Source organism: Microbulbifer variabilis ATCC 700307 (assembly GCF_000380565.1).
GTDB lineage: Bacteria > Pseudomonadota > Gammaproteobacteria > Pseudomonadales > Cellvibrionaceae > Microbulbifer > Microbulbifer variabilis.
Window position 1 is genome coordinate 1 of sequence record NZ_AQYJ01000027.1, and the last position, 461,373, is coordinate 461,373.

Sequence of the window (461,373 nt, forward strand, 5' to 3'; positions counted from 1 at the left end):
TGGTAAAGGATTAACCACCAACATCAAAAGCCAACCAAGAGGGAATCCCCATGGCTATCTACATGAACTTCAATAACAAAGCCACCAAAGGCAACGTCACCGCCAAAGGTTACGAAGACTGGATCGAAGTTGACAGCTTCAACTTTGGTGTTGGCCGCGGTATCACCATGGAAGCCGGTGCTACCTCCAACCGTGAAGCCTCTCGCCCCAGCCTGAGCGAAGTCACTTTCACCAAGCGTATTGACGCTTCTTCCGGTGGTTTGTTCAAGTCTTCTGTCACTGGCGACGAAGGTGTGCCCGTAGAGATTCATGTTGTACAGACCGGCGCCAACTCTGTAGAAAAGTACGCGGTTTACAAGCTGACTGACGTAATCATCTCCTCTTACAGCATTGGTGCTTCTGCCGGCGGTGCTCCTCAGGAGTCCGTATCTCTGAGCTTTGCCAAAATCGAAGCCGAACTCGACCACGCTGATAAGACTAACAAGAACCCGAAGAACATGAAGGTTGGATACGACCTCACCACAGCGACTCCGCTGTAATTGGTTCGACTCTTTTCGGGTTGAACGGTGGCCTGCAGAGTACCTGCGGGCTACCGCCCTCCAGTTCTTTAGCTGAGTGCTTATACGAGCACTGACCTAAAGAACTGCAGATTTCTAAAATCTCATTTCTTATTTGGCACCGTAGGGATAGTTGGGGCTGCCCATGGCTACACTCAATCAAGATAAAAGAATGATTACGGTCGACAGCCCAGTCGGCTCGGATGCTTTGATCGCAACGACCTTACAAGGCGAGGAGCATGTCTCCAAGCTATTCCGCTATGAAGTACAACTTCTTTCTGATGATCACGCTATTGAGCAAAAAGATCTTGTCGGCAAACCAGTAACTGTTTCGATTCACCACTCTGAGACACCACGCCACATTAACGGCTATGTTACCCAGTTCTCCCTTCACGATGTAAACGCCGAAGGCGTGCGTAGTTATAGCGCAATTCTTCAACCTGGCCTGTGGTTCACGAGCCTCGGAGGCTCCAACAGAGTTTTCGAAAAGAAGTCCGCCAAGCAAATTCTCGAAGAAGTGCTCGGTGAATACAGCAAGGTTATCAAACTGACCTTAAAGCTAAATGCCGAATACATCACCCGTGAATACTGTGTACAGTTTGATGAAAGCGACTTTGAATTTATCAATCGCTTAATGGCTGAAGAGGGTATTTCCTACTACTTCAAGCACTCTGAAGGGCAGCATGAGCTTGTACTCTGCGATGATCCTCAAGATTTTTACGACTGTGAAAGTGAAAAAATTGAGTATGACGGAGGCGGTAGCCATCCCACAAAAAACACAGTGAGTAGCTGGAGAAGAAACTTCAACTACCATGGCGGCGGTTTTGAGCTCAAAGATTACAGTGAATTTACTGCTACCAAAGACAATAAGCAGCAAGTTAAAACCACCAGTAAGCTGAATGATGTTTCTAACTACATGCGCGGCTTATATGGCCTGAACCATTTCCAGACTGATGGTGAACACAAACACAAATTTACTGATAGCTACCATAAAGCACTGGCAGAACGTGCTATGGAAGCACAGGAAGCGCTATTTGATGTCAGCCATGGACGTAGTGACTGCCCCTCCTTTACTGCCGGCGGACGTTTTAATTTTGACCACAGCCTGTCGTCAGAAAAGGGGAAGTATCTTATTACGTCTGTGCATGTTTCAGCTGCAGACGGTAACAGTAACGAAACCCACTTCCACAATACCTTCAGCTGTATTCCTTCTGCGGTAATGCCACGCCCACAGCCGAATGTTTCTGCAAAGAAAATACACTCACCACAAGTGGCACGTGTATTGGAAGTAAAAGCAACCGCATCCGACAGTTCTCAGGACCCCTACACCCAACTGAAAGTGAAGTTCCCCTGGAACTCACAACAAAATAGTTGCTGGGTCAGAGTGATGCAGTCTTTTGCCGGAAAAAACTGGGGGGCAAACTTTGTACCCAGGGTAAACCAGGAAGTGGTTGTTACCTACATTAATGGCGACCCGGATAGACCATTGATTACCGGTGCAGTATATAACGGCGATAATCCAGGCCCCAATTACACCGCCACCCAAAGTGGCTGGAAAACCGAGTATGAGGGCAGCACCTTTAACGAGTTGCGCTTTGATGACAAAGGTGGCAACGAAGAAATCTATATGGAAGCCGGTAAGGATCACAACTTTGTTATCCATAATGACCAAACTGGCAAAATAGAAAACAAGCAAACTCTGGAAGTTAAACAGGATCGTAGCATTACCGTAACTGATGGTAGCGAAGTGGTCACCATTGCCAAAGGTGACCAAAAATTGAATGTGGATAAAGGAAACCAGACTGTCACGATTGGTTCAGGCAATCACACACTCAAGATTAGCAAAGGATCGCAAACCACAGATGCTATGGGGGCTATCAAAATATCCTCAAAAGCTTCAATTGAATTAAAGGTTGGGGGCAGTAGTATTAAGCTAACCCCAGCGGGAATCACCATCAAAGGTACAATGCTTTCCTGTAAGGGAGATGCTACAGCTGAAGTTAAAGGCGGCGGCATGCTCACCCTGAAAGGCGGCGTGACTATGATCAACTGATGGGGATTAACTAAGAATGACTGACCTGATCAAAGTACAAGCACTTACCGCAGCGGAACTGCTAAAAAATTTTGAGGTGAGTGAAGAAGCGGAAGAGCACCTGGTGCCCGATACTGCGCCCGAGGTCAGCATTAACCAACTGGTTGACGCGGGTCTTTATCCCGATGCGATCAAACTATTGGCACATGGGCTCCCCAAACGGGAAGCTGTTTGGTGGGCCTGTCTCGCAGCTCGGGATATTCAAAGCCCAGAAACTGATGAAGACAATGTAAATGCATTAGTCGCTGCGGAAAGCTGGGCCAAAAAGCCCAGCGAAGAGACTCGGTTAAAGTGCAAAACCCTGGGCGATAAAACCAAGCACAAAACCCCAGCGAGCTGGGCTGCTACAGCAGCGAGTTGGTGCCATGGAAGTCTGGCGGCGGAAGGTGAGCCTGTGGTTGAGCCGCCAGAACATCTTTATGCACACGCCGTCGCTGGTAGTGTCACTCTCGCTGCAGTTTTATCTGATCCAGTGGATCCCGGCAAAAGATTCGCAAGATACATGAATCAAGGGTTGGATCTGGCACGTGGCGGTAATGGCAGGATAGAGGACTAAATATGGGCAAGCCTGCTTCACGTATTACGGATATGCATGTCTGTCCGATGGTGACAGGTACTGTACCTCACGTCGGCGGGCCGATCCTCAGCCCAGGTGCTCCAACGGTCATTATCGGCGGAATGCCCTCAGCTACGGTTGGCAGTGCCTGTACCTGTGTAGGACCACCAGATACTGTAGCTATGGGCAGCACTACCGTACTGCTGCAAAAGAAGCCTGCTGCCCGCATGGGAGATACAACTGGCCATGGCGGCAAGATTGTAATCGGATGCCCCACAGTACTGATCGGTGGCTAAATAATATTCCACCTATGGCGCCTTGTATATAAACAATAGATTGTCTGAGCAAATAATAAAGAACCTACCGTTGTTTAGACAAACAAGCGATTATTTATCTTAAAATAATCTGGTGACAGTAACGAAAAACTGGGCTACGTACAAAAAACAAGTAGCCTCTTTATTTTTTTAGCCTGATATCCATTAGCTTCAAAGCTAATTAGCTGCATATAAATTTATATATTCTTATCCACTCAGGATGAAGTGCAAATATTAGCTTCAGGTCTTTTCTTGCACTTCATAGAATACAGCCCTGCAGCTACAACTGGATAAATAGTTCTTAGAAAAAAAAGGCTAACTTGTCATAGATAATATTAAAAATTACGCTTTAGTTAGCGCATACACCCATGGCATTCATCCACAGGCAGCGTCAAATAGAACCAGGCAAGATGAAAAAACCTTGTCAGCTTTAAAATTATAAATCTAAAAATTCAGCCCATAAATCCTAACATGAAAAATTTACTCTTATGCACAATAAAATATTGCCCCTCAAAATCTCATTAATAATTTTACTTCTTCTATCTATTTCAGGAGGAACTTACGGAATGGCATTTTTAAACCCGCTAAAAGCATGCACATTTTCAGAAATGAAAATCCGACTCACCTTAAATGGTGAACCTGCCGTAGGCGCAAAAATTATTCGCACGATTGACTGGAAAGATGAGCAAATTGACTTCTTTACTTCAGATGAAGACGGAAATGTTGATCTTCCTGCAAAATTTGAAAATTCATTTACTCAGGTGCTACCTGTAGAGTTTATTTCCTCACAAAGCATAAACGTAGAATATGAAAATAATAACTATTTAATTTGGATTTATGCAAAAAGAAATCCTGGTGAAAACTCAGAAATGAACGGTGACCCAATTAATCTATCGTGTGAACTCTCTGACGAGCCAAAAACAGAAAGAAAGTTCAAGTCAGCGGTAAAGACTTCTTGCAAATTTATTTAACCATAAAAAGGATTCAAAATAATGCTCACACCACAATATAGTGCTCAGCTTGCTGCAGATATTTACTTAATCAAGAAACCTAATGACCAAGAGATTTTCTTTGATCTATACAAAGATGACTTTGACATAAAAGAAAACCTCCCCAATAAAATACAAGGGAAAACAGGTGCTTTTACTCTAATAAAAAGTACTCACGCAATGGGCATCGCGACATGTGGTAAAGATAACTTTAAAGGGCAGGCTTTTGTAGCTCTGAAAGGAACTGCCAGCGGTTACGACCTATTAACAGATCTAAATGCAGGTATTAAACGATTCCATACTGGCGGGTCAGTACATCAGGGCTTCTACTATACTTTTGAAAGTTTCTTTCCCCAGCTAGAAAATTTTTCTCAAAATCTTCCATCTAACATACATACAATACACTGCGTTGGACATAGCCTGGGTGGGGCTCTAGCGACTCTAGCTGCAGATTGGCTCTCCTCTAACACAGGAAAAACTGTAAAACTCTACACCTATGGGAGCCCCAGGGTTGGACTTGATCAATTCTCCAATAATTGTAAACGCCGATTAACTCCTCACAATATCTACCGAGTTTATCATCGAGCCGATGCTGTTCCTATGGTGCCTACTTGGCCATTTGTTCATGTACCGAGCGGTGGAATAGGAGATTTTGAACTACCAAGCCCAAGCTATAGTCCTCTTACTAATCATAGCAGCGAAACCTATATTGACTCTGTCGCACCGAATGAAACGAGTCTAGATTGGGATACTGTTAGACAAAGAAAGCCTAAAGGTAATTTGGATAAAAGTATCGAAGCCTGGCTTAAATCAGATGGTATTCTCTCATTATCCATGAATACCGCTTGGATTGCAGGAGAGGCGTTACTCTGGGTCTTAAAGAAGATCGGTCATTTGGCTGGAATCTCTTTGGTTGTCGCAGGAAGTACAACATTTACCATCTTAGACAGGTTGGCAATATTCCTACATAACGCCTACCAAGTAAGTAAAGATATTTCCTTCTGGGTAATGCGGCTAATACGTAGATTTGCTCAGTTAATCGGTATGACTATTGTGGAAGGAGTTGACATCACGGTCTCATTTATACGCATGGTGTTCTTACGTATGCATCGGGCTATCTCTGACTTAGTAATGAGAGCAGGAAGAATGATTCATTAATCTGACTTAGCAGAAGTAACTATAGCAATATGGCATTAAGTGGTACCCAGCCCAGTAGTGCAATCCAGTTGACTCCACTACTGGGCTAGTTTTCTGATTATTCTACGTTATAGGCAAAGTCACCTTCTTCAGTCGCGGAAACTTTAATTACCTTAACTTCTTCACCTTTCGCCATCTTATCCAGGCACTCACTAGCCAATTCAGGTAACAGAGTTTTATTTAAGATCACCTCAATATTACGGGCGCCAGTATCAGCTTCATGACATCGTGCTACGATATTGATAAGTACATCCTCATCATATGAGAAAGATGCTCCGTAGTGCTCACGCACTCGTTTCTCAATCTTGCGCATATTGATTTTACAAATCTCAACCAGATCCTCATCATCCAGCGGGTAGTAGGCAACTACATTAGCCCGGCCGAGGAAAGCCGGCTTGAATTTCTGTAACAGATGAGGACGGATATTATCCAACAATACATCCGGTTCAGGCTTTTCCTCAACTTGGTTAAAGATAGCTCTGATAGCGTCTTCACCAGCGTTTGAAGTCATGATAATAACTGTGTTCTTAAAGTCGATATCACGACCTTCACCATCCTTAATCGTGCCTTTATCAAACAAATTGTAGAAAATATCCTGCACACCCGGATGGGCTTTTTCCATTTCATCTAGCAGGATTACTGAATAAGGCTTGCGTCGTGCAGCTTCAGTGAGCACACCACCTTCTCCGTAACCAACATACCCTGGTGGAGAGCCCAGAAGCATGGAAACTTTATGCTCTTCCTTGAACTCAGCCATATTAATTGTGGTAATACTTTGCTCACCGCCAAATAGCTCATCCGCTAAAGCCAACGCAGTTTCGGTTTTACCCACACCACTGGTACCGCAGAACATAAATACCCCGACAGGCTTACGGGGATCAGTCAACCCAGCACGGGAGGTACGGATTGCCTGGGCAACGGCTTCAATTGCGTGTGGCTGTCCTATGACACGCTTATTCAGCCGGTCGGCCAGTGTCTTCACTGCAACAATTTCATCGCTCACCATTTTGCCTACCGGGATTCCAGTCCAGTTGGCAACTACCGCAGCTATTGCCTGCTCGTCCACCGCAGGCTGCATGAGTGGTGTATCTCCCTGGATCGCCTCCAGATCAGAGATAAGAACTTTAAGTTGTTCTTGGTAGTCTGCCAACAAGGCAGCATCGGGAGTCTCTTCACTATTACCACCCTGAGTTTTTACAAACTCAGCGTCAATCAGATCACGCAGTTTCTGAATCTGCTCAATCAGCTCATTTTCCTGAGTAAGTTGCTGCTCCAGAGAGGCCTGGCGCTGCTCTTCAGCTTGCTTAAACTCTCTCAATTCAGCCAATTGCTCTTCGTGCTCACCCATTGCCGCATTTTCACGTTCCAACTTGGCCAGAGTGGTAGTAGTGCGATTAATATTAATCCGAGCATCTTCAATTGCCCCCGGTGTAGCCGACTGACTCAAAGCCACCCGAGCACAGGCGGTGTCTAACAGACTTACCGACTTATCGGGAAGCTGGCGGCCGGGAATGTAGCGATGGGACAATTTCACTGATGCGATAACTGCTTCATCCAGAATACGCACCTTGTGATGCTGTTCCAGGGAAGTAGCAATACCACGCATCATATCAATAGCATTGTTTTCATCTGGCTCTTCCACTTTTACCACTTGGAAGCGTCTGGTGAGGGCTGGGTCGCGCTCGAAATATTTTTTGTATTCCGCCCATGTCGTTGCAGCGAGAGTACGCAATTCCCCCCTGGCCAACGCAGGCTTCAGCAAGTTAGCCGCATCACCCTGTCCTTCCTTACCACCAGCACCAATCATGGTGTGGGCTTCGTCAATAAATAAAATTATTGGCGTAGCTGAAGCGCGTACTTCTTCGATAACCGATTTCAAGCGATTCTCGAACTCGCCCTTTACGCTGGCGCCCGCCTGTAACAGGCCGAGGTCGAGTGTACGTACAGCGACACCACGCAATGGCTCTGGTACATCACCACTGGCAATGCGCAATGCAAACCCTTCCACGACGGCGGTTTTGCCGACACCGGCTTCGCCGGTAAGAATTGGGTTATTTTGGCGGCGACGGGTTAGGATATCGATACACTGGCGAATCTCTTCATCTCGGCCGAGTACAGGATCGATCTCACCCTTTTTGGCTCTTTCGGTGAGGTTAATAGTGTACTTGTCCAACGCCGGCGCCTTGCTGGCCGCTGCGGCCACCGCAGCAGCTCCATCACTACTGGCTGCCGCAGCTCCTACATGGCTGGATTCTCCGCTCTGACCAAACATCGCTCTAGCTGTTTCACGGACAGATTCCGGGGCTATATTCTTGAGTTCGGGACAAGACTCTAGGATTTGTCGGCGGGAAGTTTCTTCCAATAATAGCGCCGCCAGGAAATGCCCGGAACTGATAGCACGATGGCCATAGTCAATTGAAGCAAGCATCCAGGCATTTTTACCTGCCTCTACAATAGTCGGAGACAGCGCCGGTGGGCGGCTGCTTCCGGAACGGAACCCAGCAATTGCCGTTGCCAACTGTTTGGCGAAATTGGCTGGGTTACAATCATGTTTTTCCAGCAGGTGATACAGGTCTGTATCAGACTGGTCCAACAATTTGAGTAGCCAGTGCTCTAACTCTACATTGTACTGGTTCTGTGCCAAACACAAGCCGGCAGCCCCCTCAAGAGAGTCGCGCATGTGCGGTGTCATGGTATCCACTAACCGCTTCAGATCAATATTAATCACGGCGTAAAGGTCCTTTTAAAAATTATTGTTAAATATTACTTATGCTGCTGGTAAAGCTTCATCGGGTGATAAATTTTCAGCACTTAGCGTAATCTGCACTGGATCTACAGCTTCCTGCTCACTGGCCATATGAGTATTCCATCCCAGCAGGGGCTCATGTTCAGATTTCCGATTTAACTGTACCGGTGACACTTGCTTGGAAGGCAGTGATACGGAAAGTTCAAAATCCATTTCAATACCTGCGCTAAACTTAATAAACGCTTTTAATGCTTCCAATTTCTGGGTTCCAGGAGCAATTGTCATAAATTGCTCATAGGCCATTGGTTCTATAATCACCCGGAATTTATTCTGTGCCTGGAAGCAATGAGTCCCCAGGATCGTGTTGGTACCAAGGCAATTATTCACCCCATCAGGAGCCTCATCACACGGAAGTCTACAGAGAATATCTTTGGGTAACGCATCCCATTGCCCCTGGAACTGCTCAATACTCACGATAAGATTAAAGTAGTGCTTGATCATACTGGTCAGAGCTGCCGCAGAGCATCGCTCCTGACCAAGGTGGCCGGCCATTCCCAACATTGCCTCATCAGGTATAGGCATCCGGTAACGCATTTCACTCGTGCCGAGTCCAGCCAGGGAAGCAATAGCTTGGGTGAAAAGATCAGGTTCACGCTCAGTGCGCAGGCGCTGCCGTTCATAATTCACTGGAAGTTGATATTTGTACCAAGCTTGGTAGAGCAGTGACACATGACGATGATTGAACATATCGAGAAAATCACGCAGAGCCGTGTTATTTTCCCTCAGCTCTTTTTGCACAAGCTCAGTCAGGTAGTAAGGCATAACCCCCTGACTACCGATCAAACCGGTAAACCCAACCTCCATATGCCATTGGCTGACATCGGCGTCCTGCCCTTGTGCCCCAACGGATTGTTTTTTCTCAAGGCGTAGAACGTCTGACCCAACAAATGAAAGCCCCGATTGAGCGCTAAAACGAACCAATTCTTTGGATGGTGGTGCGGCTCCGGCAATAGGCTCTTTACAGAACCCGCCATCCGACATTGACACTGCCCGCTCTACCAGACGTACAGCCTGAAAAAAGTCGAAATTGTAGGGTTCTCGGCGCAGCCGCTCTATTACAGTAAAGCTTTTTCGCCGGCGCGAGGTGGCCATCTCTTCAAGTCTCCATCTCTGCCACTCATAGTGGCAATCAATTTGGTAAATGAATTAATAGAGCAATAGAGTCCTAAAAAGCGCTCAATAATACTGGCAAATAAGAGTGGGCTAGTACCAGTAAGCATCATAGAATCGAGTTCTATTTCCACTTCAGTACCCCGGCACAAAACTACACTCTGATCGATCTGTATCGGTGCGGTAACAGGCTTGGTTTGCAACTTAAGCAACGACTCAATTAAGTTGCGCGTGCTGGCAGAATCGCGAAAATCATATAGCCTGAATATCTCCTTGAGGGCGTCACAACCCTGATCACCTGATAGTGAAAGATGATTCAAATTCAGGTGCGAAATTAATCGCCAGAAACCACGCTCTCTTCTCGGAGGTCTCAATGTCGCTGTTGGCGCAACCACACTGGAAATACGACTGGCTGGAACATCTCCATCCACCACCTCTAGATAAGGTTGCGAATTTCCACTGGGTAGTTTTTTTGGCAAATTGCGATTACAGCAAGTTAGCTTGATATCCAGCGTCTGGTCACTGATTCTGTGTGGATTAAAATCGAGATCTACCAGGCTGATATCAACCTCTGAAGCCTGTTCATTGCGATGCTCACCTTCAATAACATCTCTGCGCTGGCTGTACCAGAATGCCGATTGCTCCGCATGATGCTGACTATGCTTAATGCCATAAAATGGTCGGTAATTGGTCGTTTCTCCATCACCATCTGTCGCAGCGACCTCGTCAATGGAATAAATCTCCAAGCCATCACTGCGGCGAGCATCGGGCACAATATGATAATTATATTGAGTGTGACTCAAGGGGATTGGATCAGCACTCTGACTAAATAAGTTGATTACCGGAGTGCAGCCAAGGGCAAACATACTGGGAACCAGTTGTTTTTCCAATTCTTCATGGGTTTCAGAAAGATAGAAATAGAGATTTAGTGTATCACCATAGCTCTCATTCAGAGCATTCTGCAAATTGGCAATATCCAGAAATAGGAATTTTTCTGGAAAAGCAAAATATTCTGTCAGTAGCCGATAGCCAATAAATGCTGTATCGGGGTAAGGCAACAATCCCTGATCTTCGTCCAGCCCTACCTGTTTGATATCATCAGGAGATAGAAATGTTGGTTTAGGGTCACTCTCACCATTGGCTACTACCAACTTTACACACTTTGTCAGCAACAAATCGTAAAGAGCATATACGTGCGTAGCTTGACCGCGCAGGAAAAAACGCAAATTTTCCGGTGTCATTTCCGCAAAACTTAAATCCGGGCTCAAAGCTTTTAAGGACAATTTAAGAACCGCATTTGCCCCCTGGATATCATTACAACCAGGTGCAATAAAGGGCCTGGGCATCAGACTAGCGCTCACGGGCTGAAATGGACTGATATCTACCGGATAATTAGTAGTAAAGCGGCAGGTCTGTCCTTGAAAGCTTTCACTTTCCAATAAAGTACCAGCTGCCACCGGAGTGATAGCATCGAGATCTGCATCCGGCTCAAACTGTACAATAGCGCAGGAGGGAATTGGCCTTAGATAATGCGGATAAAGGGTTTCCAGCATGGCATCTGTCAGCTCGGGAAAATCATCGCTGAGTTTCTGCTGTACCCTCGCATTCATATAAGCGAAACCCGATAACAAGCGTCCCACGAGAGGATCGTCAACTGTTTCCGCATCCAATTGTAATCGCGAGGCCGCTGCGGGATGCATCCGAGCAAATTCAGCAGAAGTTTGCTGAATAAAGGCTAATTCGCGCTCATAGAGATCGATTAATTTTTCACTCATTACATAATCTCAGACACGTCTACCAGTTGGGTCACAGGGTTCAGGGCCGAATCAAACACAATCACTTCTGCCGCCGGGTTCACATGCAATACAGCTTCGACTCGAAAACGAATACTCGGATCCTCTACATCAACCTTTTCCTGGGTTGTGACTTTTACCGAGCGAATTCTTGGCTCAAAATTTAGGATTGTTTTTTCTATATCCCGGCAAAACTGTTTCCTGCTGCCCAATGAAGATAAATTTACTGTGGATAAATCCGGGAGACCATAATTAATATTAGAGTGCTCAAGATTATCCAGTCCATCAGGAGCAGAAATACAGCGATAGCGCGTATTAAATAGGTACTCGAGATCGCGTCGCACTCCCTCACGTAATTGCCTCAGAACCTGATGGGATTGATGTATATCCATTCTGCTAGAAGAATCCAGCAGTCTGTCCAGAACCGGTGCCAGCAGGCGCTTTTCCTTTGCCATAAACCTAAGTGCCTCCTACACCTATGGTCGCCAAGGCCGTAGTCAGCTTCAGTTCAGAAACCAAATGATCAACGGTATAATGACTTTTCAAGTGGATAACACTTTGATAGCTACCTGCCTTGCCAGGCTCATCAACCACCCTGACTCGTGCCTCGCGCAATGGATAGCGCGCAAGCATCTCCCACGAAAGATCGTCACGGCCAGTGGTATAGCGATCGAGCCACTGTTGTAACTGGCGTTCACAGTCAGCGGCATTCATATAGGCACCAACCTTATCCCTGATCATTACCTTGATATAGTGTGCAAAGCGGGACGCACAAAGAATCTGCTGTAACATGGAACTGATACGCGCATTCGCTGTGGCGGCTTTCGAGGTGTATTGCTTAGCCTTTTGTAGAGACGGCACACTATTAAATGCGCTGTAAGGGGTATCATAACAGTGGCTCAAGCAGGCAAATCCCAGCTCAGACAAATCCCTTTCCGCAAAATCTGTAACCAGAATCGAGGTGGACATACGCACCATGGAAGGATTGCTATCCGGCCTATAGGGTATTTTCGGCAACTGGGTTACCAGACCGCCACCCAGGTGATCGCGGGCTACGCCACGAATATGGGAAAACCATCCCACCTCACTAAATTCACGCAGCAGCACGGCGCCTAAGGCAAAACAGGCATTACCCCATAAATAGTGTCGGTTGTGAGAGGCATTAACCTGCTCCTGAAATCGCAATCCACGATAGCGGGAAAATTCAACACTGTAAGGCTCGCGCATTAGTACATGCGGCAGGGTAACCGCAACAAAGCGGCTATCTTCCAGGTCGCGCAAACTATTCCAGCGAATATACTCTTTCTGGCGAAAAACCTCGGAAAACTGGATTGGTTTTGCAAGGTCATCGAAATGATCAATACCAAAGAGATACGGAGTGGCGGCACAAATGAAAGGAGCAAAAGCAGCTGCTGCCGTATGCGCTATCCCCTGTAGTGTAAATACGTCATCGTAGGGGTGATCCGGCATTGGTCGATGGCAGATATAGTAATCGCCTAGTAGTAGGCCAAATGGCTCACCACCCGGAGTGCCGAACTCCTCGTTATAGATTAGGTGGAAAAGACCGGACTGATCAAAATCCGGAGCTCTTTCCATATCTTTGCTCAAATCCCGCCAGTTGGCATCCAGTAATTTGATCTTAATATTGTCCGAGTGCGGCGTATTAAAAACCAGCATGGACAAACCACGCCAACTTGCTTCGAGTTGTTGGAAGCGAGGGTGATGAATGATCCGGTTTACCTGATCACAAATAAGCTCATCCAGCTCCATAATCACGCGGCTGAGATACTGGCGAACAGAAAAATTATCCTTCTTTGAGCAGGGACAAATTTCAGTTAGCCAATATTCAAAGGCAAACAGATCATCTGGCTCACTTAAAAAGCGCCGAAGTTCGCGCTGCTCTCCCTTGGCCAACTTTTCCGGTAGTACGTCTACGTGATCTTCCATTATCTGGTCATGTGTTGCGCAAGGCACCGGAAAACTCCCACAAGCATTGTTCCTGAGAGACTCGACAGAATCCTGGCCTTGAGCAAGGCCCTTTGAAGAGGTGGCCCGCCTCAAACAGACGGGCCTGTGGCATTATCCAGCGGACGGGATATTCGCCACCATACGCATGGATGTAGTCAGCTCTTCCATCTGCAGCCAAGGCTTCAAATAAGCAACTGCACTGTAACAGCCAGGCTGTCCTGGAATTTCCTTCACTTCCACACGGGCCTCAGAGAGCGGGTACTTCGCCTTCATTTCCGGGCTCGCATCCGGGTTTGAGTTGGTGTACTGGGAAATCCACTTGTTCAACCAGCGCTCACAGTCACTGGCTTCCATGAAAGAACCCACCTTGTCCCGAGCCATTACTTTCAGGTAATGGGCGATACGAGAAGTGGCCATCAGATAAGGTAAACGCGCGGAAATAGCTGCGTTTGCAGTTGCATCCGGGTCATCATAAGTCTTGGCTTTCTGTGCGCTCTGGGAACCGAAAAATACGGAATAGTCAGTATTTTTATAATGGCACAGCGGCAGGAAGCCCTGAGCACTGAGTTCCGCTTCACGGCGGTCGGTAATACCGATTTCAGTAGGGCATTTCTGGTCAAGATCGCCGTCATCACTTTTAAACACGTGTGAGGGCAGACCTTCCACCTTACCACCACCCTCTGCACCGCGAATTGCAGTACACCAGGAGTTTTCAGCGAAAGCTTTGGTCATGGTGGTACCCATAACATAAGAAGCATTCATCCAGCAGTACTGGTCGTGCTCAGCCGGACGGGAAACACCGGACTCATCAACTTCAAACTCCTCAAAATCAAAAGCTTCGATGGGCTTGGTGTTGGCGCCATAAGGGGTACGAGCCAGGGTGCGCGGCATTACCAAAGTCACGAAACGGGAATCATCACTGTCGCGGAAGCTGCGCCACTTGATGTATTCAGCTGACTCAAAAATACCGCCGAGATCGCGGGGCTTGGACAGCTCAGTGTAATCATCAAAACCGAACATACCGGCGCCGGCAGCGGAAATAAACGGACAGAAGCCCGCTGCAGCAACATTCGACATCTTGCTCAGCAGCTCGATATCTTCTGGGTGGCTGGTAAATTCGAAATCACCAATCATGCAGCCATAAGGCTCACCACCAGCGGTGCCAAACTCTTCTTCATAGATTTTCTTAAAGGTCTGGCTCTGGTCAAACTCAACAGCTTTGTCCAGGTCACGGAACAGTTCACGCTTGCTCAGATTGAGCATGCGGATCTTCATTGTCGCCCCGGTTTCAGAGTTCATCACCAAGTGGTTGAGCCCACGCCAGGAGCCTTCCAACTTTTGGAATTTTTCATCGTGCAGGATTGCGGACAGCTGCTTGGACATAGCCTGGTCAATCGCGCTAACCGCAGTTTTAATGGTCTGAGTCAGGTTGCGATCCCAGGTAACGGTACCTTTTAGGACCTGTTCAGTGAGGTTTGCAATCAGGTCTTGCGCTTCTTGAGGCTCAGTTTGCTTAGTTGCGGCAATCGCCTGGTCCAACAGGCTGGAAGATTGTTCCTCAGCTTCGCTTTCCGCTACATTTTCTACTTCTGTGCTCATTCTGAGTCCTCTCCTTTATCCTTGTTCAGGCCCAGCTGCTCGGAAATAGCGCCTACGTTTTCCGTGCTCTTCAGAATATCTTCCAGAACTTTCTCCAGCTCTTCTGAACGGTCAGCCTTGCTCAATAGGTCACGCAATTTACTGCGCGCCTCCAAAAGCTGCTTGAGCGGCTCAACCTGATCCACAATCTGCTCTGGGGAGAAGTCGTCCATTTGTCTGAAATCGAGATCCACGGCCATTTTACTGCCGTCACCTGACAGGGTGTTCTCCACCTGTAGGTTCAACTTCGGGTTTACCTTGGTCATTACATCGTTGAAATTGTCACGATCGATTTGAACGAATTTACGATCTTTCAACGCCTTGCGATTTTCAGTGTTATCACCTGAATAATCGCCCATAACGCCCGCCACGAAAGGAAGCTCCTTTTTGACTTCTGCGCCATTAGTTTCAACATCATAAGTAATATGTACACGCGGCTTGCGCACACGCTTTAGTTTATTGTGGATGCTTTCAGACATCTCAGGTCTCCTTTCCTAGATTTAGGGACTGCTGTTCTCAATTAACTACCAACCTGTGCTGGCTTCTTCTTGTGGTTGACCGCCCCAAGCATCATCGGAAGCAGGCGCTGGCTCAGAAGTGGCAGGCGCAGGCTCAGATGCAGCCGGTGCAGACGAAGGGGTGCTGCTCGATACTGGTGGCGCCACGTAGCGCTGAGTATCGGTGCCATCCAGGCGCACTCCTGTGAGCTGGGAATAGAGCGCTCGGGACTGCTCATCCGGCAGCAACTCTGTCATCAATTCTGAAACCGTCATACGCCCCCAGCCAATCAGTCGTTCCAGACCTGGTGCCAGCGGAGTATGGGGCTCGTAAGTCCTGAAATACTTGGCGGCCTGCTCTAACAGGCGAAGTGCATCCTCACGCGAGGACACAGGCCCTGTAGGTGCCGCGATAGCATTGGCCATCAATGTGGCCGCAACATTTGGGACAGCATCATCTGAGACAGCCTCAGCTGACGCTGACTCATCACCTTGGGTCGTTGTTGCTTCAGCCTGAGCCGCTATCGATTCCAACTGGGTTTTATAAATAAATCTGGCTGTGCGCAGCACTTCATCCAAAAGAGAGGAAATATTGGTCGAAGGAGGGGCATCATGGCCGCAACTCTTACGCAGCACATCATTAATATTTTTGTAGTGAGCAATGCTGGACTCTATTGTCTCAATCAGGTTCTGAGCCCACTCATTACTCGCACTGTTCACACACTGATTGACGTCCTCAAAACTATAACCCAAAGTTTCAATTCGTGCGGCTTTAGCATCGTCATCAGCAATGCGATCAGCATCTCGCGCCTGCTGGTGCTGGAAGAAGGAAAAATCTCCGTAGTCTCCTTCGGGAGTGACCGGCGCACTGCGGATCGGCATCATTAGAGTGCCATCGCCGCCATCACCGTTGAGGCCTGTCAGGGGGGCAACTTTTGTCTCAATGCCATCCTCATCCGGCAACGGGAATAAGCCATCCCAAAATTCTTCTATAAGCTGGTCTATCAATTGGAAACCGTCGCGCAGCCCAGTAAAGCCATGCAGCCGGATAAGTGCCTCGGTATACCAACTGGCCACCTCCAGATCCTTACCTTTCTTGGTAAGAATCTTTTCGGCAGATTTAGCTACATCACGCCAGGGCGCCAGAAGATCAGCATCTGTTTCATCGAACATAGCCGAGCGCTCAGCAGCCCGGGCGCTATTGCGCGCATCCTTGATGGAGTAGTAATCCGAGGTTGGAGAGCGATCCTCTCGGATATCCTCTCCGACGGGGCTGTCCGAGGTGATTGGAGCAATGAGTTCTTCGATATTTATTGTATTTGGGAATGCCATGAAAATAAGTCCCTTCTACCGAAACAATTCCTTCAATAAGAATCTCGAGAAGAGTACACGTTGTAAAGATCTAATCAAGGCAAATGACACGATGAGCCAACATTACCCTAAAAAAAGTGCATGAAGCACAAAGCTGTGCAAATTATTTTTGTTAAATTTTTAGTATTTAGGATTTTTTCAGGGGTCATTACACGGTGATTACAGCTGAGCCCTTATTTTCTGCGGTACCTGAATCAGGATGTAATGACTGGAAAGTAGCCACTACCTGAATAAATTCTACTTTGCTCTGTGTAAAGCTTTGCAAATCGGTCCACAAAAACAAGGTATAAAAACTCTGCGAATTCTGAAAAAAAGCGACCAGATACTGCACGGAATCCTGGCCAATATTCGCACTCATCTCGTACAAAAGTCCTGTTTGCCATGAGTGTTCCACCGGATCGGGGCCACTCAACCGCTCTCCGCCAGCAACCTTCTCCAGGCACTGCTTCATCTGCGCTTCACCGTAATCGGCAAGCGTGAGTTCAGCAGGAAGCTCTGAACGGTTCTGCGCCAAAACAATCAGATAGCGATTGGCCTCTACATTTCCAGCCTGAATCACCGCACCAGGATTCAGGTTATCGCATGAACTCCAGCTGCGCGGCGCACTCACAGAAATTCCGGGATCTGTACTGTGCAGTTTACCCAGTACTACTGGCAACTCCGATCCACCACTTTCACTGGATGCTTTAGTGCAGTGCAAAAGCTCAACGTCCAAGTACAATTGAGAGTGCCAACCGGAGTTCCACAATTTGTGCATAAATCGACAGGCTTCCGCCCTATCATCAGTTTTCTTTAATCGTGACCTGGAGCTGGCCATCAGGGCTTTTATTTGACTGAAACTAAATCCAAAATCACTACCCAGTGCCGCAATTGCCCGGCGCCTTTCATAAAGCTTCCTTATTTCCCCTGTAAATACCACCACGTAAGACATACCCTAACCCTAGCTTCCTGCAGCGATTGATAGGTAGGCAACCTCTGGACACACTCCGCATGTCCTGCCAACAAGCGATACCCCCCATAGGGGAGACCATCGATCAATTATTTTCTCAACTCAATCACTCTATTATTAATTGAGTTCCATACTTATGACCCGATAAATCAATGTAGTGAACGAGCGTGATATTTTTTAAACAAGCCACTCAAATTCACTGATTGCTTCAAACTGAAAATATGAGCATAGATATATGCTAAATAACCACGCTTTCGCAAAGTTAAAAAATCCCGCTCATCCAGCTCATTCAGGCGCTTCTCTGATACACAAAACACCCCGGTGAGGTGGTGTTTTGTATTACCCGGCAGGTCGACTAATACAACCTGCTCCTGCAACAGATCCAACTCAGTGAGACAGCGGATAAACTCTTTACCCTGCAACTTCTGCTGATGAATTTTGTACAACAGATTCCTGGCCCCAGCTAAATGCTGAGTTGGCTCGCCGTTTTCCTCAAAAAGTTTGTGGGCTGTCTCACCAGCTTCCGCCGACAATGCCGATGAATCAATACAAATCACCGCACTTTTGGAGTCCACATCCTGATAATGTAAGTAGAAGGGATGGGCTCTCAATACTGCCGGTATATAAGTGCCCTGCCACTTCCCCTCCTGCCAAAACAGATTCTTGCCAGGCTTGATTCCCAACATGGCACAGCTTTCCAGCGCCTGGCCGTCATCGGACTTGGCAAACACAACTGGACAGTCCTGCGCTACCGTATGGAATTCACCAGGGTAAACCGGACAGACATGTCGCTTATCACTATGAGAAATATCCCCCACCAGAACGCTGTGCCTGTGGTGTTTGTTCTTGTCCAATATAATCATTTGTGCCACGCGATATTTCCCTCCACTTCTTACATCGCCACTTGCGGCTGCCTTGCACCCAGCATGGAACAGTAGAACTCAGGACTCGGCAGTGACGGACATAACAGACTGGTCGGAGCCAGATGTTGTGACCCTTCACACCACCACAAGCTGTAGCTGGCAAAGCTCTTTTTACACAACTGTCCTAGCAGCCCCGCATAACTGCTCTCAATACCCGATGCATCACCACTGGATACATAAAAGTCTGATTGAGGTCCGGGCAAAATCGCCGTATATAACCCCGTAGGAACTGGTGCAAAAGCCACAGATAGCTGATCGACATGCAGCATATTTTGCAGAGCGCCGATCGCCAGTTCAGAGAGTCCCTGAAACCAGTCTTTTTCATGCGCCATGAAGGTAAATGCATCGGTAGCTGCGGGCAACGGTGCCGTGATCGTTAGCGGAAAATAACGGCCAACGCTATCCACACTGGGAACCAGGATCCCCGCCCAGGCGCTTTCATCAATCACTCCCTTAGCATGCACAAAGCGCCAGACCGGGCTGGTTAAATAATAATCCAGCCACTCATTGCCCATAATCTCTCGGGAGCCATGTACAACGCGCTGTAGCCATTCATCCCACACACTGACAAAGCTGGCGGGTAACTGGCGTTGGATAAAATCCCCATGTCCCGGCAGCTTGCCAAAAATACCTATAGAGTTTTGCAAATTACTCTCTCTCTGCTCACAGGGTCTCTGGACACCTGTACCCACGCAGCAGGCTGCGATCAAACGGATTGTTTACATTGGAGGCGATCAGCCTGAACTGTGCCTTACGCCCTTCTTCTGAGAAGGTCACTAATCGCTCAGCATTACTGCGGCCAGATTCCACATCAGAACTGGCGAGAAGACGGTACCATGCCCAGTCCCCTTCAAAATGTTTGCGGTGCACAGTTTCATTCAGGTCTTCAAAAATAATCCGCGCCCTGTTGCTCTCACCACCGCGCCAAGTGAGTTTCTTACTGGTCTTGGGCCCATGGGAATAAGGAACCCGTTGGTCTCCCAGCTCCAACTCAAACAGTCTCACACTGGAATCCAACTTGGTCGGCTCAATGCGAAACGAATAGGATGCGTTTGCTCCTGCAGCGAAGAAGGTCTTGCGGATTTTTTCCGCACGTCGCAACTGTGACAGAGTCTCCTGGGAAAGACTCATGCCTTGTCCCTCCACATATTTCACTTTCCAGTTTCTAGTATCGACAAATGGCTTCAGGTATTCGTCGACAAACTTCTGCTGAATGCCACCCGGTTTGAAGTATTGATTAAATTCCATCACCGGTACTTCCTGGTCGCGGTCACTGCGCAGTGGGTAGCGGTTGGCCAAGGTATTGGCATAACTGAAATAGACCTGCTCCCGCCACACCCGGTTGAGATGGCCTTTTGCCTTGCTCATCACCAGTGCCCAGGTGCCGTCAGCAATATCTGTTAGCCACCTATCAAAGGGAGCTGGCGCATTGGCCGCTTTAACCCTCAGCTGCTTGATAGCGTCACCGCCCCCTGCAAAACGACTCTTGGCGCTAGCAAAAGCGGCCTCATTGGAATCGGGTGCACTATCAATCTCAGTCAGGTACTCCTGAATCTTGTTGATGGTGACAAGGTACTCCTGAATCCTCGCCGGCCTGCCCTTTTCACTTTGGGTAATGCGCTGCACCTCTTCAAAACGCACATCGACAATATTGGGCTTGTAGTGATCTTTAAGGGCACCTGCAGCACTATCCAGCGCAGCGCCCCCGAGCCTGCGAGTAGTGCTGGATACCGGCAGCGGCACGCCTTTAGCATCTACGGGCAGTTCAGGGCGAGGGGTCAGACGAGTGTTATCCGCGGTGATTTCTGTCACGGCCAGTAGTGGTGAATAGATGGGATCAGATAATGTCGAGAGAACCTCCAGAGCCTGGGAGGTACTGTTAAATCTCCGGATACTGAAACCGCCGAGGAAAGACTGCCACTGTTGCAGATATTCACTCAGATAAATACGCTTCACATCCTCGCCAAGTTTCGCGCGATCTGCCTCGGTAAAGTCCTCACCAGTGAGATCGCCACCATAAATCCAGCGCTCCTCGGCCATGTTTGTCATCAGCTGGGAATCGGCCCCGAAGTCCATTTCCTTGTATCCGGCTTTGGTATACAAGAAGGGGATACTGAATCGTGGATCGTTAGCTGCTACACCAAAAACCTGCTGGGTATCACCTCCAATCTCCTGATAAAGATCTACCGAGGTCTGACCCAGATCGCTATTTTGTAGCTGGGCGAAAAGACGCTGCGGTACCGGGATACGTCGCAGCTGCTGGCGCGCACGCGCCACTACGCGATCATTCTGCTGGACACTTGCGGGGATCGCTTGGGCTAACAACTGGTCGAGGTGATAGCGCAAATTCTCCTGCTCACCGGCCTCCCCCGGCAACTGTCGCTCCCAGCGTGAATTGTAGTAACCCTCAACACTGGCAATATCGAGCTTGTCCGGGTTAAAGAACATCAAGTAAGTTTTCAGCGTACTGACCAGAGCCGGGTCATCACTGCCCAAGCGGCTGAGGTTACTCTCAATATCGCGCAACAATGCCGGCAGGAAAACAGTTTCCAATTTATGACGGTAGAGCTGGTCTACCGCCTGGTCGATGCGTTTGTCATACAAACCCAGGTTAGATATCCAGGGGTGCTCCTCGCGATCGTACACTGAGGTTGCCCGGCGCAGGGGTTCAAGCATTTTCAAGGTATTTGCTGGCGTGGGCCGTTTACCCTTGAGCTCATCCTCAGCCTGTTGATAGGCAGCCAGGCTGTCATTAACCTCCCCCATAGACAGCTTATTTGACGCAAGACTGCCACTCCAAAGGAAAATCGAGCCCACGAATACCGCCGCCAGCGTGACATACACCCCTCTGCGCAGCCACTGATTGGCTGTTTCTACCCTGCGGTTAACGCCAACCAGCTCCGCCTCTGGAAAAATAACATCCTTGAGTAAGCGGTGTAGGAAAAAGCTCTTCCCCGCCCCTTGGAATTTGTGCGCAACACTGCGCTCAAGACCAAAGTCTGCGGTGACCGAAGCCATCATTCTGTCTACCGGGCTACCCTCTTGGGTACCACTGGTAAAGTAAATGCCCCTTACCATTGGCACAGTTTCGTAGCGGTTTGGCTCGAAGGATTGCTTGATAAAGTCGGCCAGAATATCTGCGAGATTTTCCATTCGAGCAGGGAAACCCTGCAATAAAGCGCGCTTCTCTACATTGCGCTCCTGGTGCACCCGCCACAAAACGCGCTGATTCAGGCGCTCTATCAATTGGTTGAATTCCGCCTTGAAGTTATCCAAAGGCGCACCGATCGTAGCATTGGTTTCGCGTGGGAAACTCACGCCCCAAACCTGCTCACGCTCAGCTTGGGACAGGTTATCAAAGAACTCACTAAAGCCCGCCACCAGGTCACACTTGGTGAAGGTGAGATAGATAGGAAAGCGAATGCCCAATTCCTGCTGCAGTTCATTTACGCGTTGGCGAATTGTTTTTGCCTGATGCTGGCGCTGCTCCTCAGTTTGCACCATCAAATCCTGCAAACTGATAGCAACCATGGCGCCGTTGATCGGGCGGCGGCGGCGATAGCGCTTCAATAACCCCAGGAAAGCCTTCCATGCACTGTTGTCATATACCCTATGACTATCTTGAGTGGTATAGCGGCCCGCGGTATCTATCAGCACCGCATCATTGGTAAACCACCAATCGCAGTTGCGCGTACCGCCAACCCCACCCAAAGCCTCTTTCCCGTGACTTTGCGCAAGGGGGAACTCCAAGCCGGAATTCACCAGAGCCGTGGTTTTACCACATCCAGGCGGACCAATAATGATGTACCAGGGCAACTGATATAGAGATATTTTACCTTTGTCTGACTTGAAGCGGGCGTTGCGCAACACTTCCATAGCTTCACGGAAACGCCCAGACAGTGCATCCAGTTCCTCGCGGGAGTGCTCCTCATCCGGATCCTGTGCTGCCTCCTGAGACTCTTCAATGCCCTTAATTAATGCCTGATTCTGACGGCGCTCCACCAACCACTGGCTCAAGTTCCACACCAGCCAGAGGGCGAAAATAAATACGATTATTGTGATACGAATAGTTGGCGAAAGAGTGGCGTTTTCACTGCCAAATTTGATGTAATCCGCCCCAAACCAAATAAGCACAGAGAGTGCTGACAGTCCGATCAGTCCTAGCACCCATTTATTGGTAAAAAAGTCGCGCAAGCGTTTCATGAATAGCTCCATCTCCCCGGGGCTTTGCCGCGCCGGATCGGTTCAGTCCGAGTGTTACCCTTCTTCCCCTTGCGGGGCTTCGCTGTCACTGCCTGTGAGATCTACAACGCGATCAGCCACTGGCGTCGTCGTTTCGTATAGCCACCAGCGATAGCCGCTATAAGTGGCGACCAACAGGCCCAAGGCAACACTCATAACGACCCATAAGGGCACGTAGTGAATCAGGCCTGATTTGCGCTCGACACAGCCCTGCCAGCGCGGGGACAGGTCCCGGTCCATAGCCGGCTTGTGTTGCTCAATCGTTCGGTACAGTTCATCGCGTATCTGTTCGATCTGTTCGTGGCCGCGCTGCACCAATCGGTACTTGCCCTGGAAGCCGAGGCTTAGGCACAAGTAGAAAAGCTCCAGCAGTTCCAGATGGGAGGCCGGCGTTTCGAGCATGCGCTGCAAAATAGCAAAGCATTTTTCTCCACCAAAAGTCTCTTTATGGAACAGACTTAACAACGAGTGCTGGCTCCAGCCACTGGCGGTTCCCCAGGGAGTAGTAAGCACCACTTCATCTACTACGGTACACAGCAGGTAGCGCGCAGTGAGAACCGACTCCGGAGCCAGAGCCAACTGTTTGGCCTCTCGTTCAAACGCCTGGATTTCCTTGGTCAAGCGCTTGTGTAAATCCGGCACATTGGAATGATTCATGGTTGTGCGCAGCTTGATGATCACACCGAGCAATTTGGAGGCGGCAGAAACCAGCGGGTTTAAGCTGTTGCGGATCTGCATATCCACACTGCCACCAGGGCTGGCAAAAAATGGCTGCTGGGACGGCACTGCCGGCTGCGCCGGGGCTGCCGCACCCGGAGTTGGAATCATTACGGTTCTGTCACCCGCATTGGGTGTCGGCGGTGGAGTAAAGCTTTCATTGCTCATATCAGTTATTCCTTATCGCCCAGAGCTCCATGGTCAGCCCGGGGAACTCCGCTCCGAGATGCACGGCAAAACCGCCAGACCGTAACATCGCCTGCCACAGCTCACCGCTGCGCTCTAACTCAAAATAAGTAAACCCGGCATGATAGGGAATTTGCCGTGGCGCCACAGGCAGTGGGCGCAATTTCAAGCCGGGTAACTGCGCAGAAATCAATTCGCGAATAGCTTCTACCGGTGCCACTTTGGACTGGGTGGGGAAACGGCTGCGCAGCAGGTCACCAGGCATATCCGCTTTCGCGGCCATCACAAAGCTGGCGCCCTTTAGTAGTGAGGGATCGGTAACTGGCGCGACATAAATACCAAATTTTCTCTGTACCAGCTCCATGGGAATGGCTGTCTGCTCCAGCACGGTAGAGAGCGACTGGCGAAGAGCCGAAAACAGCCCGGCAAAGCTAAGTTGCAGGTTTTCATGCGCATAACTGGGAATATCCGGCGGGCGTTTGGTCGATGAAGTGAAAGTCGATAGCTCACCAGCCAGCTGGAGAAGTTCCACAAACAGACAGTGCGGATGCAAGCGCGGCTGGGCAGTAATCTGTTTCAGTAGTGGCTCGAAACGGTTAATCACTTGCAGTAAAAGGTAATCGGCGATCTCCGCAGAGCCGCTTCTGCCACTATCACTGAGGCGGTGCCCGAGAGCCGAACCACGATGATCGAGTAGCCCCTTAACCTCCTCGATATAGGCTTTAATTACCGCCGAGGTTTCTGTATTTAAAAGCGGTGGAATATAGTCCGCATCCAATTCCACCGGCTTCTCTGGCTGGCGCTCACGTATACGCGCAATACCGATCGCGGCATAGCCGCTCAGGTCATCACTTTCCAGCTTGAGACACACACGCAACTTACCCACCTGGATGCGGGCAGACTCACCAGAAGCAGCGGCGCTGTTACGCGCGTCGAAATTGGCCGTTTGATAGCGCGCCTGGGGAAAATCTTCCTGATCCCGTATGGATTCCTGGCTACCCGGCCGTTTCATCGGCACACAGAGGTAAACCACTTCATCGCGCGTATTGATCGGTACATCCAAAACGTCAGGCAGGTGCTCGTTTTCCGGTGCCAATATCGGGGTACCATCAGGAAAGATAGCGCGTATGCGGGACACGGAAATTTTACCCATAGACAGCGGCTCACTGTCGATGCCCAGCTCAATCACACCCCAGGTATAGGGCCCCAGCGAGGCCGTGCGCGCCTCAACCAACTGTTCAAGATAGCGATCCTGCTGTTGAAAATGCTGAGGGCGTAAAAACATACCCTCGCTCCAGATCACCTTGTTGTTTGCCGACATAAGTCTTCCTTGCAGGGCCCATCTCGCTTCAGGAGGGGCTCAATAAAAGGGGCTGATCAGAAAGGTTTACCAATCTATTTAGATTTTTCCATTTCCTGCAGGCGTTTTTGCATCGCCTCATAATCTTCGCTGGAAATAGTCACAGTATCGCTCTGGCGCTTTCCGGAATCCTGACGAGACAAAGGAGAAACAATTCCGCGGCGGCGCTTATTAATATCATCTGGCGTACCGATCCGGGTATCGGCCAGGGCTACGCGGTACTCATTTTTCTTGTGATCCGTAATCGGCAAGACCAGCAGAGCATCGGCCTTTTGATACTGCACAAATTCAGCCAGAAGGCCGATATATTTTACATCTGGAGTCAGCTGCAATTCTTCTATACGCTGCTCTCCGGGTGCAAACTCTTTCAGGATTACGGTATCCAACAAATCCTTGCCCAGCCGCGACTGTGCATTTTCATATAGGTTCAGAAAATCCTCGCGGGCAAACTGACGGTCATCCGCCAGCATAAATACCCGCACCACAACTGGCGAAGCCCGCCCATCATCATCGGGATTGACGTCCTCGCGGATATTTACCGACAACTCCACACTGGTCTCCAGATTCAGGGTACGCCTAGTGGTCTGGCAAGCCGTCAGGGTAATCACTAATATTCCCAGCAAAGTAAAATGCAATAATTTTCTTATCGACACGACCAACTCCCTCTTTTCGATCAATTAATTAATTTTTCAATTGTCTGGCATTTTTCAGCTCAGACAGTTGATTTTCATAAGTCACTGCAAATTCATCGCCAAATAACTTGCGATAACAGGCATCGGGATCGCCAACCAGGTCGCGATACATCGCACTGAAACCTTCCCACTTTTTTGCATTTTTATTGCCAAACATCCCCGAGGTGTTTCCCAGGCGACGCTCGATATTGTCAGGGCTGAAATATTTCAGCATCGCACTGTAACCTGCACGCATTCCGGCGAGCACTGCCACCTGATGATCCGACAAATCATCGAAGCTATCGCGCACAGCCTCTTTAGGTTGCATAAAGGCCCCATTGCCGGCAAACATCGCTTCGAGGGCATCGCGCTCTGTAGCACTGAATTTAAGCGGGTTATTGGCCTCGGTCTGTATCATGGTGCGCTGTACACGCAACTCATTTTTAATGCTGGTACGCGCACGCAGCAGGTCAATCAGGCGCGCAACGGTCTCGCGTACAATCTCCGCCGCCTGCTGATCAGCCAACTGATGTTGGGCTGGGTTTATATTCAGGCCCAGGGTCGAGGCCAACACACCAGCACTAGGGACGGATGGTGGTGCCACCGCTTGTGGTTGTGGTTCGGGCTGCGGTTCGGGCACCTGTGGTTGAGCTTGCGGCTGCTGTAGCTGGGAAAAACTCTGCCCCTGCGCGGCAAAATTGGCCGGGCCGCTGGCCAGCCCCTGAGACGTATCAAAACCTGGAGCACCTTCAACCTGCTGCCCCTGTATCGCCGCAAAGGAATCGGCGAACGGGTTATCTTGTGGAGTTTGCGGAGCTACCTGCGGTTGGACCTGGGCCGGAGGCACCTGGGGTTGAGGAGGCGTGACAGGTGTCTGCGGTTGAGCCATTGGCGCTTGCGGTTGCGCCAACTGAGGCTGCACAGGGGGAGCCTGGAACTGTTGTGGTGGTGTTACCTGCGGCTGTACGGGAGGCATTGGCTCCACAGGCTGTGGCTCTGGAGCGATATGTACTGCATGACGATCCGCTGGTACATGGTCCTGATCACTACCATCTTTCCACCATTCATCGTCCGACCACTGGCTCGAATCATTCTGGCCGGTGGATCCGGGCAGTGATCCCAGGCCGGGAGCCTCTGTGCCAGCAAAAGCCTGTGGCTTGTCAAAAGCAGAAAGTGGATCCAGGGGCCCAGAATCCGCACCGAGAAGGCTATCTCCTGAAGGCGCACTCTGGCTGCCTGAAGTAACATAACCCCACTCACCGGTCTGAGAGATATCACTATTGCTACCAGCACCAGGTTCCAGCCAGTTATCCAACTGCTTAGCCTCTGCCTGGCTCTGCATCTTTGCCATGGCACTGGCATTAAAAGTTGTGCGATCCGAAGTATCGAGAAAATCTGCGCTGTCCAGCCCCTTGGGCAAGTCACTTTGCGCCTGCGGTTTTCGCAGCGTCACTTTGAGTCGATACTCTCCCACATTAACAATATCCCCCTCTTTAAGCGCTATTTTATTGCCCTTGCCTAAGGGGCTGTCACCATCATTGTGATAGGTGCCATTAGTACTGGTATCTATCAGGAAAAACTGATTCTCACTGAAAGAGATCTGTGCGTGCTTGGAAGAGACGACGCGATCGGGATCAGGTAACACCCAGTAGTTATCTGCAGAGCGACCTAAACTGCCCCCCTCTTTCGTGAACAGTTTTGTATGCTTGAGCATATTGGCCCCTGCGGGATCCGCCAATACCGAGAGAATTAGATCCATGTCTTCCTGACTCACGCTGTTAATAGACTTTGCAATAACACAGGCGGCTTCCGGAAGCCGCCAAGTCACGCAAAATGATCGGGAAAAATCTGCCAGTCATGTCAATTAATCCGGGCTGCCAAAGACAATCCAGTTCATTTCTTTTAGTCCCAGGGGCCTTTCAGAGCCCCACCGGCAAGGGAACTTAATCGGGGCAGAATAATCTGGTCCCGTCCCTGTACAGAGCGCATGGTACTGAGCCCCGCTTGCATAAATCTTGTCGCTCCGCGATCGGTAAGCAAAGCCTCGGCACAGGGCGTAATCCACTGTCCCTGGGGTAGTTTGCGCAAATGCAACGGCAGGCTTTCATAAGTGGCCGATGACGGCGCACGAAGTCTGCCACTTGCGGAGAACCCTTGGCATATAGCCAAAGCCAGCAGATAAACGCTGTTACCCCACAGGTAATACTGGTGCCCTTGCTCGGGAGTCAACTCCTCGAAATCAAAGTGCTCAGTAGTAGATGTTTCGCTGCCAAAAGGCAGACGCAACATAAACCGGGGGGCCGCCAACGCCACATACTCACTCCCGGAGTACTCCCGCACGGCTTGCCAGCTCTCTGCAAAACGTTCACTCAAGGGGTAATACCAATCATCGGGGTCAACGGACCCTGCCAGATTGGGACAGCCCGCCAATTTGGTATCACCACCTAACAACAAAGCACTGCCAGCCGCTTCAGCGATCGTTGAAAGGTCGATCAGCAGATGCAGGTCCCGCTCCTCATCAGTGATATAAAAATCACCTAGAACCAAATTGTATGGGCGACTACCTGATACGGTCTCCCTTTCGACCAGCAATTTGAAGACCTGTGAATTTTCCAGGTCACTCTCCGCACTGGCAAAGTCGGCAAGCAACTCCTCTTTACTAATGTCGATAAGATACAGCTGTAAATTGGGATGTTCTTCTAAACGCCTGAGTAAAAACTGCAGGCTGAGCCAGCTTGCCTCCAGCTGGCGAAAATCACTGTGATGCATCAACTTGCGCATCACATCCGAAGTAGCTTCAGTAAGTGCATCAAGGTATTCACCCTGGCGAGGGTCGGCACTCTTCTGCACATAGGGCGCAACGATATCCTTAATCAACTGGTCCACTTCGAGGCTATTGCCATTCTCTCTGGCATAGCGCTCGCGACCCGCTGCAAGAATTTCATCAAGAAAGGATTGATCAACAGAGTAGGAGGTAGCCTCAGTAGAAGGCTCACGTAATTCGGGCTTCCACTGCTGAATTTCCTCTGCGGCCTGCTGGAATTGCACTGGGTCGCGCAGGCGCTGCTCCAGCTCAATAAATTTTTTGAATAGCGGCAGGCGGCTGTACAGGTAGTCCGGGTGCAAGTCATCAAAACAGGGAAGAAACAGTGGTTTCTCCATAACCGGCAGCTGTAGGCTCACCCCCAGGTCGGCGAATACGCCTTCAAAAGTGTCACGGTTTAACAAGTAAACACGGCGCTCGGCAATAGTATCCGGCTCACACTGGCGACGGCTGGCTCGCCCACTAAAATCGCCGATAATTGCGACCTTCAGATTATCAGTGCCCAAATCCATATTTCTTCCTTTTTTATTGTCGCCGGGAATTTCAAATCCCGTCGCTATGGTGGCTCTACTCACTTTTTAAGATTCCAATGGCGGCAAAAACTACGCAGCGATTAGCGCTACTTCCCTGTACCCATCATGCGTTTTTATTTATTCGGTTTCTATAGCTTCTTTTTCGATTTTTTTTGTCTTTCTGGGACGACCTCGCTTTAATGGCCGTACTCGCTGATTCGCAATTTGTTCAATTTTCTCTTTAAACGCATCGCCACCCAATACATGCCCTAATTTAATGGTTTCTGCAATGTAATCGAGCAGACGTCTATCAAAGCTGTAACGGAAAAGTTTTCTGTATGCCTGAGCACGCTCCTGAGCACTTTCTCCCAGGGCGGTGTATAAATGGTGATCCTTAATCAAATGGTCATGTTTATCGTTCACATGATGATTAAAACTCGACCATTGGTAGTTCCCAAGGGAGTCCGCCAATCCCAGATAGAGAGGGCGCAACTCGACATACCTGTAACAGGTCAGCAGGTAGGCATCGGAGTCAATCAGGCTTGATTTATAGCGCCCTCTCCAGAGGGTACCGGAGCGTTTGTAACGGTGATTTACAAACTGGACATAGCGACGCCCCAGGGACTGCATCATTGAGGATATTCCATCGGGAATCCGTGGCGACGCAATAATCTGGATCATATTGGGTAACAAAACGTATGCGTGAACATCTACGCTGTACTGGTCAGCGGCATTACGCAAACTAATCAAATAATATTGATAATCTTCCTCATCAAAGAAACAAGGCAGGTTATTGTGACCAACCTGCACTATGTGCTGGGGAATATTTATCAGATTGAGCCTAGGCAAACGGGGCATTTTGCCAGCGAATCCTTATTAAACAGGCGCAGTGCCTTTTCTAGTGATGATTAAAGGTTTTATTATCGCAAACCAAGGAAAAAAATTTCAAACTTAGTCTGCGGCCAAGTTAACATAAGAACTGGTTATTCGGTTGTAATAATGTTACGCCGCATTTTATTGCTATTTAATAAAGGGGAGTTGCACCAGACATGGATCAGATAAGTCTGGCGGTCAACGGGCGCACTGACATCGGTCAAGTTCGCGAGGAAAATGAAGATAGCATCCGCTGGCATGCTAGCGCGGATAAACCCTTCGCCTACATGGTCGTAGCCGACGGTATGGGAGGCTATACGGGCGGTGCCACAGCAAGCAAAATCGCGGCTGAGACCATTCAATCCCACCTGGACAATCTGCTTGAACACACCTTTATTTCCTGCACACCTGAACAGCAACAACTGATTTTACGCGCGACCCTGATTGATGCCATCAACAATGCCAATAGTGCGCTTCTGAATACCAAAAATATGAACCCCCAATTTTCCAAAATGGGAACAACTATTGTTGTTGCAGTTATGTGGCGCGACTTCCTGATCGTTGCCCATATAGGGGATTCAAGGGCGTATTTATGGAACAACTACGGGTTACAGCGCCTTACACGAGATCACAGCGTGGTACAGGAAATGGTCGATAGTGGTCAAATGACCCCGGAACAGGCCAAGCAGTCCAATGTGCGCAATCATATTACCCGCGCCCTGGGTATCTCCAGCAGTGTGGAAGCAGAAATTAACAGTTGGAAACTGACTGAAAACGCGCTGCTGCTTGTATGTAGTGATGGCCTAACTGAATATCTGGACGACCATGCAATCGAGCGGGTCCTTGCCACTCATCGTCCCGCTCTGGAATGCGTATACCGCTTTATCGACGATGCCAACAGACTGGGGGGACGAGACAATATCAGTGCAGGCATCCTCGAATACTCCTCCCAATCTATGCCACAGATGCTCGCACAAGAGCAGAGTGTGACTCAGAGACCGCAGTCACCTGATGTGACTATCCGTAAATCACAACGCTAAACCTGTTTGCCGGAAGCTGAAGCATGACACCGGAACGTCTCACCCAGCTAGTACCCAACCTGTTCAAAACCCTAAGCCCTCCCCCTGTTACTTTCTCACAGGGGGACCCGGCCGCGGCTTGCCTATGGCTGGCTGAAATTCAGAACTTACTTTCACCAACCGATACTGCCGATCATATCCACCCGTTGTGGCCACAGGCTCCTGACGTATCAGTTAATACCTACACCCTCGCCTCAGCACCAGCGGGACAATTACTTCCCGGTATCGGCGATGGCCCGACAAGCCTGATCAATATTCCCGGAGTCAATCCCCTCGACATCTGTATCCCGCCAATGCAGCGCAGCCTGCGCATTGAGGGCTGGGTTAACGGGGCAAGTGGCGAGCTGGCTTTCGAAAGCATTGACTTAGCACTACCGGGCCCACTCCCCTTCCAATGGAAACGCTACTATCGCTCCTCAATTAGCGACGACTGTGGCATCGGCGCCGGCTGGCGCCACTCCCTTAGCGAAAAACTGTCAGTACAGGGCAATACCGTCGAATTACACACTGCGGAGGGGCGTAGGGTCCACTTTCAACTGCCCGCGATTGGCCACGGTTGTTACAACCGTTTTGAGCGCCTGCTGCTGTTTCGCCAGAGCCTGCATAGCTATCGCCTCACGGCATTTAGCGAGCCTCACAAAATTTTTCGTGCCGACGGGGTCAACAGCGCCCTGCCTCTTACCGAAATCCGGGATCAGTTTGGCAATGCCCTGACCATCGACTACAGCGAGGGACTGCCCAGGAAAATTGTAAGCTCCTGGGGGCGAGTACTGGAATTCCACAGCCACGGTGGTCGCATTAGCAGGCTGCTCAACAGCCACGCCCCTGAAGAGCAACAAACTTTGTGTGCCTACGATTTTCACGGTGGGCTGCTCACTGGTGTTTCCCGGGGTCGCGAGAGGGAACACTACAGTTACCATGATCTCTCTCTGGTTGAGGCGCACAGCAGCCGAAATGGCAGTACCCAGTTTGAGTACGACCACCAGGGCCGCTGCCATAAGTTGAGAAGAGAGGAGACAGAGACCCTCCTCAGCTGGCAGCACACGCACAATACCTGCCTTGTAGAAACCATCGACAGGGAATCACAGCAGCTTCGCTTTGATCGCTTCGGCCAACTGATTCATGAAGTCCAGGGCCAGCGCCAGTGCAGTTGGCTCTATGACACCTACGGCAATCTCTGCCAACATATCGGAGCAGATGGGTTGAACACCTTCCTCCGCTACGATGAATTGGGACGAATCCGACGCAGCACTTGCGCAGGCACCAGCAATCGTTATCAATACGATGAGAACGGCTTCCCCGAAGGCATACTACTCAATGGGGACCAGCCATGGCTGTATCGCTTTAGTGATAAAGGCCGGCCGCTGACAATCGTCGACCCAGGAAAACAGGAGTGGAAATTCCTCTACAGCGATCGAGGGCAGTTGACGCAGATCGTCGACCCTGAGGGCGGCCGGGTGGACTTCACCTGGGATGGGCAGGGTCAGCTGCAAACCGTACGCTACGGGGATAAAGTTTGGGGGTTTGAGTACGATCACTGGCAGCGAATGAGTGCACTGATTGTCAATGAGGACACTTGGTGCGAATGGCGCTATGGTCCGGAAGGTGAGTTGCGTGAGTCCCGAATTGGCATGCACCAATATGGCCTGGATTACTCAGAGCGGGGACTACCCTACGCAATTCACGCCGGCAACAGCCAGAGCCTGCACTGCGAATACGATAGTGCCGGCAATATATGCCAGATCCAATTTGCCGATGGCAACAGCTGGGAACTGCACTGCAATGCCCACGGCCAGTTAACCCAGTTGGATACTGCTAAAGGGAGCTACCGCTGGCACTACGACCCCGTCGGCCAGTTAGTCTCATTTCACACACCGGATAAACGCCAATTGCGCTGGCACTACAATACTGATGGCAGCATCAGCGAATACTGCGACAACGACTGCCGCTGGTATTTTAATTACAATGAAAATGGCTCCATTGCCGGAATCCGAAACAACAACGGCCAGAGCAGTGAATTTCATTACGATGCGTACCAGCGCCTGATCCAGGCCAACAATTTACACTCTTCCGTGCGTTTTAAATACGACCAGCGCAACCGGGTGATCGCCGAGAACCACGACAGCAGCGACGTTCGCGATTTCAGCCTGAGATATCAGTACGACTCACGCGGATGGCTGAAAAGTGCCAGCTCCGATAATCTCGATCTAGCCTATACCCTGACACCTTGCGGTTCCCTGTACGGTATTGACGCCAATGGTGAGCCAATCCTCCGCACTGAAATAGACGGACAAAACCATATACATGTCCAGGGGGATATTCGCAGCACCTATAAATTTGACGCAGGCCGGCTAGCAGCCCTGGACAGTGGCCTCGCCTTAACCTGGCAATTTGATCGACAAGCGCCGCTGCAACTCACGACGCCTATTCGCCAGGCTGGATTCGCCCAGGCACATATCGAGCGAGATCAACGCGGCAATATCACCATTGAGCGGGAGATTCCCGGGCGCAAGGACTACCAATACCAGTACGATGGCTGGGGGCTGATGAGTACCGCAGAGTGTGGTGAGTTCAAAACCTATTTCCGCTACGACCCGTTTGGGCGCCGTCTGAGTAAAACCTGTACCCATCGCAAGTCGACACGCCAACGCCGTGTGACTACCAGCTGGAGCGGTCTTGGCATCTGGGCGGAAGCACACCAGATTGATGGAAAATCACGCGGTATCGGACACTGGATACAACACCCCTTGAGCGGCTCACTTCTCTGCCACTGGAGTTCAGGTGCCAGCGAGCACTATTTGACCGATCCGGAGGGCAAGCCCCTGGCCATCTTTGAGTCGCAGGGCTCGATACAATGGTCCCGCGGCAGCGAGGCCGGAGTTACTGCCAACCGCGGCTTTGGCCAGGAACCCAGCCCCTGGCGTGGTGCCAACCTCATTGCCGATATCGAAACCGGCCTCTGGTACCATACCTCAGGATATTGGAACCCGGCGCTGAATATTTGGTTGAATGGCACCCAGGTTTTTGCCCGCTCGACACCCGACTCTTCTCTGGCCAAACTTTAAGGTCAGTGGCCTGATACAACCTATCGGGAAGACTCCACAGGGCTTCCCCTTCTGCCCTCTACAATCAATTAAGTCCAATAGAGTGGCTGAGATATGCGAGATTCCCCGGACTTTGAAATCGGCGGTATTGAAGTGGCCAGGGGGGAGTCCCGTCGTATTAACCTGCCAGTGGTTAGCCTGTATACCAATACGGATATGGCAATCCCTGTCTATGTACAGCGCGGCAAGCGGACCGGCCCTACAATTTTTGTCTGTGCGGCGGTACACGGAGATGAACTTAATGGCATCGAGATAATCAGCCGCCTGATTCAGAGCCGCGGCCTCAAGTCCCTCCGTGGCACTCTGATTGCTGTTCCCATGGTCAATGTCTACGGCGTGCTTCAACACACTCGCTACTTACCCGATCGGCGCGACCTGAATCGATCTTTCCCCGGCTCAGCCAAGGGCTCCCTAGCCGCTCGTATGGCCTATGTATTCCTGCGGGAGATAGTGGCCAAATGTGATTACGGCATCGACCTTCACACCGGCGCTGCGCACCGCAGCAACTTACCTCAGGTCCGCGCCAACCTGGACGATACCGACACTCGTGCCATGGCCAGAGCTTTTGGTGTACCGGTACTGCTCAACGCCTCCATCCGCGATGGTTCCCTGCGCCAGGCCGCCGCCGATCTTGGAGTAAGAATCCTGCTTTATGAAGCGGGCGAAGCGCTGCGTTTTGATGAATTGTGTATTCGCGCAGGGGTCAAGGGCGTAATCAACGTAATGCGGCACCTGGAAATGCTGCCAAAAGGCCGCAGTGGCAATTCGATAGAGCCGTTTATTGCCCGTAGCAGCGGTTGGCTGCGTGCTGGAGATAGTGGTATCGCAAAACATATCAAGGCTCTGGGGGATCACATATACGAGGGCGAATTACTAGCCACTATTACCGACCCTTACGGCAAGGAACTCGACCAGGTGCGATCTAACGGGGAGGGGATCATTATTGGCAAGCAGAACATTCCCCTGGTGCTCGAGGGCGAGGCGATGTATCACATCGCCTATTTCCGCAAGCCACAGGAAGTAGTTGAAAACCTCGAATTGCTTCAGGACAGCCTGCTGCCAGACGAAAATTTCTAGGGCGCTATTGCTGCTGTAATAACTCCAGTACTTCCTTACTGGGAAACCCTTTCACTTCGACACCAGCACGTTTTTCAAACTCCCGAATAGCCTTGCGCGTGCCAGGGCCGGCCTTACCATCGACTTCACCTGTATAAAACCCCTTCTGTTTCAGCAACTTCTGTAACTCTTCCACCTGGCTGCCATCGAGTGGGGTAAAGGGTCGATTCCAGTCCTTTACCAGAGGTGGTGCGCCACCGATGCGATCCGCCAAAAGGCCAATAGCGGTCGCATAACGATCGGAGTTGTTGTAGCGCTTCAGCACAAAGAAGTTTTTGAAAACCAGAAAGGCGGGACCGTTACGTCCATCCGGCAGCTTCAGCTCTGCCACAGCTTTCTTATTTGGGAATGATTCACCATTGGCGCGTTTGACCCCGAGCTTTTCCCACTCTGCTACAGTCAACTTACCTCCCGGCATCTTGCGCGAAGGTATAGTGACCTCATAGCCCCAGGGCTTGTCCTTTTGCCACCCATTGCTCGACAGCAGGTTGGCCGCTGTAGCCAGTGCATCTGGCACCGAATTCCAGATATCACGTTTGCCATCGCCATCGATATCTACCGCATAGGCTTGATAACTGGTGGGGATAAACTGGGTGTGCCCCATGGCCCCGGCCCAGGACCCCAACAGGTGCTGCCCCTCGACATCCCCGGCCTGTAATATCTTCAAAGCCGCGAGTAACTGCTGGCGACCAAACTTCTTGCGCTGAGGGTCTGCGTAGGCAAGGGTAGCCAGGGACCGGACCACACTACGCATGACTTTGTCATTACCGAGGATGCCACCAAAACTCGACTCCACCGACCAGATCGCCAAAAGGATATCTGGGTCAACTCCAAAGCGCTTTTGGATCTTGTCGAGCCAGGGCTTCATCTTCTCTTTTTCCTGCTTACCCCGCTCTATAGCTCGTTTCTGTACCCTGTTGTCGAAATACTGCCATACCGGTGCCTTGAATTCGGGCTGGTAGCTGGCACGATCCAATACCCACTGGTCAGGAGAGGTTATGCCCTTAAATGCCTGATCATAAACCTGGGGGGAAATACCACTCTTTATCGCCGTCTGGCGAAAGTCCCGAACCCATTTCTCAAAGGCCGGGTCCGGCTTATCTGCTGAGTGAACACCTAGCGATATCAGCGCCAGGTATAGGGCGAGAAAATAGGAAAGCGTGGGGAACCTGGACAATCTGGGCATGAGAGTACCTTTGACACAACTTTTTGCTCGCTCAAGGTTAGGACGAGCCTCCCTTTTCCGAAAGGCGGATTTATCAAATGGTGTCATCCGCCCGACCAGTCATCAATGTTGACAGATAAACCTGCGGGAAAGTTCTGCTTGTGTCACAGCCCTGTTGTCAGGGCCACAAAACTATGGGATTACATAGAAAAGAACTGCAAAGAAGTGCAAGATCCCTCCTGCGAGTACAAACAAGTGCCAGATCGCATGATGGAAACGCAGACTGCGCCACAGGTAGAAAGCGATACCACCTGTATAACAGAGCCCACCCAAAACCAGCAGCCACAAACCACCAGTCTCAAGACTATTCGCCAGTGGCTTGATTGCAGCGATAACTACCCAGCCCATTAAGGCGCTTAAAGTGATAGACAGGGCGCGAATTTTTTTCAGCGGGGTGAACTGAATTATCAACCCGAGCAGTGCCAGTCCCCAGATAATCCCAAATAACCACCAACCCCATGGACCGCGGAGAGTCACCAGGGTGAACGGCGTATAAGTCCCCGCTATTAAAAGGAAAATTGAGGAGTGATCCAGGGTACGCAAGATCGCCTTGGCACCGATATGACTGACAGCATGGTACAGAGTCGAGGCAAGGAAGCAGAGAATCAGTGTAGAGGCGTAAACGCTGGAGCTGACGATATGCCAAGCATCACCGCGCAATGCGGCGAAACCTGTGAGAACACCCAGGCCGGCGATAGCCAGTAGGGCCCCGACACCGTGAGTAACGCTATTGGCAATCTCTTCTGCGAAGCTATAGCGGCTGGCAACGGAAACGGTCGAAGTCATAAATTGGCCCGGCTGAATTCTGGTCATAAGTACATCAACGGCACTCGACCAATAACTTGAATCAGGTCTAATGATCAGAGGCCTCACCCAAAATAGCAAGGCCAGGATCAGACCAGGGGTTCACAACCGGACCATAACCACTTATTCGCTGGCGTTATGGATTCCCATTTCACACAGAGCGGAAGAAGCGCGAACAATGGTCTCATTTCTGTCAGGTCCGGTAGAAACAATATCTACAGGCGCACCAACCAGCTCTTCAATGCGGGCTATATAGGCCTTGGCATTGGCCGGCAGATCCGCCTCGCGACGCACACCGAAAGTATTCTCAGCCCAACCTGGCAGACTCTCGTAAACCGGTTCCACACCTTCCCAGCCAGCGGCATCAAAAGGTACTGGTATCTCTTCGCCAGCGCTGTTGCGATAACCCACGCAGATCTTCACTTCCTCAAGGCCATCAAGCACATCCAGCTTGGTCAGGCATAAGCCCGAAATGCTGTTGATACGGATCGCATGACGCACTGCCACTGCATCGAACCAGCCGGTGCGGCGTTCACGCCCGGTAGTTGCACCAAACTCTTTACCCTTCACACCCAGGTGACTGCCAACTTCACAGTCCAGCTCGGTCGGGAAAGGGCCACTACCCACACGGGTGGTGTAGGCCTTGGTGATACCCAACACATAGTCCAGATACAGGGGGCCAAAACCGGAGCCTGTGGCTGTACCGCCGGCCGTGGTGTTGGAGGAGGTTACAAACGGATAGGTGCCGTGGTCGATATCCAGCAGGGATCCCTGGGCACCCTCAAACAGAATATGCTCACCCTGCTCACGAGCGTCGTGCAGATCACTGGCTACATCAGTGATCATCGGCACCAACTGCTCGCGCCAGACTTTCGCCAACTCCAGGGTGTCCTCGTAACTGACCGACTCCACCTTGTAGTACTGGGTCAGGGCAAAATTGTGATAATCAATCAGCTCCTTGAGCTGGTTACAGAAATTGTCCCAATTACACAGATCCCCAAGGCGCAAACCGCGACGGGCAACCTTGTCTTCATAGGCCGGGCCAATTCCGCGTTTAGTGGTTCCAATCGCATTATCACCGCGGGCCTTTTCACGAGCTTCATCAAGTGCCACATGTACTGGCAGAATCAGCGGGCAGGCCGGTGACAGGCGTAAACGATCCCTGACTGGAACACCCTTCTCTTCCAGGTCCTTCATCTCCTCGAGGAGTGCTTCGGGGGATAGCACCACGCCGTTGCCAATGAGGCAGGTTACGCTGGGGCGCAGGATACCGGAGGGAATCAGGTGCAGTACGGTTTTTTCACCATCGATCACTAGCGTGTGGCCGGCGTTGTGTCCGCCCTGAAAGCGCACTACCAGGGAGACCTGCTCTGTCAGCAAATCGACAATTTTGCCCTTGCCTTCATCACCCCACTGGGTTCCCAGCACTACTACGTTCTTGCCCATCTGTATAAATCTCTAACTCAGGTTTCTCTCGGCGGGTGCTTGGAGCCCCCGACATCAATGGATCTTGCGGTGAACACCGCACCTATACTGGCACTTCCACTGCGCCCGCCCTCAATCAGTCCCGCGGCTTTTTACTATCCAGGAACCACTTTCGAGCACCAGCTCGCGGTCGCAACGCGAGTGGAGATCACTGTCCGCGCCGTCGGACAAGGTAGCGATTACTACCTCTCCCTGCCTGCGCAACTCATCAACTGCATGCCAAAGTCCAACACCGTCCGGGCCACTGACTTCCGGCGCGAGAATGGCGCCACCCTTGGGCTCAGCTCTATTACCCAAGGTATTCAGGGCCACTAAATCACTACTAAAGCCAGTAGCCGGACGATCCCGTCCGAACACAGCACCTATACCGTTGTAACGCCCACCATTAGCAAGGGCTTGGCCATGGCCCGGACTATAGGCAGCAAAAACCAATCCGGTTTCATAGTCATAACCACGCACTTCGCTCAAATCAAAAAACAGCTCTACCATCGGGTAGCGCTCTCCCAGCGCCTCGGCGACTTGGTACAAGTCGGATAGCGCTGCCAGGAGCGGCTCTGGAGCGCCGCTAAGCAACTCGCGGGCTCTCTCCAAGCAGTCCGAACCCCCGGCAAGGCCAGGTAGCGCTTGCAACCAGTTCGCTACCTGCGCATCTGCAACGTTTGCAGCGACCCAACTATGCACATCGGCACTCGCCTTGTTCTGTAGCAGCGCCGACAACTCATCCTGCTGAACCTCACCCAATCCTGCCGCCTCGGCAAGACTGCGGTAAATGGCAACATGGCCCAGGTCCAGGTAAATCTGTTCAATCCCAGCGACCTGCAGGCTCTCCAGCATCAGGGAGATCACCTCTATATCACCACTGAGGCTATCCACACCAAACAGCTCCGCACCAACCTGAATTGGAGCCCTCGAGCCCATAGCAGTACGCGGTCGGGTATAGAGAACATGACCCGCATAGCACAGGCGGTTAGCGCCTACGCGGGGAAAACTGTGCGCATCAATACGCGCGGTTTGCGGAGTGATATCAGCGCGAATACCGAGAGTGCGGCCGGAGATCTGATCAGTAACCTTGAAGGTACTCAGATCCACATCACGTCCCATCCCGATCAACAGGGACTCGGTGAATTCCAGCATTGGCGGTATTACCAACTCGTACCCCCAGCAGGAGTAGAGGTCCAGTAGTTGGCGGCGCAGGGTCTCAACCTGAATGGCATCCGCAGGCAAAATTTCCGCGATGCCATCCGGCAACATCCAGCGATCAGCTTGAGTCATGGTGAAACGGGTTTATCAGGGTTAATAAGGCGAGCCAGCAGCTTCCACAAAAAAACCGGGCTAGGCCCGGTTTGCGTGATTTTAGCATCAAGTACTGCTGGGAAGGTAGGGCTATTGGGGGGATTGATGACGACAGATTGGATTCGCCGAAAACGGCGAGCTGAAATGAGTAATCAGCTGCCGTTTAACCCCTAATAAGGTTTATTGCCCTTTAGGGTCCTTCAGATAGCGGAAAAATTCACTGTCCGGGTCCACCAATAGCATGTCCGATTTACTCTGGAAAGACTCTTTGTACGCCTGCAAGCTGCGGGTAAAGCGATAGAACTCGGGGTTCTTGTTGTAAGCCGAGGCATAAATAGCCGCAGCTTCTGCATCGCCGGCACCACGCAACTCCTCAGACTGGCGATAGGCCTCAGACTCAATAACCACTTTTTGGCGGTCGGCATTAGCGCGGATGCGCTCACTGGCTTCCTGGCCTTTAGCGCGGTGATCCCGTGCTTCCAGCTCACGTCCGGCGCGCATACGCTGGAACACTGATTCGGACACTTCCGGTGGCAGGTCAATACGCTTAACACGCACATCAATCACTTCCACACCGAGGTTTTTCTGCGCTACCTGATTCAGGTTTTTTGTGATCTCTGCCATCAGCTCATCGCGCTCACCACTGACCACTTCGTGCAGGTCTCGCACACCAAACTGGTTACGTAATCGGTCATTGATCTGCTCGGACAGCAGGCGAACAGCGTTGCGCTCATCACCACGGGTTGCGATGTAAAACTTGCTCACATCGGAGATACGGTACTTAGCATACGAGTCCACCATCATGAACTTGTTTTCGCTATTAAGCATACGCACCGGGCTGGAGTCCACAGTCTGGATACGCGCATCAAATTTGCGCAGTTTCTCTGCAAACGGGATTTTGAAATAAAGTCCCGGTTCGTTATAGGTGCGTATCAGTTCACCAAATCGCAGCAGTACGCCCTTTTCAGTTTCCTTCACCACAAAAGCGCTGGAAGATACCACCAGTATGCCAACCAGCAGTATGGCAATGATTCCCAAAGTCTTGTTGTTCATTCCATCACCTCCTAGCGGACAGACTGGCTGCGACGGCCATTGGCAGCATCCTGGCGCAAACGCTCGACAATGCGCTGGTAGACTTCCTCAATCACGATCGGTGAGGTGTCTTTGCGCTGTACCGCCTTGCTGGTGCTTTCCTGGGCCAACTTGTCCAATGGCAAATACATCATGTTATTGCCACCTTCGACATCCACCATCACTTTCGAGGTGCTGGACATCACCTCCTGGACCGCATCCAGGTACAGACGCTCGCGGGTCACTTCCGGGGCACGCTCATATTCAGCCAGCAATTTCTCGAAGCGAACCGCCTCACCGCGGGCACTCTCCACTACGCGGGCCTTATAGCCTTCTGCCTCTTCAATAATCCGCTGGGCCTGACCACGGGCCACCGGAATCACCTGGTTTGCATAGGCCTGGGCTTCATTCTGCAAACGTACCTCGTCTTCACGAGCCTTGGTAACATCGTCAAACGCATCCTGAACTTCGCGCGGCGCCTTGGCATCAGTCAGGTTAACCACATCGACACGAATCCCCGTCTGGTAAAGATCGAGGTACTCCTGAAGACGCTGTTGGGTATCTGTGGATACCTGGGTACGGTTTTGAGAGATAACGCCGTTTAAGGTCAAGGAGCCGACCACATGGCGCAGGGCACTGTCCGTGGCCTCTTGCAGGCTCTTCACAGGATCGCGCACACGCAGAACAAAGGATTCCGCATCACCAACCTGCCATTGCACGGTCAATACGACTTCAACGATATTGGCGTCTTCCGTCAGCATCTGCCCTGTCGTACGCTCAGTACGCACCTCGGTCATATTGACCTTAGTGACACTATCAATCAGGGGCGGATTCCAGTGCAATCCCGCAGATTCTGTAGAGTGGTACTTACCCAGGCGTAGTACTACTGCCTGTTCATTGGCGTTCACCTGATAGATTCCCAGGCCCGCATAGATTAATACGGCGACACCAATCACCAGCATCCAAGGAAAGTTGCCTGTACCAGTACTGGGGCTACCGCCTCCAAACAGACCACCTAACTTTTGCTGGACTTTACGAAATAGTTCATCAAGGTCCGGCGGTCCATCATTATTGCGATTGCCACCGCCACCACCCCACGGGTCTTTATCTTTACCACCCGGCTCATTCCAGGCCATCTAACTTACTCCAACTCTGATCATTTAAGCTTTGTCTCCGGCGGATTCTAGCATCCCCCGCCGGCAAAATATTGCCGCCAGGACTCAACTGGTGGCAAGTTTGTCGCAACCGTAGTTGCGCAGAAACCTTTCTCTATAGCACCAACACTATGACACCAGGAGCGCTAATATTCTGCCTCTCCATTGTCCTCCCCCTCACATTCTTGTGGTAACCACTCGGGGCCCTCACCATCGACGGTAAACTGGGCCAGCAGGCGCTGGAAGTCGCTACGCGGCAACAGCAGCTCTAATTCACAGTCGCCATTATCGCGATACACCTCACTTTGGATTGCGTTAACCTGGTAAAGCTGCGCTCGCAGTCGGGACTGTTGAGGTTTTACCACCAACAGACCACGCACCATCTGTTCTCCCAAGCGTTCAGCAATAGCCTCTATCAGAAGCTCACATCCTGCTCCAGTAGCTGCGGATAGCCATACCGCGCGCGGTATACCATCCTCATCACGATCGATACGGGGCTCACAATCGGCCAGGAGGTCAATTTTGTTATACACCAACAGCTGTGGCAGGTCCGCTGCGCCAATTTCTTCGAGAACATTCTGCACCTCCTCTATCAGATGCAGACGGTCTTCTGCCGAGGCATCTACCACATGCAGTAACAGGGTTGCCTGAGCAGCCTCCTCTAGCGTGGCACGAAATGCCTCGACCAGTTTATGAGGCAAATGGGAGACAAAACCAACCGTGTCAGCCAATACCATGGCGCCAACATTGGGTAATTCAACCCGGCGCATGGTCGGGTCCAGCGTAGCGAACAGCTGGTCACGCACATAAACTTCTGCATCGGTGAGGCGATTAAACAGAGTGGACTTGCCGGCATTGGTATAACCCACCAAGGATACCGTGGCCACATCCGCACGGGAGCGCGCGCGCCGGCCCTGCTCCCGCTGTCGCCTGACTTTCTCCAGGCGCTTTTCGATAGAATCAATCCTCGCACGCAACAAGCGGCGGTCAGTTTCCAGCTGCGTTTCACCTGGTCCACGCAGGCCAATACCACCCTTCTGGCGCTCCAAGTGAGTCCAACCGCGCACAAGCCGGGTAGCCATATGGCGTAGCTGTGCCAACTCTACCTGTAACTTACCCTCATGAGTACGTGCGCGCTGGGCAAAAATGTCCAGGATCAGTCCTGTACGGTCTAGCACCCGACATTTCAACTCACGCTCAATATTGCGCTCCTGACTAGGAGAAAGAATGTGATCAAAGATCACAAGCTCCGCGCCCTGCTCTTTTACCACCTGGCGAATTTCTTCCAGCTTACCGCGCCCGACAAAAGTTTTCGGGTCCGGCGTTGCGCGCTGGCCAAAAATAAAACTGACCGGATCTGCTCCGGCAGAGAGGGCCAACTCCTCAAATTCACGAGGGTCTTCGGGACTGTCGATTGCGGAGAGTTCTAGGTGAACCAGCACCGCCAGCTCACCGGATTCCGGTCGATCGAAAAACAATGGGAAATCTCTATATGCGGAAGTGGACAGCAACCCACCTTCCAGACTGAAGTGGCAGTGGGCAAGTCATTCAGGGCTCACCCGCTGCAGGCACCCCTCGTAAAGAGGCGCTGGTCAAAATAGGTGGCTTATCAGCTAAAGGATTCGCGCTCTCCGCCCTCACCGTTACCTTCACCACCGTGTTGTGCCGCCGGATTCAGCAAGGGCACACGCACAGCTCGGGACGGAACAACAGTGGAAATAGCGTGCTTATAGACCATTTGGCTAACGGTGTTTTTTAGTAACACCACAAACTGGTCGAAAGATTCAATTTGCCCTTGGAGCTTGATGCCGTTTACCAGATAGATAGAAACCGGGATACGCTCTTTGCGCAGTACGTTGAGGTAAGGGTCTTGTAAGCTATGCCCTTTTGACATCTTTTTTCTCCTTGTCAAAAAGCTGAATGCGGTATGCAGGCCGCAATCGCATCCGCGAAGAGCGCGGATCAAAGAACGACTGAGGTTGAATACGCGTGTAAGTAGTGTAGTAGTAAGCCGGAAAAGGCCGGCCCTTTGAAAACTGACTGAATGAGCTTGTCGTTTATTAGCCCAACCACGTTATGGATGCTCAGGCGAGAAATTTCAAGGCTTCCGCCAATATTTCGTCATTCTCACGCACCCTGCCATCGGCATCCTGAGTATACAAAGTTTGCAGGTCTGGCCAGCGTCGCAACCAAGTCAGCTGTCGCTTGGCCAGCTGACGTGTAGCCGCAACACCCGCCGCTACCATTTCATCATAATCACAGCGGCCATCCAGGTAATGCCAAACTTGACGATAACCCACAGCGCGAATCGCCGGGAGGTCCTCGTGCAAATCATCCCGAGCACGTAACCCACGCACCTCATCGACAAACCCGGCTTCAAGCATCCTCTTAAAGCGCAATTCAATACGCTGGTGCAGCAGCAACCTATCCCTCGGCATAATCGCCAACTGGCTCAGCTGGTAGCGTTTCTGTACCCCACTACCGGCCTGCTCGCGACGCAACTGGGACATGGGCACTCCGGTGAGACGGTAAACCTCCAGCCCTCTCTCGATTCGTACCGAGTGATTCGGATGTAACTCCGCCGCCAAATCCGGATCCACTTCAGCCAACTCTGCGTGCAGGGCTGGCCAACCTTCTTGTTCAGCACGAGCCTCAATTTCTGCACGCAATTGTGCATCGGCTTCAGGTAGTTTTGCCATACCTTCCAGGAGAGCACGGAAATACAACATAGTTCCGCCTACCAGAAGAGGGATCTTACCTGCTGCACTGATTTCGTCCATAGCTTCCAGGGCATCTTTTCGAAATCGACCTGCGGAATAGGATTCACTGGTATCACAAATATCGATTAGGCGATGAGGATAGCGCACTAACTCTTCCTGGGATGGTTTTGCGGAACCCAGATCCAGACCTCGATACACCAAAGCAGAATCCACACTGATCAACTCCACCGGCAGATTGTCCGCCAGCGCCATTGCCAGATCCGTCTTGCCCGATGCCGTGGGGCCCATCAGGAAAATTGCGCGGGGTTTGTCACCCAAAATGCGCTTGTTCAAATCACCACCTACTTCCAGTTCACGGCTACTGACCGCGCATAAACCACTTATCCATATCTGCCAGTTTAACCTGGGTCCAGGTGGGGCGGCCGTGATTGCACTGGCCGCTACGCTCGGTGCGCTCCATATCCCGTAACAGGGCATTCATTTCAGGCACCGTCAGACGGCGATTGGCACGCACTGAACCGTGGCAGGCCATGGTGCCAAGCACTTCGTTAATGCGCTCACCGATACGTTCACTATCACCCTGCCCCAATAAATCGGAAAGGACATCACGCACCAACTGCTCCACCTCCGCGCCATGCAACATGGTAGGCACTTGGCGCACCAGCAGGGTCTCAGGACCGGCGCGCTGTAATACAAAGCCAAGAGACGTAAAGACTTCACTGCGCTCCTCGAAGCAATCCGCTTCGCGCTGGCTTACTGCAAGACTCACCGGCACCAGTAACGGCTGGGCCTGGATACCCCCGGCAGCGTGAGCGACCTTCATCTGCTCGTAAACAATACGCTCATGGGCGGCATGCATATCCACCACAACCATGCCCTGCTCGTTCTGCGCGAGAATGTAAATCCCGTGCAACTGGGCAATAGCAAAACCCAGAGGTGGCGCCTCTTCTCCAGAACTTACTTCCCCCCCCAGAGGTGCCGGTGCCACCGCTGCCATACTGCCAGATTCAGCCCCCCTAGTTACAAGCTCAGCCACCGCTCCACTCCCTTGATAGGGTTGGTGCAAAGTACCGTAGGCCTTCATCTGCTGCTGCAGGTTTCCAGGAGAAGGTTTATTGCTCAGCGGCATCTTCTGCTGTCCGGCAAACTCCCCGGCCTGGATACCAGTAACTCTGTCTGCACTCGCAACTTCTGTATCCTCAGCCGCCTCCTCTACGGCCTCTTCACGCTGTCCTGGTCGCACATCAGCCAGGGCCCGGTGCAAACTGCCAAACAGGAAATCATGCACCAAACGGCCATCGCGAAAGCGCACCTCGTGCTTGGTTGGGTGCACGTTAACATCCACTGATGCGGGGTCCAGTTCCAAGTAGAGTACAAATGCAGGATGGCGACCGTGATAGAGCACATCGGCAAAAGCACGGCGCACCGCATGGCTCACTACCTTGTCGCGAATTGCACGGCCATTGACATAGAAAAACTGCAAGTCGGCCTGGGAGCGTGAGAATGCAGGCTCAGCCACCCAACCCCAGAGACGCAGACCATTTCGTTCCACATCAATATGCAGGGCATTTTGCATAAAAGCCGGGCCGCAAACCTGGGCAACACGGCGTTCCATTTCAACACGGCCACTGCCTGCTCGCAGGTTATGCACTCCTTTGCCGTTATGGCGCAAACTGATGGAGACATCAAAACGGGACAGGGCCAAGCGCTTAATGGTGTCATCAATGCGGTTAAATTCAGTCTTCTCGGTACGCAGGAATTTGCGTCTCGCAGGGGTATTAAAAAATAGATCACGCACATCCACGGTGGTACCGCGAGGGTGGGCAGCCGGGGATAGCTGCGCCTGCATATCACGCCCTTCTGCACTCACCTGCCAACCCTTGCCACTCTCATCACGGCTGCTGGTCAGCGCCAAGCGCGCTACTGAGGAAATACTGGCGAGAGCCTCACCGCGAAAACCAAGGGTCGCTACAGCCTCGAGGTCTTCCAACACATGAATCTTTGAAGTAGCGTGGCGGGCCAGAGCCATAGGCAGGTCTTCGCGTTCGATACCTTTACCGTTATCGCGCACTTTCATACGTTTGATACCGCCGCTATCGACATCCACCTCCAAACGCGTGGCACCTGCATCGAGACTGTTTTCCAGCAGCTCCTTGATAACTGAAGCCGGGCGCTCTACCACCTCGCCAGCGGCGATTTGGTTGGCAAGGCGGGGCGATAATTGCTGGATACGTTCGTGCATGACACTGGCCTGTTAACGCTTATTTGACCGGCCTGAAAGGCTATGGAATTCGATCTTACCCCGAGGGAATACTCAGGGTTTGACCCACGCGAATCACTGAGTTTTTAATGCCGTTAGCCCTCATTAGGGCTGTAACAGAGACATTATACCGCGCAGCTATCCCGGATAGTGTCTCACCTCGGGCAATTATATGACGCCGCGACTTGGTGCCCTGGTTAGCTGCTAGCCAAGTGCCTGCCGGTGGACGACGGCTGAAGTAGCCCACTATACCTTCGCTGAGTTTTTCTGCCATGCGCTGCTGGAATTTAGGGTCACTCAAGCGTCGAGACTCATAGGGATTAGTGATAAAACCTGTTTCTACGAGGATTGAAGGTACATCGGGATTACGTAGCTCTGAGAAATTTGCCTGCTCCACTTTCTTTTTGTGCAAATGGGTAAAACTACCCAGGGAGCTCAGTACGCTGGCACCAACGTCAAGACTCGCATTCATAGTCGCAGTCATCGACAGGTCCAATAAAACCCCGGCAAGAGTATCATCCTTGTCATCCAGACTCAGGTCTCCCGCTCCCCCAATTAAATCAGACTCATTTTCTCGCTGGGCCAAGAAGCGAGCCGTCTCACTGGTCGCTCCTCGAGAGGAAACTGCGTAGACACCAGCACCACGAGCCTCTTTACGGGTAAAGGCATCGGCGTGAATCGAGACATATAAATCAGCGCGCATTTTGCGCCCTTTTTTCACTCGCTGTCTCAGGGGGATAAAATAATCACCTGTTCTTACCAATTTCGCGCTAAACCCCCGCTCTCGATCGAGTTCCCGCTGAAGTTTGCGCGCGATCGCCAACACTACATCCTTCTCCCGCAGACCTCCAGGACCTAGAGCCCCCGGATCCTCGCCCCCGTGACCAGCATTTACAGCAATAACGATATCTCGTTCACTACTTACTTGTAGTAGAGTTTTTTCTTGGTTTTCAACTTTGTCGTAAAGATCGATTACCAGTCGATCTGGTAATTTCTCGTGGCGACGCAGGGCAAAACTACGTGGATTGATCTGCTGTTTGAGATCGAGCACCACACGCAGATCTTTCTTGTTGTGGCGCGCGTGACGTACCTGAGCAATAGGGGTGTCTTTTAAATCCAGTGCATCCAACTGAGCTTTCAATTTGGTATCAGTAATATCCACCACTACCCGGTGTGGTCCACTCAGGGTAAAGAGCTTGTGCTCCGCCGGCCCACTCAAATCAAAAACCAGGCGTGTGTGATCCGGCGCACGCCACAGGCGTACACCTTCCACTTCTGCCGCCTTTAACGGCACTACTATCACCAGCCCAAAAATCAGGGCCAAAAGTGACCGCCACATCAAACTCATTACATCTCAGTCCTTTCGCTTATTGTTATTCACACACCCTCGAATTAAGGTCTGCCGATACTATTGCAGCAATTTTTCCAGCGTATCGAGCACTGCTGTGCCCTGTTTGGAGTGAGCAATCAGCAATAACTGTCTTCCGCTATCTGGCACCTCCAGGTCCAATTGCAAATCCGGCTCCGGTAAAACACCAGCACCGCGCTCCGGCCACTCCACCAGACTCAGACTGTGGGCAGCGAAATAATCCCGCACCCCCATAAACTCCAGCTCCTCGGCGTCACCCAGCCGGTATAGATCAAAGTGATAAACCCGTTGCGTACCCAGCTCATAGGGCTCCACCAACGTATAGGTGGGACTCTTTACTGCGCCGTCATGACCAAAAGCCCTTAACACGCCACGGCAAAAAGTGGTTTTCCCAGCACCCAACTGGCCATTCAGATACAGGGTCAGTCCATGCTGCAGGCCACTGGCCAGGCATGCGCGCCCCAGCGCCTCTCCACTGGCGACTGTTGCTTCTTCGTCCGCCAAATGTATTTTGAGTTCACTCACTATCAATCTACCAACCGTCGAATCCAAGGCAATAAATCGGTGGCCAACAAACCTCGCTGGCCATCCTCAGCAGCGCGATTACCGGCTTCTCCATGCAGCCAAACTGCCAGACGGGCCGCTTCAACCAGGGGCAGGTGCTGCCCGATCAGTGCAGCGACGATACCGGTAAGCAGATCGCCCATACCACCAGAGGCCATACCCGGATTACCGCTATTTATCAGATCTACACCACCATCGTGGGCAATCAGGGTACCTGCGCCCTTAAGTATCACCACACCACTGAACTTCTCCTGAACTGCGGCAGCTGCTTCACGGGGATCGACCAGTACATCGGCAGTGTCACAACCGAGCAGGCGTGCCGCCTCTCCCACATGGGGCGTCAGCACCCAATCATTCCGTTTCACGCCGGCCAATACCCGCCCTTCGGACAGGATATTTAACCCATCCGCATCCACCACTAATGGCACCTCTGCTCGCCCCGCGCGGGCTAACAGCTGTTCGCTCCAGGGCGAGTGCCCAAGGCCGGGACCCACCGCTATAACAGTCGGACCTTCCAGCAGTGGCTCCAGCTCCTGGCCGGAAATTACCGGATGAGCCATAACTTCAGGGCAACGAGTCAAAGCTGCGGAGAGATGCTCAGGGCGAGTCGCCAGAGAAATCAGACCGGCTCCAGCCCGCGCGCTGGACTGAGCAGCCATAAGTGCAGCACCGCCAAAGCCGCTATCGCCTCCAACGATCAGAATATGGCCAAACTGGTTTTTAAAGCTGTCCGCAGCACGCACTGGCAAGCGTTTAATACCCTCCGCCGTGTAGCGGTGCACTGAGACATCAACATCACAGTAGGCCTGCGCTGGCGCGCCCAGATCCTCGAACTGGACCTCACCGCATAGCGCCGGGCCTCGACCACAATAGAGGCCGAGTTTGCGCCCGATAAAAGTCACCGTCATATCCGCATGTACAGCGAGGTCAGCGGTTCCCGTATCGGCGCTTAGACCGGACGGGATATCCACAGCCAATATCGGCCCAGGACTCTTCTTAATTCTCTCCACCGCATGGGCGACATCCTCGCGCAAAGCCCCACTAAACCCAGTACCAAGCAGGGCATCCACGATCAGGGTATTGCCATCGGCATTGTCCAACTCTGCTAAGGAAGTCAACACCTGTACGCCTTCTCGAAGGGCATATTCACAGGCTTCTCGCGCATCACCTTTCAGCTTGCCCGGCTCAGTACAGGCATAAACCGTAACCGGGATCTTTTTCTGCGCAGCCAGGGCCGCAATCACATAGCCATCCCCACCGTTATTACCACCGCCACAAAAGGCCTGTATTCGGCCAATATCGGGCCACTGTGCCTGCAAATGCTTGAAGGCCGCGCGGCCGGCGCGTTTCATTAATTGAATAGAGGGGATTTCCAGCGCAGCTATGGTTTGTCGGTCGAGTTCCCGTACCGATTCGGCACTGTACAGAGATTGAGGCGTGTCCATGCGGCTCCCGCAATGTGGTCAAGAATTCATCTGTGGCAAAATAGGCGATTGCATCGCTGTCAGTTGCTCTGTCAGCAGAGTATACCGCCCCGGCCAGTCAATGTGCTTGCCTGGGATATCGAGCCGCTTTTACCTATGACCGATTCACTGCTCGCAGAATTAGCCAACCTGATTAAAACCTGGGGGCGGGAGCTGGGCTTCCAGCAAGTTGGCATTACTGATTGCCAGCTGGAGGAGGATGGCGAGCGCCTACGCGCATGGATTGATGCCGGTTACAGCGCAGATATGGAATGGATGGGTGCTCATGGGGAAAAGCGCTGGCGCCCAGCACTCCTGGAGGAAGGTACTATCCGCGCCATCAGTGTGCGTCTCGACTACCTTCCACCGGATACCCAACCCATCAAAATACTGAAAGACTCCAGTAAAGCCTATGTCTCACGTTATGCCAACGGGCGCGATTACCACAAGCTGATTCGCAAACGCCTGGCTAACCTGGCCAAGAAAATTGATGCTTTTTGTGCCGAGCACGGGATCGAATCCAAAGGGCGTGCATTTACCGATAGCGCCCCGGTATTGGAAAGGGCATTAGCTCGCAAAGCCGGACTCGGCTGGGTGGGCAAGAACTGCCTACTGATTAACTCTAAAGCCGGCTCGTTCTTTTTCCTCGGCGAAATCTATACCAACCTACCGCTACCTATCGACGAAGGTGACTTCGTCGATGAGTGCGGCGACTGCGTGGCCTGTCTCCGGGTATGCCCAACCGATGCCTTTATCGGTCCTCGAACCCTGGATGCGGGCCGCTGTATCTCCTACCTGACCATCGAAAATAAAGGGCCGATACCCGAAGAATTTCGCGAGCCCATCGGAAACCGTGTATTTGGCTGCGATGACTGCCAGACGATCTGCCCCTGGAACAAATTCGCCAAACCCACCGCCGAACAGGATTTCCACCCACGCCACGGACTGGATAACGGCGAGCTGTTGGCACTATTCAACTGGAGCAAAGAGGAGTTTCTGCGCAAAACTGAAGGCTCCCCCATTCGCCGTATTGGTTACGAACGCTGGCAACGCAATCTGGCGGTTGCCCTCGGCAATGGCGAACCCGTCGATAGAGTCCTGGACACCCTGGAACAAGCGCGGCAAACCGCCACGCCATTAGTGCTTGAACATATTGACTGGGCCCTGGCACGCCTGCGTGGTGGCCGAAAGCGCAAGCGCAAGATCAAGCGCGCTCCCACCTAGGCCGCGCAGCGACACGCAAAGCTAAGGGGCAAGAGTTAGAGACGAAAAAAAGTCTCGCGGTAATGGCGCAGCTCTCCGATCGAATCGCGGATATCATCAAGAGCCAGGTGGTTACTGTGCTTCTTTACCCCTTCCAGCACTTCCGGGCGCCAGCGCCTGGCCAGCTCCTTCACCGAACTCACATCCAGGTTGCGATAGTGGAAGTAGGATTCCAACTGCGGCATATATTTGACTAAAAAGCGGCGGTCTTGGCCAATAGAGTTACCACACATAGGGGACGCACCCTCCGGTACCCAGTGGCGCAAGAATTCAATAGTTTCACGCTCCGCTTCTCGCTCGGATATGGTCGACTCCTTCACCCGTGCTACCAGACCAGAACCACCGTGTTGTTCAGTGTTCCAATCATCCATTGCATTCAACAGAGCATCACTCTGATGAATTACCATTGCAGGGCCTTCAGCGAGAACATTTAGGCGCGAATCGGTCACAATGGTAGCAATCTCGATAATGCGCTCTTTCTCTGGATCGAGGCCGGTCATCTCCAGATCGATCCAGATCAGGTTGTTCTGATCCACAGGGGGTCTCCTCAAACTTTCCGCGCAAGTTACCGTAACTACCCGGCAATAGCTATAATCCGCCGCTGATCCCCAGGTACCAATGCATGAGTAAACGCAAATTGAACCGGCGCCAGCAATGGCGTATCGCCAAAATCCAGCAGGAACGCGAAGCCCGCGCGCGCAAGCGCGAGCAGTCGGCGGAACAAGCGATGGATGAAGGTCAGCTGGCCCAGGAACAGACCGGCCTGGTGATCGCCAATTATGGCACCCAGATATTGGTAGAGAGTGAAAATGATTCCTCCCTGCGGCAGCGCTGCCACCTGCGCGCCAATATTGAGACATTGGTTACCGGCGATCATGTTGCCTGGCGCCCGGCCACGAGTGACAGCGATGGTGGGTATGGTGTGGTCGGTGCACGCCTACCCCGTACATCGGAATTACAGCGACCAGATCGCTACGGCGATTTAAAAACCGTCGCCGCCAATATCGATCGTATTGTCATCGTTATAGCACCCTATCCCGAGCCCTTCGCCAATGCTATCGATCGCTACCTGGTAGCGGCAGAAACCACCGGCATTCCACCTATTTTATTGCTCAACAAAATCGACCTGATCAACGACAGTAACCGCGAAGCACTGGATGAGTTGCTGGCCCCTTACCCAGACCTGGGTTATCCGGTACTAAAACTCTCCACGAAAACCGGTGAGGGCTTACCCCAATTACTGGAAACCCTGGCCCTGGGCATCAGTGTTTTTGTAGGACAATCCGGCGTGGGAAAATCATCATTGGTGAACGCACTGCTCCCAAGTGCCGGCGCACGTACTGGTGCGCTTTCACAAGCCACCTTGAAAGGCACCCACACCACTACTGCGGCGGAACTGTTTCACCTGCCAAGTGGCGGCGATTTGATAGACTCCCCTGGCATCCGTGAATTTGGCCTCTGGCATATGGAGGAAACTGCGCTGCTGGAAGGTTTTGTAGAGTTCCGCCCCTTTATCGGCCACTGTCGCTTTAGGGACTGCCGTCACCAGGGTGAACCCGGTTGCGCCATCCACAAAGCACTGTCCAGTGGCGACATCACCGAACGCCGCATGAACAGTTTCTTACACCTGCGCAACAGCCTGGAATCGGAGAATAAATTTTGAACCTGATTATCGAAGCGGAAGATCTCGCTGCCGAACTAGAGCGTGAGGAGCTGCTAATTGTCGATCTCAGCTCCAACCAAAACTATTTGAGCGGCCATATTCCCGGCGCCTTGCACCTGCCTTTCCAGGCTTTGATGGCCGGTACCCCTCCAGCGCCCGGTAAATTGCCAGACCTGGAACAATTGACCCGAATATTCCGCGCAATTGGCTTGCGCCCAGAAACCCATGTCGTCGCCTGCGACGATGAAGGAGGCGGCTGGGCTGGACGCTTTCTGTGGACCCTGGAGATGATAGGCCACCATAACTACAGCTATCTGAATGGTGGTATGCACGCCTGGCGCAGTGCTGGCCTGCCTCTCTCCACTGACGAATCACAAGCCAACCCCAGCGATATCGAAATATCCATCGATTCAACCCCGTCCATTGACGCCGAACAAATCCAGGCACAACTAGGCAACCCGGATTTCATTATTTGGGATGCGCGCTCACCGCAGGAATATTCTGGTGAACGGGTATTAGCCATGAAAGGTGGCCATATTCCCGGAGCTATCAACTGCGAGTGGACCCAGCTAATGGATCCTCAGCGCGACTTGCGTATCCGCACCGATGCACGGGAATTTCTTGCCAAGCTGGGAATTGACGACAAGCACAAAATCGTTACCCATTGCCAAAGCCATCACCGCTCTGGCTTCACCTGGCTGGTGGGTAAATCCCTGGGCTTTGATATACACGCCTATCCCGGTTCCTGGAGCGAGTGGGGTAACCTGCCCGATACACCGGTAGAACAGTAAGAATCACCAAGAAACGTTGTAATTCTATGAATCCAAAACTCTTTGCCACACTGCAATACCTGACCCCACAGCATGCCTTTTCACGTGCTGCCGGCTGGCTGGCGAACACACAAATCAAATCGATCAAAGATCCCTTCACCCGCTGGTTTGTGGATAAGTACGGTGTCAATATGCAGGAGGCAAAGGAGACCGACTGTACCGCCTATCGCACCTTTAACGATTTTTTCACCCGCGAACTAAAAGAAGGCGTACGCCCAATCGTCAGCGGTGAGCACAGCCTTGCTTGCCCGGCGGATGGTGCCATCAGTCAGCTGGGAGGCATTCACAACGGCCGCATATTCCAGGCCAAGGGACACGATTACAGCCTGCTCGAACTTGTGGGCGGTGATCCGGAGCTGGCAGCACAGTTTAACGACGGCCATTTCGCCACAGTTTATCTGTCGCCCAAGGATTACCACCGTGTGCATATGCCTATGGCCGGCACCTTGCGCAGCATGATCTATGTGCCGGGCCAACTCTTTTCAGTCAACACAGTGACAGCGGAAAATGTTCCTCGCCTGTTCGCCCGCAATGAGCGGCTGGTGTGTGTATTCGATACTGCAGCAGGCCCCATGGCTATGATTCTTGTCGGCGCTATGATCGTTGCCGGTATCGAAACCGTATGGGCAGGCCAGGTAACCCCACACAAGCGCGATGTGCGTAGCACCAATTATCTAGACACCGCACCAATCCACCTGAAAAAGGGCGAAGAGATGGGCCGCTTTAAACTGGGATCCACCGTTATTATGTTGTTCGGCAAGGAGCAAGTGCGCTGGCTGGACTCATTGGATGCGGAAACCACCGTACGAATGGGTGAGCATTTCGGAAACCTTATCGCTGAGAATGACTGAACTTGAGAGGGGCGGCATAAACCGCCCATCGTGGATAGTCTGGGTAGTGAGTAGCAGCAGTTATTTCGCCAGGCGGGAAATCAAACGGAATAGCTGCCCATTACCTTTAAATAAATAAGTATCCCGCACCGCAGCAGTATCCACCTGGGGGTAAGCGCCGGGCTCGATATCACGCAAAATACTCACTTGCGCCTGAGCACTCATCTTTCCTCGCTCAATCAGCTTCTTCGCACGATCCTCAGTCTCAGCCAGGTCGAGAAGGCGAGGCTTATTCAATTGGCGCTTGTTCTCATCCAGTACAATCATCACCTTCGGCCTAAGGCGACGATCGTAAGTTTGCTCCACTACCACGCCCACTTCACCATTGGAAAGCTCCACCTGGGTACCCGTTGGGTAAAGGCCTATCGCCTGAATAAACTCCACTACCAGCTGCTCCTGGTAGGCGATACCTCGCAAGTCATACAGGCCCGCCACGGCACGAGATGGAGCTATAGGTTCGCTAACACCACGGGGGTTAGTTGCTTCATCGTAAAAGGTCACAATCCCGCACATACGCGCTAACACGGGAATCTTGTCACCCCGCAGGCCTTTCGGATAACCACTTCCATCGTGACGTTCGCGGTGGCAGCGAACAATATTAATTACTTGTGGGTCCATCTGTACATCGGCAGCAAGCATATTCGCACTGTGCAGCACAAACTTTCGATACTCCAGCTCACTGCGTGGATCTCGTTGCTTCATCTGCAACACTTCCGCAGGGATAGCCAATTTACCGACATCCTTTAGAAGAGTCGCCACTCCCAGCTGTAATAGTTCACGTCGCCCTAAACCGATATGGCGGCCAAACAGTACTGCCCAGATACTCGCCCTCACCGAGTGGCTATAGGTATGCTCATCTTTATCCCGCACCCGAGCCAGCCAGGCGAAAGCATCGGGGCTGCGCAACACACTATCCACAAGGTCTTCCACCACCCGGTTGACCTGTTGTACTGGTAGCGGCCGGTTGCTCGCCACTAACCCCATCACCTGCCCCATGCCCTGCAATATCTGCCCATGCAGTTTGCGTGCATTACTGGCTTCGCGCCGGGCAGGCTGTGGCGGAGGGTATGCTTTGTGAGAAATTGCCACTGGACGACAGGGGATAGTAACGCGGGGGGTGCGACCTTCACCAACTATACCAGCACCGCTGCCACCGACCAGGCGGCGTAGGGTCGCACCAGCACTACCAACGGTCTTGTGAACATCTACATAGACAAAGCGGCAGCATTTTTGCAGCTGCCGTATTTCCTCCAGGTCGCGGATATAAAAGCCCTGCAGCGCAAAAGGTGTTCGTGTCCAGGGCCTGTCCAGCCTGGAAACAAACATGCCGCGCTGTAGGTCACCGACGGAGATTTTTGCCTGTTCGATTGCCACTTGGAGAGGTGCCGACCACTGAGATAATTTTCTGAAAGCCGCCCAATGCCAAGGAGCAGGGTGCCTAACTCGGAACCCTCTGGGCAGGCGCACATTTATATCACGGAGAGATATTGGCGAGCACCCGCCCAAAGTGAGACTGCATTCACAGACTCAGACACTAGTTACCACCATTAAGCGTGATACTTCGCAGAAAGCTCTACTACCGCCTCAATCATGGCACCGGCATGGGCGGGATCGACCTTTGGAGTAATTCCGTGACCGAGGTTAAATACATGGCCACTACCATGACCGAATGCCTGCAGGATAGTTTCCACTTCCTGGCGGATACGCTCGGGGCTGGCATAGAGGACTGAGGGATCAAGGTTACCCTGTAGGGCAACTCGTTCACCGACACGGGCACGGGCACTGCCAATATCTGTAGTCCAATCCAGGCCCAATGCATCGGCACCAGTTTCCGCCATCGCCTCCAACCACTGCCCACCGCCTTTGGTGAACAGGATGGCGGGCACACGACGGCCATCGACCTCCTTAATCAAGCCGCCCAGGATACGCGCCATATACTGCAAGGAGAACTCGCGGTAGGCACTGTGGCTCAGCGCTCCACCCCAGGTATCAAAGATCTGCACAGCTTGGGCACCGGCACGTATCTGCGCATTCAGGTAGTCGGTTACAGAATCGGCCAATACTGATAGCAGCTGGTGCATCAACTCAGGACGGTTATAGAGCATTTCTTTGCAGCGAGCGAAATCTTTGCTGGAGCCACCCTCAATCATATAGGTGGCCAGAGTCCAAGGACTACCGGAAAAACCGATCAGTGGTACACGCCCATTCAGCTCTCGGCGAATGGTGGACACGGCATTCATCACATAATCCAGGTCCCGCTCGCTGTTAACCACTTCCAGTGACTCAATATCTGCCGCAGTGCGCAGAGGCTTGTGGAATTTCGGGCCTTCGCCCTCAGAAAAATAGAGGCCCAGCCCCATGGCATCGGGGATAGTAAGGATATCGGAAAATAGGATTGCCGCATCCAGAGGGTAGCGCTCCAAAGGTTGCAGTGTCACCTCGCAAGCCAGCTCGGTGTTGCGGCACAGGTCCATAAAACTACCAGCTTCGGCACGGCTGGCACGATACTCTGGCAGATAGCGACCCGCCTGGCGCATCATCCACACTGGTGTTCGATCCACAGGCTGGCGTAGCAGGGCGCGAAGGAAACGATCGTTTTTCAATTCGGGCGATTTAATATCAGACATAAGCACACCGAGCGGGCTAAAAAAGCGGCCATTGTACAGGGGGCGGGGCCACTATAAATAGAGTGGCAAAAATATAGCGGTGCGCAGCCTTGAGCTGATAGGGAAGATCAACAAAGAAAAGTATGGAGAGGGGTGTCACCCTCTCCTATCCTGCGAGGTCCATCAGATATCCAGGTAGTCGAGGATACCCTCACCGGCCTGACGCCCCTCCCAAATAGCGGTAACCACCAAATCGGAGCCGCGCACCATATCACCGCCAGCGAAGACCTTCTCATTTGAAGTCTGAAACTTGTACTTCTGCTTTTCCGGAGCGACAACGCCACCCCAATCGGCGACTGCAATATTGTGTTCAGTAAACCACTCCGCGGGGCTCGGGCGGAAGCCGAAGGCAACCAATACAATATCGGCGGGGATCACTTCCTCCGATTCAGGCACAACTTGTGGGCGACGGCGGCCATTCTCATCTGGCTCACCCAATTTCGTTGTCACCACCTTAACTCCAGAGACCTTGCCGTCACCGACAATTTCCACCGGCTGGCGGTTAAATAGGAATTGCACCCCCTCCTCTTTGGCATTGGCCACTTCTCTGCGGGAGCCGGGCATATTTTGTTCGTCGCGGCGGTAGGCGCAGGTGACGCTCTTGGCACCTAGGCGAATGGAGCTGCGATTACAGTCCATAGCGGTATCACCACCACCGAGTACCACCACACGCTTACCCTCCACAGGAACAAATTCCGAGGGGTCTTTCTCCCACCCCATATTGCGGTTCACATTGGCCACCAGAAATGGCAGGGCATCGTGAACCCCAGGGAGGTCTTCACCAGGGAAGCCGCCCTTCATATAGTTGTAGGTACCCATTCCAAGGAATACCGCATCGTAATCGCTGAGCAGTTGCTCGAAGGTGATGTCCTTGCCCACTTCGGTATTGAGGCAAAACTCCACCCCCATCTCCACAAAAACCTCGCGACGCTTCTGCATCACTGACTTTTCCAGCTTGAACTCTGGGATACCGAAAGTAATTAAGCCGCCGATCTCCGGGTGCTTGTCGAATACTACCGGCTGCACACCATTGCGCACGAGAATATCGGCGCAGCCCAGGCCCGCGGGGCCGGCACCAACAATCGCAACCTTCTTGCCCGTTTTTTCCACATGACTCAGATCCGGCCGCCAGCCCAGCGCAAAAGCTGTATCGGTAATATACTTTTCCGCATTCCCGATAGTTACGGCACCAAAACCATCATTAAGGGTGCAGGCACCTTCACACAGGCGATCTTGTGGGCAAACGCGGCCACAGACTTCTGGCAACGTATTAGTTTCATGGCAAAGCTCTGCCGCCTCAATCACATTCCCCTCGCTGATTAGCTTCAGCCAGTTGGGAATATAGTTGTGCACCGGACACTTCCATTCACAGTAGGGATTGCCACAGTCCAGGCAACGGTGCGCTTGGCTAGCTACCTGATTCTCACTGAAGGGCTGGTAGATTTCTACAAACTCATTAGTGCGAGTAATGACATCCTTCTTTGGCGGATCGATGCGGGATACGTCGATAAACTGGAAATCGTTATTCAGTCTGTCTTTCATATTGTTTCTCCACCCCAGCCTTATTCGCCGCGCTTGCGCACGTCAGAAAGTAGATCCGCAAGGCTCGCCGCCTTGGGTTTTACCAGCCAGAAACGACTCAGGTAGTCATCAAAGTTATCCAGTAGCTCCGCGCCCCAGGCGCTACCGGTTTCGGCGGCATACTCTTCTATCACCTCGCGCAGGTGGCTCTGATGCGGCTCAAGAATTTCACTGCTAATACGGCGTAACTCAATCAACTCATGGTTGCAACGGTCGAAGAAATCCCGTTCCAGGTCGAGCACATAGGCAAAGCCACCGGTCATACCGGCACCAAAGTTAAAGCCGGTGCGACCCAGTACTGCAACCATGCCACCGGTCATATATTCACAGCAATGATCGCCAGCTCCCTCTACCACGGCAAAAGCACCAGAGTTACGCACGGCAAAACGCTCCCCAGCGCGGCCTGCAGCAAATAGCTTGCCCCCGGTAGCGCCATACAGACAGGTATTGCCGACGATACTGGTCTCCTCGGAGGCGAAGGTACTGTTTTCAGGTGGTCGTATCACCAGCTTGCCACCGGCCATACCTTTGCCGACGTAATCATTAGCATCCCCTTCCAGATACATCTCCAAGCCACCTGCATTCCAAACACCGAACGACTGCCCTGCCACCCCGTTAAGCTGTAGCTTGATCGGTGCTTCTACCATGCCCTGATTACCATGACGCTTGGCGATCTCACCGGACAGCCTTGCCCCCAGGGAGCGGTCGCAGTTGGTTATGTCATAGCTGAACTCGCCACCAGCAAGTTTCTCAATGGAAGGCAAAATCTCTTCCACCATTCGCTCGGCCAGTTCGCCCTTGTCCCAGGGCTCATTCCTGGCAGACTGGCAGGTTTGCGGTTTGCTATCGAGCAGTTCATCGGTATGTAACAGTGGAGAAAGATCGAGCTTCTTCTGTTTGTCGGTCTCTCCTTCCAACACACGCAACAGATCCACGCGGCCAACCAGTTCTTCCAGGCTGCGCACTCCCAACCGCGCCATCCATTCCCGGGTCTCTTCGGCAACGAAGCGGAAGAAGTTCATCGCCATCTCAGCAGTGCCGATATAGTGCTCATCACGCAGATTCTTACGCTGGGTAGCAATGCCGGTAGCACAGTTATTCAGGTGACAAATACGCAGGTACTTACAGCCAATGGCCACCATAGGTGCGGTACCAAAGCCAAAGCTCTCGGCTCCCAGGATGGCTGCTTTGATCACATCGAGACCGCTCTTTAAACCACCGTCAGTTTGCACCCGCACTTTGTCGCGCAAATCATTCGCGCGAAGGGTCTGATGGGTTTCAGCTAAGCCCAGCTCCCATGGAGATCCCGCGTAACGGATAGAAGTTATAGGGCTAGCCGCAGTGCCGCCGTCGTAGCCAGAGATGGTAATCAGATCCGCATAAGCCTTGGCCACACCTGCAGCGATGGTGCCAACGCCCGGGCGCGAAACCAGTTTCACCGACACTAACGCGTCCGGATTGACCTGCTTTAGATCGAAAATCAGCTGGGCAAGATCCTCGATGGAATAGATATCGTGGTGAGGTGGCGGAGAAATTAGCGTCACACCGGGCACAGAATAACGCAGGCGTGCGATCAGGCCATTCACCTTACCGCCGGGCAACTGACCTCCTTCACCGGGCTTGGCACCCTGGGCCACCTTGATCTGCAATACTTCGGCATTCACCAGATAGTGCGGTGTCACCCCGAAGCGACCGGAGGCGATCTGTTTGATCTTGGAGACTTTATCAGTGCCAAAGCGTGCCGGGTCTTCACCACCCTCACCACTATTGGAACGCCCGCCCAGCCGGTTCATTGCCTGGGCCAGTGATTCATGAGCCTCGGGCGACAGGGCCCCCAAAGACATAGCGGCAGAATCAAAGCGGCGCACAATTGCCGCAACTGGCTCCACCTCTTCCAGAGGTACTGACTCAATATTTTCTTTGAATCCGAGCATATCCCGCAGGGTTGCTACCGGACGCTGATTTACCAATTCCGCATAATCACGCCAAGCGGAATAGTCCCCAGTACTGGCAGCGCGGCGCAGCGCGGTCACAACATCCGGATTAAAAGTGTGGTACTCCTGACCGTGCACGTATTTGTGCAGCCCTCCGGGAGAGACCGGCTTGCGCGCCTTCCAGGCAATACTGGCACGCGATGCCATATCCGACTCCAGTTCAGCAAAACCGGCACCTTCGATACGGGTTGGCGCACCGGGGAAACACAGATCCACGACTTCTCTGGAGAGTCCCACCAGTTCGAACAGAAGGGCGCCGCGATACGAGGCCACCGTGGAAATTCCCATTTTCGATAGGATTTTCAGCAAACCCTTGATAATGCCATTGCGATAATTCTTCTGCGCTTCTGCGGCATCCAGCAGCAATTCACCGGTATCGATCAGATGATTGATAATGCTGTAAGAGAAATAGGGGTGCACAGCTGTGGCGCCAACACCTACCAGACAAGCCAGCTGGTGTGGATCTCTAGCACTGGCAGTGTCCACCACCACATTGGAATCACAACGTAGGCCCGCATGCACCAAATGGTGGTGTACTGCACCGGTGGCGAGCAACGCATCAATAGGCAGCTGACCTTCGCGAATATCGCGGTCAGAGAGCACAACAATAACTGTACCGGCTCGGACAGAGGCCTCAACCCGTGCGCACAGTCTCTCAATTGCAACCTTCAGGCCCAGCTCCGCCGGGTCGTAATTCAGGTCGAATATTTCCGCATCAAAGCCAGGGCGATCCAGGGATAGCAATGCGGTGTATTTCATGTGGGACAGAACCGGGGAAGACAGTATCACCCGGTCTGCATGTGCTGGTGTCTCTTCAAATACAGATTTCTCACGCCCCAGGCAGGTCTCCAGGGACATCACCACAGTTTCGCGCAACGGATCTATCGGCGGATTTGTAACCTGGGCAAACTGCTGGCGAAAGTAATCGTAAAGGGAGCGGTTGTAGCGGGATAAAACCGCCATCGGCGTATCGTCCCCCATGGAACCAACCGCTTCCTGGCCGGCTTCCGCCATCGGGCGCACTACCTTATCGCGCTCCTCCAGAGAAGAGCTGAACAGTTTTTGGTAAACCTTGAACTGCTGATGGGAGAAATTGTTATCTACAGGGGCGGTAACCAGTTTTGAGCGAATGCGTCGCGCCTTCTCTTTCAACCAGCGCTTATAGGGCTGGGCGCGCTTGAGCATATTGTCGATATCAGCAGTGTGGAACAGCTTGCCCTCCAGAGTATCCACAGAAAGCATCTGACCTGGCCCCAGGCGCCCCTTGGCCACCACATCTTCAGGCGCGTAATCGTAAACCCCAATCTCTGAGGCCACGGTAATAATATCGTCTTTGGTAATCACCCACCTGGATGGGCGCAGACCATTGCGGTCGAGTGTACATACGGCATAGCGGCCATCCGTCATTACCAGGCCGGCAGGTCCATCCCAGGGCTCCATATGCATGGAAATATATTCGTAGAAGGCGCGCAGATCTGCGTCCATGCCCTCAACATTTTGCCACGCAGGGGGTACCAGCATGCGCAGTGCACGGTGTAACTCCATCCCGCCAGCAAGCAGCATTTCCAGCATGTTATCCAGACTGGAAGAGTCGGAGCCCTCACGGTTTACCAGAGGGGTCAGCTCATTCAGCTCCGGGATCAACTCAGTAACAAACTTGTTGGTACGCGCTACCGACCAGTTGCGGTTGCCGGTAATGGTATTGATCTCGCCATTGTGCGCCAACATCCTAAAAGGCTGCGCCAATGGCCAGCGCGGCATGGTATTAGTAGAAAAGCGCTGGTGAAACACACAAATTGCAGTTTCCAGGCGCGGATCGGCTAACTCTGGAAAAAACTTTGGCAGGTCTGCCGGGATCATCAAGCCCTTGTAGGAGAGGACACTGGTTGAGAGGCTGGCAATATATACATCACTATTCAGCTGCTGCTCGGCCTTGCGCCGTGCAACATATAAACGCGCATTGAAACGGGCCTCTCCCAGAGGCGCCTCGGCATCATTGATCAGCAGTTGCTCGAAGCGAGGCTGGCAGTCATGGGCAATAGGCCCTAGACACTCTGGATTGGTTGGCACGGTGCGCCAGCCGACGACTTGCAAGGTCTGGGCTTCCAGCTCTTTCTCTATTGTTCGGCGGGCGTTTTGGGCTTCGCCTTCATCGAGGGGCAACATTACCGAACCTACCGCATAGACGTCCGTCAGTTCAGCATTAAGTAGGTCGCGGGCTTCGCCGCGCAGAAATGCATCAGGCTTCTGTAACAGGAGGCCACAGCCATCGCCGGTTTTTCCATCGGCAGCGATACCACCGCGGTGGGTCATGCAGGTAAGGGACTCTATGGCTGTCTGCACTAATTTGTGGCTCGCCACACCATGCAAATGAGCGATCAGACCAAAACCACAGTTGTCTTTGAACTCATCCAACTGATACAGACTGCTACCCATAGAATTCCTCGTCACTATCGATTGGGGGACCACAGGTAGTTCCAAAGCTCTACCTGTTATGGGCAAAAAATGCTCAAAGCTTTGCGCTACGCTCTCCTGCGGTCCCTGGCTAAAAGATCCCGAGATAAAAAAAGCCCTCTGGTGGGGCTTTCTTTATTGTTCTTGTTGGCGGTCGTCACGCCCCGCCATTATTTTCGGGGGCGCGCAATATTACTTGCCCAACACTAGCTTTTCAATATTTTGTAGTTTTTTTATCTGCCAAACACCAATTAAGCAGATATATTTCCTGTATTGGCGAATTCTAGTTATCCAGTACTCCGATTTTAGGATCTTTCGAGGCGGTCATCACTTAGCACCACAGTTCTTTAGCGCTTCTATAACCTTTTCCCTCGGTGTGTCATCGACGACTTTTGCATTGCCCAACGCCCTTAAGAGCACCAATCGCAGTTTTCCATCCACCACCTTTTTGTCCACCTGCATAGCTTGCAGGAAATGATCAACGGTCATATCCGCAGGGGATTGCTGCGGTAGTTGGGCTTTAGCTAGTAGGCTTCGAACCCGCTTTAATAAATCATCATCTACATCGCCTTGCAATCGTGATAACTCCAGTGCCATCACCATCCCTGCGGCAACCGCCTCTCCGTGTAACCAACGTCCATAGCCTTGGACGGCTTCAATGGCATGACCAAATGTGTGGCCAAAATTCAATATGGCACGACGTCCAGCCTCACGCTCGTCACTGGCCACAACTTCAGCCTTATCCCGGCAACAGCGGTCAACGGCGTAAGCCAGCGCCTGCGGATCACGGCTCAACAGGGCGTCAATATTTTGCTCGATCCAAGAGAAAAATGGTTCATCACAAATCAGGCCATACTTAATGACCTCGGCTATGCCAGCAGAGAACTCCCGATCAGGTAAGGTCACTAAAGTATCCATATCCGCCAAGACCAGGCGCGGCTGGTAAAAAGCCCCAATCATATTTTTACCAAGTGGGTGATTTACACCTGTTTTACCGCCGACAGAAGAGTCGACCTGTGCGAGGAGTGTCGTAGGCACTTGAATGAAATCAACGCCGCGCTGGTAGCAAGCTGCAGCAAAACCACACATATCTCCAACAACACCACCACCCAATGCAATCAGGGTTGTTGTGCGGTTATGGCGCTGCTCCAGTAAAGTATCGAAAATGCGATTTAGTGTATCGAGGGTCTTAAAGGACTCGCCATCAGGTAACTCGACAACATCGACCTTGTCGAAGCTGGACAAGCCCTTGAGTAATTGCTCTAGATATAAGGGGGCAACAGTTTCATTGGTAACAATACAAATCTGCTGTCCACGTATATAGGGCAGCAGATACTGTGAATCACCCAGGAGTTGTGAACCAATAATAATTGGGTAGCTACGCTCCCCCAACTCTACATTCAGGCAATGCATTGTGCTCTCCTTCCCGCCACCGCTGAGATTCAGCGAACTGAGTAAATGAGAGGCACTTTAGCACAGAGTCCAGGGAGGTTATTGGGAGAGGGTGTTCTGCAATCGTTCAACCACCAGCGCTACAGCCTGCTTGGGTGTCAGGTTATCAGTATCGCAAATAACATCTGCCACTTCACGATAGAGAGGTTCGCGCTCGTGCAATATTTCCTCAATACGCGCACGTGGGTCCGGAACCCGTAGAAGCGGTCGGTTGCTGTTTTTTGAGGTACGTTCGAATAACTGATCCACACTGGCCTGCAGATAGACAACAAGGCCGTACTTTTGCAACTGCCGGCGGTTCTCTTCCAACAGCACTATTCCGCCACCAGTACCGATAATCTGACACTCTCCATGGCATAGTTCTTCGAGTACTTCACTTTCACGGCGTCGAAAACCCGCCTCCCCTTCTACATCAAAAATCCAGGGAATGTCGGCACCGGTACGCTCTTCCAGCACCTTATCGGTATCGGCAAACGGCAGCTGTAATTGTGCAGCAAGCAATTTGCCGATGGTAGATTTGCCGGCCCCCATGGGGCCGACCAAAAATATGGAACGGTTAATCACTTAGAGTAAAAATTCTCATCTTCCATAATTCGAGGAGTGATAAACATGAGAAGCTCTCTCTTATCATCAGTTCGAACGCTTCTCTTGAATAGGTTACCTAAATAAGGAATATCCCCCAATAAAGGCACTTTAGTTTCACTTTCAAGGATATTACTTTCGAATATCCCACCTAAGACAATAGTCTCACCATTTCGCACTAATACTTTAGTTGACAGGTTATTAACATTAATTGAGGGTATTGATGCAAAATCAGTTACTTCAATCAATTCACCAACACTATTCTGTTTGATATTTAGTGCCATAATAATATTGTTATCTGGGGTAATTTGCGGAAGTACCGTAAGTTCCAATACGGCTTCTCTAAAAGTTATAGATGCGGCACCTGAAGAGGTTCTTTCCTGGTAAGGGATTTCCACACCAGATTGAATCGTTGCTTCCTGCTTATCCCCTGTAACAACTTTAGGCTGGGAAACTATTTCAGCCTTACCCACATCTTCCATAGCTGACAGCTCGAGCCCCAGGTAAAAATTGTCCTTCAAGATAGCATAGGCCAAACTTCCCACCGCATTTGGCGCACCAAGGTCCACCATTAAGGGGTCCAATACATTTGGTGAGCCAGTCAAAACTCCATTGACAATTCCTACATCATCATCCTCATCAAGAGGCAAGTGCCCCCCAGCGCCAATTCCCGAAGTACTATCATTAATTTCATCAGCGCCAACATAATTCCATTGAACGCCCAATTCACTGGCAAAGTCACTATTAGCTGTAACAAGGCGCGCTTCAATCATCACCTGGCGGATTGGGATATCAATAACCTCTATCAACTCCCGAAACTGTGCAATTTTATCTTCCGTATCCGTCAGAATAATTGTGTTTGTTCTCTCGTCTACAATTGCGCTACCGCGAGGTGACAAAATACTCGCTTTATTGACATCCCGGCTATTTCCACCAGCAAATCCACCTTGTCCGGAGCTATCGCTATCTTTCCCTGAAAATAAAGTGAATATTTCTCCAGCATCAGCATAGCGGACACGGATATATTCAGTTAATAATGGAGCCAGTTCTTGAAGCTGTTTGCGGGTTTCAAGCTCTTGGCGCTCCCGCTCAGCAATCTCAGCGGCAGGCGCAACCATGATCACGCTGCCCTCCTGACGCTTATCCAGACCTTTTGCTTTCAAAATCAAAGCCAATGCTTGATCCCAAGGTACTCCATCAAGTCGCAGGGTAATTCTTCCCTCAACTGTATCGCTTGCTACAAGATTCAGTCCCGTGAAATCGGCAATTATCTGAAGGACAGATCGCACTTCAATATCCTGGAAGTTCAGCGATAACTTTTTACCACTAAACTGAAACTCTTTTTCCTTCTCCTTTATCTCCTCAGCGGTGAGAGGCTTAACACTGAGCACATATTCCGTATCTGCCTGGTAGGCGAGATAATCATAATCAACGTCGGTAGGGTCAACAGCTATAACTGTATTTTGTCCATCGTAGTCAACAACGATTGAATTTACCACTGTAGCAAAATCAGTGACGTCAAGGCGTTGACGCAATGACTCAGGTAATTTCGCCCCCAGAAAAGTTAGATAAATCTTTCCTTTGGTACGCTCTACATCAATATTTACTGCTGGGTCAGAAAGGCTGACTATTACTTTGCCCTCCCCTTCTTCTCCGCGGCGAAAATCAACATTGTTAATCGCAATAGAGCCTGAAGTGCGAAACTGCTTTTCACCTCCAATACTAAGGCCGCTATCATGAGTCATTGTGTCAGAGGGAGCGACTACCGTTGCCTGCTCAACCGAACCGGCACCAATCTCCAAGACTAGCTGATTACCTTTAACCTCACTGGTATAAGCCGGAAGCTGGTCCAGGTTAACTATCAAGCGGGTTCGATCTTCACTCGAGACAATTACTGCGCTTCGAGCCCCGCCTATTCCGAGAGAATACTTCTTTTGTGGCAGAGAACTCTCTACACCAGCAAGATCCATCACAATTCGTGCTGGCTGCTCAATCGTATATCCAGTTGGCTCAGGGGGTACATCGGTAAACGTTAAACGTAATTGCACCCTGCTACCAGGCAGCTCAGAAAACTGGATATCATTAAGCTGATTTATTTGAGCCTGTAAAGCAGCTGGAAGTACCGATAAAGCGAGCAATAATAGTTGAAACGGAGCTAAAAACTTGGCAAGTTGCTTTTTAATCATTATCCGTTGTCCTTTTCTTCCAACGTCAGTGCCCGCGGCCTCTCAATCCAGCCACCAGTGCCATCAGGTACAATTTCCAATACATCGAGCTGATCGGCATTAGCATTGACCACTCGGCCGTGATTTTTCCCAAGATAATTTCCTATCGTCACTCGATGAATACCTCCGGCACCATCATCTATCAGCCCCCATAGTTGGCCATCCCGTGACAAAGTACCCACCATAGAAAGAGCGTCAAAGTTGAAACCTTCAAGCAACTCGCGACGACGGCTCATATCGGGGGCAATATCCAGTTTTCGTCCCACTAAGCGTTGCTCTGACTCCAATATGGGCCTTGTAAACGGGCTTCTCAGTGCCGCAGCGCTGTATACATATGGGCTGTAAGGAGTAAACGTCGGAATTGGCTCTATCTGCCCCTGGGGTCTTCTTTCAACCTCAGCCATTCTTTCTGTTAAATCTGAATGGTCTGCATTCAAACTACAGCCTGACACTGTAACGAACGCGATAACAAGGATGGAAAGTCTTATCATTCCTCATCCCCTTGGTCTTTATAACGATATGTTTTGGCATTAATCACCATATTGAGCAAACCACCACTGTCACGGCTCGCTGAAATATTAAAGTCATGTAGAGTCACGATTCGCGGCATGCCCGCAATACCACTAATAAAAGAGCCAAATTCATGATAGCCACCATGAACCTGGATTCTAATTGGCAGCTCCACATAAAATTCGCCTACCAATTCGTCTTGCAGAGCAACTTTTTCAATAGTTAAACCACTGCCACGACCATACTCATCTATATCCTCTAACAGACCTGGGACCTCAGTATCTTTCGGTAGCTGCTTAAGAAGAGCACCGAAAGTCTCCTCCATTTCTACCAGCTGTTCCCTATAAGCATCCAAGTTCGCAGCTTCAAATTGTTTCTTTTCAAACTGAGTAAAAAGGTCCTGCTCTTTTTTAGCGGCAATATCCAGCCTGCTATATAAATCACCAACCCAAAAATAATAACCGAGACCAATTATAATTGCCGTAATGATCACTAGTAGAGCAACACGCCCAGGTAAGGGCCAAACTCCAACACGGCTAAAATCAATATCATTGATATCCAGATTTTCAAGCTGTTTTAACGTATCCCCCAATGCCATGATCAGGATCCTTTAATTTGCTTCATCGACGTGTTCATTCTCTTTTTTTCGTCCACTGAGATTTACCGCCAATTGAAAAGCGCTGGCTTGCTCGCCAAAAGCTGGGCTCGCAGTGACGCCAGTAAGATTTGGGGAGTCATACCAATCAGACTGATCCAGGTTTCGCATAAAAGAAGAAACCCGGTTATTGGATTCAGCGATTCCAGATATTTCCAGGCTATTTCCCTTCCGCTGGAGAGAATTTAACCAGAGCCCCTCTGGGGTCGCTTGGACCAATTCATCAAAATAGCGCACAGCTAGAGGTCTATTCCCCTGCAGTTCCTGGATCACCCGCATGCGATCAATGAGCTCCTGGCGCCGTTTCTTCAAATCTTTAATTTCACGCACCTGTTTATTTAGCGCACTGATTTTCTCCTGAAGAAGCTGGTTACGCGCATTTTGGTTTGAAACTTGTTCGTCCACAGTCTCTATCCATGCAAACACTAATAGCGCTGCAGCAATTACCACTAGCAAAGCTACTTGTTGAAAGTCCTTTTGCTTCTTAGCTCGATACTCCTGGCGCCAGGGTAGCAGGTTTATTTTGGCCATATCAGTACTCCTTCTCCCGCATCGCTAACCCTGCGGCAATCATCAACGCAGGTGCCTCATTGGCCAGAGACTGGCGATTTATTCGCGAGGAGAGGCTCATCCCATGGAAAGGATCAGCGACTAGTGTGGGTTTACCCAATTTCTCACCAACTAACTCGGATAACCCCTCCATTGCTGCGACGCCACCGCTGAGCAGAATGTAATCCAGATCACTATATGAGGTGGAGGAGTAAAAGAATTGCAGTGAGCGAGTAACCTGCTGAATGACAGCATCGCGGAAAGGTTCCAGTACCTCAGCGTAATAATCATCCGGCAATCCGCTGCCTCCCTGGTGCTTGGCCAATGAGGCTTCCTCGGCAGACAGACCATAACGGCGCTGGATTTCATCAGTAAGCTGGCGGCCACCGAAAAGCTGTTCACGTGTGTAAACAGTCTTGCCGTCAACAAGAACTGACAAAGCACTCATGGTGGCACCAATGTCCACTACAGCGACAACCATTTGCTCCTGAGGCGGAAATTGATCTTCCAACAGGGTATAAGTTCGCTCGATGGCATAAGCCTCCACATCGACAACACCCGCTTCCAACTCCGCTTCGCTGAGAGCAGAAATTCGCTGCTCAATATTTTCACTGCGACAAGCCGCAAGCAGAACTTCCACCTGATCCTCACCCTTTTCAGATGGCCCCTGCACCTCAAAATCCAGACTCACCTCTTCAAGTGGGTAGGGGATGTACTGATCAGCTTCGAGAGCTATACGCGCCTCCAGATCTTCATCGGAGAGATCTGCGGGCATTTCGAGAGTCTTTGTGATTACTGCCGAGCCGGAAACGGCTACTGCGGCACGACGCAGACGAGTCTTGGACCGGCGCACCACCTTGCGAATAGCTTCGGCTGTGGCTCCAACATCATTGATGTTCTTATCTACCACCGCATTGGGTGGAAGAGGTTCCACGGCGTAACTTTCGACACGATATTTATCACCATTGCGACTTAGCTCCAGCAACTTCACTGCAGTCGAGCTAATATCGAGTCCCAGCATGGCCTTCGGGCCTTTATCCAGAAAAGGGAAAATCCCCATTTTTCTTATCTTTTCCGTGGGTTATGAAAGTTTGATGTTATAGCACTTTAAATTACCGCTTCAACCAGCATTTGCATAGGTAATAGCGCACAATATTCGTATAATTATTCACCGAATCTTACAAATGAAGTACACAGAAGCAGTTTCATGACCGTAAAAGCCCGAAATCGTCTACTAGCACTGCTCTGGCTCTGTCTCGCCGGGACGGCCGGCGCAGCCATGACTCTCGCCAGCATTTATCTTTACTTAAAGCCCGGGCTGCCCTCCGTTGAGAGTCTGCGCGACATTCGCCTGCAGACTCCCCTGCGAGTCTATTCACAGGATATGAAGCTTATTGGGGAGTTCGGGGAGAAACGACGTAACCCGATTACCATTGAGCAGACGCCAGAGCCTTTTATCAAAGCGGTTTTAGCTGCCGAGGATGCGAGTTTTTACTCTCACAATGGTGTTTCAATCAAAGGCTTGATCCGCGCGGCTTCACAACTAATTCGAACCGGTTCAATTCAATCGGGCGGTAGTACCCTGACCATGCAGGTGGCGCGCAACTTCTTCCTGAGCCGGGAACAGCGCTTCGTACGTAAGTTTAATGAGATTCTGCTATCTTTACAGATTGAGCGCGAACTCAGCAAAGATGAAATTCTCGCCTTATATATCAACAAAATTTTCCTGGGTAACCGCGCCTACGGCTTCCAGGCCGCCGCTCATGTGTACTACGGCCGCGATATCAAAGACCTGAACCTGGCCCAGTGGGCCATGATGGCGGGCCTTCCCAAGGCGCCCTCCACATTCAATCCAATTGCCAATCCGACCCGTGCCCTGGTGCGGCGTAATTGGATTTTGAAACGCATGCTCGATCTCGACTATATCGACCAGGATGAATACAAACACTCCATTACCGCTCCTGTGACCGCCAGCTACCATAGCCGCGACCTGGACCTGGATGCCCCCTATATTGCCGAGATGGCACGCAAGGAAGCGGTGGAGCTATTTGGTGACAGCGCATATACAGATGGCTACCAAGTCATCACTACTGTCGATAGCCGCCTCCAGGACGAAGCGCGCAAAGCCCTTCAGCATGGCCTGGAAACCTATGATTCACGCCATGGCTATCGTGGTCCCGAGCAACGCCTACCACCTGAGCTGCTGCACGATAGCGACCAGTTGATCGATCTTCTCAATGAAATACCAGTCCTGGGAGGGCTTGAGCCAGGGGTAGTAACGGCAGTAAAGCCCAAGCTACTACAGGTTCAGTTACGGGATCGCCGGGTTGTAGAGGTTCCCTGGGAGAATGGACTTAAATCCATTCGCCCCTATATCTCCGAAAGTGCTCGCGGACCACTTTTGCAGTCCGCAGACAAAATGTTTGCCCCCGGTGACGTCGTTCGGTTACGCCGCATTGAAATTGATAAAACTGATGAGGACCAAGCTGCAGTTCAAACTGTGAGCGTGGCGGAAGAAGTGCCTCAACCCGATCCTTTCGCCAGTCCTGAAGAAGAGGGTCCCGATCCCCAGGATCCCCAGGTCACCGAAGAGTGGGAGCTGACCCAGGTACCCGCCGCCCAGGGAGCCTTGGTTTCCATCGCCCCTGAGGATGGCGCAATACGCGCATTGGTGGGCGGTTATGACTTCCGCCAAAGTCACTTCAACCGGGTAACCCAGGCGGCACGTCAGCCGGGTTCGAGCTTTAAACCCTTTATCTACGCATCGGCTATCGAGCGGGGCTACACTGCCGCCAGCATGATCAATGATGCCCCGATTATTTTTGAGGAAACCAACCTTCAAGATGTATGGCGCCCCGAAAATGATGGCGGCACATTCTTAGGCCCAACCAGATTGCGTATGGCACTCTACAAGTCACGCAATATGGTCTCCATTCGCCTGCTGCAGGCTCTGGGACTGGACTATGCCTTGGGCTTTGTGGAGGGCTTCGGCTTTGAGCGCAGCAAGCTGGCACGCAACCTGACTATCGCGCTCGGCAGCTCGGCTCTGACTCCATTAGAAATGGTTCGTGGCTATGCCGCCTTCGCCAACGGCGGTTATCGGGTGGAACCCTACCTGGTGGACCGAGTGCTGGATGTTAATGGCAAAATGCTCTACCAAGCTTTACCGCTCACCGTTTGTAACGACTGTCCAGAGCCCGGCAACGAACCCCAGGGTTTTAATCGGGAACCTGTGGATCTGGCAGTGTTGCAACAGGAAGGGGAAGGGCCAGATCAAGGCGAGACGCCCCCAGAACTAGAGGTTCTTCCTGTCGGCCCTATGGACCCGACAAAATCCCAGGCAAGGCCACTGGCGCCGCGTGCCATGTCACCAGAGACAGCGTACATCATGGATTCCATCCTCAAGGATGTGATCAAGAAAGGCACCGGCCGCCGTGCACTCGCCATGAAGCGCGGGGATATCGCTGGTAAAACCGGAACTACCAACGGACCCCGCGATGCCTGGTTCTCGGGCTACAGCCCCTACCTGGCCACCAGCGCTTGGGTCGGCTTCGACTCCTATGGCGAACTGGGCAAAAATGAATACGGTGGCTCTGCAGCCCTACCTATCTGGATAGACTTTATGACGGCCGCGCTGGAGGGATTGCCGGAGCGTCATTTGGCCCAGCCCGACGACATTGAGACCGTACGCATCAACCCGGAGAACGGCCTGCGTACTTCCTATGGCGGCATGTTCGAAATTTTCCGCACCAATCGGGTGCCCAGCCGCGAGGTCTACAACCCCTATCGCAACCGCTATACGGATGAAGATCGGGATATGCCCGGACGGGAACAACCGAGAGAATCCCTGCCGGAGGAACTATTCTAGTAGATTTGCTTCGGCAAATATGAAGGGGCATTTGCCAATTACAAAAATAAAAAGGGGCCTAATGGCCCCTTTTTTAACACTCTATCCAAAAAGATATCGCACTATTTGGGAGTAGCCTCAGTCCATCTCACAGTACTTAAGACAGGCCCGCTCCAGTCCCTGTAGATCGGGGATCACAGCTTCTTCACCGGAAAGTGCCACGTGCATCAACTCACCAGGATTCAATGTATGCTCACGCAGAGCCAGCTCTTCTGGAGTCACCCGTACCAGTCGAGGAGTCCCCTGCAGAATGAGCGCAAAATACGGCAGGTCACCATCAGGGTTACCACTGCTTAGCACCGCAATACGTCCATTTTCAGAAGTGCTACTGAGAGATTCACCGCGCATCACATCAAAAGACAGCAGTGGCAACCTCTGCTCACGCCAGATTAAGTCTCCGAGATACCACTCGGGGGCGTCGTACACAGCCACAGGGGTCTGTATCGCAATGACCTCAGAGAGGCTTTCTACGGGCACCAGCATCTGTCCCTGTTGCAGGGGCAACAACAAACTGCTCACTTCCTGCGGAACATCTACTGACAGTGCTTCAACTTCACTCATTGCCTATCTCTTGTCTATAGTCTTCGAGGCCGCTTCAGCTGCCAACAGCTGAAGCACCTGCGTATTCACGGATTGCCTCAAGTAAAACATCTTCCTGGTATGGTTTGCCCAGGTAATGGTTTACCCCTAGCGACATGGCATGATCCCGGTGCTTGCTACCGGTACGCGAGGTAATCATCACGATAGGGATATCCCTTAAGCGACTGCTGGAGCGGATATGGCGCGCAACCTCAAAACCATCCATACGTGGCATTTCTATATCCAGCAGAATCAAATCGGGAATCTTGTCTTGAAGCTGGATCACCGCATCCTGGCCATCTTTGGCGGTACTTACCAAATAACCCTCGCGCTCAAGGAAACGCGAGGTTACCTTACGTACCGTCACGGAGTCGTCCACCACCATCACTGTTTGCTGGCGATCTTCCGGTTCGGGCTTAGGCTCAGCCTGCAGCTGCAACTGTGGCATTTCCGGGCGAGCGAGCTGAGTTGCCTGGCGGCGCAGCAGGGCATGTGCATCGAGAATCACAACCACGGTGCCATCACCGGTTACTGTAGCTCCAGAAACTCCCTGAACCCCCGCAAATTGTGGCCCCAGGCTCTTCACCACAATCTCCCGGCTGCCGCGGATAGCGTCAACCTGCAAAGCCATGGCGTGCCCTTCTGAACGCACCAGCAAAACTGGCAGCTGCATATCGTCAACACTGAGTTTGGGCTGGGCACCGGACTTCAGTAGGGTACCGAAGTAGTTCACTTCATAAAGTTCACCGGCGTACTCAAAGCGCGCATCCTCGGAACGGTAGTAATGCTCCAGCTCAAAAGGGCTGAGACGCACAATACCCTCGATAGTATTCAGCGGTAGGGCGAATAAGTCCTCACCGATTTTTACCATCAAGGCGCGGTTAACAGATACCGTAAACGGCAACCGCACGACAAACTCAGTTCCGGCACCTGCTTCGGAGTTGATATGTACACTGCCACCGATCTGCTTGAGTTCGGCGGAAACTACGTCCATCCCCACACCTCGACCGGAAATCTGGGTTACCTTTTCTGCAGTAGTAAACCCCGCCTGCAAGATAAACTGCAGTATCTCGTTATTGGACAGCTCAGCATCCGGGCGCATCAAGCCATTCTCGACGGCCTTCTCCCGCACCCTGATTAAGTTAACTCCGGCGCCATCATCGCGAATGGTCAAAACCACTTCGCTACCTTCTCGCGCCAGGGCTACATCGATACGACCGCGCTCTGCTTTACCAGCTGCAAGACGTTCTCCCGGCATCTCGATACCGTGGTCCACGGCGTTGCGTAACATATGTTCAAGTGGCGCAACCATACGCTCGAGCATGGATCTATCCAGCTCACCCTCCACGTTGGAGAAAACGAGCTCAACCTGCTTGCCAAGCTCGGCACTCACCTGACGCACAATACGACGCAAACGCGGTACCAGACGGGAGAAAGGCACCATGCGGCTGCGCATCAGGCCTTCCTGCAGCTCGGTATTCACCCGTGACTGTTGCAACAACAAAGTCTCTGTATCACGCGCTTTGTTATCAAGCGTTGAGCGCAGTTCCATCAAGTCAGAGGTAGACTCCAATAGAGAGCGGGACAGCTGTTGAATAGATGAGTAGCGGTCCATTTCCAGTGGGTCAAAGTCACCATCTTGTTCCGCCAACTGCTCCTGGCGGAAGAGAATTTGTGCTTCGGTTTCCCGGTCCAGACGGCGCAGCTGTTCATTGAGGCGCAACAGAGTTGCATCCATCTCGTCCAGGGCCAGGCCGAACTCACTCATCTGCTCTTCGAGGCGACCACGTGAAATAGCAGTCTCACCGGCAAGGTTAACCAGCTCTTCCAGAAGCTCAGCGGCAACACGTACCATTTCCTGGGGTTGGTTACGAGTAGGAGTCGCAACCTCTGTATTGGTAGTGCTGGACTTGCGAATAAACGGCAATACGTTCCCGCCTTCCGGGTTTTCCACTGGCTCCGGCAGCAGGGAAGGTATGTCGGATGAGTCGATCGGGGTCTGACCCGGCAACTCTACTGTCGGCATAGGCTCTTCGACAGCGTTGTTTACCTCTCCCTCGATTGGAGGTGCTTCAACGGGCATTTCCTGCAGAGGCGCTTCGCTGCCAGAAACCTGCACTGCAGCTGCTGACGCAACATGTCGATCTGCCCAATCGGTACTGAGCAATTGAACGAAAGCTTCCAGCTGCTCACCCACCATCCAGGCGCGTATGGTTTCAACCCCGTCAGCTATTCGATCGTGGATACGGTGAGCATCGGCAAAAAATTCTGGCGTGGGGCGCGTATTATCACGCATACCCTCAATGACAGTTTCAAAACGGTGGGCAACTTCACCAAGCCCCATCAAGCCAGCCATACGCGCACCACCTTTAAAGGTATGCAACACCCGCTTCAAGGCTTCCGCTTGTTCGTGACTTTCTGGCACGTCCTCCCAGCTCTGGATCAACTCTTCCAGCTCGTCGGTAAGATCACCGGCCTCCTCCATAAAGACATCAACCACATCGGGATCAATGTCAGCCAGCAGACGCTGTTGTTCCGCAACCCGGTCTTCGCTGTGGATAGCAGCTGGCTCAGCAACCAAAGAGGTCGCCGTTACAGGTTCCTCCGCGATTGTAAGTTCCTGAGGGATATCGATAAGCTCCGGATCAGGGTGCTCAGTGATAGCTCTATCGGCACGACTATCAGCTGGAGTCTCGGAGAGTGCCTGATACAGGTCATCCAGTGTGGGTTCCTGGGCCTCTTCTGCTTGGGGCTCAGCCACTTCAATATTACTGTCCGGCTCAATGACTTCAGCTGTTGGCCGCGACTCATAATCATCCGGCTCGAGTACTGGTTGCTCCGCTTCAATCTCTACAGCGATAGCTACCTGCTCTGACTCCTCTTCTGCGGATGCGACAGAGTCCAGCTCTTGGGGCTCTATCCCCAATTCACTCAGATCGTAGTCTTCCTCCGCAGCCTCGACAGTTGCCTCGTCCTCCGCCAGATAGCGCAGCGCCTCTTCAACGGCTTCACTCACTTCTGGCAGATCCTGGGCTGCAGCCACGGCATCAACAAGGTCGAGCAGCTCATTGTGTCCTTGTTCCAGAGAAGCCCAAAGTGCAGGCTCCTCCTCAAGCTTGCCGGCCAGCACCTTGCGATAAACAGCCAATAGCAATTGTGCTAGTTCGGCCAGAATGGGCAACTGCGCACGACTGGCAGCCTCTTGCAGGACGTCCAGCTCTTCAGCAACTTCGTTGACTTGAGTTTTATCCGTGGGATTCGCTCGCCATTGGTTGAGCATCTGGTCGGCATCCAACAGAACCCGCATGCCATCGGCCATCAGCACCGCAAGCAACTGTGGGTCTACCGCTTTCGGTTCGTTGGCCTCGCGCTCACGTATCAGATGGCCTACAGAGCGCTCCTGCAATTCCGCTACGCGAGCAACAAACTGCTCAGACTTTTCTACCTGAAGGAGCTCGGCCGCGCGAATCTGCCCCAATACCTGACGAACATAGCTGGCACCATCACCGATCAGCTCGAAGATATCCGCATCAATGGGCACCTGATAAATGCGCAGTTCTTTCGCAAAGCGCTCCAGCGGCGCCATCATCTCGGCAACCACCTTAACTTCCGCCATGTGGGCAGAGCCTTTGAGGGTGTGCAACGCGCGATGGAGCGGATCGCTTGGTACTCCATATACCGGGGCAACTGCGCGCATTTCCATGAGGAAATCATCAACAACAGCGAGGTGCGTCTCAGCTTCCTGGGCGAAAATCTCCCAAAGCTGCGCGCGATCGTCGCTGTTGTCATCTTCAACAGTATCGCTCGTTGAGGCTTCACCAACATCCAACGCCAACAGCTCTTCAGGGATCTGCCCCTGACTAAGCTGCTCAGCCCAAGCCTGCAATTGCAGGGTAAGAGGCTGATCTGGGTCCCCTTTGCCAAGGCGGAAAGCCTCAACCATTGAGGGCAGTTTTTGGAAGACCTGCTCAATCAGGAGTACATGGGCCCGCTGAGGCGTGACGCTGTCATCAATCACCCGATTCAGCATATTCTCCACTGACCAGGCGAGCTCACCGATGTCCAGCGCCTCAACCATACGGCCGGACCCTTTGAGGGTGTGGAAACCACGTCGGAATTCCACCAGAGCATCAGTATTGGCAAAATTTGCCGCCCACTCAGGGAAGTAGTTGCCTATATGGGTAAGGACTTCACTGGCCTCTTCGAGGAAGATTTCAATGATCTCATCGTCGATCAAGCTTTCGCTGTCGTCCACAAATACCTGGGGTTCTGCAGACTCTTGGGCCGGCCCCTCAACGGGTTGAACACTAGTTTGCTCCCCTGCCGGTACGGGCGCCTCAACTTCCGAAGTCTCAACAGCGGAATTCTCTACCGCTTGTGTAGCTACTTCAGCCTGTGCATTTACCCCATTATTTGAGAGCCTGTCATCGTCCTGATCAGCCGTAGTGGAAAGCTCTTCTTTGGCAACGCGTGGAGCAGAAACGGAAATGGATTCCGCTTTGGTAACATCGTCTCCACCGGCAACACTCTCAAATGGTAATGTTGCTTCTTCATCAGTGTCGCTGCCACCCGGCAACTCATTAACTGCTTCCGATTCTACCGATTCAGGTACAAAAGTATGGTGATCGGTTGACTCACTTCCAGTTTCCCCGGATATGGCAAATTCGGGGTCAAGCAGATTAAAGCCATCATCCCCCTCCTGACTCTCCACAGTGGCCTGCGGTGCTTCGTCCTGGGGAGCAATTACTTCCGAAGCCTCAGTCTGAGGACTTTCGAGGGCAAAGCCCAAGTTGGCCACGCTATCCTCAGCCAGCGCCAACAGCATTTCAGTATCTTCCAGCCCCTCTGAGCGGCGCTCCAGATAATACTCGACACTGGTTATCGCATCAGCCAGGGTATCGAGCATGCGCCATTCAGGCTGTTCAGCTTGCTCGATTAGGGATTTATTAATGTAACGGTTACAACAGGCAATAATTTCACCAGCACGCTGGTAGCCTACCATTTCCAGACCACCACAAACTTCCTGCAGACGTTGCGGTACCCGGCTTAAATAGCTGATATCCCAATGGCTGGCGACATACTCCATTACCGCCTCTTTCACGGCCTCAAGGCCCAGGCGCGCCTCGCGCAAAACTGAGTCGGTGGCATCTCCCATTATCGGCTGTTCATCATCGACCTGCTTATTGCGGTCAACAGTGGCAGCAAGGGCCGAATCAAGCTGTACCAGCTCACCGGCAGCACGCAGTAGGTATTCCTCGACATCGGTGCCGCGGGAGGCATCACGCAGATATTCATAGATGCCGCGGGCGCGGCCGCGCTGCGCCTCCAAGCCAAGTACGCCAAGGGTATCTGCGATCCGCTTGGCAACTGCAGCGGTATCACTTAACGGTGGTTGCTCACTGGCGCCACTCGGTTCCAGCGCCTCGCGAACCAATTGCAACTCTTCCCGCAGTGCGGCGATCGCAGTACCCAGAGCCTCAGGGCCCATGGCCAGCACGTCCTCTGTATCCGGTCGTGGTGTCCCCGGAACCGCTTTATCCAAGGCAAAACGCTGGTATAAATCCTGACAGCGCGGGCCATTTGGGCCCGCCAGGTATACATAAAAAAGAAGGTTTCGCAGGAAATCCGCATCAAGGCGGGCATCCAACACCTTGGCACCGCGCCCCTGCAATAATCGGAATTCCACATCTACACGGCGCAACAGATGGCGAAGGGCCGGCTGGACATTGATGCGGTGCTCGCCGAGCGCCTCCAGGAGCCCCAGTAGAATCTCCCACTGAGATTGGCGCCGACTGCCGCTATAAAGCAGCTGCATTTTCTCAATGATTTTATTCAGGTACGCCAGACTCTCACCACTGTTCACATCCCGAATCAGGCCGGCAGCTGCTACGTGATACATTTTGCGTAGCTTTGTTACAAGCTCCTGCAAACGTGCACTATCAGCAGTCAGTGGTTGGCGCTTGCCACTTATACGATCCAGGGAGGATAGGTCTGGAGAGAAGAGCGCACCCTCGGTGATCAGGCGCTCACGGCGGACCGCACGCAGGTCATTGAGTAAGGGTAACAGCAGGACTGCGTTATCACGACGCTGAAAAGAGACCTTCTCAAGGTAGAGCGGCAACTCCAACAAAGCGCGCATAAGGAATTCGCGCGTTTCGTCGGTGTTTTCAACACTGCCACTGGCAAGGGCCTGTACCAGTTGTTCCATCTCTTCGGCGAGCATCGCTGCGCCACTGAGTTGAGCCATATGCAGGCTGCCGTGTACCTGGTGAACCAGGGACAAACTATTCTGCAGCAGTGTTGCACCCGCTTCTGGATCCGTGGCAAATGTCTCGAGGAACTGGCGCGCCTGCGCCAGGGTCTCGTTGATTTCACCAATCAGCCAATCCAGGGCCATGAAGTTCGGATTGTCGTGACTCACGCCGAGCCCCCAATAATTCATTCTCTACACAGGCGCTATACCCCGATGCGAACCTGAATCCGCGATTATCTGGAGGGTACTCCGTGCGCCCCTATGTGCCCGGTCTCCAATTGGCTACCGGGTTTTATAAGTGGGTTAGGCCAGAGCCCGATCTTCACGGGACAAGGAATCGGATTCCTCGCTATCGATAGTGAAAGTCTCAGCGTCCATCTCCGGCAGTTCCACATCGTACAGTTCACTGTTCGTCTCAATGCTCTCGTCTTGTGGCAGCTTGAAGCCGGCAACAGATTCACGCAAGGCACTGGCGGTTTGTGCCAGGTTACCAATGGACTGGGCAGTAGCCTGGGTACCAGCAGAAGTCTGCGAAGTAATTTCCTGAATCACGTTCATCGTGTTGGAAATATGACCTGCAGAAGAGGCCTGCTGGCGGGCAGCGTTGGAGATGTTCTGGATCAAGGATGCCAAGTTACTGGATACGCTTTCGATCTCTTCCAGGGCAACACCGGCATCCTGAGCCAAGCGGGCTCCACGTACCACCTCAGTGGTGGTCTGTTCCATGGAAATTACCGCTTCGTTGGTATCAGACTGAATGGCTTTAACCAGGCCTTCAATCTGCTTGGTAGCGGCGGCGGAACGTTCCGCGAGTCGCTGAACCTCGTCCGCAACCACCGCGAAGCCCCGACCAGCATCACCAGCCATACTCGCCTGGATGGCTGCATTCAAGGCCAGGATGTTAGTCTGGTCAGCAATGTCGTTAATCAGGCTTACGATATCGCCAATCTCCTGGGATGATTCACCCAGACGCTTGATTCGCTTGGAGGTGTCCTGAATCTGCTCGCGGATGTTATCCATGCCTTTAATGGTGTTCTGTACCACCTTGGCACCGTTACTCGCGATATGTACCGAGCGCTCGGCTACCTGGGCAGATTCAGAGGCGTTTGCAGATACCTGGTCAATGGTCACCGCCATTTCATTCACCGCCGCAGAGGCTCCGGCAATTTCCTGTGCCTGGTGTTCAGAGGCTTCGGCTAGATGCAGCGCGGTCTGCTGGGTTTCCTGGGACAGACCGGATACTTCCTGTGCAGCTCCGTTGATTCGGGATACCAGAACGCGCAGCTGGTCGATTGTAAAGTTGATGGAGTCGGCAATCGCACCGGTGAAAGCTTCTGTTACTGTCGCGGAGGTAGTCAGGTCACCATCGGCGAGGTCTGCCAGCTCATCCAGCAGCTGCATAATGGCCTGCTGGTTACGTTCGTTGGTATCGGATTCCTGTATCAGGCTGCGGCGGGTACCGGAGAACGCCATTCCCATCATCGCAAAGATCAGAAGCACGAATGCCGCTGCCAGAATGGTGATGGTCATATTGTTTGGCTGGCGTTCGTCCGCCAGGTTTACGATGCGGTCATTCAGGGTACTCAGGGCTTCGAGCAGCTGCGGCGAAGAAGCGATAATGCCGTCAGAGGCCTGGCGTGTTGCAAACAGGGCTGGAGTCGCCTCAAATATCTCGCGTACAGAGGAACTTACGAATTCAAACAGCTCAGTAATTTCATCCAGAGAGCGGCGTGCTTCTTCATCGGTAACGCGGGAGATGCCCATCACCACATCACCGCTCTTCATGCCATCCACCACTTTACCGAACAGGCTGGCATCAGTATTGAACTGATCAGCGGCCGACTCCGCATCGTCACCGCCCTGCAGCATTTTGTCGATATTCCGACCGATACGCTCCGCACGCCATACCTGCAACTGTGCCTGTTCCACCTGATTCGCCGGGGCATTGTTGGCGAGCAGTATCTCCACAATATTGTTGTGCTCTGCCTGCAGTTCAGGCAGCGAGGCACTAAGCGTGGTAGCCACATCGTTTAGGAAGATAATGGTTTCCTTGTTACCGATAATGGTATCTACCTGCTCGCGCAGTTTGCGCCAAACGGTACCATAGGTAGCCAGTTCAGCATCGAGAGCTTTTCGGCTCCCTTTATCCATACCCTGTAACTGGTTCCAGGCACTGGCCATCTGTCCAGAGACCTTTTCCAGTTCCGCAAATGCAGCATCATCACCGGAAGTAGCCGCAGGTGCGTAGGAAACCACCTGATAGGAAAGTGCACGCAGTTCCGCGACTTGTTGCAGGTATTCTTTATCGCGATCGCTGCGGGTCTGCACCAAATAGATACTGACAATCAGTCCCGCCAGTACGGCGAGTACCAGCAGACCCAAACCCAGCGCGGCAGGGTTACTGCGCAACGCGGAAAAGGAACTCTGGGAGCCTGTTTTCATAGTTTACTCCTAGCGGGCCCTAGCATGAGGCCGGTTAAATACCACTTTTTACTTTTAACGCTTTAACGACAATGGCCCTCAGCCAGTGCGGACATCCCTGCACCGCTTGCGGGTCATCCCCAGCATCTCGATACGAAATGCTGGAAATAATCAGATTGGATTTTTAATGGACAGCGGCATCCATAAAGCGGGAATCACTAATCAAAGCCCGCATGTCGAACACCAGCCATCGGTCCTTCTGCAAAATAAACTGGCCATGCACCATCGGCGCAAATGGCTCAATCAAATCTGTTGGAGCTTCCCGGGCATATTCAAATGCCAGGTGCTGCATTCCGTGCAACCTGTCGACAATCAGTCCCACATAGGTTTTATCTCGCTCCAACACCAAAACACGACGCTGCTGACGTGGCCCGGTGAGGTTGCCACCATAAAAGGCAGCGAGATCAATCAGGGGTAACAGGCGGCCACGTACATTGGAAACACCTTTTACCCAGGGTTCCACTCCAGGAATAAAGGTGTACGGTGGCACTTCGAGCAATTCCACAACGTCATCCATAGAGGCGACAAAGTTATGGTCTAGAAGAGAAAAACCGATTCCGGTCCAATAGGGTTTGATTTCCCGGCGCCCAGGCAGGCCTGTGGCCTGCGCCTTTGCGCGCCGTGCGATATCAACAAGAGCTAAATAAGGTGTTTGTGACTGCACTTTGAGCAGCTGACCGTCAGGCCAACACCTCCTCAATGGCACTCAACAATTTGCCTTCATCCACAGGCTTGGTCAGGTAGGCCTTCGCACCCTGACGCATCCCCCAGACACGATCCGTGTCCTGATCCTTGGTGGTAACGATAATGATTGGAATTCCAGCTGTGCTACCGTCCTTGCTCAACTGGCGAGTGGCTTGGAAGCCGTTTAGACCCGGCATCACAATATCCATCAGAATTAAATCCGGGCGCTGCGTACGCGCCACATCCACACCATTTTCACCATTAGGTGCAGTAATTACTGCGTGGCCGTTCTTTTCCAGAATCGTGGTGAGTTTGTGTGTTTCGGTAGGAGAGTCATCAACTATTAATACTCTTGCCATCATTTCCCCCATGACATCTTCTAATCGGCAACTGTGCAACAACGACAGCGCTTGGCGGTATTATTGTCATTATCTTTGTTAGCGTGTGCCAAGTCTGCACTTACTACCAATTTACTGCCTGACTACAGGATTTTTTCATCCTGATAGATGAAAAAATCGCGCTTCCCTCAATATAAATCCTGCCCTGCGGCAGGCTTGTGGCCTCCACAGGGCCTTATTCTTTTTATGTGCGCTGTCAAGCCGCGTGGTGCGGCTTAGCATGGGCGGAAATAGCGCCCAAAAGTTCACTCTTGCTAAACGGCTTGGTTAGATATTGATCGCAACCAACTACGCGCCCTTTTGCCTTATCGAACAAACCATCCTTACTCGACAGCATTACAACAGGGGTAGAGCGGAACTCACTGTTATTTTTGATCAGTGCGCAGGTTTGATAGCCATCAAGACGCGGCATCATAATATCGACAAAAATAACATCCGGACGGGAGTCCGCGATTTTTGCCAGCGCATCAAAACCGTCGGTTGCTGTGACTACAGTACAACCCGCCTTTTGCAACAACGTCTCAGCAGTGCGGCGAATTGTCTTACTGTCGTCAATCACCATTACAGTCAGACTTTCCCAGTTAAGCTCCATAGTCTTTTTTGAATCCCCTGTTTACTTATTTTCGGGCACGCGAAAATTTTTTACCTGCACCCTTATTTGGACCGCCTATGGGGCCTGGGTGTCTCGCTTAGCCAAGATCGCACACTGGATGGAACTTTTATCACAGAACCCCAGGTGAATCTAGCAGAGTCGACATACCCCTAGCGATGCAGCTCAAATTATCACCACTTTGCACGCCCTCCCGGTCGGAGGTGTTAAAAAGTTGCACCTTGACGAAGCTGCTCTTACCTTATCCATCTTAAAAATCGGGAGTGGCCATACTACTAAAGCCACAACCACCGCGGCGCGGGATGAAATATCCCATCAAATATGGAAGCCCATATGAATTACTCCCTCGGTGTGGTGATGGACCCCATCGCCCAAATCAATTTTAAAAAAGATACGACACTCGCACTGTTACAGGCCGCACAAGACAGCGGTTTTCAGTTATTTTATTTCGAGCAAACAGACTTGTATCTGGACAACGGCCGGGCAATTGGCAGGGCACGGGCCCTCAAAGTATTTGACGATTCCAAGTGCTGGTTTTCCCTGCAGGAGCCCCAGGAAATGCCGCTGGGCGAACTAGACACTATTTTGATGCGTGTCGATCCCCCTTTTGACAATGAGTACATTTATTCCACTTATATTCTCGAGGCCGCACAACGCGAAGGTGCGCTGGTAGTAAACAACCCCCAGTCCTTGCGCGACTGTAACGAGAAAATTTTCGCTACCACTTTCCCGCAGTGCTGCCCACCTGTTCTGGTAAGTAGGGATATGCGCAGGCTGCGTGAATTCCACAAGGCCCACCAAGATGTAATCTTCAAACCACTGGATGGCATGGGTGGCGCCGGTATTTTTCACTGTAAGCCTGATGGTGCCAACCTTGGTGCAATATTGGAAATGCTCACCAAACATGGGCGCCAGCAGATCATGGCGCAACGCTATATTCCCGAAATCAAGGATGGTGATAAACGGATTCTTGTTGTCGATGGTGAAGCGATTCCCTTCTGCCTTGCGCGAATTCCCGAGGCGGGTGAAACACGCGGCAATCTGGCCGCTGGTGGGCGTGGTGAAGCGCGCCCACTTACTGATCGTGACCATTGGATTGTGGAGCAGGTTGCCCCCTCTCTGAAAAAGAAAGGGCTGCTTTTTGTCGGCCTGGATGTGATCGGCAATTACCTCACCGAGATCAATGTCACCAGTCCAACATGCGTGCGTGAGATTGATGCGGCTTACAATACCGATATCGGTGCACGACTAATGAGCGCCATCACACACCGATTGGCACAAAAAGGGTAAACTGGGCGCTTAATTTTAAATTAACCCAGGCTGTTTGCCAGTGAACGGACCGGGCGGAAAGCCGAGCAAAAGCTCGGCAACAAAAGCAGTAATCGATAACAAACAATGAATTCCACCGCCAACACGACGCCACTTAACGCAGCCCAACGCGAGCGTTTTGTGTTCTCGCTATTTCTCGCCGGCGCCATTCATGCGCTTTTGATTTTTGGCGTGGCCTTTACCGATCCTGAAGGGCGCCGAGCGGCGCCTACTCTGGAAGTCACACTGGCCCAACATAATTCTGCACAAGCACCGGAAGACGCTGACTATCTGGCACAATATAACCAACTAGCCAGTGGCACTGCTGACACCCCCAAGGAGTTATCGAGCAATCGCCGCGCGGAGTTTGACGACACACAAATTCACGATGTAAACCCTTTGCCGCAGCAACAGGCCGCTCGCCCAGCTGATCAGCGCCGACAACTGATCACCACTATTGGCAATAGCCCGCAGCAGGCTCCGGAACTCCCTGCCGAAGACAAATTTTCTGAAGAAAAGCGTGGCGATGCTCCTAGTGATTTGACCCGCACCAATCCCGAGATCGCCAGCCTGCAAGCCCGCCTGGATAAAATCCGCCAGACAATCGCCCAGCGCCCACGGGTGCGCCGCCTAACTTCAGTCGCAACCAAAGCATCTGCAGACGCCACATATCTACACGACTGGCGCCAGAAAGTAGAGGCCATCGGCAGTGACAACTTCCCCGAAGAGGCCCTGCAGCAACAAATTACTGGCAGCCTGCGTATGATGGTACGCCTACTGCCCACGGGCGCGGTAGAGGAGGTAGTCATCCTTGAATCCTCCGGGGAGCGAATTCTCGATGATGCCGCCCAGCAAATTGTTCGCCTGGCGGCGCCCTTTGCACCTTTTCCTGCTGAAATTCGCAAGGACGCCGATCGCCTGGAAATCATCCGCACTTGGCGCTTTGAGATGACCGGCTTCTCCACCAGTGCAGGTGAGCTGCCCGAGCGCGGCTAAACTTGCGTTTCACTCAGGCAACCTAGAATCAAGCTATGCCCAACTCCAATATCGACAGTGACCTAACCCACGGCAGCTTGCGCGGCCAGTTCCTGCTGGCCATGCCCGGCATGGAGGATCCGCGCTTCAAGCAAACTGTGGCGCTTATTGTCGAGCACAATGAAGAGGGCGCCATGGGTATAGTGATCAATGCCCCCAGCAAGGTTCACTGGAGAGAGGTGTTTGAACAGTTATCCCTAGACGACACCAGCCTGCGGGGCGAGGAAGCCGTACTCCTGGGGGGGCCAATGTCACCGGAGCAGGGCTTTGTACTGCACGGCGCCGGGATCAAATTTGACTCGACCACCGAAATCAATATGGATATCAGTCTCACCGCCTCCAAGGACATTCTTGAATCTCTCGCTGCCGGACGCGGCCCGGACGATGTGCTACTGGCCCTCGGCTACGCCGGCTGGGGCCCGGGACAGTTGGAACAGGAGTTGGTAGAGAACGCTTGGCTGACCCTGCCAGCGGAACCCGAAATCCTATTTGCCACCCCCGTGGAAAAACGCTGGCAGAGCGCTGCGGCGCGTCACGGTATTGACCTCTCCGGCCTCGGTTCACAGGCTGGACACGCCTGATCACTCCTCTTGCAGTAAACTGCCCGCCCACATGTTTTACAATGAAAACTGCCCGGCATATGAATAAACCAGTTACCGCCCTCGCCTTCGATTTTGGCACCCGCTCTATTGGCCTCGCTTTTGGCCAGAGTCTGACTGCCAGCGCCAAGGAGCTGCCCCCACTGCCAGCGAAGGACGGCAAGCCGGACTGGGAAAAAGTTCAGCGTTTAATTGACGAGTGGCAACCGCACTACCTATTGGTCGGCCTTCCTCTGAATATGGACGGCACTGAGAGTGAATTCGGCGCGCGCGCGCGCAAGTTTGGCCAGCGCCTGCACGGGCGCACCGGGTTACCAGTGGAAATGATTGACGAACGTCTCAGTACCCGTGCCGCCAAGGAAGAGGCCGCTGAGCGAGGTCACCGCGGCAGTTACGCCGACAACCCGGTGGACTCCATTGCCGCACGCATTATTCTTGAAGATTGGCTACGAGCCCGTGACCGATAATTACCCGCTCCGAATCCCGCCATTGGAAACATGGTAGGCACCTGTCTGATAGAATTGCCCTCCCACTCAACCAATTGATCGAGCAGTATGTCCATTTCCCGCATCCGTATCGCCACTCGCGAGAGCGCCCTGGCCCTTTGGCAAGCCAATTACGTGAAGGGCCGTCTGCAGCAGGCATATCCCGAGCTTCTGATTGAATTACTGCCTATGACCAGTCGTGGCGACCAGGTTTTGGATATCCCCCTCACCAAAGTTGGTGGTAAGGGGCTCTTCGTGAAAGAGCTGGAGGTGGCAATGCTGGAGGGGCGCGCAGATATCGCCGTACACTCCATGAAAGATGTACCTATGGAGTTTCCACAAGGCTTACACCTGCCTATCATTTGTGAACGCGAAGATCCCCGCGATGCATTTGTCAGCAATCTCTACGGCAGTTTTGAAGAGTTGCCCCAGGGCGCAGTGGTAGGCACTTCAAGCTTGCGTCGCCAGTGCCAACTTCTAGCACAACGCCCTGATTTACAGGTCAAGTTTTTGCGCGGCAACGTAAATACTCGTTTAGCCAAGCTCGATGCCGGGGAATACGACGCGATTATCCTGGCTGCTGCCGGCCTGCTACGCCTGGAAATGCCAGAGCGCATCCGCAGCTTCCTCCCAACGGATCTACTGCTGCCCGCCGGTGGCCAGGGCGCCGTAGGCATCGAAGCCCGCTGCGATGCTGAGCTGGAAGCACTTCTACAACCCCTGCATTGTGTAGAAACTGCCTCTCGCCTCCGCGCCGAACGCGCCCTGGTCAAGCGTTTGAACGGCGGCTGCCAGGTACCTATTGGCTGCTACGCCGAATTGAATGAAGACAGCCTGTGGCTGCGAGGCTTGGTAGGGAGCCCCGACGGTACAACCATGATTCGCGCCGAGTGCCGCGGTGCTGCCTCCGACGGAGAGACCCTTGGCACCCAGCTGGCGGAGCAACTACTAGCCGGTGGCGCCGACAAAATTCTCGACGCTCTCTGAGCACTCTTAAAATGCCCAATCACCTGCGTGGCAAGCGTATATTAACCACCCGCCCAGCTCACCAGTCGGGGAGCTGGTGCGCTCTGCTACAGGCAGAGGGCGCTCAGGTGGAAAACATTCCCATGCTGGGTATTGAGCCCCTCGAGAGCGACGATGCCCGACAGGCAATCAAAAAACGTATCCTCGATTTTGATCAAGTGGAAGTGGCAATTTTTGTCTCACAGAACGCCGTGCACTATGGAGTGAATTGGCTGGAAGACTACTGGCCACAATTACCACAAGGACCGCGCTACTATGCAATCGGCGCCGCCACAGCAAAAGCCTTGGATGCTCGAGGCATTCCCTGTGAGCAAAGCGGCGCTCATATGAATTCTGAGGATTTGCTTGGCCTGCCATCGCTGCAGGAGATTAGCGGGCAGCGTATTCTTATTTTCCGTGGCAGTGGCGGGCGCACTTTGATTGGTGACACCTTGGGCGCTCGTGGTGCTCGGGTGGATTATTGCGAGCTATACAATCGCACCCTACCCAGTAACTCTCAGGAGCAACTGAGAAAGTATGGCGTTGATGCAGACGCCATTACTGTGCATAGTGGTGAAACACTCACAAATCTATCCTTTTGCATCGAACAAACTTCAATGGAGCAATTGCGCCAAGTAGCGCTTATCTGCCCAAGCGCCCGGGTTGCCGGGCAGGCAAAGGGGATCGGCTTTTCCGTGGTCCACACTGCTATCAATGCCAGCGACAAAGCTATGCTGGAAGCTCTGCAAAGTGCACTGAACTGAGTTTCCATCGGATTCTCCGCCCTATTTGGTAAAAGTTCCCAAAACAGCGCCACCCCGACTATAAAGGCCGGTGCCACTCGCTATAATTCGACGACAATTTTCAGCTTCGCTCCATGCCCATGACCAACGAAAAACCCCAGGACAACAACTCCGCAAAAAAAGTAGCCCCCACTTCCGGGGATACGGGCAAGGCGGAAAGCACAAGTAACTTCGCCAAAGCGACACAAGGGAGGCCCGCTGGAAGTACTGCCAAAGACAGTGGTGGTAACTGGTGGTGGTTAGTATTTTTCCTGCTGGTAGTAGCTCTCATCGCTTTCGTCTGGTTCAGCTGGCCTCAACTAGGCAGTCGTATTAGTGCTTACCTGGGTTTCTCACCATCAACTGGTAATGAGTCACGCCAGGTTACAGATACATCCCAAACGCGGCAGGCTAATACAGAACAACGGGCAGAAGAGCCTACTGAGAAAGCACCAACCACTGATGGGCTGTCGAACCAGGCACATTCTGAATCAGGCTTTTCACAGCCCGCTCAAACACCCGGCCAACCGACCACTCCATATCCTAATCAGCAGCTCATCCAGCTGCAGCAGGCCGATGCCAGCCTACGCAATCAGATTCAAGCACAAGCAAATACTATCTCGGAACTGAAACAGCAACTGGCCAGCATGCAGCGCAGTATCACTGCGCAGGGCAATCGCTTGAGTGAGCTGGGTAATGTGAGCCGCCAGGACTGGCAGCTTGCTGAGGCCGATTACTTACTGCGCATGGCCAATCAGCGCCTTATGCTGGAAGATAACAGCCGCGCTGCCCTGGGCCTGGTGGAGAAAGTCGACAAAATACTCCGCCAAGTTAACCTGCCTGATTTATATGGCGTACGCCAACAATTGGCGAAAGATATCACCGCACTGAGACTGGTCGAGAATGTAGACCGGGAGGGGATTTACGTGCGCCTACGTGCCCTGGAGGAGCAGTTGATCCGCGCCAATATTCAACCGGAATTCACCATGACCCAGACCCAGGAAGAAGAGCCTAAGGCGGAGCCTGCACAAGTCGATCAGGCTCCCTGGGAGCGCAGTTGGCAGCGATTTACCTCCTTCCTCCGTGATTCAGTTCGCCCCATTGATGGTGATATCAACCCTGTCATGCTCTCTCCGCAGAGTGAAACACGCTTTCGCCAGACCCTGCGTTTAAATATGGAGCAGGCGCAGCTCGCTCTGCTGCGCGGCGACTCTAGGGTATACAAGGATGCCCTGGACAGTGCCCGCGAGCTGCTATTGACTTATGGCACTGCCAACGCTCAGCGCAATGCGCTGGCCGAACAGCTGGCTGAGCTAAGCAGACAACCCATCCTGGCGCAAATGCCTGATCTAAACGCCTCACAGTTAGCCCTGTACAACTATATCGAGCGCCTGCATAAAACCTCCGGCCAAGGTGGTCCCGCACTGGAGGAGACAGCTCAGTGAGAAAGGTCCTTTTTATCGCTATAGCGCTGCTACTACTCGGCGCCCTGCTGCCACAAATCAATCAAAATTATCCGGGATATCTGATCATCGGTTTTGGTGGCGCATTGAACAAAGGTTATGAGATGAATCTCTGGTTCGCCATAGTCGCATTGGTGTCCCTGTTATTCGCTTTCTTTATACTGGTCTGGCTCGCGCGCAGTCTGTTTCGGGCGATTAGAGGAAGTGTCGACCGTCTTCGTTTTGGCCGCCAACGTATCGCCCGTCGGAGGCTCACCAGCGGTTTGGTGGAATTTATGGAGGGCAACTGGTCCCGCGCACGGCGGCAGCTTTTGAAAAGTGCGCCACGCTCTGAAGCACCATTGATCAATTATCTGGCAGCGGCGCGTAGCGCCTTTGAACTGGGCTTTCGCGAGGAGGCCAATGAGCTTCTGGCAAAAGCAGAAGCTTGCGGAGAGGATACCCGCCTTGCCGTGGCTCTCAGTCAGGCACGTATGCAGCTCCAGGACAAACATTATGAGCAGTGTATCGCCAGCCTTAAAAGGGCCAAACAACTAGAGCCCAAACATCCCGCCTTACTGCAACTGCTAAAACAGGCTTATTACTCTCTGGGCGACTGGAGCAGCCTGCGTGAGCTTCTGCCAGAGTTGGAAAAACACGCCAACATGCATGATGAAGAATTGCAGAAGCTAGAATTGGAAGTTTACCAGCACCAGTTGAATGAGGCTGCAAACCGCAATGACAGTGAAACATTACAGGGTGTCTGGCACAGTCTGAACGGGCGCTGGCAGCGTAATATGGAGTTGCGCAATCTATATACACGGCTACTGCACCAGATCGGTGACGATATCGAAGCAGAGAAACATCTACGCTGGCTACTAAACAGAGAGTGGAACCCCAAACTGGCTGATTTATATGGCTGCCTTACTGGAGCTGATTCTTCTGCACAGCTTTCTGCCGCCGAGGGCTGGCTTAAGGAATACGGAGAAAGTGCCGACCTCCTCACTTGCCTCGGCCGCCTGTGTATGCGTAATGAGTTGTGGGGGAAAGCCCAACAGTATTTAGAAAAGAGCCTGTTGTTACGTCAAGACCCAGTAACTTCCGCTGAACTTGCCCGCCTGTTCGAAGCGCTGGGAGAAAAAGACAAAGCCGCACGGCTTTTCCAGGAAGGGCTAATGCAAGCGGTTAAAGACTTACCACAACTGCCTATGCCCAGCCAGGACAAACCCCTACTCGGCGTGCATGCCTGACGCTTTTCCCCGCGGGCCCACAATTCCTCGGGCCCTTTTTCTAGCGCAGCCGAATCTCTCTATAGTGTGCATTCTCTGTCACTATTCAGGCAAATAGGATAGGAAGGCCAATGAAACCCCCCAGTTTTTACATTTTTATCAGCATTTTGATATTTAACACTCTAGTGCATGCCTATGCTCAGGCACCGGTAAATAATCAGATCAAACCACAGGATGCACTCCTGAGCGATTACAAATACCCCTATCCGGTAAAGGTATTCCAGCAAACCTGGCAAAATCAGCCTGTATCCCTCGCCTACATGGATGTACCAGCCTTCGGAAAAAGAGCCCAGCGAGGTACTGTCCTACTTTTACATGGCAAAAATTTTTCTGGTGCTTACTGGGAAGACACCATTGATGCGCTTAGCCAGCTGGGTTACCGAGTAGTTGCACCAGACCAGATTGGCTTTGGGAAATCCAGTAAACCCCTACGCCAGTACACCTTGCACAGTATGTCCGCTGATACCAAAGCACTGCTGGATCACCTCCGGATAACCGAGGTTGCGCTGGTTGGCCACTCTATGGGGGGCATGTTAGCAGTGCGCTTTGCACTGATGTATCCACAGGTAGCCCAGAAGCTCGCTCTGATAAACCCTATCGGCCTTGAGGACTGGAAGCGCGTTGTACCCTATGAACCATTGCAAAAAGCTATCGCCAGGGAACAAGCACAAACACCGGAAAGTATCCAACGCTATATGTCCAACGCCTACTTTGCAGGGGAGTGGCAAGCCCGGTATACACCCCTTCTCGGTATCCAGGCCGGTTGGACCCTAGGACCCGATGCCGCCCATATGGGCATGATAGACGCACTTACTTCCGAAATGGTTTTTACCCAGCCTGTACTTTATGAATTTTCCGATCTGAAAGTGCCAACCTTACTCATTATCGGTACCCGAGATCGCACTGCCATCGGCCGCAATCGCGCACCTGCGGCACTTCAGAGTTCCCTTGGACGTTATGATCAGCTGGGCCGGCAAGCCGCCGAAGCAATCCCTAATGCGAAACTAGTGGAACTTACCAACGTCGGACATATCCCCCAATATGAAGCTTTTCCCGCATACTTCGATGCACTGAGCCACTTTTTACAAAAAGAAAATTTTCACTCAGCAAGAGGGAAACCAAATAAGCACACTGGAAAATAAACAGTGATTCTCTATATATAAAATTGCAGATTAAGGGTAAGAAGAATTGTTATCTCCCCTCAGGCTCGGAGAAGAAGAAAATAAACCTTGGGATGAGATTTGTTTGTATTGAATTTTGACTGGATAATAAATTAAGCAGGGTCCTTAGGGTAGGCTCCCTGCTTGCAGAAAACAGACTTGTTAAAGTACAACTGAAATCCAAATAAAGTAACTAGATATTTGCAAACATTCCCGCAAATAGCAACATGGCAAAGAAAGTGATTACCCCCTGCAGTAAAGCAATAAGAATTGCTTTTAAGAAACCAGTGCCTAAAACCAGCATATAGGCAATTGCCGCTAATGGAATCGTTAGTAGGACACCTGCACTGTCACTAACTCCAGGCAACATCCCACCAACAATCCTCTGAATAATTAATGCTAATAACAGAGCAAAAAGACAATAAAAAACCCCTGTATTTCTTGCACCTAACATAGCAGCGGCCAACTTTAATGGCAAAACAAGAACTGCCACCATTATGATTACAAAAATAATCAATTCCATTTTTTACCACTCCTTCATTTTGTATTTATTTAAAAAATCCCCACAATCGATATTTCTCACCAAGTGATGCTTAACTTATCAGGTCGTCGCCAATGGATAAAATATAGCCTTGCAACCAAGGCAGGCTACATCGACGGCACTTTTTTGAACTTATGGCACTAAAGTTCTATATCTCGAGTATCATACTACTTTATTGGAATTTCGTTTAAGCAAACGCATAAAAAAAGATGGCAGGAAAAATCACAGCCCCTCTTTATTCAATGAAATAAGCGTCAGTAATTTTGCTTAGGGAGCAATGACAGCTTATCTACGAACTAACATCATCTCAGGCGGAACAAGACTGCCTGCCTCAATATAGCTTTCTCTGCGTAGCAGTTTGTCGTTTTCCAGTCATTTAAAAGCCAAATCGTGCTGATGATTTACTAAAGAATTTTTTAAGCTTGTAACATCCATAAATGTGAAAGCTAACTGCTCATCACTTACATGGCCTTCTAGCCATAAGCGTGGTTGATTCCCCTGGGGACAGTAATGTGCAGCAAGAAGAGTTCCATTATTCATATGGTATATGGTAAGTGAGCGGGATTGTCCATCATAGATCCAATTCTCAATTAGTACAGCACCACCAGCCATTTGAGAAAAATTAATATAGAATTTCTCCCGATCAGACCCTTCTTTTTTCCAATCCCCCTCAAGAGATTTTATACGATCAAATGCCCATTTTACGTTAGAACCAGATTCGGCTGCATTTACAGCTACAACTGTTAAAGACAGGGCTAATAAGCATGCTTTTAAAAAAACGTAATTTTTTTCTCAACATATTCGACATATCTAATCATTGATCTAAAAACCAGAAAATAAATTTCCACTACTTGTTTTTAAAATATGACCTTTATATTTATTTGCACTTTACTAATCACCTCTGCCAGCTTACAGTTTAAATCCGCTCTATTTTAGTAAATTATTTGACCTATCAATCATAGTCCCGCCTCAAAATATTCAAACGACAAATATATTGCTAAGCTTCTTAACCGGCCAGTAGTCTTTTTCATCGCATAAGCTGATTTAGTATCAACGCCCCGATTCACAACCAAGATAAATCCATCTTTACGTTCAATATCAAAATACATTGACGCAGACAAGTTCAGGTCTGACCCCATTTATCCTGTGAAACCATTGCGATCCTGCCAAAAGAAGCGCTCTGAGTCAGAAATAACTTCTGACAATCGGAAGCGAAACATTCCGTTACACATGGATTCAGAAAATACTTTTCTGTCTTATCTCGGGTATAAATTCCCTAATATTATTAACACCTATGCCTTTTTCTTATTCACCTGGTAATGCCATCACAAATATTAAAATAAAAAAATGACAGTACTAATTGAGTAAATTATTTTCTTAAAAATTTCTCATCAACACTTTTAAGAATCTGCAAAGACTCCACCACAAGAGGTCACACGCACTACTTATAGATGTAAACAAATTGATATAAATAAATCAGAGATACAACAAACTACAGCTGCTAGGCAAGCGAACCAGTAAGCAGCCGTAGGCAGAACACCCCAGTGTTGCTCCAGCACGAAGGGGATAGAAAATTAAAATTATCGCTAACGAAATTATCCAAGACCCAACTTGGACCAAATCTCGTCGACTTTTTTAACTACCATCGGGTCTCTTTCAATAGGATTGCCCCATTCTCTATCAGTTTCACCCTGCCACTTATTAGTGGCATCAAAACCAACTTTGGATCCCAAGCCCGATACTGGGGAAGCAAAATCCAGATAATCAATCGGAGTATTTTCTACCATTACGGTATCCCGAGCTGGATCCATGCGGGTTGTCATAGCCCAAATAACATCATTCCAATCTCGCGCATTTACATCATCATCTGTGACGATAACAAACTTGGTGTACATAAATTGGCGCAGGAAAGACCAGACCCCCATCATCACCCTTTTTGCATGGCCGGGGTACTGTTTCTTCATGGTCACCACGGCGAGCCGATAAGAACAACCTTCAGGAGGTAGATAGAAATCGACAATTTCCGGGAACTGCTTCTGTAAAATCGGCACGAACACTTCATTGAGAGCCTCACCCAAGATCGCGGGCTCATCCGGTGGCCGTCCGGTATAAGTGCTGTGATAGATTGGGTCCTTGCGATGAGTAATTTTCTCAACAGTGAAGACAGGAAAGCTATCTATCTCATTGTAATAGCCGGTATGGTCTCCATATGGCCCTTCATCGGCCATATCATCGGGATAAATGAATCCCTCCAACACATACTCTGCACTGGCAGGAACTTGTAAATCACTGAGCAGTGCATTGGTTACTTCAGTTTTATCACCACGCAACAGGCCGGCAAATGCATATTCAGACAGTGTATCCGGTACTGGAGTAACAGCCCCCAGAATGGTGGCGGGATCTGCGCCCAGTGCTACAGCAACGGGATACGGTTGGCCGGGATGTTTTTTACACCAGTCGCGAAAATCAAGTGCACCGCCACGATGACTGAGCCAGCGCATAATCAAGCGGTTTTTACCAATCAGCTGCATTCGGTAAATACCTAAATTTTGGCGCTTCTTCTCTGGTCCACGAGTTATCACCAAGGGCCAGGTCACCAGGGGCGCTGCATCTCCTGGCCAGCAAGTTTGAACGGGCAGCTTGTTGAGGTCCACCTGCTCTTGATCCAGCACAACCTGCTGGCAGACTGCTCCCTTGACCACTTTTGGCCCCATATTCAGAACCTGCTTGAAAACTGGCAGTTTTTCCCAGGCATCCCGCAAATTTTCCGGAGGCTGTGGCTCTTTAAGAAAGGCCAGCAGTTCACCGACCTCACGCAATTCACCGATATTCTCACGCCCCATTCCCAGAGCTACCCGCTCGGTAGTACCAAACAAGTTTGCAAGTACAGGGGTTTCAAAGCCTACTGGATTTTCAAAAAGTAGGGCCGGACCGCCACTGCGCAACACGCGGTCTGCAATTTCCGTCATCTCGAGAATCGGATCTACAGGGTGCTGAATCCGCCTCAATAGGCCCCGCTTTTCCAACAGCTTGATAAAGTCGCGCAGGTCTTTGTATTTCATGGATTACCGGACGATGAAAATAAACTAACGCGCAGTGTAAAACAGAAAAGACAAAATGGGGAATGGCGCCCTGGTCAGGGTGCTTAAAATAAGGGGGGAGAGTCGACCCGCAAGCGCTAAGCTGCGGGCCGAAAAAATCTTAAGCTTGTCGCAAGCTTAGAAGCGGGGGCGGCGCGGACGATCTTCGCGGGGCTTAGCTTCGTTAACACGGATGTTACGGCCGGACAGTGGCTGGTCGTTCATCTCTTCGATTGCTTTACGCGCTTCATCGTCGTTAGGCATTTCTACGAAACCGAAGCCTTTAGAGCGGCCAGTCTCACGGTCGGTGATTACAGTAGCCCGAGAGATCTCTCCGAATGCGCCGAAAGCTTCGTGCAGGTCGTCAGAGGTTACCGCGTAGGCCAGATTTCCAATATAGATATTCACAAAAGGTTCTCACTAGATGTGTGGGCTGTCGTGCAGTCACAAATGAATAACCAGCTCCACCAGATTATTCATTTGAGATTGGCCCTTTAACGGAGTATCTCCTGAGCCAATTCGGTCGGGCGCCGCTTAATAAAATTCATACCCAGCGCCACGATGTGGAACTTTATATGCCTAATAGCTCGCCTTTTCAACATTAATCAGCGCAAATAATCGCCTTATTCAATCCAGAATATAAAAGGCGCCTGAATCGGCGCCTTTTATATACAAAAATTATTTCCGTTTCATGGACAGGAAGAATTCGTCATTTGTCTTGAAATCTTTCAACTTATCCACTAGGAATTCCGTTGCTGCTACATCTTCCATATCGTGTAACAGTTTACGCAAAATCCATACCCGCTGTAATTCGCCCTCTGGCATTAGCAACTCTTCGCGGCGGGTACCGGAACGTCGTACATTAATGGCCGGGTATACACGCTTTTCAGCGATCTTACGATCAAGCTGCAATTCCATGTTACCAGTACCTTTAAACTCCTCGAAAATCACTTCGTCCATCTTCGAGCCAGTATCAATTAGTGCAGTAGCAATAATAGACAGACTTCCGCCTTCTTCAATATTCCGTGCAGCACCAAAGAAACGCTTGGGCCTCTCCAGGGCATGGGCATCCACACCACCGGTCAGTACCTTGCCAGAACTGGGTACGGTGGTGTTATACGCACGTGCCAGACGAGTAATAGAATCCAGTAAAATAACCACATCTTTCTTGTGCTCCACCAGGCGCTTGGCTTTTTCAATCACCATTTCAGCAACCTGGACGTGACGAGCAGGCGGCTCATCAAAAGTAGATGCAACCACTTCGCCGCGAACAGAACGCTGCATCTCAGTCACCTCTTCCGGGCGCTCATCAATCAACAGCACGATCAGGTGACATTCGGGGTTATTGCGAGTTATGGCTTGCGCCATATTTTGCAGCATGATGGTTTTACCGGCTTTTGGGGGAGCCACGATCAACCCACGCTGCCCTTTACCAATCGGGGCCACTAAATCAATAATTCGGCCAATAAGGTCTTCGGAAGAGCCATTACCGCATTCCAGACCGAGACGTTCGTTAGGGAAAAGGGGAGTAAGGTTTTCGAAAAGAATTTTATTACGGGCGTTTTCGGGTTTGTCGAAATTAATTTCGTTAACCTTTAAAAGAGCGAAATATCTCTCACCCTCTTTTGGTGGGCGAATCTTTCCGGAAATTGAGTCACCCGTACGCAAATTAAAACGGCGAATCTGGCTAGGGGAAACGTATATATCATCCGGTCCCGCAAGATAAGAGGAATCAGCAGAACGCAAAAATCCAAAACCGTCCTGAAGGATTTCCAATACGCCATCGCCGTAAATATCTTCACCGCTTTTGGCGTGGCGCTTAAGAATATTGAAAATAATATCTTGTTTGCGCGACCGAGCCAGGTTTTCCAGGCCCATACCTTTGGCTATTTCAATCAACTCTTCAATGGGTTTGGTTTTTAATTCGGAGAGATTCATACCAATTGCTTATTAAGGTTTCTGTTGTCATTTGGCGCGGACACGCCGGAAATTATTTTGGGGAGGGGTTTGAAAATCAGAGATTTGCTCGTTTATTTGCCCAGTACACTTAGGCACCCGTACCTATCAAAAGCGTAATACCTATCAAGCTTTGGCTCTACATAATCAAAAGGCAGAGCACTACCAATTAAGCTCAATTCGAGGAATATACACGCCGGGAATGGTCAGGGACCCTGTGGAGGGGCGTTATCTTCAGCTGGTCGTCACTGGATTCACAGCTGACTGAACTATTACAGAATTACAGCCAGTATAACGGGTGTTTCCCATCCTGCAAAGAAATTTACCCTCTTCACAGGATGGAGCGGCAGGATTACAGCTGGCTATCGATAAACTCAGTCAGCTGGGCGCGAGACAGAGCACCAACCTTGGTACCTTCCACGTTACCACCTTTGAACAACAGCAGGGTAGGAATACCGCGCACATTGTATTTAGCCGGGGTTTCCTTGTTTGCATCCACATCGACTTTGACAATCTTCAGCTTTTCGCCGTAGTGACCCGCCAGATCATCCAGAACCGGAGCGATCATTTTGCACGGACCGCACCATTGAGCCCAAAAGTCCACCAGCACCGGACCTTCGGCTTTGAGAACCTCAGCTTCGAACTCGGCGTCAGTTACATTGATGATTGCGTGCTCGCTCATATTGCTTTCCTGTTCTTTAGTTACACAATGCGGTGCCACCGCGGACGCATCATCTCACGATGGGGGCTATGAGAGTACAGCCAAAATGCGCCATTGAACGCGTAGATTGGGGCGCAGGTGCACTTTTCAAGTCCCCTGGGCTCACGGCTGTTCCAGAAAGCGCTGCAGAATCTCATCAAGATAGTCGAAGCCAAAAGCACTGGCGGCAATACGTTGCTCCAGCGGCTGAACCAGATCCATCGCCAGCAAGGTCGGCCATTGTCGCTGTAAAGTCTCCAGGGCCAGGCCGGTATAGTACGCAAAAGTGCCTTTCGGCACCCCGCCGGCTAGGCGCAGGGTGTTCATCAGGAACTCCAGAGGCAAATCGGCCTTTTCTATTGCATCGGCATGGGGCGCTGCCAGCTCCCTGTGCAACAACTCGCTCCCCGAAGCTGCAAAATTCATGTAATCCCGCGGCGTACGTGTGCGCCGACTGCGCAGGATTCGACCTTCATGAGGCAGGGTGACCTTGCCGTGAGCACCTGCACCTATACCTAGATAATCCCCAAACGACCAGTAATTGATGTTGTGGCGAGATTCCAAACCGCGCCCACTATAAGCAGATATCTCATAGCGAAGGTAACCTTCTGCAGCGAGAAACTCGCGCCCGCTACTCTGTATGCTGGCAATCAGCTGTGAACCAGGTGTGGACGGTGGAGCACTGTAGAAGGCGGTGTTCGGCTCAATCGTAAGCTGGTACCAGGAAATATGTTCCGGTCCCAGGGACACAGCACGGCGCAGATCCTCCAGTGCCTCATCTTCCGTCTGCCCTGGCAGGCCGTGCATCAGGTCCAGGTTGATATTGTCAAAACCGGCCCTGCGCGCCATAGACAGGGCGCCGGCAGCCTCATCACCACTGTGGATGCGGCCCAGGTTATGCAACTGCGTGCTATTGAAGCTCTGCACCCCGATCGACAAGCGATTGATACCTGCCCTACGGTAGCCGTTGAATTTTGCCTGCTCAAAAGTACCGGGATTGGCTTCCAGGGTAATCTCTATGCCTTCGGCAAAGCCCACCAGCTCTGCAGCCATAGCCACAATTTCCCCGATAGCATTTGCGGAAAATAAGCTTGGCGTGCCGCCGCCAAAAAAAATCGATTGCAGCTTACGCCCCTGAACCCAAGGCAGTTGACTTAACAAATCTCGCCGCAGCTGAGCCACATACTCCTCTTGCGGAAGGGCATAGGCAGTGTCTGTGTGATCCCTCGCAGCCTGGTGGGAATTGAAGTCACAATAGGGGCATTTGCGTATACACCAGGGAATATGCACATACAGGCTGAGAGGCGGCAGCTGCAATAACCCACTGTTATCATTCAAGATCGGCACCCGTCATCTGCTCGCGCCACATAGCCTCAAACAGCCCTACAGCCCGAGCGCGATGGCTCAATCGGTTTTTTACCTCTCGCGGTAACTGAGCGGAAGTCATGCCCTCTGAAGCTACATAGAAAAGCGGATCGTAACCAAAGCCCTGATCTCCCATGGGCGTCTCCAGTATGCGCCCACGCCACTGGGCGCTACACACTAATGGCACCGGATCGTCATAGCTACGTACGAAAGCCAGGGCACAATGAAAACTCGCACTGCGAGCCGATGCTTCAATCCCCCGCAAAGCATCAAGCAACTTACTGTTATTGCGCTCATCATTCGCCCCTTCACCGGAATAGCGCGCAGAGTAAATCCCAGGAGCGCCGCCCAAGGCATCTACCGCTAAGCCGGAATCGTCAGCCAGCGCGGGCAAACCGCTGATGCGGCTAGCATGACGGGCCTTGATCAAAGCATTTTCGATAAAGCTCAGCCCAGTCTCCTCGGCGTCTTCCACACCAAACTCCGATTGGGGCAGAACCTGAATATCCCAAGTACTGAAAAGCTGCGAGAACTCTCGTAGTTTGCCGGCGTTGCCGCTGGCTAAGACAATTTTTTTTAGCATGTTGCATCAACTAAAAAGCGGGCCGAGGCCCGCATCGATTCACAATCAAATGAAAGGTGCGCCACCGCGTCTAGATACAAACAAAACGCTGAAGCGGTTAAGGCCTTTCCAGTTTGCGGCGGAAAGTAATCCTCTCCTTTTTACCATTGGGTAAGGTGACATCCACATTGAAGGTAAGGGTCTCTTCATTCTCAAAGCGCAACGGCGCCAAGTAGTAAACCGCATTGCCGTCGCGGATCTCTTTAAACTTCAATGGGCGCGATTGCTGGATCAGATTGGTTGCATTGCCGGTCAGCTCTGCACCAAGGCCCCGGGTACCACCATCTTTCTTTACCACCGAGACATTGACATAAGCGCGGTCCCTGGCTCGCGCCAGCTGATACTTCTGGGCGATATCAGGCTGGATAAAGTCGCTGTTGAACACAGAATAAACTACCCGGTAGTCACCAAAATCCTCATAGTTCTTTATGATACGGGCCTCTTGCGCAACGGCACCGGCGGTCATAAAAAGCAGGGCCAGAGTGGCGGCTGCGGCAAGGATGCGTTTCACGCTTCACCTCCAATTGTTATGAGCACCACCTATTGAGTTGGCGGGCGCTGGACTGCGACGGCGGGCCACTATCTGTGCGCCACCCACCAAAAGCTGCGATCTGCCCCGAACCAAGGACAAAAACTTGGCGCAAATATTAGTTTAGCGAGTTAGGTGATATATCGCTGTCTCACCAAATAAATTTGGTAAAAAGTCTTTGAAAGTCACACCAATTTTCGACTCGGATACTACCTGGCGGTGTAAAATAGTCCAGTCGTTCTGTTTGCACAGCACTTCAAAGTCACGGAAAGTACAAAAGTGAATATTGGGCGTGTCGTACCACTCAAAAGGTAATAGATCCGAAACTGGCATTCGTCCGGAAAACGCCAGGTGCCAGCGTGCCCTCCACTGCCCGAAATTGGGGAAAGTGATAATACAGTCGCGCCCCACCCGTAACATCTCCCGTACAACCTCGTGCGGATGCCTCAGGGTCTGCAGAGCCTGTGTCATGACCACTGCGTCGAAACTACCGTCAGCAAAGTTACCGAGCCCCGTATCCAGGTTCTGCTCAACTACATTAACGCCACGCTCCACACACAATTCTATTTGTTCCGGGTCAATCTCCAAGCCATAGCCAATAACATTCTTATTTTTCCCCAGCTGCTCCAGCAGTGCACCGTCACCGCAGCCCAGGTCCAGAACACGACTATTGGGCGCTATCCAGTCCTGGATAACATCGAGATCAATACGCATAGCGCCCCTCCTCTATTATCTCAGCGGCCACTCGTTGCATATATGCGCGGAAGATCCCCTCATAGCGTTCGTTTGGCAGCAGGAATGCATCATGCCCCATAGCGGACTCAATTTCGGCATAGCTTACCGAAACGTTAGCGTGCATCAGAGCATTGACGATCTCCCGAGAGCGATCGGGGGCAAAACGCCAATCGGAGGTGAAGGCAACCAACAGGAAGCGACAACTGGCATTGGCAAATGCCGCCACCGGATCATCTTTGTACTCCCGCGCAAGATCAAAATAATCCAGCGCACGGGTCATCAGGATGTAGGTATTGGGGTCAAAGCTGCTGGAGAAGCTATCGCCCTGATAGCGCAGGTAACTCTGGATTTGGAATTCCACCTCCTCATCAGAACCCGGCTGAAAACTGCCAGTGCGCAATTCGCGCCCAAATTTATTGGCCAGTCCATCATCGGAAAGATAAGTAATGTGACCGATCATACGCGCCACAGCCAGACCACGCCGCGGTAATTTCTCCCTCTCAAGGTAACGCCCACCACAGAAGTCCGGGTCAGAGGTAATAGCCTGACGTGCAGTTTCATTAAAAGCGATGTTCTGGGCTGAGAGTTTCATAGCTGAAGCAATCACCACACAATGGCGCAGTCGCTCTGGGTACTCCAATGCCCAGCGCATAGCCTGCATTCCACCCAGGCTGCCACCGATGACCGCTGCCCACTGCTCAATACCCAATAGATCCGCCAAACGCGCTTGGCTGTGAACCCAATCACGTACTCTCATTGGGGGAAAATCCGGTCCCCAGGGCTTGCCTGTGGTCGGGTTGATAGAAACCGGGCCGGTAGAACCGTGGCAACCACCCAGGTTATTCAGGGAGACCACAAAGAATTTGCTGGTATCAATAGGCTTACCAGGGCCAATATAGTGGTCCCACCAGCCCGCCCGCTTGTCATCAGGGCTGTGCCTACCAGCAGCGTGGTGATGGCCTGATAGGGCATGGCAAATCAAAATCGCATTGCTTCTATCAGTGTTTAGTGTTCCGTAAGTCTCGTAGACCAGGGTGTAGCCTTGTAATACACGCCCACAGGCAAGCTGTAATGGCTCAGTAAATTCTTGTTTCTTGGGCGTAACAAGGCCTACTGAGTCCGCATCAGCGGTATTCTGGCACTCTCTGGAAGCGGTGGGGTTTTCCGTAGACAAAGTGTTTATATCTGTCGGGTTATTTGGCGGTTGGCAAATGCTGATGCCTCAAGTGTACGGGAGCGCCGCGACTTATGACAATCACTGTAACCGCCAATTAAGCCTCCACTCCAACTCAACTCGAGAGGGAGGCCTTCAGTGGTGTGACATTATGAGCCCGAGGTGCAGGAGCCAACGGCTGCGGTGCAGAGCTGCTATGGCGCAGCAATTCTTCAAGTGCCGTCAACGCACGATCGTTGCGCAGTACTTCATCTTCAAGCGTGCGCAGATCGGTGCGCCTACTGCGGGTCTTCTGCTTCAACTCGGTAAGCTTAATCAGGTGGCGATTGAGCAGGTGTTTCTGGTACTGAACATGTTGTTTCAACGGCTCAAGGGCCTGCTCCAGCCAGCTTTCCGCAGCAACTCCCATTTGGTTGTAGAGGCGCCCCACCTCACTGGCAAGGGTGGTTATAAATCGCTCACTAAGGCGATTGCGTCGAGCAAGCAATAACTGTGGAGAGCGGCGCAGCTGGGCCGCCTGACGATGTAAACCACGCAGGGTGGCACGGAATTTCCGGACGGTGAAATACTGCTCGACGCTGTCGACCTTCTTCAGGCTGGAACGCTCAAAAACCGCATCGAGTAACCGATTTGCCTGGTCTACCTCCCGCTCCAGGTTGGCGAGTTGGTGATCGACACCTTCCATGAAAGTGTCGATAGCCTTAGCCAGCCCCATAGGTGTCCAACTTTTGTGCAGCGCTTTGCTGGTGTCATCAATCAGTTGCTGCAGCTGCTGAGTGGAAATTGGCGCCAAAAGGGACGTACTCTGCCGCATCAACATGCGCTGGCTGGACTTTAGAGTAAGCAGTTCGTGGTGGCAGAGCTTGTGCTGCTCCTTCACGGTCTGCTGCAGCTGGCCCAGTTCTGCCAACTGCTCCTCGGTGCTGGCACTATTGCGCTGTAAGTGTACCAATGCGGCACGGCCGCTATTAAGGCGGCGCTTGAGGAGATCGCGGGTGTCCGCCATCAGCGTAAGGGCCTGGTGCAATGAGCGATGCTCTGCCACTTTTTGGCGGTGCTCCAACAGGCGCTGCACCAGCAGCTTTTCAAAATCGCCAAACCGGCTGTTACGCAACAAGTTCAGATCCTGCTGCTGGCGCGCAAGTAATGCCATTTTCGCCGAGACACCAGCAACGCTTTCCTGTGGTACAGACAACAGTTTTGCCACCTGGGCACTCATACGCCGAAGTAGCAGTTCCGCGTCCTCATCGGGATCATCCCAAAGTACATCGACCTTATTCAACAGCGCCATCACTGCAGTGCCGCGGTGATCGCGCAGCGGAGCCAGGTGGGTCTCCCACATATTCATATCGGTGCCACTGACGCCGGCATCCGCGGCCAATAGAAAGGCCACAGCCTGGGCGCTGGGCAGTGTACTCAATGTCAGTTCCGGCTCGTTGCCGAGAGCGTTGAGCCCCGGCGTATCGATAATACGCAACCCCTGGTCAAGCAGAGGATGTGGCAGACAGATCAATGCATAACGCCAGGCGGGGATCTCTACCAAGTTGCCTTTATCATCCAAGTGGCGACGATCAAAGCCGTAACGCGCAGCTTCTTCAGGCAACACTGATTTGGTCGCAGCCACCTTCAATAACGCCGTGCGAGTAGCCTCGGGATCATTGGCATCGAACTCGTGGGTAATCCACTTCTGCGGAATCCGGCGAAAACTCTCCAGGCTGGTATTGGTAGCGAGGGTCTCTATAGGCAACAGTCGCAGACTGGCACGCTCGCTGCCATCACTGAAAATTTCCGTAGGGCACATTGTGGTGCGGCCAGGTTTAGATGGCAGCAGCCTCTGGCTGTAGGTCTGTGATAGCAGAGCATTAATCAGCTCGGTCTTGCCACGGGAAAACTCACCGACCAATACAAGGGTAAATTGATCATCGGTGAGTAAAGCACGTGCCTGCTGGACAACCTGGCAAGCACCGGCTGAGTTTGGGAAATGTTGCTGTAACCACTGGTTGAACTGGGCAAACTGGCGGTCCAGGTTTTTCTTCCAACGGTCGTAATCGGAGATGTGCTGGCGAAGGAGTGCGTCTTCCATTTCACGGTGTTCTTGTTATCTATACCCTGCAGACAAGACCCCAACACTCCGAATGCGAGTATTGGGATGGTCAACCTTAAGTATAAGAGTCTAACACCGCGCCAAATGCGATCCAGTGCGCGCGCCGCAAGAAAACTTGCGACATCACCACTTAAAATCCGGGGATATGCCAGAAAAGGCTGTAGACGAAAGCTGGCATATTTGCCATTTGTGCAAAACCAAACAGCAATTTGTCTGCCACTGTCAGCAGGATAAACACGAAGATCGGGCTGATATCAATCACCCCCAAAGGCGGTATCAGGCGGCGTATCGGCGCACAAAATGGTTCGAGCAACTGACGTAACAACATCAAAGCAGGGTGGCCACTATGGGGCGCGATCCAGCTAAACACGATCGAAATCAACATTCCTACAAAAACAACCGCAATCACCGTCGCTACACAGCCGATCAGAGACCAAAGCAGTGCACTCAAAGGATTAAATAGGCCATAGCCGGCGAACAGGCCACAAACCAAAATCATCACCAACCCCACCAGAAGTGCCAAAACCAGCGAGGCCATGTCCACACCGAGAAACCCCGGCACCACCTTGCGCAGTGGTAATAACAGCGGATTGGTAATTTTCACGATGCCCTGGGAAATTGGATTGTAAAAATCTGCGCGGGCCAACTGAAGCAAAAAGCGCATCAAAACCACAAACAGGAACAGGATACCGAGGGTTGCCACCAGGAAGACCCCGATATTGCTGAAGGTATTTGCCATCGAAAAGTTCCAAAAATTTGAGTGAATTACAGCGCTCCATACGCCGCTTTTAATTTATTTTTACCTAGCGGTCCAGCTCCCTGGCCATTTCTGCAGCGCGCTCGGCACAATCACGCATTGCATCCGCTACCAGCTGGGGAAGGCCGCCCTGCTCAAAGCGCTGTACCGCACGCTCTGTGGTACCGCCCGGCGACATTACGTTACGCTTCAATTGGGCCACATCCACATCGCTGACCATGGCCAGTTTGGCGGCGCCCAGGGCAGTTTGCAACACGAGGCGCTCCGCATCAGCACGGGCAAAGCCACTGGCAGATGATGCATCAATCATGGCTTCCATAAATTGAAAAAAGTATGCTGGGGCAGATCCTGCAACGGCGATAATCTGATCAATTCCCTCCTCTTGCTCCACCCACAGGGAAATACCCACTGCATTGACGATACGCTCGGTAATAGCGCGGTGTTCTGCGGTCACCGCCGCATCGGCGTAAAGACCAGTGACCCCTGCCTGAACCAACGCTGGAGTATTTGGCATAGCACGCACAATTGGCAGGTGCTCACCTAGCCAGCGTTGATAGGCAGCCAGGGGTATACCGGCAGCCAGAGTAATCACCAGGGGATTGCGTCTAGTCAGATGCGGACGCAGATCCATGCACAAATCGCGCATGACCTGGGGTTTAACTGACAGCACGATAACATCGGCTTCATCAATTGCAGCGATGTTATCATCGTGCGCGACAACGCCATGGCGTTTGGCAAACGACTCCAACTTGAGAGGATCGCGCCCAGTAGCAACAACCTTTTCCGTCGGATAGCCAGCCGCGAGCAGGCCGCCGATCACCGCTCCAGCCATATTGCCGGCGCCGCCGATAAAAACGATTTTGGGATTTTTTACAGTCACTCGGATTACCTCGGCGAGCACTCGGCTCAGCTGCTGTGAATTTCAGTCGCTATTTTCCCCAGCGGGGATTTCGTTAATATGTGGTCACTCAATTCCAATAACAAGAGAAACGCGCCTCACGCGTTGCCAAGGAGAATGATATGCATAAATGGCGCTCTTTAGTGACCGCCGCACTGCTTTGCGCGACGGGCGCTGCCGGTGCGGTAGAAACTCGTACCGAAAACAACGGCCAACTGATATTGCAGGACATTCCACAGGTACCCCAGAGCATCATTGATGAACTGAACCGCTATCAAAATGTACGATCAGCCAGCTTCCGCGGCTGGGATATAGATGGCAACGGAATGTATGTCAGCACCCGCTTTGGCGAGGTGAATCAATTACACAAAGTAGATCGCGCCGGTGGCGCCCGCCGCCAGTTGACCTTCTTCGAAGAGCCTATCGGCAGTGTCGCCACACGTCCGGATCACGAGCAACTGGCATTCACTATGGATGCTGGCGGGAATGAATATACACAAATATTTCTATTTGATACGCACAATGGCCAGAGTGAGATGATCACTGATGGCGAATCCCGAAACGGCGCTATCCTCTGGAATAAGCAAGGCTCCGCCATGGCCTATCAGAGTACTCGCCGCGACGGTAAAGCCAATGATATCTGGCTCACCACTTTTGACGGAGCTAAGAAAGAAGACCGCCTGATTCTGAAATCAACAGATGGCAGTTGGTGGGGGCCAGGCGGCTTCTCACAATCCGGTAGCCAACTGCTCGTGTTGCAGTATGTTTCCTCCACTCGATCCAAAGTCCACCTGCTGGACCTAGATAGCGGAGAACTGAAACTGCTCGCCGGGGATGACGATGTAGACTCCCGCAATTTTCCCGTTGGCTTTAGCCACGACGACCGCTCTGCATTCCTGATGAGTGATAAAGGGGGAGAATTCACCCAGCTGATTCGCAAAGACTTAGCCAGTGGTGATGAAAAAGTCATTACCGCTGATATCCCCTGGGACATCAACGATTTTGTTCTCAGTGAAGACGGTCGTCGCGGTGCCTTCGTGGCTAACGAGGGGGGTATGTCCTCACTCTATCTCTATAACCCGCGCAATGACCGCTATCGCAAGATCAATTCCCTCCCGATTGGCGTTATCGGCGGCATCGAGTTCAATCCTCGAGGCGATAGGCTGGCAATGTCCCTGAATACCCCAAAAACCCCTACAGATACTTTTGTTTTAGAGCTGGGCCGTCGTCCACTCTCCAGTGGTGACCTCAACCGCTGGACATTTAGCGAAGTCGGCGGCCTCGACACCGAGCAGTTTGTCGAACCCCAGCTGGTGCACTATCCAACTTTCGACAAGGTAGATGGCAAGCATCGGGAAATTCCAGCTTTCATGTACAAACCACGCAACGCTAAAGGTCCGGTGCCAGTCATTATTTCCATTCATGGCGGACCCGAGGGGCAGTATCGCCCGCTGTTCTCCAGCACCTATCAAATGTGGTTGGAGGAGCTTGGGGCCGCAGTAATTGCTCCCAACGTACGCGGTTCTGCCGGCTACGGTAAAAGCTACCTGGCCATGGACAACGGGTATAAGCGCGAGGACTCGGTGAAAGACATCGGTGCCCTACTGGACTGGATCGCCACCCAACCAGACTTGGATGCCGAGCGGATTGCTGTCTTCGGCGGTAGCTATGGCGGCTATATGGTGCTGGCCAGTAGTGTCTACTACTCAAACCGCCTGAAAGCTGCTGTAGATATTGTCGGCATCTCTAATTTTGTCACTTTCCTCACCAACACCAAGAGCTACCGTCGAGACTTACGCCGGGTAGAGTATGGTGACGAACGCGATCCGAAGATGCGGGCCTTCCTGGAAAAAATCAGCCCCAACAATAATGTGGAGAAAATCCAGGTGCCGATGTTTGTGGTACAGGGACAAAATGATCCTCGAGTACCTGTTACAGAAGCCGAGCAGATCGTGGACGCCCTGCGTGAAAACGGCAACCGGGTTTGGTATATGAACGCATTAAACGAAGGACACGGTTATCGCAAAAAGGAGAATAGCGATGCCTTTACTCAAGCTACGGCATTGTTCTTTGCAGAACATTTGCTCGGCGAAGAGCGGAAAAAGAAACTGGCGCTGAAAAATTAATACGAACCCTCTAACGAAAACGGCCCTTTGGGCCGTTTTCATATCAATTCTACTAGCACCTTTTTAATCACTGCCAAATAGGGGCGCCTCTATTATCGCAAGGAGATTTAAGGCAATTGCCACCAGCTACAACCATTGTCGGCTCTCCGGCCACAGCGATCGGGTTACCGTATTACTAAGGAAGTCGGTAATCATTGACATCTTCGGGAAGTAAAATGAGAGAAGGCAAATAAATGCTAGCCACTCAAGTGCCAACCAAGTGGTCCACAAGTTCTGCGCCATTGATAAAGCCATTACAGCACACAGGGTTAATCCCAGTAATACCACCTCGAGATTCCCTGATTTCGTCATTCCATTTCCCTAAAAGTTTTGGGTAAAACACAGCCCCATTTACGCAGAATAATTACGAGCGCCAAAAATATCTGTGCCGATGCGCACAATGGTGGCGCCACAGGAAATCGCTGCCTCCATATCCCCGGACATTCCCATCGACAGGGTATCCATGGTTTCGTTAGGAAATTCTTCACGTAAGTGCTGCAACAAGCTGGCTAGCCTGGCAAAGGGCTCTTGTTGAGCGGTAATACCCTGTCGCTCAGCGGGAATCGCCATCAACCCGCGTAAACGAAGCCCAGGTAGTTTCACCACTTCACGCGCCAGAGCCACCAAATCCTGTGGAGCTATGCCAGACTTGCTCTGCTCGCCATCGATATTCACTTGCAGGCAGATATTGAGAGGGCCCAGGTTTTTGGGGCGCTGCGATGAAAGACGCTGGGCAATTTTCAGCCGGTCGACTGTATGCATCCATTGGAACCTCTCGGCAACCGCACGGCTTTTGTTCGACTGCAACGGCCCAATGAAATGCCAGTGAATATCGAGATCAGAAAGGGCATCCTGTTTTTCCAGGGCTTCCTGCAAATAGTTTTCGCCAAAGTGGCGCTGGCCAGCCGCGTAGGCGACTCGCAAATCTTGTGGGGGTCGCGTTTTGGAAACCGCCAGCAGAGTGATTTCTGCCGGGTTGCGATCGCAGTTGTTGCAGCATGTCACAATCCGCTCACCTACTGCATTCAGGTTTTCGACGATTGTCTCTTTGCGCATATACTGGGGCCCTTACCGAAATAAGTGGCGATTTTACCTGAGCCCAAACAAGAACCATAAGGTAGCAGTATGGATATCACTGAACTCCTCGCCTTCAGCGCCAAGCAAAACGCCTCGGATTTGCACCTCTCCGCCGGTCTGCCACCGATGATTCGTGTGGACGGCGACGTGCGCCGCATCAACCTGCCAGCCATGGAGCACAAGCAGGTGCACGGCCTGATCTACGAGATCATGAATGATAAGCAGCGCAAGGATTATGAAGAGCTGCTGGAAACCGACTTCTCCTTTGAAGTACCTGGCGTGGCCCGTTTCCGTGTGAATGCCTTTAATCACAACCGTGGGGCCGGCGCTGTATTCCGGACTATTCCCTCCAAGGTACTGACCATGGAGGACCTGGGGATGGGCCAGGTCTTTAAACAGATCTCCGATACCCCGCGTGGCCTGGTGTTGGTGACTGGGCCTACCGGTTCCGGTAAGTCCACCACGCTGGCCGCGATGATGGATTACATCAACGACAACAAGTACGAACATATCCTCACCATCGAAGACCCAATTGAATTCGTACACGAGTCAAAAAAGTGTCTGGTAAACCAGCGCGAGGTACATAGGGATACACACGGCTTCGCCGAAGCTCTGCGCTCTGCATTACGTGAAGACCCGGACATTATTCTCGTGGGTGAGATGCGGGACCTGGAAACCATCCGACTGGCACTAACCGCCGCAGAAACCGGTCACCTGGTGTTCGGTACCCTGCACACCACCTCTGCAGCAAAAACCATTGACCGGGTTGTAGACGTCTTTCCTGCGCAGGAGAAAGCGATGGTTCGCTCAATGCTGTCGGAGTCACTACAGGCGGTAATCTCCCAAACCCTCCTGAAGAAAAATGGCGGAGGCCGTGTCGCCGCTCACGAGATTATGCGCGGCACCCCGGCAATCCGTAATTTGATCCGCGAGGACAAAATCGCGCAGATGTACTCGGCTATCCAGACTGGCGCCAGTGTCGGTATGCAGACCATGGACCAGTGCCTTGAGGATCTGGTGGCACGCCGTATCGTCAGCCGCGAAGTCGCGCGAGAAAAAGCCAAAATGCCGGAAAACTTCTAAGCGTTACAGCGCACCGGGGGCTCGCTGCAGGGCCCCTCAAAGTCAAAAATAAACGCGGTAAACACCCATGGAAATTGAAAGACTCCTACAACTGGTTGTAGAGAAAGGTGCATCGGACCTGTTTATCACCGCAGGCATACCACCCTCGATCAAACTGCACGGACGTGTTGTACCCTGCAGCAGTACCTCGCTCACACCAGAGAAAGCACGCGAACTGGTGGTGGGCACCATGAATGAGAAGCAGCGACGCGAATTCGCTGAACAAAAGGAACTGAACTACGCCATTGCCGTACGCAACGTAGGTCGCTTCCGGGTCTCGGCATTTTTCCAGCGCAACCTGGTGGGCATGGTGCTGCGTCGTATCGAAACGAAGATTCCCACGATTGACGGGCTTGGCCTGCCGGATGTACTCAAAGAGCTGGCGATGACCAAGCGTGGCCTGATTATTTTTGTAGGTGCAACCGGCACTGGTAAGTCTACCTCCCTTGCCTCGATGATTGGCCACCGCAATGAGAACTCCAAAGGCCATATCATCACTATTGAGGACCCGATTGAATTTATTCACCAGCATCGCGGCTGTATCGTAACCCAGCGTGAAGTTGGCCTGGATACAGAGTCCTTCGAAGTGGCCCTGAAAAATACCCTGCGTCAGGCACCAGACGTCATTCTGATTGGTGAGGTACGCTCCCGCGAGACAATGGACCACGCCATTGCCTTTGCCGAAACCGGCCATCTGTGTCTCTGTACCCTGCATGCCAACAACGCCAACCAAGCCCTGGACCGTATCATTCACTTCTTCCCGGCAGACCGCCACCAACAGTTGTTTATGGACCTGTCGCTGAACCTGAAAGCGATGGTGGCACAGCAACTGGTGCCAACACCTGACGGCGATGGCCGCCGGGCCTGCCTGGAGGTTATGATCAATACCCCGCTGATGTCGGACCTGATCCGCAAGGGCGAGGTACACAAAATGAAAGAATTGATGAAGCGTTCCGGCGAACAGGGTATGCAGACCTTCGACCAGGCCCTGTATGAACTCTACGACCGCGGCGAGATTACCTACGAGGATGCCCTCGCCCACGCTGACTCCTCCAACGACTTGCGCTTGATGATCAAACTCAAGTCCGAGTCCGATGCGGAATATTTGAATAGTGCCGCTGGCGAATTAAGCCTGCAAAATGATTCGGAATACGGCGATGGTGGCCCGCAACTGTATTAAAATTAAAGCCCATTAAGCCCGATCTCATCCAGGGGCACTGACAGCGCTGCCGTCAGTGCCTCCTCCGTATTTTTCAGATACCCTCCCTCATTCTTTAACAACAAAAAAAATCAAAGGTACCCCTATTTATTCCCAATAGTTCCCCCTTTTCAGGAGTTGCAAAGTGCCCCTTAAAAATAATATTGCCTTAGTCACCGGCGGAAGCCGTGGGATCGGTGCCGCAACGGCACGATTACTTGCCCAGCATGGATACCATATCGCCATCAGTTATCGGGAGAGAAAAGACTCGGCCGAAAGCCTGCTGAATGAACTCAAGGCCTTAGGTACTAAAGCAATCGCCGTACGTGCTGATATTTCATCAGAAGCCGATATCACCCACTTATTTAATGAAGTAGACCGGCAACTCGGCCCCCTTCAATACCTGGTGAACAATGCCGCGACACTCAAACCCCAAATGCGCGTTGAAAAAATGGAAGCGGAGCGAATTAACCAGGTACTTCGAACGAATGTTACTGGCACCCTACTTTGCTGCCGCGAAGCCATAAGAAGAATGTCGACCAAACAGGGGGGCAGCGGTGGTGCCATCGTCAATATTTCTTCTGCTGCCAGCCGCTGGGGCTCACCCAACGAATATATTGACTATGCAGCGAGTAAAGGGGCAGTAGACACCTTGACCATCGGGCTAAGCCAGGAACTTGCCAGCGAGGGAATCAGGGTAAATGGAGTACGGCCAGGTTTGATCTATACAGAGATGCATACTGCTGGCGGAGAACCAGATCGGGTGGAGCGGCTAAAATCTACGACCCCTCTAAAACGAGGGGGACTGCCAGAAGAAGTGGCCTCTGCGATAGCTTGGCTTTTAAGCAATGAATCGTCGTTTACCACTGGCTCATTTATTGATGTCGCAGGTGGGAAATAGGGCAAGAGTTTATGTTAGAAGCATTATCTTCACTGATTGCAGCCACAGGCCTGTTACTCGGCTCTCCCGGCCCCGCACCACTCGCTCTGGCAGCTTCAGGAGCAACCTTTGGAGTGAGGCAAAGTACCGGTTTCCTTATCGGTATCCTGCTTGGGTTATGCGTAGCCATTGTCGGTGCCACTGCCGGTGTAGCCGCCCTGCTTTCTGCCTGGCCCGAGGCTCGTTTGACAGTGCAGATATGTGGAGCACTTTACATTGGCTATATCGCCTTCAAAATTGCCACGGCACCGGTACTGGTTCAGGAACAGTCGGCAGCAGCCCAACCGCCATCCCTTTTGGATGGGTTTATTTTTAATCTGCTCAACCCAAAAGCCTACGCCGCTTTTTTTGCGATCTTTTCCCAGTTTCTACTGCCTATCGAAGAGAGCGGTTTCAGCTATCTTGCCACAGGATTGGTCTGCTTGATTGTCGCTGCTGTAGTGGATTTTATCTGGCTATACCTTGGGGGCAGCCTGCGGCCAGTTTTCCACAAACCAAAACAAGCGAGAGTAATCAGAGTGAGCTTTGCTCTATTGATGGTAGCTGCAGTATTGTTTGTTTTTCTGCGTTAAAAACTGAATACTCAGCATATCTCCGTAATTAGTGCTTTTACAGAAGGCAGCATGCGTCGGCTTACCAGCGGCGCCTCTGCTACACCATCCAACTCCACCCGATAATTTCCACCCTCCCTGCGCAAACCGGCGATATATTCCACAGCGACCAGGGCGCTGCGGTGTACGCGCACAAAGCGATCGCCGAACTCACTCTCCAACTCCTTAAGGGACTCATCCAAAATTGTTTCGCCGGCAAGATGGTGAGCTACCACATATTTACTATCGGCAACCAGGCAACGGATCGTATCCACTTCCAGTAATTCCACTCCCCGGCGGCTGACAGCTTTGATGCGGCTTCGATGATCGGATGCTTCTGATTCCTGCTCTTCCAGCATTTTTTGTTGGGGTTTGCTGAGGCGCTGTACCTTCGTAATAGCCTGGCGCAACAGCTCTAAAGTGACCGGTTTTAACAAGTAGCCCACTGCTGAAGTTGCGAATGCCGGCAAGGCAAATTCATCGTGGGCAGTGCAAAAAATAACTGCCGGTGGGCATTCGCGAACAGATAACTGTTGTGCCAATTCCAAACCACTGCCACCGGGCATTTCGATATCTAGCAATACAAGGTCCGGATCAAGTATCTGCACCTGCACTAGTGCGGTTTCAATATCGGCTGCCTCACCGATCACTGTGCAGTTATCGATCGCGGCCAATTGCCGCTGTAGGCGCGCACGGGCCAGGGGTTCATCGTCGACAATCAGGACTCGCAGCTGGGTCACTCCATCACCTCGGCTTTTCTAGTGGTAGATACAGCGGCCTTTGTCTCCCGCAGAGCCGCCTCCCGGGGAAACAAGGGTAGCTGCAGGGCCACTCTGTAGTGTCCATCCTCCCGACAGGCGGTAAACATAAAGCGATTGCCGTAATAAGCGGACAGGCGTTGGCGGATATTTTCCATCGCCATGCCATTATTTTCCCTGGAGGTGTGCACAGTTTCCTGGGGCAAGGGGTTTTCGATAGCAATCCTGAGAACACCACTTTCAACTTCAACTCGTACGTTGATTTCCCCACCTTCACGCAATTTAGCCACGCCGTGTAACACCGCATTTTCAAGCAGGGGCTGTAGCAACATACTGGGTAACTGGATGTCATTCAGTCCTTCACCCAATTGCCATTCTTGTCTCAGGCGATCCCCCAGACGCAATGCCTCGATCTCCAGGTAGCGCTGCGCCAGCAAAATCTCCTGCCGTAAAGGCACCAGTTTTGGATCGGCTAGGCTGGCCCTGAACAGAGCACACAAATCCTCTACCAGTCGTTCGGCACGATCTGGGTCCACAGCGATCAGGCTGGCCAAGCTATTCATACTATTAAACAGAAAGTGGGGACGGATACGGGATTGCAACGCCTCAATACGTGCGCCGAGCTCAGCTTGTTGCTGGTTATATAACTGCTGCTGCAAATAGGCGTAGCGCAAAACCACCCCAGAGCAAATGGCCCCCAGCAAGCAATCACTGGCCAGGCCCCACCAATCGAAATCGGCCTGTAACAGCAGTACGCGCAGATAGCGCTGTATTCCCATCACGCTTATCAATACCGCCAGCACCGCTATAAAGCTGATAGCACCGGCGCGCTTGTGCGAGAGCTTGGCCAAAAGGGGGCGCAGGCGGCAGAGTACAGCTGCAGAGGGCAATATCACCCACTGGATAACCAGGGAGATCAACCCCAGGCGCTGCCAGCTGAATTCTCGCAACCCATCCAGCGCCAATACCAGCACCAGGGCCAACAGTTCTCCCATCAGCACCAGTGCTGCCAGGGAAGTGACGCTGCACAAATCCGGCAGGAAAGGCAAAACACCAGGAAGCGCAGAATCCTTGTTATCAGTATCAGTTTTTCGAATTTTCTGCGATATAATGCCTGCCGGCCTGGAGTTTGACATGCAATTGTTATTCTTGACTGTCCCTAACGTTTAAAGCGCAAGATACCACCAAGCTCCCCGGCCTTTCACCTCACTGCAGCCAGGAAAACCATGAGCAACGAAAAAACCCCCACCGATTCCGCCAATAACCCGGCCGCCAAACTCTGGGGAGGCCGCTTCAGTGAAGCCACTGATGCCTTCGTAGAGAGGTTCACCGCCTCAGTCACCTTTGACCAACGCATGGCATTGGAGGATATCCAAGGCTCTCTCGCCCATGCCCAGATGCTCTCTGAGGTAGGGGTATTGAGTGCAGATGAATATCAAAAGATCGCCCATGGCCTGAAGGAAATAGCAGAGGAAATTAAGGCAGGGGAGTTCCCGTGGTCAGTGCAGCTGGAAGATGTGCACATGAATATCGAGGCGCGCCTGACTGAGCGCATCGGTGCCACCGGTAAAAAACTGCACACTGGCCGCTCCCGCAACGATCAGGTAGCAACGGATATTCGCCTATGGCTGCGGGGGCGCATCGATAGGATTGCAGGCGAGCTAAGCCGCTTGCAAACCGGCCTGGTAGCGCTGGCGGAACGCGAAGCGGGCACTATTATGCCGGGCTTTACTCACCTACAGAGCGCTCAACCGGTGACTTTTGGCCACCACCTACTGGCCTGGAACGCCATGCTTACCCGGGACTATGAGCGCTTGATGGACTGCCGCAAGCGAGTCAACCGCTCTCCCCTGGGCGCAGCCGCACTGGCCGGCACCAGTTACCCTATTGATCGCGCACGCACTGCTGAATTACTCGGTTTTGATGCCCCGACCGAAAACTCTCTGGATTCCGTCAGCGACCGGGATTTCGCCATTGAATTCTGCGCTTTCGCCGCGCTGCTGCTCACTCACCTTTCCCGAGCGAGCGAGGAGCTGGTCCTTTGGACTTCGAGCCAGTTCGATTTTATTGATCTACCGGATCGCTTTTGCACCGGCTCCTCCATCATGCCACAGAAGAAAAATCCGGATGTGCCTGAGCTGGTACGCGGTAAAACCGGCCGTGTAAACGGGCACCTAGTCGCCTTACTGACTCTGATGAAAAGTCAACCGCTGGCATATAACAAGGACAACCAGGAGGATAAAGAACCGCTGTTTGACGCCGCCGACACCGCTCTGGATTGCCTGCGCGCGTTTGCAGATATGATACCGGCTCTCAAGGCGAAAAAAGACAATATGCTGGAGGCGGCCGCCAAGGGCTTTTCCACCGCGACGGACTTGGCGGATTACCTTGTACGCAAAGGTGTTGCCTTCCGTGATGCCCATGAGATCGTCGGTCAATCAGTATCCTTTGCCATTGAACAGAACAAGGACCTGGCTGAACTAAGCCTGGAGCAACTACAACAATTTTCTGCTGAAATCAGCGAGGATGTATTTGAAGTGCTCACCCTTGAGGGCTCGGTGGCCGCCCGTGACCATATCGGTGGTACCGCACCCAATCAGGTACGTGCGGCCTGTGCGCGCGCACGTGAAGCAATCAAACAGCGCTGTTAGTGGATTTGAAGTTAAAGCCCGGCTTTCCGGGCTTTCTAAAAAGCCAAATTACTGCGGTTAGGGCCTAAGCCCCAAGCTGACCTCTTCGCCCTGCTGCTCACTCAGCACACGATCAAGCAGAGTGGCCAGATCCTCCCCGGTAGTGCCGCATTTCCAGCCGGGGTTTTCAAAGGCCAGGTGATAACCGCCGGATTTAGCTGCCACCCACAATTCGCGACTGGCCGACTGGCGAGAGAGAATCACCTGGCTTCCATTATCCTCCAGCGTAAGAGTTAAAACCGACCCACTACGCTCGTAATCGATGTCCCAATCACACTCATCCAGGGCATCCTCTATCGCCATCAGGCTCCGCTCAATGGCCGCTTCGTATTCCGCTTGGCTCATCTTTTGTTACTTCTGTTACCGTCTACTGTGATGAATTTATTCGGCCGCTATACTATCAGGCTTTTGCCGAACACCGCTTCGAAAGCCCGAGCGCAGGATGTCACCCATGCCGAAAAAAATACTTCTCCCGCTCCTCACGCTGCTAGGTGCCTCCGCACTGATTGCAGGCTGTGGCCAGAAGGGCCCGCTGTACTTACCTCAGGCACCGGCAGAGCCCGCGCCGAGTATTACTACTGGTCCGCCCAATACGGCGCCTACCAGCAGCACTGCAGTGGAGCCCAGTGGACCAGCCATTGAACCGGCCGGTGAAGCTGTGCCTGAACCATTAGGAGAAGAGCCGCTGTATGAAGAATACCCAGAGGAGCAAGAAACTGAGAAATGAGTGAATTCAGTTATCGCAACGGCAGCCTTTGGGCTGAAGACGTCTCCCTCGAGCAGGTTGCCGAGCAATTCGGCACTCCCACCTATGTATACAGCCGCGCTCATTTTGAGCGGCAATACCGGGCCTATGCCGATGCCCTGGGCAACCATCCCGGCCTGATCTGCTACGCGGTCAAGGCTAACAGCAATCTTGGCATACTCTCATTACTGGCTCAGCTGGGGTCAGGCTTCGATATCGTCTCTGGCGGTGAGCTGGAGCGTGTATTACTGGCAGGCGGTGATCCCTCACAGATAGTCTTTTCCGGTGTGGGCAAAACTGCCAATGAGATGCGCCGCGCCCTGGAAGTGGGTGTGCACTGCTTCAATATCGAATCTGAAGCTGAATTGCTGCGCCTGGAGCAGGTAGCTGCCGAATGCGAAACCGTCGCCCCAATTTCCCTGCGCGTAAATCCTGATGTCGACGCGCAAACTCACCCCTATATCTCCACCGGTCTCAAGGAAAACAAATTCGGCATCGCTATTGATTGTGCCCTGAAAGTCTATCTAGGTGCAGCCAAGTCCCCCCACTTGAAAATAATTGGTGTGGACTGCCATATCGGCTCTCAGCTCACTGAAGTCGCACCTTTCCTCGATGCCCTGGATCGACTCCTGGTTTTGGTAGATGACCTCGCCGATAAAGGCATCCAATTAGAGCATTTGGACCTGGGCGGCGGCCTGGGCGTGCGCTATCGAGGTGAAGAGCCCCCACCGGTGGCGGATTACCTCGAGGCAGTACTTAAGCGCATTGGCGATCGCAATCTCGGCTTGGTCCTTGAACCAGGGCGTTCAATCGCCGCCAATGGCGGTGTGCTTCTGACCCGCATTGACTATCTAAAGCGCACGCAGGAGCACAATTTCGCCATCGTTGACGCGGCAATGAACGATAATCTGCGTCCGGCCCTGTACCAGGCCTGGCAGGATATAGTGCCGGTGACCCCCGATCACGGGGAAAACGCCATGTGGGATATCGTCGGGCCAGTATGCGAAACCGGTGATTTCCTCGGCAAAAACCGGGCCCTGACTCTACGACAGGGTCAGCTGCTAGCCATGCTCTCTACCGGTGCCTACGGATTTACCATGAGTTCCAACTACAATAGCCGGCCACGGGCAGCGGAAGTGCTGGTCGACGGTAGCAACACCTACCAGGTAAGGGCGCGGGAAAGCTTTAGCGACCTGGTGCGGGGAGAAACCCCGGTACCGGAGAAAGCCTGATTCTTTGTGGCGAAATAGATGTCAAAATAAAGATTTTAGTGCCACCATCTCTGGGGGCTACGCGAACACCCCACAGGCAGGCTGTTCGATACTTATAAAATCTCGACATATTGGTAATGCCAATCGATGGTGACCAGGTGGACCAGGAAACACCTGTGTCGCCACGGCATATTCGAGCCTGAGAGGCATCCATATCCGTCAGGTACACAAAATCATTAGAGAAATGGAATGCGCGTTAAATTCAGCAAGATGCATGGGCTTGGCAACGATTTTGTGATGCTCGACGGCATCAGTCAAAGAATCAAACTATCCCCCGACAAAATTCGTCGAATTGCCGACCGCTGCCTGGGCATTGGTTGCGATCAGGTTTTACTGGTGGAATCTCCCCGCGACCCCGATGCAGACTTCCGCTACCGAATATTCAACGCCGATGGCAGTGAAGTGGAAAATTGCGGAAATGGCGCGCGTTGCTTCGCCCGATTTGTGCGCGACCGCCGCCTCACCGGCAAGAAGCGTTTAAAAGTCGAAACGGCCGGTGGCATCCTGCAACTTAAAGTCATGGATGGCGACCAAGTAAGCGTCAATATGGGCGCACCAGTGCTGGAGCCGGAACAAATCCCCTTCAGTGCCGATCGCTACGCTGACAGTTACCCCATTGATGTCCTTGACGAGACATATACCATCGGTGCCGTATCTATGGGCAATCCCCACGCGGTACTGCTGGTTGAGGATGTACAGCAAGCCCCAGTTGACCAGTTGGGACCGCTAATTGAAGCTCACCCGCGCTTCCCACAAAAGGTCAACGTGGGCTTTCTACAAATCGACTCCCGTGACGAAGCGCAACTGCGTGTGTTTGAACGAGGGGTGGGAGAAACTCGTGCCTGCGGCACTGGTGCTTGCGCGGCAATGGTTTATGCACACCAGCGCGGGCTTGTGGATGAAAAGGTTGAAATTCACCTTCCCGGTGGCAAGCTGACAATTCACTGGAGTGGGCCAGGCCAGCCGGTTACTATGACCGGGCCCGCAACAACAGTTTTCCACGGGCAAATCATTATTTGAATAATTTTGCGGGCAAGATGGCGGCTATCCGACCTCCCGGGGAACTCTGTAGTACCTTTCGATAGTGGGTCCTTACCCACTGGGACTGTCATTTCACCCAAAACCCGCGCCAATAATGTAAATGGACCATGATGGAACAGACAGACGCCAATCAGAGCTCTGAAGAGATTGTCGCCGGCAGTCACAAGGAAACACAGCGGGATGACAAGCTTCTAGCTCGGCAGGTGGCTCGCTACCTGATGCAAAACCCCGAATTCTTTGTCGACCGGATGGACCTACTCGAAACCATCAAGCTACCGCGGGAAAATGGGAAGACCGTGTCTCTGATGACACATCAAACCAACCTCTTGCGAGAGCGCAATATTGAAATGCGCCAGCGCTTGGACCAACTACTGCACAATGCCCGTGACAACGACCAACTCTTCTTTAACAGCCGCCGCCTGATCCTAGCCCTTCTTGAAGCTCAGGACATCGGCGAAGCAACAGACGCTCTCTATTCCAGCTTTGCTAATGATTTCAATGTGGAATTCACCAACCTGACCCTATTTGGGCCACTACCCAGTGCCCGCAGCCTGGGACAGGTACAAACCAGCTCACACGCAGGTGCAGAAACGGCAATTGGAGGAATTTTGCGTAATGGTCGCCCAGTATGTGGTGCCTTACGCCCCGGCGAGAAAGAATTCCTTTTTGGTGAAAGCTGGCAGGATGTCGCTTCCGCGGCGGTGGTTCCCTTAGGTAACCAGTTGGGCGTGCTCGCCGTTGGCTCTTCTGACCCTCAGTACTATCGATCAAGCCTCGGCACCCTGTTTCTTTCCTACATTGGCGAAGTATTAGAGCGCCTGCTGCCCAGTCTGATGGGGCGCTGAGACTGCACCTTCCAAAGCCCGGAAGGATCTTTAAAAAGGAATTGCCGCCATCCTCACTGCAGGGGCGGCAATCCCTCAGGCGCTAAATAGGGCGACTGCCGTATTTAGGCTGCGGTTTACGCGGGGGATCGGCAGTAACTTCCGGGTCAATTTCACTAATTGCCCCGCCGCTGGCGAGAAATTCCTCCACATCCGTGCTCAACTGGCTTCTGGCACGTTCACGGGAGGTAATAGAGCGTTCTTCGGCAAATTCCTCAGACTCTTTGCTGCGGGAGTTCTTGCCTTGATCTTCATAACCATCTTTCATAGCAAAACCCTGTAACCCTTACTCCTGTTACAGAGGGAGTACCTCTGTGCCGCCCCTTCCCGCGGCGAGAATGAAACCGAAAGCCACAATCTGTGGCGATCCCCTACCGCATCAAAGCGGCGATTAATATATAGGCACTCTCGATCTGAGCCGCCAGCCACAAGCAGCCGGTACAGTAGAGTTTTTTGTTGGGACAAAAACCGGGGAATATTACGGTTTGCTATGGGGAATTTAGCGACAATACGGCAGCCCACCATTGCAAATAACCTAAAGGCATCTAGGAGGACTAAGGTTTTGAAACAACAAAGCCCCGGAAGGGGCTTGTATAGGCACCAGACACAGATGGCCTGAGAGAAGAGAATAACTAAGTTTGCTGCCGATTAAACAGCCTCAGATCCGGTTTCGCCGGTCCGAATACGGATCACTTCTTCCAGTGCTGTAATAAAGATTTTTCCATCACCAATCTTCCCGGTCTGTGCAGCTTTGGTAATCGCTTCAACAGCAGAGTCCACCATATCGTCGTCGACCGCTAACTCCAGCTTAACCTTGGGTAGAAAATCCACCACATACTCAGCGCCACGGTAGAGCTCCGTATGCCCTTTCTGGCGACCAAAGCCCTTTACTTCAGTTACTGTCATCCCCTGAACCCCAACCTCAGACAATGCGGTACGCACGTCATCCAATTTGAAGGGCTTTACAACGGCCGTAATCAATTTCATTTCTTGTATTTCCCCTGATTTGTCTTCTTTGCGGGAACCTCAGTCAGATAGCGCCCCTACATGGGGCAGTATCGTCGCAGGACAACTATTTGCTCATAAATTCCGGGTAAGCTTCCATACCACATTCAGCCAAGTCAACACCCTCTTGTTCTTCATCTTCGCTGACACGAATACCGGTCACCAACTTAAGCAGATACCACACGGCAAAGGAAGTGACAAAAACCCAGAAGAAAATAGTCAATGCACCAACGAACTGGCCAATAAAAGAGGCACCTTCATTGGTCACTGGAACCAATAACAGACCAAGCAAGCCGACAACACCGTGCACAGAAATAGCACCAACCGGATCATCAATTTTCAACTTGTCCAAAGTGATAATAGAGAAAACTACCAGGACTCCAGCAACCATACCGAACAGGGTCGCCTGTAACGCAGTCGGCGTAGATGGTTCTGCAGTAATAGCCACCAAGCCGGCCAAGGCTCCATTCAACAACATAGTGAGATCAGCCTTCCCAAATAGCAGGCGGGCAGTAATTAGTGCGGCTATAGCCCCACCTGCTGCAGCGGCATTGGTGTTGAGAAATACCATAGCCACAGAATGCGCGCTGGCTGCATCTCCCAGCTTCAACACGGAACCGCCATTAAAACCAAACCAGCCCATCCACAAAATAAATGTACCAAGGGTTGCCAGCGGCAAGTTTGCACCGGGAATGGCATAGACCTGCCCATTGGGACCGTACTTACCTTTTCGGGCACCCAACAGTAGAACACCTGCCAGCGCGGCAGCAGCACCAGCCATATGAACAATGCCGGAACCGGCAAAGTCAGAGAAGCCAAAATCACTCAAACTGTACAGTCCAAATACATCTTTGCCGCCCCAGGTCCAGGAACCCTCAAGCGGGTAAATAAACCCTGTGAGCACTACAGCAAATGCGAGGAAGCTCCAAAGCTTCATGCGCTCTGCAACGGCACCAGATACAATGGACATTGCGGTAGCAACAAATACTACCTGGAAGAAAAAGTCGGAAGCACCGGAATATACCGAGTCCCCTTCAAAGCCATTCTTGGCAGAGTCGGCCAATACACCTTCAAGACTAAAGGCCTCTATGCCTGCAAGCATCCAGCTGCCATCATACATAATGGCGTAACCGGTCATCAGATACATAATGCATGCAATTGCAAATAGCGCGACATTTTTAGTCAGAATTTCAGTGGTGTTTTTTGAGCGCACCAGGCCTGCTTCTAACATGGCGAAGCCTGCAGCCATCCACATCACTAGTGCACCACACATTAGAAAATAAAACGTATCAATTGCATATTGCAATTGAAATACTTGATTCTCCATCTCTCTCTCCGTTTAATTCTTAGAATTTTAAAATTATTTATTGATTATTACTGACTCAAATAGCTTCACTACCGGTCTCTCCAGTACGTATGCGAACCACCTGTTCAAGATTAGCCACAAAAATTTTGCCGTCGCCGATTTTTCCGCTTTGTGCACTGGAGCCAATTACTTCCAATGCTTCATCCAGTTGCTCCTCAGTTACAGCAATTTGCAACATGGTTTTAGGCAAAAAATCCACTACATACTCTGCGCCCCGATATAATTCTGTATGGCCTTTTTGCCGGCCAAATCCTTTCACTTCACTGACTGTAACGCCTTTAACACCGGCCTCTCGCAGAGCATCCCGCACTGAATCCAATTTGAAGGGCTTGATAATTGCAGTAATCAGTTTCATGGATCTCCCCCACAAAAAAATAATGCCCGCTAACAATTGCGGGCGTTTTTATTACCAGGCGTAGGTTGCTCCAGCGAGCAAGGTGGGTTCACACCAGTCGGTATCGAAACACTCTCTGTCGCTCACATCAGTGCCAACAAAAGCAGCGCTCAGAGTAAGGCCGCCAAAATTTTTACTGAGAGTTGCGGAGTAATCGATATAAGAGTCGGATTCGTACAGAAATATTTCTTCATCAAATAGGTTTAAACCAACATGAAGGTCTAAACTAAAATCAGAAGGCAAAGAAAAGCTGTAACCTGCATATGGATAATAAAAATTGCCTGAATCGGCCCAATAATCATCTGAATATGCAAAACCTAATGTTAGATCGGAGAAGGTTAGGCTTCCATAGATCTCTTGATAATCTTCATCGCGACCACTTCCATGATAGGCGTAATAAATATATCCAATATCATAGCTTATAGATTCATTAATTTCTGTGGAGTAACCACCGTAGAAATCTTGCTCATAATCAGTTTCATCACTGCCATAATCAAAATCCACTTGGGAAGCCCAGGTACCCAAATAAAAGCCATTGCCAACATCCAGATCCATTCCAGCCTGAATTACTGGCCTTCCATTACTTTGACTAATACCTCGAAACTTGTAATCTGAAACCAATCCAGCATTAACACTGAAACTTGGATCACTTTGCTCGGCAAAAGATATATTGCTAATAGCTAGTGCTAGGGCAGCGCCAGAGAAGACAGTGGCGATTTTGTTCATTTTAGTTTTCACCTTTAATCCTCCAAGATTTATTAAGTCTGAAATTTTTTGATTCTTGAAATGGCGCCGCCTGCAACCGGTCCTTTACTGTCGGGTATGACAGAGGGTCTCTTGCGTCTTGTGAACCGCTACTTTCCCGGACTCCCAGTGATCGTAAATGGCACACCTGCCCTGACTGTTTGCAGAGTTGATGCCAAAGCCGCAGCACTCAATAAAATCAATGAGTTAGATAAGAAAATGAGAAATTGAAATAAATACGAACAGAGCGCCCGCAAACCAGTGCGCACCAAGATGGCTCCAATTGTCGGTATATGCACAGAAGTGGGGAGTTCCTGCAGGAGCAAAGTTCAGAATAGTGCACCTTTAGGCAACTGTTGCGGCAAAACTCTGTGGGTTACAATCCAGTGCCAAAAGATATGAATTACTCAGTAAGGAGTTGCCTGTGGCTGCGGATAAACTGCAACAGCTACTGAAAGAACTGCAACAACAGGGCGCAGTGGTCAGCAATGACCTACGCAACGCTTTGGAAGTGTCTCTGGATAAGCTACCGCTGGTATCCCAGCGCGAATTCGATACCCAGGTGGAAATATTGAGGCGCACCCGTGAAAAACTGGCGCGCCTGGAAGATAAAGTGGAAATGCTGGAGCAAGCTCTGGCACAAAGGGATAACCAAGCCGAAGACTGAACTCTCCGGCAACCATTTCAGGAATGAAATTGTGAGCCTCTCAGTAACCCATGCCCGAGCCCAGTTAGGGGTATCTGCCCCACTAGTTACCGTAGAGACTCACTTGGCCAATGGCCTCCCCGCATTTCATATAGTGGGCCTTCCTGAAGCGGCAGTGCGAGAGAGTCGCGATCGGGTGCGCAGCGCCCTGATCAACAGCCATTTTGAGTTCCCCCAGCGTCGTATCACAGTCAATCTCGCCCCCGCCGACCTTCCCAAAGAAGGTGGTCGCTACGATCTCGCCATTGCCATAGGCATACTCGCTGCTTCGGGGCAGGTTCCCGCTGAAGCCTTGGAAAACTACGAGTTTATCGGGGAATTAGCCCTTACCGGCGCTCTACGTGAAGTGAGCGGTAGCTTACCCGCTGCCATTGCCTGCGCGGCCGCCGGACGCAAACTGGTAGCTCCCCGGGAGTGCGGAGCTGAAGCAGCACTGGCTGAGGGTGAAACTCTAATCGCCAGCTCCCTGCTGCAGATCTGCGCGGAGTTGCATGGACGTGAAAGCCTGTCCCAAGCCGTAAAATCTCAGGAGGAGCCCACCATCCAGTGCGCAGACCTCGCAGATATTCGCGGTCAGCTTAAAGCCAGACGCGCCCTGGAAGTAGCCGCAGCCGGGGGGCACAACCTGTTGTTCTATGGCCCTCCGGGAACAGGCAAAACCATGTTAGCCAGTCGTCTGCCCGGTATATTGCCACCACTCACAACTGCCGAGTCGATTGAGGTCGCCGCTGTCTACTCCAGTGCCGGTATGCCTCACCAAAGCCAGAGACCTTTCCGGGCTCCACATCACAGCGCTTCACCAACCGCTTTGGTCGGTGGCGGCAGTACTCCAAAGCCAGGTGAAATCTCACTCGCCCATTGCGGAGTATTGTTCCTCGACGAGATGCCAGAATTTCCCCGTCACGCCCTGGAAATCCTGCGGGAGCCCCTGGAGAACGGTGAAGTGCGCATCTCCCGTGCACGCGCCCAGGTTACTTATCCCGCGAATTTTCAACTGGTAGGCGCAATGAATCCCTGCCCATGCGGCTACTTGGGTGAGCCCCGCTGTCGCTGCACTCCGGACCAGATAGACCGATATCGCAATAAACTGTCTGGCCCCTTGCTGGATCGTATCGATATGCAGATTGAGGTTGGTGCTATGAATGCTGTGCAACTGCAGGATGCAGCTCCTGGGGAACCATCCGAAAGTGTGCGGGTAAGGGTTTGCGCTGCACGGCAACTACAGGTTCAAAGGCAAGGACGTACCAACAACCTTTTAAAAGGGGCAGAGCTGGAAAAACACTGTATCCTGGGGGATAAAGAGAAACATCTACTGCGCCAATCAGTGGAAAAACTGGGCCTTTCCGCACGCAGTTACCACCGAGTGCTCAAAGTGGCTCGCACCCTGGCGGATCTCGCCAAGCAAGAAACGATAAGCTCTACGCAGATTGCCGAGGCTCTGGCTTACCGAAACCTTGATAGACGCCAGGTGGCCAGCTCTTTCAATTAGGTAATTCCTATAGACCAGAATCCTGTCATTTAATGCTGATAGGTGACATTTCCCTAGATTGCTACATCAGCCACTAGCGGTTGACGTCTTTTGATATATAGTTATCATGATAACTATATTGATACTTTGGAAAAGCGACGGTGAAAAGCCATCTATTTATCATTGCCAAAATCTCACCAAAGGCGGAGTTCTTCGAACAAGCCAAACGGGCAATCCTATCCATAGTTCCAAATACCTTGGAAGAGGAGGGCTGCCTGCAGTTTGCTGTACACCAGGATAAGAAAAGCTTGTTTTTATACGAAGAGTGGTGCAGCCAGGAAGACCTCGATAGGCATTACGCCATGCCCTACATCGTACCGATTTTTGAAGCTTATAAAGACTGGTTAAAAGAACCTGTAGAAATCAATAAGCTGGAAAGATTGGTGTAGCTCCCTATGTTTTTTCTTAAAGAACTACCTTCACAACAAATGGTGGAAGGCTATGCAAAGCAGTTTTCTGTAAATAACCCCAAAGCGATTCAGGATGCTCTCACCATAATGCGGGATGCGAGCCTGCTTTTGCGGGAGCTGGAAAGTTATTTTTCCGACCATGGGACATCCCAACTACGGTTTTTGATAATGATCGTTATCGACCGGGAACCGGAAAGAAATAGCTTACTGGTTTCGGAGATTGCAGAGCGTATCGATATTTCCCGGCCAGTAATGACGCGCACACTTAAAAGTATGGTGGAGGATAGACTCATCACCATAAAAGCAGATTCCAGTGACGGCCGGGCTAAATGTGTAGCACTCGCTACAGACGGAAAGTACTTTTTACAAAAAATATTGCCCGGATACTTCCGGATGATATCCAATTTTATGGAAGGCTTAAAATAATGAATAAATCTATACTACATGCCCTGTGTATATGGGCATTGGTTTATCCGATTGTCACTCTTTTACTATTGGCAATAAAAGCACTGGATCTACAAATTGCGACAGGACTGAAATCCCTGATCATGACAGGAATTCTCGTCCCCCTAATGTATTTCTATCTTGTGCCAAAAGTACATCGCTTGTTGGAAAAGTAAATATAAAAGCAGAAGACGGATGGCAAATATAAGGGCTAAATCCCAGCTTGGTTATTAAGCTGGGGATATTCAACCAAGCTTACATTGGCCAAAGAAAAAATTCTGAGTATATTTATCGCTAATTACTACTGGGGGAACTGACTAATATATGCCCCTGCTTAACACCAATATAAATCTTATCGAGAAACCCAAGATCCTCCAGAGGGTTACCCTCTAATATTAAGAAGCTGCCCTCCGCACCTTCAGAAAACGAGCCCAAGTGGCGCTCTGGGAACATCCACTTTGGAGTATCCATAGTTAGGGACTTCAGCAATACTTCTCTCGGTGCAATATCCAGAGTATCCAGGTAACGAATTTCACGAAGCACCGTACCGGAGAAGTTGTCACTCCCCATTAATAAGGGTACGCCCGCATTGCGTAAACGAGAAAGATTATCTTTTTGAACCGTCTGGATTTCCTTCAATTCATCTTCAGGATAGCTATGCTCAGAAGGCACACTGGCAGTAGCAATCAGCTTGGTACCTTGCTTAGCAGCCGCAGCAATAACAGCATCGCTTAACACATAATCCCGCCTATCAAACCCTTCATTTCTTGCGATTCGATACCCGGGCAAATGACCCAAGATATCTACACCCGCTTTTATAGCTACCATAGCATCATGAGCGGTATCCACATGAGCCACCACCGGAATCCCCAATTTATGCGCACGCTCGACAATAACCGGCACCAGCTTAGGATTGAGGCCATTAACTCCAAGGTATTTCTTATCACCATGGCGCTCCTCAAATTTTTCACTGCCAACAAGTATAATTTTAATAAAAGAGGGATGGTTAGCTTTAACTTTCTCCCATATTTGATCTAGATCCCCTTTTTCCTCTGCCACCATGACCATTTCCTGGGCGCTTTTTAATTCATCATTGGTGACATTTTTTTTACCATTTAAAATCATCCTTAGGGGATGGCCATCAGAAGCCGTTATGCAGTCTGAGGCAAATAAAACATCCATGGTATCTTCACCGCTAAACTGCGTTTCCAACCCCTTACCAAAGCTGCACATCTGCACACTGTAAAAAACTCCGGACTTCACTTGCAAGGCCCCAAAATTCTTAATACCCCAAGGGTTTTGCAGATTGTGATTATGCCCCTCGGCATACGGTGGTACTACAAATTTTCCTCTGGCATCAATGATGTAATCAACTTCTTGTGGCCGAGTCTTGGTCAAGAGGCCATTATCATCAACAAACCAGATCGCTGGCTTAAAACCCATTCCATCAAACCACTTCCCCCCTTCAATGGCAAAGGTATCAGCGTTGGCAACCTGCTGATATAGAAGCAAAGAAAAAATATAAGCCAATTTCAAAAAATAAAATTGAGATCCAGCATTCTGCTTGGGATACTTTTTGAATAATTTTGTAAACATCACATATTACCCTGCAATAACTATTACAATCTAAATCCAGTAAGGGACGTTAAAAATTTAACCATGTAATTTCATATGCCCAGAGAGATTTTATTGTGAATTACTTGCAAGTTTTTTCTCCAGATTTTTGCCAGCTTTAGCTGCATATTTCTCGCAGCTAACCGCTTTCTTCTGCTTAGCTGTATCACGAAACACCCATCCACTTGCGCCCGCATGAGGTGTGATAAGTAGGTCACAGGGTAATTTACGCACCCGTTCAAAGCTCATTCGGTAATCTTGAACAATATCGGGATAACGGAGATTATTGACCAACTGATAACCCGGAGCCGTAAGGCTATCTACATAAGCGATATCGATAACCTTACTATCAACAGTATCCTGCCAAGTCCAAGCCATACTGCCAGGAGTGTGCCCCGGAATAAAATGTACACGAAGTCGTAAGTCCCCAAGGACAACTTGCTCTCCATGATGCAGGATACGGTCCGCGTTTACTGATGGGTATAAAATTTTATCTGCAAAATGAATATCATTAGCGCCACCACGAGCCATCAATACTGCCGACTCAGCATTTGTCACTACCTGGGCGCCGGTAATACGTTTTAGCTCGGCCAGGGGACCGATATGATCTGCATGAGCATGACTGTGCAAAATTAATTTCAGGTCGGTGGGTGCAATTCCCAATCTGCGCATATTTCCCAATAAGTGCTCGGCCGTCTGCTCCATTCCTCCATCAATTAGAATCGCACCTTCTTTACCCTTTAGCAGTAAAGAAGTAATTCCCTGGGTACCTATCTGCCATGTTTTATCCGCTATCTTTAGCGGCGCTACCGGCTGACGCCAGGATTCCGGCACTTTATAGGTATCCAGTTGCGGCAATACAGGGAAATTTTCTGCCATCGCAATACTGGAATAAGTTGCCATTACTATTGCGGCTAATTTGATTCTTATATTCATCTATAGGTCTCTATTTCTTTTTTCCTGTATCGGAGATACATCCAGGAGCTCCATTAAGTACAGCGTCTTCAATCCAGCCAGTAATCCGCTCAAATACCTCACCTCGGTGACTGATCCCATCAATATCTGTCATAAAGTGATCGTAACCAGAATACTCCCAATAAGTCAGCTCACAGCGCCCGGCGGAAACATAAGCATCTCTCGCTGCACGGCCGGAACTGACCGGAGCAGATTTATCCTCTGCGCCCTGAATCAACAAGACAGGGGCACGACTATCCAGTAAGTCATTGACCGGTACCCGATCAGCGACATCGGCCCACCAACGCATAGAGTTTCCACCCCAGATTTCCGCGCTTTTGGGGTTGGCTCGGGCATAGGCAAGTTTGACATCCACCTCTTTAGCGACATGGGGTGGAACCAAACCCTTTAACACCTGAGCAAACGACTCCCCCAACCCGCTTGAAAAAACCACTGCGGCATCGGGATTTAACCTGGGCGCCAATCGGGCAACAAGGTCACCGCCCTCGGAACCACCAAACAGGACCAGCTTGCCATTCCACCAATCGGCCCCGCGTAGTTCGTCAACAATTTGCTCAACATCTAGCGTACGCTGCTCAACAGTATGATTGGCTATGTATTCCTGAGAACAATCTTTAAATTGTTCTTCGGGGCTGTCGGTATGGGTTACTCCATATTTCTCTACCATTAACACGGCATAATCCACAGCCATCTCTTTGGCCTGCTGAAGAGTGGTGTTTTTAATTGCCGGTAAACAGCCAGAGCCCTGGGCCATCAGGAACAAACCAATTTTTCCTTTATTCGCTGGTTTTTCCAGAGACCAATAAAGTGATGAACCATCCGGGCGCTGACTGATTTTGAGAAAAGGTTCAGCAGATGCACTGAGATGAACAACCATTAGCAAAAGGCCAATAGCCGTTATAAAGATCGACTTAAAAGAAAACCACCATCCCATAGCGAGAACTCCCTATCCTCACCTGACATCGGAAGTGAGGAAATATCTGACTGGTTATTATTAAAAAGAGAGCGAACCTTTTTCGCCTTCCTATCCGAACCCAGCCAAGAGCATTTGTTCCCGGGTTAGTCGAAGCCAATTACATTAAATTTTTTCCAGTCACTGGCGCTTAGACGATATAGGCAGTGACGCAGTAAAGGACTTTCGCGGGGAACCTGCGGGTGCTCAAAAACGAGAAAATCCCTCTGCATACCCAAGCGTTCCATTACTTTTTGAGAACGAATATTTTGTAACGGCGTAAAAGATACCACCTCATTAAGACACAGAGAGTTAAAAGCTACATGAAGAGATGCCCGTGCCGCTTCACTGGCATAACCCTTACCCCAAAAGGGGCGAGCCAGTCGCCAGCCAATCTCTACCGCCGGGGCAAAGGGCAGGTTATCGGTCACATTTTTTATACCGACAAAGCCAAGAAACTCTCCGCTCTCCCTGAGCTCCAGAGCCCAGAAGCCCCATCCATACTTTTCTATATGTGCGCTACTACGATCGACACCCGCATCACTTTCTTCCCGTGTCAGTAGCGAAGGGAAAAACTCCATCACATTGGGATCAGCGTTCATTTCGGCAAACACGGGCTTATCTTCTTCCCGCCATTGACGTAGCTGCAGACGCTCGGTAGCTGGTTGTATTAATTCAGACATCGGATAATCACTATTCTATTATCTGTTCTTACTGAAAGCCTTCAGCCGGTGCGACCATAAAATCACACAGATCAAGCCATTCGCGTTGTTCAGGGTAGGCAACTTGTATAAAACCCAACTTATCGTAGAGTCTGCGCGCCGCCAAATTAGTACGCAATACAAACAAAGAGCACTCTGCTACACCCAGGGCTTTGATACCGGTTTGTGCAATAAGTGTTACCAGTTCTCCCCCAAGGCCGGCCCCACGGTGATTTGGGGAGACAATCAGACGGCCCAAATGGCACCGGTCCAGGTGTTGGTAATATTGACCGAAGGCGAGCATTTCTCCTTCTCGATCCAGAAGAACATAGCTTGGCAACTCCGGCCACCGGCAGTCCTCTAGAAAAGATCCTTGATCGAACGGAAATCGGAAATTGGGGCCACCCCACTGTTGGCACTGCTGTTTATCCGGCAACCAGGACATCAACGTTGGCAGTTGCCATTCCTGTAATGGCTCCAGCCTTAAACCTTCCATGGCCATCCCTCCAGCCTATTTGCGACTTTTTGCCAACCACCGATCTAACTGATCGGCAAAGGCTTTGCGGTCCGCCTGGCTAAGCGCTGGCGGTCCGCCAGTATGAACGCCGCTGGAGCGCAGGGTATCCATAAAGTCCCGCATATTGAGTCGCGCGCGGATATTGGCTTTGGTGTAACGCTCTCCACGGGGGTTTAGGGCTTCAGCACCCTTATCGATCACTTCTGCCGCCAAGGGGATATCGCTGGTAATGACCAGATCCCCAGCCTCGCAGCGCTGTACTATCTCATTATCCGCCACATCAAAGCCGGCAGTTACCTGCACAGAGCGGATATAGCGCGACGGCGGTACCCGCACCGCCTGGTTGGCTACCAGTGTCAATTCAGTGGCAGTGCGCTCGGCGGCGCGAAACAGAATTTCCTTAATAGCTACAGGGCAGGCGTCGGCATCAACCCAGATTTTTGTCATGGTTGTACAACCTTTTCGAGCGTATCGGGCGGTGCGCCCTCATCGCATTTCTTGCAATTGAGCTGGAAACCCAGCATGGACTCGCGCCCCTCTTCAGTGATCACCCAGGACCGATTGGTCCAGGGGGGATTGTGGCGGACATGTTGAAAATGGCCACAGGCGAGCTCCGCCACCCAGTGATCCTCTTCATCCAGGTGGTAGCCGGCGATGGGTTGTTGCATGGGGTTACACAAGCAGGGAATAAGGCGCAGTTATAGCCAATCCCAAGTGCAAAGTACACATACGGTCGATCGTTCTCAATGGTGCTGGGAGGATTCGAACCAAGGCTGCTAGAATCCCCCGCTTTCTCGCCACGCGAAGATGCAACCCCATCTATGACTCAGCTCAATCCCCGCCAATCTGAAGCCGTGAAGTATGTCGATGGCCCCTGCCTGGTTCTGGCCGGCGCCGGCTCTGGCAAGACCAGCGTAATCACTCGCAAGATCACCTACCTGATCGAGCAGTGTGGCTATGCCGCGCGCAATATCGCCGCCCTCACCTTTACCAATAAGGCGGCGCGGGAGATGAAAGAGCGGGTGAGCAAGCTGCTGGCGGGCCCGGATGGCAAGCGCTCCAAGGCGAGTCACGGCCTCACCGTGTCCACCTTCCACAACCTGGGGCTGAATATCCTGCGCAAAGAGTACCGCGCCGCCGGCTTTAAGCCCGGCTTCTCCATCTTTGATGCCGAGGATGCCCGCGCCCTCATCAAGGAGCTGATGCTGAGAGATGGCGACCTGGATACGGATCTGCTGGATCGGGTACAAAACCAGATCTCGAACTGGAAGAACGATATGCTCACCCCGCGCCGCGCCCTGGAGCAGGCACAGAGTCCCGGTGAGCAGGCTATCGCTATCGCCTACGATCGCTACTGCGAAGCCCTGAAGGCCTACAACGCAGTAGACTTCGACGACCTGATCCTGCTGCCGGTGCAGCTGTTCGACAAAGACCCGGAGCTGCTGCAACGCTGGCGCAAGAAAATTCGCTATCTGCTGGTGGACGAATACCAGGACACCAACAACTCCCAGTATCTGCTGGTAAAACTGCTAGTCGGCGGACGTGGCGGCCTCACTGTAGTGGGGGATGATGACCAGTCTATCTACGCATGGCGCGGCGCACGCCCAGAAAATATGAGCGCGCTCAAGACCGACTTTCCCAACCTGCGCCTGATCAAACTGGAGCAGAACTACCGCTCCACCAGCCGCATCCTTAAAGTGGCCAACCATCTGATCGCCCACAACCCCCACGAGTTCGATAAAGCACTGTGGTCCGATCGCGGCCTGGGTGAAGAGATCCGCATACTCAAGGTGGCCAATGAAAATGAGGAGGCCGAGCGGGTTGCCAACGAGATCTTCCTGCAAAAGAGCCGCCGCGGCTGCAAGTTTATGGATTTCGCCGTGCTCTATCGCGGCAACCACCAGGCGCGCCTGATCGAAATGAAATTGCAGGAACACCAGGTCCCCTACCAGATGTCCGGCGGTACTTCCTTCTTCGCCCGCGCTGAAATCAAGGATGTGATGGCCTACCTGCGCCTGTTGGTAAATCCGGACGATGACAATGCGTTCCTGCGCATTATCAACACCCCACGCCGCCAGATAGGCACCAGCAGCCTGGAAGCCCTGGGCAACTATGCCAAGGGTCGCGAAATCTCCATGTTTAAAGCCTGCTCGGAACTGGGCTTTAAGGAGCATATCAACGAACAGGGCTACGAGCGCCTGAACCGCTTCGCCCTTTGGCTCGAAGGGGTGCAACGCAACTGTCGCGATACCTCTGCCAATGGCGCCCTGCGTGAAATGTTAGAGGATATTGACTACGCCGGCTGGCTCTCGCAAAACGCCAGCAGCGAGAAGGTGGCCGAGAAGCGCATGGAGAATGTGTACTGGCTGCTGGAAAGCCTTAACAAGATTATGGAGGGCACCGACGATGAGCTGGAGCAGGATATCCGCTTGGAACAGGCTATCTCCAAACTGATCTTGCGGGATATGCTGGAACGCCAGGAAGAAGAGGAAGCCACCGATAAGGTCAGCCTGATGACCCTGCATGCCGCCAAGGGCCTGGAATTCCCCCACGTGTTTATGATCGGTATGGAAGAGAACTTACTTCCCCACCGCAACAGCATTGAGGATGACAATATCGAAGAAGAGCGCCGCCTCACCTACGTGGGTATCACTCGCGCCCAACGTACCCTCACCATGACCCTGGCGGGCAAGCGCAAACAGTTTGGCGAAACCCAGGACACCACACCCAGCCGCTTTATTGACGAGCTGCCGGAAGAAGATGTGTTGCTTGAAGGGTTTGGTAAGGCGACGCCGGAGCAGAATCAGGCAAAGGGGGAGGAAACTCTGGGGTCTTTGTTGAGTATGTTTGATTGAGGCCGCAAATGCGGCCTCACTTAGCAGCAAGGAATCTCTATTCTGAGATGATAACTACTGATCTGGTCTGTGGATCAATCTCAGCCACACTATTAGGATTGCTTAATTTAGCAAAAAGGCGATTACCTGCTTTTGTGAAAGCTGTAATTCTATACTTAGTATCATTCCCAAAATACTGCTTTTCCTTCATTTGCTTTTCCTCTAGATCAAATTCGAAATAGCTTGCAGACTCATCCCATGTTGGAAACAGTAGGCTGCCCTGTTGAGAATCAAAAAACATGCTAGTTGAGTTGGGGAAATTCAGAGAGGACTCACTGCTAAGTAATAGCTCTCTATCCCCTGTTTCTAAGCTAACTTCATATATAGCTCTAACGCCACTACGTGGAAAGCCAAGGGCATATACAATAGCCTTATCAAAATCTACTTCTATATCTGATAAGCCATCCCACGTCGGGCCGGTACCATGCTGTTCAGTTCCATCGGTCAAAATGGTTCTATTTCCTGTAGATAGGTCAACTTTCAATAGTTGCTTCCAAGGGTTAATGATTACGGCTATTGTTCCTTGAGCATCAACTTCCACGTCCGAAGGATATTCAAGTGAAGTACAGCATCCAATATCATTTCCCGCTGATATTGCCCTATCTCCCGTTTGAGTGTTTACAATCTTGATATCATTACTACCAGAGTCTGCAACAAAAATGTTTCCCTGTTGGGAAATAGACAAATCATTCGCATAAGAAAATTTAACACCAAGACCATGATCTGGGCCAGAAATCACCTTACGATCTCCGCTATCGACATCAATTGACATTATTTTCCCTCCTGCATCTGACCACACCGAGGAAGTTAATGTAACTAAGTAATTATTAATAACATCGTACTCAAAGCCAGGAATAGAAATCCCTGCTATTGATGGACCTTTGCCGCGAAAATTTCTTGAAACCTGAGTGATACTTCCATTGCCCAATATCACTTTATAAAGCTGTCCAGAAGACTGTGATAGTATATAAGCAGCATCATTTACGCGATCAATTTGCAAAGAGGCCAATTCAAAATCGGCGGAAATAAAGTCCACACTCTCCATATCAATGATTTTGAATATATTATTATTATTTAAATTAAAACCATATAAATTTTCAACTCCATCTCCAGAAAGTTCTGAGCTAGCCAAAAAGTATAAAATAGGTTTATCTGGATGTGATGCCGCAGCTGTTACTCGAGTAATCTTTTCAGGAGTGTCGTATAGATTCTTATATAGATTTCTATCTCCTGTCTCCAGGTCGATCATATACAAAAAAGATTGGATCTGCCCCCAAACAGCAGTATCGGAAAATGCATAAACAATCTGACTATTGATCGCTACTTTAGTGTCAGACTCCAATTCTGGGCCTTTCCCTTTATTCACCCCAGAAACTGAACTAAAAATACCTGTTGTAGGGTCAAGTACGTCTATTTTTCCCGAATTATTCCAATAAACTTTTCCTGAAACTTCATCAACATCAATACTGGCATATTCCGTTTCAACTTCATATTTTTCTAGAACCTCTCCTGTATCCAAAGACAATTCTGCAAGATACTCCAAAGTCGTCACATACCATTTATTGCGAATTTCATCTATTGCCATTGCAGTTACTGATGGCAAATCACCTTCAAAGCGATTAAAAGCAAAATTAGATAGTTGTATCTTTGTTGGATGTGGCCCTGCATATAACTGACTATTTTTTGAATCTATTGCCAGAGCTCCATAAGCCCTACGTGCGAAGCCATCATGAGCATTTATTCTCAATGGCTGTAAAATCGTCTCATTCCCTCCAGTATCAACTACTTTAATCACAAACTCCGTAGTAGGTTTATCCACATTTACTTCCAACTTCCAGTTAGAAAAATTATCTGTGGTTTCAGTTAATACGTCATTGACATACACGCCTTTAATTTGCATATCATCGCTAGCAGTACCACGAAGAATAACTTCACGCTGATAAGTCCAGGTATCCTGAAGAGATGGGAATGTAATTGATACTTCAGGAGGTACCTCATCTGTGTTTGCTGAATCAACTACACCACCTGATCCTGCAGCAGGAGAATCATCAGGGGCTTCCAAATTTCTACCTCCACCACTACCTCCACCACCACAGGCAGCCAATACAAACGATAGAGCAGCGAAATAGAAGAGTGTCCCCAGCTTCATACGTAAAATCCTTGTGTTTTTATATACATATTTTTACAAGCAAGCGCGGATAATACAGATTCTATAGGGCTGGAGGGAAACAACGCCTAATTACGGTTTATTACATTTATCGCTTCGAGATATTTAATAACAAATACTCATATAGTTATTAAAGACAACTAAAAGTACTTCTCTTTATACGACATCTAATAAGGAGATTAGAAAGTCAAAGATCTAACTTAAAATCGCTGTTTAAGAAAAGCCAATAAGTTGAATATCTTGATTTAAATTTAGAAATAAAAAAGGCCGCTAAATAAGCGGCCTTTTCGATAGTAAGTAGAAGCTTACTTACTGTTATCCACCATGTAGTCCACAGCGGCTTTAATCTCACCATCGCTACAATCCATACACAAGCCCTTAGGCGGCATGGCATTGATACCCTTAATAGCATTGGTATAAAGAGTGTCCATTCCCTTGGCAATACGCGGTGCCCAGGCTGCAGCATCACCAAACTTTGGTGCACCTGCAATACCCATGGCATGACAAGTTGTACAGCTGGCATTGTAAACAGCCTCGCCGCTACGTTCGCCACCACTTGCGCCCTCAGGAGCCGCCGCTACTGCTGCCGCGCACTCCTCGCCTTTCATACAGGTCTCACCTGCCGGAGCAATGCGCTCTGCAATTTCTTCGTTAACAGACTGCTGGGCCACTGCCGCAGCTGCACTGACGGCCAGTACCGCCACAATACCCAAAATACTCTTCATACTATTCCCCCAAAGGACCGAAGTGAGATGGCCCGTAGACTATCGAATTACTGCCGCAAACTTCTACGCCGCGCATTATAAGCACTGCACCGCCACCTGCCAAAGCTTACGTAACCTTGCCGCAAGTCCTTTCGCACACCCCTACCCTTCTGTATAATCCGCCTCCCACTGGCACAGATAGCCAATTAACCGCCCGTAGCTCAGCTGGATAGAGCGTCGCCCTCCGGAGGCGAAGGTCAGAGGTTCGAATCCTCTCGGGCGGGCCATATACAAAGAAGCCCGCTTATGCGGGCTTCTTTGTATATGGCTAACTCCCAGGTTTTGTTCAAACTCAGGTTCGACTCGGAGGCAGCAAAGCTGCCGGAGAGCAGCGAGCCCAAAGGGCGAAGCTCATCCTCTCGCACACTCCCCGCTTATGCGGGCTTCTTTGTATATGGCTAACTCCCAGGTTTTGTTCGAACTCAGGTTCGACTCGGAGGCAGCAAAGCTGCCGGAGAGCAGCGAGACCAAAGGGCGAAGCTCATCCTCTCTCTCACAGGCTACCCGCTTAAGCAGCCCTACCCCAACGGCACCCCCAAAGGCTCAATCACCACCTGTTCCCCCGCTTCCACGCTGCCACTCTCCCGCGCCAAAACAATAAAGCAGTTTGCAGCAGCTAGCCCTGTGAGAATATGGCTTCCCTGGGTACCAACAGGTTCAACTACCAATACCCCATTTTCATCACTGTGATAAACACCCCGCTGAAAGTCGGTACGACCGGGCTTTTTCTTTAGGGGTTTTAGAAGCTTGGCCTGCAAGGTCTTCGGGCCACTCCAGTGATCGCCTTTCATTACACTCAGTGCGGGCACGGCCAGCTGGTAGAAAGTAACCAGGGCGGAAACCGGGTTGCCAGGCAGGCCGAAGAAAGGCGTCCCTTGAAGGAAACCAAAAGCGAAAGGTTTGCCGGGTTTCATCGCCACTTTCCAGAAACCGATCTCTCCCAGTTCTTCCAACACTTCGCGGGTGTAATCTGCCTCACCGACAGAGACACCGCCAGAGGTAATAATGGCATCGGCCTCTTGGGCTGCACGCTGCAGCGCATCGGTAATAGCCTGTTTGTTATCGGGCAATATGCCCAAATCCAAAACCTCCAGATCCATCTGGGCCAAGGCTGCCAATAGAGCAATACGGTTACTATCGTAGATATCGCCCTTGCCCAGGGCTTCACCGGGCTGGCGCAGTTCATCACCAGTTGAAAAAAGAGCGATTACCGGTTTGCGCACTACTGTCACTATGCCAACACCGGCAGCGGCAAGCAGGGCGATATGGGGAACGCTGATACGCTCTCCAGCTTTAAGCAAAATGGAGCCTTCAGCTACATCCTCACCGCAGCGACGGATATGATCGCCGGAGCGAACCTCGCAATTTATACTTATACGTATCGATTCACCCTGGGCATCGACATTTTCCTGCATCACCACCGTATCCGCACCGGCAGGTACTGCCGCTCCTGTCATAATGCGCACACAGGTACCCGGGTTCACCACACCATCGAAGGGCGCGCCGGCAAAGGATTTACCGATCAGCTCCAGCGGTAAGCCACTGGCAAGGTCTTCATATCGCAGGGCGTAACCATCCATCGCGGAGTTGTCGCAGGGCGGTAGGTTTACTGTGGAGATAACATCTTCAGCCAATACCCGACCATTTGCTTGGGCCAGCGGTAATATCTCAGTACCCTCAATAGGGTTCATTGCCTGCAGGAGTTTCTCGCGAGCGCTCTCTATGGGCATCAGGCCCGGCTGGCTACAACAATCAATGGTGGGCATGGAAAAATTTCTCTTACTTCAATCCTTTGCAGTTGGGGCAGTGCCGGTCAGTGCGCCCGGTCCTGGGACTCTGAACGCTTTTGATTGACCATCCACACGGCAGCTTCCACGCGGGAGCGCATCCCCAGTTTCTTCAACAGATGTTTGACGTGTACCTTCACGGTTGCATCACTAATATCTAACTCGCGGGCAATCAATTTGTTGCTGAGGCCATCAGCGATCAACTGCAATATCTGGTATTCGCGGCTGGTAAGGGTAGAGAGAGTATCTGCACCGGAGTTATCTGGCTTGCGTAGGGCCGAAGCAAGGATCTCCGTAAGGCGCTGGCTGATAGCGAGCTTGCCGTGGGTGGCCTGGATCACCTGGTCGAGAATATCTTCCGGTTCCATATCCTTGAGAAGATAACCATCGGCACCAGCGCGGATACAGGACACCACGTCGGCATTGTTATCGGAAACCGTCAGTATCACGATACGCGAGGAGACATCGGCAGCCCGCATCGCCCGCAAGGTATCCAGCCCATCCATACCGCGCATATTCAGGTCCAGCAAAATAAGGTCCGGCTCATACTGCTTGGCCAACTCCAGCGCTTCCTCTCCGCTACTGGCTTCAGCCACCAACTCCAAACTGGGCTCCATGGCAAACAGCTGCTTGAGACCTTTGCGGAACAGGGGGTGGTCATCGACCATCATTACCGTGGCAGAAGAAGTCATGGGAGATCCTACTTCATTGGTGAGAATTGGTTTAAATCTGAACAGTGACTTTACCATAGCGTCCATTGGCTGCGCTTACCCCTAAAGAGGTAGCTGTTACGCGCGGGAGCAAAAGGGTTACTTACTGTTGGTAATTGAGCGGGCTAAATCCCCGGCCCATAGTGGCAGCACGAATCATTTCGAGGAGGAGTGGCCGCCGTGTCTGACATCTACGAGTGGGCCCCGGAGGACAGCAAATTCTGGCAGTCCAAGGGCAAGAAAATCGCAAACCGGAATTTGTGGATATCCATTCCCAGTTTGCTGTGCGGCTTCGCCGTGTGGCTCTACTGGGGCATTATTACCGTTCAAATGCTCAACCTCGGCTTTCCCTTCGCCAAAGCCGATCTGTTCACCCTGATGGCTATCGCCGGTCTTACCGGTGCCACCCTGCGAATACCCAGTAGTTTCTTTATTCGACTGTTCGGTGGACGCAACACCATCGTATTCACCACCGCCCTGTTGATGATCCCCGCCCTCGGCACCGGTATCGCGCTGCAGAGCAAAGAGACCCCACTGTGGGTATTCCAGTTGCTGGCGCTGCTGTCTGGTATCGGCGGTGGTAACTTCGCCTCTTCCATGTCCAACATCAGCTTCTTTTTCCCCAAGGAAAAGCAGGGGCTGGCGCTTGGCTTGAATGCAGGACTGGGTAACTTCGGTGTTACCACCATGCAGATCCTGGTACCGCTATTTATGACCTTCGGTGCCTTTGGCGCTGCCGGCGGCGATCCCATGACCCTGGTGAGCAGCTCTGGCTCCCTGATTGGCAAGGTACCCGCCGGTTCTGAAGCGTGGATTCAAAATGCCGGTTTTGTATGGCTGCTGTTCCTGGTACCGCTAGCCTTTATTGGCTGGTTCGGTATGAACAACCTGCGCACCGAGGAAGTTACCCCGGATGTAGGCAGTTCTCTCGGCGCCATGGTGAAGATGACCATGATGCTGGGAATCGGCCTGTTCACCGCCATCGTGGGGCTGTGGTTGCTCTTACCTGAAGCAGCAAACGGTTCTGGTTGGGGCGTGCCCAAGGAAATCGTGCTGGTGCTGGTAATCACTGCCACCGTGTTCGGCTTGAAACTGTTGCCCGGTGAGATCAAAACCAGCCTGCAGCGTCAGTACCGTATCTTCAACAACAAGCACACCTGGGTGATGAGTGTGATTTACACCATGACCTTCGGCAGCTTTATCGGTTTCGCTGCGGCTTTCCCGCTGGCTATCAAGGTGATCTTTGGTTACAGCCATGTAATGGTGGACGGGGTTATGACCCACGATACCATCAACAACAATGGCCCCAGCGCCCTGATGTACGCCTGGATGGGCCCCTTTATCGGCGCCCTGATTCGCCCAGTAGGTGGTTGGATCTCCGATCGTATCGGCGGTGCCCTGGTCACCCAGATCTGTGCAGCGGTAATGGTGGGTAGCGCCCTGGGGGTGGCCTACTACATGAAGGCTGCCTACGGCTCAGCCACTCCGGAAGAGTTCTTCCTGCCCTTCTTCCTGCTGTTCCTGCTGTTGTTCGCCGCTACCGGTATCGGCAATGGTTCTACCTTCCGCACCATCGCCATGGTGTTCCCGAAAGAGCAGGCAGGTCCGGTATTGGGATGGACCTCAGCCGTTGCCGCCTACGGTGCCTTCTACATTCCCAAGGTTTTCGGCGAGCAAATCAAAGCCACTACCCCGGAATATGCACTGGCAGGTTTCGCCATCTTCTACGCGGTATGCCTGGTGATTAACTACTGGTTCTACCTGCGCAAGAACGGCGAATTCTACAATCCTTAATTCGGTTTCACTCACGGGATACCGTTGATTCGGGGAGGTTTTACCTCCCCTTTTTTATTTCACCTGAATCAATATCGGCGTTATATCCGAGCCTTCAAGTAAGCTGGCAATCAGCTTTTTATCTGAATCCCGATGATAATAAATTGTCACTTCATCCAAGTCTTCAACGGTCGGCATCGTCGGGCATAGATGCCTGGCAATAGCTCTGCACATCTGCTCATAAAAATCTAAATCGTGCAGCTTATCCAGATAAATATGGCCCCCGGCGATATCCTCAGCACTGACCGTATAGTTGTAACCTACGGGCGGCTGAAAATAGTAGGCCTGCACAGTAATAGATCCATCTGCATTTTCAGTGACTTCGTATTGGACAGGTCTGCCACGGATATTCTGCTGGTACCCAATAAGATCCTCCGCAACTGAGGCAAGACTTTCATCCGTCTCAATGGTGCTCTCTATTTCACTGTAAGCCTGGTGGATAGCCTCAAAGCAGCTCAAGCAAGACGTAACATCGGCTTCTTGCAGCTCTGGCAGCAGTTCAGTCGCCATGGCTTCAAGCAATTTCACCAGCTTTTCTGCCGAGATGGCGTCGCGAAAATAGTAAGAACCCTCTCTCTCCGTTGCCGACTGGAAGATTTTTAGCTTGCGCTCCGGGCAATGGAAATCGAGGTGGTAGAGAGGCTGTTCTGGATCAGAAGTGTGGTTATTCAGCTCTACCTTGCCCAAATACGGGATAAAGAAGGTAAAGGACCAGTACTCCGGGCAGCGAATAAATCGCCGGCAGTGCTCTTCGATATAACCGGGCAAATATTGAAGGTCAAAGAAATTGGCCAGATGATAGTTACCACCACCCTGGTATTCCGCTATGGAGTCATAGTTATAAAACGGGTGCTCGCCGTGGAAATCTATCTTAACTCTCTGCCCACTGGCTGCGCGGCAAGCCAGATGAAAGTACAGGGCATCATCTTTGTAAGTAGAGTGGATAACGATAGCGTCGCCCTTTCGGCGAAGCTCGTAGCGGAAAGCATCGACCCGGTAGGGCTCACAATCCTCAAGTAGCTCGGCAATTTCCAGCTCACCCGATTCCAGGCGTCTTACTCGATAGTTGTGCCCACCTTCTTCTATGCAGCGAATAAGTACCAGGTGTAGATCCTCAATGGTCACAGCTTTCGCTACAGGTAAGCCCTCGACCTGTGCTTGTTCCCGGTAAAATTTATCGCCCTCGTTAAAGAGGGAAATTCCCAACACAACGCCCATAGGAGCACCAATTATTAGCTAGCGTTCAAACTTAGCAAAAAAATTGCTGGGGTTTTAGGGATCGAAGAGATACGCTTTCAGAAATTGCGCTGGAACTACTTACAAACCGGCAAGACTACCGGCCTTAAACTGGGCAAAGTAGGTAGTGCCTTCACGCAGTTCTAGGCGCTCGCAGGAGAGACGGGAAATATCTGCGTAGAACACCTGATCAGCAGCAGCTAACCGCAGGCGAATGCGACCATCGGTAAGGTTCTGCTTAGCAACTAAAGTTACCTGCAGGCAATTGAGGATACTGGACAAGCCCGGCTTCTCTACACTAAGGCTGATATCTCCAGCTTCCAGCAGAAAAGCGGCAGTATCGCCTTTGCGATAATGGCCTGCCACCCTATCTGCAAAGATAGAAATCCCCCCTAAATCCAAAGTGAGCAGACCATCGTTTAGGGATTCCACTCGCGCTTCAATCCGGCTCCGACAACTATCCCCTACGCCGTGGCTATCCAGGCGCTGGGCAACTTCAGGTAGAGGAAGTGGTGCGGACAAATTGGCAGAATCCATCCAAAAACAGCGCTGGGCCAGCAGCTGGATTTCATCAAAGTCATGACTGGTCCAGATTACCAGCGCCGGATATCGGGACCAGAAATCCCGTAGGGTCGGCAATAGGCGCCGCAGTACCCGGGCGCGGTCAACCGCTGAAAGCGGCTCATCAAATAATTGCAGCGGCGCGTTGTTAAAAAGCTGGCGTAATACAGCCACACGCTGGGCCTCTCCACCAGACAATAGCTCTACCGGCTGATGGAGTAGCGGTTCAATACCAAAAGCCTTTAGCAGCCGACCACACTCTTCCTCGGGCAGTGGCCTGCGGCTGTAACGGCGGGCCAGTGCCAGGTTACCTGCAACCGACTGACCGGCAAACAGGCGGCTGTCCTGAAAGCCCAAAGAAAGCGTTCTTTTGTGGGTAGCCAGGGCGCGGCGTCCGCGCTGCCAAACCGTATTGGCAAAAGTGATATTGCCACGGCAATGGCGCTGGCCCGCCAAAACAGCCAGTAATGTGCTCTTGCCGCTGCCGGAGGGGCCGGTAAGACCAAAAATCCCAGAGGCAGGCAGCTCTAATTGCCAGGGAGCCGCAGCATTAAGCGGAGTCACCAGCCCTACAACACTCAATCCGGTGGAATCAGAAATGGTAGACGCAGTACCGAATAGGGGTAAGGTGATTTCCATTAACCCAGCACCCCCATTACCGGTTTAGCGCGCTCGCTACTTGATCCGCGCGGGGCCAATCTATGTCCCAACCAACGGGCAGCGAGTAGCAGTACGGTAGTAATTCCCATCAACATCAAAGCCAGACGATGCGCCGCACCGTATTCCATCGCCTCCACATGTTGATAAAGAGCAATGGAAACTACCTGGGTCTCGCCGGGAATAGCGCCACCAATCATCAGCACTACCCCAAACTCACCCAGGGTATGGGCAAACGTTAAAGCACAGGCACTCACAATAGCGGCGCGACTCGCCGGTAAAAGAACTTTTAATAATACCACCCAGGGCGGAATACCCAGTGCTGCGGCAGCCTGGGTCAGGCGCTGGCCATTGGCATTAAACGCGGCCAACAGAGGTTGCACCATAAACGGCAGGGAATAAATCACTGACGCAAACACCAGGCCGGTAAAGGAAAACACCAAAGGGCCATCAAAAAGTTGTGACAGCCACTGCCCGGGGGCATAGTTGGGAGAAAATAAAAGCAGTAAATAAAAACCCAACACCGTGGGTGGCAGTACCAGCGGCAGGGTTATTAATACCTCGATACCGTGGCGCCAGCGACTCTGCCATTGGCTCAACTTCCAGGCCAAGGGCACGCCGATAATAAACAGCAGTAAGGTAGTTAAGCCGGCCAATTTTAAAGTTAGCCACAGGGCCTGCCAGTCGGCAGCGGCGATATTCATAAGCCACTCCCTCCGTCTCTACTTCGATCTTGAGTCGGCAAAACACCGTAACCCAAGTGCTGTAGTTGCGCCTGCACTTCCCCTGAACGCAAATAGTCAGCGAGGGACTGCGCCTCTTTCGGCCGACGGCTCTGGGTGGGAATCAGCAGCTGCTGCTCAATGGGTTTATACAAATGCTGCGGCAACAGCCAGTAGTTATCGCGACCGGCCGCTTGCATCTGGCTGGCGGCGACAAAGCCCAGCTGCGCATTGCCGGAATCCAGCATTAAATAGGCTTGGCCGGCATTGTGGGCCCGGGCTAATTGAGTTTGTTTTTTCTTCCACAAGTCCAGGCTTTGCAACGCTTGCCGTGCGGCACTGCCGAAGGGCGCTACTTTCGGATCGGCTAATACAATTTTATCGGGCCAGGTTTGCAGTAGCTGCTTGATATTCGATTCCGATTTTGGGTGCCAGAGAGCCAGTAAACCCAGGGCGTAAGTCTGGCGACTGCTACCCAGTGCCCCACCCTGCTTTTCCAACAGTTCGGGGCGCTCGCGATCGGCGGACAGGAATAAATCGAAGGGCGCGCGGTGCGCTATTTGTTGGTAGAGCACCCCGGAGCTGCCGCTGCTGATTTGCACCACGCAGGCATGGCGACGCTCAAATTCCGGCAGTACTTCTTCCAATGCCGGGCGAAAGCTGGCCGCTACCGCCACCCGCAAGGTGCAGTTATCCGCGTTAACCGGCAGCGCGATGGCCACCAGTAAAGCGGATAGCAGCGGGCTCAGCCGGCGGACCACTTTTCCATCTCCGCAGCGTCGCTGGCCCGGGCTTCGACCCAGCGCTCTGAGGGCTTACCGAATTCATCCGCAACCGCTTCGCGCTTCCAGAAAGGCGCCTCCGTTTTGAGGCGATCCATAATGTATTGGCAGGCGGCAAAGGCGGCCTGGCGGTGGGGGCTGGTAACGCCGACAAAAACAATCTCATCGTTGATCTGCATGGGGCCAACCCGGTGGACGATAGTCACACGACCCAAGGACCAGCGATCGCGGGCATCATTGATAATCTGTTGCAGGCTTTTTTCAGTCATGCCCGGATAGTGTTCCAGGGCCAGGCCGCAGACATCACTGCCCGCATTGAAGTCCCGCACCGAACCCACAAACAGGGCGCAGGCACCATCACCACTGTTCCCTTGCAGCGCGGTATATTCAGCCGCTACGTCGAGGGGCGTTTCACAGACTTCAATACGATCAACGGCTTTCATATTGGCACCACTAACCGCCGGTAACCGGCGGGAAAAATGCAACTTCATCCCCAGCCTTCACCTGGGCTCCAGTTTCTGCCAGCTCCTGGTTCAAGGCCATACGGATATCGTCTCTTTGCAGGTGCGGGCTCCAATCCGGGTGCTGTTCACATAGGGTTTTGCGCAACTCGCTGAGACTGCCGGAAAAGTCCTCCAGGGTAATCTCACCCATGCCCAGTTGCTGGCGCAGACGCGCGAAAAACAGAACCTTTACCATCGCTTTACACCTCTGAAATTGTTACGCCTTGTCCGCAGCATCGCCGCGCCAGTGGCCGCGCTTACCGCCGGTTTTTTGCAGCAGGCGGGTCGGGCCGATTTCCATCGCCGGGTCCACGGCTTTGCACATATCGTAAATGGTCAGCGCCGCTACCGAAGCCGCCGTTAACGCTTCCATCTCTACCCCGGTGCGCCCGGCTAAGCGGCAGAAAGCAGTAATATGCACACTGTGTTTTTCCGGCTGCAATTCGAAATCCACCGCTACCTTGGTCAACGCCAGTGGATGGCACAGGGGAATTAAATCCGAGGTTTTCTTGGCAGCCTGGATACCGGCGATGCGAGCTACAGACAAAACGTCGCCTTTCTTGTGCGCCCCCTCACTCAGCAGTGCAAAAGCCTCTGCACTCATACAGATGCTGCTCTCGGCCAGGGCGCTGCGGTCAGTGATGTCCTTCTCGGTAACATCCACCATGCTGGCTTCGCCGCGCTGGTTTAAGTGGGTTAACTGACTCATGAATTACCCCCGGCTCTCGCAGGGCGCGCTGGCAAAGCGCACATGGGGGATAAAGTTACAGGGCTTGTGGCGGGCATCCAGCTGCTCCAGCAATATGCCTTCCCAAGCAGTGCGACAGGCTCCGGTGGAACCGGGCATACAACATATCAGCGTGCGATTCGCGAGGCCGGCAAGCGCGCGGGATTGCACGGTAGAGCTGCCGATATCCCCCAGGGAAATATGGCGGAACAGCTCGCCAAAGCCGTCGACGGTTTTGTCGAACAGCGGGCTCAGGGCCTCCGGCGTGGAGTCGCGATCGGTAAAACCGGTACCGCCGGTCACCAATACCACCTGCACTTTGGGATCGGCAATCCAGGCGGAGACCAGCGCGCGCATCTGATAAACATCGTCCGGGGTAATGCGCTTATCCGCGAGCTGATGGCCGGCAGTTTTAAGGGCTTCCACCAGGTACTGGCCAGAGGTATCAGTCTGCTCGTTGCGGGTATCGGATACGGTAAGTACCGCGATATTGAGCGGTACAAATTCTTTGCTAGCGTGTGCGGACATAATCAGTGGTCTCTCAAAAAACTGTTTTCTGGAGTTTTATCCGGCGTACTCAAGCCGAGATAATCTGCCGGCGTATTGATATTGCGATGCCAATCGCCGGCACTTTTTATGGGTATGGATTTGGCCCCCAGGTGACGCAACAGTGCGCCGACAGAATTGCGCGCACTGCCCTCAACGGCGCGGCGCAAATAATCCAGGCAATCGCCATTTAAAGGCAGCCACAGGGGGAAAAAGAATTTTTCAAAATAACAGGGCCGGCCACTTGTCTGCCCTTCAGCCAATAACTCTGCGAGATGCTCCCGCCCGAGCAGGGGCATATCTACCGGAATCACCAGGGCCGAATCGGCACCGGTTGTCAGGGCCACCGAATAAAGGCCGCCCAGTGGGCCACGCTCTGGCACCAGATCTTCGATAGCTCCGGGGCGGGCGCCGCTGGTCACGACTTTTTCCAGCGGAAGCTCACTCAGCAATGCCTCAGCATGCTGCAAGAAATTGCCCTGTTGGGGGTGTGCCAGCAGGGCCTTGTCGCGGCCCATCCGGCTGGAACGGCCACCGGCCAACACCACGCCGATTGTCGATTTACTAACAAAAGCCCTGGCCATAACCCTAGCCCCCCAGCATTGCCAGGTTGCGGGTAGCGCCGGTAAAACCTTCGTGCAGCTGGTGGCCTGCAGTCTTATCGACAATCAACTCACGGATATGAGCTGCCAGCGCCTCGCTATCGCCATCGGCGATGATTTCTCGCATATCAAAGCCCTGGTCGGCGAACAGGCACAGGTGCAACTTGCCCTGGGCCGATACCCGCAGGCGGTTGCAGCTTGCACAGAAGTCTTTGCCGTAAGGGGTAATCAGGCCGATACGGCCGGCGTAATCCGGGTGGAAGTACTCCCGCGCCGGGCCCGCATCGCGGGTGCGGATAACCTGCTCCCAGCCTTCCCGCAGCAACAGGGTTTCTATATCGCCGCCGGAGACATGGTTGCTGGCGAAGAACTCGCGGTTATCGCCGGTACGCATTAATTCAATAAAGCGCAGGGTCACCGGAGTCTCGCGAATCCAGGCGAGGAAATTATCCAGCTCGGCCAGGTTGTACTGGCGCATCAGCACTGCGTTGACCTTGGTATCGATACCCAAGGCCAGGGCGCGATCCAGGCCGGCTAAGGCTTTATCCAGGCGATTGTGCCCGGTGATATGGTGGAATTGAGCCGGGTCGAGGCTGTCGATACTGACATTCACCTGATCCAGGCCGGCGCGGTGCCAGTCGTCAATCTGACTGGGCAGGCGGTAACCGTTGGTGGTGATGGCCAAGCGGCGAATCTTATCGCTAGCGCGCACGGCTTCGAGCAGTGGCACCAGGTCTTTGCGCAGGGAGGGCTCCCCGCCGGTAAGGCGTACCTTTTCCGTACCCAGGGAAGCGAAAGCGCGCACCAATGTGCCCACCTCAGCCACTGAGAGAGGATTTTCCCCTTCCAGGGAACGTCCGCAACCGATGCCCTCGGGCAGGCAATAGTTGCAGCGGTAGTTGCAGATGTCCGTCACGGACAGGCGCAGGTAATAAAACCTACGGCCAAAATTGTCTTGTAACATTAAACGCCTTTCCAATGTCGGGAGGCCGCGCAGTTTCCCGCTAGACCCTGGTGGCCGGTACGGCCACGGTCCCGGCACCTTGCAGCGACAATAAAAATCAGCGCTGTTTAGGTAGCGGGACTCGGTGTTTAAACTGATGTCAGTGTATCAAGCTGGTTAATTTATGCTTGGGGCAAAGGTGGTACTCCTTAGGTACTCACAGTGATGCCAACCGTTAAGGGAAATAACATCACAAAATGGAAATTCAGTGGGCAGAATTACTAAAAACCGAAAAATTCCTCTACAGAAATTGATCGGTTTTTACAGGGAAAACCCCGGCCGGAGCCGGGGGCCTCGCTATGGAGCTGCTTTATTTAATTAGAAATTGGCGGTCACCATTAACCAGAACTTGTCGGTATCCACCTTGTGGTCGTCAGCCTGATAAGAGGCGTATTTCACCAGTGCAGAAATTTCCTCTGTCAGCTTGCGCCCGTAGCTGATATTCCACTCATGGCCATAATTTGCGGAACCTTCATTCGCATCAAAATTGTGATAGGCCATATTCAAGTTACCGCCGGCTATTTTCATAGCGCCGCTGATGTACATATCCTCTATGCCATCACCGGGGGTTGTCAGGAACTGGTCGGTGTAGCCCTGGAATTTATGCAGGGTAGCCAGAGGCGTTCTGAAACCGACACCATTATCGGAACCCAATACTTCATAACCGAGTTTCGCAGTGACCGGGCCCAGGTCGGTACCCACTTCTGCCAGGTAGTAGTCCGCACTGTAATCGAAGGTGTTATCTCCAATATCGTTCTGGCGTGCATAACTCAGATTGGCTTTTACAGGGCCGAAATTCCCTTTGTAGTCCACCCCATAAGTGCGGCTGGCATTTTCAACGAAATTCTCTAAATCCAGGTTGTAAACGAAACCGCTGACTTTGTGGTTTTCAGCCACCGGGTAGCTGGCATGGAATAGCTGGATATTGCCTTCAAATTCAGCACCGGCGCTATCTTCACCAAAAATCCGGTTTACGTTGTACACATAGCTGTAGTCCAACTGCAGACTGTCAGCGCTACCATACTGATAACGTACGCCGTCGTAAGTCTGCTCGTTCTGCCTCCAGCCAACACCACCGACAAAACGCTGGCCATCCAGGTTAATACGCTGACGACCGGCAGTGACTACGGAATTTTCACCGTTATAGCGGATATAGGCCTGGTTAACCTCGGTACCATCTGGATCAGCCACAACCGGGTAATTGGTTTTACCATTGACGGTAGAGTTGTAATTATCGTTGCCGACTGAAGTAACATCGTCCATCTCTAGGAAACCGCTGAAGCCGCGGTAGCTGCCGCTGCGCCAGTTGAGGCGGGTTCTCAAAGTGGACGCGGTTGCGTCTCCATTAATACCATCCTGGTCATAATCTTCCTGGTCGACGATCTCCACGCGATAGCGCAGATTCAACCCGACCTCACCGGATTTTAGCGCGTCGACAAGAGTGGCATTTTCACCATCCTGCGCAGCGGCCTGCAATGCGACAGTGCTGCAGGCACCCAACAGTAAAGCACCGAATATTTTGGGGAATCTGGAAATGGTCATTACGCTTTTCCTTTGCAACAACGGAGTGAACAGTGACAAATTACAATTTTTCAGACGTGGTTGAAACCACAGTTTTTTTCAACAGAAAAAATCATTACCCCCTACCTTCTACGCACACATAATTCCATTTTGGTAGTGGGTACTACCTATCTGGCAAAGCCGCAGAGTTACTCGCATCCTCATGCAAAAAATTATTTTGCCGAGCGAAAGCCAAACGCTGTTGATGATGCTCTCTCTGGATTGCCAGGTACATTACCAACATACAAACTGCCAGCACACCATAGAGCAACATAAACGCAGCACTGTGAATACCCACTAAATCCTGTGCGATACCAAACAGCACTGGCAGGGTAAAACCACCCAGCGCACCGATTGTGGCTACAGTGCCACCGACACTGCCCATATGTGCCGGAAAATTATCGTGTAGCGCCTTGTATACCGAGGCGCGACCAAACCCCTGGGCAATGCCAATCACCAGCAACAACAAGGTAAACAACTCAATGCCCACCTCGATATTTAGATGCACATCCCGTTCCACCCCATGAATCGTCATACTGGTTGGGGGGTAACTGAGGAAAAAAAGGCATACCAGACAAGTCCAGAAAACACTCCAATTCACCGTGCGCGCACCATAGCGATCTGCAAACCAGCCACCCAGGGCACGCAGTGAACTGGACAGGGCCACAAACAGCAGTGTCAGAGCCATCGCCACCTGTGTACTCACTTCGTACACCGCCAGGTAGTAATTCGGCAGCCACAGTAAAAGTGCGAGAAAGCTGCCGAAGACAAAATAGTAATAGAGCCCATAGCGCCATACCTTGATCTGCATCAGTGGTCTTAGGTGATTGTGAATATCCACCTTGCTGCGGCTGCGCATATAGCGGGTTTCTTCAGGTGCACAAAATTCGAATAGCACCATCATGATCACTATACCAATACCGTAAATCGGCCCGATCCATTCACGCCCCAGCCAATTTTGGATCGCTGGCGCCAGGGCCAGGGTGATGGCTGCCCCAGCATTGCCTGCACCAAAAATGCCCATTGCCGTGCCCTGCTGCCTCCTTTCGAACCATGGGTTGATATAGCGAATACCCAACACGAAGGAGACTCCGGAAATCCCCAACCACAAACCGGCCAGGAGGTGCGCACCGTAACTCTCGATATAGGGCAAGAGTAAAAGTACCGGCAGCAGTAATAGCATTTGCAAGAGGATGAGTTTTTTTGCAGAGAAATATTCCACCAACAACCCGGCGGGAAAACGCAGTAGCGCACCGCTTAAGATCGGCGCGGCCAGCAAGATGCCGTATTCTGTAGCTGAGAGATCCAGCTGCTCGCCGATTTCCACTCCGAGCACTGCATAGAGTGTCCAAACAGAAAAGTTTGCGGCAAACATGGCCGAGGCAAATATCAGCGCACGTCCGGCGAGTTGCTGTGTATATTGCACGGCAGTTTTCTCCCAATTTTTTCAATTTTTCGGAAAATATATTTGGCCATCACGCCGATACCCCGAACGGTAGTTACTCCCTTCACAGACAGAAGCAGTAAAAATACAGTAACGTTTGCATGATTGTTCGAAGCCACCTGCTTGCAAGATGCACAAAAACCCTAAGGCCGACAATTACTCCCAAAAACCTTTCGGTGATAAGACAATTTTTCGCTACTACTCACCATGGGGTAGTTAGCAAGATATTCACGATGCTCGCCACTCCACAGGACTAATCCAAAGGGGTTACTCCATACTATTCGGATATCAGCCCCTATCCTGACTACCCCTTTTGCGCGCTTTTCCTGTAGCGCTGCTCAAATACTATCGGCCATGACCCTATCCACCTCTAAATTTCTGAGAAGCCGGAGAAAATAGTCATGAGTCAATCCAGCGGCCTCAATTTATTTAATTGGGGCGATCCCAAAATAAAGACGCTGCACGTTACCTGGTTTGCGTTTTTCCTGACTTTCGTGGTGTGGTTCTCCCACGCTCCGCTGATGGTCTTTATCAAGGAAGCGTTCGACCTCACCAGCCAGCAAGTAAAAGCCCTGTTAATCCTCAATGTGGCACTCACCATCCCCGCTCGTATCATTATCGGTATGCTGGTGGATAAATTGGGGCCGCGCCTGGTGTACAGCGGGCTGCTGATGACCTCATCTTTAATCTGTTTGGGCTTCGCCACGGCAGACAGTTATGAATCCCTGGCCCTGTTCCGCTTCCTGCTGGGATTTGTGGGTGCCGGCTTTGTAATTGGTATCCGCATGGTCGGTGAATGGTTCCCAGCCAAACAAGTTGGCCTGGCAGAAGGTGTTTACGGCGGCTGGGGGAATTTCGGTTCTGCTGCCGGTGCCATGACCCTACCCACCATCGCCCTGCTGTTCGGCGGTGAAGACGGCTGGCGCTATGCCCTGGGCCTCACCGGCATCATCGCCGGCCTGTACGGCATCATCTACTACCGCGTTGCCCGCAACACCCCTAAAGGCTCCACTTACTTCAAGCCGAAGAAAAGCGGCGGCCTGGAAGTGACCAGCAAGCGGGATTTCTACTTCTACCTGCTGATGAATGTGCCCATGTACCTGGCACTGGCAGCGCTGGCTTACAAACTGTCTCCCAGCGGCGTAGCCCTGCTGAGCCAGAATGCCACTTACGCAATGTGGGGACTGCTGGTAGCCCTATTCGCCTTTCAGACCCGCATGATCTGGAATGTAAACAAAGACCACCTGCGCGAAGGTGTGCCCGAGCTGGAGAAATACAACTTCAAGCAGGTAGCCATCCTCGACCTGGCCTACTTCGTCACCTTCGGCTCAGAGCTTGCCGTGGTTTCTATGCTGCCCCTGTTCTTCCTGGAAACCTTTGAAGGATTGAGCCCGGTGAAGGCCGGCCTGCTCGCCTCTGGCTTCGCCTTTATGAACCTGGTGGCTCGCCCAACCGGTGGATACTTCTCTGACAAACTGGGACGCCGCCGCAGCCTGATGTTCCTGATCGGCGGCCTGGCAGTGGGTTACTTTGTACTGAGCCAGATCAACGGCGGCTGGTGGATACCCGCTGCGGTAGTTGCCACCATGTGCTGCTCTTTCTTCGTGCAGGCCGGTGAGGGTGCCGTATTCGCCGTCGTACCCCTGGTGAAGCGTCGCATGACCGGGCAGATCGCCGGTATGGCCGGAGCCTACGGCAACGTGGGTGCGGTTACTTTCCTTACCGCCCTGTCCTATGTCAGCTACAGCCAGTTCTTCCTGATTATCTGCGGCGCAGCAGCGGTGATCTTCTTCGCCTGCCTGTTCCTGGAGGAGCCCAAAGGCAATATCGCCGAAGTGCTACCGGATGGCACGGTGCAGCTGATCAGCGTGGAGTGATCGGAAAGCAGTTATCAAGCAACAAACGCAAAGGAGGGCCAATGGCCCTTCTTTGTTTTTCGCCGTTGGTCTGAGGGGACGAAAAGAGAGTGGAGAGAGCTGTGAGCGAAACCAATTCCGGGGTGCAAACAGAAACCGAGGCAAACCCCGAAGCCCAGACACCGCGATTGAGCCATGGCCTCTGCACCAGTGCCGGCATCAAACCGCAGAACGAAGACGCGGCAATCTATCACTGGCCAGCCAGCCCGCACTTACAGGAATACCTGGGCGCAGTCGCCGCACTGGCCGATGGAGTCAGCTCTGCCGAAGCCGGTGCCCAAGCCAGCCAAACCGCCACCGAACAGTTTGTGCGGGACTATTACAAGGTGCCGGATACCTGGTCTGTCGCCCACGCCGGACAGAAAATCCTCGCCTCCATTAACAGCAAGCTATACCGCAAGAGCCATGACTTTCCCCAACAGGAAAAGGGCTTCCTCTGCACCTTCTCTGCCCTGATTTTTAAATCCCGCACTGCCCATTATTTTCATATCGGTGACAGCCGTATCTATCACCTGCGCGGTGACAACCTCAAATGCCTCACCCGGGACCACAACATCACCCTGGCCCACCGCCAACAGATGCTATCCCGCGCGCTGGGAATGGATACCGGCCTGCAAGTGGATTACGGCCAGCTCAGCCTGGCTAAGGACGATGTGCTGCTGATTACCAGCGACGGGGTGCACGACTTTATCAAACAGGATTTGCTGCGCGAGCTGCTGGCAGATACCCAACTAAGTGAACAGGAAACAGCGGAAACCCTGGTGCGCCTCGCCGAGGAAAACGGCAGTGACGATAACCTCTCCGCATTAGTGGTAAAGGTAAAAGCATTGCCACAAACCACCCTGGACGACTACAGCCGCCAGCTTACCCGCCTGCCCTTCCCGCCAGAGTTGGAACCGGGCATGGTATTGGATGGTTACCAGGTAGAGCGGGAGCTGTTCTCCTCCCAGCGCAGCCAGTTGTACCTGGTGCGCGACAGTGCCACCGGCGAAATCCTGGTAATGAAAACCCCCTCGGTAAATTACGAAGACGATATCCACTATATCGACCGCTTTATTCAGGAGGAATGGATAGGCCTGCGTATTCGCAGCCCCCAGGTAGTGCGCCTGCACCGCCAGACCCGCCCGCGCACCGCGCTCTACTACTTGATGGAGTATGTGCAGGGCAGCACCCTGGAGCAGTGGATCACCCACAACCGCTTTCCTAAACCCGCAGAGGCGTTTCGTATCCTTAAGGAAATTGCCACCGGGCTACAAGCCTTCCACGATCAGGAAACCATTCACCAGGATTTGCGCCCCGCCAATATCATGATCGACGGCGACGGGCGGGTAAAAATTATCGATTTCGGCTCAGTTTATGTAGCCGGCAGTGCCGAGATTTTTCGTCCCCTGGAGCACCCGGAAGCGCTAGGCACCGCCAGCTACTCCGACCCTCACTATATCCTCGGGCACAACAGCGGTATTCGCGGCGATATCTATGCCCTCGCCACTATTGCCTACGAAATGTTTACCGGCGAACTGCCCTACGGCGAGGAAATAGAAAACTGCCGCTCCCACGCTGATTTCGAACGCCTGCGCTACCGCACCGCCAGCCAGTTTAATCCCGTAGTCCCCATCTGGTTCGACCGCGCCCTGGAGCGCGGATGCAGTATCGACCTGGAACAGCGCTACTCCACCCTAACGGAATTTATGCGCGACCTCGCCAATCCGAACCCGGATTACCTAAGAGAAGATCCTACTGAAAAAGGGGATGCCTCCCTTTTCTGGAAGATTCTTTGTGGAATTTGGGTAGCTACTTTGTTGGCGGTGGCGGCGTTGTTTTCGTCTAGTGCTTGAGGCTAGGCACGGCCAATACAATAATGTCCATTTGGAAACTTGCTAGCCCAAAATATATAAAGCTCTCCAACCGAACAAATTATTTTAGCAAACACCCACTACATGTTTTTCCTTTATAGCTTAGAGATTTATAACAAAACTTGACTTTCCTGTATTTCTAAATCCAAATATCAAGAATAGCTTTATACATTTACGGCAGTACATACGATAAGTTACTAAATTTTATTGGCCAATAACTTTAATCAAAATAAATAAGTTAGCTACATTTAAAATAGATACTTATATCATCTGAAAATTTGCTACAACAATGTTTATGACTCGATTTAATAATTTACTTTCGCTGCGGTGATTTCTTACTCTTAATGATATGATACAAGCATATTTCTACATATGCGATCAAGCACCTCATAAAACAGGGAAAGTTCAATGAAATTAGCTGCGTTACTTGTTTCAAATTTCAAAGGAATAAATGAAGAAATCAAAATACTAATTGATAACATAGTTGTTTTGATTGGACCTAATAATAGCTGCAAGTCAACAATCCTAGATGCCTATGAAGCCTATGTATCTATGGGATCTTCTTTAACACTTGATCATTTTCATAATAGAAATCCAAACAATATTATTAAGATCACAGGTATTTTTACAGATATAACCGATGCTGACATTGATTCAATCGGTCAAGAGTGGGTTTTAGAAAACGATCCTGGTTTTGGTCGTTGTGCAAAATTCCAGATTAGGTGGTCAACTCCTGATGAAAAAGGAGTTAAGCATAGCTTTAGTAATCAAACTAACGACTGGAAAGAAGGCGGTGCAGGGGGATGGAATACTATTCTCCAAAGTAGATTGCCAACGCCAATAAGAGTCAATCCAAATGATGGATATGAGGCTTTAGAGAAAGTCGTGAAAGACCTAGCTTCCAAAAATGCTGCAAGGAAGTTGAAAGACGATAAAAGTAAGCTTACTGGAATTATCACGGAAATTAATAAACTAGCAAAAGAAGTAGAGGCTGAGATTTCTTCTGAAATCAACCCGATCAACAGCAAAATCGAAGAGGAACTGAGAAAACTATTTGCAGGTGTAAATGTTGACTTTGAGACCGGCGTCGGAAAATTCAAAGCCGAAGATGCAATAAAAGATGGAAGTAAATTCTACATAAAAGCAAATGGAAGATCTTCTTCTCTGGAACACCAGGGAAGAGGTATCCAAAGAGCATTTTTATGGTCTGCGATAAGTGCACTATGTAGCGAAGGTAAGTTTAAAAAAGGAAGCAAAGTTGTAGATGATCAAGCTCCAAAAGTGTTGCTTCTTGATGAACCTGAAATCAATATGCACCCATCAATTATCCGAGCTGCTAGAAAAGCAATTTGTGCACTTGCTGAGGTTGATGGATGGCAAATAATATGTACAACACACTCACCCATATTTATTGATTTGACTCAAGATCATACCACTCTCATAAGAGTATCAGACACCTCCACTGGAATTTATTATTTTCAAACTGACAAAGCAAACTTCACCGATGAGGAAAAAGACAATCTAAAAATGCTTAATAAGTGCTGCCCAACTGTAAATGAGTTTTTCTTTTATGAAAATTCAATATTGGTTGAGGGGGATACCGAATACTTAGCATATCAATATCTCATAGAAAGTGAATCACTGGAGAATTCTTATTGCGTAATAAATTGCAGAGGAAAAGCAAATATACCTACATTCATAAAAATATTTGACCAGTTTGCCGCTTCTGCAATCGCCATTCATGACTTAGATGCCAAGTATAAAGCTGATGGTTCAAATAATGGAATGTGGACAATTAATCACAATATAAGAAAAGCAGCCAATTTGACTTCTGGCAGAGTAAAGACGGTTATGCACAAACCAGATTTTGAAGGGTTTTACCTAGATGAGAACCCATCAAAAGATAAGCCTTACAATTTATTTAGCCATCTAAGAAGTGATGATTTCCACACAAATCCAAAATATGACTCACTACGCAGCTCATTAAGTTCAATTATTGATGGAACTCACCCTGGCTTGTATGAAACAACAGATGATATTGAAGAACAGGCTTAACAAATAAACCAGGTGCGCCTACGGCACTTCTGATCTAGGCTAGATGAGATATGAGTATACAACAGATTATTAAAACGCCCGAAGATTGCAGTGAATCTGAACTAGAGGTGTTTGAAAAATTAATTTTCGAAGGTTGTGAAGTTTCGACTGAAGGACTAAAACAGCGAATTTATAAAGCTGAGAAGCTTATCTTTATCAAAGATAATAACTGTGTCGCTGTTGGAGCTCTTAAAAATCCAAATAGCAGCTATAAAGCTAGTGTTTTTGGAAAATCAAATGCTCTGGGGCAGAGTCTTTATAAATATGAGCTTGGTTGGTTATATGTGACGGAATCTGCCCGAGGTAAAGGCTACAGTAACTTATTAATGAAAGCTATTCTAGAGAGCCTCTCTGAAAGCACGTGTTTTGCTACTACTCGTGAAGATAATACTCCTATGCATCACCTGTTTAGAAAATTTGGCTTCTCCAGGTTGGGAAAAGCATATAAAAGCACAAATGGTGATTACTCTCTTATCCTATATGGAAAGTCATAATAAACATAGCGGAGTTTTCCTCTTCTACGGATATCCGACGGGTAGGCATCGTACTGTTTCGTTGATCGATTATGTTAACGTTAGGACTTTCATAAGCTAGGAGATCAGAATGAAAAAAATAAATTTCTCAGTAGATGATTTCCTATCTTTTGCAACCTCAATGCAAGAAGAAGGCTGGGTTACAATGACTCAAAAGAAAAAATTTTCTTACAAGGTAACCCAAGAAGGAATAAAGCTAACACCATCTACAGGTGAAGTACGTAATATTTCACATCAAGAAATCAACAAATTTATAAGAGACTTCAATATTAAGCAGTCTTTCAAAACAAGTGATTATACCAAATCATTCAACAAATCATATTTGCTCGCAATAACAAAAGCATATAACAAAAACAACGATAGCTTTAAGCTTCCTGAAGAAATACTACACCCTCAGAGTTTTGAAGAAGGTGAAACTAAGAAAATATACGTAAACTCCCATGAAAGAAATTCAAAAGCACGAAAAGAGTGTATAAACCACCATGGATCGAGATGCTTTGCTTGTAAAGTTAGTTTTAAAGAAATATATGGAAATTATGCTGAAGGGTTTATTCATGTTCATCACATTAAACCTTTGTCAGAAGTAAAAAAAAGAAAAATTATTAACCCTAAAACTGACTTGATTCCAATATGTCCAAACTGCCATGCAGTAATACATTTGAGGGGAAGATGTCTATCAATAGAGAAACTCGTTGAACTAATAGAAAGCGCAAGATCAAGTAGATATAGATGACATTCTTAACATATTTACCTTAGGAATTGGCAAGGAATATAATACATGCAGAAAATCTATTTTTAAATTATTTACATAAACTGAAACTATATTTCGAAGTAATCTATTATTTACCTGTATATAAGGTGATTTAAATTCTTTAAAGTGCTAGCCTCTGCTTAGAAGTAAATGAATATATGAGCATCTTGGTTTATTATACTCATCAAAATTTATTAGAAATACCAAAAAATTTGTAAGAGCTTATGGGGACTCACTCATAAAAAAGGATACATACCGATACCTTAGATTCTATTGCATTACTAGACGAGCTGTTCCACACAATTTCTTACCCCCCCCAAAAAAAACCAATGAATCTACACATGAGTATTGTACCCGCTGTCAAATATACGACTAGGGGGGCTTAAGCTATGGTATAGCCACCCCTAAAACATGCCTTCCATGTTTATAACTAGGTTTTCATCAATTTCCATTCCTTAGAGCAGATTCCTTTTGTAGACGTATAAATATTTCTTCACGGTGAACGGGTAAAGATTTAGGAGCACGTATTCCTATCTTCACCTGATTACCCTTAACTTCCAATACCGTGATGGAGACATTGGCTCCAATTCTTAAGTTTTCACCAGTCCGGCGCTTTAAGATCAACATAGTTATTTCCTACTGATACTCAAACCATAGGTAGACCTTCTCTGATGGAAGGCTGAAAAAGTAATGTCTTGAGGAAATACGGGGTGGTGCGCGGGAACGGTAGGCATAGAAGAAGAAAAGGCAGGCACAACGCTTCCAGAGCTTGGGGAGTCGCTCCAAGCCGCTGAATGTACTCCACTTTATTGAAGACGAGCGGGTTTCTAGCGTATGATCCATATAGCCATTTTGATAGTCATGTTATCAATTTGGTCAGCTGGCCCTTGGTGTTGCTGCACCTTGGGTCAGCGCCTTTTACTGTCTCTTACGTCACGCTACCGTTCTCCTGTGAGAAGATGGTTCTTTAGAAAACTCTTAGATGTCTTGATTCTCTCGAATCCCTTTGGTCTTTGGTCATCGGCCTTCAAAAGGCCACCCTATTCCGGCCAAAATACCAATAAATATCAATCGATTTTACGCAGCTTTGACACTAAAACAAACTGAATAAAATCCAATAAGATCATTTTTGTGCCTATATTTTTAATGGCGATGCCCTTTCCATTAAGTGCTTCAGGCCTGAATATCCGGTACGTAAGTCCCTTTCTACTCATAAGTAATTTTTCCAACCCGGACGATCCTATCGATAGATAGTTTTTTTCTGGATAGAAAATCTTCCGATTTTTGGAATCAGTTGACCAAATGATATGATGCGATTTCTTTTGAGTATTCTGATTTACCTTCGGTAGGGTGTAAAAGTGTATAAGTACTTCGGGTTATTAGCGTTAATATTTGTATCTGCCTGCGCTACAAATATACCGGTAGAAAAATTAAGTGGTTTAGAAGCAAGAACACACCTTGATCATGAATACTGGAGCGTCTCACTGCCAGGCAAGTGGAGCTATGAGGATAGTGAGGGTATGATCATCGCCACATCTCCAGAAGGTCAATATGCGCTCTATATCACGGTTTATACCGCCTCAGAACCTGCACCCAGCACAGCCTGGGGCAACGAGGAGATTAAGCATCTTAAGTCTGGAAAATATTCAAGGCCGGGGTATCTTTTTGATTTTCAAAAAGAGCAGAGTTATGAAAAAAACGGCAATGCTTATTACGAGCTTGATGGCATAGACGTAAAGAATGAAATGAGGCTATATAGCAAAGGAATACATCTGGGAAGTATATTCTATACAGTATCATTTCATGATTACTATTATACCGACTCTCTAGAATCAGACAGTATATTGAAATTGATTCTTAACTTGTTTGAGACAAGAGAAGATGAATTTAAGTGGGAAGGTACAAAAAGCTTAGTCCAAGGTAGTACAGCAAGTATGAGTTTTCAGCATGACCTTTAAGGGGAGATCACATACACCCCGACCTGTAAAGATATTGAATGCCCGTAGATATCTAAGCCAATAGGATGTATAACTATTGATGAACTTAAGACCAATCAAAACTCTACTAATATATTTGCTAATCCCATGAAGAAGATAGTGATCTTATCTTTAATGATGTTAAGTTTGTATACGTTAGGATTCTTTACTCAAGCCTTAGCTTATTCTCAACTGGGTATTAATCTTAACAAGTATCTATATGCTCCATGGATCAAACATTTAGAAATGGACAACCCTATAAAGGTAACTTACAACAAAAGCGTAGAGTTCTGGTGTTCTCGTGTAGAAGGATGCAGTTATCAGAACCCTAATCTTTGATTGGCCACAGCAATCGAATCGATTTATTAATTAGATGTTATTAGTAATTAGGAATATCTCCCAATGATGTGGAGCAAGCTGAAATCTCTAGTTGAAGAAAAATTTTCTCCATCCCTGGATGGCCGTATCTCTATCAATAGTACCAGTTATGGAAACTGCTCATGTGGACATGCCTGGTTGACTCTTGATAAAGAGGTCATAGCAAACTTCTGTACAAGGGCCTTTTGGAATAGAGCGAGTGGTGATTACTATAGAAAAGATAATCGCTGGGTTACTGATTCCGATGTGCCTGAGCATGTAAGTGAAAAGCAGAAACTATCCTATGGTGAGGTGGAGTATGGAGAGTTATCTCGACAAGATGCCTATGAAGCCTGCTGGGAATTCGTTCATGATCTTAAAGTGGACGAAGCTCTAGATTCTAAAGATCCATTGATTCAATCCCTAGCAACACTGGATAAGCGTTTAGGCAAACGTAGACTTAAAGAAATCAACACTTCGAATTTACACCCACTAGCAAAGAAATTATTGAGCTTTAGATTAGAAGCTGAAGGCATTAGAGCCCCGACCAACACATAACAAACAACCTCAATGCAACGCCCAGCAATCCCATTGTCTTATGTTTTTTCAGACAGATTTTAGTATTTTATATCTATTATGAGAAATCTATTAATACTTACAGTTCTATTTTGCAGCTATGATGCCCATACAGAATCTTCAATAAATTATTCTATTGGAGTATCTATCGAACATATAATCGAAGGTGGGGCAAAAGTAAAAATAAAGTCAGAAAAGCAATTAACGTATAATATTAATCTGTCTGAATTTAGGGATTGCATATTCGAAAAGGCTATCCTGGAAACAAAAAGTGATAAATTTCCGGATAAGATACTGATGCCAGTTGAAGGCTGGCTTTCATTTTCTATTGAACCAGAAACTAAAGAAAGCACTTTCATAACATTATACTGCGAATCAGGTAAGTATGTCGTTTATACGATTTGGTTGTAATCCTAAGTATGACAAGTGATATGATTCAGCTTATTTAAAATTCCTTGTCAAGGGACACTATGGATGACCGCGCATTTACAAAGCTGATCGATTTCCTGGAAAAAGTTCCTGCGATTCATGGTACTGTTGTAAAAGGATCAGATGAAATAGGTCGCTGGTGGGTAAAGTTTGAGATCGATATAACTCACCAGTTCGCATGGCATACTGTTCAAGAATTTGGCTATGTTCTAAATTACCTTTCTGTGGATGAAAGGTTGCCGACTTCGTTTCATCCAGTATCTCCACCTCCTTACATAAATGGCGGACCGGAAGAGTTTTTATCATGGGTCATTGAGTGCCATGATTCTGAATTCAGACCCGGAACTTGCGCGGAGTGGCTTTTGGGGCGCTTACCAAGGCCCGTAGAGGACTTGGAACAGTGGATCGCGGAGTAACATGATATTAGATCCATATTCGATAACCTACATTCCGTGCTTACGCCACGCTAGCACAAGACGATTTCATCGCAGTAAGGATCGGGGAAAACTAATATAGCCACTAAAATAGCTTTGTCACCATTAGCCAACACACTGATTGGTATGTTTTTTAGTTAGAGTGATCCTTTATTTTTGGGATATATTTAAAGGTGATATAATACAGTATTATTTTTAAAATACTGGTGGCTTAACAAGAGGTATCAAATATATGAATAAAATATTTACAATACTGGCATCCATAGCTATTACGTCATGCGCAAACAACACTAATGTTACAAACTTTCAAAGTAATGGAAACCTAGAAGCATCCAAGCCAGCATCGTGTGTGGATATTAATGAGCTCCAGGCCAATCAAAATCCTGCTGATATATTTGCAGGCATGAAGACATGCCTAAACTCTGAAAATTATTCAGATGCAGCAAAAATGTATTACGCTGCTATGACTTATGGAATTTATGACACCAAAAGGGTTAGCGATAAAACATCACATCAAGGCGTCATAGTTCTTCGCATGAATACATTAAGCGGCCTTTCAGAGCAACAGTTTTCTCTTCTACAATCAGAGATCAATGCGATCTTGGAAAGTAATGAGCAGGTATGCAAGGCTTTAAGTGAACGAGGGCTACCGACCTATCATCCAAAATACATGATTCAGCATGGTATAGGTGCTTTCACCGACAACCAAGCTAACAATGGTCTAGTTGAGAACTTTGATAGTCAATCAGCCTGGTCTGAAGCTATTGATAAAACAGTTAAGTGCAAACAAAGCTAACATGCACTTGATGTCGATCTAATTTTCCGCTTTGCTCCAAATCTGCTAAAAGTACGAAGGTTAATAGTCTATGAACCAAGAATATGGTTTGATATTTTCTTTATTTTTGCTAGCAGCTTTTAATCTTTACGCTTCATACAGATGTATACGTTCTGATTACTCCCATAGGGCTCAAAAGATCATCCAATGCATCCTGGTTTGGCTATTTCCATTGGTTGGCGGTTTGGTGATTATTCATTTTTCGGAACCAATGGATACAAGTCCAAATTATAAATCGCCTGACGTTGCGCCAAGCCAAGATGCCTACCCTACCTCCAATGGAGGTATAGGAGGGGATTAAGTTCATACATCAATACTTAGCATGCGCCGGCGCGAAGACAAAACGTCACATAAATGAAATCGCTCTAAGCAGGTCGTTCAATGTGCGACAGCTATAACCAGGCCAGGTAAGATCGCCCAGCCGGTGGCTGGGCTGTACAGCCTACGCTCCACCTTGAGACATGTGACGCATGGGGAGCTTTCTGAATTGATAGAAACAGAGTTGTACACGCATTCCATGGAAATTCTGACCCGAGTATCATGAACCGGTGCAATACTCGTGCATTACTCACTTTCGACTTTCAGGGCAGCGGTTGTCTTTACTGCCAACCGGCTACCGAAGGTTTGGGCGGACCAACTTGCGCATAACTGAGCACTGGCCCGAAGCCGCTATAATCAAATTCGCGGGATAGGCTTCGCCTAGTTTGTTAAATTCTTGCGAGCTGCATGACGGCTCGGTCAACCTTAACGTTAGACAGTGGTAGATGTCTGTCCATGCGTTCGACCACAATCGGACGCGAACGAAGAAGAATCGAAAAATGAATAGTGAACAGGCCGAAGCGTTCCTGGATGAGATGGCCAAAGCGGTATGTGATCCGAACGCTGATTCTAAGGTCACCGACCGCTACTTTACCGAAGACTTCGTGCAGGAGATCGATGACACGACGATTGGGCGATCGCAACTCGATTCGCGTATCAATTTGTTCCGTATGGAGTACTCGGCCGTCAGGTTCGACTACCTTTCCGTAATTGGCGAGGGCGATCGGATAGCTGATGTGCATCTGGTGCGCGCGAAGGCGAAAGATGGCCAACAGCTCACAATCAAGGTAATCAGCCTGTACACGCTAAGAGACGGTCGGATCTCGCGCGCCGAATCCCTTAGCCGCCTTATCGAAGGGAATCCGGAGGACCTGCAATTACTCGTGCGTGGTGAATGAGGCGATCGACCGCTGGACCTCGGTTTCACTGGAGATGATAACGCGAACCGCCTCCAGGCATCGGTTTTGGCGAAGTCCTCCAACTTTCTCTCGAATTGCTTAATCAGCTTACGAGTCGCCCAGAGCTTTATGATCATCGAAGGCAATACCCAAGTGCTAACCGAAGCATCCCCCAGTCCGGTACTCGCGTGCCGACTGGTACGAGAACATATCACACAATAAGTTAATCCAGCCGAACGCTTCGCGGCCGGCTGGTTGAGGCGTTATGCATCAAAAGAGATTATGGTGTAAATGCAAATGAAAGGGTATTTGGTTTTAGATTTCTCAATTAAAGTATTAGAGAGCTTCTTAGAATACGCTGAAAAAATACCGGTATTTATTGAAAAGCATGGCGGCAGATACATTGTAAAAGGAGTGGTTCCAGAAATAATGGAAGGTAATTGGATTCCGGAGAGGTTGGTGATATTGGAATTTCCATCAACTGAAAAAGCAAAAGAGTTTTTAGCTGATCCAGAAGCACAGGATCTATTTGAGATACGCCACAACACAACAAATAGTCAATTAATATTGGCGGAAGGTTGTGTTTAATCAATCATAACAAAGCTAGGCATAATCGCTCACTTTTTGGGGTGAACCTCCGCACTACGCGCTCCGGCCTGTGCTGGCGGCGTTAAGAATCATGGAAGAATTTATGCCTATAACGGGAGAATATTTCTGCGGAGACATTCAATATAGAGTAAATGGAAAACTTCGAGATTCAAAATCTTGCCATTGCTCTCGATGTCGCAAGGCATTTAGTTCATCTGCATCAGCCCTTGTAGATCCAGATGAATTTGAGTGGCTTTCTGGCGAGTCTCTCTTAACCTCGTTTGTCGGCAAACATGGATATGGCTTTCACTACAGAACTGCATCATTTACTCTACCCATTAAATCGCACGGTTTCGGCGTCCTTGGCCACCTCCCCTGTGGGCCAAGCATTAAATGATGTTGCTGTTTGTCAATTCGTAGTTTTGCCAGCGGCCCCCTCCCCCTAAGATCTCACCGTGTTGCAGTTGCCATTCGCTGGTAGTTAGCATTTAATGGAATGCCATTAAATGGTGATCTTCCTACAGGGAAGTTTCATCCTATTAGTTCACGCCTATGCTGGGCGTACCAAATGCCTGCAATCTGATCCCCGGTTGCTGTTACCTTTTTTTGCCACAATACCGGCAAAAAATGCGCCAGTAGCCTCCGGCAATTGAGGCAAGCGTATCTTTCATCGTAATTGGCACTAATTATTATGCTCTTTAAGGGATCGTGTAAATGTAACCGTTGGCGGGTTGAAGTTCAGTTAGCTGGACCGCTCGAAGGTTTGAATCCGCGCGTTTGCGATTGTAATTATTGCCAAGCCAACCCGTCACTTATTATAAGTGATCCGAATATGTCAGTGGCTTTCATTGGTGATGGGATTTCAACCAAACAAAATGGTGATCAGCTTGCTAATTTCTACCATTGCAAAGCTTGTAATGAACTACTAGCCGTAGGCTGCAATATAAATGGTCAGCTTCGCGGGGCAGTAAATTCCAATTTATTGGAAGGCGTGAATCAACTTGGCAATCCTATTCAAATTCAGCCAAGACTCTTGAGTGCCGATGAAAAGCTTGAACGCTGGGATAAGTTGTGGGGTGTCCTTAATGGGTTTTAGAAATATAAAATATTAAGGCTTTCGGACGCTTCGGTCCGCAGCTTGAGGCTTTATGAATCAGGGAGTAAAAAAACAGCGTCGATAACGCCTTGGCGTTTATATATAGGAACTGATATGACTAGGTCTGATAAGTTCTGGGATAGAAAAGCAGAGGAGTATGCTAGGAGCCCTATTTCTGACGAGGCAAGTTATCAGAAGAAGCTCTCAGATACCCAGAAATTCTTTACGCCTGATATGAATATTTTGGAGTTTGGCTGCGGAACAGGGACTACGGCGATTTATCACGCTCCGTATGTGCAACATATTGAAGCGGTAGATATATCTGAAAACATGCTTGAGATTGGTCGAACTAAGGCCAGGGAAGCCTGCATCGATAATATTAGATTTACCAGAGGTACGTTAACCGAATTCAATGCTGAGTCTGAGAGTTTTGATGCAGTATTGGGTTTAAATGTTATTCACTTACTACCAGATAGAAAAGATGTTTTGGCAGAAGCTGCTAGAATCCTCAAGCCCGGTGGTGTTTTCGTGAGTAGTACCGTTTGTATGGGCAATTCCTATATACGGTTTATTAAGCTCTTAGCACCTCTGGGAAAATTCATGGGCATAATGCCCGATGTCTTCATCCTAACAAAAGTAAAATTAGCGAAAGAAATTCAAGACGCTGGTTTTACCATTGAAGTTCAATGGCAACATGGAATGCATAATATGGTAGTTTTCATTATTGCGCGTAAAATTGACTCATAATAGGGTGAGCTGAAGGCGGCGGGTATATTGGCCTTACTAGCCAAATAGAGACTAGCTCCGCGCCAACGTAAAATATGGATGATTTTTCTAAAACTTCGTTATGTCTCCAGAAATACAAACCATACTTAGATACTTAACAGTGAGGATACTCAAATGAATACAAATGCAGTTTGTTGGTTTGAAATTTATGTAAATGATATGGTACGCGCAAAGTCCTTTTATGAAGCTGTGCTCAGGCAGGAGTTAACTCGACTAGACAATCCCGACGAAGTAAAAGATTTTCCTCAGCCCGAGATGTGGGCATTTCCAATGAAACAAGAACCGGGTGCAAGCGGAGCAATTTGTAAAATGGATGGTGTTGAAGCTGGAGGTAATAGCATCCTAGTGTATTTTGATTGCGAAGATTGTTCTGTTGAACTGGCCAGAGTCGAACCAGCAGGTGGGAAGCTAGTAGTGCCTAAAATGTCTATTGGGGAGCATGGTTTTATCGCAATAGCGCAAGATACTGAAGGAAATAATATCGGTTTTCATTCAATGAAATAGCTAGTTCTCACCAGCAAACATTAATTCACAACAAGCCAATCTCTTTCATTTTAAACACACACGCACATTCTGACCACACCGGTGGAAACGAGTACTTTGAAAAGCGAGGTGGAAAACTTATAGAGAATACCTTTAACTTGGATAGCTTTACCCACATTAAAGTCAAGTCTCATTCAGCAATCGACAATATCTATTACCATAAGGAAAGTAATTCAATATTTGTCGGTGATGTATTCGATACCAGCTGGCACCCAGTATTTTATTTTGGTGGAATTAAAGGCTTTAATGAAGCGATTAATGCTATTTAAAATCTAAGTGATGAGCAAAGCTTGATAATACCGGGGCATGGTGTTCCATCAAGTAAACTCTCATTACTTGAATTTAGGAAAAATACTTTCGAATGGGTAAACAAAATTCGAGAGCTTCATCAAAAAGGGGTGCGTGTGGGAGGAATAATGATAGATACACAAGTTAAGGATATTTTGGAAAAATTCAATGTAAAGAACAAATCCCCATTCCTCCCCCAAAAAGCTTATAGAAGCTTTATAGAAAGAAATATTTCAGTGATTAATGATGAGAAAAGCCTATAAATAGGTATTAAGCCCATACAGGAGCCTAAAAATGAGGCTATATATTAAGGTGTTGCATGCGTTATTCTTTTCTTTAGTCTCTTTGGGAGCCCAGGCTGTGCAGAGTTGGACGGTCGAAAAAACCAAGGTAAATACTCACCTTTATCCAGGTGAGGAAATGCTACTAACCAACGGCATAGAAACACTGAATTATTTCAAAGCCGGCGATCCTCAAAAACCTCTGGTGATCTTCGTTCCGGGTGGGTTTCATCTAGCTCGTGTCGCCTATGGCTACCCTGGTGGCGACGAGAAGGATTTTCTCGCCTATTGGTTTGGGCAGAAGGGTTTTTCTTTTCTTGGCGCGTCTTATCCGACAGGAAACAAGGTCTATTCCAAAGTCTACCCTGCGTTCTCGATCCGTGATTGGGGCAACCAAGTAGCTGCGGTCGCCAAACACTACGTGGACAAGCATGGGCTTTCGGGTGAGATCATTGTTCTTGGTTGGAGCGCAGGCGGGCAGATTACTCAATCAGTTTACGAGGCTTCACAGGCGGCCGGGCTGGATATGAGCCTTTACGTTTCAATTGCATCAACCCCACCTATCCCTTTGCTACTGGCTGCACCAGGTGCAATCTCAAAGTCAAAGAATGGGCTTTCGAAAGCGCCGCAATTCTACGAGTTGTTTAAGAGGTACGTGACTGCTCAGAACAAGATGAACGGGCACGTTATTATTCCTTGGGAGACGTTCGAAAGTGATGTACTCGGAGAAATTCCGGTAGCCCTAAATGCGATTATGATTGCATCTCGCTATGATAACGGCAACTTTGTACAGGATCTGGATTGGGCAATTGCCGATACAGGAGCCCTTAAATTTACCGACTTTCCCATGGTCGTCACAATCTCTGGTAATAAAGTGCTAGACAATGACCACGCGCTAACTGATCGAGGCAATTGGGGGCTTTATCAGGTTCAGCATTTATATCGAAATATCGCGCTTCCTGCTTTGTCAAAATCCGAAGAGATTGACCCGGAGAATTGGCAGAATTTAATGGATCAGTTTAGTTATGCAACCTCTGGTGCACTAAACGCCCGTGTCCCTGGCAATCACTTTTTTTGGTACGGTGAAGTCGGAGCACGTGAAACAGTTACGCAGGTCGAGATGTTGCGCTTACGTGTGAGAAATGTCCTCTCTTCTATTGAGGCGTCTGTGGCTAAACTCAATGCACCGTAGTATTGCTTGTTCTACCTGGCGATCTGGCCCACCCATAGATTGCTCGCTGTTATTATCGCCGTATTGCGACTGAGACCTCCGTTCCATCACTCCGCTTCTACACTCCGGCCCCAAAAATTCGGCATTAAAAGCCTATGAAAATAGGACCCGCCCAAGCTACAAGGGTGTTGCTGTAACAAAAGCTGAGAAGTTGACAGTCACTTTTTTTAGTCGAGCTGCAAGATATAAGTTGTGCAGGAAATAAATAGAGCCCGGTTGAAGCTTTCTTGCAACTTTTGTCGGTGCTAGTGCCGGGGTAATTCAAACTTATTGGGTTTTAACGATTTGACCCTGTGATCTAAAGGAATAGAATAACGAGATATAATATAATTTCTTTTTAATACGCTATTAAATAGTACCAGAGTAATACATGGAAAAAGTGTCACTAAGAATTTGGGGGCTTCTAGGGGTGCTTTTATTTGTTCCTCTATATCTATTTACATTCGCCGCTCCTCATATCATAGAAAAATCAGGCAGTTCCTTTATCGAATGGAAGCTTAAATCTGAAGCCGATAAAAGGATTGATGCCTTACGACTTCCTGCGCCAACGAAGCTAGAAGGTCTGCTAGGTGCCAAAGCGCGAGAGTTTCGAGCTAAAACTGAGCGGGATCTTGAAAAGGTAAAGCAACAGCTCAAAGAAGATGCACCAGCCATTCTTGCAAATCAAATTGCAAAACTTCGAAATCTGGATTGCGAATGTCGAAGAAAATGGGAACGATCAATCAGGGTATCTATGCAGTCAAAGCTTGCCTCGCTTGAGACTGCCAAGACCAAACTAATTGATTTCAGCCATATCAAGTACATGGAAATTGTCCATAAATTAACTTTGGACATACGTATTTTTTTGGCCACTAACTCAATTGTTTTTATCCTCTTATTAATTGCTTCATTTATGCAGCCTAGGGCTATCAAACAATTATTCTTGCCTGCTGGGTTAATGCTGGCATCAACAGGTATATGCTCATATTTTTATCTCTTTGAGCAGAATTGGTTCTACACCATAATTTACAATGACTATACCGGTTTCGCATATGTTAGTTACTTGAGCTTTGTCTTTGCTATCTTATGTGACATCGTTTTTAATGGAGCCAGGATAACAACAGAAGCACTCAATGCCTGCCTTAAAGCTATTGGCCAGGCGGGGAGTCTAGTTCCGTGCTAAGGAATTGGATAATATTTATCATACAAGCCAACCAATTTCATGCACGGAAAACGTGCATCCGGCAACCCTAGCTTCTACGGCTACCCGCTTTTAGAGCATTAGCTTTTTATGATTGAGCGTTTCATACATTGGACTGAGTTCACTGTGGTGGTACTACCATCTACAGCCATTATTTTGTTTGCCACTTTACTTTTTCCATTTGGAATATTACTCCGTCCTGAATTCATTATTCCAGCTTACATTGGTGGTATTCTTGGAGTATATTCATTATGGAGAATGTTTCTGTTTCTTGAGTTTAGGGTGAGCTTAATATTAACAAAATGTACTTATTATTATTTGTCTGGAGTACTAAGTATCGCTTGCTTATTTTTAGTTGGTGAAGTTAGTGTCAGTCAATTGTTTAAGCCGGTAACCACGCCATGGATTTTACCAATTTTAGTTGGTGCCCATTGGATATTTAAAATTTCCAAGGGTACTCTTGGAGATAAACAATTAGCATCAGCTGAATAGTTTTCCTTCAGCTCATTTATGTTTGCTATGACATTAGCATGCAAACCATTTTGCTACAAAACTTCCGCTATGCCGGGCATTATGTAAATTAATCAACTATGTCATCAATACCCAATAATAAAGAAGAGTTGCATCAAGCCATTCGAACCACTTTTGATAAACTTCTTACGGATTATTCAGAAATCCCGGAAGAATACTCACGACAAATTGGTGTTGAAGGTAATATAAAGAATACTGAGATAAGTGTTTGCGATACACTGTCATATTTGATTGGATGGGGAAAACTGGTCCTGAAATGGTATGACCTCACATCAAGAGGACTTAAGGTAGACTTTCCTGAAACAGGTTATCAATGGAATGAACTTGGTCGGTTAGCTCATCATTTTCACAGGCAATATCGAGATTGGTCTTATAAAAATCTGCTATCAGAGTTTCAATTGACTACCGAGCAAATATTGCAGCTAATCGAGTCACTGAGCAACGATGAACTCTATGCTAGAAGTTGGTATAAAAATTACACACTGGGACGAATGATTCAATTTAACACTTCATCCCCAATGAAAAATATTCGTACAAAAGTGCGAAAGTTCAAGAAATTAAAATGTAAGGAGTGAAGCTCATATACTAAGGTATATGCTTTTTATTTCGGCCTTACAGGCCCTACTGGAAATGCTACGCCTCACACGGCATGCCGATTCTCACGGTATTACATATCTATCAGAATAATATATGAAAGTAGAGACAACAGGTAAAAGCGATTATTCAACGCTGATCGAAATATGGGAGGATTCTGTTCGAGCTACTCACGATTTTTTGCAAGAAGAGGATATTGTCATTCTTAAACCGCTCATATTAGAACAATACTTCGACTCAGTAGACCTGATGTGTGCAAAAAATGAGGATGGAAAGATTCTTGGATTCTGTGGAGTTCTTAACGGGAATATTGAAATGTTGTTCATTGCGCCTGAATCAAGAGGCTCAGGCGTTGGAACTTTTTTAACTAAGTATGCCATTGAAAATCTAGGTGTGACAAAAGTTGACGTCAACGAACAGAATCTTCAAGCCCTAGAGTTCTATAAGCATTTAGGTTTTACTGTAGTAGGTAGATCTCCGCTAGATGGTCAAGGAAAACCGTATCCTCTGCTACATATGGAGCTGGACAAAATTAATAAACTTAGGTGAACGGAAAAATCACTTCAGCCCCTTAATTTACAATTGCTAATGATGTTTTGTTTTATGAAATTTCTTATAGCTCTTTTTTTTATACTGATTAGCCTGAATACATCAGCCTGTATAATTGCCCCTGGAACGATTGCTCTTCAAAACCCTCAGAAAGTTATTAAACGTTCAAAATCCGTATTTAAAGGCAAACTTTTATCTTTAATGTATGTCCCAGCATATCTGCAGGTCGCTAAGTTTGAAGTGATAAAAATATATAAAGGGGAAAAGAAGAATTTTATTTCAGCAGTACATGATTATAATACCAGTTGTACCTTAAGAATACCGGATGACCAAGTTGGGAAAAATTATTTTGTCTTTGTTACAGAGGGTTCTGGTGAAAAAGACGATTTATATACGCTTATTTCTACAAAAAACTTTGACTTTATTGATGGTAAGTTCGTTGTAAAGTCTAACAGGCTGCGCGAAGAGCGTGCCAAACAGAAGCAGCAAGAAATTCTGGCCGAGAAACAAATACAAGCTGATGAGCAGTAGTTAATTTCTGTAAATTGTAACTGAGATGATTATGGCTGAAGACCAATGCTTGAGCTTTATATTGATTTGCATCATATTGCACCTGAGGTGCAGATCAGAAGCGAGCTAGCCACATAACACTCACAGGCTCGGTATTGGCTTTTCCATTTCGACTTTGCCTTCATTTCAAAGCCGTGTATACCACGGGTGTTATACTGCGCCCAATTATTAGAAGCTTGAGCAGAAAATAACTTAGGGATTTTCTGATTAAGATACGCAGTAAAGCCTCACCCCTCCTCCGGCACCCCACCATAAACATGATAAATCTCCGGCACCTGGCCGCGATCGTCCATCCGCATACCCAGGTCTCGAATCAGGCCATCGCGAATATCGTAGATCCAGCCGTGCAGGCTGAGGCGTTGGCCTCGGTCCCAGGCGTGCTGCACTATCTTGGTCATGGCCAGGTTTTGTACCTGTGCCATCACATTTAATTCGCACAATCGTGCCGAACGCGATTCTTTATCGAGGGATTCCAGTTCCTGCTGGTGGCGGGCGTAGACATCCTTGATATGGCGCAGCCAGTTATCCACCAGGCCACATTCGCTGTGGCCCATGGCGGCCTGTACGCCGCCACAACCGTAATGGCCACACACCACCACGTGCTCCACCTTGAGTACTTCTACGGCGTATTGCAGCACCGAGAGGCAATTAAAGTCTGTATGTACCACCACGTTGGCGATATTGCGGTGTACGAATAGCTCCCCCGGTGCCATACCCACAATCTCGTTGGCGGGCACGCGGGAGTCGGAGCAGCCGATCCATAAATACTTGGGAACCTGCAGACGACTCAGACGTTGGAAAAATTCCGGGTCCTTTGCCGTCCTCTCCTCTGCCCAGGCGCGATTGCGCGCGAACAGTTGGCGAATCTCTGCCACCTCAGTGGGCCTCCCCCGATAAGTCCAGGCCGGATATTTGCGCGGCCTGCACCATTTTTTGCAGGTAGTCGCTGGTCATTTGGCGGCGGCGTTTTTCGGTCAGGTATTCCTCGATTCGCTCCGCAACATATTCATATTCCAGCGGGCGGCCCGGCTCACATTGCTCTACATAAATCAGGTGTACACCGTAAGGTGTTTCCACGGGTTTCGCTACCAAACCGGTGCCCTGCTCGAACACTGCGCGCTCGAAGGAGGCGACGGTATCACCGCGCCCCACTTGGCCGAGGCTGCCGCCGGCTTCGGCGGAGGAACAGGCGGAGTGGGATTGGGCCAACTGGGCGAAGGCCTGTAGCGGATTGGCATCGGCGCGGATCTGCTTAAGCATGTCCTCGGCGGCGGCGTGCGCTTTGGCGCAAGCTTCGGAATCATCCGGTGCGGCCGGGATCAGGATATGGCGCACTTCGGCGAGGGGATCGGAGCGGAATTTATGTGGATGGGCTGCGAAATAGGCGCGGCACTCGGCTTCACTGGCCGGGCTCACTTGTAGCTCGCCTTTTAAAAGGTCTGAAACTGCGTGATCGAAAGCTTCGCTATGCAGGTCTTCATCGGCGGCGCAAAGCCCCTGCCCCGCGGCCTTTTCCCGTAAAAGCCAACCGATAACCAGGGCCCGCGCTGCGCGGTAAATCGCTTGGCGCGGGGAGTTGGCGGTCTGGTATTGCATCTCCTGGTAAATCAGGTCTGCGGGGATTTCATTGCCGTTAACGGCCACGGCTTCAGCCAGTTCGAATTCGCGCCCGGCGGCGTCGGAGGCCAGTAATGCACTCATGACTCTACTCCACACAAGGCCCGCTCATAGCGGGCCGGGTTAACAATTGCTGGGATTAGCGCGCGGCTTTGGCGCGGACTATTTGGTAATTGCGGCGGAAGTACTGCACCGGAACACTCCATACGTGTACCAGGCGGCTGAAGGGGAACAGCAGGAACAGGGTCATGCCGAGGAAAATATGCAGCTTGTAGATGATATTCACGTCGGCGATAGCCGCTGCGGCTGCGGAGCCATCGAGGGTGACAATGGACTGGGCCCAGGCCATCAGTTTGAGCATCTCAGCACCGTCCATATGGCCGGCGGAAACCAGGATGCTGATCAGGCCGAGGATTAACTGGGCGTAGAGCATCAACAGTATGGTCAGGTCCATTTTGGAAGTGGTGGCGCGCACTCGCGGATTGGTGAGGCGGCGCTTAATCAGAATGGTAAGGCCAATAAAGCAGATCACCCCGAAGAAACCACCGATCCCCATTGCCATCATCTGCTTGGTGGAGGCTTCAATGCCGAGGAAGTGCCACACCGCTTTGGGCGTGAGCAGGCCGACAAAATGGCCCGCGAGAATGGCGATCACCCCGATATGGAACAGGTAACTGCCGATGCGCAATTGTTTGCGCTCCAATAACTGACTGGAGCCGGTGCGCCAGGTGTATTGGTCGCGGTCGTAGCGGATCAGGCTCCCCACCAGGAAGACCGTGAGGGCGACGAAAGGGTAAATGGCGAAGAGCAGCGTATTCAGATAGTTCATCTTGTTACTCCTGTGGTGCGGGCTGGGCAGAATTCTGCGCTGCATCTTTGGCACTGGGGGCCCAGGTTAGGGGCTGGCCGTCGCGCAGCTGCGCTGCGCTGGGCCGCGTTATGGACTGGTCGCAATTGTTGGCACCGGTAAAACTGACCACCTCTTCCTCCCAGATTTTGTCCAGGGCTTCCGGGGTGTCGTCGCGTTCCTCGTTGGCCACCTCTTCCTTAAGTGCAGTCAGATCGACAAAAACGCCTGCCATCAGCAGCAGTGAGTCCATCAACAAGTGATAGGGGCTTTCGCGCTTGGACAGGCGCGCGCTCAACAAGGCGATGACATGAGTGATGTCATGCACCCAGCCGTAGGCCTCTTCACCCTGGGTTGCGCAGAACTCCAGATAGGTGGGCAGATAGTCCGGTAACTCGCGTTCATTCAGTTCAAGACCGGCACTGCGATAGCGCGCGGTCAGGTCTACCATGGCTTGGCCGCGATCGCGGGATTCGCCGTGTACATGCTCGAAGATATGCAGGGATACGGCGCGGCCGCGCTCGAACAGGCCGTCGTATTCACTCTGCCAGTCAAGCGCATCCATACACTCGTAGTGGGAGATAAATGCCAACAGCATGTCGCGCAGGGGGGCATCCAGATCCTCGGATTCCGCCACCCAGTTGGTTAATTCATCCAAGTGCGCCACCAGCTCATCGGACGGGTAATCCAGCAGGCGGGCGATCAGGTTTAATACTTTCATCGGTTTTCTCCGCTCGACCTTAGTCGACCACTTTGGCGGGTATTACTTCGCGCACTGCGTGCTGCTTACCACCGAAGATATTGGTGCTGTCGTTGCCGGTGCTGCAGCCGTTGCCGAAGCTGAAACCACAGGAGGATTTCATGTCGTAGGCGTTTTCCGCGTAGGCCTTATGACTTGAGGGCACTACGAAGCGGTCTTCGTAGTTGGCCAGGGCCATATAGCGATACATTTCTTCTACCTGCTGTACGGTCAGGCCCGCCTCTTCCAGTAGTTCGCGTTCCTGCACGCCGTCCACATGGATGCCGCGCATATAGGCGCGCATCACAATCATGCGCTCCAGGGCGCGGGCCACTGGCTTCTCGTCGCCGGCGGTGAGCAGGTTGGCGAGGTATTGCAGCGGGATGCGCAGGGTGGAGAGATCCGGGATCTCGGCGCTGCGGCCCACGGTGACGGTTTCCACTTGGCCGGCCTGCACTGCGTTCTGGATCGGAGACAGCGGCGGCACGTACCAAACCATGGGCAGGGTGCGGTACTCCGGGTGCAGCGGCAGGGCGATCTGCCAGTCGATGGCCATCTTGTACACCGGGGATTGTTGCGCAGCTTCGAGCCAGGCTTCGGGGATACCCTCGGCGCGGGCAGCTTCCTGGACCTTGGGATCGCTGGGGTCGAGGAAGATATCGCACTGGGCCTGGTAGAGGGCTTTTTCGTCTTCTACCGCAGCAGCTTCCTCGATGCGGTCGGCGTCATAGAGCAGCACCCCCAGGTAACGGATACGGCCCACGCAGGTCTCGGAACAGATAGTTGGTTGGCCCGCCTCAATACGCGGGTAGCAGAAGATACACTTCTCGGATTTACCGGTTTTCCAGTTGTAGTAGATCTTCTTGTAGGGGCAGGCGGATACGCACATGCGCCAGCCGCGACATTTGTCCTGATCGATCAGGACGATGCCGTCCTCTTCGCGCTTGTAGATGGCACCACTTGGGCAGGAGGCCACACAGGCGGGATTGAGGCAGTGCTCACACAGGCGCGGCAGGTACATCATAAAGGTGTTTTCGAACTCACCGTAGATATCTGCCTGGACCTGCTCGAAGTTCTTGTCCTTCTTGCGCTTGTCGAATTCGGTACCGAGAATTTCTTCCCAGTTGGGACCCCACTCGATCTTCTCCATACGCTCGCCACTGATCAGCGAGCGCGGGCGGGCCACCGGCTGGTGCTTCTGCTCCGGCGCCTTGTGCAGGGTCTGGTAGTCGAAGTCGAACGGCTCGTAGTAGTCGTCGATTTCCGGCATATCCGGGTTGCCGAAAATATTCGCCAGCACCCGGTGCTTGCTGCCGATCTTCGGCTGCAACTTGCCGTTTTTCTTGCGGGTCCAGCCGCCATTCCACTTGTCCTGGTTCTCCCACTCTTTGGGGTAGCCGACGCCGGGTTTGGTCTCGACGTTGTTGAACCAGGCGTACTCGACCCCCTCGCGGGAGGTCCAGACATTTTTACAGGTCACCGAGCAGGTGTGGCAGCCGATACACTTATCGAGGTTCAGCACCATGCCGATCTGGGCTCTAACTTTCATTGCTACACCTCCTCTCGCGCCGGCTCTTTGACGTCTTCGCCATCCAGCCAGTCGACCTTGTTCATTTTTCTCACCACCACAAACTCATCCCGGTTACAGCCCACAGTGCCGTAGTAGTTGAAGCCGTAGGACTGCTGGGCGTAGCCACCGATCATATGGGTGGGTTTCATTACCGCGCGGGTTACGGAGTTGTGGATACCGCCGCGGGTGCCGGTGGTTTCCGCTCCCGGTGTATTCACGATGCGCTCCTGGGCGTGGTACATCATGGCCATGCCGTCGGGCACCCGCTGGGACACCACCGCGCGGGCGGCAATGGCGCCGTTGACGTTGAAGATTTCGATCCAGTCGTTGTCTTCAATACCCGCCAGCTTGGCGTCGTTCTCACTCATCCACACGATGGGTCCACCGCGAGACAGGGTGAGCATCAGCAGATTGTCGGAGTAGGTGCTGTGGATACCCCACTTCTGGTGCGGGGTAATCCAGTTCAGCAGGATCTCCTTGTTGCCGTTGGGCTTCTGGTTCAGCACCGGCTGTACGGTTTTCAGGTTGATGGGCGGCTTGTACACACACATGGTCTCACCGAAGTCGCGCATCCACTCGTGATCCTGGTAGAACTGCTGGCGGCCGGTGATGGTGCGCCAGGGAATCAGCTCGTGCACATTGGTGTAGCCGGCGTTGTAGCTCACATGCTCATCTTCCAGGCCGGACCAGGTGGGTGAGGAGATGATCTTGCGGGGCTGCGCCACGATATCGGCGAAGCGGATCTTCTCGTCTTCCTTGGGCTTGGCCAGATGGGTGTGATCGCGACCGGTAATCTTGCCCAGGGCTTCCCAGGCCTTCACCGCTACCTGTCCATTGGTTTCAGGGGCCAGTGACAGGATCATCTCGGCGGCATCCACGGCGCTGTCGATACGGGCGCGGCCATCGCGGGCGCTTTCATCTTTCCAGGTGCGGTTGAGCTTCTTGAGGAAGTCCACCTCGTCATCGGTATTCCAGCTGATGCCCTTACCGCCGTTGCCGAGTTTTTCCAGCAATGGGCCGATAGAGGTAAAGCGGTTGTAGGTGTTGGGATAGTCGCGCTCCACCTCGATCATGCTCGGCGCGGTAACACCGGGAATCAGGTCGCACTCGCCCTTCCACCAGGCCTTCACCCCAAAGGGCTGGGCGATTTCGGTGGGGGTATCGTGGTGGATTGGCAGGGTTACCAGATCCTTTTCCACCCCCAGGTGGCCATCGGTGAGTTCGGAGAATTTCTTCGCCACACCTTTGAAGATGTCCCAGTCGCTGCGCGCTTCCCAGGCCGGGTCCACCGCTTTGGTGAGCGGGTGGATAAAGGGGTGCATGTCGGAGGTATTGAGGTCGTCCTTCTCATACCAGGTGGCCGTCGGCAGCACGATGTCGGAGTAGAGACAGGTGGTGGACATACGGAAGTCCAGTGTCACCAGCAGATCGACTTTGCCCTCACTGGGGGTATCGTGCCAGGCCACATCTTCCGGCTTCTTGCCGCCGGCTTCGCCCAGGTCCTTACCCATCAGACCGTGCTTGGTGCCGAGCAAGTGGCGCAGCATGTACTCGTGGCCTTTACCGGAGGAACCCAGCAGGTTGGAGCGCCAGATAAATAGATTGCGCGGGTGGTTCTGCGGATTATCCGGGTCCTGGTTGGCGAACTTGAGCGCGCCACGCTTGAGCTGCTGCACGGTGTAATCCTTGGCGGACATACCCGCAGCGGCGGCGTCTTTGGTCAGTTGCAGCGGGTTCATACCCAGCTGCGGTGCGGAGGGCAGCCAGCCCATACGCTCGGCGCGGCTGTTGTAATCGATAATGGAGGCCTGCCACTTGCTCTTGTCGGCCAATGGCGAAACCACTTCGTCCATCTCCAACTTCTCGTAGCGCCATTGGCTGGCGTGGTTGTAGAAGAAGGAGGTGCCGTTCATATGGCGCGGCGGACGCTGCCAGTCGAGGCCGAAAGCGAGGGGGGTCCAGCCGGTTTGCGGGCGCAGTTTTTCCTGCCCCACATAGTGGGCCCAGCCACCGCCACTCTGGCCGATACAACCGCACATCATCAACATATTGATGAGGCCACGGTAGTTCATATCCATGTGGTACCAGTGGTTGAGGGCGGCACCCACAATCACCATGGAGCGTCCACGGGTCTTGTCGGCGGTATTGGCGAACTCGCGCGCTACCTGGATAACGTTCTCACGGCGACAGCCAGTGATTTTCTCCTGCCAGGCGGGTGTGTAGGGCTTGTCTTCGTCGTAACTGTGGGCACAGTTGGGGTCATCGAGGCCGTGCTCCACGCCGTAGTTGGCCAGGGTCAGGTCGTAGACGCTGGCAACTTTGAGCACCTCGCCGTCTTTGTTCCGCACGTACTTCACCGGCACCTTGTAGTCGATCACATCGCTGTGGTCGGTGTGCTGGAAGTAGTCGTGCTCGTGGGTCTGGCCACCGAAGTAAGGGAAGGCCACCTGGGCAATTTCATCGGCGCAGTCTTTCAGGCTGAGTTTCAACTCTACCTCTTCGCCACTAAGGCCGTCGCGCTGTTCGATATTCCATTTTCCCTGCTCGCCCCAGCGGTAACCTACAGAACCCTGGGGGGACACCAGCTGGCCATCATGGTTGACGGCGATGGTCTTCCACTCGGGGTTGTTGTCCTGGCCGAGGTCATCCGCCAGGTCGGAGGCGCGCAGGAAGCGGCCCTGTACCAGCTTGCCGTCGCGCTCTTCCAGGGTCACCAGCATCGGCATATCGGTGGTGGTGCGCACATATTCGGTGAAGTAAGCACTGGGCTTGTCGACGTGGAATTCTTTCAAAATCACGTGGCCGAAGGCCATCGCCAGGGCCGCATCGGTACCCTGGCGCGGTGCCAGCCAGGTATCACCAAACTTGGAGCACTCGGAGTAGTCGGAAGTGATTACGCAGGTCTTGGCACCCTTGTAACGCACCTCGCTAAGGAAGTGCGCATCCGGGGTACGGGTCTGCGGCACATTGGAACCCCAGACGATCAGGTAGTTGGAGTTGTACCAGTCGGCGGACTCGGGCACGTCGGTCTGCTCACCCCAAATCTGCGGAGAGGCGGGCGGCAGGTCGCAGTACCAGTCGTAGAAACTCAGGCAGTTACCGCCGATCAATGACAAATAGCGGGCACCGGCAGCGTAGGAGACCATGGACATGGCGGGAATCGGCGAGAAGCCGGTTACCCGGTCGGGTCCATATTTCTTGGTGGTGTATACATTGGCAGCGGCGATCAGCTCATTGGCTTCATCCCATTTGATCCGCACAAATCCGCCCATACCGCGGCGCTCTTTGTAGGACCTGGCCTTGGCCGGGTCCTCAACAATGCTGGCCCAGGCCTCTACCGGATCGCTGTGTCTCAACTTGGCTTCGCGCCAGAGTTTTACCAGGCGCTTGCGGATCTTCGGGTACTTGAGGCGGTTGGCCGAGTACATATACCAGGAGTAGCTGGCACCACGGGGGCAGCCTCGGGGCTCGTGGTTGGGCAGGTCCGGGCGGGTGCGCGGGTAGTCGGTCTGCTGGGTCTCCCAGGTGACCAGGCCGTCTTTGACGTAGATCTTCCAGCTGCAGGAGCCGGTGCAGTTCACCCCGTGGGTGGAGCGCACAATCTTGTCGAACTGCCAGCGGCGACGATAGCCATCTTCCCAGCTGCGGTCGTCATCGGTCTTTTCCCCGTGTCCTCCGGAAAAAGGCTCTTTTTGTTTCTTCAGGTATTTCAGTCGGTCCAGGAAATGGCTCATGCGGTACTCCCAGGGCATCGAAATGCGGTTAAAGCATCGGTTTAGCGGGGAATATAAAAGCGCTGTGCGGAAGGATCACCTGACCAAAAAGGGGTAGAAAAGCGACGAACTACCCCAGAGTGGGTAGGGAAATGGCGCCAACTCATGGCTAAGGTATTGCGCGAACCGCAGAGTGGCTGGGCCTCCGCTTAAAAAGCAGGCATCAGGTTAAATTTTGTGCAAAACTGGCGTTCTTTGGTGGTACTCACAAATTTGAGCACCCGTGGGCGGCACAATAGGGAGGAGTTCCCACAACCGCCCAGGGGCGAAGTGAATCAGATATGCTGAACCGAATCCGACAATCCATCGTCTACCGCATCGGTACCCTGATGCTGCTCACCGTGCTGGTGGCCCTGAGCTCCATGGTGGCGTCCTATATCATCTCCGATGCCGCCGAAAACGATGCCGCCGCGGTAAACCTGGCTGGCTCCCTGCGCGCCATGAGCTACCGGCTGGCCGCTACCGCCCCCTCCGGCGATATTGATGCCACTACCGAACTCGCCGATGAGGTTGCATCGCGCCTGGCTCGGGTACTGAGCATCTCCGACTTCAACGCCAGCGACAACCTGCGCGCAGCACACAACTACCGCAAGGTGATCGATAGTTGGGAAGGGGAGATACGCCCCCTGTTGGAATCCATTGCCGCCGGCCGCTTGCCCATGGACTCTCTGCAGCTGGCTAACCGCCTGGAACCGTTTATTGGCGATGTAGATACCCTGGTATCCGACTACCAAACCATCGCTGAAGAGAAGATCAGCTTGCTGCGCTTAGTACAGGTGGGCTCCCTGTTCGCCATAGTGGCGCTAGTGTACCTGTCTCTTTACATACTCCACCGCTCCGTGGAACAACCACTCAAGCAACTCACCAACCGCTCCCTGAGCATTGCACAGGGAGACTTCAACGGGCACCGCCTGGAAATCGACAGTGAGGATGAGCTGGGGGTGTTGGCGCGCACCATCAATTACATGAGCGATGAGATCCACGCAACCCACCGTGACCTTGCCCATCGTGTAGAACTCAAAACTGCACAATTACAAAAGAGTCACGAGGCACTGGACTTCCAATACCGCCTGGCGCGACGTATCAGCGAGGGGCCCCTGGCAAGTGCTGAGCTGGGACAATGGCTGGGAGAGTTCGCTAATGTGGCCGATCTGAGCAACCTGGACCTTTGCCTGATGACTCCCGAGGGCGAAGCTCCTTACGAGCACCTGGTGCAGGGCCTCGGCAACAGCCAGTGTGACGGTAATGAGTGCCGCATGTGCGTAAGCACCTGTGGTCCCTCCGACGAGGGCGACTACCGCGTGTACCGCTTCCCGCTGGAAGTGGACAAGCGCAATTACGGCGTACTGATGTGCACCCTACCCCGCGGTGAAAGCCTCGATGAGGAGCAGCAACAACGCTTGGCTACCTTTGCCGACAGCGTTACCGCTGCCATCGCCATCAACGAGCGTGAAGCCCAGGAGCGCCGCGTCGCCCTGCTGGATGAACGCGCAATAATCGCGCGGGAACTGCACGACTCATTGGCACAATCCCTCTCCTACCTGAAAATCCAGGTTACCCGGCTCAATCGCGCCAACCGCAATGAGCAGATGGACAAAGCCAAGGTGGAGGAAATTATTACCGAATTGAAGGAGGGGCTGGACTCCTCCTATCGCCAGTTGCGCGAACTGCTCACCACCTTCCGCCTGCAAATAGGCCCCGGTGGCCTGCGTAATATCCTCGAGCAATCCATCCTCGCTTACCGTGAGCAACACCCGCAAATCACCATCCTGCTCGACTATCACCTCAACGAGGTACCTCTCACTCCCCATGAGGAAATCCACCTTTTGCAGTTGGTGCGCGAGGCCTCGCAAAATGCCGTCTACCACTCCCAAGGGGATATGGTACAGATCAGCCTTACCCAGGCCGAGAATCACTCTCTCAACGTGCGTATCCGTGACAATGGCGTCGGTATCAGCAATTCTCCGGAAAAGCGCAATCACTTTGGCATGTCGATCATGCAGGAGCGCGCCAGCAACCTGAACGGCAAATTAAATATTCGCCGGCGCGATGAGGGGGGCACAGAAGTGCGGTTTAACTTTATTCCCCTGTATGCCCGGGAGCGGGAATTGGTTTGGAAGGATGTGGGGTGATAGCACCCCACTCTAGATAGAAGAATCATTGGGCACGGATAAATAAGCGCCGTAACCAGTTTTTTAAACTCGGCAAATACTTCTGTTAATAAAATTCAGCGAAATATCCCAATATTTTCCGATTGCTTCCCCACTCCGTGAGCCAGTAAGTCGCTGTGAGCCAGGCTCTCACCGCGGGGTTCGCCCAACCCTAAACATGTCCAGGATAAAAAATAGGGTAAAAAATACTGTCTTTTAAATTGGCCCCGTAAGGCCAATACCTACCACATATGCTACAAGTACTTATCGCCAATACACCCCATGATTTGTCCCCATTCATCATGGTGAATAAGTCTTGTTTAGGGGCTGGCATCCCATTTTCCACCGTGCAATGACAATATTGATTTAATAAAGAGGAGAGGTTAATGAAACTGAATTCATTGCCCATCGCCGTTTTTTCAATAATGGCGATGCTTGTACTGGCCTATTCCACTTTCACAACTGCCGATAGCCACAATAAAAAAGAAAAAGATACATCAACCGCTAAACATGGTGCTGGCGAGAAAGCCTGGTCTGATGCGGGAGATGACAAGCGGTTTACCATCTTTAAAGCTGACCTAACCACTGCTAATGAAAATATGCTCGGTAAAAAAGTCAATCCGCAAACCCCTAAAGATGCTAATGGTTTCTTAATCGGCGCCTATAACAACCAGACGCATATGCTGAGCTTTATGGTTGGGTACAGTGATCTATCACAGGGTGGAGTCGCCATGTCGCATTTCCACCTCCAGTGTTCGGGCGACGGCAAGGAACCTCCTATTTGCAAGCCTGGCAAGGCGAGCGGCCCGATTATTCAAACTATCTGTGGTATGCCAACCCAACCGGGGATGGTCCCAGACTGGCCCGCTACCAAAACAGACAAGGATAAACACGGACTTAAAAAGAAATGCTCTGAGGGCAACAGCGGTTTTATTATGGGGAAATGGCTTGTCGAGGAACCTTATCGGAAAGGATTAATGGATAATAAAGTGTTCATTAACTTGCATACAAAACTGGACCCCAAAGGCGAAGTCTCTGGATTATTGGTAAAAGATAAATAGTATTTAATGAATGCCCTGCTGGGCCAATTACAACAACCTTATGGAGAGCGGTAATGTCCAACTACACCACCTCATTTTTTAGCCCAAGCTCCCAGGGAGATGCTTATAAAGCGGTAGCCGAAAAAATGTCCCAGTGGTGGACACCGGTAAGCGCACCCTTCCTAAAGGTGGGCGACACTGCCAAAACCGGGTTTAAGGGAGAGTCTTACTGGGTTTTCCGCGCCAAAACATTGAAGCCAGAAAAACTGATTGAGCTCGAATGCATCGAGTCGAATATGGTGTCCGATAACGTGGACGACCCCGAGGAGTGGAAGGGCAGTACACTGCGCTTCGAGTTTTCTGAGGAGAATAAGGGAACTCTGGTTACTTTTACCCACATTGGCCTTTCCCCTGAGATGAAATGTTGGGATATGTGCAAAAGTGGCTGGGACCATTATCTACCTGGTAGCCTCAAGGATTTCTTGAGCGGCACTGGAGGCCGCCCAAATACTTACTAACAATAGACAACTAGCAAACGATGATACTTTGAGCTAATCGCAGCAGCCACAACACTTTCTATCACCGGCACTGCTCCCAGAACTTGTTTTGGGCTTTGCAAAAACCTCTTTTAAACGCAGGAAGGCCTTTTTTATATCGGCCCTGGGTACAGCAAAGTTCATCCGTGCAAACTGTGTTGCTGTGTCGTCGAACCAGGTTCCTGGCGATGCGCCAAAGCCGGCTTCAGCCAATTTTGTAGTAAGCTCGCTACCCGCAAAGCCAGTTTCTGAAAAGTCCAGCCAGACCTGATAGGTACCTTCTACGGACGTCATTTTTACAACCGATAATTCCTCCAGCAAAAACTCCTTTATCCAACCCAAGTTATCCTGAAGATAAGCCAGTAACTGATCCAGCCAGGCATCCCCCTTTTCAAAAGCAGCAATAGTTGCAAAAGTGGTGAAGGCATTGCCATGATTCAGATACATGGATTCACTTACATCACCAACTGCCTTTAGCAACCTGCTGTTTTGGGTATAGATGTATCCATTGGAAATACTCTGCATACCAAAAGTCTTGGCTGGCGAGCCAATCAAGGCTACATGTTTCTCTGAATCCAGAGCCATCAAGCTGGTAAATTGATGACCCGAATAAATAATATCACCATGGATTTCATCGCTGATAATGGTCACATTATATTTATTGGCTAATTGCAGGAGCTTTTCCAGCTCTTCCTTTTGCCAAACCCTCCCAACCGGGTTGTGCGGATTGCAAAGGATCATTGCTTTTACTTCCGGATCTGCGAACTGATTATCCAGATCCGTAAAGTTCATCCGATACCTTCCATCACTCACTCGCAACGGACTTTTAACAATTTTACGGCCTGCACTTTGGATCACTTTACTAAATTGGTGATAGACCGGGGGCTGAACCAGAACGGAATTCCCCTTTTCAGTAAGCTCACGGATCAATAGCGCAATACCAGTCAAAACGCCTGTAACCTGAACAAATTTATCCGTTTCTAACCGCAAATTGTGACGCCGCTGATACCAACTACTAATTGCACTAAAGATCCCCGCGGGGTAGAACTCGTAGGCGAACTGCCCTCTATCCACCAACCTTTGCAATTCTGCTCTAATAGGGTCGGCTACATTGAAATCCATATCCGCTACCCAAAAGGGAATTACTTTCTCTGTGCCAAAAATATTTTTAAGTGCCGATGGGCTGTTACGCACAAAGTGATTTTCAGCACCGGAATTATTTTTATCAAAGTCCATCATTGCTCCTACATGTGGTTCAGGGGTTTATGAGAAAAACAGGTGGAACAGCAGACCTGCAAAAATTGCCATACCGAAGATCACTAGCAGGAAAGCCGCTACCATTGGTTTGCGGAACATCGACTTCAGTAGGATCACCTCAGTTAGGCTGGCACCGGCACTGCCAATAATCAATGCCATTACTGCCCCCATACTCATGCCTTTTGCGAGCAGCGCCGCAGATAAGGGGATTACGGCCTCAGCACGGATATATAGCGGCACCCCAATTACTGCCGCGAAAGGGATGGCGAGAGGGTTACCGGCTCCAGCATACTTTGCAATGAAATCTGCAGGTATAAAGCCGTAGGTGAAAGCACCGATTGCGATCCCAATCAACAGGTAGGGCAGTACTTTCTTAAACTGGCTCCAGGTTTCCCGCCAGATCCGCACCCAGCGATTGTCCTGCACGGCACTCAATGCAACGGTACCATCGCAAGCGGCGACTTGGAAAAGCGGTCCATTGCAAGCTTTCTCTTCTGTACAAGTAGTTGCAGATGCACTGGCACCACAGCCGCCAGTCTCTGGTTTCCTGGGTTTACTCGCACCAGAGCAGCCGCTTCCAGTATTCCCCTTCAATACTTCCGGGCGAATGAAGCGAGCAAAGTTGAGCCGCTCCAATACATACCCAGCAGTCACTGAAACTGCCAGTGCCGTTGCGGCATAAACCAAAGTGATATTAAGGCCGAAGGTCACAAGGAATAGACCAATAATGATGGGATTCAAAAGTGGCGAAGTGAATAAGAAGGTGACTGTTGGTCCAAAACCGGCTCGGGCTTTCAACAGGCCGCTCAGCATAGGGATGGTTGAGCAACTACAGAATGGTGTCAGACCACCGAGTATCGCTGCAGAAAAGTAGCCACGGCCATTCTTTGAGCTGAGAATAGCCTGGATTTTTCCTGACGGCAGGTATTCCTGAATTACGCCAATAATAAAACTGATTACCAAAAATAACGCTGTCAGCTCGATACCGAGCAATACAAACATGCCCAGCGCCTCTTCAAGCATTACAAGAACTTCTGGAGACATTGCATTCATTCCGTATTTCTAGATTCATGGAAATATATTAGTGCAGCTTTTTTGTGACTACAAGTTATTTCTAGTAATATAGAAATATTGGAGCCCCAGGAACACAACAATGCAGACAGACATAGCCGCCAAGTGCTTCGCTGAATTAGGCCATTTAACCCGCCTGGAAATATTCCGCCTATTGGTCAGAGGTGGCCCAGAGGGCATGCCTGTTGGAGAAATACAGGAAGCGCTGGATGTTCCTGGCTCCACTCTCTCCCACCACATTAACCGTTTGGTATCTGTGGGGTTGGTCATTCAACGACGAGAGGGCCGCACCCTCTATTGTGTGCCTCAGTATGAAGAACTATTCAGGCTGGTGGAATTCCTGCAGGAGGAGTGCTGTATTGACGGTAACCCTCACTGCGACGATTAATCATTAGATGATTTTCAACCATCAGAGTAACATAGAGAGTAGGGCCACTTTCCATTACAACCGCTGGTCTTCAATTTGTATAAAGCTGAGTTTTCAAAGATCAGCAACATAGCGAGGAAAAGGAGTTTGCTGAATCATTTAATAGACAATATGCAGACCGGGAATCCGGCCAAGGAAATTATGTGCCGTTCCCAGTATCAAAAAACAAGGAAAAACTGTATCCAACTTTTCGCCATTAGAGCTACTCCCGTATCCCTCAATTACAATTTTGCATCTAAATAGCACCAACCGTTACTTCCCAAGTATCTTCACCTAACTCGCGCAACTGAATATTAACTCCGGCAATTTTCTGGATCACCTGAATATTGGTCAATAAATGCTGGCTGGGCTTCAATGTACAAAAGCGACCACCATTGCCCAAAGCCATAGGCAATAACAGTTGATCGGCCAGATATTCACCTACCGGCGCACCAGAATTCAGATAACGCTGCATCTGCCGAATCGCACGCTGGGCAACTCGCTCTGAACTTACGCCCTGCTCGCCCATGGAATCGAAGATTTCAGTTACCTGTTCAGATTGCAACCGCAGCGACAGCAAATTACCGGGCCCTTGGGAACGCACCTGTTTTCGCTGCAAATACTCAACCGGCCACTCACATTGCTTACTCACCTGCGCCAGTTCACGCAAGCCAATATGAGCCGGTATATTCGCGGATATGGCTACAGCTTTGCGCTCCAGCAGCTCTCCTCTTTCAGTCAGTTCCAGTTTTGATAAATTGGAGAGGGGGTGGATACGCGCACGCCAGGCACCGCCACCAGCTGGATAAAAACCATAATCCGTTAGCTCCACCTCCACTCCCGCGCCCATACGCGCTAATAGAGGCAAATAAACCTGGGCTATAAAATCAAAGCTTGGGGCCTTTTTATTGTGGGTACCCCCTTCCAAGTGCAGCTCACTAATACCATCAGCAAATAAAAGAGGCAGCAACACCGTTTGCAATACCAAGCTGGTACTACCGGCCGAGCCGATGGAAAAATGAAACTCGCCAGATCGTACTTTTCCCGGAATAAAAGTAACTTCCGTAGCCCCCAGCTGCTCACCGCTAACATCAGCATCACTAATAGCTTTGGCAGCGCGTAAGCAAGTGAGATGTTGGCGTAATAGTCCAGGCTTATTGCGGCCTGCTCGAATATTTTTAATACGAATCGGTATTCCCTGGCACATGGACAAAGTGAGGGAAGTCCGTAAAATCTGGCCGCCACCCTCCCCCTGGGCGCCATCAATCTCAATCACTAATAATTCCCTTAAATACCACTAAATGGTTTCGATGCCTTTATTTTATTCAAGCAGTTGGGCGCAGTTTCACTAAATCATTAAGCACACCCTCAAGACCGCCGTATACTGAAATTTTATCGATACGATTACTGACCTTTTCCAGCGACTCTAATTCTTTTAACCGCAGTAACACAGGATTGTTATCCATCATCTTGGCGGTGTTATGCATGGAACGCATGGCCTGGGTCTCTTCCCGGCGTTTTATTAAATTCGCTTCAGATTCTTTTTGTGTTTCCACTACCTGATTTAGAATCATTTTCATATCGCCTGGTAAAATAATGTCTTTCACACCGACACTGACGATCTCGATACCGTACTCCGCTATTTTTTTACGAATGCCCGTAGCAATAACAATATTCAGCCGATCCTTATCCGCCAACAAGCTATCCAGAGTCTGGGTACCCACTGCTTCACGCAGATATAGTTGCAATTCACGATAAATATAGCTTTTGTAGTCACTGAGTTTTAATGCTACCCGCTTTGGATCAGTAATCTTGAAACTACCGCTCAGGTTTATACGCAAACTTACCCGGTCCTTGGTAAGAATTTCCTGGCCACTCACTTCAATAGTTTGCAAGCGCATGTCCATCAATTTCACCACGATGGAGCGATTGTACTTCCAGAATCCATAACGACCGGGCTGCAGGGTTTTTTCCAGTTTGCCATTAACAACCAGAAGGCCTACGTGCTCATCGGGAATTTCGTTGTAGCTAACCGCCTGAGCGGCAATACGCATTTGTCCGACCTTCACCCCACGACCAAGCAATCCCAATATATTGTCATCAATGGAATACTCCTTTGAAATATCTACAATACCTACACGCACGGTTTCACTACCCTTCCACACAGCGCGATAAGTACCAGGAGGAAGGATATCCACCAGGTGACCATCCTGGTAAAAAAGGCCTACCTGATGATCAGATAACTCATAGGACTGCAAATATTCACCCAATATTTGTCCATAAGTATTCAGAAGGAATTTTGCTTTAATCGCATCAAAAACCACTTCGGTAATATCATAGGTCTCCACCCGCACATCACCGGAAAGCAGCCAGATACGGTGACGTCCAGGAGGCAATACCCTTTCAAATCGACTGCGGCGAAACAGCAATGCACGCTCGTTATCAGCCACATCCACAATCTTCCATATTTTAAAGAGAGACTTCATTTCTCCGATCTCTTATCTTTTATTCCTTTTGGGTGGGGCCCACCCGATCCCAGGGTGGCCCAGCGCTTGTACAAAGTAGGAGCAAAATACAGCGGTTTTGCAGACTTTTTCTTTCTCCTCTCCTGGGAAATACAGCCAACATCCCTGGTCAAAATAGAGTCAATGCATAACCTGTAATCCGCTCGCACAGTGCAAACCCACGAAAGGCGACACTGTCACCGAAGTACCTTTTTGTTTGGCAATTGGTATAATACCGAATTGCCGAAACCATAAGGCACAATGGGCCCCGGATAGATTTCAACAAAGAGGGTTTCTTTGCGGGGATTCGAACCCCAGGCTCTCGCCTTCCCTTAAGATCGCTTTCCAGGCGACGTGACTTTGACGGGAATTGAACCCGTAACCAACCGACAAAACGGTTGCTCTACCAATTGAGCTACAAAGTTAGCGTTTGAGGATTGGCCCAGAGGGTACACCTGCCGCCAGCGGCGGTGGTGCCAGGCCGGCATACAGAACCGGCTCCGCTGACTGGAACAAAAACACTCAAACTTGTTTGCGGAGAACCGGCCCGTTGGGCACTATCTCCGGCATTCTTTATATACTGAAGGCCTTATCCCTGACCGACACCGATTATCCTTTGACGCAGACTACCTGCTTGAGGGTGTAAACGATTTCCACCAGGTCTTTTTGTGCTGCCATAACCTTCTCAATAGGTTTGTAGGCCGATGGGGTTTCGTCGATCACACCTTCGTCTTTACGGCACTCTACGTCGATGGTAGCCGCGCGGTGCTCCTCCAGGGACACCAGTTTTTTTGCCTTGGTACGCGACATCACTCGCCCAGCACCATGGCTACAACTGCAGAAGCTTTCCTCATTACCCAGCCCCCGCACAATAAAAGATTTGGCCCCCATACTCCCGGGAATAATGCCCATTTCATCAACACGAGCTCTTACAGCCCCCTTGCGCGTCACCAGCACATCCTTGCCGTAGTGGTGCTCTCGGGAAACATAATTGTGATGGCAATTCACTGCCTCCATGCGCGCTTCGAAATCCATGCCCAGAGCCTGCTTCACCGCACCGATAGTACGCGTCATCATTACTTCACGATTGATACGAGCAAACTCCTGTGCCCATTCCACCGCTAGTACATAGTCATCGAAATGCTCTGTGCCTTCGGGGAAATATGCTAAGTCACTATCCGGCAGATGGATATGCCAACGCTCCATATCCCGCTTGGCTTTCTCGATAAAGTAGGTACCAATACGGTTACCCACACCACGGGAACCGCTATGCAGCATCAGCCATACGCTACCGTGCTCATCCAGGCACATCTCAATAAAGTGGTTGCCGGTGCCCAATGTTCCCAAGTGGTTGATGTTATTAGTATTTTTTAATACAGGGTGCTTTTCTTTAAGCAACTCAAACTGCGCTGCCAATGGCGCCCAACCGGCAAGTGCATCATCCGGCGGATTCTCCCAGGCACCTTTATCCCTCCCCCTGCCCCGGTGCCGGCCCGTACGGCCATGGGGCACTGCGCGTTCAATAGCGCTGCGCACCCCTGCCAGGTTATCCGGAAGTTGCGCCGCTGTAAGGCTGGTTCGCACCGCCATCATGCCGCAGCCGATATCCACACCCACAGCTGCGGGAATTACCGCCCCCAGGGTAGGTACCACACTGCCAATCGTGGCGCCTTTGCCCAGGTGTACATCGGGCATCGCTGCCACCCATTTGTGGATAAAGGGCATCTGAGAAATATTTTTGAGCTGCGCCTTGGCTTCATCCTCAAAGGGCACTCCCAGGGTCCAAGACTTAATCGGCACCCCACCTGCCTGCATCACTTCATATGGCATTGGTTTCATCTTTAACTCCTTTTGAAACCGCGCTCGATGTTCTTACGCTTCATTTTTCTATTGATATAGCGAATTGAGTGCCAACTTTTTATCAAAGTTGGAAATTTTTTATAACTTGTTGTTTTTTATGGAATTTATTTTTAATACCAAAACTCTTGAGAGTTTCTTTGAAATAAGAAAGCCATAAATATCTATCTTTTTTGATAGTAAAATAATATTTTAGATAGCATGAAGACAATTGCTATCAGTATTCTCGGTACCAGCAAAGATCGGCGCGGCAAAGGTGACAAGCGCTGGGACAAATGGCGCCCAAACATATCCATGTGCCAGCACGAAGACCTGCTTATCGACCGTCTGGAACTTCTGTTCGACAATCACTCAAAGAACCTGGCAGACCAGGTAACCGAAGATATTGCACGGGTCTCTCCAGAGACTGAAGTGGTCCACCACCGGGTGAACTTTAACGACCCTTGGGATTTCGAGAGCGTATACAGCAACCTGCTGGATTTCGCCCGCGCCTATAGCTTCAAGCCGGATGATGAGCAGTACCTGGTACATATCACCACGGGCACCCATGTGGCCCAGATCTGCCTATATCTATTAACAGAAGCGGGGTATTTCCCCGGGCGCCTGCTACAAACATCCCCGGCACGCAAGCACAGTGGTTTGCCGGGCGAGTACCAAATTATCGATTTGGATCTTTCCAAATACGATCAGATTGCCTCGCGATTCCAGAGGGAACACCAAGAGGGCACCACCTACCTGAAAGGTGGCATTGAAACTAATAATCTCGCTTTTAACCAGATGATCGAGCAGCTGGAGCAGGTCTCTATCCGCTCTGACGCCCCAATATTAATAACCGGCCCTACGGGGGCGGGTAAATCACAACTGGCCCAGCGTGTTTATGAGCTGCGCAAACAGCGCGGTAAGCTGGAAGGCGGGTTGGTAGCAGTAAACTGCGCCACTCTGCGCGGCGAAAATGCCATGTCCGCTCTGTTCGGCCACCGCAAAGGCGCCTTTACCGGTGCCACCGCACATCGTCCCGGGCTGTTGATGGAAGCTGATAAGGGCCTACTTTTTCTGGACGAGATCGGCGAGCTGGGACTGGACGAGCAAGCCATGCTGTTACGCGCTATAGAACACAAACGTTTTATGCCCTTTGGCTCAGACAAAGAGGTGAGCAGTCACTTCCAGCTGATCGCCGGTACTAACCGGGATCTTGTCCAGCACAGCCGCGAAGGTAAGTTTCGTGCGGACCTGCTTGCCCGAATTGACCTGTGGACTTACCGCCTGCCCTCCCTGCGTGAACGTATTGAAGACCTGGAACCCAATATCGACTTTGAGCTGGAGGCTTTTTCCAGAAAGTCTGGCCATTTGGTGAGCTTCAATAAAGCGGCACGGGAGAGGTATCTCAACTTTGGCCATTCAGGAGAGGCCAGCTGGTCCGCTAACTTTCGCGACCTTAACGCCAGTATCCTGCGCATGGGCACTCTCGCCGATGGTGGGCGTATTACCACTGAAGTGGTGGAAGAGGAAATCCAGCGACTGTGCTTAAAGTGGCAAGCCTCTACCAATGAGTCATCGCTACCCATTGCACGTATTGAAGCGCTACTGGGCCCCGGCAATATTGAACAGATGGATTACTACGAGCAGATCAAACTGGCAGGACTGATCCAAGTCTGTGAGGAATCCAGCTCCATGGCGGAAGCCGGGCGCCGGCTTTTTCAGATAAGCCGCACAGCTAAAAAATCCAACAACGATTCCCACCGGGTACGCCAGCTGCTGGAAAAATACGGGCTTAAGTTCGAGCAGCTGAATAAAGCCTAGAGCCCTGTTGGCACCATTTTGTTAATCTCACTCCAGAGCATCAATGATGGACCATGGAATGAGATACGCCTACTTAACCCCTCTTTTTCTTCTTCTCAGTGCCTGCGAGCCAACACAGTTTGCAGGCGGCACCGCGCTGCCAGATGGTTCTGTATACAAAGGTGACTTACAAGATGGCCTTTTCCATGGTCAGGGCCAGTTGCAATGGCCCGATGGTAATCACTATCGCGGGGAATTTCACAATGGTCGCATTAGCGGCCAGGGATTACTTACCAAAACAGATGGCTGTACTTATGAGGGTGAATTCCTCAATGGAGAACCACATGGCGAAGGCCGCTATACCTGTGGTGAAAATGAATGGTCGGGTCATTTCAATGATGGGGAGTTGCAAAGAGGTACAGCAAAATGGGATGGCAGAGAAACTTATAGTGGTGAGTTTCTGGATTACGGTCCACACGGTGAAGGTGAGCTGACCACTGAAGATGGCAGTCAATATAAAGGCACTTTCGAGCAGGGAATGTTTCTACGCGGAGATTACTCAGATAACGAAGGCTACAGATACAAAGGCGACTTCGAATACGGCTTTTACTCTGGCGCTGGTGAATTGACCCAACCTGATGGGACCACTATTCGCGCCAACTTTCGCTACGGAGAGGCGGATGGAGAAGGCCTGCGTGTGAGCATTGATGGCGAGGGAAATATTATTGAAGAGTCCGGCTATTTTGCTAAGGGCATCTATTTTCCCAGTGAGGCGGCCTGGCGTACACAACAAGAAATTCCTGCAGCCGAGGCGGAAACACGCCTTTACAGCGAGAGTGATCGCTTACAAAGCGCTATTGATGCACTGGCACCGCAGAGGCCTGGTGTACGCGATGTGTACACGCTGTTAGTAGGCGGTGATGGCACCTCTCCGGTATTTGCCAGAGAATTGGATTGGGTGTCAGAACGCCTTGATAAGGCCTTTGGTATTGATGAGCGTGTACTGCGCCTCAGTAACGGTGGCGGCTACAGTTTTCCTCTCGCCACCCGCACCAGTATCCAAGAAAGTCTCAATGCCCTGGATCAGTTACTGGACCCACAGGAAGACCTACTGCTAGTGCACCTTGTCAGCCACGGTGCACGCAATGGCGACTTAACAATTGCTGAGGGTAAAATGCCACTAAAGGATCTCTCTGTGGCAGACGGAAAAAAATGGCTGGATAACCTTAATGCAAGATACCAGTGGATAGTAATTTCAGCCTGCTATTCCGGCCAGTGGATTGAGCCTTTGAGCACCCCAAATCGTATCGTATTTACCTCCGCTGCCGATAACAGAACCTCTTTTGGTTGCAGCGACGACTCCCAGCGCACCTGGTTCAGTTCTGCACTCTATGGCGATGCTCTACAGCAGGGAATAAAAGACCCCAAGGTTTGGTTTAGCACGGCGAATAAAAAGGTCACTGAAATGGAAAAGGAACAGGGGATAGAAAAAGATTCCCATTCCCTACCACAGCATTCCATTGGGGAAAATTTCCTAACATGGTGGAAGAAAAATAAAGAAGGTTATTGAAAGTTAAGCCTTAGCAACATGCGATAGGAGGTATTCTCTTGGAGTTCGCAAGCTTCTCTATTGAATTATTGTCTATTTTGTTTTTTATTGCCGTAATAGCCGGCCTACTCGATACATTGGCAGGTGGTGGCGGCCTGATAACAGTACCGGCCTTAATTCTGAGTGGTGTACCGCCCTTAACCGCCCTAGGCACCAATAAATTGCAAGGCAGTATCGGTACAGCAACTGCAACTTATATGATGATTAAGAGCAGTAAAATAAGCTGGAGTGGGATTAAGAGCTTAATGCTACCGGCTTTTATTGGTGCGGCTATTGGAACAATAGCAGTACAATTTATTAACACTGACATCTTGTCATATATAATTCCTGTAGTGCTTTTATTTATTGCCGTTTATTTCCTAATTTCCCCGTCATTGACTCAGAATAATGAGGAGCCAAAATTATCCAGCAGAAAATATAAATATGGGGTAATTCCATTGATTGGGTACTACGATGGCATGTTCGGACCTGGAACAGGGTCATTTTTTACCCTGTCAGGTATAGCTTGCCGGGGACAAGATATATTGACATCTACTGCGATGGCAAAACCTCTAAACTTCTCCACCAATTTAGCCTCTTTAATTATATTTTTACTTGCCGGACATATTGCGTGGATAGTAGGCATCCTAATGATGATTGGACAAATCATAGGTGCGTGGATAGGGTCACACTGCCTATTTAAAATTAATCCTACCTACCTGAGAGGAGCAGTCGTTCTTATGTGTAGCGGGATGCTAATAAAGTACGCCCACTCCATGGGGTGGATAGACTTTATGTGAACTATTAGCGTGAATAGGAAATTAGCCAGAAGCGCATCTGTTTTCTCATTTGCAATCCCGCTTTAGCAATTGAGAGCGGGATTGCAAAACGATATTTTAAGAAGATTTCTGCTCCTCTATAAAACCTTGCATCTGCTCTTCCAACATGGAGAGAGGTAAGGCTCCATTTTTTAACAGCGCATCGTGGAAGACACGTAAGTCAAACCGATCACCAAGCTCTTTTTCCGCCTGCGCACGCAGCTGGCGGATCTTAATTTCTCCCATTTTGTAAGAGAGGGCTTGGCCCGGCCAGGAAATATAACGATCCACTTCTGCACGCACATTCGCGGGAGAAAGTGAAGTATTGCTGGATAGAAAATCGAGCGCTTGCTGACGGGTCCAGCCTTGGGAGTGGATGCCGGTATCAATTACCAGGCGTGCCGCACGCCACATTTCATAGCTGAGACGCCCAAAATGCTCATAAGGCGTAGTGTACAGGCCCATTTCTTTGCCGAGACGCTCGGAGTAAAGTGCCCAACCCTCCCCAAAAGCACTCAAATAAAGATTCCGTCGAAAGTCCGGCACATTTTCAAGCTCCTGGGACAGGGCATTCTGCAGATGGTGGCCAGGCACCGCCTCATGCAGGGTCAAAGCGGGTAACTCGTACAGAGGGCGCTGATCCAAGCCGTAAGTATTCAACCAGTAAGCTCCACCGCGGGTACCACCAATAGCGGCAGGATTATAGGAAGCCGTGGTGTAGTTGGGCGCGATCTCGCTAGGTACCGGAACCACTCCGTAGGGAGTGCGTGGCAGCAGGTTAAAGAACTCTGGCAGCAGGTAATCGATGCGCTTGGAGATATAGGCAGTCTCTTTAAGTAACTCTTCCGGAGTCTGAGCATAGAATTGCGGGTCGGTGCGCAGGAAATGGGTAAACTCTTCAAAAGTCCCTTTAAAGCCGGACTCCTTAATCAGCTCCTCCATCTCTGCACGGATACGCTTGACTTCAGCAAGGCCGGTTCGATGGATCTCTGACGGGTCCATATCCAGAGTCACATAGTTACGGATATTGTGGCGATAATAGTCACTACCTCCGCGCATTTTCTCGGCACCGATAGTTTCGCTGGCAGCTTTGAGATAATCTCCCTCAAGGAAGTTTGCCACCCGAGCAAAGGCTGGAATAGCTACCTGTTCAATTGCCGCTTTTCCAGTTTCACGCAGACGTTGCTGCTCTGAAGGGGGAATTGATATAGGCATCTCAACAAAAGGTTTGTACAAGCTGCTCTTAGTGGGATCCTTATAAACTTGAGCTCGCACGGTGGGGGCTATGCCCTGCACCACTATTTTGGGCAAGACAAAACCTGTGCGAACTCCTTCACGCATATTGGCAATATTCTCATCGAAATACCGGCCAAAGTCCCGGATGCGGGCGATATAGTCCTCATAATCGCCAACACGGGTCATCGCCAAACCACTATTGGCATCCAGGGCAGCGCTATAAAAACTGTAAAAAGTATTGAGGGGCACCCGCTCCAGGAACAATTCATTGGCTTCAATAGAGTTTTCCAAAACCCAGGCGAGTAACTCGCGATTAACCCTATCCGAATCGTTCAATTCATTGGTGTCCACCGCTTGCAGACGCCGGAGCAATTCCTCTTCGGCTTTGAGTCGACGCGCCCTGTCCTCGGCAGCCACCCCCGGTAATTGGCGATTATAGTCCGACACACCCATACGACCCGCAGTAATCGGGTCCTCGCGCAGACTGTATTGCCAGTGGTCTTCAATCACACCCTGGAGCTGTTCTGTTGCTGTTAGGGACCAAGATACGGGGGTTAGTACACAAGTAGCCAAGATAACACCAGATACCCGCTTAATGTGTTTTGCCAGGGCCTTGCCGGATTTCACGCTGCTCTCCATTAAATCGCTCGGTTTTTAGTTATCAGAATTAGATCGACCAACCTTAACATGGGTTGCCCTCTGCGAGATTGCTTTCTATGACCCATGAACCAAGAAAGGTTGTGATTTATGGAAAGTTGATTACATGAAAAGGTGCAAAGTGAAATCATTGTGGGAACCGTTATGCCTACGGCCCCACAATATACGCAGCTAGTCCCTCGCTCTTGTAAGATCTAATAGCAGAGCTACCCTTCAGGAACATGAAGTACATGAGCTGATACCAGAAGACTGAGTAAACCCTGCATTTCCACAATAACCAACGCACTTAGTGATAGTTGCGGAAGTCTCCTACCTGAACACAACATTCAAATTGACATGGGCTTAGTTGCATATTTGAATTATTACAATCCTATTTTTTCCTTTCTCCCCACACCAAGGCCACTATATGGCTGAGGAAGCCTAAAATTAACTGGGTACCATTTTAAATTGACTGGTTGTGCTTTTGTCACAATGTCTAAAAATGGCTTAGATTCAATCGCTTTGTCCCGCTCAATTTTCCTAAGAGCTTCTTGATATTGAGACGAATCTTTCGGTATTCTTCTAATTCTCAGTATTTTAAGTATCGGATCTTCTTTTGGCTGAAGGCCACCATCATATATGCCACCAAATTCAATGTCTTTTGTTTTGATTGGTGTAAAATAGCTATATTCGACTCCATTCTTCACGATCATTGCTAAAACTTTCATGTCAGGGCTCATGGCAAACTTTACTTGATGTTGCCTAAAAAGATCGAAAGCAGTCTTAGTTGGTGCACTGGGTATCTCGAGCCTTCTATAAACCTCTTTCAACGCTTCTTTGCCATCTTCCCAGCCAAATACAGCCATGTCAGGTGAGGTATATCGAGTTTGCTGACCGGCATAGCACTCATTACCAGGTCCAGCCCACGAAAGAAGACCAGCAGTATTAGCTTTTACATGAACGGTAAGTAACCCCGGATCTAAGGCAAAGCCACGCATCATAGCCACGCCCCTGTAATAAAGCCATTTTTCATCCATATTTGGACATTGGCAGCCCATTACGCCATTGACCTTTTTTTTACAATCGAGAAATCCTTTGAAGCCGCCCTTATGGGCATTTAAACCTAATTTAGGAACCAACCCTCCAGCATTAATAACATCTTGTTTTGAACGAGTCAGCTCGCCTCGTCTACCTGTTAACATTGGCATGTTTTCTCTCCATAACTTATGGTCAATTTTATAGTGAAAATTATCAATATTTAGCTGATTAAATTCGACTAATCTATTGGGCATTCAGAGCCATCCGCTTTGACAACTCCACAAAAAATCAACCAATTCAACAAGTTAAATCATATTGAAGCAGAAAATTTTCAACTTCAACAGGGAATAAAAAAGCTTTTTAAATCGACTCTGGCACTATTTTTTCACGCCGCATAAACAGTTATTTGAAGGGGATTATTGAGAGACACTGACCAAATTTCGTTGATTAAAGATGAGTTTTTCTATTACCCAATATAAAAAGGTAGCTAACCTCTAAAGCCACTCAATAAAGAAATTTAACTGATCAGATATTCCTTCGGAATTACCATGCCCTCTAAGAATCTATAGTTCTTTTATTTGATATAAAACTATGAATAACATGTAACACAAATCTCTATAGATTTTTTTTGTAAATCTACAGAAAATTATTTTTCTGAAAATTTGGGTCTACGCTAACAAGAGATTGCTAAACCGATAAGGAATCATCAATAAACACATTTAGACAAGCGGGGCTAACAATGAGAAAAATATCACTATCAAGTATTGCATACTCAACCTGCCCACAGTTGGCACACTTAAGCGTACTTGAGATTTATCCCGTAAGGTTCCAGCTTTATCATACTCCGTAAAACTATTGGAGAAAAAGGAGATCCCCAGTGAAAAATCTTTGTGTCGCAGCGGTGCAAATGGTAAGCGGCGAAAGCGTTACAGAGAATCTTTCACAGGCCTACAAGCTGCTTAAGGAAGCCGCCGGACGAGGCGCGAAACTAATACTGCTACCGGAAAACTTTGCACATTTTTCGGATAAAGGTAGTTTTTCCGTGGCCGAACCATTTTGCATTTCTGGTAAAACCAATTCAGATAGACAACCCATTCAACACGCGCTTGCGAGTTGGGCAGAGGAGCTGGGTATCTGGCTGGTCGCAGGCTCGATACCCTTACTGGAGCGAGCCGACGGTAGCCCTACCGAGGGAAAGCGCAGCCGCTCAGCGTGCCTGCTATTCGGCGATCGAGGCACTTTAATGGCTCGCTATGACAAAATACATTTATTTGATGTGGAAGTTGAGGACGCTACCGGCAGCTATCGTGAATCCGCCAGTATTGAACCCGGCAACGAGCCCTGTGTGGCGACATCGCCCTGGGGTGCCCTGGGGCTCAGTATCTGTTTTGATTTGCGCTTTCCCGAACTCTACCGCCAGCTGGCCATAGCCGGTGCTGAGATTTTTTTGGTGCCAGCAGCATTTACCCACACCACAGGGCGGGCACACTGGATGACCCTGCTGCAAGCCCGTGCGATCGAGAACGGCTGCTTTGTAATTGCAGCCAATCAGGGGGGGATCCACTCGGAGAAAAGACGTACCTGGGGACATTCAGCGATTATCGATCCCTGGGGTGAAATCCTGGCCGGAGCCGGCGAGGGTGAAGCAGTCATCACTGCCACGTTGGAAGCTGAAAAGCTGACCAATATACGGCGGCAAATGCCATTACTTTCCATGCGCCAACTTGGAATATAAATAATAAAAAAGGGGCCCCATCGGGTACCCCTTTCTATGGTATAAGCCGTCGCAAAAAAATGGTATTAAACCTTCTCCACTGTCTGCTCAATACGACCAAAAATTGACTGGCCTTTATCATCGAGCATTTCGATAGCAATGCTATTGCCAAAGTCCATAAACGGCGTGCTCGCTGAGCCATTCTGGATGGTCTCAATCATACGGATCTCTGCAATGCAGCTGTAGCCGACTCCACCCTCTGCGACAGGCTTACCAGGGCCACCATCCAACTTATTGGATACAGTACCGGAACCAATAATGGTGCCCGCACAAAGTGGGCGGGTTCTGGCTGCATGGGCAACCAGCTGGCCAAAGTGGAACGTCATATCCACTCCGGCATTGGGCTCACCAAACTTCTCGCCATTCAGGTGGGAAACCAGTGGCAAGTGCAGTTTGCCTTCACGCCAGTTTTCACCCAGCTGCTCTGGAGTCACGCATACCGGTGAGAAAGCACTGGAGGGTTTGGATTGGTAGAAGCCAAACCCCTTAGCCAATTCCGCAGGAATCAAACCACGCAGGGAAACATCGTTCACCAGCATTATCAGTTTGATGTGGGACAGCGCATCCTCGGCGGACACCCCCATAGGCACATCGTCGGTAATCACGGCTATTTCTGCTTCGAAGTCGATGCCAAAGCCATTGCTTTGCGGCATCTTCACCGGCTCGCGCGGAGCCAGGAAGGTATCGGAACCGCCCTGATACATGAGCGGATCACTGTAAAAGCTCTCCGGTACCTCTGCACCGCGGGCTTTACGCACCAGCTCAACATGATTCACGTAAGCGCTGCCATCGGCCCAATGATAAGCGCGTGGTAGAGGTGAAGCGCACAGGGCTTGATCAAATGTCTCCCCCTGGATCTCACCGTTTTGCAGGCGCTCGTGCAGTTTCTCCAGCTCACCACTGACTGATGCCCAGTTGTCCAACGCACTCTGCATGGTTGGGGCAATATCGCCGGCCGGCACCATGCGGGTAAGATCGTCGCTGACAACAACCAGTTGACCATCGCGGCCGGATTTAAGGCTGGCTAACTTCACTGTGCCTCCCCTTCAGTTTTTTCCACAAATTCTTCTTCCCCATGCATCCAGGCGGCATGTCTTGGGGCTTTTTTCGTACGAGACCACTCTTCCAACATATCCTCAGCAACCCGCTTCAGTTCCTTGTGCATACCAGGCTTGGCGGTATTGGCGGCCAGCTCGATACGGTGGCCGTTGGGATCAAAGAAATAGATCGACTGGAAAATAGTGTGATCGGTAGGGCCGAGCACGTCGACCCCGGCCGCTTCCAGCTTTTCTTTGGTCGCTAGCATCTCTTCCATAGATTCCACTTCGAAAGCGATATGCTGCACCCACTTGGGGGTATTTTCATCGCGCCCCATCTCTGGAGAGTTGGGGATTTCGAAGAAGGCAAGCACATTCCCCATACCCGCATCCATAAAGACATGCATGTAAGGGTCCGGCTCACCGGTTGAGGGTACCTCGTTTTCGGCAATGGCCAGCTGGAAGTCCATACCGAGAAGGTCGCGGTAGAATTCCACGGTCTCCTTGGCGTCCCTGCAGCGATACGCCACGTGGTGAATGCGCTTAATACCCATTGAAGCCTCCGTTTTTTATTCCTTTTCTTTAATGACGCCGCGCTTGAGCTGGTCGCGCTCAATAGATTCGAACAGGGCCTTAAAGTTACCCTCTCCAAATCCTTCGTCTTCCTTGCGCTGGATAAACTCGAAAAATACCGGGCCTAGCATATTGGCGGAGAAGATCTGTAGCAGCAGGCGCGGCTGTCCGCCTTCGGTAGTGCCATCGAGCAGGATGCCGCGGCTTTGGAATTCTTCGGTGGGCTCACCGTGGCCGGGCAGGCGCTCTTCCAGCATTTCATAGTAAGTGTCCGGCGGCGGAGTCATAAACTCCATACCGCGCTCTTTCAGGCGATCCCAACAGGCAATCAAGTCGTCACAGGCGAAGGCGATATGCTGGATACCCTCACCGTTGTACTTCATCAGGAATTCTTCGATCTGGCCACCGCCACCGGCCGCTTCTTCGTTCAGCGGGATACGGATCTTGCCATCGGGCGCGGTCATAGCCTTGGACAGCAGGCCGGTGTACTCGCCTTTGATATCGAAGTAGCGGATCTCGCGGAAATTAAACAGGTCTTCGTAGTACTTGGCCCAATAGTCCATACGACCGCGATATACGTTGTGGGTCAGGTGGTCCAGGGTATGGAAACCACAGCCTTCAGGGCGGCGATCGACGCCCTCTTCCCAATTAAAGTCGATATCGTAAATGGATTCGCCATCTTCGTAGCGGTCGATCAAATACAGGGTAGCGCCGCCAATTCCCTTAATCGCGGGTAAGTGCAACTCCATCGGGCCGGTATTCACCTGTACAGGTTGTGCACCTTTACGCAGGGCCTCTTCATAGGCGAACTTTGCGTCTTTCACACGGAAAGCCAGGCCACAAGCGGAGGGGCCGTGCTCCTGGGCATAGTAATAGGCGTGGCTGTTGGGCTCGTAGTTAGTGATAAAGTTAATATCACCCTGGCGCCACAGCTCAACATCCTTGGAGCGGTGGCGGGCGACTTTCTCAAAGCCCATGGCAGTAAATACGGTTTCAAGGATACCTTTTTCTGGCGCAGTAAACTCTACGAATTCGAAGCCGTTAAGACCCATCGGGTTTTCAAATAAGTCCGCCATGCGGTCCTCCATTTCTTATCATCGCAGCGCCTTTGATGGGGGCTGCGGATTGTGGATTTAAAGCGCAAACGAAGTTAGTTGCAGATGTAACTAATGTCAAGGGCCCCTGTTATTGGACCCTAGAGCGGTTACCAAGAGGTTTATTTCAGTCACAGAGATTTGTTCAGATGGAGAGTTAAATAAAAGACAGGAAATGACCAATCAGGGAAAGATAATGGGGAAATGTATTGAGCGGATGGAATTCGGGTGTGGCCTTAGCCTATGAGCCTCTAACCACACCCGATATCACTAGCGCTCCTTACGGGCACACTTACCATTATCAGTGCGGCACATATGGTCTTTGTGAAACTTGCCGCTCATCTGGTCACATTGAGACTTGGTGACATCACTCGCGCAGGCGCTCTCTGCGTGCTGGCAACATCCAGTCTCCATGGTCGCCATCCCTTTCTTGTCCATCTCCTCTTCCTTTTTGCGATGTTCGCAAGCGGACAGGGTCAGCACCAGCGCCGCGGCCAGTATTCCAATTGAAGCTTTGAGTTGCATATAGGCCTCCTAGATACCCGGCGAGTGGCCGGTGACATGGATATCGCGGAATCTGCCGCGCATTGCTTTGTGCGACCCGCGTAGATTTACCCGACATCTCCACCAGCTGAACGAGGCGCCGCGCCAAAGTGCGCTGCCCATAGGTCACCCCGCAGATTTACCGGGCCATGCATTGACTGTAGTTCACACTGGCAGCAGAACCGTCTGACTGGCGGGACATTTACGTTTATTTTCACTTATCGCGCCGTTGATCGGGGTAACACCCTGTTTGTAGCGCAGAGAGCCGGTACAATCGCCACCCGTTTGTCGGGCAATGCCCCAATCTGAATGCCCACTATTGAGGATCGCCTATGCTTCTTGCCGCTCTCGCCATTATCGCCGGTTTTGTTGTGCTGGTTTGGAGTGCTGACCGCTTTGTAGAAGGCGCTGCAGCCACTGCCAAACATGCCGGAATGCCCACACTATTGATCGGCATGGTGATCGTTGGCTTCGGTACCTCCGCACCAGAGATGGTGGTTTCCGCTATTGCCGCCTTGGACGGCAGCCCCGGTCTCGCCTTGGGTAATGCCTACGGTTCCAATATTGCCAATACCGGCCTGATCCTCGGCCTGAGTGCACTCATTATTCCCCTTACGGTGCACTCAAAAATCGTACGCAAGGAACTGCCGCTATTGCTGGCAATTACCTTATTAGGTGGCGCATTCCTGTGGAATGGCAAACTGGAGCGCTGGGAAGCCGTTATTCTGCTTATGGGCTTCTTCGCCCTCATCGGCTGGAGTGTTTTCTCGGCCTTGCGTAACAAGGGCGATCAATTAGAAGGCGAAGTAGCTGGCGAACTGGAGGAGCACTCCATGCCCCTCGGCCGGGCTATTTTCTGGGTGGTGGCCGGCCTAGCCTTATTGATTATCAGTTCCCGCATGCTGGTATGGGGCGCGGTTACGATTGCTGAATCCCTCGGAGTCAGCGACCTGGTTATCGGTCTTACTATCGTTGCTCTCGGCACTTCCCTGCCAGAGCTGGCCGCTACTATAGTTGCGGCACGCAAAGGCGAACACGATATCGCTATCGGCAATGTGGTCGGCTCCAATATGTTTAACCTGCTCGCAGTCGTGGGTATCGCCGGAACCATTGCACCTATGTCGAGCGTACCCCCTGAAGTCTTGTCCAGGGACTGGCCCATGGTGATTGGCCTCACCATTGCTTTATTTATATTCGCCTACGGCTTCCGCGGCCAGGGACGTATCAATCGGTGGGAAGGCGCCGCACTATTGACGGCCTACCTTGTCTACACTGGTTACCTGACTGTTACTATCACGAAGGCCGCACTCTAGTCAGATCCGGGGCGGTTCCAGCCGCCCTGTTCCCCGCCTCAATTCGCCATAATTTGCCCTCCCAGCGCCCATTTTTTTGAGCCAAAGCCAGCTAGTATTGGCGCACCTTCAACAGGAAATACGGAGACAATTTTATGGGGCGGGGTCCTATCATCAAAATTGGAGTACTGACTTCTCTTCTCGGATTTGGGGTGATTTATCTACTCAATGCTTCCTGGCTGGCACCGGCTCCCCAGGGGGACCCCATCCTGATTTCCCATCGTGGAGTCTACCAAACCTACAATCGCGATAACCTGGGACGTGACGATTGCACAGCTATTCGTATATTCCGACCTGAACACAGCTACCTGGAAAACACTATACCCTCCATGGAGGCTGCCTTTGCCCACGGTGCAAATATTGTTGAACTAGACATTCACCCCACCACTGATGGTGAGTTTGCCGTTTTTCATGACTGGACCCTGGATTGCCGTACAGATGGAAAAGGCGTTACTCGGGAACATTCCCTCGCAGACTTAAAGAAGCTCGATATTGGCTACGGCTATACCTTCGATGGTGGTGAAACTTTTCCCTTTCGCGGCCAAGGTATTGGACAGCTACCTACTTTAAAGGAGGTTCTGCAACACTTCCCGAATCGACAATTCCTTATCAATATAAAAAGCAATGACCCAACGGAAGCAGACCGACTGGATGCCTATCTACGCCAGCACCAATTACTCACTGACTCCCGCCTGATGGTTTATGGGGGTACCCGCCCAATAGAAAGGATCCGGGAATTACGACCAAACGCACTAGCCTTCAGCAAGACCAGTGCAAAGAAATGTGCACTGCAATATGTGCTTATTGGTTGGAGTGGCTACATGCCTGATGCCTGCCGCAACAGCATAGTGGTTGCCCCCAACACTTGGAAATGGGCCCTTTGGGGCTGGCCCAATCGCTATTCTGCGCGGGTAGCTCAGGTGGGAAGCTTGGTTATGGCGGTAAATCACCAAGGTGGCAAGCGGGGCCTTGCCGGTATCTATGAACCGGAGGAGTTAGACTACTTGCCACAAGATTACAGTGGGGCCATTTGGATTGAAAAAATTGAGGTTATAGGTCCACACATGCGATCAGTGCGCTAGATATTATTTACGCCTGTGGCGCGCCTCTAGCCGCGCCAAGTGTGCCTGTAACCTCTCAATTTCCTCTAGTAATTCGATAGCCAGAGCCGCACCGGCCAAATTGACACCTAAATCACGCTCCAGGGTATATGCCCGCCGAACTCGGCGCACGCAGATACCACTGAAGCGCCACTGTGGTTCCCGGTGGCGGGGTTCGATTACACCCTCCTCCACCAGGGCAATTATTCGCTCTGCAGGAACTCCACAAGCCCGGCACAATTCGCTCAGGCTTAGCTCACTATCTTCATCCAAGAGGATGCCGGTCACCCGCTCAAGTTTTTTGATCCTCACTCCCAACCCCCCATAGACTTACGCGGGTTATATTCAAACGCTTCGCTGAATTTATGGTAAGCATCGCGCTGTGCATCTGTAGACGCCGACGGTGTTACCGTCTGCAACACAACATACATGTCCCCCGGCTGTTTGGCGGGAATGCCGCGGCCTTTAAGGCGAAGCTTTTTGCCATTTTCACTGTTAGCTGGAATTGTCAGCTTGATCGCCCCCTCTGGTGTTGGCACCTGTACCTTAGCGCCCAATGCGATTTCCCAAGGTGCAAGAGGCAGTTCCAAGTAGACGGTCTTAGCCTCAATACGATAAAGAGGGTGGGGATTAAAGTTGATCTCCAGATACAGATCACCCGGCTTCCCCTCACCAATACCCGGTTCACCTTGTCCTGCCAGTCTTATTTGCTGCCCCTCAGTAATACCCTTAGGAATTTTTACGTTGAGGGTACGCTCCTGCATATGTGGGCGCCCATCCGCACCCAATACCGAGTGCTTCAGAGTGATCTGGCGGGTGGCACCGCGGTAGCTATCCTCCAGGTCTATGGCAATTCGCGCATAGGTATTTTCTCCCTGGGCACTAAATTGGCGCCTCTGCCTGCCACCGTAACCCTGGCTGAATCCACCCCGGCCAAAAAGACTTTCGAAGAAGTCACTAAAAGCCTCTGGGTCAGCATTGGTATAACCACCACCATGAAACTCAAATCCCTGATCCCAATTTGGAGGCGGCCGAAAGTCCTGTCCAGACTGATAACCGGCGCCTAGCTGATCATAGGCTGCACGCTTTTCGGGGTCTTTAAGCACCTCATAGGCCTCATTTACCTCCTTGAAATGCTCTTCTGCACCCTCCTCGTTACTGACATCCGGGTGATATTTACGTGCCAGCTTTCGATAGGCACGTTTAATCTCCGCCTGATCAGCGTTTCGCTCCAGACCGAGAATCTTGTAATAGTCCTTGTATTCCATGGCTTTAATAAAAGCCGATGATGAGAGGGTTCGCCATGTAATTGAAGCGAGAAAATTGGCGTGAGTATTATCTGATTAAGCAGATGTCCACTGATAGATAGAAGCGCCGATAGAACAATCGGCGCCAAATTACTAACTTAAATTACTAACTTAATGTCCAGTTTCGTAAAACATTGAGCCTTCCAAGTATTCAATACTTCCATCAACATAATGTATATAGACTTCAGCTTGGTTAGGCGAATAAGCCCTTACTGTCACGGAACAGTATAAGCCCGAGCTGCAACCTTTCACCCAATTAATACGATCAATAGACTTGGTGATATTAGTAATTTCCCAGCTTCCCGAAGTTGAATTCCCAAAACTGAAATCGAGGCCACCACAGCGGTTCGTGCCATTACCAAATACACTTCCTCCAGCTTTCACATTAAGGTTGCACACCAGATCTGCAGAAAATGCAGGGAATGCAGTAAAAGAACAAACAATTAAAGAAACCGCTAAGAATAATTTTTTAATAGTCATCTTCCTAACTCAATTATTTTTTTATATGTTAATTGTCACAGTTAAACAAATTAGCGACCTAAATTAGATTAACATCAAGATTTTAATTTTCAAAGACGCCTACAAAATCCTCTCGAAAAAAAATTGAGAACAAATTATCAATTTCATACAAATATTTTTTACTATTAAAACATTGATTTAGAAAATCCAGAGACGGATGATTTAGGTGACAATGAGGCTTTCCTCGATTAAATAAGGAAAACAATTCCCATTCTTAGATAGCCTATCGTCTCGTTTAGAAACGAAGAAATTCAATCACAAAAATGTAGGCAGCTTCTATATCATAATTAAAGCGATCTTATAATCGATCTTAGTGATTCTTAATGCCATCAAGAAGCGAGCCAACAACAGTCAACTTGAATAACAATTGGGTAGCAATTATTTAGCTAAAGGGGACAGGAGTGAATCTTGCCCCCAGATCAATAACACTATAAAAACTAGCAACTAGCGCTCGGCAGAATAAGGGTCTTCCGCTATCAAATAGGCAAGCATATCCGCTTTCTGTTCTTGGGAGTGCAACCACTCACGGACCTCTTTTACTTTCTCATATAGCTCTTCGCCAAATCTGCTCCGATAAACTTCAGAAAAAGTCTCTTGTGCTTTAGTATCCCTAACCTTTTTCTGCCACTCATGAGTGACTAGAGAGTTCAGAGAAGCAGCAAGCCCCTCAGCCTTCAGAAGCTCCCACTCTCCCTTATCCAGCCAAATACCACCAATTGCAGGGCTATAATCTAAACGGTGTTCACTGCCTGCAGTAATTTTTAACTTCTGCATGATCATGCCTGTTACCGGACATAAAATAGCTTTCTTGGTATCTTCTGCCACCACTTCATTCAGCACATCTAAGTTATCTGAAAAATGATATTCGGGGGTTTTTCTTTTCCAAGTCAGATAGTCTTCAACCAGAATCCAGTTTCCCCCGCAGCTAGAGCAGGTATGTGCACGAAACAACTCCTCAATAACAACTGGTTTGAGCACACCTTTTTTACAACTGGTACAGCGTTTCATAATTTCCTTTCCCTAAGAAAATAACCCAGGTTTTTTTTAAAGACCTGGGTTGATAAATTAGAGTTTTTATCAGTTGATAAACTTGTAAATAAAGCCTGAATAACATTTATCTACAAAATCTGAAAAATATTAAACCTCAGTCTCAACGGGGTTGCTTAAGTTACCTACACCCGCTTCTTTCAAGAGAGAATCCACTAAAGGGGCCATCGCTCGGTGCTTCAGAGCGCTACCGACTAAAGCTTCCGGCAGGCTTTGGCCTTTAGCTTCCGATTCTCCATCCAGAATTCCACTGGACGCACGACCTTCCACACCATTTAAACCTTCAACAGAAATAATTTTCATTCCCTCAATACTTTCCATCGGTTTAACACTCTCACGGATAATATTGGGCAGATTCTCATGCAGGCTCAGCACCTTCTTGAGTGCAATCTGAGCTTCATTGAGACTGTTGTATGCCTCGTTCATCAGACGCTGACCTTCAGCATCCACCGCATATTTCTCACGATCTGCTTCAACCTTAATACGAATTGCCTCTGCCTCTGCAGAAGCCTGCAGGCGAAGTGCTTCGGCTTTATCTTCTGCAGCTGACTTCTCCGCTTCGGCCATTACTTTAATACCGGTAGCCTGACGCTCAGCCACTTTCTGGGCTTCGATAATCTCGATACGTTTATCACGCTCTGCCACTTCCACGTCCTTGGCGGTGCGCACCTGCTCTTCTGCTTTTACCGCTTCAGCCAGTGCAACGTTGGCCTGCTGGTCTGCCTGGGACTGCTCTTTGGATTTTTCCGCAACAGCAATTGCCCGCTCTTGCTCCGCAATTTCTACAGATTTCTCTTTGGAGATACGCTGCTCATCAAGGATACGTTCACGTTCAATTTCCTGTTCCTTTAGGCGACGTTCCTTTTCAATCTCCAACAATTTTGTAGCCTGCTCTGCAGCAATCTGGGACTGGCTAACCTCACGCTGAGCTTCGATCTCCGCCTGACGTGCGCCTCTCTCTTGTGCAGCCAATTCACGGGCGATATCTGCTTTTTGTGCTGCTTCACGATTTTCCAACTCGCGCTGCTGCTCCAAGTGTGCGTAGCGTTTTTCTTTATCGATCTCCAGTTTCTGACGCTCTGCCTCGAGATTTTTCTTCTCGATCTGTACCATAGTCTCTTGCTCAACGTCGTTAACTTCTTTACGACGCGCTTCAATAGAACGGGTCATGCTGGCAAGGCCTTCAGCATCGAAGACATTATCCTGGTTAAAAAACTCTTTGTGAGTCTGGTCCAGGCCGGTCAAAGAAACAGACTCCAGTTCCAGTCCGTTTTTCAACAGATCCTCAGAAACCACCTGTTGTACTTTTTGTACAAACTGGCTGCGTTGTTCATGCAACTCCGCCATTTCCATTTCAGCGGCCACAGAGCGCAACGCATCGACAAACTTGCCCTCAATCATTTCCTTCAAGGCTTCGGGGTCCAAAGTACGCAGGCCTAAAGTTTGTGCCGCGTTGGCTATCGCCTCGACATCGGGCTTTACACGCAAATAGAACTCAGCGAGCACATCGACGCGCATACGGTCCTTGGTAATTAGCGCCTGATGCTCTTTGCGGGATACCGCAAGACGTAAGGTATTCATATTTACCGGAATAATTTCATGTAAAACCGGTAATACCAATGCACCGCCATTCATGATGACTTTTTGCCCGCCCATGCCGGTACGTACAAACGAACGTTCTTTAGAGGCACGGGTATAAAGCCGCGCGAAAATGGTACCGATTACAATCAGGCCAACCAGTATTGCACCGGCAATAAATACTACAATGGGTAGGTTTCCTATCACTTCTAGATTCTCCAGTTAATTACTTTCCATCAGGTGCTCGCTGGTTGGACGAGTCACACGGAAATGCACACCCAACTCCTCTACCAGTAACACCTTTTCCCCCTGGTTAAAAGTTTCACTCTCATCAGGCTCCACCATCACATAGTGCGTGGTGCCATATTCATCGTTAAAGCGTGCTTCTGCGGGTGATCCTGCCTCGGCTTTACCGACAGTAATTACCGCGACTCTGCCAATAAAGGAGTTTCTTCTCACCGCTTCAGACTCATCACCGACAGCGAAACGCCGCAGTAAATTACCAACAAAGCGCACCTGTGGCAGCGCCAGGAAAAAAACTACCAGGGCCAACAGGCCGCCCGGTAATAACAGACCCAAAGTAGACTCAACAAACACCTGGATCAGTAAACCGGTAACACCAAAGCCAACCAAGAATGCCACTAAAAGAATCAATGCTGGTACTTCGCCAAAGCGCAACCAGCCCAAAACTTTAGTCAATCCACCTGTTGCACCACCATCCGGCCCATCGATATCAATATCCGGCAGCATGTTATCGAGTAGATCTGAAATACCAACACCAATCAATGTCATCACACCTTCAAGAAGCGCTATCATAAACATTAAAATTAGCGCACCAGTGAAGATCAGGTTTTGATCTTGCAACAAGAATATCATCAGCCCCCCGACTTAATTTTGGCTAAACGTTCTTTTACACGATTCTTTCGTGCAAACTCCTCAAGCTCTGCTAACTTGCTGGCATCTATTTCGGAATCAAATGTCGATATAGCTGTACTATCTATTGCTCGATTAAATGCATCTGTAGCTTGTTCTACCTGGGCTTTCGAATTTCTATCCCTACCATATTCATCAGCAACAACGCTACCTCTTACATTTTTATTGACCGCGATAAATTCTTGCAATTTCTCACGCATTTCCCGCTTCTTACCTTGCAGAGCAAGAATATAGGAGCCTAGCTCCTTTATTTCTATCTCATTTTCACTGATCGCTTTCTCTAAAATTGGAAGCTGCACCTCAATATCCATTTGCTTGGCAATGGCGGCTTCAGCCAAATCATCACGACCTTCATTTATAGCGATGGTAATTTGTTCAGCTAAATTTTTATGACGTGTATTTTCGTCGTTTAACGTTCTACTATTTAGATACTTAGATGCCTCTGCTTTCCCTAGCTGGCCTCGCACATCCTTAATCGCATCATCCACATCCCGAATTGCCTGTTCCATTACTGACTCTGGCGCAGCGGCTTCAACTGAGCCCACGACTGAATTCGCAGACACAGAGATTAAGCGTGAAATGCGCTTAATTAATCCTTCTCTCAAGATCATCTTTCCTTTTACTATTTCAATTTCCAATAAAGCCAGACCAAGTCCCTCAAATTCTGACAAAATTTATTAATTACTTCCCAAAACGGGCTGCTGAATTACCGCTTTTATTTCAAGATGAATACTGCTGCTTGTTTAAGCATAAAACTCATTTGTGCGGATACTTATTCCGCAGTTTCACCTTCTAGGCATTCACGAATTCTCACGGCGGAATCACGGTGAATGCTCCGTGGATTACTCTGTTGTGACATCAGCAACATTTTTTCCAGGAAAGCCTCGACACTCGGCAACAAGTCTTTCTCCAATTCCGGTGCCATTGGCTCTTTACCCGCACAAACTTTGATAATGGCGGCACCTTCTGTGAGCAACTCCATTACCGCCTCAATCAACAGACTCCGCTGGTTTTCCTCCAGATAACGAGCCTTTAATGGCAGCATGGCCTCTGCAGAGGAGAGATAGCTGCGGGAAAGACAATCCCCGCCAATAGACTCCCTCGCCATTGCAATAATTTCGCGTACTTTTTCACTTTGGGTGACCGCCCCATTGCGATCAATCGACATCAAATATGCATAATCTTCCGCCGATAGGCGTGCCGATATAGATTGTGTTTTATTGAGCATAATGATCCCTTACCTGCCATGTATACAAAAGTACACACCACTATGCACAGGGTCAATTAAAACTCATATGGCTTGTTAGTACGGCAGAACCAACCGACGCAGGAAAATATTATGCTAGTAACTGTGCTATCTATAATTCAGGAGACTTTTGTAAGGAATTGTTCTTATTACCGCCAGTTGTTTTAATTTACACATCCTAACAGAGATGAATTTCCGCAAAAATATTTTTGTTTCCCACACCCAGAAACGGGCTTTTGGCGACACACCCAGTAGTTCCATCGCCAACTGACGGATGTAATGTCGATAGAAAACCTGATTCTCAATGTCGATAGCTATAAAGCCAGCCACTACCTGCAATATCCACCAGGTACGGAATTTATTAGCAGCTATATCGAGTGCCGCGGCGGGGAATTTTCTGAAACGGTATTTTTTGGTTTACAAGCTTTTATTAAGCAGTACCTACAAAGACCTATCACAATTGCCAATATCGAAGAGGCAAAAAAGCTACTAGAAACCCACGGTTTGCCCTTTAATCGCGCAGGCTGGGAACATATCGTCAGTAAACATCGAGGACTGCTGCCTTTAGAGATTTGTGCTGTAGAGGAGGGAGGCATCATTCCTTTACACAATGTCATGGCACAAATTGTTAATACCTGCCCATCCTGTTTCTGGTTGACCAGTTATCTTGAGACCGCACTAGTGCGTGCTCTCTGGTATCCCTGTACTGTCGCCACACAGAGCCGGGAAATTAAAAAACTCATTGCGCATTATTTACAGCAAACGGCCGACAGCCAAAAGAGTCTCCCCTTCCAATTACACGATTTCGGTGCGCGTGGGGCCAGTAGCTTGGAAAGTGCCATGTTGGGCGGTATGGCTCATCTGGTGAATTTTCACGGAACAGATACTCTCTCGGGAATAATAGGTGCGAGAAATTTTTACCATGCCGATATGCCCGGATTTTCTATTCCGGCGGCAGAGCATAGCACCATCACCGCGTGGGGCCGAGATGGGGAAGCATTGGCCTATCAAAACATTCTGCAGCATTTTTCCGGTAAAAATAAAACCGTTGCTGTGGTCAGTGATAGCTATGATTTATGGCACGCAGTGGAAAATATCTGGGGTGGCCAATTAAAAAACACGATTCAAAACAGTGGTGGGACCTTGGTTATCCGCCCAGACTCCGGCAACCCTGTGCAGATCGTTGTCGATTGTATAGAGCGATTGATGCATATATTTGGAGCTCACATCAACAGCAAAGGTTACCGTGTTTTGCCTGAGTATATTCGTGTTATCCAGGGAGATAGCATCTCTCGCTTCACTATTCCCAAAATACTGCAGGCAATGCAGAAGCATAAGCAAAGTGCTGAGAATGTAGCTTTCGGTATGGGAGGCGGGCTGCTGCAAAAAGTCGATAGGGATTTAATGAGCTTTGCCATGAAAGCCAGTGCTATTCGCATCAATGGTATCTGGCGGGACATCTACAAGGACCCGCGCACAGGGCCAGAGAAAAAATCCAAGCGCGGACGCCTGGCCCTGATTCAATGCGAAAATGGCGACTTCAGAACCATTCGTCTGGAGGATGTAAATCATTACAAGAATTTACTGAGACCAGTGTTTCGTAATGGTAAACTGCTTACAGAAACGACTTTTTCTGAGGTACGCCAACGCGCAGCCATCTAGCAACTTGATTCATCCGCCTCCTCTTTCCGTAACCATTTGCCCCTAGCAAACCTCATTTCACCGAACCAACACTTTACAAAAGCAATCATGGCCTGTTACCTGTATAGGTTTGTTGTCTGGACAAGGCGCCCGGCCGGGCCTCTTGTATGTATCGGGCACAATAACAATAAGCACACCCCCAAACCCTATTGGGGGGATAAAGGTAGCCAATGGAAAGAAGAAAATTCCTCAAGATCGCCGGCGTCGGCTCCAGTGGTATTTTATTACCACTACAGGGCATTCAGGTCAGCGCCGAGCAACTGCTCAATGAGGGCATGCACAGCTCGCACAAACGACACTTGGCAGATGTCGCGCTGAATACGGCGCGCAAAGCCGGAGCCAGTTATACCGATGTGCGCATCGGTCGCTATCTCAATCAGTACGTTATGACCCGCGAAACCAACGTGGAGAATATCGTCAATACGGAATCCCTCGGCGCCGGTATCCGCGTAATCGCCAATGGCACCTGGGGTTTCGCCGCCACCAACGATCTGACTGCCGATGGCGTTGCCCGCGCCGCACGCCAGGCGGTTGCGGTTGCCAAGGCCAACGCGAAATACCAGACCGAGCCAGTGCGCTTGGCACCGGTTAAAGGCGCAGGCGCGGTTTCCTGGCAGACACCGATCAAACAGAATGCCCTGCAGGTGCCCATCAGTGAGAAAGTCGATTTCCTGATGGATGTTAATAACGGTGCACTCAAAGCCGGAGCCAGCTATATCCGCTCTTCCTTGTATTTAGTCAATGAGCAGAAATACTTTGCTTCCAGCGACGGCTCCTACATCGACCAGGATATCCACCGCCTGTGGGCGCCCATGCAGGTGACCGCTGTAGATAAAAAGAGTGGTGCTTTCAAAACGCGCAATGGCCTCAGCGATCCAGTGGGAAGAGGTTATGAATACTTGGCTGGCCACGATAAAGACAAGATTCGCGGACAGACCACGCTCTACAAAGCCTCCTACGATATGGCCGAGGATGCGGTGCTCGCGGCAGAGCAGGCCAAGGCCAAGCTTTCGGCTAAATCCATCGATCCGGGCAAGTACGACTTGGTACTGGAACCCTCGCACCTATGCCTGACCATCCACGAATCTGTAGGCCACCCATTAGAGCTGGACCGCGTGCTGGGTTACGAGGCCAACTATGCGGGAACCTCCTTCGCCACCCTGGATAAGTGGCGCAGCGGCAAGTTCCAGTACGGCAGCGACAAAGTCACCCTGTTTGCCGACAAAGTACAACCGGGCTCCCTCGGTGCCGTCGCTTATGATGACGAAGGGGTTAAAACCAAGCGTTGGGACCTGGTAAAAGACGGCATCCTGGTGAACTACCAGGCTACCCGCGATCAGGTACATATGATCGACCAAAAGGAATCCCACGGCTGCAGCTATGGCGATAGCTGGTCCAGCGTGCAATTCCAGCGCATGCCCAATGTCTCCCTGGCTCCGAGCGAGAAGAAGTACTCAGCCAAAGACATGATCCGCGATGTGGAAAAAGGCATTTACATCGTCGGGCGCGGCTCCTACTCCATTGATCAGCAGCGCTACAACTTCCAGTTCGGCGGACAGCTGTTCTACGAGATCAAAAACGGGGAGATCGTCGGCCAGGTTGAGGACGTCGCCTACCAGTCCAACACCCAGGAATTTTGGAATTCCTGCTCGGCGATATGCGACAGCAGTGATTACCGCCTGGGCGGAACCTTCTTCGATGGCAAAGGCCAGCCCAGCCAGGTGAGCGCCGTATCCCACGGCTGCTCCACCACCCGTTTTGACAAAATTAATGTAATCAATACCAAGCGCAAGATTTCCTGAAGGGCGCACAAGAATAAGTAATTGGAGAAAAGGCAATGGCAATTCTGAGTAGAAGTGAAGCGAAGCGTATTCTCGACAAGGTTTTAAAATACAGCCGCGCCGATGAAGCCAGCGCGCAACTGGCCGGCAGCGAGACCGGCAATATTCGCTACGCGCGCAACAGTGTTTCCACCAGTGGCATCGTCAACGATATCGAGCTGGCTGTAGAGGCCCGTTTCGGCAAGAAATCCGGTGTGGCCACCATCAATGAATTCAGCGATGCCTCCCTGGAAAAAGTGATGCGTCGCGCCGAAGAGCTGGCCAAGCTGTCTCCGGAAAACCCGGAAGCCATGCCGATGCTGGGACCGCAGAAATATGTCAGCGTAGACGGCTTCGCCAAGTCCACCGCAGATATCACTCCAGACCAGCGCGCCAAGGCTGCGGCAGATTCCATTATTGCAGCCAAGGAAAAGAAAGTGGTTGCCGCAGGTTACCTGGAAGACCAGCGCTCTTTTGCGGCAGTCGCCACCAGCAAAGGCCTGTTCGGTTACCACGCTTCTACCTCTGCCAACTTCACCGTAACCATGCGCACCGAGAATGGCCTGGGTTCCGGTTGGGCTGAAAGTGACGTTACCGATTTCGGCGCGATGAATACTGGCAGCACTTCCTCTGTGGCCATCGACAAGGCGGTCCTGTCCCAGGAAGCCCACGCCCTGGAACCGGGCAAGTACACCGTGATCCTGGAGCCCAATGCGGTGTCCGGCCTGGTGGGTTACATGATGAGCGGCTTCGATGCGCGCAGTGCCGACGAAGGCCGCAGCTTTATGAGCAAAAAGGGCGGCGGCAACCGTACCGGCGAGAAGATGTTCGACAAGCGCGTAAATTTCTACTCCGACCCCACCAGTCTCGATGTGCCAGCTCAACCCTGGACCGACGATGACTTTATGCAGCTTGGACGCATCGAGTGGGTGAAAAATGGCGTGGTGAAAAACCTGGCGCGCAGTCGCTACTGGGCCGAGCAAAGCAAAGGCGAAGTGGTCCCCGAGCCCAACAACCTGATTATGGTGGGCGGCGATAAATCCACCGAAGAACTGATCAAAAATACCCGCCGCGGCATTTTGGTATCCCGCACCTGGTATATCCGTATGGTCGATCCGCAGTCCATGTTGCTCACCGGCCTCACTCGTGACGGCACCTTCTATATCGAAAACGGCAAGATCAAATACCCGGTGAAGAACTTCCGCTTCAACGAGAGCCCGGTAATCATGCTCAACAATATTGAGGATATGGGCGTACCCCAGCGAGTGGGGATGTGGGGCATATCAGCCATGATTCCCGCACTGAAAGTACGCGATTTTACTTTCAGCAGCCTTTCCGACGCCGTTTAACCGCCAGCACCCATCGAGGATAACGAAATGGATAGAAGAAAATTTCTCCAGCTCAGCGGTGCCGGCCTGGGTGTTTCCATGTTGCCGCTGTCCGGCAATCTGGTGGCCGAGAGCAAACTGACCCAAAGCGGTATTGATCTCTCGGTAAAAAAAGAATTTGCCGATGTAGCTCTGAATACCGCCACTAAACTCGGCGCCACTTATGCCGATGTGCGTATTGGTCGCTACCTGAATCAATACGTGATCACCCGCGAGATGAAAGTGCAGGACGTGGTGAACACCGAATCTATCGGCATGGGGATTCGGGTTATTGCCAACGGCACCTGGGGCTTTGCTGCCACCAATGACCTGACAGCCGATGGCGTCGCTCGCGCCACCCGCCAGGCAGTAGCCACGGCCAAGGCCAACTCCAAATACCAGCAGGAGCCAGTACAGCTGGCTCCGGTAAAAGGCCACGGCGAGGTGAGCTGGCAGACACCCATCCAGAAAAACGCTATGCAGATCCCCCTGGCCGACAAGGTGGATCTGTTGATGGACGTGAACAAGTCCGCTATGGATGCCGGCGCCAGCTATATCAACTCCATGTTGTACCTGGTGAATGAACAAAAGTATTTTGCCTCTACCGACGGCTCCTATATCGACCAGGATGTTCACCGTTTGTGGGCGCCCTTCTCGGTTACCGCAGTGGACAAGAAAACCGGCGGCTTCCGCACCCGCCAGGGCCTCAGCCAGCCGGTAGGACGCGGCTTTGAATACCTGGATGGCCGCGCCGAAGACAAGATCCAAGCGCAGACAGTGCTCTACCGCGATTCCTACGATATGGCCGAAGACGCACGTCTGGCGGCGCAACAAGCCAAGGAAAAGCTCACGGCTAAATCGGTCAAACCGGGCAAGTACGACCTGGTGTTGGACCCAAGCCACCTGTGGCTCACCATCCATGAATCCGTCGGCCACCCACTGGAGCTGGACCGCGTGCTCGGCTACGAGGCCAATTTTGCCGGTACCTCTTTCGCCACTATCGATAAATGGCGCAGCGGCAAATTCCAATACGGCAGCGACAAGGTCAACCTGTTTGCCGATAAGGTACAGCCCGGCTCTCTCGGCGCCGTCGGCTACGACGATGAAGGCGTGAAGACCCGCAACTGGGATCTGGTAAAAGACGGTGTGCTGGTGAACTACCAGGCCACCCGCGACCAGGTACATATGCTGGGGCAAAAGAAATCCCACGGCTGCTGCTACGCCGACAGCTGGTCCAGCGTGCAATTCCAGCGCATGTCCAACGTTTCGCTGTTGCCTGGCAAGGAGGAGCTGAGCGTCGACGATATGATCAAGGATGTGGAGAAAGGCATTTATATTGTGGGTGCCGGTTCCTTCTCCATCGATCAGCAGCGCTACAACTTCCAGTTTGGTGGACAGCTGTTCTACGAGATTGAAGACGGCAAGATTACCGGCATGGTGGAGGATGTCGCCTACCAGTCCAACACCCAGGAATTCTGGAATGCCTGTTCGCAGGTCTGCGACAAAGATGATTACCGCCTGGGTGGTTCCTTCTTTGACGGTAAGGGACAGCCGATGCAAACCAGTGCGGTATCCCACGGTAGTTCCACTGCACGCTTCGACGGTATCAATGTGATTAACACCAAGCGCAAGCTGGGCTAACCAATGATCCAGGCGGGAGCTGGCCAGCAAACCAGTCAGCTCCCAGCATTGAAAATAAATGGGTAGAAGGAAAGAAGGTGCTCCGTTCGAGTCCGTATGAGGCATGGATGCCAATTACGAGCGTACAGGGATGTATTTACAGCGTGTCTCGAACGGAGCACCTTCTTTCCTTTGCTCTCAACAATAAAAACCAACGCAGTAACAGAGTTATCCCGTGTCCCTCACCCGCAAGGCTTTTCTTCAGCGCCTGATCCTGGGTAGCTGCGCCGCAGCGCTGCCGCTGGGTACACGCGCGCAAAATACCGCACCGGGTAGTGCACAGGAGCACTACGATTTCTATTTCACCCGCTTGATGTACGAGTCCGGTGACTGGGATGTGGACCAGCGCATGCCCTCCAACCTGCTCAATTCTCTGGTGGAATACACCAATCTCAGGGTTGATCCCAAAGAGCACATAGTGCCGCTGGCCGATAAGAAAATGCTGCTGGCGCCTTTCTGCTACCTGGCCGGACACAAGCTGGTGCAGTTCACCACGGAAGAGGCAAAGAATTTTCGCGACTACGTGAATCGCGGCGGCTTTGTTTTTGTCGACGACTGCAACCACGATATCGACGGTCTCTTTGCCAAATCTTTCGAAGCGCAAATGGCCGAGCTGTTTGGCAAAGACTGCCTGAAAAAACTCCCGGACGATCACGACCTCTACCGCTGTTTCTTTCAATTCGATGAATTGCCGGTAACCAGCTTTGAATTAAATGGCTGGGGTGATGACCTGGTACACGACTACCTGAAAGCCATTGTTGTTAACGGCCGTATCGCCGTGCTCTACAGCAACAAAGATTTTGGCTGCGAATGGGACTACGACTACCGCAACAAACGCTGGCTCGCCATCGATAACACAAAATTTGCGGTGAACATTGTTATTTACGCACTGACGAGCTGATTATGCTGACCACCCTGGAAAATAGTATCGAAGAACAACTGCACAGCCTCGACAATCTGCAACAGGAGATTGCGCGGGTGATTGTCGGCCAGAAACCCGTGGTGGAGCAGATGTTGATCTGCCTGTTGGCCGGGGGCCACGCCCTGCTCGAAGGGGTGCCGGGGCTGGGTAAGACCCTGCTGGTAAAAACCCTCGCCGATGCCAGTGCGCTGGATTTTAAGCGGGTACAGTTCACCCCGGATTTAATGCCCGGAGATATTCTTGGCAGTGAGATCCTCGAAGAGGATCACAGCACCGGCAAGCGCTTTTTTAAATTCCAGCAGGGCCCGGTTTTCACCAATATCCTGCTCGCCGATGAAATTAACCGCACACCGCCGAAAACCCAGGCAGCCCTATTGGAGTCCATGCAGGAAGGCTCGGTAACGGTGGGCGGTAAAACACTCAAATTGCCCGATCCCTATTTCGTACTGGCCACACAAAACCCCATCGAACAGGCCGGCACCTATCCACTGCCGGAAGCTCAGCTGGACCGCTTCCTGCTAAATATTCATATCGACTATCCCGATGAGCAGGATGAAGTTGAAATCCTGCGCTCCACCACCGGTGCCAGCAGGGTCAAACCCAGCCCCAGCCTGGATGCAGAGCAATTGCGCGAAATGCAGAAACTGGTGCGGGAAATTCATGTCAGCGACGATCTGTACCGCTACGTGGCGACACTGGTGCGCGCTACACGCATGGAAACCAGCGGCAGCGATACCCTGCAACAGTGGATCAAGTGGGGCGCCGGTCCCCGCGCGGGGCAGGCTCTGATTCTCGCCGCCAAGGCGCGGGCCCTTTTGCAACGACGCCTCGCCGTCACCCGCGAGGATATCCGCAGCCTGTTACTGCCAGTGCTGCGCCATCGGGTGCTGCTCAGCTTCCAGGCCCAGGCCGATGGCGTGCAGATGCCACAGCTGATTGACGAATTACTGACAGCGGTGCCGGAACCGGGCCGGGACTGATCAGCGTGGAATACCTGTCCCCCAAAACCCTGGCCAGTTGTCGCGACCTGGTGTGGCTGTCGCGGCATATCGCCGAGGGCGTGATGCTCGGTGTGCAACACAGCCAGCGCCGAGGCACCGGCCTGGAATTTCATCAATACCGAGGCTATCAAGCGGGTGATTCCATCCGCCATATCGACTGGAAACTGTTTGCCCGCAGTGATCGCTACTATGTGCGCGAGACCGAGCAGGAGAGCCGTATGCACGTGTGCTTTGTGCTCGATACCAGCGCCTCCCTGGGCCAGGCAAGCTTTGTCGAGCCCAGCCTGAATAAACTGCATTACGCCAAGTGCTGGATTGCCAGCCTATGCTGGCTGCTCAACGCCCAGGGAGACAGCTTTTCTCTATTGGCGTTTAACAGCAGTCGGACGGTTTATGTGCCGGAAGGCCAGGGCGAGAGCCACCAGCGTCAAATCGCTCTTCAGCTAAAACAACTCGACGCCAGCGACCACTGGCCAGATCACACTCAACTGGCGCCGCTGTGGCAATACTTTGAGCGGCCCTGTCAGGTGGTATTGCTGAGTGATTTTTTTGAACAAGGTAATGAGATCGGCGATTTTGTCGCACGCCTGCATGCCGCCGGCCGCCCCTGCCTGCCACTGCAATTGTTAATTGAGGCAGAACAGACTTTTCCTTTTGGCGGAGAGCTAAAGCTGCTCAATCCAGAAGTAAGCGCCAGTACGCCCGCAACTTTAGAAGTGGACGCCGAGCGGCAACGCCAGTCTTACCTGAATGCTTTTGCTCATGCACAGAGCGAGTTAAAAGCACGCTTTGCCACACAGGAATGTTCACTACAGACCGACCTTATCGAGCAGCCTGTGGAAAAGTCATTGCGGCAATTTATTCAACTGCACGGCAGGTTATGCTGAGATGTTGTGGATAAATAACTTATTTCAATCCCCACAGTGGCTATGGCTATTCACAGCCCTGATTATCCCTATCGCCATTCATTTGCTGCGCCGAAGTAATCCACAGCAGATCTCCTTTGCTGCGCTGCAATGGGTACAAAGATATTCACAGAGTCGCGCGCGCCGCCCTATTGTGGATAACAAGTGGTTGCTGCTATTGCGCCTGCTAATCGTCGCCCTGCTGACAAGTTTGTTGGCTCAGCCGCTGATTAAACGGGAAATTTATCCCCAAGAGGGCGTGATACTGGTGGACCCCAGAATTGGGGCGGGCGAAGCGAATACATTTATCCACAATTCACTGCCGCAGCTTGTGGGGGAAGGTTATAAAGTGCTGTGGTTATCCCCAGAAACACCTTCCGTAACCTCACCCCCACCACAAAATGTGGACCTGTGGAAAACTCTATCAGCACTATCACGCCGGGCGGATTTGCGTAGGGCTCATATCCTGTTGATAAACAACGGTGTTCCAGCGTCCCACCAGGCACTAAGAGTCAGTCCCCATTGGCAGTGGCATGGCCTCGATAAAGCATCCACAGCTCCGAGCCCGGTATTACCGAGTATCGCTTTAATGGGCAAACCGCCCAGTTGGTGGGCGCCAGTGCTGGAAGACTGGCAAAGTAAAATGCCAGGACTATCGGTGCATATTCAGGAACAAGAAAAGGCGCCCAGCGCCGAACAGACAGATTGGTTGATCTACACAGGCCTCGCACCCCTGCCACAAGCCGTGCTGGAATTTGTTACAGATGGCGGCCTGTTAATCACCGACAACAGTATCCCCCCTACCGATAATCTCAACTTCGTTGCTGTGGATAACAGCCAGTCAACTCAGGTGGCCTCAGTGGGACGGGGAAGTTGGCTGCGCTACGAAAGTGACTGGTACAGCGAGGTGTTTTATCGCCGCGCAGATTTACCTGAACGTTTATGGCAGCAGTGGTCTGGGCAAGACTGGTCGCTACAGCACGAAAATCGTGGCCACTGGTCTGCTAGCAAAATAATGGCAGGCCTTCCTGTAGAAGACAGCGAGGTGGAAAACCGTCGTATTGAACAACTGCAACCCTGGTTAATTATCGCCCTACTGTTACTTCTGGCTTTTGAACGCCTAATTGCCCTATCGCGACCTGCAGCCATTATGGCAACTGTTAGTAATGGGGAGGCTGACCATGGATAAGCGTCAGTTAACCCTTAACGCTGTGCGCAGGCGCTGGCAACTGGCAGCCCTGCGGCCCTATCTCTGGCTTGCCACTGGCCTCAGCCTTCTGGCTGGCTTGGGTATTTTTGTATTCGGCTGGCCACAGTGGCTATTGCTCGCCTGGCTCGGAATTATTGTTGTAGCCATTCTATTGGATCGCAGCTGGCGCCCAAGCCCTGAAAGCCTATGTCGACAGTTGGATGGACAATATCCACAGCTGCAAGACAGCAGCCAGTTGCTTAGCCAACAGAAAACCAACCTAAGTCCATTGCAGCAATTACAGCGCGCGCGTATCGAAACAGCGCTGCAACAACTGCTGGAAAGTGGCGACCGGTCGCCTCTCGGTCCAAAAAAACTCCGCAGTGCCCTGACAAATGCTTTTGGTGCCTGCCTGGGACTATTGTTATTTGTACTGAGCGATTCTCACTTCACCGGGGATAAAACTGAGACCACGCAACAAAATACAGCTATTCCCGTTGCCGAAAAGCTTGCCATAATGCGCGCGGCAACCCATATCCAGCCGCCCGCCTACACTGGGCTCACAGCCGAAAGCCAATCCCTACAAATCGATGTGCCGGAGCAGTCCAAGGTCGAGTGGCAACTCGAATTGAATCAGCCGGTGCAAGGGCTGGAAATGTTGGCCGAAACTGAGCGCTTCGCCTTTTCTCCGCTAGGTAATCTACCCAGTAAAAAATGGCAATTACAACGCACTATCGCTAAGGCAGACTTTTACCAGCTTTCAGTGCAATTCGCGGAGAGCCAAATACTTTTGCCGGAAATCCATAATATTCGGGTGCATAAAGACAGTGCCCCGGAGTTTACCTTTGAGGCACCCAGCCTGCGCGTCGATACCATTCAAGGGAGCACCCAAGGTATTCCCGTGAAAGTAATAATTAGTGATGATTACCAGGTGAGTTCTGCAGATTTATTGGTCACCCTCGCCAGCGGCACCGGGGAAAATTTACGCTTTCGCGAAGAGCGTATTCCACTCACCAGTTTGCAATCCACTGCTTTATCAACAAGCCCCTCGGAAGATAAGAAAGCAGCTCGCTACGATTTCACCCTGCCCATCCACCAGTTTTCCATGGAAGCGGGAGATGAACTCTACTGGTATCTGGAAGCCAGGGATAACCGCGAGCCCAGCGCCAACGTTGCCAAGAGCCAACACTTTATCTTGCGCTGGCCGCAAGAAGAGATTTTCGGGCTGAGCGACAGCGAGGGTATGGCGATTAAAATATTGCCGGAGTACTTCCGCAGCCAACGCCAGCTGATTATTGATACCGAGGCCCTGCTATCCGAGCGAGAACAGCTGCATCCGGAGGCATTTCGCAAACGCTCCGAGGGTTTAGCCTATGAACAGAATTTGCTGCGCATGCGCTACGGCCGCTTTCTCGGCGAAGAGGATTCGGAAGCGGAGCATTCTGGCGCAGAGACCGAGGAGCACGATGATGAAGAGGAGTCCGAACACGGCCATAGCCACGATCATACAGAACAAGGTGAGCACCAGGCACATGGCGAAGAAAATGCGACTCCCTTCGTACAGCGGGATTCCCACTTCCAACAGGCAGCACGCATAGTCGCTTCCGCCGGGCATCAGCATGACAGCTCTGAACATGCCACCCTGTTCGACCCCCAGACCAAGGAGCTACTGCGCAACGCGCTAAATGCCATGTGGAGTTCCTGGCGCGACCTGTCGGTTATAGAGCCCCAGGCCTCCCTGCCCCATCAGCACCGAGCTCTGCGCTTTATCAAGGAAGTACAGCAGGCTTCGCGTATTTACTTACAGAGAGTCGGGTTCGAGGCGCCCCCCATAGACGAAAGCCGCCGGCTTAGCGGTGAACGGGAAGACGTAGCGCCAGAAACTGTCGACAGTGCCTTTGAACAAAAACAAAGAGCACAGGTGCTCGCCCTAATGGCCCAGGTAGATGCTGGCGCCGAACTCGATACCGATCTGCTGGTGCAGATAAATGAGCTAGCCACAGAGCAATCACTGGATCTTGGCCTGGAGCTATCCAAACAGCTGCGTTTATACCAGCAGCGCCACCAGCAACCGAATTGCATTGATTGCACAAACTCCCTGAATCAGCTGCTCTATCAGCTACTGCCAGCACCGGAATCTGCGCCTTCACTGCCTTTGCAAACAGAGGCCGACGGCCATTTCAGCCGTTGGCTACACCAGCAAGGGGGGAAATCATTGTGATTGATTTCTTGATACCCGGCCTGTGCCTGTTGGCCTGTTTAGCATCACTCGTACTGTTGCGCCGAGGCGCCAAACCGTTCGACTATGGCCTGCAACTGGCGATTTGGCTGAGTGCCTGGATGCTCTGGCAGCCACCGGCAATCATTCCCGCCGAGCGCAATATCTCTATCGACAGCAAAGCGCTGGCGAGTTCACATCCAATAAATCTCAATGGTGTGGAAAATATCTCCCTCAATGGGGAGCCACTCGGCCGCGACAAACTGCGGGACCTGGCACCAGTGCGCCTGGAGCTATCGAATATCCAGGAATCTGATAGCAGCTGGGAATTCGACTGGCAGCGGCGAATTACCCTGGGTGATTCTTTAAAGTTAAAGGTTCACAACAACCAGCCACTGACTGAAAACCGACAAATTAGTCTGCTCAATCCCTACGGCCATATTGAAGACAGTCTTGAGCTGAAAGTGGGAGAAGCAATTCAGGCACAACTCACTGCCACTCCAAAACTCGCGGGCCCCCAGCTATACCGGGTACGGACGGAAAGCGAAACCGGCGAAATCCATACAGATCCTTTACCCATCCTGGTGCGAGAACCGCTCCAGCCCAAATTGTTACTGTGGCTGGCACGCCCCTCTTTTGAGACAGCCGCCCTCTCCCGCTGGCTGCGTCAATCCGGTGTAGCAGCACAAGTGATGACCCAGTTGGCACCTGAAATTAGTAGAAAAGAGACTCTCAATGGGCTTCCACTTACCGAGTCTGCGGATCTACTCACAAAGGAAAGTCCCTTCGATTTAGTCATTCTCGATAGCAGTTTGTGGCCGCAACTCTCCTCTCAACAAAAACATCAGCTCAGCGAGCTGGCCACCACAAAGTCACTGTTATGGTTAGTCAGTGGCGATAGCTCTGAAGAGTTTCTCCAATACGCTGCAGCCCAATCCATGCCTCTGCAAAAGGGAGAAGATACCCGTTTACACTCCGGCTTTGGCTACCAAAAAGCGGCCAATGCGGAGATTCCCCCACTGCGCAATTCTGGCTTTATAGCCGTGCAGCCCAGCTCCAGTGACTTCTTACTGGATAATGAAGAAACTCCCCTTTTCTGGGGACGTTCAACCCAGACGCAGCACTTGGGTTTTATTCTATTTAGCGACAGCCACCGCTGGCTAACCAGTGGGTTTGCTACTGAATTCGCCAGCCTGTGGAAGTCCATTATTGATTACCAACTCAAGCATTTGGGTAGTCAGCCGCCAGTAACCCTCTCCAATAAGTTACCGCGGACTCAGGAACGCACCACCCTATGCAGCCCACTTTTTTCTAATCAGAGACCAATATTATTAAGCTCCCAAGAAAACTCCCTACCCATCAGTGGTGTCGCCGTAAGTAGTAATTCCCAGGGCCAGTGCTACAGCTTCTGGCCACAGGGTTCTGGCTGGCATCAGCTTAAGACTGATATGGATGGGGAGCCGGTATTAAACTTCTATATCTTTGCCAAACAGGACTGGCCCAAGTGGCAACGGTCCCTAAATGCCAGGGAGGCCCGACAAATGGCCGCCGCACGCTTGGGGCCAGTTGATAATCGTCACTCAGGCAAAATGCCTATTGAGCGCCAATGGTCGGCTTTGATTTTGCTGTTATTGGTCTGCACAAGCTGGTGGAGGGAGCGCAGAATCTTAAACAGGCCCTTATCTTGAAGACTGCGCGGAGGGTTTATTACCCGGCTGCGCCTCCTGCTTGGGGAATATCAGCTGATCGACGGGATAACCCATCGCCTTGGCTTTCTGTATAAATTGCTCCAGTACATCCTTTGGCATAGTTGGGGTGCGGGACAATATCCACAAATAGGATTTGTCATATCCGGACACCATCGCATATTTATAATCATCTGCCAGGGCAATTACGATATAGGAAGAGTAAAAGGGACCAAGGAAAGATACTTTCAAGTGGCCTACATCCTTGGAACCGACAAACTCAGCCCGCCCCTCCGCTAATTGCCAGGCATCACGTGCTTTTGAGTAACCCGTATTGATGACCGCGACGGAACCATCAGGATTGAGGCTGTAGTCCGCAGTTACCAGGGTCAACCCGCGCTCGAAAGAGTGATCCAAACGGGCTATTTCATACCAGTGGCCTAAATAGCGCTGCAGCTGGAAATTCTGTACTGGCTCAACCCCCTCCGGTACCCGCGTGCAGGCACCTAACCACAGGAAGGAAAACAGTAGTACTCCCAGGGAAAACTGCTTCATCTAGCCACTCCCAGCAAATTCACCCTCAAATCAAAATAGAAGACAAGGGTTTCACAAGGTCAGGATAGTTTCGAGAGTTTGTATTTCACCCATAAAAAAACCACCGCAAGGGTGGTTTTTTATCGCTGGACTGGCCAACTTATTTTTCGACGAAAGCGCGCTCGATCACATACTCGTGCGGTACCCCTGCGCGTGTCTCCTTGAATCCCCAGTCATCTAGGATATTGGTGAGATCCTTCAGCATTGCCGGGCTACCGCACAGCATAAAGCGATCCTCTTCAACATTCGGCTTGGGCACATCCAGATCTGTAAAAAGTTTTCCGGACAACATTAAGTCGGTCAGGCGACCGGTATTGCGGTAGGGCTCACGGGTCACAGTCGGGTAGTAGAGCAGTTGCTCGCGTACCATCTCACCAAAATACTCATGCTCAGGTAGCTCATTCTCGATCTGCTCCTGATAGGCCAGCTCAGAGACATAGCGCACCCCGTGGGTAAGGATTACCTGGTCAAAACGCTCATAGACAGTGGGGTCTTTGATAATGCTCATGAAAGGTGCCAAGCCGGTGCCCGTAGACAGCAACCACAGGCGCTTGCCCGGCAGCAGGTGATCGGCCACCAGGGTACCGGTGGGTTTTTGGCTCACGTAGATCTCGTCGCCCGGCACAATCTTCTGCAAGCGGGAAGTCAGGGGGCCATCGGGAACCTTGATACTGAAGAATTCCAACTCATCTTCGTAGTTGGCACTGGCAATGGAATAGGCGCGCAGTAGTGGACGACCGTTGTCCTGCTGTAAGCCGATCATCGTGAAATGTCCGTTCTCAAAGCGAAAACCCGAATCCCGGGTGGTCTTGAAGCTAAACAGCGTGTCGTTCCAATGACGGACTTCCAACACCTTCTCTATATTCAATTTGGACATAAACTTAAAACCGGTTATTCCACGAGTCTCTTGATAGTTGAATTTTAGCCCTGGAAGATCTATTGGCAAAGTGGGATATTTCGATATTCCTTATCTATTTTAACGATCAAGTGGAGATTTCCCTTTGCGCTATACCTTGCGCCAACTGGAGGTGTTCCTTGCCTGTGCTCATCACGAGAATGTGAGCCGCGCAGCAGAGAGCCTGAGCATGTCCCAGTCCGCCGCCTCCACCGCCCTTAAGGAGTTCGAACAGCAGTTTGAGCTGCGCCTGTTTGAGCGCACCGGCAAGCGCCTGCGCTTGAATGAGCTGGGCAGGCAACTATGGCCCAAGGCGGAGGAGCTGCTGGAAAGGGCACAGGAACTGGAACAGAGCCTGGCCAGTCATCGTGATCTCGGGCGCCTAAAAATAGGAGCAACACTAACCATCGGCAATTACCTGGCAGCAAACGTAATGGCGCGATACATGGAAGAGCAGCCCGGCACACGAGTGGAGCTGGAGGTCGCTAATACATCAGTAATCACAGAGCGGGTGCTTAACTTTGAGCTGGACCTTGGGCTTATCGAGGGTGAATTTAATCACCCGGATCTGGAAATGATTCCCTGGCGCAGTGATGAATTGGTCGTCTTTTGCGCCCCCTCTCATCCCCTGGCCAAACGCAAGCGCCTAACAGACAGAGATCTGCTCAAAGCCATCTGGATTACCCGGGAACCCGGTTCCGGTACACGCCAGACTTTTGACCGGGCTATGGCTGGCTTACTTCCCAGTCTGCACATTCTTTTAGAGCTACAGCACACAGAGGCTATCAAACGGGCCGTGGAAGCCGGTCTTGGAATTAGCTGTCTATCTAAAGTTTCACTGGCTGACGCATTAAAACGAGGCTCTTTAATTGCGCTGCCTGTACCACAACGGGATTTTCACAGAGAGTTTTATTTCGCTTTGCACACACAAAAATATAGAAGTGCGGGAATTGAACGATGGCTGGAGTTATGTAAACAGGAATCATCAGAATAAAAAACCACCCTTTGGGTGGTTTTTCCAGCAAAACTACCTAAGTTACTTCACTCGTACCAACTGTGATTTTGCTTCATCTGGAACTTCATCAATAGAAGCTATTGTCAGTCCGCCCTTAGGAATAGATGCAGTATTTGACTGTAAAGTTATATTTGCCGAGTCAGGTAATTTTCACATTGCACCAGTAGCAGGATCCACTATCAGCATACCAATAAGGCCGCCAATTAGAATATTACCTATGTTCCAACCATTCAGACCAGGTTGAATTTGAAAGCTCTGCTCTTTGTAACCAGCCATATGGCATTCAATCGTATAGCTTGCAGAAGAAAAGAATCCATTCACAAATTTTTTATAGATTTAATAAGAAGTTTTTACGGGCTACCTTCCAAACAACTCCCCAAAGAAATCCCCCTCATACCAGAATGGCTTGCCCTCAGCATCTGCCACTTCCCTGGCAATTAGGTAATTTACCTCGGTAAACTGCTTGGCAGCTATATAATTCACCCCTGCATCGGGAGCATCCCCGGGCTTGTGATAGCTCTCTTTCAGGAAGGCCACTTGCATAGCGGTACCATCAATATTTGGATCCTGAGCCTCTCGTCCAGTAATCAGGTAAATTGAGGGAATACCTCGGCGCACAAAATTGTAGTGATCACTGCGAACAAAGATCACTTCTTCCGGCATGGGATCTGGGCTCAGTTTTAAGCCACTGCGCACTGCGGCACGCTCGGCAATCTGCCCCAAGGACGAGTGCTCGGCACCGAAGGCGATAATGTCGCGAAACGGGTACAGCAGCATAGGCATATCAAGATTGATATTGGCTACTATAGACTGCAAAGGAACGGTAGGATATTCAGCAAAGTAATCTGATCCTAACAGCCCTTTCTCTTCTCCGGTCACAGCCACAAATAATAGTGAGCGCCGTGGTGCATGACCGGATTCCACGAACAGACGCGCAGTTTCCAGCATTACTGCTATGCCTGCTGCATTGTCCTGGGCACCATAGTAAATTTGGCCATCCTCTTTTTTACCAATATGATCAAGGTGGGCCGAGAAGACTACATATTCATTTTTTAAAAGGGGATCACTGCCAGGTAATACTGCCACCACATTGGGACTGGTAATTTCCTTATGTTTGGAACTAGTACCTAGTGCTGCACTGTAAGGCAGTGGAAATCCCTTCGGATTCTGACCTTTTTCAATATCGCTGAAGATGCTTTCCAGGCTGCTTTGCGCACCGACAAATAGCTTGGCCGCTGCTTCGCTGCTGAGCATAACGCCTGGGTGCAACCCGGGAGTTGCACTGCCCGGGTTGCCTTCCCTATTAACCCAATCAAAGGTGTCATCGTGACGATGCTCCGCATAGCGGGCAAAGGGGCGACGCTTTTCCCTTTCCGGGGTATATACGGTGATGTAGCCGACGGCCCCGTGGCGGGCGGCAGTTTCACGCTTATTACGGCTTGAAGCGTAGTGGGCTCCAACTTCACTGGGTAGGCTCTCGGGACGTCCACTCAGGATCACCGCCACCTTGCCCTGAACATTTAAGCCAGCATAATCATTGAGGTTGTACTCAGGGGCCTCGATTCCGTAACCAACAAACACCAAATCTGCTTCCAGGCTACTGCGCTCACTGACCGCCGATGGACCTGCGATAAAGTCCTCGCCAAAACGGAAAGTGACATGCCCACTCTTCCCTTTCAGGACAAAGCTAGGCTCTGCACCATTCCAGCTTGCACTGCGGAAAGGCACGTCCTGGAAGTAACCCTCATCACCGGCGGGGACCAGCCCCATACGTTCGAACTGTTCCGCAACATACTGTGCAGCCTTGCGATAACCCTCACTGCCGGTATCGCGACCTTCCAGTTCAGCCGATGCCAAGTAATCCACATCCCGGCGGATATGGTCGGTATTGGCACTGGGAGCGGAAGTCGTGGGGACAGTGGTGCAGGCCACCAACAGGGCCACCAAAAGGGCACTGAACAGGATCTTGCTTCTCATGGGAGCTCTACTTCTCAATAAACCATCGCGACGGGTTGATGCCGCCAGTAAAAGGGGCGCAAGCTTATCACGATAGACAGTAACTGCGTGCAGAATACCGTTAGCGATTATTTACCCAAAATTGGTATCGGAATAACTTTCAGGCTGCCTTATCAATCCCCGGGAAAGCCCGCTCCACGGCGGTAACTACCTTTTCATAGGCGCAATCAGGACAAAATTCACCGTGGGCAGCCAATAGATGTAGGAAACTTAGGCCTAGCAAACGCCGAAAGTCGACCTGTAAATGATAACTGGGGTCACCTCCATCCGGGGTCATACGCGTGCGCCATGCAGGTGGAATCTGCATTCCACAACGCAAACCGGATAAGCGCAAGAGATTGCGGCCAAACCAGTTACAACCACCCCAACTACCCCAATACTGCAAGGCATCACAGCTCAGCAGCAAACCACCATTAAACGGCAACCAAAGCACAGCCTCTGGAAAACGGCTGTGGCAAAATTCCAGGAAACGTCCATCAGGTATAGGGCACTCTCCATTCTCCCTGATCACCCGGTCAGCACCAGGGGGATAAAAATCAGAGCCAACCTGCCGCCAAAAGGTAAGGTCGAAATGATCTCGGTAATAGAGGTCATCTTGGCCATGATGGTAACCGAGACGGACTGCATGGCGGACGCTACCGAGATCGCGCAACTTTTCCTCCTGTTGAGGACGCAGACGTACGGGGTTTATCAAAGTTAGATCTTCTCTCCAACGCACTATGGCCATATTACGATTAATAGTCACACCGGGAGCCAGTTTTACGGTGCCCGGAACGCAGAACAGATCTGGCAAGAGCTGGCGAATCTCTCCGTGGGGTTGGGCCTGTGGATAGTTGATTCGCACTGGCTTTCGCTCAGGTGTACTGCACCCGATTGCTTATACCCCGCAATAGCTGCAGGGCGCGTTCGGCGCTGTCTTCCGGAACAAAGATATGGTCGTGACGCAAAGCAGTCACCACATTGGCAACGATACCGGCTTCTGCCAACTCCCCAGCGATAGTTGCAGTCAACCCCACCGCACTGAGTCCAGAAAATACCTGTAAAGTAATCTGTCGAAATGGTGCGCTAGAGGCGATGCCATATTGTTGGGCCAGGTGTAACGGCATTATTGCACTCATGCCCTCCCCTTCGCGGAAGATACACAGGCTTTCCGCCAGTATTTCCTCGAGACGAGTATCAGACACCTGACAAAAAACGAAAGTTTCTTCCTGCAGTTTTGGATACATATTTCGCAAGATCTTGGCGAGGGAGACTTCAGCACTCATATCCTAATGCCATTTTTTTGAAGACCTTCAGCGATTGATAACCAATAGCTACCTTGTATCCACAAGCCACCAGCTATGAATTCTTGGAAAAATGACCAGATGCTCTGAACATGTTCTGTTTAGGAGCACCCCTTAGGCTTGGAGATTTTTATTCTAATTTCGCTTGCGCTTCTTCACGCCTTTTTTTGCAGTTTCTTTTAATTCCTCCCCCTCAAATTCCGGTTCACCTTGAGCCGGAGTAGTATCCACTTCTAAATCCGGGGACTCCTCTCTCTCCCAGCTTTTCAAGGCTGAATCGATATCTTTCTCAAGATCCAGGCTAGGAAATTCCGGGCAAGGCGCATCCCGTTCCGGGTCGTGCCAAGCAGAGAGGGGGGCAACAAAAACCACCAGAGATTTATGCAGCCTATTGCGGCCGATACTCACTTCCGTCCAGGTAGTCTGCCAAGCAAACTTTCCCCGCACTGCATAGTCACTTTCATAAGATTTCAGGGTCAGGAAATACGGATATATTTTTCCACGACGACAAATAATCCTGCGGCCGGTTTTGATATTTGCCATCTGTGTGAATGGGTCAAAGTACCAATGTATATCGTACCCAAAAGCAAACTGCATTTTCCCTTTCTTATTCGGTAGAAATGCGTAAGAGCGACCAGTACCATCTGGTTTTAAACTCCAGACATGGCGGGCTTCACCATCTCTGGAGATTAACCAGGCGCCAACCCACTGACTGGCATTAAGGCGAGACTGTGCATGCCAACCATCGACTCGCGTTTTCTCTTTTTCTTTCTTATTAATTTCCTCTTTCGCAAATACCGAGGTACAGGTGAGCATAAATATCAGAGCGACAGTCAGGCACCTCTGAATCACGAAGCTTCTCCGGAGGTTGGCAAATTCTTCCCTGAGTGGATTACTCCTGGCTTTGACATTTCGAGCCTGAAATGACATTGAAAAGCGCTCAGCTGGCAATATCCGGACAATTGCTACCCGCTTTCGGTGTACGCCAGCTGCTGAGTCGACGCTGGAAGCTCAGTAAGCCACCTCCCGCCTGCAGCCAGTGTCGACCATCAATCACTGCGAATAGCAGCGTGGATTTACTCCAACCCCGAAATGCCACTGACACCACACCGCCCTTACAGTGAACCGAAGCGCCGGTGCGAACCCGCACTCGATCACCATCGAGCTGCCAGTTGATTGCGAATCCATGGGTCAGGCGTCCGCCAGAGTTAAAGCCATAGGCATAGCCAGAACCATCGGCGTTCAGCTGCCAAACCAATTGGTCATCACCCTCGCTAACCACCAGCCAGTTGCCAGCCCATTTCTGTTGCGCTGACTCCGCTGCAGCTGCTAGTGGCAACAGCAGAAAAAGCACCAAGACGACGGCATAAGTCTGAAAGAGGGAAACCAGGACACGATTCGATAGGGAAAGACGCAAATACTTCATGCGCTACTCTACTGTGTCAGCCCGCGGAAGCTACCGCGAGGTGGAGTTTCTGCGAACGGCGGCCGGGTTGCCACCAATTTTCCTGTCCGGTTACAGCCTTGGCGACCGGCGTGAAAAGTTGCTTAGGCGCTCCTTTTCACATCCTTTGCTTAGTAAGGCTAGACGCAAAATCCCACAGTGGCATTAGAAGCATTAAAAATATTAAATGAGACGCCAGAAAGGCGTATGGAATAAATAGGTTTGATCAAGAGAAGGAGAGCGGTCTTTACCGGGTGCGCGCATCAGACATATTTTTATCCGCCCGCCACACGCGATACTTGAGCTGTACACCTTGTGGCATGTACACCACCAGCGGCAGGTTACTTCTGTAAGGCAGTATAAGGCCTTCAGCCCGCACGCGAATAAAGCGCCTCGACTCAGACCCCGGCGCACATACCTTTTGTGTATCAGGTGTTGCCTTCAGTTCAGACAAAACATAGTAGGGATAGCCCCAGCCCGGTAATAACTGGCGCTCCAGCGGTGCCGAGAAGCTTTGCAGGTTACAATCTGCGACTTCACTCTTTCCTGGCACCAGTTCCACCATAAAACGGCTTTCATCCACTACTTTTGGCAGCTGAATAACATGGCGCTGCTTTCCCTCCACTTCCACCGGGAAGGCGTCCAGTGGCTCCGCGGCCTGGGCCGTTAGACTACTAAAAAGAACCAGTGATGCAACGAAGGATCTTGCCATTGGGACTTCCTCAGCTAACGACCTCTGTTCTGGCGCACAAACCTCCTTAAAGTTTAGACAGCTTTTTCCGCCGCAGCCCCCACCACAGAGTTAATCCCAACACCAGGGCCACGATAAAGAGCAGCAAAGCTCCAAAGAATTTATAGCCTCTGTCCACTGCTGGTTCGATTCGGGTCTGTGCCGAAGCCAGCATGGCTCGCAGGTCTTGGAAGGAGGCAATTACCTTAGTATTCGGCGCACCTGTTAATACTTGACTGCGAAGCAGCTGCCATCGCGACTGTAGTTGGCTCATTAGTACTTGGTCCCGAACTTCAATTTGTGACCGCAATGGGAGATAACCTTCGCGATAGGCGAGCATCAGCTTGTGGTAGGCACCGGCTTTATCTCCACTGCGATAATCCGTGAGCGCCAGTTGCAGCAGGCCATCAGCCCTGGCCAATGGGGGCTCCAGCGCGCGCACTAAGTGAGGGTGGGCACGCCACCACATCAAAGCCTTCTGTGCATCAGCTGGCAATTCTACCGGGCGTGTGACCGCCAGACCGGGCAAGCCCACCAGGGCTGGGTAACGCTCAGCGATATCTGCAGCCGGAGGCAACTGACCCTGAACTGAAAAAGCAGCCACGGTCACTGCCAGTGCCCAACGCTGCCAGACAGTCAGACTGCCATCAATATCAAGTCCATGAATCTCATCAACCGTGGGGTCCAAAGTGTTATAGAGGTCATAGAGACTGAAATTGCCTATTCGGGATGCTTCGAGAAAACCCGGCCCGCTCACTCCACCCTCACCCTGGCCACCGTGACAGCTGGCACAACGCTCTTGATAGAGAGGCATAGCAAGGCTCGCTGCCGGCAGTGTGTGGGCCGGTGACCTTTGCATTTGGTAAAGAGCCGCCAATCGGTCGGCCAGTTCATTGGCGCGCCGCCTCACCGTTTTCCCACTCTCCCTGCGCTCTATAGCCTTACCTAATTCGGTGATTCCCTTTTCTAGAGAGTTACGGCCAGGCCGATCTGGTAGCTGCAGCACCAACTGCAGAGCCTGAATGGCATGTTGTTGCTGCAATTGGTAGAGCCCGGTATCGAGCAACTTGCCACCATCCACAGCGTCGCCGTAGTCCACTGCGATATAGGAGAGGAGGTTGCTGGCTCGCGCAGCCAGCCTGTCGTTCTCTGGGGCAAGCTGTGCCAACAGAATTTCAGGGGACAGGGCCAGGAAGCAAAGGCAGAGCCAGATCCATTTGTATCTCATGGGTACTTCCCGGTGGGCATTGCAGCCAAAGGGCGCCGCATAGGCACAAGTTTGGTCTAAAGATTGGTCCTACAGGAACGCCGGATATAAAAAACCCCGCTCAAGGCGGGGTTTGTCTCAACAGGTATGTCAACCGCGATCTGCGCGTTCCTTAGCGATTAGGTAATCCGCCACCTGCAGCATCACTTCCTGGGAGTTGCTCTTGCCCTTATAGCCTGGCAATGAGGAACTGATACGATACTTTCCGGCTACAACCACTTCTGGAGTACCTGTCATTTTGTAGGCACGCTGATTGGCCATACCTTGCTTAACCTTGCTGTTGATGGCGAAGGAGTTCATCAGCTTGGCAGCCTTGGCACCGTCAGCACCGTGCTTGTTAAACAAGGCTTCAATTGCCTGCAGGTCCGGCTTCCAATTACGTCCCTCGCGGGTAGCCAGCATCTGGCGCTGGTTGTAGATAGTATTGAACAGCGGAGTATGCATTTTCTCCAGAACACCCATAGCATCAGCCACGTAGAACAGGCGCGCGTGCACATCCATCACAGGCTGCCAAATGGCGGGCAACTTAAGCAGAGCAACATCACTGGGCATATTCTTTTTCCAGCGATCCAGAGTAGGTTCGAAATGGTAGCAGTGAGCACAGCCGTACCAGAACATTTCAGTAACTTCGATTTTGTTATTGCTCTTTTGCGCAACCGCCTGTGGTAGTACCTGATAGTGCTGGCCAGCCTTAAACTCGCCGCTTTCCTGGGCGCAGGCCACCAGACTGAACAATACAGCCACTACCATCGTTATTGGGGCGAGAACTGCTCTCATAATAAGTCTTCTCCAACTTGTACATTCGTGATTCGAATACCGGCTTGCGACTGGCTGGCGGACCACTGAGGACACAATAGACAACGCAGATTATTTAAGTTCCCGTTGCCACTCGCAAGGAAACGCCGTAAAAGCTGCAATACTTTACCCAATTCCCCGGCCTTTAAGCGAGCTTCGGGTACAAAAAAGGCCGGTGTGTGACCGGCCTCTCGTTACTGTGACTGGGTGATTTACTCTGTCAGACCAGCAATGTAGTTGGCCACAGCCTTAATCTCTGCATCAGAGAGCTGCTTGGCTACGGTACGCATGGTGCGGGTATCGCCATCATTATCGCGGGTACCAGCGCGGAAAGCTTTAAGTTGAGCCTCAATGTACTCGGGATACTGACCGGACAGACGCGGATAACCAGCGGGCGCATTGCCCAATCCAGTGGGAGAGTGACACCCCATACATGCGGGCACCCCGGTCTCCATATTGCCGGCTCGGTACAGCTTGCGCCCGAACGCCAGGCCGTCAACACTGTCTCCACTGTTTAATTTAATGGCGATCGCCTCGGAACCGGAGAGTTGCATGGGCTGGGAAGCGAAGTAAGCGGCAATATCCTGCAGATCCTGGTCATTGAAGTTATCCAGCTGGCCAATCATCTGCGGCACATCGCGGGTTTTGTCCTGGATGTCCTTGAGCTGCTTATAGAGATATTTTTCGCCGAGGCCGGCAATTTTTGGGAAGGCCGGGGCCAGGCTGTTGCCATCAGTACCGTGACAAGCGGCGCACTGGGCGGCTTTCGCCTTGCCCGCAGCAGCATCGCCCGAGGCCATTGCAAAGGGTACGGCCCCCAGGCCGATAACCAAACCGAGTGCCAGAGCAGTGTTCTTGATAATGCTGTTCATACGTCGTCCCGTTGCGCGCTGAGATATGGCGTTTCGTGTCGCCCCCAATAGTCCTGCGACGCGAAAACCGCGGCATTATATACTTGCGCGCCAAGCGAGTGTACCGAATCAGCAGACTTAAACGATGTCAATTACCGAATTTGAAGCCCAACCGCAAAAACTGAACTATCGTACTATACGATTTCTTACCAGTGCCCCCACCCTGACTGAGTGTCCAGAGGACTCAGGTGCGGAGGTAGCGTTCGCCGGCCGCTCCAATGCGGGCAAATCCAGCGCCATAAACGCCCTTACCGGCAATAACAAATTAGCACGCACCTCTAAAACCCCTGGTCGCACCCAGCTGATCAACTTCTTCAGCCTTTCCGAGCAACAGCGCCTGGTGGACCTGCCGGGATACGGCTACGCCAAAGTAGCCCGCGCCATGAAGGACGAATGGCAACGCCATCTGGCCGAATACCTGGAGCAGCGCACCTGCCTGAAAGGCCTGGTGCTATTGATGGATATTCGACAACCTCTCAAAGAGTTCGATATACATATGCTCACATGGGCCGTTGAAGCCGGTCTGCCTGTGCATATCCTACTCACCAAGGCAGACAAACTAAAAAATGGCCCCGCTAACAATGCCCGCTTTGCTGTAGAAAAGGCCATCAAACAGCAGGGCCTCGACCGTGGTGTAACGGTGCAGACTTTTTCCTCCACCAAGAAAGCTGGATTGGACAAATTGGAGCGTAAATTAAACGCTTGGCTTGCCCCACCAGTAGAGGGAAATACAGCAGGGGGCTAATGTATCACTTGCCGAAGGAGCCTCAACCGGGGGGACGAATCCCGGGTCAGGCTCCAAACTGCCACCAATACCTTTCCCACTGCTCAAGACCTGTACAGTAGATATCAATAAGGTGGCGACCAGAGAGGTCGGGGACTCAAAGGCCGCCAGATCTATTTAACCCCACTGGGCCTAACCGCGCTTCGCAACTGGCATCAGGGCACGTAATAAGACCTTGCGCAACCGTTGATGCGCCCTGGGCGTTGGACAGAATAGCTCTTCAGCAGAGAGGTACCGCTGTGCCAATAACTCAACAAGAGTCTCCTCGCGAATAGCAACTGTGAGCAAATCCGAAGGCTCCCCAGCGGGAGACTGTTCCTCAGTGCAGGCGCCAACTCGTTTCGGCTCCAGTTGCGGCTTTGCCTCTGGGGACTGCTGACATGAATTCTCCTGAGCCATCTGGGTAGAGGGCACTAATGCATTCAGCGGCAACCTTATTTTTATCGCGCTCTCCCAGCTGGCGGGCGAGTACTGAACTGGCTCCCGCGAGGATGTAGTGGTGTAATTTTTCATCGCCCTGCTCCCGGTAAGCTTCCATCAGGCTGGCCGCGCTCTCGCTAAAGCGCTGCGCAGAAACGGCATAGCTGGGCCACTGGCGTGCCAGCAACATACCGGCAACATCAAAAGCACACCCCAGATAAGGAATAGCCTCCGAGTGATGTCCATCTTCTATAAGGAGCCTGCCGCGCTCCATCCAGTCTAACCACGCCTTTTCTGCACGATCCCTGTTATCGAACAACCATTGACGGTGATTTGCACATAGGTAACGTAAATTCACGGTAACCCCCCTGTTAGAACTCAATTAACATTAATGCGAACCATTATCATTTGCAAGTAAGTCAGGAAGGTTTTTCTGCAAATCTGCGAGGGGGCTACACCGAATAAAAAAAGCCGGCAGATGGGGGCTGCCGGCTAGGGGTCAGTGCCCTTGGGGTGGGGCACTTCCAGACGCATCCAGGGGGACGGATACGCCTGAGGGTTCCTTGATAACACATCCTTAACCTACTTGAAGGCTAGGCTGGTGCCAGAAACATTCCCAGCCGCCAACCGGTATCATCGAAGAACTGTAAATACTATGCTCACAGAGAAATAAATTCAGGAAATAGATTCCATTCACGCAATGAAAAGGGGACTTACGGAGGGTAACTCTCGTAAGAAAAAAATCTTCTGGGACAAAAAAAACCCCGGAGTTGGGGAAGTCCGGGGTTAAAAAGCTGAACGCTTTGGGGTTAGGGAGCAACAATGATCTGTACTTTCTGATACATCACCACCCCCATTTGTTCCCAGGGCTTGCGTAAATAAATGTAAACCGCCAGCTATCCGTTGAAACCAACGCAACCAGATCAATGAAGCAGGCGCCAGTAGCAATTGTGGCGTTATTCTCAACTCCCACGCGCCCTCAAATAGTTAGCTCACTCACCGGGCCGGCGGTATGCAGGCGACGGATTGCTTCGGCCACCAGGGGGGCACAATCCACCAATTCACAATTCTTGGGCAAGTTCACCTGAGGCAAAGAATTAGTGACAGCCAGACACTCCAAGGGGAGGCGCGCCAATTCATTTCGAGCATCACCACTAAATTGGCCGTGACTGGCCAGCGCCAATAACCGTTCCGCTCCGGCTCTCTGCGCAGCACCTGCGGCACAGCAGAGTGTAGCGCCACTGGCAATCAAGTCATCTACGATAACGACCGCAGCCCCGGCAACTTTACCGACCAATGTGCCACCAGTCAGCTGCTCTCCACGCCGGTACTTCTCGACAAACACCCTACCAATCGGACGCTGTAATCGCTCACCCAGTGCCTTGCGCAATTTTTCCGCCCGCTTTATGCCCCCCTCATCCGGAGACAGCACAACCAATGGCCGCGTTTCATTCGCCAAGCGCGGTACGACGAAATCCAACAGTGGAGATTCGGCCAATAAATGCACTGTGCGACAGCGGAAAGCATTTTCAAAGGAGGAAAGATTATGGGCATCCAATGTCACTACTGTGTGCGCACCCACCGCCTCCAATAAGCTGGCGAGATAGCGGGTAGGCAGTGGGTCGCGCAGGTTGGTGCGCCGATCTTTGCGCCCATAACACAGGTAAGGCATCACCGCGGTTATCCGCATTGCACCGGCATCCCGCAAAGCTCCAATGAAAAACAAGCTGCGCAACAATTTTTCATCCACACTGCTATGAGGGTCGACATATAAGGATTGCACCAGGAATACGTCTGCCCCCTCCACATCATCAAGGGGGCGCACTTTGTGCTCTCCATCAGCAAAATAGCGCTCTTCATGTCGAGCCAGTGGCTCTCCAAGGGCTGCCGCCACTCGCCCGCCAAAATCGGCACCGGCATCCAGACTGAAAAGTTTCAAACGGCTCATAACAGGTTCGTGCGAAACCAGCGGCTAGTAAGATGCACTACCTCATCCATGGCGCCGGGCTCCTCAAACAGGTGACCCGCATGGGGAATAATCTGTAACCGAGGACCATTTACCATATGCGTCAGGGCCTCTTTGTTCACCTCCAATACCTGCTTGTCATCCCCTCCGACCAGCAACAGCGTCGGCGCTTTCACCAGCGGCAGATCAGAGCCAGCAAGATCCGGCCGACCACCGCGCGAGACCACTGCGCCTACCAGGGACGGCCGCTCAGCGGCAGCCACCAGGGCTACGGCGGCACCTGTACTGGCACCGAACAAACCAACTCTCAGGTGCTCAGTGCTCTCCTCATGGGCCGACCAGTCCAGAACTTCCACAAGGCGCCTTGCGCTCAGGTCGATATCAAAGCGGTACTCGCAAGTAGAAGCATCGGCGCGACTCTCTTCGACACTCAATAAGTCAAACAACAATGTGGCAAAACCAGCATCATTCAGTCTACTGGCAACAGTCAGATTGCGCGGACTGGCCCTGTTGCTGCCGCTGCCGTGAGCAAACACTATCAGTGCCCGCGCCCCCTGTGGCAGCGTGAGCGAGGCGTTCAAAGTTATGTCTTCTGTCGCCAGCGCTATGGCTTGGCTCTGCATCCACTGCCTCCAACAGACAATTGGCCAGGCACGATAGTGTCCCTGGGATAAAGAAGCCTGAAGAAAAACCAGAATGAATAAATTCTCTGTTGTGCTCAGACTAGACCAGCAGAACGCCAGAAGCTCTGCCAATTGGAGCCAAATGGCTTAAACCATTAACAGTTTAGGTTGTGGGAGTTAGAAGTCTTAGGGCAAAAAAATGCCCCGGACTTGGGGGAGTTCCGGGGCAAACATCTGACTTCCTTGGGGGATGATGACGCATTCCAACAATCTTGCCTTTTTAGAAAGTCTGTCGCCGGAACAGTTCCACGAATTTATGCAAAGAAAGTAAAAACGCCGATCAAAACACGAAGATTGGCGCTATTTTCTTCAAACAAGCACCTGTGTAACCGCCAAGGTGACAAAAGTCACGATGGTATATCCATCTTGTGGCGCCAAAGTGCTTTTAAGGCAAAATCAGTGGGCCTCATCCCAGCTTTTGCCACGGCCGACATCGACAATTAACGGCACATGCAATTGGGCGGCACCCTGCATCAGTTCCACTAAACCATTGGCCACTGTCTCTATCTCCCCTTTGGGTACCTCAAGCACTAGTTCATCGTGCACCTGCATAATCAGCTTACTAGACAGCTCTTCTTCAGTGAGCCAGGCATCAACGGCGATCATAGCGCGCTTGATAATGTCAGCGGCGGTACCCTGCATGGGCGCATTGATCGCTGTACGCTCAGCGGCTTGGCGCTGCATACCATTGCGCGAATTAATTTCCGGAAGATACAGCCGGCGACCAAACAGCGTCTCGACATAGCCTTTTTCTGCAGCCTGGGCACGTGTTTCCTCCATATAGCGCAACACACCCGGGTAGCGTTCGAAATAACGATCGATATAAGTCTGTGCATCGCCGCGCGGAATATCCAATTGCTTTGCCAGGCCAAAAGCGGACATGCCATAGATCAAACCAAAGTTGATCGCTTTGGCGCGGCGGCGCTGTTCGTCGCTCACCTCGCCCAAAGCCACTTCAAAGACCTCGGCTGCGGTGGCGCGGTGGATATCCGCTCCCTGGGCAAAGGCATCCAGAAGCCCCCTGTCGCCAGACAAATGCGCCATGATACGAAGCTCAATCTGTGAATAATCCGCCGCGATAATTTCGCTGCCACCATTAATTCGGGGGTCGGCAGTAAAAGCTCGACGAATTCGACGTCCTTCCTCAGTGCGAATAGGAATATTCTGCAAATTGGGATCACTGGAAGACAGCCGACCTGTGGCCGCCACCGCCTGGTGATAAGAGGTATGCACGCGCCCGCTGCTGGGGTCGATCATTTTTGGCAGTTTATCGGTATAGGTATTTTTCAACTTTGCCAAACCTCGGTACTGCATGATCAGGGCCGGCAGCTCATGGTTATGAGCCAGCTCCTGCAGCACCGCCTCTGCCGTGGAAGGTGCTCCTTTAGGGGTCTTTTTAATTACCGGAATCTGAAGTTTCTCAAATAAGATGGCGCCAAGCTGCTTGGTGGAGCCCAGGTTAAATTCCTCACCTGCTACATCGTAGGCCTGTTGCTCCAGCTCTCGCATTTTCTGCTCAAGCTCCGCGCTCTGCTCCGCGAGCATCTTCGCATCAATATAGGCACCACTACGTTCCATACGCGCGAGTACCGGCAACAGTGGCATCTCGATCTCATCGAGCACCTTTATTAGAGTTGGCTCCCGCCTCAACCGTGAATCCAACTCATTGTGTAACCGTAGGGTGATATCCGCGTCTTCAGCCGCATAGGGGCCAGCCTTATCCAGCTCAATCTGGTTGAAAGTGAGCTGCTTTACACCTTTTCCTGCAATATCCTCAAAGTGCACCGTATGCTCACCAAGGTACTTGAGCGCCAAGCTGTCCATATCATGGCGACTGCCGGTACTATCAAGCACATAGGATTCCAACATGGTATCCCGTGTGATGCCGCTGAGCTCTATGCCGTAATTGGCCAGAATATGACTATCGTACTTGAGATTCTGACCCACTTTTTTCTGCCTGGCATCCTCCAGCAGGGGCTTTAGTTTTTGCAAAACCTCTTCAAAGGGTAACTGCTCAGGTGCCCCCATATAGTCATGGGCCAGGGGAACGTACGCGGCGCGGTGTGGTTGAACGGCAAAAGACACCCCCACCAATTTTGCCTGCATATAGTTAAGGCTCGTGGTTTCGGTATCAAAGGCGAACATATCTGAGTCTTTTAGCTGCTGCAGCCAAGCATCAAATTCCGCCATATCCGTCACTGTAACGTAATCCCGCTCAACAGCCTCAGCCATAGCTTCATCGGCTTCCTCACTGGTCAGCTCCTCCAACCAGCCGCGAAATTCATTTTGTGTAAACAGTTCTATCAATGCCTCTGTATTAGGCTCAGCATTGTGCAGGTCCTGTGGATGGTAAGGCATTTCTACATCGGTTTTGATGGTCGCAAGCTTGTAGGAAAGCTCTGCCGCCTCGCGATGCTCGGCCATTTTCCTGCCGAGGGTCTTGGCACCGCGAAAACCTAGAGGCGCAATAGCATCCAGATTGGCGTAAATATCCTTGATTCCGCCTAGATTCTGTAACAATGCCAGTGCAGTTTTCTCACCTACTCCGGGAACACCGGGTATGTTGTCGGACTTATCTCCCATCAGGGCGAGGAAGTCGATAATCAGCTCAGGCCCAACCCCAAATTTTTTTACAACACCATCACTATCCATTTCAGTGTTGGACATGGTATTGACCAGGGTGACGCCGGGGCGCACGAGTTGCGCCATATCTTTATCACCGGTGGAGATAATGACTTCCTGACCTTTGCGCTGGGCTTCCAAAGCCAGGGTACCGATTACGTCATCCGCCTCGACACCATCAACTACCAGGCGCGGCAGTCCCATGGCGTCGATGATGTCGTGGATCGGCTGAATCTGCTCACGCAGATCGTCGGGCATAGGCGGGCGATGGGACTTGTACTCAGCAAACATCTCATCGCGAAAAGTCTTGCCCTTGGCATCAAATACCACCACTACAGGGCTATCCGGATGCTCCTTCAAATGGCGGCGCAGCATGCTGATCACACCACGCACTGCCCCGGTGGGTTTACCCTGGGTGGTAGCCAGTGGCGGCAGGGCATGAAAAGCGCGGTAAAGGTAGGACGAGCCATCCACCAGGATCAGAGGGGCGGCGTGGGTATCTTGTTTACTCATAAATTATGGGAATCTTGCTTGCTTATTAGGGCGCTTGGCGCGAATGGCAGGCTGATAGGATAACGCCCTTCACATAGTTTTTCCGCCTATCGAGATCCTTCACAGGCAATTGCCGCCTCTGTACCCCACATTGCATCAAAGCCAACTCGCCTCGACGTAAGGTCGATAACTATCGGCGCAGCAACCTCACCATATTTCCAGTCTCTACTAGTCTTGCGGGTAGCGACTTAACCATTCGCTATCTCCCCGGGAACTTCTGGCAACTGGCTGCCTGCAGGCGGCGCGGGACCTTTTGTTTTCCGGAAAACGATACCCATCAGATGTTTAAAGGAAGGATTCTAACTATGAGAGGAGTGATGTACGCCGCTCTTATACTTGCCGCCCACTCTCTGGCCACACCGGCTGGTGCGGTTTCAGCCTGTGAAACGGAGAAGACCCAAAAGGCAAATTCTGCCACAGCGGCATTTCCACACACGCAGGGGCACGAGTTGATGCTGGAGCAGGCTACAAGGGAACAAGAAAAAGCCTTACTAAAACGCCAGATGCGCCAACTGGAAAAACTGCGCGAGCAAGCTGAACGCGAAGCGGTGCGCGCCGAGAAATTACAGCAATTGAAAAGTGATACCACCAATGCTGGTTAACCACCACCGACCTCTTTCATGCCCGGCAAGATTATTGCCGGGCACCTTCTCCAAACTCCACAAGCCTCCTGAACATCAACCCGGTACTTCGCCCAGCTTGGTTGTATTATCAGGAATCTGGCTTAGACAAGCACGAGCCTGAATTAACAGGGACTCGATCAGGTCTTGATAGCTGGCGCCGGCGGCTAATTTCTCCCCTAGAGGATCCAGAGCCGCATACTCCAGCCCCAAATGCAGGGCCAACTGTCTGTCGCGATCATTCTCCGGTATCCCGCCAAATAGGCAGCCCTTATCTACCGCGGATAGATCAAGCATTGCCCGAACACCGTGACTGACGCCACTGCTATCACTGAGGGCATGGGTTTGTACCCCGGCAGAGCCGAAGAAATGCCCATAGGCATCGTGGGTCACCACTACCGGCACATCGCGGTAACCCCACAGTGCCCGATCTAACACCTTTTGCAGGCTGGCCATAGACTTGGAAAAATCCCGCGCCCGCGCCCGGTAGATCTCGGCCCGCTGAGGCTGCAGCTCGGCCAGGCGCTCTGCTATCTGGGCCGCAGCAATCGCCGCATTACGTGGGCGCAGCCAGACATGTGGGTCAGTGGCACTCGCACCCTGGAACTCATAGTCGGCCGCGCCAAGCAGTTGCAACTGCCTTTGTTCAGGCAAGAAGGTCGCCTGCTTCGCGAGAACAGCTTCCATCTGCGGCCCCAACCATACCAGGAGTAGCGAGCGCTCCAGAAGGGCGCGCTCAGACACACTAGGGGCGTAATGATGTGGATCACTCCCCTGAATCAGTATCCGCACCGGTGTCTCCTCACCAGCGATTTCGCGAGCAATCAATGCCAAAGGACGCACACTCACAACCAGCTCCGTCCTATCGACAGGTTGAGGTTTACCACAAGCGAATAGGCATAAAATCAGCACAATCAGCGCAGAAGAAAACAAAGTACGTACAGAGAGAGACATGGGAGACATTTAACGACACAAAACTGCGATATAATCACAAGCGGCCTTAAGCCGCCAGCCCGATTACCCTTCGGTGCATCTGGCAACCAAGCATCCAAGGGCCTACAAACATAATATGGTTTTCCCCGCCAACTCCGGAGATAACAACCTGAGCTCTTCAGCGCCACTAATTACCGCCGACAGCATAGCTTTACAACTTGCCGGCCGGCAGTTGCTTAGGGACGTTTCCCTGGAGCTAGATCAGGGGGAAATTGTCACCCTGATCGGCCCGAACGGTGCCGGCAAGACCACATTATTGCGGTTACTACTTGGCCTTACTAAGCCAACCAGTGGCAACATCTGGCGCAAAAAGGGGCTGCGCATTGGCTATATGCCCCAGCGGTTGCATATCGACAGCTCCATGCCAATGTCCGTCGAGCGCTTTTTGCTGCTGGGCCAAGCCAGTATGACCCCTCTTCAGGCGCAAGAGGCACTGGATAGAGTGGGAGCAGGGCTATTACTCAAAGCCAACCTGGCCAACCTTTCCGGCGGCGAGATGCAGCGAGTCCTCCTCGCCCGCGCCGCATCCCGCAAACCGCAATTACTGGTGTTGGATGAGCCCACTCAGGGAGTAGACGTGAGTGGACAGAGCGAGCTGTATCAGCTGATCGCCACTCTCCGCGACGAGCTCGGTTGCGGGGTACTACTGGTTTCACATGACCTGCATCTGGTAATGGCCGCTACAGACAGAGTGCTCTGCCTAAACCAGCATATCTGCTGCCATGGTCATCCGGAGCAGGTGAGCCGGGATCCCGCATACCTGGAACTCTTTGGTGACAAGGTGGCTCCCTACACCCATCAACATAACCACCAGCACAAATTAGGCGGTGATATAGCGATTGTAGGGGACTGCACCCACGACCACTCCGATACAGCCTCCAGCGGCAAAAAAAGAGAGCAAAAATAAGTGGTGGAATTCGGCGAATTACTGCACAGTCAATTTCTTTGGTTCGCCCTCGGTGCCGGCCTGCTAGTCGCTGTAGTAAGTGGCCCCCTGGGGTGCTTCGCCGTATGGCGACGCATGGCCTACTTTGGTGACACTCTGGCTCACTCTGCTCTACTCGGCGTCACTCTAGGCTTTATCCTGCATATCATGCCGACGCTGGCTGTAGGCGCCACTTGCTGTCTATTGGCAATATTGTTGATGTATCTACAGCGCAGACAGAAATTGGCAGTGGATACCCTGCTCGGCATTCTATCCCATTCGATGCTGGCCCTTGGCATAGTGACAGTGAGCCTGTTCAAAATAAAAGTGGACTTACTCTCCCTTTTACTTGGCGACCTTCTCGCTGTCGGCGGTCAGGACCTGCTACTTATGTGCATCACGGTGGTGGGAATTCTGACTCTGCTCTACTTCCTGTGGGAAAAACTTCTGGCTTTTACCCTGCACGAAGAGCTGGCTTCCGTCGAAGGCGTACCGGTGGAAAGGGTGCGCATGACTCTGATGCTGATGCTGGCACTACTGATCGCTATTGCCATGAAAGTAGTCGGTGTTTTGCTAATCACTGCATTACTGATTATTCCCGCAGCAGCCGCTAGAAAACTTTCCCATACACCGGAACAGATGGCACTGCTAGCCTCTCTGATCGGCTGCCTTGCCGTCATACTTGGCCTGATAGCTTCAATTTTGTGGAATACGCCCGCCGGCCCCTCTATCGTCCTGGCTGCTGCAATATTTTTTCTCGTCTGCCAGATACGCCTATCCAGAAGCAAGTAACGCCAAAATAATATTCACTGTATAAATCAATCGATAAGTGCCACTTGTCGTATTTTGGCGCACATATGATCTATTTAAGGTGATTCATATCACCTATTTCCCCAATAAGCCTGAGCCCCGCCTCCAGCCAATTGTTTCAATTTATCGCCATTGCTAGTGTTGCCCGACGACCAGCCACTTTGGGCCAGTCACGGACTATGACAATAAAAAGGTTGAGCAAAAACATGGAAAAATTCACTCTCCGTCGCAACGTATTGGCCAGCGCCATCTTGGCTGCGGCCGCAACAACAACCCCGCAAACCCTCCTTGCTGCAGAGGAAGGTGCTATAGAGGAAGTCACTGTTGTTGGCTCCCGTATCAGTCGCAATTCAGAATTTGAAAATGCCACTCCGGTCCAGGTAATGGATCGCGAAAGCATCGAGAGGTCTGGTTACACCAACCTGCAGCAGCTGTTTGAGAAAAACCCCGCAGCTGGTAACGGCACCTTTTCCACCCGCGGCAACAACCAGGACTCTACCGCCAATGGCGCAGCGGCAGTTAGTTTGCGCGGTATGGGCGCCGACGCCACCCTGGTACTGGTCAACGGCAGGCGAGTCGCTATCAGCGCTTTCGCCGAAAGCATTACCACTAACTTCGTGGATATCAACAGTATTCCCCTGGCTGCGGTTGAGCGTGTGGAAGTCTTGAAGGATGGCGCCTCGGCTATTTACGGCTCTGATGCGGTAGCCGGTGTGGTCAACCTGGTACTGCGCAAGGACTTTGAAGGCACTGAAGTATCCATGGATTATGGCAGTGCAGATGGATATGACGAGCAGTCTTTCTCCGCGGTTTGGGGCATCAATGGGGAAAACTCCAATTTCACCGTTATATTGGATCACCACAAAAACAGCCGCCTGGCGAGTACAGAGCGCAGCGGCCTGGATACAGCGAATCAGTCTGGACGTGGCGGTATGGATTTTCGCTCTTCCCGCGGTTACCCAGGCAGCTTTACCCTGGGCAATGGGACCATTCTGCCTGATCCCAATTGCCCGGAGGATCGTGATACCGGCGAGGTTTGTGTATATGACTACGGCCCCTGGACCTTAATTACCCCGGAGGCCGAGCGAACAGGCCTGTTAATGCTGGGCCATACAGACCTCAATGAGAATATCGAATTCTTCAGCGAAATCGCTGTTCAGCACAATACTTCTGTAGCCCAAGGAGCCCCAACGCCCTTGGATGGTGATGCAGGCCTCTATGTACCTGCCGATCACCCCAACAATCCTTTCGGTGAGGATGTGGACATCTTCCGCTATCGCACCGTGGATGCCGGTGCGCGCCAATGGGATATCGAGACAGACAACTTGCGCGGTGTTTTCGGCCTGCGCGGTAGTATTGCTGAATGGGACTGGGAAGCCTCTGTACAGCGTTCACGCAGCGAATCGACCCAAACCGGGGACCGTTCCCAGGGCTGGGTGCGCACCGACCTGCTCCAGCAGGAAATCAATGCCGGGCGTTACAACCCCTTTGGTGGGGTCCAAAACCCCGATTCAGTGATTGATGCGATTACCACCAGTTTGGTTCGCCAGGGCAAGTCTGATCTTACCGCTTACGACCTCTCCATTAATGGCGACTTGTTTGATACCAGTAACGGGACTATCGCCATGGCAGCAGGCCTTGAGTACCGTGAGGAAAAAGCCTCAGATATCCCCGACGACCAGTTCCAGCGTGGCCTGATCTTTGGTACAGAATCAGTTTCCGCCAAAGCCAGCCGGGATATCACCTCGGCCTATGTTGAGTTTGCCATTCCACTGCCAGCCAATTTTGAGTTGAGCCTGGCTGGCCGCTACGACGACTATAGCGATTTCGGCAGCACCACCAATCCCATGGCCAACCTCCTGTGGACAGCCAACGATATGCTATCCCTTCGCGCGTCCTGGGGTACCGGGTTCCGTGCTCCATCACTGGCGCAGGTTGGTCTTGGAGATTCACAAGAGTCTCTATTCTTCATCGACACCTATGGATGTGAGGTTAACGATACATATTGTAACCAGACCGACTACACCATTATTTATTCCGGAAATCCTGACTTGGATGCTGAGGAATCAGAATCCTTCAATATCGGTGGTGTTTTCCAACCCCTCGAAGGCCTACAGCTATCGCTGGATTACTGGAATATCACCCAAGAAGGAAAGATTGATGAAGTACCTTTTGGCTACCTTTACAACAAGTACTGTAATGACCAAAGCAGCACTATCTGCCGTCGGGATACACCGGTAGCCGGTCAGTCTTTGGGAGCTCTACAATCTATTCGCAGCGGCTTCACTAATATCGGCGAACAAGAGGTATCGGGCGTAGATCTAAGCGTAGTTTATAGTGGGCTCGAATTGGCAGGCGGTGATTTAGGACTTCGCCTGGACTATTCCTACCTGGCAGAGTTTGAAAGAGTAGAACTGAACTCTGAGGGCAGCGCCTTCCTCACCAGGGATTTAGCTGGAGAATACGAGTATCCACAGCATCGATGGAATGCTACTGCTGACTGGACCTTTGATACTTTCGGCTTCAGTGCTGGTCTGAGTTACATTGGTGAGTTTGAGGATACGCCAGATATTGATTTCGATGGCACCCTTGACTATGACACCAACAGCTCACGCACCGTAGATTCATTTATGACCATGAATCTACAGGCACGCTTTACCGGTTTTGAGAATATGATTCTGAGCTTGGGTGCCGACAATGTATTCGATGAAGAACCACCATTTGCGATTGGCGACGGAAACACTGACCTGTATGGTTATGTTGAATCCCAACACGATCCTCGTGGTCGCTTTATCTACGGCAAGATGACTTACACCTTTTAAATAAAAAGTAACCACTGATCCAATAAAAAAGGGGAAGCTTGAAGCTTCCCCTTTTTTATTTTCAACAATCAACTAGCGCAACAATACTCAGTTCTTACAATTCTATAGCTTAATTCTCGTTAGACTTTTTTTTCACCAACTCTGAGCCCGCTTTATGAAACTCATATACAGTTAAAGTAACACCAATCAACAGGCAAATAAAAACGCCAATTCCAATTATTAAAATAAATGAATCAGACACATTTAGCCTCGGCGCGCTAGTAGTGCAGACACTTTAAAGTAGATACCAAACCCTAAAATACTCGGCACCCACAAGGCAGTAAAAATTCCTTGTTCTTTATATCCATTGAACCATAAGAACCCCGACAGGAAAAAAGATATGAAAACTGCCAACATGATAAAAAGATCAGACATTTTTAGCACTTTATTTCCCCTTTACGCTAGTCATAATCCCAAAATCCAACAGCCGCCATTAACAAACCGATTATTGTAATGCTTGCAGGTATTCGCATCCCTGTTATTCCAAAAACTTGAAGTATTGAAGGAACCATTCCCAAAAGGCCAAACAAAGCCCAGAAGAAAAATGGCATAGCTACCAACAATCCGATCCAACCAATTACCAATCGGAATTTCTTAGAACGACTAACGGTGTCGGTCTTTTTCTTCAACAGATTTACTATCCGCTATGACATCTGAGAGAATAAACTAGTGACAGCATAGTTTAATAATGAGGCTTCAACAGGCACTCAAATCTTCTGCATGGCAGAAAAATCTTCATTCCTCTGCCAAACACGTAATAAATTACCCCCAAGAATCTTTCTAATATCGTCATTGCTATAACCACGTTTCAACAGACCAAGAACCAAATTAGGATATTCAGATACGTCTTTCAAGCCGACGGGTAAACTATCTCCAACGCCGTCAAAATCAGAACCGATTCCTATGTGATCAACACCTACTAAATCTCGAATATGATCAAAGTGATCGAGGACATCATTTAGATCTGCGTAAATGAATTTATCTTTTTGTAATTTTTCTGTATATTTTTTCACCTCAGTATTTTCTTTTACTAAGTTTCTCTCCTTTATAAAATTATCGACCGCCGAATTAATTTCAGCATAAGATGTTCTGGACTTGGCGCTGATAAACGTTGAACCAAAATTAATCATTATTACGCCATCCTTTTTGGCGAGGGCCTTGATCATTTCATCACTCATATTGCGCTCAAAATCAGGCGTAAAGTGCCTCGCTGATGAATGAGAAGCTATTACAGGAACTTGGGAAATCTCCAGTACCTGCCAGAAAGCTTGATCAGAAATATGAGATACATCAACCATGACACCCAGTACATTCATTTCCTGAACTAATTGCTTACCAAAATCACTTAGCCCCTGCCAAGGGCGCTCTTTATCGTAGGAGGAATCAGAGATATGATTACTCTTTGAGTGAGTCAGAGTGATATATCTCACCCCTCGATTATAGAAATGCCTGAGGTTTTCGATACTACCGTCAATAGCAGCACCATTTTCCATTCCTAGAGGGAAGGAGAGCTTGCCCTGTGCTACCTGTCTATTCAATTGATTCAAGGACATAGGAATAGCAAATTTATCAGGGTGTTTGCCCACCAGTTCTTCAACATTATCTATTAACTGATCCGCATACGCTCTAGCGCTACCATCTTTCTCTTTTTCTGCCGGGATATAAATCGACATAAAGGGCGCATTTAAACCTCCACTTTTCGCTCTTGGAAAGTCAAAATCGCCTCCTGTAGTCGATAACCCAACATCCACATTTTCCTTAGATAAACGATAAGGAACATCAATGTGACCATCAATCAAAATATTTTCTTGAACCAGTTTTCGTGCCCGAGTCTGCAAGTCAACATTTGTTTCGTTACTACAAGCAGTCAACAGTATTATCAGAAGAAGAGAACACTTTTTCATAAAATAAATTCCAGAATTCAATTATCACCCAGACTAATCAATTTTTTACAGGATAATTTATCAGTTTTAAAAGGCTTGTTATTCATCAATTAGCCAGGCAACGGATAAGGAAGAGTTAGCATATGGAGGAAATTAACCCCCCAATGTGCCAACACACAGATCCAAAAGTTTCTAAACATATACCACAGTATGGCATAGCATAATGAGGCGATCCCCAATAACAAAACAGCAGCAGAATTGGCCGACCAGCCAGTGTGTAGTAGAACAAACAGAGTTGCAATAATAGGAACGGAAATCCATCGTAAGCGGCCCAGCCCCTCCTCCTGACCTCTCTGTAATATCCAACGGAAAAAACCTTCCTCACTAACACAAACAATAATTAAGTTAATAAGCGCGGCAAAAAAAATTACCCAAGATAATTTTATCGATGGACCATAAAGGAACATACCTGTAATTACAGGAATAATAGCCAAGAGTAGATAGCGGAGATCAGAAATTCTTATCGTCTGACGTAATCGTAACATAAAAGCGAGTATTGCAATTGAAACAATTGCTTTACCGCCATTAAAACCAGCATATATGAGATTTCCACTACTATCTGAATAAGGTGGCAAGACGTGTAAGCGATTACTGCCAGGAATGATATTAGAAGCAGCCACTAGCATAGAAATCACCGCAATAAAATATAGGGTAAAGCGCCGCCAACCTTTACTTACTTCCAACCCTATCAATACAAACCAGATAACTGGTGCTAGCAGACCCGCCCAACCAAAAGGAATTACACACAGAGATAAAAGAGCTGGTGCTCCCCAGGGAATATCTTCTCTATCTAATAAATTTCTAGTCTCAGAAATACTATTTCGCATCTTCAGCTCACCGTTTGGAAAGCGATCCTCCCCCTCTTTAAATATAATGAATGTAACTGAAAATCATCCGTTAAATGTCGCCCGAATTGAGCGATAAGTTAATTTTAATTTAGCAGGATCCAAAGGTGCCTTAAAAAAAGCATGATAATGGCCAAGGGGGTTTATTAACACCACCTGAGAACCATGATCAACCGTATAACCGCCCTCATCCAGCATTACTTTGTTGAAAGGAACATTGAGTTGGCTAGCAAAACGCTTTATTTCAAAAAAATCCCCAGTAATTCCATGGAACTCTTTGTTAAAATAACGTACATAATCATGTAAAATTTTTGGATTATCCCTGGCCGGATCAACAGTGACCAGAATTATTTCGGTATTACTCCGGGTATTACCGTCAAGGAGCTGATAAAAACTATTTAAAGTGGATAATGTGGTAGGACAAATATCTGGGCAGTGTGTGAAACCAAAAAAAACTAAAGTCCATTGGCCTTTTAGACTATCGGTATGAAATACTTCTCCAGTATCTGAAACCAACTGAAAATTATCTAATATCCTTGCCTTCTGAAGTTTTACCGCACCATTTAATCGCAATTCGGAATCTGTTATTACTCGTGGCTGGCTCAACTTATGAACAAAGCCGACTAATACTGCTACTATGAATAACAGTAAAATAGCAATTGTGACACGAATACCACGTTTCTGACGTTGCTCAGTTAGCATATCATTATTATTTAATCCACTATGATTCATATTCTTACACCGCTATTAAGTAGTGATCTAGCAACATAATGCCAAAAAGTGCCATCAAATAAATAATGGAATACCTAAATGTCTCTATGCCTGCATTGGGATCTCTGCCACGCAACATTACCAGGCTCCAATAAATAAATCCCAAGCCAAGTACAATCGCACCCAAGAGGTAAAGCCAACCCAGCATAGCAGTGGCAAAGGGTAAAAGACTTACTGCGAATAAGATGAATGTATACAGCAAAATATGCAAATTGGTATATGGCACACCATGGGTAACAGGAAGCATAGGAACATTAGCTCTGGCATAATCATCCTTCCTATGTACTGCCAACGCCCAGAAATGTGGTGGGGTCCAGGCAAAAATTATCAGCACAAGCAACAAGGCATGGCCATGGATTTCACCAGTAACCGCCGTCCAACCAAGTAAAGGCGGCGCAGCCCCGGCAAGGCCGCCAATTACAATATTTTGTGGAGTGGCATGCTTAAGGAACATAGTATAAATAACTGCATAACCCAATAGCGATATGAGTGTGAGCCAGGCAGTTAAAGCGTTTATAAAAACCAAAAGCACAACCATACCAAGAAGTCCAAGTACCAGGGAGAAAACCAGTGCCTTATGTGGCTCAACCCTCCCCTTCGCTACTGGTCTGTTACTGGTGCGCGCCATTTTAGTATCGATATACCGATCAACTAAATGATTAATTGTTGCAGCACTCCCAGCACATAGTGCAATCCCAATATTCCCCAATATCAAAGTATGCAATGGCACCATACCCGGCACCGCAAGTAACATACCAATTACTGAAGTTAGTATCATTAGCATAACTACTCGAGGTTTAGTCAGCTCGTAGTAGTCACGCCAGTTTGTTGAATTTAATTTAGCAGTTTGTATGGTCATAATATTATTGATCCCCTAACTTCCCTGATATGAACCTATTCTTGTTAAAGTTCGCCAGTCAGAGCAGACCTTGGTAATACTAAATTAGTTTGAGCTTCACTATCTTCTATACCCGATGGTTGAACAATCTGAATACGATAATAAAAAGTCAAAGTGACTAACAGTAGTAAGGCCGCACCCGCGTTATGTGCAACTGCAATAGGTAAAGGTAAAAACATAATGACATTTGCTATACCCAGACCTAACTGAAATAAAAGAAGTCCACTTAGAATCAGTGCCCAACGATGTAGACCTACTCTCCAATTCAGTATCGCCAACGTGAACACTACCAAGGTCACCAGTAGAGCGCCGATCCGATGACTAAGATGGATAGCCGTACGTGCATCACTCTCCAAAGCCCCCCCCAAATAGTTCGGCCCTATTTGTTGAGTAATATTAAATCCCTCTTGGAAGTCAGCCTGTGGCCACCACTCTCCATGGCAGGTAGGAAAGTCCGGACATGCGAGTGCTGCGTAATTGGAGCTTGTCCATCCACCCAAAGCGATCTGCAATACGATAACTAAAACGGCCAAAAACGCTAGCGGACGTAACCTCTGTAGAGCACGGTATTTATCCACCGGAATATAAATGGGGGTTTTTCTCATACGTTCTATCAAAAGCCATAACATAGACAATGTGGCCATGCCTCCCAATAGGTGAGCGGTAACCACTTGCGGCCAGAGTTTTAACGTTACAGTCCACATCCCAAATATTGCTTGCAAAACAATAAGAGCCATCAACAAATTAGTTTGCTTAAGCGTGCGTTTATTTGGGCTACGCCAACTCAAGTAAGTCAAAGTAGCAACCACCAATAAAAGTATCCCTGCAAAGTAGCGGTGAACCATCTCTGGCCAGGTTTTGCTGCCATCCACAGGAGCATCTGGAAAGGCTTTATTGGCAGACTGAATTTCATGAGCCTCATCTGGCCAAGTGAGGTGTCCATAACAACCAGGCCAATCGGGGCAACCTAAGCCAGCATCAACCAATCTAGTAAATGCACCTAAAACGACCACTACTACTGCCAAAATACAGCCCGCCAACGCCACTTTTGAACGTAACCCAAAATTCGGACGTGCATTACTATTCCTATTAGTTGTCGACTCCATCCCCTGATCCTTTTTATTTCTCATAGGAGTACTTCAATAATCGTTTAATATCTTTCAACAACTGATTGCCGCTATGATGGTTGTCATAAGCCATCATAGCGAAGCCTTCCTGGTCAATGAGAAGCGCTTTGACTTCATCTACATTCTGAAGGGCTGCCAATTCCTGTAATGTTCGGATGCTATTCTCGTTCAATTGCAGAATTTTCAGACGTGGATGTTCAACCCTAAAATATTCTTGTTTTTCAAGAGACATTGGTGCACCAGTTACTAGAAGCCGCTCCACTCGGTGTGCTTTTTCGCCAAGGCGTATATGCACCTGACGACTGGTATACAGAAGTTGTTCACACTCATTGCTACACTTTGATCCTCCAATAATCAGGTACCGCCATTTTGGAGACGCATCTAATGGAAATATCTCTTCTTCACCTTGATAAGACACTTTGAGATTATTAATTTTTATTGGAGGTTGAATTAATTCTCCCTGATTAGTAGTTTTGTTGGGTATACCAAGTCCGGTATAGAAAACAATATATGCTGCAATCATGGGCAACAGGACAGATGCAACAATTGATATCCCTTGCAACTTTCTGGAAGAAAAATAGCTGGTAGTTTTACTAGCATATTCAGAGGTAGAGACTTGTTCTTTATTTTCCACTCCAGCAACCCTTCATTTATTTCTATTTATATCCAAAGAGCCTACCAAAATTGGTAGCCGCGAACACCCATAAAATTACCAAAGCTATTGCCATACAGAACCATTGTACGGAGTATGCTCTATGACGCTCTGCACTATTTTTAATGAAATTCCAGTCAGTTACTAATGCAGAATTTGAATCGGCACTAAGTCTGATCACCCAAGATGCATCATATAGATCTAGTTTTTTCATCAGATTTTTATCGAGTAACTGTATTCGCCGATTTTTTTCTTGAGCAGACAGATTATTTAAAGTTTTTTTTGCAACAGGATAGAGAAAACCTATAATTTTTATAGGGTTCTTTGGATAAAAAACTTTTGGAAGTACATCTCGGTTCATTGATAAGGGTATCCATCCACGGTTTATCAACCACCTTTGGTCGGCGGATATAAAAACCTGTAAGACTTCATAACCTGCCCGTCCACTTCGAGTCCGGTTATCCAATAAGAAGTATTCTCCGGTGTACTGCCCCGACAAACTTACTGGAGTAAATCTTCTTAAAACTGAATTTGCATCAGGTCTTACCGGTTGTAAGGACAACCTCGCATCAATCTCTTCGCGAATGGTTTCTTTATATTCTGCTCGCTCCAATTGCCAAAATCCCAATGAGACTAAAATTGGAAACAAGCCTATTGAGAAGAGGGTTATAGGCCAGTTACGAATCAGTGTTACACTGGTATTTTTCGTAGGAACTGATGGTATCTCTACTCTCATACGTTACTACATCACTGATGGAAAATAATAATATGTGGCTGAAGATAGTTATTGTGGTTCTATTTCTTGCGGTACTGGTCAGCCTTTCCAGTGCTTTGTTTTTTCTACTACGGGATATGGGAGCCCCCCAATCAAAGCGTACGCTGTATGCATTGGGAATCAGAATTTCCCTTGCCGCTTTACTCTTATTAGCTATTTGGTACGGTTTCGAGAGTGGAATTCTCGCTAAGAGCGCACCTTGGGCAGACAAATATTAATTCTTTGATTCCCCTTCTACTTCTGTAAAGGGGGAATCAAAGATACAACGATTCTAAGCTCCAAGAACATAGACAAAGATAAAGAGGCCAACCCAAACAACATCTACAAAATGCCAGTACCAGCTCGCTGCTTCAAAACCAAAGTGATCATTAGGTTTAAAGTGCTGAGCAATTACAGATCGCAACAACATAATTAATAACATGATGGTCCCCAGGGTCACATGGGCACCATGAAATCCGGTCAACATAAAAAATGTAGTGCCATAAATTCCGGATTCTAACGTAAGCCCTAAGTGCTGATATGCTTCATAGTATTCTTTCGCCTGTAGGTACAAAAATACGGCTCCAAGAATTACTGTAATTCCCAACCATGCATTGAACTTTCCACGCTCACCTTTTTTAAGAAAAACATGAGCGAAGTGAACTGTGACACTGGAAGTCAGCAGAATGAGTGTATTCCACAATGGAAGGTGCCAAGGATCAATAACATCTTTTGGCCCTATAAATTTTGCAGTATCACCATGGGCTGCTGCATCTGGAGTCACATAGAGTGGCCAGGTATTTTCAAAACCTTCCCACAACATATTGGAAATACCATTTTCTCCCTCTCCTGCGAGCCAGGGGACAGAAAAATTTCTTATGTAATACAATGCTCCAAAAAATGCCGCAAAGAACATAACTTCAGAGAAAATAAACCAACCCATCCCCCATACATAAGATCGCTTCAATTGTTCACTATTCAAACCTGCCATATTTTCCTTAATGACAGCAGCAAACCAGAACCACAGCACAGTCGCCAGGGTAAGCGCACCAGTAAAGAAAACATAAGAACTGCCACCATTGATCCAATTTGCAGCACCAAAAGCAATCAAAAACAAACCAATGGTGGCAAATATTGGCAGCCTAGACTGTTCGGGTACATAGTAACTGCTTTCAGTAGCCATATTTTTATCCCTCTCGCGCGGACTTGGTATTATTTTTATCGACATTTTTAGAAATTCTTTCCGTAACATCGAACAGCGTGTAGGAAAGGGTTATGGTTTTTACATTTTTAGGTATATCTGGATCGACAATAAATCTAAGAGGTAGCTCCGCTTTCTCCCCTGCTTTTAGCTTTTGCTGATTAAAACAGAAGCACTCGGTTTTATGGAAATATTGCGCTGCCTTAAACGGTACCAAGCTTGGAATAGCCTGGCCGATCATATCCACTTTGGTAGGGTTAAATGCGAGAAAAACAGTATCCATGATCTCACCCGGGTGTACTTCTATCGACATAACACTGGGAGAGAATTTCCATGGCATATTGTCATTATTACTCGCTACAAACTGGACTGTGATTGACCTGCTGGTATCTATGGCTGCAGGCACGGCCTCGTAACGCCCTCCTGTTTTACCGTTTAAACCAGTAATTTCACAAAAAGCGTCGTAGAGAGGCGGCATAACAAATATAGCGAATACCAGCATGCTGGCGGCTAGCGCCAGCAGTTTCGCAGTAACTTTGCTATTTTTGCTGATTCTCATTAGCTATCCAAAGATTAACGAACAACCGGCGGCGTACTGAAAGTATGGTATGGAGCCGGTGAAGGTACAGTCCACTCCAACCCCTGTGGGTTATCCCAAACCTGCTCGGTAGCCTTTTTACCCCCCATTACAGTGCGTACCACATTAAACAGAAATACCACCTGTGCCGCACCAAAGAGGAAGGCTCCTATACTGGCCATCTGGTTAAAGTCGGCAAATTGCAATGCGTAATCCGGGATTCGTCTTGGCATACCGGCGAGACCAACAAAGTGCATAGGGAAAAACGTGAGATTCAAACCGATAAAAGCCAGCCAGAAGTGCACTTTACCCATGGTCTCGTTGTACATATTGCCCGTCCACTTAGGCAGCCAATAATAAACAGCCGCGGTAATGGAGAATATAGCTCCTGGGACAAGAACATAGTGGAAGTGAGCTACTACAAAGTAGGTGTCGTGATACTGAAAATCTGCTGGAGCGATCGCCAACATCAATCCTGAAAATCCACCAATCGCAAACAGGATAATAAATGCGATTGCAAACAGCATCGGGGTCTCAAAAGTCATTGATCCACGGAACATAGTGGATACCCAGTTAAATATCTTTACACCAGTAGGTACTGAGATCAGCATCGTTGCGTACATAAAGAAAAGTTCACCGGCGATTGGCATACCCACAGTGAACATATGATGCGCCCATACAATCAGGCTCAGAAAAGCGATCGCCGCAGTGGCGTATACCATGGAGCTATAGCCAAATAGCGGCTTGCGGGCAAAAGTAGGGATAATTGCCGAGATAATGCCGAATGCCGGCAAAATCATAATGTAAACCTCAGGATGCCCAAAGAACCAGAATACATGCTGGAATAACACAGGATCTCCACCGCCAGCAGCACTAAAAAAGCTGGTTCCAAAGTGAATATCCATCAACATCATAGTTACCACACCTGCGAGAACAGGCATCACGGCAATTAAAAGGTATGCAGTGATCAGCCAAGTCCAAACAAATAGCGGCATTTTCATCAATGTCATGCCAGGTGCGCGCATATTCAAGATGGTGGCAATAATATTAATAGCTCCCATGATCGAGGAGGCACCAAGGATATGCACAGAAAAAATAAAGAAGGTTACGCTGGGTGGTGCGTACTCAGTGGAGAGAGGCGCATAAAAAGTCCAGCCAAAATTAGGGGCACCGCCCTCCATAAAGAGTGTGGATGCGAGCATCGCGAACCCAAAAGGTAATATCCAGAAGCTCCAGTTATTCATACGTGGCAAAGCCATATCCGGAGCGCCGATCATCATCGGGATCATCCAGTTGGCAAGGCCTACAAAAGCCGGCATAACTGCACCGAATACCATGATAAGCCCATGCATCGTGGTCATTTGGTTAAAAAACTCGGGTTGCACAATCTGCAGGCCCGGTTCAAACAGCTCGGCGCGAATCACCAGCGCCATACACCCGCCCAAGAAAAACATTGCAAAACTAAACCATAGGTAAAGGGTACCTATGTCTTTATGATTTGTGGTGTAAAGCCACCGCTTTAATCCAGCTTGAGGACCATGTGCCATGCTAAATTTCCTCCGGGCATTTACTGCTTATTCTTGAAATTGAGGATATCAATAGGCTGAACTGTGTCGCCCATTTCGTTGCCGAAGGCATTGCGTTGGTAGGTAATTACCGCAGCGAGATCTACTTCAGACAATTGCTCTCCAAATGCCTGCATGGCAGGGTTTACCTGGGAGCCATCAATGACGATATCCAGGTGAGTATCCAGTGGCCCGGTGGCTATTTTCGATCCAGCTATAGCCGGGAAAACCCCGGGTACACCTTTGCCATTTGCTTGATGGCAGGCAGCACAAGCACGGTTGTAAACTTTTTCCCCCTGGGCGAAAAGCTCATCAAAGGTAAAATTTTTCTCAGTCAATTTGCGTATCTTCGCAGCGGATTCAGCCCGGCCACCCAACCAGGCAGTATATTCTTCTTCTGGGACCGCCTTGATAACAATTGGCATGAACCCGTGGTCTTTGCCACAAAGTTCTGCGCACTGACCGCGGTAAATTCCAGGCTCCTCAATGCGTGTCCAGGATTCGTTTATAAAACCCGGTATTGCATCTTTTTTAACAGCGAGATCTGGTACCCACCAGGCATGGATTACATCATTGGCTGTAATCAGGAAGCGAATTTTTTTCTTAATAGGAACAACTAAGGGTTCATCCACTTCCAGCAAGTAGTTGGGCCCTTTGGGCTGTTGATTATTAATCTGTGCCCGGGGCGTGGAGAGGTTAGAGAAGAAGGAAACATCAGAGCCCAGGTATTCGTACTTCCACTTCCACTGATACCCGGTAATCATGATATCCAGATCAGCCTTATCTGTGTCGTAGATATCGTACAGCGTTTTTGTGGCAGGGATTGCCATCAGGATCAGGATAACGGTGGGAATAATTGTCCACACCAACTCGACTGCGGTGCTCTCATGGAATTGTGCAGCCTGGTGCCCTTTACTCTTTCTATGCCGCCACATGCTATAGAACATGACGCCAAAAACCAGGACACCTATGGCCACACAAATCCAAAAAATGAGCATGTGCAGTTCATAGGTGGTTTGGGCAACTTCCGTTACCCCTTTGGGCATATTGACCCCCCAGCGCTCAACAGCTTGCTCTTCCGCCACTGTAGAGTGGGCGGTCAGCGAAGCAGCCAGCAAGGCGAACAGCCGATCGAAGCCTCTCAACATCGCCTACAGATCTCCGTGGTTGCGGGCTTCACAGGGAAACCCGAAATTTTATTTTGGCCGCTGGCCTTCACGGATAACTGAAATCTCCCAGTACCATATGGCGATACAGGGTTAATTCCACACAAAAATTGTGGACATACTGTAGTAACACAAGACTACATACACTGCGCGGAGAGATAACTCCGCATTACTGCCGTCAGTGCAACTTGTTATTCTTAGTAAAAGATTTTTTTACTTCAGATGTCGTCGTCCGGAAGGTACAACCAACAACCTGTGTTTCTTATTTGTCGCAACTACTGCAGGTACAACGGGAACATATTGCTACCGAAAAGTCAATCGACGCTTATAGCGAAAAATTATGCTCGTGTGCTCCAACCTGTTAGGGAATTACAAATAAATTTCATCACTATTTTGAGATGCTCTTACTAAATATGAGCTTATTTACAGATACTTTGTAACAAGACGATTTTTTTGGATAAATATGACTACTATTTTAAAGTCCCATATACCGAGGTTCATTAAGCAAAATTCAATCAACCTCTGTTTAAATCAAAGATAAATATTTCAATATTTTTTCGGCCAAGATTTACCATGCAAATATGGCATAATCGACAGCTTAGCAACAAACGATTTTTACGCCAGGATAATCCGCGATATCATCAATCCGCCATCTAGCCGACGGGTTGGCATTGGCACCACAGGTAAAACTGGTACCAATCTCTTCATTTATGCCGTGTGATTATTTCAAGCTCTAACAAATCATGCCGAAAGTCTGTTAACTGCACTATGCAATCGACTTACTTCAACTGAGTTAGTACACCTCAGTCCGATACTTATGCCTAGCCGGCAAAAATATATTTTCTGTGGCTTTTCCTATGCAGCATTCACAACTCGACAAACAACCACTGCGAAGGGTATGGAACCTTGCTTGGCCCATGATTCTGAGCAATATCTCTGTCCCTTTATTGGGGGCTGTGGATACCGCAATTCTGGGACACCTACCCTCGCCAGAGTATCTATCTGGAGTGGCTGTAGGTGCGAGCGTCATGTCCATGCTACTTTGGGCCTTCGGTTTTCTTCGCATGGGCACTACCGGCCTAGTAGCCCGAAGTGATAAGGGAGGAGTTGATTGGTTATTACGCGCACTGCTACTGGCTCTCTGCCTCGGAGTTTTACTTCAAATAATTGCCTTTCCCTTACTAAGCCACATAGTCGGTTGGATGAATGCCAGTGTTGAAGCTGGCCCTCATGCATTATCTTACTTACAAATACGCCTGATAAGCGCCCCTATCGCGCTAGCCAACTTTGCCATACTCGGATTTTTTATTGGCAGGCAGGATAGCCGCGCTCCTTTATATATATTACTCGCCGCCAATATTCTTAATATTGGCCTGGATTTTCTACTGATACTCGGCCTTGGCCTTGGCGCAAAGGGTGCCGCAGTTGCTACCGTAAGCGCTGATCTATTTGCCTTTGTACTCGGTTTTTATTTACTTCGCCGGATAGATGGCGATATCTGGTCTGACATCGTTAACCAGTTATGTAAGCGTCAGCTTCTTCCCTGGGCAAATCCAAAGCCCTGGATCGAATTACTCCACATTAATACAGACCTATTTATTAGAACATGTCTTTTACTTTTGACACTGACTTTTTTCACGGCCCAGGGGGCGTCTCAAGGCGACTCTGTTTTGGCTGCCAACGCAATTCTGCTCCAGCTTTTGATGATTACTTCTTATGCCCTTGATGGCTTTGCACATGCCACTGAGGCGCTGGTAGGAGAGTCCATTGCTAAAAAATCAAGCAAGCTCTTCCAGGCAACCGTTCACAGTGCTGGAATCTGGGCTCTCGGCAGCGCTATAGGCCTTACCATACTTCTGGTTGTGGGACAGCCAGTTATTCTCTCTCTGTTTACTGATATCGGTACTGTTATAGAACAGGCCAACCACGTGTACTGGTGGCTTTGTGCCTTACCGCTAATAGCGGTATGGAGTTATCAACTCGATGGAGTTTTTATTGGTGCCGGTAGAAGTCGAAAAATGCGCGATACAATGTTTATTGCCACTATTGTAGTTTTCTTCCCTAGTTGGTGGTTAACCCAGAGTTGGGGCAACCATGGCATATGGTTCAGCTTATTTTTGTGGATTGGTGCACGTTCTGTGGGGCTCATAGTTTATTATCGATACTACACTGTAACCGACTCCTGGATACAAAAAGGAGCATGCCAACAAAATAAATACACCGATACAACAAACTATTCAGAATAAGCGGAATATTCATTCCGGTTATCCTCAAAAAGAAATTAGTACAGAGTGAGTGAACGAATCAATGCAGAGAAATGAAAACTATAAAAACTATAATTTCAGGATGGTAAATACTGAGCGGGCATAATAATGCATTAAAACCCGCTCACCATTTTTTTAGTGGACAGCTACCGGTATCTGCTTCCGGGCAACTATCTGGGTATAGTTCGCAAAAAACTCACCCTCCCCCTGTAGCATCGCACGATTCAGTCCTTCTACCTCTGACCTGAGTTTGGAGTCGTAAAAATACAGGCTACCATTTCGCACAGTATACCCTCTGGTATTTTCAGCCATCAGCCGATAGAAACTAGAAACCCGCTCAAGATAGATCTCTGCTCTTTTAAGGGAGAAACTACCCTTCTGATAATAATCGAGCACTTCAGAATTAATTCGGTTCCAGATGTTCTCCTTCTCTTGATCTGAGAACCGGTAGGCCTGCAGCTTAATATTAATATCACTCTGCAGATCTCTCAGGTATCTGTCTGCAGCACGGGCGGATTCCTTAAGCCCTCCGATGATCTTTTTACGCTTACGCAGCGATTCCTTTCTCTTGAAAGTTCTGGCATCTGACATTTCTGCGGAAGCCAGTTCGCCGAGAGGCCGAAAAATAGTGATATGTTGCAGATTGGTATTCCTGGTCAATTTCTCACAGATCTCCACAGCATACCGCCAGGATTCAAACGGTTTTCCGTCCAAAATTTTTTTTGGCAATGCTTCAATATCTGCATTCAGTACTTGCTGCTGCTCACGATAGAAATTCGGGTTTTTTTTCCAGTCATTTGCCTGCAAGCGAAATAAGCTCAGAATTCCCTGGTTAACACAGCTGGCCAGCAAGTGAGCTGTCTGCTCTTGCTGATGCCTCTTGATCTCACGGTAACGATCAAGGCCGTACAAACCTACTACAAAAACGACCACCAACAGGGTCAATAACAAATATATCTTTTTCACTTTTTATTTTTTTGGGGCGGCTGAATAAGTTTGACAGGTTCCTCACGTACTTCTTTCCTTTGTGTGGAACTGACTCTTGTTAGCAATTCCGTTGGCGCAGATTGCAAGCGGATTTCATCCTTAAACCCACAGGAAACACATTCCCGATAATTTTTACCCTCCTCCTGGTAATTTACAATCCGATCCATTTCACTGCAGCGCGGACAGACTGCACCTGCAATGAAACGTTTTTTCTGCGATTTCTTTTTCCCATCAGGCTTTTCTGTACTGATCATGACTACTGCTCAATCTTTCATGATATGGAGGCTTCTCAAGCCGGGCTGATGTTCAGTTCTTGCTGCTCGATACCAGAGTGGCGCAACAGTGCATCAATCTGGGGTTCTCGACCACGGAACTCAGTAAACAGTTCAAGTGCATCACGACTACCTCCCTGCTCTAGAATGCTATGCAAGAATCGCTTGCCAGTAGTTTCATCAAAAATGCCTTTCTCCTCAAACAGGGAAAAAGCATCAGCAGACAGCACCTCCGCCCACTTATAACTGTAATACCCTGCCGCATAGCCGCCGGCAAAAATATGGCTAAATGCATGCTGGAAACGATTTTGTGCCGACACAGGCACCACGGCAACTTCAGAGCGTACCTCAGTAAGCAGATGCTGGATCTTCTCGGCGGACAATTCCTCTTCACAGCAATGCAAGCGGAAGTCAAATAATGCAAATTCCAGCTGACGCACAGTAAACATGGCGGACTGGAAGTTCTTTGCCGCAAGCATCTTATCCAGCAGTTCCTTCGGCAGAGGATCACTGGTTTCAAAATGTGCAGAGAGCATGGTTATCGCCTGTGGTTGCCAACACCAGTTCTCCAGGAATTGGCTGGGCATCTCAACAGCATCCCAGGCAACACCATTAATCCCGGAAACAGCTGCCACATCAATTTTCGTGAGCATGTGGTGCAAACCATGACCAAACTCATGGAACAGCGTGGTCACCTCGTAATGTGTTAATAGAGAAGGCATATCACCAGCAGCTGGACTGAAATTACAAACGAGATATGCAATGGGCAACTGTATTCCTTGCTCAGTCTGGCGACGGGTTGCCACGGTATCCATCCAGGCGCCGCCACGCTTTTTCTCCCTGGCGAACGCGTCCAGGTAGAAGCCGGCAATACGTTCACCGCCCCTCAGTAGCCAGAAAAATTGCACATCGTCATGCCAGGTAGCAACTGAGGTATCCTCCTCGACAGTAATTCCAAAAAGCTTCTCAACGACCGCAAACAATCCATCGACGACTTTTGCGTAGGGGAAATAGGGGCGTAGTTCTTCCTGGCTGATGGCATAGCGTTTTTGCTTAAGCTTCTCCGCTACCCAGGCAATATCCCAGGGTTGTAATTCATCCAATTCGAATTCTATTTTGGCGAATTCACTGAGTTCCTTCATCTCCTGCTCAGCAGCCGGCCTTGCCCGCTTTGCCAAGTCGTTAAGAAATTCCAGTACACGCTCAGTATTTGGCGCCATTTTGCTGGCCAGGGATAGCTGGGAATAATTGTCCAAACCCAATAGTCGAGCCTGGTCCGCACGCAGAGCCAAAATGGATTCCATCACCTCGGAATTATCAAATTCACCAGCATTCGGACCAACTTCAGAAGCCCTACTGACAAAAGCCAAGTGCACCTGACGACGTAATTCGCGATTATCCGCATGGGTCATTACTGCCAGATAGCAGGGGCCCTCCAGTGTGACCAACCAACCGTTTTTACCTTTGCCCTGCGCGGCGCTGCTTGCAGCCGCTAACGCAGTCTGCGGCAAGCCCGCTAACTCTGCTTCATCTTCAGTGTGCCAGGTCCAGGCATTTGTGGCATCCAGCACGTTATTGGCAAACTGGCTGGAAAGCTCTGCCAAACGGCGACTGTTGGCTGCGAATTGTTCACGGGCACCCCCCTGTAACCCAACACCACTGAGCTCGAAATCCCGCAGGCCCAATTCCACCGACTTTTTACGAGCTTGTTGCCAACTATCGAATCCCTGAGCGGCAGCCAGCTCTTGGTAAACCTCATACAGCTCACGATTTTGACCCAGTTCGGTCCAATAAGCAGTCACTTGCGCTAGTGCAGCTTCATAGGGCGATCGCCACTCACCACTCAATACACTGTTTAGGTGGCTCACCGGAGAGAAGGCGCGGTTCAGTTCGTCCTGGGCCTGCTCTAGGGGTACCAGCGTATTTTCCCAGCCCGGATTATCCAAGCCCTGCTGTAACTGTTGCTGACAATGGGCGATCAGCTCGGAGATTGCCGGCTCGACCTGTGTCGGCTGCAATTGGTCAAATGCCGGAAGTAGCGGGATATTCAGTAATGGATTGGACATACAGGACCCTGTGCTCGAAATAGGATACAGCTATGATAGAGGATTCATTGTACAGGAGCTTCTTTATGTCCCCACTGCGCAGCCACAACGACTCTGCCGGCGAGAAAGTCCCGCAAATCGGTAATGGTGTTTATATCGATCCACAGTCGGCTGTGATCGGCGATGTCACTCTCGGGGATGATTGCTCCGTATGGCCAATGGCCGTGGTACGCGGCGATATGCACCGTATTCAAATAGGTGCGCGGACCAGTGTACAGGATGGGGCTGTATTACATATCACTCATGCCGGCCCTTTCAATACTGACGGCTGGCCCCTGACGATTGGCGAAGATGTCACTATCGGACATAAGGCCTGCCTGCACGGCTGCACCATTGGCAATCGAGTGCTCATCGGTATCGGTGCCATTGTGTTGGATGGTGCAACGATTGAGGATGAAGTGGTACTAGCTGCAGGAGCCTTGGTGCCACCGGGCAAAACCCTGGAAAGTGGCTACCTCTATGTAGGTGCCCCTTGCAAGAAAGCTCGCCCTCTATCGGAAAAAGAAAGGGCTTTCTTCCGTTATTCTGCTGAGAACTATGTGAAGCTCAAAGAACAGTACCTGTTGCAGGAACAGTACTAAACACTCACTGATTTAAAGAGTGCCCATGCTCAACCTCAATACCGATCAACTGCACACTTTCGTGCGCGCGTGCGAAGAGAAATCCTTTTCTGCTGTCGCCAGGGGAATGGGCCGCGCACAGTCTTCAGTGAGTAGCTCCATTCAAAACCTGGAACTCGACCTGGGGCTAGTTCTGTTCGATCGCAGTGGAAAGTATCCCCAGCCCACTGCAGCAGCCCAGGCCCTGCTGCCTCTGGCCCGTCAGGCCCTGGGACAGCTGCATCGTTTCCAGCAGGCTGCGGACTCCTACCAATGCGGAGAGGAGCCACTGTTGCGAGTCCAGTTTGAAGAGCTGGTTATGCCTGACCGCCTCAACGACATGCTGGCGACATTCAGTAAGCATTTTCCCCACACTACATTGCAGTTGAGCAGCGCCGACGGCGAGCATGCTGTGGGCAGTGTGGCCCAAGGTACCGTAGACTTCGCCTTTGTAAATGCTCGGGAAAATTACCCTGATGCATTGGATTTCAGTACCCTCGGTCGACAGCCTGTGCTCTGTCTCGCCAGCCCTGATCACGCCCTGGCGCAAGAGAGTAGTGCCAGCCTCAGTGAGGCTGCCCAGTACCGGCAGATTATCACCGCATCAGTGACCAGCCAGCACCGCTGGCAACTCTCGGCTCAAATCTGGATCTGTGACTCCCTACTGCAAGCTCTGGATCTAGCTTGTAAAGGCGTCGGCTGGGTAAACGCTCCATATGAGCTGGCACGCCCCTTCCTAAAGAGCGGAAAATTAGTAGAGCTAAACTTAACCAGCGCGCTCAGTGCCTGGAGCCTGGATGTCGACCTGCTCTGGTCGGCCAGAACAGCCCAGGGCCAGGCTGGACTTTGGTTCGCACGCGAGGCTAGGCGCCTATACGGCAACTACTACAGCCCACCTATCGAAATTACCGATAGAAGCTAATTTCTTCCTAACGGAAATAACAATAAAACTTAGCTGCAGGGCCTATTGAGCCCAACTTTCTAGTATCGGCAACCAGGAGCCTACGATATGAATGAACAGCAGCGTCTAGAGGAAATGGACACTTTCTCCCGTAGATACCGCTACGACATGGACTACCTCAGGGAGTTTTTGCGAAGCTCTCCGCAGGGTTATGAAAAGTTCGCCAATTTCCAACCGCTATCCATGCATAGGGAATTCCTGCCACTGGATATATTCTGGGTCAGTAAGCTGGCAGCCATGCAGGTGGCCGACTGCGGTGCCTGCCTGCAGCTCAATGTGCGTATGGCGCTGGAAGCGGAAATAGATCCGGCAGTGGTCAAAGCCTGTATCCAGGGCGGCAGCAACCTGCCTGAAGCGCTAAAAGATATTTATGACTTCTCCACCGCACTGGCGAGTTACAAGAATATCGATCCGGTGCTGGATGAGCGCATCGGTGTCCAGCTCGATAAGAAACAGCGGATTGAGCTGGGCGTGAGCGTGGCAACTGCTTCAGTCTATCCAACCATCAAACGCGCCATGGGCCACACCCAAAGTTGCAGTCTTATCGAGATCGAATTCGAAGCCTGAATACATTGCCGGCCATGTCTGCCGGCAATTTTTTTACTTGCCCTGGAGTCGCAGTAAGCCGGAAGCAGCTATACCGCCAATGGCACAAGCCAGGATTATAACTAACGGAGTCAGTTGCCCCAGCATAAAGGCGCCGTAGTCGTAACCGCGCTGGGGCAGCAGGTAGAGCAACATTAAGCCAGCTGGCACCAATGAGAGCAGTGCGCCACGCAAAAGCCAGGTATTTCGCCAGGGTAACAGGAACAACAGCCCACAAAGGCCACCCCAAACAATACGCTGGTATAAATAGGCGTTGCTTAGCCGAGGAGCCAGATCCACTCCCAGCCACTGAGTAAAACCGTATTGCCCCATAGCCCAAAGGCCAAGCGCATAACAAAGCCCGCCAAAACAACCAACAGCAAAACACACGGATAATTTGCGTACCAACTCACGCACAGCCAGTTCCTCTAATTATTGTTGTTATTCAATTCCCGGCGCAGCCTGGCCATCACGGGGGTCACCAGTGGGCGTACACCACGCCATAAGAAAAATGATTCCGCTGCCTGCCCCACCAACATACCTAACCCATCTGCAGCCTCGATACCCAAACCATGAGCCCAATGCACAAAAGGAGTGGCTCCGGTGGCATACACCATGTCGTAGGCTTTGCCCCCCTGAGCGAACAGGTGATCCGGCAATGGCGGCAGCTCATTGTCCAGGCTGGCGGAGCTGGCATTGATCACCAGGTCAAAACTACCACACAACCCCTGCAAACCACCTCCGCTGAGGGCGCCATAATGGGAGAATTCATCTGCCAATTGTTCAGCCCGGTCTGCGGTGCGATTAGCCACATGCAAATGAGCCGGCTGCTCTGCCAGCAGTGGTAAAAGGGCTCCGCGCGCAGCACCGCCAGCGCCCAGCAGCAGAACTCGCTTGTCACGAATTGGCCATCCCAGGTTGTCACGGATATCGGCCACCAAGCCGGCACCGTCGGTATTGTCACCCAGTAGCCGCCCATCTCGTCGAAGTATCAGAGTATTCACTGCTCCGGCAGCGGCAGCGCGCTCGGTGAGTTCATCCGCTAACTCGCATGCCTTCAGTTTAAATGGCACCGTAACATTCAAACCACGGCCACCCTCGGCAAAGAAAGTACGCACGCTATGGGCGAATCCATCCAGAGGTGCAAGCAATTTGCTATAGGTAAGATCCTGGCCGGTTTGCTCGGCAAAAGCGATGTGAATTTCTGGGGAGAGGGAATGGGCAATAGGATTGCCCACAACTCCATAGCGATCACTCATGAAAGTGACCTCTTGCGCGCCCTTGCCGCTTCGCGAATTTTGGCGCTTTCATCGACAATAATCAGACCGTCTATCTTAAGCCCCGATTCTGTCTCGGTGAGCAAATAGCGGGTTTGGGAGCTGTAAAGCTCAACTGCTTTTTCTTCTCCCTTGGGGTGTAGCAATGTCCAGCGCACACTGGCCAGGCTACTGAATTCATTCAACTCGATAACCTCTGTTACTGTGCCAAGGATCTGACAAACCTCTAAACGACGATAGGCGTTTAGTAGCTTGCTTACTTGCTTTACAAAAGCCTCGCGATCAATTGCCGATTTACTGCCGTCCTCATGGTAGTAATGTAGGGGAAAACGGTAAAAGTCGGCAATCTGCTCAGCATCCCCTGTTTCAAAGTGGCGTCGGTAGTCAAGAAACAGTGAATTGATGCCTTCCAGTCGCGATTGATGCACGGCATACCTCCGTTGTGACAAATTCCCTGGCTATAGCCAGTCCCGATGTGGCAGAAAATCTGTATAGAGTTTTTCCTCTGCTGAGCCCGGCTCGGGGTGCCAGTCGTACTTCCAACTGACCAATGATGGCAGGGACATCAGGATCGACTCGGTACGCCCACCGCTTTGTAAACCAAACAAAGTGCCGCGATCGAACACCAGATTGAACTCCACATAACGGCCACGACGGTACAGTTGAAATTCACGTTCGCGCTCGCCAAAATCAGTGTCTTTTCGCTTTTGCACTATGGGCAGATAAGCATCCAAGTAGCTGTCGCCCACGGCACGGGTAAAGGCAAAAGCATTGTCGAATCCCCCCTCGTTAAAATCGTCAAAAAACAGGCCACCCACTCCGCGAGCCTCATCGCGATGCTTCAGGTAAAAATACTTGTCACACCATTGCTTGAAGCGTGGGTAGGTATCCTCGCCAAACGGGGCACATGCCTGCTTGGCTGTGCTGTGCCAGTGCACAACATCCTCTTCAAAACCGTAGTAAGGGGTAAGGTCATATCCCCCTCCGAACCACCATATTGGTTCGGCACCGGGCTTTTTAGCGACAAATAGACGTACATTGGCATGGCTGGTGGGCACATACGGGTTACGAGGGTGAATTACTAGGGAGACACCCATGGCCTCAAATGAACAACCGGCCAGTTCAGGACGGCTCGCTGTAGCAGAGGGCGGCAGGCCATCGCCGTAGACGTGGGAAAAATTCACACCGCCCTTCTCTATCAGGTTGCCCTCTTCCAGCACTCGGGTTCTCCCGCCGCCACCGCCAGGTCTCTCCCAGGCATCCTCATGAAATTTCCGCCCATCCTCGGCGCCCAGGGCATCGCAGATGCGATCCTGCAGATTCAGCAGGTAGGCTTTTACTTCCTTGGTATCTATATCATTCATGGGGAACACTGCTTTTGCTTATCAGAAATCAACCACCCGCGCGCATCAATTTTCCGCTGAGCAGATCGCGGATTTCACTTGGTGAATTGCGGCCGCCGGTGGAGCCTCCACCGACAAAGTCGAGCGCATCGCCGAAATATCGCAATACCTGGTACTTATAGCGAGCGGGCTGACATCCCGCCGGGTTGGCAGAAGTGGATACAATAGCACCGCCAAAAGCGCGTGTTAACGCTGCGGTGAATGAGTGGTCAGTGCAACGCAAGGCCACTGACGGATGGGCGCCACAGACCCAGTAGGGGATGCGGCCCAAATGGGGAACCAACCAGGTAACCGGACCAGGCCAGGTTGCATGCAATTGCTGGCGCTGCTCATCACTGAGGGGGTCGAGTAATTCGCTAAAACTCGCCTCCTCTCCGGAAACCAGGATCAGGCCCTTCTCCAGTGGACGGTTCTTCAATTGCAACAAACGCCGAACCGCCTGTAAATTATTTGGGTCACAGGCGAGCCCCCACACAGATTCGGTAGGGTGGGCAATAACACCGCCCGCCGCCAGGGCTCGGGCGGCCTGCTTTACAGCGAGCGGTGAATACAACATAGCGACGAATTACTTGGTTTTGCGCTGCTGCAGGTCTTTTTGCAGCTGCTCATCCTTGGCAATAATCGCTTCGGCATTGGCACGACGTTCATCTACCAGCTTCTGGTGCATTTCAGCATCAGAAGAACCGATAATCTGTGCAGCCAGATAGGCTGCGTTCTTGGCACCAGCCTTGCCAATCGCCACAGTTGCCACCGGGATGCCACCAGGCATTTGTACGGTGGATAACAGGGCATCCAGGCCATCCAGGGAAGCGTTAATCGGCACACCTATCACCGGCTTCAGGGTGGTGGCAGACACTGCACCAGCCAAGTGCGCAGCCATACCCGCGGCACAGATAAAGGCTGCACAGCCGCGCTTGTCGGCATCGGTAACGTAATTATGTGTGGCTTCCGGGGTGCGGTGGGCGGAAGTGACTTTTACCTCAAAAGGAATATCGAACTTTTCCAACACACCAAAGGCGGCTTCCATGACTGGCAGATCGGAGTCGGAACCCATCAGGATTGCTACAAAAGGCTTGCTCATTTCAACTCTCTTTACTGTCGAAGCGGGGGAAGCGCGGCAATCTAGCCGATTGTGCAGTTGGGCACAAGGTGTTGCCGCTACCAACAACTCCTTCTGGTTAATATTTGAACATCCTTGTTTTGCCGAAATGAGCCTCTTCCAGTTTTACCTGGTTAGAGCCACGCCTGACTCACGGGTTCCACCACCATGGGCGTGTGGTTTCTGGATGTCTGACCCTTCCAATCGAAGATACTGGCTTTATATCTCTTATTCCGAGAGTATCCAGTTTTTTCCTGTAACGTTCTTGATCCCCATCAGTTACCGAAAGGGTCAACGCTTGCCTGAAACTCTTCCGGTAGCCACCATCACCAACCTTGAAGCGGGCCATCCCCAGGAGAAAATGAAAACGGTGATCAGCTCTTTCCAGAGAGATCGCGTCCTTGGCCCGCTTGAGTGCCAATTCAAAGTGCTCTTGTTTATAGGCAGCCAAGGCCATGCCATACCAGTAGTAGGGATTTTGTTCTCGATACCCCTGTAGCCGCTCAGAGAGAATATTCGCCAAATCAAAATCACTGCGGTTTCTGAGTGCTCTCTCCAAATTACTCAGGGCAATCAAATTAGTATTATCCAGTCCAAGAGATACCCCGTAGGCATCGACAGCTTGGTCTGAATACCCCGCAGAGCGATAGATTGCACCCAAATTATTCCAAAGGTCTGACGCATCGGGAGACAAGGATAAGGCTTTGCGTAAGTAAATAAATGCCCGATTTATATCTCGCTTAGAAAGAAAGTCCATCGCCAGATTACTATAAAATCTGGCAAATGCTTCATCATCTCCAAGTGTTTTTTGGCGATAGGCTGGAGTGTAATCAACAAAATTGAAATCCAAGACACGGTGCTCATTTCCAACATCGGCAATGACATTGATGTGTTGGTAAACAAAAGTATGCTGACCTTCAAAATACCGAGTTTCTGGTATAAACACCTCATTAAATTTTATGTCTATATCCAGTTCTCGAGCCATAGCAACCATAAAGGCACTAAACGCCATACAGTTACCCCGCTGCTCTTCAAATACTTTAGAAGCTTCTAGGGTGGCATCAGCATCATAATAAATTGAGAAATTGTTACCTTGTAAACTTCCAACCAGGGTATTAAGGCGATCACTATCGGTTACACCATCGACCGACCCCAAAAGCAACCGCATCTCATCATTCACTGCCAAAATATCTATATCGGGAAGATCGGTATCTGATACCGGGTGCCCCAAAAGAACAGCACCTGAGAGTAAATTTTCTTTTGTGAAGTTTTGTGGTGGCAAAGAATCGGTGATCGAGGGCTGCACTGCACATGCAGCCAAGCCCAGCATCATTATTAGAAGGATAATTATTCTTATAAATTGTATTTTCATAGTTTTGTCCTTCTACGTATTTTCAAAATACATAAAACATGAAATACATTTTTATCATAAAAGTCAGGATAATTTATTGTTAATATCAGATTAATTACATTTACTCACCACAGCTGGACCAACCTGCGGCAGAAAAGACCATGACTATTTGTACAGTCCAGCACCCACCCAACGTATTCATTGCAAGTGTTCAATTTCGCACTTTACCTGTTGAATAAATGGCTACACTGCATCGGCAAGCAACTTCATTTTAAGTTAGATCTTTCTCAGCCAACCTACAGCAAGCAGAACCGCGGGCAGTTAGCTGATAACCACTGGGTAATTCTTCTAAAAGCCCCTCCAGTTCCAACTGTAACAACAACCCCATCAACTCCCCCGAACCTTCCCCACTATCCATAGCCAGTTGCTCAATACTGCGGGGGCCGCCAGCGAGGGCATCCACAATAACCTGTTGGCGCCCCTCTAATACTTCACGGTTTTTTTCCGCTGAAACAGGCTCTGACAGTAGCCCCCCCAACTGGGAGGCGATGTCGCCACTGGTCTCAACCAAAGTCGCGCCCTGCCTGATCAGGTGGTGGCAGCCTTGAGCCATCGGATTGTGAATCGAGCCAGGAATGGCAAACACTTCTCGGTTTTGCTCCAGTGCCAAGCGCGCCGTAATTAGGGAGCCGGAACGCAACGCAGCTTCAACTAATAACACCCCCATAGAAAGCCCACTAATAATACGGTTGCGGCGAGGGAAGTTTTTGGCCTCGGCACTACTACCCAAAGGCAGCTCACTGAGAATCGTTCCGCCCCTTTCGAGAATATCCCCTGCCAGCCTCTGGTTATGACGAGGGTAGATTCGGTCCACACCGCTTCCCAACACTGCAATAGTTGTCCCCCCTCCATACAGGGCTCCGAGATGCGCCGCCGCATCTACCCCCAGGGCAAGTCCAGAGGTGATTGCGAAACCGGCAGTGGCGAGCTCTGCGGCAAACGCGCGAGCATTATCCAAGCCGGCGCTGGTAGCGCGGCGGGCACCCACAATAGCAATCTGTGGCAAGCAAAGGTTTTCTGTCCTGCCGCGAAGATAAAGTACCGGAGGTGGTCGGGAAGTTTCACTTAATAGAACTGGATAATCAGTATCCCCATAACACATTAAATGAATCCCATTCTCTACGCAGCGAGCACGCTCTTCTTCAACCCAACTGATTAGGGCACTCTGGGCCTGCAATCGGGTGAACTCATACCACTGGGATCGAGCTCGTGCTGGGAGTTTAGATAACAGGGTATTGGGGAGTTGCTGCAAGGCTTGAAGCGGGCAACCGAAGTGCTCGAGCAATTGCCAATATCGGGCGGGGCCTATGCCCTCTAGGCGTAGTAGGGCCATGCTTGCGGTTAACGCATCCATGCCGTTTACTCTGTTTTTTGGTTGAGCGGCGGTCCAAACAGCAAGATCCGCCGCAGAGAATAGGGCTACGTTAAGGGTTGCGCACCAGATCCATCACAGCCAGGGGGCGCTCTGCCTCAAGCACCAGGGCGAGACTCATCTTTTCAAAGGTGCGAAATACCATCATCTCACCAGCGCGTTCATCAGGCAATTTCACACTGTCACCGACAATACGATCGCGAACAACGGAGCCGCGCTTGTAAACAGCCATAACATTGCCCGGCTCTATGCCATCGCGGTCTCCCAGATTGAGGATAACCACATCGAACTTACCGATCTGGGTAACTCCTTCATCCACTCCGACAATCAATCCATCTATGGGAAGAGCTGGAGCACTGGGATGAAATAATGCTTCGATTGAGCGTTCCTCTACCGGCATCAAGCGATCTTCCAGGCGAATCTCGCGAGCCGTATTGGCCACTCCCAAAGTGGCTACTGAGAATCCAGGCAGGCTATCCGGGTCCAACTGCAGCAGGTCAACTTCCCCGATACCCAACGCTTGGCGACCAAGGGTTTCATTACTGACAGGATCGGCATAAACCGGTCCGGGACGGTATAGACCATAAGAGGCTAAGGGGGCCTCGAAGTCACCGCGTGCATAAATGGTATCTCCAGCGCCCATCAGGATATGGTTATCGGAACCGGACACCACATAGGGCGTACCTTCAAAAGCGTTGGGTTCAACGATACGGGTACGCGAGAGAAAAGCATTTATTGCATCAAGAGGAATCGCAGGGATAGCATTTTCTACCGCTTCACGGCGGATCTGGGGCGTCAGGCGACTGCCATCCACTCCTGGTGACAGCTGGTAAGCCCGTGGACCGCGCTGGAGCTGTAACTGAGGCTGTCCATCCACATATACCAGGCGCAAGCTGTCGCCGGGGTAGATTAAGTGCGGGTTTTCCACTTGAGGATTTACCTGCCAGATCTCGGGCCAATACCATGGCTGTACCAGAAACTCACTGGAGATATCCCACAGGGTATCGCCCTTCTGCACTACATAAGCATCGGGATGACTGGGGTTCAGGCGTACCTGATCCTGGGCTTCAGTGCCCAGGGCAACCGCCAGCATCGAAACAGCGGCCAGGATTATTTTTTTCATGGAAGCATTCCTATGCTCTTTATCGCTATAATTCTCAGCGCCGGGCTACTCTCTGGTGGAAAGTAACCGGACCCGGGCGCAAAGCGCCAGCGGAAATCAGGGGTCCACTCGGTAAATATTGAGCGCGATCATAATGTTATCAGCGCACGTTCAACGAATACTAGAAGTTTGTCACAGGTGTTATGGCTAAACTCGAGATACTGGAATTTCCCGATCCTCGTCTACGCGAGGTCGCAAAACCGGTCGCTGAAGTGACCGATGCACATCGCCAGTTGCTGGACGACATGTTTGAAACCATGTATGCCGCACCCGGCATCGGCCTCGCCGCTATCCAGGTCAATGTGCAGGAGCGCATTGTGGTGGTGGATATATCCGAGGATGGAAGCGAGCCACTCGGCTTTATCAACCCGGAAATCGAAGTACTGGAAGAGGAAATCCACCAGTACGATGAGGGTTGTCTATCCGTGCCAGGCTTCTACGAGACCGTGGAGCGCCCGCGTAAAGTGCGGATCAAGGCCCTGGATCGCAATGGTGAACCCTTTGCCATTGAAGCAGAGGGACTATTGGCAGTATGTATCCAGCATGAAGTCGACCATCTGGATGGCAAACTGTTCGTGGATTACATCTCCCCACTCAAGCGCAACCGCATTCGCTCCAAGCTGGAAAAATCCCAGCGCCGACGCGCCTGATAAAGAAGGCTGGCCGCCGGCATATCCGGCGCCAGCTATTTCCTCCGATTTGAGAATCAGCCAGTGAATATCATTTTTGCCGGCACGCCGGACTTTGCCGCCGTGCATCTGCAAGCGCTACTAGATAGTGAGCACAATGTCATTGCCGTATACACCCAACCGGACAGGCCGGCGGGTCGGGGCAAGAAGCTGCTGTCCAGCCCGGTCAAGCAATTAGCCCTTTCCTACGATATTCCAGTGTACCAACCACCGAACCTGCGCGACAAAGATGCCCAGGCCGAACTTGCATCTTTACGCGCAGACATAATGGTGGTGGTGGCCTATGGCCTGATTCTTCCCCAGGCGGTTCTGGATACCCCCCGTTTGGGCTGTGTCAATGTACACGCTTCTCTATTGCCACGTTGGCGCGGTGCCGCGCCCATACAGCGCGCGGTAGAAGCTGGGGACCTCAAGAGTGGCGTGGCCATTATGCAAATGGAGGCTGGCCTTGATACAGGGCCGGTTATAGTGGAACGCCATTGTGCCATTGAACAGGATGAGACTGGCGGAAGTCTGCACGACAAGTTGGCAGAGCTCGGCGGTCCTGCCCTGATTGAAGCCCTGACAAAAATGGCTTCCGGCACAGCCAAGCCAGAAATCCAGGATGAAAACCAGGCCAACTATGCTAATAAAATTTCCAAGGAAGAGGCACGTCTAGATTGGCGGCGATCCGCAGAGGAGCTGCAACGACAGATCCGCGCCTTTAACCCCTTCCCGGTTTCCTGGACTACCTACCTCGATAAAAAAGGCGAGCAGCGGTTACGTATTTACAGTGCCGCACTAGAGCGCGGCTGTCACGATCAGGCACCCGGCACTATCCTCGCCAGCGATGATGAAGGTATCCTGGTTGCCTGTGGCCGCGAGGCCCTGCGCCTACAACTCCTGCAACTGCCTGGCAAAAAGGCCCTACCGGCAGCAGAAATCCTGAAAGGCTATCGAGAGCAGTTCGCCCCAGGCACGCTGCTGGGTGAAACAATACGATGAGTAGAGATGTACGCGCCGAAGCCGCTCGAATTATCGCCGCCCTACTGGAAGAGCAGGGTTCGCTGGCACGCCTGTTACCAAAGGCCGAAGACAAGGTAGAGGAGCGCGACCGCGCACTCCTACGCGAACTCTGTTACGGCAGCGCCCGCTACGCACCGCGACTGCAATTAATCGCGGCCAAGCTGCTGCGCAGGAAGCCCGGAGACACCCTGGTCAGCGCTTTGATTCTGTTGGGCCTATATCAACTCGAATACACTCGTATTCCCGATCATGCGGCTATTTCAGCTACGGTAAACGCCGCGCGCAGTCTGGGCTTGGATCGAGCTACCGGGGTGATTAACGGCGTATTGCGCAATGCACTACGCAACAGCGAACAACTACAGCGCAAACTATCCGGCAACCCCCAATTCAGCTCCATACACCCTGCATGGCTACAACAACGTATCAAAGCCGCTTGGCCAGATCGGGCATCAGGAATTTTCCGTGCCAACAACGCCAACCCTCCTATGACCCTGAGGGTAAATACGTGCAAAATTTCCCGTGCGGATTATTTGCAGCAGCTTGCTGAAACCGGCCTATCCGCAGAACCCTGCCCGGTATCACCAGTTGGTATCACCCTGGTTGAGCCGGTATCGGTGGGCGCTTTGCCGGGCTTCACAGAAGGGCTGGTTAGCGTGCAGGATGAATCTGCTCAATTGGCGGCGCTACTGCTCAATCCTCTACCTGGCGAGAAGGTGCTTGACGCCTGTGCGGCACCGGGCGGCAAAAGTTGCCACCTGCTGGAACAACAGCCCACTATTGAGCTAAGCGCACTGGATATCGAGGAAAATCGCCTTGATCGTGTGCGGGAGAACCTCGACCGCTGTGGACTGAGTGCGCAGTTAATCTGTGCTGATGCGAGCGCACCAGAGGCCTGGTGGGATGGGCAGCAATTTGATCGTATCCTGCTCGACGCCCCCTGCTCCGCCACTGGTGTGATCCGCCGCAACCCAGATATCAAATTATTACGACGCGATGAGGATATTGCCGAACTGGCTCGGCTGCAGGGTGAGATATTACGCTCCAGCTGGGGTCTGCTGAAACCCGGTGGCAGCCTGGTTTATGCTACCTGCTCAGTACTACCAACGGAAAATAGTGAAGTTGTCGCGGCTTTCATTGCGGAGACTGTAGATGCGAGCGACAATACTCCTGAACTGCTAAACGGCAAGTCCTGGGGAGAAAAGCAGCCTGTGGGGATACAGCTTCTGCCCCAGAACAGTGGCGGCGACGGTTTCTACTACGCTCTGCTGAGCAAAGCCGAATAACAGCGGCGCGGGCCGCGAGTCTCATCCGATATGAAAATTGTCATTCTCGGCGCCGGCCAGGTGGGCGGCTCACTGGCGGAGGCCCTGGCCTCAGAACGCAACGATATTGTCCTGGTGGACAGCGACGAGAAAACCTTGCGCGAGCTTCGTGATCGTATCGATATCGGCGTGGTTATCGGCCACGCCTCTCATCCTGACGTACTGATGGATGCAGGTATTGAAGATGCCGATATCCTGGTGGCAGTGACCAACAACGATGAAACCAATATGGCGGCCTGCCAGATTGCACACTCACTGTTTCGCGTACCCACTAAAATTGCACGGGTTCGCGCCTCTTCCTACCTGCGTCACCCAGAGCTGTTCGATAACCAGGCCATTCCTATTGATGTCCTGATTAGTCCGGAGCAACTGGTATCAGAATATATTGCACGCTTGATGGAACACCCCGGCGCACTGCAGGTACTGGACTTCGCCGATGGCCGAGTACAGCTTGTTACGGTATTAGCGGTACAGGGCGGCCCTCTGGTGGGGCACCAATTGCGCTACCTGCGCGAACATATGCCAAAGGTGGATACCCGGGTGGCGGCCATCTACCGCCGCAACCGTCCCATAATTCCTCAGGGTGACACAGTTATCGAAGCCGGTGACGAAGTATTCTTTATCGCTGCGCGCGCTGATATTCGTGCAGTAATGAGCGAATTGCGCCGTCTGGAGCACGGCTACAAACGCGTAGTCATTGCCGGTGGCGGCAATATCGGCCTGCGTCTTGCCACCAAGCTGGAAAACCGCTATTCAGTCAAGATTATTGAGCAGAGCCACGAGCGCTGTATCTTCCTGTCCGAAGAGCTTTCCCACACCATTATTTTGCACGGTAGTGCCTCTGACCAGGAACTGTTGCTGGAGGAAAATATCGAGGATACGGATGTGTTCCTCGCCCTCACCAATGATGACGAAGCTAACATCATGTCATCACTGCTGGCTAAACGGCTCGGCGCGCGCAAGGTAATGACCCTCATCAATAACCGTGCTTATGTCGACCTGGTACAAGGTGGTGAGATCGATATTGCAATTTCACCACAGCAAAATACGATCGGTAGCCTGCTTACCCATGTGCGTCGTGGTGACATGGTTAATGTCCACTCCCTGCGCCGCGGTGCAGCTGAAGCCATTGAGGTTGTCGCCCATGGTGATGAACGCACCTCTAAGGTAGTTGGTAAAAAAATTGAGGACATCGACCTTCCCGATGGCGCTTCTATCGGAGCCATTGTGCGTGAGACAGAAAATGGCAGTGAAGTTTTGATGGCCCATGATGATGTGATTGTGCAAAGTGACGATCATGTAATTGTGTTTCTGGTAGATCGCCGCCAGACACGCCATGTGGAACAACTGTTCCAGGTGGGTTTCGGCTTTTTCTAAAGCCAGAATTCGATTTATAACTCCGGCGATCACTACTCCTTTCGTCCACATAAAGAAACTACAGATAACAGGCTAATAGGCGCCAATGCGAATAGCGGTAATTGCGCGAGTTTTTGGAATTCTACTGACGGTGTTCAGCCTGACACTGCTGCCGCCTATCGTGGTGTCCCTATGGTATAGCGACGACACCCACAGTGCCTTTATTGCCGCTTTTGCTATTACCCTGATTACCGGTCTGTTTATGTGGCTACCTGTGCATGACCTGCGCCAGGATCTACGTACACGGGATGGCTTTGTGGTGACTTCGCTATTTTGGCTGATCCTTGGTAGTTTTGGTTCCCTGCCCTTCATTATCAGCCCACAGCCAGACCTGAGTATTACCGATTCGATTTTCGAATCGATTTCCGGACTGACAACCACTGGTGCCACGGTAATTACCGGCCTGGACACTCTGCCTCCAGCAATCCTTTACTACCGCCAGCAATTGCAGTGGTTTGGTGGCATCGGCGTAATTGTTATCGCGCTGGCTATCCTGCCCATGCTCGGTATTGGTGGCATGCAGTTATACAAAGCGGAAATTCCCGGACCGGTGAAAGACACCAAATTAACACCGCGTATCGCCGAAACGGCGCGAGCGTTGATCGTGATTTATGTAATCCTCACTATCCTGTGTGGTATCGGTTACTGGTGGGCCGGCATGACCGTTTTTGACGCCGTTGGCCATGCCTTTTCAACCGTAGCCAACGGCGGCTTTTCCACCCATGATGCCAGTATGGGCTTTTACGCCCACAACCGCGCGATCATGGTGATCTGTATCATTTTCATGTTTACCGCAGCGATCAACTTCGGCTTGCACTTTTACGCCTTTCGTAACAAAACCATAAAGCACTACTGGCGCGACTCCGAATTTCGCTTTTACGTGATGCTTATTTTGGGCGCCGGCTTGCTGATCAGTTGCTACCTGTGGATATTGAATATTTTCTCGCCCGGAAACAGCCTGCTACACGGCTTTTTCCAGGTGGTCTCAATCAGTACTACTGCGGGTTTTGCCTCTGAAAACTTCTCAGCCTGGCCGGTATTCCTTCCCTATGCGTTGCTACTCCTAGGGATTCTCGGCGCCTGTGCCGGCTCCACCTCTGGTGGTATCAAGGCCGTGCGCGGCATGTTGATCATGAAATCCGGCATGCGCGAGCTAAACCGCCTGGTACATGCCAATGCGGTGATCCCCATTAAGATCAACCGCAAAATCGTACCCGACCGCGTAACCGATGCCGTGTGGGGTTTCTTTGCCGTCTATGTGCTGTCGTTTTTTATTCTCTCAATTATTGTGATCGCCACCGGCGAGGATTTTGTTACCTCTGTGACCACCGTAGCCTCCTGCCTCAGTAATATCGGACCCGCGCTCGGGGATGCGGCCTCCCATTATGGCTCCGTCAATGAGGTGGCAAAGTGGTTCCTGATCCTCGCCATGTTGATGGGCCGCCTGGAAATTTTCACCTTGCTGGTACTACTGACTCCGGCTTTCTGGCGCCATTAAAATTGCCCCGTCTCCTTGGACGCTTGACGCATAGCAATATTTTTTAGTTTCTGCCAAAGTTATCTTCTACAGGAAGTAACGAATAAGAACATGGCTGTATGAGCAGAAACACCAGTGAGTTGCTCGGTCAGTTAAAAATTGACCGGGATGCGGCTCAAGAAATACCTTCATCACCGCGGAAAACCCTTTTGGCGGCCTCTATTGGCACCATTGCCGGCCTGGTAATAGGATTTGCCGCTGGTAACTTACTGACGGAAGAGCAGCCCCCTGAGTCACCAGTGCAAGCTCGACCAGAAAACTCCACTGCATCAGCACCTACACACAATTCCCCCGCAAGGATGGAAACCGTCCTCAATGCGTCCGGCTACATTACAGCACGGCGCATGGCCACGGTATCTGCAGAAGTGATGGGCCTGATCAGCAGTGTGGATGTCGAGGAGGGAATGCAAGTCAGTGAGGGCCAGGTGCTGGCACGTCTCGATGATGTAAAAGCACGGGTCAGCTTGGATTTTGCCTTAGCCCAGATAGAGGTGCTGCAAGCCCAGGAAGCCAGTATCAGCGCCAAACTAAAAGAAGCCGAACGACAGTATCAGCGCTTTGCGGGACTGCGCGATAAGAACTATTCGAGCAAAGCGCAGCTTACCCAGAGCCAGGCAAGTGCGGAGGGCCTCAGGGCCGACTTAAGAAGTGCCCGAGCCAACATTGAGGTCGCTAAACTCGAAGCCGAACGTCAGCGCGAACGGCTGGAAGATCACACTATTCGCGCCCCCTTCACCGGGATCGTCACACAAAAAAATGCGCAGCCTGGTGAAATTGTCGCCCCCAGCTCTGCTGGCGGTGGCTTCACCCGCACAGGCATCTGTACCATCGTGGACATGAACTCACTGGAGATCGAAGTAGACGTCAATGAAGCATTTATCGGCCGCGTATCTGCTGGACAGCGGGTAAATGCCAATCTGGACGCCTACCCGGAATGGAATATTCCAGCAACAGTAATTGCCATTATTCCAACCGCCGATCGCGCCAAGGCCACTGTGCGGGTACGTATTGGTATTGATGACAAAGACCCTCGTATCCTGCCGGATATGGGTGTCAAAGTTGGGTTCCTGGCCGGGGAGGAATTGGCTATCTAGCGGCACAGGCGACATCACCATTCATTTTATATTAAGAGGGATTTTTAGATGTCAGAAGATGTGTTGTTTCAATTAAAGAACGTCAGTAAAAATTTTGTCAAAGGCAAAGAGAAAATTTCTATCTTTGACGACCTCAACATGACCATAGATCGGGGGGATTTTGTCGCTATCATGGGGCCATCCGGCTCCGGTAAAACCACTCTGCTAAACATGTTAGGCGGTGTTGATCAACCCAGTGGTGGCGAGGTCTGGTTTGACGGTACACGTATTGATTCTCTTAGCGAAGGCGCCCTGACTCGCTGGAGAGCGGAAAATATTGGTTTTATTTTCCAGTTCTACAATTTAATGCCAATGCTGAATGCGCAGCGCAATGTGGAGCTGCCACTAATGCTGACCAAGCTATCTAAAGCGCAACGACGTAAAAATGTGGAAACAGCACTCGCTCTTGTGGGGTTGAGCGATCGCGCCAAACACATGTCTAGCGAGATGTCCGGTGGTCAACAGCAACGAGTGGCCATCGCCCGCGCAATTGTCTCCGATCCCAAACTGATATTGTGTGACGAACCCACAGGAGATCTGGACCGTGCTACTGCCGATGAAATCCTGGAAATGTTGCAGTTGCTAAATCGCGACCATGGAAAAACTATCGTCATGGTCACCCACGACCCCGCTGCAGCCAAATACGCCAAACGCACCCTGCATCTCGATAAAGGGCAATTTGTGCAGAGGGAAATAGTGGCATGAACGAATTTTATTTAATTTATAAAAACATGACGAGAAAGCCTCTACGGCTTTTCCTCACATGTTTTGCCATATTTATTGCCTTTCTGATTTTTGGCGCGGTTACCAGTTTAAAAACCGCACTAAATTCCAGTGTGGAACTTTCTGCAGACAATCGTTTAGTGGTTTTTAATCGTATAAATTTTACCAAGTCGCTACCCATTGCGTACTACCAAAAAGTTGCCGCAGTAGAGGGGGTAAAGGACGTTACCCATCTTAATTGGTTTGGCGGCTATTACCAGGAACCGGCAAGACAAGTAGTCTCTATGGCAGTGGAACCAGAATCTTACCTAAGGGTTTACAAGGAAGTTGTTGTTCCCGAAGACCAAAAGCGGGCCTGGTTCAACAATCGTCAGGGCGTTTTAGTCGGTGAAAAACTCGCGCAAATTTATGGTTGGAAAATTGGTGATCGGATTCCAATTTCCTCCAATATTTTCACCCACAAAGACGGTGGCTACACCTGGGAGTTTGTAGTATCCGGAATTTTTAAAGGGGATACTGAACAATACGATACACGTCAGATGCTTTTCCACTATAAGTATTTTATGGAAACCCAAACATTTGGTGGTGACTGGATCGGCTGGATGGCCCTTACCACTGAAGATTCTTCCCTCAATGAAAAAGTGGCGAAAACTATTGATGATACTTTTGCCAACTCTCAAAATGAAACGGATACCAGCACTGAAAAGGCCTTTAATAAGGCTTTTATTGAACAAATCGGAAATATTGGACTGATCATTTTCTCAGTTGTATTTACCGCTTTCTTCACCATTCTGGTTGTGGTCGGCAACACCATGGCACTGGCTATTCGCGAACGCACCGGGGAGATTGCTGTGTTGAAAACTTTAGGTTTTTCCAGTAGCAGAATTTTCCGTATGGTGCTTTCGGAATCCATGCTGGTCGCGCTGGTCGGTGGACTCTCGGGTCTTGCCGCAGCCTGGTTGCTGGTCGAGGGTGTTAAAACTTTCCTTGCCAGGTTTCTACCCAACCTGATTCTGGACGGAAATATCGCCCTGCAAGCGCTGGTATTTATGCTTTTACTAGGGTTAATTACCGGGTTACTGCCAGCATTTAATGCTCTGCGCCTAAACATCGTCACGGCATTTAACCGTCAACAATAAATCAGCTGATACTCGGCTTCGCTGTCTTTTCTTTTTTACGAATCGCAGCAAAACTCCTATATGGAGGGAAAATAATGGGTTCTCTTATTGCACAAATAGTCTCAGTGACCCTCATGAATCTTGGCAGCCTGCGCCGGCGCCTGTGGATGTCTTTAGCCATGGTACTGGCCTCGGCAGTTGTAGTAGCCATATTGCTGGCATTTCTCGCCATGGCCAAAGGCTTTGAGGAGACCATGCGCGGAGCAGGCTCAAGCCAGATCGCTATCCTTATGCGGGAGGGCTCATCAACCGAGCTCAATTCAGTAATCTTGCAGGATCAGGTCAATCTTATCGGGGAATCAGCTGGAGTAGCCCGCGATGCCAATGGTCCACTGGTTTCACCAGAGCTCTATGTGATTGTCGATGGTATTAAGAAATCCAGTGGTACCGAGGCGAATATTCCTTTGCGCGGACTCAACAAGACCGGCATGGATATGCGCACGAATATGCAATTGGTAGAGGGACGCATGTTTACTCCTGGAACCAACGAGATGGTTGTGGGAGCAGGCGTGCTGCGGGAGTTCAATGGCTTCGAAATAGGAAAGGAAGTACGTTTTGGCAAGAACCTGTGGAAAGTCGTTGGTGTTTTTTCCACAGGAGGTAATATTTTTGAGAGCGAACTCTGGGCGGACATAAAAACTATTCAGAGCCACTACAATCGCGGAAATAGCTACCAGTCAATCCGAACAAAGCTGCAAAATGACAGCGACATAAAGCCATTGCAGGATAGTATTGAGCGAGAGCCACGCTTAAATCTGGAGGTGCAGACAGAGCAGGAGTACTTTGCCAGCCAGGGCAAACAACTGCAGTACATAGCCACTTTCGGTTGGATTATCAGCGCGGTAATGGCTCTCGGTGCCCTCGCCGGGGCCCTTAATACCATGTATACATCTGTTGCAGATCGCGCAAAGGAAATTGCCACACTACGCGCTTTGGGTTTTAGCAACTTTTCAGCTTTTTGCGGCACCATCGCCGAGGCCATGGTACTGGCAGTAACGGGTGGACTTCTGGGCTCACTAGCTGCATTTGTCTTCTTCGATGGGCTGAATACCTCAACCTTGGGTGGTAGCTTCACTCAAGTGGTATTCAGCTTTGAGATGTCGCCGGACCTGTTCCTGCAGGGCGCTATACTGGCTCTGGCGATCGGCTTTGTCAGCGGCTTTTTCCCTGCTTGGCGCGCAGCGCGTATGCCAGTGATAGTGGCATTTCGTCACGCTGCCTGAAACCAGTCCGACAATCACTTAGATAGGGCTGCCACACGGCAGCGCTATCTATTCTTGCGATAAATTTTGCTTTTGCCTTCCGGTTGCTTGCGGAAGCGCTTGTACTCCCACTGGTACTGTTCCGGTGCCTGGGCGATACAAGCCTCAACACCACGGTTCATCGCCGCCAGGGAGACCTTCTGCTCTTCACTGTAAATTGCGTTCTCGGCGGGCAAAAACACCAATTCAAAACCCCCTTCCACACGCTTGCCAAAACCGAATACCACGTGGCATTTAGTGCGTTGCAGTAGATTGTGAGCCAGTGTCATGGTCAATGCCGGCCGCCCAAAGAAAGGGGCAAAATCCCCACCCATATCGGGCTCCTGGTCCGGCAATACCATCGCGACATGACCGGCTTTCAAGCATTTGAGCAGGGAGCGCACACCATGGATATTGGTGGGTACCATTTGTGCGCCGGTCTTCTCGCGGCCACCGCGAATCACCGGGTCCAATTCAGCAATTTTGGGCGGTTGGTACAATGCCATAGACGGCCCCATAGCCGCCAGGTACATACCAAAAATTTCCCAGTTGCCTGTGTGCGGCATTAATACCAGGGTGCCGCGACCACCCTCTTCTCCTAAAGACAACAAGTGTTGATTGCGTACCGACACTATGGTCTTTTCATTGACCGCCCAGGGATGGTGCCAAATACTCGCCATCTCGAATCCAGTGACAGCGGTATTAACCACACTTTCCCGGGCCAGCTTCTCCCGCTGCTTAGGGTTCATCGCCGGGTAACACTGCGCCAGATTAATTCTACTCAGGCGCAGACCTTCGGTACGCAACAACACCGCCGTCTTGCCAGCCAAGCGCCCTAGGCACCTCGACCAGGACAGCGGTAATCTGCCAATCAGTTTCAGTGCACCTGCAGCCAGGTGCCCCTTAATATCCAATGCAACAACTTCCTATACAAAAATACCGCCGTTTGGCGGCCCTAAAGCCAAGTATGGCGGTTCAAACCATCAGCGTGGTCACAACGCTTTAAGCGCAGCAGCCGCTACCGCTATAATTGCGTCCCTTTGCCCACAGCAGATACTGATCCGGAGATAGCGGTGTCCAAGCAATACGATCTCAGTACCTTTCAGGGACTCATTTTTGCCCTGCAGGATTATTGGGCGCGCCAAGGGTGCGTCATTCTACAGCCTCTGGATATGGAAGTGGGCGCCGGCACCTTTCATCCGGCGACCTTCCTGCGCGCCATAGGTCCGGAAAACTGGAATGCGGCTTATGTACAGCCCTGCCGCCGCCCCACCGATGGCCGCTATGGAGAGAACCCCAACCGCCTTCAGCACTATTACCAATACCAGGTAGTAATGAAGCCGTCCCCGGACAATATTCAGGAATTGTACCTCGACAGCCTGCGCGCCATGGGCGTGGACCCGGCTATTCACGATATTCGCTTCGTAGAAGACAACTGGGAATCCCCAACCCTGGGTGCCTGGGGCCTCGGCTGGGAAGTCTGGCTGAACGGTATGGAAGTCACCCAGTTTACCTACTTTCAGCAGGTCGGTGGCCTCGAGTGCTACCCGGTTACCGGCGAGATCACCTATGGTCTGGAGCGTATCGCCATGTACCTGCAGGGTGTCGAGTCCATCTACGATCTGGTCTGGACCCGCAACCCGGATGGCAGCCCCGTCACCTATGGCGACGTTTTCCACCAGAATGAAGTGGAGATGTCCCACTACAACTTTGAACACGCCGATGTGGAATTCCTGTTCGCTACCTTCGATCATTGCGAACGCGAGAGCACGCGCCTGATCGAGCTGGGCCTGCCACTACCCGCTTACGAGCAAGTCATGAAGGCCTCCCACGCCTTCAACCTGCTGGATGCGCGCCACGCCATCTCAGTGACCGAGCGCCAGCGCTATATCCTGCGTGTACGCACCCTGGCCCGCGCCGTGGCACAGGCTTACTACGATGCGCGCCGCGCCTTAGGCTTCCCCCTGGCAGATGAAGCTCTGCGGGCAGATATTTTGGTGGAAGACATCGAGCAAGAGGAGAAGCAGTAATGGCTCAGGATTTTCTGGTAGAGCTGGGCACTGAAGAGCTGCCACCAAAAGCGTTACACAAATTAATGAGCGCTTTCGCCGATGGTATTACCCAGGGCCTCAAAGGCGCCGAGTTGTCTTTTGGTGAAGTTAAAGCCTACGCAGCCCCCCGCCGCCTGGCAGTAGCGGTGTTTGGCTTGGCAGACAAACAGCAGGACAAGCAAATTGAAAAGCTGGGCCCGGCCGTCAAAGCCGCCTTCGATAAAGAGGGTAAGCCCAGTAAAGCCGCTGAGGGTTTCGCCCGCAGCAATGGCGTAACCATTGAAGAACTCGGGCGCAAAGAGACCGACAAAGGCGAGCGCCTGGCCTTTATCAGCGAGCAAAAAGGCGCTGAAACTGAATCCCTGTTGGCTGGTATTATCGAGAAAGCCCTGGCCCAGCTTCCCATTCCCAAGCGTATGCGCTGGGGTGCACGCCGCGAGGAGTTCGTGCGCCCGGTACACTGGCTCGTCATGCTGTTCGGCAACAAGGTGGTAGATGGTGAAGTACTCGGCTTAAAAGCCGGTAACATCAGCCGTGGTCATCGCTTCCACTGCAATCGGGAGCTGGAGATCCACTCCGCCCACGACTATGCACAGGTTCTGCGCGAACCTGGCTACGTCATGGCGGACTTCGCCGAACGCCGCGAAGCCATTCGTGCCCAGGTGATTGCCGAAGCCAACAACGTCAATGGTGAAGCGGTCATCGACGACGATCTGCTCGACGAAGTGACTGCACTGGTGGAATGGCCTGTCGCCCTTACTGGCCGCTTCGAAGAGCGCTTCCTGGAAGTACCCGCTGAAGCCCTGATCTCCTCCATGAAGGAGCACCAGAAGTATTTCCACGTGGTGGATGAAGACGGCCAATTGCTGCCTTTCTTTATCACCGTGTCCAATATCGAGAGTCAGGATGCCGCCCAGGTTATCCACGGCAACGAGCGGGTAATCCGCCCACGCCTGGCAGATGCCGCCTTCTTCTTCGAAACTGACAAGAAAACCAGCCTGGAATCACGCCGCGAAAAACTGCGCCAGATCGTTTTCCAGCAGCATTTGGGTAGCGTCTACGACAAAACCGAGCGGGTCTCCGCTTTGGCCCGCACTATCGCCGAGAAAACCGGTAGTAACGGCGACTGGGCCGAGCGCGCCGGCCGCCTGTGTAAGTCAGACCTGGTTACCGAGATGGTGTTCGAGTTTGCCGATATGCAGGGCATCGCCGGTTACTACTACGCCGAAAATGATGGCGAGCCGTTGGATGTAGCCAAGGCCATGTACGAGCAGTACATGCCCAAGTTTGCCGGTGACGAGCTGCCCGTCAGCGACACCGGTACTGTAATCGCCCTGGCAGACCGACTCGATACCTTGGTGGGTATCTTTGGCATTGGCCAGCCTCCCAGCGGCTCCCGCGACCCCTTCGCCCTGCGCCGCGCCAGCCTGGGCATTATCCGCATTCTCGTAGAGAAGCGCCTCGATCTGGACCTGCGCGAGTTACTGGAACTGGCCCGTGACAACTATCCGCGCACCGCCCTGGGTGAATACGACAAGGTGGTAGAGCAGACTCTGCAATATGTACTTGAGCGCTTCCGCGCCCGCTACGAGGATCAGGGCATTGCCGCCGAGGTCTTTATGTCGGTTGCCGCGCGAAAATTGTCACGACCGCTGGATATCGACAATCGTGTGCACGCGGTCAACGCCTTCAGCCAGCTGCCGGAGTCCGGTGCCCTCGCAGCAGCGAACAAACGCGTCTCCAATATTCTCGCCAAACTGGATGGCGCCGTGCCCAGCAATGTCGATGAAGCCCTACTGCAGGAGGAGGCGGAGAGGGCCCTATTCGCCGCCGTACAGGTTGCCCGCACAGAAGTTGAACCGCTGTATAGCGATGCACTCTTCGCCGAAGGCCTCGCCGGTCTGGCCGGGCTGCGTGAAACCGTGGACAACTTCTTCGACCATGTGATGGTGATGAGCGACGACGAGCAACTGCGCAACAACCGCTTGGCGCTGCTGGCCCAGCTGCGTGCACTGTTCCTCGAAGTTGCCGATATTTCCCTGCTGGTTCCTGCCAAGTAATGACTTGCTGAGGCGGGGCATTAAGCCCCGCCTCGCAGATTAGGGAGATACGAATATGGCAATTATCATTCTCGGCCGCGACGGGGTGATCAACGAAAATCCAGATAAATTCGTCAAATCCGCCGACGAATGGCAACCCTTGCCCGGCAGTATTGAGGCGCTGGCAGCGCTCAGTCAGGCCGGCCATCAACTGGTAGTTGCCACTAATCAAAGCGGCTTGGCACTGGGCCAATTTGATCTGGATGATCTAGAGGCGATGCATTCCAAAATGCGTACTCTGGTAGAGGATGCCAGCGGTGAGATCGCCGCGATTTTCTACTGTCCCCACAGCCCTGAAGATAACTGTCGTTGCCGCAAACCCCTGACGGGCCTGCTTGATGCAATCGAAGCGGAATTCGATACCAGCCTGCACGGTTGCTATCTGATTGGCGACAAACTGGCGGATTTACAGTTGGCGCTGGAAAAAGGCTGCCAACCAGTACTGGTACAATCCGGCGAAGGTATACTCACTCTTCAACAGTTGGTGGAAAAGCCGGACCCTAGACTGGCTGATACTAAAGTTTTCAGGGACCTAAAACAGTTCAGTCAATTTGTGCTGGTTTAAATGTGTCGCTATCTATGAGCTTTGCCTAACTATAAGCTTTCCCCAGCCGCTTTTGTAAACACTAGTTTTTCGTAAGCTGGGTGCTAACCACATCACAGTCCTACAACGAGCCAATATACCGTATTTGTCGAAGATTTCGCTTAGTATAAGGCTCCAAACTATTTACTTTGGACCTCACCGGTAAAGAGGGTAATACCCAACCTACCGCCCCTCTATCTCGGGCTCAAATTAACAATCTGGGCACAGTAACCTTGACTGCAAGGACCCCGCCCCCTACACCCGTGCTCTGAGCATCTTGGCGACAGCGAACAGGTTTTTTTAGGCCGAGGTTATGGCAGATACACAAAAGAAAATAATTCTCTTCGCTGAGAAGGGATCAGAATTATACTTTTAGCAACCAGTTCACATGGCATGCAAAGCGTGTAGCAATTTCCTGTGAGATAACAGCTGCCGTGTTAGTAAATTTAATGTTGCTTCCTATTTTTAGGAGTGAATTTTAAATACAACATTGTTGCTAATTATTTATTATAAAAATTAGAGTTATTTACTGGACCTTAATACCTTTACTGTCTTTCTATCACACCACTTCGCATTTAAATATAGTTGGAGTACTAAATTCAGAACCTCCGCATTGAATTACACGCCATTTTCCTTTAAAAGCTGATAGCAGGACGGGTATTTCTCTTCTGGTTTTTTAAATATTCAGCAGATCAGAAATGGACGTAGTTTTAAAGAGCAACTTCCACCACCTCAATTTAAAAAAATATTTTTTAAATTAAGCAGCTGAAGAAAATTTTTTATTCAAAAAAAGATCCTTCCTGATAGAAAAATAAAACGGTAATTACAATGAAAAGAAAAATTATTTCTTCGCTTCTTGCGGGAATGTTGGCCTCAGCTGGCAGCTTCGCTGATGCCCCTAGCGATACACCCTCTCCCAATCTGGAAAAACGAAAAAAAGTTTTTATTGTTCAGCTGGATGGAGAGCCTCTATCTGCATACCGTGGCACTATTCCAGGCCTCTCTGCTACTAAGCCGGCCCTAAAGCGCAAACTGGATCCGCGTAGTAGCAGTTACCGCCACTACGCCAATTTCTTGAAAACACGTCGCCAACGGGTACTCTCCGCAGTTCCCAGGGCCCGCAAAGTACATGAGTATGAAGCAGCCTTTAATGGATTTGCCGCAGTAATGAGTGAGAGAGAAGCTGAGGCTCTGCGCGCTCATAAAGATGTAAAGGGTGTTTGGGAAGATGAGTTGCTCAAGATGCACACAGATTCCACTGCGGACTTTCTCGGATTGACCCAAATACCCAGTCCCTGGCTCTGGGGCATCACCGGTGAAGATATTGTTATTGGTGTAATTGACTCAGGGATTCACCCCGAGCATCCAAGTCTTGCCGATACACCAACGCCACGTCGGGGCAATCGAGGAGTTGATATTCCCTACGGGCCAATTCCAGAATCCTTCACCGGCGAAGGCTGTGACTTTGGTAATACCGAATTCAACCCGGGCGATGCTGCCTTTACCTGTAATAATAAATTGATCAAGGCCAAAGCCTTCAACACCTCCTTCCTTACCAACAACACTCTGGCAGACTATGAGTTTATGTCCGCCCGAGATGCTGATGGGCACGGCACTCATACTGCCACCACCGCCGGCGGTAACTATGGGGTAGCAACTCCAGATGGCCAAACCCTCACTGGTATGGCTCCCAGAGCACGAATTGCTGCATATAAAGTTTGCTGGGACGCATCAGATCCAGACAGAAGCGGCTGTTACTCATCTGATTCTATGGCGGCCATTGACGAGGCTGTCGCTGATGGAGTCGACGTAATCAATTTCTCTGTGGGTGGAGAAAGCACGGTATTTACTCGTGGTCGTGATATGTCCTTCCTGTTTGCCGCCGATGCAGGCGTCTTTGTTGCAACCTCCGCAGGCAATGACGGCCCCGGCCCGCGTACCATGGGTACGCCCTCCGGCGTTCCCTGGATCACTGCAGTAGCAGCATCTGAGGACGACCAAAGCTTCGCAACTGTACTCCAAGTCGATGCACCCAAGGCTATTGCTGGTACCTATGAACTGATGGAAGGTGGAGGACCTGTCTCCCTCGAGGATAGCGGCCTTTTGTCAGGACCTATCGTTGTAAGCGAGCCCCTGGAAGCCTGTTCCGCGCTGGACAACCCCGAAGCAATGGAAGGCAAAATTGCTCTGGTAAAACGCGGCAGCTGCTCCTTCACAAGTAAATACAACAATGTCGCTGATGCGGGTGCCGTGGCTATCGTAGTGTACAACGATGGGGCTGACGATGGCCGTATGGATCCACTCTCGATGTCTGCTCCGGATACCACTATTCCAGGTGTCATGATCCGCTACAAAGACGGCGAGCTTATTGCCGCTACCTCTGGCGTTAGCGGAATTCTTGATCCAGAACAACAGGTATCCCGTGAGGATCGAATTGCTGAATTCTCCTCCCGCGGCCATAACGTTGGTGCACCGGATATTATTAAACCGGATATCGCAGCACCGGGGGTCGGTATCCTCGCAGGTACCTCACCAGTATTGAGCGGTGGTAGCCTATTTGAATCATTAAACGGTACCTCCATGGCCAGCCCTCATGTAGCCGGTATTATGGCTCTCCTTAAGCAAGCCCGGCCTGAATGGTCCCCAGCAATGGCCAAGTCCGCACTGATGACCACTGCACGCACCGATCTGCTGAAGTCCTTCGGTCCTGAAGCCGCAGACCCGTTTGATTTTGGTGCTGGCGCAATCGTACCTTCCGCAGCTTTCCGCCCCGGTCTAGTCTACGATGCAGGGCTTAATGATTATTTAGCATTTCTATGTGGTGCCGAGTTCCAGGAGCAGATTCTCGAGCCTGCAACCTGTGAGGAATTGGTATCCATGGACTACTCCCTGGACTCCAGCGACCTCAATCTGCCGTCAATCGGCATAGGTGAATTAGTCGGGACCCAGACAGTGAAACGCCGAGTGACCAGCGTGGCTCCAGGAAAGAGATGGTACTGGGCATCGGTAAATGCACCAGAAGGTATTGAAGTGGATGTCCACCCAAAAATCCTACGCCTTAGGGAAGGAGAGAGCGCAGAATTCAAGGTTACTTTTAGTGCCACTGACACTGCCGCTATAAACAAGTGGGTCTTCGGCGATTTAACTTGGAAATCCGTAGGTGCCCGCCAGGAAGTACGCAGCCCAATCGCTGTGCGACCTGTCCCCCTATCTACTTCCGAACTAGTGAATGTACAGGGTACTGATGGTGCCCATGACTTGGGAATGGTGTTTGGCTATAGCGGCAACTTCCAAGTCAGCATAAGCGGCTTGGCTGAGGCTGAGACAGTAGCCAGCAGTATTGAAGACCAAGCTAGTCAAGTGATTTATTTCGATATCCCAGAGGGTACCAAGATGGCACGTATAGCCCTCTTTGATACGGATGTTGGTGACGGTAGCGGCAGCGACGATCTTGATATAACAGTTTACGGTCCCGGCCCTAATGGTCCAGAAGTAGGCGACAGCACATCTTCGACTTCTAACGAGTCTGTCAATATGATGAATCCTACCCCAGGTCAATATGAAGTGCATGTGGTGGACTATTCCTCCGCCGCGGGCCCCACGCCATTTACCCTGTTCAACTTCAATCTAAGCGGCGACAACGGCAATACTCAGTTGACAGCTCCCTCCCAGGCACAAGTGGGCAGCAATGATAACGTCAAACTAGAGTGGATGGGTCTTGCATCTGGTACCCGCGCTCTGGGAATCCTTAGCTACGGCAACGGAGAACAGGTTTTTGCTGAGACCGAGGTTATGGTTAATACTCAATAATTCTCTTCGCTGAGAAGCGGTAAGAATTATGCTTTTAGGAGCCGGTCAAAGCCTTGTGCTTTGGTCGGTTTTTTATTGACACGAAAGCGATCCACCCCACCTGGTCAATAAAAACACCGGTGATATTCATAATACAAAGAGATCAACCATTCCCCCGTGCCAGATGAATACAGCAGCATTCTATAATTTATCTGAGTTCTCTAAACTTCTTTTAAAAACTGAATTTAAAAAGAACCGGTACCATAGACAGGTTTAGCTCGCTCAAATATTAAAGAGTCCAACAGGCATAAATGACTTAACTGTATTTATTTCTCATCCTTTTGTGTTCAAATTTGAGTGAAGTATTAAATTCAGTGTTCACTCATTGAGTTACGCGACATATTCCTTTAAAAGCATATAGCTGGGCGGTTCTGTCCATCTTGGCTTGGGGGAATACCATCAAACCAAAAGTGCACACTGCTTGGAGGCAATACTTTGCAGTACCGCATATAACAAAATATATTTTGTTTATACCTGCGGATAGTCCCTACTTCATGCTAAATCCCGCCTGCCACTAAAAATAAAAACGGGACACATCGATGAAAAGAAAAATAATTTTCACGCTTCTGGCAGGGATACTGGCCTCGGCCAGTAGCTTTGCAGAAACACCCAAACACACACTCGTACCCAGCCTGGAAAAACAAAGGAAAGTGTTTATCGTCCAGTTGGACGGCGAGCCACTTTCTTCCTATAGCGGAACCATTCCAGGACTATCTGCCACCAAATCGGAGGTGCGTCACAAGCTGGACCCTCGCAGCAGCAGTTATCGTCATTACGCCAACTTCCTTAAAAACCGCCGCGAGCGAGTGCTCTCATCTATTCCAGACGCGCGTAGGGTGCATGAGTACGAAGCCGCCTTTAACGGCTTCGCAGCAGTGATGAGCGAGAAGGAAGCTGAAGCGCTTCGTAGCCACAAAGATGTGAAGGGTGTTTGGGAGGACCGCCTGCTTAAGATGCACACGGATTCCACCGCGGACTTTCTCGGCCTGACCCGTATCCCCAGCCCCTGGCTGTGGGGTATCACTGGTGAGGATGTGATAGTAGGTGTCATTGATTCTGGTATCCACCCTGAGCACCCAAGTCTCGCCGATATCCCGACCCCGCGTCAGGGGAATCGTGGCAGAAATATTGCCTATGGACCCGTACCTGCATCCTTTATCGGCGAGGGTTGTGAATTTGGCAATACCGAATTCAATCCGGAAGACGTCGCCTTTACCTGTAACAACAAGCTGATTAAGGCCAAATCGTTCTCCGATGCCTTCCTCACAAATAATACCCTAGCCGATTATGAGTTCCTGTCTGCGCGCGATGCAGACGGACACGGTACTCACACTGCTACCACTGCCGCCGGTAACTACGGCATAGTGACACCGGAAGGTGAGACCCTTACCGGCATGGCACCGCGTGCCCGGGTTGCGGCGTACAAAGTCTGCTGGGATGCGCCAGACCCCGATGACAGTGGCTGCTCATCAGCAGACTCCATGGCGGCCATTGACGAGGCCGTAGCCGATGGCGTCGACGTGATCAATTACTCGGTGGGCGGCTCCAGTACCGTTTTCACTGGCGCGGACGATATCGCTTTCCTGTTCGCTGCTGACGCCGGCGTATTTGTCGCCACTTCTGCTGGCAACAGCGGACCTGCTCCGGAGACCATGGGAACTCCCTCCGGCGTACCCTGGATCACCGCGGTAGCAGCCGCAGAAGATGACCAGAGTTTTGGCACAGCCCTGCAAGTAAACGCACCAGAAGCTGTCTCCGGCACTTACGATGCCCGTGAAGGGGGTGGCCCGGTAACTATGGAGGACACCGGTCTGCTGTCTGCTGCCCTGGTTGCCGGTGCTCCACTGGAAGCGTGTTCCCAACTCACTAACCCCGAGGAGATGGCAGGGAAAATTGCCCTGGTAAAACGTGGCGGCTGCTCCTTCACAGAGAAGTACAATAATGCGGCCGATGCCGGCGCTGTAGCAATTGTCGTATACAACGACGGCACCGCCGTGGATCGTATGGATCCAATCGTAATGTCAGCCCCCGATACCACAATTCCCGGAGTGATGATTCGCTATGCCGACGGCGCCATGCTGGTCGAAAATACCGGGGCCGCTGGCATTCTGGATCCAGAGTTGAAAATATCTCGCGAAGACCGCATCGCCAGCTTCTCCTCTCGGGGCCACAACGTCGGCGCGCCGGATATTATCAAGCCGGATGTGGCCGCGCCGGGCGTTGGCATCCTCGCAGGTACCTCTCCAGTATTGAGCGGTGGCAGCCTGTTTGGTACCAAGAGTGGCACCTCCATGGCCAGCCCCCATGTTGCCGGTATTATGGCTCTACTGAAGCAGGCTCACCCTGACTGGAGCCCGGCAATGGCCAAGTCTGCCCTGATGAGCACAGCGCGAACTGACCTGCTGAAGTCCTTCGGACCCGAAGCTGCAGATCCATTTGATATTGGGGCCGGTGCAATTGTACCTGCCGCCGCCTTCCGCCCTGGGTTAGTCTACGATGCCGGTTTCAACGACTACCTGGCATTTCTATGTGGTGCGGAAAACCAACCGGAGGTTATCGAAGAAACTACCTGTACTGAGCTTGTCTCTCAGGGCTACTCACTGGATTCCAGTGACCTGAACCTGCCATCTATCGGCATCGGTGATCTGGTCGGTACCCAGACCATCAAGCGACGTGTTACCAGTGTTGGTCGCGGCCAGAAGTGGTATTGGGCCTCAGTAAACACTCCTGAGGGTGTAGAGGTTAGCGTTAATCCAAAAGTCCTGCGCCTGGGCGAAGGAGAAAGTGCCGAATTCCAGGTTACTTTCACGGTTACCGAAGAAGCGGCTATGAACGAGTGGGCGTTTGGTGATCTTACCTGGAAATCTGTTGGTATACGCCAGGACGTACGCAGCCCCATTGCCGTACGCCCGGTGCCGTTATCCACATCCCAGCTGGTCACAGCTGAAGGTACTGATGGTGCCTTAGACCTGGGCGTGGCATTCGGTTACAGCGGTGACTATCAAGTCGGTATTCAAGGCCTGGCTGAAGGTGTAGCTTTCCCCGGCAGCGTTGAAGATAGAGATAACCAGCTGATTTTCTTCGATATTCCTGAAGGCACCGAGCTTGCCCGCGTAGCTCTGTTTGATGCTGACGTAGGTGATGGGAGTGGCAGCGATGATCTGGACCTGCAAGTCTATGGCCCCGGCCCCGACTTCCCAGAAGTGGGCACCAGCGGCTCACCGACTTCCGCTGAATCTGTCGATTTGGTCAATCCCGCCGCAGGTCAGTATGCGGTATTCGTAGTGGACTACGCCTCTGCAGAGGGCCCCACGCCATTTACCCTGTTTAACTTCAACCTGAGTGGTGACAGTGGCAACACCCAGCTCACAGCTCCGTCTCAGGCACAAATGAACAGCAATGGCGATATCAAGCTAGAGTGGATAGGTCTCGCCCCCGGTACCCGAGCCCTGGGTATCCTCAGCCACGGTAACGGTGAACAGGTATTTGCCGAAACCGAGATCATGGTGAACACCCAGTAAAAATGAATTCTCATTAATAATGGGCATTCATTTTTTAGAAACTGGCCGAAGCATAAAACCTCGGCCAGTTTTTTTATTTACAAACCAGTTTTTCTTGTTGTCGAATAAATGCCGCAGCGATATCCATAGAAACATTACCGAAATCCCAGAAAACTTTTGTTTTGCGATTAATATTCACCGCAATCGATAGTTTGTATTCCGGTATTATCATTAACCAACTCTGGCTGCCTCGACTGACGCCGCCATGATTGACAACACGCAAAAAACCCACCTCAGAAATTTCCATTTCTCGAACACGCCAACCCAAAGCGTAGTTTTGCTCATTCACATCTCCATTCGCAAGCTTTTGTGGCGTCCAAAATATTTCCCTGGTTTCAGGGCTTAAGTAGCGATCGTCGAGATAGAGGGCGCCGAGTTTAACCAAATCACTTGGCGTAGAAATAAAACCACCTCCTGGCAATCGATGGCTTAAATCCACCGGACGCCACTCGCGTAGACGAAGCTCCTCTCCACTTAAACCATTACTTTTATAAAAGCGAGCAATATTACGAGTCGGATCTCCATTTACCGGTGATGCCTCTGTATTTTTCATTGAGGCGGGTCTAAAAACCTCCCTACTCATCACTTCCAGATAATTTTGCCCCTCGGCTTCAGCCAAGACTGCACCCAAAAGAACGGTACCGAAACTACTGTAGTAGAACTCTGTCCCTGGCTTGTAAAGCAATTCACTATCATCAAAAACCCCCAAGGCTTGGTACATACTTTCGTAATGACTACGCAATGCTAGAGTTTTATATAAACCGAGCCAGTCAGAATTATTCTTATAATGTGGCAAACCTGACATATGTGCGGCCAACTGACGCGGCGTTATATCCGCCCATCCCGAGTTCGGCATCACTTCAAAATAATTTCCGATTGATTTATCAAGATCAACTCTACCATTCTGTACCAACCTTGCGAGAGCCGTTCCAGTCAAAGCCTTGGAGGTGCTGCCGATACGAAAACGAGTCTCAGTGGAGACTGGTATTTGCCTTGCTAAATCCACCCATCCGGATGCACCAGCCCAGACCACCTCGCCGCAGGCTGAAACTGCCGCAGAAATAGCCGGAGCACCAATTTTCTCGCGGTGTTTTTCGATTACGGTTAGGGAATATTCTGCGGCGGAATTATATTCATCGTTATAAAGTACCTGTGTCGACGGTGCCTTATCAGGTAAGGCTCGCCAGCCAAAAGGGCTTAGTGGCAGGGAGTCAAGTGACCATGCATAAAATTGATAAACAGGCCATAGTAGGTAACCAACGCATAACAGAATAGCGAGACTGCCCAGCAGGAATTTTTTATGACTCATCAGCTTATTCCCAAATTCATAAGGATGGGCTGTAACAGTTGTAGTAAAACTCTCCAAGCCCGGTTCTCTCAATGTTATATTGCCACCCGTATATCAAGAGACTCAGTTACGACCAATTCTGACATTGCAAAGACCACATACCTTGGGACAGGGGGCTGGTACTATTTAGTAAACTTTCACTCTTTTTAACTGACACTAGCCGCTTTTTACCTTTGCTATCTTTTATCTGAAAATCACATACATACTCTATCCTAAGTACTATTCATCAATAGTTCCAAAATGAGTAGATTAAGTAGCATCTTGATAAAGTAAAAACAGTATGATTTACAAAAATATCTTTTTTATTAGGTTAGGATATATCTATTTTTACTTTCTATATTTTTTAAATTTTTTATGTTTATCCAGGATAAGTTAATCATTGCGCATAAAAGTACAGGTATTTTTAATTATTATAAAAAAATTATATGGTTCATAATAAAAATTTACTTTGTCACAACCGCTAAAATATTTAATCCGTAAAATTTGGCTCTTAATGAAAGCGGCGGCGGAATTCACTTGGAAGAATTCCCTTGTGCCTGCGGAATGTTCGTCTCAACTGCTCTTGGGATTGGAAGCCACACAGACAAGCCACCCTTTCCTGAGACAAGTTTTGCTCTGAGAGCAACTGACAGGCCTTCTCCACCCGGATACTCTCAATAAAGCGTGCCGGAGTTACGCCCAATTCCCGAGAAAAACATCGAGCAAAATTACGTGGACTCATGGCGGACTCCTGTGCAAGCCTCTCTACGGTAAGTGGCTCCTTTAAATTCTGGTAAATCCATTCCACCAACCCGGCAAATCGATCACTTTGCAGCTGGTTCATCAGGTGGGTGCTGTACTGCTGTTGCCCGCCATCGCGTTTCAAGTAGAGCACCATCATTCTCGCAATCGACAATGCCAGGCTACGGCCGTGGTCCTCCTCGACCAGTGCCAACGCAAGATCGATACCTGCTGTAACCCCCGCAGAGGTGTAGAGATTACCATCTCGTATATAAATGGCATCGGGGTCCACTTCTATGTCGGCATACTCTTGTAGTGCTGCCACATTTGCCCAGTGGGTAGTAGCTCGATGACCATTCAACAAGCCTGCTTTGGCCAGTATCAAGGCTCCGGTACAAATGGAGCCGAGTCGTTCCACCTGTGTCTCCTGATCGATCAGCCACTGAATAAACTCGACATTGCTGCCCAAAATATCATAACTTTTCGGTGGCCCACCGCTGAGCAACAGGGTGTGGATATCCTCGACTTCCCTGAAGCCATAATCTGCATAGAGCTTTACTCCAGAAGCCGTGACTATAGGCCCAGCACTGTCAGCCAAAATTTGGGTATCGTAGAAGTCAGAGGTATAGCGCCCCTCTGCACGGAGTTGATGATTGGCCAGAGAGAAGACTTCCAGGGGGCCGGTAACATCGAGACTCGAAGCTCCGGGATAGATAACCATGGAGACTTTTAGAGAATGGTCCTTTGGGAATTTCATTGCAGGAGTGTTCCACAATACCAATTAGGCAAAAATGACATATTGGTGGGGAATTCTGCCGTCTAATTGATAATTTACCAATCATTTATCTGCATTAGATATCCAAACGGCTCTTAGCCTGCCTGGCGCCCGTATTACCATACGCCAGGGGAGCGCCCAATGTAAGTGGTCACAGACTCATTTTTTAAGCCCTTTTAGCTCCCCCTGTTTCTTCTTGCCATGTTCCCGAAAATTATCCACATCACCATGATTTCTTGAGTCCTCGCGTAGCGTTTGTGGATAATTTTTCCTTACTAACAATTAGCAGGGTACTTCTCCATACGGACTATCACTTGACCTAAAGGGCTAGCCAAGCAAAATTGCCACCAATTTTGTTCAACCCCAGGGAGATTCTCTTTGCTGGAATTAATATTGAATCGCGGTGCTGAGCGCCGCTTGAAACGTGGCCACCTGTGGATCTACAGCAATGAAGTGGACACCAAGCGATCTCCACTTAAGGGAATCGAACCCGGCAGTCTGTGCCAGGTTCTCGACAGTCAAGGGAAGCTTCTCGGCACGGCTTTTATAAACCCAAGTCAGCTCATTTGTGGACGTCTCGTTACTAAAAAATCCAGTTTCGATGATTCCGATATTAGTGAGCGCCTACTATCTTCTTTGAGCCTACGCCAACGCTACTTTGAGCATCCGAGTTACCGGTTGGTGTATGGGGATTCAGATGGTCTGCCAGGTCTGGTTGTGGATAGGTTTGGTGATTACTTGGCTGTTCAGGTGAGCAACTGGGGAATGGAACACTTCCAGCAGCAGATTGTGGATAAGTTAATTGAGTTAGTCCAACCAAGAGGCATATTGCTACGCAACGATCACCAGGGGCGCGCCGTAGAAGGAATGCCACCGGTCAAAGAAGTTGTTTTCGGAGAGGTTCCCGAGATGGTTCCTTTTGAGGAGAATGGCGTCCCCTTACTTGCACCGATACATGCGGGACAGAAAACGGGTTGGTTCTACGATCACCGCGAGAATCGCAGATTGCTCAACCGCTGGGTTAAGGGAAAGCGGGTATTGGATCTCTTTTCCTACGCCGGCGGTTGGGGAATTCAGGCCCTGGCCAGCGGTGCTGCCAGCACAACTTGTGTGGATGCCTCACAACAGGCCCTGGACTGGTGTCAGGTCAACGCAGATCACAATGGACTTGTGGATAAGCTCAACACTGTCCATGGCAAAGCCTTGGACGTGCTCAAAGCTATGGTTGCTGCTGGGGAAAAATTCGATGTCATCGTGCTGGACCCTCCAGCCTTCATAAAGAGACGCAAGGATCACAAGGCCGGGCTGTCAGCCTATCGCCATATCAACGAGTTGGCCATGCGGCTGCTTGGCGAAGATGGACTGTTAGTAAGTGCTTCCTGTTCCATGCACCTGCAATCAGACGAGTTACTGGACTGTGTCCGTGGCGCCGCACATCGGCTGGGGAGACGTGCACGTATCCTCGCCAGTGGTGGCCAAGGCGCAGACCATCCGGTACACCCGGCAATCCCCGAAACGAGCTATCTCAAAGCCCATTTTGCGCACTTGGGTGGGGACCGCTAGTAGGCTATTACTCACACCTCCCAATAAAAAACCCCGGTTCTAGCCGGGGTTTCCCTTATCCAGTGATTTTGCCGAAGCTCGGATCAGAAGGTGTACTTCATACCCAAAGCGGCAGTACGCGGCCGGTTAGCACGAGCACCATCGGGGCTGCGACTGATAATCACCTGCTCATCAAACAGGTTATCCACTTTCAGGTAACCGGTCAGGTCGGCGCTAAAGTCGTAGTGCGCAGCCGCATCCACAACCCACAGAGACTCTGTGTAATCGAAGCGGTCAGTATTCCCCTGATTACAGCTAGTATTAACACACATCTCGTCCTGATAGGCTGCGGTTAGGTTTAGACGCCAGGCAGCGCCACTATCCAGGCCAGCAGATACAGCAAATACATTTTCCGGCAGGTATTCAAGATTATCCCCGGCAACTAGACCTCCATCGTCACTGTCTTCAGTAATTTCAGCATCGGTGAAGGTATAGGTAGCTCTTACTGGCAGCGTCCAACCGTTTGCAAGTACCCACTCACTGCCGAAGGTAGCTTCCAACCCTTTGATCTCTGCCTCACCCAGCTGGTAGGTACCACTGTCGGCACCATTGGGGCATTCCACAGCTACCGAACAGTTCTGCACAGCATTTTCATAATCGCTGTAGAAGGCAATTAACTCGGCACTTACGCTACCGTTATCAAAGCGCGCACCCCATTCATAGTTTGTGGATAACTCCGGGCCCTGGCCATCGGCTGCGCCTGCACCGGGAGGAGCAAAGCCACGGTGCACTCCTGCCAGCAGGCTCCACTGCTCATTGGCCTGGTAAACAACCCCCAGACCGGGCAGCCACTCATCCACCTGATTGGAACGGTAGCTGCCCTTCTCAGTACGATCGGCGTCGTTATAACGCTGCTGCTCGGTCTCTATATCCTCGTAGCGAAGAACAGCAGTGAGAGTCAGCTTTTCGTTCAGCCTGATATCGTCGTAGATAAAGAACGAGGTAGCCTCAGCTTCTTCGACACGGTTATTGCTGGCGCTAGGCAGCTCAACACTATCAAATACCAGTTGGCCATCAATTTGGTTGTAAATTTCTACAGGTTGATATCTGTCGACTTCATCCTGATGTTGACGCAGGCCGAATGTCAGCTCGTGGGCAATAGCACCAGTGTTAAAGCGCCAATCGGCACTGATTTGCAGACCCTTGGCCTCGTACTCGCGGTTGTTATGCTTGATACCAAAGGTGTAATCCTCAGTGCCATCCAACACCGCTTGGGGATCTATAACTCCGTCAACAGCGCCGCCGGTATTAACAGCATCTATCAATTCACCCTCGCTGACCTTAAACCAGTCGCGCTTAAACTTGTTGTAATAAGCCTGGGTATGCAGGGTAAAGCTGTCACTCAACTCGATGCTGTGGTTCAGCTGAACGGTGCTGTGGCGATTCTGCATTTCATCCAGGGCACTGATACCATAGCGACGATTAGGATCATCGTTAAAGTCGGCATCCGTCAGTCCTAGATAACTCATGCCTGACTCCTCTTCGGAGTACTGCAGCTTGATATCCAACTGCTGGCGAAAGATCGCATCCGCATCGGACTGCAGGCGGCCTTTCAGCAGGTAATCTTCTTTAGCAATATCCGCGCTGTCCGCGCGATCGATTTCGCGGAAGCCGTCCGCATACTGTTGCTGGGTCTCCAGCAGCCAGCCGGTATTTTCTGTGCTGGTACCATAGTGTGCGTGCAGACGGGTCTCACCGTATTCACCGGCTTCTAGCTGCACCATGCCCTGGCTGGAAGTTGGGATTGGTGTGCTCAACATATTTACCGCACCACCAACAGTAAATGGACCGTATTGCAATGCGGCGGGGCCTTTGAGCACTTCAATGGCATCCATACGGCCTGCACTCGGGAAATAGTAAGCCTCCGGTGCCGAGTAAGGTGCCGGAGCTACCAATACGCCATCTTCCATCAGTGAGATCTTGGCAGAGCGGCCACCCTGTGCACCACGAATACCAATATTCGGACGCAGACCATAGCCATCCTCTTCGAGGATGTAGACACCCGGTACAGAACGCATCATGCGGTTGATATCTACATACTCGAATTCGGCCAGCTCATCAGCATCAACCAGGTGCGCGGAACCCGGTAGCGTCGAAATGGACTCGGAATCGCCAATAACGGTAACCGTCTCCAGGCGCTGTTCAGCCAAGGTTGGTGCAGCTGTAACAGCCGCCAGGGCGATAGCCAATGGCGACAGGAAAAATTTCTTCATGAACCCTCCATTGAGTCGTTATAGCTTTGTAATTATTGTTATTAATAAGAATGATTGTATTTTACCATTATAAACCCAATGGCATAACAGAACTATTTCTTGCCTTTTGATGCCTTCATGAGGAAAAAATGGCTGTCTTTATAGTTTCTATCCTAATAAGGGGATGTTTTCTAGGATCTAACCTTTGACCCGACTAGCATTGGGCCCATGTATCCGCCTCGGGGGTGCCCATGATTCGAAAGGCAGAACTCAAAGAACTGGACAGGCTGGAGCAACTCTGGCTCCATGCGACAGCCAACTCTCACCCCTCTTTGTCCCGCCAATTCTGGCTCGATCACGTCGCGCAGTTTCGTCGTGACTGCCGCCAGGCCAGTCTCTGCCTCGTATTTACAGGACGCCACAATGCCGTAGCCGAAGCATTCATTACTCTTCTTGACCGGGACCGCATAGCCTATCTCTGTGTCAGTCCAATATTTTCGGGCTGCGGCATTGGCGCCAGCCTGCTCTCCGCAGCGGGTAAAGGTAGGCTCCAACTGCAAACCGAGGTATTGAGGGAAAACCTCCGCACACGTTATTTCCTACAAAAACAAGGGTTTGTGGAAACCGAGCGGCGTTATATTGCTGAATACGGCCAGCACCTGATCCAGATGCGCTTCGATCGCACCCTGGATTAGCTCTTTATAGCCATGAGCCCTAGTCAAAAGCTTTTACTTATAACTGAAGCTTATTGATTCACTTCTTTTTATTGTTTCTACGCGACAAATTAAGCGGGTAGCATGCGTTCTACCCTAACTATCCTATGCGCTGATTTCTTATGGGACACCACGCTTCCACCAACACCGTGCAGTCTTTTTCCGACCGCTTCTTCCACCACGGTGCCGATTTGGCATCGCTGAACAAGTCTTTTGTTGGGGCCAAGCCCAGCGAGATCATGCGGTTCACCATGGAAAAGGCACAAAACCCGGTAGTTTTTACAAACTTCCGCCCACTTGCGGTCGCTTTTCTGCACCTGGTCACCAAAGCCAAGCCAGATATCCCAGTTATTTGGGTGGATCACGGATACAACACACCAGAAACCTACCGGCATATCGAAAATGTCGTGAGGACGCTGAACCTGAATCTGCGTACCTATTCACCCAAGATATCGGCAGCTCACTACAATGCGGTCTATGGTGGTATCCCGCAGTTGGATACCCCCGAGCATGACTTCTTCTCACGCACGGTAAAGCTTGAACCCTTTAACCGCGCAATGCAGGAGTTACAACCCGATGTCTGGTTGAATGGTATCCGCCACGATCAAAATGCCCATCGCAAAAATCTGGATGTGTTTACTCAAGGCAATCACGGCACCATTCGTGTAGCGCCGATGTTCCACCTAAAAGAAATTGATGTTGAAGAGTACGTTTACGAGAATGACCTTCCCGATAACGATATTTACTTTGATCCAACTAAAGGTGAGGAGCACCGGGAGTGCGGGTTGTTACTGGAAAAATAGAGTGGAATACTCGGTGAGGACTAGCGTGCTTCGCCTATCTCTTTAACAAGGCCTTCTATCCCAGCCGATTATAAAGTAAATACTTTTTGCGTATTTAACGAATAAAAAAATCTATTACAAAAGGCGAGTCTCGACTCGCTGTATTTTTTTCAAAAAGGAGACTCTTCTATTTACTTCTGCGTAAATCCAGAAGAGTCCTTAAATTACTTATCATGCGATAGGCTAGGCAACTGCCTCTTTGGCGAGATGACCTCCTTTTTCCATGTGAATTTTTAGGTCCTTCAGCATTTGCTCAAATTGAGAGCCGGTCATCTTCTTCACCACAGGGCTCAACACACCTCCTAAAGCATTTAACTCCATATTTGCAGTGAAATTCACTGTAGTGCCACCACCAACAGAGGGGCTTAATTTAAATTTAGATAAACTCTTTTTAACGGGGAATCCCGGTGGCGTATTTTTTGTTTCAACCGAGACATCCAGTTCATAGTTTTTCTCATCAAACCTTGTAATAGTTTCATCTGCGACAAGACCCGACGGTCCCTTATTTGTCAGCACACAAACCCGGCCTTCTACACTCGCATTTTCAACAGGTTTTCCTTCCTTAGCAAAGGAGTGAGGGATTAAAGTCATCCACTCAGAGGCTGTGTAAAAATCAACGGCAAGGACCTTCCAAACCTCATCAATTGGGCGGTCGATTGCGATTTCTCGGTTTACTTGGGCTTCTTTCATCTCTGATCTCCTGGGTTTCTCTACGGGAGTGCTATTGACGGGAGACAGATTAACTGGACACTATATGCAACGGAATACAGCAAAATAGGACAGTGTGTTGCATAAAGAGTCCATAGATTGGGGAGATATCCAGTTCTTTATCGCGGTAGCCAGGAGTAAGAGTGCTCGCAGCGTTGCTGACGACTTTAAAGTCAGCCATTCCACAGTTTCTCGCCGTATTGATGCCCTGGAGGAAAAGCTTCAGGCCAAGCTGTTTTATCGCAGCTCCAAAGGCTATCAGCTGACGGAGGATGGCAAAGCGATGCTCGACTATGCCCAATCGGCAGAGCAGTATCTAAATGCCGCGCAAAAGCATTTACAGGGAGGGAGTAACCAGCTCTCCGGGGAAGTTCGCATCACGATGCCGGATGTAGTCGCATCGCACTTAATTATCCCCTACCTAAATGACTTCTCACGTGCGTATCCAGAGATCAACGTACAGCTACTGGTTACTAGCCACGTTCTCGATTTGGAAAGTCACCAAGCCGACATAGCACTTCGTATTCTCCCCAAAGGCGGCGTAAATGTTTCGGATCGACTTGTTGCTCGCAAGCTCGCCGACCTACCCAGTTGCTGTTACGGTTCTCCAAGGTATATCGAGGAATCTGTACCTGACGATGGTCACTGGCTCGGCTGGAGTGGCGATGACGCCATATTGAATTGGGCCAAAGACACACCCTATCCACAGATGCCTTATCAGCACCAGATTAATCACGGCTTGATACAGCTAGAGGCAGTTAAGAGTGGACTGGGGCTGGCCAGGCTGCCCTGCTTTCTTGCAGATGGTGCTGAAGGAGTCATTCGGGTCCCTGGGGCAGCTCCATCCCGCCTGCATGAACTGTGGCTAGTCTCCAATCCAGAGCACCGCAATGTTATGCGTTTTAAGGTTTTTAGGGAGTTTATCGTGGAGTTGTTTAGTCGTCTTGTAGACAAGCTTGATGGAAAGCAGGGTTATATTAATACCAAGAACTGATCCGAAGATCACTAGATCTACATAAAGACGGTTCATCTAAAGGGGCGGGTTATAATCTTCTCTTGTTTACGGCTGCCGGCTTGTTTAACCTGGCGTAAATAGATTGGATTTTTTTGATGCTTACTTTTGTAGATCTTTTTTGCGGCGGGGGCTTTGGTGCGCGTGGTGCAGTCAGTGCAGGAGCAACTCCTCTTCTTGCTGTGGATGCCTGGGATCTCGCGACAGAGACCTATCAACATAACTTTCCCGAAGCGGAGGTTCTTACCGAGCGTATTGAGAATGTGGTTCCGAGAAAATATGCCAAGAAGTATCAGCCAGATGTACTGCTCACCTCTCCTGAATGCACGTCCCATTCCATCGCCCGTGGTGCCCGCCCCGGCTGTGAACAGAGCAAAGAAACTGCCCTGGGAATAATTCCGTGGATGCGGGCCCTTAAGCCCCGTTGGGTAATCGTGGAGAACGTACCACAGATGAAGAAGTGGGATGGCCTGGAAAATCTCATCCGGGACATCCGTGGGCAAAAATATGAAGTCAGCCCACTGGAGTTGAATGCTGCTGACTTTGGTGCCCCACAGGCTAGAAAGCGTATGTTTCTGGTTTGCGACAGGATGGGAACTAAGATAACCAAAGAAGACCTTCTGAAGCTTCATAGACGCCAGCGGAAAAATGCTGCATCAATTATCGACTGGACAGGGCAGTACAAGTCCAAGCCGCTTTATAGTCCAAATAGGGCGAAGGCAACTATCGAACGCGCCGAACGTGCAATGGCCGAACTTGGAAAAAACAAAGACTTCCTGATTGTCTATTACGGTTCTGATTATGCTGGCGGCTGGCAAAGACTTGAGGACCCTTTGCGTACAGTAACAACATTAGACCGCTTCGGCTTGGTCACATGGGAAAAAGGTGAGCCTCAGCTCAGAATGCTCCAACCACCGGAACTGCTTAAAGCAATGTGCGGCAATAGCAAACACAAACTGCCTGTGGGTAATCGCCGGGATAAAGTCAAACTTTGTGGTAATGGAGTCTGTTCACCTGTTACAGAAATTATCTTCAAAAAGTTGAACCAGCTCGATCAGATCAACCGTGAAGTAGCATGATGGAGATCATCAGTACGGATCTTGCCAACCAGGATCTTTTTGTTGATGCAATTTACGGTGGTTCCAGAAAGGGTAACTTCTCTGATGACCCGCTTCCTGCACTGTTAAGTATTGATAACGGAACAGGGTTCCGGTGTCTCGGAAGCCCTAGAACGGAAGTTGACACTCTTAAGTTACTAGTACTTCAGACTGATTTCTCGAATCTTGACTGGCCAGATGAACGGGATATTGAGAACGGCTTGGCCCTGACTTCTCCTCATGCTCCGAAGCCATGGCTCGACTGGATAAATAAGCGTAAATACAATCGGCTGGTCGCAGAAACAACAGTCGGTATCCGGTCTACGAAAGAGCAAACGGATCTTTCCACCGATGAACAGTCAGTTATCTCATCCTCTACAATCGCTTCAGGGATTCTCCAGCCGGGTTTGAGTCCCTTGCCGCTGATTTGGTCGGCATCGCGATGCCAAATACTCACAATATTGAGATAACCAGGCCTTGGCGGGATGCAATAGGTAAATACCGTATCTGTCAGGGAGCAAGTGGTATTGACGTTGATTTCGTAATGGAGGCGAAATCCTATACGATAGGCAATAGAGTTGGAGTAAAGGAAATTTCACGATTGATTTCCCGGCTGCGTCATCGTCAGTTTGGAGTATTAATAACCACTGCCCATCTTGCAAACCAAGTATACAAGGAACTCAAAAGCGACGAGCACCCGGTTGTTGTTTTATGCGCATCAGATATTGCCAAGCTCCTACTTAAAAAGCTGGGAAACCCATCAGGTGTCCAGCGCTCGTTAGATCAAAATCACTGACTCAAGAGTGCTTCAACGCGTTCCACGCAAGCCGGTAGGTTTTCTTTTATTTCGTGCTCCCAGATCCTGAGCACCCGCCATCCTGACTGTTTTAACTCTTGTGAAACCTGCCTGTCACGCTCACAGTTTTTATTGATTTTTTTCATCCAAAACTCAGTGCGGGTTTTAGGTACTACGAAATGTTTTGGGCATTTGTGCCAAAAGCAACCATCAACAAAAACTGCTACTTGTGGAGTGACAAATATGAAATCTGGTTTTCCAATTAGATCGCTCTTCAATCTATAGCGATATCCAAGCCGCCAAAGAGACTTCCGTAACCTAATTTCAGGCTTTGTATTTGAGCCAGAAATCCTCGACATACAAAAGGATCTTTGGGAAGCGGTTAGGACATCCATTTATTCTGTTGGCAAATTTCCGCAAGCATCTATGAATTCTTGATGGTGTGTTTTGGATTGCTCTAATAACTCACGGTATGTTTTAACAAAGACTGCACCGCTGTCGCTATATGACTTTTCCCGGTGCCGAAATACCCTTTCAGAAGATTTTTCTCCACCTATAACATAACAAACGACGCTACTAAACCCTGATTGCGAAGCATACTTTTCTTCGAGAAATGACTTGTAGTCGAAAGCTTGATCGATTGCCTTTAGGTCAACTTTGTAATTGCTTCTCTTAATTTCAATTACGTATAAAATTCCACCTAGAGCATTACTGCAAAGAAAATCGATCCTCCGATCGGTTTCGTCTAAATCAACTTCTGGGTACGTTTCTTGTAATAGTTTCGAGAATGTCACTTCATCCTTGAATTCAATAATTCTCGGGTCTAATAACCAGGAAAACCGTTTCAGGAAGTTGTGAAGTGTCGGAACTTCTTTAGTATCCGTTTCAAGAAACTGTTCAAACCTCTTGATTACTTGAACACGAGCAAGGGCAAGACTGCTGATTTGAGCTGCTTCTGTAGCTTTCCACTCATCAATGAGCTTCAGAAATTTCGGAAGTTCATCTGGGTGAATTGTGTCTGCAATCTGATGGGCATACTCTTTATAAGTGGCATTTTCAAACTTGCCAATAACACTGCCAATAATTTTACTTGACTCATCAACGTCAAGATTAGAGTTTTCGAGAATCGGTGAGATGATTTTCTTAGCTAGCGTCTTATCGATACTGGTCAGCTCTGCTTCCCAATCTTCAATATTTAATCCTGTTTCAGCCGTGATGCTTTTCTTTTTCTTTGCAGCTCGGCGGGCTCTCCATTGTGCCCCGATCTTTTTTATCACCTGCTGTAGGTACGATTGAAGGTCTCGAGTTATATCATGCTCCCAATTCAAGGAGTGACGATCTGTTGATATAAGGTCATCTTCGACATCATCAATAAAATCTACCTCTAAATATCCTGTGACATAAGAATGAAACTGGTCAGTATCTCGTAAACCATAAAACCCTGCATTGTTAACAATTTTTCCTCGGGACGTGAGATAGATTCCCTTCATTTCAGTATCTCTGATCGGGGTCTCTAAAGTAATGACACTTCCTTGAACTTGGTGCAAATACTCAAACTCAGTTCCACCAAGCTTCTCATTAGGAAATTCCCATCTGAATTCTTCTTTGAAGTCTTGGAATTTGAGCTCATTTGTAATTTTTAAGGGAGCCCCACCATTGTGAGAAACAGTCACCTGCATTTGATCGAAAATAAGGAATTTTTTCGAAAGGCCGATAGCAAGGTCATCAATTTTAAACGGAGATTTTCTCTTTACTTCGCGAAGCCAAATTTCTGTCCCGTCTTGTTCCGATGTAGATTCATTTTGATGAATGATGTTGGGATTATACGAGTCTTTCTGAGAGGCTTTGATGTCATTGATATTCATTGAAAAGCGGTTTTCAACGCCATCTTTAACTGTTCGGACCTCAACCTCATTGCAAATGCCAAATACTGAAAGTTTCCCAAGTCCCTTTTTTCCAATAACTTTCCGTCCATTTGGTGTACTTTGAGCATTATCAGAGACCCTTCGGTTTCGCCCCACCATGAGATATTTTTCATTGAGGTCGTCAAAGCTCATTCCGTGGCCATCATCTCGGTAGTAAATGGCCTTCTCCGCCCCATCATCTTCGAAAACTATTTCGACTTCTTCGGCGTCAGCATCCCAAGAATTTGAAACTAACTCTGATATTACACTTGGTAACTTAGAGTAAAGGGATATTCCAAGGTGCTCGATAGTATTGGGATCGAATTTCAGGGTGAGTTGGTCATCCATGGACTAAACCTACTTATTCTTGTCTCCCACCAAACATCATCTTTCGATAGCTTAGTGGAAGTTTTTATTCTTTATTCTTTGAAGCGCCTACTTACGCCCCCCGCAGCCTCGTTCTCTCAGAACACGGATATGAGACTGCGGAGCGTGGACTTGAGACTCTGAAGCGAATCTTCTGAGACCTGACAAATGCCAATTAAACGTCGAGATTTTCCACCGCCAAGGCATTGGTCTCGATAAAGTCACGGCGTGGCTCTACCTGATCCCCCATTAGGGTGGTAAAGATCTGGTCAGCCGCAATGGCATCCTCCACAGTGACCTGCAGCATACGGCGGCTCTCTGGGTCCATGGTGGTTTCCCAAAGCTGCTCCGGGTTCATTTCCCCCAGTCCTTTATAGCGCTGGATACCGTAGCCTCTGCGGCTCTCGCCCATCAGCCAGTCCATCACTTCAGGGAAGCTACTGACAGGGTGCTGCTTCTCACCGCGCTGAATAAAAGCCCCCTCTTCCAGCAGGCCCACCATCTTCTCACCCAGAGCGCAAATAGACGCGTACTCAGCGGAATCGAAGAACTCGTGGTTAATCAGGTAGTCACTGCCAACACCGTGGGCCACGATATGGATATGGGGCAGGAACAGGCCGCGCTCGGTGTTCTCCTGAACCGTCACTTCATGGCGACGGGTTCCGCCACTCTCCTCTTCACCCAGCTTCTCTTGTAGTTTCTCACTCCAAGCCGTAACTTTTTCCTGGGACTGCAGGTCTTCCTGGGTGAGGCAAGGCAGGTAGATCATGCTGCGCAGCACTTCCTCAGGGTACAGACGCGACAGACGGTCGATTGTCGCCAGTACGCTGCGGTACTCGCCTACCAGGCTCTCCAGGGAGGCGCCAGAAAGCCCAGGGGCGTCCGGGTTCACAAACAGCGTGGCGCCTTCCAGGGCGGCGTTGGTGAGGAACTGGGTTAGAGCGCCCTCATCCTTCAGGTACTGTTCCTGTTTGCCCTTGGAGATCTTATACAGCGGCGGCTGGGCGATGTAGATGTGGCCCCGCTCGATCAACTCCGGCATCTGACGGAAGAAAAAGGTGAGCAGCAGGGTGCGGATATGGGCTCCATCCACGTCAGCATCGGTCATGATGATGATGCTGTGGTAACGCAGCTTGTCCGGGTTGAATTCGCTCTTGCCGATGCCACAGCCCAGTGCGGTAATCAGGGTACCCACTTCGGCGCTGGAAAGCATCTTGTCGAAGCGCGCTTTTTCCACATTGAGGATCTTACCCTTCAGCGGCAGGATCGCCTGGGTACGGCGATCGCGGCCCTGCTTGGCAGAACCACCAGCGGAGTCACCCTCCACCAGGTAAATTTCAGATAGTGCCGGGTCTTTTTGCTGGCAGTCCGCCAGTTTCCCGGGCAGGCCGGCAATATCCAACGCGCCCTTGCGGCGAGTCATTTCGCGGGCCTTGCGGGCCGCCTCACGGGCTTTGGCCGCGTCGATCATCTTGGTGACGACAGATTTGGCTTCCTGTGGGTTCTCCATCAGGTAATCTGTAAAGTGGTGGCCCATCTCCTGCTCTACAGCGGGTTTCACTTCGGATGAAACCAGCTTGTCCTTGGTCTGGGAGGAGAATTTCGGGTCCGGAACCTTCACAGAGATAATCGCGGTGAGACCTTCCCTGGCGTCATCGCCAGTGGTGTTCACTTTGTCTTTCTTGCCCAGGCCTTCCCGCTCGATATAGCTGTTCAGGCCACGGGTCAGGGCTGCACGGAAGCCCGCCAGGTGGGTACCGCCGTCGCGCTGGGGAATATTGTTGGTGTAGCAGAAGATGCTTTCCTGGAAGCTATCGTTCCACTGTAATGCCACCTCTACTGCAATGCCGTCTTCACGCTGGCTCTGGAAGTGCAGAACCTTGTTAATCGGGGTTTTGTTCTGATTGAGGAACTCCACAAAGGCACTCAAACCCCCTTCGTATTCATAGACCTCTTCCTTACCACTGCGCTCGTCCTTCAGGACAATACGCACACCGGAGTTCAGGAAGGACAGCTCACGCAAGCGCTTGGCCAGCACGTCGAAATGGAATTCGATATTGCTGAAGGTATCCTCTGAGGGTTTGAAGTGCACTGTGGTGCCGGTGGTATCGCTGTCACCCACAACTTCCAGAGGTGCCTGGGGCACACCGTGGTGGTAGGTCTGCTCGTGGATCTTGCCACCGCGACGGATAATCAGCTTCAGCTCCTTGGACAGAGCGTTTACTACCGATACCCCTACCCCGTGCAGACCGCCGGAGACCTTGTAGGTATTGTCATCAAATTTACCACCCGCATGAAGGACGGTCATAATCACTTCTGCTGCAGAGACCCCCTCTTCCGGGTGAATCTCTGTTGGGATACCACGGCCATTGTCCGATACAGAAATGGACTCATCCGGGTGGATGGTTACACGGATCTCATCACAGTGGCCGGCCAGCGCTTCATCGATGGAGTTGTCAACCACCTCGAATACCATGTGGTGCAGACCGGTGCCATCGTCGGTATCACCAATATACATTCCGGGGCGCTTGCGCACCGCATCCAGGCCTTTTAATACCTTGATACTGCTTGAGTCATAGCTTTGCTGCTCTGACATTTATTCGCTCCATTCAACTTATTGTGCGGCCGAAGCTTCGGCACTGATCTTCCCATGTTCCACGTGGAACACTTTTGGGCAATTCCAAGGGGCATCTAGCTGCCGCCAGGGGCGGCTTGTAGTGCCATCCTCAATTCCGGTTACAAGCACCTGGCTGGCACAACGCCCTACCCAGTGCGCAAAAATCTGTTGATTGTATTCATCCAGCTCCGCTGGCAGATCGTCAACCAGGAATACCGGTTTCTCCCGGTGACGACACACCAATTGCGCCATAGCCGTTCGGACAGCACATACCAGCATCTTCTGCTGGCCACGGGATAAAACATTGTGCGCTGGCTCTCCCGCAACGGTAAAACGGAGATCTGCCCTGTGAGGCCCAGTGCGGGTATGCCCTTGACTGAGATCACCCTCCCGAGACTCCCTAAGCGCCTCAGCCAGCTCGACCTCCTTTCGCCAACCACGCCGATAGCTTATATCCACTTTGTGTAACAGGCTAAGAGGCAACCCCACCAGAAGAGCGGTCACAGCCGCTCGCAGCTCATGGAATTGGCCCTGACGCAGGCTGTCTACCCTCTCGCCACTCTGAGCCAACTGATGCTCCCAAATCCCAATCGCGTCAGCGTCGATTTTACCACGTCGCAACAAGGCATTTCGCTGCTTCAATGCGATTTGGTAGTTTTTCCATTCCTGCGCAAAAAGATGTTCCACGTGGAACACTGTCCAATCCAGAAGTCGCCTACGTACACCGGGCCCGCCATCCAGGGCGGAGAAGCTATCACTATTGATCAACTGCAAGGGCAGACAACTGGCGAGCTGTGAACTGGACTCAGCTGCCGTCTGGTTGATACGCACACGACCACTACCGTTGGCCAGACGTTCAACACCGAGGTTGAGCCCCGTATCCAGCTGGGTAAAAACCGTAAGTCCGGGCTGATCATGTTGAATAACAGATTTATGCTGACGAGATCTAAAGGAGCGACCTGTAGCCAACATATGTACAGCTTCAAGGACTGAAGTTTTGCCACTCCCATTTACACCACAGAACAGGTTTACTCCTGCGTCCAAAAACAGGTCAGCTTGAGAGATATTACGAAAATTGGAGATCAGAAGACGGGTCAGTGCCATAGACCCTTCTCCTCGCTAGCCGGGGGAATGCCAGCCGCAAGATTCTGAAAAAACAAAGGGACCACCTGTCCATGATACAAAGCGGTCCCCTCTCGAAAGTGAGCCAAGCTTCTCAGCCTGAGTCTTATAGGCGCATCGGCATAATCACATAGAGGGCATCGCCCTCCTCAGGCTGCTGCAACAGCGCACTGCTGTTGGCATCCGCCAGACTGATGCGGATTTGGTCACTGTGGATTGCACCGGTAACATCCAGGAGATAAGAAACATTAAAGCCAATCTCCATAGGCTCTCCCACATAATCCACCAACATCTGCTCCTCAGCCTCCTCCTGTTCAGGGTTGTTGGCAATAATTTGCAGTAACCCCTCGGAAACCTGTAAGCGTACACCGCGATATTTCTCGTTAGAGAGAATGGCCGCACGGGAGAATGCCTGGCGCAGCCCCTGGCGATCGGCATAAACAACATTGCCTGCACCTCGTGGCAGAACGCGCTCGTAATCCGGAAACTTGCCATCCACCAATTTGGAGGTAAACGTAAACTGGCCACTAACAACACGGATATGGTTATTACCCAGTACCACCTGCGCCTGGGTATCAGTGTCCTCTAGCAGACGACCAAGTTCCAGTACACCCTTACGGGGAACAATAGCTTGTATCGGAGTTGAAACATTTAATCCCGGCGCATCCCGATCACAGAGGGCCAGCCGGTGACCGTCAGTGGCGACGGCACGAAGTTGCTGTGGGCGGCACTCGAGCAATAAGCCATTCAGGTAATAGCGGACATCTTGCTGAGCCATGGCAAAGCTGGTCGCTTCAATAAGGCGGCGGATCTCACGCTGGGAAATGTCGAAACGTGTTTGGGCGCTTGCTTCCTCCTGATTGGGGAAGTCGGCAGCAGGCAGGGTTGATAACTGGAAACGGCTGCGCCCACTGCGCAGCACCAGGCGCTCACCATCGCGCTCAAATTTTAATTCAGCACCATCGGGCAAAGATCGGCAGATATCCAACAATTTACGTGCTGGGACTGTCACCTCACCTTCCATCTCCACACCGTCCACCGGCAGGCGGCCAACAATCTCAACCTCGAGATCAGTCCCAGTCAGGGACAGCTCTTGCCCCTGTAATTGCATCAATACATTGGCCAGGACCGGCAAAGTCTGGCGCTTCTCGACAACGCCGGCTACCAGTTGTAGCGGTTTCAGCAGGGCGTCCCGGCTTACATTGAATTTCATCGGTAGTTTCGCCTTGTTTGTCAGTTATTCGATTAAGTGGTCAACGACCGTGTCAGTAACTTTACGTCCTCACGGATATCCGCGTCGGACTCCTGCAGTTCGCGGATTTTACGGCAAGCGTGCAGGACAGTTGTATGATCCCGCCCGCCGAAGGCATCGCCGATCTCCGGCAAACTATGATTGGTGAGCTCCTTGGCCAATGACATGGCAACCTGGCGCGGCCGCGCGACGGAACGACTGCGTCTTTTAGAGAGCAGGTCCGCTACCTTAATCTTGTAGTATTCGGCAACCACTCGCTGAATATTGTCCACGCTTACTAATCGGTCTTGCAGGGCCAATAAGTCCTTTAAAGCCTCACGCACCAGAACATCATCAATTGCGCGACCGGTAAACTGGGCATTTGCAATCACCCTGCGCAGAGCGCCTTCCAGTTCCCGGACGTTGGACCGGATACGCTGAGCAATAAAGAAAGCAGAATCGTGCGGCAATTCCACACCAAATTGCTCGGCTTTCTTCATTAATATTGCCACGCGAGTCTCCAGTTCCGGAGGCTCCACGGCTACAGTCAATCCCCAGCCAAAACGTGACTTAAGACGTTCTTCGAGGCCATCGATCTCTTTGGGGTAGCGGTCGCAAGTCAGAATAATTTGCTGCCCGCCCTCAAGAAGTGCATTGAAAGTGTGGAAAAACTCCTCCTGGGAGCGCTCCTTACCCGCAAAAAACTGAATATCGTCAATCAGCAGGGCATCAACAGAACGGTAATAGCGTTTGAAATCACTAATCGCATTAAGCTGCAGCGCCTTTACCATATCCGCTACAAAACGCTCGGAATGCAGGTAAACCACTTTGGCATTGGGATTACGCTCTAACAGGGCATTACCGACCGCATGCATCAAGTGTGTTTTACCAAGGCCGACGCCACCATATATAAAGAGTGGGTTATAAGCTCCACCGGGGTTATCGGAAATCTGCTGCGCAGCCGCAAGGCCAAGTTGATTAGATTTACCCTCAACAAAAGATTTAAAGGTGAAGTTACGGTTGAGCGAACTGCCATGTTTGATAGCCCCCTCTACCTCCACCTGGCGCGCCGGCGGTTCCGGAATTGAGCGTGCCATCTCACCCATAGCCGGAGGGCGCAGATCAGTGAGTGCCAGCTCCCCTGTCGTCATCTGCTCCGCAGTAGCCTCCTCTGCCACGGCCGGATGAGGGGTACCTCGCAAACCACTTCCAAAGGCTCCAACCGGCATGGGTTGCACGGGTAATGAAGAGGTCGCTGCAGATAGTGGGGAAGATGCTGTTGAAGACGGTGGTGGACTATGCCAATTGCCATTAGATGCCAAACCGCCGCGAGCCGCTGAAGTATCTGGTGATGCTGGTATAGCCGACGGTACCTTAGGAGGTATAGGTGTAGACGTCGGTACCGGTGACGGTGCGGGCTCGGCCATAGTTCGATTGCGCTGAAAACGCGCAGGGCGGCGCGCAGTAATTTCCAGGGCCACCTGCAGTGGCTGACCGGGAGAAAACTGATGCACGAGTTCACGGATACGATTCAGGAATTTTCCGCCAACCCAGTCCAACACGAAGCGGTTCGGCGCGATCAGGCGCAACTCGCCCTCCGCACATGCGGGATTGACGCGTAACGGTCTGATCCAGGTATTGAACTGCTGCGACGGTAGCTCGTCCTGCAAACAACCAGCGCACTGCTTCCAAACGGATTCAGTCAAGAAACCCCCCAAAACCCCAATATGGTAAGACCACTGAGAAAACGGCAAGACCGGACAAAGAAACGTCCGAGGCCGTCAAAATAAGATCGGCGCAGTATACCTTTCTAGCAGTAGGTTATCCACAAGAAAGGATACCTCTGTTGAAAAATAAGCGTAAAAAAGTCCACACAATCAAGCAATTGAACAACAATTAATCAGCTGTACGGTTAAGACATAAAAAATTATCCACAGATACCTGTGTATATCTTGGGATCAATCAGTGGGCATCGTGAGATACTTCAAGCGCCTCAAGGGCTTGATAAATTGACGGGAAATAGAACGCAAAATTTGTCAGCGAAGGAACCGAATTTCCCCTGCCAGTGCGTTGCTTTCACTGCTGCCTTTCTATACAATCCGCGGCCTTCGCAGCGCGTAGCTCCGTCTGCCCCGGCTTTGTGCCGGACCGGAGTCCAGGCCGCGGCCGGGGATGGTCCCGAGAAACTTCGAACACAAAGTCTCAGGTAGCAAGACTATGAAACGCACATTTCAACCCAGCAACTTGAAGCGCAAACGCACTCACGGTTTCCGCGCTCGTATGGCAACCAAAAACGGCCGTAAAATCCTGGCCCGCCGTCGCGCTAAAGGCCGCAAAGTACTGTCTGCATAATATCTCTTCTTTTTAGAGATTCTCCCTATGCAGCAGGTGCGCAGCAGCTTTGGATTTGCCAAGACTCTGCGCCTGCTTAATGCGGCGCAGTATCGCAAGGTTTTCAATGAAAACGTTGTGCGCGCCGCGCATCCCCACCTCCTGATCCTCGCATGCCCCAGTGATTCTGAGCATCCGCGCCTCGGCTTGGTAATTGCCAAGAAGCATGTGCGCAACGCCTCCGACCGCAATCGAATCAAGCGAATTACCCGAGAAACCTTCCGCTTGCAGCAACACCAGTTGCCGCCGCTGGATGCTGTAGTATTGGCTCGCCCGGGGGTTGCAGATCTGGATAAGGCCGCACTGGCGAAGACACTAAACAAGCTCTGGCGCAAGCTGGCCAAGCGCGCGCAACAGCCACAATCGAAGTCATGAAGTGGCTACTGATCAAGCTGATACACGTCTACCGCTATCTGGCCAGCCCATGGGTAGGTAACCAGTGCCGCTTTTACCCAACCTGCTCGCGATACTCCGAAGAGGCGATTGAAACTCACGGAGCCTTAAAGGGGGGTTATTTAACTGCGCGCCGCCTTATAAAATGCCACCCCTGGCACCCTGGTGGACTGGACCCGGTTCCCCCCACCAAACACAAGAACACGCTCTAGGTATTAAGATGGATTGGCAACGCTATACGCTGCTCGGTGGAATTCTCGCGGTTCTCCTCGCACTTATCTTCCAGTGGAATGCATTTCAAGAGCAGCACACTCCTGAACTCGACCGCGAAACCATAGTTCACAACGATATACAGAGCGGCAACCAAATCCCGGCGCAGACCAGCGAAAACGGCAATGGCGATGTACCCCAACTGGAGTCTCAAGCGCCAGCAGAGACAGGCACCGAGGGCGGCCAACGCACGCTCATCAATGTCACCACCGACGTCTTTGATCTGCTCATTGATCCTCGTGGCGGTGATATCGTAAAAGTGGCCCTGCGACAGTTCCAGGAAAAACTGGATACGCCTGACCAGCCCTTAATCCTGTTAAACCAGACCCGCTATCACACCTATATCGCCCAGAGTGGTCTGATCGGTAACAACGGCACCGATAGCGCCGCTGGCCGCCCCCTATTTAAGGTTGAAAAGACCAACTACGCCATGGTCGAAGGGCTGGATCAGCTGATTGTGGACCTGACCCTGCAGCAAGAAGGTGCAAATATCACCAAACGCTACACCTTCAAACGTGGTGACTACCTCGTTCAGGTGGCCTACCTGGTAGATAACACCAGCGCCAAACCTTGGTCTGCCGCCATGTTTGGCCAGATCAAGCGCGATGCCAGTGAGCCGGTGACCGATACCGGTTTTGGTATGTCACCCTTCCTCGGTGCCGCTCTTCACACCAACGAAGAAAATTACTTCAAGCAGGATTTTGAAGAAATCGCCGAGAAACCCACCCGCACCACAGTGGAAGGCGGTTGGGTAGCCATGGTGCAGCACTATTTCCTTAGCGCCTGGATTCCCCCACAGGATGAACGCAACACTTTTGAGCTGCGCGAATTGTCCAACGGACTCTTCCGTATGGGCTTCACCGCCCAGCCGGTACAAATCCCCGCCGCGACTCAGGGCGAGCTGAGCGCTTCCTTCTATGCCGGCCCCAAGGATGTCTACCGCCTGGAGGAGATCTCACCCTATCTGGACCTGACCGTGGATTACGGCTGGCTGTGGTGGATTGCCAAACCGCTGTTCCGCGTACTGCACTTTATCCAGGAGCATATTGTCAGCAACTGGGGCTGGGCGATTATCCTGCTCACCGTATTTATCAAGACTCTGCTGCTGCCTTTATCCGCCGCAGGCACCAAGTCCATGGCTCGTATGCGCAAGTTTGCGCCGCAGATGAAAAAACTGCAGGAGCAATACAAGGACAACCGGCAGAAACTCGCGGAAGAGACCATGAAGCTCTACCGCCGGGAGAAGATCAATCCAATGGGCGGCTGTTTGCCAATCCTGTTACAGATGCCGGTATTTATCGCGCTCTACTGGATGCTCACTGAAACTGTGGAGCTGCGCCATGCACCCTGGATTTTCTGGATTCACGATCTATCGGCAAAGGATCCTTACTTTATTCTGCCGGTTCTGATGGGTGCCTCCATGTGGTTTATGCAGAAGCTAAACCCAGCCCCTACTGACCCCACCCAGGCACGTATCATGCAGCTGATGCCAGTAATGATGACCGTGTTTTTCCTGTGGTTCCCGGCCGGCCTGGTACTCTACTGGATTGCCAACAACCTGATCACTATCGGCCAGACCTGGTATATCAACAAGCAGGTAGATGCCGGAAAGTACTGATCTACCCACAGCAAGCACTATTAACAAGGGCCGCAAAAGCGGCCCTTTTCCGTTCTGTCGAGTAAACTCTGCCGATGAAACAACAAAGCCTCAATCGCGAAACTATCGCCGCCGTCGCCACCGCCCCTGGGCGCGGTGGCATTGGTATTATCCGTCTCTCCGGCGCCAATGCCCTGCAAGTTGCCCAAAAAATCTGCGGAGCAAAGCCCCTGGAGCCCCGCTATGTCCACTACCGGAATTTTTATCATGGCGAACAACTGATTGATCAGGGCCTGGCTCTGTTCTTTCCCGGCCCCAACTCTTTCACTGGAGAAGATGTGGTCGAACTCCAGGGGCATGGAGGCCCGGTTATTCTCGACCAATTACTACAGGCAGCCATTGAACAGGGGGCACGCCAGGCACGCCCTGGCGAATTCTCTGAACGGGCTTTTCTCAACGACAAAATAGACCTTACCCAAGCCGAGGCCATCGCCGATCTAATCGATGCAGGCAGCTCCCAGGCAGCGCGCAACGCCATGCGCTCACTACAGGGGGCTTTTTCCGAGAAGATTGAGGACCTGGTAGAGAGCCTCACCCACCTTCGTATCTATGTTGAAGCGGCCATCGACTTTCCGGAAGAGGAAATCGACTTCCTCGCCGATGGCAAGGTCGCCGCAGATATTGAAGCTCTACTAGCCCAGGTCACATCGGTAGAAGTTCAGGCCCGTCAGGGCGCCATCATGCGAGAGGGTATGCGGGTGGCCATCGCTGGTCGCCCAAATGCGGGAAAATCCAGCCTGTTAAACGCCCTCGCAGGGCATGATGCAGCTATCGTTACGGATATTGCCGGTACTACCAGGGATATCTTGCGCGAACATATCCACATTGATGGAATGCCCCTGCAATTTGCCGATACCGCTGGCCTGCGCGATGCACCAGATAAAGTCGAACAGATCGGAATTGAGCGTGCCTGGGTGGAAATACACCAGGCCGACCGAGTCCTATTGGTAATGGATGCAGAACAGCTGCACTCCCTGAATCCTACTGAGGCCTGGCCCGAATTCACCAATCAGCTAAACGACCTTAGCAAGCTGACATTGATTTTAAATAAGATTGACCTCACCGAATACAGTGCTGGCCTGCAAGCACATACCGAAGGCGTACCTGTCATCGCTATCAGCGCTAAGACAGGCGCGGGCCTCGATAGCCTAAGGGAGCACCTAAAGCAGAGCATCGGATTTAGCGGTGCAGCAGAAGGTAATTTCAGTGCCAGGCGCCGGCACCTGGACGCCCTGGATCGCGCTAAGGCCTTTATTGAGCAGGGACAGCAACAATTGCACTCTAGTGGGGCTGGAGAACTGCTAGCAGAGGACCTACGCCAAGCCCAACAGGCATTGGGTGAAATCACCGGGACAGTCAGTGCTGACGAACTTCTGGGCAAGATATTTGGCAGCTTCTGTATCGGCAAATAGTAAGCTGCCTGCTTCTCGCCGGTTTACTCTACACGGGGAGTGACCAAGAACTCCCCTTTATCCCCCGTATTTCCCCAGCTTATCTTCCCTGGCACAACATCCACACCCCCTGTACACAGGAAAACCTCAGAATTATTGAGGTGAATTAATTCTATCCCCACTTTTCCCGGACTTTTCCCCTGAACTCATTACACAGTCTGCTATGCAATGCCGCGAGGAAAGCAACCTCTGAGTATTCCATCAGCTTCCTCTCTCGGTAAGTTATACATGTCCACGGGGATTTCCCGTGGATAAAACTATTAATCCGCATCTCACGGTTAACTCACATCCTTGAGTCCTTATATTCACAGGTTTATACATTATTCAAGATTACACACAGGTATCCCTCGTAGAACCTTGGCAAAATCCCACTAACCCTAGTCGAAAAAATACTAGTGTGAGCAAAAAAGGGGATAAATACCCGTAAAGATGGCTAATCATATGATGATAACTTTGAGCCTAAGACTCGATACGCAAAGTTATCCCAAGTTTCCACAACGCCATACCCTACTTGCACCCCCTACTACCAAGGGGTTTAAACTGTAGTTTTACTTGATGTAAACCATTGATTTTAATGATTTTTTTTGTTTTATACCGCATTCCAAACGCGCTAATAAAAACAATAAAATCAAAACACTTCATATAAGAGATATATTCATTCTTTAATAAGAGCATTAAGAGATAAGTAATCTTTCATTCAAAAGGGCCTAAGCAAGACTCAATTTCCGCCTTGCTGGATAGGGAGCTCATACAAAGTATCTGAGAGTGAGAAAGATAAAAGACCAGCTATGACAAACAGCTAATTGCTGAGGGGCGTACACTGACTATAAAATGTGCGCCCCCAGTTGTAACCAGTAGCAGCCACTATGGATTTCCCCAAAAACTATGATGTAATCGTGATCGGCGGAGGCCACGCAGGTACTGAAGCCTCCCTGGCAGCCGCGCGAATGGGAGCTTCTACCCTGCTGCTGACTCACAATATCGAGACTCTTGGGCAAATGTCCTGCAACCCGGCCATAGGTGGCATCGGCAAGAGTCATCTCGTTAAGGAAGTCGATGCCCTCGGCGGTGCTATGGCAGCGGCAACAGACCTGGGCGGAATCCAGTTCCGGGTCCTCAATGCCCGCAAAGGTCCTGCGGTAAGGGCAACTCGGGCCCAGGCCGATAGAGCCCTGTATCGCGCTGCTATCCGTTCGATCCTGGAGGCACAGGAAAACCTGGAGATCTTCCAGCAAGCGGCGGATGACCTGATTGTCGAAGGTGAACGCGTTGTGGGCGTTGTCACCAATGCAGGTGTGCGCTTTCGCGCCAAGACAGTGGTACTGACCGCCGGGACTTTCCTCGGTGGGCGTATACATATCGGCTTGGATAACCACGCCGGCGGCCGCGCTGGAGACCCGCCCTCGATTGCCCTTGCAGATCGTCTGCGCGAACTGCCTTTCCGCGTCGACCGCCTCAAAACTGGCACCCCTCCCCGTATTGATGCCCGCTCGGTAGATTTCAGCGAGCTGGAGGAACAGTGGGGAGATAGCCCCACACCGGTGATGTCTTATTTGGGCAGCCGCGATCAGCACCCGCGCCAGGTCTGCTGCTGGATTACCCACACCAATGCCCGCACCCATGAAATTATCCAGGGTGGGCTCGATCGCTCGCCCATGTATTCCGGCGTGATTGAAGGGATTGGCCCGCGCTACTGTCCCTCCATCGAAGACAAGGTGCACCGCTTTGCGGACAAAGATAGCCACCAGGTGTTTATCGAGCCGGAAGGGTTGACCACCAACGAGCTGTACCCCAATGGTATTTCCACCAGCCTGCCCTTCGACGTACAGATTGAGCTGGTGCACTCCATCAAAGGCTTTGAAAAGGCGCATATCACTCGCCCTGGCTATGCAATTGAGTACGATTTCTTCGACCCGCGCGACCTTTTGCCGTCCCTGCAAACCAAATTTATCCAGGGGCTCTACTTTGCCGGACAGATCAATGGCACCACCGGCTACGAGGAAGCGGCTGCCCAAGGACTTCTGGCTGGTGCCAACGCCGCCCTACAGGCCCAGGAGCGCGAAGCCTGGTCCCCGCGTCGGGATGAAGCCTACCTGGGCGTGCTTGTGGATGATTTGATCACCAGTGGTACCAAAGAGCCCTACCGCATGTTTACCAGCCGCGCGGAATATCGCTTGCTGCTCCGTGAGGACAATGCTGACCTGCGTCTGACTGAAAAAGGCCGCGAATTGGGCCTGGTCAACGATACCCGTTGGGCCGCGTTCAGTGAAAAGCGCGAGGCGATCGCCCGGGAAACCCAGCGACTGCAAGATACCTGGGTGCACCCAAAGACGCCCCAGGCCGCCTCCGTAGAAACCAAACTGCCACAGCCATTGGCGCGGGAGTATAGCCTGATGGACCTGCTGCGCCGTCCGGAACTGGGCTATCAGGATGTGGCGGGCCTCAAAGGGGAAGCGGTAACCGACGAGCAGGTTGCCGAACAGGTGGAAATTTCGGCCAAGTACGCCGGCTATATCGATCGCCAGCGCGAGGAAATTGAGCGCTTGCAGGCCTACGAAGATACCCCGATCCCGGCGGACTTCGACTACAGCGATATTTCCGGTCTGTCCAATGAGGTTAAGCAAAAGCTGGGAGAGACCCGCCCGGATACCCTGGCGCGGGCCTCGCGGATACCGGGCGTGACGCCCGCATCCATATCCCTGCTGCTGATCCAGTTGAAAAAGCGCGGGCTGCTCAAGCGCAAAAAAGCGGTATAAATCGGTTGTCCACAGGGTATCCCGCGAGGCCCTGCGGGGTTTGAATTTCGCGGGACTACTGGGGGATAGACCCATTTCTCACTCAATGGAACAGTTTCGTCCGCGCCTGTTAGAGGCGGCGGCACAGATGTCGGTGACACTCAGTGACCGGCAGCAGGATCAGCTACTGGAATACCTGGCGCTTTTTGCCCGCTGGAACAGTGCCTACAACCTGTCCGCCATACGCGACCCGGAGCAGATGCTGGAGCGCCATATTATCGACAGCCTCAGTGTGGTAAATCTCTGTGGCGAAGGCTCTTTAATCGATGTGGGTAGCGGAGGCGGCCTGCCGGGAATTCCCCTGGCAATTGTGCATCCGGAGCGCGCCATCACCCTGCTCGACAGCAATGGCAAGAAGACCCGCTTCCTGTTCCAAGTGGCCAGCACCCTGCCCCTGCCCAATATCACGGTAGTCAATGAGCGGGTAGAAGCCTTTGTACCAGATCAGCCTTTTGCCGGTGTGGTTTCCCGCGCCTTTGCCTCCATCGAGGATATGGTCAATGGCAGTGAGCACATGTTGGCACCCAAGGGTCGTTTTTATGCCATGAAGGGCAAGCTACCTGAGGATGAGTTGAGCGCTCTGCCAAAAGGCATTAAGGTCGAGCAGGTGCACCGGTTGTCGGTGCCCGGCTGCGACGGTGAGCGACATATGATTCAGCTCTGTCGCACAGAATAAGATGATAGTTTGGCGGGTTTATCGCCCGCCCAATCCTGCTCCCCTATCGTGGGGCACAACAGCCGCCGCCCGAAGCCGAGCCGGCGTCGGGGCAAACGCACCCGGAAACAACAAAGGACAAGAATCTTGAGCAAGATATTTGCTGTGGCCAACCAGAAAGGCGGGGTTGGCAAGACCACTACCTGCGTCAACCTGGCCGCATCTTTGGTTGCCAACAAGCGGCGCGTATTGCTGATCGATTTGGACCCCCAGGGCAATGCCACCATGGGCAGTGGTGTGGATAAAAGTGACCTGGAGGTGTCCGGTTACGATGTGCTGGCCGCTGAATTACCCGTTGAGCAGGCCATTGTATCCACAGAGAGCGGTTTTGATTTGATCCCGGGCAACGGTGACCTGTCTGCGGCAGAGGTGGAGTTGCTGAATCTGGAGGGGCGCGAATCCCGCCTGCGCCGCGCCCTGGCTGCGGTGAGCAATCGTTATGACTACGTGATTATCGACTGTCCGCCATCGTTGAATATGCTGACGGTAAACGCCCTCTGTGCAGCTCACGGCGTATTGATTCCCATGCAGTGTGAATACTATGCCCTGGAGGGGTTATCAGCACTGGTGGATACCATCACCCAGATCCAGCAGGCCGCCAATCCGGACCTGAAAATCGAGGGCATCTTGCGCACCATGTACGATCCGCGCAACAGTCTCACCAGCGAAGTGTCGGCGCAGTTGCAGGAGTTTTTCGGCGATCGCCTGTATCGAACCTGTATCCCGCGCAATGTCCGTTTGGCAGAGGCTCCCAGCTTCGGCAAGCCGGCGCTGGATTACGACCGCCATTCGAAAGGGGCTATTGCCTACCTGGCACTGGCTTGCGAAATCAATCGCCGCCATCCCGCCAATCAATCTTCCAATAAGAAAAGCCGCCCTGTGGCGGAAGCCGTATAAGGGGTAATTACTATGGCCGCCAAACGCAAAGGACTGGGCCGGGGTTTATCCCACCTGATCAGCAATAAAAACAGCACCGCGATCGCCGAGGCTACCGGTGAAGCTGAAACCGAAACCGCCGTGGTCGACGGTGAGTTGAAGGAGTTGCCGATAGAGTTTTTGCAGCGCGGCCGCTACCAGCCACGCCGGGATTTTCCACAGGAATCCCTGCAAGAGCTGGCGGACTCGATACGCGCCCAGGGCATTATGCAGCCGATCGTCGTGCGCGGTATCGGTGAGCAGAGCTATGAAATCATCGCCGGTGAACGGCGCTGGCGCGCGGCCCAATTGGCGGGACTGGAGAAAGTGCCGGCGCTGGTGCGCAGCGTTTCCGATGAAGCTGCCATCGCTATGGCGCTGATTGAAAATATCCAGCGCGAAGACCTGAATCCGGTAGAGGAAGCTGTAGCCCTCAAGCGTTTACAGGATGAGTTCAAGCTGACCCAGCAGGAAGTGGCCGATGCGGTGGGCAAATCCCGAACTGCCGTGACCAACTTACTGCGCTTATTGAGCCTCAGCGAAGAGGTGCGCACTTTCCTGGAGCGTGGCGATTTGGAGTTAGGCCACGCCAAAGCATTGCTCGGTCTCTCCGGTGCCACCCAGCGTTCTGCCGCGCGCCAGGTAGTCGAGCGCAGCCTCACCGTGCGCCAGACAGAGGCGCTGGTGCGCCGCTTGCAGCAGCCAGCTGCCCCTGCGCCGGAAAAAGCTAAGCCCGATCCCAATATCCGCCGCCTTACCGAGCGCCTGGCAGAAAAAGTCGGTGTGCCCGTGTCTATCGATCATAACGATAAGGGCAATGGTCGCCTGGTGCTCAAATACACGACCTTGGAAGAGCTGGATGGAATCCTAGCCCATCTGGGTTACGCCGAAGATTGAGCCAACAAAGAAATGCGCGCCCTAGTGGCGCGCGCAATAACTGTTGGCAAATACTCACTGCGCTGGGCAATTCCGCCCAAAACCTCCCGAAAATCAAATAAGTTGGCGACATTTGCCGGTTGAATCGGCGATGCTGTTGCAGCATAATTCGCACGCCCAAATTTTGGGCGGACAGCGCAAAAAAGTCGGCTTATCCCGTCTATGACAAAACCCCCGGTATTACGAATAGCCGCGGTACAGCTTTTGCTGGTATCGGTGGCCAGTGCGGTACTGCACTTGAGTGGCAAACCGGTGACGGCGCTCTCCGTATTTATTGGTGGTGCATTATGTGCACTGCCTAGCGCATATTTTGGCAGGCGCGCCTTTCGCGACAGCGGTGCGCGCGCGGCCCCTCGTGTGGTAGGTAATTTCTACCGCGCGGAAACCGGCAAATTTATATTGACCATGGCAGGTTTTGCAGCGGTGTTTGCCACCGTCAAGCCAATAAATGCTGCGGCGCTTTTTATTAGCTACGCCCTCTGTGTAATCGTGCAGTGGATTTTGGTAGCGCGCATGGTCCGCTAGCCGGTGGATAAGAAAAAAGAATTCTTACTTTTACGATTGTTGAGGAACTATGGCAGGCGAAGCTCAAACCGCGACGGCGTATATCCAACACCACCTGCAAAATATGACTTATGGCAAGCTGCCGGCCGGGTATACCCGTGCCGATGGCACTGTGCTCAATGAGTCTACATGGACTATGGCGCATTCCTCCCAGGAAGCTGCGGATATGGGCTTTTGGGCCCTGCACGTAGATACCTTGGGTTGGTCTATCGGCCTCGGTCTGATTTTCTGCTTCCTGTTTGCCCGCGCGGCTAGGAAGGCCAGTGTGGACAGACCCACCGGGTTCCAGAGCTTTGTGGAGCTGGTAACCGAGTTTATTGACAAGCTGGTTAGGGAAACCTTCCCCCACCGCAACACAATGGTAGCCCCTATGGCGCTGACCATCTTTGTGTGGGTGTTCCTGATGAACCTGATGGACCTGGTACCGGTTGACTGGCTGCCGATGGCTGCCGCCAAGATCTCCGGAAATGATCACCTTTTCTTTAAAGTGGTTCCAACCACTGACCCCAACGCCACCTTGGGTATGGCTCTGGCGGTATTTGCGCTGATGATTTTCTTCAGTATTCGCGAAAAAGGTGCACTCGGCTTCCTAAAAGAGCTGACTCTGCACCCTTTCCATACTGGCAAGTTGTTCTTTGACATTCTGCTGATCCCGGTGAACTTCCTGTTGGAAGCTGTTTCTCTCATTGCCAAGCCGATCTCCCTGGGCCTGCGACTGTTCGGAAACCTCTATGCCGGTGAGATGATCTTTATCCTGATCGCGATTGTCTTCGGTGTGGGTGTCCTCGGCTTTATCGGTGCGGGTCTCCTGCATATGGGCTGGGCGATCTTCCATGTGCTGGTGATCATCCTTCAGGCGTTCGTATTTATGGTATTGAGCACCGTGTACATGGCGATGGCGCACCATCGCGACGATGAACACGAGCACGATCAATAAGTTTTTAACCCTTTTTTCGACCTCTACAACAACTCTTTAACTTTGATTTGGAGAACACAATGGAAGCATTAGGTCTGGTTTACATCGCAAGTGCACTGCTGATCGGTCTGGGCGCCCTGGGCACCGCTATCGGTTTCGGTACTCTGGGTGGCAAACTGCTGGAAGGTTCCGCCCGTCAGCCTGAACAGGCCCCGGCTCTGCAGGGCAAAATGTTCCTGATGGCAGGTCTGCTTGACGCAGTTCCGATGATCGGTGTTGGTATCGCTATGTACCTGATCTTCGCCGTAGCTCCTGGTCTGGTTTAATTACGCCGTTCCAATTGCCCTTAACCCTATTTAAAGAGCAAGAGGTGTCGGTGTGAATATCAACCTGACTCTAATCGGCCAGTCGATTACTTTCCTGTTTTTCGTCTGGTTTTGCTGGAAGTTTGTTTGGCCGCCACTTTTGGGCGTGATGAAAGAGCGTGAGCAGAAGATCGCAGATGGTCTCGCTGACGCCGAACACGCGCAGAAGGATCTGGAACTGGCCAAGCGCAAAGCTGCCGAGCAGTTGAAGGAAGCCAAAGATCAGGCTAACGAGATTATCGATGGTGCCAACAAGCGCGCCAATCAGATTCTCGATGAAGCCAAGCAAGCGGCGCAGTCTGAAGGCGATCGCCTCAAGATTGCCGCTAAAGCTGAGATCGACCAGGAAGTGAATCGCGCGAAAGAGCAACTGCGCAGCCGTGTGGCAGATCTGTCTGTCCTTGGTGCGGAGAAGATTCTTGCGGTCAATATCGACGCTAAAGCGCACAACGACCTGATCGATAAACTGGCAGCCGAGCTGTAAGCGAGGAACCCCATGGCGGAACTCAGCACACTGGCCCGGCCCTACGCTAAAGCCGCATTTACCTATGCGCAGCAAGCCTCCGACCTCAGCGGTTGGAGCACTGCGCTGGAAACCGCGGCGGCGGTCAGCCAGAACAAAAAAGTGCGTGAGCTGCTGGATAACCCACAGCTCACCAGTGAAGAGCGCGCAGATAAATTCCTGTCGATCTGTTCAGACGAGCTCGGCGAGCACGGAAAGAACTTCATCCGGTTGCTGGCGGAAAACCACCGTCTGCAGCTGCTGCCGGAAATTTCCGAGTTGTTCGAAGAGCTGAAAGCGCGGGCAGAAGCCACCCTCGAGGTGGAAGTTGTTTCCGCACAAGCCTTGAGCGACGCGCAGGCGCAAGAGCTGGGCCAGAAACTCAGCAAGAAGTTTGAACGCGAAATACATCTGCACAGCTCGGTGGACGAGAGCCTGCTGGGCGGCGCGATCATCCGCGCCGGTGATACAGTCATCGACGGTACCGTACGCGGCCGTCTGGCCAAGCTCGCCGAGGCGATGAACTCCTAAATTACTCTCCCCATCGGCACTAGCCGGCGGGGGACTTGAGGAACAGAGCATGCAGCAACTGAATCCCTCTGAGATCAGTGAAATCATCAAGAGCCGCATCGAAAATCTCGATGTGAGCACTGAAGCCCAAAATGAGGGCACTATTGTTTCCGTATCCGACGGCATCATCCGCATCCACGGCCTGGCCGATGTGATGTACGGTGAGATGATCGAGTTCGAAGGCGGCGTTTACGGTATGGCGCTGAACCTGGAGCGCGACTCCGTTGGTGCTGTAATCCTGGGCGACTACAAGGCGCTGGCTGAGGGCCAGAAATGTCGTTGTACCGGCCGTATCCTGGAAACCCCGGTTGGTCCGGAACTGCTCGGCCGCGTTGTAGACGCGCTGGGTAACCCGATCGACGGTAAGGGCCCGCTGAATAACAAGCTGACCGATGCGGTGGAAAAAGTAGCGCCTGGCGTTATCGCCCGTCAATCCGTTGACCAGCCTGTACAAACCGGTTTGAAAGCGGTTGATACGATGATCCCGATTGGCCGTGGCCAGCGTGAGCTGATCATCGGTGACCGTCAGATCGGTAAGACTGCTGTGGCGATCGACGCCATCATCAACCAGAAAGGCACTGGCGTTAAGTGTATCTACGTTGCCGTGGGCCAGAAGCAGTCCTCTATTGCCAACGTAGTGCGCAAGCTCGAAGAGCACGGCGCTATGGACCACACCATCGTAGTCGCCGCTGGCGCCGCCGATCCGGCTGCGATGCAGTTCCTGGCTCCCTACGTCGGCTGTACCATGGGTGAGTACTTCCGCGATCGCGGTGAAGACGCCCTGATTGTATACGATGACCTGACCAAGCAGGCTTGGGCCTACCGTCAGATCTCCCTGTTGCTGAAGCGTCCACCCGGACGTGAAGCCTACCCCGGTGATGTTTTCTACTTGCACTCCCGTCTGTTGGAGCGCGCTGCGCGTGTAAACGCTGAGTATGTAGAGAAGTTCACCAACGGTGAAGTGAAAGGCAAAACCGGTTCCCTAACCGCCCTGCCGATCATCGAAACCCAGGCTGGTGACGTATCCGCGTTCGTACCGACCAACGTGATTTCCATTACCGACGGTCAGATCTTCCTCGAGACCGATCTGTTCAACTCCGGTATCCGCCCTGCGATCAACCCGGGTATTTCCGTATCCCGTGTAGGTGGTGCAGCGCAGACCAAGGTAATCAAGAAGCTGTCCGGTGGTATCCGTACCGCTCTGGCCCAGTATCGCGAACTGGCTGCATTCTCTCAGTTTGCCTCTGACCTGGACGAAGCCACTAAGGCTCAGCTGGATCACGGTGAGCGTGTAACCGAGCTGATGAAGCAGAAGCAGTACTCTCCGCTGTCTATCGCGGATATGGCAGTTTCCGTTTACGCTGCCGACAAGGGTTACCTGAAAGAAGTAGAAGTTGCCAAGGTTCTCGATTTCGAAGCCGCCCTGCTCGCTTACATGAACAGCGAACACGCAGAGCTGATGGAGAAAGTGAACGCGACTGGTAACTACAACGACGAAATCGACGCAGCATTCAAAGCCGCTATCGAGAAATTCGTCGCTACTAGCAGCTGGTAAGAACTCCCTGGAGAGCGCGAAAGAGCGGCGTGTCCGCTCTTTCGGAATCTAACTTCCAGCGAACAAGGTAAATCACTATGGCAGGCGGAAAAGAAGTACGCACAAAAATTGCCAGCATCAAGAGCACGCAGAAAATTACTGCCGCAATGGAAATGGTTGCGGCCAGTAAAATGCGCAGGGCTCAGGATCGCATGGCACTGGGGCGCCCCTACGCCCAGCGCATACGCGCAGTGATCGGCCACGTCGCCAACGCTTCGGCCGAGTACCAGCATATTTACCTGCGGGAGCGCGAGGCCAAGCGGGTCGGTTTTATCCTGGTATCCACTGACCGCGGACTCTGTGGTGGCCTGAACATCAATATGTTCAAAGCCGCTATTCGCGAGATGCAGGCGTGGTCCGAAAAAGGTGTCGACGTCGAAGTCTGCGCGGTAGGTAACAAGGCGGCCAGTTTCTTTAATGCCATCGGCAGCAAGGTTGTCGCAGCGGTACGCGATCTGGGCGATGCGCCCCAGGCTAACCAGCTGATTGGCTCAGTAAAGGTAATGCTGGACCGTTACGCAGAAGGCGATATCGATCGTCTGTTCCTGGTATCCAATGAGTTTATCAACACTATGTCCCAGAAGCCGCAGGTTGAGCAATTGCTGCCGCTGCCGAAGGACGAAGATGAAAAGCTCATGCACGAGTGGGACTACCTCTACGAGCCGGATCCGGTTGAATTGCTGGATGGATTGCTGGCTCGCTATATCGAGTCCCAGGTATACCAGGCAGTAGTTGAAAACAAAGCCTGTGAACAGGCAGCGCGTATGATCGCGATGAAAAGCGCCACCGATAACGCCGGTGAGCTGATCGATCAGTTGCAGCTTGTCTACAACAAGGCGCGCCAGGCGGCCATTACCCAGGAACTGTCCGAAATTGTCGGCGGCGCGGCGGCGGTTTAAACCGCTGCCCTCACCTGAAATGGCCAGCCTAGAAAGAATTTAAAGCTGAGGATCCGGAAATGAGTAACGGGCAAATTGTGCAAGTGATCGGAGCGGTCATCGACGTGGAATTCCCACGCGATTCTGTTCCGAATGTATACGACGCACTGGTGGTTGAGGACAAGAACCTCACCATGGAAGTGCAGCAGCAGTTGGGTGACGGCGTGGTACGCGCTATTGCCATGGGTTCATCCGAAGGTATCAGCCGCGGTCTGCCCGTGCGCAATACCGGCGCTCCGGTTTCTGTACCGGTTGGCCTGGAAACCCTCGGTCGCATCATGGACGTGCTCGGCAACCCAATTGACGAGTGTGGCCCTATCGGTGAGAAAGAGCGCTCCTCTATCCACCGCGCTGCGCCGACCTACGAAGAGCAGTCCAGCTCCACCGAACTGCTGGAGACCGGCATTAAGGTAATCGATCTGGTTTGCCCGTTCGCCAAGGGTGGTAAGGTTGGTCTGTTTGGTGGTGCCGGTGTCGGTAAAACCGTAAACATGATGGAACTGATCAACAACATCGCTACCGAGCACTCCGGCCTGTCCGTGTTCGCCGGTGTTGGTGAGCGTACCCGTGAAGGTAACGACTTCTACTACGAGATGGCTGAATCCGGCGTTGTTGACCTGGAAAACAAAGCGAACTCCAAAGTGGCGATGGTTTACGGGCAGATGAATGAGCCGCCCGGCAACCGTCTGCGTGTAGCCCTGACCGGCCTGACCATGGCGGAAAAATTCCGTGATGAAGGCAAAGACGTACTGTTGTTCGTCGACAACATCTACCGTTACACCCTGGCCGGTACCGAAGTATCCGCACTGCTGGGCCGTATGCCTTCTGCGGTAGGTTACCAGCCGACCCTTGCCGAAGAGATGGGTGTTCTACAGGAGCGTATTACCTCCACTAAGACCGGCTCTATCACCTCTATCCAGGCGGTATACGTACCGGCGGATGACTTGACCGATCCGTCTCCGGCGACCACCTTCGCGCACTTGGACTCCACTGTAGTACTGAGCCGCGACATCGCCGCTAAAGGCATCTACCCGGCTGTTGACCCATTGGATTCCACTTCTCGTCAGCTGGACCCGCAGGTAATCGGTCAGGAACACTACGAAGTGGCCCGTGGCGTACAGTCCGTACTGCAGCGCTACAAAGAGCTGAAGGACATTATCGCGATCCTGGGTATGGACGAACTGTCTGAAGAGGACAAGCAGACCGTAGCCCGCGCCCGTAAGATCGAGCGTTTCCTGTCCCAGCCGTTCCACGTTGCGGAAATTTTCACCGGTGCACCAGGTAAATATGTTTCCCTGAAAGAAACCATCCGTGGCTTCCAGGGCATCCTGAACGGTGAATATGACCACATGCCTGAACAGGCCTTCTACATGGTGGGAACCATCGACGAAGCTGTGGAAAAAGCCAACAAGACCAAAGGCTAAGCCAGAGAGGCATATACTATGGCCATGACAGTACATTGTGACATTGTCAGCGCCGAGCAGTCTCTCTTCTCCGGACTGGTGCAGATGGTGATTGTGAGTGGTATTGAAGGTGAGCTGGGTCTCTCCTACGGCCACGCGCAGCTGCTTACCGCCCTGAAGCCCGGTCCGGTACGCATCATCAAGCCCGGTGGTGAAGAGGAAGTACTGTTCGTCAGCGGTGGCTACGCCGAAGTGCAGCCGAATATGGTTACCATCCTCGCGGATGTAGCCGAGCGTGAAATTGATGAGGAAGCCGCGCAGAAGGCCCGCGAAGAAGCGGAACACGCCCTGCACAAGGCACCATCTGAAGTCGATTATGCGCGTATCTCAGCCCAGCTGGCTGAAGCCGAGGCGCGTCTGCGTACTCTGCAGGCAATCCGCAAGGCGGCCGGTAAGTAAGTAGCTCTTATATTTGTGTAGGGCCGACTTCAAGGCAAAAAAAGCAGCTTCGGCTGCTTTTTCTATTCTTGTTGGCTTCTTTTTCTGGAAATCTACCTTCCTACACTTTTCACCTACAATCTTTACACTTAATTCATTACATGGGATTGGGTAAAGTTGGCTTTGGTGAACTTGTACCCCTCCCTATTCAGCTCAGTGTTAATTACTGAATGCTACCTAAAGTATAAATTTGTGTAGAAAAAGGTATAAGAATATATCTATACATAAGTGCGATTGTTTATTCCTATACTATGACCATGTGAAACACTTGTGAAATTATTCTGTTATTTTAAGACATGGATTCAATGGCCTATAAAAATTTAAATTTCTTACTATGGCCGTCAATTGATAGCTGCTTCTTTGTAGAAAAAGTCAATTCCTTCAACGATTCCAAAAGTTGCTAAACGTGGCCACCAACCATTCAGATTTATGATAGTCAGTATGAGAAATGATAAATTCCGGTATGATAAGTTTGCTCTGGTGGTCTAATGACCTAGCCCTTGATGGATACTGATCGATCTCACTCTCTTGAAAAAACCGAATATTTTCCCTTCTTAAATTGCCGGACCGCCGTCTGGAAGGTGTTGGTGGGCGTTAAATCGTCGTCTAGAGTGCGCTATAAATTGTGAAATATCCTTTTTATTTGCCTGAGCTTCATTGCATGATCTTGTAATAAATGTGATTAATGTAAAGACTAGCCATTTTAGGAGTTTTGAACTCTTAATTACCAGATAATTAGATTTTCCTATTAATTTATATATCTAAAGGAAATATTTATAATTTTTTATAAACAACTATTTATAGAGGATGCAATTTATTAGGTTAAATGTAGCATCAATTTAATAATATAAAAATTCTATTTTTATAGGCGAATTTTAGTGGCATTTATATCAAATTGGTACTGAAAGATTACTGATCTATCTATCAAGAATAAATTAATAATTCGTAGTGCTAAAATTTCTAAATGGTATTATTGGAGTCCAGTTTGTAATGTTGAAGCATCCTGATCATGTCACAATTGTGGTGAATGAACTTCAATCGAGTGTGAAGTTCTTCCAGCTGCTGAACTTTGAACTAGAAGTTACAGATCTAATTTCAGGCGAAAAAGTATCCAAGTATTTACAGGTAGAGAATGTAGAAGCTGATCATTTAACCATGGTTCTGAAAAATTCTTCCCCTAGATTTGAAATACAACTTTTGCACTATAGAAATCCAAAGGTTAAGTCAGATCCGTCTATTTTTAGTCTGGCACGCCCCGGCTACAATCATTTATGCTTTGCAGTAGATGACATTGAGAAAACCCTTAAATTCTTGAATGAGAATGGTATCCGTACTCGAAGTGAAATACTCGAGTACCAAAAACGCAAGCTTGTATATATTGAGGGTCCGGAATTTATTACTATTGAGTTGGCTGAGTGGTTGTAGGGGAATTTCATTATTAATTGAATGGCTAAAAGCCAGAAGTATATATTTTTTAATCGTGGTATCTTTATTCCTCGAATACTTAATTCTTCTACTGATAAACTGTGAATGGAATTCATAATCAAGGAGAGAACTATGACTAATGATATAACACTGTACACACACCCACAGTCTCGCGGTGGCATTATACGCTGGATGTTGGAAGAACTTGAGGTACCCTACCAGGTAATAGTACTTCAATATGGGGAAGCAATGAAAACCCCAGAGTACTTATCGTTAAATCCAATGGGTAAGGTACCTACACTAGTTCATAACAAGCGAGTAATAACCGAAGCAGCCGCAATCTGTATTTATCTTGCTGAAGTATTTTCTGACGCTGGTCTAGCCCCTCAAAATGATATTGAACGAGCAAAGTATTACCGTTGGATGTTCTTCTCTGCCGGGCCTGTAGAGTCTGCGGTTGTAAATAAGTATATCTTCGGGGAGCAGGCCGGAATTGATAAGCAGCAAATGTTAGGTTATGGTAATTATCAATTGGCATTAGATACTTTATCGGGGGCGGTTACTTCCAGTCCCTATATCACAGGGGAACGTTTTACTGCTGCAGATGTATATATAGGCTCGCAGCTTTGGTGGGGGTTACAATTTGGTACCATAGAGAAGCGTGAAGAGTATCAGAAATATGTTGAACGCCTGTCGGAACGAAAGGCATTCAAAAAGGCTCAGTTGCTGGATGATGCATTAAATATAGAAATGAGTGAAACCTAAAATTTTCATCTTAATATTAGTTATTAAGAGTAGCCAGCATGTGGTACCTGCTGGCTAAGATATCTTTATAGAATTGAATAAATCTAAGTGAGATTTAAATATTATTTTTTTGCATTTATGATATGTTCATATTTTTCAAGTGAAAATGAAAGGTTTTCTACCGAAATATAAGTTAATAGGTAATCCCAGGCTGCTCTGTGTTTAGAACAACCTAAATACGAAAAAAACTGTATAAGTATTATTCTAGCTAAATTAACTGTTTTTATAAAATTCCTGCCTTTATTTGCCGTGCTGTTCTATTGAAGCGAAAACGATCATTCCTATCTACAGAAGTATTTTCATCCATTATGTGTTCGTACTCTTTCTCAACATCTTTCAAATAATCAAGAGCATCGTCCTTCCGTCCTTTCATTGCTATCAAATAAGAACGAGATAAACTCATGCGTAGTTTATATGAGTCAGATAGATGTTCATTGGGGTGCATATCGTGTAATTTCAGACACTCATCTAGTGTTGCCTCTATAAATGGATCATATTCCGCGACTTCCTTCGGAATAGACTTCTTACATTTGTATATAGAACTAGAAAATACCTGTCCATACCATTCGAAATATTTATCAAGATATCCCATGGTAACTTTAATCCAGGGAAGTCGATCAAAGAAAAAATCTTGATTAATAAAGAAAGATTTATTTTCAATTAGCTTTGGCATGAACTGCTTTGACACATGTTTGTTAAGCTCCTTTGTTTTACATACATCAATAAAACAAATCTCAATAGGATCTTCTGACCAACTAAACTCATTGAAATCACCTATATTAAGATCAACTAAGGAGCTATATGGGGAGACGCTTTCCTCCAAGATGGGAACGAATGAATCACCAAACTGATAGGTAAGGGAACCACATTCCCACACCCGGTCTGTACCATTTGCAGGTTTAGGTAAAAAGCCAAGCTCATAACTGCTAATGGGCTTCCTATTTAAGATATTTGTATGCTTCTTAGAGTCAATCTCGGGATTATTGAGAAACCCTTGTGCTAATGAAGCAACAGACGCTCCCATAAAGCTGCCAGCATCAATAATGAATCCATTTTTTTTATAATTTTTTGATGCTAAAGAGTAGAGTAGTTTTCTTTCTGCTACAGAAACCATACCTGGTATGTCGAATACTGACTGCGGAACTTGTGCTTCGGAAAATGATATCTCAGGATGTACATAGCACCCTCTTGAAACTTCAGCATTTTCAATGGTGTACATTGTGTTACTCCAACAGATAAGTAGTAGTTGTCTATTTTGCGTAAGCTACACAGAAAACAACATTTGTTTTTAGCTCATCAAGTGTAATGTCAGGTATTGTTTCTCTAACCTTAGTTTCAATCTGTGGAGTTAACCGTTTTAGGACTGATTCTGGCGAGGGCTGTAGTTCCCAGGTTTCGATATTGAAATATTTACGTGTTAAAGCTCGTATTTCATCGATCCGAATTCGATTTAGGTGTGTATATAAGTAGTGATCTTGAGGCAGCTCTCGAACGATATTAATATGATTCCAATCGCAAAACTTGAGATGATCCGGATTGCTCTCATCAAGGAGTGATGGGTTGTGAGGTGGCATATGATGTCCACTCCAGCCATAAAAGTTATGGTGGAGAAAAACCACCTTACCGCCTTTGGCTAGTAAACTAGCAATATCCTCAAACACACCTTCAATTTCAAGAAGGTGCTCTGTTACATTGTGAAGGCATATCGTATCGAAAGTTTTGGAACCCACCAGATCGCGAGTAGAGCATTGACGTAAGTCGATGTCAGGAATTAAATCAATAATGTCCTGCCCGGACATTGGTGCATTTACCCACTTCCTAATGCGTTTATTTCTTACTCTCCTGGAGTCAAGAGACATAGCTGGGTCTACACCGGTGTAACTATTGGCACCGGCACAAAGGTACCCCATCGCATAACCACCAAAACCACAACCAACATCTAGTACATTGCACCCTCGTACATATTTGTGTAATTTCCTTGGCCAGGTGCAGTAGCCAAGTTCAACGGCACTACTGATAAGATCTGAATCAAAATTTTTGAGGGCGTGGCGCACATTTGTACAGTTATGGAAAAAAGCAATCTTTGCTTGCAACTCGTGATTGTCCCAATCTTCCAGCGGTTCAATTTTTTTAAGCTGTTTTGCAGCTTTTGATCTGGAAAGTTTGGAGAAAGCAGGGTGAGATTTAGATGTATCAAGAGTTTCAATTGCTTCCCTAGCGCTGTTTTCAATACGAATAAGCTTTGTTTGTTCGAGTACCTTAAGAGCTCGCTTATGCTCGGGATTGCATTTTAGTGCAATCTTTATATCTTTTTCTGCCTGATCAATGTCACCCTTGGCAATATTTAGCATAGCGGATATTGTTCGCATACCGACATGGTGTGGATGTCTGGAAATAAATGTCAAAACATACTTATCACAATTTAAAATCGATCCTTTTTTCGATTCTGCATAGCATAAGAAATAGGTTGCCGGATGGAATGGATTCAGGTCGGCAATTGGTCGTAAAAGCTCTCTTGCCAAATCTATCTCACCAGACAAAGCTGCTTGCTTGCCTTGTTCGAAATTATCTAACTGATTGATTTCTAAAGTAGACATTTAATTTTCCAAGTAATAGTAACCAAGTAGTTTTGGCGTGGATATTAACTTGCATGCTGCAATTGGGTGCAGTTGCGCATGGTTTAAATCAAATATGGTGCAATTATATTTTATTAATAGAGAGCTATACCAAAATAATGCACTGAATATACTTATACTAATAAACATGAAATATTCATGTGTCAAAGAATAAATTTATTTTTTCTGGAAAAAGTAATCAAGCCTTGACCTAAAAAAGTTGGCGCGGATGCTAACTCGTATAACCGGTAATCCATAGTAGCGTGTGTTATAAATTGGATTTCGTAAGATGGCATGTTTCAAGTGTGCATCAGAAAATAATTATTTTTTCGCAATAAATGGATCGACTAGTAAATATAGCTAGTTACAATATCATGGAGGTGGGTCTTTGAAACTAATAATAGTTGGAGGCGATGGCTTTTGTGGGTGGCCAACCTCTTTACACCTTAGCAATCTTGGTCATGATGTTATTATTCTTGATAACTTTTCTAGAAGAAGAATTGATAAAGAGCTTAATGTTCAGTCTTTGACCCCTATATGTGAGCTGGAAGAGCGGACGGCTGCCTGGTTTGATTTGACCAGGAAAAATATCCGTTTTGTTGAAATGGATGTCTCGAAGGAATATCCACAGCTTCTAAATTTCATAAAAGAGGAAAAACCGGACAGTATTATTCACTTTGGTGAGCAGCGTGCCGCACCCTATTCAATGAAAAGTAGTGAAACCAAGAACTATACGGTATCGAACAACATTTGTGGAACGCATAATATTCTAAATGCAATCGTAGAATCGCAACTTGATATTCACCTTGTACATTTAGGTACAATGGGCGTTTATGGCTATGGTCATGAGGAGCCTATTCCTATACCTGAGGGCTATCTAGAAGTAAAAATTGATACGATGGATGGAAGAGAAATTTCTGATTCTATCGTATATCCGCCAAACCCGGGCTCCATCTATCATATGACCAAAACCATGGATGCCCAAATGTTCCAGTACTATGCGAAGAACGATAAGCTTCGAATTACTGACTTGCATCAGGGGATTGTATGGGGTACCCAAACCGAGCTATCGAGCCTGGATGAGAGACTTATAAATCGTTTCGATTACGATGGTGATTATGGCACTGTATTAAACAGATTCTTAATGCAAGCCACAGTAGGCTTTCCTCTCACTGTACATGGAACTGGAGGCCAGACACGGGCATTTATTCATATTTCTGATACCTGTAAGTGCGTGGAACAAGCGCTACTACACCCACCTTCCGAGGGGGATCGGCCAATGATATTGAATCAAATGGCAGAGACTCAGACGCTTTCTGATTTGGCAAAATTGGTTCAATCACTTACTAACTGTGAAATTAGTTATCTTCCAAATCCAAGACGAGAAGCGGAAAGAAATGATTTAAATGTACGCAATGACCTTTTACGTTCTTTCGGATGGAGGCCTGCGCTTATAAAGGATAGTCTTCTGAATGAAATTACAGAGATAACAGAGCGTTATCGAAATCGAGCAGACTACTCCAAAATTCCCTGTATATCCTATTGGACGCGAAGTAATGAGCTTGCAGATGTTTCCTATCAAGAAAAAATTGGTGAAGTAGCTGAACCCATTTCTTAGTCTTTCCAGGTGGCTAAAGTTATGCCTAAGCGCATCCTTATTACTGGTGGTTGCGGTTTCATTGGCTCGAATTTGATCAAAATCCTGAGTGAGATGGGTTTATATGATGAAATTCTGGTCTTGGATAATGAGGCTACCGGGAGTATTACTTCATTATCCCGGTATCCCCATCATTTTATTAGGGGAGATATAAGAGACCAAAAAACCGTAGACGAAGCAGTAGCAGGTGTTGATGCCATCGTCCATTTAGCAGCTGACACGGGAGTTATCGATTCAATAAAAAATCCTGCCCATAATTTTGAGGTAAATGTTCAAGGAACCGTAAATATTCTGGAAGCTATGCGCAGAAAGGGTGTTAAGTGTCTTGTTAATGCCTCAACCGGCGGTGCTATTATCGGAGACGTTGTACCACCAGTACATGAGTTAATGCCCATAAACCCGTCGTCAGCATATGGTGCATCTAAGGCCGCGGCGGAGGCCTACTGCTCCGCATATACTCAAAGTTATGGGCTTACTATTACGTCTCTAAGATTTTCGAATGTCTATGGCCCACTTTCTTTACATAAAGGTAGCGTTATAGCGGCTTTTATGAAAAGAATTTTAAAAAGAGAGCCTTGCGAAATTTATGGTGATGGTAGTCAAACACGAGATTTTATCTTTGTCGGTGATTTATGTCAGGGCATTATAAAGGCATTAGAAGCAAGGCAAAGTGGAGTTTTTCAGCTCGGTAGTGGAAGGCCAACTTCTGTGAACGAAATTATCTCTTTGCTAAAACAGATTACTGGTGAAAATGATAATTTAAAATTAGTTTACCATGGATTCAGAGTTGGAGAAGTTCGTCACAATTTTACTGATATTTCCAAAGCAAAGCAGCATCTAGGATTTTTACCAGGCACAGAACTTGTAAGTGGTATCAAAGAAACCTGGAACTATTTTATCGATAATGAAAATACGGTAGTAGGTAGACTTAATCAGAGGGTTCTAGAGAATGCAGATTGATAAATTTGCAGTCGAAGAATTTCCTGATCTCAACGCCTATGCCGGCATTGAATCGGATAATAAACTTCGTGTCTGTATTGCAACAGAAGAAATTTTAGGGCCAGTAAGGAATGGGGGTATCGCTTCAACTTATTACCATTTAGCAAAGGGCTTGGCCGCTCATGGCCATGAAGTACATGTGCTCTATTTAAAAGGGGAAAAAGTTGAAAACGAAACGCCTGAACATTGGATAGAGCATTTTTCCAGCTTTGGGGTATCCCTTCACTACTTGGCTCACGCAGAAGAGACGATCATAGGTCCCTCACAAAATTGGCAGAGACGATATAGTGCGGCTTACCGGTGGTTGGCAGAACAAGATCGGTTTCATGTTGTTCATACCTCAGAGTGGCGTGGAGGATTGATCTATGCACTTATGGCGAAGAAATTGGGGCTGGCGTTTCAGGAAACTTTATTTATTGTTAAAACCTCTTCCCCGCATCTTTGGAATCGCCACTATCAGATGCAGCCTATCTCAAAGAGGGAGCTTCTACCGGCAAGTTTTGCCGAACAGAAATGTGTTGAGTTCGCTGATATGGTCATTGGCGGTAGTGCTCACTTACTTTGTTTTATGCGTTATGTTGGTTATAAACTTCCATATGCTTCCTATGTACAACCAAATATCTTAGATTTTTCCGAAGTACATGTAGATGATCTACGCCCTGATAGAAAGCCTGGTGACCTTGTTAAAACCCAGGAACTAACTTTCTTTGGTCGGCTAGAGATGCGAAAAGGTATTGAACTTTTCTGCAATGCACTTGACCTTCTGGAACGTGCTGGGAATCCACCAGCCAAGGTGAATTTTCTTGGTAAGTATGGTGAGGCACTCCCCAATCAGAAAAATGAGAAGGTTTCAGATTATATCGAACGAAAAGCTTTGTCATGGAGCTTTGAAGTTAATTGCATAACGGATTGTAATCAACCGGAGGCTCTGTCTTTTTTATGTTCTAGAGATATGATAGCTATTATGCCTTCGCTAATTGAAAATTCCACCATGGCTGTATATGAGGCTTTAGAAAATAATATTCCCTTTATAGCCACTCGTGTTGGTGGCACACCTGAACTTATAAATGTAGAAGACCATGATACTTGTCTTATCGCTCCATACGCCCATGAGCTCGCTGAGAGATTAAGTAAAGTTCTTGAAAATGGACATAGAGTGGCTCATAGCAGCTTTGACAATAAAAAAAATCTAGATGTGTGGTATGGATTTCATGCTTATCTTGCTGATTTGTTTGCTGAGTATCAAGGTAGTGATGCCATTTACAAAGCTATAAATATTAAAGCCGAGGAACCAGAGATCATTAATGAGGCCGTAACACCACGTTTAGAAGTATTGGTCTTGTTGCGTGAAGCGAGTAATACGATAGAATTTGCGGAATCCTTGATAAGTGATAAACCTGACTCTGTCAAATTTATAATAATTGACCCGGCCTTGGAGGAAATTGCAATACAGGCCTGTGATTTACTCCAAGAATCGGGCATAGACTCAAAAGTTATTGATTTTATCGGCTTTCCTGCGGGCATTGCGTTTGATTGCAGCTTAAAGGAGAGCAACTCCGATGCTTGTATATTATGTGATGGTACAGCGTCAAGATTTGTTTTAGGATTTTGTACAGCATTACGCAAGACTCTCTTGCTAGGACAGAATTATCTTATTACAAGTTTCCTTTCTCTCCCTGACAACAAAATTGTAATGCCAATTGGAAGTGATATTGTTTCAGAAATATCATTTGGAAACTCTATCGGAACGAATGTTGTCTGCATTCCTAAAGCTGTATCTGTCAAGGTCGGAGATTTACTACCATATGATATTCGTTATGGTTTGTTGCAAGAGTATATTTTAAGGGCAAGTAAGGATTACGGACTGGAGTTAATGGTAATTCCTGAATGCTATTTAGAGAGTGAATGTTACTTAGAGGAGCTTGAAGATTCTCAGCATAATGCCAATTCAATATATCTTCGCTCAATGCCTTTGATAGAAAACGAAAACATAGCTTACCGGAAGCTTGCTCTTCTTCCTGGATCACAAGTAGTTGGATCGAGACTGAAACCAGCACTTTATCGAGATAAACAACGACATGAGGAAGAAGCTGTATGGCTTGTGCACGCCGATAGACCTAGAAAGATGAAAAATCGGAATCCAAGAGTTGTCGTTGGCTTAGATGAAAGAAATTCTCATCTGCTTTGTGTTGCAAATGGTATAGGAAAAAGACAGCTTATAGTAAATGGAGAGAGCCAGTCGATTTCTTTTGAAAAAAAAGAAGATGATCTGACTTTACATAGATTTCCTATACCTGATAGCTGGGAGGAAGGGGAACGTTTTAATATTAAATTCATTTTAGAAGAAAATGAAATGAGTTATACCCGATTTATTCGGGTTATTAAGTTATCAAAAAATGTTTTTGCAGCAATTTCTGGGAGCCCTATTTTAAATGAACTGGCCGTTGAAGAACTATTTAATCAAAAGTTAAGCTGGAGCCTTTTCTCTAAAAATGAACAATCTAATTTTGATGAGTTAAATTCTGGTGAAATGCACCAATATAGTTCAGAAAATGGTGAATTTAATCACTTGGAAGGAACTGAAGTCAGTGAAGTGAATAGTGATAAGCACTCTATAGAAGTATCTGATTCTGAACATGATTTTGCCAAAATTATTTATGATCAAAATAAAGCGGAAGAGCATGGGGTTAAATCAAGGTTCAGCTTCCAGATGTTAATGCAAAAGTCTGGTACAACTCTACAACGTTTAATGAAGGGGTATACAGGCTCTCCAATCAAGGGATCAATCCCACCCCGTGAACTTTTTGCAATTGATCCTCGTTCTATAGAGGGTTGGGCTTGGGACAGAAGCAACATAACACGTAATCTAGTTGTTGTTTTGGAACTTAATGGAACTGTGATCGCAGAGGCTACTGCTAACCGTTATATTGAGCGATTTGGTACGAGGAATCCAAAGCTGGCTTGGTATGGTTTTAGGTTTGCATTAACCCCTGATATTAAGCAAGAAAACTCTGAAATTACGATACGTGTAAAGGAAAATGGGTTAATTTTAAGAAATGGGCGTCTACGTTACCTCAAGCAAATGTTAGTAGCGATGTAAGGCCGCCATATAATGAAAGAACTTCATCAGGATATCAAATTTGAAGATACCCTGAGGTTAAGGCGTATCTGCATAATAACAGAAGATATTTTTGGCCCAATAAAAAATGGAGGCATAGGAACCGCTTATTATCATCTGGCCGTTTTTTTACAGCGTTCTGGGCATAAAGTTACTATCTGCTTTGTAAATGGCTTAGCAAAAAACCCTATAAAGATGCAAAGAACCAAGAGTTTTTTTGAAAAATATAATATTGATTTTTTTAGTATCGCCCCGCAAATTCTTGCAAAAACTGCAATGGCTCGAACTATGGCAATGCCATATGCAGCTTATGAATGGCTTAAGCAACACGAAAATTGTTTTGATGTTGTCCATGTTTCAGAGTGGCGAGGCATGGCATATATTGCTCTACTGGCTAAGAAACTTGGTATTGCATTTCAGAATATGCATTTTGCTGTAAAGGGATCCTCTCCCACGCTATGGTCTGCTGAGGGAAATCAACAGTTCCTTAAGGAGGAACGGCAGCTCGGTTGGGTTTTTATGGAGCGTAAAAGTGCTGAAATGGCGGATACGCTTATTTGTGGCAGCAACCACCTTTTTCAATGGATGGTAAGAAATAAATATAATCTTCCTGAGCGGAGCTTTTATTGGCCGAATGTCTTTATCGATGACCTGATGCCAGATAGAAAAAAAAATAACAGTAAAATTATATCGGTTACTCGAGAGTGGGTGTTCTTTGGGCGTTTAGAGCCTCGGAAGGGAATTATATTATTTGTAAATGCCCTTAATACTCTTTCTGTAAAGGGAATAAAGCTGCCAAAAATAACTTTTTTAGGTGGACTTTCTCATCGTTTTGATGCTCGTAAATTTATTGAGGAAAATCAAGGTAACTGGAAAACTAAAATTGAATATAAAAGTAATTTTAACTCGCTGGAAGCTGTAGAATACCTGAGTGGAGATGGACGCCTAGCTATTATCCCTGCTTTGTTGGAGAACTCGCCCATTGCAGTATACGAATGTCTTGCTGCTCGTATACCATTTATTGCGGCGGACACCGGTGGCACATCCGAGTTACTAGATAAAAAGAGTGTTGAAAAAATACTTTTTAAACCTAACCATATTTCCCTTGCAAATAAACTGGCAGTTCATATAAAGGAGCTTCCTTGTCCAGGTATAAAGCATGAACGGTTGAGTAAATCTATTAAAGTCTGGGAACAGTGGCATGGCCAAGAGCACCTAGTTTCAATTAAAAAGACTAAATCTACCGCTGTTTTACCTCTTATTTCAATATGCGTAACTCACTACGAGAGACCAGATCTTCTTGATCAGGCCTTAAATAGTATAGATAGACAAAGTTATAAAAATGTTGAAGTAATTATTGTCGATGACGGTAGTGTTTCTGATAATACATTGAAAGCTCTCAAGATTTTTGAAGACCGCTATAAAGATAGGGGTTGGCAATTTATTTATCAGGAAAACAGATATGTAGGTGCTGCGCGGAATACTGCAGCAAGGAATGCCAATGGTGACTATCTTCTGTTTTTTGATGATGATAATGTCATGATGCAAGATATGGTAGACAAGTTAGTCCGTGCGGCAATCTTTTCAGGTATTGATTGCTTAACTTGTAGTTCTATTAGATTTAGTGGTGCAGGAGAGCCAAATACAGCTGAGAGTAAACTCGGAACCCAGATTCGTTTTATGGGGCCAGCTAAAGCTTGGGCGACTAAGGTGAATATTGTTGGGGATGCAACTTGCTTAATAAAAACTTCCCTTTTCAAAAAATATGGAGGTTATACAGAGAGATATAGAACCGGGAAAGATGATATTGAGTTTTATAGCAAGCTAATTTTTGAAAAAGTAAAGATATCTTACTACCCAGACCCATTATATTACTATCGAACCAGTAAAAATTCTATGAAAGAGAGGAACCATTTCCAAGAGGAGGGGGAATTCCGTCAAATTAGCCCTTATTTAAAAGGATTGGATTCTGAGGACAAAAGCCTTCTATTGTTTAGAAAACAGCAGAAAGAAAACAATAAAGCTAAAGCTGCGAAGTATAAGCCGGGTATTATACAGAAAACGATGCGAAGATTGCGTAAATTCGTCAGGGTGAAAGTTTGAAGTCCATTAAGCTTATCGAAGCAGCAAAAGACACTACTTTCCCACTCATTTGTGTTTTCCGAGACGAGCTAGATATCTTACCTGTATTTCTTCATCATTATCGTTCTTTAGGCGTTACATGTTTTCACTTGGTAGATACTGGTAGCACTGATAATTCCATTGATTATTTATTGAAACAGAAAGATGTTCAACTTTATACGGTTGATGGAGGTTACCCTCAGGCTAATGCAGGGGTTGATTGGGTTAATAAAATCGCCAAGGAATATTGTTTGGGAAAGTGGACCCTTGTAGTTGATGCCGATGAGTTTCTTCAGTTACCTGCAAAAAGCAATCAAGTTTCATTGGATCAGACCACCCGCTGTATGCAAAAGGAGTTGGCTTTTGCCCTATATACACCACTGATCGATTTTTTTAGTGATAATTTACAGGGAGATCCTACTAATGCAGAAACTCTTGCTGAGTTGATGGCTATAGCTCCTAATTGTGTTCCATATAAAAGTTATATAAAGAAGCGTATACAGGCTTTCCCTTTCTTTGAGATTCGCTCTAGAGCCAGAGCACAGATATCAGGCATTTCCAACTATTTTGTAAAATCCTATAAAATACCCCTTGTGTATTGGCGACCAGATTTTCAATATATACGTTCAACACATGCGTGTACTCCGATACCCTTAAGTGATAACTGTGCATATCTTTTCCATTTTAAGTTTCGAGCTGGCTTCAAGAAAAGGCTGGAAAGAGAGTTGAAAAATCCGGATCGGATGAATGCAGATGTGTATTATATTTCAAAATCTATAATAAAAAATCAGGAATCTATTCCTAAGTACACATTGGATTTACGTACGATGAACGGGTTCCAGGGAAGTGACTGGCTGTCACCGCCGGATTTTAATAATGATTGGCAGATTGAGAATCAGTCCAAAGCTCATTACTTCGAATTAATGACAAACCAAAAGATTCCATCTGAAAGCTATCTCGCTGATAACCTGACCCGCTTGACAAAATCATTTAGTTGGCGAATTAGTAAACCTGTAAGAGGGTTTTTGTTTAATCGTGGGGTGTTACGACATGACCACTATCCCGAACGGCTTGAGCGGGATCACCCTTTGGCAGATCAGACCATTGCCATCTACGAGTCATTCTGGTGGTTAGTCACGGGAATCTTTCGGCTTCCTGTAGCAATGTACCGTGCCATTCTCTGGCACAAGTTGGGAGGGCGCAGGCGATCTAAATAATATAATTTCAAGCCAAATAAAAAGGCCGGGGATGTTTCCCGGCCTTTTGTTAACACCTCAGTATATGGTTGAGATCAGTGCACCCAGTGGTGGCGCTCCATTTTTTCTTCTACCGCTTTCGCAGTAGGAGCAGGCATCGCACTGATAGGCAGGCGTTCGTGGAAGAATGCCAAGCGTTCGCCAGCACCGACTTCGTTCATGGTTTCCGCTTCGAACACACGGCCATTAATTACCGTATAGGTAATGTTTTCGGACAGGCGTAGATTGTCCAATGGATTGCCATCAATCACGATCAGGTCAGCTAGCTTTCCTGCTTCGATACTACCGATATCGCTATCCATACCCAGGTAGCGAGCGCCGTCGATGGTACCGGCGCGGAAGGCTTCCCAGGGGGTAAAACCGCCCTGCTCCATCATCCACATCTCCCAGTGCGCCCCCAGTCCTTCGCGCTGGCCGTGGGCGCCGATATGTACGGTGACACCTTCATCGCGCAGCTGCTTGGCCTGGCGGGCCACATTAAAGTGGTTGTAGTGGGCATCTGGCGCAGTGGGGCGACGGATAGAACGAGGGTTAACGATAAAGTCGGGGGTAAAGCGGGTCAGGCGCTCGTTTTTCCATACTTCGGTACGGTCATACCAATACTCCTCACCCCAGAGACCGCCGTAGGCCACGACGAAAGTCGGCGTATAACCCACCTGGGTTTGGCTCCACAGTTGTTCCACATCGCCGTAAACATTGGCGATTGGCAGTGAGTGCTCGATACCGGTATGCCCATCCACAATCATATTCATATTGTGTTGGTACTTACCGCCGCCCTCGGGCACCACCATAATGCCGGCTTCGCGAGCTGCCTGCAGCACCTGCTGGCGCTGGTCGCGGCGGGGCTGATTGTAGCTCTTCACCGAGATGGCGCCCATTTCTTTTAGGCGGTTCACATGGAACTGGGCATCTTCCAGAGAGTTGATTTTGGCTTTGTAGCCCGGGCCTTTGGCGCCGTAGAGGATGGTGCCGGTAGAGAAAATACGCGGCCCGGTAATCAGGCCGGCCTTTTGCATTTCTGCGGCGGAGAAGATCTCGCTGCTGTCATTGGAGGGGTCGTGAATGGTGGTCACGCCAAATGCCAGGCTGGAGAACAGATTCCAGTTCTGCTGCGGGATAATTTCTTCGCGCCCTTGGGCACCGTGGGCATGGGCGTCAATCAGTCCAGGCAATACGGTTTTGCCGGTAATATCAATGCGCTTCGCTTCAGCGGGGATTTCCACTTCTGCTGCCGGACCCACCGCGACAATGCGGTTGCCCCGGAACAGAACCACGCCATCCTCGATAATTTCACGGGTGTTCTCCGCATCGCGCATAGTGACGACTTTGCCGCCGGTCAGGGCAACGAGACCTGCGCGATTGTCGAAGGGTTGCTCAAAGCTCAGGTCAATACCTTCGGAGACCGGTTCTGGCAGCGCCTCAGGGGCACCGGCGACAAACTCGAAGGCATCCTTAAGTTCGCGTTCGAACAACTTAGGTCCGTGAGCCCAGCCCAAGGTTTCGCTATCGGCGGACCAGTGCAGGTTTTCACCGGCGCGCTTGGATACCTGGGTGACTTTAACCGCTTTGCTGTCGGGGCCGATCACCTCGGATTTGCCGGTGTGCATAAAGGGAGCAACGAAGGCTCTGAAGTCCTGGGTGAAGGCGACCCACTTGCCGTCCGGGGACAGTCGGAAGGAGGTGATCTCCGCCCCGTGGAGGTGCTCGCGCTCATCTTTGCCTTCCAAGTTGGTGCTCTTCAACACACGCTTACCACCGTTGGCGCCAACGTATTCAGAGAAGTAAATACGGTCATCGGTGGCGCCGAAATGCGGCTCATAGCCAGACTTCACGACTCGTCGCTGCCAGTCACCATCGGCGTCTGCAAGATAGATACCCGGCTCTAATGAGTATTCGGGGCTCAGCAGGTAGCCGCCGGTAAAGCGACGGTAAGCCACCGCATCACCGCTGGGGGAGAAAGTTGGCTCTACGTATAGACCGCGTTGTTCGGTGATGTTTTTGCCGCGACCGTTACGAGCGGAAACCACGCGTACATGGCCAAGTTTTTGGTCATCCCAGGTGACATAGGTAATCTCGCGGCCGTCGCGGGACCAGCTGGGGTAGAACTCAAAGTGGTCATTTTGGCGAGTCAGGCGGCGGTGCTCACCGCTGTCGATATCCTGGATATAAATCTTGCCCAAGGCCTGGAAAGCGACCTGCTTGCCGTTGGGAGACTTTTGCGCCCAGCGAATCATCTTCACATCGAAGGTTTCAGGGGCCACTTCGACAGGGAAGCGTACCGCGTCGGCGACCTGCTTCTCTACCTTCACATGGGCTTCAATTGGCGCGACGCTGTCACCGTTTATTGAAATGCGCAGGAATTTACCGCCGGTCCATACGATCAGCGATTCGCCATCGGGCATCCAATCGTACTGCACATAGTTGCCGTGCGGGCCGAAGATTTCCTGCAGGTCGCGCTCAAGACCGGAATAAACCGGGGTTTCGAGGCCGGTGTTAAGGTCTTTCAGAAATAGGGAAGTCTGGTTGTCCTGGCGTCGGATAAAGGCCAGCTTGCTGCCGTCTGGAGAGGGTACAGGAGCTACTGCACCGCCGGGGCCGGAGATAAAGGTTTCCTCTTCACCGTCCTGCAGGTCGTAGCGCTTGATCGCAAAAATTTCCTTGGTGGAGTTCTTATTGTATTCCCATACGGTACCCGGTGTGGTGTCGATGGAATAATAGACGTAGCGTCCGTCTGGGGAGAAAGCCGGGTCGGCAATGTTTTTCTGGGCGATATCGCCACCAATGCGCTCTTTCAGTTGGCGGCCTTCACCTCCACCATAGTGGTACATCCAGATCTCACCGGCGGGGATACTGCGCCCGGACATAAATCCTTTGCGTGCCACCAGGTACTGGCCATCTGGACTCCAATTCGGCGAGTGCAGCAGGTTTTCCTTTTCAGTTGTGAGCTGACGTAGGTTTTCTCCATTGCGATCCATGAGCCAGATATTGTCGGCGCCGTCTCGGTCGCTGATAAACACAATAGTCTTGCCATCTGGGCTGAAGCGAGGCTGCATATTCCAGGCGATTTCATTGGTCAAGGCTACAGCTTCACCACCGGCGACGGGCACAGTGTAGATATCGCCGAGCATATCGAAGAGGATGGTTTTGCCATCCGGGCTGATATCCAGGTTGCTCCAGGTAGTCTCGCGGGTATCCAGCTGGATTGGCTTAAATTCATAAGCCGGCTTGTTGATATCCCAGGATTGTTCTTCCTTTGGGCTTTCTGCTGTCGCCGCTAGTGGCAAAGCCAGTGCCAAGGCCGTCAGTGCCAATAGATGGCGCTTCGGTTTTATCTGCTTGATTGTATTCATGGACAATTTCCCCCCACCGCTTTGCAAGGCGATGGCTTTAACTGTTCTGTTGTAGTGGGCAAGTTATTGATTTTGCGGTTGGTAAATTACCGGGATCACTGCCCGGCGGCAAACGCAATGCGCCGAGCGCCAGGCTGCCGGGTTGGGTTGAGTTAGCCTGGAGGACTGGAGACAATAGCCTTAATTTAGCGAAATTAGTGAGATTTCAAATCAAAATGACTATCGACGTTGTGATTTTGGCTGCGGGTAAAGGCTCCCGTATGCATTCAGATTTGCCCAAAGTGCTACATCCGATTGGCGGAATCCCCATGTTGGGACGTGTGATCGAGGCTGCCAGGCAGTTGGGAGAAGTGGAAATCACAGTGGTGATCGGACATGGTGCTGAGATGGTGCGGGAGCATTTCGCCGATAGTGGCGTTCATTTCGTGGAGCAGGCAGAGCAATTGGGTACTGGCCACGCCGTTGCCCAGGCAATCCCAAATTTTCGTGAGGGCGCCACAGTGTTAGTGCTATACGGCGATGTACCGCTGGTAAAATCAGGGACTCTGCAGTCGCTGTTATCGGCGGCGGACAAGGGCCCGGCATTACTTTCTGTGGAGATGGCCAATCCCGCCGGTTATGGGCGTATTGTGCGTGATGAGGCTGGCAGGGTACTCGCCATCGTGGAGGAGAAGGATGCCGATGCGGATACACTCGCTATCCGCGAGGTAAATACCGGTATTCTTGCTGCACCGGCAGAGTTGTTATCCCGTTGGCTTCCGGAGCTTTCCTGTGACAATGCGCAGGGAGAGTATTACCTGACTGATGTGATTGCTCGTTCAGTAAGTGAGGAGATGGCAGTAACCGGCGTGCGCGCCAGCGATGTCCTGGAAGTTTCCGGAGTGAACAGTCGCTCGCAACAGGCACAAATGGAGCGGGCTTTACAGCACAGTCGAGCTTTGGCCCTCATGAATGCTGGCACTACCCTGCTCGATCCAGCGCGTATTGATATCCGCGGTAGTCTCGAGTGCGATACCGATGTTTCTATCGATATTAACTGTATCTTTGAGGGGCGAGTCACTCTGGGGAAAGGCGTACAAATTGGTCCCAACTGCTTGCTGAAGAATTGTCATCTCGCAGATGGTACCCGGGTAGAGGCCAACTCCATTATTGAGGATGCCGAAGTGGGGGAAGCCTGTACCGTAGGCCCCTTTGCTCGTTTGCGTCCAGGCACAGAACTGGCAGCCGGTGTCAAAGTGGGCAACTTTGTTGAAACCAAAAAGGCGAAAGTTGGTGTTGGCAGTAAGATAAATCACCTTTCCTATGTCGGGGATGCAGTTATAGGTGAGGCTGTGAATATCGGTGCTGGCACCATCACATGTAATTACGATGGTGTGAACAAATCGCTGACAGAAATTGGTGATGGGGCATTTATTGGCTCCAATACTGCACTGGTAGCCCCAGTAAAAGTAGGCAGCGGCGCAACTGTGGGTGCCGGTTCAACGATTACCCGTGAGGTGGGCAGCGAAGAACTGGCGGTGGCTCGGGGCAAGCAGCGTAATATCAATGGTTGGCAGCGTCCGACCAAAAAGAGCTAGCCAACCCCCATCTTTCAGGAATTCTCCGGTGGGATATTGAATTCCGGCGGAGGATCCCTTCTCGCGCACTCTGTGCTGATACCCATCCATTAAACTTGCGCATCGGGAACACAAGGAATGGCCCGATGCACAAGCCAAGAATGCAACTGCTCGCCAGCTTTGATATTGCCTCGTTAGAGTATTTGGATGAACGTGGACATACGACCCAGGCGCTACCAGATTTTGCTACCCCCGATACCCTGGTAGCTTTTTATCGCCAGATGGCCCTTGCCCGATTAGTGGACGATCGCGCGGTAAAAATGCAGCGCACAGGCCAGCTCGGTACCTACCCGTCCAGTCTTGGGCAGGAAGCTATTGGCGTAGGTGTCGGTGCAGCCATGGCAAAAGAGGATGTCTACTGCCCAAATTACCGCGAAACCGGCGCCCTGCTGGAGCGGGGTGTCACTATTCAGGAAATCTACGCTATTTGGGGTGGGGATGAGCGCGGTCAAAACTTCCGCCACGCCCGCGAGGATCTGCCTCTAAGCGTTCCCATCGCCACACAAATGCTGCATGGGGCTGGGGTCGCTTTCGCCCTCAAATACAAACATGAACAGCTTGGTGAGCCTATGCGGGTTGCTGTTACTACTGGTGGGGACGGATCAACATCGCGTGGGGATTTCTACGAGGCTATCAATCTTGCGGGAGACTGGCAGCTGCCTCTGGTGGTGGTGATCAATAATAACCAGTGGGCTATCTCCCTACCCCGCTCCGAGCAGACTGCTTGTAAAACCCTTGCGCAAAAAGCGATCGCTGCAGGCATACCCAGTTTACAGGTCGATGGAAATGATGTGATTGCGGTGCGAGAGGCTGTCGGGGATGCCGTGGAACGAGCACGCAGGGGGGCGGGTCCGTCTATGGTTGAGGCGGTCAGCTATCGTTTATGCGATCACACCACCGCTGATGATGCCAGTCGTTACCAGCCAGAACAGGCTCTGAAGGAAGCCTGGTCGCGGGAGCCATTGCGTCGTTTACGCAGCTATATGCAGGCTCATGGGTTCTGGGGGGATTCCCAGGAAGAAGAAATGCAAAGGGAGCTGAACCAGGCGTTGGAAAAGGCGGTGCAGGAATACCGGGACACTCCCAGGGATGCAGCTACCGCGATCTTTGATCACCTCTATGAAACTCTGCCCGAGGCCTTTCTGGAGCAGTATCAACAACTGCGGGGAGAAAACTGATGGGCGAGATCACGCTTGTAGAAGCCATCACACAGGCTCTGGCCTTTGAATTGCAGGCGGATCAGAGGGTGGTGGTGTTCGGCGAGGATGTGGGGGTAAACGGAGGCGTGTTTCGAGCTACTGAAGGGCTGCAGGATAGGTTTGGAAGTGCCAGGGTTTTGGATACGCCTTTGGCTGAAACCATGATTGCAGGGATTGCCATTGGTATGGCTGCCCAAGGATTGCGCCCCGTGGCGGAGTTCCAATTCATGGGATTTATCTATCCCGCACTGGACCATATCCTCAGCCACGCTGGCCGCTACCGAAACCGCACTCGCGGACGCTTGTCTTGCCCCATTGTATATAGGGCGCCTTACGGTGGCGGTATCCATGCTCCAGAACATCACTCGGAAAGCACCGAGGCCCTTTTTGCCCATATTCCCGGATTGCGCTTAGTCGTGCCCTCCTCTCCGGCGCGGGCTTATGGGTTGTTACTGGCGGCCATTCGCAATCCAGACCCGGTTGTATTCCTTGAACCGAAGCGCATTTACCGTGCGGCACGCCAGGAAGTACCGGATAGCGGTGATGCTCTGCCACTGGATCGAGCATTTGTTTTACGGGAGGGTACTGATGTCACTCTGATCTCATGGGGGGCCTCCCTCAAGGAAACTTTACAGGCTGCTGAGCAACTCGCTGAAGAAGGTATTGAAGCTGAGGTGATTGATCCCGCCACCTTAAAGCCACTGGATATCCACACCGTAATTGACTCCCTGGAGAAAACACACCGATGTGTGGTTATACATGAAGCTGCAAGATTTTGTGGCCTGGGGGCTGAAGTGGTGGCGCAGATTAACGAATATGCCTTCGACCTGCTACATGCTCCAGTTCAGCGTGTCACTGGTTACGATACCGTAATGCCGTACTTCCAACTGGAGGATGAATATCTGCCGGGAGCCCCGAGAATTTTGGCTGCGGTGCGCAAAGCACTCGATTATGCCAATGGAGGTGCAGTATGAAAGTTTTCACCCTGCCGGATCTTGGTGAAGGGTTGCCCGATGCGGTTGTGCGAGAGTGGCATGTTAGTGAAGGAGATACGATTGCCGCCCATGAAAGCCTGGTGACGGTTGAGACTGCCAAGGCACTCGTGGAGGTGCCAGCTCCCTGGGGCGGCAAAATTGAGAAGCTGTTTGCAGCTGAGGATGAAACCGTCAATGTAGGCGAACCCCTGGTTGGGTTTGTCACCGCTGGTGAGGATATCGGGGGTGAGGAGATATCGCCCGGGAGCTCCGAAGAAGCCCCTGGTGTGATTAAAGAGCCTGCTCAAGCTGCAGAAGAACCTAGCTCCCACCTTGATGGCGGCACAGTTGTCGGCAAGTTGGAGCAGGGGCGAGATGTCCTGAGCGCGGAACAGTGGTTTTCAGAGGGCCCCAGGCGGCTGGCTACACCCTCAGTGCGTGCCTTGGCTCGGCGTTTGGGGGTGGACTTGCAGCGACTCTCAGAAAACGGTGCCCTGGTGACTGAATCCCAGGTGCTTGCATCGGTAGGCTCCAGGGAGAAGATTGCCAGAAAAGTTAGCCCATCCTCGCCGCCTTCCTCTCCCAGCAAAAGTACTGCAACCGGGAGCCAGCCCGAGACGATTATGTCGCCGGCACGGCGGGCTATGGGGCTTTCCATGAGCCGGGCGCGAGACCAGGTAATGCAAATTACCCTGTGTGATGATGCAGATATCTCCAGCTGGTGGGGCAGCGCGCCGGCCCTGTTGCGATTGGTACGTGCTGTGCAAGCTGCTTGTACAGTTGAACCGACCCTCAATGCTCTCTACCAGGAAGGTCAGCTGGCTCTCCAGAAGGGTGTGAATATCGGATTGGCAGTGGATTCCCCGAGGGGCCTATTTGTTCCAGTACTTAGGGATGTGGGGGGGCGCTCGGATGAAGAGCTATTGCAGCAGGTTGCAGATTTTAAGCACCAAGCCAGGGAAACCGGTATTGCACAAAGCGATCTACAGGGAGCGACGATACTTTTATCCAATTTCGGCACTATTGCTGGCCGCTACGCCACTCCGGTTGTATTGCCCCCAACGGTAGCGATTGTCGGTGCTGGGCGGGTTTGCCAGGGAGTCGTCATTATTGATCGCTGGCCAGCTATGCGCCCTCTGCTGCCTCTCTCAATCAGCGCTGATCACAGAGCTGTAACAGGTGGAGAATTAGCGCGTTTTCTTCAGGCTATGTTACAGGCTCTTTCCTGCTAAATATTGATCACGCAATCATCCCCCAATAACTCTCCGGTAAATATCGCCAGAGAGGAAAATAATGTGGGAACTTATCTTTCGTTTTGCTATCTTTAAGTTTCGAAATGAAAGATAGCCATTTATGTCTAAACGCAATACACAGCAACGTCGACACGGCATCATGAGCCTTCTCAATGAGGCGGGAGAGGCTAGTGTCGAGCTGTTAGCACGACGCTTCGAAACTTCAGAGGTTACGATCCGAAAGGATCTTACCGCTATGGAAAATCATGGGCTGCTACTGCGTCGCCGCGGAGGCGCCATCCCGGTGCCACGGGAACTGGTAGTAGAGGAAGGGCCCTCAGAGGTTAAGCGTGTGATCGGCCGTGCAGCGGCGGCACTTATTCCCGATCACCACCGTATCGTGATCGATTATGGCCGCACCACCGCGGCAATGATTCCTGAACTGGAGCGTAAGCGCGGCCTGGTGGTGATGACCAACTCCCTGCATGTAGCTAATGCTTTGCGTGAACTGGAAAACGAACCGACGCTGCTTATGACTGGAGGCACCTGGGACCCCCATTTTGAGGCGTTTCAGGGCAAGGTGGCAGAGCAGGTGTTGCGAGATTACGACTTCGACCGCGCCTTTATTGGAGCCGATGGAATAGACCTGAAGCGCGGTACTTGCACATTTAACGAGCAGATTGGTTTATCGCGTGTGATGGCAGAAGTTGCTCGCGAAGTCGTGGTCTTGGCTGAATCCAGCAAAGTGGGCAGGCGTATTCCAAACCTGGAACTGCCATGGGAGCAAGTAGATACCCTGGTTACTGATACAGGCCTGAGTGACGATGCACAGCAACAGCTTGAGGGTCTGGGAGTGCAGGTAATCCGTGCTGCAGCCTCCAGTAGAGCTAAATGAGCAGCAGAATTAAATAAAAGAAATTGATTTATTAGGAGATAAACATGTGTGGAATTGTTGGCGCCCTCGCGCAGCGCAATGTAACTGAAATTCTACTAGAAGGATTGCGCCGCCTGGAATATCGCGGCTATGACTCTGCGGGAGTTTGCCTGCGCAGTGATGATGGCGAACTACAGTTGCGCAAGAGTCTGGGTAAGGTTGCTGACTTAGAAGCCAAGCTTCAAGCTGAGCCCGCTGAGGGCCATCAGGGGATTGCTCACACCCGCTGGGCCACCCACGGGGTTCCATCCAATGAAAACGCTCATCCACATATGTCTGGACATATTGCTCTGGTACATAACGGTATTATTGAAAATCACCAAGCATTGCGTTCAGACTTGCAGGATAAAGGTTATAAATTTGCCTCAGATACTGATACAGAGGTGGTCGTACATCTAATTCACTCTCTGAGTAAAGATGGCCATAGTCTGGTGGACGCCGTAGCTAAAGCAACACAGATGCTTGAGGGGGCCTACGCCCTCGCTGTTATCAGCAGTGAAGAGCCGGAAGTTATGGCTTGTGCGCGCTATGGCAGCCCTTTGGTTTTAGGTGTTGGTATTGAGGAAAATTTTATTGCCTCTGATCCTATGGCTTTACGCCAGGTTACCGATCGCTTTATCTTCCTTGAAGAGGGCGATGTTGCTGAGGTGCGTCGCAGCGGTATTTCTGTGCGGGACAGGCAGGGGGAAGAAGTTAGTCGTCCAGTGCACAAGCTCGATGGCGGTCATGACGTAACTGACAAGGGTCGCTATCGCCACTATATGCAGAAAGAGATTTTTGAGCAGCCGGAAGTTGTGGCGGCAACTCTGGCGGGACGTATTGGTGACTACTCGGTGTTATCCCAGGCGCTGGGTACTCGCGCTCAAGAGATCTTGCCACAGGTGCAGCAGGTGCAGATTGTCGCCTGTGGTACCAGCTACCATGCGGGTATGGTTGCGCGCTATTGGTTGGAGGACTGGGCCGGGGTGCCCTGTTCCGTAGAGGTGGCCAGTGAGTTGCGCTACCGTAAAACGGTAGTACGTCCAGGTACCCTGTTTGTAACCATTTCACAGTCTGGAGAAACTGCCGATACTCTGGCGGCTTTGCGTCAGGCTCGGGATCTCGGCTATCTGGCCTCCATGACCATTTGTAACGTACCCAACAGTTCCCTGGTGCGTGAATCTGAATTGTCCCTGATGACTGAAGCAGGCCCGGAAATTGGTGTAGCCTCTACAAAAGCCTTCACCACTCAGCTGGTAGCCCTGCAATTATTCTGTATTGCCTTGGCCAAGGCCAATGGCCTCTCATCTGAGCGAGAGGCGGAGTTAGTGGGAGCTCTGCATAAATTGCCGCAGCTGATGGAAGACTTTACCGATCTGGATAAGGTGGTTAAGCACAGCAGCGAGGCTTTTGCAGAGAAAAACCACGCACTGTTCCTTGGACGTGGTGTCGAGTTCCCAATTGCCCTGGAAGGGGCATTGAAGCTTAAGGAAATCTCCTATATTCACGCCGAAGCTTATCCGGCTGGGGAACTCAAGCACGGCCCCCTAGCACTGGTAGATGCGGATATGCCAGTAATTGTTGTGGCACCAAATAATGAATTACTGGAAAAGCTCAAATCTAATCTGCAGGAAGTGCGTGCACGTGGCGGCCAGTTATTTGTTTTTGCCAGCCCCAAAGCAGGCTTTGCTAGTGAGGAGGGGGTTACCGTGATTGAAGTACCGGATTCCCCAGAGAGCTTGGCGCCAATTCTCTACACAGTACCCTTGCAGTTGCTTAGCTATCATGTGGCGGTACTGAAGGGCACCGATGTAGATCAGCCGAGGAACTTGGCTAAGTCAGTTACCGTAGAGTAAATCCCACATGGCCACGGATGGCTTATGAATGAACCTGCTGAGCAGTTTGCATTTACTACTTCGGATGGTGTGACTCTCCGTTATCTGCAGGCAGGTTCCGGTCCCACTCTATTAATTCTGCATGGCTGGTCCCAAGGGGCTGCCCTGTTCAAGTATCAGCTCGCCGGATTGAGCGATCGTCTGAGGGTGATCGCACTGGATATGCGCGGCCATGGCCTCTCTGATAAACCCTCATATGGTTATCGAGTTGCGCGTTTGGCCAAGGATCTGCAGGAGCTGATTGAGGCTCTAAGGCCAAACCCACTCTACCTGCTCGGTCATTCGGCCGGGGCCTCAGTTATCTGGAATTACCTGGAGATGTTTGGTGATTCCTTGGTTTCAAAATTCATCTTTATCGACGAACCCGCTGCCCTTCTCGCCGATCCCGGCTGGTCGGAAAAGCAGTGTTTGGATGCCGGGGCAATTATCACACCCAACGGGCTCTACCAGTTTACCAACCGTTTGATTGGACCCGGTGGAGAGCTGGCCACCCGGGATATTTTGATGTCCATGGTGACCCCTGCAATGACTTCACAACAGAGGGAAGAGTTGGTTGCGGTCAATTTACAATTCCCCCGCGCACTGGCGGCACGCCTATTTGTTGACAATGTTACCCGCGATTGGCGGGATTTTATCCCCCGTATTGAAAAACCCACTTTGATTATTTTTGGGAGGGCAAGTCCCCATCCCGTGGAATGTCAACAGTGGATTCATAAGCAGATAAGAGGCTCGCGACTGGAGATTATCGAAGCTTCCGAGGGGGGAAGTCACTTTGTGTTTCTGGAAGCGCCGGACAGATTTAATAGGCTGTTGCGCGATTTTCTGAGCTAGTTCCAAAAAATTTTCCCGGGCCGTTCTCGGTATGTCGCGCTGTGCTTTCGTGGGAAGGCATAACGCTTTGTTAGCCGCTTGAACTTTATAATATTTTTTGAAACTCCTTACACTTTTGGGCGGTTTTTCTATTGGGTAACGGTGCTTAAGATGGAGCCATCTCAACGAAGCTATATAAGTAGGAATTTTCACCATGATGAAGGCCGTAGGTTATCAACATTCCCTGCCCATTTCCGATGTTCAATCACTGCAGGATATTTCTCTGCCGGTTCCCAAAGTGTCTGGGAGAGATTTACTGGTTGAAGTTAGTGCGATATCGGTAAACCCTGTGGATACCAAGGTGCGCTCCAGGGCGACGCCAGCTGAGGGGCATTGGAAAGTTCTGGGGTGGGATGCGGTAGGAATTGTTAAAGAGATTGGCCATGAGGTTTCTGAGTTTACCGTTGGTGACCGTGTTTGGTATGCGGGTGATATTTCCCGCCCAGGTAGCAATGCCCAGTATCAGTTGGTAGATGAGCGTATCGCTGGCCGTGCGCCGTATAGCCTGGCTGATGCGGAAGCCGCTGCCCTGCCCCTGACTGCTATTACCGCCTGGGAAATGCTCTTTGATCGTTTACAGGTAGAGACGGGTAAAGGGGCCAATAGCAAGTCCATCCTGGTAATAGGTGCCGCTGGGGGCGTGGGCTCTATTTTGGTTCAGCTGGCGCGATGCCTGACCAACCTTACGGTAATTGGCACAGCTTCACGGCCGGAGACGAAAGCCTGGCTGGAAAGCCTGGGGGCGCATCAGGTAATTAATCACAATAATCCTTTGAGTGAAGAGTTGGCAGGTGCCGGGCTTGATGAGGTCGATTATGTCGTTAGTCTTAACAATACGGAAGATCACCAAGCTGAGATTGTAAAGTGCATAAAGCCCCAGGGTAAGTTTGCCTTAATTGATGACCCCAATTCGCTCGATGTGATAGCGTTCAAGCAAAAGAGCATCTCGTTACACTGGGAATTTATGTTTACCCGCTCACTATTTGAAACTGAAGATATGGGCGCGCAACACCAGTTACTCAGCGAACTGTCTGAATTGATTGATGGCCGGTTAATTAAAACTACTCTTGGCCAGCATTTTGGGAAAATAAACGCAGAAAACCTGCGCAAGGCTCATGCTTTTATCGAATCCCAGGCAGCCAAGGGAAAAGTTGTCCTGGAGGGATTCGATTGAATCATCGGAACAATAATTTTCGTTAAAGCGTTTTTCAGATAAAATTTTTCTTAAAAAATATTGGGCATAGTGATATGTCCCATACTTTTTAATCAGCAAAAAAGCTTGGTTGTTATGCAAAAAAATACACGACAGATAAATCTTAATTAAAGGCATAAAAGTCATTTGCTTAATTGGCTTTATTTTAAAAAAGTTATAACACTTCCTCTCGCTTAAAATAGATATTACGTGCTATAACCGGCTTTCGGAATTTTTCTATTAGAGAGATCCAGCAGATGAGTACTGTAGAAAAAATAAGAAAAAAAACAGGCATTGATGCTGCGGTTATGAATGGCGACATCAGTATGTTGCTGGGAGATCCATTATTACCACCGGCGCAGATACGCGAAGAGAGGAAAAGAAAACTGACAGCTGCTTTTCGATTATTTGGAAAGTTTGGCTACGATGAGGGAATAGCCGGCCACATTACCGTACGGGATCCAGAATTTGAGGATCATTTTTGGGTAAATCCCATGGGGGTGGCTTTCCAGAAAATACGTATGTCGCAATTATTGCTGGTCAATCACAAAGGTGAGGTGGTTGAAGGCAATGGTTATTTAAATGGGGCAGCTTTTACTATTCACTCTCATATTCACCGAACCCGTCCTGACATTGTCGCAGCGGCACACGCACACTCCCTATACGGTAAAAGCTGGTCTACCCTCGGACGTTTGTTGGACCCTATTACACAGGATGCCTGTGCTTTTTTTGCTGACCACGGGCTTTTGGATACTTTCTCCGGTGTTGTGCTGGAGATGGGAGAGGGAGTAGCCCTGGCAAAAGCGCTAAGCCATTACAAAGCATTGATATTGCAGAACCATGGCTTGCTTACTGTGGGGAAAACTGTGGATGAGGCGGCCTGGTGGTATATTACTATGGAGCGTAGTTGCCAGGCGCAATTAATGGCCGAAGCGGCTGGAAAACCAGTATTAATTGACCCGGAAGTGGCTATCCGGACTCGTGCAGTGGTGGGTACAGAACTGGCTGGGCTATTCAGCTTCCAGCCTTTGTATAGTGTGATCTGTGAAGAGCAGCCGGATATGTTTGATTAAGTAGGCATGTATTGGGTATTCACAGTTTCCTATACTGGCTGAAATGATTAGCCCGTTGGATGTCGGGTTAAATGCCGCTATGCGGTGAGCCTTTCAAGGATCCTGAGTGGGCGATGCACTATCTCGTTCTTGCGCTGCTTTTACTATTGGTGGTGGCACTTAGCCTTATTGTCGCTCGTATCCTTCCGCTACCCATCCCCCTCCCATTAATACAAATTGTTGGCGGCGTTATCCTAGGTGGGGTTTTCGGTATCGAGATACCGCTCGACCCGGAAATTTTCTTTCTTCTTTTTATTCCTCCCCTGCTATTTCTTGCCGGTTGGCGTATTCCCAAGGGTGCTTTTTTCCGGGATTTGGGGTTGATTGTAACCCTGGCTGTTGGTCTGGTGGTTTTTACCGTAGTGGGCATGGGCTTTTTTATCTATTGGCTGGTGCCGGTCATCCCTGTTGCCGTAGCTTTTGCTGTAGCGGCGATACTCGCGCCCACAGACCCGGTTGCAGTTTCAGTTGTGCATGGTGGTAATGCCATGCCAGCGCGGCTGGAACATATTCTTGCTGGGGAGTCCTTGTTCAACGATGCGTCGGGACTGGATATTTTCCGGTTCGCAGTGGCAGCCGCGATGACCGGCAGCTTTTCCTTTTCGCAAGCGGTGGGTGGTTTTGTCTGGGTTGCAGTGGGCGGCATAGCAATTGGAGCCGGAGTTGCCTTTATTTGCGGATATTTGTTGCGCTGGCTGGTGCGAATAGGTGGTGAGGACTCTGCAATACAGATACTGGTGAGCTTATTAGTGCCATTTGCCGCTTATATGGCAGGTCAAAGCCTACAGGTATCCGGGATTCTGGCAGCGGCAACGGCAGGTATTGCTACTCATTACACTAATCTACACGGCTCGGAAATGTCCACGACACGTATGGATCGCCGCGCTGTGTGGAAGACTGTGCAAACGGTATTGGATGGGATTATTTTCGTTTTACTCGGTGAGCAATTGGTTCGACTGGCAGAGGCTGATCTCGCCGGTGCAAGGCATACCAGCCTCGGCATGGTGGCTCTATATATCCTGGCAATATCTTTGGTACTGCTTTTACTGCGTTTTATCTGGGTGTGGGTATCTCTCTATTTTTCCCGTTTTCGTCGGAGCATACGCTCACTTTCAGCACACTTGATATTGGTCAGTGTATTGACTGTGTCAGGGGTACGGGGAGCGATAACCCTTGCAGGAGCTTTTTCCCTTCCTCTTCTGTTACCTGACGGCTCACCCTTGCCGGGGCGGGAACTGGCGCTGGCTATTGCCATGGGGGTAATCCTTTTTTCACTGTTGTTGGCCAGTTTTGCACTTCCCTTGTTGCTGAAGCATTTGCCGGATACACCGCAACTGGCAGCGATTGGCGATGAGCGAGGTGCAAGGATGTCAGCGGCTAAGGCGGCAGAGGAACGCTTGATAATACTACGCAGTACTATCAATGCGCATTGGGAGCACAAAGATGTTGCCTATGAGGCGATTGATCACCTGTTGGAAGTCTATCGTCGCCGTATCAGTACTGGCGAGGATGAAAATGAGGAACAGGTATGGGTGCGCGCGCGAGTCGAGCGTAATTTCCGCCTGGCGGCTCTTGCCGCTGAGCGCAAGCAACTTTTTACCCTGAGAGTGCGCAGGGAAATCGATGATGAACTCCATCGCAAGTTGGTAATGGAAGTAGACTTGGTAGAGGCGAGCCTGATGTCAAAAGGCTAGAAAGTCTCCAGGTCCGTGCCATACCCGTTCAACTCCTCGGCAACCCTAAGGCTTCTCTGTCTCTGGTTGCGCTTCTTCCCAGTAGTGATCCAAGTGGAGGTCTTTGTCGCGTCTGTCCTGCTGTAGTGCCTGTAACAGCTGTTCTCGATAGATTCGGGCTTGGGCTATGTGCTGGGTTTCATCGCGCCAGTAGGGAAATAGAGCCTCCAGCATACGCTCGTCGTGTTGTTTGAACTTACGTGCTGCTCTACGCGCCTGCATCGGACTAAGGCCGAGTAATATTAAGGCCTTCTCACCAATTGCCAGTGCCGAATCCACGGTCTCACGAAAGATATATTTTACTCCGGCCTCCATCAGTGCATATTGGTGCATGCGGTTGCGCGCCCTTGCGAGAATAATCAAATGCGGGAAATGCTTTTGCAGCTGGGCGATAATTTCGAGAGATGCGGCCTGGTCGCTCAGTGTCAGGATAACAAGACGTGCATTTTTGGCACCGGCAGCACGTAGCAAGTCCTCTCGCGAAGCGTCCCCGTAGTAGGCTTCTATGCCATAGCGACGCACGAGATCCAATTGTTCTGCATTGCGCTCTAACAGAGTAGTGCCGAAGCCGCAGGCGTTGAGCAGGCGCCCAGTGATCTGCCCAAAGCGACCATAGCCGATAATAATTACCGGCGAGCCATGGTCTACTGGTGGGGGGGTATCTACCTCCACAGGACTTTCAGGCCCAACCAGAAAGCGTGGCTGGATAAATTGTTCGAATATCAATAGCAATACCGGGGTGAGTGCCATAGTCAAGGCAATCAAAGCAACCAGCAGGCTGCTGGCACCGGCATCCAGGACCTGGATCTGGGTGGAGAAGGAGACGAGCACAAAGCCGAATTCCCCCGCCTGGGCGAGGGATAGGGCGAATAACCAGTCCTCCCCTTTCGAAAGGCGCATCATGCGTGCAAGGCCAAAAAGAACGGCAAACTTAACCAGGACCAGAGTGATGACAAGGCCGAACAACAGCAATGGGTTCTCGGCAATCTGGGCGAAGTTCAGACTCGCGCCAACGGCAATAAAGAACAGTCCTAGAAGTAGCCCTTTGAACGGCTGAATATCCGCTTCCAGTTCATGGCGGAATTCACTTTCCGCCAGCAGCACTCCGGCCAGGAAGGTACCCAGTGCCGGTGATAGATCCAGCCAGGTCATTACCGCTGCGGCGGCGAAGACTATTAACAGGGCGGTAACGGTAAACATCTCGCGCACCTGGCTGCCCGCGACCAGGCGCAGCAATGGGCCGAGTAGGTAGCGGCCGCTAATCGCAAAAGCGGCAATGGTGCCGATCACCGCAGCAGCATATTGCCAGCCACTCAGGCCACTGGCGTGGGCTTCGGCGGGAGTGCCGGCAAGTAGTGGTAAAAGTGCAAGGATGGGAATAACGGCAATATCCTGGAACAGCAATACTGCGAAGGCACTGCGCCCCCCCTGGGTTTTCAGCAGCCCTTTTTCGCTGAGGGATTGCAAAACAATAGCAGTTGAAGAAAGTGCCAATATCAGTCCGATAGCAACCGCTGAGCGCCAATCTAAGCCAAATAAAAGCAGGGCTACCCCGGCAACAGCGGCAGCGGTCAATAGGAGCTGGGCGCTGCCTGTACCGAGAATGGCTCCCCGCATTTGCCACAGCTTTTTTGGCTGTAACTCTAAACCGATCAGGAACAGCATCAGGGCCACCCCAAACTCGGCCACGTGCATCTCGTCGCTGGCATCGCCCACCAGGCCCAGGGCACTGGGCCCTATCGCGACTCCAGCGAGCAGATAACCGAGTACTGAGCCGAGGCCGAGACGGGTTGCGATGGGTACGGCGATCACCGCCGCAGCCATAAAAATGACGGCTTCTACGAGGAAGTTAGAGTGTTCCATTGATGAATTATCGCTATTTGGCGGTGTGTTGCTGGTTGGAGCCCACTGTACTTTCGGGCTCGGCAAACTCTCGGCTGCGGCGAATTAACGGGGCTATGGTAGAGCCCTGCACCACGATAGAAAAGAGCACCACGCCGTAGGTCATTACCACCCAAAGGTAACGCAGGTCCTGCCCTTGTACAAAAGCGCTGCCAGCTGGGATGGACATAGCCAACGCTAGAGCCAATCCCCCTTTGAGGCCACCCCAAATCAGTATCCGGTTGGTATAGGGGTGATAGCGACGGCGCCTCTTCAGGTACAGGAAGGGCACTCCCACCGCCATGACCCGGGCCAGCAGCACTATCACAATTGCCATTACCATTAGCAGGTAGTCTGCGGGTCGTAGGTCGATGGTGATCAGGAACAGGCCCACCAGCAGGAAGAGCAAGCCGTTGAGAAAATCTTCTGTAATATTCCAAAAATTATCCAGCTCATGCTGGCTCACACGGGAAAAGCCCCGTTCACGGGTGAAGTTACCGATAATAATGCCGCTTACTACCATCGCCAGGGCTCCGGAAACACCGAGGATATTCGCCAGCGAGAAGCCTGCAGTGGGGATCACCAAGGTTAGCAATAATTCCAGACTGTGGTCGTCGGTGCAGCAGATCAACCAGTGAAAAAGCCCGCCGATAATCAGGCCAAGCAAAATACCGCCGATCGCCTCCACGATGAATAGCTCGGCGACTGCGGGAACAGTCGGTTGGCCGCCCTCAAAGGCCAGGGCATAGATCACAGCGAAAATCACTATGCCAAAGCCATCATTAAACAGGGACTCCCCCTCTACCTGGATAGATACCTGCTCGGGTGCTTTCAGGTTTTTCATTATTGCCAGCACCGCGATGGGGTCTGTAGGAGATATTAGTGCGCCAAATAGCAGGCAGTAAACAAAGGCGACTGGCATATTAATCAACATAAGAAACCAGTACAGCAGTGCCCCTACCACAAATGTAGAAATCAGGGTGCCGACGATCGCCAGCAGGCCAATTTCGATTTTCTGGTTACGCAGTGCCAGCAGGTCGATATGTAAACTGCCGGCGAAAAGCAGGAATCCCAGCATGCCCTTCAGCAGAATATCTTCCAGGTTGAGCAACGGCAGTAGTTGATCTGCCCAGGTGCGCAGTTCGACCACACCCAATTTGCCCAGACCAGTCACTATAAGAGACAGTGCCAGCGCACCCGCGGTGATTGCGATAGTGGTTTGCGCGCGCAAAACGTACTGGTTGAGGAAGCCGAGAAAAACCGACACAGCGGCAAGAAAACAAAAGGTGTAATAGACTTCCATGCCGTGCGTGGACTCCAGGGGTGAAATTTCCGGGATTACTCCCAACCCTCAAAAAGGAGCAGTGGTACCTGCTCTCTCAGCGGGCAAATTTATCAATTGTGAGCGTGCCGTTATTGTAGCCGTGCGAGCGCCGCTCGATTTTCCCGTGAGGAGGGCTCCGGTTCCGGGGTTACGCAGGGGCGCGCCATGTGGATACTGCCGGCCAGCGCCTTCATTAGGGGCGCGCAATTGTAACGGCTCCCCAGTGAGGCACAACTGCATTTTTCAATTTTGCGCCCAGGTGAGGAGTAGAAGCTGTCCAGGCTGCCACTTATGGATTTTCGTCGATATTTTGGCGTCTATTTCCTTGTTAAGTCTGATTATTACTAATATTCGATGCGCGGCATCCGTCTCCCATAACAGTTCCCAACTACACTGGAGGCATTCCATTGTCTGTAATTCCCCTGTAACGAGAGAGGAAGTTATGGCGAACCATCCTGCGTTATGCGACACCTCCAAATTGGTAGGACGAATATTGATGTCTCTGATATTCATTTTTGCCGGCTGGAACAAAATCGGCGGCTATAAAATGACAGAGGCATTTATGGTATCCATGGGACTCCCGGCCTTTTTACTGCCTCTGGTGATTGTGGTTGAGTTGCTCGGGGGGCTGGCAGTATTTTTTGGCCTCTTTACCCGCTTTGCGGCGATAATTCTGTTTCTTTTCTGCCTTGCCAGCGCCTGGATGGTGCACTTCTCTCCCGGAGATTCAGGTGAGATGACCAGCTTTATGAAAAACATCACCATTGCCGGCGGCTTTTTGATTCTTGCCTGCGCTGGTGCAGGGCGCTTCAGTCTGGACCACTGGTTCCGTAAAAAATAGTTACTGCGCTGATTTCAACAGGGACTAGGAGGTAACTCACGAGAGCGCCGGGAGGTAGTGATGGGCCTTTTGGTCGATGGACAGTGGCGCAACCACTGGTATGACACTGGTAAAAGCCAGGGTGAGTTTGTGCGTGAGGCAGCACAGCTCCGCAATTGGGTGACCAGTGATGGAGCCCCGGGGCCGAGTGGAGAGGGAGGCTTTATCGCTGAGGTGGGTCGCTATCACTTGTATATTTCACTCGCCTGCCCCTGGGCCCACCGTACGCTCATTTTCCGCACATTAAAAAATCTGCGCGACTACATAGATATTTCTATTGTCAGCCCCTTTATGCGTGAGCATGGTTGGTCCTTCAACACCGAGGAAGGCAGCAGTGGTGATCACCTCTTTCAATATGATTACCTTTACCAGCTATATCAGCGCAATCGCAGTGATTACAGTGGACGTGTCACTGTACCAGTGCTGTGGGACAGACAGCGCCAGTGTATTGTTAGCAATGAATCATCTGAAATCATCCGAATGCTCAACAGTGCCTTTGATCGTCTCACCGGTAGCGAGGATGACTTTTACCCCGATGACCTGCAGGGCGATATAGATGCGACAAATGATGTGGTTTATGAAACCGTAAATAACGGGGTTTATCGTGCCGGCTTTGCCACTACCCAAGAGGCCTATGAGCGAGCTTATGAGTCGCTTTTCAGTACTCTCGAACAGCTGGAGCAGCGCCTGCAGAATAACCGCTATCTGACTGGAGATCAGGTAACAGAGGCCGACTGGCGACTGTTTACAACATTAATCAGATTTGATGCTGTTTATCATGGCCATTTTAAATGTAACAAGCAGCGCCTGGCTGACTTTAAGAATCTGTGGGGATTTACCCGGGAGCTGTTTCAATGGCCGGGAGTAGCGGAAACCGTGGATTTCTTCCATATCAAGCATCATTACTACGGTAGCCACCTGCATATCAACCCCACTGGAATTGTGCCAAAGGGACCACAGCTGGATTACGCTGCACCGCATAGGCGCGGCTAGGTAACGTTTTAAAAATGCACGCCTATACTGCTGGTTGCTGCGCAACTGTTACCTGAGGACCGCAATGAAACTCTTTTACACTCCCGGCGCCTGCTCGCTATCCCCACATATTGTCGCGCTTGAAGCGGGTATTGATCTGGACTTGTGCAAGGTTGATCTGAAGACACATACCATGGAAAACGGCGATGACTTCAGGAAGATAAATCCGAAAGGTTACATCCCTGCCCTGCAGTTGGAAGGTGGGGAAATACTGACAGAGGGGTCGACGATAGTACAGTTTCTCGCGGAACAAAAGCCAGATGCGCACCTGGCTCCGCCAGTTGGTAGCCTCGCCCATTACCGCTTGTTGGAGTGGCTTAATTTCCTCAGTGCAGAGGTACATAAATTATTTAAACCGCTGTTCTGGGATGGCGCCAAGGATGAGCAGGAGCAAGCGCGCGAAAGCTTGTTACGACGCTTCGACTATATAGAAAAGCGCCTGGACAAAGACTTCCTGATGGGCGATGAATTTTCTGTGGCGGATGCCTACTTATATGTGCTGTCCCGCTGGATGGAAGCCCAGCAGTTTGATATGGCGCGCTGGCCCAAGCTGCAGGCGTTCCAGAAGCGAATGTCGGAACGGCCATCGGTACAGCAGGCCCTACAAGAGGAAGAATTGTAGGACCAGTTGCCAGGGTATCCTCATGGATTAGCGTGGGGTGAATCGTTTGGTAGCCGGTATATCTGATTCGATGGGCTTGCGCGCCTGAGCGATTACCATGGCGGAAAAAAATGCTGCCACCGCACAGCCAAACATAGATGCGGCGATAGGCACCAGGGTGCCGGTGTGTATGCTGCTGACTAATCCGCCCAGGACCCCCCCGGTAATAAATATGGTGGCCCCATAGAGGGCATTGGCACTGCCACTGATTTTGGGGAAGAACTCTAGATAGCAGGCTGCAGCGTTGGGGCCTGTCATGCCGATACAGCTCATCACCAGTACCAGTGGCACCATCCACAAGGTAATTTCCCGAATTCCAGTCATAGTGCCCAGCAACAGCAGACCACAACCCAGTATCTGTAGAGAGATGCCTGCCAGCAATATATTGCGCGGCTGAAACAGATTTAACAGCCGTATATTGACCTGCACCATGCAGATCAGGCCCAGAATGCAGCTGCCAAAAAACAGGGGAAACTGGCTGGCACTGACCTCAAAATAATCCATAAATACGAAGGGCGCTGTGGTGATATAGATAAACATCGAGCCGCTCACACAGGCCTGGGCGCCCAGGAAACCGAGGGCCCGGCGATTGCGCAATACCTGCCCATAACTTGAGATCAAGGACCCCAGAGGCATTAGCTGGCGACGCGCGCGGGTAAAGCGCGGCACGGTCTCCGGCAATAACAGGCGCACCAGAACCAGCATTGCCAATGCGTACAAGAGTAAAAAAACAAAAATGCTTTGCCAGCCACCAATGGCCAGAAGGAGTGCCCCAATGACTGGTGCGATCAGGGGAGCGATCAACATTATGGTACTGATCATAGAGATAATCTTGGCTGCTTCGCGCCCACTGTGCAGGTCGCGCACAATTGCTGCGCAGATCACAGTAGCAAAACCGCCACCGATGGCCTGAAGGAAGCGCAGGATAATCAACTGGTCGACATGGTCTGTGAGCAGCACTAACAGAGAACTGACAATATAAATGCTTAGACCAATAGTCCCCACTAAGCGGCGTCCCCAGCGATCTGATAGTGGGCCACCGAACAATTGCCCCAGGGCGAAACCCAACAAAAAGCTGGAAACTGAATACTGTACTCGCTCCACCTCAGTATCCAGCGCTGCAGCCATGGCGGGAATAGCTGGCAGGTAGCTGTCAATCGAAAAGGGCGTCAAGGATACGAGAGCCGCCAGCCATACCACCAGCCAACGCGGTGTGGTTTTTTCATCAGGTTTTGGCTTCGAACTCATAGTTGACTCTGATACAGCTCAGTGGAAAACCGTAAAACGCATTGCTCGATCTGTTATGGCAGACCACAGTCGAGACTACAGCAAGCTCAATATCAAACCTGTGAGTTTAAGACGGTTCTTTCGGTAGAGAGCTTTTTCGTATCGCGAAAGGCGCTGAGAAGGCGGTCTATTCGGGTATGTCGGCTGGATTTCAAACATAAAATTGGTGTTTATCCAGCCGAGGGTACGTATTTGGTGGCCTTTGGCCAAGGCTCCAATGTGACCCAATGGTAACGGGACAGTGACCTTTTCACCAGCTTATCAATAACTCAGTATCTTTTAACTTAACAGTTTTCATTAGTAGGCAACTGAAAAACGCTGCTGGATATGTTGAGGCTGCTCCAGCTCATCGATCATTGCTATGGCGTAATCCTCTAGGGAGATGCGGCTACGGCCATCCCTATCCACCATCAGCTGGTCGCCTCCGAGACGAAAATGACCAGTGCGCTCGCCGGGCTCGATCAAGGCGGCGGGGCTCAGGAAAGTCCACTGTAGCGTATTTTCCTGCTTTAGTCGCTTGAGGGCATCAAGGGCACCGAGAGCTGAGGCTTTCCATTCCGGTGGAAATTGGGGAGTTTCCAATAAGTGCACTCCTGGAGCAACTTCAAGACTGCCGGCGCCACCAACAACTAGAAGGCGATCTATCCCCGCCTCTTTGCAGGCGTTGAGAATTGATTCGAAGCCTCGCAGGTAATAGCCGTGAATATCCTGTTGGGCGTGGCCGCTAAAAGCACTGATCACCGCATCGTGGCCTCTCAATAAGTCGGCAAGCTGCGTAGTGTTTAATACGTCGGTCTGGGTTGCGGTTAACCTCTCCTGGGTTTGTAGCTTCTCGGGGTGGGTAACCAGAGCTGTGACCCGGTGCCCTCTTGCCAAGGCCTCGACCAACAGTGCAGAACCGATAAAACCACTGGCACCGATCAATGCAATATTCATGCGTTCAATCTCGGGGTGTCTTTGTTGGGGATGCCAAGCAGTTTAGTTTTGTATTGCAGTATTTATGGGATAGTTAATAGTGCTGGAGCAATAAATTTCTGTTGGCCGATGGCAGTGCATTGGCTGCTATGGGAAGCCGTCAATGCGGTGCCTGCGGTTAATCTTTTCGTTATGCGGACGCTCATGCTCTCAGTGCTTGTCTTCACGAAGGGTGTAAAGGCCCTGTTTGAGCTTTAACAGGTGCTCTTGCAACTGTGGTCCTTTACGCTGGGCTACGCCAATTGCTAGCACATCAATTACCACCAGGTGGGCGATTCGAGAAGACAGTGGCGTGTAGATCTCGATATCCTCTTCTACATCCACCTCCAGTGGAATACTCGCCTGCTGGGCTACCGGGGAGCCACTTGGGGCCAGGCCCACGACCAGAGCGCCCTGCTCTTTTGCCATGCTCATGGAGCGTAACAGTGCTTTGGTCCGCCCACTCTGGGAAATAGCCACCACAACATCCCCTGGTTGCATCGACATAGCCGACATATTTTGGATGTGATGGTCGGAGTGTGCGGCAGTAGCCAGTTGCAGGCGAAAGAATTTGTGCTGAGCATCGGCAGCGACAGCACCGGAGGCACCAAAGCCGAAGAATTCTACCCGCTTGGAGGCGGCCATGGCGGTCACAGCGGCTTCCAGTGCGCGGTCGTCAATCCTGTCGCGTACCTTCAACAATGTATCCACAGTGGAATCGAATACTTTGCGCTTGTATTCAGCAATGGTGTCGGTCTCGGTTACTGCAATCTGGCCAAAACTGGGGCTGGAGGCCAGCTGCTGGGCCAGGTTCAGCTTGAACTCCTGGAACCCCGAGCAGCCTACTGCGCGACAGAAACGCACTACCGTGGGCTCACTTACCTGGGCCTCGGTGGCCAGGTCAACAATACGCATATGAATAATTTCATCCGGGTTGGCGAGGATATACTCCGCCACCTTGCGCTCAGATTTGCGCATGGATGACAGTTGTTCGCTGATTTTTTGCGTGACTTCCGCTGGTTTCACAAGACTACCTTCGCTATGCCAGATGGCGCAGTGTAGCGGCTGTGCCCCCCGCTGGCGAGCGGCTTTGCGTTGTCAGGATGGGTAAAATGCTGTTTATTTACACAGGTCTCGCACAGCAGCTCTGGTACAATCATCGCCCATGGACGTATCTCAGATTTTAGACCCCCTCAACGACGCCCAGCGCGAAGCAGTAGCAGCCGCGCCCGGCAATCAATTGGTTCTGGCCGGTGCCGGTTCGGGTAAGACCCGGGTGCTGGTGCACCGCATCGCCTGGCTGATGCAGGTGGAAGGTGCCTCGCCCTATTCCATTATGGCGGTGACCTTTACCAACAAGGCGGCCCGCGAGATGCGCGCTCGTATCGAAGAGCTGCTGGGGGTGAATACCTTCGGCATGTGGGTGGGCACCTTCCACGGCCTGGCCCATCGCCTGCTCAAAGCCCACTGGCAAGAGGCCAGGTTGCCGCAGAACTTCCAGATCCTGGATTCCGACGACCAGCTGCGCCTGATCAAGCGGGTACAGGCGGATCTGGGGCTGGACGATAAAAAGTGGCCGCCGCGGGAAACCCAGTGGTGGATCGGTGCGCAGAAAGATGAAGGCCTGCGCCCGCAATATATCAATGCTGGCGCCGACCCATGGTTGCAGACCATGGTGCGGATCTACTTTGCCTATGAAGAGGCCTGCCAGCGTGGTGGGCTGGTGGATTTCGGTGAGCTGTTACTTCGCGCCCATGAACTCTGGTTGAATAACGACGCTATTCTCGCCCATTACCGCCAGCGCTTTCCCTTTATCCTGGTGGATGAGTTCCAGGATACCAACACGATTCAATACGCCTGGTTGCGTCTGCTTGCTGGTGAGCAGTGCCATATCACCGCTGTGGGTGACGATGACCAGTCCATTTACGGCTGGCGCGGTGCCAAGATCGAGAATATTCAGCACTTTTCCACAGACCTGAAAGAAGTCCAGACGGTGCGCCTGGAGCAAAACTACCGCTCCACCTCCACCATTTTGAATGCGGCCAACGCGGTGATCGCCAATAACAGTGGCCGTCTGGGTAAGGAGTTGTGGACCAGGGGTGAAGAGGGTGAGCCCATCGCCGTCTATGCGGCCTACAACGAACAGGATGAGTCGCGCTTTATTGTCGAACGCATCAATGACTGGGTGCGCGATGGCAACCGCCGCGACAGCATTGCCATCCTCTACCGCTCCAACGCGCAATCCCGGGTACTTGAAGAGGGGCTTCTGCGCGAGCAGGTGCCCTACCGCATCTATGGCGGCCAGCGCTTCTACGAGCGCCTGGAGATCAAGAATGCCCTGTCTTATCTGCGCCTGATTACCAACCGCGATGATGACACTGCGTTTGAGCGGGTGGTGAATACGCCGACCCGTGGCATCGGTGCGCGCACGGTGGAAATGGTGCGCTCCTATGCCCGCGAACAGGGCTGTTCCCTGTGGCAGGCGGCCAAGCTGATGTTGCAGCAGCGGGTATTGGCCGCTCGCGCCGGCAATGCCCTGCAGAGCTTTCTGGACCTGATTAACCAGCTGGCAGCGAATGCAGAAGATAAAGAGTTGGATGCTATTGCTGAGGATGTGATCGAGACTAGCGGCTTGTTGGAATTCCACGGCAAGGAAAAAGGTGAGAAGGGCCAGACGCGGGTGGAGAACTTGCAGGAACTGGTGACTGCCTGTCGCGCTTTCTCTGGTGTGGACCTGCCCGAAGGGGAGGAAGATGAGGAGGAAATTCCTCTGCTCAACCAGTTCCTCGACAGCGCTGCCCTCGATGCCGGTGAGGGCCAGGCAGATGAATTTGAGGAGGCGGTTCAGTTAATGACCCTGCACTCCGCCAAAGGCCTGGAGTTTCCCCTGGTATTTATGGCGGGTGTGGAGGAAAACCTGTTTCCCCACAAGATGTCCGCGCAGGAGCCGGGTCGTATGGAGGAGGAGCGCCGACTCTGCTACGTGGGAATTACCCGCGCTATGCGCAAACTGTATATCACCTACGCAGAAAACCGCCGCCTGTTTGGCAGTGAGACCTATAACAGCCCCTCACGGTTTATTGGTGAAATTCCAGCTAATTTGGTGCACGAGGTGCGCCTCAAGACTGAGATTTCCCGGCCACTATACCAGGCGGATTATGGCAAAGTTGGTCAGTTTTCCGACCCGGCCCCAGACTTTGATGATTTGCCACCGCTCGCCCTGGGAGGGCGAGTGGAGCATGCCAGATTTGGTGAGGGCACCGTAGTGCAGTTTGAGGGTAATGGTCCGCGCGCACGGGTACAGGTGAACTTCGATGATGCCGGCAGTAAATGGCTGGTGGTGGCTATGGCTAAATTGCAGCCGCTGTAGACCAAGGGTCTGGAAAACTGAATCTATTTTGAAGAAGCAAATCTCACGTGGCTCCAGTATCACTGGAGCCACGATAATTAAAGTTAGCTAGCTGACAGTCAGCGCCTTACAAGAAAAACGATAATTAGAAGCGATGAAAAAAATTAATTGGTACCCCGCCGTTATTTTGGGCCTTCTCGCCCTGCTGGTAATTACCTTTGCCGCGCTGGTAACTTCCCGTGCGGCTCAAGGGCCTCAACAACACTTTTCTGATACTGGTGATAAAGAATTGTTTGAGTGGAAGCTGGTTACTACCTGGCCAAAAAACTTCCCCGGCCTGGGCCAGGCACCGGAGCGCTTCGCCAAAGAGGTAGAGCAGATGTCTGCTGGCCGTCTCAAAATTAAGGTCTACGGTGCGGGTGAACTGGTGCCTGCATTGGGGGTTTTCGGTGCTGTTTCCGAGGGTGCGGCGCAGATGGGGCACGGTGCAGCCTATTACTGGAAAGGCAAGATTCCGGCGGCTCAGTTTTTCACTGCGGTACCTTTTGGTTTGAATGCCCAGGAAATGAATGGCTGGCTCCACCACGGCGGTGGTTTGGAACTCTGGGAGGAGATTTACGAGCCTTTTAATTTGATACCCCTGGCCGGTGGTTCCACAGGGGTGCAAATGGCGGGTTGGTTTAATAAGCCGATTAACTCTGTCGAGGATTTGCAGGGTTTAAAAATGCGAATTCCCGGGCTGGGAGGTGAAGTATTAAACCGGGCCGGCGGCACGGCCGTTACGATTCCTGGTGGTGAGCTTTATACAGCGTTGCAGACTGGCGTCATTGATGCGACCGAATGGGTTGGCCCATACAATGATCTAGCCTTCGGCTTTCACCAGGTTGCCGAGTATTATTACTATCCTGGTTGGCATGAGCCTGGCTCGATGATGGAATTTATTGTCAATAAAAAAGCCTTCGATAAATTGCCTAAAGACCTGCAGGCAATTGTGCGCGTGGCAGCCCGGGAAGCAAACCAGGACATGCTGGATGAGTACACTGCGCGCAATAACCGAGCCCTGCGTGAATTAGTGGAAGAGCACGGTGTAAAGCTCAGGCGTCTACCGGATGAAGTACTTTCTCATTTAAAGCAAATCAACACGCAAATTATGCAGGAGACTGCAGACAAGGACCCTGAGTTTGCCCGTATCTATAAAGCCTTTAAGGATTTTGAGCGGGATGTACGGCCCTACCACCAGATTAGTGAAGAGGCTTATTACCAGGCGCGAGAGCTGGATAATTAGTTTTGCTTCCCGCTAATTAAAGTATGAGTCAAAGATTTAACCATAAATTTGCATTTTGCGACAAACCTAAATTTCTGTACTAATAAAGCAGTGAAAATATTTTCTTGCCTGGGTTTTTATTTTTAATTATTTGAACAATAATGCCGCGGTTTTTATTGTCTGACTACAAAAATATGACTTGGGAGTTATAAATGCTTAGAGCTTTTGGCTTACTTATTTTGGGGATGGTTTTTCTTTCAGGCTGTGCAGGTGTACCTCAATCACCAGTTATGCCAGATCAAACTTTTTGGAAGCAACCTGGGAAGCGCGTAGGATTGGTAGTGTCAAAAGTACCTACACCAGATGTTTATCTCCCTGGAGCAAGTTGTCTTCTCTGTTTGGCTGCTGCAGAGATAGCGAACTCCTCGCTTAGTACCCACACTGAAACCTTGTCAGCGGATGAAGTAGTGATTATTGCTGCTGATATGAACAAGCTGCTACAGTCCAAAGACATTGAGGTAGTAGAAATTTCCCAGGAACTTAATTTACGTAAGTTGCCTAAATACAAATCAGAAATTCCCAATTCTACCAAGCGGGATTTTTCTTCATTTGCCGAGCAATATAATATTAGTTACCTCTTGGTTTTGGATTTAAACGCTGTAGGTATGCATAGAACCTACTCAAGCTATATACCGACAAGCGAGCCAAAAGGCTATTTCGAAGCATTAGGGTATTTAGTTGACCTTTCAAATAATACCTACGAGTGGTACCGTCCTGTGCAAGTTCTAAAGGCAGCTTCTGGTGAATGGGATGAGTCTCCAAACTTCCCTGCTCTAACTAATGCTTATTATCAAGCTATAGCAGAAGGAAAAGAAATCATTATCTCCTCTTTAGGTACACCAAAAACAGATCAGTAAGGTTTAATCCTTATGATTAATTGAGTGCTAGAAACTTACTGGCACTCAAGTCAATTATTGCAGAATTTATTCTTTTGAGACTAAAGATGAGATATCAAGCATTATTTATTATATACATGCTGATTGCTGGGTGTTCTGGTAACAAGACTTCTCCATATGTAGAGTATATTGATCAGTCTGTTAGTATTCCTGTTGATACTTCGATAGCTATAAAAGTAGAGGCGTTCAAAAAGCCACCATTTTATGGTCAGGTTAATCATGATAGCTTAGATGTAAATCATGGGCAGATGACTTATATTGGCGCTACGCCAGCTGCTTTCGCTGGATCTATTCTCGCCCATGCTTTAATTGTAGGTGCAACTGGGGATAGTAAAAAGAAAGCAGAGCAGGAAAGGGCAGATAAGATTTTGGAACCATATAAAGAGAATATTGCTGCCTTTAATGCTGTTGATTTAATAGAAATTTCTAAAGTTGATTTACAGAAAAAAAATATCCCATTTATTGCTTGGGAAGCTGAAACTAATCATCCTTGGGTTGTTCAGTCTCACCCTGTATTCTTTCTGTCACAGGATAGAAGTACATTAACTTTGAAAAATGCAGTCTCAATAACTGAGCTGGATAACCAAGAAAAGCCAGCCTATCAAAATTTGATTGAGGTTGTTTCCTCGCCAAATAAAGATAAAAAAATCATACCTATTGACTCTCTCGGCGAATTAAGTATCAAGTTGTTTGTTGATTCTCTTATGGCAATGAAGGCAGAACTTTCAGAAAACCGCAAGCCAGAAAATAAAGAAATGACTTTGAGTTTTTTTTCTGGAGGAGAAAAAGTCTATGAGCGAGGGCGCATTATTTCAGAGGAATGTAATCGAATGACTTTTAGAACTTTGCGTGGTTGGGTGAAGTCTGTACCAACGATAGCTAAAGAACCTTCCCCGGTATGCCTGGAAAGCTAAATTAGCTGATTTCAGGGGAGGAAATCTCCCCCCAGCACGATCTTTAAGGCAGTGGCCTGGTATGCCCACTATCGTCAATAGCGACAAAAACAAACTCACCTTCAGTGACCTTCACCTGCTCACCGGAATCAACCCGTGTCAGCCACACCTCAACCATAGTCCTGATCGAAGAACGACCCACTTCGATAGCCTCTGCATAGCAGCTGACTGTGGAGCCAACAGGTACCGGGCGTAAAAACACCATACTGCCTACCGCAACGGTGGTTACCCTGCCCCGTGCGATACTTTGGGCGAGGATTGCGCCCGCCAGGTCCATTTGCGACATCAGCCAGCCAGCAAATACGTCCCCTTGGGGATTGGTATCACGGGGCATGGCCAGGGTTTGCAGGGTTAGCGTACCTGTGGGTTGCGGGTTTTCATCTAGGGCTGAAAGTGCGGACATCGACTGCTCACAGATTGTTAGAGTTATTGGGTACTACTTCTGGGAAGGTGGCGCATTCTAGCACAAATTGCGCAGTAATTGACCAGTGTTATCCCAAATTTGCTGGAGAAAACTGGCCATCCTGCTTCCCAGCCACCACCCCAGATGGCCGGGAGACTAGTGATCTGGGCCTTACAAAGCCTCTATTTCCAGCAGGTTGTCGTCTGGGTTTTTATCAATCATCTTGATGTAGGGGTCAATTCCAGCGATGCTCGGTTTGCCCTCCACTTCAAACTCCAGCACGGTGGTTTGCTCGCTGATCTCCTGTTTGGCGAAGTAGAGCACGTTTTCTGAATTAAAGTTCTTGTCGGGATCTTCCTTGAAAATGGCGATATCTATCCGATTATTCATTGGGATTTCTTGCTCCTGGCCCTCCCCATCGGCCTCGAACTTGTGAGCTTCCAACTCCAACAGAACGCGATAGTTACCATTATCCAATAGCTCAGAGGTGGCCTTTGCGATCTTCAGGTCAAAAAGAACTACCCTCTCCAGCATATCGGTGATCAGTTCCTGGTGAGATGATTCGGCGTGCGCTCTGAGCCTTGCCACCAAATCCATACTGGTGGGATAGGGGTCACTGGAGAACCCTTTATCTTTCAGCAACGATGCCAAGGCCGCATTTATGGCATCTTCACCCATGGCATCTTTGAGGGCGTACATGGCTACAGAGCCCTTTCGGTAGTGGATATAGGGTTGGTTTTCATTGTGAGTCAGGGGAAGTTCCTCAAGGAGTTCGCTACCCCGCGCGCTCAGGTAACGGTCAAGCTCATATTTGAGGAAGCGACGTATTTTTTCCGGACCGTATTCCTGCTCCATAACCATCAGTGCGGAATACTGGGCCAGGGTTTCGGAGAGCAAAGTGGCGCCTTGCACGTTGGCTCCGACCAACTGATGTGCCCACCACTGGTGTGCAACCTCATGGGCAGTTACATAGAAGACGTAATCAATTTCATTCGGGTCGCGGAGATCGGCGACAAAGCCGATGGATTCTGAAAAGGGCACGGTGTTGGGAAATGCCTGGGCAAAACTTTCATAACCCGGGAACTCAACGATACGCAACTGGCGATATTGATAGGGACTGAAAGCCTCACTGAAATACTCCAGGGATTTCTTCACACTTTCAATCATACGGTCCACGTTGTAGTCGTGAGGCTTGTGATGGTAGACCTCAATGGCTACATCCTTCCACTGGTCTTTAACTATGGTGTAGTCCGCAGAAAGGTAGGAGAAAAAATTGTGAATCGGGGCATCCATCTTGTAGTGGAAATAGTGGCGCTTTCCCTCCTGCCAGTCTTTTTGCAGATAGCCGGGAGCCAGTGCTACTTGTCCCACTGAGGTACTGACCGTGGTTTCAAAGTTAATCCAGTCGGAGTCGCTGCGCAGGTAGGACTCCCGGTAGTGATCTGTATCCTCCAGTTTGGGCATTCGCTGAGGCGGGGGTAGATCGTACTTCTTGCGCAGGTGACGGTCAGTTAATTCAATATTGCTGTTGTAACCGATAAAGGGCATCGCCTCAAAGTTATTAAAGAAAGTACCGTTTTGCACAATAGTGGTGGAGGAGCCGGAGTTCATAAAGCCACGGCTGATCCTGCTAAGATCAAACTCCAGTGTAAGTGACTCTCCGGGTTCCAGGGGTTGCTCCAGTTCGAAGAAATAATGGCCGAATTGCTCATCCTTTTCGCGCAGTTTGGCCTGACTCAGGGATAGCTGGTTGACCGTGAGACCGCGCTCCAGTCCGATGGCTACTTCATTGATAGATTTATCGCGCTTATTCATCAGGAAGTAACGCCCACGCACTTCATAGCGGCGTTCATCGGGGAAGATATCCACATCTACATTGACATCGATGATATGTGGCGCTGGCTTGTCTTCCAGGGATTTGTACTTTTTCTCGTAGTCTGCGGCTAGCTGCTCGCGATCCTTGCTGGTTTCATAGTCGTTGAGAATATTAGTGTTGTAGAAAATAAAGGTTCCACTGGCAACAAACAGCAGGAAGGCTGTAATACCAGCTAAACGGCTGGGCAATCCCAGCTGGAAGCGTAGGGCTTTGAGCCTGCTCGTTAGTGAGGCCAGGGTGCCCCGCTGCCAGAGCCCATAACTCAACATTGCTAATATCAGGCTGAAGCTTGTCCAGTAAAATGCAAACCAGGCGCGACCCTGTTCAAAGTGACCATAGCCATTCATATCCGAGTAGGGAGCAGCATTCCAACCGGCGAACTGATAGAGGTTGTGCTCAAAACCTAAGATGTCGAGCACTATAGAGCTGATCAGGTAGCCCACCATCAGCAACATGCCGAGGAATTTATTACGGGTAATTACCTGGACAAAGATAGAAAGAACAGCCATCAGGTAGAAGGGCATTGCGAATTGGTACCAGAGACCATAAAAATAAAGCCCTGGCTCGAGGGTAGCGTACCCCTTGCCCAGCTGTACAGCGACAGTGGTCAGCATACTGGCAATCAATATACCGGCTAGAACCACCAGCATTGCGATAAACTTGCTTGCCACAAAAACCCAGTTCGGTGTGGGCACTGCATCCATAATTTCATGGCAGCCGGTCTGGCGTTCGCGCCATACTAATTCAGCCCCATAGTAGATCAGAATAATCATCATGATCAGGCTGAAGGCGCCCTGTATCAGGCTTATCATTGAGCGGGTAACAGGGTAAACCGAGGTACCGAAAATTGCTTCCAGGTTAAGGGAAGCACCCAGTACGTTGAGAACACCAATTGCGAGAATTACCCAAAAAGCCAGGCTTTTTACCACGGCTTTGACTTCAAAACCGCTGCGTACCCGGAATTGTTGCCAAACAGCGGTTGCGCCAAAAGTAGGAGTGATTCGCGGTATTGGCTTATTGTAACGAAGCTGTTCCTCAGTTTGATTCTCTATTCTGTGACGACGTGACCAGAGTGGTTTGCGCTCGGCAAAAGAAAAGCGTCTATAGCCCAACCCAATAATAAGCAAACTGGCGATGAGCCATATTATGCGATTGGTTAGATACTCTCCTTCCAGGGCAATCATGGAAGTATTGCGGTCGAAGGCGGTCCAATAACGAGTGGCATTATCGAAGGCGCCGAGACCGAAGGGGTCGGCCAGTGCGGCGACACTGCGATAAGCGGGCTCGTCCATCATCCCCTGACTGGTAAAATAGAGAACCAGAAAAGCAATCAACCCCAAGTAAGTGGCCATCATGCTGCGAGTTACAGCTGCCAGGCTAAAAAACAGTGCGCTGCAAAACAGCATGGTGGGAAGAATGAGTGCGAATAGTGTTTGTAAGTAATGAGATATTTGTGTTGGACCTAACCGTTCCGGGTCCAGCCAGGGCATCCAGGAACCGAACAGCATACCTAGGGCAGAGGCTGAAAATGCCAGGAAAGAAACAGTAAATGACCCTGTGAAGCGCCCTAGTAAATAATCGCGCTTGCTGATAGGGGTACTGAAGACGATACCATCCATTTTCATATCACGATCACGCAGTACCGGGTTGGCTGCGAATGCGGCGGTAATAAAAATACTGAACAAGCTCATGATCAGCAGGGTTTGCATGATCGCAAAAGGGGAGTTGATTAGGGTGCTGCCGCCGGCACCGCCGATTTGTATACTGTTGGAGGCAGTGGCGCCAAATGTCAGAAGGAAAAAAACCAGGCTGGTGACATAAAACACCGGCTGGCGCAGTTGATAGTGAAATTCAAACTTAGCAATAGATAAAAACATGTCGATACCCTCCCCCGCCTCAGGCGGCGCTAGCCACTCGAGATTCTTCATCACTGAAGAGGGTGGAGAAGTAGACATCCTCCAGGTCGGGTTGCAGTTGTTCAAACCCTTCACCCGGTTGAGATTCCGCCAGTATATGTACAACATGACGGCCGGCTAATAGGCGAGTGGAAATCACATCGAATTTATTACGGCACTCTTCCAACTCTGATTTATTGACGATACGCCGCCATACGCGACCTTGCAGCTTGGAAGTCAGCTCTTCAGGTTTACCTTGTGCAACAATTTTTCCAGCTGCGAGAATGGCCATATTGGGGCACAGATCGGCAACATCTTCCACAATGTGGGTGGAGAGTATCACTACTACATTCTCGCCAATTTCGCTGAGCAGATTATGAAAGCGATTGCGCTCCTGTGGGTCGAGTCCAGCTGTGGGTTCGTCGACAATAATCAGGCGCGGGTCGCCGATAAGGGCTTGGGCAATGCCAAAGCGCTGGCGCATACCGCCGGAGTAACCGCTCAGATTTTTCTTGCGATCACGAAATAAATTGGTTTGGTGCAATAAGTCAGCCACCAGCTCGCGGCGTTCCTTTCGATTGCTGATACCCTTAAGTACCGCCATATGATCAAGCATATCTTCGGCACTGATTCTCGGATAAACACCAAAATCCTGTGGCAGGTAACCTAAAGTACTACGGATTTTCTGCGGATTGGTGGCCACATTGATTCCATCAAAAGTGATGAATCCACTATCGGCGAATTGCAGAGTGGCGATGGTACGCATCAATGAGGACTTGCCGGCCCCATTGGGTCCGAGCAACCCGAACATTCCCTTTGGAATATCCAGATTGACGTTTTTAAGCGCGTGTACGCCATTGTCATAAGTCTTGGAAAGACTAGAGATCTTCAGCATTTTTAATTCCCTTTTAATATTTATTCATGTTCTTAATTTTTTTTTAAGAATCGATAGACTGATTTCAGAGTTCTTGATTCCCTATTTGTTATCTTTATTTGTTTCGAGTGTCGATAGGTGCATTTCACCGTCAATATATAGACAGTTACACCAGGTTTTAAATCGTTAATGTAACAGGAGTATTTTCTGAAAAGAGGGATGACAAGGTGTAGTGAAAGTTTTAAAAGACAAATAGTTTGATGTTTCTGTAGTTAAGTGCGGAGTGTGGAATTGACGATAGAGACTGAGAAGGGGCGGCGCAATTGAGCCGGCCCCTTTTATTTTTAACAGGTGTAAAAATAGGGTATGTACCTGTTATTTTTGAATAATCCCTGGCAGCCAGGTTGCCAGAGCTGGCCAGAGCGCCAATAGACAAAGTAAAAAAATCTGGATGCCAATAAAGGGCGCAACACCACGGTATATAGCGGAAGTAGCTATTGAGCTGGGTGCGACACCGCGTAGATAAAAGAGGGCAAAACCAAACGGTGGTGTCAGGAATGAAGTTTGCAGGTTAATGGCGATCATAATGCCGAGCCAAATCGGGTCGACTCCCATTGCTAATAAAACTGGCCCTACAATAGGTACCACTACAAAGGTGATCTCGATAAAGTCGAGAATAAACCCAAGTAAGAAAATCACCAGCATTACCAATAGTGTCGCCCCTACTACGCCACCGGGCAGGCTGTGAAAAATACTGGTTACCAATTCTTCGCCGCCATAACCGCGGAAGACCAGAGAAAACAGCGAGGCTCCGATTAGGATTGCGAAGACCATCGCTGTTACTTGTAGGGTGCTTCGCCCAACCTCCCCCGCTCGTGCCCAATTCAGGGCACCACGGCTATAAGCCAACAAACCTGCGCCCAGTGCACCTACTGCAGCGGCCTCTGTGGGAGTTGCTGCACCGGTAATAATGGAGCCCAAAACCACCAACATCAGGGCAATAGGAGGAAAAAGGCTGCTAATCAACGGCCAGACTTCCAGTGCCTCCTGTTCGGTGGAGGGAGCTTTCGCCGGTTCGCGGCGGGCCATGAATAACAGGTAAATAATGTAGGCTGCTACCAGCAGTAAGCCCGGGATAATTGCCCCGATAAACAGGTCACCGACGCTGACGGGCTTGGGGTTAAAGATTCCGGCAGACAGCTGTGCCTGTTGGTAGGCATTGGAGAGAGTATCTCCCAGTAATACCAGCGCAATAGATGGAGGGATAATTTGCCCGAGGGTACCGGTGGCACAGATGGTACCGGTGGCGAGCTTGGGAGAGTAGCCCTGTTTCAGCATGGTGGGCAGGGACATCAGACCCATAGTTACTACCGTGGCACCCACTATTCCGGTGCTGGCGGCGAGCAGTGCACCAACCACTACTACAGAAATGGCCATTCCTGCCCGCGCCCCCATAAATACCTTGGTTAGGTTGACCAGTAAATCCTCGGCGATTCGGGCGCGCTCCAGTATCACACCCATCAGCACAAATAATGGCACGGCCACCAGGGTGCCATTTTGCATAATGCCGTAGAGGCGATCGGGAAAGGCGCGCAGCAATTCTGCATCAAAGACGCCGTACACAATACCCAGGCCAGCGGTGATTAGCGCTGTTCCACCAAGAGTGAAGGCTACCGGATAGCCGAACATCAACATTGCACAGACAGCGGCGAACATCAGCAGAGGGATTAACTCCATCATGCCTCAGCCTCCTCTGCTTGCCTTAGTAACCGGGGCTTGGCCGAGGCCTTGGTTGTCGGGGCTGGCGTTTCCATCAGTTGCAGGAGGGCGCGCATAAACTGGGCTGCGCCGGCCAGGGCTAGGGTAATTGCCGCAAGAGGGATCAGGCTCTTCAATAGGAATACCCCTGGCAGGCCGCCGGCATTGGCGCTGTCTTCAAGCACTGACCAGCTGTTCAGTACAAACTGCCAACTGCTAATCAGCATAAAAGTACAAATTGGTAATAAAAAGATGAGATAACCTACGGCGTTAACCCAGGCCTTGCCCCTGGTCCCCATGCGCCTATAGAGGATGTCTACCCGCACATGGGCATCAGTTTGCAGGGCGTAGGCCAGGCCGAGCATAAAGGTAGCACCGTGCAGATAGACTACGGATTCCTGTAGGGCGATAGAGCCGCTATCGAAAAGATGGCGTAGTGCCACGACACAGCTTTGCAGTAAAACCATGGCCCAGGTAAACCAGGCCAGCAGGTGACCGGTGCGACTGGACAGACTCTCCAATGCACGGGCTCCACGCAACAGAAAAGGCATGGGGGCTTCTCTCTTTACATCTTATTGTTATCTTGGTTGCACGAAGGTTACCGTTTTGGCAGTCCATGCACCAGCGAGCCATATTTCAAGCTGTCATCTTTTTGTCATCTTTTGTTCATAGAATCGTCACCCGTTGTTCCTAGCATCGCCGCGTGAAATAAAAAACACTCATCGGAGTTCCACATGAACAAGCAAATTCTGGCCACTTCCCTGGCGGCATTGACCCTCGCCACCTCTCAGGTGGCTATGGCGGCTCGCGACTACATCAGTGTTGTCGGTTCCTCTACCGTTTATCCTTTTACTACTACTGTGGCAGAGCGCTTCAGCCGCGCTACACAGTTCAAAACCCCGGTAGTTGAATCCACGGGAACTGGCGGCGGTATGAAGTTATTCTGCCAGGGCGTTGGCGAGAGCACTGCAGATATCACCGGTGCATCCCGTCGTATCAAGCAGTCCGAGCTGGAAATGTGTAACGGCAACGGCGTTGATGTTGTGGAAGTCCAGATCGGCTACGACGGCATCGTACTCGCCAACGCAAAGAAAGCAGCTCCGTTTGAGCTATCCCGCAAGGATATTTTCCTGGCTTTGGCTAAAGAAGTACCAAACCCTAACGGTTCCGAGACCCTGGTGGCCAACCCTTACAAGACCTGGAAAGACGTAAACCCGGCTTTGCCCAATACCAAAATTGAAGTTCTGGGCCCGCCCCCCACTTCCGGTACCCGCGATGCCTTTGCCGAGCTGGCGATGGAAGGTGGCTGTAAGAAGTTTGGCTGGATCAAGGCCATGAAGAAAAAAGACAAGAGCGCTTACAAGGCGATTTGTCACAACGTGCGCGAAGATGGCGCTTATGTAGAAGCTGGTGAGAACGACAATCTGATCGTGAACAAGCTGGTTGCCAACCCGAATGCCCTGGGCATTTTCGGCTTCAGCTTCCTCGATCAGAATGCCGACAAAGTACAGGGCTCACTGATTGAAGGTCAGGCCCCGACTTTCGATTCTATTGCTGATCAGAGCTACCCGGTATCCCGCCCGCTGTTTATCTACGTGAAGAAAGCGCATGCTGACGTAGTACCGGGCATCAAGCAATTCCTGGCCGAGTTCACCAATGAGCGCACCTGGGGTGATGAAGGTTACCTGACAGACAAAGGCATGATCCCGTTGCCTCAAGAGAAGCGTCAGCAAATTGCTACTGACGTTCGCAAGCTGAATGCACTGAGCAATCTCGCTGCAAAATAACTATATCCTGGAGTAGTACAGTCAAAGGGAATTGACGGCCAAGCCCGAGAGGGCTTGGCTTTTCTTTGTCCACAGCACTGTGGAATCTGAGGGAAATGTCGGGATAATGCCGACCACCATTTTTTAGCACGGTAAATCAATGCAAACCCCCACACTGTTCGCCCTTCTGCTGCTGTTGATACTGGTGGCCTACGGTACCGGCTTTAGCCGTGCACTGAGCGCTGCACGCAGCTTAGGTGGCTTACGAAATCTGGCTTCCCTGCCTAGTTATTACGGAATATTTGCCGCGCTTTGGTGTGGCTTGCCGGCTTTGATATTACTAGGAGCCTGGCTGATTTTTGACGATGCCATTATTCGGGCTATGGTGCTGAACAGTGTCGCCGACAAACCCGAGACAATTTCAGGACAGAATCTGCTCTACGCCCAAATTCAAAATCTGGCTGCGGGTCATATGTTGGGGGAAGCCACTCCACGTTTGCAAGAAGCGGCGGATCACCTCAGCCAATTGCGTAGCAGCTCCAATAATATGCAAGCCTTTATGAGCTTGATATTGGCCGTGGGTCTTGGGGCTTTTGCTCTTTTACGTTTCTCTCCACAATTACGCGCCAGAGAAAAAGTTGAGAAGGTCTTGCGGGCTATATTGATTGCCTGTGCCTGCGCGGCCATTTTTACCACCGTGGGTATTCTATTCTCGGTGCTATTTGAATCCCTGCGCTTCTTCCAGTCGGTTCCGGTCACCGAGTTTCTGTTCGGTTTGCACTGGAGCCCGCAGATGGCCCTGCGTGCCGACCAGGTTGGTTCCAGTGGTGCCTTCGGTGCTGTGCCCCTGTTTACCGGCACCTTAATGGTTTCTGCCATCGCCATGTTTGTCGCTGTACCGATTGGTTTGATGGCGGCAATTTACCTGGCGGAATATGCCAGTAAACGTGTCCGTGCAGTGGCCAAACCTATTTTGGAGATTCTCGCCGGTGTACCTACAGTGGTATACGGCTTCTTTGCCGCCCTGACTGTTGCGCCCTTTATTCGTGACCTGGCTACCTCGGTCGGCCTGGAGGCCTCCAGTGAAAGTGCCTTGGCTGCTGGTCTGGTGATGGGCATTATGATTATCCCGTTTGTCTCCTCACTGTCGGACGACGTGATCAATGCGGTGCCGCAATCATTGCGCGATGGTGCCCTGGGCTTGGGCTCCACCCACTCTGAAACAGTGCGCAAAGTGGTCATCCCGGCGGCTTTGCCGGGAATTGTCGGCGGTGTTCTGCTGGCGGTGTCACGGGCAATTGGTGAGACCATGATCGTGGTGATGGCGGCGGGACTCGCAGCTAACTTAACCGCCAACCCGCTGGAGTCTGTGACCACTGTTACCGTTCAGATTGTGACCCTGCTGGTTGGTGACCAGGAGTTTGACAGCCCCAAAACCCTGGCGGCCTTTGCCCTGGGCTTAATGCTGTTTGTTACCACATTGGTGCTGAACTTTATCGCCCTGCACGTAGTGAAAAAATATCGGGAGCAGTATGACTAATCTGACTCAGGCGCAGGTTCGCGAGCGTATTGAGAAGCGCCTCGCCAGCCGCCATCGCAAGGAAAAGCTCTTTCGCGGATTGGGCATTGCCAGTATCGCCTTCGGGGTACTCGCAGTTGTAATTCTGTTCAGCGATATTATCAGCAAGGGTAGCGGTGCTTTTATGCAGACCGCTATCCAGCTGGAAATACACTACGACGCACAGGTACTTGACATCGACAAAGTCGACGATGAGAGCCTGGCCTGGGCCAACTTCTCCGGTGTGATTCGCCAAGCATTGCGCGAGCGCTTTCCCTCGGTGACCAGCCGTGGCGAAAAGCGCGAGCTATATACCCTGGTTTCTTCTGGCGCGCCTTTCACTCTGCGTGACCGCCTGGCTGATGACCCTGAGCTGCTTGGCAAGAGCGAGAAGGTTTGGTTCGCCGCTGATGACGATGTGGACACCTTTGTTAAGAGCCTCAAGGATTCCAAGGAGGGTTTTCGTGGTCGCACCTCTGAGCAGAAAGCCGGCTGGATTGAGCAACTGTTGGATAGTGGTGAGCTGAAAAAACGTTTCAATACCACCTTCTTTACCAATGGGGATTCCCGTGAGCCAGAGCAGGCTGGTATTCGGGCAGCGCTGATGGGGTCGCTATTTACTCTGCTGGTGACACTGGCGTTGTCCTTCCCTATCGGCGTAGCCGCCGCCATTTACCTGGAAGAATATGCACCGAAGAACCGCTGGACCGACCTAATTGAAGTGAATATTAATAACCTTGCTGCGGTACCTTCTATCGTATTTGGTTTGTTGGGGCTGGCGATTTTTATCAATTTCTTCGAGCTGCCTCGCTCGGCGCCGTTAGTCGGCGGTTTGGTGCTGACCCTGATGACACTGCCGACGATTATTATTTCCAGCCGTGCGGCATTAAAAGCGGTACCGCCTTCTATTCGTGAAGCGGCTATGGGGATGGGTGCCTCGCGTATGCAGGTGGTTTTCCACCATGTGTTGCCACTGGCAATGCCGGGTATGCTTACCGGTGCGATTATCGGCATGGCCCAGGCTCTGGGTGAAACAGCACCTCTGTTGATGATTGGTATGGTCGCCTTTATTGTCGATGTGCCCGCCGGGGTGACGGATCCAGCCACTGTGCTACCGGTACAGATCTTCCTGTGGGCCGACAGCCCTGAGCGCGCTTTTGTCGAGCGCACTTCGGCAGCAATTATGGTGCTGCTGAGCGTATTGATTGTAATGAATGCCAGCGCGGTATTACTGCGCAAGAAACTTGAGCGCCGCTGGTAACACAGCGCGGATTAACAGAAAGCGGGATTATTTATGAGTACCATGACCCTGGATGCCGCGGGGCGCACAGAGGCGGCGCAATCCGAACTGACTGGCGGGCAAATTGCAGCGAGCGCCGAAGTCCGGAAAACCGTGGGCAAGCCGTTCTGTGATACCGCCAAGTTGCGCATGCGCAATGTGAATGTATTTTACGGCGAGGCCCAGGCTATCCACTCCGTCAGCCTGGATATAGGCCGCAATCAAGTGGTGGCCATGATCGGCCCCTCCGGTTGTGGTAAGTCCACTTTCCTGCGCTGCCTCAACCGTATGAACGACACTATTGAAGGTTGTCGTGTTGAGGGAGAGTTGAGTCTGGATGGCGATCCTATTTACGGTCCCAAGGTGGATGTTGTGCCCTTGCGTGCTCGGGTGGGCATGGTATTCCAGAAGCCAAACCCTTTTCCAAAGTCCATCTATGAGAACGTGGCCTATGGTCCCAAGATCCATGGGATCGCCAGCCGCCGCGCCGATCTGGATGAAATTGTTGAGAGCAGCTTGCGCCGCGCCGGGCTATGGAATGAGGTAAAGGATCGCCTGGATAAGCCGGGTACCGGACTCTCCGGTGGCCAGCAGCAGCGCTTGTGTATTGCCCGGGCTATTGCGGTTAGCCCCGAAGTTATTCTGATGGATGAGCCCTGTTCGGCCCTGGACCCCATCGCCACCGCACGTATCGAAGAGCTGATTGATGAGCTGCGCGAGAACTACACTATCGCCATCGTTACACACTCAATGCAGCAGGCCGCTCGCGTCAGTCAGCGTACGGCCTACTTCCATCTGGGTCGACTTGTCGAAGTTAACGATACCGAAACCGTGTTCACCAACCCTGAGCACGAATTAACCGAAGCCTATATCACCGGCCGCTTCGGCTGAGTTGGCCACGCCCCGAGGGAACACTATGGAAATGCACTTCGATCAGCATATCTCCCGTCAGTTCAACGAGGACCTGGAAGGTATTAAGACCGAGATGTTGGAGATGGGCGGCATGGTTGCCCGTCAGGTCGCCGATGCTGTAGATGCCTTGTCCAATGCTGATAGTCAGCTGGCTGAGGAGGTTTTGCGTGTCGAAGAGGAGATCGACAAGAGCGAGATGGCACTCGACGAGCACGCGACTTTAATTATTGCTAAACGCCAGCCCGCCGCCTCGGATTTACGGATGGTGATGTCGGTAACTCGCATAGCTCGTGATCTGGAGCGCATCGGCGATGAGGCCTGCAAGGTTGCAAAAATGGCCATTGCCCTCACCGATGAAGGCACCTCACCCCGTGGTTATACTGAAATACGCCATATCGCCAATGCCGTGCGCAAGATGCTCAACGATGCCCTGGATGCCTACACCCGTTTTGATGTTGAGTCAGCCCTGCGCACGCTGGCGGAAGATGAGCAGGTGGATATGGATTACCGCACCGCGGTTCGCGAGTTAGTCACTTATATGATGGAAGACCCGCGTAGTATTTCGCGAGTGATCAACGTGCTTTGGGCGCTGCGTTCACTGGAGCGTATTGGCGACCATGCGAAGAATATTTGTGAGCAGGTAGTTTATTTGGTGGAAGGTGCGGATATTCGCCACGGCCATGAAAAAAATTTGCGGAAGTCTTGAACTTCCAGTCCGCTATAGAGGTCGCATTAAGCGGCCTTTTTTTATTGCAGGTTTTTCCAGCTCGGGCGTCCTGAGAGGAAGCGATGAAATATATTTTCGAAGTTCATATCAAAGAGGGATTCAGTGCTGAGGAATATGCTGAAGCCTGGGTACGAGCGTCCAGGTTAATTCAGCAATATCCCGGCGCGATGGGGACGGAACTTCACCGGAAAATTGATGATCCAAGAAAATTGCTTGCTGTTGCCACTTGGCATTGTAAGGAAGATAGGGATGCAATGCAGACGCAGCATTCTGTGGAGATCGATAAAATCATTCGCAGTGTTGCTCCCTTCGTCGAAATTCGTTCACTGGGTGAATTTGAAGACCCTCAATGGGTTGTTAATTTTAGCTTGGATTAATATTAGTGACTCCAAACTGAATGCAAGCTGAATAAAGCCAGTGGAGAAGATGAAAATTAAAAAATATAAAATTATATTATTTTTTGTGATTTGTTTTTCTAGTTAATTATTACGCTGTATTACAAGCATTTTTATCTTTTTGTTCCAGTCAATTCAACCATCTGTTTTGTTCAACTTGCCGCAAAAAAATAGTTAACTGACTTTTTGTAATTTACTGTTGTTGCGAACTAAAAAACTTTTGTTACAATCCGCTGCCCAATTTGGATCCCAACGTTAACGAAGGATTTTGATATGAGATTCAAGCTCGCTGCTCTTCCCCTGATGCTTCTCGCGGCTACTACAACTGCCGAGGAGTACAATTCATTTACCAAAGCTAGTTACTCTGATATAGAGTCCGGCTCCGTTGATGCAGACCGTTTTGATTTTGGAACAACTTATTATTTTAGTGGTAAAGAAACTCTCGGCCCACTGAAAGAATTTGAATACATCAATAAGGTTAGTAACGTTTCTGCAGGATTTTCTCATTACAATATCGGAAGCTTTGACTCCGATACTTTCTCTGCAGGTGGTGAGTACTTTACATCCAGTGGCTTTGTTATTGGTGCAGGAATTATTGACCTTTGGGAAAGTAATGTAGATTATCAGTCAATTGGATATCTGTTTTCTCCCGATTTTTTGGTAACCCTGAATCATGTTGATGATGATAGCGACAATGAATTTTCATTAAATGCTCGTTACAATCATCAATTAAACTCTACCGATTATATCGGTTTTAATTTATTCGTTGATGAAGAGTTTGATACTCGCTCACTGTCTTCCAAGTACTTCACTCACTTGGGTGGTGAGCAATACCTAACCGCAGAGTTGACTTATACGAACTATGATGAAGGTGACGATTATTGGTCTTTAGGTACAGAGTACTTCTTTACTCAGCGTACCTCCATCGGTTTCTCATTCGATGAAAACGATGAGTATAAGCTGGGCATGAACCACTTCTTCAACCAGAATTTTGCTGTTGAAGCGGCTTATGTTTCCAATACTGATAGTGATTTTGACTACGATGTATACCAATTAGGGCTGACTGTGCAGCTATAATTTGGACTCATAAAAGGGCTATCTAAGATAGCCCTTTTATTTCTGGATTTATATTATTCTATCTATCCGCACTAACCCTTCTAGATTTTCGATCAACTGATAATATTTAAAATCCCTCTAAATGCTACCTTACTATCAACATGCATTATCCAGGTTAATATGAAGGTCTGCTACAAATTGCAATAAGAGTTTCGAGTAATTTATTAGTTGTATTAAGACTCCAAATCCATAGATTTTTTGTATTCGATATTAATTTGTTGATAACAGTCTTAAGTTTTAAGCTATTAAAATGAAGCTTGAATATTTCGTTATACTTGCTCAGTAATCTTATTGGTTTGCAGTATTTATCTATACCTTGAAAAGGTAATTGAATATTTTCCCAGCTAGGGTTGCTGCATAATATTTATTTGCTATCGATGGGAACTTATTTGAATTCTAAGTGTAATTCAGCTCTTTTTGGCGCTCAAGAAAATTGATTTTATTTGATTATTGGATTTTTTACTTTAATTTGAATTTTTTCCTGGAGGAGGAGTCCTATTTGGCGCCATATATTTGAAAATAGCTAATAAGAAGGAGATTTAAATGAAACTTAGGGTTTCGGCTTTTTTACTGGTATTTTTCTCGGCTGTTGCTTCAGCTGAAGAGTACAAATCAATTACTACTGCAGGCTATTCTAATCTAGATTTTGACAGTGGAAGTGGCGATGATTTTTCTGTGGAAACAACCTATTATTTTTCTGGGAAGGATACTCTTGGCCCGCTAAAAGAATTTGAATTTATCAATAAATCTAGCAATATATCAGCGGCATATTACCATCGAAATATTGGAGATTGGAACAATGATAACTTTGCTTTCGCTGGTGAGTATTTTGCTGAAAATGGTTTTTTAGTTAGCGCTAACTTAACAGATTTTACGGAAAATAGTTTCAATACTATAGCTTTGGGATACTTGTTTACTCCAGATTTTCTGATGAAGTTATATAATACTGAAGGCGACACTTATGTTGAGGCGCGCTACAATTATCAGCTAAATAGTACTGATTATATTGGGTTTGGGTTCGTTGCTGATGAACTTTTTGATTGGCAGCTGTTTTCTTCTAAATATTTTGCAGGTTTAGGTGATAATAAATATTTAGCTGCAGATTTTAGCTACCTCAATATAGATGGTGGAGATAATTATTGGAAAGTGGGCACAGATTACTACTTTACACAGAATACTTCATTTGGAATTGATTACGATAGAAATAATGATTACAAGTTAGGGTTTTCTCACTTTTTTAATCGTAATATAGCTGTGGACGCTTCTTATAGCACTATTTTAGAGAATGTTTTCAAGCATTCCAGTTTTGGAAATGATATCTATGCAAAGGCCTTGAATCCAGATGTGGATGTAAAGAAATTTGAACTAGGTGTGACTGTACAATTCTGAGTGAAAGAAAGTAAAAAGGGCTATATGAGATAGCCCTTTTTATAGATTTTATAGTGCCGGATATTTTAAATTACAATTAAACTATCCTCTATTTGTCAGCCCCTGCATTCTTGCCTGAGCTTTCGATGCAATTTCTCCTCCTGCTTGAGACGCAGTCTGGTAATGCTGAAAAGCAGTTTGTACATTGCCTTGCTTCTCATAGACTTCACCCAGATAGTAATGTGCGTAAGCCGTATCCAGGTAGCGAAGAGAGCGGTTTAGGTCTCTTTCAGCCGATGTATAGTCCTTAAGTTGTGCACTGACCATTCCACGTTTCAGCCAATGGGAAAATAGGGCTGGGTTTTTTTGTACAGCACGATCATAAGCTTTGTGGGCGCTGGCGTACTGTTTTTTTTGCGCAAGCAGGTCACCTTCCAGTGCGAAGAAAGCTGCTTCCTTGGGCTGTTGTTTTTGCGCTTTACGCACGAGGTTTAGGGCATTGTCATATTGCTTGTTACCTGCTGCCTTCAATGCCTCATCATAATTTTTGTAGGCATCGGCATCGCGTTTAAGCTGGCTAATCGCTTTTTGGTAGGCACCACGGTTGCTAATGCCCCCTTTTGCCAGTGCTTTACTGTGCTCAATATTTGCGTTAACACGGGATTGTGATGGGGGATGGCTGGCAAATAGTGCTTCCAGTCCGTTGGTCTGGCGCCCCTTGGAGAGCTCAACAAATTTACGCTGCAGGCGAACTGCTCCTTGGGGGTCATAGCCGGCAGCAGCCATATATTTCATGCCGTATTCATCAGACTCCAGCTCATTGCCGCGACCATAGCGTGCGATATAGGCTGAGCCACCAAGCTGGCTGCCGGTAGAGATGAGGTCTGCATAGGCGGTGTCTTTTGCCGCTGCGCCCAGGACAGCAAGCCCTGCGCCCAGCACCTGTTGCTGTGACATGGCTGTAGCTGAATGCCGCGCAGCGGCGTGAACAATTTCGTGCCCTAACACAGCGGCCAACTCAGCTTCATCGTCCAGCAGCACCAGCAAGCCACGGTTAACGGCGATTTTACCGCCGGGTAGGGCCCAGGCATTGGGCACGGAATTGTTGAGCACGACGAACTCATAGGGCAGTTGGGGCTGGTCCGAAACTCTAGCCAGTTTTTGTCCCACCCTGTTCACATAATCCTGCAAGCTGGGGTCTATGGTGTATTGCCCACCTTGTTGCTGCTGGTTTTTAGGGTACTGTTGCTGCCCCAGGCTCAGTTCCTGCTGGGTTGAGATCAGGGAGAATTGTTGTTCTCCGGTTACGGGGTTGACAACGCAACCACTGAGAATTGAGGTTGTTACAAATGCCGCAGTCGCGAAGAAAGTCTGGTTGCGCGAGATCATTGCCTGCCTCCCTGTATAATGCTGAGTATTTAGCGATCACCCATTGTACACAGTCCGGGAAGAGAGGTTATGACAGCACTACAGGTAATCGAGTTGTTTGCGGGCACGAACCCTGATGGCGAGCCGGTGGTAGAACGCCTGCAGGTGCGTATTAATGAAGACAGTAGCTGTCAGCTGGTACGTTCCCCCGCTTTTATAAAGGGCATCGCCAGCGGCGATAGTATCAAGGTAGATAAAGATACCCAGCAGTTTGAGCTGGTAAAACGCTCTGGTAATTTGTCAATCCGAGTATTTTGTCGCGGTGATAGCGCAGAGCTTTCGGATAAATTAACCCCCCAATTGGAAAAACTTGGAGGCGAATTGGATCTGGAAGTTCCGCGTATGCTGGTATACAGCATTCATGTCAGCTGCGGGTTCGAAAAAATTGAAAAGATCCTGAATAGTGTCTGCGATGGGGCCAACAGTGTCTGGTATTACGGCAACGTGTATGATCCCAAGGATGGCCAGACCCCCTTGAATTGGTGGCAGGATATTCTAAAGCCAGAATAGTCACGGCCGGGGTAAATCAAGGGTAGTAGCAATATTTACTGCCGCATTATGCTAAGAGAGCCGGGCAAAATTTCAGGTATGCCCTAGATTCGCAATTGGTTTGGAACGTCGCTAACAGCGATGGTTAGGCAGAGGAAAGTAAGGTATCCGATGTTAATAGTGATTTCTCCCGCGAAAACGCTGGATTATGAGAGTGAAATTCCCGAATTGGAAACCACCCAGCCGGAGTTTCTCAAGGAGTCTGCAGCATTGATCAAAGAGCTGCGTAAACTCAGCCCGCAGCAGATTTCCAGCCTGATGAAAATTTCCGATAAGCTGGGCATCCTGAATTACGATCGGTTCCAATCCTGGAAGCGGCCTTTTACTGCTACGAATGCACGAGCGGCGCTGCTCGCTTTTAAAGGCGATGTTTATACCGGTCTTGATGCAGAGTCTATGGGCAAGCGCGATTTCAGCTATGCGCAAAAACATCTGCGTATGTTGTCGGGGCTCTACGGTATCCTGCGCCCACTGGACTTGATGCAGCCTTACCGTTTGGAGATGGGCACCAAGTTTGAGAATTCCCGTGGTAAGAACCTGTATGAATTTTGGGGAGAGAAAACCACCGGGGCTCTCAATGAGCAGTTGCATAGCCTCAAGAGCCGTGAGTTAGTTAACTTGGCCTCAAACGAGTACTTCAAGTCGATCAGACCCAGGGCGCTCGATGCCGAAGTGATTACCCCACACTTCAGGGACCTGAAAAATGGCCAGTACAAAATGATCAGTTTCTTCGCTAAGAAGGCGCGGGGCATGATGAGTCGTTGGGCTATCGACCAGCGGGTAAAAAAGGCAGAAGAGCTGAAGGGCTTTGATGTCGGGGGGTATGAATACAGCCCTGAAATGTCCAGTGAACACGATTGGGTATTTACCCGGGACGAAGCGCAATGAGCGAGCAGGCCCTACCGGATGCTCCCTCCTGCGCGCGTAACCGTGATCCCATCCTTGAACAATTACGACGCCTGCTGGCTGATAGCCGGCAAGTGCTGGAAGTTGGAAGTGGTACCGGGCAGCATGCGGTCTACTTTGCTCCTCAGTTGCCCCAATTAACCTGGCAGACTTCTGAACGTGCGGAGATGTTACCGGGAGTTTGCGCCTGGTTGGAGAAGCAGCCCGCGCAAAACCTGCTAAAGCCTCTTGCCCTGGATGTCGATAGCGACTGGCCAGAGCTCAGTGCAGACGTGGTCTTTACCGCCAATACCCTGCATATCATGTCGAGAGAATCGGTAGAGCGCTTTTTCCACAAGCTCCCCTCGGTCTTGGAGTCCGGTGGTCAGCTGGTTGTCTACGGTCCTGTGAAAATTGATGGGGCTTTTATCGGGCCAAGCAATGCCGATTTTGATCTCTGGCTCAAGGAGCGCAACCCAGCCAGTGGTATCCGTGACCTGGAATGGTTGGATCAGCTCGCTGCAGATGCGGATATGCGGCGCGAAGAGCTAAGTTTCCTGCCAGCCAATAATCAACTGGTTGTCTGGCGTAAAAACGATAATAAGGAGTAAGTATGCCTGCGTGGTTTGAAGTAACGGTAATTGTGGCCTTTGCAATTGGCGCTGTGTATTTTTTTGCCAAGTATCGTGAGACTGCTGCTGCCCTGCACGAAAGTGAGCGTATGAAGACGCGCCTTTCTAATGACCTGAACCGCTATAAGGATGTGCCTCGCCTGCGCGCCTTGCGCGATGCTTTACTGGGTTCCCGGCCCCTGCCTACGGACGATGAGGGCAATGAGCACCTGTTGCTGCGTGATGGGGATTTGCAATTGCACCACCTGATCCTGAGCAGGGAGAGTACACCGGTTAATGATGAGGACGAGAGCACCTATACAAAAAATGGTGAAAAGGTAAGGCTGGAGGAGTTTGATTAACCCCGGCTTTATCTGGGTAAGGAGTGGGGCGGTGTTTAAGCGCCCACTGTCACCTCAGGACCTTGCTCTACTTTGCTAACCACTTTTTTGACAGGGAAGTGCAAAGTGAAAGTGCTGCCTTGTGTGGGAGTACTTTCAACACTCATTTCACCGCCGTGGCGTATCAGAACGTGCTTCACGATAGCCAGTCCCAGGCCTGTGCCGCCGCTGTCTCGCGAGCGACCGGGGTCGACCCGATAAAAGCGTTCAGTAAGGCGCGGGATATGTAAAGGGTCAATACCTATGCCTCGGTCCTCCACACTGAAGTGACCGCCCCGGTTGTCCTGCCACCAGCGAAGCTTGATGGCCCCTTCATCAGGGCTGTACTTCACCGCATTCAGCACCAAGTTGGCAAAGGCGCTGTGTAGCTCGCTAGCATCACCGCGAATGCAGCTGGGGATTTCGTTTTCCACCTCTATCTGGTGGCGACCACCACTAAAGCTGCGTGCTTCCCGCGCTACACGCTCCATCAGTTCCTGCACATCTATCAGCATGTCGCCGCCAGTGCGCTCAGAGGTCTCCAGGCGTGCCAGAAGCAACAGGTCGTTGACCAGTGTGGTCATGCGTGCGGCCTGCTCCTCCATCTGTGCCAGTGGACGCTGCCATGCGGGTGGTGCCATATCACTGCCTTGCAGGGTTTCCAGGTAGCCGGCAATGACTGTCAGTGGGGTGCGTAGTTCGTGGGAGACATTGGCAACAAAATCGCGGCGCATCTGCTCCAGGTTGTGCAAGCGGGTGATATCGCGAACGATAACCAGTGCCTCATCTTTTCCATAGCGGGTAACCTCCAGCTGCAGGTGCAGTGCTTCATTGCCTGGGGCGGGAAGGGTCAGAGGCTCGCGCGAGTCGGTATCCTCGCTGTGCATGTAGCTGACAAAGTTGGGGTCACGGACAAAATTGACCAGGGATTGTCCGCTGTCACTGGCCTGCAGGCCGAGTAGCTCACCGGCAGCGGGGTTCCACCAAGCCAAATGGTCGCCATTCTCGAGAGCAACTATGCCCTCACGCAGAGCGCTGGTACTGTCCTGTACCCGCCGCAACATAGCGTGCAGCTTTTGTTTCTCACGGCGATGACGGCGTTGCATACGATAGAAGTCATCGTAGATTTCGCCCCAGATACCGAAAGAGGTGGGAGCGGGTCCGCGCCGGCCATTGGCCAGCCAGCGGTTGAAGCGCTGTTGTTGCCACAATACAGATAGAAGGTAGGCGGCCAGGCCCGCAATTAGGGCGAGCGACCAGTTGCCTGAGGTGAAACCGAGAATGGTGCAGCCCAGAGCGATAATTACAAAACGCGAAAACTCGCCAATACTGCGATCCAACATAGCGTTGCCGTGTTACCTGACGGACGCGAAAGGGCTCTGCCTGGCAGCCCTTCACGGTCAATACATCTTGGAAACCCATAGTTCTGAAGTGTGACCATTGGTTCCCGTGGAAGTCAGTGCCGATCTGTGGGGATTGTCACACTTTTTCGACAGTTTGCACAGAAAATCGATAGCCTGTTCCGCGTACTGTCTGGATATATCGGTCATGACCATCCACTGTCAGGGCTTTGCGCAGGCGACGGATATGCACGTCCACAGTGCGCTCTTCCACATATACGTTGCCGCCCCAGACATGGTCCAGCAATTGGGTACGTGTGTAGGCTCGCTCTTGGTGCGATAGGAAAAAGGTCAGCAGGCGAAATTCGGTGGGGCCCATATCTACAGGCTGTCCCTTGATAGTCACCCTGTGACTGAGAGGGTCCAGCACCAGGTTGCCGGCACTCAATGGGTCTTCCGGTGTGGCCGGCCCTGCGCGCCGCAACACAGCCTTGAGGCGTGCAACCAGTTCGCGGGGGGAGAAGGGCTTAGTGATATAGTCGTCGGCGCCTGTCTCTAACCCCTTGATTTTATTATCTTCTTCGCCTTTTGCCGTGAGCATGATGATGGGCACTGAAGCGGTCAGTTCATCGCGCTTGAGGCGCCTGGCCAGCTCGACACCGGAGACATCCGGCAGCATCCAGTCGAGCAGGATCAGGTCCGGCTTTTCATCGATAATCAGGGCGTGGGCCTCCTGGGCGTTCTCGGCTTCGAGGCAGCGGTAATCTGCCATCTCCAGCGCTATCCGCAGCATGTCGCGTACTGCGGCCTCGTCATCGACAATCAGAATCGTTTTACTGTGCATTTGCCTGCCATTCCCGCTCAGCTTCCAGGTTTTCCCGGTTATGGCTGGGGATTAAACGAGATTAATATGACAAATATATGACGGCTGCTGTCCGGTTCCCAGTCAGCAGTTAATTAAACAGATAATGCAGAAAAATTCCGGTAAATAACGCCAACCCTACCCAATTGTTGTTGAGAAACGCACGAAAACAGGCTTCTCTCCCCCGTTCGCGAACCAGCCATTGCTGGTAGGCAAACAATGAGGCCACAACGATAAGGGAAACGTAGTAAGTGCCCCCGAGGCTAAAGCGTTGGCCGATGAGCAGCAGTGCCATCAATACCAGTAGCTGCAGGGCGGCAGTCATGACTTTGTCCATCTCTCCAAAAAGGATTGCTGTGGATTTAACCCCAATCTTCAGATCGTCATCCCGGTCCACCATGGCGTAGAAAGTGTCGTAACACAGGGTCCACAGCAAGTTGGCAACATAGAGGAGCCAGACTTGTGGTGGGACTTTGCCAGTTACTGCGGCGAAGGCCATGGGAATGCCCATGCTGAAGGCAGCACCCAGTACCACTTGGGGCAGATGGGTGTGACGCTTGGCAAAGGGATAGCAGAAAGCTAGTGCCAGAGCGGGTAAGGAAAGAAGAATAGTCAGTTGGTTGGTTGTCAGTACCAGCGCGAAGGCCAACAGGCTGAGTCCGGCAAAAAGTCCAAGTGCTTCTTTTGGAGTGATACTGCCAGTAGCCAGGGGGCGTTCAGCAGTGCGTTTTACTTTGCCGTCGATCTCACGATCAGCAAAATCGTTTACTGCACAACCGGCTGCACGCATCAGGATCACTCCAAGTGTGAATACGGAGAACAGGTGCAGTCCCGGCCAGCCATCCGCAGCCAGCCATAGTGCTGCCCAAGTGGGCCATAACAGCAACAGAGAGCCGATGGGTTTATCCATGCGAGCCAGCTGCCAGTAGGGCATGATTGCGGGCCAGCGGGTGGCAATCTGTTGGCTGATCACGGTGGACTCTCCCAGTATCTAGTTAGTGACTGCGGCGGCTAAAGGTGAGGTCTCTGGCTGGAAACTTGAGAGAAATGTCTCTGCTACCAGCAGGGGCTTGTCCCGAAGCCAGAAAGTAGAGCGGCGACCCCAGGCGTTCTTATTCTCATTGCACAGGGTCTCCAGCTGGAAATTCGGATTTCGCTGCAGGCGATTAAATTGAATATCACCACGGCGAATACCTGGCTCGCTGAAAAGTAACTCCCCTAATGGGCGGTCGTCCAGGCTGCGCAAATTGCGGGACTTGCCTTGTAGGCTGCGCATCGGCAATACGCTGCGGGCGTATACCCAGGGCTGGCCGCAGCCATACAGTAAAACCTCCCGCACCAGGGCGCGACTGTGCGCACGCAGTTTTAGTGCGCGACACTCCTCAGCAAGGGGTGTTTGCCAGCCCTGGAAGAGGACCTGTACACGAAAATCCTCGCCGCTCTGCTGCTTCAAAGCCGCCGTCAGCGAGCCCGAATATTCCAGCCAGGGCAACAGTGACTCGGGAGGCTCTGGGAGTGTTGGCTCTAGGGGCTGCCCACGCCAATCGCCGGTGGGTACAAATGGGGATTGGTGCAACGATAACTCCGCAGTCTGGAAAAATGGCATTGTACCTCGGCTGTTGGCGGCTGGCCTCACCCTGTTGCATTTTTGCTCCCTGAGTCGCCAGTGGATATAGTGCCCTCTTTGACGAAAACAACGAATCTATAACGAATCCATAAAGAGAAGCTTGTTATGGGGCTTACGACCAAAATTCTTGTGGGGATGATTGCGGGCATTCTTTTGGGGTGCCTGTTCAATTTCCTGAATATGAGCCAGCTGCTCGGCGAGGGTGTTACCAGCGCCATTAACCTTTACCTGACCGAGGGTCTTTTTGACATCATCGGCCGTATATTTATTGCCTCACTGAAGCTGATGGTGGTGCCGCTGGTGCTGGTTTCCCTGATTAGTGGTGCCTGTGCTTTATCGGAAGGCAGCCGTATTGGCCCATTGGCGGGTAAAACTGTTCTGCTCTATATGCTGACCACAGCCATCGCTATTACTCTGGCCCTTTGTTTGGCACTGATATTCCAGCCTGGGGTCGGTGTGAGTGAAACCGCGGCAGAGGCCACCGCGGCTTATCAGCCAAAGGAATCCCCACCCCTTTCCGAAGTGCTGGTAAATATTTTCCCCACTAACCCAGTAGCCGCAATGGCTGAAGGTAATATGCTGCAGATTATCGTGTTCGCCCTGCTGATGGGCTATGCGATTTCCCGCTGTGGCGAGCCGGGCCAGCGCATCGCTGCTTTCTTTAATGATATGAATGCTGTCGTATTGCGCATGGTGGGTGTGCTGATGGTGTTTGCCCCCTATGGAGTTTTTGCCCTTTTGGCAAAAACTTTTGCTGACTTGGGGTTTGGAGGGCTCTTGCAGTTAGGCAAGTACTTCCTGGTTGTACTAGGTGCCCTGCTGCTACATGCCTTGGGGACTTACTCGCTGCTTTTGAAGATGTTGAGTGGCCTCAATCCGTTGGAGTTACTCAAGAAAATGTGGTCCACCATGGTCTTCGCTTTCAGTACTGCCTCCTCCGCAGCCACTATTCCTGTGACCCTATCTACAGTGGAGAAACGCCTGGGCGTAGATAACAAGGTTGCCGCTTTCACTATTCCCTTGGGTGCCACTATCAATATGGACGGCACTGCGATTATGCAGGGGGTGGCTACGGTCTTTATTGCCCAGTTCTTCGGTGTGGAGATTGGCCTGACCGGTTATCTTACAGTGATTCTTACTGCCACCCTGGCCTCTATTGGCACTGCCGGTGTACCCGGTGTGGGTCTGATTATGCTCGGTATGGTGCTGCAGCAGGTGGGTCTGCCGCTAGAAGGCATTGCTATTGTGATCGGTGTCGATCGTCTGCTGGATATGGTGCGTACTGCGGTGAATATTACCGGTGATGCGGTGGTAAGTAGTGTGGTGGCGAAGAGCGAAGGGGCTCTCGATGAAGAGACTTACTACGATGCCAACTACAAGAGTGTAAGCATCAACGATAATCAAAATACTGTTGGCGCCCACTGAGGCGCCTTTCATCAAGCCTCGGCAAAACGGGGCTTGTTTTGCAGCCAGCGTTTTATCAGCTGGCATCGCATTTCCTGATTTAGCGTTGGGGATGCAGCGATCCTCTGCACCTGGGGTAACAGTTCGGCATCTCTCTGCAAATCGGCGATGCGGTGCTGGATTTCACCGGTCTGGCGTGTGCCGAGAATCTCCCCGGGGCCACGCAGTCGCAGGTCTTCCTCCGCAATAGCAAAGCCATCGCTATGTTGACGCAGTGCCTGTAGGCGTGCACGCCCATTTTGCGATAAAGGAGTACCGTAGAGCAGCACACAATGACTGGCGATGGAGCCGCGTCCCACGCGACCGCGCAGCTGGTGCAGCTGGGCCAGACCGAGCCGCTCAGGGTTTTCGATAATCATAAGGCTGGCATTGGGCACATCCACCCCCACCTCAATCACAGTGGTCGCTACCAGCAGGTCCACTTCACCCGCCTTAAAAGCGCTCATCACCTGCTCTTTTTGCTCTGGCTTGAGACGACCGTGCACCAGGGCCACGCGTACGCCATCCAGCGTTTCCGCCAGCTCCTGTGCAGTGGACTCTGCTGCCTGAGCTTGCAGGCTCTCGGACTCTTCAATCAGGGTGCAGACCCAGTAGGCCTGACGGCCTTCGGCAATGGCGCTGTGCACGCGCTCCATTACTTGGTCTCGGCGATCATTGGAAATAGCTACCGTGTTTATGGGTTGCCGCCCCGGCGGCAATTCATCAATGACGGAACAATCCAAGTCGGCAAAGGCCGACATAGCCAAGGTGCGAGGAATTGGAGTCGCAGTCATGATCAATTGGTGCGGTTGCAGCCGGCCAGTGGCACCGCTGGCTGCGCCCTTTTCACGAAGCTCCAAGCGCTGGCGTACGCCGAAGCGGTGCTGCTCATCGATAATAACCAGAACCAGGTTGTGGAAAACCACTTCCGCTTGGAAAAGTGCATGAGTTCCCACCACCAGTTGGGCATCACCACTGGCTACTTTAGCCAGCTGCTCGCGTCGCTCAGCGGCTTTCAGGCTGCCGGTGAGCTGGGCAACTTGTACGCCGAGAGGGTCGAGCCAGTTGCAGAAGTTAATCCTGTGCTGTTCCGCGAGGATTTCAGTGGGTGCCATTACGGCCACCTGGGCGCCGACGCCTATGCCCTTTAGTGCTGCCATGGCCGCCACCAGAGTCTTGCCTGCACCGACATCCCCCTGCAGCAGGCGCATCATAGGGGCGTCCCGGGCGAGATCCTCGGCGATTTCCCCGCATACCCGCTGCTGTGCGCCGGTGAGTGAAAATGGTAAACGCGAGAGAAAATCCCTCTCCAGGGACTCATTTACAGATAGCGGCGGAGCTGCAACTCTGGTGCTATTACGCCGCAGCTCCAACAGGCTTAAGTGATGAGCGAGTAATTCCTCCAACGCCAAGCGTTGCTGTGCAGGGTGTATACCAGCGCCGAGCTGCTCCAGCTGGGTACCAGCAGGAGGTGAATGCAGGTAAATCAGGGCATCCCTCAAAGGGTAACGCAGTGCCTTGGGTAATAACTCTGTGGGGAGTAACTCGGTGACGGCCCCACTTCTCAAGAGCATCACGGCTTGCTGCATCAGCCCGCGCATGCGTCCCTGGCTAACACCCTCGGTCAATGGATAAACCGGGGTGAGGGTTTCTTCTGTGGCAGAATTCTCGCTGCCAACAACCTCGGTTTCCGGGTGGTAGAGTTCTAGCCCAGCAGCGCCGCGACGGGCCTCGCCGAAGCAGCGCAGGCGTACGCCGCGGGCAAAGCGGTTTTTCTGTGCTGCAGAAAAATGGAAAAAGCGCAGTGTGATACTGCCACTCATATCCTGCAATTTCACAACCAGGCTGCGCCGCCGGCCGAAGACGATATCAGCTGCTGTTACCTCACCTTCGATGACTGCATCCATACCAGCGGTGAGCCCCGCAACCGGCACTATGCGGGTGCGGTCCTGATAGCGCAGTGGCAGGTGGAACAGTAGGTCCTGCAAGGAGTAAATATGCAGTTTGGCCAGCACCTGGGCAAACTTATCCCCTACCCCCTTGAGAGCGGTAATAGGTTGTTCTGAGAGGCTGGTTAGGGCTCGATCAGGTGACACTGGCTGATAGCCTCTCGCAGGATATCAATGGCGCGGTGGCGTGGGAAGCTGGCGCGCCAGGCCAGGGCGACGGTGCGACGAGGCCCCGGTGCAACAAATGGGCGGGTCTCCAGCAGGCCGCTCGCATATTGTGAAGCTGTAGCTGCAGACAGGGGCAGTACCGTGATGCCCAGCCCCGAAGCCACCATATGGCGCAAGGTTTCCAATGAGCTTCCATCGGCGGCGGTGCGGATGCCGCCACCGTTATCTTTTTCCATGGTCAACTGGAGGTGTGGGCAGGCCTCTAGTACCTGATCGCGGAAACAGTGTCCCTCACCTAGTAAAAGTACATTGTCACCAGTCAATTGTTCCGGGTCGATAGTCTCAAACTGGGTGAGAGGGTGACCGGATGGCATCAGCACCACAAAAGGTTCATCGTAGAGGGGCTGTGTCACGACATCAGGCTCGGTAAACGGCAGCGCGATAATAATTGCGTCGAGTTCGCCTTTGCGTAAACGCTGGCGCAGAGTGGCAGTATACCCCTCCTCCACATACAGAGGCATATCTGGGGCCAGGTGTTGCAACTGGGGAATGAAGTGTGGGAACAAGTAGGGGCCAATGGTAAAGATTGCTCCGACAGAGAGAGGGCTGGAAAGCTGGTCCTTACCGGCGCTGGCGATATCTTTGATTGCCGCAGACTGTTCGAGCACAAGTTGGGCCTGGGCGACAATTCGCTCTCCTAGTGGTGTCGCCTGTACCCGGGTCTTGGAGCGCTCAAACAGCGCAACACCCAATTCCTTTTCCAGTTTTTTCACTGCAATGGACAGGGTCGGCTGGCTCACGAAACAGCGCTCGGCGGCACGGCCGAAATGCTGTTCCTGGGCGAGGGTGACTATATAACGCAATTCATTGAGGGTCATGGTAAAGACAATTAAATGGTCTCAGGTGATAGCTATTATTCATAAATAATAGCTGCTCGCCAATACTGTGTCTCACCCTGCCCCTAGCCTTCTGCCTGGAGACTGAAAGTTGGAAAAATTTACCAATTGTGGACGTCGATAGGGGATTGAGGCGCAAAATTTTGCTATATCTTATGGGGGCATACCGAACGGAGAAACGTCATGGGAGTTCTATCCTGGATCATTCTCGGACTTATTGCCGGCGCATTGGCCAAGTGGATCATGCCAGGCAAAGACCCTGGTGGCTGGATAGTGACTATGGTCATCGGCATTATCGGTGCGTTTATCGGAGGCTGGCTCGGTGCCTTAATTGGTTTCGGCGGACCCGTGACCGGTTTCGGATTTGGCGACATAATAACAGCGACCATTGGTGCGATAATCTTTCTCGCTGTATACCGTTTACTCAAGCGGCGCGGTAACTAGTTCAAAACCAGAGCGGCAGTTTGATTTGTGGGGCATAAGCTGCCCCGCTTCGGTATCCATGGATGGTGGTATCGCAATCGTTTGCGGGTTAATTTTGGAGGGCCCGGAGTGATCGGGTGAGAAGGATCTGTGTTGCAGAGGATCTTATGTTTCTCCAACAGGACTCAACAGCATAAAAATTAAGGGAATATGACGGTTGGTGCGGCACTTGGCACCCTCCGCCGAGAACTATATGACACAACAAGAAAAGCTTTGGATCCTTGGGTGTGGTGACCTTGGGGCGCGCCTCGCGCTGAATATCGACCGGAAGAAATACAGCGTTTTCGGAATGCGTCGTAACCCACTGGTGGCTTTGGCGAGTAAGCGCCGCGCCGATGTTGTTAACTGGCGCAGGGGAGATGCCACAAAGGCCGGTGACATTGAGCGCCTGCTGGCAGATGGTGCCGATATCATACTCGCCACATTTACCCCCGACGAACACACACCTAATGGATACCAGCGTGCTTATGTAGAGACTGCTCGGGCTCTCGCCGAGGCGATCCCGCACCTGCCTAAACCTCCGCGCCTGGTGTTTTGGGTATCTTCCACCCGGGTTTACGGTCAGAGCGGCGATGATTTTATCGATGAACAGACTCCCCCTGTCCCCAGTGGTTTTCAGGGAGAGGCTCTGCTGGCTGCGGAGGATATCATCCGCTCGGCGATGCCCGGCACTTGCATAGTGCGTTTTGCCGGTATTTATGGGCCGGGCCGTGACCGCCTGCTTTCCCAGGTACGTGCCGGACGCTGTGCCCCTCCGCAACCTCCACAGTACAGCAATCGCATTCATGTGGATGACTGCATTGGCTTTTTATTGCATCTAATTGAGAGACATAAACAGGGCTGGTCCCCAGAAAACTTATATATTGGTGCCGATAGCAAGCCGGTGCCCATGTATGAGTTGCAGCAGTGGCTGGTGAAGGCGATGGGCTATACCAGTGCCCATTTGCGCGAGATAGTGCAAACCAGTGAGCGTCGATCTAAGAAGCTCAGTAATCAGCGAATGCTGGCCAGCGGCTACGAGCTGAAGTATCCGGATTATAAAGTGGGCTATAGCGCCCTTCTTGAAGCGGAAGGGTAGAGATGAGCCGGGCGATTGGCCCGGCTTTATTTTGCATTGTAGAAAATCAGGGCACCATTACGCCTTCGGCTTCAAACTGGGCCCCCAGTGGGAGCTCTTTGACGACTACAGTGGCCCGTGCTGGATAAGGCTCCTGGAAAAATTCAGCCATGATTTCATTGACCGCAGCAAAATTACCGCTGTCGGTGATGAACAAGTTCAGCTTCACAATATGATTGAGTGAGCCATCTGCCGCTTCACACACGGCACTCAGGTTGCGAAATACCTGGCGTGCTTCATCGGCGAAGCTGCCTGAAACCATCTGCTGATTTTTTGGGTCCAGCCCTATCTGCCCGGATAGGTAAACCGTGTTGTTAACCTTCACCGCTTGTGAATAGGTACCAGCTGCAGCCGGAGCCTTGTCAGTTTTGATAATTGCGCGGTTGGGCATGCGGGGCACTCCATTACTTATTGGTATTTACGGAAAGCGGCTAAATATAACGTGCTTTGATGGCAAATGTCAGCGTTACTGGCAGCCATCATTGCATTGCTAAGAGGCATAAATAATGAGCTGATAAGCGCCTTAGGGGCGGGAGATACGGATTACTGATGGCAGGTTGCGCAGTCGTTTCATCACCCTTGCCAGATGCACCCGCCCACTCACTTCCAGCGTCAGGGAGATCACGCTATTGTGCGCATCTTTTTCATCCACATTGATTTGTTCAATGCTGGCCCCCTCCTCGGTAATGCGGGTGGCTAGACGCGCAATAATGCCTCGCTCCGATTCAACCTCCACGCGAACATCACCGAGGAATTCTCCAGTTACGTCGGGAGACCAGTTCACCAGCATCAGGTTTTCTGGGTGTTCACGGAACTCACTGGTGTTGCGGCAGGTATCGCGGTGTACCACAACGCCTTTTCCGGAGCTGATATGACCCAGGATGGTATCCCCGGGAATCGGGCGACAGCAGCGTGCAAAACTGATCATCATGCCCTCCTGGGCATCGATCGTCAGTGGTGAAGAAATATTGCCGGTTTCCGCCTCTTCACTGTGGGCTGGTGCCAGTAGCTTTGCGGCGGAGAAGGCGACCTTATTGCCCAGGCCTATCTCTTCGAGCAACTTGTCCAGTGTCGCGCACTTGGCTTCCTGTAGGCCACGTTCCAATTGTTCCGGAGTGAGCTCCTCCAGGCGCGTGTCGAATTTTCCCAGAGCCTTTTCCAGCAGGCGTCGTCCCAGGGCAATAGAGTCGTGGTGACGCTGGTGCTTTAGGAAGTGCCGAATTGCACTGCGCGCCTTGGCAGTGACGACAAAATTGAGCCAGTTGGGATTCGGCTGGGCACTTTTACGGGTGAGGATTTCCACTCTCTGACCGCTTTCGAGGGGTTGCGATAGCGGCGCCAGGCGCTGATTAATACGCACCGCTACACAGGAGTTGCCGATATCCGTATGCACCGAGTAGGCGAAATCCACGGCAGTGGCACCGGCTGGCAGGTCGACAATCTGACCTTTGGGGGTGAATACGTACACCTCATCGGGGAACAGATCGATTTTAACGTTTTCAATAAACTCCAACGAGTCACCAGCGCGTTGCTGCATTTCCAGCAAGCCCTGCACCCAGCGGCGCGCGCGCACTTGGCTGGTGCCGCCGGTATTAATCACTTCATCTCCGGAAGCTTTGTACAACCAGTGGGCAGCAATGCCACTATTGGCCATCTCATCCATTTCCTTGGTACGAACCTGTACCTCGATTGGTACCCCATGCATGCCGAGCAAAACGGTGTGCAGTGATTGGTAGCCATTGGATTTGGGGATGGCGACGTAGTCTTTAAATTCGGAAATGACCGGCTTATACAGGCTGTGCATCACACCTAAAACCCGGTAACAGGTATCCACGCTGTCCACGATAATGCGGAAGGCGTAGACATCCATGATTTCCTTAAATGACTTCTTCTTGGCGCGCATCTTCTGATAGATGCTGTATAGATGTTTCTCGCGGCCAATGACCAGAGAGCTGATCCCCTCTCGCTGCAGGCGCAACTCGATAGCATTCTGGATTTGTTCTAACAGCTCCTTGCGATTGCCGCGCGCGGCTACAAGGGCGGCGCGTAACCGGCTGGCGCGCAGTGGATAGATTGCGAAGAAGGCGCGGTCCTCAAACTCGATACGCACATCATTCATGCCCAGGCGATGGGCGATAGGGGCGTAGATTTCGAGGGTCTCCCGGGCGATGCGTGCGCGTTTTTGCGGTTTTAGCGCGCCCAGCGTACGCATGTTATGCAGTCGGTCAGCGAGTTTGACCAGGATTACGCGGATATCACGCGCCATGGCCAGGGCCATCTTCTGGAAGTTCTCTGCCTGCTTTTCTGCCGCACTGTCAGTTTCAAACTGGGTCAGTTTGGAGACGCCGTCGACAATATCGGCCACCTCGCTGCCAAACTGCTCAGCCAGAGCTGCCTTTGGAATCCCGGTATCCTCAATCACGTCGTGCAGCATGGCCGCGGCCAGGCTCTCGTGATCCATATGCATGCCCGCAAGGATGGTAGCCACCGCCAGTGGGTGAGTTACATAGGGCTCGCCGGAGCGACGCTGCTGGCCGTCGTGGGCCTGCTCCGCATAGAAGTAGGCGCGACGGACTATCTGGATCTGATCGGGGGGCAGGTATGAAGAGAGGCGGTGGGCCAGACTATCGATGGTGTGCAATGCCGCGCGCGCCTCTCGTATAACTCATAGACTTCCAGTTCGAACAGGCCAGGATCAGATTTCCTGGTCTGATAGGTAGGCCGGGGCCACCATGGGGGCCGGGGCTTCTTCGCGATCCGGCTGGTCGAGGATGCTGGCATCTACCAGGCCTTCCTCGATCTCCCGCAGGGCGATTACTGTGGGTTTATCATTCTCTTCTGGAACCATGGGATCCTGGCCGCCAGTAGCAATCTGGCGGGCGCGCTTGCTGCCCACGATAACGAGTTCGAAGCGGTTGTCGACGTGCTCGAGGCAATCTTCAACTGTGATACGTGCCATAAACTTTCGGTTCCATTCACTGTGCCCATAAGGGCAAATTCTGTTCGGGAGGACCGGTTATTTTACCGGACCGCGGAGTGTACGCAATTCGATCAATCGGCTCAATGGCGCAGCAATGCCTTTAATAGCTCGCCATGGCGCAGCTGTTGTTGCCCGAGGCGCTGGCGCTGGGCTGTGATAATGCAACTTAGCTCCATCAGGGCCTGGTCGAAATTATCGTTAATCACCAGGTAATCTGCTTCGACATAATGTGTCATCTCATCGATGGCCTGGTCCATGCGCCGTTCTATAACAGCCTGGTCATCCTGGCCGCGCCCGGTGAGGCGCTGGCGCAATGCCTCCTGAGAGGGAGGCAGAATAAATATGCCCACCGTATCTGGAAGCAGACGCCGTACCTGGGCGGCCCCCTGCCAGTCGATCTCCAGGATCACATCGCGGCCACTGTTGAGAACTTCTTCAATACTGCCTTTGGCTGTGCCGTAGTAGTTGTCTCCATATACCTGGGCGTGCTCGAGGAAGGCATTTTCTTCGAGCATTGCCAGAAACTCTTTGCGCTCGATAAAGTGGTAGTCGACACCGTTGACCTCACCGGGGCGCATGGCACGGGTGGTATGGGAAATGGAGACGGTGACTTGGGTGTCGTTGTCCACCAGCGCCTTTACCAGACTGGTCTTCCCCGCACCCGAGGGTGCAGATACGGTATAGAGAGTTCCTGTAGGCACAACTGATCCTATTCGAAGGCAAAGCGTGCATTATAACCGAAGCGGTTAGATTCGCGCTGTCTCAAACGGCGGGGTATGCATGGGAGGCTAAACCCCGGCCGGAGTTGGGGGTATGTGTTGGGAGTTCCAGAAGTGCGCTACAGACTGCACCCCTGAGACCGGCCGGGATCGCCCAGCAGGAGTTTGCTCAATCACCACCAACATCATGCGACTGAGGTTGCCCCTTGTTGCTAATCGCTAACGACAGCGACTTTATCCTCTTTGTCAGTGATTGCCAACCACCACCACATCAGCGCGCTGACAGAAATATAGGCCATAAAAAGTGGGACAAATTGGGTATTTAGCAACGGTAATAGTGCAACCAGGAGCGCCAAGCGCAGGGGTTCCAGATATTTCACCCAGTGGTGGCCATCGAGAATGCGGCCGTTGATAACCAGGCTGAAAACCAGCAGGGCAACTACCGAGATTAGATAGGCAAAGTTCAGCGATTCGTAATACCAGAGTAAGGCCAGGGTTGCGGCGGAGTAACATAGGTGCTGGGCCAGTGCATACACACGGCGGGCATGGCGAATAGGTGGGTCGTAGCGCTGAAAATGTGCCAGGTTGGTAGAGGGTACAGGCATAGCCGCCTCGGCGTCGGCGGGCCTGTAACCGGTGCGGCGGAACCAGAGGGTGAGCTTGTCCCACCAGCTCTTTGTATACCAGGCGTCCTTAGCCATGCGTTTCAGGTGCTGAAGGTTGGCAGCAAGAGGGTCGAAGGTGTTAAGCGCTTTGCGCACACCGTAAATACAGGGCTCATGCTCAAGCTCCTCTTGATAAGTGCCAAACAGCCGGTCCCACAGAATCAGGATGCCGCCGTAGTTTTTATCCACATAGACCTTGTTTTGCGCATGGTGCACACGATGATTGGAGGGGGTTATAAACAGCCATTCCATCCAGCGGACTTTGGGAATCTTTTGCGTGTGTACCCAGAACTGATAAATCAGATCCAGTGCACCGGCAACGATCACCATTTCCGCCGGCAAGCCGATAAGCAATAGTGGTAGATAGAAAACCCAATCCAATTGCAGCCCGCCACTGGACTGGCGTAGGGCGGTACTCAGGTTGTAGTCCTCACTTTGATGATGCACCAGATGTTCGGCCCAAAACACATTGATTTCATGGCAGATGCGATGCTTCCAGTAATAACAGAAATCGTAGGCGATTACGGCGATCAGCAGGTGCCAGCCGTTACTGATGGACCAGTCGAAACCCATTGCTTGGTAGTAAGGTTGTAGTAGTTGGAACAGAGGGATATAGATAATCAGGAAAAGGCTTTTATAAGTCAGTCCCAGGATTCTGCTAAGGATGCCGGTGCTGAGATTGCCCAGGGTGTCGTTAAGGCGGTAGACCCCCCAACCTCTCCAGCGGTCTAGGGCAAGCTCTGCCAGAATGGCGAACAGGAAAAAGGGGATAGCGTAGGTAATCAGACTCACGGCGACCTCTTATAGTTATTGCTCGATACCGTCTTACCTGACTTTGCCATAGGGGCTGTGCAGGGCAAATGTCCGCAGGAGCTGGATTCCGAAATCCGTCAGCGTTAGTTTGAGAAGGTTAGCTTCTAAGCACAGAATCTCCCTAGTTGGACGTCTGCGCCGGGGCTGGGTCAAATAGCTTCCCTATCATCTGCTCTACTGCCGCGCGGTCCGAGGTGGCACGGAGGAAAGTGCGCAGCCCGATCATTTGAACCTGTAGCTGGCGGGCGAGTAGCTCTGAATTTGTATCCTGGGGCAGCTCTCCAGCGCTTACCGCCTCCTCCACATAGAGGCGAAACTTTTCACCATGTGCAGCCAGCAAGGAGCGGGCCTCGTCCAATAGCGTCTCCTCCCCTTCATCCAGCTCAGAGATGGCTTTGGCCAATAAGCAGAGCTCGTTTGGGGCATCAACGTCATCACCAAGCAGTATGTAGCGGAAATAGGCGCGCAAGCCGCCCAGAGTGCTTGTCTCTTCTGTCATACAGCGATGGAGTAATTCATCGCGGTTTTGCGCGTAATAGGCGAGAACTTCTTTGAAAAGACCAGATTTACTGCCAAAAGCTGCATAAATACTGCCAGGTCGAAGATTGGTGGCCTGCTGCAGGTCACGGGTCGATGTGGCGTGAAATCCATTTTGCCAGAAAAGCCTAGTCGCCTTCTGTAGTACTTCCCGACGATTGAATTTCGCGGTGTTCGCCATGCAGCCTCCAATTGAGCAATTGCTCAAATTTTACCCTTTCAAGGGGTGTACGCCAATTACCATTTAATATTGAACAGTCGCTCAATATTGGGTAGTCTGAGCCTCACTTGATCGATCGCTCAAGTATTTAACCCAAACAATGAAGGTAGGTTCAGCGATGAAAGAGTTTCAAATTTACGACCTTGAAAGCGCACCAGAAGACAGCAAACCCCTCCTACAGAAATCTCTCAAGGCATTTGGGTATATTCCTAACTTGCATGGGGTTATGGCGGAGTCTCCCCAGGCCCTTGCTGCTTACCAGGATTTACACCAGTATTTTCTGAATACTTCATTTACAGCTGAGGAAATGACAGTGGTGTGGCAAACCATCAATGTGGAGCACAACTGCCACTACTGTGTGCCGGCACACAGTGCCATTGCCAAGGCGATGAAGGTGGCAGACGAAGTAAATGAGGCTCTTAGAAATAAGACATCCCTGCCAACTGAAAAGCTAGAAGTACTCAGGGATACCACCCTGGCGATTGTCCGTGAGCGCGGTGTGATTTCAGATGAGGTATTGGAGCGCTTTTATGCGGCTGGTTACAATCGACAGAGCCTGCTCGAGATAATTGCCGGAGTTGCGCAGAAAGTGATGAGCAATTACATCAATCATTTTGCTGATACACCGGTGGATACACAATTTGCTGCATTTGCTCGCTAGCTAAAACTGAATAGTTTGAGAGCAGAAAAGAAAAGGCCGGTAAATGCCGGCCTTTTCCAATAATGGTAAATTTAACTTGCCGCTTAGGGCACGGCTTCCGCCTCCAGGGTTGCACCAGTATAGGACCTGTAGCCGTATACGGTGATATCCCAGGTACCAGACTGCGGGTTATTGATGGTGCAGCTTTCGTTATTGCTCGACTCTCTAGAGGTGCATGCCCATTGTGAGGCATTGCTGTGTCCCACGTACAGGTCTGCATCACCCTCGCCACCGTACATTTGTACGTTCAGGGAAGAGGTACCAGCCGCCACTTCGATAGTGAAGTCCTGCCGACTGCGCCAGCCGCCGGAGAGGTTGGTCTCTGTCCAGCTCACCCCATCGCCATTTCCGTTGCCACCGCCATCATCGCCGCTGGCCATGGCTACAGCTGCCGCCGCATCGACAATACCGGTACCACAGCTGCTGCATGAGGACGGGAAGCTACGGGCAGTGCTGGTTAGGATTGATTCCACCTCGTCCGGGCTCAGGTTCGGGTTGACTGAGTAGAGCAGCGCGGCAGCACCGGCAACGTGAGGCGCGGCCATGCTGGTGCCTTGGCTGTAGAAATAGCTATCACTGCTTGGGTTTGTTGCACCGCTGTTGTGTGTGGACAGAATACCATTCGGGTCGTTGAGGAAGCTCTGTGCTCCACCCGGTGCGGCAACATCCACTACATTGCCGTAGTTGGAGTAGTAAGAGCGCCCGCCGTTACGGTTAGTTGCTGCAACCGTAATAACTCCATTACAGCTTGCCGGGCTGAACTGGCTGGCATTGGTATTGTCATTACCAGCGGCAACTACAACGGTGGCGCCCAGGCTGCGGGCGGTATTGATAGCATTTTGGGTTGTAGTATCACAACTACCGCCGCCACCAAGACTCAGGTTGAGTACTTGGGCTGGATTAGCATTAGTCGGCAGGCCACTGACGGAACCGCCTGCTCCCCAAATAATGCCGTCGGCAATATCAGAGGTATAACCACCACAGCGACCGAGTACACGAATCGGAACGACCTTGGCCTTATAGGCGACCCCGGCGATGCCCATATTGTTATTGGTGACCCCGGCAATAGTGCCGGCTACGTGAGTGCCGTGCCAGCTGCTGTCACTTTCTGAGGGGATACGTGGATCATCGCCACAGGCCTTATTGGTGTACCAGTCACCTGGATCAGTGGCATCGCTATCGCGGCCGTCTCCATCCACAGAGACAAAGGTATCAGAAATCATGTCATAGCCCGGCAGAATGTTGCCGACCAGATCGGGGTGTGGGCGATAACCGGTATCAAGTACGGCGACAACAGCTCCTTCACCCTGGGTTACATCCCAAGCTGAAGGCAGGTTCAGGCCGCCGGTGGTCTCAAAATAGTGCCATTGATTGAGATAGCTCGGGTCATTAGGTGTGGCCATAGCGCGCATAATACGGTCAGGCTCGGCATACTCCACATCCGGATCCTGCTTCAGGCGGCTGATAATGGCTTCCAGCTCAGCTTTATTTTTCCGCCCCTCAAGGCGCATTACTTGTGCACCGGTAGCCATACGGCGTAGGTGACGCATCTTGTGGCCGGCGCGACGAGAAGCCTTTTCCACAGTCTCTTGGGCCATAGTGGCAGCCCGACCGACCTTGGCGTTATTTTTATATTTTACGATGATGCGATCGGTCAGCAGAGTGTTGTCCGCCTCTTCTGCATGGGCAGCGAAGGGTGCCGCGCACAGTATTGAAAGTGAGCTCGCTAAAGCTGTCTTTTGAAAAAGAGTTTTCAATGATGATTTCATTATTGTTATTTCTCCGAGATTCTATTTGTCCGGATGCCAGTCAGTGTTCTGGCAGGCCGGCCACTCCTGTGTCACCTCGTATTGGCAAAATAAATTTGCCAAACGGGTTAGCCAAAAAACTGCCAATCACGTGATCAATTAGTCAGTTTCACTAAAATTGGTACCAGAGTTTCAATCGGGCACAGGTATATAACGATATCGAAATCATTATCCTCAGTGAAAACCCAATAAAACTTGTGGCTTTTTGCGACAAATTTATAAGTTTTGAAAAAAAAGTCAGGTATTGAGAAATTGTCTATTGAGGAAGTGTGCTGCAGTTCTCATTGAAAATGAGAGCGAAGAGAATATAAGAATTGTTATGAAAAAAATTAATACAATTTTCTGCTAGACAGGAAGTATCGTTATGTTTTTCGAAGTGGTTTTTTTCTTTAGCTAGCTTGAATTCTTAGACCTTTCATCAGAGGCAAATTAGCCCTGGGATTCAACTAAGACGGTGATCCTATTTGATATCTTTAAGAATGAGACATTGCTCTCAGATTTTATTAATTCAGGGAAGGTTAAGTCTGTTTGGGCTCAGAAGGATGCTTTGAATGTTTGTGAAAGGTGCGCTTTAATTATTTATATTTTATTTTGAAAGGCTTTTATTTCTATCTCGGGTTTGATGTGTATAACCACTCTGAAGACTAACAGTCTCACGTAGTTGATGTCGCTTACCGGGCTATATTATAGCTGGGAGTGTGCGCCCAAAGCCTCGCCGCCAATATGCCAAAGATGAAGCCAAATAGGTGTGACTCCCAGGAAATATAATTTCCTTTAGGCAGCAGGCCAATAATCATTCCCCCATAAAAAATCCCTATAAAGATGGACACAATTAATCGACTAAACTGCCTGCTGATAAATCCAGCCATTAGCAAAAAACCGAAATAACCATAGATTATCGAACTTGCCCCCAGGTGGTTTCCGTCTCTTGCAAATAGCCAAACGGTAAGCCCGGTAGTAACTAAAATAGCGATTGTTATTTTCAGGTAGGTTTTAACTCCATATTGTAATACCAAAAAGCTAAATACGCACAGAGTTACTATGTTTGATAAAAAGTGCCACACACTTCCATGTAGCAGTGGAGCGGAAAAAATATGAGGTAGATGGCTGAGAGACCTTGGGACTAGGCCGAAATGATTTAGTGATCGCCCCGTAATTATATTGATAATTTCAATAGTGGCTAATACAAAAAAAATTGCTCCAGCCCATTTAAAACTTTTACGCATAAATTTTAATTTTTAACGTGGGGAAGACTAAAAAGAATAGTTCTGTCGAAGGTGGGAGAATATAGAGCCTTCACTTTAGTTGTAAAAGCCCTATGGTTTTCCTACTCAATATTCTGTACTTGCTCACGCATCTGCTCGATTAATACTTTCAGTTCTACAGCTGCTTGAGTGGTGTCAGTCACAATGGACTTTGATGAAAGAGTGTTGGCTTCCCGGTTAAACTCCTGCATCAGGAAATCAAGGCGTCGGCCAATTGCGCCACCGCCGGCGAGCACGCGGCGGGTTTCTGCAGTATGGGCACTCAGACGGTCCAGCTCTTCATCAACATCGGCTTTTTGAGCCAGTAGCACTATCTCTTGCTCAAGACGCTCCTTATCCAGGTCCACAGAAAGCTCTTCCAGGCGGCTGCGTAGCTTTTCCCGTTGGGCTTCCAGTATTTGTGGGAGCAGTTCGCGAACATTAGCCACCTGCTCTTCAATTCCTTTGAGACGGGCTTCAATAAACTTTGCCAGCTCTGCGCCCTCGCGTTCGCGATTTGCGCGTAACTGCTGCAACGCCTCGTGAAATGCCTTCAGGATAGTTGCTGACTGCTGCTCGGTATCGGCTTCCGGCTCGCTGATCACTCCGGGCCACTGTAATAGCTGCAGAGGATTTAATGGCTGTATCTCTTCACCTGCAGCCACTTGTTTGGCGGCCTGAATTAATGCCTGTGCTAGGGGCTGGTTTATTTCGAGGCCGCTACTCTCCACACCGTTAGGTTTGATGGTCAGGGTGAGTTCAAGCTTTCCGCGGGACAGGGTTTTGCGTAGAGTGTCACGTAACTGGGCCTCTAAAGGACGTCCAACCTCTGGCAGACGAAAATGGGGCTCTAGGTAGCGATGATTAACCGAGCGCAGTTCCCAGATAGTGGTCCCTGTAGCGTAAGTGCCTTCGGCGCGGCCGAAAGCAGTCATGCTCCGCACTTTGTTTTGTTCCCGGTTATTGGCCATTGCTGATCCCCTGCAGGCGTATTTATCGGCCCGGCATCATAGCACAGCGTTCGGACAGGCATGCTGGGGTATATAATGCTGGGCTTTCATATAATTTTCTGAGGTGAGCTATGCAGCGTCCCAGCGGCCGCGCAGCGGCGCAATTGCGCCAGATTCAAATAACCCGTAACTACACCCGTCACGCTGAGGGCTCTGTTTTGGTAGAGTTCGGCGATACACAAGTTTTGTGTAACGCATCGGTGTCGAGTGAAGTGCCGCGGTTTTTGCGTGGTCAAGGTAGTGGTTGGATTACCGCTGAGTATGGGATGCTGCCGCGTTCCACCGACTCGCGTATGCCGCGCGAAGCGGCCAAGGGCAAGCAGAGTGGCCGCACTGTTGAGATCCAGCGCTTGATAGGCCGCTCTTTACGCGCAGCGGTAGATTTGGAAAAGCTAGGTGAAAACCAGATCACCTTGGATTGCGATGTTATTCAGGCCGATGGCGGTACGCGAACGGCCGCTATTACTGGCGCCTGTGTGGCCTTGGTGGACGCCCTGCGCTATATGCAGCGAGAAAAAATCCTTACCGAGGATCCATTGCTCAACTTGGTCGCTGCGGTTTCTGTTGGTATCTATGATGGCGAGGCAGTACTCGACCTGGATTACCCGGAGGATAGTGCGGCTGATACCGATATGAATCTGGTGATGGCAGCAGATGGTGGCATGATTGAAGTTCAGGGTACAGCAGAGGGCAAGCCTTTCACTGAGAAGCAGTTCGCACAGCTGCTGGGGCTTGGCAAGGCAGGTATTGGTGAACTGATTGCACTCCAACAGGAGGCGCTAAATCAGTAGCAACCGGTAACTGATGGCGAGTCCTGTATGTCGCCAACAAGTAAGCTGATCTATGAAGCCTGGACGAATCCAGGCTTCATAGCATTCACACTTCAATGTCGTAATCCATCATCACTGGAAGGTGACTGGAAAATTTAACGTTCTTGTTGATAGCCCCATATTCGATACGGTTTTTCAAGCCATGCGACACGATTTGCATGTCGGTGCGCCAGCCATCGCCCTCGCCCACGGCGCCGCTCGGCCACCAGGAAAATTCATCGGTGTCCTTGACTACGCGGCGGAAGGCATCGACATAGCCAATCTCATTGAACAGTTGGTCCAGCCAGCGCTGCTCGTGGCGCATAAACCCGGGGCTATCCTGGTGATCTTGCCAGTTCTGCACATCGGCCCGGCGGTGGGCCATGCCCCAGTTGCCACAGAAAATAAAATCGCGGCGTTTGCGGCTGATCTTATGCAAATGCGCCTGCATATCGTCGAAGAACTGGACCTTTTTCTCCAGTGATGCTTCATCCGTTGCCACTGGAGCAAGCAGGGAGCCAACACTCAGGCGTTCGAAGTCTGCTTGCAAATAACGTCCGTACATATCTTCGCCATTGGCAAAGCCCATTCCAAAAATAATCGCCTTGGGCTGGTTGCGCGTATAGATCGCCACACCATTTTCATGGGGTGTGCCCGAGTCGAAAAAATAGCTGTAATAGCCGTCGGGGTGGAATATGGGGTGGTCAAGCTCTGGCTCCAGGGAGCGCAGGTCCTGAAGGCAGATAATGTCTGCGTCCTGCTCAGCCAACCAATCGTAGAGACCGCGTTGTGCGGCCTGATGAATGCCGTCTACAGACAAGCTCACTATTCGCATTATTAGCCCCTTACCAGCGGACTGTGTATCATTAGAAACATTATTTGCATGCCTATCCCCGGGATTGCTTCGGGGAGGTCTCCCTTCACCTTAGCCAATAGTTAACAATTTTCCATGCAGCAATATCAGCGCGATTTTATCCAATTGGCCCTGGATCATCAGGTGTTGTGTTTTGGCGACTTCACCTTGAAATCAGGCCGTCAGAGCCCCTACTTCTTCAATGCCGGCCGATTCCACACCGGTGCCGCACTGGCAGCACTCGGACAGGCCTACGCCGAAGCGATTATCGCATCGGGAGTGGAGTTTGATGTCATTTTCGGACCGGCTTACAAGGGCATTCCGCTGGGTGCGGTGACTGCCGTGGCATTGGCCCAGAAAGGCATTGATAAACCTTTTTGCTACAACCGCAAAGAGGCCAAGGATCACGGCGAAGGCGGAACCTTAGTGGGTGCGCCGCTTAATGGCAAGGTTTTGATTATCGATGATGTGATTACTGCGGGCACCGCGGTGCGTGAAGTCATGCAGATTATCGAGTCTCATGGTGCTGAACCGGCGGGTGTAGTGATTGGTTTGAACCGTCAGGAAAAAGCCGGTGAGGATTGTGAATTCTCCGCTATTCAGAAAGTAGAGAGACAGTACAATATTCCAGTGATCAGCATTGTCCAGTTGGATAATGTGATCAGCTTTCTCGAGCAGGAATCGCAGGACGGCGAGACCCTGCAAAAAATTGTGGACTACCGGCAACGTTATGGGGTTTCAGGTCAATAAATAGGCCTTTTCCTGCAGCGGGCCGCACTGTTTAGTGAGAAGAGCGATGCCAATCGCCCCTATTGCACGTTTACTGGTTCCAGGCCTTTTACTGCTCTCCATCCTGGCAAATGCCGCAGGCGGAGCCAGGGGGCAGGTACTTTATCGCTACACTGATAATCAGGGCATTTTGGTGCTCAATGAGAGCGTGCCTCCTGAATATGTGGCTGGGGGCTATGAGATCCTCAGTCACTCCGGTCGAGTATTGGAGGTGGTGCCGCCGCAATTGAGCCCAGAGGAGTATGAGGTTCAACGTCAGCAGGAGGTTCAGAAAGAAGCTGATCGCAAACTGCTCAAGCGTTACAACAGTGTTGCCGATATTGAGAGTGCGCGTAAACGCAAGTTGGCAATTGTCGAGCAGGACATGGCGATTATGCGCTCGAATATCAATAGCCTCGGTCTACAGATTGCTCAGGAAGAAGCGAGCGCGGCACGTACCCAGCGCGGTGGTCGCGAGGTGGCCCCGGAACTGCTGCAGCGTATTGCCGACCTGCAAAAAGAGGTTTCAGTGTTGCGTGAGCGGCTCAGCCGGCGCGCTGATGAGGCCGTCTCTATCAATGATGAGTTTGATAAAGCTGCTGCGCGCTATGCTGAGCTTATGGCTAAACACTAAATGAAGCCGAATTCGCGAGGATAATTGCTCAGTGAGTTTTATCCTCAGGCTCCAACCGGCGTCATTTTTCTAAATTATTCCGTGGCTTGGCTGCAGCTATTTAGCGAGCTGCAGCCACTGTCTCACGGAAAAACCCCGAGGTTAAGACCGGCCATTGCTCAGCCCAGTATTCTGTAGGCTTGCGCTTGAAGCCGCTGCGTACGTATTGCACGATACGGCCTTCGGCACTGGCCAGTAACAGATTGGCGGCCCCGCCCAGGGGCAGAGTTGGGCGGAGGTGTTCGCGAAGCTCTGCCTCGCGCAGAATTTGCCGGATCTGGGTCTCCAGGCGATCGAATAGCTGCAGGATACGCCCGTGTAATCGCTCAGTTTCGCCTGTCAGTGCATCGCCAGTGAGGAGGCGGGTTATACCCGGATTGCGCTCACAGAAAGCCAGAAGAAGGTGCAGAATTTTCTGGCAACGGTTCAGGGCTGAGGGCTCCTCCTGCAAAATCATTGCAATGCGTGTGAAAACTGTCTCCTCGATAAATTCGATAAGACCTTCAAACATTTTTGATTTACTTGGGAAATGGCGATAAAGCGCCGCTTCTGAGAAGCCGACTTCCTTGGCCAGGGCTGCAGTTGTAATACGTGCGCCGGGACTGGCTTCCAGCATATGTGCCAGAGCTTCCAGGATCTGTTGACGCCGATTGATTTTTTCGCTGCTCATTGACTGCCTTTAGTCCGCTTGGGGAGCGGACGGTGGTTTTTGCTCTTGTTGCCTTAATATTGCGGCGGCGGAATCCTACCGATTCGCTCGGCTGTCTTCAATTGCCAAGGACGATTGTGTGTCCGCTTTATGCGTCATTGTTGGTAATTAGGGTGCCAACGCCGGTATCTGTGAAGATTTCCAGCAATACCGCATGAGGTACCCTGCCATCGATAATATGTGCCGAGGTCACACCGGCTTTAACAGCATGCAATGCGCAGGCAATTTTGGGCAGCATGCCGCCGTGAATTGTACCGTCTGCAATTAAGCCTTCTACCTGCGGTGTACTCAAACCGGTCAGTACCTCTCCCTTTTTATCTTTAAGGCCCGATACGTTGGTGAGTAGCATCAGTTTTTCTGCTTTTAGATATTCGGCAATTTTACCGGCGACCAAGTCCGCATTGATATTGTATGAAATACCATCCTTGTCGACCCCAATTGGAGCGATTACCGGAATAAAATCGCTGTGAATCAACATATCAATAACATCGGTATTGACCTTTTCTACCTCGCCCACCTGGCCGATGTCGATAATCTCCGAGGCATGCAGGCCGGCGCTCTCATTTTTTCTGGTGAGTTTACGTGCCTTGATTAATAAGCCATCCTTACCGGTGACACCCACAGCACGGCCGCCGTTATGGTTGATCAAGTTGACAATTTGTTTATTGACGGTGCCGCCTAACACCATTTCCACCACATCCATGGTTTCGCTGTCAGTGATGCGCATACCATCGACAAAACGGGATTCGATACTCAGTTTGTTCAGGAGCTGACCAATTTGCGGACCGCCGCCGTGTACCACCACGGGGTTCATACCAACCAGCTTCATCAGGATAATATCCCGGGCAAAGCTGTTCTGAAGCTCCCTGTCCACCATGGCATTTCCGCCAAACTTCACTACAACGGTCTTGCTGGTAAATTGCTGGATATAAGGCAATGCCTCATTCAGGACCTGGGCAACACGCAGTGCGGACTTTTTATCGAGGGACATGGAAATTCCTTTGGAGTAAGGCACGTTTGAGCGGAATTCTCCTGCCGCCCAATCTATGCCGAGAGTGCCGCGCAGGTACGCGGATATGTTGTGGATATAAACATACCGACCGCCGGTCGGCAGCGGCACTTATCCGTGCCGCAGTATATTCAGGTCAATTTATACTCGTCAGTCGAGAAGCTGCCAGTTAGGCACGGTAATAGTGGGATCGATTTTTTTGAGCTGATCCATAACCTGTTTGCGAATACGTTCTAGAGCCTCTTCATTTTCAGCTTCAAAACGAAGGGTTAAAACGCTAGTAGTATTGGAGGCCCGCACCAGTCCCCAGCCATCGTTGAACTCTATTCGCAAGCCATCGATAGTATTGACGTCCGCACCGGTAAAGCCCCCTTGCTCGCGTAACTTTTCAATCAGGGCAAATTTTTCCTGCTCCGCCACAGGTAACAGGATTTCTGGGGTACTTTGCATTTTGGGTAGGGTGTCCAGCAACTCGTCGAGGCTCTGTTCACGTAGTGCCATAATTTCCAGGATGCGCGCAGCCGCGTAAATACCATCATCAAAGCCAAACCAACGATCCTTGATGAAAATATGCCCGGATAATTCGCCACCAAGAATGGCTTTGGTTTCCAGCATTTTGGTTTTCATCGGGGCATGGCCTGTTTTCCACATTACCGGTCGGCCTCCATATTGGCTGACCAATTGCGCCAGGCTGCGACTGCTTTTCACATCAAAGACAATGCTTTCACCGGGGTGCCTGCCGAGAATATCCCTGGCTAACAACATAACCAGTTGGTCGGCCCAGGCGATACGTCCACTGCTGGATACCAGGGTAACCCGATCGCCGTCGCCATCGAGAGCCACGCCCAAGTCCGCTCCGGCCTCAGCGACTTTATCTATCAGAGCCTGGAGGTTTTCCGGGCGCGAAGGATCTGGCGGGTGGTTGGGGAAGTTCCCATCCACTTCGCAGAATATTGGTGTTACTGCACAGCCCAGTTGCTCGAACAGGCGCGGGGCCAGTAGGGAAGTAGCGCCGTTGCCCGCGTCCACTACTAGGTGAGGCTGCCCGGCGAGCGCTACATTGTTGAAGATCTCATCGATATACTTGTCTTTGATATCCTGCTCGCGGTTACTGCCTTCTCCATCCTTGAAAGGGCCCTTTTTCATTAGCTGGTAAAGCCCCTGGAGCTTCTCCTCGGCCAGAGGGCGGCCCTTGAGTATAATCTTGAATCCATTGTATTCGGCGGGGTTGTGGCTGGCGGTTACTATAACTCCACTGGTGGTGTTCTTGCCTTTTGCGCAAGCGTAATAGAGTAAAGGTGATGGGACCAAGCCCAGGTCAACACTGTTACAGCCGGTATCGAGAATACCTTCCATCAGACAATTACTGAGCAGTTCACTGCTATTTCGGCCATCGCGTCCCACAAGCAGAATATGCTCCCCTGCGTGTAGGGCTAGGGTACCGAGAGCGCGCCCAAGCTGGTATGCGAAAGGCTCGTTGATCTCATCGCCGGCAATACCGCGAATGTCGTATGCGCGAAATACGTGCGCGGGAAACTCGGTGCCCAGAGAGGAGTGCGGCTTGTTCACTTCTTTAGGGGTATTTTCTGCATGGCTTTGCTCGGTGGCCTGTGGAGCGATACTGGGGGCCGCGGCCAGGCTCTGGGGCAGGGAACCATCCTGCTGTGGGGCCTCACCCTCTATTTCTCCAAGTTTACTCGTCCTCTCGCTGTCTTTTGTGTTTCTTTGGCTGCGTTCCCAGGGAGCGCGAGTGTCTTGTGGAAGAAAGCGTATCAATAGCAGCAGTGTAACCAGCAGGCCGGCACCGGCACCGAGATAAATCCAAAGCGTCGACAGGCTGTATTGTTCGGTGAATGTAGTGGAAGGGCTAAATTTCACATGCAGATAGCTTCCCTGAATATCCACAGTGGAGGTATAGCTCCCACCCTGCCCGCTGCTCCATAGAGTTTGTGCAGCCCCATCGGGAAATTTCTGGGTGAGCTGAATTTGTCCCTGACCCTTATCAAGGTCATCCAGAGTGCTTTCTATTACGGTAAAGGGTTGGCTTACCAGCAGTTGCTCGCTACTTAGGTTGATGACGTTGTGTAATTGCCAGCTGTTATCGGAGCCTGTGCGCAGTATTTCCAGGGGTTGCTGTGCGTCCAATCGGGTTCGTTTGAGCAGATCTACCAGGGCGAAATTGAGACTCGGGTCTGAGCCGGCTCCGACCTGAATCTGCGCGCTGCTAAATACCTGTACCCTCGATTGCTCTGGCAGTTCGGCAGTATTGAGAAGAGTGGCAGCCGGCGTCTGTAACGCACTGATTTTTTGCAGGCGCCGAGAACGCTCGATCAGTTGCTGTTGAATTACCTGAGCTAATGTTTCTCCCTGTTTTTCAGCCGCTTTGGCCACCTGGGAACGGTTATGGGGTTTGACCAGATGTTCAATGATTAAATAGGCTCCACAGAGCCAGGCTACAGCGGCCAGTAGGGAAGGTAGTAGTAGTCCTTTGTGCAATGCTGAATTGCGTTGACTGTTGTTCTTGGAAACCACAGATATTCCTGTCCGAGATTTTTTACTGTTGTGCCTTGGTGGCAATTATTTCTATAAGCTGCCTGGCCAGATCGTTCTTCAAGGCTGGCGGTAGAGTATCGCTGCCATTTCGATCTATCACTGTGACCGCGTTGTGGTCGCTGTTAAAACCGCTATCTGCGCGGCTTACATCATTGGCAATTATCATATCTAGATTTTTTCGCTGCAGCTTACTCAGTGCATACTGCTCCACCTGTTGGGTCTCTGCGGCAAAGCCAACCGTAAATGGGCGTCGTTCCACGCGTGCAGCGATACCGGCAACGATATCGGGGTTTTTAATCAGGGCAATAGAGCTTTCATCATGGTCTTCCTGCTTCTTGATTTTTTGCTCGGCGGCGGCGGCTGGACGAAAATCTGCAACAGCGGCAGCGCTGATAAAGATGTCACAGAGGTCCGCTGCGCGCTCGGCAGCAGCGCGCATTTCTCGTGCGTCGACAACGTCGACGCGCTTAACATGGGCCGGAGTGGCCAAGTTTACCGGCCCGGCAATCAATGTCACCTGGGCGCCGGCCCGTTGAGCGGCCTTGGCTAGTGCGAACCCCATTTTGCCGGAACTGTGGTTGCTCAGATAGCGTACCGGGTCCAGTGCTTCGCGGGTTGGACCAGCGGTGATGACTACGTTTTTGCCTTGCAGGCAGTCGCTACTGCCGAACATAGTTTCCGCCTGTAGTACTAACTCTGCGGGCTCGAGCATGCGCCCCGGCCCTACATCTCCACAGGCTTGACTGCCGGCCGCTGGACCCCATAAGTGAACTCCGCGGTCGCGCAGAGTTTTTGCATTGGCTGTTGTAGCGGGGTGGCGCCACATGGCCTGATTCATCGCGGGTGCTAGCGCCAGGGGTGCCTCACTGGCCAGGCACAGGGTGTTGAGCAGATCATCGGCCATGCCGCAGGTGAGTTTCGCCATCACCTGGGCGCTTGCGGGTGCAATCAGGATTAGCTCGGCCCACTTGGCCAGCTCAATATGCCCCATGGCTGCTTCAGCGGCAGGGTCCAACAGGTCAGAGTGAACAGGGTTGCTAGACAGAGCCTGGAAAGTCAGGGGCTGCACAAATTTTTGGGCTCCGGCAGTCATAACCACCCTTACCTCGGCACCGCGATCTTTCAGACGGCGTACCAGGTCGGCGCTTTTGTATGCGGCGATACCGCCACTGATACCCAAAAGAATGCGTTTATTGGTAAGGGGGGACATAGATACAGTTTCCGAATATATGCGAGCGGGTTAGATTAGCATTTCTGCGTCCGTACTTATAAGGCGGAGAATAGACACGAAAATCGCGTTTGGGGTGAGTTGGTGAGAGGGTTCACAGAAAAAGGCTGCCAGGAAAGGCTGGGAAGTGGATATGAAAATCAAGGATTGGCCGGAGGCTGAAAGGCCTCGGGAGAAGTTGTTGGCGCGAGGTGCCGCAGCGTTGTCGGACGCGGAGTTGTTGGCCATATTCCTGCGTGTGGGTTTGCCAGGGGTTTCGGCGGTGGACTTGGCACGCAGTCTACTGACTGAGTTCGGCGGTCTACGAGCGCTGCTAGAAGTGGATAGGGACCAGTTTTGTCGCGCGCGCGGATTGGGGGATGCCAAGTTTGTCCAGCTGCAAGCGGCGCTGGAAATGGCAAGGCGCCATTTGGCGGAGACTGTGAGCCAGGGGAGCGCACTGTGCAGTCCGGCTGCAGTGCGAGACTATTTAGCGATGCAGCTGCGCCACCGCCGACGGGAAGTATTCTGCTGCCTGTACCTGGATACCCAGCATCGTGTGATTGCTTTTGAGGAGCTGTTTGAGGGAACGCTCAATGCTGCCAGTGTCTATCCCCGTGAGGTGGTACAGACGGCTCTGCATCGCAATGCGGCAGCGCTAATCCTGGCGCACAATCACCCCTCTGGCATCTGTGAGCCCAGCCAAGCGGACATATGGATCACTGAGCGCTTGGTACAGGCCTTGGAGCTGGTCGATATTAAAGTTCTAGATCACTTAATCGTTGGTGAGGACAAGGCTTTATCCTTTGCCGAGCAGGGGCTTCTGTAAAGATGCCGTGATCGGCGCAGAACTGCTGTACAAAACTTGCTCCCTACGGGCTCTTTTGGTATAAAACGCCGCTCTTTGCGGCCGGGCCAGATTCTGCACAGGTTCCGCCGCCATCCAGGAACCGGATTAGAATCCCGATTTTTATGTTCCCGCACTACCTTTTCCTCTTCAGGATTGGCGCTATGCGGGCACAAGCGTTTTGAAGAGGCCAACAGATGTCCAAGGTATGTCAGGTAACCGGTAAGCGTCCGGTCACCGGAAACAATGTATCCCACGCTAAGAACCGCACCAAGCGTCGCTTCGTGCCAAATCTGCACAGTCACCGTTTCTGGGTTGAGTCCGAGAAGCGTTTCGTGAAACTGCGTGTTTCCGCAAAAGGCATGCGCGTTATCGATAAGAAAGGTATCGACGCTGTCCTGACTGAGCTGCGCGCCCGCGGCGAAAAAGTGTAACAGCTGTAACCCAGCTAATAGATTGGAGATAGAGCAATGCGTGAGAAGATTCGTCTGAATTCCAGCGCCGGTACTGGCCACTTCTACACCACTACCAAGAACAAGCGCAACATGCCCGAGAAGATGGAGATCAAAAAGTACGATCCCGTTGTACGTAAGCATGTGATGTACAAGGAAGGCAAAATTAAGTAATTGCCTACCGCTACTGTACAGAAAGCCCGGTTTTAACCGGGCTTTTTTGTGCGTTGTGGAAATTGAGCAGCCAGTTTAGACAGGGTATTCCAGACGATGCCAGAGCTCCCGGAAGTAGAAACCACCCTCAGAGGTCTGAAACCTCACTTGGAGGGGCACAAAATTCGCTCCGCAAAGGTGCGTCAGCACCAATTGCGCTGGACTGTGGACGCAGACTTTGAACGTCGTATCCGAAATGCCCGAATACTGAAGCTGGAGCGCCGGGCTAAGTACCTACTGGTGCATACTGACAAAGGCTGCGCTATCTGGCACCTAGGGATGTCTGGCAGTCTGCGTATGGTTGAGCCTGCACTGGCACCGGAAAAGCATGATCATATCGACTGGCGCCTGGATAGCGGTCTCACACTGCGTTACCGCGACCCTCGCCGTTTTGGTGCCCTATTGTGGACGGCGGCGGACCCACTGACTCATGATTTGCTCAGCCACCTGGGTCCCGAGCCTCTCTCAGAAGAATTTTGTGGTGACTATTTGTTTGAAGCTTCGCGAAAGCGTAAGCAGTCGGTTAAAACCTTCATTATGGATGGCCGTATCGTTGTGGGGGTGGGCAATATTTACGCTAGTGAATCCCTATACCTAGCGGGGGTTCGCCCCGACCGACAGGCCGGTTCCATCTCCAAAGCCCGATACCAGCGCATGGCCAAATCCATAAAGCAGGTTCTGAGTCAGGCAATCGCCCAGGGCGGAACGACCTTGCGGGATTTCATTGGGGGCGATGGAAAGCCGGGCTATTTCGCCCAGCAGCTCAATGTTTATGGCCGTGCAGGTGAGCCTTGTCCCTCGTGTGGACGAGCGGTGCGGGACATGGTTTTGGGTCAGAGAAACACTTTCTTCTGTTCCAGCTGCCAGCGTTAATTTGCAGTAAATCTGGGGAACTGTCTACGGCAATACTAATATCAAGCTATCGCCGTCTACGGAGATAGTCCGTGGTAATGTTATTGCCATTTATCACCACCTTACTGTCAGCATGGTACATCTGGAGTGGACACCCGCGGGCGGCAATTGGCTGGTGGCTCGTGACCTTGGCAATTTATCTTGCCTGGTTCACATATCATTGGACTACTAAGCTACACCTTTCCTTCTAAGAATAGGCCTCAAAGGGGCTTGCCATGGTGTATACGGTGCGAAGGTTCGACGCCCTGCTTCTGTTACTGATTACAGTGGCATTGTGGTTTGCTTTCCTCGTGGAGCTGTTTTTCCATCAGCCACCCTGCCCTCTATGCTTACTGCAGAGGGTGGCTTTTACTATGGTGGGTATTGGACTGCTGATGAACCTGCGCTTTGGTGTGCGGCCTTTACATTATGGAATGGTCATACTATCAGGGCTTGCCGGTTTAGCTGTGGCTGGGCGACAAGTGCTACTGCATATCCTTCCTGGCAACCCGGGCTTTGGTGAAGCTTTCTTTGGCCTGCACCTTTATACCTGGTCAGCTGTTGCCTTTTTTGGGCTTCTAGCTTATTCAGGGGTTGCCATGATGCTAGGATTTTCCCAGCGCAATTTTGCGCCACGTCGTTTCAGTTTTGTGGAAAAATCTGTTGCCACTGCTTTTTTTACCATCGTCATGGTTAATCTGATAGGCGTTTTTCTTGAGTGCGGCCTGGGGCCCTGTACCAGTGGCTCTTTTGGCTATCACTGGTTGTGGACTTAAGCTTGCTCATAAAAGCTTCTCCTTTTCTACAATTACGACAGTGCCATGGGTTATATGTGCTGGACTGGCTGTTACATTTACCTATAAAAGACAGTTGCATATATTTCAAAAAAATATTTTCGAGCCGCTTATTTTTAAAGCCAATTACTTTCCGTGGATTGACTGGGGTGCCTCTGAAAAAGGAAGCTCGTATGAAGCGTTTGGTTTTGATTTTATATTGTTTTTCTTTGCTGTCCTGCGGTGAAGCTATTCCACAGAATAGTTCCAGCCTAGTTCCTGCTCAGCTGATTTTGGAAAATGCTTATATCTATACACTGGATAAATCCCGTTCCGTTGCCTCGGCCATGGTTATCAGGGATGGGTATATTGTTTACATTGGCGATGAACAGGGTGCAAAAAAATACATTGGGCCAGATACAAAGGTTGAGAACCTACAGGGAAAACTGATCTTACCAGGGTTTATTCAGGGAGCAAAAATTGCCGGATCGGCATTTGGCATTGATTTGCACGCGGGAAATACGGTTGATGATTACCGGCGGGCGGTAGAAGTTTATATCCAGGAAAACCCGGATCAACAGGTTGTGGTTGGTTCAGGATGGCGCCCACAAGCATTTTCAGATCATAAAATTCATAAAGAAATTCTCGATCAAATAAATGATTTAATTCCTATTATTCTGGTTTCTGCTGACGGAACGAGTATCTGGACAAATTCCGAAGGGCTCGCTGCCGCCGGTATTGATAACGATACGAAAAATCCACTAAATGGATTTATTGCTAAAAATGAGGATGGTATCGCAATAGGCTTATTGCGTGGCCGAGGTGCGACAGAACTATTGCAGAAATTGATCCCAGATAAGCGTTCGACAGATTACCATAAGGATATTTTACGTATAAATAGTCTGGCCCCCAGTTGGGGTGTGACAACACTTTATGAGACCAATACCCCTTTGGTTAGCGGTGGAAAATTAATGACGATTCTGGATAAATTTTCAGATCTAGAACCATTGGACTTGCGGGTAAGAAGCTCATTTACTGTTTTGCCTGATATGACAGCAGCACAGTTTAGGACGCTACAGGCTCTTACCAAACGGTATTCCGGTGAAGATTTTCGTATAGGTTCTGTCAGTATCAGTACCCCTGTCTCTCCGAATGCAGTTGGCCATAGTTCAGAAACTGGAAAATTACCGGCAATAATACAGCTAGTAGAGCGAGCAAATATTCATAATTTCCCTGTACAACTTTACGTGCATAATCGCGTTGGCACTGAGTTGGCTTTAGGAGTTCTCTTGCAGCTGGGAGATATGGCCAAAAAAAGAAACCCGCGTAACAGTATCTTCAATGCTACGATTGCCGATGCCGATGAATTACAGAAATTTGCAAAGGGTAAAATTGTAGCGGTAGTTCATCCGAGCAAAATTCCGCTACAGAAAAAAAATTTCAATGTAGAAAATAGTAAACATTTTTTTCCGGAAGGCGTTACTTTGGTTTCTGGGTATGTATTGTCTTCAGGTAGGGAGAGTAGTCCACTGTTTGGGATTCAATCCGGGGTAGAGCGCAATATCCCTCTGGAGGTGATGCTTGAGACTTTTACTATAAATGGAGCCTATGCCCATGGGCTGGAATCGGAAACAGGCAGTCTGGAAAAGGATAAGTGGGCGGATTTTATTGTGCTGGATCGTAATCTATTCCAGATTCCTGTAAGTGAAATCCACAAAGCCAATATCCTGCGGACTTATTACAAGGGGCGGCTGGTTTATGAATTTGGTAGCGATAAATTGCCCAATGAAAAAAGCCCCTGATGTGCAGAGGCTTTTAAGTATCCCACCTGAGATCAGTGCCCCAGGGCGCTCCCCTCACGACGGGGGTCAGCGCCGCCATGGAGTTTTTTATCCTTTAGGGCAATTGCATGAATGCCGCTATTGAGATTGCGCTCGACTACCTGATGTCCGCGTGCCTTCAGCTTTTCTACAGTTTCACTGCTGAAAAACCCCGGTTCCAGTTCCACGCGCCGGCCGATAGCGCCAATATTACCGGCGGCTATAGCGTTTGCGATCGGCATATCCAGACCCAAATGATAGAGAATGGTTCGAGCCGTATAGTCGATGATGCGGGATCCACCGGGGGAGCCAACCAGCAGGCGCATACTGCCGTCCTTGTTGAATACGATAGTGGGTGACATGGATGAACGGGGTCTTTTTTCGGCTTGGATACGGTTGGCTACCAGATTCCCATCGGCATCCCTTGGCGTGAAGGAAAAGTCGGTTAATTGGTTGTTCAGCAGAAATCCCTTCACCAGTAAACGTGATCCAAACCCCGTCTCAATGCTGGTCGTCATACTGACACCATTGCCGTAGCGGTCCACCACTACCAGATGACTGGTGTTGGGCATCTCCGGTGACTGGGCCATTGTGCGCTTGCTAGTACCGGCCGAGGGATTGCCTGGCTTGGCGGTGTTGGCGCTATCTGGGTCGATCAAGGCAGCGCGACTGCTTAGGTAGTCGGGAGAGACCAGGGGCTTGCTCGGCACACTGACAAAATCCGCATCGGCGGAGTAGGTATTGCGGTCGGCAAATGCCAGCTCGGAGGCTTCAATAAACAGGTGGGTGAGAAGGTCGTCGCCAGCCTCCATCTTGTCCAGCGGAAACTGCTGCAGCATGCCCAATATTCCACCCACAGTGGTACCCCCTGAGGAGGGAGCATCGGCACCACAGACGCGATATTCGAGGAATAGTGAGCATAAGGGCTCACGCTGCTTGGCTTTATAGGTAGCCATATCTTCCAGGCTGAGCAGACCGGGGTTTTCCGGGTCGTTATTTACTGCCTCTACAATAGCCTTGGCTATTTCGCCATGATAAAACGCATCTGAGCCACCTTTGGCAATCATTCGCAATGTCTGGGCGTAATCATGGTTCTTCAGCTTGTGCCCCACAGGCAGAGGCTTTCCATCATTGTCGAAGAAGTAGTTGGCGATAGCCGGCCTGGCGGCAACGCTCGGAAGCCTGAGCAGGAGCTGGTGCAGACGAGGGGAAATCTCAAATCCGTTTTCGGCTAAGTCGATAGCGGGCTGGAACAGGGATTCCCATGGGAGTTTGCCATCGCGCTTGTGTGCCATTTCCAGCATGCGGATAACGCCGGGTACACCTACTGAGTAGCCACCAATAACCGCTCGGATAAATGAGCGGGGCTTACCCTCGTGCATAAAGTAATGTTCATCGACTGCAGCGGGCGCTGTCTCGCGACCATCGTAGTATTGGAGTTCTTTGTCGTCGGCGTCATAACTGAGCATGAAGGCACCGCCACCAATACCTGATGACTGAGGCTCCACAAGCCCCAATACCATTTGTGCGGCTATAGCAGCATCCACAGCGGTACCTCCTTGGGCGAGAACCTGCTCAGCTGCGCGACTGGCATGTGGATTGGCGGTAACCGCCATATAGGTGTTGGCTGTGGCCGACTTGATCGCACTGCGACCGGTATCGATCTCCGGTTGCGGCTCGTCGGCTATTGCTGGGGTCATTAAGACGGCAAAGGCGAGGAGAAGGTAGCGCACAACACACTCCGCGGATTGTGGAAAAATCCGCTTGAGTGTACCAGAAATAACCAGGTCCGGGCTTAGCGGAATTTCTCCTGGAGTGCGCTCTGTACTGCCGGTGGAACAAACTTGGTGACATCACCGTTCAAAGAGGCAATTTCTCTCACCAGAGATGAGGAAATGTAGGAAAGATGTTCCGCCGGTGTCAGGAACAGGCTTTCCATATTCGGCGCCAGCTGCCGGTTCATATTTGCCAGCTGGAACTCGTATTCGAAGTCGGATACTGCACGCAGGCCACGTAGTACGCCGTAGGCATCTACTTGGCGAACTAGGTCGGCCAGCAGAATATCAAAGCCGATAACTTCCACATTGGGCAGGTGGCCGAGTACCTTCTGGGACAGCTCTACCCTCTCATCCAAAGTGAACAAGGGGTTTTTGCGACTGCTGGCGGCCACAGCAACGATAACGTGGTCAAACAGGCGGCAGGCCCGCTCCACCAGGTCCAGATGGCCATTGGTGATTGGATCAAACGTTCCGGGATAGACGACTTTTTTCATACGCCAAGGCTTTTAGTGCGGGCCGAAAGGGATGCGAATGGTAAACAATTTACGGCTAAGGCTCAAAACCGAATGCATTCATATAATTTCGCTGGCTCCTCGCTATTCAGTTGAGCGTTGTTTAGTGCTGCTATCGCTATATAGACGCATACAAACCTGCCCAGCACGTTTTTCTTTGATTAATTGCCAGTTTGGCAATACTGGGGGAGGCGTGTTGCGAGGGGTTTCAATATATATCAATGCCTCCGCAGATAGATGGCCCTCAAGGGCGCTCAAGCTCTCCTGCCACAGGTCTTTGGCAAACGGCGGGTCAATAAAGACAATATCGTATTGCTTATCACTACTCGCAAGGAAATCGGCTGCCTCGCAGTTATACACCTGGGCTCTCTGTGCGCCCAGCAACTGCAGTTGCTGCTTGAGGGTGCGTGCCGCATGGGGATTCAGCTCGACAAAATCCACTGAGGCAGCGCCGCGGGACAAGGCCTCCAGGCCAAGGGCTCCGGAACCGGCGAATAGATCCAGGCAGTGAGCGGTTGGCAGATAAAACTGCAGCCAGTTGAATAGGGTTTCACGCAGTCGATCGCCCGTGGGCCTCAGTCCCTCTACTGGTGCGAACTGCAGTTTGCGTCCGCGCCACTGCCCTCCGATGATGCGAAGTTGGGAAAGAGGTTGTGGGGTGGGCTTGCGTGATGAACTTCTGGCCAAGGGAACTCTCTACTGGGGGCTTAGCGATGCTAAGATTAGCGTCTTTCTGCAAGCGGTACACCCGGATACACGAATGATCTTTGATTTCCTGCGTAAAAAGAAAAAGCGCAAACCTGAACAAAGCGAGTCCCAGCAGGAGCATGCGGAAGTTGCTGCTGCTTCTGGGGAGCTTTCCAGTGAGCAAGAATCCTCAGGCCATAAAGAGCCTTCGACTTCGGAAACCGGTGCTCAACTAGCGGGATATGTGTCTCCCCCAGTTGAAGAAAAGCCTACCGCTGTAGGGCGAGAGGAACCTGTCACAGCTCCCGAACAATCAACTGCGGAACAAAAGCCCGCAGAAGTCACGGAGAAAAAAGCTGAAGTTGAACCCAAGCTGCAGCAGGTTGTTGCGGAGCAAGTAGCCGCTGTCGAGCGAGTACCAGAACCGGTAGCGAAACCTGCACAGGTTCAGGAAAAACCTGTTGAGAAAAAGAAAGAGGGCTTTTTTGCTCGCATTCGCCGTGGACTCAGCCGTACCAGCAATCAGTTCGTTGAGGGAATGGGCAATCTGTTTCTTGGTGCTAAGGAAATCGATGAGGATTTACTTGAAGAGCTGGAAACCCAGTTGCTGATGGCAGATGTGGGTGTTGAGGCTACCAGTGAGATTGTTGAGCGCCTGACTGAGCGCGTGTCCCGTCGCGAGCTTGCCGATGGTGATGCCCTGTACCAAGCCCTGCAGCAGGAGCTGGCGGAACTGCTTGAGAGTGTCGATGCGCCGCTGATGATTGATACTGGCAAGAAGCCGTATGTGATTCTGGTGGTGGGAGTTAATGGTGTTGGCAAGACCACGACCATCGGTAAGTTGGCGCATCGCTTTCTCGGTGAGGGTAAGTCGGTCATGCTCGCCGCAGGCGATACCTTCCGCGCTGCTGCTGTGGAGCAGTTGCAGGTTTGGGGCCAGCGCCACGATGTCCCAGTTGTCGCTCAACATACCGGTGCAGACAGCGCATCAGTTATCTTTGATGCGGTCCAGTCAGCTCAGGCCCGCGGCATCGATGTAGTTATTGCAGACACTGCCGGCCGGTTGCATACCAAATCTAACTTGATGGATGAGCTGGCCAAGGTGCGCCGGGTGATGGGCAAACTGGACCCCAGTGCTCCCCATGAAGTGCTGTTGGTACTCGATGCCGGTACAGGCCAGAATGCAATCAATCAGGCCTCCCAATTCCGTGAGGCGGCTGGTGTTACCGGGTTGGTTCTCACCAAATTAGATGGCACGGCCAAAGGTGGGGTGATATTTGCCCTGGCACGCCGTTTCGGCATCCCGGTACGCTTTATCGGTGTGGGGGAACAGGCGGAAGATCTTCAGCCTTTCCGGGCACGTGAGTTCGTTTCGGCACTGTTCGGCCGCGATACCGCCTGACTTTCCTCACAGGGAATAACAAGAATTAGAAACCGTGATCACCTTTGACAATGTGAACAAGCGTTATGCATCGGGGCAAGATGCCCTGGTGCGTATCAGCCTGGAAATTCCCCGCGGGGATATGGTGTTCCTCACCGGTCACTCCGGTGCAGGCAAAAGTACCCTACTGAGATTGGTTACTGCTATAGAGCGCCCCACCAAGGGGACTATCCTAGTTGCCGGGCAAAACCTCAATCGACTGCGTAATAGTCAGGTTCCCTACTATCGCCGCAACCTGGGCATCGTATTCCAAAACCACCAACTTCTCTTTGATCGCAGTGTGTTTGACAACATTGCCCTGCCCCTATCAGTTGCCGGTTGTAATAGGCGCGAACTGGGCCGCCGGGTACGCGCTGCGCTGGACAAGGTGGGCCTCCTGCACAAGGAAAAGCAAAACCCCATTATGTTGTCTGGTGGTGAACAGCAGCGTGTTGGCATAGCCCGCGCTGTAGTGAACAAACCAGCCATCCTGGTAGCCGATGAGCCGACCGGTAACCTTGATCCGCAACTATCCCAGGAAATTATGCAGTTGTTCGCGGATTTTAATGCAGTGGGCGTTACTGTAATGGTGGCGAGTCACGACCTGGAATTGATCGCACGAATGCGTCGGCGAGTATTGACGCTGCAGGCTGGCCAGTTGATTTATGACGGAGTTCCGAGCCGTGAAGCAAACCCAGTCTAGGTCACAGCGCCAGGCCAATCCCAGTGCTGAAAAACGTACGCGCAGTACCGGGGCAGTAGCAGCCCGTACCGATTTTGGCGATTTGTGGCGCAGCTGGCTCGGCCATCATAGAGAGGTGGCGTTGGAATCCCTACGGCGTTTTTTTGCTACCCCCATGGCTAGTATCATGACTGCACTGGTGATAGCGATAGCTTTAGCCCTACCTGCTGCCCTGCAACTGGGGCTAGCGAATTTTCAGCGCGCCGTAGCTGGTTGGGATGGACAACCGCAAATTTCAGTTTTCCTGCATAAGGGTGCGCGGGACGCTGCTGTGGAATCTTTTGCTGCAAAACTACGCAGCGATCCGGCAGTAGCCGAAGTGACTTATATCTCCCCGGAAGAGGCGCTGGCTGAGTTTGAGCAGGCATCGGGGCTCGGTGATGTGCTGGCGGGACTCGATGCGAACCCTCTACCAGCGGTATTGCTATTGCGCCCACGGGATACCCAAGATAATGACAAGTTGCAGATATTGGTGGCGAACTTGCAGCAACAGGCCCTGACTGATTCCGTGGTGTTAGATTTAGCTTGGGTGCAGCGTCTTACCCAGCTTACTGAGCTGGGGCAGCGCCTCTCCGCTGGGCTTGCGGTCCTGTTGGCACTGGGGGTGATCCTGGTGGTAGTCAATACCATTCGTCTACATATCGAGAGCCGCCGCGAGGAGATTCTGGTGGTAAAGCTGGTGGGCGGTACCAATGCCTTTGTGCGCAGGCCCTTTCTCTACAGCGGGCTCTGCTATGGTTTTTGTGGCGGGTTGTTGGCCTGGTTGCTGTTACTGGGTGGCGTACTGCTGTTGTCGGGGCCAATTGCAGGCCTTTCTTCCAGTTATGGAAGTAACTACGCTCTAGCAGGCCCTGGATTCAGCTACTTTTTAGGGCTGACCGCTGGCGCAGCCCTCTTGGGATTGTTGGGTGCCTGGCTGGCGGCAACCCGGCATATTCGGGCTATCGAACCCACTTGACTGGTTAGTTCCATAAAGAATCGTAAAGCTGTTGCAGCAGTGGGAACCCCAGGGGTTGTTCGGCCCTCTAATTGCCCGAAATACAGCGGAATACGGCAATTGGCGGCGGACTTTCTTATCCGCCTGTGCAAGTGCTACACTGAGCCCAGCTTGTCGCCGGAAACAGTATTCGACGACAGCGGCCGGTGGAGCCGGTCGACTAATAAAGAGAGGAGAAACCTGAATGGGAACCAGCCTACAGCCAGTGCATACGCTGTCTCCGGGCGCCAACCTGGGAGCTTATATCCAGACGGTCAGTAGCTTTGATGTACTGACTGCCGAAGAGGAAAAGCGCCTGGCAGAAGACCTCTACTATCGTGAAGATATTAATGCCGCTCGCCAGCTGGTGATGTCCCACCTGCGCTTTGTAGTGCATATTGCCAAGTCCTACTCCGGTTATGGCCTTAATCAGGCCGATCTGGTTCAGGAAGGTAATGTTGGCCTGATGAAAGCCGTCAAGCGCTTTAACCCTGAAAAGGGTGTGCGCCTGGTTTCGTTCGCGGTTCACTGGATCAAAGCCGAGATCCACGAATTTATCCTGCGCAATTGGCGTATTGTGAAGATCGCCACCACCAAGGCGCAGCGCAAGCTCTTCTTTAACCTGCGTGGCCAAAAGAAGAAATTGGCTTGGCTCAGCAATGATGAAGCCAAGGCTGTGGCAAAAGACTTAAACGTGGATGTTGCCCAGGTCCATGAGATGGAAGGCCGTCTCGCTGCTTATGATGCCGCATTCGATGCAGGTGTAGATGACGATGACGATACTGCCTGGCAGGCACCGGCGCATTACCTGGAAGATCGCAGTTTCGACCCAGCCGCCCAGCTGGAGCGTGATAACTGGCAGGAAACCAACCTCAGTAGCCTCGCCCATGCTATGGAGCAACTGGATGAGCGCAGCCGCGATATTATCCAGGCACGCTGGTTGAGTGAGGAGAAGTCCACGCTGCATGAATTGGCTGACAAGTATGGTGTTTCCGCTGAGCGTATCCGCCAGCTGGAAAAGAATGCCATGAAGAAAGTGCGGGCGGCCATGGAGGCCTGAACCCGTATCTTTGTCATTCGGTAGAAAACCGCGCAGTTGCGCGGTTTTTTTATTTCCGTATTTATCGATTTCCTGAGTCTAACCAGGAAGGAAACTGTTGAGGGATAAATAATGGCAAAACTTTACCTGGTGCTCGCCGCACTGTTCGGCGCCAGCGGTGTTGCCCTGGGTGCCTTCGGCGCCCACGGCCTGCGCGATAAGGTGACAGAGAACCTATTGGAGGCCTACAAGACTGGAGTGCAGTACCAGATGCTCCATGCCTTGGCATTGCTTGGCGTGGCTCTGTTAATCCAGAACAGGGGTGTGCACTTATCACTCACCCTGAGCGGAGCTTTCTTTGTATTTGGCGTAGTGTTTTTTTCCGGCAGTCTCTACGCCCTCGCCCTTGGAGGGCCGCGGTGGCTGGGGCCTGTCACACCAGTTGGTGGGACCCTGATGATTGCCGGTTGGATTGCATTGTTAATTGCCGCTGCAAATTTCTCCAAATAATCGGGACCAGATTCATTTTTGAGTCGGCGCCCAATTTATCCCAATACCCGAATATAAGAAAACCGTTTCGCATAAGAGGTCGTGAAGAATGCAAGACGAATCCGCGGAAGAGTTCCCCTACCGCACCGAGTACAAGAAAAAGTCCATCCGTAGTTACGTGATCCGCGCAGGGCGAATGACTGAAGGGCAGCGCCGCGCTTTTGATACCTACTGGGGGCAGTTTGGCTTGTCCCTGTTTGATGGTCCTATCAATCCGAGTGAAGTTTTCGGGCGCGAGGCCCCACTGGTTCTGGAAATTGGTTTTGGTATGGGGGACTCCCTGTTCGCGATGGCACAGGCGGAGCCCGACAAGAATTTTATTGGTATCGAGGTGCACCCTCCCGGTGTCGGCAGGTTGATTAATAGTGCCGGTAAAGCTGGGCTGGAAAACCTGCGTGTTTATATGGCTGATGCAGTAGACGTTCTCAACGATTGCATCGGTGAGGGTATCGTGGACAGGTTCCAATTATATTTTCCCGACCCTTGGCACAAGAAAAAGCATCACAAGCGTCGCATTGTGCAGCCAGAATTTGTACGCTTGATTTGTGCCAAACTAAGAACCGCCGGGCTGATGCATATGGCGACAGACTGGCAGAACTATGCCGAGCATATGTTGGAAGTACTCCAGGCGGAGCAGTTGTTAGAAAATACATCTGCCAGCAATGACTATGTTGCGCGGCCCGAGTGGCGCCCGGAAACCAAATTCGAACGTCGAGGCCAGCGCCTGGGCCATGGCGTTTGGGATTTGGTGTATCGGCGTTTGCCCGGTGAAGCTCCCGCTCAGCGAGTGGCTAGCATAGAGAGTGAAGTCAGTTCCACTTATGGTCCTGGTGGAGAATAGTCTCTAGTACTTAGAGCGAGAGTATGATCACTGGTGATATTACCCGTTCCACCAGTGATCAGTTTTGAAATATCGCAGTCTCTACAAAATTATCTGCCAGTTTTTCCCGGTAGTTTCCGATCTTCGCTGACATCGGAGATTCTAAAAGGCAATCCTGCCAAAACTTATCCAGTTCACAGGCACAATACTGTTTTGTGTAGCGGCAAAATATTGCATTCAGGACCGCCGAAGGTACTGTTTGTTAATGGCCATGAATGCCACTACATTGTTGGCGTCGGCATCGGTTATCTCTCCTGTCCTTATCGCTATCTTTTCCTATTTCCAGTCTATGATGCTAATACTGGGCGAGGCATCAAATACGAATTCGTATTAAGAGTACTTAAAAAATATACCAATAAATTCGATTTCGTTGCTAAGTACCCATTCGAATAAAAGCCTTGGGGGGTTGGTTCGAAAAGGAATTTCGGTGTCTCTAATGAGAAAGCGTCTCTCGCTTCTTTCAATTTTGTATGGCGTTTTATTTTCTCTTCTTTTTACAAGTTCAGGGGCCTCTGCTGATTTTGTTGGCACACTGAATCTCTACGCCAATGGTGGTAAACATTGGTTTAACAGTGACCGACTAAATGGGACACCCTTTCATGGATTAAAACTGCGGGACACCACTGGTGGCGGTGGCGGCCTGGGATTCAATATGACCAACTACTGGGCCATGGAGGGAGTGGTTGATTACTTTGTAGTGAATGTAGATGAAATTCCTGAAAAGGTTGAAGTATACAATTACCATTTGGATCTGCTTTATCAATTTGGTGGCCAGTTCTGCGGCGACTTTTGCTGGCAACCCTACGTAGCTTTCGGGATTGGCGAAATTCGTATTAACTACGATGATGCACCAAAAAAACATTACAGGGATAAAGACGGCAAGTATCGGTATGACTGTGAGTACAAACGTAAATACCCTTATACGCACCTCTACCCAAAGTACGTTTGCAATTGGCATGATAGCCAGACTATGGTCAATCTGGGTATTGGAGTGAAGTACAGTCTGGGGCCTCGTTGGCAGGCACGTGCTGATATACGTCTTTTTCAAGGGGTGGAAGAAGGTGGCCTGGATGGTTTTGCTAGTGTCGCAGTAGGCTATCAGTGGCTTGAGTACCCGGATTTTTGGTATGACGAGGATGCCGATAGTGTGATTGATGCAACAGACCAATGTCCACAGACACCAGTTGGTGTGGATGTGGGGCCTGACGGTTGTCCTATCGACTCAGACTTTGATGGTGTACCTACCTATATAGACCAGTGTCCGAATACACCGATTGGTATTGCGGTGGATGAATACGGTTGTATCCGCAGCTAAAAACTGGCGGTTTCCACTTTTTTGGAAAACCGCCTTACGCGGTGCCATCCAGATAAGGGATGCCCGTGATGTAACATTGTGATGGCGGTTTCAGGTACATCATCCGGGCAAAGTGCCCTTCTAAGGCTGTAAGAATAGGTGGGTAGAGGTGTTACTCTCCACGCAACTCTTCCACCTGTTCAGAAATTTCAAGCCACTCCATTTCCAGGGTATCAAGAATTTCGCGCTGCTCTGACTGCACTTTATTGAGGCGGGAGATTTCCTCCTGCTGGCCGCCGCTATACAGATTTTCGTTTGCAAGCTTTTCCTGAGCCTGGTTCAGTTTCTTCTCTGCTGTAGAGATTTGCCGTTCAATCGTTTTCAGCTTATTGGTAAGAGGCTTTAGCTGTTCTCGTAGCGCGGCAGCGGCGCGGCGCTGTGTTCTTTTGTCTTCAGCAGACCTCTCGGGAATTTCGTTATTATCGGTGAATTTCTCGTCGCGCCGTTTATCCCGGTTAAAGCTCAGCAACCACTGTTTGTAGTCATCGAGATCACCGCTAAAGGGTTCAGCGCGGCCATTGGCAACCAGAATAAACTCATCGGTAGTATTGGCAAGCAGATGACGATCATGGGAAACCAGAACCATCGCACCGGGAAACTCCGCAAGTGCCATGGTTAAAGCGTGGCGCATCTCTAGATCGAGGTGGTTGGTGGGCTCGTCGAGCAATAGCAGATTGGGTTTCTGCCAAGCCAGGATAGCCAACGCCAGGCGCGCCTTCTCGCCGCCGGAAAAACCAGCGACGGTTTCAAAAACCCGATCTCCGACAAAGCCATAGCCACCTAGGAAATCCCGCAGTGATTGTTCACTGGCATTTGGGCTTAAGCGTTGCAGGTGTAATAGTGGCGAGGCGGCTCCGTCGAGGGCTTCCAGCTGGTGCTGGGCAAAGTAGCCAATTGCCAGGTGTTCTCCACATTGGCGCTCGCCACTCAGTGGCGGCAGCTCCCCGGCGAGGGTTTTGATCAGTGAAGATTTACCTGCGCCGTTGGGACCAAGCAGGCCAATGCGGCGACCGGGCTGGATACCCAGTTGTACCTTGCTCACCACTACCTTGTCGGCATAGCCGATTTCCGCTTCGCGCAGATCGATCAGCGGGTTGGAGGTTTTCTCTGCGGAAGGCAGGGTGAAGTGAAAGGGAGAGTCCACATGGGCTGGGGCAATCTGGGCCATGCGATCGAGTGCCTTAATGCGACTCTGTGCCTGTTTGGCCTTGCTCGCTTTGGCGCGGAAACGCCGCACAAAGTCTTCCATGTGCGCACGTTCGGCCTGCTGCTTTTCGAACTGGATTTGTTGCTGTGCCAGGCGCTCTGCGCGTGTGCGCTCGAAGGCGCTGTAATTACCGCTATAGAGCACCAGTTTTTGCTGTTCAAAACTGACAATGCCATCGACGACCGCATCGAGAAAATCGCGGTCGTGGGAAATAATCAGCAGGGTACCGGGAAAGCGCTGTAACCACTGCTCCAGCCACAGGGTTGCATCTAGGTCCAGGTGGTTGGTGGGCTCGTCGAGCAACATCAGATCAGCGGGGCACATCAGCGCCCGCCCCAGGTTGAGGCGAATACGCCAGCCCCCGGAAAAGCTGCGTACTGGCTGCTGTTGATCTGCGTGGGAAAATCCCAGTCCATCGAGCAGCTGTGCGGCGCGCGCTGGCCCGCTGTAGCCATCGATACTGGCCATACGCTCGTGCAGCTCTCCCAGCTTATGGCCATCGGTATCATCACTATTTTCCGCCTGGGCCAATTGTCTTTGCAGTTGGCGAAGCTCTTGATCGCCATCGAGAACATAATCAAGGGCGGATTGTTCACTGGCTTCAACTTCCTGGGCCATATGCGAGATACGCCAGGTGCTCGGTAGGTCTACCTGACCTGCATCGCTTTCCAGCTGGCCGAGTAAAAGCTTAAATAAGGTTGACTTGCCGCAGCCATTCGCACCGATAATTCCCACTTTGTGGCCGGGAAATATACGGCAATCTGCGCTGTCCAACAGGTCACGTTCACCCCGATGCAGGGAGACACCTTGCAAATTGATCACTGGAAAAACCTCATATGAACAGGCCGATGGGTGCTAGGCTATTCGACGTATTTGAATTCAATCGCCGCCTCTACATAAGCGCCGATCAACAAAAGGTCGGGATTCTAACGTGACAAATAGTTCACCTCCATCTTCTGCTCAGGAAAACCCTCTGTGGCAGTTCAGCTTGGGATTTTACCGCCATGAAGAGGTGGAGGAATTCCTACTCAGTTGCCAGGATAAAAAAGGTGCGGATGTGTGCTTGATGCTGTGGGCGAGCTATGCCACTGCCTGTGGTCATCAGCTGAGTGAAGAGGGTTGGCGTGTTGCGGATCGTGGCCTGGCGCCGAGGCGTAGGATAATCACGAGTGTTCGTCACCTGCGATGCTTGCTGGGGCGCTTTCGCCCCCATAGCCAGCGGATTTATGATTTATTTAAACGCTATGAGCTGAATCTTGAGCGCTTGCAGTTAGCAGCTCTTTGGAAAATCTGCGTTGAGGAGTGGCCGGGGGATCGTCCTGCCCTGGAGCTGGCTGGGCAGCAGTATGGTCTGCTACAAAAAGAGCAGGCCTACTGGTCAGAGTTGATAGAGAGTTTTATGACACAATCGAGAAGTCTGGGTAAGACAAAAACCAACAGTCCATAAGCGCCGGGCTTAACAGGGACCTGTTTGTGGGATGAACTCACATGACCTGTCTGGAGAACGGAGTCGCATAAGGCAAAAATCTGCTAAGTTTGCGCCCTTGCCGCCAATCGAGAGCGTTGGTCGGCTGGGCGCAGTAAATCAATTGCCTGAAGCCCTCACTCGCTGCTACGGTTTTCCGAGGAGAACAGGCTGTTGGCGGGAGTGGTTGGTGTAATAGTTGGGTTAGGAGGTGTGGACTCCACCGGCTTCTTCTCTTCGGTAGCTACAAAGGCTTTTGCTTCCTTTGGAGCTTTTTCTACGGTAACGGAGTCACCGCCTTTTGCTTGCACAGGCTTTTCAGATCTAGGCTTAGCCGCAACAGAAGCTTTTGCTGTTGAAGCAGCTTTGGCTGAGGTTGCTTTTTTGCTGGCGGGCTTTGTCGCTTTGTGAGTAGTGCTGACTTTAGCGGGTTTGGCAGCGGCTTTCTTCGCAGTGGAATTTGTAGCTTTTGCAGTGCTTTTGCGTACGCTGGCCTTTTTAGTAGCAACTTTCTTTTCAGTAGCTTTTTTAGCTCCTGGTTTTTTGCTCGTTTTAGTACCAGCTGCTTTCACAGCTTTAGTGGCAGTTTTTGCTGTAGCCTTTTTAGCTCCAGCAGTTTTTTTAACTACTGGAGCCTTCTTAGCTTTGGGTTGCTTCTTAGCGAGCTCTTTTTCTGTTCTGGCTGCGATTTTGCGCACTGCTTCTGCAGCTTTAAGCTCGGCTTTAGCTAGGGATTGACTATCTTTGGCCTCCGCTGCCGAACTCTTAGCCAATTGGAATACTTCATTGAGTTTTTCCACATTGGCTTTGGCGGTATCGACTCGTTTTCGTGCAGCGGCGGTCTTGGCCGTTTTAGCCGCGGCGCGGGCTTCGCTAAGCTTGGTTTTGGCCTTGGCCAGTTTTTCCTTTGCCGAAGTCAGAGCTTTTCCGGCTTTTAATACCGCCTTGCCGGCATCGGTGACTTTTTTATTGCGGGCTTTATCCAGTTTTGCAGAGAGCTTGGAAATTTGTGCTTCCAGCTCTGCGACCGGATTGACAGCTTTTCGTTTGGCAGCCATGAGTAAATGTCCTGACGTTTATTATCGATTGGCACTTCCGGGTGGTGCACTAGCCTTGCCTTAAATACGATCGATACCGCTGAAGAAGAGACGCGCGCACTGCAATATTGCCCCAAAACTGAAAAGCACCTCAAACAGTCCAGAACAATAACCGGTGACTCGTCGATAATAGCGCTGTTTTTAATAAAAATGTATGCCGAGTGCGGTGAAAAAAGCGCGGGTTGCGTTTTTTTATGGAAGAGACCGGAACTGGCATAGGGAATGTGGTGTCCTGCACAGTGTGAAAGTCATCGGTATGCACTGGCTGTCGCCTTGGGTTAGACTTGAGCGCACTGGCGGATAGCGTGCGCCTAGCGGCTGGAGGCCGCAACAGCATTGCCCGAGAAACCGCTGATGGCGTTGGACCAAGGTCAAGCGCGAATCCATAAACGCAATACGGACAAAGAGACAACATCCATGAATAAATACCCTTTGGCTGCAGCAATTGCCCTTGGCCTGGCGCTGACCGGCTGTAACGAACAGGGATCCAAGCAGGAAAAAGAAGTTACCCTGGATACCCAGGAGAAGAAGGTCAGCTATATCATTGCTGAAGATATGGCCAAGCGTCTTCAAGCCCAGGACGTGAAGCTGGACCCTCAGGTGGTGTTGATGGCACTCAATGATGTTGCCAGTGACCATGAATCGCGTCTGACAGACGAAGATAAGCAACAGACCATTGCTGCTTTCCAGGAGCAGATGCAGAAGAAGCAGCAGGAAATGCTGGCCAAGCAGGAACAGGAGTTTAAGGAAACTGCTGATAAAAACCTGACTGAAGGAAAGGCGTTCCTCGAAGAGAATGCGAAAAAGGAAGGTGTGATTACCACTGATTCAGGCCTGCAGTACAAAGTGATTACTGAAGGTTCCGGCAGCAAGCCTTCCGCCAGCAGCACTGTTGAAGTCGACTACAAAGGTACCTTGATTAACGGTGAGGAGTTTGACAGCTCCTACGCCCGTGGTGAGCCGGTACAGTTTCCGGTAAACGGCGTTATCAAAGGTTGGACTGAAGCCCTGCAACTAATGAAGGAAGGTTCCAAGTGGGAACTTTATATTCCTTCTGAATTGGCATATGGCCCCGGTGGTGCCGGTGGCAAAATCGGCCCGAATGCGACCCTGATTTTTGAAGTGGAGTTGCACAAGGCCAATGTTGGCGGTGAAGAAGAGCCCAAGAAAAAAGAAGAAGAAAAGAAGGAAGAGCCAAAGTCTGAATAATCTGACTTTTTAGACTTTACTGAAAAAGGGTGCCTAAAGGGCGCCCTTTTTTATTTTTTGGTAGGAAGCTTTTGAGCGCTAGTAAACCGCTTTCGAATAACCAATAGAAAATTGTAAATACATTTAGTTTCACAGTAACAGGAGTTAAATTGCGAACTATAAGAGCGGTTTTTTATTGCTGCTTTCAGACAATCTGGTTTTTATGTGCGGTATGCAGCAGGGCGATCATCTTGTCTTCGGAGCTAAATCGAGTTTCCAACGCCTCCCCGAGTTCGGATAGATCCGGGGCCAGGCTGGAGAGATCATCTGTCTCTAAGTACTTATCATTGAAATCGACGGCGATGTCTGTCGTTGTATCGATATCTTTGTACAGCTCACAGGCTTTTTTAAGTCCCGACTTGTCATCGAATGCCTGGCCCTCTCGCATTAATTGCTCATAGACTTCAAAGTGACCTGCCGAGACATAATCCACCAACAGCTGGCACAACTGGCGCACACGATCCTCAGTTTCAGGGTCGTCTTCACTGAACTCTTTTTTTTCAGAGAGATGATAGAAGCTCACCAGCAAATTTTGCCGCGACTGTAACCAGCGGTCGATTATTTCGCTTACACCACCCCAGCGCTCCCGCGCCGATTTGCAATTTTCCAGCATCTCCAATATGTCCCTTTGTTACTGTTGCCGCAGTGGCCAGCTTTATTGCCGATGTCGAAGACTTTATGGAAGATAGGAGATTCCCCCGCCGGCAGCAAGATAGAGGGGGTAAACTACGCCAAAATACTGTGACAGATGTGCGAATTCGATTATGGGGAATTGAAAGTTGTTCAGCTACTGATAATCAGCGGCAGGACCAGTGCAGTCAGCGCGCCGCAGAGTCCCATGGCAAGGGCAGAGCAGGCGCCACAAAGGGCACTGATTTCGAAAGCGCGAGCGGTGCCTACGGCATGTGCGTTTATACCTAGAACCACCCCGAGGATACGCTTATCGCGAATACCGAGCAGAGTTAGTAACGGTGGTCCGGCCAGGGCACCAACCACTCCAGTGAGGACTACGATGCCCGCGGTGAGGCTCAATGCTGCGTGGATTTTTTCGGCCAAAGCCAGGGCAATCGGGGTAGTGACAGATTTGCCGCTGAGAGCCAGTAATACGGATTCCCCGGCGCCAAATAAAAGGGCGATTATGATAGCGACAACCGGTGCCAGGACTGCCCCTACGGCAATCGTTACCAGCAGTGGCCAGCCGGCCCGGCGAATCACTGCCAGATTCTGTTTCAGTGGCACTGCCAGGGCCACTACTGCTGGACCGAGTAGTGCGTAGAGCAGTGTACTGGAGTGCTGATAATCGCTGTAGGGAATATTCAAGGTATGGAGCAGCGCCGCTACTATCAGGCTGGCGGTCACTATTGGGTGCAATAGTACTGTACCGCTGCGGCGGTAAAAGTACACGCCGATACAGAAAGCCACCAGACTCAGCGGTAAGGCAAACAGAGAGCTGTGCAGCCAGTTAGCCACTACCATTTACTACCGGCCTTGTTTAAAAGCCTCTGCAGTAGCATGGCGCACAGGACTAGGCTGATTAGGGTGCCGATTACAACCGCAGCGATCAGCGCAAGCCAGTCTGCGGGGGCAAGGTCACGTAGAAAAAAGACGCCCACTGCAGCGGGCAGGAAAAGTAGTGGCAACAGGAAGAGCAGCTGGGCACTGATTTGGGCGAGGCCACGTGGTATGCCTCCATTCACCATCAACCCAAATAGTAGCAGTAGCATACCTACCACCGCGCCGGGAACAGGAAGTGCGAGCATTGTGCTGGCAAGGGTGCCGAGGCGTTCACAACCAAACAGAATGGCGGTGCCAATCAGCCAGTGAAATATGTTGCTCAGGGCGGGTGGAGTCATTTTGGAGTGCGGCCCGGTGGAGCCGCCATTTTTTATCAAGCTTTGCGGAATGCCTGCCAGGCACCGAATAGGACCAGGCCGCCAAAGCCGATCGCGGACCAGCCGGGAATACTCAGGCCCATCATTGTCCACTGGACTTCTGCACAGTTACCGTCACCACTCAAAAGTGCCTTGAGAACATCGGCCATGGGAAAAACTTCCAGCATGTAACTCACGCTGGGACCACAGGCGGGCACCTGGTCTTCGGGTAGGCTCTGCAACCATAACTGGCGGCCGGCAAAGTAAAGTCCGCCCAGGGCCCAGATGGATACCAGCAGACCGTAGACGCGCCTGCCTATGGTGGCCGGGTTGTGCAGGAAGGCAATCAGGGAAACCACTCCCACACCGAGCAGCATTACCCTTTGGGTGATACAGAGCTTGCAGGGCTCCAGGCCGCGAACGTATTCCAAGTAGAACGCAGAGCCCAGCAGGAAGGCAACCATTAGGAAAACAATCAGAAAAGTGATGCGTGGGTTGGGTAAGGTCATGATTTATCAGATCCTGAATAATGCTGCCGAAACCGGGAGGCTTCGAGATTCAAGTCGGTCAGTAGTTTATTGAAATTGTGTTCCAGCTTTTCCCGCCCGGCGATCAGCTCGGGCAGCATTTCCTGTAGGGCCACCGGGCGGCGCAAGCGCTGCCCAACCCGCTCCAAAGTGAGGGCTACCACTTGCTCTTCGCGGTAGCTCTGCAGCAGTTTAAACTGCTCAGCACGCGCCATAAACGCTTTGGCTTGCGGCGGAATATACGCGCTGTCGCTGCGAAAGTCTCTCCAGCATTCGGTACAGAACTCTTCCAGGTTCTGTGGGTGCCATGTGTGCCAATTTTGTGCCAGCAGGTGATCGAACCAAATATCCAGCGCAATACCGGCATAGCGGCGCCACCTGGGGTCCAGGCTTGCCAGGGCGTCGCGGTAGGCGGTATGTTCATCCGTACTCGCATCAATCCGCCGGTGCAACTTGATGCCGGCCTCAATGGCTGCGGGCCTTTCGCCAACCAGTGGCCCTTTGACAAAGTCACCCAGGAGTCCACCCAGGCGCCAGCGCGCTTCGGGGCCGGACAGCAACAGGTGTGCGAGGTAGTTCATACTATCGATCCGTTCGAGCCCGCACACCCGGTCAGACGCCGGTGGCCGACTAGTCCTGACAACAAATATATTGTGCGTAGTAGTGGCTGAGGAACTCCTCAAAAGAGCCTTTATCTTCCGCTTCCACCTGCTTTTGCCTGAGCAGCGATTCCTCAGCTTGACGGGAGAAGTCCCGGACTGAATCGCTGTCGAGAGGGCGCTCGAGAAAGTAGTGTCGATGCTGCTCGGCTTTTTCCATGGCCCATTGGTAGAAGCTCAGTTTCTGCGCATCCATCTCGGCTAAGATCTGCTGCGCAGGAGTGGGGATTTCCCCCTTCACTTTTGCACGCTGAACGCCAACGGCACAGCGGTACTGGTCGCCACCCCAAGCACTGTCGAGCAGCTCAGCAACGGAGTTCATCTCCCCCAAAAGCTGAGAAGCCCAGTCTTCGAGTTTGCGCTCGCCATTGCCGGAGCGCAGCAACAGGCCTGGCTCGTTGCCGCGATAGACAATGCGCTGCTGGTTTTCCTGGGTAGCGCGATAGTCGGTATCGTTGGTTTTGGGGCTTTCTGTGAGCAGGCAGTGAAGCAGGAAGCTGTCGAGGAAACGCATCTGCTGGGCATCAATACCCAGAGGCATAAACGGGTTTAGATCGAGGCAGCGGACCTCGACATACTCGACCCCGCGATTGTTCAGAGCAGCCAGGGCTGTCTCACCGCGCTTGGCCGGATTTTTGGGCCTAATGGGCGAATAGAATTCATTTTCGATCTGCAGTATGCCGGTAGACAGCTGTTGGTAATTTTCATCGCCATCTTTCACTCCCATCTCCTGATAGGGGCCGTAGGGACGACTGATGGCAGAACATAATGTTGAGAGGTAGCTGCGCAGGTTGTTGTAGCAAACGATCAGGGATTGCTGCACATCACTGTTGTAGCCCAGGTCGCCCATACGCAGTGAGGTGGCATGGGGGACGTGTAAAGTATGGCTATCGCCGTTAAACGCCTCAAGCTTGTGTTCACGCCCTTCCACAAAAGACGAGCACACAGCTGGCGCTGCGCCAAACAGATAAATCAACAGCCAGTAATTGCGGCGGAAATTACGGATCAAATCAAAGTAGCGACGGGTCTTGAATTCACTCAAGGACTCGCTGCTGCCCTCGAGCTCGTGCAACCACAGCCAGAAATCATCGGGCAGAGAAAAGTTGTAATGGATACCGGCGATCGTCTGCATGGCGCGGCCGTAGCGTAGGCCAAGACCGAGCCGATAAATAGTTTTCATGGCACCGCTATGGGAATTGCCGTAACGGGCTACCGGGATATCATTATCGGTACCGATTACACAGGGCATGCTGTTGACCCACAGGCGCTCATCGCCGATCTGGCTATAGGTGTAGCGGTGGATACGGTCGAGTATCCGCAACGCCTCCTCGGGGGTGGCTACCGGCGGTGTGATAAATTCCAGCAGCGCCTCGGAAAAATCGGTAGTGATACTCTCGTGGGTGAGGGCTGAGCCCAGTGTTTGCGCATGGGGGGTTGCCGCCAAGGTACCGTCACTGGCAACCCGCAAGCTCTCTTTCTCGAGTCCACGGCGTATGCCCTTGAGTAATTGCACAGGTTTGGCCTGAGACAGGGCGGCCAGATGGGGAATAGGCACTCGAATCTCCTTGGTACTACCGGAACTTTCTCTTGCATCGCTGGATAGAGCGACTGGTGCCGGTTCAGTGAGAGTTACCGCTCAAGCGGCTGACTCTGATTCCGATGTTTTCTCGCTGGGATGAGCGGGCGTTTCTTCTGGGGGTTGCTCAGGTACAACCTCGGGAGCCGGTTCCGGGGATACCTCCGGCTCTGCCTGGGGCTCCAGCTCAGGAGGTTCCTGCGCAGGCATTTCCTCTGGCGTGTTCGGCTCAATTTCCGGGTCACCCTGCAGAGGAGAAATGTCGGCAAGGGCCTCTTCTGGTACTAGCGGTTGTCCCTTGTTATTCAGCTCACATTGCAGCAATTCGATGCGCAGGCTGACATCACGTGTGTTGGCTTCGAACATCTGATTGATGGCGACGTCTTTGTGTTCGCTGCGAAACAGTTTATTGGGCTCACGGCCATCCAGCCATTCACCACTTTTGCTCAGGAACTGCTGGTGCTGATTGGCCAGCACATACACATGACTCATTATGTTGG

412 protein-coding genes, 1 tRNA gene and 1 riboswitch are annotated in these 461,373 nt (G+C 50.8%); of the genes, 193 read left to right on the forward strand and 220 right to left on the reverse strand.

Annotation, left to right across the window (positions count from 1 at the left end; all coding sequences use genetic code 11):
• Positions 1-50 precede the first annotated feature (50 nt).
• The 6 genes from G367_RS0113100 to G367_RS25200 all read left to right on the forward strand — a co-directional run bounded on the left by G367_RS0113100 (position 51) and on the right by G367_RS25200 (position 5,666).
• Positions 51-539: an Hcp family type VI secretion system effector gene (locus G367_RS0113100; protein ID WP_020413589.1), complete on the forward strand. Its 489-nt coding sequence runs from the start codon at positions 51-53 to the stop codon at positions 537-539.
• A 163-nt stretch (positions 540-702) separates the two neighbouring features.
• Positions 703-2,610 carry a type VI secretion system Vgr family protein gene (locus tag G367_RS0113105; protein WP_020413590.1) on the forward strand — a complete coding sequence of 636 codons (1,908 nt, stop codon included), beginning with the start codon at positions 703-705 and terminating at the stop codon, positions 2,608-2,610.
• 16 nt (positions 2,611-2,626) lie between these two features.
• Entirely contained in the window at positions 2,627-3,205 is a 579-nt protein-coding gene (locus G367_RS0113110; protein ID WP_020413591.1) for a DUF6931 family protein, read from the forward strand.
• A gap of 2 nt (positions 3,206-3,207) precedes the next feature.
• A complete protein-coding gene (locus G367_RS0113115) occupies positions 3,208-3,501 on the forward strand; it encodes a PAAR domain-containing contractile injection system baseplate protein (protein ID WP_020413592.1) in 294 nt (97 codons plus the stop codon).
• A 584-nt stretch (positions 3,502-4,085) separates the two neighbouring features.
• Positions 4,086-4,490, forward strand: a complete 405-nt coding sequence (locus G367_RS0113120; RefSeq protein ID WP_020413593.1) for a DUF6795 domain-containing protein — start codon at positions 4,086-4,088, stop codon at positions 4,488-4,490.
• A gap of 21 nt (positions 4,491-4,511) precedes the next feature.
• Positions 4,512-5,666, forward strand: coding sequence for a lipase family protein (locus G367_RS25200; protein ID WP_020413594.1), 1,155 nt, complete (start codon positions 4,512-4,514; stop codon positions 5,664-5,666).
• Positions 5,667-5,763: 97 nt separating this feature from the next.
• On the opposite strand, the gene tssH is transcribed toward G367_RS25200, so the two are convergent.
• The 18 genes from tssH to G367_RS0113215 form a co-directional block, all read right to left on the reverse strand.
• Positions 5,764-8,433 (reverse strand): type VI secretion system ATPase TssH, encoded by a 2,670-nt coding sequence (tssH, locus tag G367_RS0113130; RefSeq protein ID WP_020413595.1) that lies wholly within the window; start codon positions 8,431-8,433, stop codon positions 5,764-5,766.
• Between the two features lie 39 nt (positions 8,434-8,472).
• Positions 8,473-9,603, reverse strand: a complete 1,131-nt coding sequence (gene tssG / locus G367_RS0113135; RefSeq protein WP_020413596.1) for a type VI secretion system baseplate subunit TssG — start codon at positions 9,601-9,603, stop codon at positions 8,473-8,475.
• Complete coding sequence (gene tssF / locus G367_RS0113140; RefSeq protein WP_020413597.1) at positions 9,567-11,396, reverse strand: type VI secretion system baseplate subunit TssF; 1,830 nt, start codon at positions 11,394-11,396, stop codon at positions 9,567-9,569. The genes tssG and tssF overlap by 37 nt, the downstream gene beginning before the upstream one ends.
• Positions 11,396-11,869, reverse strand: coding sequence for a type VI secretion system baseplate subunit TssE (gene tssE / locus G367_RS0113145; RefSeq protein WP_020413598.1), 474 nt, complete (start codon positions 11,867-11,869; stop codon positions 11,396-11,398). Before tssE ends, tssF begins: the two co-directional genes overlap by 1 nt.
• Before the next feature lie 4 nt (positions 11,870-11,873).
• Positions 11,874-13,361 carry a type VI secretion system contractile sheath large subunit gene (gene tssC / locus G367_RS0113150; RefSeq protein WP_020413599.1) on the reverse strand — a complete coding sequence of 496 codons (1,488 nt, stop codon included), beginning with the start codon at positions 13,359-13,361 and terminating at the stop codon, positions 11,874-11,876.
• A gap of 132 nt (positions 13,362-13,493) precedes the next feature.
• Positions 13,494-14,981: a type VI secretion system contractile sheath large subunit gene (gene tssC, locus G367_RS0113155; RefSeq protein WP_020413600.1), complete on the reverse strand. Its 1,488-nt coding sequence runs from the start codon at positions 14,979-14,981 to the stop codon at positions 13,494-13,496.
• The gene (gene tssB, locus G367_RS0113160) at positions 14,978-15,499 is read right to left on the reverse strand and encodes a type VI secretion system contractile sheath small subunit (RefSeq protein ID WP_020413601.1); all 522 of its coding nucleotides are present in this window, start codon (positions 15,497-15,499) and stop codon (positions 14,978-14,980) included. Before tssB ends, tssC (G367_RS0113155) begins: the two co-directional genes overlap by 4 nt.
• A gap of 45 nt (positions 15,500-15,544) precedes the next feature.
• On the reverse strand, positions 15,545-16,849 hold the full coding sequence (tssA, locus tag G367_RS0113165; RefSeq protein ID WP_020413602.1) for a type VI secretion system protein TssA: 1,305 nt from the start codon (positions 16,847-16,849) through the stop codon (positions 15,545-15,547).
• 187 nt (positions 16,850-17,036) lie between these two features.
• The gene (locus G367_RS0113170; RefSeq protein WP_020413603.1) at positions 17,037-17,819 is read right to left on the reverse strand and encodes a hypothetical protein; all 783 of its coding nucleotides are present in this window, start codon (positions 17,817-17,819) and stop codon (positions 17,037-17,039) included.
• A gap of 167 nt (positions 17,820-17,986) precedes the next feature.
• The gene (locus G367_RS0113175; protein WP_026305104.1) at positions 17,987-18,700 is read right to left on the reverse strand and encodes a SapC family protein; all 714 of its coding nucleotides are present in this window, start codon (positions 18,698-18,700) and stop codon (positions 17,987-17,989) included.
• Positions 18,701-18,729: 29 nt separating this feature from the next.
• A complete protein-coding gene (gene tagF, locus G367_RS23870) occupies positions 18,730-19,407 on the reverse strand; it encodes a type VI secretion system-associated protein TagF (RefSeq protein ID WP_020413605.1) in 678 nt (225 codons plus the stop codon).
• Positions 19,408-19,423: 16 nt separating this feature from the next.
• Positions 19,424-22,963, reverse strand: a complete 3,540-nt coding sequence (gene tssM, locus G367_RS0113185; protein ID WP_020413606.1) for a type VI secretion system membrane subunit TssM — start codon at positions 22,961-22,963, stop codon at positions 19,424-19,426.
• 54 nt (positions 22,964-23,017) lie between these two features.
• The gene (gene icmH, locus G367_RS0113190; RefSeq protein ID WP_020413607.1) at positions 23,018-23,887 is read right to left on the reverse strand and encodes a type IVB secretion system protein IcmH/DotU; all 870 of its coding nucleotides are present in this window, start codon (positions 23,885-23,887) and stop codon (positions 23,018-23,020) included.
• Position 23,888: 1 nt separating this feature from the next.
• Positions 23,889-25,226: a type VI secretion system baseplate subunit TssK gene (tssK, locus tag G367_RS0113195; RefSeq protein WP_020413608.1), complete on the reverse strand. Its 1,338-nt coding sequence runs from the start codon at positions 25,224-25,226 to the stop codon at positions 23,889-23,891.
• Positions 25,227-25,300: 74 nt separating this feature from the next.
• The gene (tssJ, locus tag G367_RS0113200) at positions 25,301-25,918 is read right to left on the reverse strand and encodes a type VI secretion system lipoprotein TssJ (RefSeq protein ID WP_245556697.1); all 618 of its coding nucleotides are present in this window, start codon (positions 25,916-25,918) and stop codon (positions 25,301-25,303) included.
• Positions 25,919-25,946: 28 nt separating this feature from the next.
• Complete coding sequence (tagH, locus tag G367_RS0113205; protein WP_020413610.1) at positions 25,947-27,695, reverse strand: type VI secretion system-associated FHA domain protein TagH; 1,749 nt, start codon at positions 27,693-27,695, stop codon at positions 25,947-25,949.
• A 143-nt stretch (positions 27,696-27,838) separates the two neighbouring features.
• The gene (locus G367_RS0113210) at positions 27,839-29,335 is read right to left on the reverse strand and encodes a type VI secretion system contractile sheath domain-containing protein (protein WP_157533518.1); all 1,497 of its coding nucleotides are present in this window, start codon (positions 29,333-29,335) and stop codon (positions 27,839-27,841) included.
• 75 nt (positions 29,336-29,410) lie between these two features.
• Complete coding sequence (locus G367_RS0113215) at positions 29,411-30,130, reverse strand: transposase (RefSeq protein ID WP_020413612.1); 720 nt, start codon at positions 30,128-30,130, stop codon at positions 29,411-29,413.
• A gap of 191 nt (positions 30,131-30,321) precedes the next feature.
• Here G367_RS0113215 and G367_RS0113220 point away from each other — a divergent pair, with 191 nt between their 5' ends.
• The 3 genes from G367_RS0113220 (at position 30,322) to G367_RS0113230 (ending at position 35,405) form a co-directional block, all read left to right on the forward strand.
• Positions 30,322-31,185 (forward strand): Stp1/IreP family PP2C-type Ser/Thr phosphatase, encoded by an 864-nt coding sequence (locus G367_RS0113220; protein WP_020413613.1) that lies wholly within the window; start codon positions 30,322-30,324, stop codon positions 31,183-31,185.
• A 23-nt stretch (positions 31,186-31,208) separates the two neighbouring features.
• On the forward strand, positions 31,209-34,289 hold the full coding sequence (locus G367_RS0113225; RefSeq protein WP_020413614.1) for a DUF6531 domain-containing protein: 3,081 nt from the start codon (positions 31,209-31,211) through the stop codon (positions 34,287-34,289).
• Positions 34,290-34,382: 93 nt separating this feature from the next.
• On the forward strand, positions 34,383-35,405 hold the full coding sequence (locus G367_RS0113230; protein ID WP_020413615.1) for a succinylglutamate desuccinylase/aspartoacylase family protein: 1,023 nt from the start codon (positions 34,383-34,385) through the stop codon (positions 35,403-35,405).
• Between the two features lie 4 nt (positions 35,406-35,409).
• Here the strand turns inward: G367_RS0113230 and G367_RS0113235 are convergent, their stop codons facing one another.
• The 13 genes from G367_RS0113235 to G367_RS0113295 form a co-directional block, all read right to left on the reverse strand.
• Positions 35,410-36,630: a lytic murein transglycosylase gene (locus tag G367_RS0113235; protein WP_020413616.1), complete on the reverse strand. Its 1,221-nt coding sequence runs from the start codon at positions 36,628-36,630 to the stop codon at positions 35,410-35,412.
• Positions 36,631-36,801: 171 nt separating this feature from the next.
• Positions 36,802-37,482: a PAQR family membrane homeostasis protein TrhA gene (trhA, locus tag G367_RS0113240; protein ID WP_020413617.1), complete on the reverse strand. Its 681-nt coding sequence runs from the start codon at positions 37,480-37,482 to the stop codon at positions 36,802-36,804.
• Between the two features lie 114 nt (positions 37,483-37,596).
• Positions 37,597-38,919 carry an adenylosuccinate synthase gene (locus G367_RS0113245; RefSeq protein ID WP_020413618.1) on the reverse strand — a complete coding sequence of 441 codons (1,323 nt, stop codon included), beginning with the start codon at positions 38,917-38,919 and terminating at the stop codon, positions 37,597-37,599.
• A gap of 111 nt (positions 38,920-39,030) precedes the next feature.
• The gene (locus G367_RS0113250) at positions 39,031-40,230 is read right to left on the reverse strand and encodes an ATP phosphoribosyltransferase regulatory subunit (RefSeq protein ID WP_026305107.1); all 1,200 of its coding nucleotides are present in this window, start codon (positions 40,228-40,230) and stop codon (positions 39,031-39,033) included.
• A 201-nt stretch (positions 40,231-40,431) separates the two neighbouring features.
• Positions 40,432-41,304, reverse strand: coding sequence for a protease modulator HflC (gene hflC, locus G367_RS0113255; RefSeq protein WP_020413620.1), 873 nt, complete (start codon positions 41,302-41,304; stop codon positions 40,432-40,434).
• 11 nt (positions 41,305-41,315) lie between these two features.
• The gene (hflK, locus tag G367_RS0113260) at positions 41,316-42,458 is read right to left on the reverse strand and encodes an FtsH protease activity modulator HflK (protein WP_020413621.1); all 1,143 of its coding nucleotides are present in this window, start codon (positions 42,456-42,458) and stop codon (positions 41,316-41,318) included.
• Positions 42,459-42,622: 164 nt separating this feature from the next.
• Complete coding sequence (gene hflX / locus G367_RS0113265) at positions 42,623-43,954, reverse strand: ribosome rescue GTPase HflX (protein ID WP_020413622.1); 1,332 nt, start codon at positions 43,952-43,954, stop codon at positions 42,623-42,625.
• A 131-nt stretch (positions 43,955-44,085) separates the two neighbouring features.
• Positions 44,086-44,370, reverse strand: coding sequence for an RNA chaperone Hfq (gene hfq, locus G367_RS0113270; RefSeq protein ID WP_020413623.1), 285 nt, complete (start codon positions 44,368-44,370; stop codon positions 44,086-44,088).
• A gap of 190 nt (positions 44,371-44,560) precedes the next feature.
• Positions 44,561-45,484 carry a tRNA (adenosine(37)-N6)-dimethylallyltransferase MiaA gene (gene miaA / locus G367_RS0113275; RefSeq protein ID WP_040628948.1) on the reverse strand — a complete coding sequence of 308 codons (924 nt, stop codon included), beginning with the start codon at positions 45,482-45,484 and terminating at the stop codon, positions 44,561-44,563.
• 70 nt (positions 45,485-45,554) lie between these two features.
• Positions 45,555-47,438 carry a DNA mismatch repair endonuclease MutL gene (gene mutL / locus G367_RS0113280; RefSeq protein WP_020413625.1) on the reverse strand — a complete coding sequence of 628 codons (1,884 nt, stop codon included), beginning with the start codon at positions 47,436-47,438 and terminating at the stop codon, positions 45,555-45,557.
• A 55-nt stretch (positions 47,439-47,493) separates the two neighbouring features.
• Positions 47,494-48,804 carry an N-acetylmuramoyl-L-alanine amidase gene (locus G367_RS0113285; RefSeq protein ID WP_020413626.1) on the reverse strand — a complete coding sequence of 437 codons (1,311 nt, stop codon included), beginning with the start codon at positions 48,802-48,804 and terminating at the stop codon, positions 47,494-47,496.
• 60 nt (positions 48,805-48,864) lie between these two features.
• Positions 48,865-49,350, reverse strand: a complete 486-nt coding sequence (gene tsaE / locus G367_RS0113290; protein ID WP_020413627.1) for a tRNA (adenosine(37)-N6)-threonylcarbamoyltransferase complex ATPase subunit type 1 TsaE — start codon at positions 49,348-49,350, stop codon at positions 48,865-48,867.
• A gap of 2 nt (positions 49,351-49,352) precedes the next feature.
• Complete coding sequence (locus tag G367_RS0113295) at positions 49,353-50,834, reverse strand: NAD(P)H-hydrate dehydratase (protein WP_026305109.1); 1,482 nt, start codon at positions 50,832-50,834, stop codon at positions 49,353-49,355.
• A gap of 135 nt (positions 50,835-50,969) precedes the next feature.
• Between G367_RS0113295 and queG the strand changes: the two genes are divergently transcribed.
• On the forward strand, positions 50,970-52,076 hold the full coding sequence (queG, locus tag G367_RS0113300) for a tRNA epoxyqueuosine(34) reductase QueG (RefSeq protein WP_040628949.1): 1,107 nt from the start codon (positions 50,970-50,972) through the stop codon (positions 52,074-52,076).
• 35 nt (positions 52,077-52,111) lie between these two features.
• On the opposite strand, the gene orn is transcribed toward queG, so the two are convergent.
• Positions 52,112-52,651: an oligoribonuclease gene (gene orn / locus G367_RS0113305; RefSeq protein WP_020413630.1), complete on the reverse strand. Its 540-nt coding sequence runs from the start codon at positions 52,649-52,651 to the stop codon at positions 52,112-52,114.
• 86 nt (positions 52,652-52,737) lie between these two features.
• Between orn and rsgA the strand changes: the two genes are divergently transcribed.
• From rsgA to asd, 3 genes are read left to right on the forward strand one after another with little or no spacing between them, the layout of a single operon-like run.
• On the forward strand, positions 52,738-53,778 hold the full coding sequence (gene rsgA / locus G367_RS0113310; protein ID WP_020413631.1) for a small ribosomal subunit biogenesis GTPase RsgA: 1,041 nt from the start codon (positions 52,738-52,740) through the stop codon (positions 53,776-53,778).
• The gene (locus G367_RS0113315; protein WP_020413632.1) at positions 53,775-54,569 is read left to right on the forward strand and encodes a sulfurtransferase; all 795 of its coding nucleotides are present in this window, start codon (positions 53,775-53,777) and stop codon (positions 54,567-54,569) included. Before rsgA ends, G367_RS0113315 begins: the two co-directional genes overlap by 4 nt.
• Positions 54,570-54,595: 26 nt before the next feature.
• Complete coding sequence (asd, locus tag G367_RS0113320) at positions 54,596-55,459, forward strand: archaetidylserine decarboxylase (RefSeq protein ID WP_020413633.1); 864 nt, start codon at positions 54,596-54,598, stop codon at positions 55,457-55,459.
• A 60-nt stretch (positions 55,460-55,519) separates the two neighbouring features.
• On the opposite strand, the gene G367_RS0113325 is transcribed toward asd, so the two are convergent.
• The 11 genes from G367_RS0113325 to G367_RS0113375 all read right to left on the reverse strand — a co-directional run bounded on the left by G367_RS0113325 (position 55,520) and on the right by G367_RS0113375 (position 71,226).
• On the reverse strand, positions 55,520-56,872 hold the full coding sequence (locus tag G367_RS0113325) for a cyclic di-GMP phosphodiesterase (RefSeq protein ID WP_020413634.1): 1,353 nt from the start codon (positions 56,870-56,872) through the stop codon (positions 55,520-55,522).
• A 173-nt stretch (positions 56,873-57,045) separates the two neighbouring features.
• Complete coding sequence (gene hemE / locus G367_RS0113330; RefSeq protein ID WP_020413635.1) at positions 57,046-58,125, reverse strand: uroporphyrinogen decarboxylase; 1,080 nt, start codon at positions 58,123-58,125, stop codon at positions 57,046-57,048.
• A 162-nt stretch (positions 58,126-58,287) separates the two neighbouring features.
• Positions 58,288-59,706 carry a glutamate synthase small subunit GltD family protein gene (locus G367_RS0113335; RefSeq protein WP_020413636.1) on the reverse strand — a complete coding sequence of 473 codons (1,419 nt, stop codon included), beginning with the start codon at positions 59,704-59,706 and terminating at the stop codon, positions 58,288-58,290.
• A gap of 20 nt (positions 59,707-59,726) precedes the next feature.
• The gene (gltB, locus tag G367_RS0113340) at positions 59,727-64,175 is read right to left on the reverse strand and encodes a glutamate synthase large subunit (protein WP_020413637.1); all 4,449 of its coding nucleotides are present in this window, start codon (positions 64,173-64,175) and stop codon (positions 59,727-59,729) included.
• 345 nt (positions 64,176-64,520) lie between these two features.
• Positions 64,521-65,606: a 3-dehydroquinate synthase gene (aroB, locus tag G367_RS0113345; RefSeq protein ID WP_020413638.1), complete on the reverse strand. Its 1,086-nt coding sequence runs from the start codon at positions 65,604-65,606 to the stop codon at positions 64,521-64,523.
• A gap of 78 nt (positions 65,607-65,684) precedes the next feature.
• Positions 65,685-66,209, reverse strand: coding sequence for a shikimate kinase AroK (aroK, locus tag G367_RS26810; protein WP_020413639.1), 525 nt, complete (start codon positions 66,207-66,209; stop codon positions 65,685-65,687).
• Complete coding sequence (locus G367_RS0113355) at positions 66,206-68,413, reverse strand: type IV pilus secretin PilQ (protein WP_020413640.1); 2,208 nt, start codon at positions 68,411-68,413, stop codon at positions 66,206-66,208. Before G367_RS0113355 ends, aroK begins: the two co-directional genes overlap by 4 nt.
• The gene (locus G367_RS0113360; protein ID WP_020413641.1) at positions 68,413-68,943 is read right to left on the reverse strand and encodes a pilus assembly protein PilP; all 531 of its coding nucleotides are present in this window, start codon (positions 68,941-68,943) and stop codon (positions 68,413-68,415) included. The genes G367_RS0113355 and G367_RS0113360 overlap by 1 nt, the downstream gene beginning before the upstream one ends.
• On the reverse strand, positions 68,940-69,560 hold the full coding sequence (locus G367_RS0113365; RefSeq protein WP_020413642.1) for a type IV pilus inner membrane component PilO: 621 nt from the start codon (positions 69,558-69,560) through the stop codon (positions 68,940-68,942). Before G367_RS0113365 ends, G367_RS0113360 begins: the two co-directional genes overlap by 4 nt.
• A gap of 12 nt (positions 69,561-69,572) precedes the next feature.
• The gene (locus tag G367_RS0113370; RefSeq protein ID WP_020413643.1) at positions 69,573-70,148 is read right to left on the reverse strand and encodes a PilN domain-containing protein; all 576 of its coding nucleotides are present in this window, start codon (positions 70,146-70,148) and stop codon (positions 69,573-69,575) included.
• A 1-nt stretch (position 70,149) separates the two neighbouring features.
• Positions 70,150-71,226, reverse strand: a complete 1,077-nt coding sequence (locus G367_RS0113375) for a pilus assembly protein PilM (RefSeq protein WP_020413644.1) — start codon at positions 71,224-71,226, stop codon at positions 70,150-70,152.
• A 147-nt stretch (positions 71,227-71,373) separates the two neighbouring features.
• Between G367_RS0113375 and G367_RS0113380 the strand changes: the two genes are divergently transcribed.
• Positions 71,374-74,034 carry a penicillin-binding protein 1A gene (locus G367_RS0113380; protein WP_020413645.1) on the forward strand — a complete coding sequence of 887 codons (2,661 nt, stop codon included), beginning with the start codon at positions 71,374-71,376 and terminating at the stop codon, positions 74,032-74,034.
• Between the two features lie 117 nt (positions 74,035-74,151).
• Here G367_RS0113380 and G367_RS0113385 read toward each other — a convergent pair whose 3' ends face one another.
• The 6 genes from G367_RS0113385 to pilG all read right to left on the reverse strand — a co-directional run bounded on the left by G367_RS0113385 (position 74,152) and on the right by pilG (position 85,060).
• Positions 74,152-74,634, reverse strand: a complete 483-nt coding sequence (locus G367_RS0113385; protein WP_020413646.1) for a chemotaxis protein CheW — start codon at positions 74,632-74,634, stop codon at positions 74,152-74,154.
• 34 nt (positions 74,635-74,668) lie between these two features.
• Positions 74,669-81,049 (reverse strand): hybrid sensor histidine kinase/response regulator, encoded by a 6,381-nt coding sequence (locus tag G367_RS0113390; RefSeq protein WP_020413647.1) that lies wholly within the window; start codon positions 81,047-81,049, stop codon positions 74,669-74,671.
• Positions 81,050-81,208: 159 nt separating this feature from the next.
• A complete protein-coding gene (locus G367_RS0113395) occupies positions 81,209-83,347 on the reverse strand; it encodes a methyl-accepting chemotaxis protein (protein WP_020413648.1) in 2,139 nt (712 codons plus the stop codon).
• Positions 83,348-83,510: 163 nt separating this feature from the next.
• Entirely contained in the window at positions 83,511-84,050 is a 540-nt protein-coding gene (locus tag G367_RS0113400; RefSeq protein WP_020413649.1) for a chemotaxis protein CheW, read from the reverse strand.
• A gap of 16 nt (positions 84,051-84,066) precedes the next feature.
• On the reverse strand, positions 84,067-84,429 hold the full coding sequence (pilH, locus tag G367_RS0113405; RefSeq protein WP_026305112.1) for a twitching motility response regulator PilH: 363 nt from the start codon (positions 84,427-84,429) through the stop codon (positions 84,067-84,069).
• A 235-nt stretch (positions 84,430-84,664) separates the two neighbouring features.
• Complete coding sequence (gene pilG, locus G367_RS0113410) at positions 84,665-85,060, reverse strand: twitching motility response regulator PilG (protein WP_020413651.1); 396 nt, start codon at positions 85,058-85,060, stop codon at positions 84,665-84,667.
• Positions 85,061-85,411: 351 nt separating this feature from the next.
• Between pilG and gshB the strand changes: the two genes are divergently transcribed.
• From gshB to G367_RS0113455, 9 genes are all read left to right on the forward strand, one after another.
• Complete coding sequence (gene gshB, locus G367_RS0113415) at positions 85,412-86,368, forward strand: glutathione synthase (RefSeq protein ID WP_020413652.1); 957 nt, start codon at positions 85,412-85,414, stop codon at positions 86,366-86,368.
• Between the two features lie 105 nt (positions 86,369-86,473).
• Positions 86,474-87,382 (forward strand): energy transducer TonB, encoded by a 909-nt coding sequence (locus G367_RS0113420; RefSeq protein WP_020413653.1) that lies wholly within the window; start codon positions 86,474-86,476, stop codon positions 87,380-87,382.
• A 35-nt stretch (positions 87,383-87,417) separates the two neighbouring features.
• Positions 87,418-88,002 carry a YqgE/AlgH family protein gene (locus G367_RS0113425; RefSeq protein ID WP_020413654.1) on the forward strand — a complete coding sequence of 195 codons (585 nt, stop codon included), beginning with the start codon at positions 87,418-87,420 and terminating at the stop codon, positions 88,000-88,002.
• Between the two features lie 59 nt (positions 88,003-88,061).
• Complete coding sequence (gene ruvX / locus G367_RS0113430) at positions 88,062-88,487, forward strand: Holliday junction resolvase RuvX (protein ID WP_026305114.1); 426 nt, start codon at positions 88,062-88,064, stop codon at positions 88,485-88,487.
• 87 nt (positions 88,488-88,574) lie between these two features.
• On the forward strand, positions 88,575-89,492 hold the full coding sequence (gene hemC / locus G367_RS0113435; RefSeq protein WP_020413656.1) for a hydroxymethylbilane synthase: 918 nt from the start codon (positions 88,575-88,577) through the stop codon (positions 89,490-89,492).
• Between the two features lie 11 nt (positions 89,493-89,503).
• Entirely contained in the window at positions 89,504-90,274 is a 771-nt protein-coding gene (locus G367_RS0113440; protein WP_020413657.1) for a uroporphyrinogen-III synthase, read from the forward strand.
• 113 nt (positions 90,275-90,387) lie between these two features.
• Positions 90,388-91,737, forward strand: a complete 1,350-nt coding sequence (locus G367_RS0113445) for a uroporphyrinogen-III C-methyltransferase (RefSeq protein WP_020413658.1) — start codon at positions 90,388-90,390, stop codon at positions 91,735-91,737.
• On the forward strand, positions 91,734-92,984 hold the full coding sequence (locus G367_RS0113450) for a heme biosynthesis HemY N-terminal domain-containing protein (protein WP_020413659.1): 1,251 nt from the start codon (positions 91,734-91,736) through the stop codon (positions 92,982-92,984). Before G367_RS0113445 ends, G367_RS0113450 begins: the two co-directional genes overlap by 4 nt.
• A gap of 110 nt (positions 92,985-93,094) precedes the next feature.
• Positions 93,095-94,165 carry an alpha/beta fold hydrolase gene (locus tag G367_RS0113455; RefSeq protein WP_020413660.1) on the forward strand — a complete coding sequence of 357 codons (1,071 nt, stop codon included), beginning with the start codon at positions 93,095-93,097 and terminating at the stop codon, positions 94,163-94,165.
• 211 nt (positions 94,166-94,376) lie between these two features.
• Here the strand turns inward: G367_RS0113455 and G367_RS0113460 are convergent, their stop codons facing one another.
• The 13 genes from G367_RS0113460 to proC form a co-directional block, all read right to left on the reverse strand.
• Positions 94,377-94,706, reverse strand: a complete 330-nt coding sequence (locus G367_RS0113460) for a hypothetical protein (RefSeq protein WP_020413661.1) — start codon at positions 94,704-94,706, stop codon at positions 94,377-94,379.
• Between the two features lie 1,613 nt (positions 94,707-96,319).
• Positions 96,320-97,786, reverse strand: coding sequence for a 4-hydroxy-3-polyprenylbenzoate decarboxylase (gene ubiD, locus G367_RS0113470; RefSeq protein ID WP_020413663.1), 1,467 nt, complete (start codon positions 97,784-97,786; stop codon positions 96,320-96,322).
• A 156-nt stretch (positions 97,787-97,942) separates the two neighbouring features.
• Entirely contained in the window at positions 97,943-98,212 is a 270-nt protein-coding gene (locus G367_RS0113480) for an RNA-binding regulator (protein WP_020413665.1), read from the reverse strand.
• A gap of 270 nt (positions 98,213-98,482) precedes the next feature.
• Positions 98,483-99,742 carry a transcription termination factor Rho gene (gene rho, locus G367_RS0113485; RefSeq protein ID WP_020413666.1) on the reverse strand — a complete coding sequence of 420 codons (1,260 nt, stop codon included), beginning with the start codon at positions 99,740-99,742 and terminating at the stop codon, positions 98,483-98,485.
• Positions 99,743-100,112: 370 nt separating this feature from the next.
• Entirely contained in the window at positions 100,113-100,442 is a 330-nt protein-coding gene (trxA, locus tag G367_RS0113490; protein WP_020413667.1) for a thioredoxin TrxA, read from the reverse strand.
• A gap of 141 nt (positions 100,443-100,583) precedes the next feature.
• Positions 100,584-101,807 carry a radical SAM family heme chaperone HemW gene (hemW, locus tag G367_RS0113495; RefSeq protein WP_020413668.1) on the reverse strand — a complete coding sequence of 408 codons (1,224 nt, stop codon included), beginning with the start codon at positions 101,805-101,807 and terminating at the stop codon, positions 100,584-100,586.
• Positions 101,791-102,408 (reverse strand): RdgB/HAM1 family non-canonical purine NTP pyrophosphatase, encoded by a 618-nt coding sequence (rdgB, locus tag G367_RS0113500; RefSeq protein ID WP_020413669.1) that lies wholly within the window; start codon positions 102,406-102,408, stop codon positions 101,791-101,793. The genes hemW and rdgB overlap by 17 nt, the downstream gene beginning before the upstream one ends.
• A gap of 97 nt (positions 102,409-102,505) precedes the next feature.
• Positions 102,506-102,958: a DUF4426 domain-containing protein gene (locus tag G367_RS0113505; RefSeq protein WP_020413670.1), complete on the reverse strand. Its 453-nt coding sequence runs from the start codon at positions 102,956-102,958 to the stop codon at positions 102,506-102,508.
• Between the two features lie 141 nt (positions 102,959-103,099).
• Positions 103,100-103,690 carry a methionine biosynthesis protein MetW gene (metW, locus tag G367_RS0113510; protein ID WP_020413671.1) on the reverse strand — a complete coding sequence of 197 codons (591 nt, stop codon included), beginning with the start codon at positions 103,688-103,690 and terminating at the stop codon, positions 103,100-103,102.
• On the reverse strand, positions 103,680-104,885 hold the full coding sequence (gene metX, locus G367_RS0113515) for a homoserine O-succinyltransferase MetX (protein WP_020413672.1): 1,206 nt from the start codon (positions 104,883-104,885) through the stop codon (positions 103,680-103,682). Before metX ends, metW begins: the two co-directional genes overlap by 11 nt.
• Positions 104,886-105,000: 115 nt before the next feature.
• Complete coding sequence (locus G367_RS0113520; RefSeq protein WP_020413673.1) at positions 105,001-106,968, reverse strand: dynamin family protein; 1,968 nt, start codon at positions 106,966-106,968, stop codon at positions 105,001-105,003.
• Positions 106,969-107,119: 151 nt separating this feature from the next.
• A complete protein-coding gene (locus G367_RS0113525; protein WP_020413674.1) occupies positions 107,120-107,728 on the reverse strand; it encodes a YggT family protein in 609 nt (202 codons plus the stop codon).
• Positions 107,729-107,792: 64 nt separating this feature from the next.
• Positions 107,793-108,626 (reverse strand): pyrroline-5-carboxylate reductase, encoded by an 834-nt coding sequence (gene proC, locus G367_RS0113530; RefSeq protein WP_040628952.1) that lies wholly within the window; start codon positions 108,624-108,626, stop codon positions 107,793-107,795.
• 140 nt (positions 108,627-108,766) lie between these two features.
• Here proC and G367_RS0113535 point away from each other — a divergent pair, with 140 nt between their 5' ends.
• Positions 108,767-110,770, forward strand: coding sequence for a S9 family peptidase (locus G367_RS0113535; RefSeq protein WP_020413676.1), 2,004 nt, complete (start codon positions 108,767-108,769; stop codon positions 110,768-110,770).
• A gap of 126 nt (positions 110,771-110,896) precedes the next feature.
• Here the strand turns inward: G367_RS0113535 and G367_RS0113540 are convergent, their stop codons facing one another.
• Positions 110,897-111,121 (reverse strand): hypothetical protein, encoded by a 225-nt coding sequence (locus G367_RS0113540; protein ID WP_020413677.1) that lies wholly within the window; start codon positions 111,119-111,121, stop codon positions 110,897-110,899.
• Positions 111,122-111,160: 39 nt separating this feature from the next.
• Complete coding sequence (locus G367_RS0113545) at positions 111,161-111,865, reverse strand: YggS family pyridoxal phosphate-dependent enzyme (protein ID WP_020413678.1); 705 nt, start codon at positions 111,863-111,865, stop codon at positions 111,161-111,163.
• Between the two features lie 69 nt (positions 111,866-111,934).
• Between G367_RS0113545 and G367_RS0113550 the strand changes: the two genes are divergently transcribed.
• The 4 genes from G367_RS0113550 to G367_RS0113565 all read left to right on the forward strand — a co-directional run bounded on the left by G367_RS0113550 (position 111,935) and on the right by G367_RS0113565 (position 115,718).
• A complete protein-coding gene (locus G367_RS0113550) occupies positions 111,935-112,969 on the forward strand; it encodes a type IV pilus twitching motility protein PilT (RefSeq protein WP_020413679.1) in 1,035 nt (344 codons plus the stop codon).
• A 67-nt stretch (positions 112,970-113,036) separates the two neighbouring features.
• Entirely contained in the window at positions 113,037-114,188 is a 1,152-nt protein-coding gene (locus tag G367_RS0113555) for a PilT/PilU family type 4a pilus ATPase (RefSeq protein WP_020413680.1), read from the forward strand.
• Positions 114,189-114,351: 163 nt separating this feature from the next.
• Positions 114,352-115,107 carry an SDR family oxidoreductase gene (locus G367_RS0113560; RefSeq protein WP_020413681.1) on the forward strand — a complete coding sequence of 252 codons (756 nt, stop codon included), beginning with the start codon at positions 114,352-114,354 and terminating at the stop codon, positions 115,105-115,107.
• 11 nt (positions 115,108-115,118) lie between these two features.
• Positions 115,119-115,718: a LysE family translocator gene (locus G367_RS0113565; protein WP_020413682.1), complete on the forward strand. Its 600-nt coding sequence runs from the start codon at positions 115,119-115,121 to the stop codon at positions 115,716-115,718.
• Between the two features lie 11 nt (positions 115,719-115,729).
• Here G367_RS0113565 and G367_RS0113570 read toward each other — a convergent pair whose 3' ends face one another.
• Both G367_RS0113570 and G367_RS23875 read right to left on the reverse strand, forming a co-directional pair.
• Entirely contained in the window at positions 115,730-116,476 is a 747-nt protein-coding gene (locus G367_RS0113570; RefSeq protein WP_020413683.1) for a LytR/AlgR family response regulator transcription factor, read from the reverse strand.
• Positions 116,473-117,630: a sensor histidine kinase gene (locus G367_RS23875; protein ID WP_020413684.1), complete on the reverse strand. Its 1,158-nt coding sequence runs from the start codon at positions 117,628-117,630 to the stop codon at positions 116,473-116,475. The genes G367_RS0113570 and G367_RS23875 overlap by 4 nt, the downstream gene beginning before the upstream one ends.
• 90 nt (positions 117,631-117,720) lie before the next feature.
• Here G367_RS23875 and argH point away from each other — a divergent pair, with 90 nt between their 5' ends.
• Entirely contained in the window at positions 117,721-119,145 is a 1,425-nt protein-coding gene (gene argH, locus G367_RS0113580) for an argininosuccinate lyase (RefSeq protein ID WP_020413685.1), read from the forward strand.
• 57 nt (positions 119,146-119,202) lie between these two features.
• Here argH and cyaY read toward each other — a convergent pair whose 3' ends face one another.
• Entirely contained in the window at positions 119,203-119,529 is a 327-nt protein-coding gene (gene cyaY, locus G367_RS0113585) for an iron donor protein CyaY (RefSeq protein ID WP_020413686.1), read from the reverse strand.
• A gap of 106 nt (positions 119,530-119,635) precedes the next feature.
• On the opposite strand from cyaY, the gene lptM reads away from it, so the two are divergent.
• From lptM to G367_RS0113605, 4 genes are all read left to right on the forward strand, one after another.
• Complete coding sequence (gene lptM / locus G367_RS23880; RefSeq protein ID WP_020413687.1) at positions 119,636-119,911, forward strand: LPS translocon maturation chaperone LptM; 276 nt, start codon at positions 119,636-119,638, stop codon at positions 119,909-119,911.
• Positions 119,908-121,161 (forward strand): diaminopimelate decarboxylase, encoded by a 1,254-nt coding sequence (gene lysA, locus G367_RS0113595; protein ID WP_020413688.1) that lies wholly within the window; start codon positions 119,908-119,910, stop codon positions 121,159-121,161. Before lptM ends, lysA begins: the two co-directional genes overlap by 4 nt.
• Positions 121,162-121,389: 228 nt before the next feature.
• Complete coding sequence (dapF, locus tag G367_RS0113600; protein WP_020413689.1) at positions 121,390-122,220, forward strand: diaminopimelate epimerase; 831 nt, start codon at positions 121,390-121,392, stop codon at positions 122,218-122,220.
• A gap of 128 nt (positions 122,221-122,348) precedes the next feature.
• Entirely contained in the window at positions 122,349-123,086 is a 738-nt protein-coding gene (locus tag G367_RS0113605) for a DUF484 family protein (protein WP_020413690.1), read from the forward strand.
• Positions 123,087-123,168: 82 nt separating this feature from the next.
• Here the strand turns inward: G367_RS0113605 and G367_RS0113610 are convergent, their stop codons facing one another.
• The 5 genes from G367_RS0113610 to G367_RS0113630 form a co-directional block, all read right to left on the reverse strand.
• Positions 123,169-123,393 carry a hypothetical protein gene (locus G367_RS0113610; protein ID WP_020413691.1) on the reverse strand — a complete coding sequence of 75 codons (225 nt, stop codon included), beginning with the start codon at positions 123,391-123,393 and terminating at the stop codon, positions 123,169-123,171.
• 380 nt (positions 123,394-123,773) lie between these two features.
• The gene (glnK, locus tag G367_RS0113615; RefSeq protein ID WP_020413692.1) at positions 123,774-124,112 is read right to left on the reverse strand and encodes a P-II family nitrogen regulator; all 339 of its coding nucleotides are present in this window, start codon (positions 124,110-124,112) and stop codon (positions 123,774-123,776) included.
• Positions 124,113-124,197: 85 nt separating this feature from the next.
• Positions 124,198-125,457 (reverse strand): ammonium transporter AmtB, encoded by a 1,260-nt coding sequence (locus G367_RS0113620; RefSeq protein ID WP_020413693.1) that lies wholly within the window; start codon positions 125,455-125,457, stop codon positions 124,198-124,200.
• A gap of 55 nt (positions 125,458-125,512) precedes the next feature.
• Positions 125,513-125,851: a P-II family nitrogen regulator gene (locus tag G367_RS0113625; RefSeq protein ID WP_020413694.1), complete on the reverse strand. Its 339-nt coding sequence runs from the start codon at positions 125,849-125,851 to the stop codon at positions 125,513-125,515.
• Positions 125,852-125,902: 51 nt separating this feature from the next.
• Complete coding sequence (locus tag G367_RS0113630; protein ID WP_040628955.1) at positions 125,903-126,616, reverse strand: TorF family putative porin; 714 nt, start codon at positions 126,614-126,616, stop codon at positions 125,903-125,905.
• A 442-nt stretch (positions 126,617-127,058) separates the two neighbouring features.
• Between G367_RS0113630 and G367_RS0113640 the strand changes: the two genes are divergently transcribed.
• The 5 genes from G367_RS0113640 to G367_RS0113660 all read left to right on the forward strand — a co-directional run bounded on the left by G367_RS0113640 (position 127,059) and on the right by G367_RS0113660 (position 129,898).
• Positions 127,059-127,301, forward strand: coding sequence for an accessory factor UbiK family protein (locus tag G367_RS0113640; RefSeq protein WP_020413697.1), 243 nt, complete (start codon positions 127,059-127,061; stop codon positions 127,299-127,301).
• 31 nt (positions 127,302-127,332) lie between these two features.
• Positions 127,333-128,829 (forward strand): YifB family Mg chelatase-like AAA ATPase, encoded by a 1,497-nt coding sequence (locus G367_RS0113645; protein WP_020413698.1) that lies wholly within the window; start codon positions 127,333-127,335, stop codon positions 128,827-128,829.
• Between the two features lie 140 nt (positions 128,830-128,969).
• Entirely contained in the window at positions 128,970-129,257 is a 288-nt protein-coding gene (locus G367_RS0113650; RefSeq protein ID WP_020413699.1) for a putative quinol monooxygenase, read from the forward strand.
• Positions 129,258-129,263: 6 nt separating this feature from the next.
• The gene (locus G367_RS0113655; protein WP_020413700.1) at positions 129,264-129,704 is read left to right on the forward strand and encodes a MarR family winged helix-turn-helix transcriptional regulator; all 441 of its coding nucleotides are present in this window, start codon (positions 129,264-129,266) and stop codon (positions 129,702-129,704) included.
• Entirely contained in the window at positions 129,704-129,898 is a 195-nt protein-coding gene (locus G367_RS0113660; RefSeq protein ID WP_020413701.1) for a putative antibiotic biosynthesis monooxygenase, read from the forward strand. The genes G367_RS0113655 and G367_RS0113660 overlap by 1 nt, the downstream gene beginning before the upstream one ends.
• A 118-nt stretch (positions 129,899-130,016) precedes the next feature.
• Here the strand turns inward: G367_RS0113660 and G367_RS0113665 are convergent, their stop codons facing one another.
• The 7 genes from G367_RS0113665 to G367_RS0113695 form a co-directional block, all read right to left on the reverse strand.
• Positions 130,017-131,318 (reverse strand): amidohydrolase family protein, encoded by a 1,302-nt coding sequence (locus G367_RS0113665; protein WP_020413702.1) that lies wholly within the window; start codon positions 131,316-131,318, stop codon positions 130,017-130,019.
• A gap of 90 nt (positions 131,319-131,408) precedes the next feature.
• A complete protein-coding gene (gene bla / locus G367_RS0113670) occupies positions 131,409-132,272 on the reverse strand; it encodes a subclass B3 metallo-beta-lactamase (protein ID WP_020413703.1) in 864 nt (287 codons plus the stop codon).
• Positions 132,273-132,282: 10 nt separating this feature from the next.
• Entirely contained in the window at positions 132,283-133,245 is a 963-nt protein-coding gene (locus G367_RS23885) for an alpha/beta hydrolase family protein (RefSeq protein WP_020413704.1), read from the reverse strand.
• A gap of 125 nt (positions 133,246-133,370) precedes the next feature.
• Entirely contained in the window at positions 133,371-133,946 is a 576-nt protein-coding gene (locus G367_RS0113680; protein WP_020413705.1) for a GNAT family N-acetyltransferase, read from the reverse strand.
• Between the two features lie 28 nt (positions 133,947-133,974).
• Positions 133,975-134,460: a GNAT family N-acetyltransferase gene (locus tag G367_RS0113685; protein WP_020413706.1), complete on the reverse strand. Its 486-nt coding sequence runs from the start codon at positions 134,458-134,460 to the stop codon at positions 133,975-133,977.
• A gap of 15 nt (positions 134,461-134,475) precedes the next feature.
• Positions 134,476-134,928 carry a YaiI/YqxD family protein gene (locus G367_RS0113690; protein WP_020413707.1) on the reverse strand — a complete coding sequence of 151 codons (453 nt, stop codon included), beginning with the start codon at positions 134,926-134,928 and terminating at the stop codon, positions 134,476-134,478.
• Complete coding sequence (locus tag G367_RS0113695) at positions 134,925-135,149, reverse strand: DUF3565 domain-containing protein (protein WP_020413708.1); 225 nt, start codon at positions 135,147-135,149, stop codon at positions 134,925-134,927. The genes G367_RS0113690 and G367_RS0113695 overlap by 4 nt, the downstream gene beginning before the upstream one ends.
• Positions 135,150-135,302: 153 nt before the next feature.
• Between G367_RS0113695 and rep the strand changes: the two genes are divergently transcribed.
• Positions 135,303-137,336 carry a DNA helicase Rep gene (rep, locus tag G367_RS0113700; RefSeq protein WP_026305120.1) on the forward strand — a complete coding sequence of 678 codons (2,034 nt, stop codon included), beginning with the start codon at positions 135,303-135,305 and terminating at the stop codon, positions 137,334-137,336.
• Between the two features lie 37 nt (positions 137,337-137,373).
• Here rep and G367_RS0113705 read toward each other — a convergent pair whose 3' ends face one another.
• The gene (locus G367_RS0113705) at positions 137,374-139,524 is read right to left on the reverse strand and encodes an NHL repeat-containing protein (RefSeq protein ID WP_020413710.1); all 2,151 of its coding nucleotides are present in this window, start codon (positions 139,522-139,524) and stop codon (positions 137,374-137,376) included.
• Positions 139,525-139,847: 323 nt separating this feature from the next.
• On the reverse strand, positions 139,848-140,267 hold the full coding sequence (locus G367_RS0113710; protein WP_020413711.1) for a c-type cytochrome: 420 nt from the start codon (positions 140,265-140,267) through the stop codon (positions 139,848-139,850).
• A gap of 189 nt (positions 140,268-140,456) precedes the next feature.
• Here G367_RS0113710 and G367_RS0113715 point away from each other — a divergent pair.
• A tRNA-Arg gene (locus G367_RS0113715) sits at positions 140,457-140,533 on the forward strand.
• Positions 140,534-140,824: 291 nt separating this feature from the next.
• On the opposite strand, the gene moeA is transcribed toward G367_RS0113715, so the two are convergent.
• The gene (gene moeA, locus G367_RS0113725) at positions 140,825-142,072 is read right to left on the reverse strand and encodes a molybdopterin molybdotransferase MoeA (RefSeq protein ID WP_020413713.1); all 1,248 of its coding nucleotides are present in this window, start codon (positions 142,070-142,072) and stop codon (positions 140,825-140,827) included.
• Positions 142,073-142,119: 47 nt separating this feature from the next.
• Complete coding sequence (gene narL / locus G367_RS0113730) at positions 142,120-142,851, reverse strand: two-component system response regulator NarL (protein WP_020413714.1); 732 nt, start codon at positions 142,849-142,851, stop codon at positions 142,120-142,122.
• A gap of 132 nt (positions 142,852-142,983) precedes the next feature.
• Between narL and G367_RS0113735 the strand changes: the two genes are divergently transcribed.
• Entirely contained in the window at positions 142,984-144,597 is a 1,614-nt protein-coding gene (locus tag G367_RS0113735; RefSeq protein ID WP_020413715.1) for an MFS transporter, read from the forward strand.
• 54 nt (positions 144,598-144,651) lie between these two features.
• On the opposite strand, the gene G367_RS0113740 is transcribed toward G367_RS0113735, so the two are convergent.
• The 12 genes from G367_RS0113740 to G367_RS0113795 all read right to left on the reverse strand — a co-directional run bounded on the left by G367_RS0113740 (position 144,652) and on the right by G367_RS0113795 (position 154,961).
• Positions 144,652-145,854, reverse strand: a complete 1,203-nt coding sequence (locus G367_RS0113740) for an Ig-like domain-containing protein (protein WP_020413716.1) — start codon at positions 145,852-145,854, stop codon at positions 144,652-144,654.
• A gap of 99 nt (positions 145,855-145,953) precedes the next feature.
• Positions 145,954-147,072, reverse strand: a complete 1,119-nt coding sequence (locus G367_RS0113745; protein WP_020413717.1) for an ATP-binding cassette domain-containing protein — start codon at positions 147,070-147,072, stop codon at positions 145,954-145,956.
• Positions 147,072-147,794: a molybdate ABC transporter permease subunit gene (gene modB, locus G367_RS0113750; RefSeq protein WP_020413718.1), complete on the reverse strand. Its 723-nt coding sequence runs from the start codon at positions 147,792-147,794 to the stop codon at positions 147,072-147,074. The genes G367_RS0113745 and modB overlap by 1 nt, the downstream gene beginning before the upstream one ends.
• Positions 147,791-148,573, reverse strand: a complete 783-nt coding sequence (gene modA, locus G367_RS23890) for a molybdate ABC transporter substrate-binding protein (protein ID WP_020413719.1) — start codon at positions 148,571-148,573, stop codon at positions 147,791-147,793. The genes modB and modA overlap by 4 nt, the downstream gene beginning before the upstream one ends.
• Positions 148,558-149,037 (reverse strand): molybdopterin synthase catalytic subunit MoaE, encoded by a 480-nt coding sequence (moaE, locus tag G367_RS0113760; protein ID WP_020413720.1) that lies wholly within the window; start codon positions 149,035-149,037, stop codon positions 148,558-148,560. Before moaE ends, modA begins: the two co-directional genes overlap by 16 nt.
• 10 nt (positions 149,038-149,047) lie before the next feature.
• Positions 149,048-149,293, reverse strand: a complete 246-nt coding sequence (gene moaD / locus G367_RS0113765) for a molybdopterin converting factor subunit 1 (RefSeq protein WP_020413721.1) — start codon at positions 149,291-149,293, stop codon at positions 149,048-149,050.
• Between the two features lie 21 nt (positions 149,294-149,314).
• On the reverse strand, positions 149,315-149,806 hold the full coding sequence (gene moaC, locus G367_RS0113770) for a cyclic pyranopterin monophosphate synthase MoaC (protein WP_020413722.1): 492 nt from the start codon (positions 149,804-149,806) through the stop codon (positions 149,315-149,317).
• Between the two features lie 3 nt (positions 149,807-149,809).
• The gene (moaB, locus tag G367_RS0113775; protein WP_020413723.1) at positions 149,810-150,352 is read right to left on the reverse strand and encodes a molybdenum cofactor biosynthesis protein B; all 543 of its coding nucleotides are present in this window, start codon (positions 150,350-150,352) and stop codon (positions 149,810-149,812) included.
• 2 nt (positions 150,353-150,354) lie between these two features.
• The gene (gene mobA / locus G367_RS23895) at positions 150,355-150,954 is read right to left on the reverse strand and encodes a molybdenum cofactor guanylyltransferase (RefSeq protein WP_020413724.1); all 600 of its coding nucleotides are present in this window, start codon (positions 150,952-150,954) and stop codon (positions 150,355-150,357) included.
• Positions 150,955-150,958: 4 nt separating this feature from the next.
• Positions 150,959-151,936, reverse strand: a complete 978-nt coding sequence (moaA, locus tag G367_RS0113785) for a GTP 3',8-cyclase MoaA (RefSeq protein ID WP_020413725.1) — start codon at positions 151,934-151,936, stop codon at positions 150,959-150,961.
• Positions 151,925-152,075, reverse strand: a riboswitch (molybdenum cofactor riboswitch). Its footprint overlaps the gene before it by 12 nt.
• A 218-nt stretch (positions 152,076-152,293) precedes the next feature.
• Positions 152,294-153,517, reverse strand: a complete 1,224-nt coding sequence (locus G367_RS0113790; protein WP_020413726.1) for an alginate export family protein — start codon at positions 153,515-153,517, stop codon at positions 152,294-152,296.
• A gap of 142 nt (positions 153,518-153,659) precedes the next feature.
• Positions 153,660-154,961 carry an MFS transporter gene (locus G367_RS0113795; RefSeq protein ID WP_020413727.1) on the reverse strand — a complete coding sequence of 434 codons (1,302 nt, stop codon included), beginning with the start codon at positions 154,959-154,961 and terminating at the stop codon, positions 153,660-153,662.
• A gap of 419 nt (positions 154,962-155,380) precedes the next feature.
• Between G367_RS0113795 and G367_RS0113800 the strand changes: the two genes are divergently transcribed.
• From G367_RS0113800 to G367_RS25205, 5 genes are all read left to right on the forward strand, one after another.
• Positions 155,381-156,856: a NarK family nitrate/nitrite MFS transporter gene (locus G367_RS0113800; protein ID WP_020413728.1), complete on the forward strand. Its 1,476-nt coding sequence runs from the start codon at positions 155,381-155,383 to the stop codon at positions 156,854-156,856.
• A 101-nt stretch (positions 156,857-156,957) separates the two neighbouring features.
• On the forward strand, positions 156,958-158,730 hold the full coding sequence (locus tag G367_RS0113805; protein WP_020413729.1) for a bifunctional protein-serine/threonine kinase/phosphatase: 1,773 nt from the start codon (positions 156,958-156,960) through the stop codon (positions 158,728-158,730).
• Between the two features lie 426 nt (positions 158,731-159,156).
• Complete coding sequence (locus tag G367_RS0113810) at positions 159,157-160,803, forward strand: ATP-dependent nuclease (RefSeq protein ID WP_020413730.1); 1,647 nt, start codon at positions 159,157-159,159, stop codon at positions 160,801-160,803.
• A 50-nt stretch (positions 160,804-160,853) separates the two neighbouring features.
• Entirely contained in the window at positions 160,854-161,336 is a 483-nt protein-coding gene (locus tag G367_RS0113815; RefSeq protein WP_020413731.1) for a GNAT family N-acetyltransferase, read from the forward strand.
• 109 nt (positions 161,337-161,445) lie between these two features.
• Complete coding sequence (locus G367_RS25205; RefSeq protein WP_020413732.1) at positions 161,446-162,108, forward strand: HNH endonuclease; 663 nt, start codon at positions 161,446-161,448, stop codon at positions 162,106-162,108.
• Positions 162,109-162,567: 459 nt separating this feature from the next.
• Here the strand turns inward: G367_RS25205 and csrA are convergent, their stop codons facing one another.
• A complete protein-coding gene (csrA, locus tag G367_RS0113825; protein ID WP_020413733.1) occupies positions 162,568-162,753 on the reverse strand; it encodes a carbon storage regulator CsrA in 186 nt (61 codons plus the stop codon).
• Between the two features lie 731 nt (positions 162,754-163,484).
• Here csrA and G367_RS0113835 point away from each other — a divergent pair.
• From G367_RS0113835 to G367_RS0113925, 18 genes are all read left to right on the forward strand, one after another.
• The gene (locus G367_RS0113835; protein ID WP_020413735.1) at positions 163,485-164,084 is read left to right on the forward strand and encodes a hypothetical protein; all 600 of its coding nucleotides are present in this window, start codon (positions 163,485-163,487) and stop codon (positions 164,082-164,084) included.
• A gap of 420 nt (positions 164,085-164,504) precedes the next feature.
• Entirely contained in the window at positions 164,505-165,017 is a 513-nt protein-coding gene (locus tag G367_RS0113840) for an SF0329 family protein (protein WP_020413736.1), read from the forward strand.
• Positions 165,018-165,505: 488 nt separating this feature from the next.
• The gene (locus tag G367_RS0113850) at positions 165,506-165,880 is read left to right on the forward strand and encodes a hypothetical protein (protein ID WP_020413738.1); all 375 of its coding nucleotides are present in this window, start codon (positions 165,506-165,508) and stop codon (positions 165,878-165,880) included.
• A 250-nt stretch (positions 165,881-166,130) separates the two neighbouring features.
• On the forward strand, positions 166,131-166,694 hold the full coding sequence (locus tag G367_RS0113855; protein WP_020413739.1) for a hypothetical protein: 564 nt from the start codon (positions 166,131-166,133) through the stop codon (positions 166,692-166,694).
• Between the two features lie 857 nt (positions 166,695-167,551).
• Positions 167,552-167,950, forward strand: a complete 399-nt coding sequence (locus G367_RS0113860) for a nuclear transport factor 2 family protein (RefSeq protein WP_020413740.1) — start codon at positions 167,552-167,554, stop codon at positions 167,948-167,950.
• 291 nt (positions 167,951-168,241) lie between these two features.
• Positions 168,242-168,538 (forward strand): DUF1330 domain-containing protein, encoded by a 297-nt coding sequence (locus G367_RS0113865; protein ID WP_020413741.1) that lies wholly within the window; start codon positions 168,242-168,244, stop codon positions 168,536-168,538.
• Positions 168,539-168,641: 103 nt separating this feature from the next.
• Positions 168,642-168,935 (forward strand): GFA family protein, encoded by a 294-nt coding sequence (locus G367_RS27245; protein ID WP_444946942.1) that lies wholly within the window; start codon positions 168,642-168,644, stop codon positions 168,933-168,935.
• 435 nt (positions 168,936-169,370) lie between these two features.
• Entirely contained in the window at positions 169,371-169,634 is a 264-nt protein-coding gene (locus tag G367_RS0113875; RefSeq protein ID WP_020413743.1) for a hypothetical protein, read from the forward strand.
• Positions 169,635-169,748: 114 nt separating this feature from the next.
• Positions 169,749-170,381, forward strand: coding sequence for a class I SAM-dependent methyltransferase (locus G367_RS0113880; protein WP_020413744.1), 633 nt, complete (start codon positions 169,749-169,751; stop codon positions 170,379-170,381).
• A 153-nt stretch (positions 170,382-170,534) separates the two neighbouring features.
• The gene (locus tag G367_RS0113885; protein WP_020413745.1) at positions 170,535-170,924 is read left to right on the forward strand and encodes a VOC family protein; all 390 of its coding nucleotides are present in this window, start codon (positions 170,535-170,537) and stop codon (positions 170,922-170,924) included.
• Between the two features lie 23 nt (positions 170,925-170,947).
• Positions 170,948-171,232, forward strand: coding sequence for an MBL fold metallo-hydrolase (locus G367_RS27135; RefSeq protein WP_425411209.1), 285 nt, complete (start codon positions 170,948-170,950; stop codon positions 171,230-171,232).
• Positions 171,233-171,253: 21 nt separating this feature from the next.
• Positions 171,254-171,514 (forward strand): hypothetical protein, encoded by a 261-nt coding sequence (locus G367_RS26165; protein WP_157533521.1) that lies wholly within the window; start codon positions 171,254-171,256, stop codon positions 171,512-171,514.
• A 31-nt stretch (positions 171,515-171,545) separates the two neighbouring features.
• Positions 171,546-172,724, forward strand: a complete 1,179-nt coding sequence (locus G367_RS0113900) for a hypothetical protein (protein WP_020413748.1) — start codon at positions 171,546-171,548, stop codon at positions 172,722-172,724.
• A gap of 409 nt (positions 172,725-173,133) precedes the next feature.
• Positions 173,134-173,925: a hypothetical protein gene (locus tag G367_RS0113905; RefSeq protein WP_020413749.1), complete on the forward strand. Its 792-nt coding sequence runs from the start codon at positions 173,134-173,136 to the stop codon at positions 173,923-173,925.
• 108 nt (positions 173,926-174,033) lie between these two features.
• Entirely contained in the window at positions 174,034-174,435 is a 402-nt protein-coding gene (locus G367_RS0113910) for a hypothetical protein (RefSeq protein WP_020413750.1), read from the forward strand.
• Positions 174,436-174,533: 98 nt separating this feature from the next.
• Positions 174,534-175,049: a ClbS/DfsB family four-helix bundle protein gene (locus tag G367_RS0113915; RefSeq protein WP_020413751.1), complete on the forward strand. Its 516-nt coding sequence runs from the start codon at positions 174,534-174,536 to the stop codon at positions 175,047-175,049.
• 115 nt (positions 175,050-175,164) lie between these two features.
• Entirely contained in the window at positions 175,165-175,617 is a 453-nt protein-coding gene (locus tag G367_RS0113920; RefSeq protein ID WP_020413752.1) for a GNAT family N-acetyltransferase, read from the forward strand.
• A gap of 54 nt (positions 175,618-175,671) precedes the next feature.
• A complete protein-coding gene (locus G367_RS0113925; protein WP_157533522.1) occupies positions 175,672-176,148 on the forward strand; it encodes a hypothetical protein in 477 nt (158 codons plus the stop codon).
• Positions 176,149-176,414: 266 nt separating this feature from the next.
• Here G367_RS0113925 and can read toward each other — a convergent pair whose 3' ends face one another.
• The 6 genes from can to G367_RS0113955 are packed head-to-tail and all read right to left on the reverse strand — an operon-like array spanning position 176,415 to position 184,694.
• Positions 176,415-177,062 carry a carbonate dehydratase gene (gene can, locus G367_RS0113930; protein ID WP_020413754.1) on the reverse strand — a complete coding sequence of 216 codons (648 nt, stop codon included), beginning with the start codon at positions 177,060-177,062 and terminating at the stop codon, positions 176,415-176,417.
• A gap of 1 nt (position 177,063) precedes the next feature.
• Positions 177,064-177,888 carry a peptidylprolyl isomerase gene (locus G367_RS0113935; RefSeq protein WP_020413755.1) on the reverse strand — a complete coding sequence of 275 codons (825 nt, stop codon included), beginning with the start codon at positions 177,886-177,888 and terminating at the stop codon, positions 177,064-177,066.
• Between the two features lie 55 nt (positions 177,889-177,943).
• A complete protein-coding gene (narI, locus tag G367_RS0113940; RefSeq protein ID WP_020413756.1) occupies positions 177,944-178,633 on the reverse strand; it encodes a respiratory nitrate reductase subunit gamma in 690 nt (229 codons plus the stop codon).
• 4 nt (positions 178,634-178,637) lie between these two features.
• Entirely contained in the window at positions 178,638-179,372 is a 735-nt protein-coding gene (gene narJ, locus G367_RS0113945) for a nitrate reductase molybdenum cofactor assembly chaperone (protein WP_020413757.1), read from the reverse strand.
• Positions 179,373-179,391: 19 nt separating this feature from the next.
• Positions 179,392-180,939, reverse strand: a complete 1,548-nt coding sequence (gene narH, locus G367_RS0113950; protein WP_020413758.1) for a nitrate reductase subunit beta — start codon at positions 180,937-180,939, stop codon at positions 179,392-179,394.
• A gap of 2 nt (positions 180,940-180,941) precedes the next feature.
• Positions 180,942-184,694: a nitrate reductase subunit alpha gene (locus G367_RS0113955; protein WP_020413759.1), complete on the reverse strand. Its 3,753-nt coding sequence runs from the start codon at positions 184,692-184,694 to the stop codon at positions 180,942-180,944.
• A gap of 320 nt (positions 184,695-185,014) precedes the next feature.
• Between G367_RS0113955 and G367_RS0113965 the strand changes: the two genes are divergently transcribed.
• The 3 genes from G367_RS0113965 to G367_RS25210 all read left to right on the forward strand — a co-directional run bounded on the left by G367_RS0113965 (position 185,015) and on the right by G367_RS25210 (position 188,441).
• On the forward strand, positions 185,015-186,865 hold the full coding sequence (locus G367_RS0113965) for a histidine kinase (RefSeq protein WP_020413761.1): 1,851 nt from the start codon (positions 185,015-185,017) through the stop codon (positions 186,863-186,865).
• A 404-nt stretch (positions 186,866-187,269) separates the two neighbouring features.
• The gene (locus tag G367_RS0113970; RefSeq protein ID WP_020413762.1) at positions 187,270-187,944 is read left to right on the forward strand and encodes a CHRD domain-containing protein; all 675 of its coding nucleotides are present in this window, start codon (positions 187,270-187,272) and stop codon (positions 187,942-187,944) included.
• A 53-nt stretch (positions 187,945-187,997) separates the two neighbouring features.
• Complete coding sequence (locus G367_RS25210; protein WP_020413763.1) at positions 187,998-188,441, forward strand: SRPBCC family protein; 444 nt, start codon at positions 187,998-188,000, stop codon at positions 188,439-188,441.
• A gap of 33 nt (positions 188,442-188,474) precedes the next feature.
• On the opposite strand, the gene G367_RS23915 is transcribed toward G367_RS25210, so the two are convergent.
• Both G367_RS23915 and G367_RS0113985 read right to left on the reverse strand, forming a co-directional pair.
• Complete coding sequence (locus G367_RS23915) at positions 188,475-189,695, reverse strand: MalY/PatB family protein (protein WP_020413764.1); 1,221 nt, start codon at positions 189,693-189,695, stop codon at positions 188,475-188,477.
• A gap of 27 nt (positions 189,696-189,722) precedes the next feature.
• Positions 189,723-190,760 (reverse strand): permease, encoded by a 1,038-nt coding sequence (locus tag G367_RS0113985; protein WP_026305128.1) that lies wholly within the window; start codon positions 190,758-190,760, stop codon positions 189,723-189,725.
• 109 nt (positions 190,761-190,869) lie between these two features.
• On the opposite strand from G367_RS0113985, the gene G367_RS0113990 reads away from it, so the two are divergent.
• A complete protein-coding gene (locus tag G367_RS0113990) occupies positions 190,870-191,175 on the forward strand; it encodes an ArsR/SmtB family transcription factor (RefSeq protein ID WP_020413766.1) in 306 nt (101 codons plus the stop codon).
• Positions 191,176-191,449: 274 nt separating this feature from the next.
• On the opposite strand, the gene rtcA is transcribed toward G367_RS0113990, so the two are convergent.
• From rtcA to G367_RS0114010, 3 genes are all read right to left on the reverse strand, one after another.
• Complete coding sequence (gene rtcA, locus G367_RS0113995) at positions 191,450-192,469, reverse strand: RNA 3'-terminal phosphate cyclase (protein WP_020413767.1); 1,020 nt, start codon at positions 192,467-192,469, stop codon at positions 191,450-191,452.
• Positions 192,470-192,518: 49 nt separating this feature from the next.
• A complete protein-coding gene (locus G367_RS0114000; RefSeq protein WP_020413768.1) occupies positions 192,519-193,679 on the reverse strand; it encodes a slipin family protein in 1,161 nt (386 codons plus the stop codon).
• A gap of 627 nt (positions 193,680-194,306) precedes the next feature.
• Entirely contained in the window at positions 194,307-195,536 is a 1,230-nt protein-coding gene (locus G367_RS0114010; RefSeq protein ID WP_020413769.1) for an RtcB family protein, read from the reverse strand.
• A gap of 219 nt (positions 195,537-195,755) precedes the next feature.
• On the opposite strand from G367_RS0114010, the gene rtcR reads away from it, so the two are divergent.
• Genes rtcR through G367_RS0114025 form a run of 3 tightly spaced genes read left to right on the forward strand, consistent with a single transcriptional unit; the run spans position 195,756 to position 199,721 of the window.
• Positions 195,756-197,354: an RNA repair transcriptional activator RtcR gene (gene rtcR / locus G367_RS0114015; protein WP_020413770.1), complete on the forward strand. Its 1,599-nt coding sequence runs from the start codon at positions 195,756-195,758 to the stop codon at positions 197,352-197,354.
• A gap of 58 nt (positions 197,355-197,412) precedes the next feature.
• A complete protein-coding gene (locus tag G367_RS0114020) occupies positions 197,413-198,903 on the forward strand; it encodes a C13 family peptidase (protein WP_157533524.1) in 1,491 nt (496 codons plus the stop codon).
• Between the two features lie 38 nt (positions 198,904-198,941).
• The gene (locus G367_RS0114025) at positions 198,942-199,721 is read left to right on the forward strand and encodes a TSUP family transporter (RefSeq protein ID WP_020413772.1); all 780 of its coding nucleotides are present in this window, start codon (positions 198,942-198,944) and stop codon (positions 199,719-199,721) included.
• A 96-nt stretch (positions 199,722-199,817) separates the two neighbouring features.
• Here G367_RS0114025 and G367_RS0114030 read toward each other — a convergent pair whose 3' ends face one another.
• Positions 199,818-201,602, reverse strand: coding sequence for a DUF885 domain-containing protein (locus G367_RS0114030; protein WP_020413773.1), 1,785 nt, complete (start codon positions 201,600-201,602; stop codon positions 199,818-199,820).
• A gap of 392 nt (positions 201,603-201,994) precedes the next feature.
• Entirely contained in the window at positions 201,995-202,903 is a 909-nt protein-coding gene (locus tag G367_RS0114035) for a hypothetical protein (RefSeq protein ID WP_020413774.1), read from the reverse strand.
• Positions 202,904-203,526: 623 nt separating this feature from the next.
• Between G367_RS0114035 and G367_RS0114040 the strand changes: the two genes are divergently transcribed.
• Complete coding sequence (locus G367_RS0114040; protein WP_020413775.1) at positions 203,527-204,384, forward strand: carbon-nitrogen hydrolase family protein; 858 nt, start codon at positions 203,527-203,529, stop codon at positions 204,382-204,384.
• Positions 204,385-204,449: 65 nt separating this feature from the next.
• Here the strand turns inward: G367_RS0114040 and G367_RS0114045 are convergent, their stop codons facing one another.
• From G367_RS0114045 to G367_RS26960, 5 genes are all read right to left on the reverse strand, one after another.
• Positions 204,450-205,457, reverse strand: coding sequence for a fumarylacetoacetate hydrolase family protein (locus tag G367_RS0114045; protein WP_020413776.1), 1,008 nt, complete (start codon positions 205,455-205,457; stop codon positions 204,450-204,452).
• Positions 205,454-206,014, reverse strand: coding sequence for a VOC family protein (locus G367_RS0114050; protein ID WP_020413777.1), 561 nt, complete (start codon positions 206,012-206,014; stop codon positions 205,454-205,456). The genes G367_RS0114045 and G367_RS0114050 overlap by 4 nt, the downstream gene beginning before the upstream one ends.
• Positions 206,015-206,029: 15 nt before the next feature.
• On the reverse strand, positions 206,030-207,109 hold the full coding sequence (gene hppD / locus G367_RS0114055) for a 4-hydroxyphenylpyruvate dioxygenase (RefSeq protein ID WP_020413778.1): 1,080 nt from the start codon (positions 207,107-207,109) through the stop codon (positions 206,030-206,032).
• A 288-nt stretch (positions 207,110-207,397) separates the two neighbouring features.
• Complete coding sequence (locus tag G367_RS0114060; RefSeq protein WP_020413779.1) at positions 207,398-207,652, reverse strand: hypothetical protein; 255 nt, start codon at positions 207,650-207,652, stop codon at positions 207,398-207,400.
• A 9-nt stretch (positions 207,653-207,661) separates the two neighbouring features.
• Entirely contained in the window at positions 207,662-207,793 is a 132-nt protein-coding gene (locus tag G367_RS26960; RefSeq protein ID WP_281165269.1) for a hypothetical protein, read from the reverse strand.
• A 209-nt stretch (positions 207,794-208,002) separates the two neighbouring features.
• On the opposite strand from G367_RS26960, the gene G367_RS0114065 reads away from it, so the two are divergent.
• Positions 208,003-208,983, forward strand: coding sequence for a calcium/sodium antiporter (locus G367_RS0114065; protein ID WP_020413780.1), 981 nt, complete (start codon positions 208,003-208,005; stop codon positions 208,981-208,983).
• 134 nt (positions 208,984-209,117) lie between these two features.
• Positions 209,118-210,104 carry a glycerophosphodiester phosphodiesterase family protein gene (locus G367_RS0114070; protein WP_020413781.1) on the forward strand — a complete coding sequence of 329 codons (987 nt, stop codon included), beginning with the start codon at positions 209,118-209,120 and terminating at the stop codon, positions 210,102-210,104.
• Positions 210,105-210,107: 3 nt separating this feature from the next.
• Here the strand turns inward: G367_RS0114070 and G367_RS0114075 are convergent, their stop codons facing one another.
• From G367_RS0114075 to G367_RS0114110, 8 genes are all read right to left on the reverse strand, one after another.
• Positions 210,108-210,434: a chaperone modulator CbpM gene (locus G367_RS0114075; RefSeq protein WP_020413782.1), complete on the reverse strand. Its 327-nt coding sequence runs from the start codon at positions 210,432-210,434 to the stop codon at positions 210,108-210,110.
• Positions 210,431-211,390: a DnaJ C-terminal domain-containing protein gene (locus tag G367_RS0114080; protein ID WP_020413783.1), complete on the reverse strand. Its 960-nt coding sequence runs from the start codon at positions 211,388-211,390 to the stop codon at positions 210,431-210,433. The genes G367_RS0114075 and G367_RS0114080 overlap by 4 nt, the downstream gene beginning before the upstream one ends.
• A gap of 150 nt (positions 211,391-211,540) precedes the next feature.
• Positions 211,541-211,909: a hypothetical protein gene (locus G367_RS0114085; RefSeq protein ID WP_020413784.1), complete on the reverse strand. Its 369-nt coding sequence runs from the start codon at positions 211,907-211,909 to the stop codon at positions 211,541-211,543.
• Positions 211,910-212,392: 483 nt separating this feature from the next.
• A complete protein-coding gene (locus G367_RS0114090; RefSeq protein WP_020413785.1) occupies positions 212,393-212,956 on the reverse strand; it encodes a TFIIB-type zinc ribbon-containing protein in 564 nt (187 codons plus the stop codon).
• A 129-nt stretch (positions 212,957-213,085) separates the two neighbouring features.
• Complete coding sequence (locus G367_RS0114095) at positions 213,086-214,780, reverse strand: flotillin family protein (protein WP_020413786.1); 1,695 nt, start codon at positions 214,778-214,780, stop codon at positions 213,086-213,088.
• A gap of 15 nt (positions 214,781-214,795) precedes the next feature.
• Positions 214,796-215,449 (reverse strand): YqiJ family protein, encoded by a 654-nt coding sequence (locus G367_RS0114100; protein ID WP_020413787.1) that lies wholly within the window; start codon positions 215,447-215,449, stop codon positions 214,796-214,798.
• Entirely contained in the window at positions 215,449-216,177 is a 729-nt protein-coding gene (locus G367_RS0114105) for a PspA/IM30 family protein (protein WP_020413788.1), read from the reverse strand. The genes G367_RS0114100 and G367_RS0114105 overlap by 1 nt, the downstream gene beginning before the upstream one ends.
• Before the next feature lie 101 nt (positions 216,178-216,278).
• Positions 216,279-216,734: a hypothetical protein gene (locus tag G367_RS0114110; RefSeq protein WP_020413789.1), complete on the reverse strand. Its 456-nt coding sequence runs from the start codon at positions 216,732-216,734 to the stop codon at positions 216,279-216,281.
• Positions 216,735-217,031: 297 nt separating this feature from the next.
• On the opposite strand from G367_RS0114110, the gene G367_RS0114115 reads away from it, so the two are divergent.
• From G367_RS0114115 to G367_RS0114160, 10 genes are all read left to right on the forward strand, one after another.
• Positions 217,032-218,414 carry a nicotinate phosphoribosyltransferase gene (locus G367_RS0114115; RefSeq protein ID WP_020413790.1) on the forward strand — a complete coding sequence of 461 codons (1,383 nt, stop codon included), beginning with the start codon at positions 217,032-217,034 and terminating at the stop codon, positions 218,412-218,414.
• A gap of 209 nt (positions 218,415-218,623) precedes the next feature.
• A complete protein-coding gene (locus G367_RS0114120) occupies positions 218,624-220,255 on the forward strand; it encodes a TldD/PmbA family protein (protein WP_020413791.1) in 1,632 nt (543 codons plus the stop codon).
• Between the two features lie 35 nt (positions 220,256-220,290).
• Positions 220,291-221,622, forward strand: a complete 1,332-nt coding sequence (locus G367_RS0114125; RefSeq protein WP_020413792.1) for a TldD/PmbA family protein — start codon at positions 220,291-220,293, stop codon at positions 221,620-221,622.
• 27 nt (positions 221,623-221,649) lie between these two features.
• A complete protein-coding gene (locus G367_RS0114130) occupies positions 221,650-223,281 on the forward strand; it encodes a TldD/PmbA family protein (RefSeq protein ID WP_020413793.1) in 1,632 nt (543 codons plus the stop codon).
• A gap of 214 nt (positions 223,282-223,495) precedes the next feature.
• Positions 223,496-224,221 carry a DUF4159 domain-containing protein gene (locus tag G367_RS0114135; RefSeq protein ID WP_020413794.1) on the forward strand — a complete coding sequence of 242 codons (726 nt, stop codon included), beginning with the start codon at positions 223,496-223,498 and terminating at the stop codon, positions 224,219-224,221.
• A gap of 2 nt (positions 224,222-224,223) precedes the next feature.
• The gene (locus G367_RS0114140) at positions 224,224-225,222 is read left to right on the forward strand and encodes an AAA family ATPase (protein ID WP_020413795.1); all 999 of its coding nucleotides are present in this window, start codon (positions 224,224-224,226) and stop codon (positions 225,220-225,222) included.
• Positions 225,223-225,227: 5 nt separating this feature from the next.
• Positions 225,228-226,130, forward strand: coding sequence for a DUF58 domain-containing protein (locus G367_RS0114145; protein WP_020413796.1), 903 nt, complete (start codon positions 225,228-225,230; stop codon positions 226,128-226,130).
• A 1-nt stretch (position 226,131) separates the two neighbouring features.
• Positions 226,132-227,337, forward strand: a complete 1,206-nt coding sequence (locus tag G367_RS0114150; RefSeq protein ID WP_020413797.1) for a BatA domain-containing protein — start codon at positions 226,132-226,134, stop codon at positions 227,335-227,337.
• Positions 227,330-229,558 carry a hypothetical protein gene (locus G367_RS0114155; protein ID WP_020413798.1) on the forward strand — a complete coding sequence of 743 codons (2,229 nt, stop codon included), beginning with the start codon at positions 227,330-227,332 and terminating at the stop codon, positions 229,556-229,558. The genes G367_RS0114150 and G367_RS0114155 overlap by 8 nt, the downstream gene beginning before the upstream one ends.
• Positions 229,555-231,243 carry a hypothetical protein gene (locus G367_RS0114160; RefSeq protein WP_020413799.1) on the forward strand — a complete coding sequence of 563 codons (1,689 nt, stop codon included), beginning with the start codon at positions 229,555-229,557 and terminating at the stop codon, positions 231,241-231,243. The genes G367_RS0114155 and G367_RS0114160 overlap by 4 nt, the downstream gene beginning before the upstream one ends.
• Here G367_RS0114160 and G367_RS0114165 read toward each other — a convergent pair.
• A complete protein-coding gene (locus G367_RS0114165; protein ID WP_020413800.1) occupies positions 231,235-231,795 on the reverse strand; it encodes a lipocalin family protein in 561 nt (186 codons plus the stop codon). The genes G367_RS0114160 and G367_RS0114165 overlap by 9 nt on opposite strands.
• A 139-nt stretch (positions 231,796-231,934) precedes the next feature.
• Positions 231,935-232,711, reverse strand: coding sequence for a ferredoxin--NADP reductase (locus tag G367_RS0114170; protein ID WP_020413801.1), 777 nt, complete (start codon positions 232,709-232,711; stop codon positions 231,935-231,937).
• 124 nt (positions 232,712-232,835) lie between these two features.
• On the opposite strand from G367_RS0114170, the gene G367_RS0114175 reads away from it, so the two are divergent.
• Positions 232,836-233,723: a LysR family transcriptional regulator gene (locus G367_RS0114175; protein ID WP_020413802.1), complete on the forward strand. Its 888-nt coding sequence runs from the start codon at positions 232,836-232,838 to the stop codon at positions 233,721-233,723.
• A gap of 378 nt (positions 233,724-234,101) precedes the next feature.
• Here G367_RS0114175 and G367_RS0114185 read toward each other — a convergent pair whose 3' ends face one another.
• The 9 genes from G367_RS0114185 to G367_RS0114230 form a co-directional block, all read right to left on the reverse strand.
• Entirely contained in the window at positions 234,102-235,721 is a 1,620-nt protein-coding gene (locus G367_RS0114185) for a M28 family metallopeptidase (RefSeq protein ID WP_020413804.1), read from the reverse strand.
• A gap of 139 nt (positions 235,722-235,860) precedes the next feature.
• On the reverse strand, positions 235,861-236,604 hold the full coding sequence (locus tag G367_RS0114190; protein ID WP_020413805.1) for a hypothetical protein: 744 nt from the start codon (positions 236,602-236,604) through the stop codon (positions 235,861-235,863).
• 10 nt (positions 236,605-236,614) lie between these two features.
• The gene (locus G367_RS0114195; RefSeq protein ID WP_020413806.1) at positions 236,615-237,025 is read right to left on the reverse strand and encodes an ACT domain-containing protein; all 411 of its coding nucleotides are present in this window, start codon (positions 237,023-237,025) and stop codon (positions 236,615-236,617) included.
• Between the two features lie 153 nt (positions 237,026-237,178).
• Positions 237,179-237,895, reverse strand: a complete 717-nt coding sequence (locus tag G367_RS0114200; RefSeq protein ID WP_020413807.1) for a hypothetical protein — start codon at positions 237,893-237,895, stop codon at positions 237,179-237,181.
• Between the two features lie 88 nt (positions 237,896-237,983).
• The gene (locus G367_RS0114205; RefSeq protein WP_020413808.1) at positions 237,984-238,469 is read right to left on the reverse strand and encodes a hypothetical protein; all 486 of its coding nucleotides are present in this window, start codon (positions 238,467-238,469) and stop codon (positions 237,984-237,986) included.
• A gap of 265 nt (positions 238,470-238,734) precedes the next feature.
• The gene (locus G367_RS23925) at positions 238,735-239,199 is read right to left on the reverse strand and encodes an ecotin family protein (RefSeq protein ID WP_020413810.1); all 465 of its coding nucleotides are present in this window, start codon (positions 239,197-239,199) and stop codon (positions 238,735-238,737) included.
• A 46-nt stretch (positions 239,200-239,245) separates the two neighbouring features.
• A complete protein-coding gene (locus G367_RS0114220; RefSeq protein ID WP_020413811.1) occupies positions 239,246-240,445 on the reverse strand; it encodes a hypothetical protein in 1,200 nt (399 codons plus the stop codon).
• A 129-nt stretch (positions 240,446-240,574) separates the two neighbouring features.
• Positions 240,575-241,261, reverse strand: a complete 687-nt coding sequence (locus G367_RS0114225) for a thiol:disulfide interchange protein DsbA/DsbL (RefSeq protein WP_020413812.1) — start codon at positions 241,259-241,261, stop codon at positions 240,575-240,577.
• A gap of 230 nt (positions 241,262-241,491) precedes the next feature.
• The gene (locus G367_RS0114230) at positions 241,492-242,151 is read right to left on the reverse strand and encodes a c-type cytochrome (protein ID WP_020413813.1); all 660 of its coding nucleotides are present in this window, start codon (positions 242,149-242,151) and stop codon (positions 241,492-241,494) included.
• Between the two features lie 124 nt (positions 242,152-242,275).
• Between G367_RS0114230 and yihA the strand changes: the two genes are divergently transcribed.
• Complete coding sequence (gene yihA, locus G367_RS0114235; protein WP_020413814.1) at positions 242,276-242,935, forward strand: ribosome biogenesis GTP-binding protein YihA/YsxC; 660 nt, start codon at positions 242,276-242,278, stop codon at positions 242,933-242,935.
• 171 nt (positions 242,936-243,106) lie between these two features.
• Here yihA and G367_RS26170 read toward each other — a convergent pair whose 3' ends face one another.
• The 5 genes from G367_RS26170 to polA all read right to left on the reverse strand — a co-directional run bounded on the left by G367_RS26170 (position 243,107) and on the right by polA (position 249,178).
• Complete coding sequence (locus tag G367_RS26170) at positions 243,107-243,262, reverse strand: hypothetical protein (RefSeq protein WP_157533525.1); 156 nt, start codon at positions 243,260-243,262, stop codon at positions 243,107-243,109.
• Positions 243,263-243,293: 31 nt separating this feature from the next.
• A complete protein-coding gene (locus tag G367_RS23930) occupies positions 243,294-243,752 on the reverse strand; it encodes a hypothetical protein (protein ID WP_020413815.1) in 459 nt (152 codons plus the stop codon).
• Between the two features lie 621 nt (positions 243,753-244,373).
• Positions 244,374-245,342, reverse strand: coding sequence for a ribose-phosphate diphosphokinase (locus G367_RS0114245; protein WP_020413816.1), 969 nt, complete (start codon positions 245,340-245,342; stop codon positions 244,374-244,376).
• Positions 245,339-245,983 carry a dienelactone hydrolase family protein gene (locus G367_RS0114250; protein ID WP_020413817.1) on the reverse strand — a complete coding sequence of 215 codons (645 nt, stop codon included), beginning with the start codon at positions 245,981-245,983 and terminating at the stop codon, positions 245,339-245,341. The genes G367_RS0114245 and G367_RS0114250 overlap by 4 nt, the downstream gene beginning before the upstream one ends.
• 456 nt (positions 245,984-246,439) lie before the next feature.
• Positions 246,440-249,178 (reverse strand): DNA polymerase I, encoded by a 2,739-nt coding sequence (gene polA / locus G367_RS0114255; protein WP_020413818.1) that lies wholly within the window; start codon positions 249,176-249,178, stop codon positions 246,440-246,442.
• A gap of 344 nt (positions 249,179-249,522) precedes the next feature.
• Here polA and G367_RS0114260 point away from each other — a divergent pair, with 344 nt between their 5' ends.
• Positions 249,523-249,819 (forward strand): hypothetical protein, encoded by a 297-nt coding sequence (locus tag G367_RS0114260; protein ID WP_157533526.1) that lies wholly within the window; start codon positions 249,523-249,525, stop codon positions 249,817-249,819.
• Positions 249,820-249,894: 75 nt separating this feature from the next.
• On the opposite strand, the gene G367_RS0114265 is transcribed toward G367_RS0114260, so the two are convergent.
• Complete coding sequence (locus tag G367_RS0114265; protein ID WP_157533527.1) at positions 249,895-250,800, reverse strand: metal ABC transporter substrate-binding protein; 906 nt, start codon at positions 250,798-250,800, stop codon at positions 249,895-249,897.
• A 106-nt stretch (positions 250,801-250,906) separates the two neighbouring features.
• Here G367_RS0114265 and znuC point away from each other — a divergent pair, with 106 nt between their 5' ends.
• The 3 genes from znuC to G367_RS0114280 all read left to right on the forward strand — a co-directional run bounded on the left by znuC (position 250,907) and on the right by G367_RS0114280 (position 255,387).
• Positions 250,907-251,737: a zinc ABC transporter ATP-binding protein ZnuC gene (gene znuC, locus G367_RS0114270; protein ID WP_020413821.1), complete on the forward strand. Its 831-nt coding sequence runs from the start codon at positions 250,907-250,909 to the stop codon at positions 251,735-251,737.
• Positions 251,738-252,547, forward strand: a complete 810-nt coding sequence (locus tag G367_RS0114275) for an iron chelate uptake ABC transporter family permease subunit (RefSeq protein WP_020413822.1) — start codon at positions 251,738-251,740, stop codon at positions 252,545-252,547.
• Positions 252,548-252,771: 224 nt separating this feature from the next.
• Entirely contained in the window at positions 252,772-255,387 is a 2,616-nt protein-coding gene (locus tag G367_RS0114280; RefSeq protein WP_020413823.1) for a TonB-dependent receptor, read from the forward strand.
• Positions 255,388-255,827: 440 nt separating this feature from the next.
• Here G367_RS0114280 and G367_RS23935 read toward each other — a convergent pair whose 3' ends face one another.
• The 8 genes from G367_RS23935 to G367_RS0114325 all read right to left on the reverse strand — a co-directional run bounded on the left by G367_RS23935 (position 255,828) and on the right by G367_RS0114325 (position 262,398).
• Positions 255,828-256,055 carry a hypothetical protein gene (locus G367_RS23935; protein WP_026305136.1) on the reverse strand — a complete coding sequence of 76 codons (228 nt, stop codon included), beginning with the start codon at positions 256,053-256,055 and terminating at the stop codon, positions 255,828-255,830.
• 78 nt (positions 256,056-256,133) lie between these two features.
• Positions 256,134-257,330: a dipeptidase gene (locus G367_RS0114295; protein WP_020413826.1), complete on the reverse strand. Its 1,197-nt coding sequence runs from the start codon at positions 257,328-257,330 to the stop codon at positions 256,134-256,136.
• Positions 257,331-257,419: 89 nt separating this feature from the next.
• The gene (locus tag G367_RS0114300; RefSeq protein ID WP_020413827.1) at positions 257,420-258,196 is read right to left on the reverse strand and encodes a CPBP family intramembrane glutamic endopeptidase; all 777 of its coding nucleotides are present in this window, start codon (positions 258,194-258,196) and stop codon (positions 257,420-257,422) included.
• A gap of 63 nt (positions 258,197-258,259) precedes the next feature.
• Entirely contained in the window at positions 258,260-258,946 is a 687-nt protein-coding gene (locus G367_RS0114305; RefSeq protein WP_020413828.1) for an SCO family protein, read from the reverse strand.
• Between the two features lie 4 nt (positions 258,947-258,950).
• A complete protein-coding gene (cyoE, locus tag G367_RS0114310; protein ID WP_020413829.1) occupies positions 258,951-259,844 on the reverse strand; it encodes a heme o synthase in 894 nt (297 codons plus the stop codon).
• Between the two features lie 44 nt (positions 259,845-259,888).
• Entirely contained in the window at positions 259,889-261,013 is a 1,125-nt protein-coding gene (locus G367_RS0114315; protein ID WP_020413830.1) for a COX15/CtaA family protein, read from the reverse strand.
• Positions 261,003-261,644, reverse strand: coding sequence for a redox-active disulfide-containing membrane protein (locus G367_RS0114320; protein ID WP_020413831.1), 642 nt, complete (start codon positions 261,642-261,644; stop codon positions 261,003-261,005). The genes G367_RS0114315 and G367_RS0114320 overlap by 11 nt, the downstream gene beginning before the upstream one ends.
• 22 nt (positions 261,645-261,666) lie before the next feature.
• Positions 261,667-262,398 (reverse strand): SURF1 family protein, encoded by a 732-nt coding sequence (locus G367_RS0114325; RefSeq protein ID WP_020413832.1) that lies wholly within the window; start codon positions 262,396-262,398, stop codon positions 261,667-261,669.
• Between the two features lie 32 nt (positions 262,399-262,430).
• Here G367_RS0114325 and G367_RS0114330 point away from each other — a divergent pair, with 32 nt between their 5' ends.
• Positions 262,431-262,655: a DUF2909 domain-containing protein gene (locus tag G367_RS0114330; RefSeq protein WP_020413833.1), complete on the forward strand. Its 225-nt coding sequence runs from the start codon at positions 262,431-262,433 to the stop codon at positions 262,653-262,655.
• A 53-nt stretch (positions 262,656-262,708) separates the two neighbouring features.
• Here the strand turns inward: G367_RS0114330 and G367_RS0114335 are convergent, their stop codons facing one another.
• From G367_RS0114335 to coxB, 4 genes are read right to left on the reverse strand one after another with little or no spacing between them, the layout of a single operon-like run.
• Complete coding sequence (locus G367_RS0114335) at positions 262,709-263,599, reverse strand: cytochrome c oxidase subunit 3 (RefSeq protein WP_020413834.1); 891 nt, start codon at positions 263,597-263,599, stop codon at positions 262,709-262,711.
• Between the two features lie 4 nt (positions 263,600-263,603).
• Positions 263,604-264,176, reverse strand: coding sequence for a cytochrome c oxidase assembly protein (locus G367_RS0114340; RefSeq protein ID WP_020413835.1), 573 nt, complete (start codon positions 264,174-264,176; stop codon positions 263,604-263,606).
• Between the two features lie 14 nt (positions 264,177-264,190).
• Positions 264,191-265,741, reverse strand: a complete 1,551-nt coding sequence (ctaD, locus tag G367_RS0114345) for a cytochrome c oxidase subunit I (RefSeq protein WP_020413836.1) — start codon at positions 265,739-265,741, stop codon at positions 264,191-264,193.
• Between the two features lie 20 nt (positions 265,742-265,761).
• Positions 265,762-266,907: a cytochrome c oxidase subunit II gene (gene coxB, locus G367_RS0114350; protein ID WP_020413837.1), complete on the reverse strand. Its 1,146-nt coding sequence runs from the start codon at positions 266,905-266,907 to the stop codon at positions 265,762-265,764.
• Positions 266,908-267,782: 875 nt separating this feature from the next.
• Between coxB and G367_RS23940 the strand changes: the two genes are divergently transcribed.
• Entirely contained in the window at positions 267,783-269,171 is a 1,389-nt protein-coding gene (locus G367_RS23940; protein ID WP_245556698.1) for an MATE family efflux transporter, read from the forward strand.
• A gap of 153 nt (positions 269,172-269,324) precedes the next feature.
• Here G367_RS23940 and G367_RS0114360 read toward each other — a convergent pair whose 3' ends face one another.
• From G367_RS0114360 to G367_RS0114370, 3 genes are read right to left on the reverse strand one after another with little or no spacing between them, the layout of a single operon-like run.
• Positions 269,325-270,155: a hypothetical protein gene (locus G367_RS0114360; RefSeq protein WP_020413839.1), complete on the reverse strand. Its 831-nt coding sequence runs from the start codon at positions 270,153-270,155 to the stop codon at positions 269,325-269,327.
• Positions 270,152-270,430 (reverse strand): YheV family putative zinc ribbon protein, encoded by a 279-nt coding sequence (locus tag G367_RS0114365; protein WP_020413840.1) that lies wholly within the window; start codon positions 270,428-270,430, stop codon positions 270,152-270,154. The genes G367_RS0114360 and G367_RS0114365 overlap by 4 nt, the downstream gene beginning before the upstream one ends.
• 35 nt (positions 270,431-270,465) lie before the next feature.
• Complete coding sequence (locus G367_RS0114370; protein ID WP_020413841.1) at positions 270,466-272,514, reverse strand: M3 family metallopeptidase; 2,049 nt, start codon at positions 272,512-272,514, stop codon at positions 270,466-270,468.
• Positions 272,515-272,579: 65 nt separating this feature from the next.
• On the opposite strand from G367_RS0114370, the gene G367_RS0114375 reads away from it, so the two are divergent.
• From G367_RS0114375 to G367_RS0114385, 3 genes are all read left to right on the forward strand, one after another.
• The gene (locus G367_RS0114375) at positions 272,580-273,134 is read left to right on the forward strand and encodes a gamma carbonic anhydrase family protein (protein WP_020413842.1); all 555 of its coding nucleotides are present in this window, start codon (positions 272,580-272,582) and stop codon (positions 273,132-273,134) included.
• A gap of 25 nt (positions 273,135-273,159) precedes the next feature.
• On the forward strand, positions 273,160-274,074 hold the full coding sequence (locus G367_RS0114380) for a LysR family transcriptional regulator (protein WP_020413843.1): 915 nt from the start codon (positions 273,160-273,162) through the stop codon (positions 274,072-274,074).
• A gap of 87 nt (positions 274,075-274,161) precedes the next feature.
• Positions 274,162-274,680: a hypothetical protein gene (locus tag G367_RS0114385; protein ID WP_020413844.1), complete on the forward strand. Its 519-nt coding sequence runs from the start codon at positions 274,162-274,164 to the stop codon at positions 274,678-274,680.
• 33 nt (positions 274,681-274,713) lie between these two features.
• On the opposite strand, the gene G367_RS0114390 is transcribed toward G367_RS0114385, so the two are convergent.
• The 9 genes from G367_RS0114390 to G367_RS0114430 form a co-directional block, all read right to left on the reverse strand.
• On the reverse strand, positions 274,714-275,115 hold the full coding sequence (locus G367_RS0114390) for a hypothetical protein (protein WP_020413845.1): 402 nt from the start codon (positions 275,113-275,115) through the stop codon (positions 274,714-274,716).
• A gap of 11 nt (positions 275,116-275,126) precedes the next feature.
• On the reverse strand, positions 275,127-275,957 hold the full coding sequence (aroE, locus tag G367_RS0114395; protein ID WP_020413846.1) for a shikimate dehydrogenase: 831 nt from the start codon (positions 275,955-275,957) through the stop codon (positions 275,127-275,129).
• The gene (locus G367_RS0114400) at positions 275,954-276,403 is read right to left on the reverse strand and encodes a DUF6841 family protein (RefSeq protein ID WP_020413847.1); all 450 of its coding nucleotides are present in this window, start codon (positions 276,401-276,403) and stop codon (positions 275,954-275,956) included. The genes aroE and G367_RS0114400 overlap by 4 nt, the downstream gene beginning before the upstream one ends.
• 30 nt (positions 276,404-276,433) lie before the next feature.
• Entirely contained in the window at positions 276,434-277,339 is a 906-nt protein-coding gene (hemF, locus tag G367_RS0114405) for an oxygen-dependent coproporphyrinogen oxidase (RefSeq protein ID WP_020413848.1), read from the reverse strand.
• 28 nt (positions 277,340-277,367) lie between these two features.
• Complete coding sequence (locus G367_RS0114410; protein ID WP_020413849.1) at positions 277,368-277,934, reverse strand: L-threonylcarbamoyladenylate synthase; 567 nt, start codon at positions 277,932-277,934, stop codon at positions 277,368-277,370.
• Positions 277,935-277,943: 9 nt separating this feature from the next.
• Positions 277,944-278,459: a 5-(carboxyamino)imidazole ribonucleotide mutase gene (gene purE / locus G367_RS0114415; RefSeq protein ID WP_020413850.1), complete on the reverse strand. Its 516-nt coding sequence runs from the start codon at positions 278,457-278,459 to the stop codon at positions 277,944-277,946.
• A 169-nt stretch (positions 278,460-278,628) separates the two neighbouring features.
• The gene (locus G367_RS0114420; protein WP_157533529.1) at positions 278,629-279,849 is read right to left on the reverse strand and encodes a tetratricopeptide repeat protein; all 1,221 of its coding nucleotides are present in this window, start codon (positions 279,847-279,849) and stop codon (positions 278,629-278,631) included.
• Positions 279,850-280,099: 250 nt separating this feature from the next.
• Positions 280,100-281,242: a DNA-processing protein DprA gene (gene dprA, locus G367_RS0114425; protein ID WP_020413852.1), complete on the reverse strand. Its 1,143-nt coding sequence runs from the start codon at positions 281,240-281,242 to the stop codon at positions 280,100-280,102.
• 70 nt (positions 281,243-281,312) lie between these two features.
• A complete protein-coding gene (locus tag G367_RS0114430; RefSeq protein WP_020413853.1) occupies positions 281,313-282,383 on the reverse strand; it encodes a LysM peptidoglycan-binding domain-containing protein in 1,071 nt (356 codons plus the stop codon).
• A 182-nt stretch (positions 282,384-282,565) separates the two neighbouring features.
• Here G367_RS0114430 and def point away from each other — a divergent pair, with 182 nt between their 5' ends.
• From def to G367_RS0114475, 9 genes are all read left to right on the forward strand, one after another.
• Positions 282,566-283,072, forward strand: coding sequence for a peptide deformylase (gene def / locus G367_RS0114435; protein ID WP_020413854.1), 507 nt, complete (start codon positions 282,566-282,568; stop codon positions 283,070-283,072).
• 63 nt (positions 283,073-283,135) lie between these two features.
• Positions 283,136-284,095, forward strand: a complete 960-nt coding sequence (gene fmt / locus G367_RS0114440) for a methionyl-tRNA formyltransferase (RefSeq protein ID WP_020413855.1) — start codon at positions 283,136-283,138, stop codon at positions 284,093-284,095.
• Positions 284,092-285,399, forward strand: a complete 1,308-nt coding sequence (gene rsmB / locus G367_RS0114445; RefSeq protein WP_020413856.1) for a 16S rRNA (cytosine(967)-C(5))-methyltransferase RsmB — start codon at positions 284,092-284,094, stop codon at positions 285,397-285,399. The genes fmt and rsmB overlap by 4 nt, the downstream gene beginning before the upstream one ends.
• 30 nt (positions 285,400-285,429) lie before the next feature.
• Entirely contained in the window at positions 285,430-286,815 is a 1,386-nt protein-coding gene (gene trkA, locus G367_RS0114450; RefSeq protein ID WP_020413857.1) for a Trk system potassium transporter TrkA, read from the forward strand.
• A gap of 85 nt (positions 286,816-286,900) precedes the next feature.
• Complete coding sequence (locus G367_RS0114455; RefSeq protein WP_020413858.1) at positions 286,901-288,352, forward strand: TrkH family potassium uptake protein; 1,452 nt, start codon at positions 286,901-286,903, stop codon at positions 288,350-288,352.
• A gap of 98 nt (positions 288,353-288,450) precedes the next feature.
• The gene (locus G367_RS0114460) at positions 288,451-289,485 is read left to right on the forward strand and encodes an efflux RND transporter periplasmic adaptor subunit (RefSeq protein ID WP_020413859.1); all 1,035 of its coding nucleotides are present in this window, start codon (positions 288,451-288,453) and stop codon (positions 289,483-289,485) included.
• A gap of 48 nt (positions 289,486-289,533) precedes the next feature.
• Positions 289,534-290,229, forward strand: a complete 696-nt coding sequence (locus G367_RS0114465; RefSeq protein ID WP_020413860.1) for an ABC transporter ATP-binding protein — start codon at positions 289,534-289,536, stop codon at positions 290,227-290,229.
• A complete protein-coding gene (locus G367_RS0114470) occupies positions 290,226-291,386 on the forward strand; it encodes an ABC transporter permease (RefSeq protein WP_020413861.1) in 1,161 nt (386 codons plus the stop codon). Before G367_RS0114465 ends, G367_RS0114470 begins: the two co-directional genes overlap by 4 nt.
• Positions 291,387-291,460: 74 nt before the next feature.
• On the forward strand, positions 291,461-292,648 hold the full coding sequence (locus G367_RS0114475) for an ABC transporter permease (RefSeq protein WP_020413862.1): 1,188 nt from the start codon (positions 291,461-291,463) through the stop codon (positions 292,646-292,648).
• A 44-nt stretch (positions 292,649-292,692) separates the two neighbouring features.
• On the opposite strand, the gene G367_RS0114480 is transcribed toward G367_RS0114475, so the two are convergent.
• Complete coding sequence (locus tag G367_RS0114480) at positions 292,693-293,580, reverse strand: lysophospholipid acyltransferase family protein (RefSeq protein WP_020413863.1); 888 nt, start codon at positions 293,578-293,580, stop codon at positions 292,693-292,695.
• A gap of 159 nt (positions 293,581-293,739) precedes the next feature.
• Here G367_RS0114480 and glyQ point away from each other — a divergent pair, with 159 nt between their 5' ends.
• From glyQ to G367_RS23950, 5 genes are all read left to right on the forward strand, one after another.
• A complete protein-coding gene (gene glyQ / locus G367_RS0114485; RefSeq protein WP_020413864.1) occupies positions 293,740-294,696 on the forward strand; it encodes a glycine--tRNA ligase subunit alpha in 957 nt (318 codons plus the stop codon).
• Positions 294,696-296,777 carry a glycine--tRNA ligase subunit beta gene (gene glyS / locus G367_RS0114490; protein WP_020413865.1) on the forward strand — a complete coding sequence of 694 codons (2,082 nt, stop codon included), beginning with the start codon at positions 294,696-294,698 and terminating at the stop codon, positions 296,775-296,777. Before glyQ ends, glyS begins: the two co-directional genes overlap by 1 nt.
• Positions 296,778-296,832: 55 nt before the next feature.
• A complete protein-coding gene (gmhB, locus tag G367_RS0114495) occupies positions 296,833-297,381 on the forward strand; it encodes a D-glycero-beta-D-manno-heptose 1,7-bisphosphate 7-phosphatase (RefSeq protein ID WP_020413866.1) in 549 nt (182 codons plus the stop codon).
• Positions 297,382-298,227: 846 nt separating this feature from the next.
• Positions 298,228-301,209, forward strand: a complete 2,982-nt coding sequence (locus G367_RS26965; RefSeq protein WP_157533531.1) for a S8 family serine peptidase — start codon at positions 298,228-298,230, stop codon at positions 301,207-301,209.
• Between the two features lie 578 nt (positions 301,210-301,787).
• On the forward strand, positions 301,788-304,769 hold the full coding sequence (locus tag G367_RS23950; RefSeq protein WP_020413868.1) for a S8 family serine peptidase: 2,982 nt from the start codon (positions 301,788-301,790) through the stop codon (positions 304,767-304,769).
• A gap of 73 nt (positions 304,770-304,842) precedes the next feature.
• Here G367_RS23950 and G367_RS0114510 read toward each other — a convergent pair whose 3' ends face one another.
• Both G367_RS0114510 and G367_RS0114515 read right to left on the reverse strand, forming a co-directional pair.
• Positions 304,843-306,174 carry a serine hydrolase domain-containing protein gene (locus tag G367_RS0114510; RefSeq protein ID WP_169337119.1) on the reverse strand — a complete coding sequence of 444 codons (1,332 nt, stop codon included), beginning with the start codon at positions 306,172-306,174 and terminating at the stop codon, positions 304,843-304,845.
• A 472-nt stretch (positions 306,175-306,646) separates the two neighbouring features.
• On the reverse strand, positions 306,647-307,633 hold the full coding sequence (locus G367_RS0114515; protein WP_020413870.1) for a GlxA family transcriptional regulator: 987 nt from the start codon (positions 307,631-307,633) through the stop codon (positions 306,647-306,649).
• A 396-nt stretch (positions 307,634-308,029) separates the two neighbouring features.
• Between G367_RS0114515 and G367_RS0114520 the strand changes: the two genes are divergently transcribed.
• A complete protein-coding gene (locus G367_RS0114520) occupies positions 308,030-309,214 on the forward strand; it encodes a class I SAM-dependent rRNA methyltransferase (RefSeq protein ID WP_020413871.1) in 1,185 nt (394 codons plus the stop codon).
• A gap of 83 nt (positions 309,215-309,297) precedes the next feature.
• Here G367_RS0114520 and G367_RS0114525 read toward each other — a convergent pair whose 3' ends face one another.
• Entirely contained in the window at positions 309,298-311,466 is a 2,169-nt protein-coding gene (locus G367_RS0114525; RefSeq protein ID WP_020413872.1) for a TonB-dependent receptor family protein, read from the reverse strand.
• Between the two features lie 230 nt (positions 311,467-311,696).
• On the opposite strand from G367_RS0114525, the gene G367_RS0114530 reads away from it, so the two are divergent.
• Positions 311,697-312,140 carry a GNAT family N-acetyltransferase gene (locus tag G367_RS0114530; RefSeq protein WP_020413873.1) on the forward strand — a complete coding sequence of 148 codons (444 nt, stop codon included), beginning with the start codon at positions 311,697-311,699 and terminating at the stop codon, positions 312,138-312,140.
• Positions 312,141-312,280: 140 nt separating this feature from the next.
• Entirely contained in the window at positions 312,281-312,961 is a 681-nt protein-coding gene (locus tag G367_RS0114535) for a phosphoadenosine phosphosulfate reductase domain-containing protein (protein ID WP_020413874.1), read from the forward strand.
• A gap of 222 nt (positions 312,962-313,183) precedes the next feature.
• On the opposite strand, the gene G367_RS0114540 is transcribed toward G367_RS0114535, so the two are convergent.
• Positions 313,184-313,690 (reverse strand): SRPBCC family protein, encoded by a 507-nt coding sequence (locus G367_RS0114540; RefSeq protein WP_020413875.1) that lies wholly within the window; start codon positions 313,688-313,690, stop codon positions 313,184-313,186.
• Between the two features lie 97 nt (positions 313,691-313,787).
• On the opposite strand from G367_RS0114540, the gene G367_RS0114545 reads away from it, so the two are divergent.
• The 4 genes from G367_RS0114545 to G367_RS26650 all read left to right on the forward strand — a co-directional run bounded on the left by G367_RS0114545 (position 313,788) and on the right by G367_RS26650 (position 316,613).
• Positions 313,788-314,702, forward strand: coding sequence for a LysR family transcriptional regulator (locus G367_RS0114545; protein WP_169337120.1), 915 nt, complete (start codon positions 313,788-313,790; stop codon positions 314,700-314,702).
• 116 nt (positions 314,703-314,818) lie between these two features.
• A complete protein-coding gene (locus tag G367_RS0114550; RefSeq protein WP_020413877.1) occupies positions 314,819-315,799 on the forward strand; it encodes a DNA cytosine methyltransferase in 981 nt (326 codons plus the stop codon).
• Positions 315,796-316,287, forward strand: coding sequence for a hypothetical protein (locus G367_RS26645; protein WP_211214944.1), 492 nt, complete (start codon positions 315,796-315,798; stop codon positions 316,285-316,287). The genes G367_RS0114550 and G367_RS26645 overlap by 4 nt, the downstream gene beginning before the upstream one ends.
• Complete coding sequence (locus G367_RS26650) at positions 316,260-316,613, forward strand: restriction endonuclease (RefSeq protein ID WP_026305141.1); 354 nt, start codon at positions 316,260-316,262, stop codon at positions 316,611-316,613. The genes G367_RS26645 and G367_RS26650 overlap by 28 nt, the downstream gene beginning before the upstream one ends.
• Here G367_RS26650 and G367_RS0114565 read toward each other — a convergent pair.
• From G367_RS0114565 to dnaA, 6 genes are all read right to left on the reverse strand, one after another.
• Positions 316,607-317,008, reverse strand: a complete 402-nt coding sequence (locus tag G367_RS0114565) for a very short patch repair endonuclease (protein ID WP_020413878.1) — start codon at positions 317,006-317,008, stop codon at positions 316,607-316,609. The two genes, G367_RS26650 and G367_RS0114565, sit on opposite strands and share 7 nt — an antisense overlap.
• On the reverse strand, positions 317,009-318,865 hold the full coding sequence (locus tag G367_RS0114570; protein WP_020413879.1) for an ATP-binding protein: 1,857 nt from the start codon (positions 318,863-318,865) through the stop codon (positions 317,009-317,011). It abuts the gene before it with no gap.
• Between the two features lie 193 nt (positions 318,866-319,058).
• On the reverse strand, positions 319,059-321,479 hold the full coding sequence (gyrB, locus tag G367_RS0114575; protein WP_020413880.1) for a DNA topoisomerase (ATP-hydrolyzing) subunit B: 2,421 nt from the start codon (positions 321,477-321,479) through the stop codon (positions 319,059-319,061).
• 18 nt (positions 321,480-321,497) lie between these two features.
• Positions 321,498-322,604 (reverse strand): DNA replication/repair protein RecF, encoded by a 1,107-nt coding sequence (gene recF / locus G367_RS0114580; protein WP_020413881.1) that lies wholly within the window; start codon positions 322,602-322,604, stop codon positions 321,498-321,500.
• Positions 322,605-322,728: 124 nt separating this feature from the next.
• Positions 322,729-323,835, reverse strand: coding sequence for a DNA polymerase III subunit beta (dnaN, locus tag G367_RS0114585; protein WP_020413882.1), 1,107 nt, complete (start codon positions 323,833-323,835; stop codon positions 322,729-322,731).
• 32 nt (positions 323,836-323,867) lie between these two features.
• Positions 323,868-325,559, reverse strand: coding sequence for a chromosomal replication initiator protein DnaA (gene dnaA, locus G367_RS0114590; protein ID WP_040628923.1), 1,692 nt, complete (start codon positions 325,557-325,559; stop codon positions 323,868-323,870).
• 511 nt (positions 325,560-326,070) lie between these two features.
• Between dnaA and rpmH the strand changes: the two genes are divergently transcribed.
• The 20 genes from rpmH (at position 326,071) to G367_RS0114690 (ending at position 344,916) form a co-directional block, all read left to right on the forward strand.
• On the forward strand, positions 326,071-326,205 hold the full coding sequence (gene rpmH, locus G367_RS0114595; protein WP_020413885.1) for a 50S ribosomal protein L34: 135 nt from the start codon (positions 326,071-326,073) through the stop codon (positions 326,203-326,205).
• A gap of 27 nt (positions 326,206-326,232) precedes the next feature.
• Complete coding sequence (gene rnpA / locus G367_RS0114600; RefSeq protein ID WP_020413886.1) at positions 326,233-326,619, forward strand: ribonuclease P protein component; 387 nt, start codon at positions 326,233-326,235, stop codon at positions 326,617-326,619.
• Entirely contained in the window at positions 326,616-326,849 is a 234-nt protein-coding gene (yidD, locus tag G367_RS25710; RefSeq protein WP_083922742.1) for a membrane protein insertion efficiency factor YidD, read from the forward strand. Before rnpA ends, yidD begins: the two co-directional genes overlap by 4 nt.
• 8 nt (positions 326,850-326,857) lie before the next feature.
• Positions 326,858-328,525 carry a membrane protein insertase YidC gene (gene yidC / locus G367_RS0114605; RefSeq protein ID WP_026305143.1) on the forward strand — a complete coding sequence of 556 codons (1,668 nt, stop codon included), beginning with the start codon at positions 326,858-326,860 and terminating at the stop codon, positions 328,523-328,525.
• Between the two features lie 74 nt (positions 328,526-328,599).
• Complete coding sequence (mnmE, locus tag G367_RS0114610; protein ID WP_020413888.1) at positions 328,600-329,976, forward strand: tRNA uridine-5-carboxymethylaminomethyl(34) synthesis GTPase MnmE; 1,377 nt, start codon at positions 328,600-328,602, stop codon at positions 329,974-329,976.
• A 905-nt stretch (positions 329,977-330,881) separates the two neighbouring features.
• Complete coding sequence (mnmG, locus tag G367_RS0114620) at positions 330,882-332,771, forward strand: tRNA uridine-5-carboxymethylaminomethyl(34) synthesis enzyme MnmG (protein ID WP_020413889.1); 1,890 nt, start codon at positions 330,882-330,884, stop codon at positions 332,769-332,771.
• 85 nt (positions 332,772-332,856) lie between these two features.
• Entirely contained in the window at positions 332,857-333,486 is a 630-nt protein-coding gene (rsmG, locus tag G367_RS0114625) for a 16S rRNA (guanine(527)-N(7))-methyltransferase RsmG (RefSeq protein ID WP_020413890.1), read from the forward strand.
• A gap of 126 nt (positions 333,487-333,612) precedes the next feature.
• Complete coding sequence (locus G367_RS0114630; RefSeq protein ID WP_020413891.1) at positions 333,613-334,422, forward strand: ParA family protein; 810 nt, start codon at positions 333,613-333,615, stop codon at positions 334,420-334,422.
• A gap of 12 nt (positions 334,423-334,434) precedes the next feature.
• Complete coding sequence (locus G367_RS0114635; protein ID WP_020413892.1) at positions 334,435-335,337, forward strand: ParB/RepB/Spo0J family partition protein; 903 nt, start codon at positions 334,435-334,437, stop codon at positions 335,335-335,337.
• Positions 335,338-335,538: 201 nt separating this feature from the next.
• Entirely contained in the window at positions 335,539-335,901 is a 363-nt protein-coding gene (locus tag G367_RS0114640) for an ATP synthase subunit I (RefSeq protein ID WP_020413893.1), read from the forward strand.
• Positions 335,902-335,950: 49 nt separating this feature from the next.
• Positions 335,951-336,877 carry a F0F1 ATP synthase subunit A gene (gene atpB, locus G367_RS0114645; protein ID WP_020413894.1) on the forward strand — a complete coding sequence of 309 codons (927 nt, stop codon included), beginning with the start codon at positions 335,951-335,953 and terminating at the stop codon, positions 336,875-336,877.
• Positions 336,878-336,936: 59 nt separating this feature from the next.
• Positions 336,937-337,182, forward strand: coding sequence for a F0F1 ATP synthase subunit C (atpE, locus tag G367_RS0114650; protein ID WP_020413895.1), 246 nt, complete (start codon positions 336,937-336,939; stop codon positions 337,180-337,182).
• A 52-nt stretch (positions 337,183-337,234) separates the two neighbouring features.
• Positions 337,235-337,705 (forward strand): F0F1 ATP synthase subunit B, encoded by a 471-nt coding sequence (locus G367_RS0114655; RefSeq protein ID WP_020413896.1) that lies wholly within the window; start codon positions 337,235-337,237, stop codon positions 337,703-337,705.
• Between the two features lie 12 nt (positions 337,706-337,717).
• Positions 337,718-338,254 (forward strand): F0F1 ATP synthase subunit delta, encoded by a 537-nt coding sequence (locus G367_RS0114660; RefSeq protein ID WP_020413897.1) that lies wholly within the window; start codon positions 337,718-337,720, stop codon positions 338,252-338,254.
• A gap of 49 nt (positions 338,255-338,303) precedes the next feature.
• The gene (gene atpA, locus G367_RS0114665) at positions 338,304-339,848 is read left to right on the forward strand and encodes a F0F1 ATP synthase subunit alpha (RefSeq protein ID WP_020413898.1); all 1,545 of its coding nucleotides are present in this window, start codon (positions 338,304-338,306) and stop codon (positions 339,846-339,848) included.
• 77 nt (positions 339,849-339,925) lie between these two features.
• The gene (gene atpG, locus G367_RS0114670; protein WP_020413899.1) at positions 339,926-340,786 is read left to right on the forward strand and encodes a F0F1 ATP synthase subunit gamma; all 861 of its coding nucleotides are present in this window, start codon (positions 339,926-339,928) and stop codon (positions 340,784-340,786) included.
• Between the two features lie 59 nt (positions 340,787-340,845).
• Positions 340,846-342,249, forward strand: a complete 1,404-nt coding sequence (gene atpD, locus G367_RS0114675) for a F0F1 ATP synthase subunit beta (protein WP_020413900.1) — start codon at positions 340,846-340,848, stop codon at positions 342,247-342,249.
• A gap of 18 nt (positions 342,250-342,267) precedes the next feature.
• The gene (locus G367_RS0114680) at positions 342,268-342,687 is read left to right on the forward strand and encodes a F0F1 ATP synthase subunit epsilon (RefSeq protein ID WP_020413901.1); all 420 of its coding nucleotides are present in this window, start codon (positions 342,268-342,270) and stop codon (positions 342,685-342,687) included.
• 1,029 nt (positions 342,688-343,716) lie between these two features.
• Positions 343,717-344,151, forward strand: coding sequence for a VOC family protein (locus G367_RS0114685; protein WP_051089517.1), 435 nt, complete (start codon positions 343,717-343,719; stop codon positions 344,149-344,151).
• Between the two features lie 132 nt (positions 344,152-344,283).
• Positions 344,284-344,916 carry a glutathione S-transferase family protein gene (locus G367_RS0114690; RefSeq protein WP_020413903.1) on the forward strand — a complete coding sequence of 211 codons (633 nt, stop codon included), beginning with the start codon at positions 344,284-344,286 and terminating at the stop codon, positions 344,914-344,916.
• A 262-nt stretch (positions 344,917-345,178) separates the two neighbouring features.
• Here the strand turns inward: G367_RS0114690 and G367_RS0114695 are convergent, their stop codons facing one another.
• Positions 345,179-346,174, reverse strand: a complete 996-nt coding sequence (locus tag G367_RS0114695) for a hypothetical protein (protein WP_020413904.1) — start codon at positions 346,172-346,174, stop codon at positions 345,179-345,181.
• A 31-nt stretch (positions 346,175-346,205) separates the two neighbouring features.
• The gene (locus G367_RS0114700) at positions 346,206-347,552 is read right to left on the reverse strand and encodes a methyltransferase domain-containing protein (RefSeq protein ID WP_020413905.1); all 1,347 of its coding nucleotides are present in this window, start codon (positions 347,550-347,552) and stop codon (positions 346,206-346,208) included.
• Between the two features lie 406 nt (positions 347,553-347,958).
• Between G367_RS0114700 and G367_RS0114705 the strand changes: the two genes are divergently transcribed.
• From G367_RS0114705 to G367_RS0114725, 5 genes are read left to right on the forward strand one after another with little or no spacing between them, the layout of a single operon-like run.
• A complete protein-coding gene (locus tag G367_RS0114705) occupies positions 347,959-349,188 on the forward strand; it encodes an NAD-dependent epimerase/dehydratase family protein (RefSeq protein WP_020413906.1) in 1,230 nt (409 codons plus the stop codon).
• A 21-nt stretch (positions 349,189-349,209) separates the two neighbouring features.
• On the forward strand, positions 349,210-350,187 hold the full coding sequence (locus G367_RS0114710; protein WP_020413907.1) for an SDR family NAD(P)-dependent oxidoreductase: 978 nt from the start codon (positions 349,210-349,212) through the stop codon (positions 350,185-350,187).
• Positions 350,177-353,326 (forward strand): glycosyltransferase family 4 protein, encoded by a 3,150-nt coding sequence (locus G367_RS0114715; protein WP_020413908.1) that lies wholly within the window; start codon positions 350,177-350,179, stop codon positions 353,324-353,326. The genes G367_RS0114710 and G367_RS0114715 overlap by 11 nt, the downstream gene beginning before the upstream one ends.
• A gap of 12 nt (positions 353,327-353,338) precedes the next feature.
• On the forward strand, positions 353,339-355,447 hold the full coding sequence (locus G367_RS0114720; RefSeq protein ID WP_020413909.1) for a glycosyltransferase: 2,109 nt from the start codon (positions 353,339-353,341) through the stop codon (positions 355,445-355,447).
• Complete coding sequence (locus tag G367_RS0114725; RefSeq protein ID WP_211214935.1) at positions 355,444-356,682, forward strand: glycosyltransferase family 2 protein; 1,239 nt, start codon at positions 355,444-355,446, stop codon at positions 356,680-356,682. Before G367_RS0114720 ends, G367_RS0114725 begins: the two co-directional genes overlap by 4 nt.
• 74 nt (positions 356,683-356,756) lie before the next feature.
• Here G367_RS0114725 and G367_RS0114730 read toward each other — a convergent pair whose 3' ends face one another.
• On the reverse strand, positions 356,757-360,071 hold the full coding sequence (locus G367_RS0114730; protein WP_020413911.1) for an amidohydrolase family protein: 3,315 nt from the start codon (positions 360,069-360,071) through the stop codon (positions 356,757-356,759).
• A 215-nt stretch (positions 360,072-360,286) separates the two neighbouring features.
• Between G367_RS0114730 and glmU the strand changes: the two genes are divergently transcribed.
• The 10 genes from glmU to G367_RS0114780 all read left to right on the forward strand — a co-directional run bounded on the left by glmU (position 360,287) and on the right by G367_RS0114780 (position 372,768).
• Positions 360,287-361,648 carry a bifunctional UDP-N-acetylglucosamine diphosphorylase/glucosamine-1-phosphate N-acetyltransferase GlmU gene (gene glmU / locus G367_RS0114735; RefSeq protein ID WP_026305146.1) on the forward strand — a complete coding sequence of 454 codons (1,362 nt, stop codon included), beginning with the start codon at positions 360,287-360,289 and terminating at the stop codon, positions 361,646-361,648.
• A 125-nt stretch (positions 361,649-361,773) separates the two neighbouring features.
• Positions 361,774-362,865 (forward strand): pyruvate dehydrogenase (acetyl-transferring) E1 component subunit alpha, encoded by a 1,092-nt coding sequence (gene pdhA / locus G367_RS0114740; protein WP_020413913.1) that lies wholly within the window; start codon positions 361,774-361,776, stop codon positions 362,863-362,865.
• Positions 362,865-363,860 (forward strand): alpha-ketoacid dehydrogenase subunit beta, encoded by a 996-nt coding sequence (locus G367_RS0114745; protein ID WP_020413914.1) that lies wholly within the window; start codon positions 362,865-362,867, stop codon positions 363,858-363,860. Before pdhA ends, G367_RS0114745 begins: the two co-directional genes overlap by 1 nt.
• Entirely contained in the window at positions 363,857-365,092 is a 1,236-nt protein-coding gene (locus G367_RS0114750; protein ID WP_020413915.1) for a dihydrolipoamide acetyltransferase family protein, read from the forward strand. The genes G367_RS0114745 and G367_RS0114750 overlap by 4 nt, the downstream gene beginning before the upstream one ends.
• A gap of 121 nt (positions 365,093-365,213) precedes the next feature.
• Positions 365,214-365,987: a DeoR/GlpR family DNA-binding transcription regulator gene (locus tag G367_RS0114755; RefSeq protein ID WP_026305148.1), complete on the forward strand. Its 774-nt coding sequence runs from the start codon at positions 365,214-365,216 to the stop codon at positions 365,985-365,987.
• Positions 365,988-366,031: 44 nt separating this feature from the next.
• Complete coding sequence (glmS, locus tag G367_RS0114760; RefSeq protein ID WP_020413917.1) at positions 366,032-367,861, forward strand: glutamine--fructose-6-phosphate transaminase (isomerizing); 1,830 nt, start codon at positions 366,032-366,034, stop codon at positions 367,859-367,861.
• Positions 367,862-367,885: 24 nt separating this feature from the next.
• Entirely contained in the window at positions 367,886-368,731 is an 846-nt protein-coding gene (locus tag G367_RS0114765; RefSeq protein WP_020413918.1) for an alpha/beta fold hydrolase, read from the forward strand.
• Positions 368,732-368,924: 193 nt separating this feature from the next.
• Positions 368,925-369,944, forward strand: a complete 1,020-nt coding sequence (locus G367_RS0114770) for a zinc-binding alcohol dehydrogenase family protein (RefSeq protein WP_020413919.1) — start codon at positions 368,925-368,927, stop codon at positions 369,942-369,944.
• Positions 369,945-370,219: 275 nt separating this feature from the next.
• Entirely contained in the window at positions 370,220-371,035 is an 816-nt protein-coding gene (locus G367_RS0114775; RefSeq protein WP_020413920.1) for a class II aldolase/adducin family protein, read from the forward strand.
• A 113-nt stretch (positions 371,036-371,148) separates the two neighbouring features.
• Positions 371,149-372,768, forward strand: coding sequence for a Na+/H+ antiporter (locus G367_RS0114780; RefSeq protein ID WP_026305151.1), 1,620 nt, complete (start codon positions 371,149-371,151; stop codon positions 372,766-372,768).
• 45 nt (positions 372,769-372,813) lie between these two features.
• Here G367_RS0114780 and G367_RS0114785 read toward each other — a convergent pair whose 3' ends face one another.
• Together G367_RS0114785 and G367_RS0114790 are read right to left on the reverse strand one after the other, a co-directional pair.
• Complete coding sequence (locus G367_RS0114785; protein WP_020413922.1) at positions 372,814-374,670, reverse strand: monovalent cation:proton antiporter-2 (CPA2) family protein; 1,857 nt, start codon at positions 374,668-374,670, stop codon at positions 372,814-372,816.
• Between the two features lie 13 nt (positions 374,671-374,683).
• Positions 374,684-375,991, reverse strand: a complete 1,308-nt coding sequence (locus tag G367_RS0114790; RefSeq protein WP_020413923.1) for a cation:proton antiporter — start codon at positions 375,989-375,991, stop codon at positions 374,684-374,686.
• A 463-nt stretch (positions 375,992-376,454) separates the two neighbouring features.
• On the opposite strand from G367_RS0114790, the gene G367_RS0114800 reads away from it, so the two are divergent.
• From G367_RS0114800 to gstA, 3 genes are all read left to right on the forward strand, one after another.
• The gene (locus G367_RS0114800) at positions 376,455-376,853 is read left to right on the forward strand and encodes a DoxX family protein (protein WP_040628926.1); all 399 of its coding nucleotides are present in this window, start codon (positions 376,455-376,457) and stop codon (positions 376,851-376,853) included.
• A gap of 60 nt (positions 376,854-376,913) precedes the next feature.
• Positions 376,914-377,885, forward strand: coding sequence for a glutathione S-transferase family protein (locus G367_RS0114805; protein ID WP_020413926.1), 972 nt, complete (start codon positions 376,914-376,916; stop codon positions 377,883-377,885).
• Positions 377,886-377,949: 64 nt separating this feature from the next.
• Entirely contained in the window at positions 377,950-378,546 is a 597-nt protein-coding gene (gene gstA, locus G367_RS0114810) for a glutathione transferase GstA (protein ID WP_020413927.1), read from the forward strand.
• A 27-nt stretch (positions 378,547-378,573) separates the two neighbouring features.
• On the opposite strand, the gene G367_RS0114815 is transcribed toward gstA, so the two are convergent.
• The 3 genes from G367_RS0114815 to hexR all read right to left on the reverse strand — a co-directional run bounded on the left by G367_RS0114815 (position 378,574) and on the right by hexR (position 381,852).
• Positions 378,574-379,833: a multidrug effflux MFS transporter gene (locus tag G367_RS0114815; RefSeq protein WP_020413928.1), complete on the reverse strand. Its 1,260-nt coding sequence runs from the start codon at positions 379,831-379,833 to the stop codon at positions 378,574-378,576.
• Positions 379,834-380,169: 336 nt separating this feature from the next.
• Entirely contained in the window at positions 380,170-380,808 is a 639-nt protein-coding gene (locus tag G367_RS0114820) for an NAD(P)-dependent oxidoreductase (RefSeq protein ID WP_020413929.1), read from the reverse strand.
• A gap of 189 nt (positions 380,809-380,997) precedes the next feature.
• Positions 380,998-381,852 carry a transcriptional regulator HexR gene (hexR, locus tag G367_RS0114825; protein WP_020413930.1) on the reverse strand — a complete coding sequence of 285 codons (855 nt, stop codon included), beginning with the start codon at positions 381,850-381,852 and terminating at the stop codon, positions 380,998-381,000.
• Positions 381,853-381,991: 139 nt separating this feature from the next.
• Here hexR and uvrD point away from each other — a divergent pair, with 139 nt between their 5' ends.
• The 4 genes from uvrD (at position 381,992) to G367_RS0114850 (ending at position 387,309) form a co-directional block, all read left to right on the forward strand.
• Entirely contained in the window at positions 381,992-384,196 is a 2,205-nt protein-coding gene (uvrD, locus tag G367_RS0114835) for a DNA helicase II (RefSeq protein ID WP_020413932.1), read from the forward strand.
• A gap of 133 nt (positions 384,197-384,329) precedes the next feature.
• Positions 384,330-385,460: a TRAP transporter substrate-binding protein gene (locus G367_RS0114840; protein ID WP_020413933.1), complete on the forward strand. Its 1,131-nt coding sequence runs from the start codon at positions 384,330-384,332 to the stop codon at positions 385,458-385,460.
• Positions 385,461-385,651: 191 nt separating this feature from the next.
• Complete coding sequence (locus G367_RS0114845) at positions 385,652-386,356, forward strand: hypothetical protein (protein WP_020413934.1); 705 nt, start codon at positions 385,652-385,654, stop codon at positions 386,354-386,356.
• A gap of 86 nt (positions 386,357-386,442) precedes the next feature.
• Entirely contained in the window at positions 386,443-387,309 is an 867-nt protein-coding gene (locus G367_RS0114850; protein ID WP_020413935.1) for a hypothetical protein, read from the forward strand.
• 43 nt (positions 387,310-387,352) lie between these two features.
• On the opposite strand, the gene G367_RS0114855 is transcribed toward G367_RS0114850, so the two are convergent.
• From G367_RS0114855 to G367_RS0114875, 5 genes are all read right to left on the reverse strand, one after another.
• Positions 387,353-387,751 (reverse strand): acyl-CoA thioesterase, encoded by a 399-nt coding sequence (locus tag G367_RS0114855; RefSeq protein ID WP_020413936.1) that lies wholly within the window; start codon positions 387,749-387,751, stop codon positions 387,353-387,355.
• A 171-nt stretch (positions 387,752-387,922) separates the two neighbouring features.
• On the reverse strand, positions 387,923-391,504 hold the full coding sequence (locus tag G367_RS0114860; protein WP_026305155.1) for an ABC transporter permease/M1 family aminopeptidase: 3,582 nt from the start codon (positions 391,502-391,504) through the stop codon (positions 387,923-387,925).
• A 19-nt stretch (positions 391,505-391,523) separates the two neighbouring features.
• Entirely contained in the window at positions 391,524-392,417 is an 894-nt protein-coding gene (locus G367_RS0114865; protein WP_020413938.1) for an ABC transporter ATP-binding protein, read from the reverse strand.
• Between the two features lie 354 nt (positions 392,418-392,771).
• Entirely contained in the window at positions 392,772-394,136 is a 1,365-nt protein-coding gene (locus tag G367_RS0114870; protein WP_020413939.1) for a TRAP transporter large permease, read from the reverse strand.
• On the reverse strand, positions 394,133-394,705 hold the full coding sequence (locus G367_RS0114875) for a TRAP transporter small permease subunit (RefSeq protein WP_020413940.1): 573 nt from the start codon (positions 394,703-394,705) through the stop codon (positions 394,133-394,135). The genes G367_RS0114870 and G367_RS0114875 overlap by 4 nt, the downstream gene beginning before the upstream one ends.
• 183 nt (positions 394,706-394,888) lie before the next feature.
• Here G367_RS0114875 and G367_RS0114880 point away from each other — a divergent pair, with 183 nt between their 5' ends.
• The 8 genes from G367_RS0114880 (at position 394,889) to G367_RS23955 (ending at position 403,296) form a co-directional block, all read left to right on the forward strand.
• The gene (locus G367_RS0114880; protein ID WP_020413941.1) at positions 394,889-395,941 is read left to right on the forward strand and encodes a PstS family phosphate ABC transporter substrate-binding protein; all 1,053 of its coding nucleotides are present in this window, start codon (positions 394,889-394,891) and stop codon (positions 395,939-395,941) included.
• Between the two features lie 139 nt (positions 395,942-396,080).
• Complete coding sequence (gene pstC, locus G367_RS0114885) at positions 396,081-397,460, forward strand: phosphate ABC transporter permease subunit PstC (protein ID WP_020413942.1); 1,380 nt, start codon at positions 396,081-396,083, stop codon at positions 397,458-397,460.
• Positions 397,453-398,739, forward strand: coding sequence for a phosphate ABC transporter permease PstA (pstA, locus tag G367_RS0114890; protein ID WP_020413943.1), 1,287 nt, complete (start codon positions 397,453-397,455; stop codon positions 398,737-398,739). The genes pstC and pstA overlap by 8 nt, the downstream gene beginning before the upstream one ends.
• A gap of 33 nt (positions 398,740-398,772) precedes the next feature.
• A complete protein-coding gene (pstB, locus tag G367_RS0114895; protein WP_020413944.1) occupies positions 398,773-399,648 on the forward strand; it encodes a phosphate ABC transporter ATP-binding protein PstB in 876 nt (291 codons plus the stop codon).
• Between the two features lie 25 nt (positions 399,649-399,673).
• Positions 399,674-400,375: a phosphate signaling complex protein PhoU gene (gene phoU, locus G367_RS0114900; protein ID WP_020413945.1), complete on the forward strand. Its 702-nt coding sequence runs from the start codon at positions 399,674-399,676 to the stop codon at positions 400,373-400,375.
• A gap of 83 nt (positions 400,376-400,458) precedes the next feature.
• Entirely contained in the window at positions 400,459-400,773 is a 315-nt protein-coding gene (locus G367_RS0114905; RefSeq protein WP_020413946.1) for an antibiotic biosynthesis monooxygenase family protein, read from the forward strand.
• A gap of 291 nt (positions 400,774-401,064) precedes the next feature.
• Positions 401,065-401,868 carry a putative porin gene (locus G367_RS0114910; RefSeq protein ID WP_020413947.1) on the forward strand — a complete coding sequence of 268 codons (804 nt, stop codon included), beginning with the start codon at positions 401,065-401,067 and terminating at the stop codon, positions 401,866-401,868.
• A gap of 582 nt (positions 401,869-402,450) precedes the next feature.
• Positions 402,451-403,296 carry a putative porin gene (locus tag G367_RS23955; RefSeq protein ID WP_020413948.1) on the forward strand — a complete coding sequence of 282 codons (846 nt, stop codon included), beginning with the start codon at positions 402,451-402,453 and terminating at the stop codon, positions 403,294-403,296.
• An 81-nt stretch (positions 403,297-403,377) separates the two neighbouring features.
• Here G367_RS23955 and G367_RS0114920 read toward each other — a convergent pair whose 3' ends face one another.
• Positions 403,378-404,664, reverse strand: a complete 1,287-nt coding sequence (locus tag G367_RS0114920) for a M48 family metalloprotease (RefSeq protein ID WP_020413949.1) — start codon at positions 404,662-404,664, stop codon at positions 403,378-403,380.
• A gap of 69 nt (positions 404,665-404,733) precedes the next feature.
• Here G367_RS0114920 and G367_RS0114925 point away from each other — a divergent pair, with 69 nt between their 5' ends.
• The 4 genes from G367_RS0114925 (at position 404,734) to G367_RS0114940 (ending at position 407,110) form a co-directional block, all read left to right on the forward strand.
• Positions 404,734-405,213, forward strand: a complete 480-nt coding sequence (locus tag G367_RS0114925) for a DUF4265 domain-containing protein (RefSeq protein WP_020413950.1) — start codon at positions 404,734-404,736, stop codon at positions 405,211-405,213.
• Positions 405,214-405,363: 150 nt separating this feature from the next.
• Positions 405,364-406,140, forward strand: a complete 777-nt coding sequence (yaaA, locus tag G367_RS0114930; RefSeq protein WP_020413951.1) for a peroxide stress protein YaaA — start codon at positions 405,364-405,366, stop codon at positions 406,138-406,140.
• Positions 406,137-406,748, forward strand: coding sequence for a DUF938 domain-containing protein (locus G367_RS0114935; RefSeq protein ID WP_020413952.1), 612 nt, complete (start codon positions 406,137-406,139; stop codon positions 406,746-406,748). Before yaaA ends, G367_RS0114935 begins: the two co-directional genes overlap by 4 nt.
• 2 nt (positions 406,749-406,750) lie before the next feature.
• Positions 406,751-407,110 (forward strand): hypothetical protein, encoded by a 360-nt coding sequence (locus G367_RS0114940; RefSeq protein ID WP_020413953.1) that lies wholly within the window; start codon positions 406,751-406,753, stop codon positions 407,108-407,110.
• 35 nt (positions 407,111-407,145) lie between these two features.
• On the opposite strand, the gene phoR is transcribed toward G367_RS0114940, so the two are convergent.
• The 4 genes from phoR to G367_RS0114960 form a co-directional block, all read right to left on the reverse strand.
• Complete coding sequence (phoR, locus tag G367_RS0114945; RefSeq protein ID WP_020413954.1) at positions 407,146-408,471, reverse strand: phosphate regulon sensor histidine kinase PhoR; 1,326 nt, start codon at positions 408,469-408,471, stop codon at positions 407,146-407,148.
• 136 nt (positions 408,472-408,607) lie between these two features.
• Positions 408,608-409,312 carry a phosphate regulon transcriptional regulator PhoB gene (gene phoB, locus G367_RS0114950; protein WP_020413955.1) on the reverse strand — a complete coding sequence of 235 codons (705 nt, stop codon included), beginning with the start codon at positions 409,310-409,312 and terminating at the stop codon, positions 408,608-408,610.
• 109 nt (positions 409,313-409,421) lie between these two features.
• Complete coding sequence (gene ubiA / locus G367_RS0114955) at positions 409,422-410,264, reverse strand: 4-hydroxybenzoate octaprenyltransferase (protein ID WP_051089518.1); 843 nt, start codon at positions 410,262-410,264, stop codon at positions 409,422-409,424.
• A gap of 57 nt (positions 410,265-410,321) precedes the next feature.
• Positions 410,322-410,906, reverse strand: coding sequence for a chorismate--pyruvate lyase family protein (locus G367_RS0114960; RefSeq protein ID WP_157533534.1), 585 nt, complete (start codon positions 410,904-410,906; stop codon positions 410,322-410,324).
• A 156-nt stretch (positions 410,907-411,062) separates the two neighbouring features.
• Between G367_RS0114960 and G367_RS23960 the strand changes: the two genes are divergently transcribed.
• The gene (locus tag G367_RS23960; RefSeq protein ID WP_020413958.1) at positions 411,063-412,382 is read left to right on the forward strand and encodes a dicarboxylate/amino acid:cation symporter; all 1,320 of its coding nucleotides are present in this window, start codon (positions 411,063-411,065) and stop codon (positions 412,380-412,382) included.
• 11 nt (positions 412,383-412,393) lie between these two features.
• Here the strand turns inward: G367_RS23960 and recG are convergent, their stop codons facing one another.
• A complete protein-coding gene (recG, locus tag G367_RS0114970; protein ID WP_020413959.1) occupies positions 412,394-414,496 on the reverse strand; it encodes an ATP-dependent DNA helicase RecG in 2,103 nt (700 codons plus the stop codon).
• Complete coding sequence (locus tag G367_RS0114975; protein WP_020413960.1) at positions 414,475-415,395, reverse strand: hydrogen peroxide-inducible genes activator; 921 nt, start codon at positions 415,393-415,395, stop codon at positions 414,475-414,477. The genes recG and G367_RS0114975 overlap by 22 nt, the downstream gene beginning before the upstream one ends.
• A 201-nt stretch (positions 415,396-415,596) precedes the next feature.
• On the opposite strand from G367_RS0114975, the gene G367_RS0114980 reads away from it, so the two are divergent.
• Both G367_RS0114980 and G367_RS0114985 read left to right on the forward strand, forming a co-directional pair.
• Complete coding sequence (locus tag G367_RS0114980) at positions 415,597-415,857, forward strand: GlsB/YeaQ/YmgE family stress response membrane protein (RefSeq protein ID WP_020413961.1); 261 nt, start codon at positions 415,597-415,599, stop codon at positions 415,855-415,857.
• A gap of 232 nt (positions 415,858-416,089) precedes the next feature.
• The gene (locus G367_RS0114985) at positions 416,090-416,974 is read left to right on the forward strand and encodes an NAD-dependent epimerase/dehydratase family protein (RefSeq protein ID WP_157533535.1); all 885 of its coding nucleotides are present in this window, start codon (positions 416,090-416,092) and stop codon (positions 416,972-416,974) included.
• 46 nt (positions 416,975-417,020) lie between these two features.
• Here the strand turns inward: G367_RS0114985 and G367_RS0114990 are convergent, their stop codons facing one another.
• The 6 genes from G367_RS0114990 to G367_RS0115015 all read right to left on the reverse strand — a co-directional run bounded on the left by G367_RS0114990 (position 417,021) and on the right by G367_RS0115015 (position 422,908).
• Complete coding sequence (locus tag G367_RS0114990) at positions 417,021-417,404, reverse strand: RidA family protein (RefSeq protein ID WP_020413963.1); 384 nt, start codon at positions 417,402-417,404, stop codon at positions 417,021-417,023.
• Between the two features lie 132 nt (positions 417,405-417,536).
• Complete coding sequence (gene spoT, locus G367_RS0114995; protein WP_020413964.1) at positions 417,537-419,654, reverse strand: bifunctional GTP diphosphokinase/guanosine-3',5'-bis pyrophosphate 3'-pyrophosphohydrolase; 2,118 nt, start codon at positions 419,652-419,654, stop codon at positions 417,537-417,539.
• Between the two features lie 54 nt (positions 419,655-419,708).
• On the reverse strand, positions 419,709-419,972 hold the full coding sequence (gene rpoZ / locus G367_RS0115000; protein ID WP_020413965.1) for a DNA-directed RNA polymerase subunit omega: 264 nt from the start codon (positions 419,970-419,972) through the stop codon (positions 419,709-419,711).
• 101 nt (positions 419,973-420,073) lie between these two features.
• Positions 420,074-420,694 (reverse strand): guanylate kinase, encoded by a 621-nt coding sequence (gene gmk / locus G367_RS0115005; protein WP_020413966.1) that lies wholly within the window; start codon positions 420,692-420,694, stop codon positions 420,074-420,076.
• A gap of 230 nt (positions 420,695-420,924) precedes the next feature.
• Entirely contained in the window at positions 420,925-422,169 is a 1,245-nt protein-coding gene (locus tag G367_RS0115010; RefSeq protein WP_020413967.1) for a sterol desaturase family protein, read from the reverse strand.
• A gap of 142 nt (positions 422,170-422,311) precedes the next feature.
• Complete coding sequence (locus G367_RS0115015) at positions 422,312-422,908, reverse strand: TetR/AcrR family transcriptional regulator (protein ID WP_020413968.1); 597 nt, start codon at positions 422,906-422,908, stop codon at positions 422,312-422,314.
• Between the two features lie 157 nt (positions 422,909-423,065).
• Here G367_RS0115015 and G367_RS0115020 point away from each other — a divergent pair, with 157 nt between their 5' ends.
• Positions 423,066-423,608 carry a carboxymuconolactone decarboxylase family protein gene (locus G367_RS0115020; protein WP_020413969.1) on the forward strand — a complete coding sequence of 181 codons (543 nt, stop codon included), beginning with the start codon at positions 423,066-423,068 and terminating at the stop codon, positions 423,606-423,608.
• Positions 423,609-423,691: 83 nt separating this feature from the next.
• Here G367_RS0115020 and G367_RS0115025 read toward each other — a convergent pair whose 3' ends face one another.
• The 3 genes from G367_RS0115025 to G367_RS0115035 all read right to left on the reverse strand — a co-directional run bounded on the left by G367_RS0115025 (position 423,692) and on the right by G367_RS0115035 (position 427,670).
• Positions 423,692-425,416: a S8 family peptidase gene (locus G367_RS0115025; RefSeq protein WP_020413970.1), complete on the reverse strand. Its 1,725-nt coding sequence runs from the start codon at positions 425,414-425,416 to the stop codon at positions 423,692-423,694.
• A gap of 710 nt (positions 425,417-426,126) precedes the next feature.
• Positions 426,127-426,681 (reverse strand): rhomboid family intramembrane serine protease, encoded by a 555-nt coding sequence (locus G367_RS0115030; RefSeq protein ID WP_026305159.1) that lies wholly within the window; start codon positions 426,679-426,681, stop codon positions 426,127-426,129.
• Positions 426,682-426,782: 101 nt separating this feature from the next.
• Positions 426,783-427,670 (reverse strand): YicC/YloC family endoribonuclease, encoded by an 888-nt coding sequence (locus tag G367_RS0115035; protein WP_020413972.1) that lies wholly within the window; start codon positions 427,668-427,670, stop codon positions 426,783-426,785.
• A gap of 110 nt (positions 427,671-427,780) precedes the next feature.
• Between G367_RS0115035 and rph the strand changes: the two genes are divergently transcribed.
• The gene (rph, locus tag G367_RS0115040; RefSeq protein ID WP_020413973.1) at positions 427,781-428,500 is read left to right on the forward strand and encodes a ribonuclease PH; all 720 of its coding nucleotides are present in this window, start codon (positions 427,781-427,783) and stop codon (positions 428,498-428,500) included.
• An 85-nt stretch (positions 428,501-428,585) separates the two neighbouring features.
• On the opposite strand, the gene G367_RS0115045 is transcribed toward rph, so the two are convergent.
• Complete coding sequence (locus G367_RS0115045) at positions 428,586-429,353, reverse strand: exodeoxyribonuclease III (RefSeq protein ID WP_020413974.1); 768 nt, start codon at positions 429,351-429,353, stop codon at positions 428,586-428,588.
• Positions 429,354-429,467: 114 nt separating this feature from the next.
• Between G367_RS0115045 and pyrE the strand changes: the two genes are divergently transcribed.
• Both pyrE and G367_RS0115055 read left to right on the forward strand, forming a co-directional pair.
• A complete protein-coding gene (gene pyrE / locus G367_RS0115050; protein ID WP_020413975.1) occupies positions 429,468-430,121 on the forward strand; it encodes an orotate phosphoribosyltransferase in 654 nt (217 codons plus the stop codon).
• Positions 430,122-430,167: 46 nt separating this feature from the next.
• Positions 430,168-430,773, forward strand: a complete 606-nt coding sequence (locus G367_RS0115055; protein ID WP_020413976.1) for a hypothetical protein — start codon at positions 430,168-430,170, stop codon at positions 430,771-430,773.
• Positions 430,774-430,873: 100 nt separating this feature from the next.
• On the opposite strand, the gene slmA is transcribed toward G367_RS0115055, so the two are convergent.
• The 4 genes from slmA to coaBC form a co-directional block, all read right to left on the reverse strand.
• Positions 430,874-431,482 (reverse strand): nucleoid occlusion factor SlmA, encoded by a 609-nt coding sequence (slmA, locus tag G367_RS0115060; RefSeq protein WP_020413977.1) that lies wholly within the window; start codon positions 431,480-431,482, stop codon positions 430,874-430,876.
• Between the two features lie 127 nt (positions 431,483-431,609).
• Positions 431,610-432,512, reverse strand: a complete 903-nt coding sequence (argB, locus tag G367_RS0115065; RefSeq protein ID WP_020413978.1) for an acetylglutamate kinase — start codon at positions 432,510-432,512, stop codon at positions 431,610-431,612.
• 168 nt (positions 432,513-432,680) lie between these two features.
• Positions 432,681-435,062 carry a phosphomannomutase/phosphoglucomutase gene (locus G367_RS0115070; RefSeq protein WP_020413979.1) on the reverse strand — a complete coding sequence of 794 codons (2,382 nt, stop codon included), beginning with the start codon at positions 435,060-435,062 and terminating at the stop codon, positions 432,681-432,683.
• Positions 435,063-435,084: 22 nt separating this feature from the next.
• Positions 435,085-436,293 carry a bifunctional phosphopantothenoylcysteine decarboxylase/phosphopantothenate--cysteine ligase CoaBC gene (gene coaBC, locus G367_RS0115075; protein WP_020413980.1) on the reverse strand — a complete coding sequence of 403 codons (1,209 nt, stop codon included), beginning with the start codon at positions 436,291-436,293 and terminating at the stop codon, positions 435,085-435,087.
• 151 nt (positions 436,294-436,444) lie between these two features.
• Here coaBC and radC point away from each other — a divergent pair, with 151 nt between their 5' ends.
• The 7 genes from radC (at position 436,445) to G367_RS0115105 (ending at position 441,268) form a co-directional block, all read left to right on the forward strand.
• Complete coding sequence (gene radC / locus G367_RS0115080) at positions 436,445-437,119, forward strand: RadC family protein (protein ID WP_020413981.1); 675 nt, start codon at positions 436,445-436,447, stop codon at positions 437,117-437,119.
• A 215-nt stretch (positions 437,120-437,334) separates the two neighbouring features.
• Positions 437,335-437,571 carry a 50S ribosomal protein L28 gene (gene rpmB, locus G367_RS0115085; RefSeq protein ID WP_020413982.1) on the forward strand — a complete coding sequence of 79 codons (237 nt, stop codon included), beginning with the start codon at positions 437,335-437,337 and terminating at the stop codon, positions 437,569-437,571.
• Positions 437,572-437,607: 36 nt separating this feature from the next.
• Positions 437,608-437,763 carry a 50S ribosomal protein L33 gene (gene rpmG, locus G367_RS0115090; protein ID WP_020413983.1) on the forward strand — a complete coding sequence of 52 codons (156 nt, stop codon included), beginning with the start codon at positions 437,608-437,610 and terminating at the stop codon, positions 437,761-437,763.
• Between the two features lie 96 nt (positions 437,764-437,859).
• On the forward strand, positions 437,860-438,675 hold the full coding sequence (gene mutM / locus G367_RS0115095; RefSeq protein WP_020413984.1) for a bifunctional DNA-formamidopyrimidine glycosylase/DNA-(apurinic or apyrimidinic site) lyase: 816 nt from the start codon (positions 437,860-437,862) through the stop codon (positions 438,673-438,675).
• A gap of 77 nt (positions 438,676-438,752) precedes the next feature.
• On the forward strand, positions 438,753-438,905 hold the full coding sequence (locus tag G367_RS26830; protein ID WP_245556704.1) for a DUF5993 family protein: 153 nt from the start codon (positions 438,753-438,755) through the stop codon (positions 438,903-438,905).
• Positions 438,906-438,929: 24 nt separating this feature from the next.
• On the forward strand, positions 438,930-439,469 hold the full coding sequence (locus G367_RS0115100; RefSeq protein ID WP_020413985.1) for a disulfide bond formation protein B: 540 nt from the start codon (positions 438,930-438,932) through the stop codon (positions 439,467-439,469).
• A gap of 191 nt (positions 439,470-439,660) precedes the next feature.
• A complete protein-coding gene (locus G367_RS0115105; protein ID WP_020413986.1) occupies positions 439,661-441,268 on the forward strand; it encodes an amidohydrolase in 1,608 nt (535 codons plus the stop codon).
• 32 nt (positions 441,269-441,300) lie between these two features.
• Here the strand turns inward: G367_RS0115105 and ggt are convergent, their stop codons facing one another.
• The 3 genes from ggt to rsmD all read right to left on the reverse strand — a co-directional run bounded on the left by ggt (position 441,301) and on the right by rsmD (position 444,263).
• On the reverse strand, positions 441,301-443,019 hold the full coding sequence (gene ggt / locus G367_RS0115110) for a gamma-glutamyltransferase (protein ID WP_020413987.1): 1,719 nt from the start codon (positions 443,017-443,019) through the stop codon (positions 441,301-441,303).
• Between the two features lie 62 nt (positions 443,020-443,081).
• A complete protein-coding gene (gene coaD / locus G367_RS0115115) occupies positions 443,082-443,558 on the reverse strand; it encodes a pantetheine-phosphate adenylyltransferase (protein WP_020413988.1) in 477 nt (158 codons plus the stop codon).
• Positions 443,559-443,660: 102 nt separating this feature from the next.
• On the reverse strand, positions 443,661-444,263 hold the full coding sequence (rsmD, locus tag G367_RS0115120) for a 16S rRNA (guanine(966)-N(2))-methyltransferase RsmD (RefSeq protein WP_020413989.1): 603 nt from the start codon (positions 444,261-444,263) through the stop codon (positions 443,661-443,663).
• 373 nt (positions 444,264-444,636) lie between these two features.
• Between rsmD and ftsY the strand changes: the two genes are divergently transcribed.
• The 7 genes from ftsY (at position 444,637) to G367_RS0115155 (ending at position 451,184) form a co-directional block, all read left to right on the forward strand.
• The gene (gene ftsY, locus G367_RS0115125; protein ID WP_211214942.1) at positions 444,637-445,665 is read left to right on the forward strand and encodes a signal recognition particle-docking protein FtsY; all 1,029 of its coding nucleotides are present in this window, start codon (positions 444,637-444,639) and stop codon (positions 445,663-445,665) included.
• Between the two features lie 34 nt (positions 445,666-445,699).
• A complete protein-coding gene (gene ftsE / locus G367_RS0115130; RefSeq protein WP_020413991.1) occupies positions 445,700-446,386 on the forward strand; it encodes a cell division ATP-binding protein FtsE in 687 nt (228 codons plus the stop codon).
• Complete coding sequence (gene ftsX, locus G367_RS0115135; protein WP_020413992.1) at positions 446,367-447,383, forward strand: permease-like cell division protein FtsX; 1,017 nt, start codon at positions 446,367-446,369, stop codon at positions 447,381-447,383. Before ftsE ends, ftsX begins: the two co-directional genes overlap by 20 nt.
• Positions 447,384-447,606: 223 nt before the next feature.
• Positions 447,607-448,461, forward strand: a complete 855-nt coding sequence (rpoH, locus tag G367_RS0115140; RefSeq protein WP_020413993.1) for an RNA polymerase sigma factor RpoH — start codon at positions 447,607-447,609, stop codon at positions 448,459-448,461.
• 111 nt (positions 448,462-448,572) lie between these two features.
• The gene (locus tag G367_RS0115145) at positions 448,573-448,950 is read left to right on the forward strand and encodes a DUF423 domain-containing protein (RefSeq protein ID WP_020413994.1); all 378 of its coding nucleotides are present in this window, start codon (positions 448,573-448,575) and stop codon (positions 448,948-448,950) included.
• 88 nt (positions 448,951-449,038) lie between these two features.
• The gene (gene trmB / locus G367_RS0115150) at positions 449,039-449,830 is read left to right on the forward strand and encodes a tRNA (guanosine(46)-N7)-methyltransferase TrmB (protein ID WP_020413995.1); all 792 of its coding nucleotides are present in this window, start codon (positions 449,039-449,041) and stop codon (positions 449,828-449,830) included.
• A gap of 475 nt (positions 449,831-450,305) precedes the next feature.
• Positions 450,306-451,184: an outer membrane beta-barrel protein gene (locus tag G367_RS0115155; RefSeq protein ID WP_020413996.1), complete on the forward strand. Its 879-nt coding sequence runs from the start codon at positions 450,306-450,308 to the stop codon at positions 451,182-451,184.
• A gap of 151 nt (positions 451,185-451,335) precedes the next feature.
• Here G367_RS0115155 and G367_RS0115160 read toward each other — a convergent pair whose 3' ends face one another.
• A complete protein-coding gene (locus G367_RS0115160; protein WP_020413997.1) occupies positions 451,336-453,252 on the reverse strand; it encodes an ATP-binding cassette domain-containing protein in 1,917 nt (638 codons plus the stop codon).
• A 109-nt stretch (positions 453,253-453,361) separates the two neighbouring features.
• Here G367_RS0115160 and G367_RS0115170 point away from each other — a divergent pair, with 109 nt between their 5' ends.
• Positions 453,362-453,877, forward strand: a complete 516-nt coding sequence (locus tag G367_RS0115170; protein WP_020413999.1) for a TIGR02444 family protein — start codon at positions 453,362-453,364, stop codon at positions 453,875-453,877.
• A gap of 155 nt (positions 453,878-454,032) precedes the next feature.
• On the opposite strand, the gene G367_RS23965 is transcribed toward G367_RS0115170, so the two are convergent.
• Positions 454,033-454,953, reverse strand: a complete 921-nt coding sequence (locus G367_RS23965) for a hypothetical protein (protein WP_020414000.1) — start codon at positions 454,951-454,953, stop codon at positions 454,033-454,035.
• 456 nt (positions 454,954-455,409) lie between these two features.
• On the opposite strand from G367_RS23965, the gene bamJ reads away from it, so the two are divergent.
• Positions 455,410-456,201 carry an FKBP-type peptidyl-prolyl cis-trans isomerase gene (gene bamJ / locus G367_RS0115180; protein ID WP_020414001.1) on the forward strand — a complete coding sequence of 264 codons (792 nt, stop codon included), beginning with the start codon at positions 455,410-455,412 and terminating at the stop codon, positions 456,199-456,201.
• Positions 456,202-456,385: 184 nt separating this feature from the next.
• On the opposite strand, the gene G367_RS0115185 is transcribed toward bamJ, so the two are convergent.
• The 7 genes from G367_RS0115185 to G367_RS25215 form a co-directional block, all read right to left on the reverse strand.
• Positions 456,386-456,853: an Rsd/AlgQ family anti-sigma factor gene (locus G367_RS0115185; protein ID WP_020414002.1), complete on the reverse strand. Its 468-nt coding sequence runs from the start codon at positions 456,851-456,853 to the stop codon at positions 456,386-456,388.
• 170 nt (positions 456,854-457,023) lie between these two features.
• The gene (locus tag G367_RS0115190) at positions 457,024-457,716 is read right to left on the reverse strand and encodes an LrgB family protein (protein ID WP_020414003.1); all 693 of its coding nucleotides are present in this window, start codon (positions 457,714-457,716) and stop codon (positions 457,024-457,026) included.
• Complete coding sequence (locus G367_RS23970) at positions 457,710-458,093, reverse strand: CidA/LrgA family protein (protein ID WP_157533537.1); 384 nt, start codon at positions 458,091-458,093, stop codon at positions 457,710-457,712. The genes G367_RS0115190 and G367_RS23970 overlap by 7 nt, the downstream gene beginning before the upstream one ends.
• A 35-nt stretch (positions 458,094-458,128) precedes the next feature.
• Positions 458,129-458,620, reverse strand: a complete 492-nt coding sequence (locus G367_RS0115200) for a disulfide bond formation protein B (protein ID WP_020414005.1) — start codon at positions 458,618-458,620, stop codon at positions 458,129-458,131.
• Positions 458,617-459,219, reverse strand: coding sequence for an acyl carrier protein phosphodiesterase (locus tag G367_RS0115205; protein WP_020414006.1), 603 nt, complete (start codon positions 459,217-459,219; stop codon positions 458,617-458,619). Before G367_RS0115205 ends, G367_RS0115200 begins: the two co-directional genes overlap by 4 nt.
• A 49-nt stretch (positions 459,220-459,268) precedes the next feature.
• Positions 459,269-460,852, reverse strand: coding sequence for a glutamate--cysteine ligase (gshA, locus tag G367_RS0115210; protein ID WP_020414007.1), 1,584 nt, complete (start codon positions 460,850-460,852; stop codon positions 459,269-459,271).
• Positions 460,853-460,933: 81 nt separating this feature from the next.
• Positions 460,934-461,365 (reverse strand): hypothetical protein, encoded by a 432-nt coding sequence (locus G367_RS25215; RefSeq protein ID WP_157533538.1) that lies wholly within the window; start codon positions 461,363-461,365, stop codon positions 460,934-460,936.
• Positions 461,366-461,373: the final 8 nt, after the last annotated feature.

Excerpts from the sequence above, each read along its gene's own strand:
- G367_RS0113100 (WP_020413589.1), top strand. The coding sequence starts at position 51 with ATGGCTATCTACATGAACTTCAATAACAAAGCCACCAAAGGCAACGTC.
- G367_RS0113105 (WP_020413590.1), top strand. The coding sequence starts at position 703 with ATGGCTACACTCAATCAAGATAAAAGAATGATTACGGTCGACAGCCCA.
- G367_RS0113110 (WP_020413591.1), top strand. The coding sequence starts at position 2,627 with ATGACTGACCTGATCAAAGTACAAGCACTTACCGCAGCGGAACTGCTA.
- G367_RS0113115 (WP_020413592.1), top strand. The coding sequence starts at position 3,208 with ATGGGCAAGCCTGCTTCACGTATTACGGATATGCATGTCTGTCCGATG.
- G367_RS0113120 (WP_020413593.1), top strand. The coding sequence starts at position 4,086 with ATGGCATTTTTAAACCCGCTAAAAGCATGCACATTTTCAGAAATGAAA.
- G367_RS25200 (WP_020413594.1), top strand. The coding sequence starts at position 4,512 with ATGCTCACACCACAATATAGTGCTCAGCTTGCTGCAGATATTTACTTA.
- tssG (WP_020413596.1), bottom strand. The coding sequence starts at position 9,603 with ATGGCCACCTCGCGCCGGCGAAAAAGCTTTACTGTAATAGAGCGGCTG.
- tssF (WP_020413597.1), bottom strand. The coding sequence starts at position 11,396 with ATGAGTGAAAAATTAATCGATCTCTATGAGCGCGAATTAGCCTTTATT.
- tssE (WP_020413598.1), bottom strand. The coding sequence starts at position 11,869 with ATGGCAAAGGAAAAGCGCCTGCTGGCACCGGTTCTGGACAGACTGCTG.
- tssC (WP_020413599.1), bottom strand. The coding sequence starts at position 13,361 with ATGGAAGATCACGTAGACGTACTACCGGAAAAGTTGGCCAAGGGAGAG.
- tssC (WP_020413600.1), bottom strand. The coding sequence starts at position 14,981 with ATGAGCACAGAAGTAGAAAATGTAGCGGAAAGCGAAGCTGAGGAACAA.
- tssB (WP_020413601.1), bottom strand. The coding sequence starts at position 15,499 with ATGTCTGAAAGCATCCACAATAAACTAAAGCGTGTGCGCAAGCCGCGT.
- tssA (WP_020413602.1), bottom strand. The coding sequence starts at position 16,849 with ATGGCATTCCCAAATACAATAAATATCGAAGAACTCATTGCTCCAATC.
- G367_RS0113170 (WP_020413603.1), bottom strand. The coding sequence starts at position 17,819 with ATGTCTTACGTGGTGGTATTTACAGGGGAAATAAGGAAGCTTTATGAA.
- G367_RS0113175 (WP_026305104.1), bottom strand. The coding sequence starts at position 18,700 with ATGATTATATTGGACAAGAACAAACACCACAGGCACAGCGTTCTGGTG.
- tssM (WP_020413606.1), bottom strand. The coding sequence starts at position 22,963 with ATGAAACGCTTGCGCGACTTTTTTACCAATAAATGGGTGCTAGGACTG.
- icmH (WP_020413607.1), bottom strand. The coding sequence starts at position 23,887 with ATGAGCAATGAAAGCTTTACTCCACCGCCGACACCCAATGCGGGTGAC.
- tssK (WP_020413608.1), bottom strand. The coding sequence starts at position 25,226 with ATGTCGGCAAACAACAAGGTGATCTGGAGCGAGGGTATGTTTTTACGC.
- tagH (WP_020413610.1), bottom strand. The coding sequence starts at position 27,695 with ATGGATCTAATTCTCTCGGTATTGGCGGATCCCGCAGGGGCCAATATG.
- G367_RS0113215 (WP_020413612.1), bottom strand. The coding sequence starts at position 30,130 with ATGCCCCGTTTGCCTAGGCTCAATCTGATAAATATTCCCCAGCACATA.
- G367_RS0113220 (WP_020413613.1), top strand. The coding sequence starts at position 30,322 with ATGGATCAGATAAGTCTGGCGGTCAACGGGCGCACTGACATCGGTCAA.
- G367_RS0113225 (WP_020413614.1), top strand. The coding sequence starts at position 31,209 with ATGACACCGGAACGTCTCACCCAGCTAGTACCCAACCTGTTCAAAACC.
- G367_RS0113230 (WP_020413615.1), top strand. The coding sequence starts at position 34,383 with ATGCGAGATTCCCCGGACTTTGAAATCGGCGGTATTGAAGTGGCCAGG.
- G367_RS0113235 (WP_020413616.1), bottom strand. The coding sequence starts at position 36,630 with ATGCCCAGATTGTCCAGGTTCCCCACGCTTTCCTATTTTCTCGCCCTA.
- trhA (WP_020413617.1), bottom strand. The coding sequence starts at position 37,482 with ATGACCAGAATTCAGCCGGGCCAATTTATGACTTCGACCGTTTCCGTT.
- G367_RS0113245 (WP_020413618.1), bottom strand. The coding sequence starts at position 38,919 with ATGGGCAAGAACGTAGTAGTGCTGGGAACCCAGTGGGGTGATGAAGGC.
- G367_RS0113250 (WP_026305107.1), bottom strand. The coding sequence starts at position 40,230 with ATGACTCAAGCTGATCGCTGGATGTTGCCGGATGGCATCGCGGAAATT.
- hflC (WP_020413620.1), bottom strand. The coding sequence starts at position 41,304 with ATGAACAACAAGACTTTGGGAATCATTGCCATACTGCTGGTTGGCATA.
- hflK (WP_020413621.1), bottom strand. The coding sequence starts at position 42,458 with ATGGCCTGGAATGAGCCGGGTGGTAAAGATAAAGACCCGTGGGGTGGT.
- hfq (WP_020413623.1), bottom strand. The coding sequence starts at position 44,370 with ATGTCAAAAGGGCATAGCTTACAAGACCCTTACCTCAACGTACTGCGC.
- miaA (WP_040628948.1), bottom strand. The coding sequence starts at position 45,484 with ATGGGCCCCACGGCATCGGGCAAGACGGATCTGGCAATGGCGCTGGCG.
- mutL (WP_020413625.1), bottom strand. The coding sequence starts at position 47,438 with ATGCACGAACGTATCCAGCAATTATCGCCCCGCCTTGCCAACCAAATC.
- G367_RS0113285 (WP_020413626.1), bottom strand. The coding sequence starts at position 48,804 with ATGAGTTTGATGTGGCGGTCACTTTTGGCCCTGATTTTTGGGCTGGTG.
- G367_RS0113295 (WP_026305109.1), bottom strand. The coding sequence starts at position 50,834 with ATGGACACGCCTCAATCTCTGTACAGTGCCGAATCGGTACGGGAACTC.
- queG (WP_040628949.1), top strand. The coding sequence starts at position 50,970 with ATGACCGATTCACTGCTCGCAGAATTAGCCAACCTGATTAAAACCTGG.
- rsgA (WP_020413631.1), top strand. The coding sequence starts at position 52,738 with ATGAGTAAACGCAAATTGAACCGGCGCCAGCAATGGCGTATCGCCAAA.
- asd (WP_020413633.1), top strand. The coding sequence starts at position 54,596 with ATGAATCCAAAACTCTTTGCCACACTGCAATACCTGACCCCACAGCAT.
- hemE (WP_020413635.1), bottom strand. The coding sequence starts at position 58,125 with ATGTCTGATATTAAATCGCCCGAATTGAAAAACGATCGTTTCCTTCGC.
- G367_RS0113335 (WP_020413636.1), bottom strand. The coding sequence starts at position 59,706 with ATGAAAGACAGACTGAATAACGATTTCCAGTTTATCGACGTATCCCGC.
- gltB (WP_020413637.1), bottom strand. The coding sequence starts at position 64,175 with ATGGGTAGCAGTCTGTATCAGTTGGATGAGTTCAAAGACAACTGTGGT.
- aroB (WP_020413638.1), bottom strand. The coding sequence starts at position 65,606 with ATGCATTGCCTGAATGTAGAGTTGGGGGAGCGTAGCTACCCAATTATT.
- G367_RS0113355 (WP_020413640.1), bottom strand. The coding sequence starts at position 68,413 with ATGATTAAAAAGCAACTTGCCAAGTTTTTAGCTCCGTTTCAACTATTA.
- G367_RS0113360 (WP_020413641.1), bottom strand. The coding sequence starts at position 68,943 with ATGATAAGACTTTCCATCCTTGTTATCGCGTTCGTTACAGTGTCAGGC.
- G367_RS0113365 (WP_020413642.1), bottom strand. The coding sequence starts at position 69,560 with ATGGCATTGGGGGATACGTTAAAACAGCTTGAAAATCTGGATATCAAT.
- G367_RS0113370 (WP_020413643.1), bottom strand. The coding sequence starts at position 70,148 with ATGGCCAAAATAAACCTGCTACCCTGGCGCCAGGAGTATCGAGCTAAG.
- G367_RS0113375 (WP_020413644.1), bottom strand. The coding sequence starts at position 71,226 with ATGGGGATTTTCCCTTTTCTGGATAAAGGCCCGAAGGCCATGCTGGGA.
- G367_RS0113380 (WP_020413645.1), top strand. The coding sequence starts at position 71,374 with ATGACCGTAAAAGCCCGAAATCGTCTACTAGCACTGCTCTGGCTCTGT.
- G367_RS0113385 (WP_020413646.1), bottom strand. The coding sequence starts at position 74,634 with ATGAGTGAAGTTGAAGCACTGTCAGTAGATGTTCCGCAGGAAGTGAGC.
- G367_RS0113390 (WP_020413647.1), bottom strand. The coding sequence starts at position 81,049 with ATGGCCCTGGATTGGCTGATTGGTGAAATCAACGAGACCCTGGCGCAG.
- G367_RS0113395 (WP_020413648.1), bottom strand. The coding sequence starts at position 83,347 with ATGAAAACAGGCTCCCAGAGTTCCTTTTCCGCGTTGCGCAGTAACCCT.
- pilH (WP_026305112.1), bottom strand. The coding sequence starts at position 84,429 with ATGGCAAGAGTATTAATAGTTGATGACTCTCCTACCGAAACACACAAA.
- pilG (WP_020413651.1), bottom strand. The coding sequence starts at position 85,060 with ATGGAGCTTAACTGGGAAAGTCTGACTGTAATGGTGATTGACGACAGT.
- gshB (WP_020413652.1), top strand. The coding sequence starts at position 85,412 with ATGAATTACTCCCTCGGTGTGGTGATGGACCCCATCGCCCAAATCAAT.
- G367_RS0113420 (WP_020413653.1), top strand. The coding sequence starts at position 86,474 with ATGAATTCCACCGCCAACACGACGCCACTTAACGCAGCCCAACGCGAG.
- G367_RS0113425 (WP_020413654.1), top strand. The coding sequence starts at position 87,418 with ATGCCCAACTCCAATATCGACAGTGACCTAACCCACGGCAGCTTGCGC.
- ruvX (WP_026305114.1), top strand. The coding sequence starts at position 88,062 with ATGAATAAACCAGTTACCGCCCTCGCCTTCGATTTTGGCACCCGCTCT.
- hemC (WP_020413656.1), top strand. The coding sequence starts at position 88,575 with ATGTCCATTTCCCGCATCCGTATCGCCACTCGCGAGAGCGCCCTGGCC.
- G367_RS0113440 (WP_020413657.1), top strand. The coding sequence starts at position 89,504 with ATGCCCAATCACCTGCGTGGCAAGCGTATATTAACCACCCGCCCAGCT.
- G367_RS0113445 (WP_020413658.1), top strand. The coding sequence starts at position 90,388 with ATGCCCATGACCAACGAAAAACCCCAGGACAACAACTCCGCAAAAAAA.
- G367_RS0113455 (WP_020413660.1), top strand. The coding sequence starts at position 93,095 with ATGAAACCCCCCAGTTTTTACATTTTTATCAGCATTTTGATATTTAAC.
- G367_RS0113460 (WP_020413661.1), bottom strand. The coding sequence starts at position 94,706 with ATGGAATTGATTATTTTTGTAATCATAATGGTGGCAGTTCTTGTTTTG.
- ubiD (WP_020413663.1), bottom strand. The coding sequence starts at position 97,786 with ATGAAATACAAAGACCTGCGCGACTTTATCAAGCTGTTGGAAAAGCGG.
- rho (WP_020413666.1), bottom strand. The coding sequence starts at position 99,742 with ATGAATCTCTCCGAATTAAAAACCAAACCCATTGAAGAGTTGATTGAA.
- trxA (WP_020413667.1), bottom strand. The coding sequence starts at position 100,442 with ATGAGCGAGCACGCAATCATCAATGTAACTGACGCCGAGTTCGAAGCT.
- rdgB (WP_020413669.1), bottom strand. The coding sequence starts at position 102,408 with ATGCTAAAAAAAATTGTCTTAGCCAGCGGCAACGCCGGCAAACTACGA.
- metW (WP_020413671.1), bottom strand. The coding sequence starts at position 103,690 with ATGCGTATTGATCTCGATGTTATCCAGGACTGGATAGCGCCCAATAGT.
- G367_RS0113520 (WP_020413673.1), bottom strand. The coding sequence starts at position 106,968 with ATGGAAGACGCACTCCTTCGCCAGCACATCTCCGATTACGACCGTTGG.
- G367_RS0113525 (WP_020413674.1), bottom strand. The coding sequence starts at position 107,728 with ATGGCAAATACCTTCAGCAATATCGGGGTCTTCCTGGTGGCAACCCTC.
- G367_RS0113535 (WP_020413676.1), top strand. The coding sequence starts at position 108,767 with ATGCATAAATGGCGCTCTTTAGTGACCGCCGCACTGCTTTGCGCGACG.
- G367_RS0113540 (WP_020413677.1), bottom strand. The coding sequence starts at position 111,121 with ATGACGAAATCAGGGAATCTCGAGGTGGTATTACTGGGATTAACCCTG.
- G367_RS0113545 (WP_020413678.1), bottom strand. The coding sequence starts at position 111,865 with ATGCGCAAAGAGACAATCGTCGAAAACCTGAATGCAGTAGGTGAGCGG.
- G367_RS0113550 (WP_020413679.1), top strand. The coding sequence starts at position 111,935 with ATGGATATCACTGAACTCCTCGCCTTCAGCGCCAAGCAAAACGCCTCG.
- G367_RS0113555 (WP_020413680.1), top strand. The coding sequence starts at position 113,037 with ATGGAAATTGAAAGACTCCTACAACTGGTTGTAGAGAAAGGTGCATCG.
- G367_RS0113565 (WP_020413682.1), top strand. The coding sequence starts at position 115,119 with ATGTTAGAAGCATTATCTTCACTGATTGCAGCCACAGGCCTGTTACTC.
- G367_RS23875 (WP_020413684.1), bottom strand. The coding sequence starts at position 117,630 with ATGTCAAACTCCAGGCCGGCAGGCATTATATCGCAGAAAATTCGAAAA.
- argH (WP_020413685.1), top strand. The coding sequence starts at position 117,721 with ATGAGCAACGAAAAAACCCCCACCGATTCCGCCAATAACCCGGCCGCC.
- cyaY (WP_020413686.1), bottom strand. The coding sequence starts at position 119,529 with ATGAGCCAAGCGGAATACGAAGCGGCCATTGAGCGGAGCCTGATGGCG.
- lptM (WP_020413687.1), top strand. The coding sequence starts at position 119,636 with ATGCCGAAAAAAATACTTCTCCCGCTCCTCACGCTGCTAGGTGCCTCC.
- lysA (WP_020413688.1), top strand. The coding sequence starts at position 119,908 with ATGAGTGAATTCAGTTATCGCAACGGCAGCCTTTGGGCTGAAGACGTC.
- dapF (WP_020413689.1), top strand. The coding sequence starts at position 121,390 with ATGCGCGTTAAATTCAGCAAGATGCATGGGCTTGGCAACGATTTTGTG.
- G367_RS0113605 (WP_020413690.1), top strand. The coding sequence starts at position 122,349 with ATGATGGAACAGACAGACGCCAATCAGAGCTCTGAAGAGATTGTCGCC.
- G367_RS0113610 (WP_020413691.1), bottom strand. The coding sequence starts at position 123,393 with ATGAAAGATGGTTATGAAGATCAAGGCAAGAACTCCCGCAGCAAAGAG.
- glnK (WP_020413692.1), bottom strand. The coding sequence starts at position 124,112 with ATGAAATTGATTACGGCCGTTGTAAAGCCCTTCAAATTGGATGACGTG.
- G367_RS0113620 (WP_020413693.1), bottom strand. The coding sequence starts at position 125,457 with ATGGAGAATCAAGTATTTCAATTGCAATATGCAATTGATACGTTTTAT.
- G367_RS0113625 (WP_020413694.1), bottom strand. The coding sequence starts at position 125,851 with ATGAAACTGATTACTGCAATTATCAAGCCCTTCAAATTGGATTCAGTG.
- G367_RS0113630 (WP_040628955.1), bottom strand. The coding sequence starts at position 126,616 with ATGAACAAAATCGCCACTGTCTTCTCTGGCGCTGCCCTAGCACTAGCT.
- G367_RS0113655 (WP_020413700.1), top strand. The coding sequence starts at position 129,264 with ATGTTTTTTCTTAAAGAACTACCTTCACAACAAATGGTGGAAGGCTAT.
- G367_RS0113660 (WP_020413701.1), top strand. The coding sequence starts at position 129,704 with ATGAATAAATCTATACTACATGCCCTGTGTATATGGGCATTGGTTTAT.
- G367_RS0113665 (WP_020413702.1), bottom strand. The coding sequence starts at position 131,318 with ATGTTTACAAAATTATTCAAAAAGTATCCCAAGCAGAATGCTGGATCT.
- bla (WP_020413703.1), bottom strand. The coding sequence starts at position 132,272 with ATGAATATAAGAATCAAATTAGCCGCAATAGTAATGGCAACTTATTCC.
- G367_RS23885 (WP_020413704.1), bottom strand. The coding sequence starts at position 133,245 with ATGGGATGGTGGTTTTCTTTTAAGTCGATCTTTATAACGGCTATTGGC.
- G367_RS0113680 (WP_020413705.1), bottom strand. The coding sequence starts at position 133,946 with ATGTCTGAATTAATACAACCAGCTACCGAGCGTCTGCAGCTACGTCAA.
- G367_RS0113685 (WP_020413706.1), bottom strand. The coding sequence starts at position 134,460 with ATGGAAGGTTTAAGGCTGGAGCCATTACAGGAATGGCAACTGCCAACG.
- G367_RS0113690 (WP_020413707.1), bottom strand. The coding sequence starts at position 134,928 with ATGACAAAAATCTGGGTTGATGCCGACGCCTGCCCTGTAGCTATTAAG.
- G367_RS0113695 (WP_020413708.1), bottom strand. The coding sequence starts at position 135,149 with ATGCAACAACCCATCGCCGGCTACCACCTGGATGAAGAGGATCACTGG.
- rep (WP_026305120.1), top strand. The coding sequence starts at position 135,303 with ATGACTCAGCTCAATCCCCGCCAATCTGAAGCCGTGAAGTATGTCGAT.
- G367_RS0113705 (WP_020413710.1), bottom strand. The coding sequence starts at position 139,524 with ATGAAGCTGGGGACACTCTTCTATTTCGCTGCTCTATCGTTTGTATTG.
- G367_RS0113710 (WP_020413711.1), bottom strand. The coding sequence starts at position 140,267 with ATGAAGAGTATTTTGGGTATTGTGGCGGTACTGGCCGTCAGTGCAGCT.
- moeA (WP_020413713.1), bottom strand. The coding sequence starts at position 142,072 with ATGCCCACCATTGATTGTTGTAGCCAGCCGGGCCTGATGCCCATAGAG.
- narL (WP_020413714.1), bottom strand. The coding sequence starts at position 142,851 with ATGGACGCTATGGTAAAGTCACTGTTCAGATTTAAACCAATTCTCACC.
- G367_RS0113740 (WP_020413716.1), bottom strand. The coding sequence starts at position 145,854 with ATGGGCGTTGTGTTGGGAATTTCCCTCTTTAACGAGGGCGATAAATTT.
- G367_RS0113745 (WP_020413717.1), bottom strand. The coding sequence starts at position 147,072 with ATGGAAATCACCTTACCCCTATTCGGTACTGCGTCTACCATTTCTGAT.
- modB (WP_020413718.1), bottom strand. The coding sequence starts at position 147,794 with ATGAATATCGCCGCTGCCGACTGGCAGGCCCTGTGGCTAACTTTAAAA.
- moaE (WP_020413720.1), bottom strand. The coding sequence starts at position 149,037 with ATGAAAGCCGTTGATCGTATTGAAGTCTGTGAAACGCCCCTCGACGTA.
- moaD (WP_020413721.1), bottom strand. The coding sequence starts at position 149,293 with ATGGTAAAGGTTCTGTTTTTCGCGCGTCTGCGCCAGCAACTGGGCATG.
- moaC (WP_020413722.1), bottom strand. The coding sequence starts at position 149,806 with ATGAGTCAGTTAACCCACTTAAACCAGCGCGGCGAAGCCAGCATGGTG.
- moaB (WP_020413723.1), bottom strand. The coding sequence starts at position 150,352 with ATGTCCGCACACGCTAGCAAAGAATTTGTACCGCTCAATATCGCGGTA.
- mobA (WP_020413724.1), bottom strand. The coding sequence starts at position 150,954 with ATGGCCAGGGCTTTTGTTAGTAAATCGACAATCGGCGTGGTGTTGGCC.
- moaA (WP_020413725.1), bottom strand. The coding sequence starts at position 151,936 with ATGTTACAAGACAATTTTGGCCGTAGGTTTTATTACCTGCGCCTGTCC.
- G367_RS0113790 (WP_020413726.1), bottom strand. The coding sequence starts at position 153,517 with ATGACCATTTCCAGATTCCCCAAAATATTCGGTGCTTTACTGTTGGGT.
- G367_RS0113800 (WP_020413728.1), top strand. The coding sequence starts at position 155,381 with ATGAGTCAATCCAGCGGCCTCAATTTATTTAATTGGGGCGATCCCAAA.
- G367_RS0113810 (WP_020413730.1), top strand. The coding sequence starts at position 159,157 with ATGAAATTAGCTGCGTTACTTGTTTCAAATTTCAAAGGAATAAATGAA.
- G367_RS0113815 (WP_020413731.1), top strand. The coding sequence starts at position 160,854 with ATGAGTATACAACAGATTATTAAAACGCCCGAAGATTGCAGTGAATCT.
- G367_RS25205 (WP_020413732.1), top strand. The coding sequence starts at position 161,446 with ATGAAAAAAATAAATTTCTCAGTAGATGATTTCCTATCTTTTGCAACC.
- csrA (WP_020413733.1), bottom strand. The coding sequence starts at position 162,753 with ATGTTGATCTTAAAGCGCCGGACTGGTGAAAACTTAAGAATTGGAGCC.
- G367_RS0113840 (WP_020413736.1), top strand. The coding sequence starts at position 164,505 with ATGATGTGGAGCAAGCTGAAATCTCTAGTTGAAGAAAAATTTTCTCCA.
- G367_RS0113850 (WP_020413738.1), top strand. The coding sequence starts at position 165,506 with ATGGATGACCGCGCATTTACAAAGCTGATCGATTTCCTGGAAAAAGTT.
- G367_RS0113855 (WP_020413739.1), top strand. The coding sequence starts at position 166,131 with ATGAATAAAATATTTACAATACTGGCATCCATAGCTATTACGTCATGC.
- G367_RS0113860 (WP_020413740.1), top strand. The coding sequence starts at position 167,552 with ATGAATAGTGAACAGGCCGAAGCGTTCCTGGATGAGATGGCCAAAGCG.
- G367_RS0113865 (WP_020413741.1), top strand. The coding sequence starts at position 168,242 with ATGCAAATGAAAGGGTATTTGGTTTTAGATTTCTCAATTAAAGTATTA.
- G367_RS27245 (WP_444946942.1), top strand. The coding sequence starts at position 168,642 with ATGCCTATAACGGGAGAATATTTCTGCGGAGACATTCAATATAGAGTA.
- G367_RS0113875 (WP_020413743.1), top strand. The coding sequence starts at position 169,371 with ATGTCAGTGGCTTTCATTGGTGATGGGATTTCAACCAAACAAAATGGT.
- G367_RS0113880 (WP_020413744.1), top strand. The coding sequence starts at position 169,749 with ATGACTAGGTCTGATAAGTTCTGGGATAGAAAAGCAGAGGAGTATGCT.
- G367_RS0113885 (WP_020413745.1), top strand. The coding sequence starts at position 170,535 with ATGAATACAAATGCAGTTTGTTGGTTTGAAATTTATGTAAATGATATG.
- G367_RS0113900 (WP_020413748.1), top strand. The coding sequence starts at position 171,546 with ATGAGGCTATATATTAAGGTGTTGCATGCGTTATTCTTTTCTTTAGTC.
- G367_RS0113905 (WP_020413749.1), top strand. The coding sequence starts at position 173,134 with ATGGAAAAAGTGTCACTAAGAATTTGGGGGCTTCTAGGGGTGCTTTTA.
- G367_RS0113910 (WP_020413750.1), top strand. The coding sequence starts at position 174,034 with ATGATTGAGCGTTTCATACATTGGACTGAGTTCACTGTGGTGGTACTA.
- G367_RS0113915 (WP_020413751.1), top strand. The coding sequence starts at position 174,534 with ATGTCATCAATACCCAATAATAAAGAAGAGTTGCATCAAGCCATTCGA.
- G367_RS0113920 (WP_020413752.1), top strand. The coding sequence starts at position 175,165 with ATGAAAGTAGAGACAACAGGTAAAAGCGATTATTCAACGCTGATCGAA.
- G367_RS0113925 (WP_157533522.1), top strand. The coding sequence starts at position 175,672 with ATGAAATTTCTTATAGCTCTTTTTTTTATACTGATTAGCCTGAATACA.
- G367_RS0113935 (WP_020413755.1), bottom strand. The coding sequence starts at position 177,888 with ATGAGTGCATTACTGGCCTCCGACGCCGCCGGGCGCGAATTCGAACTG.
- narI (WP_020413756.1), bottom strand. The coding sequence starts at position 178,633 with ATGAACTATCTGAATACGCTGCTCTTCGCCATTTACCCTTTCGTCGCC.
- narJ (WP_020413757.1), bottom strand. The coding sequence starts at position 179,372 with ATGAAAGTATTAAACCTGATCGCCCGCCTGCTGGATTACCCGTCCGAT.
- narH (WP_020413758.1), bottom strand. The coding sequence starts at position 180,939 with ATGAAAGTTAGAGCCCAGATCGGCATGGTGCTGAACCTCGATAAGTGT.
- G367_RS0113955 (WP_020413759.1), bottom strand. The coding sequence starts at position 184,694 with ATGAGCCATTTCCTGGACCGACTGAAATACCTGAAGAAACAAAAAGAG.
- G367_RS0113965 (WP_020413761.1), top strand. The coding sequence starts at position 185,015 with ATGCTGAACCGAATCCGACAATCCATCGTCTACCGCATCGGTACCCTG.
- G367_RS0113970 (WP_020413762.1), top strand. The coding sequence starts at position 187,270 with ATGAAACTGAATTCATTGCCCATCGCCGTTTTTTCAATAATGGCGATG.
- G367_RS25210 (WP_020413763.1), top strand. The coding sequence starts at position 187,998 with ATGTCCAACTACACCACCTCATTTTTTAGCCCAAGCTCCCAGGGAGAT.
- G367_RS23915 (WP_020413764.1), bottom strand. The coding sequence starts at position 189,695 with ATGGACTTTGATAAAAATAATTCCGGTGCTGAAAATCACTTTGTGCGT.
- G367_RS0113985 (WP_026305128.1), bottom strand. The coding sequence starts at position 190,760 with ATGTCTCCAGAAGTTCTTGTAATGCTTGAAGAGGCGCTGGGCATGTTT.
- G367_RS0113990 (WP_020413766.1), top strand. The coding sequence starts at position 190,870 with ATGCAGACAGACATAGCCGCCAAGTGCTTCGCTGAATTAGGCCATTTA.
- G367_RS0114000 (WP_020413768.1), bottom strand. The coding sequence starts at position 193,679 with ATGAAGTCTCTCTTTAAAATATGGAAGATTGTGGATGTGGCTGATAAC.
- G367_RS0114010 (WP_020413769.1), bottom strand. The coding sequence starts at position 195,536 with ATGAAACCAATGCCATATGAAGTGATGCAGGCAGGTGGGGTGCCGATT.
- rtcR (WP_020413770.1), top strand. The coding sequence starts at position 195,756 with ATGAAGACAATTGCTATCAGTATTCTCGGTACCAGCAAAGATCGGCGC.
- G367_RS0114020 (WP_157533524.1), top strand. The coding sequence starts at position 197,413 with ATGAGATACGCCTACTTAACCCCTCTTTTTCTTCTTCTCAGTGCCTGC.
- G367_RS0114035 (WP_020413774.1), bottom strand. The coding sequence starts at position 202,903 with ATGCCCAATAGATTAGTCGAATTTAATCAGCTAAATATTGATAATTTT.
- G367_RS0114050 (WP_020413777.1), bottom strand. The coding sequence starts at position 206,014 with ATGGGTATTAAGCGCATTCACCACGTGGCGTATCGCTGCAGGGACGCC.
- hppD (WP_020413778.1), bottom strand. The coding sequence starts at position 207,109 with ATGGCGGACTTATTTGAAAACCCGATGGGTCTTAACGGCTTCGAATTC.
- G367_RS0114060 (WP_020413779.1), bottom strand. The coding sequence starts at position 207,652 with ATGCAACTCAAAGCTTCAATTGGAATACTGGCCGCGGCGCTGGTGCTG.
- G367_RS26960 (WP_281165269.1), bottom strand. The coding sequence starts at position 207,793 with ATGGGCAGCGCACTTTGGCGCGGCGCCTCGTTCAGCTGGTGGAGATGT.
- G367_RS0114065 (WP_020413780.1), top strand. The coding sequence starts at position 208,003 with ATGCTTCTTGCCGCTCTCGCCATTATCGCCGGTTTTGTTGTGCTGGTT.
- G367_RS0114070 (WP_020413781.1), top strand. The coding sequence starts at position 209,118 with ATGGGGCGGGGTCCTATCATCAAAATTGGAGTACTGACTTCTCTTCTC.
- G367_RS0114080 (WP_020413783.1), bottom strand. The coding sequence starts at position 211,390 with ATGGAATACAAGGACTATTACAAGATTCTCGGTCTGGAGCGAAACGCT.
- G367_RS0114085 (WP_020413784.1), bottom strand. The coding sequence starts at position 211,909 with ATGACTATTAAAAAATTATTCTTAGCGGTTTCTTTAATTGTTTGTTCT.
- G367_RS0114090 (WP_020413785.1), bottom strand. The coding sequence starts at position 212,956 with ATGAAACGCTGTACCAGTTGTAAAAAAGGTGTGCTCAAACCAGTTGTT.
- G367_RS0114100 (WP_020413787.1), bottom strand. The coding sequence starts at position 215,449 with ATGATATTCTTGTTGCAAGATCAAAACCTGATCTTCACTGGTGCGCTA.
- G367_RS0114110 (WP_020413789.1), bottom strand. The coding sequence starts at position 216,734 with ATGCTCAATAAAACACAATCTATATCGGCACGCCTATCGGCGGAAGAT.
- G367_RS0114115 (WP_020413790.1), top strand. The coding sequence starts at position 217,032 with ATGTCGATAGAAAACCTGATTCTCAATGTCGATAGCTATAAAGCCAGC.
- G367_RS0114120 (WP_020413791.1), top strand. The coding sequence starts at position 218,624 with ATGGAAAGAAGAAAATTCCTCAAGATCGCCGGCGTCGGCTCCAGTGGT.
- G367_RS0114125 (WP_020413792.1), top strand. The coding sequence starts at position 220,291 with ATGGCAATTCTGAGTAGAAGTGAAGCGAAGCGTATTCTCGACAAGGTT.
- G367_RS0114130 (WP_020413793.1), top strand. The coding sequence starts at position 221,650 with ATGGATAGAAGAAAATTTCTCCAGCTCAGCGGTGCCGGCCTGGGTGTT.
- G367_RS0114140 (WP_020413795.1), top strand. The coding sequence starts at position 224,224 with ATGCTGACCACCCTGGAAAATAGTATCGAAGAACAACTGCACAGCCTC.
- G367_RS0114150 (WP_020413797.1), top strand. The coding sequence starts at position 226,132 with ATGTTGTGGATAAATAACTTATTTCAATCCCCACAGTGGCTATGGCTA.
- G367_RS0114155 (WP_020413798.1), top strand. The coding sequence starts at position 227,330 with ATGGATAAGCGTCAGTTAACCCTTAACGCTGTGCGCAGGCGCTGGCAA.
- G367_RS0114165 (WP_020413800.1), bottom strand. The coding sequence starts at position 231,795 with ATGAAGCAGTTTTCCCTGGGAGTACTACTGTTTTCCTTCCTGTGGTTA.
- G367_RS0114170 (WP_020413801.1), bottom strand. The coding sequence starts at position 232,711 with ATGTCCAAATTGAATATAGAGAAGGTGTTGGAAGTCCGTCATTGGAAC.
- G367_RS0114185 (WP_020413804.1), bottom strand. The coding sequence starts at position 235,721 with ATGAGAAGCAAGATCCTGTTCAGTGCCCTTTTGGTGGCCCTGTTGGTG.
- G367_RS0114195 (WP_020413806.1), bottom strand. The coding sequence starts at position 237,025 with ATGAGTGCTGAAGTCTCCCTCGCCAAGATCTTGCGAAATATGTATCCA.
- G367_RS0114205 (WP_020413808.1), bottom strand. The coding sequence starts at position 238,469 with ATGAAGTATTTGCGTCTTTCCCTATCGAATCGTGTCCTGGTTTCCCTC.
- G367_RS23925 (WP_020413810.1), bottom strand. The coding sequence starts at position 239,199 with ATGGCAAGATCCTTCGTTGCATCACTGGTTCTTTTTAGTAGTCTAACG.
- G367_RS0114220 (WP_020413811.1), bottom strand. The coding sequence starts at position 240,445 with ATGAGATACAAATGGATCTGGCTCTGCCTTTGCTTCCTGGCCCTGTCC.
- G367_RS0114225 (WP_020413812.1), bottom strand. The coding sequence starts at position 241,261 with ATGAGAGCAGTTCTCGCCCCAATAACGATGGTAGTGGCTGTATTGTTC.
- G367_RS0114230 (WP_020413813.1), bottom strand. The coding sequence starts at position 242,151 with ATGAACAGCATTATCAAGAACACTGCTCTGGCACTCGGTTTGGTTATC.
- yihA (WP_020413814.1), top strand. The coding sequence starts at position 242,276 with ATGTCAATTACCGAATTTGAAGCCCAACCGCAAAAACTGAACTATCGT.
- G367_RS0114245 (WP_020413816.1), bottom strand. The coding sequence starts at position 245,342 with ATGAGCCGTTTGAAACTTTTCAGTCTGGATGCCGGTGCCGATTTTGGC.
- G367_RS0114250 (WP_020413817.1), bottom strand. The coding sequence starts at position 245,983 with ATGCAGAGCCAAGCCATAGCGCTGGCGACAGAAGACATAACTTTGAAC.
- polA (WP_020413818.1), bottom strand. The coding sequence starts at position 249,178 with ATGAGTAAACAAGATACCCACGCCGCCCCTCTGATCCTGGTGGATGGC.
- G367_RS0114260 (WP_157533526.1), top strand. The coding sequence starts at position 249,523 with ATGAGAGGAGTGATGTACGCCGCTCTTATACTTGCCGCCCACTCTCTG.
- G367_RS0114265 (WP_157533527.1), bottom strand. The coding sequence starts at position 250,800 with ATGTCTCCCATGTCTCTCTCTGTACGTACTTTGTTTTCTTCTGCGCTG.
- znuC (WP_020413821.1), top strand. The coding sequence starts at position 250,907 with ATGGTTTTCCCCGCCAACTCCGGAGATAACAACCTGAGCTCTTCAGCG.
- G367_RS0114280 (WP_020413823.1), top strand. The coding sequence starts at position 252,772 with ATGGAAAAATTCACTCTCCGTCGCAACGTATTGGCCAGCGCCATCTTG.
- G367_RS0114295 (WP_020413826.1), bottom strand. The coding sequence starts at position 257,330 with ATGAAAAAGTGTTCTCTTCTTCTGATAATACTGTTGACTGCTTGTAGT.
- G367_RS0114300 (WP_020413827.1), bottom strand. The coding sequence starts at position 258,196 with ATGCGAAATAGTATTTCTGAGACTAGAAATTTATTAGATAGAGAAGAT.
- G367_RS0114305 (WP_020413828.1), bottom strand. The coding sequence starts at position 258,946 with ATGAATCATAGTGGATTAAATAATAATGATATGCTAACTGAGCAACGT.
- cyoE (WP_020413829.1), bottom strand. The coding sequence starts at position 259,844 with ATGACCATACAAACTGCTAAATTAAATTCAACAAACTGGCGTGACTAC.
- G367_RS0114315 (WP_020413830.1), bottom strand. The coding sequence starts at position 261,013 with ATGAGAAATAAAAAGGATCAGGGGATGGAGTCGACAACTAATAGGAAT.
- G367_RS0114325 (WP_020413832.1), bottom strand. The coding sequence starts at position 262,398 with ATGAGAGTAGAGATACCATCAGTTCCTACGAAAAATACCAGTGTAACA.
- G367_RS0114330 (WP_020413833.1), top strand. The coding sequence starts at position 262,431 with ATGTGGCTGAAGATAGTTATTGTGGTTCTATTTCTTGCGGTACTGGTC.
- G367_RS0114335 (WP_020413834.1), bottom strand. The coding sequence starts at position 263,599 with ATGGCTACTGAAAGCAGTTACTATGTACCCGAACAGTCTAGGCTGCCA.
- G367_RS0114340 (WP_020413835.1), bottom strand. The coding sequence starts at position 264,176 with ATGAGAATCAGCAAAAATAGCAAAGTTACTGCGAAACTGCTGGCGCTA.
- ctaD (WP_020413836.1), bottom strand. The coding sequence starts at position 265,741 with ATGGCACATGGTCCTCAAGCTGGATTAAAGCGGTGGCTTTACACCACA.
- coxB (WP_020413837.1), bottom strand. The coding sequence starts at position 266,907 with ATGTTGAGAGGCTTCGATCGGCTGTTCGCCTTGCTGGCTGCTTCGCTG.
- G367_RS23940 (WP_245556698.1), top strand. The coding sequence starts at position 267,783 with ATGCAGCATTCACAACTCGACAAACAACCACTGCGAAGGGTATGGAAC.
- G367_RS0114365 (WP_020413840.1), bottom strand. The coding sequence starts at position 270,430 with ATGATCAGTACAGAAAAGCCTGATGGGAAAAAGAAATCGCAGAAAAAA.
- G367_RS0114370 (WP_020413841.1), bottom strand. The coding sequence starts at position 272,514 with ATGTCCAATCCATTACTGAATATCCCGCTACTTCCGGCATTTGACCAA.
- G367_RS0114375 (WP_020413842.1), top strand. The coding sequence starts at position 272,580 with ATGTCCCCACTGCGCAGCCACAACGACTCTGCCGGCGAGAAAGTCCCG.
- G367_RS0114380 (WP_020413843.1), top strand. The coding sequence starts at position 273,160 with ATGCTCAACCTCAATACCGATCAACTGCACACTTTCGTGCGCGCGTGC.
- G367_RS0114385 (WP_020413844.1), top strand. The coding sequence starts at position 274,162 with ATGAATGAACAGCAGCGTCTAGAGGAAATGGACACTTTCTCCCGTAGA.
- aroE (WP_020413846.1), bottom strand. The coding sequence starts at position 275,957 with ATGAGTGATCGCTATGGAGTTGTGGGCAATCCTATTGCCCATTCCCTC.
- hemF (WP_020413848.1), bottom strand. The coding sequence starts at position 277,339 with ATGAATGATATAGATACCAAGGAAGTAAAAGCCTACCTGCTGAATCTG.
- G367_RS0114410 (WP_020413849.1), bottom strand. The coding sequence starts at position 277,934 with ATGTTGTATTCACCGCTCGCTGTAAAGCAGGCCGCCCGAGCCCTGGCG.
- purE (WP_020413850.1), bottom strand. The coding sequence starts at position 278,459 with ATGAGCAAGCCTTTTGTAGCAATCCTGATGGGTTCCGACTCCGATCTG.
- G367_RS0114420 (WP_157533529.1), bottom strand. The coding sequence starts at position 279,849 with ATGAAAATACAATTTATAAGAATAATTATCCTTCTAATAATGATGCTG.
- dprA (WP_020413852.1), bottom strand. The coding sequence starts at position 281,242 with ATGGATGCGTTAACCGCAAGCATGGCCCTACTACGCCTAGAGGGCATA.
- G367_RS0114430 (WP_020413853.1), bottom strand. The coding sequence starts at position 282,383 with ATGAAAAAAATAATCCTGGCCGCTGTTTCGATGCTGGCGGTTGCCCTG.
- def (WP_020413854.1), top strand. The coding sequence starts at position 282,566 with ATGGCTAAACTCGAGATACTGGAATTTCCCGATCCTCGTCTACGCGAG.
- rsmB (WP_020413856.1), top strand. The coding sequence starts at position 284,092 with ATGAGTAGAGATGTACGCGCCGAAGCCGCTCGAATTATCGCCGCCCTA.
- trkA (WP_020413857.1), top strand. The coding sequence starts at position 285,430 with ATGAAAATTGTCATTCTCGGCGCCGGCCAGGTGGGCGGCTCACTGGCG.
- G367_RS0114455 (WP_020413858.1), top strand. The coding sequence starts at position 286,901 with ATGCGAATAGCGGTAATTGCGCGAGTTTTTGGAATTCTACTGACGGTG.
- G367_RS0114460 (WP_020413859.1), top strand. The coding sequence starts at position 288,451 with ATGAGCAGAAACACCAGTGAGTTGCTCGGTCAGTTAAAAATTGACCGG.
- G367_RS0114465 (WP_020413860.1), top strand. The coding sequence starts at position 289,534 with ATGTCAGAAGATGTGTTGTTTCAATTAAAGAACGTCAGTAAAAATTTT.
- G367_RS0114470 (WP_020413861.1), top strand. The coding sequence starts at position 290,226 with ATGAACGAATTTTATTTAATTTATAAAAACATGACGAGAAAGCCTCTA.
- G367_RS0114475 (WP_020413862.1), top strand. The coding sequence starts at position 291,461 with ATGGGTTCTCTTATTGCACAAATAGTCTCAGTGACCCTCATGAATCTT.
- glyS (WP_020413865.1), top strand. The coding sequence starts at position 294,696 with ATGGCTCAGGATTTTCTGGTAGAGCTGGGCACTGAAGAGCTGCCACCA.
- gmhB (WP_020413866.1), top strand. The coding sequence starts at position 296,833 with ATGGCAATTATCATTCTCGGCCGCGACGGGGTGATCAACGAAAATCCA.
- G367_RS26965 (WP_157533531.1), top strand. The coding sequence starts at position 298,228 with ATGAAAAGAAAAATTATTTCTTCGCTTCTTGCGGGAATGTTGGCCTCA.
- G367_RS23950 (WP_020413868.1), top strand. The coding sequence starts at position 301,788 with ATGAAAAGAAAAATAATTTTCACGCTTCTGGCAGGGATACTGGCCTCG.
- G367_RS0114515 (WP_020413870.1), bottom strand. The coding sequence starts at position 307,633 with ATGAAATTCCCAAAGGACCATTCTCTAAAAGTCTCCATGGTTATCTAT.
- G367_RS0114525 (WP_020413872.1), bottom strand. The coding sequence starts at position 311,466 with ATGAAGAAATTTTTCCTGTCGCCATTGGCTATCGCCCTGGCGGCTGTT.
- G367_RS0114530 (WP_020413873.1), top strand. The coding sequence starts at position 311,697 with ATGATTCGAAAGGCAGAACTCAAAGAACTGGACAGGCTGGAGCAACTC.
- G367_RS0114535 (WP_020413874.1), top strand. The coding sequence starts at position 312,281 with ATGGGACACCACGCTTCCACCAACACCGTGCAGTCTTTTTCCGACCGC.
- G367_RS0114540 (WP_020413875.1), bottom strand. The coding sequence starts at position 313,690 with ATGAAAGAAGCCCAAGTAAACCGAGAAATCGCAATCGACCGCCCAATT.
- G367_RS0114550 (WP_020413877.1), top strand. The coding sequence starts at position 314,819 with ATGCTTACTTTTGTAGATCTTTTTTGCGGCGGGGGCTTTGGTGCGCGT.
- G367_RS26645 (WP_211214944.1), top strand. The coding sequence starts at position 315,796 with ATGATGGAGATCATCAGTACGGATCTTGCCAACCAGGATCTTTTTGTT.
- G367_RS26650 (WP_026305141.1), top strand. The coding sequence starts at position 316,260 with ATGCCAAATACTCACAATATTGAGATAACCAGGCCTTGGCGGGATGCA.
- G367_RS0114565 (WP_020413878.1), bottom strand. The coding sequence starts at position 317,008 with ATGGATGTCCTAACCGCTTCCCAAAGATCCTTTTGTATGTCGAGGATT.
- G367_RS0114570 (WP_020413879.1), bottom strand. The coding sequence starts at position 318,865 with ATGGATGACCAACTCACCCTGAAATTCGATCCCAATACTATCGAGCAC.
- gyrB (WP_020413880.1), bottom strand. The coding sequence starts at position 321,479 with ATGTCAGAGCAGCAAAGCTATGACTCAAGCAGTATCAAGGTATTAAAA.
- recF (WP_020413881.1), bottom strand. The coding sequence starts at position 322,604 with ATGGCACTGACCCGTCTTCTGATCTCCAATTTTCGTAATATCTCTCAA.
- dnaN (WP_020413882.1), bottom strand. The coding sequence starts at position 323,835 with ATGAAATTCAATGTAAGCCGGGACGCCCTGCTGAAACCGCTACAACTG.
- rpmH (WP_020413885.1), top strand. The coding sequence starts at position 326,071 with ATGAAACGCACATTTCAACCCAGCAACTTGAAGCGCAAACGCACTCAC.
- rnpA (WP_020413886.1), top strand. The coding sequence starts at position 326,233 with ATGCAGCAGGTGCGCAGCAGCTTTGGATTTGCCAAGACTCTGCGCCTG.
- yidD (WP_083922742.1), top strand. The coding sequence starts at position 326,616 with ATGAAGTGGCTACTGATCAAGCTGATACACGTCTACCGCTATCTGGCC.
- yidC (WP_026305143.1), top strand. The coding sequence starts at position 326,858 with ATGGATTGGCAACGCTATACGCTGCTCGGTGGAATTCTCGCGGTTCTC.
- mnmE (WP_020413888.1), top strand. The coding sequence starts at position 328,600 with ATGAAACAACAAAGCCTCAATCGCGAAACTATCGCCGCCGTCGCCACC.
- mnmG (WP_020413889.1), top strand. The coding sequence starts at position 330,882 with ATGGATTTCCCCAAAAACTATGATGTAATCGTGATCGGCGGAGGCCAC.
- rsmG (WP_020413890.1), top strand. The coding sequence starts at position 332,857 with ATGGAACAGTTTCGTCCGCGCCTGTTAGAGGCGGCGGCACAGATGTCG.
- G367_RS0114635 (WP_020413892.1), top strand. The coding sequence starts at position 334,435 with ATGGCCGCCAAACGCAAAGGACTGGGCCGGGGTTTATCCCACCTGATC.
- G367_RS0114640 (WP_020413893.1), top strand. The coding sequence starts at position 335,539 with ATGACAAAACCCCCGGTATTACGAATAGCCGCGGTACAGCTTTTGCTG.
- atpB (WP_020413894.1), top strand. The coding sequence starts at position 335,951 with ATGGCAGGCGAAGCTCAAACCGCGACGGCGTATATCCAACACCACCTG.
- atpE (WP_020413895.1), top strand. The coding sequence starts at position 336,937 with ATGGAAGCATTAGGTCTGGTTTACATCGCAAGTGCACTGCTGATCGGT.
- G367_RS0114660 (WP_020413897.1), top strand. The coding sequence starts at position 337,718 with ATGGCGGAACTCAGCACACTGGCCCGGCCCTACGCTAAAGCCGCATTT.
- atpA (WP_020413898.1), top strand. The coding sequence starts at position 338,304 with ATGCAGCAACTGAATCCCTCTGAGATCAGTGAAATCATCAAGAGCCGC.
- atpG (WP_020413899.1), top strand. The coding sequence starts at position 339,926 with ATGGCAGGCGGAAAAGAAGTACGCACAAAAATTGCCAGCATCAAGAGC.
- atpD (WP_020413900.1), top strand. The coding sequence starts at position 340,846 with ATGAGTAACGGGCAAATTGTGCAAGTGATCGGAGCGGTCATCGACGTG.
- G367_RS0114680 (WP_020413901.1), top strand. The coding sequence starts at position 342,268 with ATGGCCATGACAGTACATTGTGACATTGTCAGCGCCGAGCAGTCTCTC.
- G367_RS0114685 (WP_051089517.1), top strand. The coding sequence starts at position 343,717 with ATGTTGAAGCATCCTGATCATGTCACAATTGTGGTGAATGAACTTCAA.
- G367_RS0114690 (WP_020413903.1), top strand. The coding sequence starts at position 344,284 with ATGACTAATGATATAACACTGTACACACACCCACAGTCTCGCGGTGGC.
- G367_RS0114695 (WP_020413904.1), bottom strand. The coding sequence starts at position 346,174 with ATGTACACCATTGAAAATGCTGAAGTTTCAAGAGGGTGCTATGTACAT.
- G367_RS0114700 (WP_020413905.1), bottom strand. The coding sequence starts at position 347,552 with ATGTCTACTTTAGAAATCAATCAGTTAGATAATTTCGAACAAGGCAAG.
- G367_RS0114710 (WP_020413907.1), top strand. The coding sequence starts at position 349,210 with ATGCCTAAGCGCATCCTTATTACTGGTGGTTGCGGTTTCATTGGCTCG.
- G367_RS0114715 (WP_020413908.1), top strand. The coding sequence starts at position 350,177 with ATGCAGATTGATAAATTTGCAGTCGAAGAATTTCCTGATCTCAACGCC.
- G367_RS0114720 (WP_020413909.1), top strand. The coding sequence starts at position 353,339 with ATGAAAGAACTTCATCAGGATATCAAATTTGAAGATACCCTGAGGTTA.
- G367_RS0114730 (WP_020413911.1), bottom strand. The coding sequence starts at position 360,071 with ATGAATACAATCAAGCAGATAAAACCGAAGCGCCATCTATTGGCACTG.
- glmU (WP_026305146.1), top strand. The coding sequence starts at position 360,287 with ATGACTATCGACGTTGTGATTTTGGCTGCGGGTAAAGGCTCCCGTATG.
- pdhA (WP_020413913.1), top strand. The coding sequence starts at position 361,774 with ATGCACAAGCCAAGAATGCAACTGCTCGCCAGCTTTGATATTGCCTCG.
- G367_RS0114745 (WP_020413914.1), top strand. The coding sequence starts at position 362,865 with ATGGGCGAGATCACGCTTGTAGAAGCCATCACACAGGCTCTGGCCTTT.
- G367_RS0114750 (WP_020413915.1), top strand. The coding sequence starts at position 363,857 with ATGAAAGTTTTCACCCTGCCGGATCTTGGTGAAGGGTTGCCCGATGCG.
- G367_RS0114755 (WP_026305148.1), top strand. The coding sequence starts at position 365,214 with ATGTCTAAACGCAATACACAGCAACGTCGACACGGCATCATGAGCCTT.
- glmS (WP_020413917.1), top strand. The coding sequence starts at position 366,032 with ATGTGTGGAATTGTTGGCGCCCTCGCGCAGCGCAATGTAACTGAAATT.
- G367_RS0114765 (WP_020413918.1), top strand. The coding sequence starts at position 367,886 with ATGAATGAACCTGCTGAGCAGTTTGCATTTACTACTTCGGATGGTGTG.
- G367_RS0114770 (WP_020413919.1), top strand. The coding sequence starts at position 368,925 with ATGATGAAGGCCGTAGGTTATCAACATTCCCTGCCCATTTCCGATGTT.
- G367_RS0114775 (WP_020413920.1), top strand. The coding sequence starts at position 370,220 with ATGAGTACTGTAGAAAAAATAAGAAAAAAAACAGGCATTGATGCTGCG.
- G367_RS0114780 (WP_026305151.1), top strand. The coding sequence starts at position 371,149 with ATGCACTATCTCGTTCTTGCGCTGCTTTTACTATTGGTGGTGGCACTT.
- G367_RS0114785 (WP_020413922.1), bottom strand. The coding sequence starts at position 374,670 with ATGGAACACTCTAACTTCCTCGTAGAAGCCGTCATTTTTATGGCTGCG.
- G367_RS0114790 (WP_020413923.1), bottom strand. The coding sequence starts at position 375,991 with ATGGAAGTCTATTACACCTTTTGTTTTCTTGCCGCTGTGTCGGTTTTT.
- G367_RS0114800 (WP_040628926.1), top strand. The coding sequence starts at position 376,455 with ATGGCGAACCATCCTGCGTTATGCGACACCTCCAAATTGGTAGGACGA.
- G367_RS0114805 (WP_020413926.1), top strand. The coding sequence starts at position 376,914 with ATGGGCCTTTTGGTCGATGGACAGTGGCGCAACCACTGGTATGACACT.
- gstA (WP_020413927.1), top strand. The coding sequence starts at position 377,950 with ATGAAACTCTTTTACACTCCCGGCGCCTGCTCGCTATCCCCACATATT.
- G367_RS0114815 (WP_020413928.1), bottom strand. The coding sequence starts at position 379,833 with ATGAGTTCGAAGCCAAAACCTGATGAAAAAACCACACCGCGTTGGCTG.
- G367_RS0114820 (WP_020413929.1), bottom strand. The coding sequence starts at position 380,808 with ATGAATATTGCATTGATCGGTGCCAGTGGTTTTATCGGTTCTGCACTG.
- uvrD (WP_020413932.1), top strand. The coding sequence starts at position 381,992 with ATGGACGTATCTCAGATTTTAGACCCCCTCAACGACGCCCAGCGCGAA.
- G367_RS0114840 (WP_020413933.1), top strand. The coding sequence starts at position 384,330 with ATGAAAAAAATTAATTGGTACCCCGCCGTTATTTTGGGCCTTCTCGCC.
- G367_RS0114845 (WP_020413934.1), top strand. The coding sequence starts at position 385,652 with ATGCTTAGAGCTTTTGGCTTACTTATTTTGGGGATGGTTTTTCTTTCA.
- G367_RS0114850 (WP_020413935.1), top strand. The coding sequence starts at position 386,443 with ATGAGATATCAAGCATTATTTATTATATACATGCTGATTGCTGGGTGT.
- G367_RS0114855 (WP_020413936.1), bottom strand. The coding sequence starts at position 387,751 with ATGTCCGCACTTTCAGCCCTAGATGAAAACCCGCAACCCACAGGTACG.
- G367_RS0114860 (WP_026305155.1), bottom strand. The coding sequence starts at position 391,504 with ATGTTTTTATCTATTGCTAAGTTTGAATTTCACTATCAACTGCGCCAG.
- G367_RS0114865 (WP_020413938.1), bottom strand. The coding sequence starts at position 392,417 with ATGCTGAAGATCTCTAGTCTTTCCAAGACTTATGACAATGGCGTACAC.
- G367_RS0114870 (WP_020413939.1), bottom strand. The coding sequence starts at position 394,136 with ATGATGGAGTTAATCCCTCTGCTGATGTTCGCCGCTGTCTGTGCAATG.
- G367_RS0114875 (WP_020413940.1), bottom strand. The coding sequence starts at position 394,705 with ATGCCTTTTCTGTTGCGTGGAGCCCGTGCATTGGAGAGTCTGTCCAGT.
- G367_RS0114880 (WP_020413941.1), top strand. The coding sequence starts at position 394,889 with ATGAACAAGCAAATTCTGGCCACTTCCCTGGCGGCATTGACCCTCGCC.
- pstC (WP_020413942.1), top strand. The coding sequence starts at position 396,081 with ATGCAAACCCCCACACTGTTCGCCCTTCTGCTGCTGTTGATACTGGTG.
- pstA (WP_020413943.1), top strand. The coding sequence starts at position 397,453 with ATGACTAATCTGACTCAGGCGCAGGTTCGCGAGCGTATTGAGAAGCGC.
- pstB (WP_020413944.1), top strand. The coding sequence starts at position 398,773 with ATGAGTACCATGACCCTGGATGCCGCGGGGCGCACAGAGGCGGCGCAA.
- phoU (WP_020413945.1), top strand. The coding sequence starts at position 399,674 with ATGGAAATGCACTTCGATCAGCATATCTCCCGTCAGTTCAACGAGGAC.
- G367_RS0114905 (WP_020413946.1), top strand. The coding sequence starts at position 400,459 with ATGAAATATATTTTCGAAGTTCATATCAAAGAGGGATTCAGTGCTGAG.
- G367_RS0114910 (WP_020413947.1), top strand. The coding sequence starts at position 401,065 with ATGAGATTCAAGCTCGCTGCTCTTCCCCTGATGCTTCTCGCGGCTACT.
- G367_RS23955 (WP_020413948.1), top strand. The coding sequence starts at position 402,451 with ATGAAACTTAGGGTTTCGGCTTTTTTACTGGTATTTTTCTCGGCTGTT.
- G367_RS0114920 (WP_020413949.1), bottom strand. The coding sequence starts at position 404,664 with ATGATCTCGCGCAACCAGACTTTCTTCGCGACTGCGGCATTTGTAACA.
- G367_RS0114925 (WP_020413950.1), top strand. The coding sequence starts at position 404,734 with ATGACAGCACTACAGGTAATCGAGTTGTTTGCGGGCACGAACCCTGAT.
- yaaA (WP_020413951.1), top strand. The coding sequence starts at position 405,364 with ATGTTAATAGTGATTTCTCCCGCGAAAACGCTGGATTATGAGAGTGAA.
- G367_RS0114935 (WP_020413952.1), top strand. The coding sequence starts at position 406,137 with ATGAGCGAGCAGGCCCTACCGGATGCTCCCTCCTGCGCGCGTAACCGT.
- G367_RS0114940 (WP_020413953.1), top strand. The coding sequence starts at position 406,751 with ATGCCTGCGTGGTTTGAAGTAACGGTAATTGTGGCCTTTGCAATTGGC.
- phoR (WP_020413954.1), bottom strand. The coding sequence starts at position 408,471 with ATGTTGGATCGCAGTATTGGCGAGTTTTCGCGTTTTGTAATTATCGCT.
- phoB (WP_020413955.1), bottom strand. The coding sequence starts at position 409,312 with ATGCACAGTAAAACGATTCTGATTGTCGATGACGAGGCCGCAGTACGC.
- ubiA (WP_051089518.1), bottom strand. The coding sequence starts at position 410,264 with ATGCCCTACTGGCAGCTGGCTCGCATGGATAAACCCATCGGCTCTCTG.
- G367_RS23960 (WP_020413958.1), top strand. The coding sequence starts at position 411,063 with ATGGGGCTTACGACCAAAATTCTTGTGGGGATGATTGCGGGCATTCTT.
- G367_RS0114975 (WP_020413960.1), bottom strand. The coding sequence starts at position 415,395 with ATGACCCTCAATGAATTGCGTTATATAGTCACCCTCGCCCAGGAACAG.
- G367_RS0114980 (WP_020413961.1), top strand. The coding sequence starts at position 415,597 with ATGGGAGTTCTATCCTGGATCATTCTCGGACTTATTGCCGGCGCATTG.
- G367_RS0114985 (WP_157533535.1), top strand. The coding sequence starts at position 416,090 with ATGACACAACAAGAAAAGCTTTGGATCCTTGGGTGTGGTGACCTTGGG.
- G367_RS0114990 (WP_020413963.1), bottom strand. The coding sequence starts at position 417,404 with ATGCCCAACCGCGCAATTATCAAAACTGACAAGGCTCCGGCTGCAGCT.
- rpoZ (WP_020413965.1), bottom strand. The coding sequence starts at position 419,972 with ATGGCACGTATCACAGTTGAAGATTGCCTCGAGCACGTCGACAACCGC.
- G367_RS0115015 (WP_020413968.1), bottom strand. The coding sequence starts at position 422,908 with ATGGCGAACACCGCGAAATTCAATCGTCGGGAAGTACTACAGAAGGCG.
- G367_RS0115020 (WP_020413969.1), top strand. The coding sequence starts at position 423,066 with ATGAAAGAGTTTCAAATTTACGACCTTGAAAGCGCACCAGAAGACAGC.
- G367_RS0115025 (WP_020413970.1), bottom strand. The coding sequence starts at position 425,416 with ATGAAATCATCATTGAAAACTCTTTTTCAAAAGACAGCTTTAGCGAGC.
- G367_RS0115030 (WP_026305159.1), bottom strand. The coding sequence starts at position 426,681 with ATGCGTAAAAGTTTTAAATGGGCTGGAGCAATTTTTTTTGTATTAGCC.
- G367_RS0115035 (WP_020413972.1), bottom strand. The coding sequence starts at position 427,670 with ATGGCCAATAACCGGGAACAAAACAAAGTGCGGAGCATGACTGCTTTC.
- rph (WP_020413973.1), top strand. The coding sequence starts at position 427,781 with ATGCAGCGTCCCAGCGGCCGCGCAGCGGCGCAATTGCGCCAGATTCAA.
- G367_RS0115045 (WP_020413974.1), bottom strand. The coding sequence starts at position 429,353 with ATGCGAATAGTGAGCTTGTCTGTAGACGGCATTCATCAGGCCGCACAA.
- pyrE (WP_020413975.1), top strand. The coding sequence starts at position 429,468 with ATGCAGCAATATCAGCGCGATTTTATCCAATTGGCCCTGGATCATCAG.
- G367_RS0115055 (WP_020413976.1), top strand. The coding sequence starts at position 430,168 with ATGCCAATCGCCCCTATTGCACGTTTACTGGTTCCAGGCCTTTTACTG.
- slmA (WP_020413977.1), bottom strand. The coding sequence starts at position 431,482 with ATGAGCAGCGAAAAAATCAATCGGCGTCAACAGATCCTGGAAGCTCTG.
- argB (WP_020413978.1), bottom strand. The coding sequence starts at position 432,512 with ATGTCCCTCGATAAAAAGTCCGCACTGCGTGTTGCCCAGGTCCTGAAT.
- coaBC (WP_020413980.1), bottom strand. The coding sequence starts at position 436,293 with ATGTCCCCCCTTACCAATAAACGCATTCTTTTGGGTATCAGTGGCGGT.
- radC (WP_020413981.1), top strand. The coding sequence starts at position 436,445 with ATGAAAATCAAGGATTGGCCGGAGGCTGAAAGGCCTCGGGAGAAGTTG.
- rpmB (WP_020413982.1), top strand. The coding sequence starts at position 437,335 with ATGTCCAAGGTATGTCAGGTAACCGGTAAGCGTCCGGTCACCGGAAAC.
- rpmG (WP_020413983.1), top strand. The coding sequence starts at position 437,608 with ATGCGTGAGAAGATTCGTCTGAATTCCAGCGCCGGTACTGGCCACTTC.
- mutM (WP_020413984.1), top strand. The coding sequence starts at position 437,860 with ATGCCAGAGCTCCCGGAAGTAGAAACCACCCTCAGAGGTCTGAAACCT.
- G367_RS26830 (WP_245556704.1), top strand. The coding sequence starts at position 438,753 with ATGTTATTGCCATTTATCACCACCTTACTGTCAGCATGGTACATCTGG.
- G367_RS0115100 (WP_020413985.1), top strand. The coding sequence starts at position 438,930 with ATGGTGTATACGGTGCGAAGGTTCGACGCCCTGCTTCTGTTACTGATT.
- G367_RS0115105 (WP_020413986.1), top strand. The coding sequence starts at position 439,661 with ATGAAGCGTTTGGTTTTGATTTTATATTGTTTTTCTTTGCTGTCCTGC.
- coaD (WP_020413988.1), bottom strand. The coding sequence starts at position 443,558 with ATGAAAAAAGTCGTCTATCCCGGAACGTTTGATCCAATCACCAATGGC.
- rpoH (WP_020413993.1), top strand. The coding sequence starts at position 447,607 with ATGGGAACCAGCCTACAGCCAGTGCATACGCTGTCTCCGGGCGCCAAC.
- G367_RS0115145 (WP_020413994.1), top strand. The coding sequence starts at position 448,573 with ATGGCAAAACTTTACCTGGTGCTCGCCGCACTGTTCGGCGCCAGCGGT.
- trmB (WP_020413995.1), top strand. The coding sequence starts at position 449,039 with ATGCAAGACGAATCCGCGGAAGAGTTCCCCTACCGCACCGAGTACAAG.
- G367_RS0115155 (WP_020413996.1), top strand. The coding sequence starts at position 450,306 with ATGAGAAAGCGTCTCTCGCTTCTTTCAATTTTGTATGGCGTTTTATTT.
- G367_RS23965 (WP_020414000.1), bottom strand. The coding sequence starts at position 454,953 with ATGGCTGCCAAACGAAAAGCTGTCAATCCGGTCGCAGAGCTGGAAGCA.
- bamJ (WP_020414001.1), top strand. The coding sequence starts at position 455,410 with ATGAATAAATACCCTTTGGCTGCAGCAATTGCCCTTGGCCTGGCGCTG.
- G367_RS0115185 (WP_020414002.1), bottom strand. The coding sequence starts at position 456,853 with ATGCTGGAAAATTGCAAATCGGCGCGGGAGCGCTGGGGTGGTGTAAGC.
- G367_RS0115190 (WP_020414003.1), bottom strand. The coding sequence starts at position 457,716 with ATGGTAGTGGCTAACTGGCTGCACAGCTCTCTGTTTGCCTTACCGCTG.
- G367_RS23970 (WP_157533537.1), bottom strand. The coding sequence starts at position 458,093 with ATGACTCCACCCGCCCTGAGCAACATATTTCACTGGCTGATTGGCACC.
- G367_RS0115200 (WP_020414005.1), bottom strand. The coding sequence starts at position 458,620 with ATGACCTTACCCAACCCACGCATCACTTTTCTGATTGTTTTCCTAATG.
- G367_RS0115205 (WP_020414006.1), bottom strand. The coding sequence starts at position 459,219 with ATGAACTACCTCGCACACCTGTTGCTGTCCGGCCCCGAAGCGCGCTGG.
- G367_RS25215 (WP_157533538.1), bottom strand. The coding sequence starts at position 461,365 with ATGAGTCATGTGTATGTGCTGGCCAATCAGCACCAGCAGTTCCTGAGC.